Below are 432,949 nucleotides of genomic sequence, written 5' to 3' on the forward strand. Positions count from 1 at the left end.
CTCGGTAGGGGCGCAGACCGGCGTGTACGTGTACGCCGAAGCCAGTGTTGGCAGCAGCAAGGCCAATGCCGAGAGCAGCACCTGGCAGAACACCACGCTGACCGGCAAGAACATCTCGATGAAGGCCGAGGGCGATACCACACTGCATGGCGCCACGGCGACCGCTGATCGCATCGACGTCAAGACCGGCGGCACGCTGACGATCGAGTCGTTGCAGGACATTGCCGAGAGCATGTCCAGGAACAGCCAGGTCGGTGGCCGCGTGCAGGTGTCGTTCGGTACCGCGTGGAATGCCGACGGGTATGCCAGCGCAGGCAAGGCCAGCGGCAGCTATCAGGGTGTCGGCCAGCAGAGCGGCCTGTTTGCCGGCAACGGCGGCTACCACGTCGATGCCGGCCACGTGAATCTGGTGGGCGGTGCGATTGCCAGCACCCATGCGGGCAACAGTGAACTGACTGCGGATTCGCTGACGTTCACTGACCTGCAGAACCACATGGACTACGCAGCCAGCTCCGGCAGCATCAGTGGCGGTGCGGGCGGGCAGATGAATGGCGGGGCGCCCAAGCCGGGAACGGCCGCACCGCGAGGTGGTCCGGGCCTGCCGATGATGGAGAAGGGCAGCGACAGCAGCTCCACCCTTGCCACCTTGACCGAGGGCAACATCACCATCGGTGGCAAGCAGACGTCGGCGGCAGAGCTGGGCATCAACACCGACGCCAGTGGAGCGCATCGTGCGCTGGAGGCATTGCCGGATGCGAGCAAGCTGCTGGCAGACCAGCAGGCGATGGCGGCTGCGGCGGGGACGGTGATGGCCACCAGCCAGCAGATTGCCTGGGATATTGGCAGTGCAGATGCGAAAAAGATCACGGACAAGTATCGGGAGCCGATGAGTCCCGAAGAGAGACGGGCGTTCGACGCGCTTCGTCCCGAGGAGCAGTTCAAGCGCCTGGTCGCGTTCGATGCATCCTACCCCGATGCGCTCGCTACCCAGCAGAAGTGGGCCCCGGATGGCGTCTATGGCCGCGCGCTCGGCGCAGTGACCAGCGCGTTGGTCGGTGGTGTTGAAGGACAGGGGCTGGGTCAGCTGGGTTCCAACGCGCTGGCACCGTATGCGGCTGAACTGATCGGCAAGACCTTTGACCCGAACAAGCAGAGTGCTGTGCCTAGCGAGGCCATGCAGATGCTGTCGCACGCGCTGCTGGGCGCGCTGTTGGCAGAGGCCAATGGTGGCAAGGCGGGGAGTGGGGCGTTGGCGGCCGGTGGTGGTGAGTTGGCGGCGAAGTTCCTGGGCGACTACTACGCCAAACAGAATAACGGGCAGTTGTCGCCCGAGCAGGCGGAGCAAGTAAGGGTGCTCGGACAAGCGGTCGGCGCAATGGTGGGAGGACTTTCCGGTGCGGGAATTTCTGGCGCGACATTGGGCATGGGTATCGCGAAAAATTCCGTTGAGAACAACTACCTGAATCACGACGAGCGGATGGAGTACCTTCAGGCGACTCTGATGTGTTCCGACTCTGGCAAAGATTGCGATATCAAAGAGAACTTCGAGCGGCTCTCCGCGGAGCGCGATTACAAGTTGTTGATGGCGTGCCAAGTGCCAGGGTCTATCGCGTGCAGTGAGCAGCGATCACTTGCGAAGATTGCGTTGGAATCGCATAACTCTCCTATATATAAGGGGGAGTATGACGCGTGGATGGCGGAAAACGCCGATAAGCTCATCGCTGCGAGCAAGAATACCGGTTCTGGGGTCAACCTTGAAAAAATTGCCATTCACTCTTCTACTGAAGATCTGCAAAGGAAGGTGTACTGTTCGCTGGTTGGTGAGTGTGGTTCGAACACTGTCGATCTATTGCGTGGTGCAGGCTACGGTGCGGAAGCCGACTGGCTGTCGTCGACGAATCGAGCAGTCGCTGGCGCTGCCTTCGTAAACGGGCTCTGGACCGGGGGGAAGGACCTGGTGGCGGGCGCCGCAAGCATGAACCAGATCGGTGTTCTGCTGGGTTTGGTCTCGGATTACAAGGAGATGGACAAGCTTGGCTTGCAGGCCTTCTCCCAAAAGCGCAACAGCGCGATAAGTCAGGCCATCAATGAGTACATGGAGAAGACTGCGGGGTTGGCCTACTACTTAGCTGGTGGACGAAACTCGTGGAATTTCGAGGATGTCGACCAAGCAGCGAACGTTGGCGGAAAGCTTACTGTTGATATTGGAAGCTCTTTGTTAGGGCCTGAGGCGTTCCTTGCAAAGGGGGCTAAGACCACCGCATTGGAGGCCGCTGCTTCAGAGGCACTCGAACGGGCTCGAAAGGCGCGCTCGGTAAAATTGGAGCCGGATGGCTCGTTGCCGCCGCATCTTCTGCCAGATAATATTGATGGTCACGGTCTAATCGAATATCCCGTTCTGCAAGTTCCGGATTCATCAATGGTCGCCGCCGAGAGGCTAAAATCTGATCTGTTCGAGCTACAGAAGGTTGATGTTAGGCTTAACACGATATTGCCCGGTGGTGGAAAACCAATTGAGGTAATCGCGGAGAGTAGTATTGGTGGCCAAGTGCTGTGGGATACCAATCAGGGGTCGCGGCCAGCTCATTTAGCCGATCCGAATCGGCCGACCTTGATCTCAGATCTGGTGCCTCCAGGGCGTCCAAATTCAAATATGAAAGAGGCGCATGCCGAGATCGCGTTGATTCAACAGGCGTTCGATGCAGGTCTTACGAGAGGGCAGGATATGAGTATGGTCGTTCGAGGCAGATCTGTTTGTGATTTCTGTATGTCTGATATCGGAAAGGCTGCTGACCGCGCCGGTTTGAATAGTGTGAGAGTGCTGGATGCGAGCAATGGTAGAGTCCATGTTGGGGTAAGGGGGATCGGATGGAAATGATGGTGGACGATAGTCTTGAGGACGATCGAGCGTTCGAGGTTGAAATTCTTATTGGGCGTTCCAAGCCGCACGTTGAAATCGCAGAGAGGGTGGTCTGGAGTAGGGTTGAGGCTGGGGTTAGAGCAGTGTTCGCTCAAGGAGGGCGAGTAAGATTGCGGCTTCTCGAAGCAAGCGGTTACATTCGAAAGATGAGCATGGACGCAAATCCGGGCAATTTCAGGTTGCTTGCTTTTACTTCTTCGGATGATATGAGGATGGAAATTCTGGAGTGGTGTGGGCCTGATGATGGAACGGCCAGTGGCTACGTGAAATTTGACGATGATATGTGGGATTCTCGAAAAGTGTGCAGTGATGTCGATGTTGCACTTCGATTGTTTGGTGAGTTTTACAGCCAAGGAGATCTTCTTGATGGGCTTGTGTTCTTCAGGTCGCCTTGGGATCCATTGCAATAAATTCCGAGAGGTGCTGCAACTCTTGGTCGAAGCGAAAATAGATAATCATGCGGCAATCCCTTGCCATTATTTCAGGTCGCCTAATAAATTTTCCTGAATAAGTATATGGGGAGAGGGGTGGGGCACTCTTGTTGATCTATTATTTCCGGTGGGTATTTCTGTGGGCGAATGACTTGCCCAACGACCCGGCGATGTGGGGTGGCTGATGCGACGCATTTTGCTGATATTTCAGTTGATGGAAATGTTCTTAATTCTGAATTCTGTAGCGCGCAAATTAATTCATCAGGTGGACGTTTGACGTTGCTGGATGCGTTCTCGGTAACGCTGGTATTCCTCGAGGCGTTTTTTGGTCGATCCGGTGAGGATCTTCCGCTGTTCGAAGTTATTGGGCCTTTCACGTCGCCTTTAGATGATTGCGGTTGCCTGAATGATTCCTCTGTCTGGGTTGACTGGATCGAGTCGGTTGGAAAGGTTAGGTCGTAGGGGTTTAGGTGGCGGCTTCTCTGATGGCAGTAGGGATCAAAAGGGGGGCGGGCGATGCAAGGGGATCTTGAATTTGGTTGTGACCTCGAAGTCGAGATTCTTGTCGGCCGCGGTAGGCCTCATGCTGAGGTGACAGAGGAGCCTGTCTGGAGCAAGGTTGAGTTTCGTGGCGAGTTTGGATAAAAGATAATGAGAGTAAGGATTGACCCGCCTTCGGCAGCACTGTCGGTGAAGCAGTACAGCGCACAGATACAGCCTCCAATGGGCTGAGCGAAAAGGATGCACTGGCGATCGTGGTAGGAGACAGGTTCTCCACCTATCTCCGCCACTGGAGGCTGTACGAAGCAAGCAGCAGGGCGCCAAGGCGATGGAACTGGCCGGCATTCCTGTTCTCGTCACTCTGGTTCTTCTTCCGGCGCATGCATGCGTGGGGAGCGCTCTGGTTCATCCTTTCGCCGTTGATGATGACCGCCTTCGTGCTGATGGGGCTGCCATGGTTGTCGTTGCTCTCTTTCCTGGTGTTTCGCGTACTTGCAGGAATCCTGGCGAATCCGTTGTACCTGGCGCATTGCCGAAGCATTGTCCGCAAGGTTGATGCCGAGCATCGCGGGGCACATCGGCGGCACCTTGGGCTGCAGACGGCTGGCGGCGTCAGCTACACCGCTCTGGTGATCGCCTTGGCGGTAACGGCCTCACAGAACACCCTGATCAATCTGATCGTTGGTTCGATATCAGAGCTAACGCTCGCGCAGTCTGCTGTGCACGTGGCGGCGAACCCGCCGGATCTGCCGGACCCGCGGATAGAGGAAGCAGAGCGGGTGGCGTACCAGGAGCAAATGCGTGCGATCGCAATGACGGCGTGGCCAGCAGGTATTCCCGTCGAGGGCAATGCCTGCATTGTCGAGCTGCGGCTGGCGCCCCCGGGGCGAGTGCTGGAGGCCAATGCTTTGGAGCCGTGCACGTTGAGCGAGGCGCAGCGCGAGATGATGCTGGGCGAGATCAGGCGCACGGACTTCACGATCGAGGGAAAGATGCAGTTCTTCAATGGGCATACCCTCATCGGCTTGCGCAGGTAATGAGCATTTCGCTGTTTCTCGAGGTCGAAGCCGGTGCCGATCTGGGGGCCGTGCTGCACGCTCTGGGTTCGATCCAAGCCGGGTTCTCCAGCGATACTGGCGGTCTGCGTGGATATCTTCCAGCGTCCAACACCGGCTTCGGGTTCGGCATCGTCGACCCGCCGGAGGCACTCGCAGCGGAAGGGATTGAGGCCTCGTGGCAGGTGGGCCTGCTCGGCTCGTTTCATTTCCGCGCGAGCGGGTTTGAAAGCGCCTGGGAGGAAATCTGCCGCTTCATCAAGCGCTACGCCGCGATGTGCGGGTTCCGGTTTGTGCTCTCGTTCCAGTTCGAGAGCGTCTTTGCGGCAAGGCTCGGGCAGGATCTGGTCCTTCCGGGGCCTGCTGCACCGTAATGCTGGATACCGGAGCGGCAGGCCCCGGCCCGTTCTCATTCTGACTATCAGTGGTGATATACCTTATGGATATAACACGTCCGTGGATCGTCTGATTTCACACCTGTCTGCACAGTTCCAGAGTTTTGGATCGATATAATAATATCGCCCCATAAAGTTTCCCCTGCCTGCGCCGCCATCGATCGTACGGCCATGATCAAGGGAATTGAGATGCTCGCCTTACGCAACCTCCGTGTGGGATCCCGGCTGGGGGCCGGGTTCGGTTTGCTGCTGCTGTTCATCGTGGCCATCGTCGGCCTGGCGCTGTACGGAAACCATCTGAAGTCTGCCCAGTTCTCGAAGGTGGTGGACGTCAACATGGTGAAGATGCGGCTGTTGAACGAGATGCTGGATACCAACAACGCGGTGCTGATGCATCGCCGGCTGATGGTGATCAAGCGCGGTGAGGATTTCGACAAGGATTATCAGAAGGCGCAGGAGCTGTCGCAGACCTACGACGGTATCTGGGCCAAGTACATCAAGATTCCACGCGATGCCACCGGTGATGCCCTGGTGGCGAAGATCGACGCGGCACGCAAGGCCACCGACGCCTCCACCCAGCATCTGCACGAGCGCATGAAGGCCGGTGATTTCGACGGTGCGGCCAAGGAACTGCTCGCCGAGCACGGACTGGCTACCGCATGGAATGAGGCGATCTCGGCCCTGCTGCGGCACCAGGAGACACTGACCGCGCGCAGCCGCGAGGAATATCGTTCAACGGAATCCTGGACCGGCACGTTGTCGATCGTGTTCGGGGTGCTGAGCCTGATACTGGGCTCGCTGGCCGCGTGGGCCATCACCCGCAGCCTGACCCGCCCGCTGGAAGGTGCGGTGAAGCTGGCCGACGGCATCGCCAACGGGCGGCTGGACAACAGCATCGACGCGTCCGGCAACGATGAGGTGACGCAGCTGCTCAGGTCGATGCAGCGCATGCAGGCGCAGTTGCAGTCGGTGATGGCGGCGCAGGGCGAGCTGGCCCGCCAGCACGATGCCGGCAGCCTCAGCTATCGCATGGACGAGGCTGCCTTCCCCGGCGACTACGGGCGCATGGTGCACGAGACGAATGCGCTGGTCGGCTCGCACGTGCAGGTGCAGAACCGGCTGATCGAAGTGATGAAGCATTACGCCCAGGGCGACCTGTCGGTGGACATGGATCCGCTGCCGGGCGAGAAGGCGGCGATCACCCAGGCAATGGACGAGACCAAGACCAGCCTGTCGGCGATCAACGGCGAGATCCGCCGGCTGGCGACGGCCGCGGCGGCGGGCGACTTCAGCCTGCGCGGCGATGAAGATCGCTTCGCCTATGATTTCCGCGACATGGTGGCAGGGCTCAATCGCCTGATGCAGACCACCGACGAGAACCTGGTGCAGGTGTCGACGCTGCTGCAGGCGATCTCGCGCGGGGACCTGACCGTGCGCATGCAGGGTGACTTCCACGGCGTGTTCGCCCGCATGCGCGATGACTGCAATGCCACCGTCGATCAGCTCAAGCAGATTGTCGGCCGCATCCAGTCCAGCGCGTCCAGCATCAACCTGGCGGCAGGCGAGATTGCCTCGGGCAACACCGATCTGTCGCGGCGTACCGAACAGCAGGCGGCAAATCTGGAAGAGACCGCAGCATCGATGGAGGAACTGACCTCCACCGTGAAGCAGAACGCCGAGCATGCACGCCAGGCGAACCAGCTCGCCATCGGCGCGCACGGTGTCGCGTCGCAGGGCGGCGAGGTGGTCGGCCAGGTGGTCACCACGATGTCGGCCATCGAAGCCTCGTCGAAGAAGATCGCCGAGATCATCAGTGTCATCGACGGCATCGCCTTCCAGACCAACATCCTGGCCTTGAACGCGGCGGTGGAAGCCGCGCGTGCCGGCGAGCAGGGCAGGGGCTTTGCGGTGGTGGCCAGTGAGGTGCGCACGCTGGCACAGCGCTCGGCCGGTGCGGCCAAGGAGATCAAGAGCCTGATCGAGGATTCGGTCGGCAAGGTCGCCGATGGATCGGCGCTGGTCCGCCAGGCAGGTACCACGATGGGCGAGATCGTGGCGTCGGTGCAGCGCGTGACCGACATCATGGCTGATATCTCCGCCGCATCGCAGGAGCAGAGCTCGGGCATCGAGCAGGTGAACCAGGCGGTGGTGCAGATGGATGAGACCACGCAGCAGAATGCGGCGCTGGTGGAAGAGGCCAGTGCAGCGGCACGCTCGATGGAAGAGCAGGCCAACCTGCTGGCTGAGGCGGTTTCGGTGTTCCGCACGGGTGCGGCGACGGCAGCGGCGGTGGTACGCCCCGCATTGGCAGCGGTAGCTGCGACGGTCACCCCGGTACGCCGGCCCGCTGCGCTTTCACCCCGCATCGAACCGACACTGGCGGCCAATGCCGGTGGTTGGGAAGAGTTCTAGAACGTGGCACGCCGGTAGGGAGACGGCGCCCATCACGATGGCTGATCGTGATGGGCGCGGATTTTCTTCCTGAACGCGCGATGGCCGATGAGGTGGCGGACACGCCCATTTCACTTCCGGTTGCCAACTGCGGGTGGACACTGGCGCCATTCCGGAACTCAGGAGATGGCCATGAAGACCTCGACCCGACTGCTTGTGCTCGGCACCCTGCTGGCGGCTTCGTCCGTTGCAGGGGCGCAGACCTACGGGCCGCGCGACGAAGGGCGGAAGTTCAATGACGGCAGCCGTGTGGTCTGCAAGAACGTGGAAGTGCAGCGCAACTCGCGCGATCCGAACCGCATCGCCGGTACGGCCACCGGCGCGGTGATCGGTGGCCTGCTGGGCAACCAGGTGGGCGGCGGCAATGGCAAGAAGCTCGCTACCGTGGCCGGTGCTGTGGCCGGTGGTGCGGCCGGTCGCCAGATCCAGGGCAACAGCCAGCAGAAGAATGGCGACCGCGTGGTCGAGCGCCGCTGCGAACGCGTCTATCGCTGATCGATCGCCGACAGCCCCAGTTTTCCCCTTCCACATCGCAGTACTCGAACGCCGGCCCCGCGCCGGCGTTCTTCGTTGCAGGAAAAGGGGACGGAGGGGATTAAGTCGCAATCTCCCAAACCGGCCGGTTACGACTTAATCCCCTCCGTCCCCTTTTTTGCGAGGAGGCGCCAGGTGGCGAGGCTGCCGTAGAGCAGCAGCAGGACGGTGAGGGTGATCAGTTCGTGGCCGATGTCGGCCAGGCGGGCGTCCATCTGGTTCAGGCGCACCATCAGGTTGATGCCCGAGGTGGTCGGCAGCAGCTGTGCCAGCCAGACCAGCGGTTGCGGCGTCATCACCGCCGGCCACGACAGGTTGGCCAGGAAAAACAGCGGGATCGAGGTGGCGATGATGTACTGGAACGCGCGTTCGCGGGTACGGAAGAAGCTGCCGATGAACAGGCCGAACGCCACCGTCGCGGCGATGAACAAGATGCCGCCCAGCAGCTGGCCCAGCGGGTTGCCTCCCCGTGGATAGTCCTGCACCCAGGCGGTGAACCCGGCATACCAGAACAAACCGAACAGGCCGATCAGGCCGAAGCCCATCGCCATGCCGGCCAGGGTCGGGAGGTCGAAGCGCAGGCGCCGGCCGAGCGCAAGGCGGCGGCCGCCGAGCAGGACGCCAATGCCCATCAGCAGTGTCTGGTGCACGATCAGCTCCGCCACGCCCGGCACGATGGCGCTGCCATAGCCTTCCTGGGTGTTGTACAGCGGGCGCTGTACCAGGGTGACCGGCGGTGCCTGTGGCGCGCCCATGAAGGCGGCCTGGCCGACCACGGCGTCGCGCCCGAATGCGCCCAGTGCATCGGCCACGCTGCCCAGCACCCAGCTGGCACGGCCCAGGTAGGCGCCGTTGCCAAGCAATACCAGCTTGGCCGGATGGCCGCGCAGGATGTCGCGTTCCAGGTTGGCCGGGATCACGACGATGCCTTCGGCGTGGCCGGCTTCGAGCTGCTGGCGTGCGCTGTCGACGTCCGCCGGTTGCCCGACCACGCGCGCAACGCGCAGTGCGTCGATCTTGCGCAGCAGCTCGCGGCTGGTCGCGCTATGGTCTTCGTCCACCACCAGCACCGGCAGGTTGCCGGCCACCTGGTGCCGGTAGGCGGCTGGATAGAAGAACGAATACAGGATCACCGCACCGACCATCACCACGATCGCGTAGCGGTCGCACAGCACCGCCATCAGGGTCTGCCGCAGGCTGCGCCAGAGCATGCTCATGCGTCAGCCCCTGCGGATTGTGCGGCGGCAGGCGTGCGTGCAAAGGCGATCAGGCGCAGGCCGCCGATGCCACCGGCCACCACCGTCATCAACAGCAGCGTAGCCAGCGGCCATGCCGAAACCTGCAGTGGCGAGCCGATGAACTGCTGCTGGGTCTGCAGCTTGATGTAGGCGCTCAATGGCAGCAGCTGGTGCCAGACGCGGGTAAACAACGGCCCGTCCAGCACCGGGAAGGTAGCGCTGGAGAACGCCAGTGCGGTGCCGATGCTCAGACCGACCGCCGACAACGCGGTGCCCATGTCGCGGGTGACGCCGACGAAGAACAGCGCGTAGGCGGCCGTGGCCAGGTAGAACAGGGGTTGTGCGATCAGCAGCAGAAGCACGCTGCCGGCCACACCATCGCCGCGCAGCCAGGCCAGATAGCCGATGCCGAGCGCGCCATACAGCGAGAACAGCAGGAGGTACGGGGCGACCTTGCCGGCAATCGCCGACCACGGCGTGCGAGCCAGCCAGGCGGGCAGGGTGCCATCGCGGATCTCGCGGCCGAGGCTGCCGGCCACCGCAAGTGCCAGCACCAGCGACAGCACTGCGGGGAAGATCAGTGGCAGCAGGAACAGCTCGTAGCTGCGCGCCGGGTTGTACAGGATGTCCGACTGCACCGCGATCGGTGCCGCGCGCAGCTTGCCCGGGCCGACCTGCAGGCCGATGCGCTCGCGCAGCAGGCGTGCGTTCCAGGCCGAGACCGCGTCGCCGATGTCGCGCGACGCCGATTGGCCGGTGGTCATGTAGGTGGCGTTGTAATAGGCGAACACCGTGCCCTGGCGCCCACGCAGCGCCTGCCGGGTGACATCGCGCGGCACCAGCACGATGGCGAACACGTCCAGGCTGCGCAGCTGCGAACGTGCCTCCTCCAGGTCCGCTGGCTGGCTGGCGATGCGCACGCCTGGGCTGGCATCGAGCATGCGTAGCAGCAGGCGGCTGTCACTGCTGTGGTCGAGGTCAACCACCGCGATCGGGATGTCGCGCATCACCGAAGGGGTGAACATCCACGCCATCACCACCAGCATCAGCAGGGGCAGCAGGGTGACCAGCAGCAGGTCGGCGCGGTTGCTGCGCAGCGACTGCAGCTCGCGCCGCCACGAAGCGGCGAAGCCGTTGCGGTCCGGGCTCAGTGCTGGGGCCATGCGAACAGCACGCTCATGCCGGGGCGGAAGCCCTCGATGCGGCGTACCGGGCGCACCCGCACCTCGAAGCTGCGGACGTCATAGCCGGACGACTGGCGGGTGGTACGCCAGGTTGCGTAGTCGCCGGCCGGATTGATGAAGTAGACCTCGAACTCACCATCCAGGCCCAGCGCCGGCACGCTGCCCTGCAGTTTGCTGCCGACCTTCAGGCCCTGCATCTGCGATTCGCGCAGGTTCATCGCCACCCACATGCGGTCGATGTCGACCAGGGTGAACACCGGATAGCCGGCCGGCACCAGCTCGCCCGGATCGGCCATGCGCTTGTTGATCTCGCCCGCCACCGGCGCACGTCCTTCCACTTCTGCTCGCGCGGCGTTGACCTCGGCCACCGCGCCCTGCGCCTGCTGTACCTGGCCCTGCGCGGCGCGCTTGTCCTGCTCGCGGGCGCCGGCCAATGCCATGTCGTACTGCGCGCGGGCGGCGCGGGCCAGTTCGCGCGAACTGGTGGCCTGGGCATGCGCTTCATCGCGCTTCTGCCGGGTCATCACCCCTTCGTTGAACAGGTTCTGCACGCGCTGGTAGGTCGCTTCGGCCAGCGTCGCGCCGGCTTCGGCCCGCTTCCAGTTCGCTTCGGCGGCACGGATGTCTTCGCTGCGCGCGCCTTCATCGGCCTTGTCGGCCACCGCCTGCGCAGCGGCCAATGCGCCGTGCGCCTGCTGTTCCTTGGCGGCCACTTCGGGACTGTCGAGCAGGAACAGCACCTGCCCGGGCTGCACGCGATCGCCCTCGCGCACCTTCAGCTCGGCCACGCGCGCGGTGATCTTGGCGGCCACGTTGATCGTGTCCGCATCGGCCATGCCCTGGATCTGGTCGGCCGGGCTGCGCCAGGCCAGCCACAGGCCGAGCACCACCGCGACCAGCAGGACCACCAGCAGGATCGGTCCCAGCCGTCGCTTGCCGGGGGGCGTCGTCGCATCGTCGTGCAGCACATCACTCATGGTCGATCACCTCGTCCGCACGCCGCCGGAATTCTTCGAAACGGTCCATCTGTCCACTGATCTCCAGCAACTGTGCCAGCGCAATGTCGTATTGGTAGGCGGCCTGTGCGCGCTCGACACGGGCGCCGCCCAGGCCGAGCCGCGCATCGATCACATCCAGCGAGGTGGCCTGGCCTTCGCGGAATGCCAGCTCCTGCAGGCGCAGGTTTTCCTGTGCCTGGGCGATGCTGCTGTCGAGCAGCACGAACTGCTGGCGCGCGGTCTCAAGTTCGTTCCAGGCCTTGCGCACGCCCAGTGCGACCTGGTTCTCGGCCTCGCGCAGGCCCGCTTCGGCCTGGTCCTGCTGCGCACGCGCGGCGCTGATCTGCGCCGGCCGCGAGTTCGGCGACAGGAAGGTGTACTTCAGGCCGATGCCGAACGCCCAGTCCGGGTCGGTCAGCATCTCGTCGCGGCGACGGAAGTCGTACTGGCCGAAGGCGAAGATCTGCGGCTTCAGCTTGGCCTGCTGCACGCGCACGCCCTGTTCGGCCTGCGCCACCATCGCGCGCAAGCGCGCGATCTGCGGCTGGCGCGCCTGCGCCGTGCGCTCGAAGCTGGCCACCGGTTCCATCGGCACGCGCTGCACGAACAGCGGCGACACCGGCTGCACCTCGCCACCGCTGCGCAGCAGCGTGGCCAGCGCGGCCTTCAGCGTAGCCAGATCGTTCACCGTCTTCTGGTATTCGCGCTCGGCCTTGTCGCGGGCCACGGTGGCCTGCAGGCGCTGGGCGCGGGTGGCGAAGCCCTCGCGCTCCAGCTTTTCTGCATCGGACAGGTGGCGGTTGAGGCCGTCGCGTACGTCGCGGCGCACGTCCACCGCCTGCTCGGCCAGGCGCTGGCCGAAGTAGGCCTGGGCCAGCTGCACGGTCAATGATTGGCGCTGTGCCTCGCGCTCGGCGTTGGCCTGCTCATGGGCGGCGCTGGCCGCACGTTGCGCGGCCGGGATCACGCCGCCGGTGTACAGCGGCAGCACCGCGGTCACTACCGGGCGGGTACGCCAGTCGCGCTCGGTGAACGACAGCGGCGAATCGATTCCGAAGGCTTCAGCCACGGGCGCCAGCGAACCCAGTGGCAGGGTCAGGGTCTTCTGGAACTGCAGGCGGCGCACTTCGCCGGTGATCTCCGGCAGGCGCAGCAGGCGCGTGGCGTCCTGCAGGTCCTGCTTGTTGCGCACCGCTGCATCTGCGGCGGCTAGTGCATCGGAGACCTGCTCCAGGCGTTGGCGTGCCTGTTCCCAGTCCAATGCGGGGGCGTCGTTGCTGTTCTGCGCGGACGCAGCGGTTGGCAGGCAGGTCGCCAGCACCAGCGCCAGCGCGGCCTTCGCGCGGTGCATCCTTGTACGTCGGCCGATCACGCCCATGCCGTCCCAGTGGTAAAGAAGTGCGCAAACGGTAGTGCGCGCGGCGTGAAGCCCGAGTCTGCGGTCATCGGATTGTCCTCAACGAAGGGTGCCGCTGGCCGCAGTGCGCAGCGCCTGGGTGATGTGCTGCAGCGTGCTTGAGCGCACGGCGGCATGTTGCCAGTACAGCGGCACATCCAGCCAGCGGCGGGGTTCCAGTACCACCACGCGGCCGGCGCGCACGGCGGGCGCGACCAGGGTTTCCGGGGCCATGCCCCAACCGAGTCCGCACGCGGCAGCTTCGACGAAACCGGTGGAAGAGGGCAGGTAGTGTAGCGGCGGCTGCAGTCGCGCGCGGGTCAGGCGCCGCACGAAGCGCCATTGCAGTTCATCCTTGCGGTTGAACACCAGCATCGGTGCGCGCGCCAGGGCCGCGGCCTGCATGCCATCGTTGAAGTACTGGCGGGCGAAGCCGGGCGAAGCGATCGCGTGGTAGCGCATGGCGCCGAGCGGGTGCACGTTGCAGCCCTTCACCGGCTGGCTTTCGGCGGTCACTGCGCCGAGCACGCTGCCATCGCGCAGCAGCTGCAGGGTGTGGTCCTGGTCGTCCATGCGCAGGTCGAACAGGTAGCCATGGCGCTGGTGCAGGTCGGCGATGGCGGGCACGAACCAGGTATCAAGCGAGTCGTCGTTGACTGCCAGGGGGATGGGCGTACGCGCAGCGTCGTTGCCACGCTCGGGTAGCAGCTCGGCCAGCGCCTCGGCTTCCAGCGCCTGCATCGGGCGTACCCGGCGCAGCAGCGCTTCACCGGCGGCGGTCGGTCGGCAGGGGGCCTGGCGCACCACCAGGACCTGCCCGAGCCTGTCCTCCAGGGCCTTGATCCGTTGCGACAGTGCCGACGGGCTGATCGACAGGCGGCGTGCCGCAGCCTCGAAGCTGCCTTCCTCCAGTACGGCAGCGAACGCGGCCAGTTGCGGGTGTACCAGGTCCATGTCGGCGCCCCTTCAGTTTTTCTGCACAGGATAAAGAAAAACCAGATTGTCTTAACCGACCGTTGGCCGCACCCTGTGCATCCCTTCGCTGCCTGGCTTGTCCTGATGTGGATCGCCGCTGCCGCCGCCGGCCTGTTCGCAGGTGCCGGCCTGATCATCGCCATCGGTGCGCAGAACGCCTTCGTGCTGCGCCAGGGCCTGCAGCAGCGCCATGTGGGGAAGGTGGTGCTGGCCTGCGCCGGCGCGGACATCGTGCTGATCCTGGCGGGCGTGGGCGGCATGGGCGCGCTGGTGCTGCAGTGGCCGCTGCTGCTGCAGGGGCTGCGCTTCGGTGGCGCGGCCTTCCTGCTCTGGTATGGCCTGCAGGCGGGGCTGCGCGCATGGCGGGGTGGCAGTGCGCTGGCCGCCGCCGAGGCGCAGGGCGGCAGCGGACGGCAGGTGCTGCTGACCTGCCTGGCCTTCACCCTGCTCAACCCGCACGTCTATCTGGATACGGTGGTGTTGCTGGGCAGCCTGTCCACGCGCTACCCCGGTGACCTGCGCTGGGCGTTCGCCGCCGGTGCGTGCGCCGCCAGCGTGGCCTGGTTCTGCACGCTGGGCTATGGCGCGCGCCTGGTGCAGCCGGTGTTCCGCAGGCCGGACGCCTGGCGGGTGCTGGATGGGGGCGTCGCGATCTTCATGTTCTGCCTGGCAACGCTGCTTCTGTTGCGTCCGCTCTAGGCCGCATCCACCGCGCACAATGGCGTTTCGCCGGGGCGCAGGGTCAATACGCGCACGCCGTTGCGGGTAACCGCCACCGTGTGCTCGAACTGGGCAGACAGCTTGCCGTCGCGGGTGTAGACCGGCCATTGGTCCGGCTGCTGGCGGATGGCCGGCCTGCCCTGGTTGAGCATCGGCTCGATGGTGAACACCATGCCCTCCTCCAGCACCAGGCCGGTGTTGGGATGGCCGTAGTGCAGGATCTGCGGTTCCTCGTGCATTTCCTGGCCGATGCCATGGCCGCAGTATTCCTTCACCACGCTGTAGCCGTGGCTGCGCGCGTAGCGGGCGATGGCGTGGCCGATGTCGCCCAGGCGCGCGCCGGGGCGCACCGCGGCGATGCCTTCCCACATCGCCTGGCAGGCGGCCTGCACCAGCCTGCGCGCGGCGTAGTCGACCTCGCCCACCAGGTAGGTGGTGCTGGAGTCGGCGATGTAGCCGTTCTTCTCCAGGGTGATGTCGAGGTTGACGATCTGGCCGTTGCGCAGCACGTCGGTGGTGCTGGGTACGCCGTGGCAGATCACGTTGTCGATCGAGGCGTTGAGCACGTACGGGAAGCCGTACTGGCCCTTGCTGGCCGGCCGCGCCTGCAGCTCGTCAACGATCATGCGTTCGACGAAATCGTTGATCTCCATCGTGCTGCGGCCCTGCAGCGGCAGCCGGTCGAGCGCGGCGAACACCTGCGCCAGCAGGCGGCCCGATTCGGCCATCAGCGCGATCTCGTCGGGGCGCTTGATGATCGCCATCTGCTCAGACCTGTCCCGGTGCCAGCAGCGGCGGCTGCACGCCGGCTGCGCGCAGTTCGCTGGCGACGATGTCCTGGAAGCTCAGCGTGGGGTTCATCTCGCATAGCATGCCGACCCGGATCCAGAAGTTGGCCTGGGCGTTGATCGAACGGCTGGAGACAGTGCAGGCACGGCGCAACTGGTCGTGCAGGGTGTCATCGATGTTGACGATGCCCATCGGCGGTCCTGGAGTGGGAATATACGAAGCGTATATGTTTCGTATATCCGCCTCAAGCCCGCGTTGTTCAGTCCAGGTGGGTGGCAAAGCGCAGGCGGTTGCCGTCGGGGTCGCGCAGCAGCATCTCGCGGCTGCCCCAATCGGTGTCATGCGGTGGCTGCTCGATCGGCACGTTGGCGGCGCTGAAGGCGCGGTATAGGCTGTCGACGTCGTCGACGATGAAGTACACCGCGCCGCCGACCTCGCAGTCACCGCTGTGCTCGGTGAGGAAGATCGTCTGGCCATCGCGGGTGAGCTGGGCGAACAACGGCAAACCGGCTTCGAAGCGGTGTTCCCAGTCGACCACGAAACCCAGCCCCTGCACGTAGAACGGCAGGGTGGTATCGGCATGGCGCATGCGCAGTTGCGGGATGACGGTCTGGGGCATGGCGAGGGCTCCGGGGTGGGAACCCAGTGTAGTGCCGGCCGCTGGCCGGCATTCCCGTGAGCCCGGGAACAATGAGGTTGCCGGCCAGCGGCCGGCACTACCGAAGCCATGCCGGCCAGCGCCGGCACGACCGACGCGGTCAGCAGGCCGTCGGTAGGGCGGCTATCGCCGTCAGCAGTTCGCGGTTCACCTGCTGGTGCCGGGCCTGCCAGGCCGGCAGGTCCTCGGCGCTGACGTCGGGCTGGCCATCCAGCGACGACAGCCAGCGCTTGAAGCGGCTCTGGTAGTTGGCCAGCGAAACTTCGCCGGTGATGTCACTGCCGACCAGGCCACCGGCGCGCAGTGCTTCGATCACCACCAGTGCGTGTTCCAGCTGGAAGCGGCCCTGGTCCCAGTTGCTGCGCGCAACGTCCTCGGCGAATACATCCTTGTCGATCGACAGGTAGGTGGGCTGTGGGGATGCGGCCTGCTCGGCGGCGAACGCGGCGACCAGTGCCTCCGGGTGCTCGAAGCGTCGGAACGCACGGCCCATGCCGAGGCGGTGGCCCCAGCCGACGTCCACGTCCATGCACCAGTACGTCAGGCGTCCACCCATCAGCGGTCGCCAGTGGTTCTCCCAGGCATGACCGAGGCCGATATCGCTGGAAGTGATGCCGAGCACATGGATGTGCGAGATCTGCGGCAGCTTGCTGGCGGCGTTCACCCACGAGCCGCAGTGCATGCCGAGCGGGAACCGCATGTTGTCCGGATGGTTGTCCAGCACCACCATCTGGAACGGGGCCTGCCCGCGCATGCGGCGCAGCAGTGGCAGGCTGAGGTGGTGGAAGTCGCCACTGCCGAGCATGACGGTTCCGAGCTGGGCCGGCAGTGGTGCCAGCACGTCAGCGGCGAAACGGTCCAGGGTGGCATTGCTGCAGGCAAAGCGCAGCGGGTCATGCCACTGCGGCAGGGCCAGGGTCTGCGCCTGTGGCAGCGGCAGCACGCCACCGTCCAGGTCCAGGATCAGCGGGGAACGCAACGGCATCGTTCAACCGCCTCCATCAGGTTCGCCCTGCAGGTGCGGGGCCAGCTTGCGCAGGGCGGCGCGCAGCAGCGGGGAGCGTGCGTGGATCGCGTGCCGGGTGGAGGTGAAGCGCGCACCCAGTTCGGCCTTGATGCGCGAGTCGGTCCAGCCGGCCACGTAGTGGCTCAGGCCGTGCTGCAGCGCGTACTCGAGGTTGTGCATCCAGCTGACCGCGTACAGGTTGTGCTCGCGCGACTGCGGATAGGCCAGGCCGATGTACTTGTCCACCAGCTTGCCGGCATGCACGTAGCACAGGTTCCAGCCGATCAACCGGCCCTGGTGGCGGTACAGGAACATCCGTCCCTGGCCCTGGCTGTCGGCCAGCAGGTACTGGAAATAGGGCAGGTCGAGCTGGTCGAAATGCACCGCGCTCTGCGCGTATACGCCCAGGTACAGCGCGTACAGTTCGGCCTGCAGTTGCGGGTCGGCCAGGGCCGGGTTGCCGGTGGCGATGCAGTCGATCTGCAGGTCATCGCGCGAACGCAACTTGCGACGGATGTTCTTGCGGCGCGAGGATGACAGGCGGCCGAGATAGGCGTCGAGCGAATCGAAATCGATCGCCACCCAGGCCAGCGGCATGCCTTCCAGTTCGACGAAGCCGCGTGCCAGCAGCGCCTGCAGGAAGGCGCCGCTGTGTGCGTTGGCCGCGTCGTCCAGCAGCGGTGAATCGACTGCCAGGTCCTTCACCACCAGCAGCCGGGTATCGCCGATCGCGTGACGCGTCACGTCCTCGGCCAGCGCCTCCGGGGCAACGTGTGCCGGCAGCGGGGTGTACTCGGTGCTGGTGGCACCGACGAAGCGCGTCTTCCAGGTGATCCACGGCCGCCACAGGCGCGACAGCGGCAGGCCGAGCAGCCTGCCGCGCAGTTCGTCATCCATCGTGGTGGTCAGGTCCAGCGGCGCACGGAAGGTCGGCAGGCCGCTGGGAAGGCGGCCTGCCTCGAATCCGAGCGGGGGGTGGGCCAGGAAGCCCTCCAGCAGCGCGGTCGGTTCCAGCGCGGTGCTGGATGCGCGTGACGTCATCTCCATCGGCACGGGAACCGGCAGCGCATCGACCTCAGCCCTTGGCCTTGGTCAGCGCCTGGTCGAGCAGGGTGATCGCCAGGTCGATTTCTTCGTAGCTGATGTCCAGCGACGGCGCGAAGGTGATCACGTTCTTGTACCAGCCACCCACGTCGAGCACGAGGCCCATGCGCTTGCCGTCGTGCAGCAGGTCACCGGCCAGGCCGATGTCGACCATGCGGTCCAGCAGCTCCTTGTTCGGGGTGTAGCCGTCGGCCTGGCAGATTTCCGCACGCAGCGCCAGGCCCAGGCCGTCGACGTCGCCGATTTCCGGGTGGCGCTTCTGCAGGCCGCGCAGGCCGTCGAGGAAGTACGCGCCCTTTTCCGGCACGGTGCGCTCGTAATCCATTTCCTTGCCCAGCTTCAGCACTTCCAGGCCCAAGCGGGTGCCCAGTGGGTTGGAATTGAAGGTGGAGTGGGTGGAGCCCGGCGGGAACACGGTCGGGTTGATCAGCTCTTCGCGCGCCCACAGGCCCGACAGCGGGTTCAGGCCGTTGGTCAGCGCCTTGCCGAACACCAGCACGTCCGGGGTCACGCCGAAGTGCTCGATCGACCACAGCTTGCCGGTGCGCCAGAAGCCCATCTGGATTTCATCGACGACCATCAGGATGCCGTACTTGTCCAGCACGCGCTTGAGGCCGGTGAAGAAGTTGCGCGGCGGGATGACGTAGCCACCGGTGCCCTGGATCGGCTCGACGTAGAACGCGGCGTACTCGGCCTGGCCGACCTTGGGATCCCACACGCCGTTGTACTCGCTTTCGAACAGGCGCTCGAACTGCCACACGCAGTGGTCGGAGTACTCGTCCGGAGTCATGCCCTTCGGGCGACGGAAGGGGTACGGGAACGGGATGAACATCGCGCGCTCGCCGAAGTGGCCGTAGCGGCGGCGGTAGCGGTAGCTGGAGGTGATCGACGACGCACCCAGGGTGCGGCCGTGGTAGCCGCCTTCGAAGGCGAACATCAGGCTCTTGCCGCCGCGCGCGTTGCGCACGATCTTCAGCGAGTCTTCAATGGCCTGCGCACCGCCAACGTTGAAGTGCACGCGGCCGTCGAGGCCGAACTTCTCGTGCATGTCCACGGCAATGGTCTTGGCCAGCTGCACGCGGGTCGGGTGCAGGTACTGGCTGGCGACCTGCGGCAGGGTGTCGATCTGGTCCTTCAGTGCATCGTTCAGGCGCTTGTTGCTGTAGCCGAAGTTGCACGCCGAGTACCACATCTGCAGGTCGAGGTAGGGCACGCCCGCGCCGTCGAACATGTAGCTGCCTTCGCCGCGCTGGAAGATCTTCGGCGGATCGACGTAGTGGACGGTGTCGCCGAAGGAGCTGTAGCGGGCTTCGTCGGCCAGCAGCTGCGCATCGGAGGCAGCGGCATCGGCGTTCTTGTCAAAAATATTCATGCAGTTCGGTTCCGTGAAGGACGTTCGAAAGGGGTAACAGGGGAGCGCGCCTGGAAGGGAGTGCTCAGGCGGTGGCAAGCAGCAGGGGCAGTGCGGCGGGCTGCGGGCTGGCGTCGAGGCGACGTGGCTGCAGCAGGCTGCCATCGAGCAAGCGCGGCAGCAGTGCGATTGCATCGTGGAAGGTGTCGATGGCGGCATGCTCGATGCCGGCATTCGTGCAATGGGTAATCAGGCGGCGCTTGGCGAACACGAAGTCGGCGTCTTCGGACACGCAGAAATCCGAGCTGCCGTCGCCGATCATCAGCACGCGCGGTGCTTCGTTGGCGCGCGCCTGCGCGGCGCAGGCGCATTTGCAGGTGCCACTGCGGCAGCCTTCGGCCTGGTAGGGCGATTCCAGTTCCCAGTGGTCATCGCACCAGCGCAGGTGGTTGGCCACCACCGGCAGCTGCGCCAGGCCGTGGTTGGCGAGGATGCGATGGATCGCATAGTCCAGGCCGTCGCTGACGATGCGCAGTGGCAGGCCCAGCTGCTCGGTGCGAGCGACGAAGGCGACGAAACCTGGATCGATCTGCACCTGGTCCAGATGGGCATCAAGCGTGGCCGGATCCAGTTCCAGCAGCCGCACCTGGCCCTGCATGCATTCACGCGAGCCGATCTCTCCCGCCTTCCACTGGTCTTCCAGTTCCTGCCAGCCCGGCTGGCCGTACTTTTCCAGCAGCGAGTCGATGACATCTTCGAGGCTGATGGTGCCGTCGAAGTCACACAGGATGCTCCAGTGCATGGGCAGGTCCGTCGATGAGAAAGGCGTCCGGCACATTGCCGGGGCAGGCTCAATGTAGGCAGGCCGCCTTTCTCGTTCCTTTCCTGTTGAAAGGCGCTTTTGACGGGCTGGGAAAGCGTTCAGGAAAGTACATGGATGAATGCGCGGAGCGCAGGCCACGCATGCACGTGCGGGTCAGGCGCGGGCCAGGACCTGCAGTATTTCGCCCGTTTCCTCACGGGTCTGCCAGGCGCTGTTGCCAAGGGTGAGCATGCGTGCGGCGAAGTCACGTGCATTGGGCACGTCCTCCTGCGGCACGATGCCACGCAGGTAGGCGTAGTCGGGCAGGGCATGGATGAACATGCGGCTGGCACCGAGGCCGCGCGGCCACAGGTCGTCCAGCGCGGCATCGCGCGCGCGCTGGCTGGGCAGCAGCAGCATCAGCATCGGCCAGGTGCCGCCGGTGCCGGCCAGGCCATCGACCACCTCCACCGCTGGCAGTTGTGCCAGCTGCACGCGCAACTGCAGTGCGCGCAGGCGCCCGGCCTGCAGGAACGCCGGCAATCGCCGCGCGGCATGGGCACCGATGTTCTGTCGCCATCGACTGACCCGGTGCTGCGGTATGTCCAGCGGGAAAATGTCACCGACCGCGTCTTCCAGATCGCCACGCTGCAGTGCGCTGCGCAGCGGATTGCCGTACACCAGCGACAGCAGCGAGGGGCGATAGCAGGCGGCAAGGCCAAGCAGCTGCACACTGCGAAGCAGTTCCCAGCGCAGGTTGAAGCGCACCTGTTCGGCGGCATGCTCGGCCAGTTCGGCGCGCAGTTCGTCATCGCGGCTGACCAGCAGGCCGCCTTCGTGCAGGCTCAGCCCCTTGCCGGCGGCCAGGCTGAAGAATCCGATGTCGCCACGCAGGCCGACACTGCTGTTGCCCACCCGTGCGCCCAGCGCCTGTGCGGCATCTTCGATGACCCAGGCGCCGGCGCTGTGGGCGATGTCGCAGGCCCGTTCGACATCGGCGATGCGACCGCCGAGGTGGGTTGGCAGGATGGCCAACGTACGCGCATCGGCCAACCGTTCGAGCTGGCCGGGATCGAAGTCGAAGTGGCCGCGCCGGGTATCGCACAGCTGCACGCGCAGGCCGAGGCTGTGCACCGCGATCGGCACCAGCGGGCAGGTGTAGGCCGGCATGATCACCGTGTCGCGCCTGGGCGCGCGCTTGCGCAAGGTGCGCAGGGCGATCAGCAGTGCGTGCGTGCCGGAACAGGTCAGCTGCAGCGGCGGCGTGCCCAGCTGGTTGGCCAGGATCCCGCGCAGGTCACCACCACCGGGAAGGAAGTCGCTGGCCTGCATCGGCAGGCCGGCGGTCGGTGGCAGTTCGCGCGCGAACAGGCTCATCGCAGCCCGCTCACGAGGTGCTTTCGGCGGGGCTGTGCGGGTCGTCCGCTTCCGCGCGACCGAGGCAGACGATGCCGGCCACGATCAGGACCGCACCTACCAGGTGGTGCAGGGTCAGTGGCTCGTTCAACAGCCACGCCGACAGCAGCAGCACGCTGATCACTTCCAGGTGCGAGGCAGCGAATGCGGGGCCGATCGGCGCATGCCGCAGCAGGCTCATCCAGGTGAAGAACGCACCCACGTAGCCCAGGATGGCGCCGTACACCCATGGTTGCGACAGCACGCGCAGCAGCCAGGCGGTGTTGGCCTCGACCGGCAGGGCCGCCTCACCGGCGTACTTGAAGCACAGCTGGGCCAGGGTGTCGAAGGCCATCAGCAGCGGAAAACCGATCACATACAGGCGCCTCATGAGCCGGCCCCCACCACCGCCACGCCGGCTGTGACCAGCAGCATCCCGGTCACCCGCAATGGCGTGAGCTTCTCGCGGAACAGGATGCGGCCGGCGATCATCAGCGCCACGATGTTGATCGAGCCCAGCAGCACACCCTTGGACAGCGGAACCAGTGACAGGAAGGCGATCCAGGCGACGAACTCAAGCACGTAACAGGCGATGCCGATCCACAGCCAGGGGCGGCTGAGCATGTGCTTCCAGCGCTGCAGTCCCTCGCCCTCCTGCGGGTCGCTGGCGGCGGCCTTGAAGGCGAGCTGGCCACCGGTATCGAGCACGACATTGGCCAGCCACAGCAGCGTGGCAAGTGCCCCCATCTCAGGCCACCGCCTTGAGCGCGCCGCTGTGTTCACCGATCCCGGTGAAGAAGCGCGCGCTGCGGCGGATCACCTCGCGGCGTTCGCGGTCGATCGTGATCATGTGGTAGCTGTCCTCCAGTACCACCAGTTCCTTCGGGCCACTGACCCGCGACATCACCAGTTCGGCATTGCCCATGCTGGCCACGTCGTCTTCGCGGGCGTGCATCACCAGGCACGGGGCGGTGACCTGGTGCAGGTGGCGGCGGGTCCAGTTGCTCAGCGCCCGCATCTCGGCCAGCGCGTGCCAGGGATTGCCCGGAAGGCCGGCCGCCGCGCTGTCGCCGGACAGCATGGCGGCGCTGACCTGCGCACGCAGGCGCTCGTCGCGCAGGCCGTACGGCGGTTCTTCCATGAACATGCGGTCGCGGCCGATGTTGAAGCGCTTGAACCACGGCAGCAGGAACGAGAGGCGGGCGACAGCGGGTATGTTCCAGCCGTCGTAGCGGAACGTGGCGCCATACACGCCGACGCCGGACACCCAGTCCGGTCGTCGAGCAGCAAGTGCCAGCGACAGCACCGCGCCCATCGACAGGCCACCGACGAACAGCTGGTCGACCTTGCCGCGCAGGCTTGCCGCCGCATCTTCCACGCCCTGGTACCACTGTTCCCAGGTGGTCGCCAGCAGGTCATCCACGGTGCCACAATGGCCGGGCAGCTGCACGCCGTGTACGGTGAAGCCGGCGTTGTTCAGCCCTTTGCCCAGCATGCGCATTTCCGCCGGGGTACCGGTCAGGCCGTGAACCAGCAGCACGCCCTGCGGGCCACCGGGGAGGAAGAAGTCGTGCGAGTCGGTCACCTGGCGGCTCCGGGACGGCAGTGGGGAGGGTCAGGATCGCAACCGCGATTTTCGCCAGCCTTTCAGCGCCCCGGTCCGGGTCAGGGGGCCTTCAGCAGCGGCAGTGTGATGGCGACCTTGAGTCCGCCGCCGGGGCGGTTGAGGAAGGTCAGGCGCCCGCCGAAGTGCTCCACCGCCTCGTGGGCGATGGCCAGGCCCAGGCCGGTGCCGCTGGCGGTGGTGCCGGGGGCGCGGAAGAAGCGCTCACCCAGCCGCGGCATCACGTCCTCGGGTACGCCGGGCCCGTTGTCCTCCACGTACAGTTCGACGTCATTGTCATCCAGCGCGTGCACGCCGACGGTAACGGTCGCATCGCGGCCGGCATAGCGCAGCGCATTGTCGATCAGGTTGTCCAGTGCTTCCTGCAGCTGGGCACCGTTGCCGAGCACGCGCAGCGGCTGGGGGCTGCCGCGGTAACCCAGATCGATGCCGTCGCGGATCGCTTCAGGCACGCGTGTACCGACCCACTGCGGCACCCGTTCGCACAGGTCCAGTGCCTCCACCGTCTCCGGCACGGTCTGGGCCCGGCTCAGCGCCAGCAGCTGGGTGCTGACCCGCGCGGTGCGCTGGTTGAGCCGGCGGATGTGCTGCAGTGCCTCGCGCACCGTGTCCGGGTCGCCATGCGCCAGTGCCTGGTCCACGTGCAGGGCCATGCCGGCCAACGGCGAGCGCAGCTGGTGCGCGGCGTCGGCGATGAAACGGTTCTGCAGGGTGATCATTTCCGCCTGGCGCGCGAACAGATCGTCGATGGTGCTGATCAGCGGCTGGATCTCTTCGGGCACGTCGGCATCGGAGATCGGTGCCAGTTCGCCGCGGCGCTGCGCCAGGCGGGTCCTCAGCGGGGTCAGGATGCGCAGGCCATGGGTCACGCCGAACCAGACCAGCGCGGCGGTGCCCAGCGCCAGCATGGTCATCAGCGGGATGATGATCATCAGGATTTCGCGCGCGCGCTGGCGTCGTTCGGCCATGCTTTCGGCCACCGTCACCGCCAGCTGGTCCTGCGGATCGTTCATCGCCCGCGTGCAGACGGTGGCCATGCGCACCGGCTGGCCGTTGAGAATGCCATCGTACAGGGTGGGGTCCACGCCGGTGCATTCCTGCGAAGGCGCGTAGGCACTGAAATCCGCATTGCCGCTGAGTGTCCCCTGGCGGCTGCTGTCCACGTTGAAATAGCGATGGCCGTCGGGCTCGTACTCGATCAGGAAGCGCGCCTGCGGAGACAGGTCGCTGGTCACCGGCATGGTGCTCAGCATCTGTGCGAACGAGTGCGTGTCGTCGATCAGGTTGCGGTCGTGGATGCGGTTGGAATAGTCCAGCGCAACGTAATAGGCCAGGATCGTATTGAAGGTGAGCAGGCCAAGCATCGGCAACGCCAGGAAGGCGAGCAGGCGCCGTCGCAGGCTGGGGGGGCCGCTGATCACGGGGCGCTGCCGTCCTGCGCGTCTTCCAGCATGTAGCCCAGCCCGCGCACGGTGCGGATGCCCATGCCGCCCGGCTGCAGCTTGCGGCGCAGGCGGTGCAGGGCGATGTCCAGGCCGTTGTCGGTCAGGTCCTGGCCCCAGTCGCACAGCGCTTCCACCAGCTGCGCGCGTGACACGATGCGCTCTGCACGCACCGCCAGCGCCGACAGCAGGCCGAACTCGCGTGCGGTCAGTTCAAGTGATTGGTCGTCGATCCATACGCGGTGCCCGGCCAGGTCCAGGCGCAAGCGGCCGATGCGCAGGTCCGGATTGCCGTTGCTGGTGACCCGCCGCAGCTGTGCACGCACGCGGGCTTCGAATTCGTCCAGTGCGAACGGCTTGACCAGGTAGTCGTCGGCACCGAGGTCGAGCACGCGCACCCGCTCGGCCAGGCCGTCACGCGCGGTCACCACCAGCACCGCCAGGCCATCGCCACGCTGGCGCAGTCGTTGCAGCACGTCGCGGCCATCCAGTTGCGGCAGCCCCAGGTCCAGCACCAGCAGCGCGTACTGGGTCGAGCCCAGTGCTGCATCGGCGTGCGCACCGTTGTCGACGTGGTCGACCACGTGCCCCTGCCGGCGCAGCGAGGCGCACAGGCCGGAGGCGATGTCCGGGTCGTCTTCAGCAATCAGAACGCGCATGCGCGGGGGCTCCTGTAACGGTCAGGCCCACCGGCTGGGCGGGGTGGGCCTCTCGGCTGCCGAAGGGTAGCCGCAAACCGGGTGAAGGTGGAGCGCGCCGGCACCTCCCGGCGCCGTCACGCTGTCCCTCCATTCAGTCCTGCAGCCCCGGCTCACCCCGCGCCAGCGGCAACCGGGAGCCATCCAGCAGGCCACGGCTGAGCTTGCCCTCCTCGATGAACAGCAGTTCGCCGTTCTCGCCGTTCTTGATGCTGCTGTCGATGGCGATCACGCGGTCGCCGTGGAAGCTGCTGACGTGTGGCATCGAGGTATGGCCGACCACGATGCGCTTGAGCTGCAGGCGGTCGAGCACGGCCTGCACACCCGCGGTGTCGAGGCGGCCATCGAAATAGCCGCGGTACCAGATCGGGCTGGTCTTGCCGTCATACAGCGGTGCGGTGGCCGGGTCGGCCTTCACTTCGGCCCTGGGCAGGCCCAGCGAGGCCTGATAGGCCGCGTTGGTGCGTGCCGGGTCCAGCGCCAGCTGCACCGCCTCGGGCGAGATGCCGCCGTGCAGGAACAGGGTATCGCCGATCTTCAGCAGCACCGGTCGGGTGCGCAGCCACTGCCCGATCACCGAGTCGGCGCCATACAGCTGCGGGTAGCTGCGGCCCAGCAGCTGGGCGCTGCGCAGGTACTTCGGGCTGACGTAGCGCAGGTCGTCATACAGCACCATGGTTTCGTGGTTGCCGAGCACGAAGTGCACGGCGCCACCGGCGGCGGCCGCCTGCTGCTGCAGGCCGTAGAGCAGCCAGAACGCCTCGGTCACCTGCGGGCCGCGGTCGAACACGTCGCCGGCGATGACCAGCGTGTCCTTGCCCAGCGCCCAGCGATCCTGCGCGTCGATCACGTGATGGGCACGCAGCAGGCGCACCAGCAGCCCATACTGGCCGTGGATGTCGGACAGCGCGACGATGCGCGGTGTGGCCGGCAGCACCGAGACCGAGGCTGCATTCGGCGCAGCCACATGCACGGTGTGTTCGTAGCCGCAGCGCGGTGCGATATCGGTGCCTGAGGCCTGCGCGGCAAGCGTGTGCGACTCGACCTTGTCGTCGCAGATCCATCTGGCCTGCAGCTGGTTGCCCTGGCGGAACACATAGGGGCCATCGGCCGGCACGTGGGCGGCGGGCGCGGCCACCTCGCGCGCCTGCGTGGTTCCGGCGCTGCAGGCCAGCAACGGCAGCAGCAGGGCGGTCATCAGGGAAGGGCGATAGCGCGACATCGTCGGTGTCCGGCGGCGGAAACATCCGATGCTAACCGGCGCGACCGGGTCGCGGTGTGCGCGAATGGGCAGGTCAGGCGCTGTGCCCGTCGTCCCGGAGCTTGCGCACACGGGTGGCGGCGGCCTGCAGCGGCTGACCGTCGCGACCGCGCGGCTGCATGTACGGCAGCGGGCGCCGCGTGCTGGACTCGATCAGCTGCGAATGGGCCTCGCCCGCGTCGAAGCGATGGCGCTCACCCCATTGGCGCAGCGCGACCAGCACCGGAAACAGCGCCTGGCCCGCGCCGGTGAGCACGTATTCCTGATAGGCCGAGCCGTCGGAGGCCGGTTGCAGTTGCAGGATGCCGGCCTCGACCAGCCGGCGCAGGCGATCACTGAGGATGTTGCGGGCGGCGCCAAGGCTGCGCTGGAAGTCGCCGAAGCGGCGGACGCCGTCGAAGGCATCGCGGATCACCAGCAGTGCCCAGCGATCACCGAGCAGGTCGGCGCTGCGGGCAACGGGGCAGGGGCTGTCTGCGTGCATGGCGATCTCCGTCCTATGTGGTTGCAGTTTAAAACCAAAGTAGCTAGCCTGCATCTAGTTTCAAATTGCAACTACAAGATGAGTGCCGCATCTCTTCCCCGCCCGCTGCTGGTCCTGCTTGCGGTTGCCGCCGGCGCCAGCGTTGCCAATGTCTACTACGCGCAACCGCTGCTGGATCAGCTTGCACGCGCCTTTGTACTGGACCGGGCCGTGGCCGGCGCGGTGCTGGCTGCCACCCAGGCCGGCAGCGTGCTGGCGTTGCTTGGCCTGCTGCCGCTGGCGGACCGCGGTGACCGGCGACGCCTGCTGCGGCTGCAGCTGATCGCACTGGTGCTGGCCCTGTTGTGGCTGGCGGCGTCGCGCACGGCGAGCTGGCTGTTGTCTGGCATGCTGCTGGCCGGATTGCTGGGCACGGCGCTGACCCAGGGCCTGATCGCCTACACCGCCACGCTGGCACCGCCTGAGCAGCGCGGTCGCATGGTTGGCGTGGTGCAGGGCGGAGTGTTCATCGGCCTGCTGCTGGCGCGCGTGGTGTCGGGTACGGTGGCGGCGGCCTTTGGCTGGCAGATGGTCTACCTGCTGTCCGCGGTGGTGATGGCGGCATTGGCGGCGCTGCTGTGGCAGCGCTTGCCCGCAGTACCGGTGCCGTCGGTCCCGCCGCAGTGGCGCGACCTGCTGGGCTCGATGCTGGGCATGCTGCGCCGGGATCGAACGCTGCGCGAGCGTGGTCCGCTGGCATTGCTGCTGTTTGCCGGACTCAACGTGTTCTGGGCGGCGGCTCCCTTGCCGCTGTCGGCCCCGCCGCTGCAGTGGTCCACTGCGGCCATCGGTGCGCTCGGCCTGGCCGGGGTGGCAGGTGCATTGATGGCGTCGCGGGTCGGGCACTGGATGGACCGCGGTTTTGCCGATCGGGTCAGTCTTGGCGCGCTGCTGTTGATGCTGGTCGCGTGGTGGCCGCTGCTGGGCCTGCCGCAGTCGCTGTCGTTGCTGCTGCTGGGCGTGATCGTGCTCGACCTCGGCGGCCAGGCACTACATGTTTCGAACCAGGCATTGTTGCTGCGTGCACCGGCGGAACAGCATGGGCGCCTGGTGGCGTTGTACATGCTGTTCTATGCGGTGGGTAGTGGTGCCGGTGCGGCTGCCGGGCCCTGGATGCAGGCCCGGCACGGCTGGCCTGCCGTGTGCCTGCTGGGTGCAGGCATCGCGTTGCTGGCGCTGCTGTGGTGGGCGGGGTGGGGAGTGGTGGCGTTCAATGCATCGGCTGGCGCGCGGACCGGTAAAGTCGACTGTCGGTAGAGTCGACTGTCAGTCGACTGCTCTTCGCCCCGCGTGCGAAAAATTCCGCGCTGCGCGCGATAGTCGACCAGCGGTCGACTCTACCTGTCCTGTCGTCATCGCTGCAACGCACGCCGGCCCGGGGCTTCCTGCAGGTCCCCGCTGGCCACCACCACGCGGTTGCGGCCGCTGCGCTTGGCCTCGTACATCGCCGCGTCGGCACGTGCCATCAACCGTTCGTAGTCCGGGTGGCCATCATGGCCGGCCACGCCGATGCTGGCAGTCAGCGACAGAACCTGGCCGTTGGCCAGTGCCACTGGCGACTGCGCGATCTGCCGGCGCAGGCTCTCGGCGATCACCGAGGCCTGTGACTCACTGGCGGCAACCAGCACCACCACGAACTCCTCGCCGCCGTAGCGGAACAGGTAGTCGCTGCCGCGGGTCAGCTGGCCGAGCAGGCCGGCGACGTGCTGCAACGCGCGGTCGCCGGCATCGTGGCCGTGGCCGTCGTTGATCGCCTTGAAGTGATCCAGGTCGAGCAGCAGCAGCGAGAACGGCGTGCGATTGCGCGTGGCCAGCTCGATCTCCCTGCGCAGCACGGTAGGCAGGAAGCGGCGGTTGAGCAGGTTGGTCAGGGCATCGCTGCCGGCATCCAGTTCACCGATGCGCTCGAACAACAGCGTCATCAGGGTACGGATGGCGGCCAGGTCCTCGCGAATGGCCGGCAGCACCGCCAGTCGTTGCGCCGGGGTGTCATGGTTTGCCCGCTGCAGGTTGCCGTCGATGCGGGCCATCAGCTGGCCGACCTGCTGGGTTTCGCTGCTCTCGCCGAAGCTGGGGATGCCCTTGTGGGTGAACCACAGGCCGAATTCCGAGGTCGCCAGGCTGGCGCTTTCGCCGGCCTGCACGTGGCCGGCGAGTGCGTAGAGCAGGGCGTTCTCCCAGTCCAGCAGCAGTGCACGCTGGCGCTCGCGTTCGGTACCGACATTCTGCACCAGCGAGAACAGCCGGTAGGCAGCATCGGCACGGGTGGAGCGCTCACGTGCATGGGTGTAGGCCAAGGTCATGCCTTCCATGGCGATGTCCATGATCGCGCTGAGGCAGTCGATGGCGGCGAACGCGGTGGCGCTGTCGGGCGCGTCGTCGCGCAGGCGCACGAACAGTTCGTGCTTGAGCACGCGCGCGCCGCGGGTGACCAGATCGACCGGAATGCCGACCCGGGCATGCACATCGCCGATCACCCGCTGCGAGGCTACGGTGCCGGCAATACCGTCGGCATCGGTGGTCAGCAGCTGCACCAGCCAGCGCTGCATGGCCGGCTGCAGGCGCTGCTTGACCTGGTCATGGGACAGGAAGCGGCGTGCACGCGCGTCCTGCAGCAGTACTTCGTAGAAGCGTTGGGCCAGCGCCGGCGGGGCATCGGCGGCGGCATCGCGCAGCAGCGCGGTGGCGGCCGGCCCGGCCTGCTGCAGGCAGTGCTGCCAGGCCTCGGCCAGCGGCTGGCTGGCATCGTCCAGTTGAGGTGGTTCCACGTCGATCTCTGACTGCGCACGCCAAACCACGGGTATCGGCCGTGGTGGCGTGCGGTTGATGGCGGGTAAGCCGGCCAGTTTAAGCGCGATGCAGGGTTGCACGGTGCGCAAAGCACATCGGCGCCACTGCGGCAATGAGTGAACGCATTTGAGAATCACTCGCATTGATGGGAGAATGCGCGCACGGATCGGGCCGCAGGCGACTGCAGCGACGCTCCGCCTCCCCCTCGTCGTTGCCTCAAGCCCTTTGCCAGAGGCCCCGTTGCCCTGCCAGAAGGTCCAGATCATGTCTCCTGCCGTTGTCCTTTCGCCGCGCCCGCTGGCGCTTGCCGTTGCCGCCCTGCTGGCGGGCAGCGCCCTGACCGCCCAGGCTGAAACCGACGCCACCGATATCGACACGGTGCATGTCACCGCCTCGCAGATTGCCCGCCAGGCGTTGGGTACCTCGACCATCACCGCCGAGGACATCGCCCGGCGCCCGCCGGCCAACGACATCGCCGAACTGCTGCGGACCATGCCGGGCGTCAACCTCACCGGCAACAGCGCCTCGGGCCAGTACGGCAACAACCGCCAGATCGACCTGCGCGGCATGGGCCCGGAAAACACCCTGATCCTGGTCGACGGCAAGCGCATCGGTGCGCGTGATGCCGTGCGCATGGGCCGCAGCGGTGAGCGCAATACCCGCGGTGACACCAACTGGGTGCCAGCGGAAATGATCGAGCGCATCGAAGTGCTGCGCGGCCCGGCGGCGGCGCGCTATGGCTCCGGTGCGTCCGGCGGCGTGGTCAACATCATCACCAAGCGCCCGACCGGCGACCTTGCCGGTGCGGTCGACCTGTACGGGCTGGTGCCTGAACACAGCGCCGAAGGTGGCAGCGAGCGCGTCGGCCTGCAGCTGAGTGGGCCGATGACCGACACGCTGTCGTTCCGCCTGTACGGCAACCTCAACAAGACCGACGCCGATTCACTCGATCTCAACCGTCAGTACGCCACCCAGCCGAACGCAGTGCCACCGGCTGGCCGCGAGGGCGTCAAGAACCGCGACGTCAACGCGCTGCTGCGCTGGGACGTGACCGCCAACCAGGTGGTCGAGTTCGAGGCGGGTACCAGCCGCCAGGGCAACATCTACGCCGGCGACCGTGCGGTCAGCACCACCGGCACTTCAACCGGCGTTGATCTGGCGGCGCTGGCCGACGGCAAGGCGGAGACCAACCGCATGTACCGCAACACCGGCGCGATCAGCCATCGTGGTCGCTGGGGCGATGTCACCTCGCGGGTGACGGCCGCGGTGGAAGCGGTGAACAACTCGCGCATCAACGAAGGCCTGGCCGGTGGCCCGGAAGGCAGCTTCAACGGCACCGACTGGTCGACCTCGCGCCTGCGCAACTACCAGCTGGACGGTGAAGTCAGCTTCCCGACCACGCTGGGTGGTGCCGAGAACATCTGGACGCTGGGCTTTGAATACCTGGACAGCCGCCTGACCGACCCGTACTCGATGAGCCAGTCCAGCAGCAGCGGCGGTGGCATCCCGGGGCTGTCGGCTGATCGTGCGCGCGGCAAGGCCGATGCGCAGACCACGGCGGTGTTCGTGGAAGACAACATCTACCTGGGCGAGCGCTGGATCGTTACCCCGGGCCTGCGCTTCGACCACCACAGCCAGTTCGGCAACAACACCAGCCCCAGCCTCAACGCGCAGTTCCGTATCAGCAGCGACTGGGTGGTGAAGGGCGGCATTGCCCGCGCGTTCAAGGCGCCGAACCTGTACCAGTCGAATCCGGACTATCTCTACTACACCCGCGGCAACGGCTGCCCCAATGCGCTGCCGAGCCTGGGCGCCGGTTGCTACATGCGCGGCAACGCGGACCTGAAGGCGGAAACCAGCCTGAACAAGGAACTGGGCATCGAGTGGGCACCGCAGAGCGGCTGGCAGGCGTCGTTGACCTACTTCCACAACGACTACAAGGACAAGATCCAGGCCGGCTACACCCAGATCGGGCTGACCGCCGACACCAAGGGCCGCATCTTCCGCTGGGAGAACGCGCCGAAGGCGATCGTGCAGGGGCTGGAAGGCAACCTGGTCATTCCGCTGCTGGGCGAGCAGGGCGACCGCCTGAAGTGGAGCAACAACTTCACCTACATGGTGGAAAACGAGAACAAGACCACGCACCAGCCGCTGTCGGTGATCCCGAAGTACACGATCAACACCATGCTGGACTGGCAGGCCACCGACAGGCTGTCCATGCTGCTGACCGGCACCTTCTACGGCAAGCAGGAACCGGCCACGACCAACATCAACAACGACCCCCGCTGCACCGGCAGCTGCGATGCATCGATCGCGCTGCAGGATCGTGGCGCGTACAACATCTGGGGCGTGAGCGCGCGCTACAAGGTGACCGAGACGGTCAGCTTCGGCTTCGGCGTGAACAACCTGGCCGACAAGCGCCTGTTCCGCGAGGCCAACAGCAGCGATGCCGGCGCGGCGACCTACAACGAACCGGGCCGCGCCTACTGGGCCAGCCTGCGCTTCGGCTTCTGACGGCAGGCCGGCAAGGGCTCGTGTGACCTGCAATGTTATAAACATCGTAATAGTCTCCTCCGCCGGCACCGCGTAGCCTGCACCGCATCGCAAAGGAGCTGTTGCCATGGGCCACGACCACGATCACCTGCCGTCCCAGATCCGCCACGAGAAGCCCTTGTGGTGGGCACTCGGCCTGACCACCACCTTCCTCGTCGTCGAAGTGGTGGGCGCGTTCTGGACCAACAGCCTGGCGCTGTTGTCCGACGCCGCGCACATGGCCACCGACGCGCTGGCGCTGATGATCGCGCTGGTTGCGGTACGGCTGAGCCGGCGCCCGCCGGATGCGCGCCGCACCTACGGCTATGCACGGCTGGAAGCGTTGGGCGCGATGATCAACGGTGCCATGCTGTTCGTGGTCGCCGCCTACATCCTGTGGGAGGCGATCGGCCGCTTCCGCCAGCCGCAGGAGATCGCCTCCTCCGGCATGCTGGTGATCGCGGCTGCGGGCCTGGTCATCAACCTGATCTCGATGCGCCTGCTGCAGGCGGGCAGTGGTGAGAGCCTCAACGTGAAGGGCGCCTACCTGGAAGTATGGGCCGACATGCTCGGCTCGGTGGCAGTGATTGCGGGCGCATTGTTGATCAAGTGGACCGGATGGAAACCGATCGACCCGATCCTGGCCGTGCTGATCGGCCTGTGGGTGCTGCCGCGTACCTACGTGCTGATGCGTGAGGCGATCAACGTACTGCTGGAAGGCGTGCCCAAGGGCATGGACGTGGCCAGGGTGCGCGACAGCCTGTCCGGCCACGCCGCAGTCCTGGATGTGCATGACCTGCACGTGTGGGCGCTGGCTTCGAGCACCCCGGCGCTGACCGCGCACATCGTGATGCGCGACGGCACCGACGCCGATGCGTTGCGCCGCGAGCTGGGCGGTCGCCTGCACGATGACTTCGGTATCGAGCACGTGACGCTGCAGATCGAGGCGGACCACTGCGGCGAAGCCTGTGGCGAACCGGCGCCGGCCAACGGCGGCGGACACAAGGGCCATGAGGGCCACGACCACGGCGAGGACGCGCAGGGCCATCGTGGCCACGTGCATCGTTGATCGACGATTGACGCGCGCGCCGGGAGATGGCCGGCGCAGCTATTCGTCCCGCCGCGAGGCCAGCCGATCCGCCAGCCGGGTTGGCTCCGGCAACCGGTAGCCGCGCAGGGTGCGCAGCACCCAGCCCAGCGCGGTATCGGCACTGATCCGATGGCCACCGGCCACGAACAGCGGCTTGCAGCGCACCTTGCTGCGCAGCACCCAGCCCAGTTGCTCGTCGCCATCCAGCAGCGGTGTATGCGCACCAGCTTCGGCGTCCGGTTCGACGAACCTTCCCACCAGTTTCGATTTCGCCACGCCGATGCTCGGCAGGTCGGTGACCACGCCCAGATGCGCGGCCACGCCCAGCCGGCGCGGATGGCTGATGCCGTGGCCATCGACGAACACCAGGTCCGGCACGCGTGGCAGCAGCGCCAGCGCGGCCAGCAGCGCCGGCAGCTCGCGGAAGCTGAGCAGGCCGGGGATATAGGGCATCGCCGTGGGCATGCGCGCGATCTCCTGCGCCACGGGCTGCAGCGTCTTTGCGTCCAGCAATACCGCCGCAGCGCGGGTGATGGCACCGCTGTCCTCGAAGCCGACATCCAGCCCGGCCAGCCAGCGCACCTTGCGTGGCAGGCGGTCCTGGCGCTCCACGCGGCCTGCCAGCTGGAGCTGCTGCGCGCGTGCCGCGGCGACGCTGCCTTCCCAGCGCCCGGGGTCGATCACCGTATTCATTGGCTGCAGCATCGCATGGGTGGCGCCACGGCACGGTGAGCGGCCGCCGGGGCTACAATGGCGGCCTGCCTTTCCTCGCGTTGGAGACCCTGCAGTGACCCGTAGACTCGTACTGTTGCGCCATGGCCAGAGCCAGTGGAACCTGGACAACCGCTTCACCGGCTGGGTCGATGTCGACCTGACCGAGCAGGGGCGCCGGGAAGCGGCCGCCGCCGGCCGCCTGATGCGCGAGGAAGGCCTGCAGTTCGACGTCGCCCATACCTCCGTGCTGAAGCGCGCCATCCACACCCTGCAGGGGGCGCTGGCCGAGCTGGAGCAGGACTGGCTGCCGGTGAACAAGTCCTGGCGCCTCAACGAGCGCCACTATGGCGGCCTGCAGGGCCTGGACAAGGCCGAGACCGCTGCCAAGCACGGCGAAGAGCAGGTCAAGGTGTGGCGTCGTTCGTACGACATCCCGCCGCCGCCGATGGACCTGGAAGATCCGGGCCACCCGATCCATGACCGCCGTTACGCCGGCCTGGACCGCAACGCGCTGCCGGGCACCGAATCGCTGGCCACCACCCTGGACCGCGTGCTGCCGTACTGGCACGACGCCATCGCGCCGCAGCTGAAGGACGGCAAGACCGTGCTGGTCACCGCCCACGGCAACTCGCTGCGTGCGTTGTACAAGTACCTCAACAACGTCTCGCGCGAGGAAATCCTCGAGCTGAACATCCCGACCGGCATCCCGCTGCTGTTCGAACTGAACGATGACCTGACCGTGCAGTCGTTCCGCTACCTGGGCGACCCGGAAGCGGCGCGCAAGGCCGCCGAAGCCGTAGCCAACCAGGGCAAGGCGAAATAAGAAACAGAAGGCCGGCGCAAGCCGGCCTTTCTCTTTGTAGAGCCGAGCCCACGCTCGGCTGGCGCTGTCGCAACCCGGTAGAGCCACTTCATGGTGGCTGCATGTGCAAGCTAGAAGGACCCGGCAGGCGCACCTTCGGCGACCGCAACGCAGCAATGTCGATGACGTGGTCCTGGCATATCAGCTGGTAATGCGTGAATGGGCCCGGGTAACGGGTATCAGCGAAGGTGGCACGGCCCAGATATTCAAGGAATTTCGAACGGCTGTAGCGGCGGAACAGGTTGCCGCTCCAGGCTTCGGCGTCGTCCCAGCTCTGGTGGGACTCGTTGTGCACGGCGTAGCTGATGTAGTGGTCCCAGATCAGTTCAAACCGCTGCGAGTGGGGCACCACCTCTATCGCACGCACATCATCGATTGAACGTCCATGACCGAGCTCCACGCGGGAGGGCTTTCCGACCCCCCGGCCCTCCTCGACGACCAGGCGCAGACGATTCGCTTCCGGCTCGCCAATCTCAGTAAGAAACAGAAACTCACAGGTGTCGAGGGCCAGCAGCAGCGCAGTTTCGTCCATGGTCATGAGGTCCAGTGATCGCAGAGGCCAGAGCATACCGGCGCGCGGCGGGAGCTGTGCCGTGGGCTCTGTGACCTTTGGCCGGTCCCCAACCTCGCGCCCCCGGCTACCCTGTGAAATTACCCGCAGGAGAGCCTCATGAACGTCCGCAACCTGGTCCCGCTGGGCCTGACCATCGCCATCGCTGCCTCGCTGGCCGCCTGTGGCAAGAACGAAACCGCGCCGGCGGCCAGTGCCGACGCCAAGCCGGCCTTCGACCTGTCGCAAATCAAGACGCCGCTGATCTCGCTCAACAGCGCCGACCTGGATCCGGCCATTTCGGCCTGTACCGACCTCAATGGCTTCGTCAACAGCAAGTGGCTGAAGGCCAACCCGGTGCCGGGAGACCAGACCACCTGGGGCAGCTTCGAGATCCTGCGCGAGCGCTCGCTGGAAGTGCAGCACGCGCTGGTGCAGCAGGCCGCCGCCAGCCAGGCCAAGGCCGGTTCGGTGGAAGCCAAGATCGGTGACATCTGGAAGACCGGCAACGACGAGGCCAAGATCGAAGCCGCCGGCCTGGCGCCGCTGCAGCCGCAGCTGGACAAGATCACCGCGCTGAACGACACCGCCGCCATCACCCAGTACCTGCGCGACAGCCAGGCCGAGGGCAAGGGCGTGCTGTTCTCGCTGTTCGCCAATGCCGACTACAAGGATTCGGCCAACGTCATCGCCTACGTTGGCCAGGGCGGCCTCGGCCTGCCGGAGAAGGGCTACTACTTCGATGATGCGCAGGCCAAGATCCGCGACGCCTACGTGGCCTACATCGCGCAGGTGCTGACCCTGTCCGGCGTGGACGCGGCGCAGGCCGCCGAGCAGGCCAAGGCCGTGATGGCCTTCGAAACCCGCCTGGCCAAGGCCTCGATGTCACGCATCGAAATGCGTGACCCGGCCAAGCGCTACAACCCGCTCAGTGCCGCCGACGCGGACAAACTGACCCCGAACTTCAGCTGGACCGCGCTGTTCGACACCCTGAAGGTACCGGCCGCGCAGAAGTTCTCGCTGGCGCAGCCGGGCTTCTTCGGTGAAATGGACAAGATGCTGGCCGATGTGCCCGCCAGCACCTGGCAGGCCTACCTGCGCTTCCACACCATCGACGATGCCGCGCCATACCTGAGCAGCCAGTTCGAGAAGGCCAACTTCGATTTCTACGGCACGACCCTGCGTGGCCAGAAGGAAATGCAGCCGCGCTGGAAGCGCGTGCTGGAGTCGGTCAACGGCGGCATGGGTGAAGCCCTGGGCCAGCTGTACGTCGACGCCGTGTTCCCGGCCGAGTCGAAGGTCGCCATGCAGCACCTGGTGGAAAACCTGTCGCAGGCGCTGAAGGCGCGCCTGGAGCAGCTGCCGTGGATGGGCGAAGAAACCAGGAAGAAGGCGCTGGAAAAGTGGGCCAGCTTCACCCCGAAGATCGGTTACCCGGACAAGTGGCGTGACTGGGCGGGCCTGCAGACCAACGGCGACAGCTACCTGGGCAACATGCAGGCGGCGCGCGCGTTCAACTACCGCTACATGCTGGACAAGATCGGCAAGCCGGTGGACAAGACCGAGTGGGGCATGACCCCGCAGACCGTCAATGCGTACTACAACGCCACCAAGAACGAGATCGTATTCCCGGCGGCGATCCTGCAGGCGCCGTTCTTCGACGCCAAGGCCGATCCGGCGCTGAACTACGGCGGCATCGGTGCGGTCATCGGCCATGAGATGATGCACGGCTACGACGACTCGGGCAGCCAGTTCGCCGCCAACGGCAACTTCGACAACTGGTGGACGGACGCCGACCGCAAGGCCTTCACCGAGCGTACCGACCAGCTGGTCGCCCAGTTCGACGGCTACGAGTCGGTGCCGGGCGTGTTCGTGAAGGGCAAGCTGACCCTGGGCGAGAACATCGGCGACCTGGGCGGCCTGACCGTGGCCTACGACGCGCTGCAGATGGCGCTGAAGGAAGACCCGAAGGCGAACGTCGAGGTTGACGGCCACAGCCAGGACCAGCGCTTCTTCATGAACTGGGCCACCGTGTGGCGCCGCAACTTCACCGATGGCGAGCTGCGCGTGCGCCTGAACACCGACCCGCACGCGCCGGCCAATTTCCGTGCCAACGGTGCGCCGTCGAACATGCCCTCGTTCGCTGCTGCATTCCAGTGCAAGGCGGGTGATGCGATGGTGCGCGCCGACGACAAGCGCGTGGTGATCTGGTAATCGATCACCCGTGATGCGTGGAGCGAAAGGCCCGGCGAACGCCGGGCCTTTTGTCTTCCAGGCCGGCAGCGCAGCGCCGGCTGGTAGAGTCGACTGTTAGTCGACTGTTAGTCGACTATCGCGCGCAGCGCGGGATTTTCGCGATCTGGACGAAGAGCAGTCGACTAACAGTCGACTCTACCGGCGGGTCGTTTCACCGTCGGGAAGATCTCAGGCCAGCGCCGGTTCCCGCTCCAGCATGCGATGGAAGCGTTGCAGCACGTACGGATCCACCAGTCCGCCGGCCTGCTCGTCGATGATCCGCAATGCGGCCTCATGCTCCATCGCATTGCGATACGGGCGCACGCTGGTCATCGCATCGTAGGCATCGGCGATGGTGACGATGCGCGCACCCAGCGGGATGGATTCGCCGCGCAGCCCATCGGGGTAGCCGCTGCCATCGAAGGCCTCGTGATGTGCGCGGATCAGCCGCGCCACCGGCAAGGCGTCGCTGCGGCCGGTGGCCAGGAAGATGTGTTCGCCGCGTACCGGATGCTCGCGCATGATCGCGCGCTCCTCATCGGTATGCCGGCGGGGTGCCAGCAGCACATCATCGGGTATGCCGATCTTGCCGATGTCATGGAAGCGCGCGGCCAGGCCGATCTGCGCACGGGCCTCGTCATCAAGATCGCAGTGCGTGGCCAGACACTGCGCGAGCAGGCCAACGCGGTCGCAGTGGTGGCGGGTGTAGGCGTCGCGCATCTGCAGCGACATCGCGAGGGCATCGATCAGGCAGGCCTGCGCGTGCAGCAGGTCGGGGGCGGGTACGGCGTCAGGGAACATGGTCATCCGCCCGCACCGGGTGGGGGCCGGTGCGGGGTGTTCGGGGGGTGATCAACCCGGGGCGAGGGTGGTCAGAAGGGCGCGGGCCGCGTTGAAGCGGTCTTCCGGCAACGGCAGCGGGTGCTTGATGCGCAGCTTGTCGGGCCCTTCCATGGCATAGAGGTTCGGTTGTTTCTGGATCAGCTGGATCACCGCCATCGGATCGATGTTCGGCTTGGACTCGAACACGATGCGGCCGCCGTTCTCGCCCAGGTCGAGCTTGCGGATGCCCAGCGTATTGGCTTTCAGCTTCAGCTCGGCGATGGCGAACAGGTGCTTGGCTGCATCCGGCAGCAGGCCGAAGCGGTCGATCATCTCCACCTGCAGTTCGCGCAGTGCATCGCTGTCGCGCGCGCTTGAAATGCGCTTGTACAGGGTCAGGCGGGTGTGCACGTCCGGCAGGTAGTCTTCCGGGATCAGTGCCGGCACATGCAGCTCGACCTCGGCGCCGCGCACTTCCTCACCGGCATCCAGGTCGGGCAGCTTGCCCTGCTTGATGCTGCGTACCGCGCGTTCCAGCAGCTCGGTATACAGGCTGAAGCCGACCTCGGCCATCTGCCCGCTCTGGTCCTCGCCAAGCAGTTCACCGGCGCCGCGGATTTCCAGATCGTGCGTGGCCAGGGTGAAGCCGGCGCCCAGCTCGTCCATCGAGGCGATCGCTTCCAGGCGCTTCTCGGCGTCGGGGGTGATCGCGCGACGGTCGGGGGTGATCAGGTAGGCGTAGGCACGGTGGTGCGAACGGCCGACGCGGCCACGCAGCTGGTGCAGCTGGGCCAGGCCGAAACGGTCGGCACGGTTGATGATGATGGTGTTGGCGTTGGGGATGTCGATGCCCGATTCGATGATCGTGGTCGACAGCAGCACGTTGAAACGCTGCTTCTGGAAATCCAGCATCACCTTTTCCAGTTCGCGCTCGGGCATCTGCCCGTGGGCGATGCCGATGCGTGCCTCCGGCACCAGCTCGGACAGCTCGCGCTGCATGCGGCCGATGCTCTCCACATCGTTGTGCAGGAAGTACAGCTGGCCACCGCGCGCGAGCTCGCGCTGGAAGGCTTCGCGCAGCAGCGCGTTGTCCCACTGGGTGATGAAGGTCTGCACCGCCAGCCGGTTCGGCGGCGGCGTGGCGATGATCGACAGGTCGCGCAGGCCGGCCATGGCCATGTTGAGCGTGCGCGGGATCGGCGTGGCGGTCAGCGTCAGCAGGTGTACGTTGGCGCGCAGCGCCTTCAGCGCCTCCTTCTGGCGCACGCCGAATCGCTGCTCCTCGTCGACGATGACCATGCCCAGGTCCTTGAACTTCACGTCAGGCTGCAGCAGGCGATGGGTGCCGACGATGACGTCGATGGTGCCAGCGGCCACCTTCTCCAGTTCGGCCTTGATTTCCTTGCTGGTCTTGAAGCGCGACAGCACTTCGACCTTCAGCGGGTAATCGGCGAAACGGTCGCGGAAGTTGCGGTAATGCTGCTCGGCCAGCAGCGTGGTCGGCACCAGCACCGCCACCTGCTTGCCGGCACTGGCCGCAGCAAATGCAGCGCGCACCGCCACCTCGGTCTTGCCGAAGCCGACGTCGCCGCAGACCACGCGGTCCATCGGCTGGCTGCTGGCCAGGTCGCGCAGGGTGGCATCGATCGCAGCCAGCTGGTCGGGGGTTTCCTCGAACGGGAAACCGGCGGCGAACGGCTCGTACATCGCGCGGTCGACCTGCAGTGCCAGGCCGGCACGCGCCTGGCGGCGGGCCTGGATTTCCAGCAGTTCGGCGGCGACATCGCGCACCTTCTCGGCGGCCTTGCGCTTGGCCTTGCTCCACTGCTCGCCACCGAGCGAATGCAGCGGTGCGGTTTCCGCCGAAGCACCGGAGTAGCGGCTGATCAGGTGCAGCTGGGCGACCGGTACATACAGGCGGTCGCCCTTGGCATATTCGATGTCGAGGAACTCGCCGGGCATGCCGCCGACGTCCATCGCGATCAGGCCACGGTAGCGGCCGACGCCATGGTCCTCGTGCACGATCGGCGCACCCTCGGTCAGCTCGCCGAGGTCGCGGATGATCGCCTCCGGCTCGCGGCCGGCACGGCGCGTGCGGCGGGTGCTGCCGGCGCGCTCGGGGAACAGCTGGCGCTCGGTCAGCACCGCGATGCGCGGGTCGTCCAGCGCGAAGCCATCTTCCAGCGGCGCCACCGCGATCGCGAAGCGCGCATCGCTAGCGAGGAAGCTGGGCAGGTCGGCCACCACCGGCGGCTTCAGCTCGGCGGCCTGCAGCACTTCCAGCAGTGCCTCGCGGCGGCCGGGCGAATCGGCGGCGATCAGTACCCGGCCCGGATAATGGCCGAGGAAGGATTTCAGCGCATCCCCGGCGGGGGCTTCGCGTGCGGCCACCGGCAGCGGGGGCAGCGGCTGGTCGCCCAGCGCGTGCGCGTCGGCGATGCGTGCGTGGTCGGCGGCCCATACCTCGATGCGCGGGGCATCGTTCAGGCGCTCGCGCAGCAGCTCCGGCGACAGGTACAGCGCCGACGGCGGCAGCAGCGGCCGTTCCACATCGTGGCGGCGCTGCTCATAACGCTCGCCGGTCTGCGCCCAGAACGCCTCGGCGGCTTCGCCGGCACCGGCACAGACCACCGGCAGGCTGCCGCTGGGCAGGTAGTCGAACAGGGTTGCGGTGCGCTCGAAGAACAGCGGCAGGTAGTACTCGACGCCGGCCGGGGCCAGCCCGGATTTCAGGTCCTGGTACAGCGCGCTGCGCCGGGTATCGACATCGAAGCGCTCGCGCAGCGTGGACAGCACGCGGGCGATGCTGGCCTCGTCCGTGGGCACTTCGCGGCCCGGCAGCATGTGCACGGCCTCGACCTTGTCCAGCGAACGCTGGCTTTCCGGATCGAAGGCACGGATCGAATCGATGTCCTCGTCCAGCAGTTCCACCCGCAGCGGCTCGTCGGCGCCCATCGGGAACACGTCGAGCAGGCCACCGCGCACGGCGAAGTCACCCGGGTCCATCACCTGCGGCACGTTGCGGTAGCCGGCGCTTTCCAGGCGGCGCTTCTCGGCTTCCAGATCCAGGCGCTGGCCGACCTTCAGGTCGAAGCTGCCACCAATGACGTAGCTGCGCGGGGCCAGCTGCTGCAGCAGGGTCTGCACCGGCACGATCACCAGGCCACGCTTCAGCGTGGGCAGGCGGTGCAGGGCAGCCAGGCGCTGCGAGATGATGTCCGGATGCGGGCTGAAGCGGTCGTAGGGCAGGGTTTCCCAGTCCGGGAAGGCGACCACCGGCAGGGCCGGGTCACCGCCGAGCAGGGTCTGCAGATCGGCTTCAAGCTGGTTTGCGCCGTGGTTGTCACGGGCGATCACCAGCAGCGGAGCGTCGTGCACGCGCGATGCCTGGGCCAGGTACCAGGCCAGTGCGGTGGGCGAGGCGGGGGCGCGCCACCAGGCGCGGAGCTGGCCGGCGCGCGGCAGCGGCGGGGCGGGGTATGAGGTACGCGACATGGACCCCGGATTTTAGCAGAAGCCCGATCCGGTCCCGGTGCATCGTGCCGGCCCGTTGCCGGCAGCCTCATCTGCCGTTGGGGCAGCGGAATGCCGGCCAGCGGCCGGCACTACCGGGAGACGTGGCCGGGCAGGGCCCGGCGCATCCGTCAGTTGTCCAGCTCCAGCACCATCCGGACCAGGCCTTCGGCTCCGGTCGGGTGCGGCACCGGCTTGAAGCCCAGCGACGCGGCCAGCTGCTTCATCGGTTCGTTCTCGGCGGCAACGTCGCCGTACAGGCGGTCCAGGTACTTGCCACGGCCCCACTTCACCAGCTTGCGCATCAGCTGCCGTCCCAGGCCTTGGCCGATCAGGAAGCGGCTGATCAGGATCGCGTACTCGGCTTCACGGGTGCCGGGGATGATCGAGGCCCGGGCGACCGCGCCGACCACCGCTTCGCCCGCGGGCAGCGATTCGGCTGCGACCAGGGTGATCTCGGTCTTGGGGTTGGGGTGGGTCAGACGCTGGGTGGTTTCCGGCGACAGCTCGGTCACCGCCTGCAGGAAACGATCACGGATTTCTTCCGGCCCGAACAGGCTGAATGCCGCTTGCAGCGGTGCGCCATCTTCCGGGCGGATGGGGCGGATCAGCAGCTCGTGGCCGCTGGGAGCCTTGAAGATCTCATGCCAGGGCGGCATGCGGTTGCGAGTGGCCATACCGGGTGATTCCTTGGTGGTCCATCGATTGTGGCATCACCGGGGCTGCGTTCCGTGAACGAAAGGCTCACGGCGGTACAGCCTCGTGAAGGCCGTTATCCGGGGGCTTTGAGCCAGTCCAGGCGGGTGCTGGCCCCGGGTTCGCCCAGGTGCTGGCGCAGCGCCGGCAGGGCCGGACCGACCACGCGGTCGAACTGCCACGGCGGGTTGAGCAGCAGCATGCCGCTGCCGTTGAGGCGCAGCGGCGAGTCGTCCGGGCGCACGAGGAACTCGATCGTCATCGCCGATTTCACCGGCAGGGCGGTGGCCTTGCGCAGGAAGTGCAGGATGGTGCGGCGCTGCTTGATCGGGAACCAGACCGCACAGGTGGCCTGCGGCCAGCGTGCCAGGGTTTCGGCCAGGGCGGCCAGCACCGCCTGGTACTCGGCATCCTGGGCTTCGTAGGGCGGGTCGATCAGCACCAGGCCGCGGCCGATCTTGCTGCCGTTGAACTTCGGCGGCAGCAGCGAACGCAGCAGGGCATAGCCATCGCCCGCCCGAACGTCGACGCGGCTGTCATGGGCGAACAGGGCCTTCAGCGTGGCCGTTTCGGCTTCCTGCAGCTCACAGACCGCCATGCGGTCCTGGGGGCGCATGGCCTGCGCGCTCAGCAGCGGCGAGCCCGGATAATTGGTCAGTGCGCCCACCGGATTGTCGGCCTGCACCGCCTTGAGGTAGCGCTCGACTACCTCCGGCAGCCTGGGCTGGGCCATCAGCCGCATGATCCCGGATTCGGCCTCCAGGGTCTTGCGGCTCTCTTCGCTGGCCAGCAGGTAACGGCCAGCACCGCCGTGGGTGTCGAGCACGAAGAACGGGCTGTCCTTGCGCTTGAAGCTGTCGATCAGGGCCAGCTGCACGATGTGTTTGAGCACGTCGGCGTGGTTGCCGGCATGGAAGGCGTGGCGATAGTTCATGGGCCGCAGTGTACGGGGCGGCGGCCGCAGCGGCTATGCTGCGCGCCATGACAGCTCCTGTTGCCCATGTCCTGGTGGTCGAGGACGAAGCCGCCATCGCCGAAACCGTGCTCTATGCGCTGCGCAGCGAGGGCTATGCCGCCAGCCACTGCCTGCTCGGTGGCGAGGCGCTGCAACGGCTGCAGGCAGGGGATATCGACGTGGTGGTGCTGGACGTGGGCCTGCCCGACCTGGGCGGCTTCGAGGTGTGCCGCCGGCTGCGCGCGCAGCCCGGGCCGGCGGCGCAGCTGCCGGTGATCTTCCTGACCGCCCGCAACGATGAAGTGGACCGCGTGCTCGGCCTGGAACTGGGCGCCGACGATTACATGACCAAGCCGTTCTCGCCGCGTGAGCTGGTGGCGCGGGTGCGTGCGCGCCTGCGTCGCGCCGCACCGGTCGCGGCAGCCCCCGGCGCCGATACGGGCTGGCAGGAACATGGTGCCTTCGCCATCGACCGTGAAGGCCGGCGCATCCGCTTCCGCGGCCACGCGCTGGACCTGACCCGCTACGAGTACGCGTTGCTGGAAGCGTTGCTGCAGCGGCCGGGTGCCATCCTCAGTCGTGCCCAGTTGATGGATCGCGGCTGGGACAGCAGCGCCGATAGTGCCGACCGTACCGTCGACACCCATGTAAAGACGTTGCGCGCCAAGCTGCGCGCAGCCGGTGCCAGCGACGACCCGATCCGCACCCACCGTGGCCTCGGCTACGCGCTGGAGGTCTAGCCGATGCGCCTGGTCCTGAAGCTGTTCCTCGGCTTCTTCCTGATCACCGGCATCGCCGCGTTCTTCGTGATGCGCGTGTTCGTCAACGAAGTGAAGCCGGGTGTGCGCCAGGCGATGGAATCGACCCTGGTCGATGCCGCCAACGTGCTGGCCGAGATGGCGGCGGCCGATGTCAAGGACGGCACCATCCGCAGCGGCAGCTTCACCCGCAACCTCGCCAAGGCGCGGCAGCGTGACCTGAAAGCGATGGTCTGGCGCTTTCCCAAGCGCTCACTGGACTACCGGGTGACCATCACCGATGCCAAGGGCATCGTCATCTACGACTCGCTGGGCCGCGACCTGGGGCGTGACAATTCGCGCTGGAACGATGTCTACCGCACCCTGCGTGGCGAGTACGGCGCCCGCTCCAGCCCGGAAGTGCCAGGCGAAGAAGGCGATACGGTGATGCATGTGGCGGCGCCGGTATACGACCCGGCCGATGGCCGCACCCTGATCGGCGTGCTCAGCCTGGCCCAGCCCAATCGCAGCATCGATCCGTTCATTGCGGCCAGCCAGCGCGCCATCATCGAGCGCGGCGCCTGGCTGATCGGATTGTCGGCGCTGGTCGGCGTGCTGGTGACGATGTGGCTCACCACGGGCCTTGGCCAGCTCAGCCGCTATGCACGGGCGGTCAGCGCCGGCGAACCGGTGCCACCGCCGCGGCGGCGCCGCGACGAGATCGGCGACCTGGGCCAGGCACTGGAAACAATGCGCCGCAAGCTGGAGGGCAAGGCCTACGTCGAGCAGTACGTGCAGTCGCTGACGCATGAAATGAAAAGCCCGTTGGCGGCGATCCGCGGTGCCGCCGAGCTGTTGCAGGAGCCGCTGCCGGAGGCCGACCGCGTGCATTTCGCACGCAGCATCGTCGATCAGCAGGAGCGGCTGACCGAGACGATCGACAAGCTGCTGGCGCTGGCCGAAGTGGAACAGCACGGCTGGCTGCAGACCCGCGATCCGATCGCGCTGCCAACCTTGCTGGCCGACGCAGCGGCGGCCGCGCAGGTGCGCGCGCAGGCGGCCGGCGTGCAGGTGCGCATCGGCAGCGTGCCCGACATGCGCGTGCAGGGTGATGCCTATCTGCTGCGGCAGGCGTTGCACAACCTGATCGACAACGCCATTGCCTTCTCACCGCCCGGCGCGGACATCGCGCTGCAGGCCGAGGTGGACGGGCCGGGCGTGCGCCTGCAGGTAGCGGATCGCGGCGCGGGCATTCCCTACTACGCGCGCGAACGGGTGTTCGAACGCTTCTATTCGCTGGCCCGCCCCGGCAGCGGCCGGCGCAGTTCCGGCCTGGGCCTGCCGTTCGTGCAGGAAGTGGCTCGCCTGCATGACGGACGCGCCAGCCTCGACGCCCGCGATGGCGGTGGCACGGTGGCCAGCCTGTGGCTGCCGTTGGGTGCAGCGGGCCAGCGCCCGCGCCGCTGACTTCACACTCGCTTCAAATTCGCCACAAACCCTGCTCACCGCAGCGGTCCATCCTGCAGCCCTCTCCAACGAGGATGGACCATGAAATCCCTGAAGATGCTGCTGCGGTTCGCCATTGTCGGCGGGCTGATCCTGTTGTTGCTGGTGCCGCTGATGATGATCCGCGGGGTGATCACCGAGCGCAGCCAGTACCGCGACGAGGCCTTTGCGCGGGTGGCCGACAGCCGTGCGGGCACGCAGCAGCTGGTGGGCCCGGTGCGGGTGGTGCCGTGGGTGGAACGCAAGCAGGTTGAACTGGTTGACCCGCTGGGCGTCAAGAAGACCGAGGTGCAGGTCACCGAGGGGCACTGGCTGCAGATGCCGGCGTCGCTGGAGGTGGGCGGTGAGATGCTGCCGAGCCAGCGCGAAGTCGGCCTGTTCAAGGTGCCGGTGTACAGCTGGAACGGCCAGATGAAGGCGAGCTTCGCCGCTGACGACTATCCCGTGAAGGCAGGGCGCACGTATGGCCAGCCGTATGTGGCGGTGGGCGTTTCCGATGTGCGCGGCCTGGTCGGTACACCGAACCTGCGCGTGGATGGCAAGCAGCTGCGCCTGCTGCCGGGCGTCGGCGTGGCCAGCGAAGTCGGCCGTGGCCTGCATGCGCCGGTGGCCGGTTTCGCTACGGATCAGGGCGGCACGCTGGCGGCCAGCACCGTTGAACTGGAGCTGCGCCTGGATGGAAGCCGCATGCTGTCGGTGGTGCCGGTGGGCGATGACACCCACATCGCGCTGCGTTCGAGCTGGCCGCATCCGTCGTTCAGCGGTGCGTTCCTGCCCAACGAGCGGCGCGTTGATGCACAGGGATTCGACGCGCGCTGGGCGGTGTCCTCGCTGGCCTCCGACGCACAGCGGCAGCTGCGCAATGAAGGTTCGGTCGACTCGCAGGCGGTGACGGTGTCGCTGGTCGATCCGGTCGATACCTACACCCAGGCCGACCGTGCGTCCAAGTACGGGGTGCTGTTCGTGCTGCTGACCTTCGTCGGCTTCATCCTGTTCGAGCTGATCAAGTCGCTGCGCATCCACCCGCTGCAGTACCTCATGGTCGGCCTGGCGCTGGCGATCTTCTTCCTGCTGCTGATCAGCCTGTCCGAGCACATCGCGTTCTGGAAGGCCTACCTGGTTTCGGCGGTGGCCTGTATCGGCCTGCAGGCGGTCTATCTGGCCAACGTGCTGGGCCATTGGAGGCGCGGCCTCGGCTTCGCGGCCCTGCTGACCGTGCTGTACGGCGCGCTGTATGGCCTGCTGGTGTCGGAGAACAACGCACTGCTGATGGGGTCGCTGCTGCTGTTCGTGATCCTGGCGCTGGCGATGTGGGTGACCCGCCGGGTCGACTGGTACGCGCTCGGCGCGGACCTGAAGTAAGGAGCACGCCATGGGCTGGCGCCAGGGATTGCGGCAACGGGCACGGCAGGGCATTCCGGCCCTGCTGGAAGTGGATGCGCTGCTGCAGGCACATGGCGTGCTGGCGGCCCTGCCGGGGGCGCGGATCGCCCCCGGTCTGGTCCGCTTCCAGCTGGCGGCGGTGACCTGCGAAGGATTGCAGGGGCAGGGATTGCGTTGGCTGCAGGGTGCGCGGCAGGGACGCGGCGCGGTGGCCGGGCGGGTGCCGCGCTATCGGCCATGGAAGGCCGGCGCGGAGGCATTGGCCGAGATCGGCATCGGCGGCCTTCCGGATGACTGGCCGGCACACGCGGCGGTGTACGGCTGCAGCAGCGTCGACCGGCGGCACTGGTTGCTGTTGCTGCCGGAGCGGGCGCAGTTGTGGTTGGGATGGAGCGGGTGATTCGGCTTTGCGGGTACGAACCAAGACTCTGCTGTGGGTGCGAACCAACCACTCTGCGGTGGGTGCGAACCTCGGTTCGCACGCTTCCGCGCCGCCCATGACCGATGGGACGGTATCGCCGCGCCCCGGCTGGCTAGACTCGATGGGTTGATGATCGAGCCGAAGGGCAGGGGTGCGATGTGTTGAAGTGGGGCGTGCTGGCCGTAGCGCTGGCGATGGGTGGCAATGCAGCGGCGCAGCAGCGCGAAACGGTGGACCTGGACATGGTCAGCCGCATCCGCCAGGAGGCGTTCCACCGTTCGCAGGTGATGGACACCTTCAGCTATCTCACCGAGCGCATCGGCCCGCGCCTGAGCAATTCGCCGGCGATGGGCCGCGCCAATGCGTGGACCCGCGGCAAGTTCAACGAATGGAAGCTGGACAACGTCCACGACGAAGCCTTCGATGACTTCGGCCGCGGCTGGGAATTCACCTCGGCGAGCGTGGAAATGCTGGGTGACCGCGTGCAGCCGCTGCATGCGCTGCCCAAAGCCTGGACCCCCGGTACGAAGGGCCCGGTCGAAGGCGAGCTGGTGCAGGTCGACATCAAGAAGCCCGAAGACATCGAGAAGTACCGCGGCAAGCTGCGCGGCAAGATCCTCCTGCTGGGCGAGGCACGCGAATACAAGCGGGGCACCGAGCCCGATTCGCACCGCCACGACGCGACCTCGCTCGAGGGCCTGCAGGAGTTCACCCTGCCCAAGGACAAGGACGCTACCGCCGAGCGCGCCAAGCGGGTCAAGGAGTACCAGGAACGCCAGCAGCTGGCGGCCAAGGTCAATGCGTTTTTCGTCGAAGAGGGCGCGCTGGCCTCGATCAGCATCAGCAGCTGGGACAACGGCATCATCCGCGTTGCCGGCGGCGGTTCGCGCAAGGCCGGTGAGCCGGTGGGCATTCCGGAACTGGCGATGATCAGCGAACACTTCAATCCGCTGGTGCGCGCGCTTCAGGCCAAGCAGACGGTGCGCCTGCGCGTGGATGTAGCGGCGCGCTTCACCGACGAGGCCGACCAGCCCGGCTACAACACGCTGGCCGAGATCCGCGGCAGCAGCAAGCCCGATGAAGTGGTGATGATCGGTGCGCACCTGGATTCGTGGCACAGCGGCACCGGTGCGGCCGACAACGCGGCCGGCGTGGCGGTGATGATGGAGGCGATGCGCATCCTCAAGGCCACCGGCGCCAAGCCCAAGCGCACCATCCGCGTGGCGCTGTGGAGCGGCGAGGAGCAGGGCCTGATCGGCTCGCAGGCCTACGTCGCCAAGCATTTCGGTCGCTTCCCCGAACCCACCGACGCGGCGCAGAAGGCGCTGCCGGCGTCGCTGCGCGAGCCGACCGGTGCACTGCAGAAGACCCGCGATTACAGCAAGTTCCAGGTTTACTTCAACATGGACAACGGCTCGGGCCGCTTCCGTGGCATCTACGCGCAGGAAAACCTGGCGGCGATGCCGATCTTCGAAGCCTGGCTGGCGCCGTTCCATGACGTGGGCGCCACCACCGTGGCCACCCGCAACACCGGCAGTACCGACCACATCAGCTTCGATCGCATCGGCCTGCCGGGCTTCCAGTTCATCCAGGACCGGCTGGACTACTTCACCAACGTCCACCACAGCCACCTGGACACCTGGGATCACGCCGAACCGGAAGACCTGAAGCAGGCCGCGGCCATCGTCGCTTCGTTCGCCTACAACGCCGCAATGCGCGAGCCGTCCTTCCCGCGAAAGGCAGAACCGTAAAAGGGGACGGAGGGGATTAAGTCGTATCTCCCCTCCGCTTCCCGGTTGCAGCACCCCAGGGCTGGGCAATCGCGACTTAATCCCCTCCGTCCCCTTTTTCCGTCGGGGGCGGTGGGCTGGTAAAATCGGGGGATTCCCGTTCCTCGAGCCGTCCATGACCTGCCGCACCCGCTTCGCCCCCAGTCCCACTGGCTACCTGCACATCGGTGGTGCCCGCACCGCGCTGTACTGCTGGCTGGAGGCCCGTCACCGCGGCGGTGAGTTCGTGCTGCGCATCGAGGACACCGACCGCGAACGCAGCACCCAGGGCGCAATCGACGCCATCCTGGAGGCGATGGAGTGGCTGGGCCTGGACTACGACGAAGGCCCGATCTACCAGACCGACCGCGTCGCCCGTTACCAGGAAGTGGCCGAGCAGCTGATCGCCGAGGGCAAGGCGTACTACGCCTACGAGACCCGCGAGGAGCTGGATGCCATGCGCGAGGCCGCCATGGCCAGGCAGGAAAAGCCGCGCTACAACGGCGCTGCGCGCGATCTGGGCCTGCCCTACCGGGACGACCCGAACCGCGTCATCCGCTTCAAGAACCCGCTGGAAGGCACGGTGGTGTTCGATGACCTGATCAAGGGCCGCATCGAGATCGCCAACAGCGAGCTGGATGACATGGTCATCTTCCGCCCGGACGGCTACCCCACCTATAACTTCGCGGTGGTGGTGGACGACTGGGACATGGGCATCACCGAGGTCATCCGCGGCGACGACCACATCAACAACACCCCGCGCCAGATCAACCTGTATGAAGGCATCGGCGCGCCGGTGCCCAGGTTCGGCCACATGCCGATGATCCTGGACGAGCAGGGCGCCAAGCTGTCCAAGCGCACCGGTGCGGCTGACGTGATGCAGTACAAGGACGCCGGCTACCTGCCCGATGCGCTGCTGAGCTACCTGGCCCGCCTGGGCTGGTCGCATGGTGACCAGGAGCTGTTCAGCCGCCAGGAACTGATCGACCTGTTCGACGTGAAGGATTGCAATTCCAAGGCCTCGCGCCTGGACATGGCCAAGCTGGGCTGGGTCAACCAGCACTTCCTGAAGACCGAGGACGTGGCCGCGATCGTGCCGCACCTGGTCTACCAGCTGCAGAAGCTGGGGCTGGACGTGGCCGCCGGCCCGGCTCCGGAGGATGTGGTGATCGCCCTGCGTGAACGCGTGCAGACCCTGAAGGAAATGGCCGAGAAGGCCGTGGTCTGGTACCAGCCGCTGACCCAGTACGATGAAGCGGCGGTGGCCAAGCACTTCAAGGCCGGTGCCGAGGTGGCGCTGGGCAAGGCCCGCGAGCTGCTGGCCGCGCTGCCGGAATGGACCGCCGAGTCGGTGGGGGTGGCCCTGCATGACGCGGCCGCAGCGCTGGAGATCGGCATGGGCAAGGTCGCCCAGCCGCTGCGCGTGGCCATCACCGGCACCCAGGTCAGCCCTGACATTTCCCATACCGTGTACCTGGCCGGTCGCGAACAGGCCTTGAAACGCATTGATGTGGCCATCACCAAGGTAGCAACGGCCTGAGGCATCCTTGCCAGGCCCGAACCGGAGAACACGCATGCCCGCCAAGACCGCCACTGCCTGTACCGCCCCGCACCACCACGTCCACGACGCATCGGATTTCGTGGCGGTGGTCGAGCGTGTCTCGCGCGAACGCGGGCTGCGCCTGACCCCGATCCGCGCCAACGTGCTGAAGCTGATCGCCGAGGCCGGCAAGCCGGTCAAGGCCTACGAGCTGCTGGAATGGGTGCGCAACGGCAAGGGCGTGGGCGCTGATGCCCCGCCCACCGTGTACCGCGCGCTGGACTTCCTGATGGCCAATGGCTTCGTGCACAAGCTGGAGTCGGTGAATGCCTTCGTCGCCTGCCACCATCCCAGCAGCGCCGCCCATTCGGTGCCGTTCCTGATCTGCAACAGCTGCCACAGCGCAGTGGAGCTGGAAGACCGCGAGATCGTCAGCCAGCTGGAGAAGCGGGCCAAGGAACTGGGCTTCCAGCCGCAGGCACAGACGCTGGAAGTGCACGGTCTCTGCGCGCGCTGCGCGGGCTGAGCAATGGGTCCTGGGGTCAGATCCCTTTTGCCTTGGCAAAAGGGATCTGACCCCCGTTTCATGACAAACGCTAGTCCTTCGGTTTGCCTGCGGTATCCACCCGCACGATCACCGACATGCCAGGCCGCAGCTGCGCGGCCAGCTTCTGGCCTTCATCGATCGATATCCGCACCGGCAGCCGCTGCACCACCTTGGTGAAGTTGCCGCTGGCATTGTCCGGGCGCAACACGCTGAACTCCGATCCGGTGGCGGGCGCGATCTCCTGCACGCGGCCGCGCAGCACCTGGCCCTGGAACGCGTCCACCGAGAACGTGGCCGGCTGGCCGATCGCCATTCCCCAGGTCTGGCCTTCCTTGTAGTTGGCCACCACCCACAGTGTGTCAGGTACCAGGAACAGCAGCTGCGAACCGGCGGCGACATACTGGCCCACGCGCACGCTGGCTTCACTGATCTGGCCGTCGCGCGGTGCGTGGATCACCGTATTGGCCAGGTCGATGCGGGCCAGTTCCAGCTGCGCCTGTGCGCTTTCCACCTGGGCCTCCAGGCTCTTGCGCGCGACCTGGGTCGACACCAGTGTTTCCTCGGCGATTCGGATCTGCGCCTGCGACTGCTGCACGCTGGCCTGCGCCGAGACTTGGCTGGTGCGGAACTTGTCGCGGTCATTGATCGACACCAACTGCTGCGCGGCCAGTTCCTCGTAGCGCTTCAGCTCGTTGCGCGCGCGCTGCAGTTCGGCCTGGCCAGCCGAGAGCGTGGCGCGCGCCGAGGCGATCTGCGCACGGTTCTGCGCCTGCGACTGGTCGGAGTTGGCCAGCGCCGCGCGCGCACTGTCCAGCGTCGCTTGCGCCTGGGCGACGCGTTGGGCATAGATGCGGTCATCGATGTGCAGCAGCGGCTCGCCCTGCCTTACGTGCTGGAAATCCTTCACCAGCACTTCAGTCACATAGCCGTTGACCTGTGGCGCCATCACGGTGATCTGGCCGCGCACATAGGCGTTGTCGGTCACCATCACGCTACTGGTGAACGGCCACAGGTGCCAGGCGCGCAGGATCAGTGCAATGCCCAGCAGGGCCACCACCACCATCACCACCACGCTGCGCGCGCTGGGCTTGAGATACTTCGGCGCGACTGCCGGTTCAACGGGCGTGGGCGCAGGTGCCGCGTCGGTCGGCGGTGGTGGGGTCACGTTGTCGGCGTCGTCGGATCGGGGCGGGACGGGGGGCATGGTCGAGAACTCAGCGGGGCGCGGCTGGCGTGGCCGCGGTGGAAAGGGCGGGGTGGCGCTTGCGCCATTGCTTGAGCACGGCGGTGCGCAGCGACAGCAGCAGCAACCAGCACAGGAAGCCGATCGCCAGCCAACCGCTCAGGGTGAACACATCATTGAAGCCTCGCACATTGGCTTCGCGGCGCGTGGTCTGCGCCAGCTGCGCGCTGCCCTGCGCGCTGCGCAGCACCGGGTCGGTGATCTGTGCGCTGTACAGCTGCTGCTGGAGGCGCAGGCGTTGCGCCACCACAGGATCGGCTGGATCGAGCTGGCTGGTCAGCGCGCTGGAGTACAGTTGCTCGCGATGCAGCTGGAAGGTCCCCAGCACCGCCGAACCTGCCAGACCGCCCAGCGTCTGCGTGATCGACAGCGTCACCAGGAAGGTGATCATGTGGTCCACACCCTGTTTCAACGCAGCGGAAATGCCGAGCATGATCAGCGGGCCCATGAACATGCCGGCGCCGACCGAGGCCAGGAACTGGCTGGCGTAGAAATCGTGCGGCCGATCCATGCTGGTGCGGTGCTGGTCGAAGAAGGCGGCAGCGCCCAGCAGCAGGATCGCCATCAGCAGCTGCGGGATCAGCCGTTTGGGCCCGAAAGTCAGTGCAGTGCCGGCGATACCGGTGATCACGCCGGCAAGAATCACCACGAACAGCGGCCGCAACTGATCAGGGCCCATGCCGAGCGTGCGCATCAGGTTGACCACGCCGTAGGACTGCTCGGTGGTCAGGAAGCGGATCAGGAACGCGCCGACGATGAAATGCAGTACGGGCAGGCTGGCCAGCCAGCGTGTCTGCAGCAGCGGATTGCGCCGGTAGTGTTCGATGATGAAGGCGGTGGTGGACAGCACGATCGAGGCGATCAGCGCCCAGCCCAGCCACGGCGTGTTGAGCCACCAACGGGTGTAGCCCTGCGCCAGTACGATCACCAGCAGCGCAACCGCCGGCGCCAGCAACGCGAAGGTAAGGAAATCCAGCGGCTCGAAGGCCTTCACCTGGATGCCGGGCGGCAGCTTCAACACCACTACGGCGGCGAATGCGCACAACGCAAGGCCGGCCTCGAACGAATACAGCTGGTGCCACTGGCCGGTATCCACCAAGCCTGGTGAAACGATCCAGGCGATCGGCACCGCCAGCTGCGAAAGGCCGACGCCGACCACCAGCAGGTTGCCGGTAAAGCGGCGGGGCAGGGCCTGCAGCATGTACAGCGTGCCCAAGGTCGAACAGGCCGCGCCGGCGAAGCCGCTGGCGGCACGGGTCAGCATCGTGGTCTCGAAGCTGCCGACGAACAGGTGCAGCACCGCCAGCGCCGCGTACAGGCCCAGCCCGATTTCGGCGAACAGGCGGATGCCGTACTGCTGGCGGAATTTGAAGGCCAGCAGGTTGGCGGTGACATTGACCATTGCATAGGCCGCCACCAGCCAGCTGCCCTGGGTCGGGGTCAGCGCCAGCTGGCCCTGCAGGAACGGCAGGTTGGCAGTGACCAGCGCATTGCCCAGCCCGCCGGTGATCGCCACCAGCAGCGATACCAGCGCATAAGCCACACGCCGGTACGGTGGGTGCCACGGCATCGATGCCGATCCGGGCATGGTCGGCTTCTCGTGCTCCTCCCAATCCGGAACCGGCTTCAGATACGGCTGGACCATCAGCGCGCCTCGCTGGTTGCTCCCTGCAGACCCCCGCGCAGCAGCTGCAGGGCGCGCCCGGCGAGGTGGGCGCGCTCGTCGCGGGTCTTGCCGCGCAGGGCTGCGCCCAGCATGCCCGAGATCAGTGAAATATCCGTTTTCTCCAGATCGGCACGGCACAGCCCGGCGGCCTTGGCGCGGGCGATCGGCTCCTCCAGCAGGTCGCGCACGGTCTCGCGCGCCGCGCGCATGGCCGGCACGTCCGAATCGACCGCGCGCCAGTAATCGGCCAGCGCAGGCGAATCGATGATGCGCTGGGCCATGCCCTCGAACACCTCGAACAGGGCGTCGTCGCGGTCGCCGAGCTGTTCGACCTGGCGCCGGATGCGGTCGACCGTACGCTGCAGCAGCGCCTGGATCAGCGCGGTGCGGTCGGGGAAGTTGCGGTACAGGGTGGCGCGGCCCACCTGGGCGCGTTCGACCACCAGGTCCAGTGGGGCAGTGACACCGTGTTGGCCGAACACATGATCGGCGGCGTCGAGGATGAGGGCACGGCGGGCGGCAGCATCGGCACGTTGGGCAGTCATGGAATTATTTTCGGACAAAAGTGTCCGATTGGCGAGACATTGGGTGACGGGATTGTCCGCTTGTTGTGGTACGCACATCTTTGTGACGGGTGTGTGAGCGCGTGGGTTGAAATGAAAACGGGGGCCCGAAGGCCCCCGCTGCGTACGCGTGGAAGGAGTGGCAAGGAGATCCACGCCATGCGTGGTCTCAGGCCGGGGTCAGAGCCCATTCCTGCGGAATGGGATCCGCCCCCCGGCGTGGTGCAGTAGACCCACGCCATGCGTGGATGGAGGAGAGTCAGAAGAACGCGCGGATACCGAATGCGACGCCACGGCCCGGCAGCGGCGAGTAGTCGCGCAGCAGCGAGGTATGCGGGCGCACTTCGCGGTTGGTCAGGTTGCTGCCATCCAGGAACACCTCGTAGCTGTTGCTGGCGTTGCGGTCCCAACGATAGGCCAGGTGCGCATCGACCAGGGTGTAGCCATCGCTCGGCTCCTCGTTCTGCGCCACGTCCTTCTGGCGGCTGTAACGCACCGCACCGACCGAGGCGCGCCAGCCGTCCTTCGACCAGCGCAGGTCGGCGCCGACGCGGGCCGGAGCAATGCGCGGCAGGTAGCCGGTGTTGGCCAGCTCCACCGTGTAGTTGTGATTGTGGTCGCCGTGCGGCACGGCGATGTCGAGGTTGCGGCTGCCGCTGCCATCCAGCTTGGCCTTCACATAGTCACCGAACAGGCGCAGATCCCAGTCACCGGCGCCACCCTCGAACAGGTGCACCAGGGCCTCGGCCTCGGCACCGCGGAATACCGCGTCCTGCTGGGTCCACGCACGAACTGGCAGGCCTTCGGTAACGCCGGTGTCGGCCAGGTAGATGAAGTCCTTGAACCTGGTCTGGTAGACCGAGGCGGAGAAGTCCAGGCGCTCGCTGTGGGTGTGGATGCCCAGCTCCACGCGCTGGCCGCGCTCGGTCTTCAGGTTGCCGTCGCCGATCTCCAGCGAACGGGTAGCAATGTGCGCGCCGGCGGCGTACAGCTCTTCGTTGGTCGGTGCACGCTCGGAGCTGTCCACGCCGATGCGCAGGTCAACGGCATCGTTGAGCTTCCAGATACCGGCGGCAGACAGGTTGGTGGCACCGAACGTGCGGCGACGGTAGTCACCGGTCGGGTCCAGCTTGACCTGGTCGTGGCGGCCACCCAGTTCCAGCTTGAACGGGCCGAACTGCTTTTCCTGCAGTACAAACAGGCCGATGTTCTTCGTACCGGTATCCGGTACGAACGCTTCTTCACCCTTGGCGCCGAAATCACTGTTGCCGAACTGCAGGCCGAAGGCGCCGTCCCAGCCACCGATCTGCTGCTGCACCGCTTCCAGGCGCGCTTCGATGCCGCGGTTGGTGAAGCGGGTGGAGGGCGTGCCAGCCTCCAGCTCCACGTGCTCGTAGTCGGTGTAGGCCACGCGTGCGTTGATGTTCTTCAGGAACGAGACCGGGTTGTAGATGCCGGCCTTGGTCTCGAAGCGGTTCTGCACCATGTCGATGCGCACGTCATGCTCGTCGCCGCCTTCCTCTTCATCGCCGTGGTCGTGGCCGTGGTCATGGCCGTGATCGTCGCCGTCGGCGTGCACGTGTGCGCCGTTGGGAATGCCGTAGTTGGTGCGGTAGGTGCTGGCCGACACGCCGAAGTAGCCGCCTTCGCCCAGCCAGGTGGCGCCGACGCCGCCGGCGCGGGTGCGGATGGAGCTGTTGTCGAGGCGGCCGCGACGCGGCTCTTCGCCTTCCTCGCCCGCGTGGTCGTGGTCGTCGTGGTGGTCTTCCAGGCTGTCGATCACCGCATAGCCGGGAATGCGGTAGTCGTCGCCATTGCGCACCAGGCCGTCCACATGAAGCACGACATTGCCGCTGACGCCATCGAGGCGGAACATGCCGCTGCGCTCGTTGTTCACCGAATTGCCACGCAGCTCGGCGCGGCCGCTGAGCGGGCGCTCGGGCAGCTCGCGCGCGATGCGGCCGTCGACCACATTGACTGCACCACCGATGGCACCGCTGCCGAACAGCAGCGTGGCCGGCCCCTTCAGCACTTCGATCTGGTCAGCCAGGAACGGCTCGATGCTGGTGGCATGGTCCGCACTGACGGTGGATGCATCCATGTTGCCCATGCCGTTGGACAGCACCGCAACGCGTGGGCCTTCCTGGCCGCGGATGATCGGGCGCCCGACGCCGGGCCCGAAGAAGGTGCTCTGCACGCCGGGCAGCTTGGCCACGGTATCGCCGAGGGTGCCGGCCTTCTGTTCGTCCAGGCGCTCACCGGCCAGCACCTCCACCGGGCGCGCAAGGGATTCGGCATCGCCCTGCAGCGGCGACGCGGTGACTTGCACCGAGGACAGCTCGGTCAGGTGGCGGTCACGATGGGCGGTGTCCTGACCGGCTGCAAAGGCGACGGACGGCAGCAGGGCGGCGAGGGCCAGGGCCAGGGAATGCGGCTTGAGCCGTGCGGTGTGGGCGGGCATGGATGGGTCCTTTGTTACACTGTATCAATCGCGGGGCGCACGAATCCCGTCGATGGGACAGGGGGAGGGAAAGCGTGCGGGTCGGGAAGGGATGTTATATTATTCCATAACGATTCGCCGACCCTGCTGGAAGTCATGTCCTTGTCCTCACGCCTGCGCCACCTGCTCGACCGTTTCGGTGCCACCGGTTCGATGCTGTGCGCGGTGCATTGCGCAGTCATCCCGGTGCTGCTGGCGGCAGCGCCCTCGCTGGGCCTGTCGTTCTGGCTGAGCGACGGCGTTGAACAGGCGCTGGTGCTGTTCGTGACCCTGCTTGGGCTGTTCAGCCTGGTCTGGGGTTACCGCCGCCATGGCGCGCTGCGTGCGCTGGGCTTCCTGATCCCCGGCCTGGTCGCGCTGTGGGCCGGCGTGCTGTACGAGCCGCTGCATCACAACGCCGTGCCGCATGCGGTGGTGATGACCATCGGTGGCCTGCTGGTGGGCGTTGCCCATCTAGTCAACCTGCGCCTGAACCACGGCCACGTACACGACGCCAGCTGCGCGCACTAGGCGCTCCATGATAGGATTTTCGATCGTGCGCGGGGGCGCCCAGCAAGGCGGCCCCGCCGAACCCGTGTCAGTACGGGGTAACCAGATTTCACACTTGAGGAGTTGAAGACATGGGTAAGGGTGACCGCAAGACCGCCAAGGGCAAGCGCTACAACGCCAGCTACGGCAACGCCCGTTCGCATACCGCGAGCAAGGTCGCCGTAGGCGCCGCCGCCCCGGTTGCCAAGAAGACCGTGGCCAAGGCTCCGGCGAAGAAGGCCGTGGCGAAGAAGGCCGTCGCCAAGGCCTGATCCGGCCGCGCGACTGGTCCAAGGAAGAACGCGGCGCCTGGCGCCGCGTTTTTTTATGCATGATTTTGCAGAGCCGAGCCCATGCCCGGCTGGCGCAATGCAGCCGAGCGTGGGCTCGGCTCTACAACCGGATCAGCGCAGGGTCTTCTTCAGCGTTTCCGGGTTGCCGTCGTTCGGCGCGGCTGGTACCTGCAGAAGGTGTGCCAGCAGTGGATAGACATCGACATTGTCGAAGCCATCGATCACCAGGCCCTGGCGGAACGACGGGCCACTGGCCACGAACACCGCGCGCATGGACGGCAGCGCGTTGTCGTAGCCGTGCGAGCCGCGGTCCTGCTGTTCGCGCTTGGCGATCTTTTCCTGATGCAGGGCATCCCAGCCTTCATCCATCATGCAGACAATGGCGGGAATGCGCGGATGGGTGCCGTAGTGCAGGCGCGCCGGCAGTTTTTCTTTCTTCCAGCATTCGTAGTGCGCGTGGCGGCCGAGCAGAGCGCGTTCGGCGGCGGCTTCATGGCCGACCACCGGTGCGAAGCCGACCGACTGGCCCTGGCTGACATTGCGCGCAATCGCCGGGTCGACCATCGATTCGGTGGCGATCACCTGGCCAGCGGGGACACTGGCCATGCCATGGTCGGAGACCACGATCACATTGGTGGTTGCGGCCAGCCCACGTTGCTGGAGTCCGTCGAGCACCTGGCCGACGATCTGGTCGGCGCGCACGATGGCGTCGGCGTACTGCTTCGACTCGGGGCCGTAGCTGTGACCTGCCTTGTCCACGTGTTCCATGTACAGCGTGGTCAGGCGGGGGGCATCGGCGTCGGTCTGTGACAGCCAATCGAGCACGATGCCGGCGCGCTGTTCCAGCGGCTCCTTGCCGTCGTAGATGCGCCACTGGCTGGGGCGTACGCCACGGATCTCCGATTCACTGCCTGGCCATGACGTGGTGGCCGAACGCACGCCAGCATTCTCGGCGCCGACCCAGATCGGTTCGCCGCCCCACCAGCCACTGGTGGTAACCGCTTCGCGATTGCTCAGCTCGAACCGGCCCAGTGCTTCATCGTCCATGCTGTTGTTGACGATGCCGTGGTGGTCCGGGCGCAGGCCGGTAACGAGGGTGTAGTGATTCGGGAAGGTCAGCGACGGATAGGACGGGGTCATCCAGCGTGCGCGCACGCCGCCATCGATCAGGCGTTGCAGGTTCGGGGTCAGGCTGCGGTCCAGCGCATCGGCGCGCAGGCCGTCGATGGAGATCAGCAGCAGCTTCGGCGGTGCCGCCGCAGCGATGGAAGTGGGAACGGAGGCGGAAGGAGCGGGCGCGGTGGTGCAGGCAGCCAGGGGCAGCAGCAGCGCCAGCGCACAGGTCAGGCGTACGGAAGTCATCCGCGCATGATAAGCCGCCGCAATGACGCGCCCAAGACACGGCGCGCCCCCTTCAACAAGAAGGGGGCTTTTCTCCAGACAGATTCCAGATGCCTCCATCCACGCATGGCGTGGATCTACCGTGTCGACCAAGGTCGACACCTACCCACCGCCGCGGGAATCTGTCGAAGGTGGGGCGGTGTGGGTGGGCAGGACCGTTGGCGCCATGGATGGCGCCATCGAGCCCCCATGGATGGGTTTACGGCGTGTCCTGCCCACCCATACCGCCCCACCCAACGCGTAGAAAATCGGAGCTGTATTGGCTCTTGACCTTGCCGTTGCCTCTGCGGGTGCCGGGCGCAGCCCGGCCGGCCCTCTCAGGCGAACAGCGGGGCCTGGCGCTGTTCCAGCCGCAGCAGCGCGGCCTTGGTTTCCAGGCCGCCACCGAAGCCGGTCAGTGCACCGTTGCTGCCGATCACGCGGTGGCAGGGCAGGATGATCGGCAATGGATTGCGGCCATTGGCCGCGCCCACCGCGCGGGTCGCGCTGGGTTGGCCCAGGTGCTGCGCCAACTGCAGATAGCTCCAGGTCTGGCCGAACGGAATCAACGCCAGCGCCTGCCACACGCGCAGCTGGAACGGCGTGCCGCGTGGTGCCAGCTGCAGGTCGAACCGGCTGCGTTCACCGTGCAGGAACTGCAGCAGCTGTTCGCGTGCCTCCGGCAGTGCGTCCGGTGCGTAATGCCAGCCGTCGCGCCCGCGTGCGGGGTGACGGTTCTCCGGAAACAGCACGTGCGCAAGACCACGCTCGTCACCGGCGATGGTCAACACGCCGATCGGGCTGTCGAAACGATCGAACAACAGGGTCATGTCGGTTCTCCAACGAACGTGCCGGACAGGTGCCACAGGTGCAGCACCGCGTAGGCGCGCCACGGCCGCCACGGTTGCGAGCGCGCTTCGGTTGCGCGTTCGCTCAGGCGCTGGCCCTGCGCGTGGCCGAGCACCTGCTGCAGCACAAGGTCACCGGCGGGGAAGGCATCGGGCTGGCCAAGTCCGCGCAGGGCAATGTACTGCGCGGTCCACGGGCCGATGCCGGGCAGTGCAACACAGCGCGCAACGAATTCTTCCAGCGCCTGGCCGGGACCGAAGTCGAGCTGGCCACTGGCACAGGCGGCGGCCAGGGCGCGCACGGTGGCGGCGCGGCTGCGCGGCAGGCCGATTGACTCCAATGGTGCCTCGGCCAGTACCTCGGGCGCTGGAAACTGGCGATCGAAGTCGGATGGCATGCCCGGCAGGTGCGCGCCATAGGCGTCGACCAGGCGCCGCGCGAAGGTGGTGGCCGCGGCCACGCTGACCTGCTGCCCGAGCACCGCGCGTACGCCCACCTCGAAACCATCCCAGCCGCCGGGTACGCGCAGTCCGGGGCGTTCGGCGATGCCACGCGCGAGCAGCGGTTCTTCGCCCAGCGCGGCATGCACCTGCTGCAGGTCGGCATCCAGATCGAACACGCGACGCACGCGGCGCACGATGTCAGGGATCAAGCGCGGATCCACCGCGCCCAATTGCAGGCGAAGTTCCGGGCGCTTCGAATCGGCGGTGACGCGCAGCAGGGTGGGGCGCTCCGGCGTGCCCAATACGCGCTGGTAGCTGTCGTCACCGATCAGTTCGATGCCGGGCAGGCTGCGTTTGCGCAGGAAGGCCAGCATGCGTGGGAAGTCCAGTGGTGGACGGTAGCCCAGGCGCAGCACCAGGCCGCCATCATCTGCAGCCAACGGTTGATGCTGGCGACGCAGGGTGGTCGGCGCCATCCCACAGCCCTGCAGGAACGCGGTATTGAAGCTGCGCAGGCTGTTGTAGCCGGCAGCCAGCGCGACGTCGGTCACCGCCAGCGTGGTTTCGGTCAGCAACTGTTTGGCCAGCAACAGGCGATGGGTTGCGTGGATCTGCCCGGGCGTTGCGCCGAGATGTTCGACGAACAGGCGCTGCAGTTGGCGCGCGCTGAGGCCGAGCTTCGTTGCAAGATCGGCCACCGGCTGCTCCTGCAGGAAGCCGCCGTGGATCAGCGCCAGTGCGCGCTGCACGGTCTGTCCGGCCAGGGCCTGCTGGGCCTGCGGTGCCAATTCCGGGCGGCAGCGCAGGCAGGGGCGGTACCCGGCGGCCGCGGCGGCCGCGGCGGTGGGGAAGTAGGTGATGTTGCGCGGCTTCGGCGGCGGTGCCGGGCACACCGGGCGGCAATAGATGCCGGTGCTGCGCACGGCGGTGAAGAACACGCCGTCGAAGCGTGCGTCGCGGGCCAGGCGGGCGCGGTCGCAGGCGGCGGTGTCGAGGGCGAGAGGGGAGTCCATGGCGCCAGTCTAGGCCCGCGCGGGCGGCGATACTCGCCACATTCGGACATGGATGCTGAAGGGGGTCAGGCTGGGCTGCGCCCGGCACCCGCGGTAGTGCCGGCCGCTGGCCGGCAACGGCAACGGCAACGGCAACGGCAGAAGCTGGTTTTCTGTGGGGAGGCGGGGTGGGCCCGGTTGCGGGAGACGCCGTAAACCCGTCCTTGGGGGCTTGGCCGCGGCATCCATGCCGCGGACACTCCCGCAACCGGACCCACCCCGGCTTCGACAGGTTCCTGCGATCTGTCGGAAGGGCATCCCGCTCTGGTAGGTGTCGACCTTGGTCGACACGCTTTCCCAAGGGTCAGAAGGGGTTCATCACCACGCACTGAATGCGCGGCCTGGACGGGTAGACTGTGGCTCTTGCTCACGTGAAGACCGGTTGCCCGATGTCCGCCAAACTCCGCTGGTTGCCCCTGTTGTGCCTGGCCCTGGCGGGCTGCAGCCAGCTGGAGAATCCGGGCAATGTGACTGCCGCCGACAAGGCCGCGCGGGCGCCGTCCAGCGATGGCGAGAACATGGTGTCGATCAATGCGGCTGACGCACCGCCGCCGCCGGCACCGCCGCGCAGCCAGGCGGACCGGCCGTGGCCGCAGGCGCAGCTGGAGAATGGACGCGCCTGGATCAGTTGCAGCACCGAGTACGCCGGCGACGCTGGCGACGGTGTCGAGCTGGAAGGCCTGCAGCGCGAGCAGATCACCCAGGCCTTGGCCCCGTGCGCCGAGCGTGGCCTGATGCGCGTGCGCTACGCCGGCAAGATCAATCCGGGCTTCGCCGAGATGATGTGGCGTCTGGCGGTGGTGGCCGACCAGCAGAAGATCCACAAGCGCATCCTTGACCTGGATTCCAGCGGCGGGCAGGTGGAGTCGGCGATCGTGGCCGGTGACAGCATCGGTGAATCGGGCTGGACCATCTGGGTGCGCGAAGGCTCGATCTGCCACAGCGCCTGCGTGTTCGTGCTGGCCGCCGGCGACAACCGCCTGCTGTCGGGCAAGGTCGGCATCCACCGCATGATGCGCATCAGCTCCAAGGCCACCTCGCGCGCCGAGCTCAACCGCGAGCTGCACGAGGTCTACGACAACGTGAAGGACTACCTGCAGCGCAACGGCGTGGCGGTCGGTGTGGCGGATCTGATGATGACCGTGCCCAACCGCAGCCTGCGCCTGCTGACCCCGGACGAACTGCGCCAGTACGGCCTGGATGGCACCAATGCGGTGCAGGACGATCTGGAACGGATCAAGCAGATGCGTGCCTGCGGCGACGATTTCGTGCAGCGCAAGGACGCCTTCCTGGTCGCCTTCGACCAGCAGTGCAAGCGCGAAGGCGCCGACATGGAGTCGATCAACAGTTGTGGCCAGGCGTTGAAGCAGCGCTTCGGCTTCCCGGACGCGGTCTGTCCCGACGAAAGCCCGCTGTCGGAGATCGATGTGGCGACGCTGCCACCAGCGCCGCCGGAGCCCCCGCCGGTGGCCGAACAGGCGCCAGTGAACGCCGCCGCGCCCGCCGCGCAGGCTGATGCGGCAGCGGTGGCGGGCGACGCCCCGGCACGCTGACAGCATAGTCACCGCGCTGGCGTAGACTGCGGTTCTCTCCAGAAAACCGGCGGTGTCCATGAAGCGCGTGCTCCTGCTGCTGTCCCTGCTGCCCCTGACTGCGTTGGCGCAGGCACCTGCGCCGGCCACGCCTGCACCGGCTCCGGCACGCCCGGCCCCGGCATCGCCGGCGGCCGCGAAGCCCGCCACTGCCGGTGCCCCGGCGTTGACCGCTGCGCAGCAGGCCCAGGTGCAGAAGCAGGACGCGGAAATGGGCGCGGCTGCGTTGAAGGCGGCGCAGCTGGTCGATGCCAACCGCGCCGGCGAATTGTGGGATGGCGCTTCGGCCGTCGCGCGCCGTGCGGTGCCGAAAGCCACCTTCGTCAGCCAGTTGGCCGCCGAGCGCACGCGCCTGGGTGCGCTGGCCGGGCGTGGCCAGCCGACCATCACCCGGGTCAAGTACAGCCCCGGCGCCGCAGTGCCGGAAGGGTTGTACATCAACGTCAGCTTCCCGACCCGTTTCGCCAACAGCGCACAGCCGGTGCGCGAGCTGGTCTCGTTCCGCTTCGACGAAGACCAGGTCTGGCGCCTGGCCGGTTACAGCCTGCGCGCGTCGGCACCCTGAGGAGATGAACGATGGCAACTGAGCTGACAATGCTGGCCTGGTCGGTGCTGCTGGGCTTCGTCTACATCTTCGCCACCTCCACCGTGGTCACCCGCGAGCGCGGGATGAAGTGGAATGCCTCGGCACGCGATGGCGATGCAAAGCCGCTCAGCGCGCTGGCCGGTCGCCTGCAGCGTGCGCAGGCCAACTTCCTGGAAACGTTCCCGTTCTTCGCCGCCGTCGCGATCGCAGTGGTCGTGGCCGGGCGCAGCAACGACACCACAGCGCTGGCTGCGCAGGCCTACTTCTGGGCGCGTGTGGTCTACCTGCCGCTGTATGCCGCAGGCGTGCCCTACGTGCGCAGCCTGGTCTGGCTCGTATCGCTGCTGTCGATCCTGGCGCTGGTGTTCGCACTGCTGTAGCCGGGCCTGATCCAGATCAAGGCCAGTCATGCGCGCGGCGCTATGCTGGCCCGGACTGAATCAACGGCAGGAGGCGCGCATGCGCAGGATGGACGTGGTGGTGGTCGGCGCCGGACCGGCGGGCCTGTGCTTCGCGCGTGCGCTGGCCGGCAGTGGCCTGCAGGTCGGGCTGGTCGAAGTGCAGCCGCGCCAGGCTTTGGCCGAAGCCGCCTTCGATGGCCGCGAGATCGCGCTGACCCATGCCTCGCGGCAGAGCATGGAGCAACTGGGGCTGTGGCAGCGCCTGCCGCAGGCCGAAGTCGCCGAGCTGCGCGATGCCAGGGTGATGAACGGCGGCTCGCCGTTCGCGTTGACCTTCGCCAGCAGTCAGGCTGATGGCCAGCCGCTGGGCTGGCTGGTGCCCAACCACCTGATCCGCCGTGCTGCATGGGATGCCGTGCAGGGCCAGGATGGGCTGGAGCTGTTCGACGGGCGCAAGGTGCTGGGCGTGCAGGCCGATGCGCAGGGCCACGTGGTCAGACTCGATGACGGCAGTCAACTGCACGCGCGCCTGCTGGTCGCGGCTGACAGCCGCTTCTCCGCCACGCGCCGCATGCTTGGCATCGGTGCGCAGATGCGCGACTTCGGCAAGTCGATGCTGGTATGCCGCATGCAGGTCGAGCGCGACCATCACCATACGGCCTGGGAGTGGTTCGGCTACGGCCGCACCATGGCGCTGCTGCCGCTCAACGAGGGCCAGGCATCGGCGGTGATCACGCTGCCGCCGCGGCAGATCGAAGAACTGCTGGCGATGGACGAGGTGGCTTTCGGCGAGGCCATCAGTGCCTGCTTCGAGCATCGCCTGGGCCGCATGCAGCCGGTGGCCACAGCGCAGGCGTATCCGCTGGTGGGGGTGTACGCGCACCGTTTCGTCGGCGAGCGTTCCGCGCTGATCGGCGATGCCGCGGTGGGCATGCACCCGGTCACCGCGCACGGCTTCAATCTGGGACTGGCCGGCGCACAGCGGCTGGCACAGGGCATCGTCGCGCAGCAGCGGCGCGGTGCCGACATTGCCGCCGCCGGCATGCTGGCCAGCTACCAGCGCGGTCATCGACTGGCGTCGCGGCCGCTGTACGAGGCCACCAATACGATCGCCAGCCTGTACACCGACGATCGCCGCCCGGCACGCCTGCTGCGGGCCGCGGGCCTGCGCGTGGCGCAGGGCGTGGCACCGTTCAGGCAGCTGATTGCCTCGCACCTGACCCAGCGCGTGGCCTGAACACTCTCGGATCAGCCAGCGGCCAGCACGCGGATCTGGCTGTCGGCGAACTCGACCACCTGGCCTGCGCGGATCTTGCAGGCCTTGCGCAGTTCGACCTCACCATCGACCCGCACCTGGCCCTCGCTGATGACCATCTTGGCCTCGCCGCCGCTGGTGACCAGGTCGGCCAGCTTCAACAGCTGCTTGAGTTCGACGTAGTCGCCGTCGAGGTCGAATTCGAGAATCTGCATGGAGCGAGGGGTCCTGGAAAGAGGGCGCAGGCCAGCGGCCGGGCCGGAAAGAAGGGCGCGTATTGTGCGCCAGCACGGGGCATGACGGCACGCGCATGGAAAGCTGTACGCCTCGTTCAGGATCAATGCGGTATCATTCCGCTCTGAGCGAGTGAAATCTCCTCCGACCGAGCAGCGCCAGGGCACGCGATAAGAAGGGCGCCCAAAGCGCGGACCATCACCCTTTTTATCGCACTGCCAGGAAGACGGCAGTGCCTTCGGAGTTCCCCATGTCCCAAGATTCCCAAGCGCCGCTGCAGTTCGCGCAGCTCGGCCTGTCCGAGCCCGTGATGCAGGCGGTCACCGCCATCGGCTACGAAACCCCGTCGCCGATCCAGGCCGCTACCATCCCGGCGATGCTGGAAGGCCGCGACGTGCTGGGCCAGGCCCAGACCGGTACCGGCAAGACCGCTGCGTTCGCACTGCCGGTACTGTCCAACATCGACCTGCAGCAGATCAAGCCCCAGGCCCTGATCCTGGCGCCGACCCGCGAACTGGCCATCCAGGTTGCCGAGGCGTTCCAGTCCTATTCGTCGAAGATCCCGGGCTTCCGCGTGCTGCCGGTGTACGGCGGCCAGCCCTACGGCCAGCAGCTGTCGGCGCTGCGCCGTGGCGTGCATATCGTGGTCGGTACCCCCGGCCGCGTGATCGATCACCTGGACCGCAGCACCCTGGACCTGTCCGAGCTGAAGACCCTGGTGCTGGACGAAGCCGATGAAATGCTGCGCATGGGCTTCATCGACGATGTCGAAGCGGTGCTGAAGAAGCTGCCGGAGCAGCGCCAGGTGGCCCTGTTCTCGGCCACCATGCCGCCGCAGATCCGCCGCATCGCGCAGACCTACCTGCAGGACCCGGTGGAAGTGACCATCGCGGCCAAGACCACCACCTCGGCCAACATCCGCCAGCGCTACTGGTGGGTGAGCGGCATGCACAAGCTGGACGCGCTGACCCGCATCCTGGAAGTCGAGCCGTTCGACGCGATGATCATCTTCGCGCGCACCAAGGCCGGCACCGAAGAACTGGCCAGCAAGCTGCAGGCGCGTGGCCTGGCCGCTGCCGCCATCAACGGTGACATGCAGCAGGCCCAGCGCGAGCGCACCATCGCCATGCTGAAGGAAGGCAAGCTGGACATCCTGGTCGCCACCGACGTGGCCGCCCGCGGCCTGGACGTGGAGCGCATCAGCCACGTGCTGAACTACGACATCCCGTACGACACCGAAAGCTACGTGCACCGCATCGGCCGTACCGGCCGTGCCGGCCGCAGCGGCGAGGCGATCCTGTTCGCCACCCCGCGCGAGAAGGGCATGTTGCGCCAGATCGAGCGCGCCACCCGCCAGCCGATCGAAGAGATGCAGCTGCCGAGCGTGGAAGCGGTCAACGACACCCGCATCAACAAGTTCACCTCGCGCATCAGCGAAACCCTCGGCGCCGGCGGCCTGGACTTCTACCGCCAGCTGCTGGAGCGCTTCGAGAACGAGCAGAACGTGCCGGCCATCGAGATCGCCGCCGCGCTGGCCAGGATGCTGCAGGGCGATACCCCGTTCCTGCTGCAGCCGCCGGTGCGTGCCCCGCGTGAAGAGCGCGCGCCGCGCGAGCGCTTCGACCGTGGCGACCGCCCGGAGCGTGGCGATCGCTTCGACCGCAACGAGCGGGGGCCGCGCTTCGAGCGTGGCCCGCGTCGCGACGACGCCGAAGGTGGTTTCGAGCCGCGTCCGCGCCGCGAGGTTCCGCCGCGTGGTGCGCCGGAGCAGGGCATGGAGACCTACCGCATTTCGGTGGGCCACCAGCACGGCGTGAAGCCGGCCAACATCGTCGGCGCCATCGCCAACGAAGCCGGCCTGGAAAGCCGCTTCATCGGCCGCATCGACATCCACGACGACTTCTCGCTGCTGGACCTGCCGGCACAGATGCCGCCGGACGTGCTGTCGCACCTGCAGAAGGTGTGGGTGTCCGGCCAGCAGTTGCAGATGCGTCCGCTGGCGGCCGGTGAAGAGATCAATCCGGCCCCGCGTCCGTTCAAGCCGCGCTTCGACAAGCGTGGTCCGGGCGGCCCGGGTGGCCCGCGTCGTGGCGGCCCGGGTGGTCCGGGTGGCCATGGGGGCGACCGCGGCGGTGACCGCGACAGCCGCCCGCCGCGTCGTGATGGCTTCAAGCCGCGCGGCCCGCGCAGCTTCTAAGCCGCACCCGCAGCCGTCAAGAACAACGCCAGCCCCCGGGCTGGCGCACAGGAAAAGGGGACGGAGGGGATTAAGTCGTATTTGGCAGGCCATGCGCTTATGCCGAAAACGACTTAATCCCCTCCGTCCCCTTTTTCGCATGGTCAACACATTGCCGGTCATAGGCTGGCCCGGTTCCAAAGGAGGTTGTCACCGCAGCACATTCGGGGGGATCCGGGATGGGTAGGAGTGGCACGGACCAACAGAGCCGGCGGGTGCCGATGACCCGGGGGCTGGGACTGCGTTTTGCGTTGTTGACCGGCATGGCGATCGGACTGGTCGCACTGTCGGCGTTGATCCAGGAACTGCAGGCGGCCTCCACCGCCTGGATCGCCGGCCAGGGATACTGGTCGCGCGGTCAGCAGGATGCGACCGCCGCGCTCAGTCGCTACCTGGCGCGCGGTGATGCCCAGGACCTGGACGATGCACGCCAGGCCCTGCAGGTGCCGTTGGGCGATCTGCAGGCGCGGTTGGCGCTGGAACAGGCGGAGCCTGACGAAGAGAAGGCCCGGCAGGGCTTCCTGCAGGGGGGCAACGCGCACGCCGACATTCCGCGCCTGGTGTTTTCGTTCCGCTACGCGCGGGATATCGGTGCCTTCCGCGAAGCGACCGCGTTATGGCGGCAGACCGACGGGGACCTGATGGCGCTGCAGCGCCTGGTCGATGAGTTGCAGCGGCGGCACGAGGGTGGCCCCGTACTGGCAGCCACGCGTGACCACTACCTGCAGCAGCTGCGCGACCTGGACCAGCGGATGAAGGTGCAGAGCCAGGCGTTCTCGCAGGCGCTGCTGCGGATGGCGACGCTGGTGAGGCTGGCCACGTTGATGGTCGCGGGCCTGTCGGTGCTGGCGATCAGCCTGATGGCGGTGGCCCTGGCGCGCCGCGTCGGCAAGGACCTGACCGAACACGAGAGCCGCTTCCGCGCAGCGTTCTACCAGGCCAACGTCGGCATGCTCAAGCTCGATACCGAAGGCAAGGTGATCGAGGCCAACCAGGCGATGGCCGACATCCTCGACCATCGTCGTGACATGCTGCTGCAGCTGTCGCTGGCTGACCTGCTGATGGACGGCGAGCTGGTCATTGATGGGGTGGGGCGCATCGATTGGGACCGCCAGCTGCGGCCGAGCGAACTGCGCTTCCGCCGTCGTGATGGCAGCCTGGTCTGGGGCCGCTGGAGCGGCACCGGTGTGCGCAGCGCCGGCGGTGGCCTGTCGGTGTTCGCGATCATCGAAGACGTCAGCCAGAACCATGCACTGGCGCGCGAGATCGAACACCACGCCAGCCATGACCCGCTGACCGGCCTGATCAACCGGCGCGAGATCGAACGCCTGCTCGAACGCGCGCTGATGCAGGTGCGCAGCGAAGGTGGTACGCACGCGCTGTGCTACATCAACCTGGACCATTTCAAGCTGGTCAATGACAGCTTCGGCCATGCCGCCGGCGACCAGATGCTGCGCAGCTTCGCCGATTACCTGGTGGCGGCGGTGCGCGATGGTGACTGGGTGGGCCGGCTGGGTGCGGACGAGTTCGCGGTGTTCCTCGCCCATGCCGGGCAGGACGAGGCCAAGCGCGTGCTGCAGCGGGTGATCCGCAATCTGGGGCAGGCGACGTTCCCGGTGAGCGAGGGCAGCCCGCAGTTGAGCTGCAGCATCGGCGTGGTCGAGGTCAGCGCCGATGCACCGGATGTGAACTGGTTGATGAGCGCCGCCGACAGTGCCTGCTATGCGGCCAAGCAGGCCGGGCGCAACCGCGTGCACTGCTTCAACGAGAACCGCATGGCGTTGGAGGAACGGCGCCGGGAAGCCGAGCGGCTGCAGGGCGTCAGCCTGGCCATGGCCGAGAACCGCATGGTGCTGTATGCGCAGCGCATCGCCCGCGTCGGCGATCCCACCTACCTGCACTACGAGGTGCTGGTACGCATGCGCGGCAGCGATGGCAGCCTGCACCTGCCGGGCCAGTTCATGCCGGCGGTGGAGCGCTATGGCATGGCCGTGGCGCTGGACCGGCACGTGCTCGGCCTGCTGTTCCGGCACCTGCAGGTGTGCCCGGCGCATGTGCGGCAGCTGGGACTGTGCAACGTCAACGTGTCGGCGCAGTCGATCGCCGAACCCGGCTTCCTCGCCTTCGTCTGCGACCTGCTGGAGCGCAATCGCGCGCTGGCCTCCAAGCTGTGCTTCGAGATCACCGAGACCGCAGCGATCAGCAACCTCAGCCAGGCGCGCGCGTTCATCGATGCGGTGAAGGCGCGCGGCTGCCGGATGGCGCTGGACGATTTCGGCTCCGGGCTGTCCTCGTTCGGCTACCTGCGCCAGCTGCCGGCCGACATCCTGAAGATCGACGGGGCCTTCGTGCGCGACATGGATACCGATCCGGTCAGCCACGCCACCGTGCGCGCGATCAGTGAACTGGGGCGCGAGCTGCAGATGGAGGTGGTGGCCGAATGGGTAGAGACCGCCGAAGTCGCCGCCGCGCTGACCCGGCTTGGGGTGCAGGGCCTGCAGGGCTATGCGGTCGAGCGACCGCAGCCACTGGAACGGATGACCCTGGCCGACCTGCGGCCGGTGCGCCTGGTGGCGGTGCAGGGCCCGCCTGCCGCAGGTTGAACGCCGTCGGCGACTTTGGTCTACACATGCGTTGCAGCCGCGGCTGCGATAATGCCTGCCAGGGGCGACGCGCAGTGGGCGCGGGCGTATGCAGGAACAGGACGTGGCGTGGGCGGCAGGCAGTGGCAGTACGGAACAGGGGCGGTGCTGGTCGTGCTGCTGGTGTGGTTGGCGACGCCGTGGCCACTGTGGGCCGCTGCCGTCGAAGCCGGCCGCGATTACCTGCTGGTCGGCGCAGCCACCGATGAACCCACTCCACATCGCGCATGCACGCCGGACATGCTGGCCGGTCACCGGCAGCAGGTGCAGGTGCCTGCGCCGCCGGGCGGCTGGTCGGGGCAACCGCAGGCCCTGGACGTGTTCAATGTGTTCGCTGGCGAAGTCCGCGTGCAGTATGGCGATCGCGAGATCTGCGGCAACATGCACGATGCCCGTACCCGAGACTCACGCTTCCGCGCAGGCATCGGGCTGGTGGCGGTGCCGCCAGCGGGCAGTCACGATCCATTCCTGGTGTCGTGGCAGACGCCGTTGAAGGCGCGTTGGGTACCCACCCTTCGGCTGGGCGCGCCCAGTCCCGTGCAGCAGAACGATACCGCCCGCCTGCTGGTGCGCGCGGCCTGCATCGCCGTGGCGATCGCACTGGCGTTGTCGGCACTGATGGCCTTCCTCACCACCCGCGACCGCAGTTTCCTGGCCTACATCGCCGGTACCACCGTGCTGGTGCTTTGGCAGGCCATCCTCGGTGGCCTCAGCGGCTATCCGGAACCCTGGTTGCCGGTGGGCGAGCGCGGTGCCTGGTGGCTGCTGGTGTTGACTGCGGCCACGCAGGCCTTGGTGCTGCCGGCGCTGTGGCGGCTGAATGGCGGTGATCGCCTGTTGCCGCGTTCGCGTCCGTTCCAGCTGGTGGCGCTTTGGGGATTGCTGGTGTTGGCTGCACTGGTGCCCTGGCTGCCATGGGACAGCCTGGCCTGGGTGGCGCAGGGCCTGCAGGTGTCCTATCTGCTGGGCTGTGGCCTGGCGTTGATGGCCGGGGTGTGGGCACGGCTGCGCGGTGACCGCTGGGCGCAGGCGGGGCTGGCGGCGCTGGCGCCGATGCTGGTGTTGATCCTGGCCGACGCCTGCCGCGCGGCGTGGTTGCTGGAATACCGCGTGGAGGCCCTGCAGCTGGCGGTGACCTGGCTGCTGATGATGGCCGCCTACGCACTGAACCAGCGGCTGGGCCGCCTGCGCCAGCAGCGCGATGAACTGCGCCAGCTGGCCGAGACCGATGGCCTGACCGGCCTGCCCAACCGCCGTGCCGGCCTGCAGCAGTTGGCCCGCCACCTGGAGCGGGTTGACCGCGAGCGTGGCCCGCTGGTGATCGGCTTCCTCGATATCGACCTGTTCAAGGACATCAATGACCGCCATGGCCACGCCGTGGGTGACCTGGTGCTGGTGGCGGTGGCGCGTGCATTGCGTGCCGCGGTACGCAGCCAGGACCAGGTAGTGCGGATGGGCGGCGAAGAGTTCCTGCTGCTGATGCCGGGCATGCCCCGCGAGGCGGCGTCGGCGCGCCTGGATCGCCTGCGCCAACGCATCACGGAGGCGGCCCGGGCGCTGCAGGTGCCCGGCCTGGAGGTCACCGCCAGCATCGGCCTGGCGCAGTGGCGGCCGGGCGAGGACGATCTCGCCGCGCTGCTGCGCCGGGCCGACCATGCCATGTACGTGGCCAAGCGTGCCGGCCGCAACCGGGTGTTCGACGGCGAAGAACTCGATCCACCCGGCCTGGCATGAAGCGCGGCGGGCGGCGATGCCGGATAATAGGGCGATGACCACCCGACTCAACAAACACATCGCCGACACCGGCTTCTGCTCCCGCCGCGAAGCCGATCGCCTGATCGCCGCCCGCCGGGTCACCGTCAACGGCCATCCGGCCGGCACCGGCGCGGTGGTGGGCGAGGAAGACCAGGTGCTGGTGGACGGCCAGCCGCTGCGCGCGCGCGTGGCCCGCAAGCCCGGCGCCCGCCGCCACGTCTACATCGCGCTGAACAAGCCGGTCGGCGTCACCTGCACGACCGAGACGTCGGTCAAGGGCAACATCGTCGACTTCGTCGGGCATGAACAGCGCATCTTCCCGATCGGCCGCCTCGACAAGGAGTCCGAAGGCCTGATCCTGATGACCAGCAACGGCGACATCGTCAATCAGATCCTGCGGGCCGAGAACGGCCACCAGAAGGAATACCTGGTGGCGGTGAACAAGCCGGTCACCGATGAGTTCCTGCGCGGCATGGCGCGTGGTGTTCGCATCCACGACCAGATGACGCTGCCATGCAAGACTTCGCGCATCGCCAAGTTCGGTTTCCGCATCACCCTGCAGCAGGGCCTGAACCGGCAGATCCGCCTGATGGCCGCCGAGTTCGGCTATCGCGTGACCCAGCTGCGCCGCGTGCGCATCGACAACATCAAGATGGGTGCGCTGAAGCCGGGCCAGTGGCGCAACCTGACCGAGCAGGAGCTGCAGGGCCTGCTGCCGAAGCAGCTGGACTGGTAGTGCCGGCCGCTGGCCGGCTGCAATGGGCGCGCGATGTATCCGGGATGCCGGCCAACGGTCGGCACCACCGCCATGCGGATTGCTCACCGGCATCCGCTAGACTTCGCGGTGACCTGCCGGAACGTGACGTTGCATGATCAAGCCCGACAAGCCCGCCAACGAAGCCCTTCGGCTCGAGGCGCTGTATCGCTACCGCATCCTCGATTCGGAGCGTGAAAAATCCTTCGACGACCTGGTGGTGATCGCCAAGGCGGTCTGCGGCACCTCGATGGCGGCGGTGACCCTGATCGATGTCGAACGGCAATGGTTCAAGTCGATCCAGGGCATCGATGCGGCGGAAAACCTGCGCAGCGAATCGATGTGTGGCCACGCCATCCTGCAGCCGCAGCAGATCATGGTGGTCGAGGATGCGCTGCAGGATGTGCGCTTCCACGACAATCCGGTGGTGGTCGGCGATCCGCACATCCGCTTCTATGCCGGCGCGCCGCTGATCAGCTCCGACGGCTTGCCGCTGGGTACGCTGTGCGTGTTCGACGCACAGCCGCAGCACTTGGCCAGCGACAAGGCCGAGGCGCTGGCCGCACTGTCGCGGCAGGTGATGCTGGTGATGGAATTGCGCCGTTTCGCGCTCGACATCCAGAACCACATGCTGGAACGCGATGATTACGAGCGCCTGCTGTCGGAGTACCACGACGTGCTGCTGGCGCAGAACGCCGACCTGGCCGAGCAGAGCCGCACCGATGCGCTGACCGGCCTGCCGAACCGCCGCGCGATGGCAGCGGCGCTGGACGAGGCGGTGGCGGTAACCGGGGATCAGCCCGCTGAGGCCTGCGTCGCGCTGCTGGACATCGATCACTTCAAGCACATCAACGACTTCCAGGGCCACGCTACCGGCGACCGCGTGCTGGCCGAACTGGGCGCACTGCTGCGTTCGCACTTCGCCGGCCGTGGCATGGCGGCGCGCTACGGCGGCGAGGAGTTCGTGGCAGTGATGCCCGCAACCGACCTGCGCACCGCCGAACTTCAGTGCGAGTTCCTGCGCCTGGCCGTGGCCGACCTGCCACTGGGCTTCCCGGTCACGATCAGTATCGGCATCGCCCAACACCAGCCCGGTGAAAGCGTGGACGACACGCTGGCACGTGCCGACAAGGCGCTGTACCGGGCCAAGGGCAATGGCCGCAACCGGGTGGAAGTGGCGGGCTGAAGTACCCCGCCCGGTAGATCCATGTCATGCGTGGATGCTCTTCCCGATTCACATCGCGTCGCAGCGCCTGCGATCAAGAGCGGGCAGCATGACGCTTTGTCTTCCCGGACGCCGACCATGCTGCAGACCCTGGCCATCGCCCACTATCGCTCGCTGCACGGGTTGGTATTGCCGCTGCAGCGGTTGAATGTGGTGACCGGCGACAATGGCAGTGGCAAGTCCAGCCTGTACCGCGCGCTGCGCCTGCTTGCGGAGACCGCACAGGGCGGAGTCGCGGCGGTGCTGGCCCGCGAAGGTGGGCTTGGTTCGGCGCTGTGGGCAGGTCCCGAATCCATCGATCGCAGGGTTGCGGCCGGCGAGATTCCGCTGCAGGGCGGGCTCCGGCAGGCGTCGGTGGGGCTGACGCTGGGTTTCACTACCGAAGAATTGGGCTATGCCATCGACCTGGGCTATCCGCCGCCCAGCCGTTCGGCGTTTGCGCTGGATCCGCAGATCAAGGCGGAGGCGATCTGGGCCGGGCCGTTCCTGCGCAGCGCCAACCTGCTGGTCGATCGTCGCGGGGCGATGGTGCGGCAGCGTCATGCGCGCGGTTGGGATCTGGTGGATGACCGGTTGTCGCTGTTCGACAGCCTGTTCACCCAGGTCGGCGATCCGCAGCGCATGCCCGAAACGATCACCCTGCGTGAGTACATCCGTTGCTGGCGCTTCTACGACCATTTTCGCAGCGATGGCGATGCCCCGGCGCGGCAACCGGCGATGGCCACGCGCACGCCGGTGCTGCATCACGATGGCCGGGACCTGGCGGCGGCCTGGGTGACCATCCTCGAGGTCGGTGACCCGGTTGCGTTGGCACGCAGCGTCGACGACGCGTTCCCGGGCGCCACGGTCGGTTTCGAGGAGCTGGATGGACGCCTGGCGCTGCGCTTCCACCAACCCGGGTTGCTGCGGCCATTGTCGATGGCCGAGCTTTCCGACGGCACGCTGCGCTTCCTGCTGCTGGCCGCAGCGCTGCACACGCCACGCCCACCGCCGCTGATGGTGCTCAACGAACCGGAGACCAGCCTGCACCCGGACCTGCTGCCGGCGCTGGCGCGGCTCATCATCGCAGCCAGTGCGCGCAGCCAGGTATGGGTGGTGTCGCACGCCAGCCGGCTGATCGCGGCGTTGGAACAGGCGCCAGGGTGCCATTCGCTGCATCTGTACAAGGAACAGGGCCGCACGCTGTTGAGCGGGCAGGGCCTGCTGGATGCGCCGGCCTGGCATTGGCCGCAGCGGTGATGCGGCCATCCACGCCATGCATGGATGCACTCAATCGGCGATGTTGCGTGCTTCGGCGGTACCGAGGATTTCCGGATGCTGTACCGGCTTGCGGCGGTTCAGCAGCGGATGCAGGAACACCGCGCCGACGATGATCGCCACGCCCAGGTAGAACCACGGGGTGACTTCGTGTTGCTCGCGCAGCAGCACCACGGCCAGTACCACCGCATAGACCGGCTCCAGGTTGGTCACCAGCTGCACCGTGTAGGCGCTCAGGTGGCGCAGCGCGACCAGGGCCAGGGCGAACGGCAGCAGCGTGCAGAACCCGGCCAGCACCAGCAGCAGGATGCCGTCGTGCAGATTCGGGACCACCCACAGCGGGCTGGCCAGCGCCGGCAGCAGATAGGGCATCAGCGGCGCCAGCAGGGTCAGGGTGAGGGTGCCGGCACCCAGCTCCAGCGCGGTGACCGTGAGCGGATCGGCATGGCTGACCATGCGCTTGTTGAGCGAACCGAACACCGCCACCAGCAGCGCCGAGATCGCGCCGATCAACACACCCAGGCGCATGCCATCGGGCACGCCACCGACCACCAGCGCAACACCCGGCAGCACCGCCAGGCCGAACGCCAGCTCACGCAGCTGGAACGGCCGCTTGGCCACCCACGGCTCGATGATCGAGGTGAACACCGGCGCCAGTGCGATGCAGGTGGCAGCCACCGAGGCATTGGCCAGCTTCACCGCGCCGTAGAACGTCAGCCAGTGCAGGGCGACCAGCGCGCCGATGCCGGCGTAGCCTGCCACCAGCCGCAGGGGCAGGGTGCGCAACCCGCGCCAGACCCGCGGCAGCAGCGCCAGCATCGCCGTCACCAGCAGCATGCGCCACCACACCAGCGGCAGTGCGGGCAGGGTGATCAGCTTGCCGAGGATGGCGGTGACGCCCCACAGCAGGACACAGAAATGGATCTGCCACAGCGCTTTGCGGGTGTCGGGTGTGCTCATCGGCCTATTGTGAGGCAATCGTACGGTCGCCGGCGACGCCTGTGGCATGCTCGCAGAAACTCCTCAGGAGAACCCTGCAATGGCTGCCAACCGCTCCGCCCTGCGTGCATGGGCAGCACTGACTGCACTGGTGGCCGCCACCGCGTTGCTGCTGCAATACCTGTTGCTGCTACGCGGCCCCGGGGCGGCTGCCGGGGTCGGCATGGCGACACTGCGCTTCGTTGGTTACTTCACGATTCTCAGCAACCTGGCGGTGTGCCTGGGATGCGTCAGGCTGATCCGTGCGGGTGTGCTGGACACGACTGTCGCCGCGGTGATCGCGTTGTGCATCGGGGTGACCGCGTGCATCTACATGCTGGCGTTGCAGGGGCTGTGGCAGCCCACCGGGCTGCAATGGTGGGTCGATGCCGGCCTGCACTACGCTGTGCCGGCGCTGTACCTGCTGGGGTGGTGGTGGCTGCTGCCGCATGGGGCGCTGCGCTGGCGCGCGCTGGGCGGCGTGCTGCTGGTACCGCTGGTCTACCTTGGCTGGGCGATGCTGGTCGCTGCAATGACCGGACAGGCGCCGTATCCATTCCTCGAACTGCAACGCCTGGGGCTGGCGGCCTTCCTGCTCAACGTGCTGCGCGTTGCGGGCGTGTTCGTGGTGGGGTGGACCCTGCTGTGGGGGCTGGACCGCTGGCGCCGTCGATGAGGCGCTGCAGGGCCATCGCTGCGGCCGGGTTGCGGGCCTTGCCGGCACCGATGCACAGCAGGTAGACCTCGCGCGGGGTTTCCGGGGCGGACCCGGCCAGGCAGGGCAGGTCGTCCACCGGCTCGCCGCGTGACCAGCGTCGCGCGCGTTCAGCCCAGCGCTGCTGCACGGGTGCAGGCAGGCCCTCGTTCAAGCGGGCCTGGCTGCGCTTGATCCGCGCGTAGACGAAGCCCGCACTGACATCGCCATGCAATGGCCCCTCGTCGCTGTCCTCGATCACCAGCGCCACGCCGTGGCGGCGCGCGGCGGCGACCAGTGCCGGTCCATGTGCTTCGGCGTTGCGCACTTCCAGAGCGTGCTGCAACGGCAGGCCCTCGAGCTGCTTCGGCAGCTGCGCCATCAGCGCTTCCAATGCATCGGCGTCGGCCGGATGGTGCGGATCGAACTGCCACAGCAGCGGGCCGAGCCGGTCACCGAGCGCAAGTGCCGCCTGCAGGAATGGCGTGGCTGCTTCCACGGTGCTGGCCAGGTCGCGGCGCTGCACCAGGTAGCGTGGCGCCTTCATCGAGAAACGGAAGCCTTCCGGCGTCTGCGCGGCCCACTGCGCGCACTGGGCCGCAGTCGGCGTGCGGTAGAAGGTGCCGTTGATCTCGATGCAGCGCAGGGCGCGGCTGGCATGGGCCAGTTCCTCGCGCTGCGGCAGTCCCACCGGATAGAACATGCCGCCGCGCCACTCGGGAAACACCCAGCCGCCAATACCGCAGCGGATCGCCATCTGGCCGGCGGCGGCAGCGTTCACTGGCTGTGGTCCTCGCGCCAGGGGTCGTAGCTGCCGAACCACCACAGGTAGCCTTCAGGATCGGCACAGGCATAGCCGCGGCCGCCGTAGTCCTGGTCGGCAATGTCGATGACGATGCGTGCCCCAGCCGCCTTGGCCCGCGCATAGTGCGCATCGACATCGGTGACGATCACGCAGGCGCTCTGGGTCTGGCGGCCGCCGACTTCTCCGGGCAGGACCGCGTGTTCACTCCACGCGCTCTGGTTGTTGGCCGAGCCGAGCATGATCATGCCGTTGCCGAAGGTGAGCTGGGCATGGAAAACCGTATCGCCATCGGCATACACGGCCTGGGCATGGAAGCCGAAGGCCCGCTGCAGCCAGTCGATGGCGGCCAGCGCGTCGCGGTAGCGCAGGCACGGAATGATGGTGGAGCCGTTGCTTGGTTGGCCATTCGCGCCCATGACACCCCTCCTATGGCACGGGGCAGGGTGCATCGGCGACCGTTACCATCCTGCGAAACCCCGGTGACGGCCTGCACATGGCCGCTACCCCTGTTCGGAGATGGTGCTGGATGAAAACCTGGATCGGAGGAGCCGTGCTGCTGGCGTGCACGACCATGGCCAATGCGGCGACCCCGCAGCAGCTGCAGGACCTGGATGCGACCGTCGAGCGCGTGCGCACGCAGTTCGACGTGCCCGGCATCGCCGTGGCCGTAGTCAAGGATGGCCAGGTGGTGCTCGAACGTGGCTGGGGCGTGCGCGAGCAGGGCAAGCCGGAACCGGTGCAGGCCGACACCCTGTTTGCCATCGCTTCCAATACCAAGGCGTTCACCGCCACCTCGCTGAACCTGCTGGCCGAGGACGGCAAGCTGAAGATGGATGACAAGGTGATCGATCACCTGCCGTCGTTCCGCATGTCCGATCCGTTCGTGACCGGGCAGATGACGATCCGCGACCTGCTGTCGCATCGCAGCGGGCTGAGCCTGGGCGCCGGTGACCTGCTGTTCTGGCCGGCCACCTCCTACAGCAACGCCGAAGTGGTGGAGCGACTGGGCAGGGTGCCGCTGAAGGGCGGCTTCCGCGAGAGCTATGCCTACGACAACATCCTGTACGCGGTCGCCCAACAGGTGATCGAGCGCGTGTCCGGCATGAGCTACCAGCAGTTCCTGCAGACGCGCATCTTCGACAAGGTGGGGATGGCCGGCACGCGCTACAACGCTGACCACCTGAAGCCAGGTGACAAGGCGGCGGTCGGCCACGCCAAGTACGATTTCAAGGACCTGCGCACCGTTGCACCGCTGACCTGGTCGAACAATGCCGGCGCCGGTGGCATCTATTCCAGCGCGCACGACATGGCGCGCTGGATGCAGGTGCAGCTGGCCGGAGGCAAGCTCGCCGATGGCACGGTGCTGTTCAGTGAAAAGAGCCAGCAGCAGATGTGGCGGATGATCACCCCGCAGTCGATCCCGGCGCCGAGCGTGCCGGAGCTGGCACCGGCGCGGGCCAACTTCGCCGGCTATGGCGAAGGCTGGAGCCTGAGCGACTATCGCGGGCAGAAGCTGGTCTGGCACACCGGTGGCTGGCCGGGCATGGTCTCGCGGTTGACCCTGGTGCCCGGCGAGAAGCTGGGCGTGGTGGTGCTGACCAACCAGGAAGTGGGCGCGGCGTTCAATGCGATCACCCTGAGCGTGCTTGACGCTTACCTGAGCGGAGAAAAGCACGATTGGGTGGACGCCTATGCCAAGGCCGTGGCCAAGGGCCAGGACAAGGCCGACGAGGCCTGGGCCAAGCACCAGAGCGCACGCGACAAGGGCAGCAGGCGATCGCTGGCGCTGGCCGGCTACGCCGGCAGCTTCCGTGACCGCTGGTATGGCGACATGCAGATCAGCGTCGAAGGCAAGGGCCTGCGCCTGCGCTTTGCGAAGACCGCGCAGCTGAGCGGGCGCCTGGAGCACTGGCAGCACGACACCTTCATCGTGCGTTGGGACGACCGTTCGCTCAACGCCGATGCGTTCGTGAACTTCAGCCTGGACCCGGATGGCAAGGTGCGCGAGGTGCGCATGCAGCCGATTTCCGACCTGACCGATTTCAGTTTCGATTTCCAGGACCTGCTGTTCACCCCGGCAACGTAACCCGATGCGGCCCACATGATCGGTAGCGCCGGGCCATGCCCGGCGAGCGCGCAGCGCGGTTGCAGGGGGAATCGCCGGGCATGGCCCGGCGCTACCAGAACCGGGGCATCGTCGGCCGGCGTACACATCCGGCGTGGGATACTCCGCCGGCTATTGATGGCGAGGGAATGCGATGTTCCGTTGGTTTGAATCCCTGATCCCGGTTTTCCCGCCCGTGGATGGGCGCATGCCACCGCGCAAGGTGCTGCCGTTCTACCTGCACTACCTGCGCCCGATCTGGCCGGTGCTGCTGGCGACCCTGATTGCCGGCCTGCTGCTGGCGCTGGTGGAAGTGGCCATGTTCGACTACCTGGGCCGCATCGTCGACATGGTCGCCGAGCAGCCCGGTGCCGATTTCTTCAAGCGCCATGCCAATGAACTGGGCTGGATGCTGTTCATCACGGTCATCGCGCGGCCGATCCTGGTGGGCCTGCACAACCTGCTGGTCAACCAGGCGATCGTGCCCGGCCTGAGCAACCGCTCGCGCTGGCTGATGCACAACTACGTGGTGCGGCAGAGCCTGAGCTTCTTCCAGAACGACTTCGCCGGCAGCGTCGCCAACCGGGTGATGCAGACCGGTACCTCGCTGCGCGAGTCGGCGGTACAGATGGTCGATTCGCTCTGGTACATCGTGGTCTATACCGGCACGGCGCTGTACCTGTTCGCGCAGGCGGACTGGCGGTTGATGGTGCCGCTGGTCCTGTGGCTGCTGGCCTACGCGGTGATCATGGTCTACTTCGTGCCGCGCGCGAAGGAACGGGCCTGGATTGCGTCCGAAGCGCGCTCCAAGGCGATGGGCCGCATCGTCGATGGCTACACCAACATTCCCACGTTGAAGCTGTTCGCCCATGGCGGACGCGAGCAGGCCTACGTGGCCGAATCGATCCAGGAACTGGCGGTCAAGCACCGCGCGCAGACCCGGGTGACCACAGGCATGGACCTGACCATCGCCATCGTCAACGGTTTCCTGATTGCCGGTACCTGCGGGCTCGCGCTGTGGCTGTGGAATGGCGGCCACATCACCGTCGGTGCGATCACGTTGGCGACCGGCCTGGTGATCCGCATCCACAACATGTCCGGCTGGATCATGTGGACCATCAACGGCATCTTCGAGGACATCGGCACGGTGCAGGATGGCATCACCACCATCGCCCAGCCGCTGACCGTGCAGGACCGCGAGGATGCGGTGCCGTTGCAGGTGACCCGTGGCGGTGTGCACTTCCAGGACATCCACTTCCATTACGGCAAGAAGGGCGGTGTGATCGCTGGCCTCGACCTGGTGGTGAAGCCGGGCGAGAAGATCGGCCTGGTCGGTCCTTCCGGTGCCGGCAAGTCGACCCTGGTGAACGTGCTGCTGCGCCTGTACGACCTGGAAAGCGGCCGCATCCTGATCGACGGCCAGGACATTGCGTACGTCACCCAGGAAAGCCTGCGCCAGCAGATCGGCGTGGTCACCCAGGACACCTCGCTGCTGCATCGCTCGATCCGCGACAACCTGCTGTATGGCCGCCCCGATGCGACCGAGGAGCAGCTGCGTGCTGCCGTGGCCAAGGCGCGTGCCGAAGCCTTCATCGATTCGCTGGTGGACGGGCAGGGCCGTCGTGGCTACGACGCGCACGTGGGCGAGCGCGGGGTGAAGCTGTCCGGTGGCCAGCGCCAGCGCATCGCCATTGCCCGCGTGCTGCTGAAGGACGCGCCGATCCTGGTGCTGGACGAAGCGACCTCGGCGCTGGACTCGGAAGTGGAAGCGGCGATCCAGGACAGCCTGGATGAGCTGATGGGCGGCAAGACGGTGATCGCGATCGCGCACCGGCTCTCGACCATCGCGCGCATGGACCGGCTGGTGGTGATGGACCAGGGCCGCATCGTCGAGACCGGCAGCCATGCCGAACTGATTGCGGCCGGTGGCCTGTACGCGCGCCTGTGGGCGCGGCAGACCGGTGGTTTCGTGGCGGCCGATCAATGAGTACTTCCGGGGTCGGAGCCCTTTCCTTCGGAAAAGGCTCCGACCCCGGCGTGCTTCTGGAGACCTGCATGATCCGCGCCCTATGCTCCCTGTTTCTGCTGATCGCGCTGGCCGTGAGCACTGCGACCGCGATGGCCGCACCCGTTGCCGACGAGCAACTGCAGCAGGTCATCCTGCTCAGCCGCCACAACCTGCGCGCGCCGGTGGTCGCGTCGGGCGCCCTGGCCCATGCCACGCCAGAGCACTGGACACCCTGGGACGTAAGCCCCGGCGAGCTGACCACCAAGGGCGGCGTGCTGGAGGTCTACATGGGCCGCTACATCGGCCAGTGGCTGCGCCAGGCGCAGCTGCTGCCGGGGTCGGGTTGCCCGCAGCGGGCCGACTTTCACGCCCATGCCAACAGCCTGCAGCGCACCCAGGCGACCGCGCAGTTCTTCGTTGCCGGCGCGTTCCCGGGTTGTCATGTGGAGGTCGAGCAGCGCAGGGCGCTGGGCACGATGGATCCGTTGTTCAATCCGGTGATCCACCGTGACGATGCGGACTTCCGCGCCCGCGCGCTGGCGGCAATGCAGAACGCGCTGGCGGCAGCGGATCTGGCCCCGGCACTTTCCGTGGTGGAGGAAATCACCCGTTACCCGCAGTCGGCGGCCTGTGCGGGGCGCAGCGACTGTCATCTGGTGCCGGCCGATACCTCTTTCAGTGCGGAGCCGGGCAAGGAGCCTCGCGCCTCCGGTTCACTGGCACTGGCCAGCGGGCTGGTTGATGCCCTGTTGATGGAGCATTACCAGGGCAGTGGCATGCGCCGCGACGGTTGGGGGAGATTGAACACCCGGGCCCAATGGCAGGCGCTGGCGCAGATCCGCAACCTCTACCAGGACATCCTGTTCGGCACCGCCGAGGTGGCGCAGGATGTCGCCGGACCGCTACTGACCCACGTCAATGCGTTGTTCGCTGATCCGGCGTCACCGAAGGTGACCCTGCTGGTCGGCCATGACTCCAACATCGGTTCCGTGCTGGCGGCGCTGGGCATCACCGACTACACGTTGCCGGGCCAGTACGAGAAGACGCCGATCGGTGGCCTGCTGCAGTTCGAGCGCTGGCGTGACCGCCAGACGGGTGGCGAGCGGTTTCGCCTGGCCTACGTCTACCCGACCACCGCACAGCTGCGTGGCGCACAGCCGCTGACCGAGGCGCAGCCGCCGGGCCATGTCGCGTTGCGGGTGCCGGGCTGCGCGGCGCAGGGCTGCACCATCGCGGAATTCCAGCGTCTGCTGCAACCGGCAGCCCGCTGAGGCGCGTCACCAGCGCAGGGGCGTGCGCACGATGCCGTGCGTGGCCATCAGGGTAAGGTCACCGCCCAACCGCGGCGAATGGAACGGTCCGCGTGCATGCGCGGCATCGAACAGGCCGCCATCGGGTGAGCGCAACCGGTAGAACTCGACCCATCCGCTGGCCTGCAGGGGCAGTTGTGCAACACCGGTCTGCTGGTTGAACCACGCTGGGTCCTTGCTGCCTTCGATGACGCGACGCGCCAGGCGGTCGATGGCGTGATCGCGTCTGGCGTACCAGTCCTGACCGCGCAGCCGCGCCAGCTCCGCCATCATCACCAGCGGCGTCAGCGCGTAGTCGTGGTAGTGCAGGGCACGTTGCCCGCGCGCCATTTCCAGCGGCAGGCTGCCATCGTCCTGGATGTCATCGATGCCCTTCTGGAAGGCTGCATGACCAGCCTGCCACAGGGTCTGGTCATCGGTGACCAGGCCGGTGGCCAGCACGCCCAGGCCGCCCCAGTAGTAGTGATTGTTACGGCGCCGTTTCGGGTTGTCCCAGTAGGCCAGGTTGGCCCTTGCCAGCTGCTGCAGCCACGGATCGATGCGCGCGCGCTGCTGCGGGTCGGCCTGGTCATGCACTTTCAGGTAGGCCATGGCCACCGCATCGAGCATCCACTGCCGCATGTAGAACGACTGATCGTTGTTGACCCGGATCATCTGCCCGAGCATGGCGCCCTCGTCGGCCCACGCACCCAGCCAGTTCAACGTGCACTGCGCCGCTGCCGGGTCACCGCTGCGCAGATAGTCGTCGCTCATGCGCGCCACGTCGGCGGCATAGCGGTCCAGCGGCGCGGTGGCATCCTTGTTCTGCTGGTGCAGTGCCGGGTCGATCACCGAGCCGGCCTTGTCGGTGTAGTAGCCCAGGGCACGGATGTCGGGCTGGCCAGCGGGTGGCGCAGGGCACGCAGCAAAGGCACAGGCGCTGGCCAGCAGTGCGGGCAGCAGTGCAAGGCGGAGCAGAGGGAGAGACATGGATGCCGGTGGAAGGGGGAACCCGGCGAACGATGCGCCTGGCTCCGTTGCCGGCATGTGATGCGGCGATGGCGTGGCGATCCTGTGCAAACGGAACGGCCCGGGTTTGCCCGGGCCGCTCTCGTTCAACTCACACCTGCGCGATCACTCGATCGGCTGGTCCAGCATCAGCTGGCGGGCGAAACGCACCGGCGGTGCGCCGTAGGACAGCACCTGGTCGTGGTACGCCTTCAGGTTGAACTTGTCGCCCAGCTTTTCCTGCACTGCCTTGCGGGTGTCGAAGTGTTCCTGCGCACCGACGAAGTAGGTCGGCAGCTGTGCCGACGTCAGCTGTGCGCGCACCCACTTGCCCGCTGCCTCGCTCTCCTGCTGGAACGCATCGTGGGTCATCAGGTGCATCGCCTTTTCGCGATCCCAGTTGTCCACGTGCACGCCCTGGTCGAGGATCGCGTTGGAGATGGTGCGCAGGTAGAACTTCAGCTGCACCAGGTGGAACAGCGGATCGTTGTTGAGGTAACCCTGCTCCTGCATCATGCGCTCGGTGTAGACCGCCCAGCCTTCGGCGAACAGGCCCGAACGCAGCACCGCACGCAGGGTCGAGGGGAACTTGGCCGAGTGCCAGCCTTCCAGGTAATGGCCCGGAGTACCTTCATGGATGCTGAGCAGGTGGATCATGCGCGAGTTGTACTCACGCAGGAACGAGTCGACCTGCTTCTCGTTCCAGTCGTTCGGAATCGGCGACACGGCGTAGAAGGTCTTCAGGTTCTTGTCCAGCGGGCCCGGCGAATCGCAGTAGGCCACGGCCACGCCACGCTGGAATTCCGGCATCAGGATGATGTCCACCGGCGCATCGGGCAGCGTCATCAGATCGTGCTCGCGCACGAACGCGGTGGACTGCTCCAGCGCGGCCTTGGCATCGTCAACCACCTTGTCGCGTGCCGGCTTGTCGGCGTAGGCCAGTTCCAGCGCGGCCTCGATCGCCTTCTGCTGCTGCTCGTCGGTCGGCTGGGCCGGCATCTCAGGTGCACCCGGCTTGTCCTTCAGCACGGTCTGCGCGATGCCGTACATGTCCTCGCGCACGCGCTTGAGTTCGGCGCGCGCACGCTCACCGATCTCCTGGCGCGACAGCGAGGAGCTCAGCGCGAATTTCAGCTTCTGGTCGTATTTCTCCGCACCGATGCGGAAGTCGCCCTTGGCGTTTGGTACCAGGGTCTTGTCCAGCCAGGTCTGCTGCTCGTCCACGGCCTTCTTCAGGCCGTCGATGGCCGCTTGCAGACGCTGCTGGTCGGCCTGCGGCAGTTCGCCGATGTGCGGGGTGATGAAGGTATCGACGATGCTGAGGATGCCCTTGTTCTGCTTGGCAACGGTCTCGGCGTGGATCTTCGGCACGCGGGCCGGGTCCAGGTTCTCGCGGGCCTGGGCGAAGATCGCCGGCAGCTTCTCCATGCGCGCGGTGGCCGCCTTCAGGCGCTCCGGCAGCGGTGCGAACTCGCGCGCCATCAGGCCGTAGATCGCGCTGCCGGCGATGCCGTTGTACAGCTGCGGGTCCCACTTGCCGGACTGCAGCACTTCGGCGTTCCAGATTTCCGACTGCAGCTGGTTGCGCAGGATCGCTGCGTCCACCTGGTTCTCACGGCCCAGCTTGGCCACCTCGATCTTGTCCAGCTCGCCCAGCAGCGCCTTGTAGGCGGCCACGGTCTTCTGCTGGCCGGCGGCACTCAGGTCGTCCAGCTCGCTGTCGTAGCGGTGGTCACCGATCTGGGTGGCGCTGACTGGCGACAGCTGCATCCAGGTGTCCAGCGCGCGCTTGGACAGATCGGCGAAGGCGGCGTCGACCGCCGCGTCACCGGCCTGCTGGCTGGCGGCCGGGGTGGAAGCATTGGTCGGGGCGTCGGCCGGCTGGCAACCGGCCAGCGCGGCGACCAGGGCGAGGGCAAGAAGATGCGGGCGCATCGGCATTCCTGTACGGGGTCAAACCCTGAGCATAGGGCCCCGTCGCTGCTTTGTCCCCGTGCCATAGGATTACCATGGGCGGATTCAAGGACCCTCCAAAGGAGCGCAGGACATGGAATACCAAGGAAGCTGTCATTGCGGCAGGATCGCATTCACCGTACAGGCCGAGGCGCCGATCAGCGACGTCATCGACTGCAACTGTTCGATGTGCCGGCGTCGCGGCAGCCTGCTGTGGTTCGCCCCGCGTGCGGCGTTCCAGCTGGCCACCGATCCGGCTGACGTGGCCACCTACCACTTCAACAAGGCCCACATCGACCACCACCACTGCCGCCAGTGTGGTATCGCTCCCTACAGCGAAGCGGTCGACCCTCGCACCGGCACACCGATGGTGGCGGTGAACGTGCGCTGCGTGCCGCAGGTGGATCTGGCTGGCCTTTCGGTGACCTCCTACGACGGAGCGGCACTGTGAGGCCGGTGCGAGCGTGGACGCGCAGGGCGGCACTGCCGGTACTGCTGCTGGCGCTGGGCGCCTGCGCCAAGCAGGGCGACATGGTGGGGGATGCGGGCGCCACGGCCGCGGAGGCGGCCATCGCTTCGCCGGAAGGCGCCTTCCTGGCCTACGAACATGACGTGCAGGTGCAGCTGGAAGCGGCGCAGATCGCACCGCGCATCCAGCAGATCGCTCAGGCCTGCCAGAGCGCGAAGTTCGGTGACTGTGCAGTGTTGCAGGTCGAGCAGCACGGCGGCGAGCAGCCCAGCGGTGAAGTGAAGGTGCGCATCGCCCCGAAGGGCACCGAGCCGCTGATCACGATGGCTGGTGAAGGCGGCAAGCTGCAGTCCCGCAATACGCGCGCCGAGGATCTCGCGCAGGCGGTGGCCGACACGGCATTGACCAAGGCGCGGCTTGAAAAGGAGCACGCCCGCCTGCTGTCCTACCAGGACCGCAAGGACCTGAAGGTCGAAGACCTGATGGCGATCACCACGCGCCTGTCGGAGATCGAGGCGGGTGTCGAGCAGGCCAACAAGGACGCCGCGCAGCAGCGTCGGCGCATCGATACCCAGCTGGTGGCGATCCACTTCGACACCACCTCTGGCCAGCGCAGCCGCAGCGAGATCGGCGAGGCGCTGAGCGAGTCGGGCAGCATCCTCAGCACCAGCATTGCGTTCCTGATCCGCGCTGCTGCCGCGCTGCTGCCGGTGGCGGTGCTGGCCTTGATCGGGGCCTGGGGTGTGCGGGCATGGTGGCGTCGCCGCCGTCGCAAGCTACCGCCCAACCCCTGAGGTGAAGGCCGATGCCGGCCGTCAGCCGGCATCAGCCCTCGTCGGTCTCGTACTCGACGAACACATCGAGCTCCAGCGCCAGTTCCTGCACCGCATCGCGCACCTTCTGCGCGGTGCTTTCATTGCCGACTTCCACTTCCAGTTCGTGGATGCCCGGACCGATGTCATCGGACAGCCCGGCCGAACTGGAATCGTCGTCGTCCATGTGCGGCATCAGGTCGTCGGTTTCTTCAACATGTTCGATGCCGTCCAGGCCGAGCAGCAGGTCGCTGATGGCGCGGGCGTCGTCTTCGGTTCCGGTGATGCGCAGTCGCAGCATGGCCATGGCATAGGTACGTTGTGGGTTCGCCAGCAGCCTAGCCAGCGTGAGGCAAAGAACGGGTGAGGGCGCAGTCAGGCGTGCGTTGCCGGCCGCCCGAGCAGGCTGTCCGGCAATGCCGGGATCGGCGTGCGCTCGTCCTGCGCCTGTTCCAGCAACCAGTCGATGAACAGGCGCGCGGCCGGGCTCGGCGGTTGCCCTTCTGCGTGCACCACGTGATAGGCATAGCGCGCCTTCAATGCCGGGCCGGGCAGGCGTACCACCTCGTAGCGCTGCAGGTAGGGCTGGGCGATGTGGGTGCGCGCCAGCACCGCGCCCATGCCATACACCGCTGCACGCATCGCGTCGGTGCTGTCGGCGAAGGTGTGCATCGGCGGCATCGGCGACGGCGGGCGCGCGCCGGCGTGGCGGAACCAGTCGCGCCAGCCCTGCGGCGACAGGTCGGTCAGCAGCGGCAGCTCGGCGATACGCGCCGGATCGACCAGCGTTTCGACCCCGGCCAGTGCCGGTGAGGCCACCGGGAACAGATAGTCATCCATCAGGTGCTGCGCACGCAGGCCCGGCCATTGGCCCAGCCCGTAGCGGATGCCGACTTCCGGTCCGTTGTCGTCGTAGCGATCCAGCCCGCTGCCGGTGTGCAGCTCGATGCGGATGTGTGGATAGGCCTGGGTGAAGCGTGGCAGTCGCGGCAGCAGCCAGCAGTACGAGAGCGAGCGCAGCGTGGTGATCCGCAGCGGCACGCTGTCGGCATCCGGTTGCAGGTGATGGGCCACCGCCGCGACATCGGTGAAGGCGGCGCTGGCGGCGTCGGCCAGCTGCCGGCCCTCGGCGGTCAGGCGCACGCCGCGGGCGTGGCGCAGGAACAGGCGAACTTCAAGTACTTCTTCCAGGCGGCGCACGTGGTGACTGACCGCGCTGGCGGTCAGGTGCAGCTCCTGCGCGGCCTGGGCGAAATTCTGGTGGCGTGCGGCGACCGCGAACACGGCCAGTGCGGGGAGCAGGGAAGGACGGAGCAGCATGTCGAGCCTCAAGCCATATTTGTGGCTGACAGCGATACTACGCGCTTGTGCGGCGGGCGTCTGCGCCTGATCCTGTCTGCCTTGGCGAGGAATAGACGATGGACGGAGGCAGGACATGAATGCGATCCCACAGGCGGCCGAGCGCGACTGGCGCACGCCGCTGGAATTGACCCTGCTGGGCGCCATCTGGGGCTGCTCGTTCCTGTTCATGCGGGTGGCGGTGCCGTCGTTCGGCCCATTCGCGCTGGTCGAGGTACGGCTGGTGCTGGGGGCGCTGGTGCTGCTGCCGTTCCTGTGGCGCGCCCGCGCGCAGTTCCCGCCGCGCCGCTGGCTGTGGTTGGCACCGATCGGCCTGATCAACTCAGCGCTGCCGTTCGTGCTGTTTGCCTACGCCGCCGAGCAGGCGCCGGCCGCGATCGGTGCGATCTGCAATGCGATGACGGTGCTGTTCGCCGCGCTGATCGCGTTCCTGTTCTTCGGCGAGAAGATCGGCATGCGTCGTGCCGGGGCGCTGCTGGTCGGCTTCGCCGGCGTGGTGGTGCTGGCCACGGCCAAGGTCTCCGGCCTGAGCATCGGCACCGCAGTGCTGGCCGGTGCGGCGGCATCGCTGCTGTACGGCCTGGGCGTGAACCTGGTGAAGCGGCACATGACCGGGTTGCCGTCGGCCGCCGCCGCGGCGGCAACGCTGTCGTGCGCCTCGCTGTGGATGCTGCCGATGGCGGTCAGCCACTGGCCGCAGGCGGCGATTCCGTTGAAGGCCTGGGGCGCGGCGATCGCATTGGGCGTGGCCTGTACCGGGCTGGCGTTCCTGATGTTCTATCGCCTGATCGGTCGTATCGGCCCGTCGCGGGCGTCGACGGTGACCTACCTGATTCCGTTGTTCGGTGCGGCGTTTGCGTGGTTGTTCCTGGATGAGCCGGTGACGCTGCAGATGCTGATTGCCGGTGCGTTGATTCTGGGTAGCGTGGCGGTGAGTCAGAAGGGCTGAGACGTTTTTGCACGTGGCACGTGCTGAAGGAGCTTCACTGTTCATGGGCGTTACTTTTCTTTGTACGCAAAGAAAAGTAACCAAAAGAAACGTTCCGCCGGCCGCGAGCCGGTGCTGCGCACCGGTACCCTGCGCTCCTCGGCCCGTCGAGGGACGGCGCGGGAACTCGCTGCGCTCAAACACCCGCGCCTCTTCGCCCTCGCCGGACCTGCGGTGCTCGGCTCGCTCAAGGCGGACTGGAAGGTCAAGATCAACAGCAAGAGCATCCACGCATGGCGTGGATCTACTGGGTGCAGCTGTGGCCTTTGAACTGGGTCCGCCTTGAGCGAGCCGAGCATCGCAGGGGAATCAGGGGCGAAGAGGTGCCGATGTCTGAGCGCAGCGAGTTCGGCACCGTCCCCTGATTCACCGAGAAGCGGAGGGTACCGGTGCGCAGCACCGGCTCGCGGCCGGCGGAACGTTTCTTTTGGTTACTTTTCTTTGCGTACAAAGAAAAGTAACGCCCATGAACAGTGAAGCACCTTCAGCACGCGCCACGTGCAGGAAGCCAGGCTCCTACCGCACCGGCACCGGAATATTGCAAAGGTCGATATGCCCCGCCGGGCGCTTGTAGAAATCATCCACGCGGTTGCGCCGCGCCTCCACCGTATCGGCGAAGGTCTTCGAGTCGGTACGCAGTACCTGGATCGGTGTGCGCTCGGCCGCCGGCACGTCGCTGGCACGGCGGATCGACACGATCGGCGTGCGCAGCTTCGGGTCGGTGTAGAAGCCCATCGGCGCCGGTCCGCGCGGGGTCGCGCTGAGCAGTTCCATGCCCTTCAGCACGCGGCCGACCAGGGTGATGTTGCGGTCCAGCTGACGCGGTGACTGGCCGGTCACCACGTAGAGTTCGGCTCCGATGCTGCTGTCCTCTTCGTTGCTGCGGCCGGCGCCCAGCATGCCGTAGCAATGTGCCAGCCAGGCCTTGCCGGCCTGCGGGTCCTGGCCGACCGGGAAGCCGTCGACGAAACCGGTCTGCGCGGCCCAGCCATCGCGGTCCGGCAGCACGCTGACCTTCAGGCCAGCGCTGGCGCGCTCGAATTCAGCCGGCAGCTTGCGCGCGGCGCTGCCGAACGGCCTGGCCTTGGCTGCGTCATCGGCGTCGGCATCGCCGAACTGCACCACGAAGTTGTCCTGCGAGCGGTAGATGCTGGTGCCGTCCCAGAAGTGCTCGTGGGCGAAGGTCTGGATGTTGGCGACATGGCGCGGGGCGAACTGCGGCGCCAGCTCGATGATCACGCGCCCGGCCGGCAGGTCCATGTACAGCAGGTTGGCCGGGTCCGGCGTGCGCCAGTCGCTGGCCGGCGAGGCGTCCAAGATCTGCTGCGGGCTGCGGTAAGGCGTGGCCGCGCTGGCCATGGCGGGCAGCAGGCAGGCGAGGGCGAGGGCGGTCAGGGCAAGGCGACGGCGGTGCGGCATGGGAACCCCGGAACATGAACGAGGCTTCGATTCTGCGCGAGCAATTCGGTCACGCCAACCGGCAGAGTGACTAACGACACATTCGCTATACCGAACTTCGCACTACTGTGGACTTCAACGTAGTGGAGGACCGGCCATGTCCGAGGACGATGTCCACCTGAAGAAGTTCCAGAAGGAGCTCAGTGCCGGAACGGTGTCGCTGGCCCTGCTGGCGGTGCTGGCCCGGGCCGGGGAGCCGCTGTACGGCTACCTCATTGCCAAGGAGCTGGAGCGGGTGGGCGAGGGCGTGCTGAGCGGCAAGCAGAGCGCGCTGTACCCGGTGCTGCGCAACCTGGAGGGCGCCGGGCTGCTGGAAAGCCATGTGGAGCCATCCAGCAGTGGTCCGCCCCGGCGCTACTACCGCATCAATGAACGTGGCCGCGAGGTGCTGGCGCATTGGCGCCAAGCCTGGCAGGCCACCCGTGATTCCGTCGATTCCGTGTTGGAGGGGGTACCGCAATGAACGACCCGAGCCTGGCAGGCCGCGCCCTGCCGACCACCATTCCGCAGTACCTGGCGCAGCTGCGCGCTGCGCTGGAAGGTGCCGATCCGGCGATGGTGCAGGACGCGTTGTACGACGCCGAGGAATACCTGCGCTCGGAGCTGGCGGCGCAGCCCGGCCGCAGCGAAGCCGAGGTGATCGCCGACGTGGCCGGCAGCTATGGCGCCCCGGACGAAGTGGCCGAGATCTACCGCGAGACCGAAGTGACGGTGAACCGCGCGCTGCGCACGCCGCGTGCGGATACCGCGCCGGTGCTGCGTGCAGCGGCCGAAGCCAGTGGCGTCGAGCCGGCCTCACCGCCGCAGGCGCCGGTGCAGCGTTCGCTGCTGGCGCGCTTCTTCGGCGTGGTGACCGATCCGCACACCTACGGTGCGCTGTTCTACATGCTGCTGTCGCTGGCCACCGGCATCTTCTTCTTCACCTGGGTGGTGACCGGCCTGTCATTGTCGCTGGGCCTGCTGATCCTGATCATCGGCATTCCGCTGACCGTGCTGTTCTTCGGCTCGGTGCGCGGGCTGGCGCTGCTGGAAGGACGGCTGGTGGAAGCGCTGCTGGGCGAGCGCATGCCGCGCCGCCCGCGTTACACCGACCGCAGCCGCACCTGGCTGCAGCGCATCGGCGACATGTTCACCGATGGCCGCACCTGGCTGACCCTGCTGTACTTCGTGCTGATGCTGCCGCTGGGCGTGGTCTACTTCACCATCGCGGTGACGTTGCTGTCGCTGTCACTGGGGTTCATCTGGGCACCGGTGGCCGCACTGTTCAGCGGTGACATTCCGGGCGTGTACGTCGACGGCGTGAACGTGTTACCGATGGCCGCCTCGCCGCTGGTGGGCATCGTGATCGCAGCTGTGGGCGTGCTGCTGCTGCTGTTGACGATGCACCTGGCACGGGGCATCGGCAAGCTGCACGGGCTGATTGCCAAGAACCTGCTGGTGCGGTTGTAACAGGCCAGGGGTCGGATCCCTGTTCGCAGAACAGGGCTCTGACCCCGGGTCCCATCATGCTGGGTCAGAGCCCTCTCCGTTGGAAAGGGATCCGACCCCACGGCGGGGAGTTACCCCGCCTTTCGCCGCAACGGAGTAACGTTGCTCTTCTTCTTCGTGGCCTTCGCCGCCGGTGCCTCGGCATGGGCAGCGAAGAAGTCGCGCACCTTCGGATACACCACCTCGCGCCAGCGACGGCCGCTGAAGATGCCGTAGTGGCCGGCGCCTTCGACGATGAAATGCTCGCGGCGGTCAGTAGCAATGCCGGTGCACAGCGCCTGCGCTGCTTCGGTCTGGCCAAGGCCGGCGATATCGTCCAGTTCGCCCTCGATGCTCAGCAGCGCGGTATCGCGGATCGCCGACGGGTCGACCTTCTCGCCGTTGACCACCCACTCGCCACGCGGCAGCAGGAAGTCCTGGAACACCACGCGGATGGTATCCAGGTAGTACTTGGCCGGCATGTCCAGCACCGCGTTGTACTCGTCGTAGAAGCGACGGTGCGCGTCGGCGTCTTCCAGGTCGCCCTTGACAAGGTCGGTGTAGAAATCCCAGTGCGAACTGAAGTGGCGGCTGGGGTTCATCGACAGGAAGCCGGCGTGCTGCAGGAAGCCCGGATACACGCGGCGGCCGGCGCCGGGATAGCTGGCCGGCACGGTGTGGATGACGTTGTTCTCGAACCACGAAAGCGGGTTCTGCGTGGCCAGGTTGTTCACCGCGGTCGGGCTGCAGCGCGCATCGATCGGGCCGCCCATCATCACCAGGGTGCGCGGTGTCGGCTCGCCACGGCTGGCCATCAGTGAAACCGCGGCCAGCACCGGTACCGTCGGCTGGCACACGCTGACCACGTGCAGGCGTTCTACGCCCAGATGGCGGATGAACTCCTGGATGTAGGCGATGTAGTCGTCCAGGCCGAACTCGCCTTCGTTGGCCGGCACCATGCGCGCGTCCACCCAGTCGGTGACGTACACACGGTGGTCGCGCAGCAGCGTGCGCACCGTATCGCGCAGCAGCGTGGCGTGGTGCCCGGACAGCGGTGCCACCACCAGCACGAACGGCTGGTTGAGCATGGTGTGCAGCTGGTCGGCCTCATTGCTGTGGCGCTTGAAGCGCAGCAGCTTGCAGAACGGCTTGCTCACTTCCTCGTGCACGACGATCGGCACGCGCTCGCCGTCGACCTCGATTTCGTTGATGCCCCACTCGGGCTTCTCGTAATCCTTGCCGATGCGATGGAACAGCTCATTGACCGCCGCCAGGCGATCGGCGCCGGGCATCTGCGACCACCAGTGGCCCGGGTTGGCGAAGAATTTGGCGTTGGCCTGGGCCTGGTGCACCCAGGGGGCGAGCAGGTTGCGGGTCAGTTCGTGCAGTTGATAGAGCATGACGACCGAATATGTATGGTCATATGTTGCCGCGCAGCATATCCCATCCGGGTGTCCCGCAGGTTAAGTTGGCTGAAAATAATGAATCCGGATTCACATCCGTTCCAGCGCGGCGGCATCGCCTGCCAGGGCGGGGCCGAGCCAGCAGTGCGACCCTACCGGCTGCAGGCCGTGCCGGGCCAGCGTCCGCCGATACCAGCGTGCTGGGCGGGCCTGGAAGCCGTCGTGGTCGCCTTCGAACGCGTCCTCGGCGGCGAAGGTCTCCAGGAAGGCCACACCGCCGGTCAGCTCGGTCACGCCGGCCAGGCCGGCGCGCAGCTCGCGGTCGGGCACGTAGTGCATCACGTCCGAACACACCAGCAGGTCGACCGGCGCGCAGGGCCGCAGCCAGGCGAAATCGCCGAAGCTGGCCAAGTGCAGGTTGCGGGTGCGGCCATAGCGGCGCACAGCGTACTCGCTGCTGTCGAAGCCCAGGTATTCGACCTTCGGACGCAGCTTCAGCAGCGGTGCGCGCCAGGCGCCTTCGCCGCAGCCGATGTCCAGCACACTGCGGATCGGTCGTTCCAGGTAGTACTCGGCACTGGCCACGGCCAACGCGACCTTGCGCGCCAGGCGGGCGCTGCCGCCGATGTCGGCGCGGCGGTACCAGCGTTGGAAGTAGGCGGCGTCGTAGGTCTTGTCCATGGGGCGGTGCGCGATCGGGGAAAACGGCGCCTATCGTACGGTGTTGCGCCCCCGGGTGTGGTGGACCCGCAGTAGAGCCACGCCATGCATGGCTGTCCTGATGCGGCGATTGGACGCGGCAGCCACCCATGAGGTGGCTCTACTGCGACAATAGGCGCCCATCTACGCCAGCCGCCGGAGCGAGCGCATGCAGAGCTACTACTGGGTCAAGACCTTCCACATCGTGTTCGTGGTGGCGTGGATGGCCACGGTGTTCTACCTGCCGCGCATCCTGGTCAACCTGGCCGAGACCGCAGGCCAGCCGGCGGTGACCGAGCGCCTGCAGCTGATGGGCCTGCGCCTGTACCGTTTCGGCCACTCGATGTTCGGCCTGGCCTTTGTGCTGGGCCTGGTGCTGTGGCTGGGCTACAAGGTCATCCCGGATTTCCCGACCATGGTCGCGCCCGGTGGCGCTGGCTGGCTGCACGCCAAGCTGGGCCTGGTGGTGGTGCTGCTGGTGTATTTCAGCTGGATCGGCCGTCTGTTGAAGGGCGTGGCCAAGGGCAGGGCGCTGCCCTCGTCGCGCGCGCTGCGCTGGATCAACGAGATTCCGCTGCTGGCGTTCATTCCGATCGTGTGGCTGGTGCTGGCCAAGCCGTTCTGAACGGGGCGCGCAGCGCATCGCACAGATGCATCCACGCATGGCGTGGATCTACTGGGTGCAGCTGTGGCTTTTGATGTTCAGGTCCGCCATGAGCGAGCCGAGCATCGCAGGTGAAACAGGGGCGAAGAGGCGCCGATGTCTGAGCGCAGCGAGTTCGACGCCGTCCCCTGATTCACCGAGAAGCGCAGGGAACCGGTGCATAGCACCGGCTCGCGTTCGGCGGCGTGTTCTTTGGTTACTTTCTTGCACGAGCAAGAAAGTAACAAGCCGATGAATCAGGCCGCTTCGTACGTGCCGTAGCTGCGCAGGCGGGTGTAGCGCTGCTCCAGCAGCTGTTCGGTGGACAGCTTGTCCAGCGCGTCCAGTTCGTTCAGCAGCACGGCCTTCAGGCGCTTGGCCATCTGGGTCGGATTGCGGTGGGCGCCGCCGGTGGGCTCGCGCACGACCTTGTCGACCAGGCCCAGGCTCTTCAGGCGCGGCGCGGTCAGGCCCAGCTGCTCGGCGGCTTCCTTGGCCTTGCCGGCGTCCTTCCACAGGATCGAGGCGCAGCCTTCCGGGGTGATGGTCGAGTACACCGCGTATTCCAGCATCACGGTGCGGTCGCCCACGCCCAGCGCCAGCGCGCCGCCGGAGCCGCCTTCACCGATCACGGTGCAGATGATCGGCACCTTCAGCTCGGCCATCTCGATCAGGTTGCGCGCGATCGCTTCGGACTGGCCGCGCGATTCGGCGTCGATACCCGGCCAGGCACCGGCGGTGTCGATCAGGGTCAGCACCGGCAGGCCGAAGCGCTCGGCCATCTTCATCAGGCGCAGCGCCTTGCGGTAGCCCTCCGGCTTGGGCATGCCGAAGTTGCGCTTGATCTTTTCCTTGGTGTCGCGACCCTTCTGGTGGCCGATCACCATTACCGCGCGGCCATTGATGCGGGCCAGGCCGCCCATGATCGCCTTGTCGTCGGCGAAGGCGCGGTCACCGGCCAGCTCCTGGAACTCATCGAACATGACGCGGATGTAGTCGGCGGTGTACGGACGCGACGGGTGCCGGGCCAGCTGCAGCACCTGCCACGAGGTCAGGTTGCGGAAGATCTGCGCGGTGCGCATGCGCAGCTTGTCCTGCAGCGCGTGCACTTCCGCCTCGACATTGACCGCCGGCCCGGCACTGGCGTTGCGCAGTTCCTGGATCTTGGCTTCCAGGTCGGCGATGGGTTGCTCGAAGTCGAGGTAGTTCGGATTCATCGGAAGCCGTCGTGTAAAGAAGGGGGCAATTCTAGCCGAATGCGTGCAAACCACCCGTACGCCTTCGTCTGGAAGGCGACGGTAGCGCAGCCGGGCAGGCGGCGCCAGTCAGCTCAGGGCACCACCAGGGCACTGCGGCCCATCAACTGGCTGCGCTGGGAAACGAAGTCGTTGTAGGCCTCGTTGGCCTCCCGGCCCAGGCCGCTGCCCAGGGTGGCAGTGGCCGAGGTGAAGGTCATCTGCGCAGCGAAGTCCTGCTTGCGCAGGGCCTTCTGTTCATCGGCGGTGGTGGCCTTCAGCCATCGCGCGTAGACCTCGCGAAGCGGCGCGGCATGCGCCTCGAAGGCCGGTGCCAGCGCCGGCAGGCTGGCCGGTGCCGGTTCAAGGCTGTATGCCGGGGCCACGTAGCCGGCCGGCTGTTCGCGCTTGAACGCGCCCGGCTCGCCCATGCCTTCCTCGACGTAGGCGATGAAATCCGGTGCCGTGAACACCTTGGCGACGATCTGGCCACCACTGGAATCGACGTGGGCGACCACCTTTTCCTTCGGGAACGGTTCGCGCACGCCGTAGGTCCAGGTCTTGTCGATGAACAGGTCGTGGTGCTTCTCGAAGGGGCCCTCGAAGTCGACGCCGCCCAGCTCGATGCCGGCCTTGCCGGTGCCGAAATTCTTCAGCTTGCTCTCGTCGGTGACGTAGACCTCGCGTGCGATCACGTATTCGCTCAGGGTCGGGTTGATCAGGCCGCCACGACCGTCGACGTAGACGATGAAGCGCACGTCGCCGAGCGTGTCGGTATGCAGGCGATGCTCGCCAACGGCCAGCGAGACCGGGCGCGAGCCGTGCGCGGCCACCGGCAGGTCCTGGCCGTCGATGCTCAGCGCCAGCGGCGTGTCGGTCGGGTTGTCGATCTGGAACTCGATCTTCGACGGCGAGCAGGCGGCCAGCGCCAGTGCGGCAACGAACGGGAACAGCAGGGTCTTCATTGGCGATCGTCCTTGATGTCTGGAACGGGAAAACTGGAACACGAAGCAGCCAGCCTCAGCTGGCCCACGGCGGGCTGTAGCGCACCTTCAGCGTACGTACGGCGGGGTCGGCGCGCAGCGCCTCCATCAGCTTGGAATCGATGCGCACTGCGCTCTGCCCGGAGACATCCAGCATGCCGGCGACACCGCCGTGCGGGCCCTTCAGCAGCAGGTCCAGGCGCAGCGGCGTGCGCCCCGGGCGATGGCGGTCGAGCAGGGCATTGATGCGCTCCCAGACCGGGCGCTGCTGGCGCAGGTCCAGGCGCAACGACAGCCGCGTGGCGTAGTTGGCGCAGACTTCGTCGAAGTCCCAGCACTGGCGGATGCGCAGTGCGTAGCCGCCGTTGAATTCGTCCTCGCGCAGGCCGCCCTTGACCACCAGGATGCGGTCCTTGGTCATCAGGTGGCCGAACTCGGCCATCGCATCGGAGAACGCGCTGCACTCCACGCGGCCGCGACCGTCCTCCAGCTGGATGAAGATCTGGCTCTCACCCTTGCGGCGCACGCCGACCACCTGGCCGGCCAGCACGGTCTGCACTTCCGGGCGCCAGCGCTTCTCGCCGCCGCCGCCGCCGCTGTTGGCGCTCCAGATCTTCTCCACCGAACCCAGGTCGTTGCCGACCAGGTCGCGCACATCGTCGCGCCAGGGATCGAACGGGTGGCCGCTGAGGTAGAAGCCCAGCGTGTCGCGCTCGCCGTTGAGGCGCTGCAGCAGCGGCCATTCTTCGGCTTCGGGCAGGTCCAGCTGGATCGACACGGTGCTCGGATCAGGCCCGCCAAACAGCGAATTCTGCCCGGACGCACGCTCGCGTGCCATCTGGTCGGTGGCCTTGATCACTTCCGGCAGCTGCAGCATCAGCGAGGCACGGTTGCGGCCGAGCTCATCGAGCGCGCCACAGTTGATCATCGCTTCCAGCGTGCGCCGGTTGAGCTTGGCCGAGCCGACGCGGGTGCAGAAGTCCAGCAGATCCTTGAACGGTCCGCCCTTCAGTCGTTCCTCGACCACCGCTTCGCAGGCGCCCTGGCCGACGCCCTTGATCGCGCCCAGGCCGTACTGGATCGTGTCCGGTGTGACCGCTTCGAACATGAAGGCCGACTGGTTCACCTTCGGCGGCAGCACGGTCAGGCCGAGGTTGCGCACCTCGTCGAGGAAGCCGACCACCTTGTCGGTGTTGTCCAGGTCCGAAGACAGCGTGGCCGCCATGAACTCGGCCGGGTAATGGCGCTTCAGCCAGGCGGTCTGGTAGCTGACCAGTGCGTATGCAGCGGCGTGCGACTTGTTGAAGCCATAGCCGGCGAACTTCTCCATCAGGTCGAAGATTTCGTCGGCCTTGGGGCCGTCGACGCCGCCCTTGGCTGCGCCTTCGCGGAAGATCTCGCGGTGCTTGGCCATTTCCGCCGGCACCTTCTTGCCCATCGCGCGTCGCAGCAGGTCAGCGCCGCCCAGCGAGTAGCCGCCGACGATCTGCGCCATCTGCATCACCTGCTCCTGGTACACCATGATGCCGTAGGTGTCCTTCAGGATCGCTTCGGTGCGCGGATCGGGATAGATGATTTCTTCCTGGCCGTGCTTGCGCGCGTTGAAGGAGGGAATCAGGTCCATCGGGCCGGGGCGATACAGCGACACCAGCGCGATCAGGTCTTCGAAGCGGTCGGGGCGCGCGTCCTTCAGCAGGCGGCGCATGCCCGAGGATTCGAACTGGAACACCGCGCCGGTGTTGCCGTTGGCGAAGATGTCCTTGTAGGTGGGCGCATCGTCGAGCGGGATCGCGGCAATGTCGACCGGCGGAATGCCCGCGCGTTCGTGGCGCTTGTTGATCGCCTTCACCGCCCAGTCGATGATGGTCAGCGTGCGCAGGCCGAGGAAGTCGAACTTCACCAGGCCCACTTCTTCCACGTCGTTCTTGTCGAACTGGGTGACCGGGTTCTTGCCGAGCCCATTTTCGTCGTGTTCTGCGTACAGCGGGCAGAACTCGCTCAGCGGCTCGGGCCCGATCACCACGCCACCGGCGTGCTTGCCGGCGTTGCGGGTCAGGTCTTCCAGCTGCAGCGCCAGGTCGATCAGGTCGCGGACATCGTCCTCGGTCTCGTAGCGCTGGATCAGTTCCGGCGAGGCCATTTCCGAGCTCGGGCCTTCCTTGCCCTTGCCCAGCGCATCCTTCAGGTGGATGCCCAGGATGTTGGGGATCAGCTTGGAAACACCATCCACCAGGCCGTACGGGAACCCGAGCACGCGGCCGGAGTCGCGCACCACCGCCTTGGCGGCCATGGTGCCGTAGGTGATGATCTGGCTGACGCGCTCGCGCCCGTATTTGCGCGCGACGTAGTCGATCACTTCGTCGCGGCGATCCATGCAGAAGTCGATGTCGAAGTCGGGCATCGACACGCGTTCGGGATTGAGGAATCGCTCGAACAGCAGGTTGTACGGCAGCGGGTCCAAGTCGGTGATCTTCAGCGCCCACGCCACCAGCGAACCGGCACCCGAACCACGGCCGGGACCGATCGGAATGCCCTGGTTCTTGCCCCACTGGATGAAGTCGGCCACGATCAGGAAGTAGCCAGGGAAGCCCATCTTGATGATGGTGTTGAGCTCGAACTCCAGGCGCTCGAAGTACTCCTCACGGGTCTTGCCCGGCGCCAGCGGATTCTTCTCCAAGCGCTCTTCCAGGCCGTCCCGCGACATCTTCTGGATCCAGGTGTCCAAGGTCTCGTCGTCGGGCACCGGGTAGTTGGGCAGGAAGTAGGTGCCCAGCCGCATCTCGATGTTGCAGCGCTCGGCCAGCGCCAGCGTGTTGTCGATCGCATCGGGGATGTCGGCGAACAGCGCGCACATCTCCTCGGCCGACTTCAGGTACTGCTGGTCGCTGTACTCGCGCGGACGCTTGGGATCGTCCAGCACGCGGCCGGTGGAAATGCACACGCGCGCTTCGTGCGCGCTGAAATCCGACGGCGACAGGAAGCGCACGTCATTGCTGGCGACCACCGGCAGGCCGCGCTGGCCAGCGGCCATCAGCGCGAACTGGTTGAAGGTTTCCTCGCCCTCGCGGCCGGTACGGGTCAGCTCCAGGTGCAGGCCATCGCCGAACACGCGCTGCCAGTCGGCCAGCTGCTGCTCGGCCAGTTCATGCTTGCCGTCCAGTGCCAGGCGCCCGGCCAGGCTCTGCCGTCCGGCCAGCGCGAACAGGTTGGCGTTGCCGGCCTTCAGCCAGTCCGGGTGGATGGCCACACCGCCTTCCGGGCGATGGCCTTCCATCCAGGCGCGGGTCAGCAACCGCGACAGGCTCAGGTAGCCCTCGCGGTCGCGGCACAGCAGGGTCATCCGCCACGGGTCCTGGCCTTCCTCGGCGATCAGCACGTCGGCACCGGCGATCGGCTTGATGCCCACGCCTTCGGCGGCCTTGTAGAACTTGACCAGGGCGAACAGGTTGTTGAGATCGGTCACCGCCAGCGCGGGCAGGCCGAGCTCCACCGAGCGCGACAGCAGGTTGGCCTGCTTGGCCTTCTTCGGGTCCGCCTGGTCCGGCTTGGCCGGCACGCGGATGGTCGAGTCCGCCAGCGAGAACTCGGTGTGGACGTGGAGATGTACGAAGCGGGAGTTGGACATGCCGGACCAGGTTGGAGCGCGCGGGCCCCGGGTGCTGACGGAGGTTCGTCGCCGGGGTCGGGAAGCGCTGGAATGCCCGGTCAGGGTAGCGAGGGCAGGGGGTTGCCACAAGGCTTGACAGGGGCACGGCGTGGCGCCGGATTCAGGCGTGCGGGAGGCCGCCTTCTGTAGCGCCGAGCCCATGCTCGGCTGTCCACAGCTGCCGAGCATGGGCTCGGCGCTACAACGCCAGCAGGCTCAGGCGATGGCCGCGACAGCTGGCGCTTCCAGGCACTCGCGCACCGGGGCGAAGCTGCGCCGGTGCTCCACGCAGGGGCCGTGCTCGCGCAGGGCGGCCAGGTGGGCCGGAGTGCCATAGCCCTTGTGCTGCTCGAACCCATACTGGGGGTGGCGGGCGTGCACGTCCTGCATGTAGCGATCGCGCGAGACCTTGGCCAGGATCGAGGCGGCCATGATCGCGCGGTCGATGCCATCGCCGCCGACCAGCGCCTGCGCCGGCAGTACCAGGCCCTTGGGCACCACGTTGCCGTCGATGCGGGCGAAGCCGGCCACGTGGGCGACCGCTGCAACGACGTCACGCATGCCCTGCAGGGTGGCCTGGTAGATGTTCAGGCGGTCGATGGTGTCCACGTCCACCAGCACCACATGCCAGGCCAGGGCGCGCTCGACGATGCGGTCATGCAGCTGCGCGCGGCGGGCAGCGGTCAACTGCTTGGAATCATCCAGGCCGTTGATCCGTGGCCGTGACGGATCGAATACCACCGCCGCCACCGCCACCGGCCCGGCCAGCGGGCCACGCCCGGCCTCGTCGACACCGGCGACCAGGCGCTCCGGCTCGACCACTGCCGTACCGTCGAACAGGGCCAGGCTTGCTGCTGCGGCGTGGCGGCGGCTCATGCCTGCGCCTGGTCGCGCATCAGCAGCTCGCCGACGGCATCGGCGGCACGCGCCGAGGCGTTGCGTCGCAGTCGCTCGTGCAGTCGCACATAAGTGTCCTGCAGGTCGATCACCCGCTGCGGGTGGTCGAACCACTGCTGGATGGCCGCGGCCAGCCTGTCCGGCGTGCAGTCGTGCTGCATCAGCTCCGGTGCCAGGTCCTGGCCGGCCAGGATGTTGGGCAGGGCGAAGCGGTCGACCTTGATCAGGCCAAGCGCCTTGACCAGTCGATAGGTCAGTTCGTTGACGCGGTAACCGACCACCATCGGCCGCTTCACCAGCATGGCTTCCAGGGTCGCGGTGCCGGAGGCCAGCACCACCACGTCGGCGGCGATCATCGCGTTGCGCGCCTGGCCGTCAAGCACGTGCGAGTAGGCCACCGGCAGCGCCGAGCGCGACAGCTGTTCTTCGATCAGCTGCCTGCAGGCCGGGTTGGCGGCAGGCACCACCACATGCAGGCCCGGAATGCGTTCGGAGACCTGCCAGGCGGCTTCGAAGAACGGCTCTCCCAGGCGCGAGATCTCGCCGAGGCGGCTGCCCGGCAACACCGCCAGCACCTTGGCCGAGGCCGGCAGGCCGAGCGCGGCGCGTGCTTCCTCGCGGTTGCCTTGCAGCGGAATGTCATCGGCCATCGGGTGGCCGACGAAGCGCGCGTCGATGCCGTGCCGGGCATAGATCGGCGGCTCCATCGGGAACAGGCACAGCACCAGGTCGGCGCTGCTGCCGATTTTCTCGGCGCGCTTTTCGCGCCAGGCCCAGACCGACGGGCTGACGTAATGCACGGTGCGCACGCCACGCTGCTTCAGCCAGCGCTCGATGCCCAGGTTGAAGTCGGGGGCGTCGATGCCGATGAACACGTCCGGCTGCCAGTCCAGCGCACGCTGGCGGAACGCCGAGCGCAGCTTGAGCAGGCGCGGCAGGTGGCGCAGCACTTCGGTCAGGCCCATCACCGCCAGCTCGCTGGCATCGTGCCAGGTCTGGCAGCCGGCGCTGCGCATTGCATCGCCGCCGATACCGGCGAACTCGGCATTCGGGAAGCGTGCCTTCAGTTCACGCACCAGGCCCGCACCGAGCAGGTCGCCGGAGGCTTCGCCGGCAACCAGCGCGATCCGCAACGGGCGCTCGCTGAGCACCCGCTGCGCGGGAACGCTGCCGGCCATCGAGGCCAGCGGGATCACCGCGGCGCCGGCCGGCGCCTGGCCGGTCGAGCTGCTCATCGCAGCAGGGGCCTCTCGGCGTGCTCGATGAAGTCCAGCATCGCCTTCACGTCGTCGCTGTCACGCGCCTGTTCGGTCAGCTGCACCTTGGCCTCTGCCAGCGGCAGGCCCGCGACGTACAGCGTGCGGTACGCACGCTTGATGGCCGAAATGCGGTCAGCGTCAAAGCCGCGCCGCTTCAGGCCTTCGCTGTTGATGCCACGCGGGCGTCCCAGCGAATCGGTGCCTACCATGGTGAACGGCGGTACGTCACCATTGGTCAGCGCGCCCATGCCGAGGAAGGCATGCGCGCCGATGCGGCAGAACTGGTGGGCACCGGCGAAGCCGCTGATGATCACGTAGTCGCCCACGGTCACATGGCCGGCCAGGGTGGTGTTGTTGGAGAACACGCAGAAGTTGCCGACATGGCAGTCGTGTGCCACGTGCGTGTAGGCCAGCATCCAGTTGTCGTTGCCGATGGTGGTGATGCCGCCGCCGCCGCCGGTGCCACGGTTGAGCGTGACGAACTCGCGGAACACGTTGCGATCGCCGATCACCAGTTCGGTGCGCTCGCCGCCGAACTTCTTGTCCTGCGGCTCGCCACCGATCGCGGCATGGCCGACGAAGCGGTTGTCGCGGCCGATCCGGGTCGGGCCGTGGATGCTGCAATGGGGGCCCACCACCGTGCCGGCACCGATTTCAACGTCGGGGCCGATCAGGGTGAAGGCGCCCACCTGGACATCGTCAGCCAGGCGTGCGGCCGGGTCGATGACGGCGGTGGGGTGGATCCGCGGTTCGTTGTCAGTCATTGCTGCCTCCAGTGGATCAGCCCTTGGCGCCGGCACACATGACCTCGGCCGACGCGACGACTTCGCCGTTGACCTTGGCTTCGCCGTAGTACCAGCCCATGTTGCGGATCAGGCGCTTCATCTGCACGTCCAGCATCAGCACGTCACCGGGCACGACCTGCTTGTTGAAGCGGGCGTTTTCCACCTTGACCATGTAGAACAGCTTGGACTGCGCATCGCGGCCGAGCGTGAGCTGGGTCATGACGCCGCCAGCCTGCGCCAGCGCTTCGATGATCAGCACCCCGGGCATGATCGGGCGGCCCGGGAAGTGGCCCTGGAAGAACGGCTCGTTGATGCTGACGTTCTTCTGCGCCAGGATCCGCTTGGCCTCGACGTCGAGTTCAAGCACCCGGTCCACCAGCAGGAACGGGTAGCGGTGCGGAAGCAGTTCCTGGATCTGGCAGACGTCGATCGGAAGCTGCAGCGAATCGTTCATTCTTTCTCCTTGCCAGCAGCCAGAACGCGGCGAGCCAATGCGTCCAGCTGCTTGAAGCGCGCGGCGTTCTTGCGCCACGTGCGGTTGTCAGTCAATGGGGTGCCGGACGAATACTCGCCCGGCTCATGGATGGAGTTGCGGACCACCGACTTGCCGGTGATCACGACCTTGTCGCAGATCTCGAGGTGGCCGACCACGCCAACGTGGCCGCCGAGCAGGCAGTAACGGCCGATCTTGGCGCTGCCGGCGATGCCGGTGCAGCCGGCAATGGCCGAGTGGGCGCCGATCTGCACGTTGTGGGCAATCTGCACCAGGTTGTCCAGGCGAACATCCTCGGCGAGGACGGTGTCTTCCAGCGCGCCACGATCAACACAGGTATTGGCGCCGATCTCGCAATCATCGCCGATGCGGACACCGCCGAGCTGCGGCACCTTGATCCACTTGCCAGCGTCCATGGCCAGGCCGAAGCCATCGGCGCCGAGTACGGCACCGGGATGCACGCGCACGCGCTTGCCCAGCGTGACCCGGGTGACCAGGGTCACGCGGGCGATCAGCTCACAGCCGGTATCCAGGCTGCAGTCCTCGCCGATCACGCTGCCGGTGCCGATGATGCAGTTCTCACCGACGACGCTGCGCGCACCGACCGAGACGAACGGGCCGATATGGGCGCTGGCGGCGACCTGGGCGCTGGGATCGATCACTGCGCTGGGATGGATGCCCGGCGGGCGGGTCGGCGCGATGTCGAACAGCGCGGCAATCTTGGCGAATGCGGTGTACGGGTCCTTGGCGACGAGCGCGGCGCCGGGGGCGGCCTCGACGTCATCGGCACGCAGGACCACCAGCGAAGCCCGGCTGTCGGCCAGCTGGACGCGATAGCGGGGGTTGGCAAGGAAGGTCAGCTGGCCAGGACCGGCATGGGCGAGGGTAGCCACGCCATGGATGGCGGTAGCGGGATCGCCATGGACCTGCAGGCCGAACTGCTCGGCGAGTTGCTGGGCGGTGTAGGTGGGAGTATTCACGGCGGGAGTTTAACGTGTGGCGCCATTTCGGTCATGCGGGGTCAAAAGAGGCGCCTGCCTGATGTCCCGGGGTGATGGCGCAGGGGGCTGCCCAGGACACGCCGTAAACCCATCCCTGGGGGCTCGATGGCGCCATCCATGGCGCCAACGGTCCTGGTCAGCCCCCTGCGCCATCACCAGATGATTTCACGCGAGCGCGGGAAGTAACGGCGGCGAGCAAGTAAAACGAAAACGCCGGGCAATGCCCGGCGCGTCGCACCCCGTCTGGTGGAGAGCCCCCCTTTGTTAAGGGGGGGCGCGCCCCTGGGAATCGCAGGAGCGATTCCCAACGTTGCTATGCAACGGCCCGAAAGGCGCATGCCATGGATGGCATGCGTAGCGGCGCGGGGGATAGGTGGAATGCGGGGGCAGTTCTGGCGAACCGCCTCGCGGTTCGTCAGAACTGCCCACCGAACGTGAATTGCAGGCGTTCGATCTTGTCATCGTCTTCCTTCTTCAGCGGGAAGGCGTAGCTGATCGAGATCGGGCCGACCGGGGCGCGCCACAGCAGGGCCACACCGGTGGATACGCGCAGCTCGTTGGCCTTGAAGTTGTCCACGCCGGTATACACGTTGCCGAAGTCGACGAAGGCCGACACGCGCGCCGACGGGCTGTCGAACAGGCGCGGGAAGTAGGCTTCCACCGAACCGACGGTCTTCAGCGAGCCACCCAGCGGCTGGCCTTCCGGATAACCAGTAGTGACTTCGCGCGGGCCGAGGGTGTTGTCCTCGAAGCCGCGTACCGAGTTGGTACCACCGGCGTAGAAGTTCTCGAAGAACGGCAGGCCGCTGGCGGTGACGGTGCGGGTGGTGCCATCCGGATTGGTCAGCGTACGGGTGTAGTCCTTGCCGTAGGCATCGCCGTAGCCGATTTCGGCGCGGGTGTTGATCACCAGCGACGGCATGATCGGCCAGTACTTGCTGATCTGGTAGTTCAGCTTGTAGTACTCGATGGTCGAACCCGGCAGCGTGGTTTCCAGGCCCACGCGCTGGTAGGTGCCGCGGGTCGGCATGAAGTAGTCGTTGCGCGAGTCGCGCGCCCAGCCCAGCTCGGTGCGCCAGGCATGGAAGGTGCGCTTACCGACGGCGTTGATGTAGTCGATGATCGACTGCGGGGTGGAGCCCTGGTAGGTGGTGATCTGGTTGCTGTCGATGCCGAACATCAGCGAGACGGTGTCGGTCTCGGTCAGCGGCACGCCGAACACCACCTGCGCGGCACCGTTGGTGCTGTTGTACTGCGCGGTGTTGAAGTCGGAGTAATCCAGTTCGCGCCAGGACAGGTTGTAGCCCAGCGACACGCCGTCATCGGTGAAGTACGGGTTGGTGTAGCTGAAACCGTAGCGCTGCAGGTAGCTGCTGCGCGAGGCTTCGACCGACACGCGGTTGCCGCCACCGAGGAAGTTGTTCTGCGACAGCTGCACCGAGGTGGTCATGCCGTAGGACTGCGAGTAACCCAGGCCGAACACGAAGCTGCCCGAGGTGGTTTCCTTGACGTTGTAGACGACGTCGACCTGGTCGTTGCTGCCGCTGACGGCCGGGGTCTCCACTTCCACCGATTCGAAGTAGCCCAGGCGCTGCAGGCGGATCTTGGAGCGGTCGATTGCGGCCTGCGAGTACCAGCTGTTCTCGAACTGGCGCATTTCGCGACGCATCACTTCATCGGACGTGCGGGTGTTGCCGCGGAACAGGATGCGGCGCACCGACACGCGCGGGCCGGGCACGACCTGCATGTTGATGGCCACGGTCTGCTCGGCGCGGTTGGTGGTCGGAATCGGGTTCACCTTGGCGAACGCGTAGCCGATGTTGGACAGCGAATTGGTGATGGTGTCCGAGCTGAATTCCAGCAGGGCACGCGAGAACGTGTCGCCGGACTTCTGGATCACCATGCGCTCGACGTCCTCCTGCGGGAGGATGGTGTCGCCGCTGACCTTGATCTCGGAGATCTTGTACTGCGCACCCTCGGTCACGCCCGCGGTCAGGAACATGTCGCGCTTGTCGGGGCTGATCGAGACCTGGGTGGAATCGATGCTGAAATCGACGTAGCCGCGATCCAGGTACCAGGAGTTGAGCTTTTCCAGGTCGCCGGACAGCTTTTCCTTGGAGTACTGGTCGTCACGGCGGTACCACGACGCCCAGTTGTGCTCCTTGGACTCCCAGGTCTCCAGGATGTCCTTGCTCTCGAACTTCTCGGTGCCCACCAGGTTGACGTGGCGGATCTTGGCGGCCTTGCCTTCCTTGATGGCGATGGCGATGTCCACGCGGTTGCGGTCCAGCGGGCTCACCGTCGGGGTGATGTCGACGTTGTACTTGCCACGGTCGTTGTACTGGCGGCGCAGTTCCTGGGTCACGCGGTCCAGGCTCAGGCGATCGAAGGTGCCGCCCTCGGTCAGGCCGATGTCGGACAGGCCCTTGAGCAGCTGGTCGGACTTGATGTCCTTGTTGCCGGTCACGGTCAGCTTGTTGATCGCCGGGCGTTCCTTGACGGTCACCACCAGGATCGTGCCCTGGCGGTCCAGCTGCACGTCTTCGAAGAAGCCGGTCTTGTACAGGGCGCGGATCGTCTCGCCGACCTTGTTGTCGGTGATCGTCTCGCCGCGTTCCACCGGCAGGTAGGTGAACACCGTGCCCGAGCTGATGCGCTGCAGGCCATCGACGCGGATGTCGCTGACAGTGAAGGGCTCGGCTGCCTGGGCCAGGGCGGGAGCGCCGGTGACGGCGGCGAGGGCGAGGGCCAGCAGGCGGCGATTGGGGAGTCGCGTCATGTCACGTCCGGTAGGAAGGTCGATTTCATTGGTGCGGGATGCCGACGCTGTAGACGGCAACAACGTGGAAAAGTTCATCGCGGGACCAGGCCGAGGATGTCGTTGTAGAACGCCAACCCCATCAGCCCGGCCAGCAACGCCAGGCCGATGTATTGGCCGGCGGCGATGGCACGCTCGCTCAGCGGGCTGCCCTTGACCAACTCGATAAGGTAATACAGCAGGTGGCCGCCGTCCAAGATCGGGATCGGCAGCAGGTTGATGATGCACAGGCTGAGCGACAGCAGGGCAAGGAACTGCAGGAACCAGTCGAGGCCGCGCTTGGCCGAGACATTGGCCACGCGGGCGATGGTGACCGGCCCGGAAACGTTCTGCAGCGAGGCCTTGCCGGTCACGATGCGACCCATCATGCCCAGCGAGTCGGCGGCCAGGCGGCCGGTCTCGCGCACCGCCACGGTCACCGCATCCAGCGGGCCATAGCGCAGCAGGGTGTCATAGGCGGGGCTGTAGCTGGTGGGGAAGCCGACGCCGATCTGCCAGACCGGATTGCCCTTGCCGTCCTTGCCCTGGCGCGGGGTGACTTCCAGCGCCAGGCGCTCGCCGCCACGCAGGACCTCGATCATTCCCGGCCCGCCGGCACGGCCCAGGGCCTGGATCTCGCCGATCACCTGGTCGACGCTGTCGATGCGCTGGCCATCGATGGCCACGATCAGGTCGCCTGGCTGCAGTTGCCCTGCCACCACGGAGTCCGCAGTCAGCGATTCCACTTGCGCCGGCTGCAGCCACGACTGCCAGTGCAGGCCAGCCAGGATCGGCACCCGCCGCTCATCGAAACCCGCCGGCAGCTGCGACAGCGGCAGGGTGCGCGTGCGTACCTGGTCGGCCGTATCCAGCACTTCCAGCTTCACGTCGCGGCGGTCCATCGCGGCTGCGGTCAGCGCCATGCTGGCCTCGCCGAGGGTGACCACCTGGCGGTCGTCCACGCGCAGCACGCGGTCGCCGCTGGCCAGGCCGGCACTGGCGGCGATGCCGCTGACACGGCCGATGGTGGGCGAGTAATCCTGCTTGCCGATCACGAACATCGCCCACAGCAGCAGGATGCACAGCAGCAGATTGGCGATCGGGCCGGCGGCAACGATCGCGATGCGCTGCCAGACGGTCTTGTGGTTGAAGGCCTGGCCGCGCTCGTGCGGGTGGACTTCGACCTCGCGTTCGTCGAGGAACTTCACGTAACCGCCCAGCGGGATGGCGGCGATGGCGAACTCGGTGCCGTGCCTGTCGCGGCGCGACCACAGCGGCCGGCCGAAGCCGACCGAGAAACGCAGGATCTTGACCCCGCACAGGCGCCCGACCCAGTAATGCCCGAACTCGTGGAAGGTGACCAGCAGCCCGAGGCTGACGATCATCCACCAGACCGATCCGATGAAGTCAGTCATGCAGGCTCACAGTGGTGGGCAGGGGCGGCGGCGTCATGCTGGGCGAGGCGGTCGTTCAGGCGGCGTCGATGGCGTTCAGGGTGAGCTGGCGTGCCCGCTGGTCGGCGGACAACAGGATCTCCAGTGTATCGGCTGGCTGGGTCGGCAGTGTTGAAAGAGCGTTAGCAACCAGCTCCGGGATCGTCAGGAAACCGATCCGGCCCTGAAGAAACGCTGAAACTGCCTCTTCATTGGCGGCGTTCAGTACCGCCGGTGCGGTGCCGCCGGCCTGCATCGCCTGCCAGGCCAGCGCCAGGCAGGGGAAGGCGTCAGTATCCGGGGCCTCGAAATCCAGGCGGCCCTGGGCCAGCAGGTCCAGCCCGGCCACGCCCGATTCGATGCGCTGCGGCCAGCCCAGGCCGACGGCGAGAGTGGTGCGCATGTCCGGCAGGCCCATCTGGGCCAGGGTCGAGCCATCGACGAACTCGACCAGCGAATGGACCAGGCTCTGCGGGTGCACCAGCACCTCGATGCGCTCGCCGGGCACGCCGAACAGGTGGTGGGCCTCGATGACTTCCAGGCCCTTGTTCATCAATGTCGCCGAATCGACCGAGATCTTCGGTCCCATCGACCACTTGGGGTGGGCAACGGCCTGGGCCGGGGTGACCTGGGCCAGTTCGGCGCGGCTGCGGCCACGGAACGGGCCGCCGGAGGCGGTCAGCAGGATCCGGCGCACGCCGGCGCCGTCGACACTGGCATCGCGCGAGCGCAGGCACTGGAAGATCGCGCTGTGCTCGCTGTCGATCGGGATGATCTCGGCACCGGCACGTTCGGCCGTCCGGGTCAGCAGTTCGCCGGCCAGCACCAGCGATTCCTTGTTGGCCAGCAGGATGCGCTTGCCGGCGGCCGCGGCAGCCAGGGTCGAGGACAGGCCGGCCGCGCCGACGATGGCCGCGACCACGGTATCGCAGGCATCGCTGGCGGCCAGCTGGTCCAGCGCGGCCTGGCCAGCATGGGCCTCGGTGGCAAGGCCGGCCTCGCGCAGGCCGTCACGCAGTTCGGCGAACAGCGATGCGTCGGCGATCACCGCGTGCGCGGGTCTGTGCTGGCGGCACAGCGCCAGCAGCGCCTGCACCTGGCGGCCGGCAGCGAGCACCGTGGCCTGGTAGCGGTGCGGGTGGCGAGCGATCACGTCCAGCGTGGAGGCGCCGATCGAGCCGGTAGCGCCGAACACGGCGACCCGGCGCAGGTCTGCAGCAGCATTCATGGTCAGAACCCGAAGATTTCCTTGCCCAGCGCGAACACCGGCACGGCGGCGAGGACGCCGTCGACCCGGTCGAGCACGCCACCGTGGCCCGGGATCAGGTGGCCCGAGTCCTTGGCGCCGGCATGGCGCTTGATCAGGCTCTCGAACAGGTCGCCCAGGACCGAGGCGAACACCGCTACCACTGCGGTGATCAACAGGCCGGGCAGGTGTGCGGCATCGATGCCAGCCAGCCAGCCCAGGCCGAGGGCCACGGCGACACCGGCCAGCAGGCCGCCGAACAGGCCTTCCCAGGTCTTGTTCGGGCTGATCCGCGGCGCCAGCTTGTGCTTGCCGAAATGGCGGCCAGCGAAATAGGCGCCCGAGTCGGCCGCCCACACCAGCGCCAGCGCAGCCAGCAGCCACAGGTGGCCCTGCTGGCCCGGCGGATCGCCGCCGGCATGGATCAGCACCAGCGCGGCCCAGGCCGGGACGATGGCCAGGGTACCGGCCAGCATCTTCAGGATCCGCGAGGGTGCCGACGGCTGTGCACCGAAGTTGAAGAAGCGCAACCAGAGCAGCGCGGCCAGCCACCAGGCAACGCCGGCCAGCGTGGTTATCTGGAACAGGACCAGGGTGCTGCCATCGGCCCAGACCAGCAGCACCATCAGCAGCAGGTTCAGCACCAGCAGCACGGTGCGCGCCAGGGTGTCTTCGATACCGGCCAGCTTCAGCCATTCCCACAGGCCGATCAGCAGCACGGCGGCGGCGGCGGCGGCCAGCCATTGCGTGGGCAGCAGCAGGATCGCCGCAATGGCTAGCGGCGCCATGATCAGCGCGGCAAGGACTCGGGTCTTGGTCATGGGCTGGAAGTCTCGGTGGCCAGTGCGGCAATCTGGGCGCTGGTCAGGCCGAAACGACGCTCGCGACCGGCATAGGCGTCGAGCGCCTGCTGCAGCTGCCCGGCGTCGAAGTCCGGCCACAGGGCCTCGGTGAACCACAGTTCGGTATAGGCGAGCTGCCACAGCAGGAAGTTGCTGATGCGGGTGTCGCCGCCGGTGCGGATGAACAGGTCCGGCGGCGGCAGGTCGGCCAGGGCCACCTGGCTGCCCAGCAGCGCTTCGTCGATCTGCTCGGGCAGCAGGCGACCGGCCGCCACTTCGACGGCCAGGGCGCGCGCGGCGCGGGCGATGTCCTGGCGGCCACCGTAGCTGGCAGCGATCGACAGGGTCAGGGTGGTGTTGTCGGCGGTGCGCTGCTCGGCCAGCTGCATGCGGCTGACCAGCCCGGCGCCGAAGCGCTCGCGTTCGCCGATGAAGCGCACGCGCACGCCACGCCGGTGCAGCTCGTCCACTTCGCGGTCGAGTGCACCGAGGAACAGCTTCATCAGCGCGTCCACTTCCTCCTGCGGCCGGCCCCAGTTCTCGCTGGAGAAGGCGAACAGGGTCAGCGCCGGAATGCCCAGTTCAAGGCAGCGCTCGATGGTGCGGTTGACCGCGCGCGCGCCGGCACGGTGGCCGATCACGCGGGGGCGACGGCGCTGCTGTGCCCAACGCCCGTTGCCATCCATGATGATGGCAATGTGGCGGGGCAGGGAGGCAGGCAACGGAGACGGGACTGAAGGCATCGACTTCAGACCGACAGCAGTTCTTTTTCCTTGTCGGCAACGACCTTGTCGACGTCCTTGATGTTGGCGTCGGTCAGCTTCTGGATGTCGTCTTCGCCGCGCTTCTTCTCGTCTTCGCTGATCGCTTTGTCCTTGACCAGCTTGGCGATTTCCTTGTTCGCGTCCTGACGGATGTTGCGGATCGCGATCTTGGCGCCTTCCCCTTCCTTCTGCACCTGCTTGACCAGCTCCTTGCGGCGCTCTTCGGTCGGCGGCGGCATGTTGATGCGGATCGCGGTGCCCAGCGTGTTCGGAGTGAACTCGGCATTGTAGAGACCCTTTTCGATCTCCTTGATCATGCCTTTGTCGAACGGGGTGACCAGCAGCGAGTGGGCGTCGGCGTTGGAGATCGACGCGACCTGGTTCAGCGGGGTGCTGGCGTTGCCATAGGCGCTGACCGTCACGCGGTCCAGCAGGGCCGGGGTGGCACGGCCGGTCCGGATGGAGGTGAGGGTGTGCTTCAGAGCGTCAATGCTCTTGGCCATGCGCGTCTGCGCGTTGTTCTTGATGTCGTTGAGCATCGCCCGGTCCTGGATGTATCTGGAATCGGGCGATTATAGGCGAATACGGGACGCTGCCGGGCCTGAATCGGCCCGGTCGTCGCTTTGCGCTCAGGCTCAGGCCGGGTCGCGGCCCTGGACCAGGGTGCCGATGTTCGCGCCGTTGAGGATCTTCAGCAGTTCGCCCGGCTGGCCCATGTCGAACACGCGCATCGGCAGGTCGCTGTCGCGGGCCAGAGCGAAGGCCGCTGTGTCCATCACTTCCAGGCCGCGGCGGATCACTTCGTCGTAGCTCAGGCTGTCGAAGCGGACCGCATCGCTGTGCTTGTTCGGGTCCTTGTCGTACACGCCATCGACCTTGGTGGCCTTCAGCAGCAGGTCGGCGCCGATCTCGATCGCGCGCAGTGCGGCGCCGGAGTCGGTGGTGAAGAACGGGCTGCCGACGCCGGCAGCGAAGATCACCAGGCGGCCCTTTTCCAGGTGGCGGATGGCGCGGCGGCGGATGTAGTCCTCGCACACGTCGTTGATCTTGATCGCGCTCATCACCCGGGCCTTGGCACCCAGCTTCTCGAGGGCGTCCTGCATGGCCAGGGCGTTGATGACGGTGGCCAGCATGCCCATCTGGTCGCCGGTTACGCGGTCCATGCCGCCGGCGGCCAGGCCGGCGCCGCGGAAGATGTTGCCACCTCCGATCACCAGCGCCACTTCGGCACCGGCCTGCTGGGCTTCGATGACCTCACGGGCGAGGCGATTGATGATCTTGGGGTCGATGCCGTAGTCCTCGTCTCCCATCAGCGCCTCCCCGGACAGTTTCAGAAGGATGCGGCGATAGGCGAGCTTGGACATGTGGACCTCGGGTGCGTGGAAATCGCGGGCGATTCTACGCGCATGCGGCGTTGTGCCAAAGTGTTTTGTGCACTGCGGCGCAGAATCCGATGGTTCGCCCCGGTCGGCCGGGGCGTCCCGTTCAGCCCAGTTCGGCGCTGGCCGTGGCTGACAGCTCGTCATGGCCCAGCGCCCCCGGCGAGCGGGCGATCACCCGGTTGCGGCCCAGGTTCTTGGAGCGGTACAGCACGTCGTCGGCCGCGCGCAGCAGGTCCTGGACGTCGGCGAAGCGCTCGTAGCCGCCCTGGGTGGCCACGCCGGCGGAGAAGGTGACGAACAGCGGCCCGCCCTCCAGCTCGGCCATCGGCGTGGCGACGATGTTGGCCAGCACCCGGCGGATCACGTCCAGGGCCACGCTTTCGCTGGTGTTGGGCAGCAGCGCGACGAACTCCTCGCCGCCGAAGCGGGCCACGGTGTCGCTGTTGCGCAGCTGGCCCTGCAGCTTGCCGGCGAACGCGCGCAGCACCTCGTCACCGGTCAGGTGGCCGTGGGCGTCGTTGATCTTCTTGAAGTCGTCCAGGTCGATGAAGGCCACCGACAGTGGCCAGCCCTGGCGGCCGGCACGCAGGAATTCCTGCTCCAGCACCGCTTCCAGCTGGCGGCGGTTGAGCACGCCGGTCAACGCATCACGATGGGCCTGGTCGGCCAGGCGCTTGGCGCGCGCCTCGAATTCGTCGGCACGGCGGCGTGCCTGGTCGGCATCCTGCAGTTCGCGCAGGTTGCGCAGCGTGGCCAGTTCCTGCGCATGATCGATCAGCTCGCGCACCCGCGCCGGAGAATTGAGGCCGGCATCGAACAGGCTGGCGATGTCGGGCAGGGCCTCGCTGATGCGGGCCAGCACCTGGTCGAAGCGCGCGCTGTCCAGCTCCAGGCGGTCGTGCACCTGCTGCAGGGCGCGCTCGCGCGCGGCATCGGCGTCGCTATCCAGCCAGATGTCGGCCACTGCGCCGGACAGTTGCACGCAGGCCTGGAATGGCGATTCGGCGGCGTCCTCGTCCTCGCTGTGGCTGATGCTCTCCACCAGGTAGCGGGGCAGGCCCCATTGCTCGGCCACCCAGGCGCCGACGTCGGCGTGGCTGCAGCCCAGCGCCTCGCGCTCGCGGGAAACCAGGTCGATGTTGTCGCGTGCTTCGCGCAGCAGCGGCAGGTAGCGCTCCGACTCGGCCTGGGCCAGGCACAGCACGCCCAGGTCCTGCAGCAGTCCGGCCAGCATCAGCTCCTCCAGCCGGCGCAGGCCGCGCGCCTGGCCCAGCTGGCTGGCCGCCAGGGCACTGAGGATGCTGCGCTTCCACGCGCGCTGGCGCAGGTCATGATCGGCGCCACCGCCGGTCAGGCCCTGGGTGACGGTGAAGCCGAGGGCGAGGCTGATCGTGGCGTTCAGGCCCAGCATGGTCAGCGCCTGGCCGAGGTTCTCGATGCGGCGGCGGCTGGCATACAGCGGCGAATTGGCGATGCGCAGCATGCGAGCGCTCAGCGCCATGTCGATGGCGATGATGTCGGCGGCGGTGGCGATGTCCGCTTCCGGGTCCTGAGCCAGTTCGATGATGCGCAGGGCAATACCGGGTGGCGAAGGCAGGTTGCGGCAGAGCGCCAGGGCAGCTGTCAGCTCGGGAGGCATGTCGGGTCGTTCAATTCCATTGGGGCAAGAATACCTAGGAATGCATCACAGTCCGCGATTTTCGTTCCTGCTAAATGACTGAGGATTCCCTGCGACTGAGTATCGGCTTGATTCGAGCGCAACGCAAAGGTGCCGGGACGGGTGTGCGCACCGTCGGATCTGGCCATCCACGGGTGGAGCGGACATAAAAAAAAGCCGCGGTTTCCCGCGGCTCCTTCTGGTCGTTTCACAGCCGAAGGGCTGGAATCAGACCTGCATCGCCTTGGCAACTTCGGCGGCGTAGTCTTCCACCACCTTTTCGATGCCTTCGCCGACGATCAGCAGCTTGAAGCCTGCCACGTCCGCGCCAGCGGCCTTGACCACCTGCTCGACGGTGGTGTCGCCCAGCACGTAGGTCTGGCCGTACAGGGTCACGTCGCTGACGATCTTGTTGATCTTGCCGCTGATGATCTTTTCCAGGATGTCGGCCGGCTTGGCCTTGTCCTTCTCGGTCATCTTGGCCAGCTCGATTTCCTTTTCCTTTTCGACGAACTCGGCCGGAACGTCCGCAGCCTTGTTGTGCGGCGGCTTCAGCGCGGCCACGTGCATCGCCAGGCCACGGGCCAGCTCGACGTCGCCGCCGATCAGGTCGACCAGCACGCCAACCTTGCCGTTGGTGTGGACGTAGGCACCGATGTTGCCGGTGGTGTCGACCTTGACCATGCGGCGGATCTGGATGTTCTCACCCAGGGTCTGCACGGCGGTGGCGCGGGCTTCTTCAACGGTGCGGCCGTCGGCCAGCGTGGCGGCCTTCACGGCTTCGACGTCGGTGGCGCCCGATGCCAGGGCGGCGGCGGCGACGGCGTTGACGAAGGACTTGAAGTTGTCATCGTTGGCGACGAAGTCGGTTTCCGAGTTGACTTCGACCAGCACGGCCTTGCCGCCGTCCTGGGCCAGGCCCAGACGGCCTTCGGCGGCCACGCGGTCAGCCTTCTTGTCGGCCTTGGCAGCGCCGGACTTACGCATGGCTTCAGCAGCGGCGTTGATGTCGCCGTTGGCTTCGGTAAGCGCCTTCTTGCATTCCATCATGCCGGCGCCGGTGCGCTCGCGCAGTTCCTTGACCAGGGAAGCAGTGATTTCCACGGGATTACCTCACGAAAGAAAGGGGTTGGGCCGGCATGGTGGCCGGCCCGTGTGACACGGTCCTGTCACGCGCCGGGGGCTGCGTGCAGGGAGGGTGGACGCCGGGCGTCCACCCGGGGCCTGGATCAGGCCTGGGCGTCGTCGCCCTTCTTGGCAGCCTTCTTGGCCGGAGCGCGGCGGGCCGGCTTCTCTTCGCCTTCAGCAGCGGCTTCAGCGAACTCTTCCTCGCGCACCGAAGCGGCGTGCGGGGCAGCGGCCTTGCCTTCCAGCACGGCGTCGGCAGCGGCGCGGGCGTACAGCTGCACAGCGCGGATGGCGTCGTCGTTGCCCGGGATGGCGTAGTCCACCAGTTCCGGGTTGTAGTTGGTGTCGACCACGGCGATGACCGGAATGCCCAGCTTCTTGGCTTCCTTGATCGCGATGTCTTCGTGGCCGATGTCGATCACGAAGATGGCGTCCGGCAGACGGTTCATGTCCTTGATGCCGCCCAGCGAGGCTTCCAGCTTGTCGCGCTCGCGACGCAGGCCCAGCACTTCGTGCTTGACCAGCTTCTCGAAGGTGCCGTCGGTTTCACCGGCTTCCAGTTCCTTCAGGCGGGCAACCGACTGCTTGACGGTACGGAAGTTGGTCAGGGTGCCGCCCAGCCAACGCTGGTTCATGAACGGCATGCCGCAACGCTCGGCTTCTTCCTTGATGGTTTCGCGGGCGCTGCGCTTGGTGCCCAGGAACAGGACGGTGCCGCGCTTCTGGGCAACCGACGAGATGAAGTTCATCGCATCGTTGAACAGCGGGACGGTCTTTTCCAGGTTGATGATGTGGATCTTGCCGCGGGCGCCGAAGATGTACGGAGCCATCTTCGGGTTCCAGTAGCGGGTCTGGTGGCCGAAGTGGACGCCGGCTTCCAGCATCTGACGCATGGTGACCTGGGGCATTGCAATACTCCTGATATGGAACCAGCGATTCCGCCCGCGGGATAGGTATGCGGGACGCGTGGAAGCGCGATCGGTTCCGGGGTTGGGCTTCCCTGTTGCCTCCGTGGCCGAACTCCTCGCGGAGCACCCCGGCACGGATGGGGGCAGCAGGTGTGGATTCACCGGTGACGTCCGGTGTGGACGGGCTCCCGCGCACGCAGGCGGCAGGAATCCGGTCGATTATAGCCCGCTGGGGGCGTCCGCTGCAATTGCAGGGTCAGATGCGGCCAGATCGACCTCGCGGCCGTCCTGCAGACGGGCCCGGAAGTGGCCGCCCACATAGCCATCGGGGCGGGCAGGCAGGGGCCAGCGGCGTTCATGGCCTGCGAGGATATAGCCGGCCAGCCCGGCCACCAGCAGCGACGATTGGCCGTCGGCCGCTATGAATCGCAGATCGTGCAGGCGGCCATGCAGCGTACTGGAATTGCTGAGTCGCAGCATGGTCTGAGGCCCAAATGCCTCGATGCGGGCCTGCAGCCGGGCATGCAGCGCTGGCGCCGCTGGGCCGCGGAACAACGGCAGCGAGTAGCGGGGCAATCCCGGCAAGGCCGGCGCCAGTACGATCCGATAGGCCTGTTCACCCACCGATGCTGGCGGACTGCCTGGCAGCAGCCAGACGCGCTGGGTGCTGCCAGGGGCCAGGTCCAGCCGCGCAGGGCTGACCCGGATCCGGTCGCTGGGCTGCAGTCGTTCGGCGTCCAGTTGCTGCTCCCAGGCCAGCACCTGCACCTGCCCCTGCCAGCGGCCGGGCCCCGGATTGCGCAGCCACAGTTCCGCGCGGCCGCCTTCGGCGGGTAGCTGCAGGGTGGTCGGCAACAGCTCCAGCGCCGCCGAGGGCTGCGCCAGCAGCAGTCCAAGCAGGATCAGCAGCGCGCGCATCAGTAGATGAGGGTCACGGAAGGCATTGCACTGTCGTCTGTCGCCGGTGGTGCGAGGTCGCGGACCTGGGGCGGCACCTTGGGGGCGTCACTGCGCTGGTGGGGCGCCGCGCAACGGGGAGCGCCGCCATCGTCGCTGCAGGATTCGACCACGGTCAGCCGGATCTGCAGCGTGCTGCTGCGCGGTTCGGCGCGCGCCGGCGTGCTGGCGACCAGCATCGCCCCGATCAGAAATGCGCGAACCACCTGCCACCCACCGTGCTGAAAGACTCGCTGCGCGGTATCGGCCGGATGCGCCGCAACTGTAGCGCCGAGCCCGCGCTCGACACGGCCTTCGTCCGGTGGGTGCCGACCGTTGGTCGGCACGCAGGTCAGTAGGTGATCGTCACCGTCACCAGGTCGTTGTAGGTGCCGGCCGGGGGCTGGCCGGTGACCGGCGGTACCCGGCCGTAGATGGTCAGCTGCTGTGCGCTTCCGGTGCCGGTGCTGCTGGCCGTGTCGACCGTCAGGGTGTTGCCCCAGCGCTGGCTTCGTGCCGGATCCCGGTACAGCTCGTAGGGCAGGTAGTAGGTGCTGTTGCCGATGGTGGTGGCCATGCGCCGGGTGGTGGTGGCGGCGGGATTGTTCTGGCCGTTGTTCAGGCCGACCTGGAAGGCGGTGTTCTTCAGGCAGGTCAGGGTGAGGGTGGCGGTCTGGTCGATGTTGGCCGGGATGCCGCCGGTGACGTTGCCGAAATTCATGTTGGTGGTGACGTAGCTGCCGCATTGCGGCAGCACGTTGGCGGTAGCGGTGAAACTGAAGGCCGCGCTCGCGCTGTTGGTACCGGTGGCGCCGCCGTTGCATGTGGCGGGGACGGTGGCGCTACCGGCCAGCACCTCGTTCCAGGCCCAGGTCAGCACCACGCTGGCACCGCTGAAAGTGCTGCTGTACGCGCCGGAGGCCAGGACCTGGTTGGCCGGAATCTGACCGAACAGCTGCACAGTCTGCGCACCACTACCGCCGGTCAGCAGCGGTACGTTGTAGCTCATGGTCAGCTCCTGCGCTGGCGGCGTGCCGCGCGGGACCAGGCCAGTGACCTGGCCGAAGCTGGCGTTGTTGTACAGCTGGAAATTCATCGTGTCGCTGGTAGAGGTGGCCATCGTGCGGAACGTGGAACTGCTGCCGCCGCCACTGCCTGCGCCGATGCCCACGCAGACGCGCACGCCGGTGGTGGCCAGCAGGCTCAGCGCGGCGGTGGTGCAGGTCACCGTGATGTTGAGGTTGGCCGTGCTCGGGCCGGGTGCATTGCTGTTGATGTTGCCGAACGGCAGGGTCGGATCGGCGACCGCCGTGCAGACCGCGGTGGCGCCGGCCGGCGCCGCTGCCAGCAGGCCGGCCCACAGCAGCAGGAAGAGCAGCAGCACCCTCATGGCGCCACCTCCGGAATGCACTGCTGCGGTGCCGGCTTCGGGCGGGCACCGGACGCCACCACCTTGGGCAGGTCCGGTACCTTCACCCGGCACGGGCCATGGCTGGTGGTGACGTACAGCACGCTGCCGGCGGCGACATCTTCCAGGTAGAGCAGGCCGTCGTAGCCGACCGTGGCCTGGCGACCGTCAGGCAGCTGCACCTCGCTGCCCACCTCCAGAGGCTGGCCGTCCATCGCCAGCAGGGTCAGGCTCAGTGACGACCGCGAACGCAGCTGGAAGGTCACGCGGGTGCCGGCGCGCTGGCGCGGCGTGACCCAGTCCTCGATGCGGTCGGCACGCATGTCTTCGGGCAGGTCCAGGGTGTCGATCGAGACCCGGTTGCGCTGCCAGGACAGCAACGGACTGACCAGCAGCAGGCCGCGATCGTCGGTGACACCGATCAGGCGGTTCTCCAGCCGCACCGGGACGCCGCCGACGCCATTGGTGCTGATCACCGCGAACGCATCGGATACCTCGCGCGTGGCGAAGGCGTGCCCGCCCATCCATACCAGGCTGCCGCTGGCACTGGCGTAGGCATAGTTGAGCCCGCCCTGGCGCGAGGCGCCGAATGAATAGCGGCCGACATCGTTGAGGATGCCAACTTCGGCCAGGCCGCCGTTGCCGTCCTCGCCGTGGCGCAGCTGTGCGCGCCAGCCGACGCCGCCGGCACTGCCATCGCCGGGCACCGGCTGGGTCACGTCCGCCACCCAGCTCTGGCTGTCGCCGTTGCGCTGGCTGGAGAGGCTGGCCTGGCGATTGTTGCCCAGGCTGGCAGTCATCGACAGGTAGATGCTGCGGTCATCGCTGCGGGCCAGGTTCTGGTTCACCGACAGGTAGGCCGACCAGCGTTGGCTCCAGGTGCGCGACCAGAACAGGCTGGCATAGCGGTTGTCGTCGCCTTCGGGGTAGCGCAGGCGCAGATAGCTGGCGCTGAGCGTGCCCAGCCGCAGCAGGTCCAGGCCGACCGTGGCCTGCTCGCTGATGCGTGGTGGCAGGTTGCCCTGCAGCGCGCCCAGGTCGCGGTAGTCGCCGTGGCTGCGCACGCTGCGCAGATTGACGTTGAAGCGACGGTTGTTCCAGCTGTAGCCCAGCGCCCATTGCCCACCCTGCAGGCCGTGGTAGTTACTGTGCGCATAGGCGGCATTGAACACGCCGGCGGCGCCGAGCAGCCACCAGCCGCCAATGCCGCCCTGGGCCAGGCCGCCGCCGCCTTCGGCATGCGCCTCGCCAGTGAACGCGTCGGTGACGCCGCCGCGCCAGCTGGCGCTGGCCACCGTGCGATCGTCATAGGCGAAGGAGCGCTCGCCGAAATCCCGGCGCAGGTGGCCGACGCCGACCGACCAGTCCGACAGGCCCTTGGCCAACAGCTGCTGGGTGCCGTAGAAGCTGAAGTCCAGCGTCTGCATGCGTCCGAATGCGTCGGTCACCACCACCTGCGCGTTGCCGGTGCCGCTGATGCCGGGCTGTGCTGCGAGCTGGAAGGGGCCGACCGGCACCTGCCCGCTGTACTGGCGCAGGCCATCGACATACAGCTCGACCGTGGAGGGCACCACGGCCTGGCCGAGGAAGCTCGGCGTGGGCGTCAGCACGCGGTAGGGCTGCAGGCCATAGTTGCGGCCGATCTGCAGGCCACCCAGGCGCACGGGGCGGGTCCAGTCGACGAACCCACTGTAGAAATCGCCGACCTCCAGGGTCGTTGCGCTATCGGGGAAATCCAGGCTCCAGCGTGTGTCCAGGCGCACGCTGGAGCCGCGCCAATGGCGATCGCCGGGTTGCTGGTAGCGGCGGCTGATGGCGGTGTTCTCGAAAGTGCCATTGCCGATACCGAACACGCGCAGCTCCGAGCTCAGGCTGAGGGTGCCGAGCGTGTCCACCCGGCTGCCGTAGACGTCGTAGTTGAGCAGCACGCCGGGCGAGGCGCTGCCGGTGGGGGCGCGCGTCTGCGGGCGGCTGAGCACGGTGGTGGGCAGTGTCAGCTGGTCCAGCGGCACGTCCAGCGCCAAGGTCTGCATGTGGGCGTCGTAGCGCACCACCGCACCGCTGATCTGGTCCAGGTAGACCGGTGCATCGCCGCCGGCGTTGAAGCCGAGCTGGCGCAGCACTTCGGGGCTGGCCTGCAGCCGGCCACGGTTCTCGGTGAACGGCAGCAGGCCGCGCGGCGTGCTGTTGAGCGACACATCCAGGTACAGCGTCTGGCTGGCGGTCAGTGGGGTGGGGGCGGGCAGGATCGCATCGGCCGACACGCCGGACACATCAGCAGCCGTGGCCACGCCGGACACATCGGCGGCCTCGGTCGCCGCGGGAGCCAGGGCAGCCAACAGCGCGCCCATCAACGCCTCAGCGAGCCGGTGGGGGCGACAGCGGCGTCTGTTCCGACTCGCCATTGAGCTTGGCCGTGATCTGGTCGTTGTCGCGGTCGATCGCCGTGCGTTCGATCGGCCAGCGCATCACCTGGCCGGGCAGTACGTAGCCCAGCAGCCCGGGATGGACGATGCGCGGGCGCGTGGCGCTGCCCAGCGCGAGATCGGCGATCTGAGCGTAACTGTTGCCCGAATTGGCTACTTCGACGCCGTTGCGGCCGTCCGCCAGCTTTACCAGCCGGGCCTGCAGCTGCGGCGCCAGCGTGCCGGCCGAGGGCTGCACGAATACTGGGATCGAATAGCGCAGGACGAACTGCATGCCACCCGCGCGGGTGGCCAGGTCGGGCACCTCGTCAACGATCAGGCGGTAATGTTGCTGTGCCGCTGGCGGTTCCTTGTCCGCACGCATGACCCGCACCAGCTGCTGCTGTCCGGCGGCCAGTTCCTGCATCGGTGGAGTGGCCATCAACGCCTCGGTGGGCAGCAGCTGTTCCTGGCCGTCCTGCTGCACCCAGCGGAACACGCGTACCTGCAGCTTCACCGGTGAGGTGCCGCTGTTGGTCAGCCACAATTCGCCGGCACGCTGGCGGGCTTCCAGCTGCAGGCTGGTCGGGGCCACCTGCAGGCTGGTAGCGCCGGCGGCCGCGATGGCGAGCAGGTACAGGGCGAGCAGCGCCACGCCGGTGGCGCGCCACGGGCGGGATCCGGCCATGCGGGCGTGCTCCATCAATAGGTGATCGTGGCGGTAACCGTATCCAGGTAGCTACCGGCGGCCGGGTTGTTGGTGCTCAGGTTCAGGATCTGGCCGTAGACGATGTAAGGCACGGCCAGGCCGGTGCCGATGCCGGCCTGGGTGTTGGTGCCGGTTGTGGCGCCCCAGACCAGGGTATGTGCGGCATCCTGGTAGAGCTGGTAGCCGACGTAGTTGTTGGCGGTCACCGCCGCATTGGTGTTCTTCATCCGCCGGGTGGTGACGTCATTGGCGGTGCTGGCATTGGCGCCCGCATTCAGCGAGATCGTGTACGGGGTCAGTGCCGAGCACTGGGCGGTCACCGTGCCCTGGCCCAGGGTGGGCGTGGTGGTGGTTGATGCCGCGGTGCCGAAGTCCACGTTGGTCGCGGCCGCCGCCGTGATGGTGCAGGCCTTGGTGACCACCAGGGTGACATTGAAGGTGGTGGTGTCGGCGGCCATCGCCGGGCTGGACAGCAGGAACCCGGCCACGGCCCATGCCAGCGGGGATCGAACTGGGGATCGCATGAACAACCTCCCTGACCCGAAGGTCCGTTGAACAAGGCGAAGACGGCACGTTCGGTGCCGCTTTGACGACGGTGGATCCAGCTTAGGAGGCGTAAGTGTCTGTAATCCGTGATAATTGGGCAGGCGAAAGAGCGGAGGCCATCACGCTTTCACTTTCCTTGCCGGAACCGTGCATGACCCGGATCGGCAGTTGGGTGGGGTTCGTTCAGATTGCGGCCGGATCGGCGATAATGGGTGCCATGAGCGTGAATCTGAAAACCCTGCAGGAAATCGAGATGATGCGCATCGCCGGCCGCCTGGCCAGCGAAGTGCTCGACATCGTCACCCCCCACGTCAAGCCCGGTGTCACCACCGAGGAACTGGACCGCATCTGCCACGACCACATCGTGAACGTGCAGGGCGCGATTCCGGCCAACGTCGGCTACCGCGGCTTCCCGAAGACCGTGTGCACCTCGGTCAACAATGTCATCTGCCACGGCATCCCCAGCGAAGGGAAGGTGCTCAAGGATGGCGACATCATCAATATCGACGTCACCGTCATCAAGGACGGCTGGCACGGCGACACCAGCCGCATGTACTTCGTCGGCACCCCGTCGGTGATGGCCCGCCGCCTGGTGGAAACCACGTACGAAGCCATGTGGCGCGGCATCCGCGCGGTGCGCCCGGGGGCCACCCTGGGCGACATCGGCCATGCCATCCAGAGCTATGCCGAAGGCGAGCGTTTCAGCGTGGTGCGCGAGTACTGCGGCCACGGCATCGGCAAGGTCTACCACGACGAGCCGCAGGTGGTGCATTACGGCCGCCCGGGCCAGGGCCTGGTGCTGCAGCCCGGCATGACCTTCACCATCGAACCGATGATCAACGAGGGCACCCGCTACAACAAGGTGCTGCCGGATGGCTGGACCGTGGTGACCAAGGACCGCAAGCTGTCGGCGCAGTGGGAGCACATGGTCGCGGTCACTGAGACCGGCGTCGACGTGCTGACGCTGTCGCCGGGCGAGTCGCAGGTCTCCTGACGATGCTGCCGGCGAGTTCGCTGCTGGACACGCCGGCCGCGTCGCTCAACGACCCGGACTGGGCTGCTGCCGCGCGCCAGGCGCTGCAGCATGCCGACGCGCGCCTGTATCGCCGCTTCGACCAGGGCGACAACATCGAGCGCCTGCTGGCGCTGCGGGCGCGCGCGGCCGACCATCTGATCCGCCTGGCCTGGCAGCGTTGCCTGCCGGCCGACAGCGGCCTGTCGCTGTTCGCGGTCGGTGGCTATGGCCGGGGGGAACTGTTTCCGCGTTCGGACATCGACCTGCTGGTGTTCGGCGACCCGCCCGCACAACTGGCGCATGAAGCGGCATTGGCACGCCTGTTCGCGCTGCTGTGGGACTGCGGATTGGCGGTCAGCCATGCGGTGCGTTCTGCATTGCAGTGCCGCGAGGCGGCGGCTGACCAGACCGTGCTGACCGCGCTGATCGAGGCGCGTCCGATCCTGGCTGATGATGCAGCGCGCCGTGCGCTGCGCGAGGCCATCGACGACCGCGAGCTGTGGCCGGCGCGTGCCTTCTTCCTGGCCAAGCTGGAAGAGCTGCGCAACCGCCACCAGCGCTTCGGCGACACTGCCGACAACCTGGAGCCGGATCTCAAGGATGGTCCCGGCGGCCTGCGCGATCTCAACACGCTGGGCTGGATGGCGCTGCGCGCCTTCGGCGTACGCGACCTGGAAGCGCTGGTCGGCCTGGGCCACCTGGGTGCCGACGAAGCGGCCGCGCTGAAGCGCGAGCGTGCGGTGCTGGCGCGGCTGCGCTTCGGCCTGCACCTGGTCGCGCGCCGCCCGGAAGAGCGCCTGCGTTTCGATTACCAGAAGACCCTGGCCGCGCGCCTGGGCTTCGAAGACGATGCCGAGAATCTCGGTGTCGAGAAAATGATGCAGGGCTTCTACCGCGCCGCGCTGGTGGTGCGCCGGATCAGCGACCGCCTGCTGCAGCGCTTCGAGGAACAGTTCGATGGCGAGGCCCAGCCGGAACCGCTGACCGTGGGCTTCTCCCTGCGCCGCGGCTACCTGGCCGCCAACGAGGCCGACTGGCCGCGCGGTGACATCGGCCAGGTGTTCGCCCTGTTTTCCAGCTGGGCCAACAATCCGCAGGTGCGAGGCCTGCATTCGCTGACCGCGCGCGCGCTGGCCGAAGCGCTGCCGTTGTTGCCGGCCTACGACCAGGCCGATGCCGATGCACGCGAGCAGTTCCTGTCCCTGCTGCGCGGCCAGCGCCCGGTCGACACGCTTTCGCGCATGGCGCGGCTGGGCGTGCTTGGCCAGTGGATCCCCGCGTTTGCCCAGGTCAGCGGGCGCATGCAGTTCGACCTGTTCCATGTCTATACGGTCGACCAGCACACGCTGATGGTCCTGCGCAACATCGGCCAGTTCGCCAGCAGCCGTGCCGACGAGCGCTTCTCGATCGCGCACGAAGTGTGGCCACGCCTGCGCAAGCCGGAACTGCTGCTGCTGGCCGGCCTGTTCCATGACATCGCCAAGGGCCGCGGCGGCGACCACTCGGAACTGGGTGCGGTGGACGCGCGTGCGTTCTGCCAGGCGCATGCGCTCAGTGGCACCGATACCGAGCTGGTGGCATGGCTGGTCGAACAGCATCTGCGCATGTCGGTGACCGCGCAGAAGCAGGACATCGCCGATCCGGTGGTGATCCATCGCTTCGCCACCCTGGTCGGCAGCCGCGACCGCCTGGACTACCTGTACCTGCTGACCTGTGCCGACATCGCCGGCACCAGCCCGAAGCTGTGGAATGCCTGGAAGGACCGCCTGCTGGCCGACCTGTACTTCGCCACCCGGCGCGCGCTGCGCGAGGGGCTGGAGCATCCGGTACCGGCCGCCGAACGCGTGGCCGAGGCACGTGACAGCGTGCGCGCACTGGTGCGCGAGCAGGGTTACGACGATGCCACCATCGATCGCCAGTTCGCGGTGATGCCGGATGAGGGCTTCATTCGTCTGCGCCCCGAGCAGCTGGCCTGGCAGGCAGCCGCGCTGGTACCGGTGAAGCAGGGCCAGGCGCTGGTGAAGGTGCGCCGGATCAGCGTGGATGACCCGGCGCTGGAAGTATTCGTGCACTCGCCCGACCGCGACGGCCTGTTCGCCGCGATCGTGATGACCCTGGACCGCAAGGGCTATGGCATTCACCGCGCACGCGTGCTGGACGGTCCGGCCGATACCATCTTCGATACCTTCGAAGTGAACCCGGCCGACACGTTTGCCGATGGCAGCAGTGCCAACCTGGAGGCGGCGCTGCGCGAGGCACTCAGTGGTGACCTGGCGCGCCTGCGGCCGTCGCGCCGTGTGGTACCGCGGCAACTGCGGCACTTCCGCTTCGCTCCGCGCATCGAGTTCCGCGATGAACCGGGCGCAACCCGTTTTGCCCTGGTCGCTCCCGACCGTCCCGGCCTGCTGGCCGATGTGGCGTTCGTGCTGCGCAACCAGGGCCTGCGCGTGCATGATGCGCGCATTGCCACGTTCGGCGAGCGCGCCGAAGACACCTTCGTGATCAGTGACGAACACGACCTCCCCCTGACTGAACCTGCCCGGCAGCAGCTGCATGACGCAATGCTGGCCTGCCTGGACCCTGATCGAAACGCCGGAGACCCCGCCTGATGGCCACCAAGCCCGCCAAGAAGACCGCCGCGACCCCCAAGAGCGCAGCGGCCCGGAAACCTGCTGCAGCCGCACCGGCCGCAAAGAAGGCCACTGCGCCGAAGAAGGCCGCTGCGGTGAAGGCCCCGGCGAAGAAAATGGCTGCGGTCAAGCGTGCTGTGAAGAAGCCGGCCCCGGCCAAGAGCGCCGAAGCCGTCCGCGCCGAAACCATCGCCCGCAAGTCGCTGCGCAAGCCGTCGGCACCCGGCGTGGAAGAACTCAAGTTCGGCATCGAAAGCGCCTTCGAGCGCCGCGCCACGTTGACCCTGCATGAGCTGGAAGGCTCGACCAGGCCGCTGGTCAACCGCGTGATCGACGGTCTCGAGAGCGGTGAATTCCGCGTCGCCGAGCCGGACGGCCAGGGCGGCTGGAAGGTCAACGAGTGGCTGAAGAAGGCCGTGCTGCTGTATTTCCGCGTCAACGACATGGCGGTGGTCGATGCACGACCGGCACCGTTCTGGGACAAGGTCGAATCGCGCTTCGCCGGCTATGACGAAGCGAAGTTCCGCCGTGGCGGCGTGCGCGTTGTGCCCGGTGCGATCGCCCGCCGCGGCACGTACTTCGGCAAGGACGTAGTGCTGATGCCGAGCTTCACCAACATCGGCGCCTACGTCGGCGAAGGCACCATGGTCGATACCTGGGCCACCGTCGGTTCCTGCGCGCAGATCGGCCAGCACTGCCACCTGTCCGGCGGCGCCGGCATCGGCGGCGTACTGGAGCCGCTGCAGGCCAGCCCGACCATCATCGAGGACCACTGCTTCATCGGTGCGCGTTCGGAAGTGGTGGAGGGCGTGGTGGTGGGCCACCACAGTGTGATCGGCATGGGCGTGTTCCTCAGCCAGAGCACCCGCATCTACAACCGCGCCACCGGCGAGATCAGCTACGGCTACATCCCGCCGTACAGCGTGGTGGTGTCCGGCTCGCTGCCGAGCAAGGACGGCACCCACTCGCTGTACTGCGCGGTGATCGTCAAGCAGGTTGATGCCAAGACCCGCAGCAAGACCAGCGTCAACGACCTGCTGCGCGGCCTGGCCGACTGAAGGTGAGTGCGCCGGAGGACCTGGCGCAGTCCGCGATCTACCGGCATCCGTCCGACAACGCGTTCGGACGGATGCTGCCGCGCCTGCTGCACGCTCCGCGCTGGACCCGGTTGCGCCGGGCACTGTCGCGGCGCTGGCCGATGCCGGTACTGGTCAGCGACGTGCGCGACGTGGTCTACGCGAGCTGGTGGGTCGATGTGCGCCATGCCCCGCCAGCGCCACCTGGCCATCACTACGTGGTCCATGCAGGACGCGCGCCTTACACCGTTCTCAGCTATCGCCATGGCCACTTCGGGCCGGCGCTGGCGGGACCGCTGCGCTGCCTGATGCCGTCGCCAGGGCAGAGCAACTGGCGCTGGTACCTGCGCCGTGACGATGATCCGGGCGGGACCCCGGTCGTGCTGTTCGATCGCAACGTGATGGATCAGCTGGCCTTCGTCGCCGGCGCGCGCGCTTTCAGCGATGCCATGCAGCCCCACCTGTCCACGCGCTTCGAGCATGTGGTGCGCGTCGATGGCGATGGGCACACCCTGGTCGAAGGCGGGCAGGGGAGTGCGCCTGCGCTGCACCTGCAGTGGCGGGCCGCTGCGGGCTGGGAGGACGGGGCGTGGCGGGGGGCCTTCGGGGGCCATCAGGCCCTGCTGCGCTTCCTGACCTGCCAGGATGAGGCCATTGCGCGCACCTGTGACCGTCGCTGGGCCAGCACCCGCATCGCACTGCAGGTGGATGTCGACAGCCTGCAGCCGCTGCAGCTGGAAGGCGAACTGCAGTGCCCGCGCCTGCAGGCGATGGACGTGGCGCTGCACGAGGGGCTGGCCTTCCGGCTGCCAAGGGTACCGTTCCGGGTCGTGTCCGAGCGCCTGTTGTGAGATTCTGGGCCTCTGTTTTCCAGCATCACAGATGGCCATGAGTACCACTGTCTACGGTTTGAAGAACTGCGATACCTGCAAGAAGGCGAGCAAGTGGCTGGACCGCTTCGGCGTGCCGTACACCTTCGTCGACTACCGCGACAACAAGCCGAGCCCGGAAACACTGCTGGCGTGGGCTGAGCAGCTGGGTGGCCTGGCCGCGATGGTCAACAGGTCCTCAACCACCTGGCGGCAGCTGCCGGACAACCGCAAGGCCGCAGATTCCGAGGCGGAATGGAAGCTGCTGCTGCGCGAGTACCCGCAGCTGATCAAGCGCCCGCTGGTGGTCACCGCCGACGGCACGGTCAGCCAGGGTTTCAGTGACAATGGCTTCAAGGCCCGCTTCGGCGTGGGTGACGCATGAGCGCTGTCCTCGACCTGACCTGCGAACTGATCGCACGGCCCTCGGTGACGCCGGACGATGCCGGCTGCCAGGCACTGCTGGCGGCACGCCTGAAGCAGGCCGGGTTCCAGTGCGATCACCTGCGGCTGGGCGAGGTCGACAACCTGTGGGCGACCCATGGCCAGGGCGCGCCGGTGCTGGTGCTGCTGGGCCACACCGACGTGGTGCCGGCGGGCCCGCGCGAGGCCTGGGCCAGCGACCCGTTCACGCCGCAGATCCGTGACGGCGTGCTGTACGGCCGTGGCACCGCCGACATGAAGGGCAGCGTGGCGGCGTTCGTGGTGGCCGCCGAGCAGTTCGTGGCCGCGCATCCCGATCATCCCGGCACGCTGGCGGTGCTGCTGACCAGCGACGAGGAGGGCGATGCCATCGATGGCGTGCGCCACGTCGCACGGCTGTTCGCCGAGCGCGGCCAACGCATCGACTGGTGCATCACCGGCGAGCCGTCGTCGACCGCGACGCTCGGTGACCTGCTGCGCGTGGGCCGTCGTGGCAGCCTGTCGGCCAAGCTGCGGGTGCAGGGCGTACAGGGCCATGTGGCGTACCCGGAGAAGGCACGCAACCCGATCCACCAGGCGGCGCCCGCCCTGGCCGAGCTGAGCGCACGGCGCTGGGATGACGGCTACGAGAGTTTCCCGCCGACCAGCCTGCAGGTCTCCAACATCCATGCCGGTACGGGCGCCAACAATGTGATTCCCGGCGAGCTCGAGGTGGATTTCAACATCCGCTACAACCCGCACTGGGATGCGCCGAAACTGGAAGCGGAGATCACCGCGCTGCTGGATCGGCATGCCCTGCAGTACACGCTGAAGTGGCATCGCAGCGGCGAACCGTTCTACACCCCGGAAGGCACGCTGCGCGCCACTGCGCGTGCGGTGCTGGCCGAGCACATCGGCCGTGCACCGGAGGAAAGCACTGGCGGTGGCACCTCCGATGCCCGCTTCATCGCGCCATTGGGCGCGCAGTGCATCGAAGTGGGGCCGGTCAACGCCAGCATCCACCAGGTGGACGAGAACGTGCGCGTGGACGAACTGGAAGCACTGCCCGGGCTGTACCAGCGGCTGGTGGAGCGGCTGCTGGTGTGAGGAGGGTGGGTGCCGATCGTTGGTCGGCACGCCCCCCCCCCGCCGGAGCTACATCTCTGTAGAGCCGAGCCATGCTCGGCTGATGTCCACCGGCAGAAGCAGCCGAGCATGGCTCGGCTCTACTATTCTGAAAAAAGGAAGAACGGCGGCTTGTTCGCTTTTTCCCAGTAGCTCGGCGCGGCCATGTAGAAGTGCTGCGCTTCGGCCCTGGCGAACCAGCGCGCGGCTGCGTCGGTGTCCTTCTCCACGCCGGGCGCACCGCGGCCCAGCAGCAGTCCGGCGAAGTACTGGCCGAACACATTGCCTTTCTCGCCAGCGCGCTGGTACAGCTGCAGCGCACGCGCAGGATCGCGTGGCAGGCCTACGCCCTTTTCCAGCAGCGCGCCCAGATCGACCTGTGCGTCGGAATCGCCACGCTCGGCGCGACGCTGGATCTGCGCAACCCGCGGATGCACGGTGTCACCCTGTGCGGCGACCGCATCCGGCAGTCGTGACGATGAACTCGGATAGCGCTCGTAGATCATTCCGCGCAGGTCCCAGCGCAGTGCCTGCTGCGCGTCGCCTTGCTGGCGATAGGCCTTGGCGAGTTCGTGGAACGCATAGGGATTGCCGTGGTACGCGGCCGCCAGATAGGCTCGTTCACCGCGTCGCCAGGACGCGCGCAGCACCGGTGCCGGGTTGATGTGGGGGCTGTCGGCATGGCGCAGCGTGCCGGAGATCCAGATCCTGCCCAGTGCTTCTTCCGCCCTGGTGTTGTGGAAGGTCCACGGCGTGACCGCTGCGGCGCGCTCGTAGTAGGCGATGGCGCGCGGATCGTTGAAGCGCTCGAAGGTCTGCGCGGTATCAAAGGCACCCTCGAAGCTGCCATCGGCGCCGCGTTGTTCCAGGCCCTGCAGCTGAGCCGGCGGCAGGGGCGACGGACGGGGCGGGGTCTGGCAGGCGGCCAGGCCCAGGCAGAGCAGGGTGGCCAGCGCGGCTCTGCGTCCAGTGCGGTGTTGCATTTCCATTACACGTTTCGCGGCGGGCCATTATGCGCGCCGGGGAGTGGTTGCCAACGCAACGGTTGCGCCGTGCCGGAAACCGGAGTAGGGTCGATGCCATGTCGATCCGCCTGGCCACCGCCGTCAATAACAACAACCGCAATAATCTGCGCGCGAATAATCGTGCGCGGCCGATGCGGGACTGCGCCCTGGGTAGATAGACAGCAACACACGCCCGGACACCAGAAAACCCGCATCGGTCGATGCGGGTTTTTTTTGTGCCCGGGCGCAGCCCCACTCGGGCCTGGATGGCCGGTCGAACACCCTCCCACCCGTGAAATTCCCCCAACAGGAGCTCCCCCATGTGTTCGATCTTCGGAATCTTCGGCCTGCAGGCCGGTGACGATCTTCCGGCCCTGCGCCGCCATGCGCTGGAACTGTCGCAGCGCCAGCGCCACCGCGGCCCGGACTGGAGCGGCGTGTATCTTGACGAAGGCGCGCTGCTGGTCCACGAGCGGTTGGCCATCGTCGACCCGGCCGGCGGCTCGCAACCACTGCTGTCGGCCGACGGCCAGCTGGCGCTGGCGGTCAACGGCGAGATCTACAACCACCAGCAACTGAAGGCCGCACTGACCACCGCCTATGACTTCCAGACCGGTTCGGACTGTGAAGTGATCAATGCGCTGTACCGCCAGGGCGCTTCGCCAGCGCAGTGGCTGGAGCAGCTCAATGGCATCTTCGCATTCGCGCTGTGGGACCGTGGTGCCGGTCGTGTGCTGGTGGCGCGCGACCCGGTCGGCGTGGTGCCGCTGTACTGGGGCCACGATGCCCAGGGACGTCTGCGAGTGGCCTCGGAAATGAAGGCACTGGTCGATACCTGTGCCGACGTCGCTCAGTTCCCGCCGGGTCACTATTTCGACAGTGCCAGCGGTGAGCTGGTGCGCTACTACCAGCAGCCGTGGCGCGACTACGCTGACGTGCAGGGTCGCCAGGCCGATCTGGCCGAGCTGCGCCAGGCCTTCGAGCATGCGGTGGAACGCCAGCTGATGAGCGATGTGCCGTACGGCGTGCTGCTGTCTGGTGGCCTGGACTCGTCGCTGGTGGCGGCGGTGGCCGCGCGCTATGCACGTCGTCGCATCGAGGATGGGGGGCAGACCGAAGCCTGGTGGCCGCGCCTGCACTCGTTCGCGATCGGCTTGAAGGGCTCGCCCGATCTGGCCGCCGCTGCAATCGCCGCCGAAGCGCTGGGCACCGTGCATCACGGCTTCGAGTACACGTTCGAGGAAGGCCTTGATGCACTGCCGGAGGTGATCCGCCATATCGAAACCTACGACGTCACCACCATCCGCGCATCGACGCCGATGTTCCTGCTGGCACGGCGGATCAAGGCCATGGGGGTGAAGATGGTGCTTTCCGGCGAGGGCAGCGACGAGATCTTCGGTGGTTACCTGTACTTCCACAAGGCGCCGGATGCGCGTGAGTTCCACGACGAGCTGGTGCGCAAGCTCGACGCGCTGCACAACTACGACTGCCTGCGCGCCAACAAGTCGATGATGGCCTGGGGTGTGGAGCCGCGGGTGCCGTTCCTGGATCGCGAATTCCTCGATGTGGCGATGCGCTTCGACGCCGCGCACAAGATGGTCGGTGCAGGCTTTGGTAGCCGCCGCATCGAGAAGGCGGTGCTGCGCGAGGCGTTCGAAGGCTACCTGCCGGACAGCATCCTGTGGCGGCAGAAGGAGCAGTTCAGCGATGGCGTTGGCTATGGCTGGATCGACGGACTGAAGGCGCATGCCGAAGCTCAGGTGAGCGACCGTGTGCTGGCAGCGGCCGACAAGCGCTTCCCGCACAACCCGCCGCAGACCAAGGAGGCCTACTACTACCGTCACCTGTTCGAGCAGTTCTTCCCGAGCCGGGCGGCCGCCGAGACCGTGCCGGGTGGCAAGTCCATCGCCTGCTCGTCGCCTGCGGCGATCGCGTGGGATGCCAGCTTCGCCGCAGCTGCAGATCCGTCGGGGCGCGCGATCGCTGGCGTGCACGAGCAGGCACTGGCGTAAGCCCCGAAAAAGGGACGGAGGGGGGGGCGGGGCGCTTGTGCCACTAACGACTTAATCCCCTCCGTCCCCTTTTTGTATGATCGCCCCCCTGCACATTGGGGAATGTTCATGGACGTACACAGCGGGGGCCAGGTGCCACCGACGAAGTGGGGATGGCGCTACCTGGCCTGGGCCGGGGTCCCGCTGCTGGTCGGCGTGCTGCTGGCCCGTTATGCCGGGCCGGCGGCGCCCGAAGCTGTTGCCCGTGCCACGGCCACGGCTGAAGCCACCTGGGTGCAGCATCTGGCGTCGCCGCTGGGCCTGTTCCTGCTGCAGCTGCTGGTGCTGCTGCTGGTGGCCAAGGGCGCAGGCGCGCTGCTCAAGCACTTTGGACAACCGGCGGTGATCGGCGAGATGGCCGCCGGCCTGATGATGGGCCCATTGATGCTCGGCAGCCTGTTGCCGCCGCTGCATGGAGCCTTGTTCCCGCCCAGCTCGCTGGGCCCGCTGGGCATGCTCAGCCAGTTGGGTGTGCTGATGTTCCTGCTGGTGGCCGGTGCCGAGCTGGACCTGGCGGCGCTGCGTGGACGCCGGCGTTTCGCCTTTACGGTCAGCCATGCCGGCATCGCGGTGCCGTTCGTGCTTGGCGTCGCCCTGGCGATCTGGCTGTACCCGCAGCACGGCCCACAGGGGGTGAGCTTCACGGCATTCGCACTGTTCGTCGGCATTTCGATGAGCATCACCGCCTTCCCCGTGTTGCTGCGCATCCTTGCCGATCGCGGCATCACGCAGACCCCGTTGGGTCAGACCGCCATCGCCTGCGCTGCATTGGGTGATGCCACCGCGTGGTGCCTGCTGGCGCTGATCGTGGCCGCCGCCCAGGCCAGCGGATGGCTGCCAGCCAGCCTCAACCTGCTGTGCGTGGTCGCGTTCGTGGCGCTGATGCTGGGGCTGGTGAGGCCGTGGTTCGCCCGCCAGCAGATCGCGCCGGGCCGTGAGGGGCGGTGGCTGTTGGGCATCCTGCTGCTGTCGCTGGCCAGTGCCCTGGTCACCGAGATGCTCGGCATCCATGCGCTGTTCGGTGCGTTCGCGGCGGGCGTGGCGGTGTCGTCCAATGTGCAGTTGCGCGAGCTGCTGATGGCGCGCGTCGAACCGTTCGCGGTGACGCTGCTGCTGCCGCTGTTCTTCGCCATGACCGGCCTGCGCATGCGCGCCGATACACTGCAGGCCAGCGATGGCCTGTTGTGCGTGGTGGTGATCGCGGTAGCCACGACGGGCAAGCTGCTGGGCACCTTCAGTGCCGCACGCAGTGCCGGCATGCCCGCCCGTGAGTCGTGGCGGCTGGGTGCACTGATGAACACCCGTGGCCTGATGGAGCTGATCGTGCTCAACCTGGGCTACGAACTTGGCCTGCTCGGTGACCGGCTGTTCGCGGTGCTGGTGATCATGGCGCTGGTGACAACGGCGATGACCGGGCCACTGTTGAACCTGATCGAGCGGCGCAGGGGCTGAGCGTTGAACGGTAGTGCCGGCCGCTGGCCGGCAACCTCATGATGCTGGATGCACCTGCATGGATGCCGGCCAGCGGCCGGCACTACCGCGCCGGCACCAGCGTCATGGTGTGCTGCGCCTTGCCGGGCAGGAACGGCGTCGGCCGGCCATGCACCCAGTCTTCGTGGCCGGCACCCCAGTAGGGCGACAGTGGATGCCCACTCTGGCCGCCGGGCATGTGCACGATGCCGTCGGCCTCGTGGCCCGGTGAAACCACCATGCGCTCGGAAGCGCCGAAGTTCGGCGTCTGCACGCGCGGCATGTCGCGGTCGCCGGGCAGGCGGTCGGCCGGCATGCACAGCCAGCGTTTGGCGATGTCCGGCAGCGCCCGTGCGATGGGATGGCAGATCGCTGCGGTGTTGCGTTCGCCCCAGCTGCGTTTGGCCAGCGGTCCCTGCCTGGTCAACTCGTTTTCGGTACGGCGTGCAGCGTCGATCAGCAGTGCATCCCAGCTGTCGAAGGCCGGTGGCAGCAGATTGGCCGGCCGCTGCTGCAGCATCGGCCAGGCCACGCCTTCCAGCTGCGCCAGGCGCGGCTCCAGATAGTCATCGCCCAGCTGCGCATTGGCCGGTGCCAGCAGTGCATCGGACAGTGTCTTCATCACCTGCGTACGGAACTCACGCACCACCCGGTAGCTGACCGAGCTGGCCGAGGCACGGCCGCCCCATTGATGGCTGGCCTCCTTCAAGCGCTTCAGTGCAGGGTCGTCACTGCGTTCGATGACGTCGTGCAGCAGCGCCCACCAGCGCTGCAGGAACACCGCGCGATCGTCGAGCTGGATCGCCAGCAGGTCGTGTTCATCGAAGCGCTCCTGGATCGCCAGCAGGTCGCGGATCTGCCGCGCACGGGCACCCAGGTCATAACCTCCATTGCCGACGGTAGCCAGCGCCTCGCCGTCGAGGACGCGGCCGTTGGCGGTCCACAGGCGATGGTTGGGGGGATCGATCAATGCCGGCGAGGCATCGCTGCGGATCGGCCAGGGGGCGCACTCCTGGTTGTGGGCGGCGTTGAAGCCGGCCGGCGCGCAGCCCGGACCGCGATCCGGGCGGGCGCCGATCAGGCGCCAGGCGATGCGTCCGCTGCGGTCGCCGACCACCAGGTTCTGTGCGGGAATGCCGGCGTGGTCGGCGAACTGCAGGGCTGCGTCCAGATCACCGGCGCGGGCCAGGTCACCGAAGTCCAGGCGCACCGCACCGGGCAGCTGGGCGACCCAGCGCAGCGCGTCGCCGCTGCCATCGGCATGCGTGTGCAGGATCGGTCCCCAGGCGGTTTCGCGTACCGGGAACCGCACATCGGCCTGGCCGGCCACCGCAATCCGTTCTTCATGCACCGTCACTGCGGCATTGGCCGGTTCGGTGCGGTAGTCCGCCGTGTCGATGTAGCTGTTGGTGAAGCCCCAGGCGACGTGCCCGTTGCTGCCGACGATCACGGCCGGAAGGCCCGGCAGCGAGAAGCCGGTGACGTCGACCTGGCCGCCAGCGGCCTGCGGGTCGGGGTAGCGCAGGCGCACGCGGAACCACAGGCTGGGTGCGCGCAGGCCCAGGTGCATGTCGTCGGCAACAATGGCGCGGCCGTCGGCGGTGAGCGCACCGCCCACCGCGAAGTTGTTGCTGCCGACGGCATCGGCTTCTTCCTGCCCGGTGCCCGGTTTTCCCTTCAGCGTGCGCAGGTCCAGCTGGCTGGCACCGGGCAGCGTGGCGTTGCCGGTCGGTTCGCCGAACAGCGGTGCATCCCATTCAGTGCCGTCGTGGGCGATCAGTGCGTACAGCGCCGACGGCACCACCGCGCGGATGCGGCTGAGCGCAAGCTCGGTCTGGTTGCCGGGATCCTGCAGGTCGGCGTACATGGCCAGCCCGGCCAGCACGCTGTCGCTGGCCTGCCAAGGCTGCGGTGACTGCCGCAGCAGCAGGTACGCCCACGGCCGCACGGAGAGGTCGGCAAGGCCTTCGTTGACGCCGTCCACGTAGGCGCGCACGGCATCGCCGTTGTCGCCCAATGCAGCGTCCATGTGTGCCTCGGTGCGTGCGCGCAAACGGTGCACGCGCATGCGCTTGTCGGCGTCGATGGCCTTCGGTCCGAACAGTGCGGACAGTTCGCCGGCGGCGCTGCGGCGCATCAGGTCCATCTCGAAGTAGCGTTCCTGCGCGTGTACGCGGCCGAGTGCGCGCATCGCGTCGGCCTGGCTGCCGGCCGTGATGGTGACCACGCCCAGCGCATCGCGTTCGAGGGTGACCGGCTTCGCCAGTCCCGGCAACGCATGCTCGCCGTCCAGATCGGCCAGGCTGCCGCGCAGCAGCAGCCACAGCACCAGGGCGGTGACCAGGACGATGGCGATCAATACGCCCAGCACCCAACGCCATGTACGTCGCATCGCACGTCCTTTCCGAACTCGTGGGCCGATTGTAGCCGCAGGCGCAACTGCGACTGATTCCGATTAGATCACCGTATTCTGAAATGCGGCACCCTATGCCACATCGATTCACAGGAGCCCCCCCATGAAAGGCAACCCGGACGTCATCGCCTGCCTGAAGGAACTGCTGCGTGGCGAGCTCGCTGCCCGCGACCAGTACTTCATCCATTCCCGCCGCTACGAGGATCAGGGCCTGTTCGCACTTTACGAACGCCTGAACCACGAGATGGAAGAGGAAACCCAGCACGCCGATGCGCTGCTGCGCCGGATCCTGTTCCTGGGCGGCGACCCGGACATGCGCCCGCACGCCACCGAGCCGGGCAAAACCGTCGAAGAGATGCTGCAGAAGGATCTCGACACTGAATACGCCGTTCGGAACAATCTCGCCGCCGGCATGAAGCTGTGCGAGGAGAAGGGCGACTACGTGAGCCGCGACATCCTGCTGGCGCAGCTGAAGGACACCGAAGAAGACCACGCCTGGTGGCTGGAACAGCAGCTGGGCCTGATCAAGCGCATCGGCCTGGAGCTGTACCAGCTGAGCAAGATCGACGGCAGCGGCGCCCCGGCGCACTGAGCCGACGTCGCTCTCTGTAGAGCCGAGCCAATGCTCGGCTGCCTTCCGGTAGAGCCGACCGCTGGTCGGCTGCTCTGCAGAAAGCAGCCGACCAGCGGTCGGCTCTACCAGAAGCGGGAAGCAGCCGACCTGCGGTCGGCTCCGCCAGAAGAAGCACAGCGTTCTGTCGCACGCCAGCACCGGAGCACCGCGAGCCCGCCTTCGCCCGCCAGCTGCTCCACCGCCCGCCAGCCGACAACGAAAAAGCCGGGGAATCCCCGGCTTTTTCGTGTCCGGGGTCAGATCCGTTTTCGACGAAAACGGCTCTGATCCCATTGGGATGGAAATCGCCAACCGAGGTTGGCGTGGACCGGGGTAATGCGTGTCAACCAAGGTTGACACCCACCTCAACCAAGGTTGACACCTGCCAGGAGCGGTGCCTCACTCCACCGACAACCCTTCCACCTTCTGCCAGCCGCGCGGCAGCAGGTGGCCGCGTGTGGCGCGGGCGCCGAGGTAGGCGTCGAGCTCGTTGAACTTCAGCCCCATCGTGCGCTGGCCGGCGCGGACCTGCAGGGTCTGCCCCGGGCTGATCGCCACGATGGCGACCACGCGTTCGGTGGCGAGCTTGGCCTTCGGGATCTCGATGATCTTGTTGCCCTTGCCCTTGTCCAGTTCCGGCAGGTCGTTGGCGGCGATCGCCAGCAGGTTGCCGGAGCTGGTCACTGCCACGATGCGGTCGGTGGCGACGTTGGCCACTGCCGACGGGGTCAGCACCGACGAACCTGCAGACAGGTTCAGCATCGCCTTGCCGGCCTTGTTGCGGCCGATCAGGTTCTCGAAGCGGGTGACGAAGCCATAACCGTGGCTGGAGGCCAGCACGAAGCGGGTGTCCGGCTCGGCGCTGGCCAGGGTCACGAAGCTGGTGCCCGGTGCCGGCGAGAAGCGGCCGGTCAGCGGTTCACCATTGCCACGCGCGGAGGGCAAGGTGTGCACCGGCGTCGAGTAGGCGCGGCCCTCGCTGTCGAGGAACGCGACCTGCTGGGTGCTGCGTGCGCGCACCGCGCCCTGCAGTCCGTCGCCTTCACGGTAGGACAGGGCAGATGCATCGACGTCGTGGCCCTTGGCGGCACGGATCCAGCCCTTCTCCGACAGCACCACGGTCATCGGTTCGCTCGGCACCAGCTCGGTCTCGTCGATGGCCTGCGCCGCCTGGCGCTGCACCAGCGGCGAACGGCGTGCGTCGCCGAACTTCCTGGCGTCGGCGGTCAGTTCATCGCGGATCAGCTTCTTCAGCTTGGCTTTGCTGTCGAGGATGCCGAGGATCTTCTCGCGCTCCTTGGCCAGCTCTTCCTGCTCGCCGCGGATCTTCATCTCTTCCAGGCGGGCCAGCTGCTTCAGCTTGGTTTCCAGGATGTACTCGGCCTGTTCCTCGGACAGTCCGAAGCGCGCGATCAGCGCCGCCTTCGGTTCGTCCTCGGTACGGATGATGTGGATCACCTCGTCCAGGTTGAGGAAGGCGACCAGCAGGCCTTCCAGCAGGTGCAGCCGGCGCTCGACCTTCTGCAGGCGGTGCTGCAGGCGGCGGGTGACGGTGTTGCTGCGGAAGGTCAGCCATTCGCTGAGCAGCGTCTTCAGGTTCTTCACCTGCGGACGGCCGTCCAGCCCGATCACGTTGAGGTTGACGCGGTAGCTGCGCTCCAGGTCCGTAGTGGCGAACAGGTGGCCCATCAGCTGGTCGGCGTCGACCCTGTTCGAACGCGGCACCAGCACCACGCGCACCGGGTTGGCGTGGTCGGATTCATCGCGGATGTCTTCCAGCCACGGCAGCTTCTTGGCGCGCATCTGTGCGGCGATCTGCTCGATCACCTTCGACGGCGACACCTGGAACGGCAGCGCCGTGATCACGATGTTGCTGGCTTCCTTGGTGAAGGTCGCGCGTGCACGCACGCTGCCGTTGCCAGTCTCGTAGATGTTGCGCAGGTCATTGGCCGCAGTGATGATCTCGGCGCTGGACGGGTAGTCCGGGCCCTGCACGTGTTCGCACAGGTCGCGCACGGTGGCGTCGGGGTTGTCCAGCAGGTGCAGCAGCGCGCTGACGATCTCGTTGAGATTGTGCGGCGGCACGTCGGTGGCCATGCCCACGGCGATGCCGGTGGTGCCGTTGAGCAGCAGGTGCGGCAGCCGCGCCGGCATCCAGGTCGGCTCCTGCAGGGTACCGTCGAAGTTCGGTGCCCAGTCGGTGGTGCCCTGGCCCAGTTCGCCCAGCAGCACTTCGGCGATCGGGGTCAGCTTGGATTCGGTGTAACGCATCGCCGCGAACGACTTCGGGTCGTCGCTGGAGCCGAAGTTGCCCTGACCCTCGATCAGCGGGTAGCGGTACGAGAACGGCTGCGCCATCAGCACCAGCGCCTCGTAGCACGCGCTGTCGCCGTGCGGGTGGTATTTACCGATGACGTCGCCGACGGTGCGCGCGGACTTCTTCGGCTTGGACGCGGCATTCAGGCCCAGCTCGCTCATCGAATAGATGATGCGGCGCTGCACCGGCTTCAGGCCGTCGCCGATGAACGGCAGGGCACGGTCCAGGACCACGTACATCGAGTAGTCGAGGTAGGCGCGTTCGGCGTACTCGCGCAGCGGCAGTTGTTCGAATCCGTGGAACACGGGGCGGGCAAGTTCGGTCATGCGGCGTTGTTACCTATGTCGGGAGGCGGCGACGGCGGTCGCCGCTCGCAATCCTGTGATTATCCGGATGCGGCGGGGGATGCCAAGCCGCGCGCAGGGTCCAGCCCGGTTTCCAGGCCGTGGCCGGCCCGCGCCAGGTAGCGCCCCGGTGGCAGCCCGAAGTGGCGGCGGAACACGGTGACGAAGGCGCTGGCGCTGCTGAAGCCCAGTGCGTGGGCGATGTCGGCGACGCTGCGGCCATCGGTCAACTGGCGCAGGGCTTCGGAGAGCCGGGCCTGCTGCCGCCACTGGGCGAAGCTGAGCGTGGTCTCGTCGCGGAAGTGGCGGGTCAGGCTGCGCGGTGACAGGCCGGCCCAGTGCGCCCATTCGGCCAGGCTGCGTTCGTCGGACGGGTCGGCCAGCAGCTGCGAGGCGATCTTCAGCAGGCGCCGGTCATGCGGCATCGGCAGGTGCATGCGCTGGCGTGGCGCTGTGCGGATCTCGTCCACCAGCACTTCGATGATGTGCTGGCGTTCGGAGGTGGTGTCGTAGCCCGGTGGCCAGTCACAGATGCGGTCGGCGAGCGCCTGCGCCAGCTTGGACAGGCCCAGCACGCAGGGATCGGAGGGCAGGGTGGCGCAGACCGGAGCCGCCAGCGCCATGCCCCAGCCACGCAGAGGGCCGTCGAGGGTGACCGTGTGCGGCTCCAGCGGTGGCATCCAGCCGGCCGAGCCCGGCGCCAGCGACCAGGTGCCGTGCGAGGTACGGGTGGTCAGCAGGCCGCGCTCGACGCAGATCAGCTGCGCGCGCTGGTGATGATGCCAATCCACTTCACGGACCAGCCCTTGCGGGCTGTCGAAACGGAAACCGACCACCGGGGGACCGTCGTTGCGCTCGAACCAGTCCAGTGCCTCGTCCCTGAGCAGGCGTTTGGGAGCGGGGATTTCTGCCTTGTTCATCATGTCTGCTGGCTGAAATGTGTCATCCATTGGCTAGATTGTACTACCGGGCCACCTGGCCAGGTCATTAAGGTAGGCGCCTTCACTGATCCAGCCCACTGCTGCAACACAGCATTCGATGCCAGATCAAATATTTCCATTGAGAAATATTTTTTTTGGAAGAGAATGCTCCCCCATGATCTGTCCTGCAACCACTCCCCCCAGCTTCGGCCTGCTGCTGCGCCAGGTGCGCGACGGCCTGGTCCGCCAGCTCGACGCGTCCATGGCTGAAGAAGATCTGGGCATCGGCTTCACCCACTACATCGGGTTGAAGGTGCTTTCGAACATGGCGCCGTGCACCGCCAACGAACTGGCCCAGGCCATCGATCAGGTGCCCAGCGCGGTGACCCGGCTGCTGGACAAGCTCGAAGCGCTGGGCTGCGTCCGCCGCGAACCGCATGCGCAGGACCGGCGGGCACTGCAGATCGTGCTGACCGACGAAGGCCGCGCGCTGTGGGCGCGCTTGAAGCTGCGTGGCGACGCGGTGATGGATTACGCCCTGCGTGATCTTTCCGCCGACGAGCGCACGCTGCTTCTGTCTCTCCTTACCCGAATCCGCGATTCACTGACGACCCCATGAACCCGATCCCGCATTCCACTCTCCGCCGGTCCGGGCGCGCGCTGCTGGTGTCAGCGCTGGCCCTGGCCCTGGCCGCCTGCGCCAGCAGTCGTGGCCTCAACCCGCAGGGCCACGTGCTTGACGTGGACAGCCTGCACAGCGAACGCACCTTGGCCGACACCGACCTGAGCGCCACCGGCTTCCCGGCGCAGGACTGGTGGAAGGCACTGGGTGATGCGCAGCTGGACGCGCTGGTCGCCGAGGGCCTGGCCGGCCACCCGAGCCTTGACGCCGCCGATGCCCGCCTGCGCCAAGCCCAGGCCCAGGTCGGCACCGCACGTGCCGACGAACTGCCGAGCCTGTCGGTGTCCGGTGGCTACACCGGCCTGCGCCTGCCCGAATCGATGGTCGGCAGCGAGATGGGTGGCCGTTACGGCGGCAGCAGCCAGGTCGCCTTCGACTTCAGTTATGGCGTGGACCTGTGGGGCGGCAAGCGCGCCGCCTGGGAAGCCGCCGTGGACGGCGCCCACGCCGCCACCGTTGAAGCGCAGGCCGCGCGCCTGAACCTGTCCACTGGCATCACCCAGGCCTATGCCGACCTGGCCTACGCGTGGCAGCTCAACGACGTAGCCGAGGAAGAGCTGAGCCGTTCGCAGAAGTCACTTGAACTGACCCGCCAGCGCCGCCGCGCCGGCATCGACAGTGATCTGCAGGTGCGCCAGGCCGAGGCCCGCGTGCCGGCCGCGCAGCAGCAGGTGCAGGCCGCCCAGCAGCGCATCGACGCGGCCCGCACCGCACTGGCCGCGCTGGTCGGCAAGGGCCCGGACCGTGGCCTGTCGATCCAGCGCCCGCAGCCGCTGAATCCGGTGGCACTGCAGCTGCCGGGCGTGCTGCCCAGCGAACTGCTTGGCCGCCGCCCCGACATCGTGGCCGCACGCTGGCGCGTTGAAGCGGCCGACAAGCAGATCAAGGTTGCCAAGACCAAGTTCTACCCGAGCTTCAACCTGACCGCGCTGGCCGGCGTGGTCGCCCCGGATGTGGGCGACCTGCTGAAGAGCAGTTCCACCTTCGCCTATATCGGCCCTGCGCTGAGCCTGCCGATCTTCGAGGGCGGCAAGCTGCGCGCCAACCTGGCCAATACCGATGCGCAGTACGACCTGGCGGTGGCCAACTACAACCAGACCGTGCTCGATGCGCTGCGTGATGTGGCCGACCAGGTCAACGCGGTGCGCTCGCTGGCACAGCAGGCGCAGTCGCAGCAGCAGGCGGTGGACACCGCACGCGCTGCCTTCGACCTGGCCCAGCAGCGCTACCGCGCCGGCATCGGCAGCTACCTGGACGTGCTGACCGCGCAGTCCACTCTGCTGCAGTCGCAGCAGCAGCTGGCCGGCCTGCAGTCGCAGCAGGTGCAGTCCTCGGTGCGCCTGAGCAAGGCGCTGGGCGGTGGTTTCCAGCCCACTGACGCCGACCGCGCACCGATCGCCTCCCATTCCGATTCCTCGCATTCCTGAAGATCTCCGACATGAGCCAGACCCAAGACACCGCGGCCCCGGCCGCCCCCAACCGCCGCGGCAACCTGCTGCGCGGCCTGTTCGTGATCGTCGTGCTGCTGCTTGCCGCTTTGGCGCTGTGGTACTTCATGTTCGGCCGTTGGTTCGAAGAGACCGACGATGCCTACGTGCAGGGCAACCAGGTGCAGATCACCCCGCTGGTGGCCGGCACCGTGGTCGCCATCAATGCCGATGACGGCATGCGCGTGGAGCGCGGCCAGCTGCTGGTGCAGCTGGACCCGTCCGACACCGCAGTGGCGCTGCAGCAGGCCGAAGCCAACCTGGCCAAGACCGTGCGCCAGACCCGCGGCCTGTACCGCAGCGTGGAAGGCGCGCAGGCGGACCTGAACGCCCGCCAGGTGACCCTGAAGCGCGTGCGCGAAGACTACGCCCGCCGCAAGGACCTGGCCGCCACCGGCGCCATCTCCAACGAAGAACTGGCCCACGCCCGCGACGAGCTGGCCGCGGCCGAAGCCGCCGTGGCCGGTTCACGCGAGACCGTCGAGCGCAACCGCGCGCTGGTCGACGACACCGTGATCGCCACCCAGCCGGATGTGCAGGCCGCCGCTGCGCAGCTGCGCCAGGCCTTCCTCAACAATGCCCGCGCCGGCATCGTTGCGCCGGTCTCCGGCTACGTCGCCCGTCGTTCGGTGCAGGTCGGCCAGCGCGTGCAGCCGGGCAATGCCCTGATGGCCGTGGTGCCGACCGAGCAGATGTGGGTCGAGGCCAACTTCAAGGAAACCCAGCTGCGCCACATGCGCCTGGGCCAGGAAGTGGAGCTGAAGTCGGACCTGTACGCCGGCGACGTGAAGTACAAGGGGCGTATCCAGAGCCTGGGCCTGGGCACCGGCTCGGCGTTCTCGCTGCTGCCGGCGCAGAACGCCAGCGGCAACTGGATCAAGATCGTGCAGCGCGTACCGGTGCGCATCGCCATCGATGCCAAGCAGCTGGCCGAGCACCCGCTGCGCATCGGCCTGTCGATGAAGGCCGAAGTGAGCCTGCGCGACCAGAAGGGCGAAGTGCTGCCGAGCACCCCGGCCAAGGGCACGGTGTTCGACACCGACGTGTATGCCAAGCAGCTGCATGATGCCGACGAGGTGATCCACACGATCATCCAGGGCAACCTGCCGCAGCAACAGGCGAAGGTGGGCTGAGGTCGCCATGTCCGCACAAGCTCCAGCCGCGCCCGGCGCTCCGGGCGCACCGGCGGCGCCGGCTGCAGCCTCCGGGTTCCTGCCGCCCAGCGTCGCCCTGTGCACCGTCGGCCTGGCGATGGCGTCGTTCATGCAGGTGCTCGACACCACCATCGCCAACGTCTCGCTGCCGACCATCGCCGGCAACCTCGGTGCCAGTTCGCAGCAGGCGACCTGGGTCATCACCTCGTTCGCGGTCAGCACGGCCATCGCGCTGCCGCTGACCGGCTGGCTCAGCCGCCGTTTCGGCGAACGCAAACTGTTCGTCTGGGCCACGCTGGCCTTCGTCATCACCTCGCTGTTGTGCGGCCTTGCGCAGAGCATGGGCATGCTGGTGGTGTCGCGTGCGCTGCAGGGTTTCGTGGCCGGTCCGATGTACCCGATCACACAGTCGCTGCTGGTCTCGATCTACCCGCGCGAGAAACGCGGACAGGCATTGGCGCTGCTGGCGATGATCACGGTGGTGGCGCCGATCTGCGGCCCGATCCTCGGTGGCTGGATCACCGACAACTACAGCTGGGAATGGATCTTCCTGATCAACGTGCCACTGGGCATCTTCGCCGCGCTGGTGGTGGGCAACCAGCTGAAGGGACGCCCGGAGCAGATCGAGAAGCCGAAGATGGACTACGTCGGCCTGATCACGCTGGTGATCGGTGTCGGCGCGCTGCAGCTGGTGCTCGACCTGGGCAACGACGAGGACTGGTTCTCGTCGATGAAGATCGTGGTGCTGGCCTGCGTGGCGGTGGTGACGCTGACGGTGTTCCTGATCTGGGAACTGACCGACAAGGATCCGATCGTCGACCTGAAGCTGTTCCGGCACCGCAACTTCCGTGCCGGCACGCTGGCGATGGTGGTGGCCTATGCGGCGTTCTTCAGCGTGGCGTTGCTGATTCCGCAGTGGCTGCAGCGTGACATGGGCTATACCGCGATCTGGGCGGGCCTGGCGACCGCACCGATCGGCATCCTGCCGGTGATCATGACGCCGTTCGTGGGCAAGTATGCGTCGCGCTTCGACATGCGCATGCTGGCCACCGTGGCGTTCATCGTGCTGTCGATGACCAGCTTCCTGCGCTCGAACTTCAACCTGCAGGTGGACTACATGCACGTGGCTGGCGTGCAGCTGATCATGGGCATTGGCGTGGCGCTGTTCTTCATGCCGGTGCTGCAGATCCTGCTGTCGGACCTGGATGGGCGCGAGATCGCGGCGGGCTCCGGCCTGGCGACGTTCCTGCGCACGCTGGGCGGCAGCTTCGCGGCCTCGCTGACGACGTGGCTGTGGGCGCGGCGTACCCAGGTGCACCATGCCGATCTGACCGAGCACATCTCGGCCTATCAGCCGGGCATGCAGGAGCAGGTCACTGCAATGGGGCAGGGCGACCTGCAACATGGCGCGGCGGTACTGAACAACATGATCAACCACCAGGCATCGCAGATGGGTTTCAACGACATCTTCTTCCTGCTGGGCTGGATCTTCCTGGCGATCATCACCTTCCTGTGGCTGGCCAAGCCGCCGTTCGGCGCAGGCGCAGGTGCGGCGTCCGCGGGCGGTGGGCATTGATCGACCATTGGCGTTGAAACGCACAAAACCCCGCCGCAAGGCGGGGTTTCTGTCTGGTGGATCCACGTCATCGCGTGCCACCCAGCCTCCGGAAACGAAAAAACCCGCTTTCGCGGGTTTGATCATCTTGAGTCGTGGTGCCCAGGAGAGGACTCGAACCTCCACGGTTTTACCCGCTAGTACCTGAAACTAGTGCGTCTACCAATTCCGCCACCTGGGCGACTCAGGAGATGAATTGTGCGGCACGGCAGAGAGTGTGTCAACAACATTTCACACTATTTTCTGCGCTTGCACGCCCAGGTGGTGCAGCAGGCTGCGCATCGCCGGTGACAGCTGCGCCCACTCGGCGAAACAGGCGCACAGGCGGCGCTGTGCCCACGCATCTGCAAGCGGCACCGCAACGGTATGCGTGCTGCGCCGATGCTGGCGCGCAATGGTACGCGGCACGATACCGACACCGATGCCGTGGCCGACCATGATGCAGACGCCCTCGAAGGTCTTCATGCGGATGCGCACGTCCAGTCGGCGACCGATGTCGCGCGCCTGGTCTTCGATGTAGGTCTGCAGTGCATTGCCATCGGCCAGGGCAACGAAGGTCTCGCCGGCAATATCGGCGAAGGTCACGCTGCGCAGTGATGCAAAGCGGTGATCGGCAGGCAGCAGCATCACCAGTGGATCTTCGGCCACCACATGCTGCTGCAGGCCGGTGGCGTCGACTGCATCACTGATGATGCCGGCCTCGGCCTGGCCAGCGCTGATTGCACGCACGACTTCGGGGCTGGTGCGTTCCAGCAGTTCGACGTGCAGGCGGGGTCGTTCGGCCAACCACGGTGCGAGCCGCGAGGGCAGGTAGTTGGTCAGTGCTGCGGTGTTGGCATACAGATGCAGGGTGCCGCGCGCCCCCTGCGCGAATGCCTGCAGTTCGCCGCGCAGCTGTGCCTGCTGTTGCAGGATCAGGCGTGCATGGTGGGCGAGGGCGGCGCCGGCTTCAGTCAGGCTGACGCCACGTGGATGCCGGTTCAACAGCTGGGTGCCGGCATCGGCTTCGATCGTGCGCAGGCGCTCGCTGGCCGAACCCAGGGCCAGGTTCGCCTGCGTTGCGCCGGCAGTGATGCTCCCGGCCTCGGCGATTGCCAGGAACAGGCGCAGGTCGGCGATGTCCATCCGCATGTGGGTGCCCTCATCGCAGGGCCACCGCCTTCGGATCAGCCGAAGGCAGGGCCGGAAAGACCGCATTGTGCGCCGTTGCTCCGCCCGATCCAATGAAGGCATGGATGAATCGATGTACTTCTACGTGCTGCTGGTGCTGGTGTTCGTATTGGCCGGCGTGGTCAAGGGGGTGACCGGCATGGGGTTGCCGACGGTGGCGATGGGGGTGCTGGGCAGTACGCTGTCGCCGGTGGCGGCAGCGTCGATGCTGTTCATTCCGACCTTCGTCACCAATGTGTGGCAGCTGTTGTCCGGGCCAGCGCTGGGCCCCATCGTGCGGCGCCTGTGGCCGATGATGCTGGCCGTGGTGGTGGTGACGCTGGGTTCGGCAGCGCTGCTGGTACGGGTCGATCGCAGCGGGTCGCGCGTTGCGCTGGGCGTGGCCCTGATGGTCTATGCCGCCTATGCGTTGCTTGCGCCGGTGTTCCGCGTGCCGCAGCGGCGCGAGCGCTGGCTGGGGCCGCTGGTGGGCGCGCTGTCCGGCGTAGTGACCGGCGCCACCGGCGTGTTCGTGATGCCGGCGGTGCCGTACCTGCAATCACTGGGGTTGCAGCGCGAAGAACTGGTGCAGGCGCTCGGGCTGGCGTTCACCGTATCGACGATTGCACTGACCACGGGCCTGGTGCTGCACGGTGCGTTCGGCATCCAGCAGCTGGGCTTGAGTGCACTGGCGGTGGTGCCGGCGCTGCTGGGCATGTGGCTGGGGCAGGTGATCCGGCAGCGGATCAGCGCACGGGTGTTTCGGGCGTGCTTCCTTGGCTTCCTGCTGTTGCTCGGCCTGGAGCTGGTGCTGCGGCCATTGTTCTGATGCCAAATTGCGGGCATGAAAAAACCCGCTTTCGCGGGTCTTTCTCATTCTCGACGTGGTGCCCAGGAGAGGACTCGAACCTCCACGGTTTTACCCGCTAGTACCTGAAACTAGTGCGTCTACCAATTCCGCCACCTGGGCGTCGAGGAGCGAGATTATGGGGTGTCGTTATGGGGGTGTCAATACTTTTTGCTTGCCCGGAGTCGGATCCTGTTTCGCATGCGAAACGGGCTCTGACCCCATGGGACCCGCACAGGCAAAAAAAATCCCCGCCGAAGCGAGGAGTTTTTTCGTTGGTGCCCAGGAGAGGACTCGAACCTCCACGGTTTTACCCGCTAGTACCTGAAACTAGTGCGTCTACCAATTCCGCCACCTGGGCGTTCCAGAGGCGCAATTGTGAAGATGAATCCGGGAGCTGTCAACGACTTCCTGAAATTATTTGATCCAACGCCTCCAGGGCGGGCGCTGACCCGTTCTGCACGCCATCAACGGCTACCATGTAGGGCGATGACTACCAAAAAACCAAGCAAGGGCGGGAGCAAGTCCCGCAGCCAAGCCCCGAAGAAGGGCCCGAAGGCGGGCGCAGCCCGCACCCCCAAGCCGGGCAAGCCGCTGCCAGGCTGGTTCCCCGAATTGAATGAAGGCGGTACGCCGCCGCGCGGCCGCAAGGTCCGCACCGCTGATGCGGCAGCGCCCGGCCCGGCCCCGGGCCGCAAGCTGCCGCCGACCGGCAAGGTGATCGACGATCCCTACGCCGCCCGCGAAGCCGAGAAATACGAACAGCCCATCGCCAGCCGCGAGGCCATCCTGGCCCTGCTGGAGCGTTGCGAAGGGCCGCAGACCGCCGAGGAACTTGGTGCACGCCTGGGCCTGACCGCACCGGATCGGGCCGAGGCGCTGTCGCGCCGGCTCGGTGCCATGGTCCGTGATGGCCAGCTGGTGCAGAACCGCCGCGGCGGTTTCGCCCCGATCCAGACGTTGAACCTGGTCACCGGCGTGGTGATCGCCAACCCGGAAGGGTTCGGTTTCCTGCGTCCGGTCGAGGGCGGCGACGACCTGTTCCTGCCGCCGTATGAAATGCGCAAGGTGATGCACGGCGACAAGGTGCTCGCCCGCGTGACCGGCATCGATCACCGGGGCCGTCGCGAGGGCAGCATTGCGCGCGTGCTCGAACGCGGCATGACCCGCCTGATCGGCCGCTTCAGCATCGAGATGGGCATCAACTACGTGGTGCCCGATGACAAGCGCGTGCAGCGCAACGTGCAGGTGCCGCCGGACCAGACCGGTGGCGCGCGCGACGGCCAGCTGGTGGTCTGCGAACTGACCCAGGCCCCGGACAGCCGCCGCCCGCCGATCGGCCGCATCATCGCCGTGCTGGGCGACAAGCTGACCGCGTCGCTGGTGGTGGAGACCGCCATCCACGGTCACGAGCTGCCGTTCGAGTTCCCGCAGGAGGTGCTGGACGAAGCCGCATCGGTGCCGCTGGTGGTTGAGCCGGCGATGATCGGCGACCGTGTCGACCTGCGCAGCACGCCGCTGGTCACCATCGACGGTGAGGATGCCAAGGACTTCGACGACGCGGTGTACTGCGAGCCAAATGCCGATGGCTTCCGCCTGGTGGTGGCCATTGCCGATGTCTCCAACTACGTGCGCCCCGGTACGCCGCTGGATGAGGAAGCGCAGAAGCGCGCCACCTCGGTGTACTTCCCGGGCTTCGTGGTGCCGATGCTGCCGGAGACGCTGTCCAACGGCATCTGCTCGCTGATGCCGAAAGTCGACCGCATGTGCTTCGTCTGCGACATGCAGATCGACCGCGATGGCCTGGTCACGCATTCGCGCTTCTACGAGGCGGTGATGAATTCGCACGCGCGCCTGACCTATACCCAGGTGTGGAAGGCGGTCGGCGAGGACGATGCCGATACCAAGGCCTGGATGGGCGACCTGTTGCCGCAGGTGCAGCGCCTGCACCAGCTGTACAAGGTGCTGTCCAAGGCACGTGCCAAGCGCGGCGCCATCGAGTTCGAAAGCAGCGAGGTGCGCTTCGTGCTGGACAACCGTGGTGAAGTCACCCAGGCCGGCATGCTGGTGCGCAACGACGCGCACAAGCTGATCGAGGAATGCATGATCGCGGCCAACGTCGAGGCGGCCAGGTACCTGCTGTCGCGCCACGTGCCGGCGCCGTACCGCATCCACGAGAAGCCGCCGGAAACCAAGTACGCCGACCTGCTGGAATTCCTCAAGGAGTTCAAGCTGAGCCTGCCGCCGTGGTCGAAGGTGCGCCCGGGTGACTACACCAAACTGCTGAAGAAGATCCGCGACCGCCCTGATGCGACGCTGCTGGAGTCGGTGCTGCTGCGCAGCCAGAGCCTGGCGATCTACAGCCCGGAGAACCACGGCCACTTCGGCCTGGCGCTGGAGGCCTACGCGCACTTCACCTCGCCGATCCGTCGCTATCCCGACCTGCTGGTACACCGCGCGATCAAGCACGCGCTGTCCGGCAAGCCGCTGGACAAGTTCACCTACAATGCCCGCGAGATGGCCGCGCTGGCACTGCAGTGTTCCGAGCGTGAGCGCCGTGCCGACGAGGCCGAGCGCGAGGTCGACGAGCGTTACCGTGCGGCGTGGATGGAAAAGCACGTGGGCGGCCAGTTCGACGGCGTGATCAGCGGCGTGACCAGCTTCGGCCTGTTCGTGGAACTGGACGAGTCGAAGGTGCAGGGCCTGGTCCACGTGACCCAGCTGCCGCAGGACTATTACAAGTTCGACGCGACCCGCAAGACGCTGACCGGCGAGCGCCGCGGCGGCAGCTACCGGCTGGGCGACCGCGTGCGCATCCTGGTGCTGAAGGCCAGCATGGAAGAGCGCAAGATCGACTTCCGGCTGGTCGAACACAAGGGCGAGGACGAGGGTGACGGGCTGCCGCCGCTGCCTGAGCGGGGCAAGCCGGCCAAGCGCACCAAGAAGCAATATTGAAAAGCGTGCCGACCAACGGTCGGCACCCACCTCACCCGGTAGGTGCCAACCGTTGGTTGGCACGCACCGCTCGTCAGGTAGGTGTCGACCTTGGTCGACACGATCTTCCGGAGGAAAGCAGCAATGCAAGGCCAACCCGAATACAGCGGCGGCTGCCAGTGCGGCGCGATCCGCTTCCACGTGCGTGGTGCGCTGACCGACAGCTCGATCTGCCATTGCCGGATGTGCCAGAAGGCCTTTGGTGCCTTCTACGCGCCCTTGGTGTCGGTGCGCGGCGTGCAGTTCAGCTGGACCCGCGGCCAGCCCCGCTATTTCCAGTCGTCCAACGTGGTGCGGCGTGGCTTCTGCGCCGACTGCGGCACGCCATTGACCTACGAAGCGCCCGATGGCGTGGCGGTGGCTGCTGGCGCGTTCGACGAAGCCGAACGCCTGCCTCCGACGATCCAGTACGGGGTCGAGCGCAAGCTGCCCTTCGTCGACGGCCTGGCCAGCCTGCCCGTACGGCGTACCGAGGAGGACATCGCGGCCCTGGACTTCCTGGCCACGATCGTGTCCCACCAGCACCCCGACCACGACACGCCGCACTGGCCACCGCGCAGCCGGTGACGCACCTGTAGCGCCGTCTCCACGCTGTCGCCGCAGGCTGAACCCAGGACAGCCGAGCGCAGGTTCGGCCGTACAGGGAGGCGGGGCGCGGCAGCGCCCGGACCGCCGATGCTCTACCATAGCCCCCCCCTTTCCGGTCCCCGCCCGCATGAGCAAGAACAGCCAGTGGATCGTCGGCGTCAACGCCGTCGCCTCCTCCATCGAGAACGACGCCGAGAACGTCCGCGAAGTGCTGGTCGAGGCCGGTGCGAAGAACCCGCGCCTGACCGAGATCGAGGAAAACGCCCGCCGCAAGGGCATCGACGTGCGCAAGGTGAACAGCCAGGCGCTGGACGGTGTGGGGGGCTCGGTGCGCCACCAGGGCGTGGCCGCGCGCTATGCCGCCGCCCGCACCTACAGCGAGAACGAGCTGGAAGGCCTGGTCACTGCGGCCGAGGGCAAGGCGCTGCTGCTGGTGCTGGATGAGGTGCAGGACCCGCACAACCTGGGTGCCTGCCTGCGCTCGGCGGCTGCGGCCGGTGCGACTGCAGTGATCATCCCCAAGGACAAGTCGGCCACGGTCAACGCCACCGTGCGCAAGACCTCGGCCGGCGCCGCCGACCTCATCCCGGTGGTGGCGGTGACCAACCTGTCGCGTTGCCTGAAGGACCTGCAGAAGCAGGGCGTGTGGATCTACGGCCTGGCCGGTGAAGCCACCGCCTCGCTGTACCAGCTGGACCTGAAGGGCAACATCGCGCTGGTGCTGGGCGGCGAAGCCGACGGCCTGCGCCGCCTGACCCGCGAGAACTGCGATGGCCTGGTCAAGATCCCGATGCCGGGCGAGATCGAGAGCCTGAATGTCTCCGTCGCCGCCGGCGTCAGCCTGTTCGAAGCCGTGCGCCAGCGCGGTTGATCGGGCGACAGCCCATGTAGAGCCGAGCCCACGCTCGGCTGCCGCGCGCGGCCCACCGCGCCGCATGGGCATTCAGACGAAAAGCAGCCGAGCATGGGCTCGGCTCTACAGAAGGCCTCAGCCCGCGCTGCCACCCAGTGCCTTGAACAGGGTCACGTCGTTGTTCAGCTGGCCCTGGCGCACGCGCGCCAGCGACAACTCTGCATCGCGCCGGGTCTGCTGGGCTTCCAGCCAGGTGCGCAGATCGGTAGCACCCACGCGATAACGCACTTCCTGCGCGCGCTCCACTTCCACCGCTTCCTCGTACGAAGCCTGCGAGGCAGCGACCTGGCGCGCCAGCTGCTCGCGCGCGGACAGTGCGTTGTCCACTTCCGAGAGCGCGGTGTACAGCGTCTTGCGGAAATTGGTCGCGGCGATCTGATAGCTGGTGCCGGCGATATCGGTATCCAGCTGCGCGCGCTGCAGGTTGAGGAATGGCAGCGAAAGGCCGGCACCCAGCGTGGCCACCGGATTGCGCAGTACATCGCCCAGCGAGGTCGCACTGGAACCGAGGCTGCCGGTCAGGCTCAGCGCCGGGTAGTACTGGGTGGCGGTGACCTTGATGGTCTTCAGGCTGTTGCGCAGGCGGAGTTCTGCCGCACGCAGGTCGGGGCGGCGGCCGAGCAGGTCGGCCGGCAGCCCCTCGACAATGCGCGGGCTGCGTGCGCCCAGCAGGTCCTGAGGTTCGTCCTGCTGGGGCCAGGGCGTGCCGTCCAGCAGCACGGTCAGTGCGTTGCGCACCTCCACCCGCTGCTGTTCCAGCGCGCTCTGCGAGGCGCGCTGCGATTGCAGGTTCTGCAGCGCCTGGCGCACTTCCAGACGCGATACCGCACCGGCGTCGAAGCGGGCCTGCACCAGTTCGCGGGTGCGCTCCAGCCGCTCCAGGTTGGCCTGGCCGGTGGCGATCGACTGGTTCAGGTAGGCCAGGTTCCAGTACTGGGTGATGGTGTCGCTGATCACCAGCAGGGCGGTATTCTGCCGGTCTTCCTCGCTGGCTTCGGCTTCCCAGCGGGCGATGTCGCGCTGGGTCCGCAGGCGTCCCCACAGATCGACCTCCCAGCCCAGCGAAACGCCGGTGGAGTAGCTGCGGCGCCAGTCGTCGGCCTGGTCGGTGGCGCGGCTGGCATTGCCGCTGACGCCCGATGACGAAGGCTGCGGCCACAGCGCGTTGCTGGCCAGGCCGGCCTGCAGGCGCGAACGCTGCACGGCCAGGCCGGCGGCGGCCAGGTCGCTGTTGGCGGCCAGCGCCTGCGCCACCAGGCGGTCCAGGCGTTCATCGCCGAAGCCGGTCCACCAGGTGTCCTGGCGGATGTCGTGGCCCGGTGTGTCCAGGCTGCTGCGCGGGTCGTCGGCCGGTGCGTTGAGGGTGGCATCGCCACGCCCATACTGGGCCGCCACATCGGGATCGGCCACCGGATAGCGGCCGACAGAAGCGCAGCCAGACAGGGCGAGCAGAACGGCACCCGCCAGCAGCCGGCGCGAAGGGGCGGGGAAGGGCAGTCGGTTCATCATCTTCATTCGCGTGCCAGGGCCTCTACCGGGTCAAGCTGCGCGGCATTGCGCGCGGGCAGGAAGCCGAATGCCACGCCGATCAGGGTCGAGCAGGCGAAGGCGGCAATGATCGAGGCGGTGGAGAACAGCACCTGGAAGTCGCTGGCGAAGCGGCCGATCATCGAGCCCAGCAGCAGGGCCAGGCCGATGCCGAGCACGCCACCGAGCAGGCAAACCAGCACCGCTTCGATCAGGAACTGCTGGCGGATATCACTTTGTCGTGCACCAACGGCCATGCGCACCCCGATCTCTCGGGTGCGCTCGGTCACCGACACCAGCATGATGTTCATCACGCCGATGCCGCCGACCAGCAGCGCGATGGCGGCGATGGCACCGATCAGCAGGGTCATCGTGCGCGTGGTCTGCTCGATGGTGTCGCGGATCTCCGCGCTGTTGCTGAGGAAGAAATCCTCGGTGCCGTGGCGCATCGTCAGCAGGCGGGTGATCGCTTCCTGAGCGGCATCCATCGGTGTGTTGTCGTCCACGCGCACGGTGATGCTGGAGACATGGCTCTGGCCGAGCATGCGCGACATCACCGTGGTGTAGGGCACCCAGACGCTGAGGCTGGTGCTGCCACCGAAGCCGAAACTCTGGCGCTTGGCCACGCCGACCACGCGCGCCGGCACGTTGCCGAGCAGGATCACCTGGCCGACCGGGTCGACATCGGGGAAGAACTGGGTCTGGGTGTTTTCGTCGATCACCGCTACCTGGCCGAGGCCCCTCACGGCATCGGCATCGAAGAAGCTGCCGCTGAGCAGGGTTACCCCCTTGACCCGGAAGAACTGCTCGCCGACGCCGCTGACCTGGGCGGTCGACGACTGGTTGCGATAACGCGCGGTCACCGAGGTCGATACGCTGGGGGTGGCGCTGTCCACATAGCTCTGCTTTGCCAGTGCATCGGCATCGCTGGCCTTGAGCGTCTGCACCCGGGCCGAGCGCATGTCGCCGAAACCACGGCCGGGATAGACGTCGATGGTGTTGGTGCCGAGCGCGCTGATGTTCTGCAGGATCTGCTGCTGCGAGCCATTGCCCAGCGCCACCACCGAGACCACCGAGGCGATGCCGATGATGATGCCGAGCATGGTCAGGAAGGTGCGCAGGCGATGGGCGTTCATCGCCAGCAGCGCCATCCGGAACGCTTCGGTGAAGCGGTCGCGGGCCGCCCGCCAGCTATTGCCGTGGGCGACGCCGGTACTGGCTTCGCGCTGGGCGCGGTAACTCGGCGCATCCGGATTGGCGCGGTCGGCAATGATCTCGCCATCGCGGATCTCGATGATGCGCTGTGCGTGCTGGGCCACGCTCATGTCGTGGGTGACGATGATGATGGTGTGGCCTTCGGCATGCAGTTCGCCGAGGATCGCCATCACTTCCTCACCGGATTTCGTATCGAGCGCGCCTGTTGGTTCGTCGGCCAGGATCACCTCGCCGCCGTTCATCAGGGCGCGTGCGATCGACACGCGCTGCTGCTGGCCACCGGAAAGCTGGCCTGGCTTGTGATGCATGCGGTCGCCCAGGCCCAGCCGCTGCAGCAGTTGCTCGGCACGCGCGTTGCGCACCGGGCCGGGACTGCCGGCATACACCGCCGGCACTTCCACATTGCCGCGCGCGTCGAGGTCGCCGAGCAGGTGGTAGCGCTGGAAGATGAAACCAAAATGCTCGCGGCGCAGTTCGGCCAGTTCGTCCGGCTCCATCTTTCCGGTTTCGCGGCCGGCCACCTGGTAGCTGCCGCGGGTGGGACGGTCGAGGCAGCCGAGGATGTTCATCAGCGTCGACTTGCCCGAGCCGGACTGGCCGACGATGGCGACCATCTCGCCGGCGTGGATGTCGAGATGGACGTCGCGCAGCACGGCGATCACATCGTCGCCGGCCGGGAATTCACGTCGCAGGTCGCGCAGCCGCAGCAGCGGCGCCGTCGTGCTCATCGGCGCCCCATGCCCGGGCCGCCGACCCGCATCTGCATGCCGCCGCGGTTGCCGCCGCCGGCGCTGGCACCGGCCGCACCGGCTTCGCCGACCACCACGCGCTCGCCTTCCTTCAAGCCGGACAGGATCTCGGCCGAGGCGCCGTTGTTGATGCCGACGGTGACCTTGCGCGGCTGCGGCTGGCCCTTCTCGTCCAGCACCCGCACCATCCGCTCATCGCCACGGCGCTTCGGTCCCAGTGCCACCGCCGGCACCATCAGCACGCCCTTGGCCTGCTTGAGCAGTACCGAGACCTGCGCGGTCATGTCGATGCGCAGCGTGCCGTCCGGGTTTTCCACATCAAACAGCGCGTTGTAGTAGACCGCGCTGCTGGAGCTGGAGCTGGAGGAGCTGCTGGAGCTGGACGAATTCTCGTTGGCGATCGAGGCCGGCGCCGGATTGATCTGGCGCAGCGTGGCGTGATACTTGCGGTCCGGGTCGCCCAGGGTGGTGAAGTACACCGGCATGCCGGGCTTGATCTTGACCACGTCGGCCTCGGAGATCTCGGCATTGACGGTGACCACGTCCAGCCGCGCCAGCATGACGATGGTCGGTGCGGTCTGGTTGGCGTTCACGGTACGGCCTTCCTCGGCCACCACCGCGACCACGGTGCCGTCCATCGGCGCGGTGATGCGGGTGTAGGCCAGGTTGGCGCGGGCGGTGCCCAGCTCGGTTTCGCGGCCCTTGATCTGCGCCTCGTAGGACTGCAGCTGGGCACGGGCGGTCTTCAGCTGCGCTTCGGCGGCATCGTATTCCTGGCGCGAGGTGGCCTCGGCGGCCAGCATCTGCTGCTGGCGCGCGAACTCCAGTTCGGCCTGGCGCAGGGTGGCCTGCTGCACGGCGCGCTGGGCGGTGACCTGGTCCAGCGAGGCCTGCGCGTTGAGCACCTGGTTCTGCTGGGTGGTGGCATCGATCTCGGCGATCAGGTCGCCTTCCTTCACGGTGTCGCCCAGCTGTACCTTCAGCGATTTGATCTGGCCCGAGGCCTGCGCGCCGACGCTGACCAGCTTGTAGGCGTCGATCACGCCGGTGGCATCCACCGTTTGTTCGATGTCACCGCGGCTGACCGGCGAGGTTGCCACCGCCGGGGCGGCGGGCTTGCGCAGCAGCCACCAGGCGGTCGCGGCGACGATCAGGGCGAGCAGGGCGATCAGCATCAGGCGACTCCGGCGGGTCGCTGGCAGCAGGCGGAACGTCACGTCGTGGCTTCACTCTCGAGGCCGCGAGGGCGGCGTTGGTGGGCATTGTGAAGACCGGGCGATGGACGGCTCAATCCTCGGGGTATGTCCGTATGTAACACTGTCGGTGAACAGGCGTAACCACAGGTATCCCGCCCGTGGGTGGATACACTGGTACGCATTGCCCCGGATGCGGTTCAGCTGCCGACACGGGATGATCGCGACATGGAGACTGAAAACCCGATGCATCGACTGCTGATCGTCGACGACGACAACGACATCCGCACGCTGCTGGCCGAGCAGCTCGGCCGCGCCGGCTACCAGGTGAGCACTGCGGCCGATGGCACCGCCATGCGCCAACTGCTGGACCGCGAGCACGTGGACCTGATCGTGCTGGACCTCAACCTGCCGCGCGAGGATGGTCTGACCCTGTGCCGTGACCTGCGTGCACGTTCGAACACGCCGGTGATCATGCTGACCGCGCGGGCCGAGCCGATCGACCGCGTGCTGGGCCTGGAAATGGGCGCCGACGACTACCTGGCCAAGCCGTTCGAGCCGCGCGAGCTGCTGGCGCGCATCCGCAACGTGCTGCGCCGGACCGAGGCGCTGCCGGCCAACCTGGAACCACTGGCGGTACGCCGCGCGCGTTTCTCGCGCTGGGTATTCGACCTCGAGCATCGCCACCTGGTCGATCCGGATGGCCGCGTGGTGGTGCTGTCCGGCGCCGAGTTCCGCCTGCTGCGGGTGTTCATCGCCCACGCCAACAAGGTGCTGTCGCGCGAGCAGCTGGTCGCGCTCAGCAGCGGCCGCAACTACGAGGCTCAGGACCGCGCGATCGACCTGCAGGTCAGCCGCCTGCGCAACAAGCTGGGCGACGATGGTGGCCCGGATGGACTGATCAAGACCGTTCGCAACGAAGGCTACGTGCTGGCCTCGTCGGTCAACCTGGAATAGACCGCGATGAAGCGCCTGCGCCATTTCCTGTCCTCGATGGTCGGGCGGTTGTTCGTGATCCTGCTGCTGGGCATGGCGGTGGCTGCGATCGGCGCGACCATGCTGGCCACCTCCAAGCGCCAGCAGGAGTTCGAGCGGCAGAACCTGAACCGCATCGCCGACCGCCTGCAGGGCTACGTCAACCTGCTGGACGGCAATCCGGAGCTGCGCGAGCGCCTGCTGGCGATCGGCGGGCCGAGCGTGCGCGCGCTGCAGCCGGGCGCACGCCTGGGGCGTGCCGACACGGCGCTGATGGAAGTGCTGGAAGACCGCCCCGGGCCGGTGTCGCGCGCGCACGTGCACTTCGCTTCGTTCCGCTCCTGCATTCCCAAACTGCAGGAGCTGCTGCCGCCGCCGCCGCCGGGCCACCGGCGGCCGCCGCGCGAACGCGACCCCGCGTTCATCCCGCCCAAATGCCGCGCGGTGGACGTGACCCTCAACGACGGCACGCTGCTGAAGCTGGCGCTGGACTCGCCGGCAGTGGCGCACAACGGCATCCTCGCCGTGGACCCATGGTTCCTGACCCTGCTGGTGCTGGCGATTGCCGTGCTGGCCTATATCGTCGCGCGCATGGCCAGCGCGCCGCTGCAGGAACTGGCCGCAGCCGCAGAAGACCTTGGCGATGACCTGCAGCGCGACCCGTTGCCACTGCGCGGGCCGCGCGAAGTGCAGCGTGCCGCCGAAGCCTTCAACGCCATGCAGCACCGCCTGCAGCGGCACCTGGCCGAACGCACGCAGATGCTGGCGGCGATCACCCACGACCTGCAGACGCCGCTGACACGGCTGCGCCTGCGCCTGGAGAATGTCAGCGACGAGGCCCTGCGTGAGCGCCTGATCGGCGACCTGGCGGCGATGCAGGCGCTGGTGCGCGAGGGCCTGGAACTGGCGCGCAGCGCCGAGAGTGCCGAGCAGCGCGCCGCACTGGACCTGGATTCGCTGCTGGAGAGCATTGTCGAGGACGCCGCCGAAGGCGGCGGTGATGTGGTCTTCGAAGGGGGCAGTGGTTCGGTGCTGATGTTGCGTCCGTTGGCCATGCACCGGCTGTTCTCCAACCTGGTGGACAACGCGGTGATGTACGCGCAGCGGGCCCGGGTGCGGGTTGAGCGCAGCGGCGGTGCGATTACCGTGGTGGTGGCCGATGACGGCCCGGGCCTGGCCGAAGAGCAGCTGGAGGCGGTGTTCGATCCGTTCGTGCGGGTGGAGACCTCGCGTTCGCGCGAAACCGGCGGGGCCGGCCTGGGCCTGACCATCGCGCGCGCCCTGGCCGAGAAGGACGGTGCCCGGCTGTGGCTGCGCAACCGGGCCGAAGGTGGCCTGGAGGCGGTGGTGCAGTGGCCGGCCAGTGCCCAGGTGGTGGCGCCCGGCCGCGCCGGCTGAGTCGGCGCGCTGCGGACGGTGACGCCGGGGCCGGAGTTTGGCCTATCATCTGCGCATCTCCCCAGTCTCCCCCCGATGAGCCAGCCCGTTCCTGCCGGCATGCCATTGCACGCTGCCCGGCTGTTCCCGCACGCTGCCGCGTCCTGCAGCCGCACCTGGCCGCCGCCGCTGCGGTGATGGGCGGGCAGGGGGACAAGAGGCGCTGGGTGGAGCGCCGCGCATCAGGATTCAGGCGGGCACTGCGGCAGGGCCTGTTGTGGCTGCTGCTGGCCCTTGCGCTGCCGTTGGCTGCGCAGGAAGGCGCGCCCCCGCTGCGCGACTACGCCATCGATGTATGGACCTCGCGCAACGGCCTGCCGCACAACTCGCTGCGCGACATCGCGCAGACGCCGGAAGGCCATCTCTGGTTCGCCACCTGGGAAGGGCTGGTGCGCTACAACGGCCTGGATTTCACCGTGTTCGACCGCAGCACGCGCCCGGGCCTGCGCGACAACGGCATCGGCGCCCTGTTCGTCGACCGCCAGGGCGGACTGTGGATCAGTGATTCGCGCGGCAACGTCAGCCACCGTGGCAGTGATGGCCAATGGCGGGTGTGGGAGCACCAGGCCGATACGCCGCAGGTGCTGATCCAGTCCATGCAGATGGACAGCCAGGGGCGGCTGTGGCTGCTGTACGAAGGCAAGGGCATCGGCTACCTGACGCCGGACAGCGGCATTGTCTACCAGGCGCCGGCGGCGGACCTGCCGATGGCGATGAGCTTCACCAGGCTGGTGGTCGATGCGCAGGACCGGGTCTGGGTCGGTACGCTGGACGGGCTGGTGCTGCGCGACAACGATGGCGTGCTCAAGCGCGCCCCCGCCGCATGGGGGCTGGGTGCCGGCAGTGGCCTGTCGTGGCCCTACCGCGCGCCGGATGGCGCGTTGTGGATCGTCGCCGGTGAGCGCCTGTACCGGGTGCAGGACGACCAGCTGGTGCTGGTGCACCGCCTGCCGGGCCAGCTGCACATGACCTCGATGCTGCAGGACCGGCACGGTGACCTGTGGCTGGGCACCGAGAACCAGGGCCTGCTGCGCATCTCCGCACATGGCCTGGAGCGACTGCCGGCCGGTCTGAACCTGCCGGGCGGACGCGTGGTCAGCCTGCGCGAGGATGCCGAAGGCAGCATCTGGGTGGGCGCCAACGGCGGGCTCTATCGCCTGCGCGAAACACTGTTCAGCAGCTACACCGAGCGCGATGGGCTCAGTGGCGATTACGTGCGCACGGTATTCGAGGATCGCGATCGCCAGCTGTGGGTCGGCAGCGCCAGCGGGCTTGACATGCGGACCGCAGACGGCCGTTTCCGGGCGATGCCGCTGCACAACCGCGGCGGCAAGGCACCTTCGGTGCTGAGCCTGGCACAGGGGCCGGACGGTGACCTGTGGGTCGGAACCTTCGGCGATGGGGTCTACCGGCTGGGCCGTGACGGCCACCTGCGCCACAACTACGCGGCAGCCGACGGCATGCCGGGTGGCAACATCCGTGCGATCAGCGTTGATTCCCAGGGCGTGGTCTGGGCCGGCACGCAGAAGGGCGTGGTGCGCATCGACGGCGACCATGTGCAGGTCTCGAACGTGCCGGGCATGCCCGGCGGCCTGATCACCGCGCTTGAGCATGACCATCAGGGCAACCTGTGGATCGGCACCATCGAAGGTATCCGCGTGCTGCGCGGCGACCACGTGCAGTCGATCGACCTGGCGCCGCTGGGCGGTGGCCGCAGCGTGTTCGGCTTCCACCAGCTGGGCGACGCGATGTGGATCAGCAGTGATCGTGGCCTGTACCGTTGGCGCAACGGTGCGCTGGCGCGGGTCGGCCTGGAGCAGGGCATGCCGGTGGATGCGGTGTTCCAGCTGGTGCCGGATCGCCTTGGCAATGTGTGGATCAGCAGCAATCGCGGCGTGTTGCGCACCGACATGGCCACCCTCAACGCCGTGGCCGATGGCCGCACGCCGCGGGTGGGGGTGGAGCGCTACAACGAGATCGACGGCATGGCCAATGCACAGGCCAACGGCAGCTCCAGCCCATCGGCGATCCTGCGCCAGGACGGCACGTTCTGGGTGGTCACTGCCGGCGGCCTGAGCACGGTCGACCCGCAGCGCCTGCAGCGTTTCCGCGAGCGGCCATCGCCGCCGGCCGCGATCGAGAGCGTGCAGGTGGATGGGGCGCCGGTGCATTGGGAAGGGCGAGATCGCAACCACATTCCCGGGGGGCGCCGGTTGGCGGTGAGCTATGTCGGCCTGAGCTACCTGATGTCCGACCGGATCCGCTACCGCACGCGGCTGGACGGGCTGGATGCCGGCTGGGTCGAGCGCGGCCCGCAGCGCAGCGTTGAGTTCGTCGGCCTGCCGCCGGGCGACTACACCCTGCATGTGGCGGCCGCCCATCCCGGCGGCAGCTGGGGCCAACAGGAGGCGGTGTGGAGCTTCACCGTGGAACCGTTCTGGTGGCAGCGCCGCAGCGTGCAGGTGCTGTCGGGGATGCTGCTGCTGACTGGACTGGTGGCGCTGTACCGGCTGCTGCTGCAGCAGCTGAAGGCCAGCAACCTGCGCCTGGCACGGCGGGTGGACGAAGCGACCTTCGACCTGCAGGCCAAGACGGTGCACCTGCAGGCGCTGAACCAGGAAAAGACCGAACTGGCCGAGCGCCTGGCGCGCCAGGCCGAAGCCTTCGAGCGCCAGGCCCGCGAGGATGTGCTGACCGGCCTGGCTAATCGCCGCGCCTTCGACGAAACGCTGGCGCGTGACTTCGCCCGGTCCCAGCGCAGTGGTCATCCGCTGTGCCTGGTGGTGCTCGACATCGATCACTTCAAGGAGGTCAACGACCGCCACAGCCACAGCATCGGCGATGCCGTGCTGGTGCAGGTGGCGTCACTGATCGCAGCGGCCTGCCGCGACTCCGACCTGCCGGCGCGCACCGGCGGCGAAGAGTTCGCGCTGCTGCTCAACGACACCCGCCTGGAGGAAGCCGCACAGCTGTGCGCGCGCCTGCGTGGCCTGTTCCATGACCATCCCGATTGGGCCGGCGTGGCGGGCCTGCGTGTGACCTTCAGTGCGGGCCTGGTAGAGCTGGATGCCGACGACCGCACCCCGGCGCTGCTGTGCCAGCGCGCCGACCGCGCGCTGTACCGCGCCAAGAGCGACGGCCGCGATCGCACGAGTATTGGTTGATCGCATCCACGCATGGCGTGGATCCACTGGTGTTGCCCTACCAACCGGCGGTGCCGACCAACGGTCGGCATCCAGCAGAGAAGTGATCCACCACAGAAGTGAGCGGCAGCCCCCAACGAGCGCAGCGACCCGCTGTTGCTCCCGCTTTTTCTGATCTTTCCGTGGCGCTCGCTGGAAACTGTCCGTGGCCGGGCGGGTGGGCTGCGCAGGGGCGTGAGCCGCATGGGCCTGAGGCATGCCTCGGGCGGGTTGGGCCGGATGCCCAACCCCGGTCTTGCCGTGTGCGCAGGACAGCGCACACGAGCAAGCGGCGACCGAGCTTACAGGGACGTACTTGCAGCGTCCCCTGCGCAGTCCACCCGCCCGGCCCTACCAGGAATCGCTGTCAGCCCGCCACGAGGGGCTCCGCCGTTGGCTGCGTTAGCGCGGCCAGGCGTTGGCGATGGTGCAGAACAGCCGCGCGGTCTGCTCGGTGTCATACACCGCGCTGTGTGCCTCGTTGGCATCCCAACCCAGCCCGGCGGCGGTGGCCGCACGCGCCAGCACGGTCTGGCCATAGGCGATACCGGCCAGGGTGACCGTGTCGAACACGCTGAACGGGTGGAATGGGTTGCGCTTGTGGCCGGTGCGGGCCACGGCCGCGTTGACGAAGCCGAGGTCGAAATGGGCGTTGTGGCCCACCAGGATCGCGCGCTGGCAGCCGTACTTCTTCATCGCCGCACGCACCGGAGTGAAGATGTGGTCCAACGCCGCTTTTTCTTCCTTGGCCAGCCGGAACGGGTGGTCGAGGATGATGCCGGTCACTTCCAGCGACTTCGGGTCGATCTCCAGGCCCTCGGCCGGGACCACGTGGGCACTGGCGGTCTGGCCGGGGTAGAGCAGGCCGTTCTCGTCCATCTCGATCGGCACCGCAGCGATTTCCAGCAGCGCATTGCGCTGGCTGTCGAAGCCGCCGGTTTCCACATCCACCACCACCGGCAGGAAGCCGCGGAAGCGTTGTGACATCGCGCGCTGCGCCTGGGGTACTGCGGAATCGGGAGCGGCGGCAGGTGCGGAGGGGGAGTCAGTCATGCGTGAATTCTAGCAGAGCGACCCTGAGCGCCCGGCCAGCTTTCTGTGCATGGGCTCCCTGCGTGGGCGTGTGTCGACCAAGGTCGACACCTACCGGGCACCGCACGCTCTGGATTCCGGTAGGTGCCAACCTTGGTTGGCACACGGCGCGCCAACCCCGGTCGGCATCTAGCGCACCGCAGGCCGTGCCGTCGTGACCGATGGCTGCCACCGGGCCAACCAGGCGTCCACGCTCAGCTTGCCGGCGCCAGTGAAGATCAGCGGCAGCAGCATGGCCATGAACAGCACCGGCAGCTTGAAGTTGCCGTAGCCCTGGTCGCTGATGGCATACCCCATCGCGAGGTCACCCAGCGAATTCCATTGCATCGGCCAATGCACCGCATAGGTCGCCACCACGGTCAGCACCAGCAGGCTGGCGGCGGCGAAACGGGTACCGAAACCAAACAGCAGGCAGGCCGCGCCGACCAGTTCGAACCAGGTGGCCAACTGCCAGTTCAGCGCAGCAGGCAGTTGGTTGAACGGGAACGGGAAGGCGTCCTGCAGGTCGGCGAACCAGTTCTGGCCGTGCAGCTTCTCACGGCCGGATTCGAAGTATTCCCAGGCCAGCAGCACGCGCAGGCCCAGCGGCGCCAACCAGGGGGCGAGACGGTCCAGCCGGCCGCGCGCGGCGGCCAGGAGCGGCAGGTTCATCGTTGGATCTCCAGTGGAAGAGGCGTCAGGGCGGGGGGGCGAGCGGGCCGATCACGCCGGCCTGCAGGAACTGCAGCAGCAGTGCGGCACCGGGCTCGGCCAGTACGTCCTCGGCCAGCCCGTGCGAGGTGGCCAGCTGCTGCAGGTACGTCTGTCCTTCCAGGCCGGGCCGTTCGCCGATGCTCGCCAGCAGGTGTACCGCCAGCGGGCTGAGCGCGGCGAATCGCACTTCACCGTCGGCTTCGCGGCGGACCAGCAGGCCGGTGGGTTCTGGAAGGGGCTGGGTCGGCGCATCCTCTGCACCGAGACGGTGCACCGGCCATTGGTACAGCAGCGGCCACGCCAGCGGCGAACGCCGCAGCGGCACCCGAAGTGGATCAGTATCGCCAGGCGCAGGAAGCGGTTCGGCCTGCAGCTGGTACAGCGCGGTTTCCACCCACTCGTAGTGGGCCAGTTCGGCCAGCGCCGGGTGCGGCAGCTGCGGCTGCGCCTGCAGCCACTGCACGAACTCGGCGGCCAGTTCGGTGAACAGCGGTGTCTGGCAGCGATGGGTGGCGAAGTAGTGGCGCACCAGGGCGCTCCAGGCCGGTTCGCCAAGCAGGCGCACGCAGACCGGGAAACCGTTGCTCAACAGGCCGAGCAGGTTGTTGAACAGCAGGTGCCGATATACCGCGACCCGGCGTGGCTCCAGTCCGGCCGGTGCGGGTACCGCCTGCGGGTTGCGCAGGTGCGCGGTGAACGCGTGCTGCTGCGCGCGCAGGGTGTCGGCGGAATCAGCCATGTGCCGCCCCGGCATGTGTGGCCTGCAGGCGGCGGATGGTCTGCAGTTCGCCCTGCAGTTCTGCATACGGCGGGAAATTGAAATCGCGTTCGAGCAGGGTGGGACGCGGGCCGATGCGTGCATAGGTACGCGCCAGCAGCGCCCAGACCGGATCGATCACCGCGCTGCCGTGGGTATCGATCTTCAGGTCGGGTGCCTCGTCCAGGTGCCCGGCCACGTGCAGGCAGACGATGCGCCGTGCAGGCAGGCCGGCGATGAAGGCATCGGCATCGTAGCCGTGGTTGCAGGCGTTGACGTAGACATTGTTGACGTCCAGCAGCAGGTCGCAGTCGGCTTCGGCAAGCACCGCATTGGTGAAGGCCAGTTCGTCCATCGCTGGCGCGGGTGCCAGGTAGTAGGACACGTTCTCCACCGCGATACGGCGGCCGAGCAGGTCCTGCACCTTGCGGATGCGCGCGGCGGTATGGCGCACGGCTTCGTCGGTAAAGGGAATCGGCAGCAGGTCGTACAGGTGGCCGTCGTCGCTGCAGTAGCTCAGGTGCTCGCTGTACAGCGGCACGCGGTGCTTGTCGAGGAACCGGCCGACCTGTTCCAGCAGCTGGGTATCCAGCGGTGCACTGCCGCCCAGCGACAGCGACAGGCCGTGGCAGCTCAGCGGATGGCGCTGCGCCAGTTCGGCCAGGGCATCACCGGCCGGGCCGCCGACATGGATCCAGTTCTCCGGTGCGCATTCGAGGAAGTCGAAGTCGCCTTCCGGGGCGTCACGCAGGTCCTGCAGCAGCGCCCGGCGCAGGCCCAACCCGGCGGCCGCCGCACGAAGCGGCGACCGCGGGTGGACGAGGCTGGCGCGGGCGTCAGTGCTTGCCACCGCACTTGCCTTCGCCGCACTTGCCTTCAGCCGACTTCGTGTCGCCGGCCTTGGCCTTGGCGCCCGCTGCGCCGGCAGCCTTGCCCTTGTCGGCGCCGCACTTGCCTTCGCCGCTCTTGCCGTCGGCGCCGCACTTGCCTTCGGCGTGCTTGGTCGCGTCAGCGGCCATCTTGTTATCGGCGGCTTTGGCATCGGTGCTGGCCTTGGCCGCCTGGCCGGCCACCAGGTAGCCCTGGGCGAGGTCGCTCATGCTCAGGGCCGAGGCACTGGCGGTCATGCCCAGGCCGGCGGCCAGGGCGGTAGCGGTCAGCAGGGACAGGGTCTTGTTGGAACTGCTCATCGGTCTTACTCCTGGGTGGTGGGCAGGTGCCCGGGGTGAATCGATGGTGCAGCGATCCTACTCAACGAATCCTCGCCAAGAACTCAAATTTTCGTGAGATTTGTTACAGAAGCATCCGGAAGGTCTGCGCCGGGCAAGCACGGCGCCCACAACGCGGGTGGAACACCGCAAAAAAAGAAAGGCCGCTGTCACAGGACAGCGGCCACCTTGGAGTCGACTCCGGTGTTGCAGTGCAGCGTCAGGGCTGGCCGGTGCTGGAGGTCTCGTCGCGCTTTTCACGCGGTGGCAGCGGCTGCTCGCCGTGCACCAGGAACCACACGTTCTCGGCGATGTTGGTGGCGTGATCGCCCACGCGCTCCAGGTTCTTGGCCATGAACAGCAGGTGGGTGCACGGGGTGATGTTGCGCGGGTCTTCCATCATGTACGTCAGCAGCTCGCGGAACAGCGCGGTGTACTGCGCGTCCAGGCGGGCGTCGTCCTGGCGCAGTTCCAGCGCGGCATCGGCGTCGTTGTCGCGGTAGGCAGCGATGGCACGACGCACCTGCTGCGCGGCCAGGCGGCCCAGCGCACGCAGGCCCTGGATCTGCGGCAGCGGCGGCACCTTGCCCAGCGCGATCGAGCGCTTGGCGACGTTGGCCGCATAGTCGCCGATGCGTTCGATGTCGGCCGGGATGCGCAGGCCCGCCAGGATCTCGCGCAGGTCGCGCGCCATCGGCCCACGCAGTGCCAGGCGCATCACGTCGTGGCTGATCTGCTGCTCAAGCGCGTCGATCGCTTCGTCGTTGGCGATGATGCGATGGGCGGCGTTCTCGTCGCGCTTCTCGATCACGTCCATCGCCGCTTCGAGCTGGGCGACGGCCATCTCGCCCATGCGCACGATTTCGGCCACCAGGCGCTGCTGCTCCTCGTCGTAGCTCTTGACGATGTGGTCGTTGGGAAGATTCATGGTCTGCAATCCGGGTAGAGCCAGGCCATGCCTGGCTGGAACATGTGGCGAAGGATCAGCGTCGATCAGCCGAAGCGACCGGTGATGTAGTCCTCGGTCTGCCGCTGCGACGGCTGCGAGAAGATCACTTCGGTGCGGTCGTGCTCGATCAGGTCGCCCAGGTACATGAAGGCGGTGTAGTCGGACACGCGCGCAGCCTGCTGCATGTTGTGGGTGACGATCACGATCGTGTACTCGTGCTTGAGTTCTTCCACCAGCTGCTCGATGCGGCTGGTCGAGATCGGGTCCAGCGCCGAGGTCGGCTCGTCCAGCAGCAGCACCGACGGGCGCAGGGCCACGGCACGGGCGATGCACAGGCGCTGCTGCTGGCCACCGGACAGGCCCAGTGCGCTCTGCCCCAGCTTGTCCTTCACTTCGTCCCACAGTGCGCCCTGGCGCAGTGCCTGCTCGACGCGGTCGGCCATGTCGGCCTTGCTCAGCTTCTCGTGGTGGCGGATGCCGTAGGCCACGTTCTCGAAGATGGTCATCGGGAACGGCACCGGCTTCTGGAACACCATGCCGACCTTGCTGCGCAGGCGGTTCATCGGGTACTTCGGCGACAGGATGTTCTCGCCGTCCAGCAGCACTTCACCGCGCGCCTCCAGCTTCGGGTACAGCGCATAGATGCGGTTGAAGATGCGCAGCAGCGTGGACTTGCCGCAACCGGAGGGACCGATCAGCGCGGTCACGCGCTTTTCCGGGATTTCCAGGTTGATGCCCTTCAGGGCGTGGAACTTGTCGTAGTAGAAGTCCAGTCCACGCGCAGCCAGCTTCACCGGCGACGGCGTGTGCAGGCTCTCGTGCGAGGACGGCACGGCGATGCGCTGCATCGGCACGGCGTTGGAAAGGTCGTTCATGGCGTTATCCACGGAAAGGTCAGTCATGGGAGATACGGTTGCGCAGCAGGATGCCGCGGGCGGCAAGGCTGACCAGCAGCACGAAGACAGTCAGCACCAGGGCACCGGCCCAGGCCAGTACCTGCCAGGATTCATACGGGCTGCCGGCGAACTGGTTCATCACCACCGGCACCGAAGCCATCGGCTGGAAGATGTTGTTGTTCCAGTACTGGTTGCCGAAGGCGGTGAACAGCAGCGGTGCGGTCTCGCCGGAGATGCGGGCCAGCGCCAGCAGGATGCCGGTGATGATGCCGGCCGAGGCACTGCGGTACAGCACCTGCACGATCACCTTCCACTGCGGGATGCCCAGCGACAGGGCCGCTTCGCGCATCTGCGAGGGCACCAGGCGCAGCATTTCGTCGGTGGTGCGCACCACCACCGGCAGCACGATGAAGGCCAGCGACAGCGCACCGGCGAACGCCGAGAAGTTGCCGCCGGTCTGCATCACGTACAGCGTGTACACGAACAGGCCCAGCACGATGGACGGCGCCGACAGCAGGATGTCATTGACGAAGCGGACCACGGTGCCGACCTTGCGGGCGTTGCCATACTCGGCCAGCCAGGTACCGGCCAGCACGCCCAGCGGGGTGCCGATGCCGATGGCCAGTGCACACATCACGGCACTGCCGAAGAAGGCGTTGGCGAGGCCGCCGTCCTGCATCGGCGGCGGCGTCATCTTGGTGAACAGATCCCAGTTGATGCCGGCCAGGCCCTTGGAGGCCAGGGTGAACAGGATCCAGCCCAGGAAGAACAGGCCGAACAGGGCGGTGGCGCAGGACGCGGTGATCGCAACGACGTTGCCGATGCGGCGGCGCAGGTACAGCGAATCAGCGGTGGTGGACATCAGTTGCCCTCCTTGCGGGACAGGCGCATCAGCATCAGGCGGGCGATGGCCAGCACCACGAAGGTGACGATGAAGAGGACGAAGCCGAGCAGCAGCAGGGCCGAACGATAGGTTTCAGTGGCTTCGCCGAAATCATTGGCGATCAGCGCGGCGATGGTGGTGCCCGGTTCCAGCAGCGACGGCGACAGGCGCACGCTGTTGCCGATCACGAAGGCCACCGCCATCGTTTCGCCCAGCGCGCGGCCCAGGCCGAGGAAGATGCCGCCGATGACCGCCGAACGGGTGTAGGGCAGGACGATGTCCCAGCTCACTTCCCACTTGGTGGAGCCCAGCGCGTAGGCCGATTCCTTCAGGCGGGTGGGCACGGTCAGGAACACCTCGCGCATCACCGAGGAAATGAACGGAATGACCATGATGGCCAGCACGAAACCGGCGGTGAGCATGCCGATGCCCAGCGGCGGGCCCTGGAACATCGGGCCGATGACCGGCCATTCGCCCAGGGTCTCGTTGAGGAACGGGGTGACGTACTCGGTCATCACCGGCACCAGCACGAACAGGCCCCACATGCCGTAGATGATCGAGGGGATGCCGGCCAGCAGTTCGATGGCGGTACCGACCGGGCCACGCAGCCAGCGCGGCGCGACTTCGGTGAGGAAGAAGGCGATGCCGAAGCTGACCGGCACGGCGATGACCATCGCGATGACAGCGGTGACCAGGGTGCCGTAGATCGGAGCCAGGGCGCCGAACTTGTTTTCGACCGGATTCCAGTCAGCGGAGAAGAAGAAGCTCAGTCCCTGCATCTGCAGGGCATGGCGACCGCCCCACAGCATCGACAGCGCGGCGCAGGCCAGGGCGATCAGTACGAAGATGACGGTGCCGACCAGCACCCATCGGAACAGTTTGTCGTTGCGGGCATCACGCGCATCACGCGTGGACGGGGCGGCTACAGGCTGGGCGATGGCATTCATGGGGACGGCTGGGCCAGGAAGGGGCGGGGCGGCACGGCGTGGAAGAGGCGGTGCCCGCGCGGGGCGGGCACCGTCGTGTCCATCACTTCAGGTCGGTCGCCCAGTAGGCCTCGATCTGCTTGACCAGTTCGGCCGGCAGCGGCACGTAGTGCAGCTCGTTGGCCTGGGCCTGGCCGTTCTCGAAGGCCCACTTGAAGAAGGCCAGGGTGTCCTGGTTGCGCTTGGCGTCCTTCGGCTTCTTCTGCATCAGCATGAAGTTGGTGGCGGTGATCGGCCACGCCTGCTCGCCCGGGGCGTTGGTGATGACCAGGTTGAAGTCCTTGGCGCTGGCCCAGTCGGCGCTGGCGGCCGCAGCGGCGAAGGTTTCCGCGCTCGGCTCGACCCAGTTGCCGGCGGCGTTCTGCATGGCGGTATACGGCATGCCGTTCTGCAGGGCATAAGCCAGTTCGACGTAGCCGATCGAGCCCTTGATCTGCTTCACGTAGGACGCAACGCCTTCATTGCCCTTGCCACCGACGCCGTCCGGCCACTGCACCGAGGTGCCTTCGCCGACCTTGCTCTTCCACTCCGGGCTGACCTTGGACAGGTAGTTGGAGAAGTTGAAGGTGGTGCCCGAACCGTCCGAACGGTGGACCAGGGTGATCTTGCCGTCCGGCAGCTTCACGCCCGGGTTGGCGGCGACGATCGCCGGGTCGTTCCAGGTCTTGACCTTGCCCAGGAAGATGTCGGCCAGCAGGGCGCCGCTCAGGCGCAGCTTGCCGGCTTCCAGGCCTTCGATGTTGACCACCGGCACCACGCCGCCGATGGCCGACGGGAACTGCGCCAGGCCGGCCTGGGCCAGCTCCTCGCTGCTCAGCGGCTTGTCGGACGAACCGAAGTCGACGGTCCCGGCCTTGATCTGGGCGATGCCGCCGCCGGAGCCGATCGACTGGTAGTTGATCTTGGCGCCGGTGCTGGCGTTGTAGTCAGCCGACCACTTGGAGACCAGCGGGAAGATGAAGGACGCGCCCGCGCCGGACACTTCGGCGGTCACCTTGGCACCGGCAGCGGCGGGGGCAGCGGCAGCGCCGGCAGCCGGCTGCTGCGCGGCCTGCTTGTCGCCACCGCAGGCCGACAGGCCCAGGGCGATGGCCAGGGAAAGGGCGGCAAGGCCGGCCGAGTGCAGTTTCATGGTCACTCCATAGCGGGGAAGAGCCGACGTGGTCGGCGGATGCGGCTATGAAATGATGTTTTTGTTACAGCCGTATTACGACCATGACAGAGGTGTCCTGGATCACGTTCTGACAAGGGTTTCACAGGGCTGGCGCCGATCCGGCCGGGGCCCGGAAACCCCGGATCTGCGCACCGATATGACGGCGGGTTGGTCCTTGCAGCGTCAATGCGCGACAGCTCCTTGCCCACGGTAGGTGCGGACCGTTGGTCCGCACGCTCCAGAGCGCAGCCGAGCGTCGGCTCGGCTCTACAGAGGCAGGTGCATCCCCGAAAACAAGAAGAGCGCGAGATCTCGAGGAACTCGCGCCCGGGTGGGAGCGGCGGGGGAGAGAGGACCCGCCGCCCCCGTTCCTGCGGGGGAACGCGCTTACTTCAGGTTCTGCGACCAGTAGGTCTCGATCTGGCGCACCAGGCTGTCCGGCAGCGGCACGTAGTCCAGCTGGCGGGCCTGGGCGTCGCCGTTCTTGTAGACCCAGCGGAAGAACTCCTGGGTCGCCTTGCCATTGGCAGCATTCTTCGGCGTCTTCTGCACCAGGATGAAGTTGGTGGCGGTGATCGGCCAGGACTCGGCGCCCGGCGCATTGGTCATCACCAGGTAGAAGTCGCGGGCGTTGGCCCAGTCAGCGCTGGCAGCGGCGGCAGCGAACGAGGTGTCGCTCGGCTGCACGAACTTGCCGGCGGCATTCTTCATCGCGGTGTAGGAGAGCTTGTTCTGCAGCGCGTAGGACAGTTCGACATAGCCGATGCCGCCCTTGATCTGCTTCACGTAGGCGGCAACACCTTCGTTGCCCTTGCCGCCGATGCCGGCCGGCCACTGCACCGAGGTGCCTTCACCGACCGAGCTCTTCCACTCCGGGCTGACCTTGGACAGGTAGTTGACGAAGTTGAAGGTGGTACCCGAGCCGTCCGAACGATGCACGACGGTGACCTTGGCGTTCGGCAGGGTTACGCCCGGGTTCAGTGCGGCGATGGCCGGGTCGTTCCAGGTCTTGATCTTGCCCAGGAAGATGTTGGCCAGCACGGCGCCGTCCAGCTTCAGGGCGCCCGGGGCGATGCCGGCCACGTTGACCACCGGCACCACGCCACCGATCACCGACGGGAACTGCGCCAGGCCTGCAGCAGCCAGGTCTTCCGGCTTCAGCGGCGCATCGGAAGAGCCGAAATCAACGGTCTTGGCCTTGATCTGGGCAATGCCGCCGCCGGAACCGATGGACTGGTAGTTGACCTTGTTGCCGGTTGCGGCGCTGTAGTCGGCCGACCACTTGGACATGACCGGGTAGATGAACGATGCGCCCGCGCCGGTGATGTCGGCGGCGTTGGCGGCGAACACGGACGATGCAGCCAGGATGGCGACAGCGGCGCGCGATTTGAAGGCGTGGATCACGGGGAGACTCCTGGGGTGGTGGTCGAAGGGCGGTTGCCCGACGTTTCGGTGCACATTCCATAACGGTTGCGTGACACGTCCGCGTCTGTCATATGACGCGGGCGTGACACGCGTCATGAGGGATGTCGCGTCCGCTGTACCGGCAGGACGGCACGGGTATCGCTGCAACGACGAAGGCACGGCCGGGGCCGTGCCTTCGCTGTTCAACGCAGGTGGCTGGGCTTACCAGAAGAACTGCGCGCGGGCTTCCAGGATGTTGGGATCGTCGTTGACGAAACCGCGCGCCGTGGAGCTGTACTTCTTGCTGTCGACCATCACGTAGTTGAGCATCAGCTTGAAGTTGGAACGCAGGTACCAGTTGGCGCCCACGGTCCAGATGTCCATCTTGCCGCCCAGCACGCCATCGACGATCGGCGGGCGACCGGCGACCGGATTGGCGGCGAGGTTGCCGTCATTGAGGTCCATGTGGTCGTAGCGCACGCCCAGCTGCCACTGGCCGCCGGCCGGGTTGTTCGGCAGGCCGGTGCCCGGAGTGCCGCCCTTGTAGCTCCAGGTCTCGCCGGTGACGTTCCACACGCCGCTGATGTAGTAGCCGTCGCTGGTGTAGTTGTCGTGGTCGTAGCGCTTGGCCTTGCTGGTGTAGTACTCGGCCTGGGCCTTGAAGGGTCCCTGGAAGTACATCGCTTCGGCACCGATGGTGCTGACGCGGTCGGTGTCGGTCAGGTTGCCGCTGTCAACCAGGCGGGCAGTGGCGAGGTCGGCATTCGGACGCGCACGCACGCGCAGGGTGTCGGCGTCGGCGTCGTAGTTGACGTAGCTCAGACCGAAGTGCAGGACCTGGCCCTTTTCATTGATCGGGGCCCAGGTGCCACGCGCGCCGTAGCCGCTGCCGTGGGCCAGGTTGCGGGTCAGCTCGCGGCCGAAGGCGCTGGCGGTCACCGACCAGTTGTCCTGGCCGTAGCTGTACGCGCCGCCCAGGCGGCGGGCGATGGCATAGGTATTGGTGACCGCTGCCTTGGAAATGAAATCGTTGTTCTTGGTGCTGGACAGTTCTTCCAGGCTGTTGGGCTGCTTGAACTGGCCCAGCTGCAGGAAGTGGTTGGCGTTGCCCAGCAGCTTGTACTTCACGTTGGTGTCGAGGAACTTGTCGGCCTTGGCGTCATAGCCGACCACCCACTCCACGTTGCCCGGGCCCTTGCCCTTCAGCACCAGCTCGGCGCGACGCAGTTCGAATTCGCTGTTCTTGCCGTTGCCGGCGTCGCCACCGTTGAGGTCGACCACATCGTTGTGGAACCAGTTGCCGTCGGCCTGGACCAGGCCTTCGAAGGTGATTTCCGAACCGCCGATCACGTCGATGGCGACTTCGGCGTGTGCAGCCGGCACATACAGCGCAGCAGCCACGGCCACCGTCAGGAGTTGGTGATGCAGTTTCATGGAGAGGAGCCTTGCAGGCAGGTGGGAAGATGCGCGCAGGCTAGAAGGTAAAGATTGCGTAAATGTGACAGTTCACGCGCGGCAGACATCCGCCGCAGGCCCCGTCACGGCAGGGCCTGCCATTGAAACCGCTTGCGTATGACGCCCGGATTGCGACCCGGTTGCAGTAGAGGCACGCCCTGCGTGGATGCTGCCGTCACTCGGCCGTGGTCTTTTCCTTGAACCGGCACAGGTCGGCGATCACGCAGCCCGGGCAATCCGGCTTGCGCGCCTTGCACACATAACGTCCGTGCAGGATCAGCCAGTGATGCGCGTCGAGCAGGAACTCGGCCGGGATCACCTTCACCAGCTTGTCTTCCACTTCGCGCACGTTCCTGCCCGGCGCCAGTCCTGTGCGGTTGGCGACGCGGAAGATATGCGTGTCCACCGCCATCACCGGCTCGCCGAACGCGGTGTTGAGCACCACGTTGGCGGTCTTGCGCCCGACACCCGGCAGCGCTTCCAGCGCTTCGCGATCACGCGGCACTTCACCGCCATGCTTCTCCAGCAGGATCGCGCAGGTGGCGATCACGTTCTTTGCCTTGGCGTTGAACAGCCCGATGGTGGCGATGTACTGCTTCAAGCCATCCTCGCCGAGCGCAAGGATCTTCGCCGGCGTGTTGGCGACCGGGAACAGGCGGCGCGTGGCCTTGTTGACGCCGACGTCGGTGGCCTGCGCCGACAACGCCACCGCCACCAGCAGCTCGAACGGCGAGCTGTACTCCAGTTCGGTCTTCGGGTGCGGGTTGAGTTCGCGCAGGCGGGTGAACATCTCCACCACGTCGGCGCGTGGCATCGTGCCGCCACGCCGCGCCGGGGCGCGTGCGGTCTTTTTCGTGGTGGCCATTACTGTTCCTTGCCACTGGCGCGGGCCTTGGCCCGGGCCAGAATCGCGGCTGCCGCAGCGGGCAGGGCGGGCTTCACGTCCGGGGCTGGTGCCGGAGTGCGACGTGCATCGCGCTCGGCCTCGCGGCGGGCCAGGCGCACCGCACGGGCACGGTAGCGTTCGCGTGCAGCCCAGGCCGCGCGCAGTTGCTGCTGGGCCTGGCACAGGCGTTGCGGAAGGTCGGGGTGGTCAGGCAGCAACCGGTCGTCGCCGGCACGGACGATGTAGTCCATCAGCCCGGCCTGCAGGGCACCATCGAGATCGTCTGCCTGGACCCGGGCGAACAACTGCGCGGGGTTGGGTCGGGATGCCATGGCGTCAGCGGTTCTGGAAGGCCGGCGCGCGGCGTTGCAGGAAGGCGCTGGTGCCTTCGCGCATGTCCTCGGTGGCGAACAGCAGGCCGAACTGCGCACTTTCGTATTCCAGCCCGGCCTCCAGGCTGCATTCGCCGCCCACGTGCACCGCGTCGAGCAGGCCACGCAGGGCCAGCGGGGCCGAGCGTGCCAGCTGGCGGGCGACGTCCTGCACCCGGTTGTCCAGCGCGTCGGCCGGCACGACTTCGTTGACGATGCCCAGTTCCAGCGCACGCGCGGCGTTGATCGGCGCCCCCAGCAGGCACAGCTCCAGGGTGGCGGCGCGGCCGCACAGGCGCAGCAGGCGCTGGCTGCCGCCGAAGCCGGGGATCAGGCCGAGGTTGATTTCCGGTTGGCCGACCTTGGCGGTATCTGCGGCGATGCGCAGGTGGCAGGCCATCGCCAGTTCCAGGCCGCCGCCCAGTGCGAAACCATTCACGCGTGCGATGACCGGTTTGGGCATGCGTTCGATCTGGCGCATCAGGGCCTGGCCCAGCAGCGAGAAATCACGTCCCTGAACGGCGCTGAGAGTGTTCATTTCCGCGATGTCGGCACCGGCCACGAACGCCTTGGGGCCCGCCCCGGTCAATATCACGACGCGCACCTCCGGATCGGCGGCGGCGTCGCTGAAGGCATCGGCCAGGGCCTGCAGGGTCGCGGCGTTGAGGGCATTGAGCTTGTCCGGGCGCTGGACGGTCACGGTGCGGATGGCGCCGTCGTCAGCGACAGCGATCAGGGCATCGGCCACGGGGAAACTCCTGGAACGTTAAAAAAAAGTGATATTGAACTCTGGAAACGCAGACGGGTCATAGCCTGCATCGTGAGTAGCGGTTACACGTTGCGCCCGTTATCCTAACCCGTCGCCTCAGGGCGGCGCAGAACGTCCCTGAGTTACCACCCCTGGAGAACTGTTTGATGAAGTTGCGTTCTATCGCGGTCGCCGTCGCGGCCCTGGCCCTGACGGGCAATGCCTTCGCCCAGGACGTCTCGTCCGAAAAGGGCAAGCTGAGCTACTACTTCGGTTACGACTACGGCAACAACCTGGCGGAGCTGACCGGTCGTGGTGAGCAGCTGGACATCAACTCGGTGGTGAAGGGCCTGCAGGATGCCTACGCCAAGAAGCAGCCGGCGATCACCGCCGAGCAGCTGAAGCCGGCCGTTGAAGCGTTCCAGAAGCGCGAGCAGGGCCGTGCCCAGGCCGCCAAGGCCGAGTACGAAAAGGCGGCTGCCGAAAACAAGACCAAGAGCGACCAGTTCATCGCGGCGAACAAGGCCAAGGCCGGTGTGCAGTCCCTGCCGAGCGGCGTCCAGTACCGCGTGATCGAGGCCGGCAAGGGTGCCAAGCCGACCCAGGCCAGCACTGTGCAGCTGGAAGTGGCCGGTCCGTTCCCGTACGGTCAGCGCCCGACCGAAGCCCGCCCGGCCCAGCAGATCCCGTCGATCAAGGTCAGCGAAGTCGAAATGAAGGCCATGCGCGAGACCCTGCTGCAGATGCCGGCAGGCTCGAAGTGGGAAGTCACCCTGCCGCCGGACCAGGCCTACGGTGCCGATCCGCGCACCCCGTTCCCGCCGAACGTGGCTGTGCAGTTCGAGATCAAGCTGGTCAGCGTCAAGTAAATCGAAGCAGCAAACGAAACGCGCCGGTGATTCCACCGGCGCGTTTTTGTTTGCGCAGTCCCTTGACGGTAGAGTCGACTGTCAGTCGACTGTTTTTGGGTCACATCGGGGAAACGCCCGCGCTGCGCGCGCGAGTCGACTGACAGTCGACGCTACCGTCCGGCTGGGCCACCCGCGCAAATTCAGCCCGATCGCGCTACTGTTGGCGGGTGCAAACAATGGAAGAAACGGCGCGTGTTGTCGCAAGTCCCTGCATCGGAGTGTGCACGCTGGATCCGCACCGGCAATGCGCCGGCTGCGGGCGGCATATCGATGAGATCGCGCGGTGGTCGTCGATGAGCAACGAGGAACGCAGCCGCATCCTGCATCGCGTGCAGCCCCTGCGGCAACAACTGCAGCAGTCCCTGCGCGGTTCGCTGGCCGACCACGAACGACTGATGCGCGCGCTGCACCCCTTGGCCCAACCACCTGCGGGCGACGGCTGGAACCGCAGCGAGCTGGTCGACCTGCTGCCGCCCGGGCCTCCAGTGGAGGCTGCGGTGCTGGCCGGCATCGTGCCGCGCGCCAACGGCGCACAGGTGATCCTCACCCGTCGCACCGAAACACTGCGCACCCATGGTGGCCAGGTCGGATTCCCCGGTGGCCGCACCGAACCCGATGACCGCGACGCGCTGGCGGCCGCGCTGCGCGAGAGCCAGGAAGAAATCGCATTGGCGCCCGGCCAGGTGCAGGCGCTGGGGTATCTCGATCCCTTCGTCACCATCACCGGCTACCGCGTCACGCCGGTGGTGGCGGTGGTCGATCCGGAGTTCGTGCCAGTGCCGCAGCCGAGTGAAGTGGCCGAGGTATTCGAGGTGCCACTGGATTATCTGATGGCGCCTGACAGCCTGCGCCAGGTCGAAATCAACCATCGCGGCCGGGTACGCCACGTGCTTGAGTATGGCTGGCCGGGCCAGCGCATCTGGGGGGCGACCGCCGCCATTCTCTACAACCTGCGTCGCCGCCTGGAGCAAGTGCAATGAAGCTGATCGATCCGCCGTGGACCACCCTGGTCGATGTCGCCACCCTGGCTGCCGCGTTGGGCGAAGGCATCCGCGTGGTCGACGCACGCGCCACTGCCAGCACTGCGGTGCGGGTGGTCGATGCGCGCTCCTCGCTGGCCGACCCGCAGGCGGGAAGCAGCCAGTATCTGGCAGGTCATATCCCGGGTGCGGTGTATGCCGATCTGAATCGTGACCTGTCTGATCTGTCGCGCGTCGGCCATGGTCGCCATCCACTGCCGGACAGCGATGCCTTGGCTGCGAAGCTGGGGCAGTGGGGCATCGGCCCCGACACCCAGGTGGTGGTCTACGATGGCAGCGACGGCAGCATGGCCGCCTCGCGCCTGTGGTGGCTGCTGCGCCTGATCGGTCACAGCAGGGTGGCCGTACTCGACGGCGGCCTCGCCGCCTGGCAGGCCGCCGGTCACACGTTGGAAAGCGGCCAGGCTGAAGTGACAGCGCTGCCTGCCTACCCGGGCCGCTTCGACACCACCCAGATCGCCAACGCCGATGAAATCACCGCGCGGCTGAAGCATGCGCCGGGCTGGCTGGTCGACGCGCGGGCGGGTGAGCGTTTCCGTGGTGAAGTGGAGCCGCTGGACCCGGTGGCCGGGCATGTGCCGGGCGCGGTCAACCGCCCGTTCGCATTGAACGTACTCGACGGCCGCCTGCGCGACGCACAGGAGCTGCGCGCCGAACTGCAGGGCGTGATCGGCAACCGCGATCCGCAGCAGGTGGTGCTGATGTGCGGTTCCGGCGTGACCGCCTGCCATCTGCTGCTGGCGATGGAAAGCGCGGGCCTGAGCGGCGCGCGCATCTACGCCGATTCCTGGAGCGGCTGGGTGAGCGACAGCAGCCGCCCGGTGGCGACCGGCGCCTGAGCCGGGCGGGGTCGGATCCGTTTTCCAACGGAGAACGGCTCTGACCCCATCAACCGAAAATCGGGGTCAGAGCCCGTTGCGTAGCAACGGGAGCCGACCCCGTGTCGATTCGAAGGATCGCGGAGAACTGTCGAAGGCGGGGTGGGTCCGGTTGCGGGGGTGTCCGCGGCATGGATGCCGCGGACAAGCCGCCATGGGTGAGGGCGCTTTGCTTGCGAAGCACTGCTTCGCAAGCGCCCGAACGCACAGCCGCCAGCGGCTGGGCCGGCCTGGGGCTTTACGGCGTCCCCCGCAATCGGATCCACCCCGCCATCCCCCGGAATGCCAGCTCTTGACGTTGACGTTGCCTCTGCGGGTGCAGGGCGCAGCCCTGCCGCTTACCCAACCGGCTGCAGTGGCACCTTGGCCAGGATCCGCGCCCACGGGAACAGCGGCCCCGGATCGCGCTTGCGCGCCACCGTCAGCGCCGCATCGTCGCTGGCCGGCACCTGCTCCAGGTCCAGCTGGTCATGCCCGGCAATCCGCCGCAGCGACGGATAGTGCGCCACCAGCGCTTGCAGCAGGCCTTCCAGCGCCTGCAGCTGTGCCTCGGTGTAGGGCTCGTCCATCGCCTGGTGGCGGCTGTCGAACCAGTCCGGATAGCGCCCGCGGTTGACCAGCTCGATGCCCAGCGTATGCGCGTTCATGCCGCGCACGTGATGGGCCACGCGTTCCGGCGCCACGTACTGCACCACGCTGCCATCGCGGTCGATGTAGAAGTGCCCGCTGTTGCCGGCGCCGCTGTCGTACAGCACGCGCTCGCCGTACTCGCGGGCCATCGCCAGATCGGGCAGCTCGGTGCAGTGGATCACCACCATTTCCAGCGAGGCGGGATCCCGCAGCGGCAGTCGGTCGTGATAGGGCAGGGGCTGCAGCTGCAGGCCGGGCAGGAGCGGGTTGGGCATCCGGCGATGCTAGCATTGCGGCATGAACCTGCCTTCCCTTTCCTCGTCGGCCCGCGCCTACGGAGCACGCGCATGAGCCGCGGCCACTGCATCCTCTCCCATGGCTTCGAGAGCGGCCCGGAGGCGACCAAGGTCACCGCGCTGGCCGAGGTGGCGCAACGCCTGGGCTGGACCCACGAGCGCCCCGACTACACCGACCTGGACGCGATGAGCGAGGTCAGCCGGGTGGGCGACGTGCCGACCCGCCTGCGCCGTCTGGTTGAACGCGCCGCCATCGCTGCCCGTCAGGGGCCGGTGGTGCTGGCCGGCTCCAGCCTGGGCGCCTACATCTCCGCCATCGCCTCGCTGCAGGTGCCGGTAGCCGGCCTGTTCCTGATGGTGCCGCCGACCACCATGGGCCCGATGCCGGCGCTGGACGCCGCTGCGGTGCCGACCACGGTGGTGCAGGCCTGGCATGACGATGTGGTACCGGCTGCCGGCGTGATTGCCTGGGCGCAGGCGCGTTCGGCGCAGTTGCTGCTGGTTGACGATGGCCACCGCCTGGAGCGCCACGTGGAGGCCTCCGCGCAGGCCTTCGAGCGCCTGCTGCGGCAACTGTGAAGCCAGGGCGCACGGCGCGCCCGCCCGCATTGACTACAATGGCAGCCCCGCCGCCCCCGGCGCGGGCCTGCCGGCCGTGTCTACGGCCCTCCTTTCCGACCGGCCCGGCCCCTGTGCCGCGCCCGACCACCTGCGAACCGATCCCGTGAAATTCTTCGTCTCCTGCGCCAAGGGCCTGGAATACCTGCTTGCCGATGAACTGTCGGCCCTGGGCCTTGGCAAGGCCACCGCCACCATTGCCGGCGTCAACGCCGACGGCGAACTGGCGCAGGCGCTGCGGATCGTGATGTGGTCGCGCCTGGCCAGCCGGGTGCTGTGGCCGATCGACGAGTTCGACTGCCCGGACGAGCAGGCCCTGTATGACGGCGTGCGTGCACTGCCGTGGCACGAGCACATCTCGCCGGAGATGACCCTGGCGGTGGATGCGCACGTGTCCGGCGACAAGATCACCCATGCACGCTTTGCCGCGCAGCGGATCAAGGATGCGATCGTCGACCGCATGCGCGACGAAGGCCTGGAGCGGCCCTCGGTCAATACCGATCTGCCCGACGTGCGCGTCAACCTCTCGCTGCGCAAGGGCCGCGCCTCGCTGTCGATCGACCTCGGCGGCGGCCCGCTGCATCGCCGTGGCTGGCGCGGTGCCGCCCACGAGGCGCCGCTGAAGGAAAACCTGGCCGCCGCGCTGCTGCTGCGCGCGCAATGGCCGCGCCTGCATGCCGCCGGCGGTGGCCTGCTGGACCCGATGTGTGGCAGCGGCACGCTGCTGATCGAAGGCGCGCTGATGGCCGCCGACGTTGCCCCAGGCCTGATGCGGCATGGCAGCCTGCCGCCGAGCCGTTGGCTGGGCTTCGACAAGGCGGCCTGGAAGTCCATCCAGAGCGAAGCACGTGAGCGCGAAGCGGCCGGTCTGGCCGCGCTGAAGTCGGTCATCCACGGCAGCGACATCGACCCGACTGCGATCCAGGCGGCCCGCGAGAATGCCGAGGTCGCCGGCGTCGCCCACGCGATCCGTTTCACCCGCGCCGATGTCGCCGACCTGGCCGCGCCGGAACAGGAGATCGGTGCGGTGGTCTGCAACCCACCGTACGACGAGCGCCTGGCCGCCGATCCGGCGTTGTACCGTGCACTGGGCAATGCCTTGCAGAAGGCGGTGCCGCAGTGGCGCGCCAGCCTGCTGTGTGGCAATGACGAACTGGCCTTTGCCACCGGCCTGCGTGCCAGCAAGAAGTACCAGATGTTCAACGGTGCGCTGGAATGCGCGCTGATCGTCTGCGATCCGATCGCTGTGCCGGGCCGTGATCCGGCACAGCCCCGCGAGCTGAGCGAAGGCGCGCAGATGGTGGCCAACCGCCTGCGCAAGAACCTGAAGAAGTTCAAGAGCTGGCGTGCCCGCGAGGACATCACCTGCTTCCGCGCCTACGACGCCGACCTGCCGGAGTACGCGGCGGCCATCGACGTCTACGAGGAAGAGGGGGGCAGGCGGCGTACCTTCCTGCATGTGCAGGAATACGCGGCACCGGCGGCGATTCCCGAGAACGACGTGCGCCGCCGCCGCAATGAGCTGCTGGCTGCCGCGCGCGAAGTGTTCGGCGTGCCACCGGAACAGGTGTCGATGAAATCGCGCGAGCGCGGCAAGGGCGGCAGCAAGTACGGCCGCTTCGAGCAGCGCGACGAGTTCATCGTGGTGCGAGAGAACAACGCGCTGCTGCAGGTGAACCTGTTCGATTACCTGGATACCGGCCTGTTCCTCGACCATCGCCCGCTGCGCCGGATGATGGCCGAGCAGGTGCGTGGCAAGCGTTTCCTCAACCTGTTCTGCTACACCGGCGTGGCCAGCGTGCAGGCCGCCGTGGCCGGTGCCGCCAGCACCACCAGCGTCGACCTGTCGGCCACCTATCTGCAGTGGTGCTACGACAACCTGGCGCTGAACGGGCAGGGGGGCAACCAGCATCTGCTGGTCCAGGCCGATGCAATGGCCTGGCTGGAAGGCGACCGCGGCCAGTACGACGTGATCTTCTGTGACCCGCCGACCTTCTCCAATTCCGCCCGCGCCGATGATTTCGACGTGCAGCGCGAACAGCTGAAGCTGCTGCGGGCGGCGGTGGCGCGGCTGGCACCGGGTGGCGTGCTGTACTTCTCCAACAACTTCCGCCGCTTCAAGCTGGAAGAGAACGCCATCGCCGAATTCGCCCAGTGCCGCGAGATCACCGCACGCACGATTGGTCCGGATTTCGAGCGCAACGCGCGCATCCACCGCGCGTGGGAACTGAAGCGGTTGGGGTAAGCCCGGTAGTGCCGGCCGCTGGCCGGCAACTGCGTCAGAACCGTGGAAGGTCCGCGGGATGCCGGCCAGCGGCCGGCACTACCCCATCTGGCCCGTAGATCCACGCCATGCGTGGATCGGCCTAAAGCACCAACAATCGCCCCGGCGCATGGGCCAGGGGCCAATGACCCTGTTCGTACAGCGCAAGCACAGGCTCCCAGTGTGCCGGCAGGCCGAGATGCGTTTCCAGCAGGCGTTGCCGGAAGGCGAACATCGCCCCATCGCGCGCCACCAGGTGCAGGTCATGCGCACCGCAGCGCAGTGCCGGCAGATCCAGTGCCGAAAGCGCGCGCATCAACGTGCGGTTGAGTTCGCGTCGGGCGTCGGCCAGTTCGGCGGGATGGGTCAGGGCGCCGTGAAACGGATCCGAATCGCCCAGTGTTGTGGGCATCCATTCGAAACCATCGGTATCGACGGTCCGCAGTGCTTCGGCCAGCGATCGAACGGCGACGACGCCGGCCGTTGTGGGCAGTGTTTCACCCAACCGGGAAAAGAAGCCGATTCCAGACATCCGCCGCAGCACGCTATCCATACCGGCATTGTAGTTCGACGCCATGCGTGGACGCCGCCGTCCACGTCCTGCGGCTACAGCAATTCCAGCACCAACCCCAGCACCGGCAGCGCGATCGCCAGAGGCGCAATCCACGTTGGACGATACGGATACAACCCGAACGACAGCGCCACGCCGGCCAGGGTCATCGCGCCCAGCCACAGCACCGGGCCCATCGCCCAGCCGTGGTCGGCCACGCACAGTGCGAACGCCGCCGCCAGCAGCGCCCAGCCCAGCACCCGCCACTGCACCCGCCGTGCGGGTGCGGCCGCGGCCTTGCCATGCAAGTCGTGCTGGTGCTTTTCCATCGACAGCGACAGCGCGGTGAACGCAGAGAACGACAGCGCCAGTGCCAGCAGCATCATGCGCTGACCTCCGCTTTGGCCGCTTCTGCAGTGTTCACCGATGCCTTCGGCGCAGCCGCAGCGGCCGCACGCTTCTTCTTCTCGGCCGCACTCAGCGGTGGCGTCCAGCGCTGCATGCGCCAGCCGCACAGCGCCAGCATTGCGCCGAATGCGATCATCGAAAGATCGACGCCGGCCAGTACCCAGTCGCCGTTGCGCAGCGTGACCCCGAGGTGGGCATGGGTGGTCACTGCATTGACCACCGGCACCAGTGCGAACGCGGCCGCACCCAGGTACAGCTGCCACGCCCACATCATCCGCTTCGGCCAGATGAAGGCGGCCAGCAGCGCGGCGCCCCAGGCGCAGAAGAACACGTTGGCCTCGGCACTGGAGCGCTCGGCGATCTGCAGCGGCAGCAGGCGGTTGCCCCAGAAGTACGCCGCGAAGGCGATCGGCAGGCCGGCCACGGTGCCGATGTTCAGCGCATCGACCAGGCGCAGGCCGAATCCGGTACGCCCGTTCTTGGCATGCTTGGGACGCTCCTTCACCGCCCACAGCACCACGCCGCTGGCGACCATCAGGCAGCCGACCAGGCCGGACAGGAAGAACAGTGCGCGCAGGCCCCAGTCGGCGAAGCGCGCCAGGTGCAGGCCATACAGCACGCCACGGGTGGCGGTGGCACCGCCGGACGGTGGCGTCTCTTCCAGCAGCGCACCGCTGACCATGTCGTAGCGCAGCGCCGGGGTGTCGGTGGACAAACGCCTGCCGTCACGTTGGCGGATGTCGATCACCGCATTGGCAGCGCCCGGGTTGGACACGGTGAAGCCGGCCACTTCCACGCCGTGCCAGTGCGCACGCGCGCTGTCCAGCAACTGTGCGATCGGCAGCGGCGTGGCGCGGCCCTGCGCCGGCGCGGTCACCTCTGGCATGCCGCCGAAGGCTTCGCTGAAGAACTTGTCCTCGTCCTGCGGGTAGGCGACTTTCACCCCCCACGGCAGGTACATGATCATCAGAGTGACGATGCCGGTGTAGGTGATCATCGCGTGGTACGGCAGGGCCATCACCGCGCTGACGTTATGGAAATCCAGCCAGGACCGCAGGCCCTTGTCCTTGCGGAAGGTGAAGAAGTCCTTGAAGATTTTCTTGTGGGTGATGACGCCGGTGATGATCGCCACCAGCATGAACATCGCGCAGAACCCGACCAGGTAGCGCGCCCAGTACACCGGGATGTAGTGCAGGTCGAAGTGCAGGCGGTAGAAGAAGTCGCCGCCACGGGTCTCGCGCGCCTTCAGTGCCTGGCCGGTGTTCGGGTCGAGCGTGGCGTCGCCGAAGCCACCGCGACGGCCACGACTGGGGTCGGCCAGTTCCGGTGGCAGCCGCCAGAACAGCTGCATGGCCGGGTTGCGCGGCTGCGGCAGGGTGACGAACCAGTTCTCGGCGTGACTCGCATTGGCCTGCAGGTAGGCCACCGCGCGCTGCGCGGCCACGTCGATGCTGACGTTGCTGGATGGCAGCTCCGGGCGCATCCAGCGACTGATTTCCTCGCGATAGTAGCTGGCCGTGCCGGCCATGAAGATCAGCAGCAGCAACCAGCCGACCAGCAGGCCGGTCCAGGTATGCAGCCAGGCCATCGACTGGCGGAATCCGTTCTTCATGCCCAGGCACCCAACAGGCGTGCGACCGCCGCCATCAGCAGGGCGGGGGCGAGGATGCCGACCCAGGCCCGCAGTGCGCTGCGGGTGGCAAAGGCCCACAGCGCCGCGCAGGCAGCCACCACAATGGCCAGCAGCATGCCGGTCAGCACGGTCTGGCCGCGCGCGCCGGGCAACGCCACCGCGCAGAACACGCTGGTCATCGAGGCCAGCGCATAGCCGCCGAAAATCGCGGCCAAAGCGCGTGACAGCACGCCCCAGCGCGGGTTGGAGAACAAGGTGCGGGGGCTGGCGGGTGTGGGCGAGCGGTCCACGGCGTTCCTGAAGGTAGGAGAAGGGATGGAACGCGTCCGCGGCCCCCTTGCGCCCTGCGCATGTCGCCCAGCGTGTCCCATCGACGAAGCACTGCCCGCGCAGACGGGCAGCCCAGAAGTCGGGGCAGTACACGGGCGATGGGCACGTTTTTCGTGCCCGTTTGGCTAAGCGTACAACCGATCAGTAAATGATATGTATTCGCATTTCATGAATCAAGCGTGCTGATCGTGGGCGTTGGCCGGGGCTAGAACCTGAACACCACGGTTGCCGCATGCAGCAGCAGGCCGATCAACCCGCCCACCAGGGTGCCGTTGAAGCGGATGAACTGCAGGTCGCGACCCACACTCAGTTCCAGTTGCTCGACCAGGTGCCGCTCGTCCCAGCCCTTCACGGTCTGCGCGATATGCGTGGTCACGCCCTCGCGCAGGCGGCCGGTCAGGCGCTGCGCACCTTCCAGCAGGTGCTGGTTGAGGGCCTCGCGCAGGGCCGGGTCGGCCTGCAGGCTGCTGCCCAGCGACGCCAGGCTGCGCCGCAGGTGTCCGACCAGCGCCGAGTCTTCGCGTTGCAGGTCGGCGCGCAGGCTGGCATGGATACGCGCCCACAGCCCCTGCACGTAGTCCTGCAGGGCGGGGTGGTCGATCATGTCCTGCTTGAGCTGTTCGATGCGCTCAGCCAGCGCCGGGTCTTCGCGCAGGCGCTGCACGTAGTTCTGCAGCCAGGTCTCGTAGTCCTGGCGCAGCGGATGCTGCGGCTCGGCCAGCACCTGTTGCAGCTCTTCCAGTACCGCCCGCGCCAGGCGTTCGGCCAGGCTGTCGCCGATCTCGTCGATTGGCTTGACCCAGTTCACCGTGCTCGACAGCGTCGGCCATTCGCGCTGGATGTAGCGCACGATCAGCTGCGAGGCGCGCTCCTTCACCTCCGGCTGCTCCAGCCAGCGCCCCAGCCGCTGCAGGCCCTCGTCCAGCACGCGCTGGTGGCGTCCATCGGCGGTCAGCAGGGCCAGCAGTTCACCGGCGGTGGCAGCAGCGTTCCACTGCCGCAGCTGCTGCACCACGAAGGCATGCAGTTGCCGCCGCACCGCGGTTTCGTCGAAGAAATCCAGTGCCTGCAGCGCCCAGCCGCGGGCCATGTCGGCCAGCATCCGCGAGCGTGCCGGGTCGGCCAGCCAGCTACCGAGACGACTGGCCGGATCGAACACCTGCAGCTTGGCCAGCAGCACACCCGGTTCCAGGAACTGGTCGCGCACGAACAGCGCCAGGCTGTCGCCGATGCGTTCCTTGCTGCGCGGGATGATCGCGGTGTGCGGAATCGGCAGGCCCATTGGCCGCCGGAACAGCGCAACGACTGCGAACCAGTCGGCCAGCGCGCCGACCGCAGCAGCCTCGCAGAAAGCCGAAACCCAGGCCCAGATGCCGCGTTCGCCGTGCCAATGGCTGACCGCGAATCCGGCCAGCATCAACAGCAGCAGGCCCAGTGCGAGGGCTTTCAGGCGCCGCAGCTGGGCGCGGCGCGGATCGTGGGCAGGCGTCATCGCACGAGTCTAACCGCAGCCCGGTGATGCCTGCCTGTAGAGCCGAGCCCATGCTTGGCTGCCTTGCGCGCGGCACACCGCAGCCGAGCAAGGGCTCGGCTCTACATGAGAGGTTCGCGCGTTTTTAAAGCGCTTCCAGTTGCTTGCGCAGCGCGGCCAGCTGCGCGCGCAGGGTGTCGTTCTCGCGGGTCAACGCGACCACGCGGCGGCGCAGGACCGGGGCATCCTCGCCCAGCTGTTCCAGTGCCAACAGTACCTCGGCGTCGCGGCTGGCGATCTCGTCCTCGCTGGGCTCCTCGAAGTCCATCTCGGCCGCGTCCGGCTTCGGCGCGCGCGGCTTGCGCTTGGATTCGCGCACGCGCTTGGCCGCCTGCTTCAGCTCATCCTTGCCGCCGGCGGCGGCGGCGCGTTGCTCCTCTTCGGGCAGATCGGCCACGGCTGCGGCGGCGCTGATCGAGATCACGCCGGCCTTCACTGCCTCCACCACTTCGGGTGCAGCCTGGGCATGGATGCGCTCGATCATGCCGACCTGGCTGGTACTCAGCTTGGCTTCGCGGGCCAGTTCGGCGCGGCTGAGCTTCGGTGCCGGCTCCCACGGCGGGCTGTCCTCGCCCGCCTCATCGGCAATCTCGGCGGTACCGTCGCTCTCGCGCTGCAGCTGCGCCTGCTCGGCCTGCTTGCGGGCGGCCAGGATGTCGCGCTTGCGCAGCGCCAGCACGCCGCGCTGGAAATCGGACACGCTGCGACGGCCCAGATGCTGCTCGATCATCCACAGGTGAACGTCTTCCATGCTCTGGAAGCGCGTGTTCTGCACGGTGTTGAAGGGCAGGCCATGCTTCTGGCAGATGCCGAAACGGTTGTGACCATCGACCAGCACATTACCCCACAGCACCAGCGCATCGCGGCAGCCTTCGGCCAGGATGCTGCGCTCCAGCGCGTCATGTTCGTCCGCGGTCAGCGGGTCGATGTAGGCCTTGAGTTCTTCTTTGACGACGATATCCATGGGCACGGCAACGAGCAGGAGCGGAACCGCCCATTGTACCCGCTCGCCACCGCCGGCCCGGGCTCAGGCGGTGACCCGGATCATCTCGCCCAGGGTGCCGGTGATCTGGTCGATCTGCGCCTTGTCCACGATCAGCGGCGGCGACAGCGCGATGATGTCACCGGTGCAGCGCACCAGCAGCCGGCCATCGTGGAAGCAGCGCCGGAACACCTCGTAGCCGCGGCTGCCAGGGGCATCGCGGCGCGGTGCCAGCTCGACCGCGCCGACCAGCCCGAAGTTGCGGATGTCGATCACGTTGGGCAGGCCCTGCAGCGCGTGCAGCCGTTCCTGCCAGTACTCGCCCAGTTCGATGGCGCGCTCGAACAGGCGCTCCTCGGCGTAGACGTCCAGTGTTGCCAGCGCTGCGGCGCAGGCCAGCGGGTGACCCGAGTAGGTATAGCCGTGGAACAGCTCGATGGCCTGCGGCGGGGCCTGCATCAGCGTGGCATGCACGGCGTCGCTGGCCAGCACGCCGCCCAGCGGCACCGCGCCGTTGCTGACCGCCTTGGCGAAGGTCAGCAGGTCCGGTGTGACCCCGAAGCGCTGCGCGGCGAAGGGCATGCCGACCCGGCCGAAACCGGTGATGACCTCATCGAACACCAGCAGGATGCCGTGGTGGTCGCACAATTCGCGCAGGCGCTGCAGGTATCCGGGCGCGGGCAGGATCACCCCGGCGGAGCCGGCGATGGGCTCGACGAAGACGGCGGCAATCGTCGAGGCGTCATGCAGCCCGATCAGCCGTTCCAGGTCGTCGGCCAGCTCCGCGCCCTGGCGCGGCAGGCCCTTGCTGAACGCGTTGCGCTGCAGGTCCAGGGTGTGGCGCAGATAGTCCACGCCCCCCAGTTGCAGGCCGAACGCCCTGCGGTTGTTGGGCAGACCGCCCAGCGCCATGCCACCGAAACCGACGCCGTGATAGGCCTTCTCGCGGCTGATGAAGCGCGTGCGCTGGCCCTCGCCACGCTGGCGATGGTAAGCCAGCACGATCTTCATCGCGGTATCCACCGCCTCCGAGCCGGAGCTGGTGAAGAACACATGGTTGAGCGGGGCCGGAGCCAGTGCGGCCAGCCGCTGTGCCAGCGCGAATGCCGGCGGCGAGCCCACCTGGAAAGCGGGTGAGTAGTCGAGCGTGCGTGCCTGCCCGGCGATGGCCTCGACGATGCGCGGTCGCGCGTGGCCGGCGTTGCAGCACCACAGGCCGGCGGTGCCGTCGAGGATCTGTCGGCCATCGATGTCTTCGTAGTGCATGCCTTCGGCGCGGACCAGCATGCGTGGTGCCGCCTTGTACTGGCGGTTGGCGGTGAATGGCATCCAGTAAGCGTCCAGTGACTCGGGGCGCTGTGTGGTCAGGTCGTGCAGGTCGCTTCCGGGACGCTTCATGCCAGCTCCGTCGGGTCCGATGCGACGAATGTAGCGCAGCCACGTCACGGCGGAGTCGCGGTGACCCCGGTATAACCAAGGCTCGTTGAATGCTGGAGTTTCCCATGGCCGATGTTCCCGACCGCAGCCATTGGCAGGCACTGGCCCTCCAGTTGTCGATGCCAGGCCAGGCCTTCATCGATGGCCGCTATGTCGATGCAGCCAGCGGCGCCCGTTTCGACTGCGTCAGCCCGATCGACGGTCGCGTACTGGGGGCGGTCGCCGACTGCGACGCACAGGACGTGGAGCGCGCGGTACTGGCCGCGCGGCGCAGCTTCGAGGCCGGCCACTGGTCGCAGGCCAGCCCGGCCCAGCGAAAGCGCGTACTGTTGGCGCTGGCGGCATTGGTCGAAACGCATGCCGACGAGCTGGCCCTGCTGGAAACCCTGGACATGGGCAAGCCGGTGCGTGATGCGCGCCGCATCGACCTGCCAGGCGCGGTGCGCTGCCTGCGCTGGACCGCCGAGGCCGTGGACAAGCTGTACGGCGAGATCGCGCCGACCGGCCCGCACGAACTGGGACTGGTCACGCGCGAGGCCGCCGGGGTCGTGGCCGCGATCGTTCCGTGGAACTTTCCGCTGCTGATGGCCTGCTGGAAGATCGCGCCTGCATTGGCCATGGGCAACTCGGTGGTGCTCAAGCCGTCCGAGCGCTCGCCCTTGAGTGCGTTGCGGCTGGCGGCGCTGGCCGCCGAAGCGGGCCTGCCAGAGGGCGTGCTGAACGTGCTGCCGGGGCACGGTGCGCGCGTCGGTGAGCCGTTGGCCCTGCACATGGATGTGGACGTGCTCGCCTTCACCGGCTCCACGGCCACGGGCGCGAAGCTGCTGCAGTGTTCAGGGCGATCCAACCTCAAGCGGGTCTGGCTGGAGTGTGGCGGCAAGAGCCCGCATGTGGTGTTTGCCGACGCCCCTGATCTGGACGCCGCCGCGAAGGCGGTGGCACAGGGTATCTTCTTCAACCAGGGCGAGGTCTGTACCGCAGGTTCGCGGCTCCTGGTACAGCGTTCGATCCGCGAGGATTTCGTGCATCAGGTGGTTGCCTATGGCCAGCACATGCACCCCCGCCATCCATTGGACCCCGATGCGCCGATGGGCGCGCTGGTGGATGCCGCGCACCTGGACAAGGTGATGGACGATATCGCGCGCGCCGAAGGCGAGGGTGCCCGGTTGCTGCTGGGTGGGCGGCGCGCCGAAGTGGAAGCCGGCGGCAGCTACGTCCAGCCCACCGTGTTCGACCAGGTGCGCCCGGACCAGGCACTGGCGCGCGAGGAAGTGTTCGGGCCGGTGCTGGCTGTGCTTGGTTTCGAAGACGAGGCCGAAGCGGTGCGCGTGGCCAATGACAGCCGCTACGGCCTGGCCGCCGGCCTGTGGACACGGGACCTGGGGCGAGCCCACCGCGTCGCGCGCCAGCTGCGTGCCGGCAGCATCTGGGTGAACGGCTGGGATGGCGGCGACATGACCGCTCCGTTCGGGGGCTACAAGCAGTCCGGCAACGGGCGCGACAAATCGCTGCATGCGTTCGACAAGTACAGCGAGATCAAGGCCACCTGGATGCAGCTGTAACGACGCGATTGCTGGACGGCTGTTCGCTCTCTGTAGAGTCGAGCGATGCTCGACTGCCGTTCGTTCTTCTGTAGAGCCGAGCCATGCTCGGCTGCATCTCGCGAAGAACCGTCGAGCATGGCTCGACGTTACAGGAGGCGCCTGCCCCCTCGTCGGCATCGGTGTCGGCTGAAACCATCGTGCCGTACCGCCGCCAGCCCGTGGCAGAATCGGTCGATCTGCCATTTCCCGTGTTGCCGATGTCCTCGATCACCGCTGCCGCGCCGCCCGTGAATTCCCCCCGTCGTGTTCTGCTGGCCAGCCTGATCGGTACCACGATCGAGTTCTTCGACTTCTACATCTACGCCACGGCCGCGGTGCTGGTGTTCCCGCACCTGTTCTTCCCGGACAGCAGCGAACAGGCAGCCCTGCTGCAGTCGCTGGCAACCTTCGCGGTGGCCTTCATCGCACGCCCGGTTGGCTCGGCAGTGTTCGGCCATTTCGGCGATCGCATCGGCCGCAAGGCCACCCTGGTGGCTGCGCTGCTGACCATGGGGCTGTCCACGGTGCTGATCGGCCTGCTGCCGACGCACGCACAGATCGGTCTGTGGGCGCCGGCGCTTCTGGCGCTGTGCCGTTTCGGCCAGGGCCTGGGTCTGGGCGGCGAGTGGGGCGGGGCAGTGCTGCTGGCCACCGAGAACGCACCGCCGGGCAAGCGTGCCTGGTACGGCATGTTCCCGCAGCTGGGTGCACCGCTCGGCTTCCTGCTGTCGGCCGGCATCTTCCTGGTGCTCGGCCGCTGCCTGAGCCAGGCCGACTTCCTGCAGTGGGGCTGGCGCATTCCGTTCGTGGCCAGCGCGCTGCTGGTCGGCCTCGGCCTGTGGGTGCGGCTGAACATCCACGAGACCCCCGACTTCAAGCAGGCGCTGGAGCGCAAGGCGCCGGTGCGGCTGCCGATGTGGACGGTGCTGCGCGACCACCCGGTGCCGATGCTGCTGGGTACCCTGGGCGCGTTCGCCACCTTCGTGCTGTTCTACCTGATGACCGTGTTCAGCCTCGGCCATGGCACGGCGGTGCTGGGTTACAGCCGCGAGCAGTTCCTGCTGATGCAGATGGCCGGCATGCTGTTCTTCGCGCTGGGCATCCCGCTGTCGGCGCGCTATGGCGACCGCTGGGGGACGCGCCGCACGATGATCGTGGCCAGCGTGCTGATCATCGGTTTCGGCGTGCTGTTCGCGCCGCTGTTCCAGCCGCACAGCCCGTGGATGGTCACCGCCTTCCTGTGCCTGGGCCTGTTCCTGATGGGCCTGACCTATGGTCCCTGCGGTACCTTCCTGGCCGAGATCTACCCGGTGGAGGTGCGCTATACCGGCGCATCGCTGTCATTCAACCTGGCCGGCATTCTGGGTGCGGCACCGGCGCCGTACCTGGCCACCTGGCTGGCCGAACGCTTCGGTCTGGTCGCGGTTGGCTACTACCTGTGCCTGACTGCGGCAGCGACGCTGTGCGCGCTGGTGGCACTGCACCGGCGCGCGCTGCGGTTCAGCCAAAGAGGCGCTTGAGCGTGCGTCCCAGCCAGCCACCGCCCTGGTGCTCGCGGGTGAACTGGTTCAGGTGTGCCTTGACCTGTTCGGCGTAGGCCTGGTCATCGCCGCGGATGTGGTTGAACAACCAGCGCGAGAGCATCGTGCGCAGTTCATCGCTGATGTCCTCGCCGGCCTGGAAGCGCAGCCGGTACTCGGCCACACGCTTGATGAAGATCTCATGCACGCGCTTGTGCGCGGCACAGAACGGGTAGCCCGCTTCCTCCATCAGCTCTTCCTCGAACGCGAAGTGCGACATGGTGTAGTCGACCACCTCGTCGATCACTTCACCCACTGCCGCGCGCTGCAGGCTGGACTGGGCCACGTGCAGGTGGTTGAGCATCTCGATGATGCGACGGTGTTGTTGGTCGATCACATCGATGCCGATGTTCAGATCGTCCTGCCAGACCAGTAGTGCCATCCCCGGCTCCCCTTCATGCGTATGTCGGGGCCGACTGTAGAGCTGTCGTGCGGGAACGGCGTTGATCTGGATCAAAGCGAGCCGGTCAGGTCAGCGCAGGCTCGCGTGGACGCAGCGGGCTGGCCACCGTGGTGCAGCTGACCCGGTTGCGGCCACCGGCCTTGGCCAGGTACAGCTGGCGGTCGGCCTCGGAGATCAGCCGGTGCAGCGCATCGCGCTGCGGGCGCAGGCAGCACAGGCCGATGCTGACCGTCATGCGCAGGGTAGCGGTGCCGATGTCCACCTCCAGTGCGGCGATGCGCTGGCGCAGCTCCTCGAAGTACAGCAGCGCCTCGTCCTGTTCCATGTCTGGCACCAGCAGGCAGAACTCCTCGCCGCCGAAGCGCGCGATCAGGTCGTGGCTGCGTGCATGCGCGGTCACCGCGCCGGCCACCGCGCGCAGCGCGTCGTCGCCCGCTTCGTGGCCATGGGTGTCGTTGATGTGCTTGAAGTGGTCGATGTCGATCATCGCCACCGCCACGCATTGGCCGTGCAGCTGCAGCTGCGGCAGCTGACGCTGGCTCTGCTCCAGGAAGAAGCGTCGGTTGGGCAGGCCGGTGAGGAAATCGCGGGTGGCCAGGTCCTGCAGGGTGCCGATCAGCTCCAGCTGGTCCACGTTCTGCGAGACGCGGCAGAAGAACTCCTCGCGCGAGAACGGCTTGCGCAGGAAATCGTTGGCGCCGTTCTTCAGGAAGCGCGGGATCAATGAGGCGTCGGTATTGCCGGAGATGCCGATCACCGCCACCTTGTCGCGCGAGCGCAGGGTGCGCAGGCGACGGGTGAATTCCACGCCCTGCATGCCGGGCATTTCCTGGTCGACCACCGCCAGGCGGATCGCCGGATGCGCCTCGATTGCAGCCAGGCCCTCGTTGCCGTCGGCGGCTTCGTGCACCTCATGCCCATACATGCGCAGCAGGGCGGCGGCATAGCCACGCGCGGACGGCGAATCGTCCACCACCAGCGCGGCGATGCGTCGGTTGCGTTCCAGCCGCTGCACCAGCCACACCAGGTAGTCGATGCTGCCCGGGGTGTTCTTCAGCACGTAGTCGATGATCTGCTGCTGTAGTACGCGCTTGCGCAGGTCCTCGTCGTAAACGCCGCTGACCACCACCGTCGGCAGGTCGCGCTTGAGGAAGAACTCGACCACCGCATCGCGGTCGCCGTCGGCCAGCACCAGTCCGGTCAGCACCAGGAACCAGCCCCCGCCTTCGCTGAGCAGCCGGTCGGCCTCGGCCAGGGTGGAGGCGATCACCACCGGCAGTTCCAGGCGCTGCTCGATGGCTTCGCGCAGCATGCCGGTGAACGCACGGGAGTTTTCGACCAGCAGGATCCGCTGCGGCAGCGGATCGGCCAGGTCGCCATCGACGGCGGCCTGCGGCAGCACGGGCATGATGCGGTGGCTCACGAGGGAGGGGCTCGGCACGGATAGCGGCGGTTTCGGGTGTAACTTTAGCGGCGCCTTTGGTTGCGGACAGATCTGCCCTGCACGGTCCTGGCGGGGGTACCGGGCATCGCTGGGAGACACGGTCAGGTCTGGAAGCAATTCCCTTCATGGCGCTTGCAGTGCAGCGTGGTTATGCTGGGTTGCGCCATCCTTACTGGTGTCTTGGGCACGACTGCGCCGAACGAAGGATCCCTTCAAGCGAGGTCGAGAGCCATCCAGTCGCCGGGTGGCGAAACGGAATTGCCTGGAGTTGTCTTTCCAACCATCCATGGGGGTGAGCGTGAGATTTTCTGAATTGCGAGTGTTGCTACCTGCCGCTGTCCTGCTTTCCATGTCCGCTTTCAGCGCTTCGGCGTGTTGCCCGAGTGGCGACAACGGAATCCATATGGCTCAGAGCGGTCTGGGGGAGGCTCTGCCGCCAGCCACGAATCTGAGTTCGAACCCGAACTGGCTTGTTTATGGATTTGAACGTGATGGGATCAGCTACTACCAGGTGAACGATCTCTCGGGACAGGTCGTCCTTATCGTGGGAAATGTCGATGCGACGTTCTGGACGCTTCCAGCGGGCAATAGCGCTGCAAAGGTATCTTTGCCTTCGCATCGACTGCGCCTGCCCGAAAAGAGTGTCCGACGCGTGGTGTTCCAGAGCGCCCAGTTCTCGTTGGTTGTCTATGGAGAAGGCGCGAGCGCTGTATGGGTCGTCGAACCCGTGGATGCTGCAGGCTGAGGACACTCTTCGTGGGCGCCACGACGGGGCACATCGACGAAGCAGGAGCCGGGGAGCCGGCTCCTGCGATGATCTGATCGTCCCGGCCTTGTGTTCTGGTGGCTGGCGACAGTCAGGCGATGTCCACTCGGCTTGTCCAGGCAGCCTGCATGCTGCTTTGCGCGTTGCTGGTCGCTGTTTCCAGAAGCAGCACACGCACGCGGTTCCGTTCGCAGTGCACTTTTCCCCCATAGGCTTGTGCACGCGAACTCAGGCGTTCAATAGCCAACCGTGTGGTGTCGACGAGCAGCTCGCGATCACGGTCCAGTAGAGCAATTCTGAGCAGAATTCCTTGTTGCCCCTTCAGTCGCCCACAACGCGCATGTATCTGGATCTGTCCTTGTTCCTGTTTGAGCAGCAATGAAACGGCCTCGGTGAGCGTGCGGTAGGCCGCCAGTTGCAAGGCAATGCTCAATCTGCAGGGATCCCCGGTCAGGATGGGAGAGGTGACCCTGTGGGTCTGATCCCAGCTTTCGCGAATGCCGCTGACCTGCAGGGCCAGATAGAGCCCGACGTGCTCGACTTCGGTCGGATACACCATGCTGGTCAATTCGCGGAACTGGCGGGAATGCGCGGTGGACGTAAGAAGCAGATCCAGCGCCGGCGAGTGATGGCCGTGTGTCTTCAACAAGTCGACTGTCCTGTTCAAGGAAACTTCAATGCCATCCGCAATTCTCCTGAGATCCAGGGCGCGCTCCCGCAGATCCATTTCGCTCGCCATATGAGCCGACCTTGATAGCCGAGCGATCTGGTGTCCGTCTGCGTCTCTACGTCCCCGCTGATGATAGTGCCGGGTGATCCGGGAACCGAGGGCCAGCAACCCCGTTCCTGCAATGGCAATCAGCTGCTGCGTTGTGAACGTTCGCTCATCGTATGAGCCAAGGAGACCGGATGTGGGAGTGACCACCGCAATGAGAATGTTCAACAGGGGAACACCAATGGCCGCTCCCTGCCAGCCATGAATGCATGTCAACACGATCACGGGCAGTGCCATGGTCAACTGCAGGCTTGTTTTGCTCGCATCCGACAAGCCGGGGGCCATTGCGGTAACCAGGCCGAGCCCCAGCATCACTGCAAGAGCAGCGAGTGTGGGAGGGGAGCGCCAGAGCCTCCATTCGTACATTGCGTGGCGTCTGCTCCAGAGAACTGCGAGCGGTGCGACGGTCAGAATGGCAATGTAGTCACCGAGGGCGAAGCGCACAGCCCTTGTCGCAATCGGCACGCTTGAAGGGTTCTCTGAAAGCAGGTGAGACAGCCCAAGCTTCAAGGCGGTGGCAATCATGGCGGCTGAAACTGCGACTGAAAGCAGCCATCCATCTGCCTTTGCAGTCATGAATTTTCGATGCGCGTACACAACCAGCGCGACGGCTGGCAGCAGGAACGCCGAACCCAGGATTACCCACGCAAGTCCATACTCATCTATCAGCGGGTAGCGCAGTTGTGCGAAGAACGCGTATTCGCCAATAAGCAGGTAGGGCCAGAGGCGAGGTGGACACACAAGCAAAGCCGCTACACGAATGCCGGCGGGCAGGTAAAACTGGTCCAAAGAGACCCGCCAGGCGGCCCAACAGGTGATCGCGTACATCGCGGCAATCGCCAGCCCCAAGGGCCGTACGCGGAACGTCAGCTCAATTCCCCTTTTCCACCAGTTCAACCCAAGCCTCCATTGCTCGTGACATGGCGGCGGCCCCATTGCTTGCTTGAACTCGCCATTGAGTGACAGTATCGATAGAAGCACGGGGGCGCAATCACACGGTGGCGCGCAGTCCTGGCGGGGAAAGCGAGGGGCGCCCAACAAAGATCACTTTCGAGTAGTGATCTGCATCTCGTTTCCTTGGGGAGTCAGGTCGCGGTCCGTGGGGCGCCTGGATCGATGGAGCGCGTACTTCCCCCCAGGGCTTGGTTGGCCTCCGCCTGGCGGGAATCTCCCTGTGCTTCCGTCAACACGATCCTGAGCCTGTTGCCCGTGATGTCCATGTGGCCACCATGCACCAGGATTCGGCCCAGCAAATGCTCGTTTGCTTGTTCCGAGGTCCGTGTTCCCAATGATTCGTTTCGGCCCACGAGGGCAATGCAGATGAATACGCCGGGCTTCTGGATGAACTTTCCGCAGCGGATACTGACGGAAATCTGTCCGGATTCGCATTTCAGAAGCAGTGATACCGCGTCAACCACGAGTCGATAGGCCGCAAGCTGCAGGCCGACGCCGAGCGAGCAGGGATCACCCATCAACCTAGGTCGCCCGATCCGATGTGTGGCGTCCCAAGCTTCGCGTACTCCACCTGCCTGCAGTGCCACATACAGGCCCAGTCGTTCCAGGGCGGCGGGATAGATCATGCTGGCCTGGGCCCTGAACAGGCGCGAATGCACCTCCGAGGTATGCCGCAGGCTGTCGGCCACGGCGTGATGACCCTGGGCGTGCAGCCAGTTCACCATCTCGTTCAGAGACAGATCCATGCCATCGCCCAGCTGGCGCAGATGCGCCGCCCGTTCACGCAGGTCCATCTCGCTGGCCAGGTGTGAATTCCGCGCAAGCTGCAGGGCCGCCCGGCCATCTTCCTCGCGCAACCGGTGCTGGCTCTGGAAGTGGGTGATGCGCGCGCCCAGCAGCAGCAGTGCGACGCTGGCGATGGCCATGGCCTGCTGGGTGGCGAAGGTCGCCTGATCGAATGACGCCGGGTGGTCCGAAGGGGTGCTCAGGCCCAGGATCATGTTCACGGCGGCAACACCAATGGCTGCTCCACGCCACCCCAGCAGGCAGGTCAGGGCGATCGCGGGAATGGGCAGGATCAGCAGCAACTGCAGCGAGCCTCCTGCCACGATCAAAGTGGGAACGGGTGTCGCCTGCAGGCCGATGACCAGCATGGCTCCGACTGCTCCGACCGTGGTCGCAACAGACCGGGCCGTCCATTGTTCCTCGGCGCGGCGGATCCACAGCAGTGCCAGCGGTGCCAGGATCAGGATGCCGGTGAAGTCGCCCAATGCATAGCGCAGCAGGTTGGTGACAAATGGTGCGTTATGCAACGGTTCCCACAGCAGGTAGGAAATTCCCAGGTTGAGCAGGCTGATGACCAATGCGGCGCATATCGCAATGGAAATCACGCCCACGATCGTGGTGCGCACCAGCAGTTTCCGGTGCAGGCGCACGATCAGCATCACGGCAGGCATCAGGAACACTGAGGCGAGGATCACCCAGGTCAGGTTGTACTTGCTGATCAGGGGGATGCGCAGATGCGCGAAGTAGGCGTATTCACCGATCAGCAGGTAGGGCCAAAGACGGGGCGGGCACAGCAACAGGGCGGCCACCCGGACGCCAGCAGGCAGGAAGAACTGGTCCAGTGACAGTTTGCGTGCGCCCCAGCAGGCGAGGGCATAGAGCAGCGCCAGCGCCAGCCCCTCGGGGCTGACCCGTATCCTCACCTGCAAGCCGTCCTTCCACCACTGCATTCACGTGCTCCCCAGCTCCTGCGCCGATTATGTGGCTGGGAGGGGCCCGCTACCACAACGCATCCCGCAGCTTGTACCACGACATCGCCGCCACCAGCAGCGGCGTGCGCAGCAGCCGGCCGCCAGGGAAAGGCGCATGCCGCAGCCGCTGGAACACGTCCAGGCGCTCGCTCTGGCCGGCAATCGCGGCGGCGATGACTTCGCCGGCCAGCCCGGCGGCGGCCACCCCATGGCCGGAGAACCCCTGCGCGAAGTACAGGTTGCCGTCCAGCCGGCCCCAATGCGGGGCGCGGTTGCGGGTGATGTCCACGTAACCGCCCCAGACCTGCTCCAGCGGCACGTCGGCCAGTTGTGGAAACACCTGGTGCATGCGCCGCTGCATCACCCCGTGCAGGCCGGGTGGGGGCAACGCCGAGTAACTGGCGCGACCGCCGAACAGCAGCCGGTGATCGTGGCTGAGGCGGAAATAGTCCAGTGCCCACGCGGTGTCGGCCACGGCCATGTTGTTGCCGATCAGGGCGCGGGCGCGCTCGGCACCGAGCGGCGCGCTGGCGCCGATATAGGTGCCGACCGGCATGATCCGGCGTTCCAGCTCGGGCAGCAGGCCCTGCAGCCAGGCATTGCCGGCAACCACCAGGTGCGCAGCGCGCACGCTGCCCCGCGCGGTATGCAGGGTGGGCTGCGGTCCGCGCTGCACGCGGGTCACTGCGGAGTTCTCGTGGATCACCACGCCGGCCGCGCGCGCCGCATCGGCCAGGCCACGCGCATAGGCCAGCGGGTGCAAGTGCGCGCTGTGCGGATCGAACATCGCGGCGCGGTAGCGCGGGCTGTCCAGCTGCGCGCGCAGGGCATCACGGTCCCACCACTGCATCGGGTAGTCGTAGTGGCGCTGAAGGTGCTCGCAGTTGGCGTGCAGGTCGCGCTCGTGGCGTTCGCGGATGGCGACGCTGGCGTGGCCCTCCACCCAATGGCAGTCGATACCATGGCGATCGATGCGCCTGCGCATCGCCTGTACCGCTTCGCGCGACCAGTCGAACAGGTGGCGCGCATCGTCACGGCCGAGCTGACGCTCCAGTTCGTCCACCTCGCAGCCATAGCCGGCCAGCGCCTGGCCACCATTGCGGCCGGACGCGCCCCAGCCGACCCGCTGTGCGTCCAGCACCACCACGCGCTGGCCACGCGCGGCCAGTTCCAGTGCGGCGGTCAGGCCGGTATAGCCGGCGCCCAGCACCGCAACGTCGGCCTGCACCTGCCCCTGCAACGAGGGCAGTGCGGGCGGTTCGGGCAGGCTGGAGGCATACCAGCTGGGCGGAAACGCGGCGCTCACTGCAGGCCTCGCGGGTGCAGTGCGGGAGGGCGGAGCAGGGCAGGTCGATCAGCGTTCACCCCGGTAGTTTCGCCGATGCGCGGCAGCTGCGGTGTGACGGCAGCGACTTGCCGCCGTTGCCAGGCGACGGGTAACGTGTCGGCACGCCAAGGAGTGTCCCCATGCGCCGCCTGCCCTGGGTGGGCCTGCCCACCGACAGCACCGTGCTCGGCCACCACCGTTTCGCGTTGGCCGGCGAGAAGTACGTGCGCGCGCTGGCCGAGGCGGCCGAGGTGACCCCGGTGGTGTTGCCGAGCCTGCAGCCACCGTTGCCGGCCAGCGACTGGCTGCTTGGGCTCGATGGCCTGCTGTTGACCGGCGCGGTCAGCAATATCGAACCGCAGCACTACGAGGGTGGCCGCAGTTGGCCAGGCAATCCGCATGATCCGGCCCGGGATGCCAATGCCTTTGCGTTGCTGCACGAAGCGCTGGCGCTGGACCTGCCGGTGCTGGCGATCTGTCGCGGTTTCCAGGAATTGAACGTCGCGCTGGGTGGCAGCCTGCATCCGCAGGTGCATGCGGTGCCCGGCCTGGCCGACCATCGCGAAGACCCGCAGGCGCTGGTGGAAGTGCAGTATGGGCCGGCCCATGCGGTGACCCTGGCCACCGATGGCTGGCTGGCGCAGTGGCACGGCAGTGGCCGCGCGCAGGTCAATTCGGTGCACGGACAGGGCATCGCCCGCCTCGCGCAGGGCCTGCAGGTCGAGGCCATGGCCGATGACGGACTGGTCGAGGCAGCGCGCAGCCTGCACCATGGATTTGTGCTCGGCGTACAGTGGCATCCGGAGTGGCGTGTCACGCAGACGCCGTTCTATCACGCTATTTTCCGTGCGTTCGGCCAAGCTTGCCGGCAGCACCAACAGAACCGACTGGATTCCCGATGAGTTCCCGAACGCGCCCGCGCAAGACGGCCACGCCCCCCGCACCGCAGGAAAGCAGCCTGCTGCGCTGGCTGAAGGAGCGGCGCATCACCGAGGTGGAATGCCTGGTGCCGGACATCACCGGCAACGCGCGCGGCAAGATCATTCCTGCCGACAAGTTCTCGCACGACTACGGTACGCGCCTGCCGGAAGGCATCTTCGCCACCACCGTCACCGGCGAGTTCCCTGACGATTACTACGACCTGACCTCGCCGTCGGACTCGGACATGATGCTGCGGCCCGATCCGGACACGGTGCGCATGGTGCCGTGGGCGGCCGACGCCACCGCGCAGGTCATCCACGATTGCTACACCAAGAACGGCGAACCGCACGAGCTTGCGCCGCGCAACGTGCTGCGCCGCGTACTGGCGGCTTATGCGGAACTGGGCCTGCGCCCGGTGGTGGCGCCGGAGCTGGAGTTCTTCCTGGTGCAGAAGAACACCGACCCGGACTTCCCGCTGCTGCCACCGGCCGGTCGCTCGGGGCGCCCGGAGACCGCGCGGCAGTCGTACTCGATCGACGCGGTCAACGAGTTCGACCCGATCCTCGACCTGATGTACGACTACGCCGATGCGATGAAGCTGGACGTGGACACGCTGATCCACGAATCCGGCGCAGCACAGCTGGAGGTGAACTTCACCCATGCCGATGCGATGGACCTGGCCGACCAGGTGTTCCTGTTCAAGCGCACCATGCGCGAGGCGGCGATGCGCCACGGGGTGTACGCCACGTTCCTGGCCAAGCCCATGGAGAACGAGCCCGGTAGTGCCATGCACATCCACCAGAGCCTGGTGCGGGTGAGCGATGGCAGCAATGTGTTCGCTGGCGAGACCGATGCTGAGGGTGAGTTCAGCCCGGTGTTCGGCCACTACCTGGGCGGTCTGCAGAAGTACGCGCCGCAGGCGATGGCGTTCTTCGCGCCGAACGTGAATTCCTACCGGCGCCTGGTGTTCGGCGAGGTCTCGCCGAGCAACGTGCACTGGGGTTTCGACAACCGTACCTGCGGCCTGCGCGTGCCGCTGGATACACCGGAAAACATGCGCGTGGAGAGCCGGTTCGCTGGTTCCGACGCCAATCCGTACCTGGCAATGGCGGCCACCCTGGCCTGCGGCCTGCTCGGCATCCGCGAGCGGCTGGCGCCGGACGCGCCGGTGACCGGCAGCGCGAAGGAACTGGGCTACAACCTGCCGCGCTCGCTGGGCGAGGCGCTGGACGGGCTGGAGCAGTGCAGCGAGCTCCAGGCCCTGCTGGGCGAGCGTTTCTGCCGCGCCTACATCTCGGTCAAGCGCAAGGAATACGAGACCTTTTTCCGCGTCATCAGCTCGTGGGAGCGCGAGTTCCTGCTGCTGAACGTCTGAGCATCTGGAATAGAAAAATCCGCCGCCGGGGGGTAGGCTGGCACCCGTCGCCGGCCCCGCCGGCCCCCCTTCCCGCATTCTGGAGCACCCGATGAAGCTGCGTATCCTCACGCTCGGCCTGGCCTCCGCCATGCTTGCCGCCTGTGGCGGTGGCAACGGCGGCGCGCAGGACAGCCAGGTCCTGAACGTCTACAACTACAGCGATTACATCGCCGAGGACACCATTCCGACCTTCGAGAAGGAGAGCGGCATCAAGGTGACCTACGATGTGTTCGACAGCGATGAGATGGTCGAGACCAAGCTGCTGGCCGGCAACAGCGGCTACGACGTGGTGGTGCCGACCCTGAACTTCTTCGGCCGCCAGATCCAGGCCGGCGTGTTCCTGCCGCTGGACAAGAGCAAGATCCCGAACCTGGCCAACCTCGATCCGGCGGTTATGAAGCGCATCGCCACCCAGGATCCGGGCAACCAGTACGGCGTGCCGTACATGATCGGCACCACCGGCATCGGCTACAACGTGGACATGCTGAAGCAGCGCTTCGGCGGCAGCACCGATATCGCCAACAGCTGGGACCTGGTGTTCAAGCCGGAGAACATCAGCAAGATGAAGGACTGCGGCGTGACCATCCTGGACACGCCGGCCGACATGATCCCGATCGCGCTGCATTACCTGGGCCTGGATCCGCACAGCGGCGACCCGGCCGAACTGCAGAAGGCGGCCGACCTGCTGAAGTCGATCCGCCCGTACGTGCAGAATTTCCACTCCTCGCAGTACGTCGGTTCGCTGGCCAATGGCGGCACCTGCCTGGTGGTCGGCTGGTCGGGTGACATCATCCAGGCCCGCGACCGCGCCGAGGAAGCCAGCAATGGCGTGCACGTGGCTTATTCGATCCCGAAGGAAGGTGCGCCGCAGTGGTTCGACATGCTGGCGATCCCGAAGGACGCCAAGCACCCGGAAGCGGCTTACAGGTTCATCAACTATCTGCTGGAACCGAAGGTCGCCGCGGCCAACACCAACTTCATCCACTACGCCAACCCGATCCCGGCCGCGACACCGCTGGTGGACGAGGCGATCCGCACCGACCCGACGATCTATCCGCCGGCTGACGTGGCCGAGAAGATGTTCACCTACTCGATCAACACGCCGGAGACCGACAAGCTCTACACCCGGCTGTGGACCGAGGTGAAGACCGGCCGTTAAGCGGGTCTGGCGCCGCCGGGCGTTGCCCGGCGGCCGCCTTGCTTCACCGTGCCGGAATCGGTACCGCCGCCCTCGCCAAGGTGCCTCAGGATGGCCGGCAGCAGGTCGCGTGCATCGCGGCCGCCGTTGCACAGGAACGACGAACTCATCCGCTGCAGGTTGTGCATGCCGATGAAGAACAAGCCCGGTTGCGGGGAAACGCCAAACTCGCCCAGCGGATAGCCGTGGGCATCCAGCGCGCCCCGTACATCGAGCCAGGGCCACTCGGCGACGAAACCGGTGGCCAGCACCACCGAGCGGATGTCTGCGGACGGCAGATCCAGCTCGCACGGGGACGGTTCCGGCTCCCAGTGCAAGTAGACCTCTTCGGGAATGTAGCGGGCATCGTCGGTGCGCGGTTCGGGCCGCGTGGCGTAGTACGCGCTGGCCAGCGAATCGAGATAGGCATACTCGGCCCGCGTCGCTTCGATCGCGGCGCGAAGTTGCGGGCGGACATCGGCGAAGCGGGCGGTGTTCCCATTGAATTCCTGCAACCGGCCCAGCAACCTGATGCCTGCACGGTGCATCGCCAGCAGGCTGATCGAACTGCCCAGGCCGGCGCCTCCCTTGCCGGAAATCAGGGGGAACTCCGCGGTGCGGGCCTTGCGCAGCGCGTCCGGCTCGCCTGCCAGTACGGCCGCCGATTGGCTTACGTGTTGATGGATGCGCCCGGCCATGTCCCACCAGGTCATCGAGTCCTTGCCGCGCAGCCGACGGGTGTGCGAATGACGATCGGCCAATGACCAGTACACGCTGCGACCACCGTCGCGCAGGTCCTGGGCGATCTGCGCGCCGGACTGGCCGCCGCCGATGACCAGCACCGCGCCCTCGGGTAGCTGGCCGGGACCGCGGTAGTCGCTGGAGTGCAGCACGGTGAGGCCTGGTGCGGGCGCGAACGGGGCCCGGGGCAACCGCGCCCGGCGGTATTCACCGGTGGCAACCACCACCGCCTGGGCATGGATCAGCCCCCGGCTGCTGTCGATGGCATAACCACCGGACCCGGGCCCGACCCGATGGACCACGCACCCTTCGCTGATCGGCAACGAGCGCTCGTCGGCATAGTCGCGGAGCCTGCGGATCACTTCCGGGGCCCCCATGAACCCTTCCGGGTCATCCCCGGCATAGGCATGGCCATGCAGGGCCATGCAGGGCCATGGTCGCGTTGGCGGTGTTGGTCTGGAACGAATCCCAGCGTCGCCGCCAGCTGGCACCCACGGTTTCGGCCTCCAGCACGCGATGCTCGACGCCGGCCTCCTGCAGGAGCGCGCTGAGCGACAACCCGGCCTGGCCGGCGCCGATGATGACCAGCGGCAGCCGTGCAGGCAGGCAGCCTGGCAGGCGGGGCGGGAAAGGGGAGGGGCTGTCCGGGGAAATCACCAGGGTCGGTCCATGCAAGGCCTAGATCCGGGGCATTGCGCGGGGAATGTCCCGGGCTTTCAATGGATCCCGCTCTGAAAAATGTTGCAGATCGGGCCGCCGCCCGTGGTATCTGGCCGGGACGGCCGTCCGGGCGTCGAGGAGAGCCCGGGCCTTCCGGCGCACAGGCCACCATGGCGGGGGAAACCGACACACCTCGGGAGGCCTGGGCGCGCCAGCGGCCGCTTCCACCCACTGCCGTCATATCCCCTTCGGCCCCCGGCCGTTAGAATGGCCGCCGCTGTCCACCGCCCGCTCCCGGAGCCCCCATGCCCGTTGAAGCCCAGCCGGTAGCCGCCGTCGTCGACACGACCGGTGCGCCCGGCTATCTCTCCATTCGTGATCTGCGCAAGGAATTCGACGGATTCGTCGCCGTCGACGACGTCAACCTGGACGTGCGCAAGGGCGAGATCTTTGCCCTGCTCGGTGGCTCCGGCAGTGGTAAATCGACCCTGCTGCGCTGCCTGGGCGGCTTCGAGACGCCCACCAAGGGCAGCATCACCGTCGATGGCCAGCGCCTGGACGCGCTGCCGCCGTACCAGCGGCCGGTCAACATGATGTTCCAGTCCTATGCCCTGTTCCCGCACATGACGGTCGAGCAGAACATCGCCTTCGGCCTGAAGCAGGATGGCCTGGGCAAGGACGCGATCAGCAAGCGCGTCGGCGAGATGCTCGACCTGGTGCAGATGGGCCACCTGGGCAAGCGCAAGCCGCACCAGCTGTCCGGTGGCCAGCAGCAGCGCGTGGCGCTGGCGCGGTCGCTGGCCAAGGGGCCGAAGCTGCTGCTGCTGGACGAACCGATGGGCGCGCTGGACAAGAAGCTGCGCTCGCAGATGCAGCTGGAACTGGTCAGCATCATCGAATCGTCGGGCGTGACCTGCGTGATGGTCACCCACGACCAGGAAGAAGCGATGACCATGGCCACCCGCATCGCGGTGATGGATGCCGGCTGGATCCAGCAGGTCGGCAAGCCGGACGAGGTCTACGAGCAGCCGGCCAACCGCTTCGTCGCCGAGTTCATTGGTTCGGTCAACCTGTTTGACGGGGTGATCGACGAGGACCTGCCCGAGTACGTGACCGTGCGCTCGCCGCTGTTCCCGGCGCCGATCTACATTGCCCATGGCATCACCTGCTATGAAGGGCAGCCGGTCGCGTTCGCGCTGCGCCCGGAGAAGGTGATGATCGGCAAGGACGAGCCGGAAGGGCACACCAACAAGGCGCAGGGCGTGATCGAGGACATCGCCTACTTCGGCAGCCACTCGGTCTATCACGTGCGCCTGCCCAGCGGCGCCAAGGTGCTGGCCAACTTCGCCAACTCGCAGCGCTGGGCCAGTGATGGCTTCACCTGGGGCGACGAGGTGTGGGTGCACTGGCGCGACAACGACGGCGTGGTGCTCACCTCATGAGCGTCGCCGGCCTGAAGCGCTGGCTGCCGGGGCTGCGTGCCACGGTGATCGGCATTCCGTACCTGTGGCTGCTGCTGTTCTTCGCAGTGCCGTTCCTGATCGTGCTGATGATCAGTTTCTCGCTCAGCCGGGTCGGCTCGCCGCCGTATACCTGGCTGCTGCAGTACGTGGACGGCGGGTTCTCGCTGAAGCTGAACCTGGAGAATTACCTGGCGCTGTTCCGCGATTCGATCTATGCGCAGGCCTTCCTGAGCTCGATCAGGATCGCGGCCATCTCCACCTTCCTGACCCTGCTGATCGGCTACCCGATGGCCTATGCCATCGCCCGCCTGTCGCCGGCCGCACGCAACGTGGCGATGATGCTGGTGGTGCTGCCGTCGTGGACCTCGTTCCTGATCCGCGTGTATGCGTGGAAGGCGATCCTGGACCGCAACGGCCTGCTTGACCAGTTCCTGCAGTTCACCGGCCTGCAGGCGCTGATGACGTCGATGGGCCTGCCGAAACTGCAGTTGATCGATACGCCGACCGCGGCCTACATCGGCATCGTCTACTGCTACCTGCCGTTCATGGTGCTGCCGCTGTACGCCAACCTGGTCAAGCATGACCACCGCCTGCTGGAAGCGGCCTACGACCTGGGTGCCAAGCCATGGCAGGCCTTCCTCCGCATCACCCTGCCGCTGTCGAAGGCCGGCATCATCGCCGGCTGCATGCTGGTGATGATCCCGGCAGTGGGTGAATTCGTGATTCCGGAAATGCTGGGGGGCTCGGAGACGCTGATGGTCGGCCGCCAGCTGTGGAACGAGTTCTTCAACAACCGCAACTGGCCGGGCGCGTCGGCGATGGCGGTGGCGATGATCCTGTTGCTGCTGGTGCCGATCCTGCTGTTCAACCGTTCCCAGCAGCGCCTGCTGGAAGGGAAGCAGGCATGAGCCCGCGTACCGCCAAGGGCCTGGGGCTGGGCGTGCTGCTGCTGGGCTTCGCCTTCCTGTACCTGCCGATCCTGCTGTTGATGTTCTATTCGTTCAACAGCTCGCGGCTGGCGATGGTCTGGGCCGGGTTCTCCACCCGCGCCTACAGCGACCTGTTCGCCGACCGCGCGCTGATGGATGCGATGTGGACCAGCCTGGTGGTGGCGTTCTGGACCGCCTGTACCGCCACCGTGCTGGGCACGCTGGCGGCGATGGTGATGACCCGCTTCAAGCGCTTCCGTGGCAAGCCGCTGTTCGGTGCGCTGGTCACCGCGCCGCTGGTGATGCCGGATGTGATCCTGGGCTTCTCGCTGATGGCACTGCTGGCCTCGATGGGCGCGATTCCGGGCTTCCCGGCGCGCGGCCTGGCCACCATCTGGATCGCGCACGTCACCTTCACCCTGTGCTTCGTCACCGTGGTGGTGTCTTCGCGCCTGCAGGAAATGGACCTGTCGCTGGAAGAAGCCGCGATGGACCTCGGGGCCAGCCGGCTGACCGTGTTCACCCGCATCACCCTGCCGATCATCGCGCCGGCGCTGGTGGCGGGCTGGCTGCTGGCGTTCACCCTGTCGCTGGATGACGTGGTGGTGGCCAGCTTCGTCGCCACGCCGGGCTCGACCACGCTGCCGATGAAGGTGTTCGCGTCGGTGCGCATGGGCATCAGCCCGAAGATCAATGCACTGGCCACGCTGCTGGTGTCGGCGGTATCGATCGCCGCGGTGATCGGCTGGTACATCAATGCCCGCGCCGAGAAGCGGCGCCAGCGCGACCTGCAGCTGGCGCGGCAGGACAACGGCTGAGTACACGATCCGTCCACTGTGCCGGCAACACCCGGCTCACGGCCGGCGGCGCACAATGGGGGTCTTCCAGATGGAGATCCCCCATGACCGTCGAGATCGTCGACCCGGCCACCGGCCAGGTGACCTACCGCCATGAACTGATGGGCGCTGCCGACATCGAGCAGCGCCTGCAGGCCGCCGCCGATGCGTTCCCTGGCTGGGCCGAGCGTTCGCTGCAGGAACGCAGCGTGATCCTGCGCCAGATCGCGGCGCAGCTGCGCACGCGCCGCGACGACCTGCAGCAGGCGATGACCCACGAGATGGGCAAGCTCAAGGCCGAAGCGCTGGCCGAGGTCGACAAGTGCGCTGCCGCCTGCGAGTACTACGCCGACCACGCGGCCGACTACCTCAAGCCGCAGTTGATCGACACCGAAGCCCAGCGCAGCTACGTGCGCTACGAGCCGATCGGCTGTGTATTCGCGGTGATGCCGTGGAATTTCCCGATCTGGCAGGTGTTCCGCTTCCTCGCACCGGCGTTCATGGCCGGCAACGTGGCCCTGCTCAAGCACGCCAGCAACGTGCCGCAGTGTGCCGACCTGATCCTGGCGGTGTGCCGTGATGGCGGCCTGCCGGACGGCGTGTTCGACGTGCTGCACATCGACAACGACCAGGCCGCCGACGTGCTGCGCGACGCACGGGTGAAGGCGGTGACGCTGACCGGCAGCGAGCGGGCAGGGCGCTCGATCGCCTCCAACGCCGGCAGCCAGTTGAAGAAGTCGGTGATGGAGCTGGGTGGCAGCGATGCCTTCGTGGTGCTCGACGATGCCGACCTCGACAAGACGGTTGCGGCAGCGGTGAAGTCGCGCTTCGACAACAGCGGGCAGACCTGCATCGCGGCCAAGCGGTTCATCGTGGTCGAGGCGGTAGCCGATGAATTCACCCGTCGCTTCGTTGAAGCTGCGGCCGAGCGCCAGTACGGCGACCCCGATGAGCGGGGCACCACGCTGGCGCCGATGGCCCGTGCCGATCTGCGCGATGAACTGCACAAGCAGGTACAGGCCAGCGTGGCCAAGGGTGCGCGGGTGCTGATAGGCGGCGAGCCGATTGCCGGCACCCATGCCGGCTATCCGGCCACGGTGCTCGACCAGGTCGGCCCGGGCATGCCGGCCTACGACGAGGAACTGTTCGGTCCGGTGGCTGCGGTGATCCGGGTCGCTGATGAGAGCGAGGCACTGCGCGTGGCCAACGACACGCGCTTCGGCCTGGGCGGCAGCGTGTGGACGCGCGATCCGGTGCGCGGCGAAGCCTTCGCGCAACGCATGGAATGCGGTGCGGCCTTCGTCAATGCCATCGTCAAAAGCGATGCGCGGCTGCCGTTCGGCGGCAGCAAGCAGTCTGGCTTTGGCCGGGAACTGGCCGACCACGGCATCCATGAGTTCATGAACATCAAGACCGTTTACGTGGCTTGATGGATCATGCAATGCGCCACGACCAACGGTCGTGGCCTACCAGTCTGGTGGGTATCGACCGTTGGTCGATATGTCCCCGGTTTCGTGGGTATCGACCGCGGGTCGATACGCGCTACAGCCAGCCCGAACGCTTGAACAACCGGTACAGGCCCACGCAGACGCCGCCCACACCAACGATCATCAGTGGGTAGGCCCACGGTTGGCTCAGCTCCGGCATGTGGCTGAAGTTCATCCCGTACCAGCTGGTGATCAGCGTCGGTGCCGCCAGCAGCGCGGCCCACGCACCGAGGCGCTTGACCGTCTCGCCCTGCGCCAGCGTCACCAGCGACAGGTTCACGCTGAGCGCGGTGCCCAGCATCTCGCGCAGGGTGTCGATCACATCGCTGATGCGTACCGCGTGGTCGTGCACGTCACGGATGTACAGCTTCACTTCGTCCGGAACCAGCTCGCCCTGGTAACGGCGCAGCTGGGCCAGCACATCCTGCAGCGGCGCCACCGCCATCCGCATCTTGTTCAGTTCGCGCTTGAGCTCGTACAGGCGCACCACGGTGCTGCGCTTGTAGTTCTCGGCGAAGATGTCCTTTTCCAGCAGGTCCAGGGTGTCGCGGAAGCGGTGCACGATCGGCAGGTAATTGTCGACCACGAAGTCGGTCACCGCGTACAGGCAGTACGACGGGCCCATCTTCAGCAGCTGCGGCTCACGCTCGACCCGAGCACGTACCGGCGCGTAGGACAGCGAGGCGCCGTGGCGCACCGTCACCAGGAAGCGCGGGCCGAGGAAGGCATGGGTTTCGCCATACTGGATGCGCTCGTCGACCATCTGCGCGGTGGTGACCACCACGAACATCGAATTGCCGTAGGTCTCGACCTTGGGCCGCTGGTGCGCGTTGCGCGCATCCTCGATGGCCAGGTCGTGCAGGCAGAATTCTTCCTGCAGTTTCAGCAGCACATCGTCGTTGGGATCGTACAGGCCGACCCACACGAAGCCATTGCCACTGGCGATGACATCGCTGATGGCGTCCAGGCTGATGTCGTGGCGTATGCCCTCGTCATCATAGTGGACGCAGTTGATGACGCAGGCGGGGTTGGCTGAAGCAGGGGCGGAAGCGGAGGCGGGCAATGACATGCCCGCCATCGTGCGTCAGCGCCGTGTTTCGGACAAGTGAGGACGGCGCCCCAACACCCAGGCCAGTGCCGCGTGCACGGGCAACAGCAGTACGATCCACTGCACGTTGTACTGGGCCTGCAGGCTCAGCCAGTGCAGCACCAGCGCGGCCACGGCCTGTACCGCCAGCAGCCACAGCACGATCCTGAACATGCGCCCCGGCACGCGCCGGCGTAGCAGGCTGATTGCTCCGGGCAGCAGCAGCACGGCCAGCGGCGAAAGCAGCAGCAGGTTGCGGTTGGCCCAGGCGGCGTAGTGGGTGCTGAAGCCCCACAGGAACACCAGCAGGCTGCCGGCGACGGCGCACAACAGCCAGAACGGCAGGGCCAGCCCGGCCAGCAGGCGCGGCCGGTTGCGCAGCGCCAGCACGCCGCCGGCCACGACCAGGCCAAGCAGCAGCCACGGCCACCAACGGCGCGCGAACTCCTTCGGCTCCGGAGCAATGCGGTGCGGCAGCAGTTCCTGTTCGGACTGCACCAGCGGCCGGCCATCACTGTTGCGTGCCTGGCGCAGCGCATCGGCCAGGCGCATCGGCACGAACGCTTCCTGCCAGCGCGACAGCGGCTGGTCGGCGAACGGCCCCAGGCCGACATCGAAGCCCAGCCACATCCACGGGGCGGGCGAGGCCAGGCGCACCGACTCGCTGCGGTAGGTGTTGCCGCGCGAACGCCCCGACAACTGCGACTGCAGGCCACCGCCCAGTGCCTTGTCCACCGTGTCGCGTACCATCGTGGCGCAGTTGGCGGTGTAGTAGTCGTAGTGGTAGCGCGCGTTTTCCGGCTTGGCCCGCTCGGCCAGGTCAGCGGCCAGGGAATGCGCCTGTTCGGGGCGCAGGTCCAGCCACTGCACGCTGGCACCGCGGCCGGTCTCGTCGTAGTACGACAGGTCCTGCTGCAGCGGCAGCGCCACCAGGTAATACATCATGTCGCCGCGCACGAAGCGGCTGATGAAGTCGTCCTCGGACGGATCGAAGTAGCCGAAGTTGTATGAGGTCGCTTCGCCACTGGCCGGATCGACCACGACGATGGCGTCATGGCCGAAGCGTTCGAAGAAAACCGTGCCCGGCTGCATGGTCACCACGCCGATGCGCGGGGCCGGGGCCTCCGCGTTGGCGGTGGCCGGTGCGGGCACGGCTGCCGCCGGCTGCGCGAAGGCCGCCAGCGGCAGGGCCATGGCCAGCACCCACAGTGCCAGCCACACCATGAGGATCAGGCCGCGGCGTTTCAAGCGTCGTCCTGCGCGTCCGGCGGCAGCACGGTCACGTGGAAGGCCTGAACCCGGCGCGCATCGGCGCGGGCCACGCGGAACATGAAGCGGTCCAGTGCCAGCTCATCGCCGACTTCCGGAAGGTGGCCCACGGCCTCGGTGACCAGGCCACCGATGGTGTCGTAGTCCTCGTCGGAGAACGTCGCGCCGAAGCGCTCGTTGAAGTCGCCGATCGGGGTCAGCGCGTCGACCACGTACTGGCCGTCGGACTGGATGGCGATCTGCGCGGACGGATCCTCGGCCTCGTCGTGCTCGTCGTCGATCTCGCCGACGATCTGCTCCAGCACGTCCTCGATGGTGACCAGACCGGCAACACCGCCGTACTCGTCGACCACGATGGCCATGTGGTTGCGCGACAGGCGGAACTCCTTCAGAAGCACGTTCAGCTTCTTCGCCTCCGGGATCAGCACCGCCGGGCGCAGCAGCTCGCGCACGTTGGCCGGGCCGTTGTCGGCGACCACGCCGCGCAGCAGGTCCTTGGCCAGCAGGATGCCAAGGATGTCGTCCTTGTTCTCGCCGTGCACCGGGAAGCGCGAATGGCCCGATTCGACCACCTGCTTCATCAGTTCCAGGAAGGGCGCTTCGACCGGCAGCGAGACCATCTGCGAGCGCGAGATCATCACGTCGCCCACGGTCAGCTCGGCCACCGAAATGGCGCCTTCCATCATCTTCAGGGTATCGGCGGCGATCAGACCCTCTTCCTGCGCGGTGTGCAGGACAGCGACCAGCTCGTCGCGGGTGTGGGGTTCGCCGGAGAAGGCCGAGGTCAGGCGTTCAAGCCAACCGCGCTTCTTTTCACTGTGCTCCGCAGGGGAGCTACTACTGTCGTCTTCTGACATCTCTGGAAAAAAGGCACCCGGCAGGCCGGGCGTTGGCCCAAGTCTAGCAGGATGTGGCGGCCTGTCAGTGACCGTCGCTGCCCGGTCCGGTGATCGGCGGCGGGGCCAGTTCAGGCCGGGCAGGGGCTTCTTCTTCAGGCAGGTCCAGGCTGTAGGTACAGCCGGCCAGGGTCTTGCCCGGATGGGAGGCCACGGTGGAGACGCTGAGGATGATCGACTCGATCTGGGCCTCGCCGCTCTTCGGGTCGGTCACGTCGCGGCTGACCAGCTCGCGGCCGGCCATGAACTTGCCGTCCTGGTCGTAGCCGGTCTCCAGCGCAAGGCGTTTGGCCAACGGCCGCGGGTCAGCCTGGTCGAGGATCGCCATGATGCTGGAGCCGGCCACGGCGACCCGTTCGGTGCGGTCGCCGAACACGCTGATCGGCTGGGCCAGTCGGTACTCGCTCATGAACTGGTTGCCCTGGGGCAGCGGCTGCAGGCCGTGGGCGACGGCCTTCAGCGGATCAGCCAGCAGCGGCGCCAGTGCAGCGTGATCGGCTACGCCCTGGCGGCATTCGATCAGCGCCGGCAGGTCCAAGGCAGCGGCCGGGGCGGACGCGACGAGCAGCAGGGGCAGGACAATACGCAGCACGGGCACTGGATCCGCAACGGAAGGCAGGCCGGTGATCGTACCGGTCCCGGTCGGCTATCGCGAGCGTCTCTACGCAGTCAGGGAGATTGCAGGTGCGATGCCGCTGGGTACCAGCGCAGCCTGACCGGGTAGCCCAGCAGCGCCTGCAGGTGGTCGCGCACGGTCGCCGCCGTTGCGCGCGCGCCAGCGGTATCCCGGAGTTCCAGCTCCAGTTCACCGGTCATGACGTCCAGGCCATAGCCGGTCAGGCCGGGCAGCTGCGGGATGAACCAGCCCTGCTGCGCCTGAAGACGGCGCTGCATCTCCGCTTCGGTCATTGAAGCGCCGATGATGTAGCGCACGCGTTGCGGGCCGTCCGCCCCTGGATGGGTCTCATCCGCCTCAGAGGCTGGGCCAGTCAATCGCACGACGACGTTCCACCCCGTCGCATTGTCCACCCACATACCGGCCAGGCGTGCCGCGTGGCGCGCCCTCAAGCGTTCCATCAACGCGTGCTGCTGCGCATTGGCGACCGCCTGGCGCGCCGTCTGCTGGCTGACGTCAAAGAAGGCCTGCATCTCGGCGACTTTGGCGGCAATGTCGGCGGCGCTGTCGCTGGCCGGGAACGGCGACGGTCGTTCCCGGTCGGGGTCGATGCCCGGGGCAGTGGTTACCTGCAGAAGAGCGGCAATGAGTGCGGGCAACAGCGCGATGGGGGTGTCCTCTGTGATGAACCCGGTATGCGTGGCCGTCAGCGCTCGCCCGCGTACGGGTCGTCAATGCCCAGCTCGGCCAGGATGTCGCGCTCGAGCTGCTCCATCGCCTCGGCTTCCTTGTCGTCTTCGTGGTCCCAGCCGAGCAGGTGCAGCACGCCGTGCACGGTCAGGTGCGCGTAATGGGCGTTGAGCGCCTTGCCCTGTTCGTCGGCTTCGCGGGACACCACCGGTGCGCAGATCACCAGGTCGCCGAGCAATGGAAACTTGACGCCCTTGGGCAGGCCTTCGGGCACGTCGGCCGGAAAGCTGAGCACGTTGGTGGCGTAGTCCTTGCCACGGTAATGGCGGTTCAGCGACTGCCCCTCCTTGGCATCGACCACGCGGATGGCCAGGTCGGCCTCACGGATGCGGCCCTTCAACGCAGCGGCCACCCACTTGCGGAAGCTCACTGCCGCCGGCAGCCCGGTACGCGGCAGGGCATAACTGACGGCGACGTCCAGTCGCACGGGACCACGGGTCATGGCGTTGCTCCAGGCTGGATCTGATGCAGGTCGCGGCGGTCGTAGGCGCTGACGATGCGCGCCACCAGCGGATGCCGGACCACGTCGCGGGATTCGAAGAAGGTGAAGCTGACGCCCTCGACCTCGCGCAGCACATCGATCGCGTCGCGCAGGCCGGACTTCACGTGCTTGGGCAGGTCGGTCTGGGTCAGGTCACCGGTGACCACCGCCGTGGAGCCGTAGCCCAGGCGGGTCAGGAACATCTTCATCTGTTCGATGGTGGTGTTCTGCGCCTCGTCCAGGATCACGAACGCATCGTTGAGCGTGCGGCCGCGCATGTAGGCCAGCGGCGCGATCTCGATGACGTTCTTCTCCAGCAGCTTGACCACCTTCTCCACGCCCATCATCTCGTACAGGGCGTCGTACAGCGGTCGCAGGTACGGGTCGACCTTCTGGCTCAGGTCGCCGGGCAGGAAGCCCAGCTTCTCGCCGGCTTCCACCGCCGGGCGCACCAGGATCAGGCGCTGCACCCGTGACTCGTTCAGTGCTTCGACCGCGCTGGCCACGGCCAGGAAGGTCTTGCCGGTTCCGGCCGGGCCGATGCCGAAGTTGATGTCATGCGTGGCGATCTGGTGCAGGTAGCGGCCCTGGTTGGCGCCGCGGCCACGTACCGTGCCACGCTTGACCTTGATTGCCACGTCCTGCGCTTCGTAGGAGCGTTCGGCGATCTGCTCGACGTTGGCCTGCGCCAGGCGCAGGTGGATGGCGTGGTTGTCGAAGGTGGTTTCGCCGGCTTCGGCGTACAGCGCTTCAACCAGCTTCTGCGCCTCGACGATGGCTTCGTTGGGCCCGCTGATGCGGAACACGAAGCCACGATTGGCGATCTCCACGCCGAGCTTCAGCTCGATCTGGCGCAGGTGCCCGTCGAAGGGGCCGCACAGGTTGGCCAGTCGCTCGTTGTCTTCCGGCGACAGGGTGAAGTCTCGATGATCGATGCTTTTCATTGCTTGGGGTGGGGCGGGGTCGCCGTCCACCACGATGGACTCGGGGTGACAAGGTTACGCGCGTACCGGGCATGCGGCCAGCGGCGGGCCGATACGCGGTTTTCCACACCCGGTGTGGACGGGGGGCGCGAAAAGCTGTGGATAGGCCTTCGCAGTGCTTGTGCCACAAGGCGTATGAGGTGGTGGTGAAAAAACCGTCACGGTCGGCCGCTCCTGTGACGGCAGCGCATCTTCCGCTGCCAGGCAGCCAGTACGGCCGCCCCCGTCCGGTTCTCCACACCGGCTGTGGAATGATGCTGAATCAAGCTGTGGATAGGTGGCGAGGAACCTTGCAGCAAAAGGCTCGCCCGTACGTGGCTAAAAAACCGTCAGGGCTGATCGGAATCATTGAGGGTGCACGGGGCAGGTGGCACCGTGTCGCCGTCGCAGGAGGGGATGGCATGGGCATCGGCAACGGGATGCGTGGACTCGGGCTGGCGGGCATCGGCCTGCTGGCGGGCTGTGGGCAGTCAACGCCAACGGCGCTGGGCACACTGGAGTGGGACCGGATCACGGTGCCGGCGCCGGCGGCCGAGGTGATCGCCACGGTGGAGGTGCGCGAGGGCCAGCGGGTCAAGGCCGGGGCCGTGCTGATGCAGCTCGACCCCGCCCGCGGCGACGCGCAGTTCGCGGCGGCGCAGGCCGACACGGCGCGCGCGCAGGCCCAGCTGGAAGAGCTGAAGCTCGGCCCGCGGCAGGAACAGATCGCACAGGCCCAGGCACAACTGGCCGCGTTGCGCGCGCAGTCTGCTGAAGCCACTGCCTACTATCGTCGGGTGCAACCATTGGCACGCCAGCGCCTGATCGCCGCCGCCGAGCTGGACCGTGCACGGGCAGCCGCCGGCAATGCCGCGGCCAGCGTGCGTGCCGCCGAGCAGGCCTGGCTGGAACGGGTGCACGGCAGTCGCGCGCAGGACATCGCTCAGGGCCAGGCGGCCGCCGACGCCGCACAGGCGCAGCAGGTGGTGCAGGGCGTCAACCTGCAGAAGCTGCAGCTGCGCGCACCGCGCGATGGCGTGATCGATGCCTTGCCCTACCGGCAGGGTGACCAGGCACCGATCGGGGCGCCGCTGGCGGTGATGCTGGTCGGCGAGCGCCCCTATGCGCGCGTCTACCTGCCGCAGCCGCTGCGCCTGCAGGTCAAGGTCGGTCAGCCGGCACAGATACAGCTGGAGGGAGGGGGCACCACCGTACTGAAGGGCCATGTGCGCGCGATCCGCAGCGAGCCTTCTTTCACCCCGTACTACGCACTGACCGGCGATGACGTCGAGCGCCTGAGCTACCTCGCCGAGATCGAAGTGGATGCAGCCAGCGACATGCAGAAGCTTCCGGCCGGACTGCCGGTGCAGGTGCGCTTCTGAACACCGGTGCGGACATCGCGGTGCATGCGCAGGGCCTGACTCGCCGCTTCGGTGAACTGCTGGCCGTGGACAAGGTCGACCTGACCGTCCCGCGCGGGCAGGTGTACGGCTTCCTGGGCCCGAACGGGTCAGGCAAGTCGACCACCATCCGCATGCTGTGCGGCCTGCTGGAACCCAGTGCGGGGCAGATCGAGGTGCTGGGCCTGGCGGTTCCCGAGCAGGCCGAAGCACTGCGCCGGCGCATCGGCTACATGACCCAGCGCTTCTCGCTGTACGAAGACCTGTCGGTACGCGAGAACCTGGAATTCCTCGCCGCCATCCAGGACCTGCCGCGCAACCAGGCCCGGCAACGGGTCGATGCGCTGCTGCAGCAGTACCGGTTGCAGGACCGGCAGCCGCAGCTGGCCGGCACGCTCAGTGGTGGACAGAAGCAGCGCCTGGCCCTGGCCGGCGCCGTGGTGCATTCGCCCGAACTGCTGTTCCTGGATGAGCCGACCAGCGCGGTCGACCCGGAATCGCGCCGCGACTTCTGGGAGGCCCTGTTCGAACTGGCCGACGCGGGAACCACGGTGCTGGTGTCGACCCATTACATGGACGAAGCCGAGCGCTGCCATCGCCTGGCGATCCTTGATCGCGGCGCACTGGTGGCCGACGGCACGCCGGCCGAGCTCTGTTCACGGCTGCAAGGACGCACGCTGCAGGTCACGTCATCGCAGCCACGCCAGGCCAGCCGCGTGCTGGCCGAGCTGCCCGGCGTGCTGAGCGTGGCGCAGATCGGCACCCATCTGCGCGTGCTGTGCAATGAGGGCGCAGCGGATGTCGCAGTGCTGCGGCGCGCGCTGGCCAGCGCCGACCCGCAAGCGCATATCGGAATCGTGGCGCCGAACCTGGAGGACGTGTTCGTGGCCGCCACCCGTGGCCGTGGCAGGGAGCCAGCGGCATGAACCTGCGCAGGCTGTGGGCGATCATGCTCAAGGAGCTGCGGCAGCTGCGCCGCGACCGCATCACGCTGGCGATGATCGTCGGCATTCCGGTGATGCAGCTGCTGCTGTTCGGGTATGCGATCAACCTCAACCTGCGCCACCTCGATGCGGGTATCGCCGACCAGGCCAACAGCGCCGCCTCACGCGCGCTGGTGCAGGACATGGTCGCCACCGGCGTGATCACGCCACGCAGCGAGGCCTACACGCCGGACCAGCTGATGCAGGCGCTGCGCCGCGGCGAGATCAGCGTCGGCATCGTGGTGCCGGCCGACTTCGAGCGTCGCCGCTTCGATGGACGCGAAGCGGTACAGGTGCTGGTCGATGGCAGCGACACCGTGGTGCAGAGTGCAGCGATCCAGCTGGCGCAGGTGCCACTGGATACGCGCCCGACCAGCAATACGCGGCCGCTGCGCGAAGGCAGCATTGCCGGTGGCCAGGTCAGCGTGACCAGTTTCTACAACCCGCAACGGCGCTCGGCGGTGAACATCGTGCCCGGCCTGATCGGGGTGATCCTGACCATGACCCTGGTGATGTTCACGGCGGTGGCGGTGGTGCGCGAGCGCGAGCGCGGCAACATGGAACTGCTGATCGCCACGCCGGTATCGCGCAGCGAACTGATGGTCGGCAAGGTGCTGCCCTATGCAGCGATCGGTCTGCTGCAGACCACGTTGGTGCTGGTGCTGGGCACCTGGCTGTTCCAGGTGCCGATTCGCGGCAGCCTGCTCGACATCTACCTGGCCGCGGTGCTGCTGGTGCTGGCCAACCTGGCGCTGGGCCTGCTGATCTCCACGCGCGCGCGTTCGCAGTTCCAGGCGATGCAGATGACCCTGTTCCTGTTCCTGCCGTCGATCCTGCTGTCGGGCTTCATGTTCCCGTTCGCCGGCATGCCGCGGCCGGTGCAGTGGCTGGCCGAGGTGCTGCCGCTGACCCACTTCCTGCGCCTGGTGCGCGGCATCATGCTGCGCGGCGCCTCGCTGTGGGAGCTGTGGCACGACGCACTGGCGCTGCTGGCCTTCATCGTGGTGATGATGGCCCTGGCGATCCTGCGTTTCCGCAAGCGGTTGGATTAGTGAATGCCGACCAACGGTCGGCATCTACCCCGGTGGGTGCCGACCGTGGGTCGGCACGCCTTATTCCGCAACCACCCGCGCGCGCAGCGAATTGGTCAGCGCTTCGGTGATCACCACATCCACGAACTGCCCGATCAGGCGCGCAGGCGCCGGGAAATTCACCGACCGCATGTTCTCGGTCTTGCCGGTCAGCTCGTTCGGGTTCTTGCGCGACGGCCCTTCCACCAGCACGGTCTGCACGGTACCGACCATCTTCTCCGAGATGCTGGCGGCGTGCGCATTGATGCGCTCCTGCAGGCGCGACAGGCGCGCATGCTTCTCGGCATCGCTGATCGTGTCCTCCAGATCGGCCGCCGGCGTACCCGGTCGACGCGAATAGATGAAGGAGAAACTGTGGTCGAAGCCGATGTCCTCGATCAGCTTCATGGTCTTCTCGAAGTCGGCATCGGTCTCGCCGGGGAAGCCGACGATGAAGTCCGAGCTGATTGAAATGTCCGGGCGCACCGCGCGCAGCTTGCGGATCTTCGACTTGAATTCCAGCGCGGTGTAGCCGCGCTTCATCGCCGACAGCACGCGGTCGCTGCCGGCCTGCACCGGCAGGTGCAGGAAGTTGGCCAGCTGCGGAACGTCGCGGAACGCATCGATCAGCGAATCGCTGAACTCGAGCGGGTGCGAGGTGGTGAAGCGGATGCGGCCGACCCCATCGATCTCGGCGATGGTGCGGATCAGCAGGCCAAGGTCGGCAAACTCACCGTCTCCATACGGGCCGCGATAGGCGTTGACGTTCTGGCCGAGCAGGTTGATCTCGCGCACGCCCTGCGCGGCCAGCTGCGCCACTTCCACCACCACGTCCTCGAACGGGCGGCTGACTTCGGTGCCGCGGGTGTAAGGCACCACGCAGAACGAGCAGTACTTGGAACAGCCTTCCATGATCGACACGAACGCCGAGGCACCTTCGGCGCGTGGCTCGGGCAGGCGGTCGAACTTCTCGATCTCGGGGAAGCTGATGTCCACCTGCGGGCGCTTCTGCTCGCGGCGTGCGCGGATCAGTTCCGGCAGGCGATGCAGGGTCTGCGGACCGAACACAAGGTCCACGAACGGGGCGCGCTTGATGATCGCTTCGCCTTCCTGCGAGGCAACGCAGCCGCCCACGCCGATGATGACCTCGCGGCCCTTGTTCTTCAGGCCCTTCCACACGCCGAGTTGGCTGAACACCTTCTCCTGCGCCTTCTCGCGGATGGAGCAGGTGTTGACCAGGATGACGTCGGCGTCGTCCGGGCTGTCGGTCAGTTCCAGGCCATCGCTGGCGGCAAGCACGTCGGCCATCTTGGCCGAGTCGTACTCGTTCATCTGGCAACCGTGGGTCTTGATGTACAGCTTGCCCTTGACCTGGTCAGGCTTGCGCGGACCAGCGGGCAGGGCAACGAGCGGGGTACCGCCCGGCGTGGCGGGCGGAAAGACGTCTGGCGTCCCGGTCATGGCGCTTAATCCATTCGGGTGGCGGGAAAGCGGGCAATTCTACCCGCATCCCGCGCCAGCCGCCGCGCCCTTGTAGAGCCGAGCCCACGCTCGGCTGCTCTTCCCGCTTCCCATGGGGCAGCCTGGCATGGCCTGGCTCTATTGAAGCCAGCCGAGCGTGGGCTCGGCTCTACAAGGGGGCGCTGCTTACGCCGCCGCCAGCTCCGCATCGATCTGCCGCGAACGGTCGAAGGCGGTCATCGCGCTCATCCGTGCGATGTAATCAGCCGTGGCCGGCGCAGGCTGCACCAGGCCGAAGGCCGTGGTCCAGGCCAGCGCATTGCCCCACAGCACGTCGGCGGCACTCATCGTCTCGCCGAGCAGGTACGGGCCCTGCGCCAGCTGGGCCTCGACCACCTGCAGCACGGTCTCGGCGTCGTTGTACGGCGACATCAGGCGCGGCGGCGGCTCGCGGTGCATCGCCTTGTCGATCATCGCCGGCTCGAAACAGGCACCGTAGAAGGCCATCCAGCGCAGGTAGGGGCCGCGCAGGGCGTCGCCGATCGGCGGGGCCAGCCCGGCCTCCGGATACAGGTCGGCCAGGTACAGATAAATGGCGACCTGCTCGGTCACCAGTGCGCCGTTGTGGACGATGGCTGGCACCTTGCCCATCGGGTTGATGGCCAGATAGGCCGGGGCCAGGTTGGCACCGGCCTTCAGGTCCAGCACCTGCATGCGGTAGTCGGCACCCAGCGCTTCGAGCAGGGCCACGGCGCCGCTCGAACGGGATCTGGCGGCGTGGTACAGGGTGATCTGGCGTGAGTTCATGGCATTGCTCCTTGCGGTGGGTGGGTGAACTGGAAGCCATCCTGAGGCACTATTGCGGACGACTTCTGTCCTCGATTCTTCATGCGCCATACCGCCCATCGACTGCTGCGCCTGATCGCCCTGCTGCAGGCCCGCCGCCAGTGGTCCGGGGCTGAGCTCGCCGAGCGCATGGGCGTGGACCGGCGCAGCATCCGCCGTGATATCGAACGCCTGCGCGAACTGGGCTATCCGGTGCGGGCCTCATCGGGGGTCGGCGGCGGCTATCAGCTCGGGGCAGGGGCACCGGTGCTGCCGATGCTGCTGGACGAGGACGAGGCGACGACCCTGGCGATCGCCCTGCGTGCCGCGTCAGCGACCGTCGCTGGCATCGACGACACCGCGCGGGGCCTGTTGTCCAAGCTCGATCCGCTGGTCCCCACCCGTCGCCGGCGGCAGGCCGGCGAGGTGCATGCGGCGACGGCCACCCTGTCCGACCTTCCCTCCACCGACGCACGCCTGCTGGGACGGCTGGCCCAGCACTGCCGGCAGGCGTCACGGCTGGCCTTCGAGTACCGCAGTGCGCAGGAGGAGGTGACCCAGCGCGAGGTCGAGGCGCAGCACCTGGTCAACTATGGGCGGCGCTGGTACCTGCTGGCCTGGGACCTGGGCCGCCAAGACTGGCGCACCCTGCGCGTGGACCGGATGGGCGCGGTGCGCGAATGCTCCGGGCCGGGCATGCATCGGCGCCCGCCCGCGCCCCCGGACGTGATGGTGCGGCAGGCGGTCAGCCAGGCGCCCTTCGCGCTGCAGGCCATCGTCCGCCTGGCCGGCAGCCGCACCGAGCTGGAAGGGCGCATCCCGCCGTGGTGTGGTGTGCTGGAGGCTGATGGTGCCGACCATTGCCTGTTGCGCATGGGCGCCGAGAGCCGCGGCATGATGCTGGCGCAGATCCTCAGCCTGGACCGGGTGCCGGTGGCGTTGTGGACCACACCGCCGGGCCTGCGCGATGAGCTGGCACAGCGTTTGGCCGGATTGGGCCAGGCGCTGGCTGTGCCGCCGGTCACAGGCTGAGCCACATCGCTTGGCAAGCCCCGGCGAAGCTGGGACACTCGCGGCATGAAGGGGATACTGGGGACAACGGCGATCATCATCGCTGCGCTGACCGCTGCGCCGGCCAGCGCTGGCACCCTGTACAAGTGCCAGGGCGCCGACGGGGTCACCAGCTACGTTAGCATGCGAGTGGCCGGCGCGCGCTGCAGCAGCATCAGCTACAGCCGTGATACCCGCCCGGCACCGCGCCCCGTGGTGGCCGCACCGAAGCCTGCGCCGACCTCGGTGGCCAGCATCGAACGCAATCCGGTCGCCGTGGCGGCCAGCGCCGCTGCGCCCGCTGCGGTCGCGCCGACGCCTGCTGCACCCGCGCCTGCCGCGGTACCGACGGCCTCGCGGGCCGGGCGGATGGTCAGCGGCCAGGTCTATTCCTTCATGAAGGATGGGGTGCGCCACTACACCAGTGCGCGGCCGACCCAGGTCGCCAACCTCGGCCCGGTGCGTACCATCCGCTACAGTTTCATGGAGCGCTGTTATGCCTGTGGCGTCAACCCACGCGTGGACTTCGGTTCGGTGCGCTTGAACACCACCGCGTTCCAGACCGAGATCACCTCGGCCGCACGCGAGTTCGGCGTCGAAGAAGCCGTGGTGCGCGCCATCATCCACGCCGAGTCGGCCTACAACCCGACTGCGCTCAGCCGCGCCGGCGCGCAGGGCCTGATGCAGCTGATGCCGCCGACCGCGGCCCGCTTCGGGGTCAGCGATTCCTACGATGCCGCGCAGAACATCCGTGGTGGCGTGCAGTATCTTGCGTGGTTGCTGAAGCGCTTCAATGGCGACCTGACCCTGGCTGCGGCCGGCTACAACGCCGGCGAAGGCGCGGTCGACCGCCACGGTGGCGTGCCGCCCTACAGCGAGACCCAGTACTACGTGCGCCGGGTCGGACAGCTGGCCGAGCGTTACCGCACCGCATTGACACACCAGTAGTGCCGGCCGCTGGCCGGCAACCCCGTAATCAATGTTGTTGCAATGCGTTGTGTGGCGCGCGACGGTTCCGCTACACTCGCCCATGATTCAATGCGGCTCTGGCCCCCACCGGATCCGCTGGCAGCCTTAAAGCTACCTAATCAATATCGGAGTGCCGGATGGCCAACGATGGGGTACACGATCCAGTCAACACCGGACGTCGGCGTTTTCTTTCTGCCACCACTGCTGTGGTTGGCGCCGTCGGCGTCGGATTCACCGCCGTTCCTTTCATCAAATCCTGGAACCCCAGTGCCCGTGCCAAGCTTGCCGGTGCACCGGTGGTGGCCGACATCAGCGCCCTGCAGGAAGGCCAACGCCTGATCGTGGAGTGGCGTGGCCAGCCGATCTGGATCGTCAAGCGGTCCAAGGCGATCCTGGATGCACTGCACGGGCTGGATGGCCGCCTCAAGGACCCTGAGTCCGGCGAGAAGGACCAGCAGCCGGACTACGTGCTGAAGCAGAATCCCGAGCTGCGCTCGATCAAGCCGGACATCTCCGTGCTGGTCGGCCTGTGCACGCACCTGGGCTGCTCGCCGGAAATGGTCGCCGAGATCCGGCCTGAGCCCTACGACCCGCAGTGGAAGGGGGGCTACTTCTGCCCCTGCCACAAGTCGCGCTTCGACATGTCCGGCCGCGTCTTCAAGGATGTGCCGGCACCGATCAACCTGAAGGTGCCCGCGCACCATTACCAGGACGACAACACCATCATCATCGGTGTCGATCCGCAGGGGGCAGCCTGATGGCCAATATCCTCGCCCGTACCGCCAGCGGCGTCGCCGACTGGGTCAATGCCCGCGCGCCGGGCCTGATGCCGGTCTACCGCAAGCACGTTACCGAGTATTACGCGCCGAAGAACTTCAACATCTGGTACTACTTCGGTTCGCTGGCACTGCTGGTGCTGGTCAACCAGATCGTCACCGGCATCTTCCTGACGATGCACTACAAGACCAACGCCGCCGAGGCGTTCGGCTCCATCGAATACATCATGCGTGATGTGGAGTGGGGCTGGCTGATCCGCTACATGCACTCCACCGGCGCCTCGCTGTTCTTCATCGTGGTCTACCTGCACATGTTCCGCGGCCTGCTGTACGGCAGCTACCAGAAGCCGCGCGAGCTGGTGTGGATCCTGGGCATGCTGATCTACCTGGTGCTGATGGCCGAGGCCTTCATGGGCTATGTGCTGCCGTGGGGCCAGATGTCGTTCTGGGGCGCCAAAGTGATCATCTCGCTGTTCGGCGCGATACCGGTGATCGGCAACGGCCTGACCGAATGGATCATGGGCGACTACCTGCCCAGTGACGCCACGCTCAACCGCTTCTTCGCGCTGCATGTCATCGCACTGCCGCTGGTGCTGCTGTTGCTGGTGGTGCTGCATCTGGGCGCGCTGCACGAAGTGGGGTCGAACAACCCCGATGGCGTGGAGATCAAGAAGGGGCCGAAGGGCAACCGCTGGTCGCCGAATGCTCCGGCCGACGGTATTCCGTTCCATCCGTACTACACGCTCAAGGATGGTGTCGGCGCCGGCTTCCTGCTGATCATCGCCGCCTTCATCATCTTCTTCGCACCGGGCTTTGGCGGCCTGTTCCTGGAACACGACAACTTCACCGAGGCCAACCGCCTGGTGACCCCCGAACACATCAAGCCGGTCTGGTACTACACGCCTTACTACGCGATGTTGCGCGTGGTACCGAACAAGCTCGGTGGCGTGCTGGTGATGTTCTCGGCCATCGCGATCCTGTTCCTGGTGCCGTGGCTGGACAAGGCCAGGGTGAAGTCGGTGCGCTACCGCGGCTGGATCTCGAAGGTGATGCTGGGCGTGCTGGCGGTGTGCTTCGTGTGGCTGGGCGTGATCGGCTCCGGCCCGGGCACCGACGTGCATGAAACCTACATCGGGCGGGTGCTGACCTTCCTGTACTTCGCGTTCTTCATCACCATGCCGCTATGGACAAGGTTGGACAAGACCAAGCCGGTACCGGAGAGGGTGACCACGCATGACTGAGCGCTGGATGGTCCGGCTGGCCCTGACGGCCACCCTGATGCTGGGCAGTTTCCTGGCCTCCGCCGCCGAGGGCGGCACCAAGCTGCTGCAGGCCGGCAACGACCTCGGTGACCGCGCCTCGCTGCAGCGGGGTGCGCAGCTGTACATGAACTACTGCTCCGGCTGCCACGCGCTGAAGTACCTGCGCTACTCGCGGATGGCGCAGGACCTGGGCCTGACCGAAGAAGAGGTGATGAACAACCTCAACTTCACCGGCTCGGCGATCGGCGACCCGATCCCGGTGGCGATGCCCAAGGAAAACGCGGAGAAGTGGTTCGGCAAGATGCCGCCCGATCTCAGCCTGATCGCGCGTGTGCGTGGCAGCGACTGGGTCTATACCTATCTCAAGTCGTTCTATCTGGACAGCAGCCGCCCGTTGGGCTGGAACAACGCGCTGTTCGCCAACGCCTCCATGCCCAACCCGCTGTGGGAGATGCAGGGGCTGCAGCATGCGGTGCACGGCAAGGCGGAAGCGCCCGGTATGGACCCGCCGGTGACCGGCCTGAAGATTGAAACGCCGGGATCGGTGGACGCCGGGCAGTACGACCAGGCCGTGCGGGACATCACCAACTTCCTCGAATACGCCGGCGAACCGGCCGCACTCAAGCGCCAGCAGCTGGGCGTGTGGGTGATCCTGTTCCTGGCCCTGCTGACCTTCCTGCTGTACCTGCTGAAGAAGGAATACTGGAAGGACGTTCACTGATTCTGCCACCGGCCATCGCATGGGCCTATTGGCTTTTGTGATGGTCGGTTGCACACTCGGGGAGGAGTCGACCGCTGGCACGGTGCCGGCGGCGCCGATGCGGCAGGCGGTCTCCTGTCGTGGGAGAGCCTTTGATGGCGGCGAGCGTACGCATGCGCAATACACTGACGCTGTTTTCCTCGAACGACGACGTACTGTGCCACCGTGTACGCCTGGTCCTGGCGGCCAAGGGCGTCACCTTCGACTTCGTTCCGGTCGATCCGCAGAACCCGCCTGAAGACCTGATCGACCTCAATCCGTACCACTCGGTGCCGACCCTGGTCGAACGCGAGCTGGTGCTGTACGCCGCATCGGTGGTCAGCGAGTACCTGGATGAGCGCTACCCGCATCCGCCACTGATGCCGGTCGACCCGCTGTCGCGTGCACGCATCCGCCTGGCCATGCTCCGCATCGAGCACGACTGGGTGCCGCAGGTGCAGGCCATCCAGCTGGGCAACAAGACCCAGGCCGAGGCCGGGCGCAAGCGCCTGAAGGAACTGCTGACCGCCTCGCTGCCGCTGTTCAAGGCCAGCAAGTTCTTCCTCAACCCGGAAATGAGCCTGGCCGACTGCGCGATGGCGCCGATCATCTGGCGCCTGCAGTCGCTGGATGTGCCGCTGCCGAAGGACGGCAAGGCGATCGAGGACTACGGCAACCGCATCTTCCGCCATCCGGGATTTGTCCGCAGCCTGACCGAGCAGGAAAAGAAACTGCGCGACCTGCCGGTCTGATCCGGCCCCGCGTTACCCGTCTGCACGCCGACCGGCGTGCAGACGATCCGCCCCGGCGGGGCGCCGGGCGCGTACACTTCACGCATGACCGAAGACTTCTTCCACATGACCAGCCACCGCCCGTACCTGCTGCGGGCGCTGGTGGAATGGATCAACGACAACCAGCTGACCCCGCACATCCTGGTCGACGCCGGCGTCCCCGGCGTGCAGGTCCCGCCTTCGGCGGTCAAGGATGGCCGGGTCGTGCTCAACATCGCCGAACGTGCCGTGGTGCGGCTGATGATCGACAACGAAATGGTGAGCTTCTCGGCCCGCTTCTCCGGAACCAGCTACCCGGTGCAGGTGCCGATCAGCGCCGTGCTGGCGGTCTACGCCCGCGAGACCGGGCAGGGCATGGCATTGCCGGATGACATTCCGGGCAACGAAACCGCACCGACCCGCGATGAGCTGCTGCACGAGGAAGGCACGCCGCCGGACGACACGCCGCCGGCCAGTCCGCCGCCGAAGGGCCGCCCGAACCTGCGCGTGGTCAAGTAACCCTTCCGACGCCGCCCCGATGGGCGGCGTCTTCCTTTGCAGGTTTTACCGGTGGGTGCCGGAATTGTGTGGGTGCCGACCGTTGGTCGGCACACCTTCAGTTCTTACACATCCTCGGCGTCCTCCACATCCGGCCGGATCTGGCTGATCCGCGCGGCACCGGGGCCGGTGAACGAGATCAGCTGGTCGCCACGCAGCACCATGCGGCCCACGTGGCGATCGATGCCATCGTAGGAATACTCGAACTTGAAGGTGCGCTCGAAACCGAGCCGGCCATCTTCGCCACGCGACAGTCGCAGGCCGGTGGCGTGCACCGCCTGGTCCAGCCACTGCACGTCGGCGGCGCGGCAGGCATTGCGTCCCAGCTCGACCGCGCGCTCGGCGGCCGAGCGTGCGGCGTTCCAGAAGAAGTAGATGATTCCGCCGGCAATCAACAACAGCAGCAGGGTAGGCATGGCGTCAGCCGTCAGAGGTCGATCCGGCAAAGATGGCGGCGAACGTGCGCTGGATCAAGCACGGGTATCACCGCCTCGGCGGTGGCTGGCCCGTCGTCGCCGCTGCGGGCGCGTTGGCCGGTACGGCCTGCATCGGCGCTGCGGAGGGTGACGGCATCACCAATGGCGCAGTCGCGGTCAGCTGCAGCAGCGCTGCCCAGTCCTGGCGGTTGAAGCTGCATTCGTCCTCGCGGCCCGGCGTGCAGCTGGGGTCGATGCCGGTGCTGTTGCGTTCGCGTGCCGGGGGCAGCTTGATCAGCCCGGTGCGGTCCAGCGGCAGCAACCGCATCGCCACGGTGTTCATCACGTTGCCACCGACCAGGTACAGGGTCTGGTCGCCTCCCAGGTTGGCAGCCACCACCACTTCGCAATGCGATTTCCAGTGGCCCACCGAACCGTTGCCCAGCGCCTGCACCAGCCCGCTGTAGCTGAGCGTCGTGCTGCGGTCGCGCAGGAAGCACAACAGGTCGCCCGGTGCGGGCTTTGCGGTCGCGGGATCGACCAGCCGGTACGGCACGCCCGAGGGGCCGCCCTGGTACGCGGCACGGATGTAGTCGATGTGGCGCGGCGACGTGTTGAAGCCGGGAACGCCGGCCTGCACCATCACCCAGGAAATGAAAGCGGCCGACCACGGGTTGTCGATCAGGAACGCGCGGCAGTCGCTGTCGGTGTAGCGCGTGCCCAGTGGTGCCAGACAGCTGCTGGCGCCGGCGATGCTGCCCATCGCGTTGAGCGTGCCGCTGTTGCGCCAGTAGCCGGCCACGCGCTGCCAGGCGATCAGGCCGTTGTCGGCCAGGTGATCGCTTTCGGCTTCGGTGACGCTGAGGCTGGCGGCGCGGCCATCGCGATCGATGAAGGGCCGGAACCACAACCGGTGCTCGTTGCAGGCGGTATTGCGGATGGCCACCGCCAATGGGCTCAGGCCGAAGCGGGGAGGGACATCGCAGGCTTCAGCGGCTGCGGCGGACAAGGGGGCTGCCGCGAGCAGCAGACAGGCAGGCAAGAGCATCCGGCGCATGCGCGGCTCCTGTGGGGGATGCCCGCAGCGTCGCAGAGGCTGGCGTAGCCGAGCCGTGAAGGCGCCCGGGTCGTGTAGAGCCGAGCCTACGCTCGGCTCCACAAGGTCTCCCGTAGGCCTCAAGCCGGCGGCGGGCCCAGCTTCAACGACAGATCGATGGCCTGCACATGCTTGGTCAGCCCGCCGATGGAGATGCAATCGACGCCATCCTCAGCGATCGAGCGCAGGCCGCCCAGGCCGACGCTGCCGGAGACTTCCAGCGGAATGCGTCCGGCGGTGATGCGCACCGCCTCGCGGCGCAGGTCGGGACTGAAGTCATCCAGCAGGATGCGTTCGCAACCGGCTTCGAGCGCCTGGCGCAGCTGTGCCAGGTCTTCGACCTCGACCACCAGTGGCAGCGCAGGCCACTGCCGGCGTGCGGCGGCCACCGCCGCGGCCAGCGAACCGGCGGCGCGGATGTGGTTCTCCTTCAGCATCACCGTGTCGTACAGGCCGAAGCGGTGGTTTTCGCCGCCGCCGCAGCGCACCGCGTACTTCTGCGCCAGGCGCAGGCCGGGCAGGGTCTTGCGGGTGTCGAGGATGCGGGTACCGGTACCGGCCACCGCGGCCACGTAGCGGGCAGTGGTGGTCGCGGTGCCGGACAGCGTCTGCAGGAAATTCAGCGAAGTGCGCTCGGCACTGACCAGGCTGCGGCTGCGCCCGTGCAGCAGGGCCAGCACGGTGCCGGCGGTGACGGCACCGCCTTCGGCGATGTGCCATTCAATGCGCACGTCAGGGTCGAGCGCGCGATGGGTAGCGTCGAACCAGGGGCGCCCGGCGATCACCGCATCCTGCTTGCACAGCAGGTAGGCGCTGTCGGCCTGGTCGGGGAGCAGGGCGGCGGTGACATCACCGCTGCCCAGGTCCTCGGCCAGCGCGCGCGCGACATCGGCGGCGACAACGGCCGCATCCGGCGTCGGCAGCGTGCTCATGCGGCCGGGAAGTCGGCGATCTGGGCGGTCGGAATGGCTTCCTCGGCCAGCAGCACCGGGATGCCGTCGTCGACGCGGAACACCTGCTTGCGGTCACGGGTGACCAGCGCCTCGCGCAGCGGCTGCGCCAGCGGGTTGCCATCGGCCTTGGTCACCGTGCCGGCGGAAATGGCCTTGTTGAGGGCTTCCAGGCCCTTGCCATCCAGCAGGGACAGGGGCTGGCGGGTGTCCGGGGACACCAGCAGGTCGAGCAGCTTGCGATCCATGGTTCTTCGTCTTGCGTGGAAGACGGCTAGAATACGTCTTTAAGGCAGGTGACGGCCAATGACCCCCAACCCGATCGCGCCGCTTGTCGGCATCGTCATGGGTTCCCGTTCCGACTGGGAAACCATGCAGCACGCCGCCCAGAAGCTTGAAGCCCTGGGTGTTCCGTTCGAAGTGAAGGTGGTGTCCGCGCATCGGACGCCGGATGTGTTGTTCAGTTACGCCGAGCAGGCGGGCCCGCGTGGCCTGCGCGCGATCATCGCCGGTGCCGGCGGGGCCGCGCACCTGCCGGGCATGATCGCGGCCAAGACCGCCGTGCCGGTGCTGGGCGTGCCGGTGCAGTCCAAGGCCCTCAACGGAATGGATTCCCTGCTGTCGATCGTGCAGATGCCGGCCGGCATCCCGGTCGCCACCTTCGCCATCGGCAACGCCGGCGCCTCCAACGCCGCGCTGTTCGCGGCGGCGATGCTGGCCAGCGACCAGCCGGCGATCGGCCAGGCGCTCGATGCCTTCCGTGCACGCCAGACCGAAGACGTGATGGCCCACGACGATCCGCGCCAATGAGCCTGACTGTCGGCATCCTGGGCGGCGGCCAGCTCGCCCGCATGATGGTCCTGGCCGGTGCGCCGCTGGGGCTGCGCTTCGAACTGTACGACCCGGCCGCCGACGCCTGCAGCGGCCCGCTGGCGCCGCTCACCGTGGGCGCCTTCGACGACCGCCAGGCCTTGGCGGACTTCGCCGCCAAGGTCGATGTGGTCACCTTCGATTTCGAGAACGTGCCTGCCGACAGTGCACAGTTCCTGGCCGACCGCGTGCCGGTCTATCCGCCGCCGGCCGCGCTGGCGGTGGCCCAGGACCGGTTGAGCGAGAAGACCCTGTTCCAGCAGCTGGGTATTCCGCTGCCGGCCTTCGCCGACATCCGCAGCCGCGACGGGCTGGCGGCGAAGGTGGCTGAGTTCGGCCTGCCGTGCATCCTCAAGACCCGCCGCCTCGGCTACGACGGCAAGGGTCAGTTCCGCCTGCGCAGCGAAGCCGACATCGACGCCGCATGGGATGCGCTCGGTGCCCAGGTCGAGCGCACCGGACTGATCCTGGAAGGCTTCGTGGCCTTCCAGCGCGAGGTCAGCGTGGTGGCCGTGCGTGGCCGCGATGGCAGCTTCGAAGCCTGGCCGGTCACCGGCAACTGGCATGTCGACGGCGTGCTGTCGGCCAGCGTGGCACCGGCGGTGCTGTCCGACGCCGAGCAGCAGGCAGCGATCGGCTATGCCCGCCGCGTCGCCGAGCACCTGCAGTATGTGGGCGTGTTCGCGCTGGAGCTGTTCTGCCGTGATGGTGAGCTGCTGGCCAACGAGATGGCACCGCGCGTGCACAACTCCGGCCACTGGACCATCGAAGGCAGCGAGACCTCGCAGTTCGAGAACCATCTGCGTGCGGTGCTGGGCCTGCCGCTGGGCAGCACCCGCATGCTCGGCCATGCCTGCATGCTGAACTGGCTGGGCGCGATGCCCGATCCGGCGCCGGTGCTGGGTCAGGCCAGTGGCCATTGGCACGACTACGGCAAGGAGCCGCGCGAAGGTCGCAAGGTCGGCCACGCCACGTTGCGCGACGATGATGCCGCTGCATTGGCCGATGCGCTGGACCAGGTCGGCCTGGAGCTGGACCGCCAGGCCCAGGTGGCGCCGGCGGTACACGCGCTGCGCAACCGCTGAGCCCGGGCGTGCCGGCCAATGGCCGGCACAACCTTGTATGCCTGCAACGGTGTGGCGCGCCGGTGCAGGCATCGGCGCACCATTGCCGGTGGTAGCGTGGAGCTCCTTTCACAGGAGTCACGACCATGCTCGACTGGAATGCCTACCGCAAGGAACTGAAGGGCCGCATCGGCGAGATCGGCAAGCTCTCGCCGGACACGGTCAAGGGCTACGCCACCCTGGCCAATGCCGGTGCCCAGACCAACCACCTGGATGCCAAGATCCGTGAGCTGATCGCATTGGCGGTGGCGGTGACCACCCGCTGTGACGGCTGCATCACCGTGCACGTGGACGCGGCGCTGAAGCATGGCGCCAGCCGCGAGGAAATCGCCGAAGCACTGGGCGTGGCGGTGTCGCTCAACGCCGGCGCGGCGCTGGTGTACTCGGCGCGGGTGATGGACGCGGTGGCTGCGCACGAGAACGCGTGAAGCTCCGCTCTGCATTTCGGTAGTGCCGGCCGCTGGCCGGCAACCCCGGCATCCTTGTACGTCCAGTGGGTTGCCGGCCAGCGGCCGGCACTACCCTGTGACCGAGCCGCTGCCTCAGCGCAGCTGGCTCTCGGCGAATTCCCAGTTGACCATCTGCCAGAAGGCATCCAGGTAACGCGCGCGATCATTCTGGTAATCGGTGTAGTAGGCGTGCTCCCAGACATCGCAGCACAGCAGCGGGGTGCTTTCGCCGGTCAGTGGCGTGCCGGCGTTGCGGGTGGCCTGGATGCCGAGCTGGCCACCGGGGTGCTGCACCAGCCACACCCAGCCCGAGCCGAACAGGCCCAGCGCGGTGCGGTTGAATTCCTCGCGCAGGCGCTGCGCATCACCGAACTGGCGCTTGACCAGCTCGCCCAGCCGGCCCTGCGGCTCGCCGCCGCCGCGCGGGCGCAGGCACTGCCAATAGAAGCCGTGGTTCCAGGCCTGGGCGGCCGCATCGAACAGCGTGCCCTGGGCATGGCGCACGATCTCTTCCAGTGACGCCTCCTCCCACTCGGTGCCGAGAGTGCCGGCGTTGACCGCGTCAACGTAGGCGCGGTGGTGGCGGCCGTGATGCAACTCAACGGTCTGCGCGGACAGGTGGGGCTGCAGGGAGCCGGGGAGGTAGGGCAGGGCAGGCAATTCGACGGGCATGGACAGGTTCGTGGCCAGGGGACGGCGGTAGCCTGTTCCATCCGCTTACAATGGCGGCTACCGTGGGCAGTCTAGCCGACCATCACGGTCGGTTTGTCCGGCGAAGCAAGGAGTGTGGTTGTGGCGGTAATGCAGCAAATCCAGGCCGAGGTCGATCGTTACCCGCTCGTGCTGTTCATGAAGGGCACCCCGCAATACCCGATGTGCGGCTTTTCCAGCCGCGCCGTGCAGGCATTGATGGCAGCCGGCGCCGTCACCCTGCGCACTGTCAACGTGCTCGAAGAGCCGGAGATCCGCGCCAACCTGCCGCGCTTTTCCAATCTGCCGACCTTCCCGCAGCTGTTCATCAATGGTGAGTTGATCGGCGGCTGCGACATCGTCATGGAACTGTTTGAATCCGGCGAGCTCAAGCGCATCGTCGAAGAGGCGACCCAGGGATGAGTGCCTGGCCGTCGACGTCACCGACTGACGGGGCGATCGATGGCCGCCCGTTGCAGGATCGCGTCGTACTGGTCGCCGGCGCCGGGGGAGGGCTGGGCAGTGCCGCGGCGGTCGCCGCAGCCGCAGCCGGTGCCACCGTGGTCCTGCTGGGACGCAAGCCGCGCCGTCTGGACCGGGTCTATGCCCAGGTCCAGGCGGTCGGTCCGGAACCGCTTCTGTACCCGCTGGACCTGGAAGGCGCCAGCCCCGATGACTATGCCGAACTGGCCCAGGCCCTGCAGCGCGAGCTGGGGCGACTGGATGGACTGCTGGTCTGCGCCGCGCATTTCCCCGGGCTGACTCCGTTTGAACTGGCTGACCCGGCCAGTTTCGCCCGTGCGGTCCATGTCACCCTGACCGCACCGGCCTGGCTGGCCCAGGCCTGCCTGCCGCTGCTGCGGCAACGCGAGGATGCCGCCATGGTGTTCGCGGTCGATGCCCCCGACCGGGTGGGGCAGGCCTATTGGGGGGGGTATGGCGTAGCCCAGCACGGCCTGCGTGGCCTGATCGCCAGCCTGCACGATGAACTGGGCCGCAGTCCCGTCCGGGTCAGCGGCCTGTACCCCGGCCCCCTGCGCACGGCGCTTCGGGCCCGCGCCTATTCCGTGGACCAGGACCCGGCTGCGCAAGGCCCGGAAGCCGCGGCGGCCGCCGCGGTGACCCTGCTGTCCGCCGCTGGGAGCACCTGGCGCGGGCAGATTCTCGATGCCAGTGAGACGCCCCGGGAAAGGTGAGCCCTGTGGAAAGACGGAGTGAAGAACCCGTCACGATTGCGTTGCGAACCGGTGCCGTTTGTCGCACAACCGTCACATTGATGGCGTAGCGTGTTAATCTAGTGTTAACCGTTAGGGCTGCCTTCAGCCGAGCGGTAGGGAACCCCAGATAACTCTCCGATCAGCCACCCGCAGGGCTGCTTGGATGCGCTTTTTTTCCGCCATCGCCAACTCGCATCGAGGCTACCGAAAAATGACCCACCCACTCCGGATGTCCAAGCTTACCCTTGGTCTCGTGGCTGCACTTGCTGCCGCTCCCGCCTTCGCCCAGAGCAGCACCTCCGCCGGTGTCGGCGGCCAGGTGATGTCCGCTGCAGGCCAGCCTGTCGCCGGCGCTGAAGTCACCATCACGCACACCGAGTCGGGCACTGTTTCGCGTGCCACCACCGATGCGTCGGGCCGATACAACGCGCGCGGCCTGCGCGTGGGTGGTCCGTACACCATCACCATCACCAAGTCCGGTGAAGGCACCAAGACCGAGGAAGGTGTGTACCTGAACCTGAACCAGGTCAACACCGTCAACGCCAACCTGGGCGGTGACCTGGCTGCAACCAACCTGGACGCGGTGAACGTTGTTGCCACCGCCGGCGGCCTGGACCTGTTCAGTGCCAACAAGATGGGCACCGGCACCAACGTGACCCGCGAAACGATGGATGCGCTGCCGTCGGCCAGCCGCAACATCCAGGACTACGTGCGTCTCGACCCGCGCATCTCGCAGGTCAGCAAGGCGGACGGCGCGATCTCGGCCGGCGGCCAGAACACCCGTTACAACGCCATCCGCATCGACGGCATCAGCGCCTCCGATCCGTTCGGCCTGGGTTCCAACAACCTGCCGACCGAGCGTCAGCCGGTGTCGATGGACGCCATCCAGGAAATCAACATCGACCTGGCCAACTACGACACCACCATCGCCGGTGGCACCGGCGCGGTGATCAACGCCGTGACCAAGTCGGGTACCAATGAATTCCACGGCACCGTGTACGGTTCGTACCGCGACAAGGACATGGTCCGCTCGCGCCTGGAAGGTGACAAGCAGGACTTCAACGGCTTCGAGGACGAGAAGACCTACGGCATGACCTTCGGCGGTCCGATCGTCAAGGACAAGCTGTTCTTCTTCACCAACTATGAAAAGTACGAGCGCTCGGCTGCCGGCGTCGCCCTGAGCGACACGCCGATCGGCCGTGGCACCATCACCCAGCAGCAGATCACCGACGTCCAGAACTTCCTGGGCAAGCTGGGCTACGACCCGGGCAGCCTGGCGGCGCCGAACAGCAAGACCGAGATCGAAGAGTATGCGGTCAAGCTGGACTGGAACATCAACGAGAACCACCGTGCGGCCCTGCGCTACAACAAGATGGAGCAGAACGTCGTTCGCTTCCCGCAGGTCAGCAGCAGCGCCATCTCGCTGAGCAACTTCTGGTACCAGCAGCCGACCCAGTACGAAACCTGGATGGGCGAACTGTTCAGTGACTGGTCCGAGAACTTCTCGACCGAGTTCAAGGTCTCGCACAAGGATTACTCGGCCAACCGCGTCCCGCTGGTCGACATGCCGCAGATCCGCATCAAGTCGGGCAACGATTCGCTGTACGTCGGTACCGAACAGAACACCCACGTCAACATCGTCGAGTCGAAGGAACTGAGCGCCTTTGGTGCCGGTACCTGGTACATCGGTGACCACACCGTCAAGTTCGGCTTCGATTACTCGAAGAATGACCTGATGAACTTCTACGGCCGCAACCTCAACGGCGTGTACGAATTCAACAGCGTCAACGATTTCCTGGCGGGCAAGGCTTCGCGCTACCAGCTGCGTGCTCCGCGCGCCGATGGCAGCCGCAGCGACATCCCGGCCGACTTCACCCTGAAGAACACCGGCGTGTTCGTGCAGGATACCTGGGCGATCAACTACAACCTGAACCTGATGTTCGGCGTGCGCATCGACATGCCTGACTTCAGCACCCAGCGCCTGTACAACCCGCGCATCGAGCAGCTGTACGGCTTCAACAACACCAAGCTGGTCGACAAGAACCTGGTGCAGCCGCGCGTCGGCTTCAACTACACCTTCGACAGCGATCGCCCGACCCAGCTGCGCGGTGGCGTGGGCCTGTTCGGCGGCGCCGCCCCGAACGTGTGGCTGGCAGGTGCCTACCAGAACACCGGCCTGAACTACATCGAGTACGACGAGCGCAGCATCCCGGCCGGTGCCTTCACTCCGGACGGCAACAACCCGTACATCCCGGCCGGTGGCCCGGCTTCGGCCCGTCAGAACGTCGACATCATCGCGCCGGGCACCCGCCTGCCGTCGGTGTGGAAGGCCAACCTGGCGTTCGACCATGAGCTGCCGTGGTACGGCATCGTCGCGTCGGCCGAAGTGCTGTTCACCAAGGTCAAGGACGGCATCTACTTCGACCGTCTGGACGTATCGGCGCCGACCGCCTTCGGTCAGGATGGCCGCGCGATCTACTGGAACGATGCCGGACGCAACTCGGCGAATACTCGCATCGATAAGGGTGTCGACTACGGCATCTCCACCGGTACCAAAAATGCAGTTGATCGTTTCAACCGTCCGAAGGATATCGGCGACGTTCTGGTCCTGCGCAACACCGACAAGGGCCGCGGCACCCAGGCCACCTTCTCGCTGGCCAAGCCGCTGACCGAGAACTGGGGCTGGTCGCTGGGTTACACCTACACCAAGTCCACCGAAGTCAGCCCGCTGTCCAGCTCGCAGAACACCTCGAACTGGAACAACACGCTGATCTTCAATGCCAACGAGAACGTGGCCTACAACTCGCGTTATGCGATGAAGGACCGCGTCACCGGCACCCTGGAGTGGAAGCACAACTTCTTCGGTGACAACGCCACCCGCGTCGGCCTGTTCTACGAAGGCCGTTCGGGCCGTCCGTACAGCTACATCTTCTACAACGATGCCAACGGCGACGGTGCCACCACCAACGACCTGTTCTACGTGCCGAAGGGTCCGGGCGACGTGCTGTTCACCGGCGGTGCCGCAATGGAGAAGCAGTTCTTCGACTGGCTGGCGCAGAACCCGGAACTCGATGCCTACCGTGGCAGCGTGGTCCCGGCCAACCGCCACCGCGCCTCGTGGGTCAACAGCTTCGACGTCCGCGTCAGCCAGGAATTCCCGGGCTTCATGAAGGGTCACAAGGGTGAAGTCGCCCTGGACATCATGAATGTCGGCAACCTGCTGAACAAGAAGTGGGGCCTGATCGACGACTACGGCTTCTACTCGACCCGTCGCGTTGCCAACTACGCAGGTATCGATCCGGCCACCGGCAAGTACGTGTACTCCTTCACTGGTTCGACCGACAACCCGTCGGTGCAGGAAAACAACAACGACAAGGGCAACACCGCCGTGTCGCGTTGGTCGATGCAGCTGACCCTGAAGTACAAGTTCTGATCCATCAGCGCTTGAAGCGGTAAGTGGAAACGGCCGGGGAAACCCGGCCGTTTCCCGTTCAGGCGAAAGTCCTTGCAGGGCGTGGGGCAACGGCGTAGCATCCAGAAATGTGCGCGGTGCCAACGCCGCCGATGCGGTCCCGGAATGGCGGACGCGGGTGGCACACATCCAACGGTCGGGTTTCCCGGCCGTTTTGCTTTTTAAGGGGGCGGCAGTACAGTCGGAAACCTTGAAGGAAGCGAAAAATTGGATATGACCACGAACGAAAAATCGGCCCGTGCACTGCCGGTGCAGGATGCCCGGATCTACCCGCGCGGTGGGCTGGATGTGCTGTCGCGGGCCGAGGTGGCCCGCCTGCGCGATGCCTCCGCCGGCGGCATGCATGAGCTGCTGCGCCGCTGCGCGCTGGCCGTGCTGACCAGCGGCAGCGCCTCGGACGATCCGCGCGCCGCGCGCGATCTCTACCCTGATTTCGACATCCAGGTGGCGCAGCAGGATCGTGGCGTGCGCATCGATCTGGTCAACGCGCCGGCGATGGCCTTCGTCGACGGCGAGATCATCCGCGGCGTCGCCGAACTGCTGTTCGCCGTCGTGCGCGACCTGGCCTACATGGCCATCGAAATGGGCCCGGCCTACGCGGCCGAGCTGGAGTCATCCGAGGGCATCACCAACGCGGTGTTCGGCCTGCTGCGCAACGCGCGCATCCTCAATCCGGGTGATCCGAACCTGGTGGTGTGCTGGGGCGGACACTCGATCTCGCGCGACGAATACCTGTACACCAAGCAGGTGGGCTATGAACTGGGCCTGCGCGGCCTGGACATCTGCACCGGCTGTGGCCCGGGCGCGATGAAGGGCCCGATGAAGGGTGCCACCATCGCCCACGCCAAGCAGCGCCGCACCGTGACGCGTTACATCGGCCTGACCGAGCCGGGCATCATCGCCGCCGAGTCGCCGAACCCGATCGTCAACCACCTGGTGATCATGCCGGACATCGAGAAGCGCCTTGAGGCCTTCGTCCGCATCGGGCACGGCATCATCGTGTTCGCCGGTGGCGTCGGCACCGCCGAAGAGATCCTGTACCTGCTCGGCATCCTGCTGCGCGAGGAGAACAAGGACCTGCCGTTCCCGCTGATCCTGACCGGCCCGACGGTAGCGGCACCGTACTTCGAGCAGATTGATCGCTTCATCCGCCTGACCCTGGGCGATGCGGCTGCCGAGCGCTACGAGATCATCATCGGCGACCCGGTGGCGGTTGCGAAGAAGATGGCCACTGGCATCAAGCGCGTGCGCGAGCACCGCCTGGCGCAGAAGGACTCGTTCTTCTTCAACTGGTCGATCGAGATTCCGTGGGAGTACCAGCAGCCGTTCGTACCCACCCACGAAGCGATGGCGGCGTTGGACCTGCACCACGGGCGTGCCCCGCACGCGCTGGCGGCCGACCTGCGCCGCGCGTTCTCGGGCATCGTCGCCGGCAACGTGAAGGAAGACGGCATGCGCCGCATCGAGCAGTTCGGGCCGTTCCAGATCCACGGCGACCCGGACATGATGCAGGCGCTGGATGCGCTGCTGCGCGCCTTCGTCGAACAGCGCCGGATGAAGATCTCCGGCGAGTACCAGCCCTGCTACCAGGTGCTGGCCTGAACCCGGGCCGGCGCGATGGGGATCGCGCCGGCACTGGCAGGGAAGGGCGGGTCGTCAAGCCTTTGACGCCCGTCGCCCCGGATTGACCGTTCATCCTGCCGCCGCTTGCCGGTGGCGGGGCGATGGCCCATCGTGGCCACCAACACGCTGGGGAGCGTCCAATGTCTTTGCGCCGGCAAAACGGCTTCACGCTGGTTGAACTGATGGTCACGCTGGCCGTCTTCGTGGTCCTGGCGTCGATCGCCTATCCGAGCTTCCGCGGCATGATCCGCTCGAACCGGCTGGCGACCGCCAACAACGAGCTGATCGCGCTGGCCAACCTGGCCCGCAGCGAAGGCATCCGCAACAGCAACGGTGGCGGCGTCTGTGGCAGCGCCGATGGCAAAGCCTGTGATGGCGACTGGTCCAAGGGGGTACTGGCCTGGTCGGACCTGGATGGCGACGGCCAGATGGGCAGCAATGACGTCGCGCTGCGCTTTTCACAGGGCAATCCGCAGCTGAGCGTAGTTGGCCCGCCGGGCGCGGTCATCGCCTTCGACGGGCGCGGCCGGCGCAGGGCGGTCGCCGATCAGACGCTGGTGCTGTCGCCGGATGCGTGCAAGGCCGGCGAATCGAAAAGCACCTTGACGATCAACCAATCCGGCCAGGTCCGGGTGACCAAGGGAACCTGCTCATGAGCCGCCGCAACCTGGCCCGCCCGCGTTCGTCGCAGGGGGGCTTCAGCCTGATCGAAGTGATGGTGGCGGTGCTGATCCTGGCATTCGGGCTGCTGGGCTTCGCCCTGCTGCAGACCACCAACGTCCGCTTCGTGCAGAGCGCGAACTACCGCACCCAGGCGACCAACCTGGCCAACGACCTGATCGAACTGATGCGCGCGCAGCGCACCGACACCCTGGCCGGTGGCGCCTATTCCTCGGCCTCGTTCTCGGCCGGCTCGGTGAAGCCCAGCGGCGCCTGCGCCTGGCCGACCGGCGCCGCCGTGACGCCGCAGGCGAACGTCGCGCGCTGGCAGTGCGAGGTCGCACGCACGCTGGGCGAGAAGGCCAGCGCACAGGTGACCTTCGTGCAGAGCACCGGCGAGGTCACCGTGGCCATCAGCTGGGGTGACCAGCGCTGGGATCCGAAGGACCCCGACAGCCTTACCACCTTCGGCCTGACGACCTTCCTGTGAACATGCCCATGAGTCCAATTTCGCGCACCCGAGGCCTGTCGCTGATCGAACTGATGATCGCCATGGTCATCGGCCTGGTCCTGATGCTGGGCGTCACCCAGATCTTCATCGCCTCGCGTGCGGCATCGCGCCTGTCCGAAGGTGCGGCCCGTACCCAGGAGAACGCGCGCTTCGCGCTGGACTTCCTGCAGCGTGACCTGCGCATGGCCGGCCACTTCGGCTGCGTCAACGACCAGGCTCATGTGGTCAAGAACACCGGCGATGTCGGTTATCACCTGGGCATCAGCTCGGGCAGTGGCGACCCGCAGGATTTCTCGGTTCCGGTGCAGGGGTATGAGGCGGCAGGTACGGCGCCGGGCGCCACCCTGACCCTGGGCCGCGCGTGGAGCGCGGCGCAGTCGGTGCCGAAGAGCATCGCCAACCTCAAGCCGGCGCCACTGCCGGGCAGCGACATCCTGGTGCTGCGCCTGATGAGTCCGGAAGGGGCCGTGGTGACCGGCATCTCCGTGGCCGCGGGCGCGACCACGCTGACCGTCTCCAGTGATGGCATGGCCCGGCTGAAGGCCAACGCCGCAGGTGCGCCGACGGTCTTCGGCATAGCCGACTGCACCCGTGCCGACGTGTTCCCGGCCACCATCAGCGGTTCGACGGTGAAGGTGGACAAGGTCGACCTGAGCAACTATTCGATCAACAACGCGATGACCATGCTGTATCGCGCCGATGGCATGGCGTACTACATCGCGGCCAATCCCAATGGCGAGCCGGCGCTTTACCGGGCACGCGCGAATGGCGCCGGCGGCTACGCCGATGGCGAGGAGCTGGTGGAAGGCATCGAGAACATGCAGTTCCTGTACGGACTGGATGCCACCCCGGATATCGCCCTGCCCACGCCGCCGACCGGTCGCATCGTCGACCAGCGCGTGGCCAGTGCGGTCAGCACCGGTACCGATGCCACCGCCGCAGGGCAGTGGCGCCGCGTCGGCATGGTGCAGGTCGGCCTGCTGGCGCGCAGCCCGCAGCGTGCGTCGGCCGAGGCGCCGGGCAGCGCGGCCACCTATCCGGCCATCCTCGGGGTGGGCTTTGCCCCGGCCGATCCTTACGACCAGCGCCATCGGGGCGCCTATGAAGCGTCCGTTGCGCTGCGCAACCGCTTGTTCGGGAACTGACGACCATGCGCACTCATCCTTCCTCCCGACGCCGTCCCTTCGTTGCCCAGGCACGACAGCAGGGTGCCGTTCTCTACGTCGCGCTGATCATGCTGGTGCTGCTGGCCCTGCTGGGCGTCATCGGCATGCAGGTGGCCGGCATGCAGGAGCGCATGGCGGCCGGCTACCGGGCGACCAACATGGCGTTCCAGAACGCCGAAGGCGCGGCACGCAGCGCCGAGAACGCGGTGGAGAACATCGCCAATCGCAAGGATGCCGGTGCCAATCCGGCCGTAGCGTCCGCCGACATCAGCCAGCAGTGCGATGACGGCTTCGATCCGTCGGCCTGGGTCGCGAAAACCAAGCTGGGCAGCAAGCCGGCCATCTATGTCCGTGAGATCCAGGGTTGCATCCAGGGGGAGGGTGCGCTGGACATGGGCAAGTCGGTGGAGAAGCCAACGCCGGTCTACCAGATCACGACCTATGCCGGTGATACCACCAGTGATGCGACGTCGCGTGCGGCGATCGATACCGTATTCAAGCTGTGAGGGTGGGGAACCCATGAACACTCGCAACCGCAGGATCCTGGCAGGCGTTGGCCTTGCCGTGTTGGCCGCTGGCGGCTATCTGGCGCATACCTTGTTTGCCGCACAGGCGCAGGGCGTACTGGCACAGGAGCCGATGAACGTGCAGACCCGCGCGACACCGGCGTTCATCATGGCGGTGGACGATTCGGGTTCGATGAACTTCGAGCGCATGTTCCCCGGTGGTGACGGCCGCATGCGCTGGAACAGCAACACCAACAGCTTCTTCAACAACGACGGAAGCTTCTTCAGCGTGGGCTCGGCGTGTGCCAACAACTCGGTGGACTGTTACCTCTACCTTTACCCGCACGCGGAATTCAACAAGGAATATTCACCGGGCCGGGCCATTCCGCCGTTGGACATCTACGGTTTCGCGCGTTCGCATGTCTACAACGCCAGCTACTTCAACCCGGACGTGACCTACCGGCCATGGACCAATGCCGACGGCACGCTGTGGCCGAATGCCTCGATCACCCAGACCCGCGCCGATCCCCGGTCCGGGCAGCGCGGCTACAATGCCGTGTACAACATGACCGTCAATCGCGCCGAGACGTCGGAGAAGTTCCAGTTCGTCAGCGGCATGCGGATTCCCGACCTTTCCGGCACCGGCAATGAATACTATGTCGACAGCTGGTGGGATGGCGGGTGGAAGACCGCTGCGATCAGCAACACCGGCAATACCACATACGCGATCAGCTACTTCCCGGCCACCTTCTACCTGCCGGCCGCAGCGCCTGCACCGGACGGATACAAGACCGACGACGCCAGTCGCCCGGTGATCAAGGGTGCCTGTGGTCCGGGCTGCGACATGCGCCGCTACCAGATCAAGTCGGGCAACTACTCGAGCCCGGCCGCCTACAACGCCGCGATCCAGAATTTCTCCAACTGGTTCCAGTATCACCGCAATCGCGTGCTGGCCATCGTCGGTTCGTCGACTGCCGCCCTGGTGAGCGTCGATACGATGCGCGTGGGCTACTTCACCATCAACAAGCTCAGCAACGCGACCATGTATGACATGGTCACCAATCGTGCCGATCTCTACAAGCAGATCTACACGCTCACCGGCAATGGCGGCACGCCCAACCGCCGCGCGGTTGAATATCTGGTCGACCAGTTCCGTCGTACCGATGCCGACGCCCCCGTGCAGCTGGCCTGCCAGCGCAATGGCGGCATGCTGTTCACCGACGGCTACACCAACTCCGGCAATGCACCCAACGGATCGTTCGGTGATGCGGACTCGGTGAATTCCACGCACCTGCCGTCCATTCCGTTCGCCGATGGCTACAGCAATACCATCGCCGACATCGCGGCGGCGGCCTATGCCGGCGCCCGCACACCCCTGCGCACCGGCACCAGCTTCCCGGCCGGCCAGGTGCCGGTCAGTGACAAGTGCAGTTCGCTGGACAAGAGCAGCCCGGACTGGAAGCGCCTGGACTGCCAGACCGACCTGCACATGAACTTCTACGGCGTGACCCTGGGCGCGCAGGGCAAGATCTATGGCGTCAACCAGGCAGCGACCGATGATCCCTACAAGAACCCGCCGAACTGGGCTGGCAACGGCAACCCGCTGAATGTCGACGACGGTACGGTCATCGATGAACTGTGGCACGCGGCCGTCAACAGCCGTGGCGAGTTCATCAATGCGCAGACGCCGGCCGACGTCACCGAGGCCATGCGCCGGGTACTGTCCTCGATCACCGGTGGTGCGTCGCCTTCAGGCACGATCGGTATCAGTGGTGCACGCATCGGTACCGGCTCGTTGGCGGTCACCCCGCGTTATGACATCACCAACAGCGGCACTGATTGGTCGAGCAAGCTGACCGCGTCCAGCGTCAAGGTCAACGCCAACCAGGTGGCCGAGCTCACCGAGGTGTGGGAAGCCTCCAGCCGCCTGACATCGTCCGGCCGCCGGATCGTCGCCAACAAGCTGGGTTCGCCCGTGGATTTCAACAGCGCCCGCATCAGCCTGCAGGACCTGTGCAGCAAGCCTGACGGCAAGTACGCGACGATGCTGGTGTGCTCCACCGACAAGCTGACGGCGATCAAGGCTGATCTGGCCAGCGCGATCAACTATCTCAGTGCCGACAGCTCGACCGAAGTCCGCAACGGTGGCAAGTATCGTGACCGCACCACGCCGCTGGGTGACATCGTCAATTCGGCGCCGGTGGTGAGCTCGCCGCTGGACGACTACGGTTACCGCCAGTTGGGTGGCACCTACGCAAAGAGCTATACGGACTACCTGGCCACCAAGGCCAAGTCGCAGCGGTACATGGTCTATGTCGGCGCCAATGACGGCATGCTGCACGCCTTCGACGGCGGCATGAAGGCCGATGCCAAGCAGGACGGCACCGGTGGCACGGAGAGCTTTGCCTACATCCCGGCCACCGCGCTGGGCCACATGGCCAACCTGCTGTTCCCCTACAAGTCCGACACGGCCGACCAGACCTTCCGCCATCGTTACTACGTCGATGGTCCGGTGACGGTGTCCGATACGTTCAACGGCACCGCCTGGCAGACCAGCCTGGTAGGCACCACGGGTGCGGGTGGCCGTTCGGTGTTCGCACTGGACGTCACCACGCCGGGCAGCTTCGGCACCGGCAACGTGCTGTGGGAAATCAGTGACATCAATTCGTCGCTGCGGGATGAGGTGCGCAACAACATCGGTTTCGTGCTGGGCAAGCCGGTGATCGTGCCGGTGAAGAGTGGCACCGGCGTGGCCTGGAAGGCGATCTTCGGTAATGGCTACGGCAGCGCCAACGGCAAGGCGGTGTTGTTCGTGGTCGATATGGCCAGTGGCGACATCCGGATGATCGAAGCCGTCGAGGGTACCTCGGGCGCTGGCATCTCCGGTGACAACGGATTGGGCAATGTGGTCGTTGTCGATCGTTGGACCGGTACCAACCAGGATGCGCGCGGTCGTGATGGCCTGGCCGACACCGTCTATGCCGCCGATCAGCGTGGCGCCGTGTGGAAGTTCGACCTGACCAGCAGTGCGAATACCACGTTGACCGTGCCGATGTTCACCAGCCAGGTTGCCCAGGACTCCTCCAACAGGACCTACCGTCAGCCGATCACCGGTGGCATGACCGCCGCGACCGGTCCTTCGGGCGGCGTGATGCTTTACTTCGGCACCGGCAGCTTCTCCTTCACCAGCGACAAGGATGACAAGTCGCAGCAGGCGCTGTACGCCGTGAACGATCTGTCGGGCAAGACGGTGACCTCGACGGTGACCGCTGCCAACCTGGTACCGTACACGGCCGCGGCCGCCGCTGCAGGCGTTGATGAGCGCAAGATCACCGCGGGTGCGGCGCCGGCCAACGCCCGCGGCTGGATGATCCAGCTGCCTGCCGGCAACGGTGAACGCGCAGTAGGTAACCCGATCCTGGTCAGTGGCATTGTCTTCATGCCGACCTATGTACCCAACATGGAAACGGTTGGCTGTTCGACCAGTGGTTCGAACTGGCTGTTCGGGTTGTCGTCGATCAGCGGCCTGCCAATGCTGGAGAACGTCCGTTATGGCTCGCCGACCGGCAGCCGACCCGCCTCCGGCACCGCGGCCATTGCATTGAAGACAGGAGGAACCGCGCCGGTGCGTGACGTTTCGCTGTCGGTGTTGCCACGTCCGACGGACAACAAGGCACCGCCTGGTGGCAGCTCCTGCTGGATGGCGGTGGGTGCTGCGGGCAGCCAGTCGCTGTATCTGCCTTACCCGTGCGGGCGCCAGTCCTGGCGCCAGCTCCAGTAACCCAAGTGCGAGGATCCACGCCCATGTTGCACACTCCCATGCCTCGCCGCGCGGCTGGCTTCACGCTCATTGAATTGATGATCGTGGTGATCGTCATCGGCATCCTGGCGGCGATCGCCATTCCGTCTTACCAGGAGTACGTGCGCCGATCGCATCGCGCCGTGGTGAAGGCGGACCTGGCCGAGTATGCGCAGCGTGCGGAGCGCTACCACACCAGCAACAACTCCTACACCGGCTACGCACTGCCGACCAAGGTGTCGCCGCGTGATGGAGGGACTGCGCGCTACAACCTGGATTACAAGGGAGACGGCACCAGCTTCACCATCACCGCCACCCCGCAGGGCACGCAGGCCAAGGACAGCTGTGGCAAGTTGAGCGTGGACCAGGCCAACCGCAAGACGGCCGACGGTGGCGTTGCCAGCTGCTGGTGAAACAGGTGTTGATCTTCCTGTAATCGACCAGTACAATGCGCCTCCCCGCCCGAATAGCTCAGCCGGTTAGAGCACTTGACTGTTAATCAGGGGGTCGTTGGTTCGAGTCCAACTTCGGGCGCCAGATACTGCAGAAGCCGCGAGAAATCGCGGCTTCTGCTTTTCTGCGCAGGCATTCAGCAGGGTGTATCGCGGTTCACGCGCTCACTCCGGACGCGGCCGCCATTGTTGACGATCAATGCGCCATGCAGCTGGTTGCCCGCGCAGATGCGCAGGGTCAGGTTGGCCCCCGGGCTGCGTCCATCTGCCTGGAAGAACAGCAGCGGACGCCCGCTGCTGGCCTGGGCAAGGATCGAGACGTCCGAGCGCCCGGTGTGGTGGCTCAGGATCGCCTCCGGCGAGGCAGGCTCCCCGCGCTGGTCGCCGCTGCGGTAGATGATCCAGCCGGCGCTCCAGTCGTCACTGCAGTGCCGGCCGTCGACACTGGCGCAGAGGCCGATCAGCTCCCGTCTGCGCACGGCCTCGCTGCGTGCGCCGGACAGGCTGGCATGCAGGGTCAGTTGCAGTGCATCGGCGCGTTGCCGCAGCAGCAGGGGCTGCAGCGCCGGCCAGGACGCGGCCAGCAGCACCGCCAGCACAGTGATGACCACCAGCAGTTCGGTCAGGTGCACGCCCCGCGCAGAGCGGGGGCCGAGCGGGCAGGGGGCTTGGGCAGTGCGCATGCATCCAGCCTCCGCGCCCGGCTGTGCGGCCGCCATCGGGAATCCCCGTAGCGGTCTGCCCGGAGACCCCTCAGCCGGCCGTCACCCCTCGCCCCGTATACTGACCCTTCCCGGGAACTGGCAACACCATGAGCGACAGTTTTGAACTTGTCTCGCCGTATTCGCCGGCGGGCGACCAGCCCAACGCCATCGCGAAGCTGACCAGCAACTTCGAGGCCGGCATCGCCAAGCAGACCCTGCTGGGCGTGACCGGCTCGGGCAAGACCTACACCATCGCCAACGTCATCCAGAACGTTCAGAAGCCGACGCTGATCATGGCACCGAACAAGACGCTGGCGGCGCAGCTGTATGGCGAGTTCAAGGCGTTCTTCCCGCACAACGCGGTGGAGTACTTCGTCAGCTATTACGACTACTACCAGCCCGAAGCCTACGTGCCGTCGTCGGACACCTTCATCGAGAAGGACAGTTCGATCAACGAACACATCGAGCAGATGCGGCTGGCCGCGACCAAGACCCTGCTGTCGCGCCCGGACGCGATCGTGGTGGCCACGGTGTCCGCGATCTATGGCCTGGGTGCGCCGGAAGACTACCTTTCACTGCGCCTGATCCTGTCCAAGGGCGAGCGCATCGACCAGCGCGACCTGATCAACCACCTGACCCAGCTGCAGTACACGCGCAATGAGTACGAGCTGCAGCGCGGTACCTTCCGCGTGCGCGGCGAAGTGATCGACGTGTTCCCGGCCGAGTCGGACAGCGAAGCACTGCGCCTCGAACTGTTCGATGGCGAGGTCGAGAAGATCACCCTGTTCGATCCGCTCACCGGCGAGACGCTGCGCAACATGCAGCGCTTCACGGTCTACCCGAAGACCCACTATGCGACCACGCGGGAGCGCGTGCTGGCGGCGATCGAGACGATCAAGGTAGAGCTGAAGGAGCGGCTGGAGCAGCTCTACGCGCAGAACAAGCTGGTGGAGGCGCAGCGCCTGGCGCAGCGCACGCAGTTCGACCTGGAAATGATGGCCGAGGTCGGTTACTGCAACGGCATCGAGAACTACTCGCGGCACCTGACCGGCAAGAATGCCGGCGAGCCGCCACCGACCCTGTTCGACTACCTGCCGCCGGATGCGCTGCTGGTGATCGACGAATCGCATGTGACCATTCCGCAGATCGGCGCCATGTTCAAGGGTGACCGCTCGCGCAAGGAAACCCTGGTTGAGTTCGGTTTCCGCCTGCCGTCGGCGCTGGACAACCGCCCGCTGCGCTTCGAGGAATGGGAGGAGCGCTGCCCGCGCAGCATCTACGTGTCGGCCACGCCCGGGCCCTATGAACTGCGTGAAGCCGGTGACGAGATCACCGAACTGGTGGTGCGCCCAACCGGCCTGATCGACCCGGTGGTGGAGATCCGGCCGGTCGGTACCCAGGTCGACGACCTGATGAGCGAGGCCAACGCGCGCATCAAGGCGGGCGACCGCGTGCTGGTCACCACGCTGACCAAGCGCATGGCTGAAAACCTCACCGAGTACCTCACCGAACACGGTATCCGCGTGCGCTACCTGCACTCGGACGTGGATACGGTCGAGCGCGTGGAGATCATCCGCGACCTGCGCCTGGGCAAGTTCGACGTGCTGGTCGGCATCAACCTGCTGCGTGAAGGCCTGGACATGCCCGAGGTATCGCTGGTGGCGATCCTCGATGCCGACAAGGAAGGCTTCCTGCGCTCCACCGGCTCGCTGATCCAGACCATCGGCCGCGCCGCACGCAACGTGCGCGGCAAGGCGATCCTGTACGCCGACAAGATCACCCGCTCGATGCAGGCGGCGATCGATGAGACCGACCGGCGCCGTGCCAAGCAGGTCGAGTACAACGAAGAACATGGCATCGTGCCGCGCTCGGTGGCGCGCCCGATCGTCGATGTCCTCGAAGGCGCGCGTTCGGATGCCGCCGAGAAGGAAGCCAAGAAGGGTAAGGGCAAGGGCCGGGCGAGTGTGGCCGAAGAAGCGGCCGACTATCGTTCGCTGTCTCCGGCGCAGCTGGCGACCCGTCTCAAGGCGCTGGAACAACAGATGTACCAGCACGCCAAGGACCTGGAATTCGAGGATGCCGCACGGGTGCGTGACCAGATCCGGCAGCTGAAGGAAGCCAGCCTGGGCTGAACGTGGCAGTGCAGCATCATCTTCACAAAAGTGTTGCGCTTCACGGCCCGCATCCGTAATATACGCGGCCTGCACCGACGCAATCGCGGAAATGCAGAAGCAAAACGGGCGGTTAGCTCAGCGGTAGAGCACTACCATGACATGGTAGGGGTCACAGGATCGAACCCTGTACCGCCCACCACGAAGTCCTCGGAAGAGGGCTGTCGTGAACTGCAAAGCCCGGCCCTGGCGCCGGGTTTTTACGTAACAAGGCCAGCCTTCGGGCGGCAAGAACAAGATGGGCGGTTAGCTCAGCGGTAGAGCACTACCTTGACATGGTAGGGGTCACAGGTTCGAACCCTGTACCGCCCACCACCTGCTCCCGGCGTTGCCGGTGAAGTGGTGGAAACGATGAAAGCCGGCCCCGGGGCCGGCTTTTTTCGTTCCGGGGAGCCTGGCGTTCCCGCGAAGCTGCATCCGTGCCGGTTCAGTGGAATGAAATCAGTGGGTAATGCTGATCGAACGCTGGATGCGCCACTGGCCGTCGACGCGTTCCCACAGCTGCGCCACACCTACCCGGGCCAGCGCAGGATGAGGGCTGGCGCCAGTGTCGTCTGTCGATTGCTGGCTGCCCAGCCGCAGCACGCGGTCCTGGCGCAGGTGATAGAGCTGAAGGGGCTGCGCTTCATGCATGGCCTGCCGATCCTCGGTGCGCAGGATCTGGCTGCGCAGGGCATCCTCGGTGGGCCCGCAGCCGTCGCCGAACAGGCTGGAGAACAGCAGGATCAGGGCAAGCATCGGCATGGCACGGTGCTCCAGCGGGAAAGTGCATGCAGGCTGGCATGGTCGGCCGGGCACCGCAGCCGGCCTGCGACGAAGGCGGGGATTGGGCCGCCAAAGGCAGGCAGATGGCGATGAATCCGGGCCGCGCAGGCGTAGACTCGGCGCAACTGCGCAACTGCGCAATTACTGCAAGGAACTGCCGCATGAGTGATCACGTCCCGGTGTCCAGGCCCAATCCGCTCATGGAACGCCTGTTCGGCGGCAACATGCTGGAAGGCACGTTCAAGGCAGTGATCTGGGTCGCAATCCTGAGCGCGCTGCTGGCGTGGACCACGCTGCGCTGAATGACGCTGCCGCGCCGGGCCTGCCGGGTGGCGGGACCTGCTGACCCGATCACTCCCGCTGCCGCCAGTGCGGCGGCAGTGCCTGTGCGGGTGCTGTCAGGCGCTGAAGGCCTGGCGCAGGCTGCGCAGGGTGGCCTGGCGATGTTCCCTGGCCGTTGGCTCGCCCATCTCCAGCTCCTGCAGGCGCAGTCCGACCAGAGTCATCGACAACGCATAGCCGCGTGCCGCGTCGGCAACGCGTGACAGGCCCACTGCACGGCGGGCCAGTGCATTCACATGTTCAAGGTCGGGCATCAATCCCAGATAGGCGCGTTCTGCGCTGTCCAGGTCCGGTGCACGCAGGATCGCGTGGGCTTCTGCGGTGGGGGAGACGGAGGCCATGGGGGTCCTTGTCAGGGGCAGCGACAGCATCGTTCGGCCACATTGCGGGTGATGGCTGCGCATGCTGAAGGGGCAACATTGTCAGAACATTGCGCCTGCAACCGCTGGCATGCATGGGCGCAAAACCATAGCGCCAGGCACTATGATCGGCAGCGTTTCCGGTTGACGAGTCCCTGATGCGCATCCTCCTGGTCGAAGACGATCCTGATCTGTCCCGCGCCCTGCAATCGGGCCTGGAGCGGCAGGGCGTGGTCGCCGATGTGGTCGGCAGCCTGGCCGAGGCCGCGCTCGCGTTGCGCGAACCGGTGCACCAGCTGCTGCTGCTCGATCGCCAGCTGCCCGATGGCGATGGCGCCGGATTCGTCGCCTCGGCGCGTGCGCTGCGGCCGAACCTGGCGGTGATCATGCTCACCGCCAAGGGGACGCTGTCGGACAAGGTCGAAGGCCTGGACGTCGGTGCCGATGACTATCTGGTCAAGCCGGTGGCGATCGAGGAACTGATGGCACGCATCCGCGCTGTATCGCGCAGGCCTTCGGCGATGGTGACGCCGAGCCTGCGGCTGGGGCGGCTCGAGTTCGATTTCGAATCGCTGCAGGCACAGGTGGAGGGCCAGCCCCTGGCATTGCCACGTCGGCAGGTGCTGGTGCTGCAGGCGTTGGCGATGCGGCAGGGCCGCACGGTTACCCGCAGTGCCCTGGAGGCTGCAGTGTACGGGTTCGATGATGAGATCCAATCCAATGCGCTCGATGCGCATATCTCCAAGCTGCGCAAAGCGCTGCAGCAGGCCGGGGCGGGGGTGGAGATCCATGTGATCCGCGGCGTCGGCTACCTGCTGGCGGAGGCCTGAGATGGCCCGTCCGATCCGTTCGATCACCCTTGGCCTGGCTTGGCGCCTCTTCCTGGCGCAGGCCTTCACCGTACTGTTCGCGGTGGTCGCATTGATCCTGACCTGGGGTGACAAGGACTCCTGGGGCATGGACATGTTCGTTGCCGAGGCGGTGGCCAAGGCGGTGCACAGCGAAGGCGGGCGCCTGGTGCTGGACCAGGCGCGCTGGGACAAGCTCGATGCCAACGCCGGGGGAAATCTCTGGTTCGCCGCGGTGGATGACAAGGGCATGTGGCTCGAGCGCGGCACCATCCCAGCCATCCACGCGCCGATGCTCGCGCGGCTGCCGACCGTGGGCGCCACGGAACTGGGCTCGCTGGTGCCCCCCTATCTGGACGTGGCGCGGGTGATGATCCGCAACGAGGACGGGCGCCGCATCACCGTGATGGTCGGTGGCGCGCCCAAGGGGGGGCTGCTGGATGGCGCGCTGATGGTGCTGCGCCTGATCGGCCTGTGGTTCTTCCTGCCACTGATCGTGGTCACCCTGCTTGTGATGCCGACCGTGATCCACCGTGCCATGCGCGGCGTGCGCCGTTCTGCGCAGCAGGCCAAGGAACTGGATATCGGCCAGCCCGGTGCGCGGCTGGATGCGCGGCTGGTCTCCACGGAAGTGGCGCCGCTGGTGGAAGCCTTCAACGATGCCATCGACAAGGTGCAGCAGGGCTATGCAGCGCGCGACAAGTTCCTCGCCGACGCGGCGCACGAATTGCGCGTGCCGATCGCCGTGGTGCAGGCGAGACTGTCTCAGCTGCCGCAGGGCGAGCTGAAGTCGCAGTTGCTGACCGACGTGGCGCGGCTGGGCAATGTTGCCGAGCACCTGCTCGATCTGCAGCGCCTTGACCGCAATGTCGGCGCACTGCAGCGGCTGGACCTGGCCCTGCTGGTGCGTGAGGCAGCCGCGGACCTGGCGCCGTTGGTGGTGGGCGCCGGCTATGGATTCGAAGTGGACGCGCCGGAATCTTCGGTGTGGATCCACGGCGACAGTCTGGCGCTGGGGCGGGTGATTGCCAACCTGGTGCACAACGCGATCGTGCATGGTGGTGGCCGTGGCACCATCTGCGTGCGGTTGGATGCGCGCGGCTTGCTGGAGGTCAGCGATCAGGGTGCGGGCATTCCAGTGAGCGACCGCGAGGCGATCTTCGAGCCGTTCCATCGCCTGCGCGCGGCGGGCAGCGGCAGTGGCCTGGGCCTGCACCTGGTGAAGGAGATCGTGCAGCACCACGGTGGCTCGGTCAGTGTCGGTGAGGCTGCGGGAGGCGGCGCAAGCTTCCGGGTCAATTTCCATCGCGGTAGCGTCCGGCGCTGACGCGTTTGCGGGGCAAGTCCCGATAGGCAAGCTGCCGCCGGTAGCGGCAGGCTGGACCCATGGCCGTCCAGCTTTCCCCGTCTCCCTTGCTGGGCAGTGGCGCCGCTGCGGCGCTGACACTGGGGGCGCTGGCCTGCGTGCAGCTGCCGCGGCTGCCGCCGCTGTGGGTCTGCACGGTGATGATCGTGCTTGGCATGGCGGGGTGGGGCCTGCGTTGGCGGGGGCGCCTGCCCGCGGTCGTGCTGCTGGGCGCCGGATGGACGGCGATGCATGGGCACTGGGCAATGCAGGAACAGCTGCCGCCAGGCCAGCCAGCACGGGATGTGGTGGTCAGTGGACGGGTCATCGATCTGCCGGACCATGGAGCCGCGCACACCCGCTTCCTGCTGCAGGTCAGCGAGAGCAGCGAACTGCCATCGCTGCGCGGCAAGCGCCTGCAGGTCACCTGGAACGATGCCTGGCGTGCCGCTGACGCCACCGACGCCGGGCGTGGGCGCCATCAGGTCCTGGCCGGCGCGCAGTGGCATCTGGCCTTGCGCGTGCGGGCGCCGCGTTCGCGGATCAATCCCGGTGGTTTCGACGGTGAACGCCACGCGCTGCTGCGCGGCGTGTCCGGCAACGGCACGGTGCGGGCGCCGGCCAGCGCGCGCGAGCTTCAGGCCGCGCATGGCCTGCCGGCATGGCGTGAACGCACCAGCGCCGCCATCGCCGCGCAGGTGGCCCATCCAGCCGCGCGCTTCGTGCAGGCACTTGCCTTGGGCGATACGCGTGGCCTGTCCGACGCCGATTGGGATCAGCTGCGGGCGCTGGGCCTGACCCATCTGGTGGCCATTTCCGGATTCCATGTCGGGGTAGTGGCCGGGCTGGGGGCGTTGCTGTGTCGAGGGCTGTGGTGGCTGTGCCCGCTGCTGGCCCGGCATTGGCCACGCCCCCAGGCGGCGGCCTGCGCCGCGGCCCTGTCCGCAGCGGGCTATGCGGTGCTGGCCGGCGGTGAATTGCCGACCGTGCGCACTGCACTGATGATCGGGCTGGTGGCGCTGGCGCGTAGCGGGCGGCGCCCACTGGGTCTCGTGCAGGGGCTTGCACTGGCGGCGCTGGCGCTGCTGCTGCCGGCGCCCCTGTCAGTGCTCTCCGCGGGCTTCTGGCTCAGCTTCGGCGGCGTCCTGTGGCTGGTCTGGTGCCTGCCGCAGGGACGTCCGCGTGGGGTGGTCGCAAACCTGCGCGGGTTCCTGGCCGCACAAGGGGTGGCCAGCGTCGGCCTGTTGCCGCTGGGCATCGCCTTGTTCGGTGGCACCGCCTGGCTGGGGCCGCTGGTGAACCTGCCGGTCATCCCGTGGTGGACATTGCTGGTGGTGCCCTTGTCGCTGCTCGGCACCGCCCTGCAGGTGCTGCATGACGGCGCCGGGCGCTGGGCGTGGCGCGCAGCGGCGTGGTTGTTCGAAACCAGCTGGCAGGCCCTGCAGCCACTGGCGGCGCATCCACAGGCGATGTGGTGGTTGGCCGAGGCACCGGCCTGGGCAGTGCCGGCGGCGCTGCTGGGCGTGTTCTGGTGGCTGCTGCCACGCGGTGCCGGGGGCGGGCTGGCTGGCCTCCTGCTGTGCCTGCCGCTGCTGTGGCCGTTGCGCGAGCGGCCGGCCGAGGGAGAGCTGGAGCTGCTGGTGCACGACGTCGGGCAGGGCACGGCGGTATTGCTGCGTACCGCGCGGCATGCGCTCTGGTACGACGTGGGACCGCCGATCGGGGGTGAGGGCAGCGAGCGGGTCCTGGTTCCGTCATTGCGGGCGCTGGGGCAGGCACGGCCCGACCGCGTGCTGATCAGTCACGACGATCTCGATCATGCCGGCAACCTGCCGAGCCTGCGCCTTCAGTTGCCGGAGCTGCCCCTGTTGGCGCCGCCGGGCAGCACGATCGCCGGGGCCGGGCGCTGCCAACGCGGCCTGCGCTGGCGCTGGGACGGCGTCGACTTCCAGGTACTGCACCCGGATGCCGGCAGCCAGCGGGCTGAAAACGAGGACAGCTGCGTGCTGCGCGTGGCCAGCGCGCATGGTGGGGTCCTGTTGCCCGGGGACATCGGCCGCCCGGCCGAACAGGCGCTGCTGCGGGCGTCTCCGGCGGCGCTGAAGGCGGATGTGGTGCTGGTGCCGCACCATGGCAGCGGCGGCAGCTCCAGCGCGCCCTGGGTGGCGGCGGTGTCAGCCCGGCTGGCGCTGGTTTCGGCCGGGCACCAGAACCGCTTCGGCCACCCGCGCCGGGACGTGGTCCGGCGCTGGCAGGCGCAGGGAGCCGAGGTGGTGTCCACTGCGGAGTCCGGGGCGATCCGCGTATGGCTTGGCGCACAAGGGCTGCAGCTGCGTGAACAGCGTATCCATGCATCCCGGTGGTGGGATGCCGCTGGGCGGGCGCGGTCGGCTGTTATCCTATCGCCGATCAAACAAGCGGCCGTTGGGCCAGAGGGTTGAAACGTGTGGGAACTGGTCAAGGCCGGTGGCTGGCCGATGGTGCCGCTGCTGCTGTTGGGCGTACTGGCTTTGGCGATCATCCTGGAGCGTTTCTGGTCCCTGCGGCGGACTGAAGTGCTGCCGCCCGGCCTCGGCCAGGAAGTGCGCAACTGGGCCGCACGCGGCAAGCTTGACCCGGCGCACCTGCAGACCCTGCGTGCCAACTCGCCGCTGGGGGCATTGCTGGCGGCCGCGCTGGAAGCCCGCAATCGTCCGCGCGACCAGATCCGCGAGCGCATCGAGGACACCGGCCGCCATCTGGTGCACCGCATGGAACGTTTCCTCAACGCGCTGGGCACCATTGCCTCGGCCGGCCCGCTGCTGGGCCTGCTGGGCACGGTGATCGGCATGATCCAGATGTTCCTGGGCATCCTCGACCATGGGGTGGGCGACGTGAACCAGCTGGCCGGCGGTATCGGCAAGGCGCTGGTGTGCACCGCCACGGGCATGATCGTGGCCATTCCGGCACTGATGTTCCATCGCTACTTCAAGGGCCGCATCCACGGCTACGTGGTGGAAATGGAGCAGGAAGCCAGTGCCCTGCTGGACACGCTCGACGGTCGCCCCGGGGTGATGAACCCGGCCGCGCCGGCGCGACCGGCCAACGCCGCGACGGCGAAGGCCTGATCGATGCGTATCGGCAATGACCGCTCCCAGGATGAGCCGCATATCGATCTGGTTCCGCTGATCGACGTCATCCTGGTGCTGATCATCTTCTTCGTGGTCACCACCACCTTCGATGCGCGCTCGACGCTGCAGGTGCAGCTGCCTACCGCCAGCCAGCAGCCCAACAACGAGCCGCCGCGTTCGCTCAGCGTGCTGATCAACGCCGAAGGCCGCTATTTCATCAATGACCAGGAAGTGCTGCGCAGCGACGTCGAGTCGGTCAAGCAGACCATCGCGTCCGTGGCCGGCAGTGACCGCAGCCAGCCCGTGCTGCTGCGCGCCGACGCACGCACTCCCTACCAGGCCGTGGTGACCGCGCAGGACGCGCTCGGTCAACTCGGTTTCCGTCGTATCGCCATTGCAACTGCGCCAGAGGTGCGTCCATGAGTTCCCATCACGCGCCGGTGTGGCCGATCTACAAACGTCTGCTGGGCTACACCCGCACCTACTGGGTGTTCATGGTGGGCGCGGTCATCGCCATGGTGGTCGAGGCCCTGGCCGGCTACCACTTCACCAAGCTGATGGAGCCGCTGGTCAACGAAGGTTTCGTCGACCCGCAGCCGCGCGCGGCCGTGGTGCTGCCGCTCACCATCCTCGGCCTGTTCCTGATGCGTAGCGTGGCCACCTGGGTCAGTGACTACACGCTGGCCAAGACTGGCCGCAGCGTGGTCCGCGACCTGCGTGAGCAGGTGCTGCAGAAGTACCTGCACCTGCCGTCGTCGCACTTCGATACCGAAGCGACGCCGGTGATGGTCAGCCGCCTGAACTTCGATACCGAGCAGGTCACCCAGGCCAGCGCCGACGCGCTGAAGACCGTGGTGGCCGACACCCTCACCATCATCGCGATGCTGGCGGTGATGCTGCAGATGAGCGTCAAGGTGACCTTGGCAATGCTGCTGGTGGTGCCGCTGATCGGTGGCATCGTGTCCTACGTGGGCAAGCGCTACCGCCGCATCAGCCGCGGCATCCAGGACGGCATGGGCACCATGGCGCAGACTGCCGAGCAGTCGCTGGCCGCGCAGCAGGAAGTGAAGGTGCACGGCACCCAGCAGCATGAGATCTCGCGCTACTCGCGCCTGGCCAACCGCATGCTGGCGCTGAACATGAAGGTCGAGGTCACCCGCGCCGCCGCCTCCAGCGTGGTGCAGTTCCTGGCCGCACTGGCGCTGGCGGTGATCGTCTGGGTATCGACCCGCGAGGCCCTGGCGGGCCGGCTCAATGCCGGCCAGTTCATGGGCCTGATGACCTCGATGATGGCCATCATTCCATCGCTGCGCCGCCTGACCAGCGTACAGACGTCGATTTCGCGCGGTGTCTCTGCTGCCGAGCGCCTGTTCGGCATTCTCGACATGCCAGTGGAGCGCGACCAGGGGCAGCGACACGTGCAGCGCGTGCGGGGCGAACTGGCGTTCGACCACGTCATGCTGCGTTACCGCGAGGACAGCGGCATCGCCCTGGATGACATCAGCTTCGTTGCCAGGCCAGGCACGGTGACGGCCATTGTCGGCCGTTCCGGCAGTGGCAAGACCAGCCTGATCCGGCTGGTGCCACGCTTCTACGAGCCCAGCGGCGGTGTCATCACCCTCGACGGCGTGGCACTGGACGACTACCCGCTGGCCGACCTGCGCCGGCAGGTGGCAATGGTCGGGCAGAAGGTCATGCTGTTCGATGACACCATCGCTGCCAACATCGCCTATGGCATGGAAGCGACCGACGAGCAGATCCGCGCGGCGGCCGAGGCCGCCAACGCGTGGGAGTTCATCGCACGCATGCCGCAGCAGCTGCAGACCCCGGTGGGCGAGAATGGCGCGCTGCTGTCCGGTGGCCAGCGCCAGCGCCTGGCGATTGCCCGCGCGATCCTGCGCGACGCCCCGATCCTGATCCTCGACGAAGCCACTGCGGCGCTGGACAACGAATCCGAGCGCCTGGTGCAGGACGCGCTGCAGCGCCTGATGCCCGAACGCACCACGCTGGTCATCGCGCACCGGCTGTCGACCATCGAGCATGCCGACCAGGTACTGGTCATGGATCATGGCCGCATCGTTGAACGCGGCACGCACAAGGAGCTGCTCGAACTGGGCGGCCTGTACCAGCATCTGCACAGCATGCAGTTCCGCGAAAGGCAGGACTGATGGCCGGCAAGGGCACCCAGACCCCGCCGTACTGGTATGACGGCACCCCGGTTCCGTGGGCGATGCGGCTGCTGGCGCCGCTGTACGCAGGTGTCACCGCACTGCGCCGGCGCGCCTATCGGCGTGGCTGGCGCAAGCGCCACTCGCTGCCGGTGCCGGTCATCGTGGTCGGCAACATCACCGCCGGTGGTACCGGCAAGACGCCGCTGACGATTGCCCTGGTCGAGCGCCTGCGCGCGGCCGGCTGGAAGCCGGGCGTGGCCAGCCGCGGCTATGGTCGCGAAGACGCCGACAAGCCGCTGTGGGTGCAGGCCGATACGCCAACCGCGAAGGGCGGTGACGAACCGGTGCTGATCGCCTGGAAGTCCGGCGTGCCGGTGCGCGTGGACCGTGACCGTGTCGCCGCCGGCAAGGCGCTGATCGAGGCCGGCTGCGATGTGATCGTCTGCGACGACGGTTTGCAGCACTACCGGCTGGCGCGCGACATCGAGATCGAAGTGGTCGATGCCCAGCGTCGCTATGGCAATGGCCGGATGATCCCGGCCGGGCCGTTGCGCGAGCCGGTCAGCCGCGCGAGCGAGTGCGATTTCCGCGTGGTCAACCTCGGCCAGGCCGATGAGGAGACCGCGGCACAGGCCTGTGGCTTCGGCCAGTGGCCAATGTCCCTGCACATCGACAGTGCGCAGCCGCTGGCCGGTGGCCGCGCGCGCCCGCTGGCGTACTTCAAGGGCCAGCGCGTGCACGCGGTGGCCGGCATCGCCCATCCACAGCGCTTCTTCGACATGCTGCGCGCGCGCGGGATCGGCGTGGTGCCGCATGCGTTCGCCGACCACCAGGCCTACCAGCCGCAGGACCTGTCCTTCGGCAGCCAGTTGCCGGTACTGATGACCGAAAAGGATGCGGTGAAATGCCGGGCGTTCGGCAACGACTGGCACTACGCGGTTCCGCTGCGCGCCGAGTTGCCCGCCGCGTTCTGGGTGGCGTTGACCGATCGCCTGGACAAGCTGCGACCGAACTGAGTGGCGCGGCGGCGCTTGCATTCACGCGCCGCTGGCCGCATTCCCGTTGTAACGAGCCTGCCGAGAACCGCCCGCATGACCGAATTCGTCGTCGCCATTCCGGCCCGCTTTGCCGCCTCGCGGCTGCCGGGCAAGCCGCTGCGCCCGCTGGGCGGTGAGCCGCTGGTGCTGCATGTGGCGCGCCGCGCGCTGCAGGCCGGTGCCCGCGAGGTCTGGGTGGCGACCGACGACCAACGCATTTCCGATGCGCTGTCCGGGTTGGCCGAGGTGAAGGTGGCGATGACCGCGACCACGCATGCCTCGGGCACCGATCGCCTGGCCGAGTGCGCACGCATTGCCGGCTGGGCCGATGACACGGTGGTGGTCAACCTGCAGGGCGACGAACCGTTCGCGCCGGCGACCGGCATCCGCGCGGTGGCCGATGCGCTGGTCGCTGGCACTGCGCCGATGTCGACTCTCGCCACGACCGTCGAGGACGCGCACACCCTGTTCGACCCGAACGTCGTGAAGCTGGTGCGCAACGTGCGCAACGAGGCGATGTACTTCAGCCGCGCGCCGATCGCCTGGCACCGCGACGGCTTCGCACGCAGCCGCGACACGCTGCCGGACGGCCATCACTGGCTGCGCCACATCGGCATCTATGGCTATCGCGCCGACTTCCTGCAGCAGTTCGCGGCGATGCCGCCTGGCCAGCTGGAGCAGGTCGAATCGCTGGAGCAGCTGCGCGTGCTGGAAGCGGGCTACCCGATCAGCGTGGCGATCTCGCCCGAGCCGTTCCCGCCGGGCATCGATACGCCCGAGGACCTGGAGCGCGCCGAGGGGCTGCTGCAGGCGATGGCCGCGCGATGAGGCTGCTGGTCGTCTGCCTCGGCAACATCTGCCGTTCGCCGATGGCCGAAGGCGCGCTGCGCGCACACCTGGATGCCGCGCCGCTGGCCGGGCGGGTGCAGGTCGATTCGGCCGGCACGGGCGACTGGCACGTGGGCGAGCCGCCGGACCGCCGCGCGATCGCCTGCGCGGCCGGGCACGGCGTTGACATCGGCGGCCTGCGCGCACGCCAGCTGCAGGCCGTGGATTTCGAACGTTTCGACTGGATCCTGTGTGCCGACGAGGCCAACCTGCGTGATGCCGGGCGCCTGGCGACGGCGGCCCAGCGTGAACGGCTGGCGTTGTATCTGCCCTGGTCCGGCGGGCAGGGGCGGGTAGCCATCCCTGATCCCTACACCGGCGGCAGCGATCATTTCGAACAGGTCTGGTCGCTGGTCGACGATGCTGCAAAACGTGCGGTGGCACGACTGTTGCATGACGCCGACTCCGGCATAATCAGGTCATGAACGTCCAGCCCGTCCCGGACCTGCCCGAATTCGCCACCTGGCTCAATGCCACCCCTTGCACCCTGACCGAACTGCGCGGCCGGCCGGTCGCGCTGCTGTTCGTCAATGCGGCCTCCGCCTGGAGTGCGCAACGCCTGGCCGAGTTCGGCCAATGGCTGTTGCGCCACCCGGGCAAGCTGCAGCCGCTGGTGCTGCAGGTGCCGCGTTTTGATTTCGAACGCGATGCCACGGCCGCACTGAAGCTGCTGCGCCGTCAGGGCCTGACCATGCCCGTGCTGCTCGATGCCGACTGGGATGGCTGGCGCCGCTTCGGCGTCACCGCCTGGCCGACCATGGTGCTGCTGGACGCGCAGGGCCGCGAACAGCAACGGCTGGTCGGGCAGGGCGCGCCCGGTGAACTGGAGCGCGCCTTGAACGCGCTGTGCCAGGGCGCACCTTCGGCGCCGCCGCGTGGCGGCAGCGAACTGCATCCGGAACCGCGCCAGGCCCTGCGCTTCCCGCAGGGGCTGGCGGTCAGCACCGAACGTCTGTACATCGCCGACAGCGGTCATCACCGCATTCTCGAATGCAGCCATGGCGGCCGCATCCTTCGTCAGTTCGGCCTCGGCACCGCCGATTTCATGGATGGCAATCTCGCCGAAGCGGCGTTCCACCGCCCGCAGGCGCTGGTGCTGGAGCGCGATTCGCTGTACGTCGCCGATACCGGCAACCATGCCGTGCGCCGCATCAATCTGCTGACCGGCATCGTCGACACGCTGTGCGGCAACGGGCGACCCGGCGCGCCGGTGGAGGGCCCGGTGGCGCAGGCGCGGCAGGTCTCGCTGGACCATCCGGTTGGCCTGGCCATCGCCGACAACCAGCTGCACATCGCAATGGCCGGCGACAACCGCATCTGGAGCTACCACCTGGGCCAGCGCAGCCTGCAATGGCGCGCCGGCAGTGGTTCCATCGACGAGCGTGATGGCAGTGGCCATCTGGCTGCCTTCGCGCAACCGACCGCGCTGGCCGTGGTGCAGCAGGTGCTGTACGTCGCCGATGCGTTGGGATCCTCGATCCGTGCACTGCAACTGCGTGGTGACCTGGTGCAGACACTGGTCGGGCAGGGGCCGTGGCGCTTCGGCAGTGAAGACGGCCCGCGCGCGCAGGCCAGCCTGCAGTTCCCGCAGGCGATCGCACTGGGCGCGGACGCCCCGCTGCTGTGGATCGCCGACACCGGCAACGGTCGCCTGCGCACGCTGCGCCTGGGCGGCGGTGAACTGACCACCCAGCCGCTGCCGCGCCGCCTGCACGGCCCGGCTGGCCTGGCCGTGGGCGCAGGTGCGGTGTGGATCGCCGAGACCGACGCCCATGCCGTGCTGCGATTCGACCCCGACAGCGGCGTGCTCAGCGAAGTCCCGATCAGCGAATGACCGACGTTCCCGCCCCGGCCTTCGACGGCAAGGCCTTCGCGGCCCAGCTCAGCACCGCCCCCGGCGTGTACCGCATGTACGCGGCCGACGACACCCTGCTGTACGTGGGCAAGGCGCGCGCGCTGCGCAACCGCGTCGGCAGCTATTTCAACGGCAGCCCGAAGAACGCGCGGATCATGTCGATGATCTCGCAGATCACGCGCATGGACGTGACCGTGACGCGCTCGGAAGCCGAGGCGTTGCTGCTGGAGAATCAGCTGATCAAGTCGCTGTCGCCGCGCTACAACGTCTCGCTGCGCGACGACAAGACCTACCCGCATGTGCTGCTGACCCGCGAGGACTGGCCGCGCATCGCCCTGCATCGTGGCCCGCGCGCCATTCCCGGCCGCTATTTCGGGCCGTATCCGGGCGTGACCGCAGTGCGCGAAACGCTGAACCTGATGCACAAGCTGTTCAAGCTGCGCAGTTGCGAGGACAGCGTGTTCCGCAACCGCTCGCGGCCGTGCCTGCAATACCAGATCGGCCGCTGCAGCGCGCCCTGCGTGGAGCTGGTGCCGGCCGCGGACTACGCCGAATCGGTGCGCCGTGCTGCGCTGTTCCTGGAAGGCAAGAGCGACGAGCTGACCCGCGAGCTGGGCGAGCAGATGCAGGCCGCCAGCGAGGCCCTGGAGTTCGAGCAGGCCGCGCGCCTGCGCGACCTGATCTCCTCGCTGCGCAGCATGCAGACGCGCCAGTACGTGGACGGCCGCGCCGCCGACCTGGACGTGCTGGCGGTGGCCATGCAGGGTTCGCAGGCCTGCGTGCTGCTGCTGGCCTTCCGCGATGGCCGCAACCTCGGCACCCGCCCGTTCTTCCCGCGCACCAATGGCGAGGAGAGTCCGGAGGAAGTGCTGGCCGCGTTCGTCTCGCAGTACTACATCGAATTCGAGCCGCCGCGCGAGATCCTGCTGGATCGCGAGATTCCCGATGCCGACCTGCTGGTTGCGGCGCTGTCGGCCTCGGCCGAGCGCAAGGTGCAGCTGAAGTGGAACGTGCGCGGCGAGCGCGCCGGCTATGTGGAGCTGGCCAGCCGCAACGCGCAGCTGACCCTGGCCACTGAACTCAACAGCCGCAATGCGCAGCATGCGCGCAGCGATGCACTGCGCGAGATGCTGGGCCTGGCCGAGCCGGTCAAGCGGGTCGAGTGCTTCGATATCAGCCATACGCTGGGCGAGGCCACTGTGGCCTCGTGCGTGGTGTTCGACGCCGCCGGTCCGGTACGCGCGCAGTACCGCCGCTTCAACATCAGCGGCATCGAGCCGGGCGACGACTACGCCGCGATGCGCCAGGCCATCGATCGGCGCTTCCGCCGTGCGGTGGAAGAGCAGGGCGTGCTGCCGGACGTACTGCTGATCGACGGTGGTGCCGGTCAGCTGGCGCAGGCGCAGGCCGCGCTGGCCGACCTGGGCGTGGAAGGCGTGCTGCTGGTGGGCGTGGCCAAAGGCGTGGAGCGCCGCGCCGGCCACGAAGCGCTGGTGATGCCCGATGGCCGCGAGCTGCGCCCGGGCGCGGCCAACCCGGCGCTGCAGTTCATCCAGCAGGTGCGCGACGAGGCGCATCGCTTTGCCATCACCGGCCACAGGGGGCGCCGCCAGAAGGCGCGGATGACCAGCAAGCTGGAGGATATCCCCGGCATCGGGCCGCGCCGCCGCGCCAGCCTGCTCAAGCATTTCGGCGGTCTTGTGGGCCTGAAAGCCGCTGGCGAAGCGGAAATCGCCAAGGTGGAAGGCATCAATGACGCCCTCGCGGCACGTATCTACGCTAACCTGCACGGGTTGGCCACGCCTGATGCGGCCGAGTAGAGAGAGAAGCACGCAAGCATGAAGTTGACCCTGCCCACCTGGCTGACGTTGTTGCGGATCGTGATGATCCCGGTGCTGGTGCTGGTGTTCTACCTGCCCTACACCTGGACCAACTTCGCTTCGGCGGCGATCTTCGGCCTGGCCGCGATCACCGACTGGCTCGACGGCTGGATCGCACGCCGTTACCAGCTGGAGTCGGCCTTCGGCGCGTTCCTCGACCCGGTTGCGGACAAGCTGATGGTGGCAGTAGCGCTGTTCCTGATCGTGCAGGGCCATCCGACGCCGTGGATGGCATTCTGGGCGGCGGTGATCGTCGGCCGCGAGATCGCGGTATCGGCGCTGCGAGAGTGGATGGCCGAGCTGGGCCAGCGCGCCAAGGTGCGCGTGGCGATGATCGGCAAGATCAAGACCACCGCGCAGATGGTCGCGCTGCTGTGCCTGCTGTATTCGGTGGCGCCGAACGTGCCGGTGGAAGACATCTGGATGGGCTGGCCGGTGTTCCACATCGGCGACTGGACCCTGGCGATTGCCGCGGTGCTGACCCTGTGGTCGGGCCTGCAGTACCTGCACGCCGCCTGGCCGAGCCTGCGCGAAGACGAGCGCGCCGCACGCGAGCGCTCGCGGCAGAAGAAGCTGGGCAACTGAGCCCCGGGGTCGGATCCCTTTCCGCAGGAAAGGGCTCTGACCCCACGGTTGCTGCCATCCACGCATGGCGTGGATCTACTGGAAATGCTGCATCCACGGATGATGCGGATCCAACGGTGTGCGGGGATGCTGTAGTAGATCCACGCCATGCGTGGATACGCGGTGCAAGGCGCCTCGCAGGCCCCGAAAAAACCGCTTGACGCCATTCCCAGAATAGGTAGAATTTCGCCTCCCAAGCGGGAATAGCTCAGTTGGTAGAGCGCAACCTTGCCAAGGTTGAGGTCGCGAGTTCGAGTCTCGTTTCCCGCTCCAGATTCAAGAAAAACGCTCCCGCAAGGGGGCGTTTTTCGTTTGCGTAGAGCCTGCTTCATCCCCACTTCACCGCCACTCCTTGGCCTCGCCACGCGCCAGTTGGAAGCTGCATCTGTGTTCCTCCAGAACGATGCAGCCATGCCCCAAACTCCTTCCGCCTACGACCATGATGTGGTCATCGTCGGCGCCAGTTTTGCCGGTGCCGCCTGCGCACTGGCTGCTGCCCAGTACGGCCTGCGCGTCTGCGTGCTGGAACGCAAGGCTGACCCCGGCGAGCGCCTGCACACCACCGGCATCGTGGTGAAAGAGGCGATGGAGCAGACCTGGCTGGGGCGCATGCCCGAGCACCTCGTGAAGCGCGTTGCCAACGTGCGTCTGTATGCGCCGAACCTGCGCAGCGTGTTGCTGGCCGCGCCGGGCTATTACTTCCTCACCACCGATACGCCGAACCTGATGCGCTGGCTGGCCAGCGAACTGCGCGCGAACGGTGTCGACCTGCGCCTGCAGCAGTCCTTCACCGACGCCCGTCGCTGCGGTGACAGCTGGCAGGTCGAAGGGACAGGGCGCAGCGCCTATCTGGTCGGCGCAGATGGCGCACGCTCACGCGTTGCCCAGCGCACCGGGCTTGGCCAGGTGCGTGACAACCTCTACGGCGTCGAGCGTGAGTTCGCCGGCCTGCAGGTGGCACAGGGCGACGCGTTGCATTGCTTCGTCAGCAAGCGCTTTGCACCGGGCTACATCGGCTGGGTCGCGCAGAATCCGACCGGCCTGCAGGTCGGGCTGGCCCTGCGTCATGATCCGCGACAGGCGCGGCCGCCGGATATTGATGGTTTCCTTGAGCATGTGCGCGATGTGGTCGGCATCCCGCCATTTGCGCGTCCCTCGGCCACCCGCGCTGGCCTGGTGCCCTGCGGCCGACCGGATGGGCCGATCACCGGCCAACGCGTGATCCTGACCGGCGACGCGGCGGGCATCGTCTCGCCGCTGTCCGCCGGGGGCATTCACTCCTCGTGGCGGCACGGCTGGGCGGTCGGCGAGGCGATGGCCCGCCATCTGCGTGGGCAAGGGCCGGAAGCGGAACGGGTGGCGCGGCAGGTGGCGCCGGCGTTCCATGGCAAGCGCCTGCTGCGCTGGGCGATGGATCATCTGCAGGTCGACTGGCCGCTTAACGCGCTGCTGCACACGGCGGCCACGCGGCGCATTGCCGAGCAGGTCTACTTCCACCGCCGTGGCCTGCGCACGTGACGCGCGCTTTACCAATGTAATTCCAGAATTCTGTATTTATATAACTGAATGAGCAAATAAAGCACAAAATCCGGGAGTTAAATCAATTGAATGGAGTTGGGGTTAATTCTATAATTTGGGGTGCTAAATGGCATAGATAGAGGATCATGCACGCTATGTTGGATTTAAGCTTCAGCAAGCCCAGCGAGGTCGTCAAGCGACTCTGCGGGCGCTTGCGCACAGAACGCATGGCGTTGGGCATGACACAGTCGGATCTGGCCGGGCGTGCCGGCATTGGTACCAACACCGTGTCCAACCTGGAGGCCGGGCGCAATGTTGGCTTCGAGGCGGTGGTCCGCGTGGCGATGGTCCTTGGTCGGATCAACGAGCTCGAAGGCCTGTTCCGGCCAAAGCTGGACAGCATCGAAGACATTCGGCGCTACGAAGAGGCTGCGAACCGCCTCCGGACGAAGAGGAAGCCCCGTAATGCCTGAACAGGTGAAAGTCTTCTACGAAGGGTGGGGAGAGCGATGGCACTGGGGAACGCTGATCTCCAGCCTCGCCCTGACCGGCCGCCCGCTGATCGCGTTCGAGTACAGCAACGAGGCCCGGCGAAGGGGGCTGGAACTGTCTTCGTACAAGCTGCCGCTGGCCGGCCCTCCGTTGCGGCGGGATTTGCCGGACCATCAACTGCAACTGCCCGGACCTGTGTATGACGCGTTGCCAGACGGCTGGGGCATGCTGCTGATGGACCGCATGTTCAGGCGCCGCGGAATCAACGCAGCGCGCATTGGCCCGCTCCAGCGGCTGGCCTATATCGGTGGCAACGCGATGGGGGCCATGACGTTTGAGCCCGTGGCGCCCGAAGGTGAGGCGCCGCAGGTCCATATACCGCTGGAGCAGCTTTCCGCGGAAGTGCAGGAGGTGCTCCACGGAGAGGGAGGTGAATTCCTGCAGACCTTGCTGCTGGTGGGTGGTTCGCCCCAAGGTGCAAGGCCCAAGGCCCTGGTCTATCGCGATCCGCGATCGGGCGCGTTCACCACGGCTGTCACGCCCGGCTTCGAAGCCTGGTTGATCAAGTTCCCGGCCAGAGAAGAGCATGCCGAGGTGTGCGCCATCGAAATGGTCTACGCCGAGTGCCTGCGCAGGTGTGGCATCGAGACCCCGGACACGCAGTACTTCAGCCTGCCCAACGGGCTGGCCGCGTTCGCCAGCAAGCGCTTTGATCGCCACGATGGGTTGCGTGTGCCGATGCAGAGTCTTGCTGCATTCACGGGCGCCAACTACCAGACGGCGGGGTCGTTGGACTATGTCAACTTCCTGCGCGCGACCCGGTTGTGCACCAATGACGTGCGGCAAATGGCCGTGGCCTTCGAACGTGCGGTCTTCAACGTTGCGTTCAACAACCGGGACGATCATCCGAAAAACTTTGCCTACATCATGTCGCCGGATGGGCAATGGCGCTTGGCTCCGGCCTACGACGTGACCTTCTGCGAAGGACCCAACGGATATCACCAGATGGACGTCATGGGGGAGGCACTGGAGATTTCCCGTGCTGACCTGCTTCGCCTTGCCGAAGAGGCAGAAGTGCAGCACGGGGACGCCAGTCTGGCGATTGGCCGCATTTGCGACGTGGCCAGCCAGTTCACGGAAATCGCCAACAGCATGTACTCAAACGTTATTGCTCAAGACACCTTGATCATGATCCAGGGGCGCATCAACGAGAACGTAGCTCTGTTGCGGGAAGTCCGGCGTGGCCTGCGGACCCGAGGGCCAAGTCCAAGGGCCTGAACGCCGCCCCACAATGCGGCCGAAAATTCCTGTTGACGCCGTGCAGCAATATCGACACAATAGCGCTCCTTCGACGCAGGTCGAACGAAATCTGCGGGAATAGCTCAGTTGGTAGAGCGCAACCTTGCCAAGGTTGAGGTCGCGAGTTCGAGTCTCGTTTCCCGCTCCAGATTCATGAAGAACGCTCCCGAAAGGGGGCGTTTTTCATTTGTCATGATGTTGGCGGCAGGGGCCGCTACAGTCGCGCCACGGCATCTTCATAGCGGGCGTGATATCACTCGCCCGGCGTGACGAATCCGAGGTCAGTGTCGCAATCGGAATGGCGGGACGCATCGGTCGTGGGGACGACCGCAGACGAGGGAAGCGGAGAGCGCGTCAACAAGACGCAATGGCCTGGATGTTGCACCAGCGTTCCGCGCGTCGCATGCACTGAAAGGCTGGCGAAAGGCCAACACCATCGTTGCCTGAACCGCACGCGTGTTGTGACCGTTTTCGGACCAATTCTCCATGTTCGCTCCACAATCGCACGGTAGCCTTCATGCTCCTTCTACACGTTGGCGGGCTGGTGGTCAGGCGTATCACTCCAGTGGCAGTGCCCAGGACCGGGCGCGGACTCTCCCTGCAGGCATTGCTGCGCCCGGGCGCACTGCTGACCAGCCTGGCGCTGGCAGGTTGCATGTCGGTGCCGGCTCCGGACCTGCCTGATCGCACCCCCAGCACCTGGACCCAGGTGCCGCAGGGCCAGGGCGTGGCGGTGGATGCCAGGCAGTGGTGGAAGGTGCTGGCCGACCCGGCGCTGGACGGCCTGGTCGATCAAGCCATCGCCGGCAACCTTGATCTGCAGCAGGCCACGTTGCGCCTGCAGGCAGTGCGGATCGTCGCCGGCACCTCGGATTCGCGCTTCCTGCCGGAGATCTCGGCCAGCGCCAAGCAGGTACAGGACGCCGCCGCGGTCGACACCTATTTCCATGCAGGCATCGAAGCGATCTGGGACCTGGGCCTGTTCGGCGCCGCCGAGAGTGCCCATCTCAGCGCGCAGGCCTCGGCCGGCAATGCCGAGGCGTTGCGCAATGCCGCACAAGTGGCGGTGATTGCCGACGTGGTGCGCAGCTATCTGGACCTGACCGTAGCGCAGGCCCAGCAGGATCTGCTGGTCAGACAGCAGGCCGTGGATGATCGAGGCGAACAACTGGCACGGGTTCGCCTGCGCCTGCGCCTGGATGAGCCGGGCGAGCTGGAACGCCTGCGCGCGCGCCAGGCGGCGACCCGGGCAGCGACGGCGCAGGCCCGCGAAAATGCGGACAACGCGGCCCGCGCGCTGGCGCTGCTGCTGGGGCGTGACGGGCCGGATCCCGCCTGGCGCGCGTACCGCGCGCCGCCGAAGCTCGGTGCATTCTCGCTGCAGCAGGTCCCTGCGGATCTGCTGCGCCACCGCCCGCAGATCCTGCTGGCCGAATCAGAGGTGATGCAGGCAGCGGCCAGCAAGGGTTCGGCGCGCGCAGCGATGTATCCACGGGTCAGCCTTGGCGGCTCCATCCTGTACGCGTACAACCTCACCCAGAACGCCCGCTCCAATTCCGATTCGAGCCCGTCGATCGGCCCGTACATCGATATTCCGCTATGGGACTGGGGCCAGCGTCGCGCGCGCTTCCATGCCAATGAAAAGCAGCTGGATGCCGCCTTGCTGGGATACCGCAAGGCGGTGCTGGAAGGCGTGAGCGAAGTGGAAGGCGCGCTGGGCAGCCTGGCGCGGCAGGACAGCAGCATCCAGTCGTTGCGCGCGGCCAACGACGCCGCCGGGCAGCAGGTCAAGCGCCAGGCGCGGCAGGTGCAGCTGGGTCTGTCCAGCGAGTTCGATGGACTCGACACGCAACGCGCCGCACTCGCCTCGCAGGCTGATCTGATCGCTGCGCAGGGTGCGCGCGTTCTGGCCTTTGCATCGCTGTACCGCGCCCTCGGCGGTGCCCCGCTGCCTGCCGAGGGTGAGGGCGAACCACAATGATCGCACTCGCCCGCAAGACCCTGGCCTATGAGTGGCGCCGGTTCCTGCCGGTGGTGCTGGCGATGTGTTTCGCCGGTGTGCTGTTGATCGTGCAGGCCGCACTGGTGCTGGGCATCTTCGGTACCGCTGCGATCTATGTGAAAGCGTCCTCGGCTGATATCTGGGCTGGTTTCCCCGGCACCCAGAGTGTCAATTACGGCCATGCAATCAGCGCGGATGTGGAAAGCCATCTGCGCATGGACCCGGATGTCACCCGCGTCGAGCCCTACGAGTGGGTCGATGGCGAATGGCGATCCGGCGCGCAGGGCACCGGCAATGTGTCGGTGTACCTGTCCGGTATCTCCACCCGGGACGATGCGATGATGTTCGCGCGCATCCTCCCTGCCAACCTGCGCGCGCAGCTGCGCGAGCCGGGTGCGGTGATCGTCGACAGCGCCGATCTGGATACGCTGGGCGTGGACCTTCAGAGCAACCGTGCCTGGATCAATGGCAAGGCGGTGCGCGTGGTCGCTGCACAACCGGGCCTGCGGGGCCTTGGCGGTGTCAATGTACTGGCCTCGCTGGACACCGCGCGTGCCATCGCCGGCACCGACCCACACGAGGGAAGCACCTATTTCGTGGCGGGCCTGCGCTCGCCGCAACTGGCCGACCGCGTGCGTGACCGCCTGGCCGCGTCGATGGGCCAGGCCACACCGGTCGAGTTCTGGACCGCGCCGGCGTTCGCCAGCCGTTCGCAGCAGTATTGGCTGTTCGATACCGGCGCAGGTATCGCCGTGTTGTTCATGGCCGTCATCGTCTGCTTCGTCGGTGCGGTGATCACCAACCAGTCGTTCGCCTCGGTGGTGGCCGGCTCGGTACGCGAGTACGCCACGCTCAATGCACTCGGTGCAGGCCGCTATGCGCTGGCACGGGTGGTGTTCGAGCAGGCATTGCTGATTGGTGGCGTGGGCATGCTGCTGGCGGCGGCGTTCAGCACCGTGGTGCTGCTGATCGCGCAGACCCAGCGCGTACCGGTGCAGCTGACGCCGATGGTGATCCTCGGCTGCGTGGCGCTGGTGGCGGTGATGGCCATGCTCTCCAGCATCATGGCGGTGCGCAGTGTCGTCCGCTCCGATCCATCGTTGCTGCTGCGTTGAGGACCGGCCGATGACTTCCGCACGCGCCGTCGCCCCGACCCTGCAGGCCGACGCATTGGAGAAAGGCTTCATGTCCGGTGATGTGCAGGTGCCGGTGCTGCGTGGCCTGTCGCTGGACATCTATCCCGGCGAGCTGACCCTGGTATCCGGCCCGTCCGGCTGCGGCAAGAGCACGCTGCTGTCGCTGCTGTCCGGCCTGTCCGCGCCCGATGGCGGTCGCGTGCACGCGCTGGGCCAGGACGTGGGCCACATGACCCGCAGTGAAGTGGAGCGTTTCCGCCTGCACCATGTCGGCTTCGTGTTCCAGGGCTTCAACCTGTTCCCGGCACTGACCGCGCTGGAGCAGGTGCAGCTGCCACTGGGCTACCGCGGCATGCGCAATCGCGAAAGCGAGCCGCTGGCCCGCAAGGCGCTGGAAGAAGTCGGCCTCGGCCATCGAAGCCACATGCGCCCGGCGCAGCTGTCCGGTGGCGAGAAACAGCGCGTGGCGGTTGCCCGCGCGTTTGCCAAGTCGCCGACCCTGATCTTCGCAGACGAACCCACCAGCGCGCTGGATGCCGAGAACGGCCAGCGCGTGATCGACATCCTGCATCGCTACGCACGTGCGCATGGCGCCACCGTGCTGTGCGTGAGCCACGATCCGCGCCTGATCCGGCATGCCGATCGGGTGATCGCCATGGAAGACGGCATGGTCCGTGATGACCGCCGCCAGAACGAAACCGTAGAGTCCGCCCCATGACCAAGACGTCGCATCTGCTTCCCCTCAACCTGGCCCTGTCCGCGGCACTGCTGCTCGGCGCCTGTTCCAGGGAAGCGCCCACCGCTGCATCGGCCCCCTCAGGCAGGGAGGGTACTGCCGCCGCCGGCAAGGTCGCCGTGGCGCGGGGCATCATTGACGTCGAAGGTGGCCTGATCGCACTGGCACCGCCGGTGGATGGCTCGATCACTGCAGCGCCGGTGAAGGAAGGCGCCACGGTGAAGAAGGGGCAGTTGCTGCTGTCGCTGGATGGCGCCCTGTTGCAGCAGGAAGTGGCAATGGCCACCGCCGATCTGGCCTTGGCCAATGACCGCCTGAAGGGCAGCCAGGCGCAGCTGCGCGAACTGGAACGCAACGCCACCCGCCTGTCCACGGGCGCCAGCGAAGGTGTGTCCTCGAACCAGCAGGCCGATGCGGCCAAACAGCAGCTGGCCGGTGTGCGTGCCGATGTCGAGGTGGCCGGTGCGCAGGTCGACATGGCGCAGCACAAGCTGGAGCACGCGAAGCTGAAACTGCAGCAGATGTCGTTGAGCGCGCCGGAAGCCGGCACCGTGGTCGGCCAGGTGCCGGGCGTCGGTGCCTTCGTGCAGGCGGGCAAGCCGGCGATCTCGTTGCTGCCGGCGCGCCCGCTGCAGGTGCGTGCCGAACTGAGCGCCGCCTACGCCGATGCCGTGCAGGTGGGCATGAAGGCTACCGTTGTGCCGGACAGTGATGGTGCGGAGAACATGGGCACGCTGCCGCCCGCACGCGTGGTGCGCATCAGTCCGGTGTTTGCGCAGGCACGCCTGCCTGAAGATGCAGGACGTGGCATGGCCAAGGTGGTGGAGTGCGTGTTGGAGTTCGACGGGCAAGCCAAGGCGCGCTTCGGCCAGCACGTGCGGGTGGAGTTCCGGAAGTAAGCCTCTAGCGCTGCGGCGGGGGAGTCTGTGGTGACCCGCGCCGCCAGAGCGCCCGCCACGCGCTCACCGCCGACACCACGCACAGCGCCAGCAGCAATCCCACGTCCAGCAGCAGCAACCACAGCAGGTGCATGCCTTGTACCGGCGGCTGGTGCATCGCCGACAGCATCCACGGTATCGACCACACCAGCAGCAGGGCGAAGGCGATAAGCAGGCGCAGCCACAGGCGTTTGAGTTTCCACGGGCGCACGATCAGTGCCGCCACCACCAGTTCAACCGTGCCCAGCAACGCGAACACGATGACGGTGCTGGTCGGATAGGGCAGCTGGGCGCCTTCCAGGCGATGCAGCAGCCAGTAGTCCGGAGTGAAGCCAGCATTGACAAGTGCGGCGATCAGCGCCAACCAGGTCAGCGCGACCAGCAAGCAGAACAGACGGACGTAGCGTCTCGGCATCGGGGGTGTCCGTGCTTGGGCGGAGCAGCGTAACCCAGTGCGGACGCCAGTGACCGCATGATGTGAAGACTGTTGACGGCGTGAAGGAATTTGGACACAATAGCGCTCCTTCGACGCAGGTCGAATGGAATCTGCGGGAATAGCTCAGTTGGTAGAGCGCAACCTTGCCAAGGTTGAGGTCGCGAGTTCGAGTCTCGTTTCCCGCTCCAGATTCTACAGGCCCCGGTAGGGGCCTTGTTTTTCTCCCGCCACGGCAAGGCGGGGCACGTTGGGCCACAAGGCTTTACGCGCAGTCAGAAAAGTGAAATCGCTGGTGTGTTTTCCGGATTTCCGGTAGCATGTCGGCTTACGCGGGAATAGCTCAGTTGGTAGAGCGCAACCTTGCCAAGGTTGAGGTCGCGAGTTCGAGTCTCGTTTCCCGCTCCATGTTCCGACAGGCCCCATCTTGGGGTTTTGTCTTGTCAGGGCTACGTTCCTGGCGCGCAGTACGTTGGCCTCATGGCAGAGTGGCTATGCACCGGATTGCAAATCCGTTTACAGCGGTTCGATTCCGCTTGAGGCCTCCAATTGAAAAGCCCTGACTCCGGTCAGGGCTTTTTTGTTTGGCTGCGATCGATTCCCCGCTCGCGCGATCACCGCCCGGCAGTCAGTCATGTCAGATGCGGTGGCGCTACACTCGTGTGATGAACCAGATTGATCACTTCCGCGGCGCCTTGCTCGGCCTCGCGTGCGGCGATGCCGTCGGTACCACGCTGGAGTTCAAGCCTCGTGGCAGCTTCACCCCGATCACCGACATGGTGGGTGGTGGGCCGTTCCAGCTGCAGCCGGGGCAATGGACCGACGATACCTCCATGGCGATGTGCCTGGCCGAGAGCCTGGTGCGTTGTGACAGCTTCGATGTGCACGATCAGATGAACCGCTACGCCAACTGGTACCGGCATGGGTACTGGAGTGCGACCGGTGAGTGCTTCGATATCGGTATGGCAACGCGGGCTGCCATCGACCGGTTCCTGCAGGACGGCCAACCGCTGGCGGGTAGTGACGACCCACGCAGCGCTGGCAATGGCTCGATCATGCGTTTGGCGCCGGTGGCATTGCGCTACGCCGGGACTCCCGACCTGCAGGCAATGGCCGAGCTGAGTTCGCGAACGACGCACGCTGCACAGGAGTGCCTGGAGGCGTGCCGCTTGCTGGCGGTCGCGCTGGAGCGGGCGTTGGCAGGTGGCACCCGTGACGCGGTGCTGGATCTCAGCAATGTCCCTGTCGAGAGCGCGCGGCTGCGGCAGATCGCGGCGGGCGGCTACCGCGGTGCCACGCGTGAGCAGATGCGTGGCAATGGCTATGTTGCCGACAGCCTGGAAGCTGCACTCTGGTGCTTTGATCGCCACGACACCTTTGAAGCCGTCGTGCTCGAGGCGGCCAATCTTGGCGAGGACGCCGACACCACGGCCGCCATCGCGGGGCAGCTGGCGGGCGCATTCCATGGTGCGCGCGGAATCCCCGGGCGGTGGTTGCAGCGGCTGGCCCTGCGTGCCGAAATCCAGGCGCTGGCCGATGCGCTGCACGCCTTGAACCAGGGCAGCGACCGCGCTACGTGAGTCGGGTTCCCTGCCTGTGAACTGCGCCGGCAGGATGCTCCCTGCCGCCGCCATTTCCGACGCCGCGCTGCTTCACCTGCAGCAGTCCGCCACGCCCCGGTCACCAGTCTCAGCGGGCCACGACATGGAAAGGCGCTATGGTCGAGTTCCACGTCTCAGGGAGCCGCAATGGCGAGCAAGGACATCACGCGTCGTTCCAGCCACGGAGCGAAACGGAAATGAGCAAAGTCACGGCAGATGTGCGCTGGTTGACCTTCCGCTTGAAGAACGGGCAATCCATTGGCCCGGATCGGCTGAAGGACGGATGGGTCATCGCCTCGGAAACCGCCCGCTGCGGGGTGCGCCGCGAGCATATTGAAGGGTCGGGCCTGGTGTATGCCCTGTACGCGCCGGCCAACCTGGCCTCACCACGGCGCGCGGAAATGCGCATGCGCGAATTCCTGATGAGCTCGGGCTACACCTTCACGATGGGCACGCTGGGCGGCTGAGCTGCGCGCGGGCCGCGATTGCTCAACGCTGCGCGGCCTTCAACGCCTCAATGATCTGCGCGCCGGAGAAGCCACAATGGCCTTCGCCAACGCGTGGCAGCACCTGTGGCAGCGGACGGGCGCCGGCCCGTGCGGCCGTCTGCGGATACACTGTCTGCATGCGCGGCACGATCGTCGGGTCGTTGTTGTTGAACTGGATCACCAGCGGTCGCCTCAACGCACCGCTCAATGCCAGCTCCCTGCGGACAGCGGCCTGCGCGGCAGGCACGGCATCGACACGTTGTACGCCGGCATTGAACGCCATGTCGTCACCGAAGCCGCTGTAAGCCACACCTCTGTTGCCCACCGGCATGCCGCCACTGCGCGTGGCCAGTTCGTGCAGGACCAGTGCATGCAGGCTGATCGTGCCGGCCAGTGCATCAGCGGACACCTGCAGCCGCTGTGCCAGCAACGCGGCATGCGACGGGCTGCGTTGCAGCGCATTGGAGATGCCTTGGTACAGTTCGCCCTGTGGCAGCGCAGCCGCTTCGCGTGAGACCAGTCCCGCAGCCGGCAGGCCTTCGGCCTTGGCAAAGAAGTAATCGAAAGCGACCAGCGTGGTCAGCAGATCACTCGCGATCTGTTCGCCACTGAGATTGGCGCCGCATAGCGACACACCACCGGCGTAGTGTTGCGGGAACCGCTCGAGGCTGGCGAGGGTCACGGCTCCGCCCATCGAGAATCCCAGTAGCCAGGTGTGGCGCACATGCCGGAGTTCACCCGCTGCATGCCGGCGCAGGCGTTCCATGTCGGTAATCGCATCGGCCACCGCCCAGCCCTGGCTGGCATAGGCGCTCTGCGCGACGGCGTAGCCTGCAGCCAGCAGTGGCGCGGTGCCGTCATTGGCAGCCATTGGCGTAGCACGTGGCATGCCTACCGGCTCGTAGCCATGCGCCAGCATCACCAGGTCACCGTTCCAGTCAGCCGGCACATCCAGTCGCCACGGGGCGCCCTGCAGTTCGCCGCTGAACGTGCGCGGTGATGCAGCGGGTGCGGCCATCACCTGTGTCGTGGGGAATAGCAGGGCGAGGGTGAGGTTGAGGGCACATCGTAGCCATCGACACATCACGGGCATTCCATCCGGGAATCGCGTCAGCTTAGACGCCGCCAGCAGCCTGCGCGCGCTGCACTGCCGCAGGAAGGGCGGGCTGGGGGCGCCCGCTCCCCGAGTCGATCACGTCCGCTACGGGAGGATTCCGATACGATGTGTCGCCTTGATCTCCTTCTACTTTACCCAGGGTCCCGTTATGGTCGACCGGCTCGCCATTCTGCTTGACCGCTTTGCGGTCACTGCCTCGGTGTTCCATGCCGGCGCGCTGTGCGGCATCAACTCGCTGGCGGGCGAGGATGACGCCGGGCAGCTGCACCTGGTGCGACGTGGCCCGCTTCAGGTCAGCCATGGCCAGCAGACCGTCCAGGTCGAGGTGCCGAGCCTGCTGCTGTACCCACGGCCGATGCCGCATCGGTTCAGCACCGATCCGCAGCACGGCGCCGACATGGCCTGCGCCAATCTGCATTTCGAGGGCGGGCGGCTCAACCCGATCAGCGCGGCGTTGCCCGATTTCATCTGCCTGCCGCTGGCCGATCTGTACGGCGGCAACGCAGCGCTGGAGCTGCTGTTCGAAGAAGCCTTCGAGCAGCGCTGCGGGCGTGCGGCGATGGTCAACCGGCTGTTCGAGGTGGTGATGATCCAGGTGCTGCGGCAGCTGATGGAAGGGGGGGAGATGCGTGGTGGCCTGTTTGCCGGGCTGGGGCATCCGCGGCTGCGGCTGGCGCTGGTGGCGATGCATGAAGCGCCCGCACAGTCCTGGACCCTGGAAGACCTGGCCGAGGTGGCCGGCATGTCACGCAGCGTATTTGCTGCCAGTTTCCGTGAGGCGATGGGCACCACCCCGGGCCAGTACCTGCAGGGCTGGCGGGTGGGCCTGGCGCAGCAGGCACTGCGTCAGGGGCGCCCGTTGAAGCGGATCGCTGATGACGTTGGCTATGGTAGCGAAGCCGCGCTGTCGCGCGCATTCAAGGCACATACCGGGCAGTCGCCGCGGGAGTGGCGCGGACAGGCCCGCGCCGGCGCGGGCTGAGCCTCAGCCCAGCACCAGCCGGGCCAGTTTCATGCCACCGAACAGGCCAACCAGGCCCAGTGCCACCGAACCGCCGGCGTACAACGCTGCCAGGCCATGATGGCCGCGCTGCAGCAGCAGACCGATTTCAAGCGCGTAGGTGGAGAACGTGGTGTAGCCGCCGAGGACGCCGGTGGCCAGCAGAAGGCGCAGCTGCGGCGACGCGCCATTGCGCAGGGCGAAGGCTTCGACCAGCACGCCCATCAGCAGTGCACCGCTGATGTTGATCAGGAAGGTCGACCACGGCCACGGGCTGCCGACCGCTACCCGCGTACCGATCAGGTTGCAGGCATGGCGAAGGCAGGCGCCGAGCCCGCCGCCGACGAAGACCAGCAGATAATTGTTCAATGCGTGCATCACATGCCTCGGTTGCGGGTTCGCTGATTCGATGGCGAACGCCGACGACAGGCACGGCCCGCCATCGACGAACGCCGGTTCGTCCTGGCAGGAGCCATCAGCCCTTTCAGGCGGTTATCGGGGGAGCCCCATCCCCATCCGCGACCATGCTACCAGTGGTAGTGCATTCACGTCATCGAGGTCGTCAGCACCCGGATGACCTTGCTGCGGCTGAAGCCGTCCATCAGCAGTTCGAAGGCCAGCAGGTCCAGGGCCGCGTGGCGGCGGTGGTCGATCTCCAGCCCTTTCTCCTCCACCAGGTGGCTGACCAGTTCATAGGCGTCCTGCCAGACATCCAGGTGGGCCTGGCTGGGGATATAGGTATTGCCCCGCTCACCGACGCCAAGCCCGCTCACGCCGTACAGCAGTTCACGCGCGTCCAGTTTGGCCGCATCGGCGATGCGGAACAGCTGTTCGGCCTTCACATGGGCGGGGCTGACATGGTCGTTGAGCCAGTTGCTGATGGTTGCCGTCGTCGAATCGGCGGCGCGGGCCAGATCGGCCGGGCGAGGGTGCCCGGCTTTCTTCATGGCAATGGCGAGTCGTTGGCCGAGAGTATTCATCTATGCAAGCCAGCTTAACGCGTGGATCGCAAAGTTCCCTTGTTCCAAGAATAAGTCTGGTTAACAGAAGGACCGACCGTGACCGAATTCTGGAGCAAGGGGCAGGTACGCGCCCGGCTGGGTTTCCGGACCGATGCCGAACTGGCGCGCTTTTTTGGCATAAGCCGATCTGCCGTGTCGCAATGGCCCAAGAACTTCCCGATTCCTGCGCTACGCCAATACATCCTGCATCAGCGCTATCCCAACCTGTTCCCCGCGACTGAGGATGCGCAGGGCGAGTAAGCCTCAACTGCGCCGCCTTTTGTCGCATATAGCACCCTAAGCGGCATTTGCTAAGTATGCTTAGCAACATTGGAAACTTCGATGAAACGGGGCTGGCCCATCAATGGCGCCTACCAGGGCGGAACCGGGGGAATCGGGGCAGTGTGTCGGGTCCGACCCATCCGGGCACCCCGTCTCCCCGTATGTGGTTTCGTGAACGATTAATAATTTCGATCACGAAAGTCGCGGTATGTAATTGACCTGTCGTGAAATCTATGACTAATTGGGATCAACCGGACGTGAAGCCCGGGAGTCTTTCAGTAGCTCGCAAGTGAGTCGGTAGACCGTCAACGATGCAGAACAAGTCCAACGGAGGTCGTATGGAATACGGCATGCATGGCTTGGCTGAACGGGTACGCCGCGAACTGGAAGCCAGTTATCACAAACACGGATGCGGTCCGGCGTTCTGGGATACCTACCAGCAGGTGCTGGACCGCCTGGTCCCGCAGGGGACCGAGCGTACCGAAGTCACCAATGAAATGGCGCTGATCATCGAGCAGCTGGGCATCGTGCGACGTGCGCAGCTGGTGCCGCCGCACGCCAACGGGCCGCGTTGATCCGTTGATTCAAAGCAGGCGCCAGGCGCCGCAGGCCAACAGCGCCAGCAGTATCGACAGCAGTGCCAGGGTCCGCGGTCGCCACCATTGCCGCGGTTGCCCGGCCATGGCCTGCGGACTGCAGTAGCGCACCAGCCCCGGGCCGAAACCGGCCTGGTGCTGCTGCCGCGAGCAGGCCTCCAGGCAGGCGCCGCAGGCCAGGCAATCGGCCTGAGGTCCCTGGCGGATATCCAGTTGCATCGGGCAGGCGCTGACACAGGCAGCGCAATCGGTGCAGTCGCCCAGGCGGTCGGCGCTGAAGGTGGGCATCGGTCCGGCCAGCAGCGGATGTGCAGCGCGGAACACGTAGTCCTGTGCGGTGGTCGGGTCGAGCAGGCCACGGCCGCGTCCGAGCACGCCCCCCAGCCCCGACGGACGCATGCCGCGCGGTTCGCCGCGGCGCGCGTCGTACAACATGCGGGGTGTATGCGGATCGGTCAGCAGCGGCTGCAGGCGCGCGAAAGGGCACAGCGAACGGCACACCTGCTCGCGCAGGAAGCCGGCATTGCCCCAGGTGGCGGCGGCATAGAACAGCACCCAGAACGTTTCCCAGCCGCTCCAACCGGCATGCGGCGCGGCGACCACCAGTTCTTCGATCGGGCTGAACAGACCGACGAACGTGATGCCGGTCCACAGCGACAGCAGCCCCCATGCCACCTGGGTGGCAGGGCGCACGGCGGGCGCTGGCAAGGCCCGGGCCATGGCGCGCGCAATCCAGTCGAAGGCGCGGCGCCATAGCGTCTGTGGGCAGGCGTGGCCGCACCAGATGCGGCCGGCGAGGTGGGTGAGCAGCGCGAGGCCCACCGCCAGCACCGCCAGCAACCCTATCAGCACGCCAACATCGCCGGGCCACAATGTCCAGCCAAACAGGTCAAAGCGCCGTGCGTTGATGTCCAGCAGCAGGGCCTGCCGCCCATTCCAGCGCAGCCATGGCAGGGCATAGAACATGGCCAGCAAGAGCATGCTGAGCGCGGCGCGCCAATGCCAGCGGCGTGGGATTCCGGTGCAGGCCGTACTCATCCCAGCGGCAGCTCGTCGTCGTCGTCGCTTGGCATCGGTCGCTGCAGGTACCAGGTGACCGCGCTGGACAGTGCGGTCACCGACCAGAACATGAAGAATCCTGCCGTATAGCCCAGTTCGCGGCTGATCGCCGTACCCGGAAAGCTGATCGCCTGCAGACGCAGCGGGTCGACAAAGGCGAAGAACACCACGCTGGCCAGGCCTGCAGCGATGAAGCTGGGCCAGAGGATGGCGCCCCAGTGCTGGATCAGCTGCTGGCGGCGGCTGGGAGAGGGTCTGTTCATGCTGTCCCGGGTCGGAATGAGGGCGGCGCGTATACTCCGCCGAGGCTGGCGCAGCATCCGCAGGGCATGCTTCCTGCAGGAATGCCAGACTAGGTGCAGCGGACTGCGCCGACATTGATCTGGATCAACGGCGGTGCCGGCCGGCTACGGCACACTGCCGGCAAGCTTTGGGTGCCCCGATGAACGCAATACCGCCGCCTGTCCTGCCCGTCTCCTCGCCCGGGTTGTGCACTGAGCAGGAAGTGACCCGCCTGGTCCACGACTTCTATGCACGCGTGCGCGAGGAAGAGCGGTTGGGGCCTGTGTTCGAAGCACACGTCCACGACTGGCCGGAACATCTGGCGCAGCTGGTCGATTTCTGGTCGGCAATGCTGCGCGGCACGCGCCGCTTCAAGGGCTCGCCGATGTCCAAGCACATGGCCATCGAGCTGGACAAGGACCTGTTCGACCGCTGGCTGGTGCTGTTCCGGATCACCAGCGCCGAGTGCGGCAACCCGCCCATGCAGGCGCTGGCCAACGACGTGGCCGCGCGCATCGGTGACACCTTCTGGAAGCGCTACCAGATGCTGCGCTGGCCGCAGGTCGGCCTGCCGGTGCTGGAAATCCCCACCCGCGATTGATCTGGGTCAAGGCGGTGGCGTCCGCCCGGCGCGATGCTGGCGGCATGGACACGTTCTCACCCGCCGCCGGCGGTCTTGCCTGGACCTTCGACCCCGACCTGCTGCGCCGGCATGACCGGCCGGGGCCGCGCTACACCTCGTATCCGACCGCGCCTCACTTCCACGATGGCTTCGATGCGCCGGCACTGCGCCAGGCAATCGCCGACAGCAACCAGCTGGCCCGCGCGCTGTCGCTGTACGTGCATGTACCGTTCTGCTCCAGTCCCTGCTTCTACTGCGGCTGCAACCGGGTGATCACCCGCGACCGCGGCCGTGGCCACAGCTACGTCGCGCGCGTGCTGGCCGAGGCCGACCTGCTGGCGCCGCAGTTCGAGGACGGCCGTGAGGTCATCCAGCTGCACCTGGGCGGGGGCACGCCGAATTTCCTCGAGGCCGAGGCGATGACCACGCTGGTGGAAGGGCTGCGCCGGCGCTTCGATTTCAGCGATTCACCGCAGCGCGATTTCTCGATCGAACTCGATCCGCGCTTCATCGATACCCGCGATGTCGCCATGCTGGCGCGGCTGGGCTTCAACCGCGCCAGCCTGGGCGTGCAGGATTTCGACCCACAGGTACAGGAAGCGATCAACCGCGTGCAGGGCGTGCAGCAGACGCTGGACATCCTGCAGGCCTGCCGCGACAGCGGCATGCGTTCGGTCAACGTCGACCTGATCTATGGGCTGCCGGGACAGAGCCTGGAAGGATTTGGCCGCACCCTGGAACGGGTGCTGGCATTGCGCCCGGATCGCCTGGCGGTGTACGGCTACGCACACCTGCCGCATCTGTTCCGCGCACAGAAGCAGATCGACGAACGCCGCTTGCCTTCGCCGGAAGACAAGCTGGCGCTGCTGGGCCTGGCGGTGGAGAGGCTCTCCACTGCGGGCTACCAGTACATCGGCATGGATCACTTCGCACTGCCGGAAGAAGATCTGTCACGCGCGCAGCGCGCCGGCCAGCTGCATCGCAATTTCATGGGCTATACCACCCACGCCGATACCGATCTGCTCGGCCTGGGCGTGAGTGCGATCAGCCACATCGGTGCCACCTACAGCCAGAATCCGCGCGACCTGCCGTCATGGGAGGATGCCGTGGACCAGGGGCAGTTGCCGGTGTGGCGCGGCGTGGCGCTCAGTGCCGACGACCAGCTGCGCGCAGAACTGATCCAGCAGCTGATGTGCCAGGGCGAAGTGGACGGTGCGGTGCTGGGCCAGCGCCATGGCGTGGATTTCGAGCAGTACTTCGCCGAAGACCTGCGTTCGGTGCAGCGGCTGCAGGAGGACGGTCTGGCCGAGTACCGTGACGGTGTAGTGCGCGCCAGCGAGCCTGGACGGCCGTTGCTGCGACTGCTGGCGATGTGCTTCGACCCGTACCTGCGTGCGGCCTGCGAGCAGCCGCGCTACTCGCGTGCAATCTGACGTTCGTCGTGAAAAGTGCGATGGTGCCCGGAGCCGGAATCGAACCGGCATGGGGTTGCCCCCGGCGGATTTTAAGTCCGATGCGTCTACCAGTTTCGCCATCCGGGCCTGCAGCGCGGCGCCGATTGTAGCCCAGCTGCGGGATCCCGACCCGATTGCAGTGGAGCGGCGGTGTGCTTAACTGTCGCTCCCATTCATGTCATAGTCCAAAGCATCGTTCCCAGGGGGGAGCCACCCGATGTCGCTGCACGCGATTGCCTATGCCAGCGAGGCCCGCGCCGACCTGCAGACAACCGATCTTGACCGCCTGCTGGCCGATGCCACCGCATTCAACCGAGTAGCCGGTGTCACGGGTGTGCTGATGTTCGATGGCAGCCGTTTCCTGCAGTACCTGGAAGGCCCGGAGGATGGCATCGATTCGGTGTACCAGCGCATCGCCAATGCGCGCAGCCATGGACAACTGAAGGTGCTGTGCCGCGCGCCGGTGGCGCAGCGGGCATTCCCGCGCTGGTCGATGGGGACCCGGCGCATTGAGGCAGAACTGCTGGTACAGATCGTCGACGCCTCATGGCCGGGCTTCGTGCTTGGCTGCGGTGGCTTCGAGCGCCTGCTGCAGGCCTGGACCGGCGCCGATGGTGAACTGGAGCCGGCCGCGGTCGCACTGGGCTCCTGACCCCACCTTGGCGGCCGGGCACCCGGGCCGTTAGGCTGTAGCCTTTCTGGCATGGATCTTCCCGGAGTGGCAAAGCGAATGAGTAGGTCGGCCATGCCCATGGCAGTACGCATGCGATTTCAGCCGTTGCATGGGATGCGGCGTTGAGCGCGCCGCTTGCGGCAGCAGCGTCGCCGCGCTTCGCGGTGATCGGGCTGGGCTACGTGGGCCTGCCGCTGGCGGTGGCCTTCGGCCGGCACTGGCCCACGCTGGGCTTCGACATCGATGCTGATCGCATCGCCGAGCTCCGCGACGGCCAGGACCATACGCTGGAAATGGAGGCCGATGAGCTGGCCAGTGCACAGCAGTTGCAGTACGGCAGCGATCCGGCATTGCTCGATGCCTGCAATGTCTACATCGTTACCGTGCCGACCCCGATCGACGCCTATGAGCAGCCCGATCTGGAGCCGCTGCGTTCGGCAACGCGGCTGATCGCCAGCCACCTGCGTGCGGGTGACCTGGTGATCTACGAATCCACGGTGTACCCCGGCACCACCGAAGAGGTCTGCGTGCCGTTGCTGGAGCAGCTTTCCGGGCTGCGCTTCAACGAAGACTTCTACTGTGGTTACAGCCCGGAGCGGGTCAGCCCCGGCGACCGCCAGCGGCGCCTGGCCGATATCCGCAAGATCACCTCGGGGTCGACACCGGAAGTGGCTGCGGTGATTGATGGCCTGTACCAGCGCATCATCGCCGCCGGCACCTTCCCGGCGCCGTCGATGCGTGTGGCCGAAGCGGCCAAGGTGGTGGAGAACATCCAGCGTGACGTCAACATCGCGCTGGTCAATGAGCTGGCGCTGATCTTCGACCGGCTCGGCATCGACACCCAGGATGTGCTCGACGCCGCCGGCAGCAAGTGGAACTTCCTGCCATTCCGCCCGGGCCTGGTCGGCGGCCACTGCATCGGCGTGGACCCGTACTACCTGCTGCACAAGTCCGAGAGCGTGGGCTACCACCCGGACCTGATCCACACCGCGCGGCAGGTCAACAACCGCGTCGGTGAGCATGTGGCGTCGCGTGTGCTGGCAATGCTGGCCGAACGTGGCCGCGTACCTGCGCAGTCGCGTATCCTGGTGCTGGGCGTGACCTTCAAGGAGGATTGCCCGGACCTGCGCAACAGCCGCGCGCTGGAACTGGCGCAGCGCCTGCGTGATGCCGGCGCACAGGTGGAGGTCAGCGACCCGTGGGTCGGCCCGGCGGCATTGGCCGACGCGGGCGTGCACTGGCTGGCCGAGCCGGTGGCGGGGAGTTACGACGCCGTCGTCCTGGCAGTGGCCCATGCCAGATTCAAAGCCATGGATGACGCCGCAATCCAGGCGCTGCTGGCACCGGGCGGCATCGTCTACGACGTGAAATCGGCCTGGCCGCGCAATGTGGTTGACGGTCGCCTGTAAACGCCGGTGACGGCCGGCGCGGTAGACTCGCAGGCAGTTGCAACCAAGGAACGCCATGCACCGGTATATCGTCTACCTGCTCGCCATCCTGATGTTTCCCATCTGCCTGTGGTTGGCCACGATCTGGCCGGCCTGGTACTGGGGCGTCGGCCTGACTGCCGCGATGGTGGCGCTGGGGACCTGGGATCTGCTGCAGAAGCGCAGCACGCTGCGCCGCAACTATCCGGTGATGGCGCATTTCCGCTATGGCCTGGAATCAATCGGCCCGGAAATCCGCCAGTACTTCGTGCAGAGCGACCTGGAGGACGTGCCGTTCTCGCGCCAGCAGCGTGCGCTGATCTACCAGCGCGCAAAGAACGAAATGGACACGGTGCCCTTCGGTACCCTGCGCAGTACCTATGCGGTGGATTACGAGTGGATCAACCATTCGCTGGCTCCCACCTCCATTGCCAAGCATGATTTCCGCGTGCTGATTGGGCCGAACTGCGCCAAGCCTTATTCGGCCAGCGTGTTCAACATCTCGGCGATGAGCTTCGGTTCGCTCTCGGCCAACGCGATCCGCGCATTGAACGAAGGTGCGCGGCGCGGCGGCTTCTACCACGACACCGGCGAAGGTTCGATTTCGCCCTACCACCGCGAGATGGGCGGCGATCTGGTCTGGGAAATCGGCTCGGGCTACTTCGGCTGCCGTGACGAGAAGGGTGGTTTCAGCGAAGAGCGCTTCGTCGCCAACGCTACCCATGACCAGGTCAAGATGATCGAGATCAAGCTGTCGCAGGGTGCCAAGCCGGGCCACGGCGGCGTGCTGCCGGCACCAAAGGTGACCGCCGAAATATCGGTGACCCGTGGTGTTCCGATGGGGGTGGACTGTGTATCGCCGTCGCGTCACTCGGCATTCTCGACGCCGGTCGAACTGTTGCAGTTCGTGGCCCGGCTGCGCGAGTTGTCCGGTGGCAAGCCGGTCGGTTTCAAGCTGGCCATCGGCCACCCCTGGGAATGGTTCGGCATCGCCAAGGCGATGCAGGAAACCGGGCTGCTGCCGGACTTCATCGTGGTCGATGGCGCCGAGGGAGGCACCGGCGCGGCACCGGCTGAATTCGTCGACCATGTCGGCGTGCCGATGCATGAAGCACTGCTGCTGGTGCACAACACCCTGGTCGGCCTGGACCTGCGCGAGCGCATCCGCATCGGTGCCGCTGGCAAGATCACCAGTGCGTTCGACATCGCGCGCACCGTCGCGCTGGGTGCCGACTGGTGCAATGCCGGCCGAGGCTTCATGTTCGCGCTGGGCTGCATCCAGTCGTTGAGCTGCCACACCGACAAGTGCCCGACCGGCATCGCGACCCAGGACCCCGCGCGCTGGAAGCATCTGGATGCACCGGACAAGGCCACCCGTGTGTACAGCTATCACGAGCACACGCTGCATGCCTTGAAGGAACTGTTGTGCGCGGCGGGCCTGAACGATCCGGCCGAGCTGGGGCCGGAGCACATCCTGCGTCGCGTGTCGCCGGTGGAAATCCGTTCGCTGGCGTCGCTTTACCGTTACCTGGAACCGGGCGAGCTGCTGCACACGGTGCCCGACCATGCGGTGTTCCATGCATTCTGGGCCGATGCGCGCAGCGACTCGTTCCAGCCGCCGCCGAAGATCCAGGCTCTGCGCGCCAGCAAGTCGCGGTAGCGTGATGTTGTAGAGCCGAGCCCATGCTCGGCTGTTCTTCGTTCCGACCTCGCGATGACTGATTGAAAAGCAGTCAAGTATGGCTTGACTCTACAGAAAGGCAGCCGAGCATGGGCTCGGCGCTACAAGGAGGCGCCATGCAGTTCAGGACCGGTAGCATCGACGATGTCGCCACGCTGTGGGCGCTGCGCACGCGCTGTGTGCGCGAAACCTGCAGCAGCCATTACCCTCCCGAGGTCATTGCACCGTGGTCGGCCTCGCCGCCACCGTCGCAGTACGCGCGGCTGTTGTCGCAGGGCGGATGCGTGGTGGCCGAGGACGGGCAGGGTGGCCTGCTCGGCTTCGGCGTCTTTGATGTCGATGCCAATGAAGTCGACGCGTTGTTTGTCAATCCCGATCGTGGCGGCGAGGGGATCGGCCAGGCGCTGATGCAGCGCCTGTTGGCAATGGCCGATCGTGAGCGCGAGGTGGTGCTGTCGGCGTCGCTCAATGCCGTGCCGTTCTATCAACGGCAGGGCTTTGTCAGCGTGCGTGAGGAAGCCTATGCGCATCCCAGCGGTGTGGCGTTGGCCTCGGTGAGCATGCGCAGGCCGTGGTGATGTGGCTTCGAGCATGGGCTCGACGCTACCCCGCAGGCGTCACCGCTCCGCCAACCAACCGATCACGCCCTCGGCGGCACGCCGGCCACTGGCGTAGCACGCGGTCAGCAGGTAGCCGCCGGTGGGGGCTTCCCAGTCCAGCATTTCACCGGCGCAGAACACGCCGGGAACGGCCCGCAGCATCAGGCCGTCATCCAGCGCATCCAGGCGCACGCCACCGGCGGTGCTGATCACCTCGGCCATCGGCCTTGGGCGCAGCAGGCGCAGCGGCAGGCGCTTGAGCGTGGCAGCCACAGCCGCCAGGTCGTTGCCGGCCTCCCTGCCAAGAATCTCGAACACGAGTGCGGCCTTCACCGCATCCAGACCTGCCTGGCGGCGCAGGTGCTCGCCGAAGCTTCGGCCCTTGCGGGGGCGTGACAGGTCGGCCAGCAGGCGCGCCTCGTCGCGACCGGGCACCAGGTCCAGCCACAGCATTGCGTGGCCATCGCGGTTGATGGTCTCGCGCAGGTCGGCGGCCAACGCGTAGACCAGACTGCCTTCAATGCCATATTCGCTGGCCACGCACTCGCCCTGCAGCGACCGCGGTTGTCCAGCCAGGTCGATCCAGTGCGCGATCACCGGCTTCAATGGTGCGCCGGCATTGCGCTGGGCAAAGAACGGCGTCCAGTCCACGTCGAAGCCACAGTTGGCTGACTGCAGCGGCGCGATGTCCACGCCACGCGCCTGCAGTGGCACGACCCAGGCGCCATCACTGCCCAGCTGCGGCCAGCTGCCCCCACCCATCGCCAGCACGGTGGCATTGGCGCGGACATCGACTTCGCCCGCATCGGTGGCAAAGCGCAGGGCGCCGTCGTCGCTCCAGCCGATCCAACGGTGGTTGGCGTGCAGGCGCACGCCCTGCTCCTTCAACCGGCGCACCCAGCCGCGCAGCAGCGGCGCCGCCTTGCGGTCGACAGGGAACACGCGGCCGGAGCTGCCCACATAGGTTTCCACGCCCAGGCCGTTGGCCCAGTCACGCAGTGCCTGTGCGTCGAAGCCGTCCAGCCAGCTGCCGACCACAGCGGCCTGCTCGCGGTAGCGGCTGTCGAACAACGGCCGCGGATCGGAATGGGTGAGGTTGAGGCCGCCCTTGCCGGCGATCAGGAACTTGCGGCCAGGCGACCCCTTGGCCTCGTACAGGTCGACCTCCAGCCCAGCGGCACGCAGGCGTTCGGCGGCGAACAGGCCCGCCGGGCCGCCGCCAATGACGACCACCCGATGGGGCATGGCGGCATTACGGTTTGACATCGAGCAGCTCGACGTCGAACACCAGCGACGAGCCCGCCGGAATCGGGCCGACCTTGCGGTCCCCGTAACCGTAGTCCGGCGGAATCATCAGCGTACGCTTGCCACCGACCTTCATGCCGGCCACGCCCTCATCCCAGCCGCGGATGACCTGGCCGGCGCCGAGCGCGAAGGTGAACGGCTCGCCGTGCTTGAAGGAGCTGTCAAAGGTCTTGCCGTGCTTGGTTTCGGTACGGTTGTCGTAGATCCAGCCGGTGTAGTGCACCGTGACCTTGTTGCCGGCGATGGCTTCGGCGCCGGTGCCGGGTACGGTATCGATCCGCTGGAAGGTGGTCAGCGTGCCGCCGGGCGGCGGGCCGGAGGGTTCGGTCGAGCAGCCAGCGGCGGCGAGGGACAGCAGCAGGGGAAGCAGCAGGCGGCGCATCGGGCGTCTCCAGAAGGGCGCGGGGCGAGGGCGGCAAGGGTAGCGCATCGGCGCCGGGTATCATGGGGTCATGGCAAAACTCCTGCTCAATCTGCGCAATGTCGGTGACGACGAATATGCCGATGTCTGCACGCTGCTCGACCAGCACGGCATCGCCTGGTATCGCACTGAACCCAGTCCGTGGGGCATTTCCAACGGTGGCCTGTGGCTGCGCGACGACGATGATCATCCGCGTGCGAAGGTGTTGATGGCGGAGTACCAGGCGGCGCGCGGCGTGCGCGTGCGGGCTGAACGCGAGCAGGCATTGCGCGAGGGGACGGCGGAGACATTCGGCAGCCTGTTCCGGCGCCGGCCGGCCTATGTGGTGCTGGTGCTGCTGGCGATGGCCGGTGCGGCGGCACTGGTGTTGCTGCCGTTCGTGCTGTTGCGGGGGTAAGGGGGTGCGGCCGGGTTGCACCCGGCACCCGCAGAGGCAACGGCAATGTCAAAAGCTGGTTTCCGTGGGATGGCGCGGCGGTGTGGGCAGGCGGGACACGCCGTAGACCCCGCTTCGCGGTCCGGCCCAGCCGCTGGCGGCTGGGCGTTCGGGCGCCTGCGAAGCAGTGCTTCGCAAGCAAAGCGCCTCACCCCTGGGGGCTCGATGGCGCCTTGCTCGTGTGCGCTGTCCTGCGCACACGGCAAGACCGGGGTTGGGCGTCCTGCCCAACCCGCCCGAGGCATGCCTCGGGCCCATGGCGCCAACGGTCCCGCCTGCCCACACCGCCCCGCCTCTGACAGGTTCTGGGTACCTGCCGGGGTCGGATCCCTCTGCCGCGCAGAGGGCTCTGACCCCTGAATCTGTCTGTGCGGGCGGGAGGCGCTAAAATGGCGGGATGATCGCCAATACCGCTGCCTATCATTTCGCCGTCATCGACGCCCCCCAGGCCCTGTGCGACCAGCTGCTGGCCCGTGCCGAGACGGCGGAGCTGCGCGGCACGATCCTGGTGGCGGGCGAGGGACTGAACCTGTTCCTGGCGGGGGCGCCGGAGGCGGTTGAGGGCTTCTATGCAGCATTGCATGCCGATGCGCGTTTCGCCGACATGCGGGTCAAGACCAGCCTGAGCAAGCATCAGCCGTTCGCGCGGCTGAAGGCCAAGGTGAAGGACGAGATCATCAGCTTCCGCCGCGATGACGGCCAGCCGCTGGACTATCCGCGCGCACCGTCGGTCGATCCTGCCACCGTGCAGCGCTGGCTGCGGCAGGGCCATGACGATGCCGGCAAGCCGGTGGTGATGCTCGATACGCGAAATCTGCAGGAAGTGGAGTACGGCACCTTCAAGGATGCGCTGGTGTTGCCCATCCGCAAGTTCACCGACCTGCCCGAGGCGCTGGCGCCGCATCGCGATGCGCTGCGGGACAGCACCGTGGTCAGTTTCTGCACTGGCGGCATCCGCTGCGAGAAGGCCGCGCTGTGGATGGTCAATGACGGCATGGACAATGTGCTGCAGCTCGATGGCGGCATCCTCGGCTACTTCGAGGAGGTGGGCGGCGAAGGCTACGAAGGCCGCTGCTTCGTGTTCGATGAGCGCGTGGCGCTGGATGCCGAGCTGAAGCCGATGGTCGACCAGCCGCTGCCCGAGCCGCGCCCCAGCGCGTTCTGACCGCGCTTGTGTAGAGCCGGGCCCATGCTCGGCTGCTGTTGGTCGACGAAAGGCAGCCGAGCATGGGCTCGGCTCTACACGATCCGGTGGGCGCTGAACCTGCCCTGCGGGAATCAGCATCCCGCCACCGTCACTGGCCGCTGCGCCCGGCCGCCCCCATGCAAAGGTGATCCTGTGACGGAAAAACGCCTGATGATCCCGTTGTCGATCCTTGACCTGGCCCCGGTCTGCGAGGGTAGTGACACCACTGCCGCCTTCGCCAACATGCTGGAACTGGCCCAGCACGCCGATGCGCTGGGCTACCGCCGCTACTGGCTGGCCGAACACCACAACATGCCCGGCATCGCCAGTGCCGCCACCGCCGTGCTGATCGGCCATGTTGCCGGTGGCACCCAACGCATCCGGGTCGGCGCGGGCGGCATCATGCTGCCCAATCATGCCCCGCTGCAGGTGGCCGAGCAGTTCGGAACGCTGGCCTCGCTGTATCCGGACCGCATCGACCTTGGCCTGGGCCGTGCGCCGGGCACCGATCAGCCGACCGCACGTGCACTGCGCCGCTATTTCGACAGCGCCGACCAGTTCCCGCAGGACGTGCGCGAGCTGCTGCATTATTTCGAGCCGGTGCAGCCCGGCCAGGCCGTGCAGGCCGTTCCCGGTGGTGGGCTGAGGGTGCCGACCTGGATCCTGGGATCCAGCCTGTTCGGTGCGCGCATGGCGGCCTCGATGGGCCTGCCGTATGCATTCGCCTCGCACTTCGCGCCCGACGCGATGGACGAAGCGCTGGCGGTGTACCGCCGCGAATTCCGTGCCTCGGCCACATTGAAGCAGCCGCACGCGATGCTGGCGCTGAACGTTGTCGCCAGCGACAGCGAAGCCGAGTCGCGTCGCCTGTTCACCAGCCAGCAGCAGAGTTTCGTCAACCTGCGCCGCGGCCGGCCGGGCAAGATCCCGCCGCCGATCGACGATATTGAAGCCTTCTGGGAGCCGCACGAAAAGCTGGGCGTGGAACGGGCCCTGGCCTGCACCGTGCTGGGCGATCCGCAGCAGGTGGCCGAGGGTATCGCCGCTTTCGTTGAGCGGCACAAGCCTGACGAGCTGATGCTTACTGCCAACCTGCATGACCATCGTGCGCGCCTGCGTTCCTTCGAGCTGGCGATGAATGCCTGGCATGGCCGCCACGCGGGCTGAACAACCGCGTCACGGCCCGTTGCGGCCGATCCGCGTCTGATGGGGGCTCCCCACTTCTGGAGTCCCCACCATGGCCGAGACCCGCGCCGAACACATTGCCCAGCTGGCTGAACTGATCAAGGACGTGGAGGTGGCGATGTTCACCACCACCGGCGTCGACGGGCGACTCTACAGCCGGCCGTTGGCCACCCAGCAGGTCGCCTTCGACGGTGACCTGCGGTTCGTGATCACCGCCGACAGCCCGAAGGTGGCCGAGATCGCGCTCGACCCGCGCGTCAATGTGGCCTATGCCTCGCCATCGAAGAACACCTATGTGTCTGTGGCGGGGCGGGCGCGGGTTGTCGATGATCGCGCGAAGATCGAAGAGCTGTGGTCGCCGGCGATGAAGCTGTTCTTCCCCGCCGGCAAGGAAGACCCCAACCTTCGCCTGATCCACGTGCGCGCCGATAGCGCCGAATACTGGGATGGCCCGGGCACCTTGCTGGGCAAGGCGTTGAGCTTCGTGCTGTCGGCGGTGCAGGACGATCCGGCACCGCTGGCGGACAACGGATTCGTCGACCTTCGGTGATTGCTGCATCCATGCGTGGCGTGGATCTACCGGATGCGGGGAGTGCCAGCCGCTGGCCGGCAACCCTGGAAACGTGGCAGCCGGCCCGCGGCCGGCTCTACCGGATGCCACTTCAGAACCAGCGCTGGAACAGCTCCACTGTATAGCCCACCAGCTGCCCGGAACTGAAGCCGAAGAACGCGATCGCCACCAGCGCTGCGATCCAGTTGAACAGCATCAATGCACCATCGCGCTCCAGCAGTGCCAGCGAGAACAGCAGCAGCTGGAAGCCGAACAGGAAGTTGGTGAACGGAATCGGCAACGACAGCAGGATGCCCAGCAGTACCAGCAGCAGGCCGCTGAAGGCGTGCGCGGGCAGCGGTGTCAGCAACTGCGGCAGGCGAGGCTTCAGCATCCTGTCCAGCCGCCGCAACGGGCGATCGATACGGTCCAGGAAGCGGTGCATGGTGCCGCGCTTCGGCCCGCGTCGGGCAATGAAACCGGGCAGCCAGGGCCGGTGCAGGCAACACAGCATCTGCAGGCCGATCAGGACCACCAGTGGGCCGCTGACCGCCCCCCCCATGCCCGGGATCGGGATGAACGAGGGCAGGATCGCCACGAACAGGAACACGCCGAACGCGCTCTGCTGCAGGTTGCTGAGGATCTGGCCGAGCGGCATGTGCTCGGCGGGATCGCCGGAGGCGAACATCTCCAGCAGGGTGCGGATGCCCTCGTTGCGGTAGGCCGCGCGCTGAGCGCCCTGGCCCTGGCCAGCCTCAGGCGGTGAGCTCATCGGCCTGCTCGTCGGACAACGTGCGCAGCAGCAGCTTGTCCACCCGCGCACCGTCCAGGTCGACCACCTCGAAGCGCCAGCCGGCCCAGTCGAAGTACTCGCCTGCGTGCGGGATGCGGCCGAAATAATGGATGCACATGCCGGCCAGGGTGTAGTAATCGCCGTCCTCGGCATCGGGCAGCTCGTTGCTGCCGATCAGCTCGCGCAGGTCTTCGATCGGCAGTGAGCCATCCACGAGCAGCGAACCGTCCTCGCGGGTCACCACCAGCGCATCCTCGTCGGCATTTTCTACGGCCTGCAGGCGGCCGACCACGGCGCCCATCAGGTCGCTGATGGTCACCAGGCCCTGGATCTCGCCGTACTCGTCCACCACCAGCGCCATCGACTGCTGTTCCTCGCGGAAGATCTCCAGCAGCTTCATCGCGTGGGTCGATTCGGAGACGTACAGCGGTTCGCGCAGGGTCTGGAACAGCGCGTTGTCGCCGCGCGCCATGCGCGTGGCCAGCGATTTCAGCTCCAGCACGCCGACCACGTCCATGTCGTTGTCGCGGTACACCGGGTAACGGGAGAACTCGTGCTCGGCCATGATGTCCAGATTGCGCTCCAGCCCGGCCTGGGTGTCGAGCCAGGCGATGCGGTTGCGCGGCGTCATCAGGCTGTCGGCGGTGCGGTCGCCCAGGCGCATGACCCGGTTCATCATGTCGCGCTCGTGGGCGTCGATCACGCCGGCCTCGTGGCTCTCGGCCACCAGCATCCGGATCTCCTCTTCAGTCACCTGCGCGGCCTCGTCCTTGCCCAGGCCCAGCACCTTCAGCACCAGCTGGGTGGTCTTGGACAGGAGCCAGACGAAGGGCAGGGCGAGCCTGGCCAGCCAGCTCATCGGCATCGCGACCAGGCCGGCAATGGCCTCGGAACGTGTCAGGGCCAGGCGCTTGGGCACCAGTTCGCCGAAGATCAGCGTGATGAAGGTGATCAGCGAGACCGCCAGAGCGGTGCCTACTTCGCGCGCGTACGCAAAGCCGGGCATCAGGCCCTGCAGCCAGCCGGCGATCGCGTCGCCGATCGCATCGCCACCGAGGTAGCCGGTCAGTACGCCGATCACGGTGATGCCGATCTGCACGGTGGACAGGAAACTCTCCGGCTTCTCCGAAAGCTCCAGCGCCTTGGCGGCGCGCTTGGAGGTGGCGGCCATCTGCTTCAGGCGGCTCTTGCGCGAGGTCATGACCGACATCTCGGACATGGCGAAGAAGCCGTTCAGCAGAACCAGCGCGAAGACAATCAGGATCATTTCAAACACGGGCGTCGTCCCCGGTTGGTGGCAGGGAGGGCGGGTGCTTGCGATGGCGGCAGGCGCTCAGGAACGGGGTCCGGCGCGGCGCAGGGGGATAAGGGTCGTCGTCCATAAGGTGCGCCCGAAGGCGCGCTGGCATCTTAGCAAAGGGGCGTGGCAGGGTGGCAACCGCCTGTTCAGGTTGGGGGTCCCAGAGCCAGGAAAGGGCGCGGGGATACCCGTGATGGTCATCTAGCCGTCATAATTCGCTCTGGTGCCGTCCTTCCCGCGACGGCTGACAGGTTTCTCAATGTTCTCTCTGCAGACCATTTTCGGTTCCGGCAAACAGTTCTACACCCTGCTCGATGAGGCTGCTGTCGCGGCTTCCGATGCCGCCAAGGCGCTGCATTCCATGCTGCGCGAGGCCGACCGCCAGCCCGCGCTGGACGCCTTCAAGCTGGCCCGCCTGCGCGAACGCGCGGCCTCGGACAAGATCAGCCAGGCGCTGGTCGACAGCTTCATGACCCCGATCGAGCGCGAAGACATCGAAGCGCTGGGTTCGGCCCTGTACAAGATTCCGAAGCAGATCGAGAAGTTCGCCGATCGCTATTCGCTGGCCACGACCCACCTGGAGCACATCGACTTCGCGCCGCGCGCGGCGATGCTGGAACAGGCCGCCGGCGTGGTGGTGGAGATGGTGGCCGACCTGCGCCACATGAACCTGGACCGGATGACCGCGCTGAACGAGAAGCTGCGCTCGCTGGAGAACGAGGCCGACCGCCTGATGCTCGAGCTGTACCGCGACATCTACTCCGGTCGCCTGGACAACCTGCAGATGTTCCTGCTGAAGGAATTCTTCGAGATCCTGGAAAAGGCCATCGACCGTTGCCGCGAGGCCGGCGTGGTGGCGTACCAGATCGTGTTGAAGAACAGCTGACGGACGCCGCCGCATGTTGACCCTTGTCCTGGTGGTGATCCTGGCCGCGCTCGTCTTCGAGTTCATCAACGGCTTCCACGATACTGCCAACTCCATTGCCACCGTAGTGGCGACCAAGGTGCTCTCGCCCGGCTGGGCGGTGATGCTGGCCGCCTTCATGAACCTCATCGGTGCGCTGACCGGTACGGCGGTGGCGCTGACCATCGCCTCGGGCCTGCTCAACACCAACGTGGTCGAGGTCACTCCGCAGGTGATCCTGTGCGCCCTGCTGGGCGGCATCATCTGGAACCTGATCACCTGGTGGAAGGGCCTGCCGTCCTCGTCCTCGCACGCCCTGATCGGTGGCCTCTGCGGTGCCGGTCTGGCCGCGGCCCACAACAACTGGGACGCGCTGATCTGGTCGGAGCGCCTGGGCAGCTGGGCGCAGAACAAGGGCCTGCTGTGGAAGGTGTTCGTGCCGATGATCACCTCGCCGATCGCCGGCTTCCTGCTCGGCATCGTGGTGATGGTGCTGCTGTGGGCGCTGATCGCCGGCCTGGCCAAGGTCGGTGGCGCCATCGGCCGCCTGGCCCGTCCGCGCATCGTCAATGCTTTCTTCGGCAAGGCGCAGATCGCCTCGGCGGCCTACATGGGCTTCGCCCACGGCCACAACGACGCGCAGAAGACCATGGGCATCATCGCGATGACCCTGATTGGTGCCGAAGCCACCGGCGCACTGAACGATCTGCCGTCCTGGCTGGCGTTCATGCACCCGGACGCGCACGCCGGTGACGGCATCGCCATGTGGATCGTACTGACCTGTGCAGTGGTGATGGCTGCCGGTACCGCCTCGGGTGGCTGGAAGATCATCAAGACCCTGGGCCACAAGATGGTCAAGCTGCACCCGATCCACGGCTTCGCCGCGGAGACCAGCTCGGCCACCATCCTGACCCTGGCGGCCCACTTCGGCATGCCGGTCTCGACCACGCACAGCATCTCCACCGCGATCATGGGCGTGGGCTTCGCCAAGAACCCGCGTTCGCTGAAGTTCGGCGTGATCGAGCGCATTGTCTGGGCCTGGATCCTGACCATCCCGGCCGCCGGCGGCTGTGCGTACCTGATCCTGAAGCTGTTCGAGCTGTTTGGCTGGACCTGATCGCCACGCCAAGGTGCACACGAAAAAGCCCGCCGATATCCGGTGGGCTTTTTCATGGGCAAAGAATTTTTCCGCACACAACGTGTCGACCAAGGTCGACACCTACCAGAGCAGAAACAGGGATCCGATCCCGTGCCGACCAACGGTCGGCACCCACCAGCAGCAGCGGGAAACTGTCGAAGGCGGGGTGGGTCCGGTTGCGGGGGTGTGAGCGGCATGGATGCCGCGACCAAGCCCCATGGACGGGTTTACGGCGTCCCCCGCAACCGGACCCGCTCCGCCAACCCACGGAATGCCCGCTTTTGCAGTTGCAGTGGCCGTGGCAGTCAGCGGGTGCCGGGCCGCAGGCCCGGCCGAACCCCTCAATTGCGTTGGAACAGCGCCTGCACATCCCTGCGGAACGCCGCCTGGCTGTCGGCCCGGCTGTAGAACATGTGCCCGCCCGGATAACTGCGCACCTGCACCCGGTCCGGATTGCTGCCCATCGTCGGCATCTGGTCCACGGTCAGGATCGAACCCATGAACGGACACGACAGGTCGTTCCAGCCATGCACGATCAGCACCTGCAGGTGCGGGTCGATCGCCACGGCCTGGCGCAGCTGGGTCACCGCGCCATCGCGCAGCTCGCCATTGCGGTCCCACAGCCGGTTCACGTCGTAGTTCAGCGCCTGGTACCGCGCATCCACCTTCCAGCCGACCACGCGCGTCACGAAGTCGACCATCGCCGTGGTGGTCGGCGCGATGATGCTGTCCAGCAGCGGATCGTTGGCGCGCTGCTCCGGATCGTTCGGGAATGGATCGAACGCGGTTACGTTGGAATCGTAGCGGCTGCCCAGCGTGCCCTTGTCGCGGAACACTTCACGCAGGTAGGCCTGGGTTTCCAGCCGACCACCGGCACGGCGCACGAACTGCGGGTCCAGCCCGGTCAGTTCGGTCACCCGGCGCAGCATTGCCTCGGTCGCCTGCGGATCGCTGCGGCCCTTCATCAACGCGGTGGCGTAGTCGCCACGGGTGTATTCCACTACTTCGCGCATCGCTGCATCGGTCAGCTTGCCCTGGCGCTCCAGGTGCGCGGCGGCGATCGACGGCAGGGTCTGCATCCACGCCATCGGCGAGACATCGGCGTTGTCTTCCAGGGTCGGGCTCAGGTATGGCGAGACCAGTACCAGGCCGTTCATCGCAACACCCAGCCGGGTCTGCAGGTAGTGGGTGATGCGTGGGCCGCGGTAGCCGCCGTAGCTCTCGCCGGTCAGGTACTTGCGCGACGACATGCGCTGGTTGCGCAGCAGCCAGTCGTAGATCGAGCGTGACAGGTATTCGATGTCGGCGCTGGGGTTGTACAGCGCCTTCTTGGCTTCGTCGTCGCCGATGCGCGCGCGGCTGAAGCCGGTGCCGACCGGATCGATGAACACCAGATCGGTGAAGTCCAGCCAGGTACCGGGGTTGTCGTGCAGCGTCGCCGGCGCCGACGCGCTGTCACCCTCGGAGCCGAAGGTCACCACCTTGGGCCCGATCGCGCCCATGTTGAGGTAGACCGACGATGCCCCGGGGCCGCCATTGAGCGCGAAGGTCACCGGCCGGTCCTTGCCCGGCATCGTGTAGGCGGTGAACACCACGTCGGCGATCACCTTGCCCTTGGCATCGCGTACCGGCAGGGTGCCGACGGTGGCGGTGTAGTCCAGGGTGCGGCCGGCCAGGCGCATGCTCTGGCGGGCCGAGGCGTCTGCGGGCAACGCAGGTGCCTCGGTCTTGTCGTCCTTCGGATCGGGCTTGGCGTCGGCATCAGGCGCGGCCAGCACGCTGGCTGGGGCGATGAGCAGGCCGACGCAGAGCGCGGCAGTGTGCAACAGGGACTTCATGGCACTGGGTGGGCAGCGGAAGGGGATTGCGATGCTAGGCCGGTGGCGGCCCATGTCGTATGTGTCCAAAGGCATGGCCGTGCGTTGAGCCCGCTACTGGCCAGATTGGGTCAAGCGGGCAGGGTGGCTGCCGCGTCGTCATCGGCCAGCAGGCCGTAGACGGCCGAGTCGGCCAGTTCCCCCTGGATGCGCCAGCGCTGGCGCAGCACTCCCTCGCGGCGGAAGCCCAGGCGTTCGAGCACGTGCGCGGAGGGTGCGTTGCGCGGGTCGATCTCGGCTTCCACGCGATGCAGGTGGAGGGTGCCGAACAGGTAGGCCAGTACCTGCTGCAGGGCCTCGTGCATGTAGCCCTGGCCCTGGCGATCCGGTGCCAGCAGGTAGCCGATCTCGGCGCGGGCTGCAGTGCGGTCCACTGCAAACACCACGCAGATGCCCAGCAGTGGACCTTCCAGCGATTCGCGCACGGCCAGCTTCAGCTGGGTACCGATGGCATGGGCGGCGAGATCATCGTCGATCTGTTCGCGCGCCTCGGCCTGTCGCGTCCAGGCCGGATGATTCCACCAGCGCATCACGTCGGGATTGGACTGCAGCGCGAACAGCGCGGCGGCGTCGTCACGGCGGATCGGGCTCAGGACCAGCCGTGCGCTGTGCAGCGGCAGGTCGGGGAACAGCAGCGAGTGGCTGGCCAATACGGTGGTCCGCACGGATGGACGCGCATTATGGCGCCGCCGGGTTTGCCGATGGGGGCGGAATCTCTGTAGAGCCGAGCCGATGCTCGGCTCTACAGGAGGGCTGCGGGAGTCAGACTTCCAGGGAGGCGAGATCGCCCTTCGACTCCAGCCAGCCCTTGCGGTCGGACGCGCGCTTCTTGGCCAGCAACATGTCCATCAGCGAGCGGGTCTGCTCGCCATCGTCCACGGTCAGCTGTACCAGGCGGCGCGTATCCGGGTGGATGGTCGACTCGCGCAGCTGCGGCGGGTTCATCTCGCCCAGGCCCTTGAAGCGGGTGACGTTGATGGCGCCCTTGATCTTCTCGCGCTCGATCTTGTCCAGCATCGAGCGCTTTTCTTCCTCATCGAGGGCATAGAACACCTGCTTGCCCACATCGATGCGGAACAGCGGCGGCATCGCCACGAACACATGGCCGGCATCGACCAGTGCCGGGAAGTGCTTCAGGAACAGCGCGGTCAGCAGCGTTGCGATGTGCAGGCCGTCGGAGTCCGCGTCGGCCAGGATGATCACCTTGCCGTAGCGCAGGCCGCTGATGTCGTCCTTGCCGGGGTCGCAGCCGATGGCGATGGCCAGGTTGTGTACTTCCTCCGAGGCCAGCACGCTGTTGGACGAGACTTCCCAGGTGTTCAGGATCTTGCCACGCAGCGGCATGATCGCCTGGAAATCCTTGTCGCGGGCCTGCTTGGCGCTGCCGCCTGCCGAGTCACCTTCCACCAGGAACAGCTCGGTGCGCGACAGGTCCTGGCTGATGCAGTCTGCCAACTTGCCGGGCAGGGCCGGGCCCTGGGTGATCTTCTTGCGGACGACCAGCTTCTCGGTCTTCAGGCGCGCGCTGGCACGCTCGATGGCGATCTGCGCGATCTTCTCGCCCAGTTCCACGTTCTGGTTCAGCAGCAGGCTGAACGCATCATGGGCGGCACCTTCGACGAAACCGGCGGCCTGGCGCGAGGACAGGCGCTCCTTCGTCTGGCCGCTGAACTGTGGGTCGGTCATCTTCAGCGACAGCACGAACGACACGCGATCCCACACGTCTTCCGGGGCCAGCTTGACGCCACGCGGCAGCAGGTTGCGGAAGTCGCAGAACTCGCGCAGCGCTTCGGTCAGGCCGGTGCGCAGGCCGTTGACATGGGTGCCGTGCTGCGCGGTGGGAATCAGGTTGACGTAGCTTTCCTGCACCAGCTCGCCTTCCGGCAGCCAGGCCACGGCCCAGTCAACTACCTCGGTGTCCTTCTTCAGGTTGCCGACGAACAGGTCGGCCGGCAGCGATTCGCGCTCGCCCAGCTCCAGCTTCAGGTAATCGCGCAGGCCGTCTTCGTAGTACCAGGTATCGACTTCACCGGTGGCTTCATCGGTCAGCTTCACGGTCAGGCCCGGGCACAGCACGGCCTTGGCGCGCAGCAGGTGCTTGAGCGCGCGCACCGCGAACTTCGGCGTATCGAAGTACTTCGGGTCCGGCCAGAAGCGCACGCGGGTACCGGTGTTCTTCTTGCCGACGCTGCCGACCACTTCCAGCGGCGTGGCACGGTCGCCGTTGCGGAAGGTGATGCGGTGTTCGGCGCCGTCGCGCTTGATGTGCACTTCCACCAGGGTCGACAGCGCATTGACGACGCTGACGCCGACGCCGTGCAGGCCGCCGGAGAAGGTGTAGTTGTTGTTGCTGAACTTGCCGCCCGCGTGCAGGCGCGTGAGGATCAGCTCGACACCCGGGATCTTCTCCTCCGGATGAATGTCCACTGGCATGCCGCGGCCGTCATCGCTGACCTCCACGCTGCCATCCTTGTACAGGGTGATCTCGATCGAACGGGCGTGACCGGCGAGGGCTTCGTCCACCGAGTTGTCGATCACTTCCTGCGCCAGGTGGTTCGGGCGCGCGGTGTCGGTATACATGCCGGGACGGCGCTTGACCGGGTCAAGGCCGGACAGGACTTCAATATCGGCGGCGTTATAGCGGGCGTTCATCTGTCTTCGAAAGCTTGGAGCGACGGGCAAGTGTGGGGTCTGGCACGGGAATTTGCACGCCTGCGGTTCAGTCTCGGCGGCGCAGAGGAGGTAAAATAGCCCTCGCTGGAATCTGAACGCCGGCGGCCCCGTTGGGTCTGAACGTCCAAGCCATACCGCGAGGAGGACCTCATGAAGAAGTTGCTGACCATTGCGATCCTGGCCGCTGCCGCCGTTGCAGTGCCGCTGGTGGTGGCGCAGAACGCCGGCCAGCCGGCCCCGCAGCAGGGTGACCAGGCCGACAAGGCGCAGGCCGAGGCCGATGCCAAGGCCAAGCGTCGGGCCCAGGCCAATGCCGAAATGAAGGCGCAGGGCCAGCCGGCCCCGCAGCAGGAAGAGGAAGAGGAAGCGCGCAAGAAGCGCTGATCCCGCAACCTGCCAGGCGCCCTTGCGACAAGGGTTGCGCACCGAAACGCCCCGCCCAGCGGGGCGTTTTTTGTTGGATCGGCCGCACAAGCCCCTTGGGTTGGCGGCCATCAATCTGTAAACTATGGCTTTCCGGGAGTAAGTGCGTGTCCACCCTTTGCGAATGGGCTGGAGCGGCCAAGCGTGGCTTCCAGCATGGCGGGTCGCAGGTGACGGTCGATTTGACCGGCACGGCCGCCCCGACCTCGCACGATGGTTCCCGTCCGGCGCCTGCCGCCGCACGGATCCGCACCTCCCTCGCTGCCACAGCGAACCGGAAAACCCCCTCTGAGCACCATGCCCGCCCTCCGGGTGCGCGTGGTGCTGCCGTTTTCCATTTCCAGACAGGATGCTTGCAGCCATGACTCCCTTGATTTTCGTAACCGGCGGCGTGGTGTCCTCGCTCGGCAAAGGCATTGCCGCCGCGTCGCTGGCCGCCATTCTCGAAGCCCGTGGCCTGAAGGTCACGATGATGAAGCTCGACCCGTACATCAACGTCGACCCGGGCACCATGAGTCCGTTCCAGCACGGTGAGGTCTATGTCACCGACGACGGCGCGGAGACCGACCTCGACCTGGGCCACTACGAGCGCTTCGTGCGCACCCGCCTCAGCCGCAAGAACTCGGTCACCACCGGCCGCATCTACGAGAACGTGATCCGCAAGGAGCGCCGCGGCGACTACCTGGGCGCGACCGTGCAGGTCATTCCGCACATCACCGACGAGATCCGTCGCTGCATCGACGAAGCCACCGAAGGCTATGACGTGGCACTGGTCGAGATCGGCGGCACCGTTGGCGACATCGAGTCGCTGCCGTTCCTGGAGGCGATCCGCCAGGTGCGCACCGAACGTGGCCCGGAGAAGGCGCTGTTCATGCACCTCACCCTGGTGCCGTACATCGGCGCCGCCGGCGAGCTGAAGACCAAGCCGACCCAGCACTCGGTGAAGGAACTGCGCTCGATCGGCATCCAGCCGGACGTCCTGCTGTGCCGCTCCGAGCAGGCGGTGCCGGATTCGGAGCGCCGCAAGATCGCCCAGTTCACCAACGTTTCCGAGCGTGCGGTGATCAGCGTGCCGGACGTGGACGTGCTGTACCGCATCCCGTCTGGCCTGCATGCACAGGGCCTGGACGAAATCGTGGTGAACCAGCTGAAGCTGGCCGACAAGGCCGGTCCGGTCGACCTGTCGATGTGGGAAGACGCGGTCGATGCGACCCTGCACCCGCTGGACGAAGTGACCATCGCCGTGGTCGGCAAGTACGTCGATCACCAGGATGCCTACAAGTCGGTCGGCGAAGCACTGAAGCACGGTGGCCTGCGCCAGCGCACCAAGGTCAACCTGAAGTGGCTGGAAGCACAGGACCTGGAAGGCACCGACATGGCTGCACTGGCCGATGTCGACGGCATCCTGGTGCCGGGTGGCTTCGGTGACCGTGGTTTCGAAGGCAAGGTGCTGACCTCGAAGTTCGCCCGCGAGCAGCAGGTGCCGTACTTCGGCATCTGCTACGGCATGCAGGCGGCCGTGGTCGACTACGCGCGCAACGTGGTCGGCCTGGAAGGTGCCAACAGCACCGAGAACGACCGCCAGTCGCCGAACCCGGTGATCGGCCTGATCACCGAATGGCGCACCGCCAGCGGCGATGTCGAGAAGCGTGACGACAAGAGCGACCTCGGCGGCACCATGCGCCTGGGCCTGCAGGAACAACGCCTGAAGCCGGGCACGCTGGCCCGCGAGCTGTACGGCAAGGACGTGGTCGCCGAGCGCCACCGCCACCGCTACGAGTTCAACAACCGTTACCGCACCCAGCTGGAAGATGCGGGCCTGGTGATCGCCGGCAAGTCGATGGACGACACCCTGGTGGAAGTGGTCGAGCTGCCACGCGATGCCCACCCGTGGTTCCTGGCCTGCCAGGCGCACCCGGAATTCCTGTCCACGCCGCGTGACGGACACCCGCTGTTCATTGGTTTCATCCGTGCCGCGCGCGAGCGCAAGGCCGGCGGCAAGCTGCTTTCCGAAGCGCGCGCCTGACTTGTGAATGGGGGCTTCGGCCCCCATCCTGCATGCTTCAACCCCCAGCGCACCGCCCCGTCCGGTGCTGCGGACAACAAGGAAACGCCATGAAACTGTGTGGATTCGAGGTCGGGCTGGACCAGCCCCTGTTCCTGATCGCCGGCCCCTGCGTGATCGAGTCGATGCAGCTGCAGCTCGATACCGCCGGCAAGCTGAAGGAGATCACCGACAAGCTCGGCGTCAACTTCATCTTCAAGTCCAGCTTCGACAAGGCCAACCGCACTTCGGGTACCGCATTCCGCGGCCCGGGCATGGAAGAGGGCCTGAAGGTGCTGGCCGAAGTGAAGAAGCAGATCGGCGTGCCGGTGCTGACCGACGTCCACGAATACACCCCGATGGACGAAGTGGCCTCGGTGGTGGACGTGCTGCAGACCCCGGCGTTCCTGGTCCGCCAGACCGACTTCATCCGCAAGGTGTGCTCGGCCGGCAAGCCGGTCAACATCAAGAAGGGCCAGTTCCTGGCGCCGTGGGACATGAAGCCGGTCGTGGAGAAGGCCAAGGCCACCGGCAACGAGCAGATCATGGTCTGCGAGCGCGGTGCCAGCTTCGGCTACAACAACCTGGTCAGCGACATGCGTTCGCTGGCGGTGATGCGCGAGACCGGTTGCCCGGTGGTGTTCGACGCCACCCACTCGGTGCAGTTGCCGGGCGGGCAGGGCACCAGCTCAGGCGGCCAGCGCGAGCACGTGCCGGTGCTGGCCCGTGCCGCGGTGGCGGTGGGCATCTCCGGCCTGTTCGCCGAAACCCATCCGGATCCGTCAAAGGCGCTGTCCGATGGTCCCAACGCGTGGCCGCTGGACCAGATGGAGGCCCTGCTCGAGACCCTGATGGAACTCGACGCGGTGACCAAGAAGCACGGCTTTTCGCGCTTCGCGTGAGTCGTGACCCGTGGGTGGCGCTGGAAACCCAGCGCCGCCGCCGGCACTGGAGACAGTGGCCGTGGGGCCTGATCGCGCTGGGGCTGTCCGCGGTGTTCACCGTGGGCTTGTTCTGCCTGGTGCTGATCGGCGCCGCGTCAGTGCGCCCACCGGGTGATGGCGGCAGCGCGCTCGATCTTCGGGCGTATTTCATTGCGCTTGTGGTCGGAGAGCTGCTGGCCAGCGCAGGGTGCGTCGCTTCGGCTGTGCTGGCCTGGCGATTGAACCGTGGCAAGGTACCGGCAGGGCTGGCGATCATCCTGCTTTCTCTGTGGATCGGCACCCTGTCCTACGGATGGCTTTGATGAATACGACCCCATCGGCGCGCGGCTGGCCCTGGGGCCTGATCGCGCTGGCGCTGTCCGTGTTGACCTGGATGGCCCTGGTGGTGGGCGTGCTGGCCTTCACCGCCGGCTTCCGGCCGCCCGGGGACGGAAACAATGGCGTGCAGGCCACGCAGTGGTGGATGCTGGGCGCGCTGGTCACGATGGTGCTGTGCTTTCTCGGCAGCCCGGTGGCGATGGTGTTGGCCTGGCGACGGCGGCGTGGCCCCATCCTTGCGGCGATTGCCGGTGCATTGCTGGTGATGCTGGTCTCGCTGGTCCTTATCGTGATCGGGTCGAGCTGGGGCTGATGCAGGCCACGCCATTTGGCAAGTGGCGGGCAGCCGGGGATAATCACGCGGCATTCGTTTTGTCGCCCCCTCTCCAGACAGGTAACCGGCCCGACCATGAGTACGATCCGCAGCATCCACGCCCGTGAAATCCTCGACAGCCGTGGCAATCCCACGCTGGAAGCCGAAGTCATCCTGGAGGACGGTTCGTTCGGTCGCGCCGCGGTTCCCTCAGGCGCCTCGACCGGCACCAAGGAAGCGGTCGAGCTGCGTGACGGCGACAAGACCCGTTACCTGGGCAAGGGCGTGCGCAAGGCCGTTGACAACGTCAACACCACGATTGCCGCCGCGCTGAAGGGGTTTGAAGCCACCGACCAGGCCGGCCTCGACCGTCGCCTGATCGATCTGGACGGCACCGAGAACAAGGGTCGGCTGGGCGCCAACGCACTGCTGGGTGTTTCGATGGCCGCCGCGCACGCCGCCGCCGCATCCAGCAAGCAGGCGCTGTGGCAGTACCTGGCTGCCCGGACCGGCGTGACCCCGTCGCTGCCGGTGCCGATGATGAACATCATCAACGGCGGCGCGCATGCCGACAACAACGTCGACTTCCAGGAGTTCATGGTGCTGCCGGTCGGCTTCACCTCGTTCTCCGAAGCATTGCGCGCCGGTACCGAAATCTTCCATTCGCTGAAGTCGGTGCTGAAGGGCCACGGCCTGAGCACGGCGGTGGGCGACGAAGGCGGCTTCGCGCCGGACTTCCGCAGCAACGTCGAAGCGCTGGACACCATCCTCGAAGCGATCGGCAAGGCCGGCTACACCGCCGGTGAAGACGTGCTGCTGGGCCTGGACGTGGCTTCCAGCGAATTCTTCGAGAACGGCAAGTACAATCTGGTCGGCGAGAACAAGCGCCTGACTTCCGAGCAGTTCGTCGACTTCCTCGCCGACTGGGCCGCGCAGTACCCGATCATCACGATCGAAGACGGCCTGGCCGAGAACGACTGGGCGGGTTGGAAGCTGCTGACCGACCGCATCGGCAAGGAGGTGCAGCTGGTCGGTGACGACCTGTTCGTGACCAACCCGAAGATCTTCCAGGAAGGCATCGACTCGGGCACCGCCAACGCGATCCTGATCAAGGTCAACCAGATCGGCACGCTCAGCGAAACCCTGGAAGCGATCGCCATGGCCGACCGCGCCGGCTATGCGGCCGTGGTCTCGCACCGGTCGGGCGAAACCGAAGACACCACCATCGCCGACATCGCCGTGGCCACCACCGCCACCCAGATCAAGACCGGCTCGCTGTGCCGCAGCGATCGCGTGGCCAAGTACAACCAGCTGCTGCGCATCGAGGAAGCCCTCGGCGCCGGCGCGCGTTACGCCGGTCGTGACGCGTTCGTTTCGCTGAAGCGCTGAGCCGATGCGCGACTGGCGCTGGATGCTGCTGGTGCTGGCCCTGTTGCTGGGCTGGCTGCAGTACCGCTTCTGGTTCGGTCCGGGCAATTCGGGTGAAGTGATGATGCTCGAAGCCCAGGTCGCCAACCAGGAACGGGACAATGAGGGTCTGCAGCAGCGCAACGACGCGCTGGCCGCCGAAGTGAAGGACCTCAAGGAAGGCCAGTCCGCCATCGAGGAACGCGCGCGCAGCGAGCTGGGCATGATCAAGCCCGGTGAGAAGTTCTACCGCGTGGTCGAGGATGCGCCGGTCCGTCCGGCGCAGCCCGCTGCAGGCGTCACTGTCCAGGCCGGCGATCACCCGGCGGACGTGCCATGAGCGCGGCGATCTGGGTGGTGGTTCCGGCTGCCGGCCGTGGCGCCCGCTTTGGTGCGCCGCTGCCCAAGCAGTACCTGCAGGCGGGCGGGCAGATCCTGCTCGCTCATACCCTGGACGCGCTGCTGGCGCATCCGGCCGTGGCCGGCGCAATGGTGGTGATCGGCCAGGACGACGGCGACTGGCCGGGCTGGAGCGAATGGGCCGGCAAACCGGTGCTGACCTGCATCGGCGGCGCGACCCGTGCCGCCTCGGTGCTGGCTGGGCTGCAGGCGTTGCCGGACTCGGTGCGCGCTGATGAATTCGTGCTGGTCCACGACGCCGCGCGCCCCAACCTGTCGCTGGCCGATCTTGGCCGCCTGCTTGAAGTCGGGCGTGCCGATCCGGTCGGGGCGATCCTGGCCGCACCGGTGCGCGACACCCTCAAGCGTGCGGGCGACGACGGTGGCATCGATGGCACTGAACCGCGCGAGCGGCTGTGGCGTGCACTGACACCACAGCTGTTCCGCCGCCACCAGCTCAGCCGCGCGCTGTCCGACGCCGCCGCTGCCGGTGTTGAAGTCACCGACGAGGCCATGGCCATGGAGCGCCAGGGCCAGCGCCCGCTGCTGGTGGAAGGCAGCGAGGACAACTTCAAGGTCACCACCCCGGCCGATCTGGACCGGTTCGAATTCGTACTTTCCCGCCGCGCCGGCTGACTGCCCGCGCGGCCCTGCTGCAAGGGCTGCATCCATGAGCACCGCACCGTTCCCGCCCGTCCGCATCGGCCAGGGCTACGACGTCCATGCCTTCGGTGAAGGCGATCACATCATGCTCGGCGGAGTGAACGTACCGCACAGCTGCGGCGTGCTGGCGCACAGCGACGGCGACGTGATCCTGCACGCCCTGTGCGATGCCATGCTCGGTGCGCTGGCGCTGGGCGATATCGGCCAGCATTTCCCGCCGAGCGATGATCGCTGGAAGGGCGCCGACAGCAGCGATTTCGTGCGCCATTGCGACAGCCTGCTGCGCGAGCGTGGCTGGCGCGTTGGCAACACCGACATCACCGTGATCTGCGAGCGGCCGAAGGTTGGCCCGCATGCGCTGGCCATGCGTGAGCGCATTGGTGGGTTGCTGCAGCTGCCGCTGGACGCGGTCAGCGTCAAGGCGACCACCTCGGAGAAGCTGGGCTTCACCGGCCGCGGCGAAGGCATCGCCGCGCAGGCGGTCGTGTTGCTGGTGGCGGCATGATCCCGCTGCCGTTGGCGTTTGGTGCGCCGCTGTTGACGGCGCGCATCCGCACCACGCCGGACGATTTCCAGGTGGATGAACTGCCGGCCTTCGAGGCCACCGGTGAAGGCGAGCACCTGTTGCTGCACATCCGCAAGCGCGGCGCCAACACCGTGCATGTGGCCAAGCGGCTGGCCAAGTGGGCGGGCCTGCCGGAAATGGCGGTGAGCTACGCCGGCATGAAGGATCGGCATGCGGTCACCACCCAGCGTTTCAGCGTGCACCTGCCCAAGCGCGTCGCGCCGGATCTGGCCGAGCTGGCCAGTGATGAGATCGAAGTGCTCGAAGCGACCTGGCACAACCGCAAGCTGCAGCGTGGTGCACTGGCCGGCAACCGCTTCAGGCTGGTGCTGCGCGAGGTGCAGGGCGATGCTGCGGCGATCAGCGAGCGCCTGCAGCAGATCGCCGGGCGCGGCCTGCCGAACTGGTTTGGCGAGCAGCGCTTCGGCCGCGACGGCGGCAACGTGCCTGCCGCATTGGCGATGTTCGGTGGCCGCCGCATGCGCAAGGACCAGCGTTCGCTGTTGCTGTCGGCTGCCCGCTCGGCGCTGTTCAATCGTGTGCTCGCCGCGCGCGTGGAGCTGGGCAACTGGGATCAACCGCTGGACGGTGAAGTGTGGATGCTCGATGGCAGCCGCAGCGTGTTCGGCCCCGAACCCTACACCGACGTGCTGGCCGAGCGCCTGGCCCGTTTCGACATCCATCCCAGCGCGCCGCTGTGGGGCGAAGGCGAGCTGCGCAGCGCCGACGCTGCACGTGAGCTGGAGCTGGCCGCGCTGGACGACGAGGAATCGAAGGCGCTGCGCGCTGGCCTGGAAGACGCACGGCTGAAGCAGGAGCGCCGCGCGCTGCGCCTGCGCCCGGCGTTGCTGCAGCATCAGTGGTTGGCCAGTGATGTACTGGAACTCTCGTTCGCGTTGCCGCCGGGCTGCTACGCCACCGCCGTGCTGCACGAACTCGGCCCCGTCGAAGACGCCGCGCAGGCCTGACAGAAAAAGGGGACGGAGGGAATTAAGTCGTTTGTGGCACAAACGACTTAATTCCCTCCGTCCCCTTTTTGTCAACGCCGCGCCAGCAACACCAGCACCGCGCCGGTGCCGCCTTGCCCGGTCGGCGCCGAATGAAACGCCAGCACGTCGTTGCGCAGCCGCAGCAGGCGATCAACCAGGTTCTTCAGCACCGGTGCACCGCCATCGGACTGCAGGCCCTTGCCGTGGATGATGCGCACGCAGCCATACTCGTGTGCATGCGCTTCCAGCAGGAACTGGCGCAGCAGGGTTTCCGCCTGCGCGGCGGTGGCGCCGTGCAGGTCGAGCTCATCCTGTACCGAATACTGGCCGCGCTTGAGACGCTGGAACAGGCGCGGTGGCAGGTTGTCGCGGCGGTAGCTGGCCACGTCGCCCGCTTCCAGCGGCGTACTGTCGCGCAGCAGCCGCGCAAACTCGCCCGCAGCTTCGGCCTCGTCGCGTTCGGCCATGCGTGCGCGCGGCTTGGGCCGGGGCGCAGCAGGCGCCGGTTCGGCATCCTTGCGCAGCGGCGTCACTTCACCGATGGCCGCACGGAACAGCGCGGCCGGATCTTCGTCTTCAGGGTGCGACATGCGCACAGGGTAAACCGCCGGCGCGGGTCTGCCTATGACGGTTCGATGTCGGCCGTGACCGCCGGCAGGGTAGGACCGGCGGCTCGCATGCGGCACAATAGACGATGCCCTTGCAGGGTCGACGGCTTCCGCAGGGGAGTACGACGGTCCCGCCCACACTGCACGGTGACGGAATCGAATTCTTGGAAAATCAAGCGGTTAAATCGAAGATGCGAATCCTGGTCAGTAATGACGATGGTGTCGACGCCGCAGGCATCCGGATGCTTGCTTCGGTCCTGCGCGAGGCCGGACACGAAGTCACGGTGGTCGCGCCCGACCGCGATCGCTCCGGTGCCAGCAACTCGCTGACCCTGGACCTGCCGATCCGGCTCAAGCGCATCGACCATTACACCGTCTCGGTGGCTGGCACGCCGACCGACTGCGTGCACCTGGCGCTGACCGGCCTGCTTGAATTCGAGCCGGACATCGTCGTGTCAGGCATCAACAACGCCGCCAACCTCGGCGACGACGTGATCTATTCCGGCACCGTCTCGGCGGCGATGGAAGGCCGCTTCCTCGGCCTGCCGGCGGTGGCGGTCTCGCTGGTTACCCGCAACCACGATCCGAAGCACTTCGACACCGCCGCGCGCGCCGCAGTGGAGATCGTGGCCCGGCTCAAGGCCGATCCGCTGCCGGCCGACACCATCCTCAACGTCAACGTGCCGGATCTGCCCTGGAGCGAGGTCAAGGGCTTCGAGGTCACCCGCCTCGGCAACCGCCATCGTGCCGAAGGCTGCATCGCGCAGAAGGATCCGCGCGGCAACGAGGTGTACTGGATCGGCCCGGCCGGGCGCGAGCAGGACTCCGGCCCGGGCACCGACTTCCACGCGGTGCGCACCGGCCACATCTCGATCACCCCGATCCAGGTGGACCTGACCCGCTACCAGGCGCTGGAGAAAGTGGCCAGCTGGGTGGGTGGCCTCAGCGCCGCGCTGGACCGGCCGGCATGAGTCCACGCCTGCGACTGCAGCCGGAAGCTGTCGGCATCGGCATGACCTCGCAGCGCGTGCGTGACCGTCTGGTCGATCGCCTGCGCGAAGCTGGCATCGTCGACGAGTCCACCTTGAACGCAATCCGGGTTGTGCCGCGCCATCTGTTCATCGATGAAGCACTGGCCTCGCGTGCCTATGAGGACACCGCGCTGCCGATCGGCCATGGCCAGACCATCTCGCAGCCCTGGGTGGTCGCCCGGATGACCGAGGCGGTGCTCCAGGTCGCGCCGAAGCGCGTGCTGGAAGTCGGCACCGGCTCGGGCTACCAGGCCGCCATCCTGGGCGCGCTGGGCCTGGAGGTCTACACCGTGGAGCGTATCGGTGACCTGTTGCGGCAGGCACGCAAGCGCTTCCGCGCACTGGGCATGAACATCCGCACCAAGCATGACGACGGTCGCGCCGGATGGGCCGAGCACGGTCCGTTCGATGCCATCGTGGTCACCGCCGCCGCGCCTGCACTGGTCGATGAACTGGTCGGGCAGCTGGCTGAAGGGGGGCGCCTGGTGGCGCCGGTGGGTGGCCCGGGCGGACAGTCGCTGGTGCAGCTGGACCGCAAGCCCGATGGCAGCATCGAACAACGCGTGCTGGCGCCGGTCACGTTCGTGCCGCTGCTGTCTGGCATGCTCGACTAATCCACGGAGCAGGGTTGCATGAAGATTTTCGGGCCGCTGTACGAGCGGGCGATGAAGTGGGCGGCGCACGAACGCGCGCCGACCTACCTGACGGTACTGAGTTTCTTTGAAGCGATCATCTTCCCGGTGATGCCGGAAGTGATGCTGGCACCGATGTGCGTGGCCCAGCCCAGGCGTGGCTGGTGGTTCGCCACCCTCAGCCTGGCGGGCTCGATGGTCGGCGCGCTGGTTGGTTACGCGCTGGGTCATTACGCTTTCGAGGCGATCAAGCCGGTGTTCGAGGCGATGGGCATGCTTCCGGCGATCGAGCAGGGCATCACCACCGTGCAGGCGAAGATGGCCGAATCGCCGTGGGCGGTGTTCACCTTCCTGGTGCTGGGCGGCTTCATGCCGATCCCGATGAAGGTCTTCACGTGGGCATCGGGTATCGTCGGCGTACCGATGCCGCAGTACCTGTTGAGCATGTTGATCGGTCGTGGCAAGCGCGTGTTCGTGCTGGCCGCGGTCATCCGTATCGGTGGTGCGCGTGCCGAAGCGGCGCTGCGTCGCTGGATTGAACCGCTGGGCTGGATCGCCACCGTGCTGGTGGTGGTGCTGATCGCCTGGCTTGTATGGAGGTCGAAGTTCGCATGAATCCTGATCGTCTGAGCAAGGGAGTGCGCATCGGCGCGCTGGCGTTGCTGGTTTCCACACTGGCCGCCTGCGGTACCGCCACCGTGGTCCGCCCGGGCGGCGGCAACGCTGGCGGCGTGACCACGCCGAAGACCTCGGTACCCAAGCCCGGGCAGACCGTGGTGGTGCGCAAGGGCGACACCATCTATGCGCTGGCCCGCATCCATGACATCACCCCGGCCGACCTGATTGCCTGGAATCGTCTGGACAACCCGTCGACCATCTACCCCGGCCAGGTGATCCGCCTGTATCCGCAGGGGGCCACCAGCGGCCGTGCGCCGACCACGGTGGTCACCCCGCCGCGTTCGGCTGGCAGCAGTGGCGGCAGCACCGCGCCGGCCCCGGCGCCGGTCGGGCCGGTGAAGAGCAACATCGCCTGGCGCTGGCCAGCCGATGGCGCGATCGTCGGCCGCTACGTGGCCGGTGACGCGACCAAGCAGGGCGTCGACATCGCCGGTACCAGCGGCCAGCCGGTCAAGGCAACCGCCAACGGCGTGGTGGTGTACTCCGGTGCCGGCCTGGTCGGCTACGGCGAACTGATCATCATCAAGCACAGCGACCAGTGGCTGTCCGCCTATGGTCACAACCGCAAGCGCCTGGTCAATGAAGGGCAGAGCGTGAAGGCTGGCGAGCAGATCGCCGAAATGGGCCGCACCGGTGCGAACCGCGACATGGTCCACTTCGAGATTCGCTACAACGGCAAGCCGGTCGATCCGCAGCAGTACCTGCCGGCACGTTGACGCGGTTGGAACAGGGAGTGCCGGGCCATGCCTGGCGTTCCTGACCTGTAGAGCCGTGCTCGACTCAGCGACTGCGGAGCGGTCGTTTGCGATCCTGTGTGCCGCAGGCTCACCTTCACGGCGGACCGGATACCCGGCATTCTTGAGCGGTCCCAGTCGACCCGGTACCCCATGCTGCGTCCTGCTTCCGTTCTCGCCTTGCTGATCGTCGCACCGCTGGTCACCGCGGCCAGCGATCCGCGCGACGTGGTCACCCGTCTTTACGCCGTAGTCCAGGCGCCGGCTTCAGATGAAGCAGCCATCCCGCCGTTGCTGGGCGATGCCCTGCGCTCGGCGGTCGATGCGCAGCATGCTTACGAGCGGGCCTGTACCGCGCTGGCCGCGCACGACGAGAAGCCGCACATGCTCGACCAGAGCCTGTATCTGCTGGCGCCGGACCGACCGGACACGGTCGCGGTGGGAATGCCCGAATCGAGGGGTGACGCGACCTGGATCCGCGTCGACATGGCAGTGGGCGACTATCGATGGACCGACCGGGTCCTGCTGCAGCGGCAGGACCGGGACTGGAAGGTCATGGATATCCGCTGGGGGCAGGGCGGCCACCTGATCGGACGGCTCCAGGAGTTCTCGGCATTCCGCTGCGCGCCTTCAGGCCGCTAGGGGCCGGAGGCACCGGTGACTCGAGAACTCAGCCTTCCAGAATGAAAGCAGCCGCGACCTTGCGGCCTTCGCCTGCCAGGATGTTGAAGGTGCGTGCGGCGGCTGGATTGTTCATCACTTCCAGGCCGATGCCGCGTGACAGGCAGGCGGCCATCACCACCGCCGATGGGAACACCTGGCGGTCACCGGTACCCAGCACGATCAGCGCCGGGTTCAGCGCCAGGATCGGCTCCAGGTCCGCCAGCTGCAACGCAGCGGCGCTCGCCACCGGCCAATGCGCGACCAGCTGGTCCGGGGTCAGGAAGAAGCTCCCGTCCAGCACCTGGTCATTGACCTTGGCCGAGCGGCCATTGGCGGCGCGCAGGCTGTAGGCGTAGTCGGGCGGTTCGTGGTTCAGCTGCATGACGGTAGGGCGATCAGCCGCGCGGCAGCACGATCTGGCGCTGTTCCCTGCTCGGGCGGTACAGCACGGCGACGTGGCCGATGCGCTGCACCAGAGCGCTCTCGGTGGCTTCGACGATCTCGCCGATCATCACGTCACGGGCGTCGCGATCCTCGGCAGCGACCTTCACCTTGACCAGTTCGTGGCGCTCCAGCACTTCGTTCAGCTCAGCGATGAAGGCCGGGGTCACACCCTTGCCGCCGGTCTGCAGCAGGGCCTTCAGGTCGTGGGCTTGGCCGCGCAGGAAACGGGTCTGGGAAGCGGTCAGGGCGATGGACATGCAGGAAAACACGGTTGAATGGGGCGATCAGGGTATCATGAGGACCCCATCAGCCCCTATTTTCAATGGCTACCCGCAGCAAAAGCAGCCAGCGCTGGCTCAAGGAACACTTCTCCGACCCCTTCGTGAAGAAGGCGCAGGCCGAAGGCATGCGCTCGCGCGCCGCCTACAAGCTCGAAGAGCTGCTTGAACGTGACCGGCTGCTGAAGCCGCACATGGTGGTGGTCGACCTCGGCGCGGCGCCGGGTGGCTGGTCTCAGCAGGTTAGGAGACAGATCGGCGACACCGGCCGCGTGCTGGCCCTGGACATCCTGGACATGCCGCCGCTGGCCGGCGTGGAGTTCCTTCATGGTGACTTCAGGGAAGAAGCCGTCCTATCGCAGTTTGAAGCCATGCTCGGGGATCAGCCGGTAGACCTTGTGCTGTCGGACATGGCCCCCAATAAGAGTGGTGTGGGCGCGGTCGACCAGCCGCGGATGATGCACCTGGCGGAGCTGGCCCTGGATTTTGCCGACAACCACCTGAAGACCGGTGGGGCATTCCTGATCAAGCTGTTCCAGGGCGAGGGCTTTGACGACTACGTGCGCGACATGCGCCGCCGGTACGACAAGGTCTCCATCCGCAAGCCGGAAGCCTCGCGCAAGCGCTCTCCCGAGGTGTACGCCTTGGGTCAGGGAAAACGCGCCCACATGAAGTAAGCTCGCAATGTACGCAAGTTCGACCCCCACGCAACGCCAGCACTGAGAGGAACACCGGAGCCAATGAGGATGAACGACTTGACCAAGAACCTCCTGCTATGGGTGGTCGTCGCCGTCGTGCTGATGGTGGTCTTCCAGAGCTTCTCGCCGAAGTCCTCCGGAGCCGGCGCGCAGGGGGCGTCGTACTCGCAGTTCCTGGACCAGGTGGACAGCGGCAACGTGCAGAAGGTCGCCTTTGGCGGCGACATGCGCGGCGGCACCAGCCAGCTGACCTACACCACCCGCGGCGGGCAGACATCCACCATCACCGCACCGTTCGATCGCGACCTGATCAACGTGCTGCGCACCAAGAACGTGGAGATCGTGCAGGAGGAGCCGTCCAGCGGCATCTCCCTCGGTGCGATCCTGATGAATTTCCTCCCGGTCATCCTGATCATCGGCTTCTGGTTGTTCATCATGCGCCAGATGCAGGGCGGTGGCGGCGGTGCCAAGGGCGCGATGTCCTTCGGCAAGTCGCGCGCCAAGCTGCAGGGCGAGGACCAGATCAAGGTCACCTTCGCCGACGTCGCCGGCTGCGACGAGGCCAAGGAAGAAGTGGGTGAGCTGGTCGACTTCCTGCGCGACCCGTCCAAGTTCACCAAGCTGGGTGGCAAGATTCCGCGCGGCGTGCTGATGGTGGGCCCGCCGGGTACCGGCAAGACGCTGCTGGCCAAGGCCATCGCCGGCGAAGCCAAGGTGCCGTTCTTCTCGATCTCCGGTTCGGACTTCGTGGAAATGTTCGTCGGCGTCGGCGCCAGTCGCGTGCGCGACATGTTCGAGCAGGCCAAGAAGCATGCCCCGTGCATCATCTTCATCGACGAAATCGACGCCGTCGGTCGTCACCGTGGCGCCGGCCTGGGCGGTGGCCATGACGAGCGCGAGCAGACCCTGAACCAGCTGCTGGTCGAAATGGACGGTTTCGAGGGCGGTGAAGGCGTGATCGTGATCGCCGCCACCAACCGTCCGGACGTGCTGGACCCGGCGCTGCTGCGCCCGGGTCGCTTCGACCGCCAGGTCGTGGTTGGCCTGCCGGACGTGAAGGGTCGCGAGCACATCCTGAAGGTCCACATGCGCAAGCTGCCACTCGCCGACGATGTCGAGCCGATGGTGATCGCGCGGGGTACCCCGGGCTTCTCCGGTGCTGATCTGGCCAACCTGTGCAACGAGGCGGCCCTGTTCGCCGCGCGTGGCAACGAGAAGGAAGTCCGCATGGACCACTTCGACCGTGCCCGCGACAAGATCCTGATGGGTGCCGAGCGCCGCTCGATGGCCATGAGCGAAGAAGAGAAGACCCTGACCGCCTACCACGAAGCCGGCCACGCCATTGTCGGCCGCCTGGTGCCCGAGCACGACCCGGTCTACAAGGTCACGATCATCCCGCGCGGCCGTGCGCTGGGCGTGACCATGTACCTGCCGGAGGGCGACAAGTATTCGATGAACCGCGTGGCGATCAAGTCGCAGCTGTGCTCGCTGTACGGTGGTCGTGTGGCCGAGGAGCTGATCTTCGGTGCCGACAAGGTCACCACGGGCGCTTCCAACGACATCGAACGCGCCACCAAGATGGCCCGCAACATGGTCACCAAGTGGGGCCTGTCCGACCAGCTCGGCCCGATCGCCTATGGCGAAGAGGATGACGAGGTGTTCCTGGGCCGTTCGGTCACCCAGCACAAGAGCGTGTCCAACGACACCGCGCGTCGCATCGATGAGGAGGTGCGCAAGATCCTCGACGAAGCCTACGCGCGCACTACCGAGCTGATGACGGCCAACCTGGACAAGTTGCACGCGATGTCCCAGCTGCTGCTGCAGTACGAGACGATCGACGCGCCGCAGATCGACGCCATCATGGAAGGCCGCGATCCGCCGCCGCCGGCCGGCTGGAACAAGTCGAACAAGGATGGTGGCAACGACAAGGGCGGCGACGCCCGCCCGCTGCCGCCGATCGCGGGCCCGGCCGAATCGCACTGACGGCCCGCTGCGCGTGACACCAGACGAGGCCGGGGCAACCCGGCTTCGTCGTTTCTGGGCTACCGGCCCATTCCGAAGAACCGAACTGACGCTGGAGCCCGCATGTCTGCCCCGAAGCCCGAACCGATTTCCCACACCGCCGAAATGGTCATCGCCACCGTGGTCGGCGTGGGTGTGGGCCTCGGAGCCGACAATCTGCTGTTGGGCTGCGTGGTGGGTATCGCGGTCGGCATCGTGCTGAGCATCGCCAGGACCCTGTACGTGGACCGCAAGCGTCGCCGCCGTTGAGGGTGTCGGCAGGGCTGCGCCCTGCACCCGTGGTAGTGCCGGCCGCTGGCCGGCAACCTCAAAAGCAAAAGCAAAAGCGGGCTTTCCGTGGGATGGCGGGGCGGTGTCGGAGTGCGGGGACGCTGCAAGTACGTCCCTGTAAGCTTGGCAGCCGCATCCATGCGGCTGACACCCCGCCCTCCGACACCGCCCCACCTCTGACAGATTTCTGCTGCTGTTGGTAGGTGTCGACCTTGGTCGACACGGTAGATCCACGCCATGCGTGGATGCATTTCGACTCCAATTCGAAATATTCGATTCCGACGGAGATTCATCTACGCATGGCGTGGATCTACCGGGCCCCATCCAACCGTCACCGGGAATCTGTCGGAGGTGGGGCGGTGTGGGGCTGCAGGACCGTTGGCGCCATGGATGGCGCCATCGAGCCCCCAAGGATGGGTTTACGGCGTGTCCTGCAGCCCCCCACCGTCCCGCCAGACCATCAGCAATCCAGAGCCGCATTGGCTTTGGCCGTTGCCTCTGCGGGTGCAGGGCGCCGCCCTGCCGAACTAAACTACCCGCCGTTGTTCCAGCAGGATTACCGATGTTCGATACCTCGCCCCAGCTCGATTGCGCCGGCCGCATCCTGCGCCTCGACCGTGCCCAGGTCATGGGCATCGTCAACGTCACCCCGGACTCGTTTTCCGATGGCGGCGCGCACGACACCACCGAGGCCGCAATCGCTCATGGCCTGAAGCTGGTCGAGGAGGGCGCGGACCTTCTCGATATCGGCGGCGAATCGACCCGCCCGGGCGCCACGCCGGTATCGGTCGAGGAGGAGCTGGGCCGGGTGATTCCGGTGATCGAGCAGCTGGCGGCCCGGACCCATGTGCCGATCAGCATCGACACCTTCAAGCCGGAAGTGATGCGCGCGGCCGTGGCCGCTGGCGCCGGCATGATCAACGACATCTTCGGCCTGCGTCAGGAGGGTGCGCTCGAGGCCGCTGCGGAAACCGGCGTGCCGGTGGTGCTGATGCACATGCAGGGCGAACCGGGCCACATGCAGGCCGATCCGCACTACGACGATGTGGTCGGCGAGGTGCACGGCTTCCTGGTGCAGCGCCTGTTCGCTGCCGAGATGGCAGGCATCGCGAGGAAGAACCTGCTGATCGACCTCGGTTTCGGCTTCGGCAAGACCACCGGCCACAACATGACCCTGCTGGCGCGTTCGGAGCGCTTTCTGGAACTGGGCGTGCCGATGCTGGCCGGCCTGTCGCGCAAGCGCAGTCTCGGTGAACTGACAGGTCGCGATACGCCGTCCGAGCGGGTAGCGGCCTCGGTGGCCGCGCACCTGATCGCGGTCCAGCGTGGCGCGCGCATCGTACGCGTGCATGACGTGGCGGCCACAGTTGATGCGCTGAAGATCTGGCAGGCGGTGCAAGCCGTACCGACGCCGCGCGCCGACGCTGCGCCGACGATCCGCTGGCCGGAAGAAGACTGATGGGTATCGATCGGCGGCCACTGGCGATCGCCGTGATGGGGCCGACCGCCAGTGGCAAGACCGCCACTGCGATCGCCCTGGCACGGCAGCTGGATGGCGAAATCGTCAGCGTCGACTCGGCACTGGTGTACCGCCACCTGGACATCGGTTCGGCCAAGCCCGATGCGACGGAGCGCGCGCAGGCGCCGCACCATCTGCTGGACCTGCGTGACCCCTGGCAGACCTACTCGGCGGCCGAGTTCGCCGCCGATGCCGGGCGGGTCGTGGCCGACATCGTGGCGCGTGGCAGGACGCCGATCCTGGCCGGTGGCACTGGCCTGTACTTCCGGGCGCTGCTGCAGGGCCTGTCGCCGATGCCGGAGGCCGACCCGGCAATGCGCGAAGCGCTCAGCGCCGAGGCGGCCGAGCGTGGCTGGGTGGCACTGCACGCCGAGCTGGCCAAGGTCGACGCGGCCGCCGCCGCACGCATCCATGCGACCGATCCGCAACGCATCCAGCGGGCGCTGGAGGTCTATCGCCTGACCGGTATCCCCATTACTGAATGGCAGCGCCGGCCGGGCGTAGCGCCATTGCCGGTGCGCACCCTCAAGCTGATTCTCGCTCCACGCGACCGTGCGGTTCTGCACCAGCGCATCGAGGCGCGCTTCGACGCCATGCTGGGGCAGGGGTTTCTCGACGAGGTGCGGGCATTGCGCGCGATGCCGGAAATGGCAGCCGTGGAGGCGCCGTTGGACCTGCCGGCAGTGCGTGCGGTCGGCTATCGGCAGGCCTGGGAGTACCTGGACGGGGAGGGTGATGCCGTCCGTTTCCGTGACAAGGCGATCTTCGCCACCCGGCAACTGGCCAAGCGCCAGCTGACCTGGCTGCGCGGCGAGCTTGATGCGCGCTGGTTCGACCCCCATGTTGATGGGGAGCGCCTGGCCAGCGCGGTGTCGACCTTCGTCGCACGCTGAATCCCCGCCAGCCGTGTAACATCATCGGTCGGCGGGCGGCTCGGGGGCCGCGGCAACCGTCGGCAACCCAATAAGAACAATAATCAGGAGTGTGCAATGTCCAAGGGGCAATCGCTGCAGGATCCTTTCTTGAACGCACTGCGGCGCGAACGCGTGCCGGTTTCGGTGTACCTGGTGAACGGCATCAAGCTGCAGGGCACGATCGAGTCGTTCGACCAGTTCGTGGTCCTGCTGCGCAACACGGTCAGTCAGATGGTCTACAAGCACGCCATTTCCACCGTCGTTCCGGCACGCAACGTGAAGGTCGGTCCGGGCGGTGGTTACGTGCAGTCGGGTGAAGGCGGTCAGGCAGGTGATGAAGCAGACGAGTAATACCGGAGCGGTGAATGTTTGACCGCTCGAAAAAGGGTGAACACGCCCTGTTGATCCAGCCCCATTTCGGCAAGCTGGAAGACGATGTGCTCGAAGAATTCGGTGATCTGGCCCGCTCGGCCGGGGCCAGCATCGCCGCGACGATCACTGCGCGCCTGGACCGTCCGAATCCGTCGACCCTGATCGGCAGCGGCAAGCTGGACGAGATCAAGGCTGCGGCCGACGCCAGCGGGGCCGACCTGATCCTGGTCAATCATGCATTGAGCCCGGGCCAGGAACGCAACCTGGAACGTTTCCTCGAGCGCCGGGTGATCGACCGCACCGGCCTGATCCTGGACATCTTCGCCCAGCGTGCGCACAGCCACGAAGGCAAGCTGCAGGTCGAACTGGCACAGCTGCGCCACCTGGCTACGCGGCTGGTGCGCGGCTGGACCCATCTGGAGCGCCAGCGCGGCGGTTCGATCGGCCTGCGCGGACCGGGTGAAACCCAGCTGGAAACTGACCGCCGTCTGCTGCAGAAGCGGGTGGAGCAGCTGCAGAAGCGCCTGGAAAAGGTCGAAGTGCAGCGCACCCAGATGCGCCGTGCGCGTGTGCGCAGCGAGCTGCCGCGCGTGGCCCTGGTGGGCTACACCAACGCCGGCAAGTCGACCCTGTTCAACGCCATGACCGGCGCTGAGGCCTATGCTGCCGACCAGCTGTTCGCAACGCTGGATCCGACCGTGCGCCGCATCGCGGTGCCGGGCGGCAACGTGGTGCTGGCCGACACCGTTGGCTTCGTCCGCGACCTGCCGCATGACCTGGTCGCTGCGTTCCGCTCGACCCTGTCCGAGGCGCGCGAGGCCGATTTCCTGCTGCACGTGGTCGATGCTGCCGACCCGCACCGCGAGGAGCGCATCGCCCAGGTGGACGAAGTGCTGACCGCAGTCGGTGCCGGCGATCTGCCGCAGCTGCTGGTGTTCAACAAGATCGACCGCATTGACGGCGCCGACGTGCGCCACGACGGCCAGGACGGTATCCCGGACGAATCGCGTCGCGAGCGGGTGTGGATTTCTGCGCGTGACGGTCAGGGCTTGGAGCTGCTGCAGGCGGTGCTGGGCAAGCGCCTGGGCCTGCAGCATGTCACCGGCGAACTGCGCCTGCCGCCGGATGCCGGCCGCCTGCGCGCGCGCCTGCACCAGCTGGAAGTGATCCGCAGCGAGCAGGCTGATGAGGAAGGCTGGCTGCTGCATGTCGACTTGCCGATTGCCGAAGCCGAGAAGCTGGCCGCCAGTGCCGACGGCGCACCGATCCGGGCGCTGCTGCCGGAGAAACTGCCGGAGTGGTGAGGTAGCACCTGGCAGGGCCGGCGAGTGCCGGCCGCCGGCCGGCAGCGCAACCGTCCCGGATGGGCGCGACATCTGCCTGTCATCTGCGGTACAACGTGCAGGTTCTTCACCCCACCGTCATGCCGATGTCCATCCCCACCGACGCTGAACTCAATATCCAGTCCGCCGCGCTTGGGCAGCGCCTCGAGCAGGCCTCGCTGCAGCTGGTGACCGCTGAAAGCTGCAGTGGTGGCTGGATTGCAAAGTGCATGACCGACATCGCAGGGTCGTCGGCATTCTTCGACTGCGGCATGGTGGTCTACAGCTACGAAGCCAAGCAGCGCCTGCTCGGCGTGCGCGCACAGACGCTGGAGCAGTTTGGCGCAGTCAGCCGCGAAACCGTGCTGGAAATGGTTTCCGGTGCGCTGGTCAACTCGGGGGCCGGCATCGCGGTGGCAGTGACCGGCATCGCCGGTCCCGGCGGCGGCAGCCCTGGCAAGCCGGTCGGCAGCGTCTGGATCGGCTGGAAGCGGCGCGGCGGCTACGCCCGCGCCGAGCTGTTCCAGTTCGAGGGCGACCGCGAAGCCATCCGCCGGCAAACCGTGGCGGCGGCATTGCGCGGCATCGACGCCCAGCTGTGACATGCTGCTCCGGTAATCGTCCGGAGCACGCATGATGTGGGAAACGTTGGGCACGGTCCGTGACCTGGGCCGACTGCAGGAAATTGCGGTTGTCCTGATCCGCTATGGTTTCGGTGACGTGGTGCGGCGCATCGGCCTGGCCACCACGCTGGAGCGCGCTGGGCGCCTGCTGCACTGGAACGAGGATCGCCAGGAACTGCTGCGGATGACCGCGCCGGTGCGCGTACGCAGCGCGATGCAGGATCTCGGCCCGACCTTCGTCAAGCTCGGTCAGGTGCTGGCGACGCGCGTCGACCTGCTGCCGCCGGAATGGATCGCTGAACTGTCCGAGCTGCAGAACGCGGTACCCGCGCTGCCGTATGCCGATATCCGCGAGCAGCTGGAGGCCGACCTGGGCGGCTCGCCTGCAGACGTGTTCGCCTTCCTCGATGAAATCCCGATGGCCGCCGCCTCGCTGGCGCAGGCCCATCGCGCGCGCCTGCATGACGGCCGCGAGGTGGTGCTGAAGGTACGACGCCCGGGTATCCGCGACGTGGTCGAGGCCGACCTGCGGTTGCTGGCGCGTCTGGCCGAGATCGTCGAGGCGCGGCTGCCGGACCTGCGCCGCTATCGTCCGGCCGAGGTCGTGCAGCAGTTCACCGTGTCGCTGCGACGCGAGCTGGATTTCGCCGCCGAATGCCGCAACGCCGAACGCATCGCACGCAACTTCAACGGCCGTGACGACATCCTGATCCCCAGCGTGCACTGGCAGTGGACCTGTGAAAGCCTGAATGTGCAGGACTTCGTCGACGGCATTCCCGGGCGTGACCTGGCCGGCGTCGATGCGGCGGGCCTGGACCGGCGCGAACTGGCTCGGCGCGGTGCCGGCATCGTGCTCAAGATGGTGCTGGAGGACGGCTGCTTCCACGCCGACCCGCACCCCGGCAACATCTTCTACCTGCGTGACGGCCGCATCGGCGTGATTGACTTCGGCATGGTCGGCGCGTTGTCCGAAGTGCGCCGCTTCCAGGTCGCGCAGCTGCTGCACGGGCTGGTCGAGCAGGACCCGCAGAGCGTGGCCGATGTGCTGCTGGACTGGGCCGGCGGCGTGGAAGTGGACGAGAACCGCCTGCAGCACGACATCAGCCAGTTCGTCGACCAGTATCGCGGCGTGCCGCTGAAGGACCTGCGCATCGGCCTGATGCTGGGCGATATCACCCAGCTGCTGCGCAGCTACAGCCTGACCCTGCCGGCCGATCTGGCGCTGATGATCAAGGCCTTCCTGACCCTGGAAGGCATGGGGCGCCAGCTGGACCCGGATTTCGACATGGCCAGTGCCGCGCGCCCGTTCCTGGAACGGGTGGTGCTGCAGCGCTATGCGCCCAAGGCGCTGCTCAAGCGTGGCCGACGCAGCCTGCTGGGCCTGGTCGACTTCGCCGGGGAACTGCCGCGCGACCTGCGCAAGCTGGTCCAGGCGGCACGCCGCGGCCGCCTCCAGCTGAAGGTGGAAACCACTGCGCTGCAGGGCTTTGGCGAACAGGTGAATCGGGCAGCGAACCGGCTGGTGATGGGTATCGTCACCGCCGCGCTGATCATCGGGTCCTCGATCGTGATGCACAGCGTTGGCGGGGTCTCCAGTCGCTGGCTGCTGGCACTGGGCGTGTGCGGTTTCATCGGCGCCGGCTTCTGCGGCGTGTGGATCCTGTTCTCCATATGGAGGAGCGGCAAGCACACATAGTGTGCTTGCCGCAGCGGTTCCCCATCGGAACCGTGGAATCGCTGCGCGATTCCTGTAGGGCCGACCGCTGGTCGGCTGCCCTTGCTTTTGCCTTTGCCGCCCGGCCATTGGCCCAACTGCCGAGCATGGCTCGGCACTACAGATCCCCATCACCTGTTTGTCGTACCCGGCACTTGCAGTTGTGTGCGTTAGTAGTAATACTACTAACCATGGACCTGACCGACACCCAGCAGGCGATCCTGCAGTTGATCGCCGAGCGTATCGAGAGCGAAGGCGCACCGCCGTCGCAGACTGAAATCGCACGCGCGTTCGGCTTCAAGGGCGTGCGTGCGGCCCAGTACCACCTGGAAGCTCTGGAGCAGGCCGGTGCGATCCGTCGCATCCCGGGCCAGGCTCGCGGCATCCGCCTGGTGCAGGCACCGCCGGTCGAAAAGCTGGCCGAGCCGGGCCTTCCGGACAGCGTGCTGCGCTTGCCGGTGCTGGGCCGGGTCGCTGCCGGCCTGCCGATCGGTGCCGACATCGGCTCCGACGATTTCGTGGTGCTGGACCGGGTGTTCTTCTCGCCGGCGCCGGACTACCTGCTGAAAGTGCAGGGCGACTCGATGATCGATGAGGGCATCTTCGACGGTGACCTGATCGGCGTGCACCGCACCCGCGACGCCCGTTCCGGGCAGATCGTGGTGGCCCGCATCGATGACGAGATCACCGTCAAGCTGCTGAAGATCGCCAAGGACCGCATCCGCCTGCTGCCGCGCAATCCCGATTACAAGCCGATCGAGGTGCTGCCGGACCAGGATTTTGCGATCGAAGGCCTCTATTGCGGCCTGCTTCGGCCCAATCGTTGACCCGCTCCATGGTGCATTACCCCGCGGTCTTTTGTGGCGATTCTCTGGTTCCACTGAGGTTGGTACGGATGTCCGATAATTCTTTTCAGAGCGCCGGGCAGAATCTCAGCCTGTGCGATACGTCCGACTTAAAGTGAACCCATGGCAAAGAAGACCCCCAAAGACAGCACCCCCAACGACATGACCTCTGCAAGGACCAATACGATGGACGAGAACAAGAAGCGCGCCTTGGCTGCTGCTCTGGGCCAGATCGAGAAGCAGTTCGGCAAGGGCTCGGTGATGCGCATGGGCGACCGCGTGGTCGAGCCCGTCGAAGCCATCCCGACCGGTTCGCTGATGCTCGACATCGCACTGGGCATTGGCGGTCTGCCGAAGGGCCGTGTCGTTGAGATCTACGGGCCGGAATCCTCGGGCAAGACCACCCTGACTCTGCAGGCCATCGCCGAATGCCAGAAGATGGGCGGTACCGCGGCCTTCATCGATGCCGAGCACGCGCTTGACCCGATCTACGCCGCGAAGCTGGGCGTGAACGTGGACGACCTGCTGTTGTCGCAGCCGGACACCGGTGAGCAGGCGCTGGAAATCGCCGACATGCTGGTCCGTTCGGGCTCGGTTGACATCCTGGTGGTCGACTCGGTCGCCGCGCTGACCCCGAAGGCCGAAATCGAAGGCGAAATGGGTGACCAGCTGCCGGGTCTGCAGGCCCGCCTGATGAGCCAGGCGCTGCGCAAGCTGACCGGCAACATCAAGCGTTCGAACACCCTGGTGATCTTCATCAACCAGCTGCGCATGAAGATCGGCGTGATGATGCCGGGCCAGAGCCCGGAAACCACCACCGGCGGCAACGCGCTGAAGTTCTACGCCTCGGTCCGCCTGGACATCCGCCGTATCGGTGCGATCAAGAAGGGCGATGAGATCATCGGCAACCAGACCAAGATCAAGGTCGTCAAGAACAAGCTGGCGCCTCCGTTCAAGCAGGTCATCACCGAGATCCTGTACGGCGAAGGCATCAGCCGCGAGGGCGAACTGATCGACATGGGCGTGGATGCCAAGCTGGTCGAGAAGGCCGGCGCCTGGTACAGCTACGGTGAAGAGCGCATTGGCCAGGGCAAGGACAATGCCCGCGGCTACCTGCGCGACAACCCGACCGTCGCCGCCAAGCTCGAGGCCGAACTGCGTGAGAAATTCCAGCCGGCCGAAGCGGCCCGCGAGGAAGGCGACGACGAAGGCGACGACGAGTAAGGCTTGCTGTGGGGCAGGGCGGCGCCGTCAGTGACGTCGCCCTGTCCCACAGGTTCGAATCGCCCAGGGATGGGCAGGGCGCCAAGGACGGCGCCACCCTTGGAGCATCGATGTCCGACGCCGAAGACATTCCTACCGGCCGCAAGCGCCGGCAGCGTGAGCAGACTCCCGTACAACGGGCGCTGGGCCTGCTGGTCCGCCGCGAGCACTCGCGCAAGGAACTCACCCGCAAGCTGACCGCCCGTGGCGTCGAAGACGAAGCCGCGCAGGCCGCTGTCGCCAAGCTGACCGAAGCGGGCTGGCAGGACGACACCCGTTTTGCTGAGAACCTGGTGCGGATGCGCGCCAATACGGGTTATGGCCCGATCCATGTCCGCGCCGAGCTGGGCACCCATGGCCTGGACAGTGCCGCGATTGCCGCGGCGATGGACAGTTACGATGGCGACTGGCAGGAAAATGCCCGTGATCTGGTCCGCCGGCGCTTTGGCGAGGCCGGTCCGCAGGACCTGACGCAGCGGCGCAAGGCCGCCGATCTGCTGGCCCGACGGGGTTTCGACGGCGACAGCATCCGCCGTGCGACCCGCTACGACCCGGATGACTGAGACTGGCGGCGCCGGGCCTGATACCCTTTAGGTTTTCGGCGCTCCCTCGCGACCCTGGCCAACACGGCCGGTGGTCCGGGTCCGCCGGCCCGCAGACTGCCAGCCCCCAATGAACGCATCCGCCAAATTCACGACATCCCAGATCCGCAGCGACTTCCTTGAATTCTTCAAGGCCAAAGGCCACACCATCGTGCCCTCGGCGCCGCTGGTGCCGGGCAATGATCCGACCCTGCTGTTCACCAACTCCGGCATGGTGCAGTTCAAGGACGTGTTCCTTGGTGCGGAGAAGCGTAGCTACGTGCGCGCGGCCGACGTGCAGCGCTGCCTGCGCGCGGGCGGCAAGCACAACGATCTCGACCAGGTCGGCTACACCGCACGCCACCACACCTTCTTCGAAATGCTGGGCAACTGGTCGTTCGGCGACTACTTCAAGAAGGACGCGATCGCCTGGGCCTGGGAACTGCTGACCCAGGTCTGGAAGCTGCCGGCCGAACGCCTGTTGGTCACCGTCTACCAGACCGATGACGAAGCCTACGAGCTGTGGCGCGACATGGTCGGCGTACCGGAAGAGCGCATCGTGCGCATCGGCGACAACAAGGGCGCACCGTTTGCCTCGGACAACTTCTGGCAGATGGCCGACACCGGCCCGTGCGGCCCGTGCACCGAGATCTTCTACGACCACGGTGACCATATCGCCGGTGGCCCCCCGGGTTCCCCGGATGAAGACGGCGACCGCTTCATCGAAATCTGGAACCTGGTGTTCATGCAGTTCGACCGCCAGCCCGACGGCACCCTGGTGCCACTGCCGGCGCCGTGCGTGGATACCGGCATGGGCCTGGAGCGCCTGGCGGCGATCCTGCAGCACGTGCACACCAACTATGAGATCGACCTGTTCCAGGCACTGATCCGCAAGGCCTCCGAGCTGACCGGCACCGCCGACCTGGAGAACAAGTCGCTGCGCGTGATTGCCGACCACATCCGCGCCTGCTCGTTCCTGATCGTCGACGGCGTGCTGCCGTCCAACGAAGGCCGGGGTTACGTGCTGCGCCGTATCATCCGCCGCGCCCTGCGCCACGGCTGGATGCTGGGCGTGCGCCAGCCGTTCTTCAGCAAGCTCGTGCCGACACTGGTCGAGCAGATGGGCGAGGCCTATCCGGAACTGCCGGCTGCGGTGGACACTGTCACCCGTGCGCTGCAGGCCGAGGAAGAGCGTTTCGCCGAAACCCTCGATGCCGGCATGAAGATCTTCGAAGACGTGGCCGGCAAGGCCAGCAATGGCGTGATCCCGGGCGTTGACGCCTTCCGCCTGTATGACACCTATGGCTTCCCGCTCGACCTGACCCAGGACATCGCCCGCGAGCGCGACCTGACCGTCGACATCGCCGGCTTCGATGCCGCGATGGAGCAGCAGCGCGAGACCGCGCGCGCGGCCGGCAAGTTCGGTGGCGGCGTGACCCTGCCAGCCGAGCTGGTGGCGACCCTCAGCCCGACCCAGTTCCTGGGCTATGACCGCCTGCAGGCCGACGGCCTGAGCGTGCTGGCCCTGCTCAAGGACGGTCGTCCGGTGCAGTCGGCCGATGCGGGTGACGCAGTCATCGTCATCACCAACCAGACCCCGTTCTACGCCGAGTCCGGCGGCCAGGTCGGCGACACCGGCGTGCTGACCGGCAACGGCGTGCGCCTGGTGGTGGAAGACACCCAGAAGTTCGCCGGCCAGTTCCATGGCCATGTCGGCACCCTGTCCGAAGGCGGCCTGAAGGTCGGCGACGTGCTGTCCGGCCAGGTCGATGGCGAGCGCCGTGGCGCCACCATCCTCAACCACTCGGCCACCCACCTGCTGCACGCCGCGCTGCGCGAAGTGCTGGGCACTCACGTGCAGCAGAAGGGCTCGCTGGTCGCGCCGGACCGCCTGCGCTTCGACTTCTCGCACTTCCAGCCGATCAGTGCCGACGAACTGGCGGTGATCGAGCGCAAGGTCAACCAGCAGGTGCGCGCCAACAACGCCGCCGAAGTGCACACCATGGGCATGCAGGAAGCGCTGGACTTCGGCGCGATGGCCTTGTTCGGCGAGAAGTACGGCGAGCACGTGCGCGTGCTGAAGATGGGTGACTACTCCACCGAGCTGTGTGGTGGTACCCACGTCAACCGTACCGGCGACATCGGCCTGTTCAAGATCACCTCCGAGGGTGGCGTCTCCGCGGGCGTGCGCCGCATCGAGGCCGTCACCGGCCAGGGCGCGCTGGACTACGTGGACGCCGAAGAGGCCCGCCTGGCCGAGGCCGCTGAGCTGCTCGGTGGCAGTGCTGCCGACGTGGTCGAGAAGATCCGTGCCCTCGGCCAGCGCCAGAAGCAGCTGGAGCGCGAACTGGAAGGCGTGAAGGCCAAGGTTGCTGCGGGTGCCACGGCCGACCTGTCCGGCCAGGCCGTCGAGGTTGCTGGCGTGAAGGTGCTGGCCGCCCGCCTGGAGGGCTTCGACGCCAAGGCCTTGCGTGACGCCATGGACCGCCTCAAGCAGCAGCTGGGCGACGCGGTGATCGTGCTGGCCGGCGCCCAGGACGGCAAGGCCGCCCTGGTCGCAGGCGTGAACGGCAGCGCAATGGGCAAGGTCAAGGCCGGGGAACTGTTGTCCCATATCGCCGGTCAGATCGGGGGCAAGGGCGGCGGACGCCCGGACCTCGCCCAGGGTGGTGGCGAGGACGGGCCCGCCCTTGCCACTGCGCTGGCTGCAGTCGTCGAATGGGTCAGCCCCCGCCTGTGATGAACCTGGCCGTCCCCCTCCTTGTAGGAGCGGGACGGCTGACGGTACCATTGCGAATCTTTTCCCTTTGTCGTGGTAGCGCTTCTTGACGGAGCGTCAAGCCGGTGGGGGATACCCTTCCACACGGTTCCATGGAGACTTACAAAAATGTTGATCCTGACTCGCCGCGTCGGCGAAACCCTGATGATCGGAGACTCGGTGAGCGTCACCGTGCTTGGCGTCAAGGGTAACCAGGTGCGTATCGGCATCACCGCGCCGAAGGACGTCGCTGTCCATCGCGAAGAGATCTATCAGCGCATCCAGCGTGGTGATGAAGCCGGTGGCACCGGTAGCGAAAATTCTGCCGAATAACGCTTTACCTTCGCACTCGATTAACGTTATGATTCACGCCCCGCTGAGGTGCAACGCACCAGACGCGGAGAAAACCCCGGAGTGATGCCCGAGTGGCCGAAGGGGCTCCCCTGCTAAGGGAGTATAGGGTCAAAAGCTCTATCGAGGGTTCGAATCCCTCTCACTCCGCCAGATACAAAGAAGCGCCTGCAGATCATCGATCTGCAGGCGTTTTTCTTTGCACGGATGCAGGGTCCCGGCGTGCCATCCAGCGATCATTGATCGCTGGATGGTGGCCGAATCAGGCTCTCCTCAGAGCTTTAGCGTCACACCCACCTGGAAGCCCCGCCCCGGCAGTGGCGCGATGTATTTCAGTGGCGAGTTGTGTGGACGCGCTTCCTCATTGAGCAGGTTGCTGCCGTTGACGAACACTTCCATGCCGGCGATGTAGCTGCTGCGCACCGGCAGTTCGCGGCTGACCTGCAGGTCAACCAGGTTGAACGCATCCAGCGGGATCTCCTCGCTGACGTTGCGGCCGAGGTACTCCTGCGTGTCGTAGTAGGTGCTCGACAGCTGCGCCTTCCAGCCTTCGCGCTGCCATTGCAGGTTGGCGCCGTAGCGGTTGGTCGGCATGTTCGGCAGGTACTCGCCATCGTTGTGGGCGCGCAGCGGATCGGGGTGGTCGGCCTTGTTCTTCACCAGATCGGCGAAGGCAGAGATGTTCAACGTGCCATAGCGGCCCAGGTCAAGTGCCTGCGATGCGTCGATCTCGAAACCCTTCACCGTGGTGTCGGTCTGCTTCCAGTACTTGAGCGGCAGACGGTTGGCGGTCTGCAGGCCGGAATGGCCGAGGTAGAGATAGTTCTCGTACTTCATCCGGTAAGCAGTGGCCGACAGTTCGAAGCCGCCGATGTGGAACAGGCCGGTCAGCTCCAGGTTCTTCGCGCGCTCCGGCTTGAGGTTCTGGTTGCCTTCTTCCTGGGTCATCACCGAGTAGTGTGCGTTGCTGGCATACAGCTCGTTGATCTCCGGTGCGCGCTGCGAAGATGCGTAGCGCACCTTGGCGGCGAACAGAGGACCGAGCTCGACACGGGAGCCCACGCTGTAGCTGTTGAGCCGGTAGGAACGGTCCTGCAGCTTGGTATTGGCGGCGTTGCGTGCGGTCCTGAAGCGGCTGGGCTGCAGCTCGTGGTCGACGCGCTCGTGGCGCACACCTGCATCGAAGGTGGCCCAGCCGACGTCCAGTGCCTCTTTCAGGAACACCGCGTTGCTGCGGGTGTCGACGTCGGGCAGGTAGCGCAGTGAACCGCCGCCGGTGACCTGCCGCGACTGGTGGCTGAAGCCGAGCAGGCCGCTGAGCGGCCCGAGCCGCAGGTGACTGAGCAGCAGTTCGACCTGGCTGCTTTTGAAGTCGTAGTCATTGGCCCGGGTGCTGCCCAGGTGCTCGCCCGAAGTGTTGTCCAGCCTGGAAACTCGCAGCTCCGCGCGTTCGAACCACGGCAGCGGATCGCGCAGCAGGGCTTCCAGCGCGTAGCGTTCCTGCTTGATCACCACGCCCACCGGCAGGCCATCGGCATCGTTGGAGCCGAACGACAGATTCTGCATCGAGAAGCCCGGCACGCCGTACTCGCTGTCTTTGGCATCGATGCTGACACCCACGTAGCCACGGTCGAAAAACAGCGTCGACCCGAAGGCCACCTGCGAGTTGCGTGCGTAGCTGTTGCCCAGCCGGTGATGGTAGTCGGGCGTGACATCGTTGTTGATCTGCTTCTGCACGTACGACGGTGTGCCGGGCACGTAGGCCGGGTTGACCGGATTGATGTAGGTGCGGCGCTGCCAGACCGAGGTCGGGTTGTTGGTGTAGAACGAAAAGTCACCATCGGCCCAGTCCGGGTTCTCGGTCATGAACTGGTCGATGTACGGCTGCGAGGCCTTGTTGTAGATCTGCTGGACGCGCGCCTCTTTCTGGCAGCTGTCGGCCAGCGCCGAGTTGACGCCGCCGGTAGGCGGGAACAGGCGGGTGTTGCAGACGTCGGATTTGCTGTTGCCCGGGATGTCGTAGTGCGAGATGCGCTGGCGCGAGACCTGCAGGTTGGTCGAGAGGCTGCGCTGGTTGTTGAAGTTCATGCGGAAGCCCTGAGCGTCGGCGGCATTGAAGCCCTTGCGCAGGATCAGTTCCATCGACTGCTCCTTGTCTCCCATGCGGCGCGGGACCAGGCCCGAATCGATCTCCACGCTGCCGCCGATCGCATTGCCGCCATAGCGCACGGCGTCCGAGGACTTGTTGACGGTGACGCTGCGCACGAACAGTGGATCGAACGGAATGTTGATGTCGCCGCTGATCGCGTTCATGCCGAGGATGGACTGGCCATCCTGCAGGATCTGCACGCGGTTGCCGCTGAGGCTGCGGATGACGGGGGCGCCCGCGTTCGGCCCGAAGGCGCTGCTCTGCACGCCGGAGACATGTTCGAGCACGCTTCCGAGGGTACGGTTCTGCGCCTGTGGATTATCGACGGTGACCCGGCTGTCGATGCGCGAGAGCGGGGAGGCCTGTACCTGGAGGGTGGGAAGGGTAGGCGCGTCCGCAGCGTGGGCGGTGTGGACGGCGAACAGGGTGGCGGCAGCAAGCAGGTGGCGACGCATGGCAGGACTCGTAAAATAGAAGTGAAATGTTATAACGTAACTATTTGTATCGACAAGGACGTGATGAGGCCTTGCCGCCAGACCTGAATCGCGGGAGGCGCGAACGAGGTTGCCGCGCGTTCAGCGCCCTGCCTTGTGCGGGGCCCCGATGCTGTGCACGATCCGAAGCGCTGCGCCCCACGACGCGTCACGCAGCACCTTCTTCACTGGAACGGAGCAACGTATGAAGCTGTTGTCCGCTGTGTTGTTGTGTGCGTGTTCGCTGCCGGCCGGGTCGGCGCTGGCCGTGGAAGCGTCCCCGTCGCCGCTGCTGGGGCGCTGGTCGCTGGACACCGCGACCTCGGCACTACCCGAGGCGCAGCGTCCGAAGCAGGTGGTGCTGGAGTTCAAGGACGCCGGCGGTGGCCGCTGGAGCTCACACGTGGATATCGTCCTGCACGACGGCAAGACCATGAAGTCCGACGGCACGTTGGCGCTGGATGGCACGCCGGGTGCCCTGTCCGGCACCTACGGCGCGGACAAGGCAAACCTGAAACTGCCGGCCCCGAATACGCTGGTGATGCAGTTGGTGGATCACGGGACGCCCGCCTCCACCCGCATCTACACCGTGGCGGATGACCGGGCGACGATGACCGAGACCAAGGCGTTCTACGGCCACGACGGCACGCCGATCCTGCAGACCAATCTGTTCAAGCGCATGCCGTAGCGATGCTGCGTTCACCAGGCTCGCACAACGGGCGTGGTGAACGCAGCCGCCTTACACCGCGGACGGATCGTGCTTGCCAGTGTCGATGCCGTACTTGTCGATCGCGTCCTGTATCCAGCACGCAGCACCATCACCATCGCGTTCCAGCGGATCATTGCGTTCAGGCGGCGCTCGATGGCCAGGTCACCGGGATAGGGCGGCTGGCGTTCGGGCGGGATGGTATTGACGTAGGCCGTCCATGCGCGGGTATGCAGGTCGCCGTGCTGTTGCGCGTCCAGATCGCTCAGCTGGTTGATCAGGTAGTGCGCGCGTGGCCGGCCACCGGCCTGCATCACCGCCTCCAGCGATTCACACCACTCCCGCGCTTCCAGCGGGTCGGTATCGAAGGGGATCAGGGCTTGGTTCATGACTGTCTCCAGAGGGCGCCGTTTGGACGTCTGCCTGAGCGACAACACCATCAGGGCGCACAGCACTGGAGCGGGGTCGCAACGGCAATGCCGTGACGCGAAGGGCGACCGTGGCGGCCACCGAGAAGACAAGCGTAGGCCTGGCCCCGCGGCTTCGATAGGCGGGCCCGGCTTGGGTCTCTGGCAAGCAAGGGTTGGTGCCGGGCGCCGCATCATGCGCGGATGCACTGCGTACCGCCGCTGATCAGGCCGGGTACAGTCCAGGCAGGAACATCGGGATGACCGCCACGCCGGCGCACAGCAGGCACCAGGCGACGATGGGCAGCCAGCGCGCCAGACGCTGGGCCGGTTCTGGTACGCGACCGCCGCCGATCCACAGCAGCAGCGTGAGCACGCCCAGTGCATAGGCGAGGGCGACGATCACCGGATGCACATGGATGACCCGGCTGGGCGGCCACATCTGCTGCTGGTAGGCGGTGGTGTGGGCGACCAGCAGCAGGAACAGCAGGCTGCTGAAGGTGTGGATGGCGGTGCGTGCGTTCATTGCTGGGCACTCCTTGTGCCGGCTGCCGGGACATTGCAGGGGCGGCATTCTAGCGGCTGCCTGCCGGTCGTTGAAACGCCACTGTCATCGATGGCGGTCACCCTGCTGGGCTTTCCAGCCTCGGGGTGGTTGGCCGGCCGTGAACAGCGTGAGGATCTGGGAGAAGAGCTACGAACTGCGGCGCCGGCTGCTGCGTGGCTTCTTCCTGCGTCGCGGTTCGGCCAGCGAAGATGCCGAAGACCTGGCGCAGGAGGTCTATCTGCGGCTGCTGCGCAGCACCGGCGAGGATGCCGACGCGGTCCAGAACCCGGAAGCCTACCTGTTCACCGTGGCGGCCAACCTGGCGCGCGAGCACGCCCGCGTGCGGTCGTCGCTGCCGCCGCTGGAAGACATCGATCTGCTGGCCGAAGTGCTGAAAAGCGAAGAAGACATCGAGCGCGAATTCGAGCGTGCGCAGCGCTGGAACGATATCCGCAGCACCATCGCGCGGTTGCCGGCGACCACGCGCCGGGTGATGGAGCTGCACTACCGCGACGGGCTGGACTGCCCGGGAATCAGCCAGCAGCTGCAGGTGTCGGTGCACATGGTGCGCAAGCATATCGGCAAGGGGCTGGAGGCCTGCAGGAAGGCGCTGGGCGCCAGGGAGCTCACATGAATCGGTATCCATCACGCAGGCCTGACGACGAGGTCGCACGTGAGGCGGCGCACTGGTTCCTGTGCAATCGCGAGGGGGTGCTGGACAAGGCCGGGCGTGTCGCGTTCCTGGACTGGATGAAGCGCTCGCCCGAGCATGTTCGCGCCTACATGCGCGCGCTCGCGTTGCACCGGCAGGTGGGCGAGGCGCTGCAATCGCCGTTGGCTGATGAGGCGCTGGTGCCACCGCGGCAGGTCGCCGCCAAGGTGGTGCCGCTGTTCGGTCGTGCGCACGCGCCGCCCCGCGCCGCGCTGCGTCGCGGTCGCGTGCGCTGGTGGACGGTCTCTGCCGCGGCCTGTGTTGCCCTGATCGGCGTGGGCCTGGTTTCGCAGGTGATGCCCACCGAGCAGCTTTACAGTGCCGGACAGGGTGAGCTTCGCGACCTGGTGCTGCCCGACCAGACCCAGGTGCGGCTCAACGCGGACAGCCGACTGCGGGTACGCATGGGCTGGTTCAGCCGAAAGGTGGAGCTGCTGCAGGGGGAGGCCACGTTCGACATCGCCCGCGACCGTCGTCCGTTCGAGGTGGAAGTGAACGGCCTGGAGATCCGGGATATCGGCACGGTGTTCGATGTATCGCGACGGCTGCAGAGCACACGCATCGGCGTCGTCTCCGGCGAGGTCGAGGTCTGGAGCCAGGGCGCGGGTGCCCACCGCCTGGCCCAGCTGGAGCAGGGCCGGGTGGTGCAGGTCGATGCGCGAAGCCATGCCGTCGAGTCAGTGGACATGCCGCTGTCGATGCTGCTGGACTGGCAACAGCGCAAAGTGTCCTTCCTCGATGAGCGGCTCGATGAGGTGGCAGCTGCCTTCAACCGGCACAACCAGGTGCAGGTGCGCGTGCTGGACGAAGGCGCGGCATCGGCACGGTTGTCCGGCAGCCTCGATGCGCATCGCATCGGTGCGCTGCAGGCCTTCCTCGAACGCGACCCACGCTTCGTGGTGAGGCGCGAAGGCGACACAGTGCGGGTCGGCAGTCGCTGAGGCCCGCGCGGTGGTGGGCTGTCAGAAAAAATTCATCGAATCCGCGTTCTCCACTTCGGTGGATGCGGGCTCTTACTTGGAAGAAGCCGCTGCCGAGCCACGCAGCGGCGCCTGCTGCCTTCTCTCTTCCAAGGACCCGTGATGCGCAACACGCTCTACCTGTCGATCATCCTCGCCCTGTCTCCCTGCAGCGTGCCAATGGCGGCCGCGGCCGCGGCCGCTGCCGATGGCCTTGAAGCCCGCGTGTCGGCGCCGATCGCGGCGCAACCGCTGGCCCGTGCACTTGAGCAGTTGTCGCGCAGTTCCGGCGTGCAGTTCCTGTACTCGGGTAGCGGTGAAGCGCACATGGCCGGGGCTGTGCCACGTGGCGCCACCGTCAAGCAGGCGTTGGACGCACTGCTGGCGGGTACCGGCCTGGGCTACACCGTGGTGGATGGCAATGTCATCGCCATCGATCCGGCACCCGCACGCAACGCGCCGAAGCCAGCCGCGCCGATGCCGCGCGAGGCCGGAGCGGTGGTGGCGCCGACCCTGGACACGGTGAAGGTGATTGCCGCGCACGAGGTGATCGACCAGAAGAAGTCGTCGCCGGTGATCAAGGATTCGGTGGTCTACGACGAGATGGACAGCTACGGCGACGAGACCCTGGCCGAGAGCCTGATGGCCGCTCCAGGCCTGAGTGCGGTGGAGGATGCTGGTGAGCCACGTTACGTGACGGTACGCGGCGTGCAGGCCAACCTCAACTACACCACCATCGATGGCATCGCGATTGCCAGCGTGGGTGGCAGTGGCTCCGGGGAGCGCATGAACAACCTGCAGCTGATTCCCAGCGACATCGGCACCCGTACCGACATCTACAAGAGCTTCAGCGCGGAGCAGGCACCGGATGCGATCGGCGGTGTGATCGACATCATCAGCCGCAGTGCTTTCGACCGGTCGGGCAGGTACGTGTTTGCCGACGTGGCAGGCATCTATTCCACAGCCGAGACCAACGTCGAGCGCAGCGCTGGCGGCAACCACGAGACCCTGGGCCATTTCGGCAAGAGCGCCAAGATGGTGTTCTCCGACCAGTTCGGCGCCGACCAGGAGTTCGGCATCGTTGCGGTGGCACGCTATGAGCAGCGTTCACGCAACAGCGTCAAGCGCTGGGTGGAGTCGAACTACTACTACAACGACGCTGGAAAATACCTCACCGACGGCACCACCGGTCCGGACGAGGCCAAGGGCTGGAACGGCCTGCGTGCGCCTGGCAACTTCAGCACCGGCACCTATACCAACTTCATCACCAACTTCGGTGGCTCCGCCAAGCTTGAGTGGAAGCCCTCGGATGATCCGTTCTACGCATCGCTGTTGCTGTACTCGTACCGGTTCTACGAGAACTCGACGATGAACAAGACGGATCTGTATGGAAACGCCAAGTTTCCGATCCGCAACCAGACCGAGGACAGCGGCACCACGCAGATCAACAGCATTTACATCAAGAACCGACACGACCGCTGGGACCGCAGCAACCGTGGCGCCATCGCCAGCTTCAACTGGGACATCGGCGACCGTTCGCGCCTGACCCTGCGCGGTGGCCACACCGAAGAGACCTTCCATAACAGCCAGGTCTACTGGGGAGTGCGCGCCTACCCGAGCAATCTGTTCGTTGACTACGAAAACGACAGCCACGGTTTCCCCAATGCGGTGGCGGTTTCCGATTCCAGCCTGCTGACCAGCTCCGCGTTCAAGCTCAATCCGGCGCAGGCCTATGTCTCTCCGCGCGATGCCAAGGAGAGCATCGACAACCTGCGCGCGGACTTCAGCTACAACATCGACGCCGATGCGCGTGGCTTCGGCCTGGCCACCGGTGCCGAGTACCGCCACCTGAAGATCTGGCAGGACATCGACTTCGACTACTTCAAGAGCAGCGCCACGCTCAACGACTACCTGTATCCGGGTTCGACACTGCTGGGCAGCGTGCCCGGCTTCCCGCTGATCGACAACCGCAAGTGGACCGAGGAACTGCTGCCGAAACTGGGCAGCAACAATGCGGCGTATCCGAATGCCAACTTCACCAGCGACTACAAGTACGTGGAGGACATCACCAATGCCTATGTATCCGCGCACTACGCCTGGGACCGGCTGCTGCTGATCGGCGGCCTGCGCTACGACCACACCCGCTTCGATGCCTACAGCCCGTTCAGCGATGATGGCGGCGCTACCTATACCTCTGCGTTCCGCAACACGAGCGGTGGCTACAACAACCTGCTGCCCTCGTTGAACGCAACCTTCAAGCTCACCGAGGACCAGCGCCTGCGCTTCTCCGCCAGCCGCACGCTGGGCCGGCCGACGCCGAGCAACATCGCCCAGGCCACCAGCACCAGCTGTGGCGATGACGAGGAGGGCAGGGGCTTCTGCACCATCAAGCAGGGCAATGCCGATCTGCAGCCGCGCCGTTCCACCAACATCGACCTTGCATGGGACCTGTACTTCAACGGCAACAACGGCCTGGTCTCGGTGGCGTTGTTCGACAAGGTGATCAAGGACGACATCTACACCCTGACCACCTTCGAGAACGTGGGTGATACCCGCTACCGGGTCACCCAGCCGATGAACACCGACGAGTCGAAGCTTCGTGGCGTCGAGTTCGCGGTGGCCAATCGCAATCTGCAGTGGGGCCGCCAGCGCTTCGACATGTACTTCAATGCAACCCGGCTGGAAGGCCAGACCAACTACCGCATCAGCGACGGCACCGAGCGTCGCCTGGATCGCCTGCTGTACCAGCCGGACTGGTCGCTCAATGGTTCGGTGATCTGGCGCATGCCATGGAGGAGCGCCCAACTGCGCCTGTCCGGAACCTACCGCAGCCGGATGCTGGTCGACTTCGGCGACACCGAATGGCTGGATTCGTACTACGACCCATACCTGACGTTCAACATGGCTTTCAGCCACAAGGTCGGCAAGCACGTGACGCTGAAGTACGAGGCCAAGAACCTGTTCAACACCCAGCCAACCTACAGCACCGGTCCGAACGGGCGTTTCCGAACCGAGATCGACGACTACGGCCGCTTCTTCTACTTCCACATCATCTACAACTGAGGGCACAGCCGTGGATACGATCAATCGCAGGCGATTCCTGGCGCTGGCCGGCCTGTCCGCTGCCGGTGCCTGGATGGGCACGGCACATGCGCTGGCCGCGCGGGCCGATGCCACCGCGCTGAACCCGCGCAACCTGCTGGCCAAGCCGCGCTTTGCCAGCACACCTTTCACCCTGGGCGTGGCCTCGGGGGATCCCTCGGCCGATGGCATGGTGCTGTGGACGCGCCTGGCGACCGAGCCGCTGGTGTTCGGCAGTGGCATGCCGGCCCGGCCGATGCTGGTCGATTGGCAGCTGGCCGCGGACGAAGGCATGCGCAAGGTAGTGCGCCAGGGTTCGGCGATGGCGCATCCCGAACTCGGTCACGCCGTGCACGTGGAGCTGGACGGGTTGGCGCCCGGAAGGCCCTACTGGTACCGCTTCACCGTGGGTGGCCATGCCAGTGCGGTCGGTTGCACCCGCACGCTGCCGGCAGCCACGGCAGCGGTGGATCGCGTGCGCTTTGCGGTGGCAGGTTGCCAGCACTACGAAGAAGGCCACTACACCGCGTGGCGGCGCATCGCCGAGGAACCGCTCGACTTCGTCTTCCACTACGGCGATTACATCTACGAAGGCGAAAGCCAGCCGGGCCTGCGGAAGATGAACGGCCAGCCGTTCACCAACCTGCGCAACCACGTCGGCCCGCAGATCTATACGCTGGATGATTACCGCCGCCGCTACGCCCAGTACAAGAGCGATGCCGACCTGCAGGCCGCTCATGCATCGGCTCCCTGGTTCGTCACCTTTGACGACCATGAAGTGGACAACAACTGGGCCGGCGCCGAAGACCAGGACGATACGCCCAGCGAAGTGTTCCTGCTGCGGCGCGCGCAGGCGTTCCAGGCCTACTACGAGAACATGCCGCTGCGCCGTTCGGCGTTCCCGCGCGACGGCCACATGCAGATGTACCGGCGCGCACGCTACGGCACGCTGATGGACCTGCACCTGCTCGACACCCGCCAGTACCGCAGCAAGCAGGTGAACATGACGCTGCGCGAGGAGGTGGAATCGCCGGAGCGCAGCATTGTGGGGGCGAAGCAGGAGCGCTGGCTGTTCGATGGCCTGTCCGATGCCGCGCCGCGCTGGCATACCATCGCCCACCAAGTGGCGCTGGGCAACTACATGCGCGAGAAGGACGGGGTAGTGCAGTCGTCCGATGACCAGTGGTCGGGCTACCTGGACAGCCGCCGGCGCCTGCTCGAGCACATCCAGAAGGTGGGCTTCGGCAACGTGGTGACCGCCTGTGGCGACGCGCATCGCCACTATGCCAGCGATCTGGTGCAGGACCACCGTGACTCGGGCGTGATCTCCAGCGAGTTCCTCGCCACGTCGATCACCTCCGGGGCCGATGGCCAGGGCGTGGACGCGTATGCCAGGAACCAGCTTGCACACAGCCCCTATCTGAAGGCGACCATCGACAAGCGTGGCTATGTGCTGTGTGATGTCACCCGTGATGCGTGGATCGGCGACATGAAGACGCTGGATACTGTGATGCAGCCGAATGGCGTGCTGCAGAGCTGGAAACGCTATGCGGTGGAGCACGGCCGGCCGGGGCTGCAGGAGGCCTGAATCTGCCGATCTGCCGCGTAGAGCCGAGCCCATGCTCGGCTGCTTTGTCGGGGCAATGCGACCAGGGCGAGAAGCAGCCGAGCGTGGGCTCGGCTCTACAGAGGGCTCCTCAATCGTGCTCGAACCGCAAGGGCTCGCTGCCCATTGCCGGATCACTGGTGCCGGGGCGCCCATCCTCGGCGCGGCCGGCCAGTCGCAGTGCACTGTCGCCCGCACCGATGCGCAGGTCGTACCACCCTGCGGTGGGCGCCGCGTCCCATGCCACCGTGGCCTCAGCATGCGCCGGCAGCGCCAGCGCCTGCTCAGGCATGTGCCCGGCATAGGCACCGGCCTGCACCCGCACATTCTGCGCGCTGTTGTGCAGATTGCGCAGGTGCAGCCGCAGCTGGCCGTCCGCGCGATCGATTGAAGCCTGCACGGCAGGAGCCTTGAACGCACCCTGGAAGTGGCGGTGGAAGCCGTTCGGACCAAGCAGCCAAAGGTCATAGCGGCCCTGGGCGTCCAACGGCCAGCGCTCGCGCAGCGGCGTACCTGGCAGCAGCGTGTAGCGGCGTGGTACCGCATCCAGCCGCAGCCGATCGTAGACATGCAGCACTGCCGCCGCGCCTTCGCAGGACAACGTCAGGTCCACGCCCGCAGCGTCGACCGCAGCGATCGATGCCTGCGGTCGATAGGGTAGGGCGCGCGCGGGACGTACACCGCTTTCCTGTTTCGCTGGCTTCAGCCCCTCCGGCAGCGTGGGCACGGTGCGCCCCGGCAAGGCAGCGGCGCGTGCGGCAACCGCACTCACGTCGGGCAGGCCGCGGACGAACGGGCGGGTATCGCGCTGGGCAAAGTCGAACGCATTGCTGAGGTCGCCGCAGACCGCGCGGCGCCACGGCGAGATGTCCGGTGCGGCCACGCCAAAGCGGCGCTCGATCAGCCGTATGACCGAGGTGTGGTCGTACACCTGCGAATCGACCCAGCCACCGCGACTCCACGGTGAGATCACGTACAGCGGCACGCGCGGTCCCAGACCGTACGGGCGCCCGCGCAGTTCGGCGAGATCGTACTTCTCGTCACCCGGTGCCGGGTGGCGGTGGTACTCGCCTTCGGTGCTGACCGAGGACACACCCGCCCAGCCACCGTCCACCGGCGAAGGCGGGGCAGGTGGCGGCATGTGGTCGAAGAAGCCATCGTTCTCGTCGAACATCAGCAGCAGGGCAGTGCGGCTCCATACCTGCGGATCGGCGGTCAGCGCATCCAGTACGCGCGCGGTATAGCCCGCGCCCTGGGCGGGACTGGAAGGACCAGGATGCTCGCTGCCTGCCGCGTCGGCGATGATGAAGCTGACCTGCGGCAGGCGCCCGTCAATGACGTCCTGGCGCAGCTGCGCCAGGCCGCGCGTGCTGACCCCGCGCGCGCGAAGCTGCGGGTCATGCCCCGGCGCCGCGCGGTGGGCCTGGCGGAAGGCCTCGAAGCCCGCCAGCGGGTTGTCGGTGAAGTTGTCGGCCATGTCCTGGTAGATCTGCCAGGACACGCCGGCCCTCTGCAGGCGCTCGACATAGCTGGTCCAGCGGTACGACGCCGGGTACCCGCCCTGTTCGGGAAAGTTGTCGTGCGAATTGGCGATCACCGGGCCGCCGGCACGCGCATGCCCATCGTTGTGGCCGGTCCACAGGAACACCCGGTTCGGGTTGGTGCCGGCCTGCATTGCGCAGTGGTAGGCATCGCAGATCGTGAAGGCATCGGCCAGGGCGAACTGGAACGGCAGGTCGCTGCGCTGGAAGTAGCCCATCGAGTGGTTCTGCTTGGCCTTCGGCCATTGCCCCATGCGACCTTGGTCCCAGGCGCGCTGCGCATCGGGCCAGGTATGCGGCGTGCCTTCCACGCGCATGTAGCCGAAGTGCGCGGCGGTATCCAGCGGGAACGGCGCGATCGCGCGCTCGCCGCTGGCATCGGGCTGCAGCCACAGGCTGCGGACGCGGCCACCTGCTTGCAGCGCGGCGGCCGGGGCGACGAACCGATCACCGAAGCCACGTACGCCCGGCAGCGTGCCGAAGTAGTGGTCGAACGAGCGGTTCTCCTGCATGAACACCACGATGTGCTGCAGGTCTTCCAGGCTGCGCGTCTGCGCGGCGGGGGCGATCGCGGCGGCCCGGGCGATGCTGGGCAGCAGTGGAGAGAGGCCGGCGGCAACGCCGGCCTGCAACAACCGGCGTCGGCCGATATCGGTCACAGGCTCACTCACAGGTCTACGCGGAAAGAGATGCCGACGGTGCGCGGAGCGCCGATGAAGGCGTTGTCGCGCCCGTCCACCCCTGCAAGATACCGTTTATTGGTGAGGTTGCTCACCACCAGGTTGGCGCCCATGCCCTTCAGGCGCGGCGACAGGCCCTGCAGGTCGAAGCCGATGTTGGCGTTGAGCACGGTCGCCGACGGCAGCTTGTTGACGTTGGCGGCGTCGAGATAGCGCGTGCCCAGGTAACGGCCGGACAGGCCGAAGTTCCAGTTCTCACCCTGCCAGTCCGCCGACAGGACGAGGGTCTGTTCGGGCTGGCCGATCACCTTGGCGCCATCGACGATGCCCAGCTGGGTATCGCGCGCGGCATCGCCGCTGCCGAGGTACTTGGAGCGGTTGTAGGTATAGGCGGCGTTGAGGCGCCAGCCGTTGTCCCAGCCGTAGCCGAACGCGGCTTCCAGCCCGTTGCTCTCCACGCCGCCGAAGTTCTCGTAGACGCCGTCGGTCTCGCCGAGATAGTCGATGCCGCTGACGAAACCTGCCGGCAGGTAGACGATGCGATTGTCGAACTTGATGTTGTACAGGGTCACCGAGGCGGTCAGCGGCCAGCGGCTGATGCGCATGCCCACTTCAATGTTGTCGGCGGTCTCCGGCTCGACGTTGCGGAAGCGCTGCGGGTCGGTCTCGCCGAGCACGCCGGAAGGAATCGCGGCGAAGTTCTGCGAGAAGCCGGCGAACAGCTCCATGCCTTCCACGCCCGGTGCCCAGGTCAAGCCGGTGGACAGCAGCGGGTCGGACCTGGAATCGGATTTGACGTGTTCGCTGGCACCGATCACGCGGCGGCGCGACTGGTCGACGAAGAACTGCTTCACGCCCAGGCGTGCGCTGAACGGCCCGAATCGCGCCACGTCCTCGACGTAGTACATCTGCTCGTCAACCTTGTACTTGTCCTCGAACTGTACCCAGTACGGCTGGTGGTCGAAGGCGATGTCCTGGCCGACGTTGAGCAGGCGATGCCAGTCGCGGCGCGCCGAACGGTCCAGCTTCTCCACCCACAGACCGCCACGGATCGTGTTGTCGACCGTGCCGAAGGTCTGCCGCCACTCGACGTCGGCGGTCACGCCCATGCGGTCGTTGTCGTAGTGCGTGTGGCGATACGACTGCGCGCCCAGCACGTTGCCGGCGTAGCAGTTCGGATCGTATTCGGCGGTGAAGCCCAGCCGCGGCGTGCAGTTGGCCAGGCGCTGCGCGGCGCTGCCGTCGGGATTGACGAAGAAGATCTGGCCACGGTTGCTGCCGCCGTACACGGTTTTTCCACCGATGTACTCCGACTCGGGGCGGCCCGCACCGTCATCGCTGACCTGCGCCAGATAGGGAGGCAGCCAGTCGCCACGACCTTGCATGCGGTGCCCGTAGGCGGCCACCGAGGCCTTGAAGCCGTTGCCACCGTCGAAGGCCGCGCGCAGGTAGCCGAAGGTGTTCTCGCGCAACGCACGCGAGCCGGAACGGTAGTTCTGGTCCAGGTAGGGAATGCCGGTGAGGGTACCGACCAGGTTGTCGCGATCCGGATTGGTCGCGAAGCCCTTCGGTGAGACGCTGGTGTATTCCGGCTCGTCGGCATCGTTGTAGGACAGGTAGCCGGTCAGGGTCCAGCGATCCAGTTCGGTGATGAACTTGCCGGCGATGTGGTCGTTGCTGGTCTTGCCGCTGCCATCGATCCAGTCATGCACGCGCGCCGACGAGGCACTGACCCAGGCGCGGGTGTGGCCGCCGAGCAGGCCGGTGTCGTAGCGCACGTAGTACTTGCGCGCATCGTTGTCACCGGCGCCGACCACGAAGCGCAGGCGGCTGTCCTGCAGCGGGTCGCTGGTAAGGAAGTTGAGCGTGCCGCCCAGGGCCTCGTTCGAGCGCGAGGAGATATCGGCAGTGCCCTGGCTGACTTCCACCGTTTCCAGGTCGAGGGTGTCGATGTAGCGGTTGGCCAGCGAGCCGCCGCCGTAACCCGAACCGCCGTTGGGGAGGCCGTCGATGGTAGTGCCGATCTGCTGTGTGTCGCGGTTGGTGACAAAGCCACGCATGCTGATCTGCGTGCCCCACACCGATGAGCCGGTGGCATCGGCTTCGCTGACCACCACGCCGGGCACCTCGTTGAGTGCATCGTTGACGCTGCTCATCACGGTCTGCCGGTTCAGCGTTTCCGCGCGCACCGATGTCTTGGCGTAGCTGGTGGCCTGCCCGATCACCTGCACCTGATCGAGGGTGCGGGCATCGCTGCTGCGCGCTTCGGCCGCCTCGCCCTGCGGTGCTTCGGCCAGGGCGTCCAGTGCGGGGGCGATCAGCAGGGCCAGCAGCGAGACACGGGGAAAACGCGCAATCGTTCGCATCGAAACCGGACCTTCAGAGGGAGGAAACCCCGGAGTGTCGGCAGCGCCAATGACATCGGCATGACGTGGCAGCGCAGGAACGATGGCACTGTGGGGGCGGTCACGGCCTTCGGGTATGCTCGGCGCTTCAATGGACCTGAGGTGGTGGCGATGCAGAAGCGATCGAAGATCTGGCTGGGCGGGGCAGCCCTGGTGTTGCTGGCAGGATGCAACCGGGCGCCCTCGAATGGAGAGGTGGCACCGCCCGCGCCAGCCACGGCGGATGAGACCGCAGCAGCGGCCGCCGCCCCGGCCGGTTCAACAGCCGCCGCCGATGGCGCCGCGCTCACCGACCGTGAGGGCAAGGCTGTGCCGCTGGTGCCCTTCGACCCAGCCAGCGTGCCGCTGAGCGACGCCGCGCTGGGCGAACTACCGTTCTTCAGCCTGCCGCAGGGCTATGCGCCGCAGAACGCACCACACCCGCGGGCATGGGCCCGCTTCCCGTTCCGCATGGGCGAGGGGGTGCATTGGGTGGAAGGCCCGAGCTGGTCGGCGCGCATCGTGGCCGACAGCAACAACGCTCCGGACAAGACATTCTCCGCAATGGAAGTGCAGCGCAACTTCGATGGCGTGATCACCGCTGCCGGTGGCCGCAAGGTGTTCGAAGGCGAGCTGCTGCGCGACATCTACTACGGCCCGCAGCTGGAAGGCGAGATTGGTGGGGGCTTCATCGACGCAGTGAACGGTGAACAGGACGCGCCCACCACGGTCTATGTGCTGCGCCAGGCCGACCGCACCGTGTGGGTGCAACTGGCGGTGGACAGCAATGGCGCCGGCCTGGTGGTCGTGGATGAAGTGCCGTTCAAGGCCACCGCGCAGTGGTCGGACAGCTTCCCGCATCTGTCCTTGCCCGCCGGTTATCGTGACCGCAACAAGGCCGAGCAACGTGATTTCGATGCCTTCCCGTTCTGGACCGGTGATCGGTTCGAACAGGTTGAGGGCCGCACCTTCGCGGCTGATTTCGACAAGGGTGAGCGCGAGTACTCGATGCACGAAGTGCGCCGCAACCTTGAGGCGATGATGGCCCAGGCCAACGGCACCAGGGTATTCGAGGGACGCATCCCGCATGAGGCGGCCGAGAGCGTGCCGAAGCAGGTGCAGTCGTCCTACGGCAACGCGGCCAGCTACAGCTGGGACAACCATGACACCGTGGTCTACCGCGTCGATCTGGCAGACGGCCGCCAGGTCTGGGTACACGCCCGCCTGGAATACCTCAGTGCCGGCTGGGTGGTGGCCGAACGCACGGGCTTCACCCAGACCGCGGCGCTGTTGCCGGCCGATGCGCTGAAGAAGAAGCTGGACAGCGACGGCCGCGTGGCGATCCAGGTCAACTTCGCCACGGACAAGGCGCAGATCCTGCCGGCCTCCGAACCGCAGCTGGCGCAGGTGCTCGAGCTGCTGCGGGCTGATCCGGCGTTGAAGCTGTCGATCGAAGGCCACACCGACAACAGTGGTGCCGCAGCACGTAACCGCAGCCTGTCGGAGGATCGCGCGGCCTCGGTGGTGGCCGCGCTTACCGCAAAGGGCATCGCCGCCGACCGCCTGCAGGCGGCCGGATTCGGCGCCGACAGGCCGGTGACTGACAACGGCAGCGAAGAAGGCAAGGCACGCAACCGGCGGGTCGAGCTGGTCAAGCGCTGACCCACGGGGTGCTCAGTACCGCGCGTCCTTGGGTTTCGGGTCGCGCGGCCAGTCCTTGCTCTTGTTGGCGAAGTCCGGCCGCGGCTGGTTGATGAAGTAGCTGGCGATGTCCACCGCATCCTGGTCGGGCATCACCTGCTGCCCCAGTGGGGGCTCGCGGGTCACCGCCGGCGGCATGTTGTGCTTGACGAAGCCGGCGGCCTTGTACAGGCGCGCCATGCCGGCGCCGATGTTGAAACTGTGGTCGCCCCACAGCGGCGGGAAGGCGATGTCACCGCTGGCGTCGCGCCGTCCTTCGCCGTTGTCGCCATGGCACGCGGCGCACTGCACGGCGTACAGTGCCTGGCCACGGATCGGGTCCGGGGCCAGCGTGCTGTCGATGGGCCCCTCACTGGGGGCGGACACCTTTGCACCCTCTGGCACAGGACTGCTCAACCACGCCATGTAATCGAGCATCGCGCGCATCTGCGGCGAGTCCTTCGGCAGAGGCTTGCCGTTCATCGAACGCTGCAGGCATCCGTTGATGCGCTCGGTCAGCCCGATCACCTTGCCCGGGCGCGGCATGTAACGCGGATAGGCGCCGCCGCCTGTGTTGAAGTAGTGATTGCCGAAAGGCCGCTTGCCTTCGGCCATGTGGCACGAATTGCAGTTCAGATCGTTGCCGACATTGTCCGGCAGCAGCCGTGCAGTCTCGTTGAGGAGGCGGCGGCCGAGCATCACCGATTCGGCATTGCCGAGACCGGCGATCTCCTCGGCACTCGGCGCATGGTAGTGGCCGACCACTTTGCCCTGCGCATCGAGGATATCGATCGTGCTGGCCACGGCGGCATCCAGGTCCGGGTACAGATGACGGTAGGCCAGGGTACCGGCGCCGGTCAGCACCATTAGGGTGATCGCACTGCCGATCAGCAGGCGCAGACGCGTGCGCGAACGCTTCATTGTGCGGCCTCCTGCGGAACGTAGTGCACCGGCTTGTCGCGCACCACCCGACGCATGCGCGCCACGTCGACCTCGCTCACTGCGCTGGCCTGATTGCCCCAGCTGCTGCGGATGAAGGTCAGGATCTGTGCCAGCTGCGCGTTCGGCAGCTGCTCGAAGCCTGGCATGCTGAAGGCCATGCGGTCGTGCCGGGTATGTGGTGTGCGGCCGCCGATCAGGGTCACCTGCACCAGCGAGCTGGGGTCATCGGCGAACACGATCGAGTTGCCCGCCAGCGCCGGATAGACGCGGGCCATGCCGCGGCCGTCGGCGCGGTGGCAGGCCTGGCAGTGCTCGGCATAGGCCAGCGAACCGGCCACACGATAGTCGCCGCTGCGCAGTGCGGCGGTGGTGGTGTCGGTACCGGGGGACCACTGCGAACTGCGGCCCTCACGCGCCGGCAGCTGTTTCAGGTAGCGGGCCATGGCCAGCAGGTCGGCGTCGGACAGGTACTGCGTGCTGTGCTCGACCACGTCGGCCATGCCACCGAAGGCCGCCGATCGATCAGTGCGCCCGGTGCGCAGGAAGTCCACGATCTCACCCTCGCGCCAGCTGGCCAGACCGGTCGATTCGCTGCGCAGGTTCTTCGCGTACCAGCCTTCCAGCACCGAACCGGACAGGAACTGGCGGCTGCCATCATCGGCCATCGCCTTTTCCTGGAACGCCAGCCCGCGTGGCGTGTGGCAGGCACCGCAATGCGCCAGGCCTTCCACCAGTTCGGCACCACGCTGCTGGCCGGCGTCCAGCGACGGATCCGGGCTGAAGCTGCGTGGGCGTGCGAACAGCAGTTGCCACCATGCCAGAGGCCAGCGCATGTTGGCGGGCCATGGAATCGTGCTGTCGGCGTTGTCCTGCTTCACCGGCTGCACCGAGCCCATGAAATAGGCGTACAGCGCCTTGATCTCGGCGTCGCGGGCAATCACGTACGAGGCGTACGGCATTGCCGGATACAACGGCTGGCCATCGTGACGGATGCCGCGACGTACCGCGCGTTCAAAGTCGGCGTAGTCGTAGGCGCCGATGCCGGTTTCCGGATCGGGGGTGATGTTGGTCGAGTAGATCGTCCCCATCGGCGTCTGCATGCCGAGGCCACCGGCGAACGGCTTGCCGCCCGGCGCGGTGTGGCAGGCCGCACAGTCGGCGGCGCGCGACAGGTACTGCCCCTGTGCGATCAGCGCCGGGTCGTGGATGTCGACCTGCGCGGCCTGCCGAGGTGCGAACCAGTAGGGCGTGCTGCGGGCGATGCCATAGGCGGCGGCCAGCGTGGCGGCCAGGGCAATGGCGAGCTTGAACGAGGTGCGCATGGGGGCACTGTGGGCAAGCATGCCGGCGTATTCATTGATCCGGATCAATGCCGAGGTCGATCGCGCCATTGTGACAACCTGAATCGATCCCGCATTGTCATCAAGCCGTCATCCACGCGCGATAGATGGCCTACGCCCGCGTCGTTAACCTGCCACGCTGTCGCATCCTTTCCCGATTGCCCATGAAGCGCCTGCTGCTGTTGCTGCTGGCGTGCGCCGGCCTGTGGCTGGCTGCATGCTCATCCTCGATCAACGCCTCGTCTACCTCGCTTGCCGACCGGCTGATCGCGCCAGGCGGCGTGTCGACCCTGCTCGATCGCCCGCGCATCGCCGCGGCCATTGCCGGGCTGCCCAACCGCCATGGCTTCGCAGCGGGTCGCGATGGCGTGCCGATCTTCTGGCGCGTGTTCGACCCCGGCGACTACGGCGCGCGGTACCACTACCTTCCGCAGCGTCATGAGAACGGCCAGCCTCTTGATACCGGCCTGAGTCTGGCCGTGCCACAGCCGTTCCGCGCGCAGGCGCCACGCGGCACCGTGGTGCTGCTGCATGGGTGGATGATGAATGGTGATTCGATGCTGCCATGGTCGCTGCAGCTGGCCGAGTCCGGCTACCGCGTGGTCACGCTCGATCTGCGCAACCATGGCCAGTCCGGTGCAGGTCCGTCCGGCTATGGCACCTATGAATCGGATGACGTCGTCGATGTCATCGGCGAGCTGCGCGCGCGCGGCGAAGTGACCGGCCCGCTGTACCTGTTCGGTGTGTCCTATGGTGCGGCCACGGCGGTGTTCACCGCCGACAAGCTGGGTGACCAGGTGGCCGGCGTGGTGGCGATGGAATCGTTCGCCAATGCCGGTGCGGCGATCCGCACGATGATCCCGCACCTGATGGGACTGCAGCCGGAGGGCCTGAAGGCGCAGGCGGTGGCGTCGTACGCACGCTGGCGCTATGGGGGCCAGGACATCAACCAGGTGATCGCCGCCGCCAGCCGCCGTATCGATGTCGATCTCGACCGTGTCGACGTCGCGCGTGCGCTGGCCGATACCCGCGCCTGCGTGCTGCTGCTGCACGGTCAGGGTGACCAGCACATTCCGGTCAGCCAGGGCCGGCAGCTTGCGCAGGCCAACCCGCGCGCGCACTACATCGAAATGCGTGGAGAGGACCACATCACCCTGCCGCTGCGGCTGGACCTGCTGGCCGGCGTGGTGGATGACTGGATGGCGCGCGACGAGCACCACCCGCAGAGCGCGTGCCCAGCCCCACAGCTGCCGGCCCAGGCCGAATGGCTGGCACACGGCTGAAAAAAGGGGACGGAGGGGATTAAGTCGTTTGCAGCACACTCGGGGCAGATGCGACTTAATCCCCTCCGTCCCCTTTTTCTGTCAGGTCACGCGCCGTGCCAGTGAGCGGGCGGAGGCGGCTACGCCCAGCAGCAGTAGGGCGACGCACAGGAAGGCAAAGCCGAGGCTGGTGGCATGTGCCACTGCGCCGATCGCCGCCGGACCAGCGAGGATGCCGGCGTAACCCAATGTGGTCACGGCAGTGATGGCGATGCTCTCCGGCATCACCCGCTGCTGGCCTGCCATCGAGAACAGCGCCGGCACGATGTTGGCGCAGCCCAGCCCGACCAGCACGTAGCCGGCCAGCGCCACCGGAAACGAGGGCACAAGCGTGGCCAGGGTGAAGCCTGCCGCGGCCGTGATACCGCCGAAGACCAGGGTGCGGGTGCGGCCGAGGTGCTCGACGATGCCGTCACCGAACAGGCGCATTGCCGTCATCGCCAGGGTGAACAACGCAAAGCCGGCCCCGGCCTGGTCACGCGGCACCTGCCGCACTTCGGCCAGGAACACGGCGCTCCAGTCCAGCATCGAGCCCTCGGCGAGGAACACCACGAAGGCCAGGACGCCGATGAACAGCACCACGCCATGCGGCAGTGCCAGCAAGGGGCCTTCGTGCAGGATCCGTTGCGGACGCCAATGCGGCGCCGACAGCATCGCAATCAGCAGCAGTGCCACCACCGAAACCAGCGCGGCCAGCCACAGCGGCGTGCCGAGGATCAGCAGCCCGGTCATGCAGCCAGCACCGACGAATCCACCGATGCTGTAGAAGGCGTGGAAGCCGGACATCATCGCGCGCCCGGCATCGCGCTCGACCGCCACCGCCTGCATGTTCATCGCACAATCCAGTGCACCGACGCCGGCACCGAACACAAACAGTGCCGCGCCCAGCGACACCGGCGAGGGTGCCAGCACCAGCAAGGGCAGGGCGCACAGCATCATCGCGCAGGTGATCACCATCACCCGGCGGCAACCCAATCGCCCGGTCAGTGCACCTGCCAGTGGCATCGCCAGCAACGAACCCAGCCCAAGACACAGCAGCACGGCGCCGAGGCTGGCGTCGGACAGCCCGGCCTTGGCCTTGGCGTAAGGCACCATCGGCGCCCACGCGGCGGTGGCGAATCCAGGAATGAAGAAGGCGGCACGGGTGGCGTGCTGCTGGGCACGCGGAGATGAAGGCGTCATGCGAGGGCGGGTCCGGATAAACGCTGCCATGAAAGCGTTTCCAGTCGCATCGAGCAAGAGGCATTCGGGTCACCGAAGGCCGAATACGATTGCGGGCCGTCCATCAGGCGCCGCGGGCCCGGCGATGCCTTTCCGCACCGCCGGGCCACGTCTTCAGGACAGGGCGTGTTTACAGCGGCAGATCGAACACCAGCACTTCGGCATCGTTGCCGTTTTCCAGGGTCAGCTGGGCTTCGTCGCTGACCTGCAGCGCGTCACCGGCTTCGAGGGTGATGCCGTTGACCTGCAGCTGCCCACGTGCCACCTGCACATAGGCGCCACGGCCGTTGCCGAGCGCATGGTGCAGCTTCTGGCCGCCATCGAGGATGGTGGCGAAGATGCGGGCATCCTGATGGATGCGCAGCGAACCGTCGGCACCGTCGGGGGAGGCAATCAGGCGCAGCTGGCCGCGCTTGGTCTCCGGTGCGAAGTGGGTTTCCTCGTAGGACGGAGTGATGTTCTCGGTATCCGGGAAGATCCAGATCTGCAGGAAATGCACGGTCTCGTCGGCCGAATGGTTGAACTCGCTGTGGGTGACGCCGCTGCCGGCGCTCATGCGCTGCACGTCGCCGTAGCGCAGCACCGAACCGGTGCCCATCGAGTCCTTGTGTTCCAGCGCACCGCCCAGCACGTAGGAGATGATCTCCATGTTGCTGTGGCCGTGGGTGCCGAAGCCCTGGCCGCCGATCACCTTGTCTTCGTTGATCACCCGCAGCGGGCCGAAGCTGACGTAACGGGGGTCGTAGTAGTTGGCGAAGGAGAAGGTATGGCGCGAGGACAGCCAGCCATGCTCGGCCAGGCCACGGGTAGCGCTTTTGCGGATCTGCAGCATGATGGAATCTCCTTGTTCGATGGTTTCGATGGGGCGGGGTGGTCGGTGACCGCTGTGTTTTCCCGTTGGAGAGAAGTATCCGCTTGCGTCCGGGGTTTGAAAAACGGATAGTTTTGAAAGCCATCATCGAAAAATTCGAATGCTCAAGCTCAGCCTCGATGCCCTGCAGATCCTGGATGCCATCGACCGCCGTGGCTCCTTTGCCGGCGCCGGCAAGGCCCTGCACAAGGTGCCCTCGACGATTTCCTATACCGTGGCCAAGCTGGAGGAGGATCTGGGTGTGCAGCTGTTCGACCGGGTCGGCCCACGTGCAGAGCTGACCGAGGCCGGGCGCGCGCTGCTGGACGAAGGCCGGCATCTGCTGCGCGCGGCCCGCGAGCTGGAGCTGCGGGTGCGCCGGGTGGCGTCGGGTTGGGAGACCGAACTGACCCTGGCGGTGGATTCGGTGTTCCCGACCTGGCTGCTTGGGCCGGATATCGCCGCATTCCGTGAGGCCGAGGCACCGACCCGGTTGCGGTTGATCGGCGAGGCCCTGTCCGGCACCTGGGAGGCCCTGCTCGACCGCCGTGCGGACCTGTTGGTCGGCGCGCCGGGCGAAGGGCCCAGTGGTGGCGGCTATGTGGTCGAGCCGCTGGGCACGGTGGAGTTCGTGTTCGCGGTGGCACCTGATCATCCGTTGGCCGCGGTGCCCGGCGTACTCGGTCGCGAACAGCTGGCCGAGCACTGTGCGATCGCCGTTTCCGATTCGGCGCGCAGGCTGCTGCCGCGCACGGTGGGCCTGTTGATGGGGCAGGAGATGCTGACGGTGCCGGACATGGCCAGCAAATTGAAGCTGCAGAGCGAAGGCGTGGGCTTCGGCTTCCTGCCCGAGCCATGCGCGCGTGCTGCGGTGGCGCGTGGCCAGCTGATGATCCGCGAGGTGGAGGAACACAAGCCGGAAGAGACCTTCTGGCTGGCCTGGCGCACCGGCGAGGATGGCGCGGCACTGCGCTGGTGGCGCGAGCGCCTGCGCAGGCCGGAGCTGCTGTCGCAGTGGTGGCAGGCAATGGCAAGGGGGTAGGCGTACGGCAGGGCTGCGCCCTGCACCCGCTACGATCCAGAGCAACAGCAACAGCAACAGCAGAAGCTGGTTTGCTGAGGGATGGCGGGGTGGGTCCGGTTGCGGGGGGCGCTGCAAGTACGTCCATGTAAGCTCGGTCGCCGCATCCATGCGGCTCACGCCCCCGCAACCGGACCCACCCCGCCTTCGACAGATTTCCGCGATCTGTCGGAACGGCATGGACCGCTGTTGGTAGGTGTCGATCTTGGTCGACACAGTAGATCCACGCCATGCGTGGATGCTTTTCGAGCTCGATTCGAAATATTCGATTCCGATGAAGATTCATCCACGCATGACGTCGATCCATCAGATCGCGAGAATCTGTCAGGGGTGGGGCGGTGTCGGAGTGCGGGGTGTCAGCCGCATGGATGCGGCTGCCAAGCCTACATGGACGTACTTGCGGCGTCCCCGCACTCCGACACCGCCCCGCCAACCCACAGAATGCCAGCTTTTGCTGTTGCCGTTGCCTTGGCTTGAAGCTTCTGCAGGTGCAGGGCGCAGCCCTGCCGAAAAACACGCATAAAAAAACAGCAGGCCGAGGCCTGCTGTTTCGGTGTAATGGTGCGCCCGGAGAGATTCGAACTCCCGACCGCCTGGTTCGTAGCCAGGTACTCTATCCAACTGAGCTACGGGCGCCAATTACATAAACTTGTTGTGTCGACTGTGTATGGTGCGCCCGGAGAGATTCGAACTCCCGACCGCCTGGTTCGTAGCCAGGTACTCTATCCAACTGAGCTACGGGCGCGCGGTACACAATCAACTTACTGCCTAATTTTACTGCATTTTCAGCGGCGGATGCTGAAAACCTGTCGAGTGGTGCGCCCGGAGAGATTCGAACTCCCGACCGCCTGGTTCGTAGCCAGGTACTCTATCCAACTGAGCTACGGGCGCCCTGCGACAGGAGCGGAATTATGCGGATGTCGGCGCACACCGTCAACAGTTTTGTGAAAATTTTCATCCAACTGAATGAAAAAGCTGTCCGCCACGGCATCCGGTGCCTTCAGCCAGGCGAAGTGATCGGCGCGCGTGCCCAGTTCCTGCGCGGACAGCACGCGCAGCTTCGCGTCCACATTCGGCAGCTTTGCCAGCAACGCCTGCATCGACCCGGTCGGGGCCAACCAGTCGTGTTCCATCAGCACGGCCTGGGCGCTGCCGTGCACGCGCGCCATCTGTGCGTCGAGGTCTTCACCCATGCCGGCGGCGGCGTAGTGGTTGTTCAGGCCGACGCGCGCCCAGTCGGCGATCAGTCCGCGTGCTTCGGTGCCACCGAAGCCGAGACGACGGCCATGCAGCACGCCCTGGCGCTGCGCGATCCACGGCAGGAAACGGTAAACCAGTGGCAGCAGCCAGCCGCGCGGTGGCGGGAATCCACGCCAGAACGGTGAGCCGCTGGCCGCCAACCACAAGTGGTGGAAATGCAGAGGGTTGCGGCCGGCATGCACGCAGGCCAGCTGCCCGCCCAGGCTGTGGCCACCGATGATCCAGGGCAGGGGGCCTGCTTCCTCGTCGGCGGCCGCCATGACCGCTTGGCTGGCCGGCAGATCCTGCTCGAGTACCTCCCGATAGCCCCAGTCGTGCGCGCGCGACGGGCGTAGTGAGCTGCTGCCGTTGCCGCGCCACTCATGCAGGTAGACCGCAACGCCCTTCGCTGCCAGCGCCTGTGCCAGCGGCAGGTAGTGGCGCGCGGCCACACCCAGCGCTGGCAGCCACAACAAGCGGGCGATGGCCTGTGCGGGCATGCAGGCCATCACTTCGTAGCGATGCCCGTCGTTGCACTGCACTGGAAGGAGGGCCGGCGTCAGGTTCATGCGTGCGGTGCAGCGCCGAAGTGGTCGAGCACCAGCACCTCGCTGCGGCCGGGGGCATAGCCCTGCTGCAGGCCGCGCGCAACGTAGTCGATGCCGGCTTCGCAGGCGTTGGCCAGGCTCAGGCCGTTGCACAGCTGCGCGGCGATGGCCGAGGCCAGCGTGCAGCCAGTGCCGTGCGCATCCAGCGGCAGGCGGGCGTGGATGAATTCTTCGCTGCTCACGCCGTCGAAGTAGCGGTCGATCACGCGGTTGCCTTCCTGCAGGTGGCCACCTTTCAGCAGCACCGCACCGGCGCCCAGGTCGAGCAGGGCGGAGGCTACCTGTTCGGCGTCATCGCCGTTCCCGATCTTCCATCCGGCCAGCAGCTCCGCTTCCGGCGTGTTCGGGGTGATCAGCGTGGCCAGCGGGATCAGCCGCTCACGCATTGCCTGCAGAGCGTTGTCTTCCAGCAGGCGCGCGCCGCTGGTGGCGACCATCACGGGGTCCAGCACTACGTGTGGCGGGCGATGGCGCTCCAACGCATCGGCGACGGCATTGATCACCTCGGTGTTGGCCAGCATGCCCAGCTTCACCGCATGGATGTCGAAGTCATCGAAGCAGGCATCCAGTTGTGCACGCAGGAAATCGATCGGCGGCACGTGCACGGCGATGACGCCACGGGTGTTCTGTGCGGTCAGTGCGGCGATCGCGGAGAGTCCGTGCACGCGATGTGCTGCAAAGGCCTTCAGGTCGGCCTGGATGCCTGCGCCACCGCCGGAGTCGGAGCCGGCGATGGTGAGGGCAGATACGGGAGTGGTCGGGCTCATCCAGCGATTGTGCCGTGGTCCGGCAGGGGAAGGTAGATCCACGCCATGCGTGGATGCCTTTGATCCGTCAGGCGGGGTCAGATCCCTTTTCCGCAGGAAAAGGGATCTGACCCCCAGAGTGCGGCCCTCAATGCCGCCAGCGCGCCCACTGCTGGTACACCACATAACCCAGGCCGGTCAGGCCGGTGAGCAGGGCGGGAGCAAGCAGGGCGTCGTACTGCCAGCGCGCGAACAGCCAGGCGCCGATCACGCCGCCGGCAAGGAAGCCACTGATGATCAGGCCGCTGAGGGTCAGTCGTCGCACCTGCAACGGCAGCCCGCGCAGCAGGTGGCCCAGGCCGATGCCGAGATCGGTGAACATCCCGCTGAGATGGGTGGTGCGCACCACCGCGCCGCTGAAGGTGGTAGCCATTGCATTCTGCAGGCCGCAGGCCATGGCGGCGGCCAGTGCACCCCAGATCTGGTGCTCTTCAAACAGCGGAATGGCCACCAGCAAAAGAGCCGATTCCAGCGCCAGTGCCACGCCGTAGCGCCGGCCCAGCTGCAGCGTGCTGTCCTGGATCAGCAGGCCGCTGAGCATCGCGCCCAGCGAGAACGCGATCAGCAGGCCCCACAGGTGGCCGACCGCGCGCCAGTCACCCTGGGCCAGTGCCATGCCGAGCTGGCTGGTACTGCCGGTCATGTGGCTGACCGCCTGGTGCTCGAAACCGAGGAAGCCGACCACGTTGACCATGCCGGCCACGCACGAGAGTGCGACCGCGCCGATCCAGACCCAGGTGGGCAGGCGTATTCCCATCGGCGAGGCCCCTCAGGGCCCGCCGAAGCCGCCGTTGAACTGCAGCTCGCTGAAGGTGTTGCTGGCCGGGTCGAACACGGCGCCCCAGAACTGTGCGCCGCCATCGCAGACGCGGATCGCTTCACGGGCCGGATTGACGCCGCTGTCGTCGGGCAGGTGGAAGGCGTTGATGTAGATCAGCCGCTTGCCGGCGCTTTCGATGCCGACGTACTGGCGGTCGAAGTCCAGCACCTTCGGGACCTGCGCTTCCAGCGACGACAGCTTCGCCTCCAGCTGGTCGACCTGCTGCCGGCTGGGCGCCCAGTAACCCGACACCCGCCCGGCCTCGCGGCCGGGGCTGGGGCGCGAGCAGGTGTCGAGCACCTGCGCGGCGATGATCGGGCGGGTGACCACCCAGGACTGGCCGGTGCGCTCGGCGGTGGGCACGCTGGCCGGGCCGCGCGTGGTCGTACAGGCACCGAGCACGGCGGCGAGGGTGATCGCAGCCGTGGGCAGCAACAGGCGCGTGCAGCGGTTCACAACACCTCCGAAGCGTAATCGGCCAGGCGCGAACGCTCGCCACGGCGCAGGGTGATGTGCGCACTATGCGGCCAGTTCTTGAAGCGGTCCACCGCGTAGGTCAGGCCCGAAGTGGTCTCGGTCAGGTACGGGGTGTCGATCTGCTCGACGTTGCCCAGGCAGACGATCTTGGTGCCGGGGCCAGCGCGGGTGATCAGCGTCTTCATCTGCTTGGGGGTGAGGTTCTGCGCCTCGTCCAGGATCAGGTAGCGTGACAGGAAGGTGCGGCCGCGCATGAAGTTCATCGAGCGGATCTTGATGCGGCTGGCCAGCAGGTCGTTGGTGGCCTGGCGGCCCCAGGTGCCGCCTTCCTGGTTGTGCGTGAGCACTTCCAGGTTGTCGGTCAATGCGCCCATCCACGGCGTCATCTTCTCTTCCTCGGTACCGGGCAGGAAGCCGATGTCCTCGCCCACGCTGACCGTGGCGCGGGTCATGATGATCTCGCGGTAGCGCTGCTGGTCCATCGTCTGCGCCAGGCCGGCGGCCAGTGCCAGCAGGGTCTTGCCGGTGCCGGCGGTGCCCAGCAGCGTGACAAAGTCGATCTCCGGGTCCATCAGTGCGTTGAGGGCGAAGTTCTGCTCGCGGTTGCGTGCGCTGATGCCCCACACGGCGTGGCTGCCGTGGCGGAAATCATCGACCAGCGACAGCACCACCTTGCCATCGCCGACGACGCGGCTGACGCGCAGCTCGACTTCATCCTCGCCTGGCAGGTAGACGTACTGGTTCGGATACCACTCCTCGCCGTCCTGTGCCTGGATTTCGTAATGCGAGCGGCCCTTGTCGCTCCAGCTGCGCAGGTCGTCGCCGTGGCGTTTCCAGAAGTCTTCCGGCAGCTCGGTAGCGCCGGTGTAGAGCAGGCTGAAATCGTCCAGCGCGCGGTCGTTCTCGTAGTCCTCGGACACGATACCGGCGATGGCGGCCTTGATCCGCAGGTTGATGTCCTTGGAGACGAACACCACCGGCAGGTCGGGGGTTTCTTCCTTCAGGGCCAGGATCGCGCCGAGGATGGCGTTGTCCGGGATCACCTTGCCGAAGCTCTTGCCAGCATCGAAATGACTGGTCTGGAAGCGCAGCTTGCCGGCGCTCTGCTTGCCGCGCAGCTGCAGGCCATTGGGCCGCTGCAGCGGAATGCCGTCGGCCAGGTTGTCCAGCCCGGAGGCCTGCACCAGCTCGTTGAGGAAGCGGCTCACCTGGCGGGCGTTGCGGCTCGCCTCGGAGGTGCCCTTCTTGCCGTTGTCCAGCTCTTCGATCACCTGCATGGGCAGGTAGACGTCGTGCTCCTCGAATTTGAACAGCGCGGTGGGATCGTGCATCAGCACGTTGGTATCCAGCACGTAGATGCGCTTGCCTCGGGTCATCGTCGATTCCTGGTTACGGACAGGGAAAAACCACCACGGCCTGCTGCAGGGCAGGGTGATGGCAGACACAGTAGGCAGTGGGACTCACTTGGACTGGGAGGCCTTCAGTTCGGCGAGAACGGCATCGGCATGGCCGGCGACCTTGACCTTGCGCCAGGACTGCACGATGCGGCTGTCGGGGGAAATCAGGAAAGTGCTGCGTTCGATGCCGCGTACCTGCTTGCCGTACATGTTCTTCATCCTGATCACGTCGAAGGCGGTGCACAGCGCTTCGTCGCCGTCGCTGACCAGCGGGAAATTGAAGCCCTGCCTGGCACAGAAGTTGTCGTGCGACTTCACCGAGTCGCGCGAGACGCCCAGCACGACGGCGCCGGCTTTCCTGAACTCCGGCAGCAGCGCGTTGAAGTCGATGCCTTCGGTGGTGCAACCCGGGGTGCTGTCCTTGGGATAGAAATACAGCACCAGCCATTGGCCTGCGTAGTCGCCGAGGGTGGCCTGGTCGCCGCCGGACAGTGCCAGTGGCAGGGAGAGGGTGGTGCTGTCCAGGGTGTCGCCGTTGTTCATGAGGTCCTTCTGTCGAGCCTGGGTTCTTTCTACGACAATTGCATGAAACGCCACGCGCCCGTGAGAGGCGCGCGAAGAATCCGCACTTCCGATCAGAATTTCATCGGGTCCATGATCGCGTCCAGGTTCAGGTGGTCGCAGAACTCGAGGAAATCGTCGCGCAGCGCGGCGATGTGCATGTTGGCCGGCACGCCGATGGTGACCTGTGCGCTGAACATCTCCGCACCGGTCTGCATGGCGCGGTAGCGCGTGCTCTGCAGGTTCTCGATGGTGATGCCCTGGCGGTCGAAGAAATCGGCCAGCTGGAACAGGATGCCCGGCTTGTCGGCGGCGATCACTTCGACAATGTACGGCAGCAGGTTGGACTGCGCCTGCTTGGCGGCGGTGCGGTACCAGACCAGCTTCAGGCCTTCCTCGCGCTCCAGCCGGGTCAGCATCGCCTCGAGCTTGGCCACCGAGTCCCAGGAGCCGGTGGCCAGGGCGGTAACCGAGACATCGCGGCCGACCGTGGCCAGGCGTGCATCCACCAGATTGCAGCCGCTGTCGGCGATGCGGCGGGTGACGGACAGCAGGGGGGACTCCGGATGCGTCGTATAGGCGTTGATCAGGAGGTGGTTTTCGCTCGGCGCGGGGCGCGGGGTGGTGTCGGTCAAGGCGATTCCGGGTAATGCATGCGTTAGTCTGAATGCCCGCCAGAGGCGGGGATCCACCGGTGTCCAGCATACTTGCCCGTGCTTTCGCGCCGCAAGTAACATTCAAGTCGCCCCCGGCCTTTCGTGGCGGGCGTTTTCCCTTCCCAGCCAAGAGCAGCACGTCCTTGTCCCTTTCCGGCCTCATCACCGCGCTGGCGACCCCGTTCCGGGCCGACGGCGCCCTCGATCCCGACGGTTGGCAGCGCCTGCTGCACCTGCAACTGGAAGGTGGCGTCCATGGCGTTGTCGTAGCCGGCTCTACCGGCGAAGCGGCAACGCTCACCGACGCCGAGTACGACCTGCTGCTGGCCAGCGCGGTCGAGCGCATCGGCGGCCGCATTCCGGTCCTGGCCGGTACCGGCCTTTCGGGCACTGCCAAGACCATCGAACAGACCCGTCGTGCCGCCGCCCTCGGCGCCAGCCACGCGCTGGTGGTCACGCCGCCGTACGTGCGCCCCACCCAGGCCGGTCTGATCGCGCACTACCGTGCGGTGGCCGACCAGGGCGGGCTGCCGGTCGTGCTGTACAACGTGCCCGGCCGTACCGGTTGCGACATGCAGCCTGAGACCGTGGCCGAGCTGGCCAGCCACCCCAACATCGTCGGCATCAAGGAGGCGGTGGGTGACACCGGCCGGGTGCAGGCGCTGCTCGCCCTGCGCAGCCCACAGTTCGCCGTGCTCAGCGGTGACGACGGTACGGCCGCGCGTTCGATCCAGGCCGGTATCGACGGCCTCATCTCAGTGGGTTCCAACGTGCTTCCCGGTGCCTACCGCCGGATGTGCGAGCTGGCCGCCGCACACGACCACGAAGCCACCGCGTCGTGGGATGCGCGCCTGCATCCCTTCCATGATTTCTGCGGCGTCGAACCGAACCCGATCCCGGTCAAGGCGCTGCTGCGCCGCATCGGCATCGGTCACGACCTGCGCCTGCCACTGCTGCCGTTGTCGGCAGCGCATCATCCGGCTGCCGACCATCTTGCCGGCGACATCGCCGCCCTCGAAGCCCTTTCCAGCCACTGACCTTCCGTCTTGGTCTGACCCAGGAGATTCACATGCGTCAATCCGTTTCCACCGTCCGCGTGCTGTCCTATGCCCTGCTTGCCGTGGCGGTCGCTGCCGGCACCACCGGCTGCTTCAAGCGCGGCGCCAAGGGCGACTACGCCCTGGCCCCGGAAATGCGTCCGCTGGAAGTGCCGCCGGACCTGAACCTGCCCAATGCCACCACCGACAACAAGGTGCCGACGTTGGCCTCGGCCACCAAGCCGGCGGCGCCGGTTGCTGCGGCTCCAGCAGCCGGCAGCACCGGTTTCACCATTGCCGGTGGCAAGGATGAAGCCTTCGCCAAGGTCGGTACCGCACTGGAAGGCGTGGAGGGCGTGACCATTGCCAGCCGCGCGCAGTTGCTGGGTTCGTACGACGTGGCCTACGAGGGCAGCAACTTCCTGGTCCGCGTAGTGGCCGTCGATGCCGGCGCCTACATCTCCGCGGTTGACCCGCGTGGCCTGCCGGCCACCGCCGAAGCGCCGGTGAAGCTGATCGCCGCGCTGAAGGCGAAGCTCGCCCAGTAAGGGCTGGTCGGATGGCTGCGGGCCTTGGTCCGCACCCGCTCTGGTAGCGGCCGACCTTGGTCGGCGCTTTTGTGCCAACCAAGGTTGGCACCTACCAGGTTGCGCGGTTGGCACCTGCCGGAGCGCACGGTTGGGGTCTGCCGAAGAACAGAAAAGGGCGCCCATGGGCGCCCTTTTCGTTACCGCCGTGGGCGCTTCTCAGCGCTCCAGCAGCTTCAGCTTGTCCGGCTTGCCATCCCATTCGCCGGCGTCGGCGGGCGGGTCCTTGCGCACGGTCAGCACCGGCCATTCCTTCGCCAGCTCGGCGTTGAGGGCAACGAAGCCTTCCTGTCCGGCAGGAACATCGTCCTCCGGGAAGATCGCATTGACCGGGCACTCCGGCTCGCAAAGGGTGCAGTCGATGCACTCATCCGGGTCGATCACCAGGAAGTTCGGGCCTTCGTGGAAGCAATCCACGGGGCACACTTCCACGCAATCGGTGTGTTTGCACTTGATGCAGTTTTCGGTGACGACAAAGGGCATGGGCTTGGGGGTGGATCGATTCCTGAACCTGCCAATTCTAGAACAGGTTGGCCCCCGGTGTCGGCGCGGGGCGGAGAACGGGCGTCTGGCAGGCGCGACCGTGGGAGTCATTGGCGGCACGGCGGGGGCTGTGCGACGCTGCGGGGCACTCGGTCGCCCACCGTGGCCGGACTCCCTTCCCAGCAGGATCGTCCATGTCCCAAACCCAGCCCAGCACCGCGCCCCATGGCGGTGAGAACACTGCATTCATCGTCCTGATCAGCTGCGTGGCCACCCTTGGTGGATTCCTGTTCGGTTTCGACAGTGGTGTCATCAATGGCACGGTCGATGGCCTCCGCCAGGCCTTCAACTCCAGTGAGGCGGCGCTCGGTTTCGAAGTCGCCTCGATGCTGCTGGGCTGCGCGATCGGCGCCTTCCTGGCCGGGTGGCTGGGTGATCGCCTGGGGCGCCGCGGTGTCCTGATCGTGTCAGCGCTGATGTTCCTTGTCTCGGCGCTCGGTGCCGGCGCGGCCCACGCGTCCTGGCTGTTCATCGCCGCCCGCGTGCTGGGCGGTTTCGCGGTGGGCGCGGCCAGCGTGATGTCACCGGCCTACATCGCCGAAGTCGCCTCGGCGCGTTACCGCGGCCGGCTGGCCACGGTGCAGCAGATGGCGATCATCTGCGGCTTGTTTGCGGCCTTCCTCAGCAATTACCTGCTGGCGCGTGCCGCCGGCGCCTCGACCGAGCCCCTGTGGCTGGGCCATGAGGCCTGGCGCTGGATGTTCTGGATGCAGGTGCTGCCCTCGGGGCTGTTCCTCCTGTTGTTGCTGGTGATCCCGGAAAGCCCCCGTTTCCTGGTCTTGAAGGGGCGCCAGGGGCAGGCGAGGGCGGTGCTGGCGCGGCTGTACGGCGAGGCCGCGGCCACGGCCAAGCAGGCCGAGATCGAGGCGAGCCTGGCCCAGGACCAGCACAAGCCGCGCTTCGGCGACCTGCGCAACAAGGCCACCGGCAAGCTGCGCCCGATCCTCTGGGTGGGTATCGGCCTGGCCATGTTCCAGCAGCTGGTCGGCATCAACGTGGTGTTCTACTACGGCGCGGTGCTGTGGCAGGCGGTGGGTTTCTCGGAAAGCGACGCGCTGCTGATCAACGTGTTGTCCGGCGCGCTGAGCATCGGTGCCTGCCTGCTGACGGTACTGCTGATCGACCGCATCGGGCGCAGGCCGCTGCTGTGGATCGGTTCGGTCGGCATGTCGGTGGCGCTGGTGCTGATGGTGGTGGCGTTTGCCAGCGGCAGCCTCGTCGATGGGCGCCTGCAGCTGTCCGATGGCATGGGGCGGCTGGCGCTGGTGGCAGCCAACGTCTACGTGGTGTTCTTCAACATGTCCTGGGGCCCGGTGATGTGGGTGATGCTGGGCGAGATGTTCCCCAACCAGATCCGCGGCCCGGCGCTGGCGGTGGCGGGTGCGGCGCAATGGACCTCGAACTTCGCGATCACCGTGACGTTCCCGATGCTGCTGGCCGGCATCGGCCTGGCCGGCGCCTATGGCATCTACGCCGTCGCGGCGATCCTCTCGATCTTCTTCGTGGTCCGCTACGTGCGCGAGACCAAGGGCAAGGAGCTGGAGCAGATGGAAGGCTGACGGCGACTGGCTTCGGTTGCATTCCGTTGGCGCCTGCCTGTCCAGAGTGTGAGGGGGCAGGCCGCCCTCTCCAGGACACGCAAAAGCCCATCCATGGTGCTCGATGGCGCCATCCATGGCGCCAACGGTCCTGGAGAGGGCGGCCCGCCCCCTCCTGACAGTTTCATGGTGCGTGCGGATGCGGCGAAGTGCTGGTCGGTTGTTGCCGCAGCTCGCGGGAAACCGTCCAGAGTCGGTGGGGTCACCCAGGGCAGGACCGTTGGCGCCAAGGATGGCGCCATCGAGCCCCCATGGATGGGTTCACGGCGTGTCCTGCCCTGGGTGACCCCACCGGCTCAAGCCGATTGCAGGCAGGCGCCAAAGCGACCAAGCCGATCGATGCCATTGCAAACCCCGGAAAACAGAAAAGCCCGCACAAGGCGGGCTTTTTCGGTTCCTGCTGCGGCGACTGGCGCTCCCTAGGGGACTCGAACCCCTGTTTTAGCCTTGAGAGGGCCACGTCCTAACCACTAGACGAAGGGAGCGTAACTGTGTCGCTGCCGAGGCAGGAGCGCTAGTATATGCACCTCGATGCCATTGGGCAATCCCGAAACTTCAACCGGAAGCGCCAACATCATTTCCCCTGCTACATCACCGTTCAGCCTGCGCGTCATCCCGCGCGACCAGCACACGATCTCCCGCAAGGACATCAGCCCGAACGCCCTGCGCGTGCTTTATCGCCTGCGCGATGCCGGCTTCGGCGCCTACCTTGTCGGCGGCGCGGTGCGCGACCTGCTGGTCAATGGCCAACCCAAGGATTTCGACGTGGCCACCGATGCCACGCCCGAACAGGTCAAGCAGCTGTTCCGCAACTGCCGCCTGATCGGTCGTCGGTTCCGCCTCGCCCACGTTGTGTTCGGCCGCGAAATCATCGAAGTCGCCACCTTCCGTGCCAACAGCGATGACGGCAGCGGCGACCGCGAGATGGAAAACGGCATGCTCGTGCGCGACAACGTGTACGGCACCATCGAAGACGACGCGGTCCGCCGAGACTTCACCTGCAACGCCCTGTACTACGCCATCGAGGACTTCTCGGTGCGCGACTACACCGGCGGCTTCGAAGACGTCCAGGCGCGCCTGATGAAACTGATCGGCGATCCCGAGCAGCGTTATCGGGAAGACCCGGTGCGCATGCTGCGTGCGGTGCGCCTGGCGGCCAAGCTCGGCTTCCAGATCGAAGAGGGTACCGCCGCGCCCATCCCGCACCTGGCCGGCCTGCTCAACGAAGCCGCGCCGGCGCGCCTGTTCGAGGAAGTGCTCAAGCTGTTCCTGTCCGGGCACGGCGTGGCCAGCTTCGAAGGCCTTGAGCGTTACGGCCTGCTCGACGTGCTGTTCCCGGAGAGCGCCAGGGCGCTGAAATCCAACCGCACCGGCGCGCTGCGCCGCATGCTGGTCGAGGGCCTGGCCAACACCGATGCTCGCGTGGCCAACGACGAGCCGGTCTCGCCGGCGTTCCTGTTCGCATTGCTGCTGTGGCCGGCGTTCTGCCGCGCACAGGCGACCCTGCTCAAGCAGGGAGTGGCACCGGAAGAGGCGCAGCGCCGCGCCGCCGACCGGGTCACCGTGCAGCAGCTCAGCACCATCGCGCTGCCGCGCCGCTTCTCGCTGCCGATGCAGGAGATCTGGCTGCTGCAGTCGCGCTTCAGCTCGCGCCAGCGCAAGCGCGTATTCCGTACCCTGACCCACCCGCGCTTCCGCGCCGCGTTCGATTTCCTCAGCCTGCGCCAGGTCGCTTCGTCCGAGCATGCAGTGGATGTCGAGTTCTGGCGCGAAGCACAGGCGCAGTCCGGTCGCGAGCTGGAGTCGTCGCTGGATGCGATGCACAGTGAAGACGGCGATGACGAGAGCGGGGCACCGCGCAAGCGCCGCCGTCGCCGTCGACGTCCCGGTGCTGCTGCGGCGGGCGAGTAAGCGATGACCCTCGCCTGGATCGGCCTCGGCGCCAACCTTGGCGACGCGGCCGCGACCGTGGGCGCGGCGATTGCCGCGCTGGACGGCCTGCCGGGAACGCGCCTGCGACAGGCCTCGCGGCTCTATGCAACCCCGGCCTGGGGCAATGAAGACCAGCCGCCGTTCGTCAATGCCGTGGCTGCGGTCGAAACCACCTTGGCGGCCGATGAGTTGCTGCAGGCCATGCTGGCGCTGGAGCGGGGATTTGGCCGCGTGCGCGATCCGGCGGTGCACTGGGGGCCGCGCGCGCTGGACCTCGACCTTCTTCTTTACGGCACGCAGGTGATCGACCTGCCCGGCCTGCAGGTACCTCATCCCTACCTGCACGAGCGTGCCTTCGTGTTGGTGCCACTGGCCGAAATCGCGCCTGATCTGGCCATTCCCGGTCATGGCAGCGTGCGGGATGCAGTGGTGCGGGTGGATGCCTGCGGGATTGCGCCGATAGGGTGATAATGACCGGGTTATCTCCCCCGGTTATCAGCACATGAGCACCCACGCAGACAGCAAGCCCTGGACCGTTCCCGCCCTGGCCGAGGCCAAGCGCAATGGCCAGAAGCTGGTCATGTTGACCGCCTACGACGCCGGCTTCGCCCGCACCTTCGATGCCAACGGCGTCGATCTGATCCTGATCGGCGATTCGCTGGGCATGGTCGTGCAGGGTCATGATTCGACCCTGCCGGTGACCGTGGCCGACATGGTCTACCACACCCGCGCCGTGGCCCGCGTGCTGCAGCGTGCGCTGCTGGTGGCCGACCTGCCGTTCGGTGCCGATGCCACCCCGGAACGCGCGCTGGATGCCTCGCTGCAGCTGCTGCAGGCCGGTGCCGAGATGGTCAAGATCGAAGGTGCCGGCTTCAAGGTCGACATCATCCGCTACCTGGTCGAGCGCGAGATTCCGGTCTGCGCGCACCTGGGCCTGACCCCGCAATCGGTGCTGCGCCTGGGCGGCTTCAAGATCCAGGGCCGCGGCGATGCTGCGCGCCAGCTGGTGGAGGATGCCAGGGCCGTGGCCGCCGCAGGCGCCAGCATCATGGTGCTTGAATGCGTGCCGACCCCCGTCGCCGCCGAAGTGACCGCTGCGGTGGATGTGCCGACCATCGGTATCGGTGCTGGCCCGCAGTGCGATGGCCAGGTGCTGGTGCTGCACGATTTCCTCGGCCTGGACAGTGGCCATCGCCGTCCCAAGTTCGTCAAGGATTTCCTTGCCGAAGGCGGCTCGGTGGCCGGTGCCACCCGCGCGTTTGCCGACGCCGTGCGCGACGGCAGCTTCCCCGACGAACAGCACGCCTACGCCCAATGATCCAGACCTTCAACGAGCTCGGCGCGCTGCGCGGGCAGATCGCCCAGTGGAAGCGCGAGGGCCTGCGCGTGGCGCTGGTGCCGACCATGGGCAACCTGCATGGGGGCCACCATTCGCTGGTGGCCCTGGCCCGCCAGTATGCCGACAAGGTGGTGGCGAGCATCTTCGTCAACCCGACCCAGTTCGGGCCGAACGAGGACTTCAGCCGCTACCCGCGCACGCCCGAGGCCGACGTTGCCGGGCTGGAGCAGGCTGGCTGCGATGCGGTGTGGCTGCCCAGCGTCGAGGCGATGTACCCGCTGGGCGTGGACAAGACCACGCGCGTGCACGCGCCGGGCGTGAGTGAAGTGCTGGAAGGTGCCAGCCGCCCGGGGCACTTCGATGGCGTCTGCACGGTGGTGGCGCGCCTGTTCCTGCAGGTGCAGCCGGAGGTGGCCGTGTTCGGTCGCAAGGACTACCAGCAGCTTGCCGTGATCAGGCAGATGGTGGCCGAGCTGTCGTTCCCGATCCAGATTGTTGGTGCGGAGATCGTGCGCGACGAGGATGGCCTGGCCAAGAGCTCGCGCAACCAGTACCTGAGCGCCGAACAGCGTCCGGTCGCGACCACCATCCACCGGACCCTGCTGGGCATGCGCGAAGGCTACGTGGCCGGGCAGGCACGTGATCGCATCGAGGCCGAGGCCACTGCCGCATTGCAGGCGGCCGGTTTCCAGGTTGACTACGCGGTGCTGCGCACTCCGGAGCTGGCCGAGCCGACCTTCGACGGCGGCGGCCGGGTGGCGCTGATCGCCGCACGGCTGGGTACCACCCGGCTGATCGACAACCTGGAGTTCTGAGTTCCGGCGGCGCCGCGCGATGCATGGGGTCAGATCCCTTTCCCAGGGGAAAAGGGATCCGCCCCTGGTTTCACCGCCTACCTGAACAGGTTGCCGGCCGTAATGCCCGGCGCTGTGCGGGTGCTAGAATCCGCTCTTTCCTTTGCCGTTGCAGCGCCCCCATGCACCTGTCCCTGCTCAAGACCAAGATCCACCGCGCCACCGTCACCCATTCCGAGCTGAACTACGAAGGCTCGATCGCCATCGATGACAACCTGCTGGCTGCCACTGGCATCCGCGAGTTCGAACAGGTGCACATCTGGGACGTGACCAACGGTGCGCGCTTCTCGACCTATGCCATCCGCGCCGAAGCCGGCAGCGGCGTTGTCTCGCTCAACGGTGGCGCCGCGCGCCACGTGCAGGTCGGTGACATCATCATCATCGCCGCGTTCGCCAGCATGACCGAGCAGGAAGCTGACAGCTTCAAGCCGAAGCTGGTGTACGTTGATGGCAACAACCAGATCACCCACACCAACGACACGATCCCGACCCAGGCCGCATGACAACGAACAACGGATTCGACTCGCTGCACTCCCACGCCCAGCGCCTGAAGGGCGCAAGCATTCCCGGTCTGCTCGCCGCCGAACCCGGCCGCGTGCAGGACCTGGCGCTGCGGGTCGGTCCGTTGTACGTCAACTTCGCCCGTCAGAAATACGATGCCGCGGCGCTGCAGGCGTTGCTGGCGCTGGCTGCCGACCGTGATGTCGGTGGCGCCATCACCCGCCTGTTCCGCGGCGAGCAGGTCAATCTGACCGAAGGCCGCGCAGCGCTGCATACCGCGCTGCGTGGCGACGTGGTCGATGCGCCGGTGGCGGCCGAGGCCTATGCCACCGCGCATGGCATCCGCCAGCGCATGGGCGCGCTGGTGCGCGCGCTGGAAGACAGCGGCGTGACCGATGTGGTCAGTGTCGGCATCGGGGGTTCCGACCTTGGCCCGCGCCTGGTCGCCGATGCGCTGCGCCCGGTCAGCGGTGCGCGCCTGCGCGTGCATTTCGTGTCGAACGTGGACGGCGCCGCCATGCAGCGCACGCTGGCCACGCTGGATCCGGCGAAGACCGCCGGCATCCTGATCTCCAAGACCTTCGGTACCCAGGAAACCCTGCTCAACGGCCAGATCCTGCACGACTGGCTGGGTGGCAGCGAGCGCCTGTATGCGGTCAGCGCCAATCCGGAGCGCGCCGCCAAGGCCTTCGCGATCGCCGCCGATCGCGTGCTGCCGATGTGGGACTGGGTCGGTGGCCGTTATTCGCTGTGGTCGGCGGTCGGTTTCCCGATTGCGCTGGCAATCGGCTTCGAACGTTTTGAACAGTTGCTGGAAGGCGCGGCGCAGATGGATGCGCATGCGCTGGATGCACCGCTGGAGCGCAACCTGCCGGTGCTGCACGGCCTCACCGACATCTGGAACCGCAACCTGCTGGGCCATGCCACGCACGCGGTGATGACCTACGACCAGCGCCTGGCGCTGCTGCCGGCTTACCTTCAGCAGCTGGTGATGGAAAGCCTGGGCAAGCGCGTGCAGCGCGACGGCCAGCCGGTCACCGTCGACACCGTGCCGGTGTGGTGGGGTGGGGCGGGCACCGATGTGCAGCACAGCTTCTTCCAGGCGTTGCACCAGGGCACCAGCGTCGTTCCGGCCGACTTCATCGGCTGTGTGCACAACGATGATCCCTATACGATCAATCACCAGGCCTTGCTGGCCAACCTGCTGGCGCAGACCGAAGCACTGGCCAATGGCCAGGGCAGCGAAGATCCGCACCGCGACTACCCGGGGGGCCGGCCGAGCACGCTGATCCTGCTCGACGCGCTGACCCCGCAGGCGCTGGGTGCACTGATCGCCATGTACGAGCACGCTGTGTACGTGCAGTCGGTGATCTGGAACATCAACGCCTTCGACCAGTTCGGTGTCGAACTGGGCAAGCAGCTGGCCAGTGGCCTGCTGCCGGCGCTGCAGGGCGAGGATGTGGCGGTTGCCGACCCGATGACCCGCGAGATCCTGGCGCAGCTGAAGGGCTGATGCCCGGGTAGTGCCGGCCGCTGGCCGGCATTCCGGTGACGTGCCCAGCGTTCATGAGGTTGCCGGCCAGCGGCCGGCACTACCGGCGCATGGCGTGGCGTCTCACCGGCTCGGATCGCGTTCCGGGCTGGGCCGCTTGGCCAGCTTGCGCTGCAGTGAGCGCCGGTGCATGCCGAGCAGGCGTGCCGCCGCTGACACGTTGCCGCCGGTCTCGTGCATCGCCTGCTGGATGTGTTCCCACTGCAGGCGGCTGATCGGCGTCATCGCATCGGGCACTTCCATTTCGCCATCGTCGGCCGGGCCGTCGTCCTCCTCACCGAGGGCGCGCAGGATCATCGGCACCGTGGCCGGCTTCGGCAGGTAATCATCCGCGCCCAGCTTGATCGCCTCCACTGCGGTGGCGATGCTGGCATAGCCGGTCACCAGCAGGATGCGCATGTCCGCGCGCAGTGCGCGCAGCGGCTGGATCAGCGCCAGGCCGGAATCGCTGCCCAGCTTCAGGTCGATCAGCGCGAACGCCGGCGGATGCTGGCGGGCCAGTGCCAGGGCACTGGCGGCATCCTGTGCGGTCTGTGTTTCCAGGCCCTTGCGGGCCAGGCTGCGCTGCAGGGTACGCAGGTACAGCTCGTCGTCGTCGACCAGCAGACCAAGGGTTGAGGCGCTCATGGGGTTTCCTCGCGTGGGGCCAGCGGCAGGCGGAAGCCGACGCGGCTGCCGGCCCCCTGGGCCGGGCGCATCCACATCTCGCCGTCGAGGCGTTCGATGGTGGCATGGGACAGGGCCAGGCCGACGCCCATGCCCTCGCTCTTGCTGCTGCCGAACAGCTTGCCCGGCAGCACGGCGGCACGGGCGTCGAAACCATGGCCGTAGTCGCGTACTTCGCCGATCAGGTCGTCGCCCTCGATGCGCAGGTCCAGGTCCACGCGCGGCCGGCCGGCCTTCTCGCCGGCATCGGCGGCATTGTTGAGCAGGACCATCAACAGATGGCCTACGCCCGGGTCGAGCGGCAGCCGCAGCGGCGCATCGTCATTGCGGTGCAGGTCGATGGTCGGCCGCACCAGGCGCCATTGTTCAAGTACCTGCTGGGCGCTGGAATGGCTGCGGCCCGGCGCGTCGGCCGAGGCTGGTGCGGCCAGCGCCAGCACACGTTCCCGGCACTGCACCAGCAGCTCGCGCAGGGTTTCCATGTCTTCGCGCACTTCCGGCTCTTCGCTGCGCTCGGCGACATCGTCGGCGAGCAGGGTCATGGTCGCCAGCGGTGTGTTCAGCTCATGCGCGACCGAGGCGGCATGGGTGGCCAGGGCGACGATGCCCTCGTTGCGGGCGAAGCGCTCACGCAGCGCCGACAGTTCCAGTTCGCGCTCCCGCAGGGCCAGTGCCAGGCGGGTGGAGAAGGCCAGCACCACTGTGGCGGAAATCAGGAAGTTTGCGACCACGCCCCAGCGATTGAGGTCCTGAGAGCGGAAGTAGCCGTCCGGCAGCGCCTGCCCGAAAATGCCGCTGGCGGCGTAGCCGAGCAGGCAGGCCAGCGCGACCGCCAATGCCCAGCGCAGGGGCAGGGCGAAGGCGGCCAGCGCGATCAGGATCAGGAACAGTGAACTGAACGGGTTGGCCATGCCGCCGCTCCAGCCCACCATCCAGGTCAGGATGATCACGTCCACCAGGATATGGCCGAATGCGGTCAGCGGCGCAGTGTCGGCCGCTTCCGGGCGCAGCTGGGTATAGACGTTGAACAGGGCCAGCACCGCCACGCCGGCCCACAACGGCAGCTGCGGCAACGGCAGGCCCAGCACCCAGGTCGCGACCAGGATGGTGGCGGCCTGGCCGCCTACGGCAAGCCAGCGCAGGCTGCACAGGGTACGGAGAAACGGGGCGTCGGGACCGGTCATTCACGCTCATCGTATGCGTTCATGCGTGTACATGCCTGCGACAATCGGTCGCAGCCGTGCCGCAGGCTGAATGCGAGTCACCCCGAATGCGGGAGTGGGCGGTAGAATGCGCCCATGCACGACGCCGTCACCCGCCCGACTCCCCCCTCCGATGCCACCGCCTGGCCCCGTCGCCAGACCCATGCCGTCCAGATCGGCGGGGTCACCGTAGGCGGCGGCAAGCCGGTGGTGGTGCAGTCGATGACCAACACCGATACGTCCGACGTGGCCTCCAGCGTGAAGCAGGTGGCCGAGTTGTGGCGTGCCGGCTCGGAGATGGTGCGGTTGACCGTCAATACCGTGGAAGCCGCTGCGGCCATTCCGCGCATCGTCGACAAGCTGGCGATGATGGGTATCGATGTACCGCTGATCGGTGACTTCCACTACAACGGCCATCAGCTGCTTACCGCCGAACCGGCATGTGCGGAAGCGTTGGCCAAGTACCGCATCAACCCGGGCAATGTCGGCTTCGGCAAGAAGAAGGACCTGCAGTTCGCCCAGTTGATCGAGTTCGCGATCCGCTACAACAAGCCGGTGCGCATCGGTGCCAACTGGGGCTCGCTGGACCAGGCCCTGGCGGCCAGGCTGATGGACGAGAACAACCTGCGCGAGCAGCCCTGGGACGCCGGCCGCGTGCTGCGTGAGGCGCTGATCCGTTCGGCGCTGGATTCGGCCGAGCAGGCCGTGGAACTGGGCCTGCCGCGCGATCGGATCGTGCTGTCGGCCAAGGTCAGTGGCGTGCAGGAACTGATCGCGGTGTACCGCGACCTGGCGCAGCGCTCGGACTTCGCCCTGCACCTGGGCCTGACCGAAGCCGGTATCGGCAGCAAGGGCATCGTCGCCTCGTCGGCAGCGCTGAGCGTGCTGCTGCAGGAAGGCATCGGTGACACCATCCGCATCTCGCTGACCCCGGAACCGGGCCAGTCGCGCACGCAGGAAGTGATCGTCGCCCAGGAACTGCTGCAGACCACCGGCCAGCGCGCCTTCACGCCGCTGGTCACGGCCTGCCCGGGCTGCGGCCGCACCACCTCCGAGTTCTTCCAGGAACTGGCCAAAGTGGTGCAGAACCACGTGCGCGAGAAGATGCCGCTGTGGAAGATCCACCACCCGGGTGCGGAGAACATGACCCTGGCGGTGATGGGCTGCATCGTCAACGGGCCGGGTGAGTCGCGCCATGCCAACATCGGCATCTCCCTGCCGGGCACGGGCGAGACGCCGGCAGCACCGGTATTCGTCGATGGCGAGAAGAAGGTGACCCTGCGTGGCGACAACATCGCCCAGGAGTTCGTCGCCCTGATCGACGATTACGTCGAACACAAATATGTCCGAAGCGCCGGATAAGCCTGCGATCCTCGCCGCTCCGGAGTCGGCCTCCGGTTTCCGCCACTGGATGGCGCGCAACGCCTGGCGCCTGGTCCTGCTGTTCGGTGGCGTACTGCTGCCGTTGGCGGGCTTCGTCGCCCTGGCTGACGAAGTGCACGAATTTGAATCGTTCCATTTCGATGCGCCGCTGCTGTGGCAGATGCATGGCCTGCATTCGCCATGGCTGGACCGCTTCTTCGTGCTCATCTCGAAACTGGGCTACGAGTGGTTCCTGATCCCTGCTGACGTGCTGATCATCGGTGCGCTGCTTGGCTACCGGCGCTGGCGCGAGGCGACCTTCGTCGCGGTCAGTTTCGTGGGATCGGCGTTGCTGAACATGGGCAGCAAGCACTTCTTCCAGCGCCAGCGCCCCAGCCTGTGGGAGTCGATTGCGCCGGAATCGACGTTCAGCTTCCCCAGCGGGCACGCCATGGGCTCGATGACCCTTGCCGCGACCCTGGTGCTGCTGGCCTGGAATACCCGTTGGCGCTGGCCGGTACTGCTGCTGGCGCCCCCGTTCAGCCTGCTGGTGAGCGTCTCACGGGTCTATCTGGGCGTGCATTATCCCTCGGACATCCTGGCCGGATGGTGTGCCGCGCTGGTTTGGGTGGTAGGGTGCTATCTGGTCATGTTCAGTCGCCGGCATCCTTGGCGACGTCGGGATTCGCCGCCAGCGACGGCCAGCGAAGCATCATCACAGGGGGGTGACGTGGATGACCCTTCCGAGGCGTCTACGTAATAGATCAGTTGTTTCGTTGCAGCAGGTTCTGCAAGACAGGGGGCAAGCACAACGCGCGTTACTGTGATGCGCAAGGCAGAACGCCTGGATCGCGTCCCGAACGCGCTTGCAGGGGTATCGGCGCCCTGCCTAGCTTGACCTGCAATGGCCGCATTCGAAGAGGTACGTGAATGACGATTCGAGTCTACCTGGTGGATGACCATGCGCTGGTCCGCACCGGGATGAAGATGATCCTGTCGGGGGAGACCGACATCGAGGTGGTGGGCGAAGCCGAGACGGGTGAAGACGCACTGCGCGACGTCCGCCAACTGTTGCCGGACGTGGTGCTGTGCGACCTGCACCTGCCCGGTGTGAGTGGCATGGAAGTGACCGAGCGCATCGTCCGCAGCCACCGCAACACCCGCGTGGTGATCGTATCGGTGCTGGAAGACGGGCCGCTGCCGAAGCGCTTGCTGGAGGCGGGGGCCGCGGGCTACATCGGCAAGGGCTGCGATGCACAGGAGCTGCTGCGCGCGGTGCGTGATGTGGCCATGGGCCGTCGCTACCTGGGCACCAGCATCGCGCAGAACCTGGCACTGTCGACGGTGGAGGGCAATGGATCGCCGTTCGACAGCCTGTCGCCGCGCGAACTGGAAGTAGCCTTGCTGCTGACCCAGGGCCTGCGCCAGGAAGACATCGCGCGGCGCCTGAGCCTGAGTGCGAAGACGGTGAACACGCACAAGGCGCGGTTGTTCGAGAAGATGGGGATCCACGACAACATCGCGCTGGCGCGCATGGCCAGCCAGTACGGGCTGGTGGATCCGGCGCGGCCGTTGTAAGGGTTTCGGCCAACGGCTGAGCCCCTCGCGGTGGTGGTGCGGTTGGATTTCTGGGGTTGGCCCTGCGGAGGGACCGCGCAGGGGACGCCGTGAATCCATCCCTGAAGGCTCGGGCGCGCCATCCATGGCGCTTACGCCCCTGCGCAATCCCTCCGCAGGGCCACCGCGGAATGAAGATTGAAGAGCAGGAGCAGGTCGCGCGCTGTGCGCGCTCGCAGCCTGGGGTCGGATCCCTTTCCCGGCGGGAAAGGGCTCTGACCCCGATCTTCATGTCAGTGGCCGCGCACGCGCTTGATGATCTTCGCGGCGTCGGCGGCGCTGGCGCGCACCTTGTCCCATTCGCCGTCGGCAATCCAGTTGCCCGGCACCATCCACGAACCACCGATGCAGACCACGTTCTTCTGCTCGAGGTACTCGGCGGCGGTGTCCTCGGTGATGCCGCCGGTCGGGCACAGCTTGAGGTCGGCAACCGGGCCGGCCATTCCCTTGATCATCGCCAGCCCGCCCACGGCTGTGGCCGGGAACAGCTTGCACACGCGGAAACCGCGGGCGTAGAGCGACAGCAGCTCGGTCGGCGTCGCCGCACCCGGCACCACCGGCAGCGGCGCAGCGGCAAGTGCATCAGCCAGCGCCGGCGGCGTCCCCGGGGTCACCAGGAAGTCAGCACCCGCATCGATCGACTGCTGCATCTGCTCCACGGTCAGCACCGTACCGGCACCCACCACCACGTCCGGCAGCTTGCGCTTGAGCATTGCCAGCGCTTCCATCGCCACCGGCGTGCGCAGCGTCAGCTCGATCGCCGGCAGACCACCTTCCAGCAGCGCCGCACTGACCGCTCGCGCCTGGTCCAGCGTATGAATCGTCACCACCGGCAGGATGCCCGCCGCATGCAACAGCTCCGCCGCCTTCACCTGATGTTGTTCGATACCCATAGCTCTGCTTCTGCCTTTGCTTTCGAATTTGATTTTCAATGATCACTTCGCGGCATTGATGCGCCGGAGAGTGGGATGCGGCGGAGGGCAGGCCGTCGCCAGGACCGTTCGCGCCATGGATGGCGCGACCGAGCCTACAGGGACGTATTTACGGCGTGTCCTGGCGACGGCCTGCCCTCCGCCGCCACCCGCAAACTGACCGCCGCGGCAAACCCACAACGCTCTTCAACCTTCAGGCGTCCTTCGCCTCATGCGGCGCCGCCGCCGCTGCGGCATCGTGCCCCAGCTCATACTCCGCGTCGTACTCCCACGGCCCGCCATCGGCCGCCGCCGGCCCGCACGAAATCGAAATCGCGCCCTGGTCGGCCGGGCCCACCACGCGACGGTTGATCGCGAACAGGTTGCGGCCCAGGTCATGCGCGGCCGGCGCGGTGTTCGGCGCCAGCGAACGTGCTGCCCATTCCGCCGCGTCCACCAGCACTTCCAGCGTGCCGGCCTCGCCGTCGAGGCGGATCATGTCGCCCTCGCGGACCTTGGCCAGCGGGCCACCACGCGCCGCTTCCGGCGTCACATGGATGGCCGCCGGGATCTTGCCCGACGCACCGGACAGGCGGCCGTCGGTGACCAGCGCCACGCGCCGGCCCTGGTTCTGCAGCAGGCCCAGCAGCGGTGCCAGCGAATGCAGTTCGGGCATGCCGTTGGCACGCGGGCCCTGGTAGCGCACCACCGCCACGAAGTCCTGCGGCAGCAGGCCACCGGCGTGCAGCTTGTTCAATACCTGCGGTGCATCGACCACCACCGCAGGTGCTTCGATCGTCCGGTACTGCGGTTTCACCGCCGACAGCTTGATCAGCGACTTGCCGAGGTTGCCACGCAGCAGGCGCAGGCCACCCTGGTGCTCGAACGGATTGTCGACGCCACGAACCACTTCGTCATCGGCGCTGTGTTCCAGGCCCGGCAGGTAGACCAGCCGGCCGTCACGCAGTTGCGGCTCGCGCGCATAGTCGGACATGCCGCCACGCGCGACGCTGACCAGATCGCCGTGCATCAGGCCCGCCTTGATCAGCTCGCCGAACACGAAGGCCGGGCCGCCAGCGGCCGCGAAACGGTTCACGTCGGCCTCGCCGTTCGGGTAGACACGGGCCAGCAGCGGAATCAGCTGCGACAGTTCGTCGAAGTCGTCCCAGGTCAGCACGATGCCGGCCGCACGCGCCACCGCGATCCAGTGGATGGTGTGGTTGGTCGAACCGCCAGTGGCCATCAGCGCGATGACCGCGTTGATGATCGCGCGCTCGTCGATGATCCGGCCCAGCGGGCGGAAGTCGTCGCCCAGTGCGGTGATGTCCAGCGCGCGTTCGGTTGCCTCGCGGGTCAGGGCGTCGCGCAGCGGCGTGCCCGGATTGACGAACGATGCGCCCGGCAACTGCACGCCCATGGCTTCCAGCAGCACCTGGTTGGAGTTGGCCGTGCCGTAGAAGGTGCAGGTGCCCGCACCGTGGTACGACGCGGACTCGGCTTCCAGCAGCTCTTCGCGGGTGGCCTCACCGGCGGCGTAGCGCTCGCGCACTTCGGCCTTCTGCTTGTTCGGGATGCCCGGGGTCATCGGGCCGGCCGGTACGAACACCGCCGGCAGATGGCCGAAGGCCAGCGCACCGATCAGCAGGCCCGGCACGATCTTGTCGCACACGCCGAGGTAGACGGTGGTATCGAACATGTCATGGCTGAGGCCGATGGCCGTGGCCTGGGCAATGACATCGCGCGAGAACAGCGACAGCTCCATGCCACCACGGCCCTGGGTGACACCGTCGCACATCGCAGGGACGCCGCCGGCGACCTGTGCGGTGGCGCCCAGCTCGCGGGCGATGTCGCGGATCTGTTCGGGATAGGTCTCGAACGGCTGGTGGGCCGACAGCATGTCGTTGTAGGCGGTGATGATGCCCAGGTTCGGCGTCACGCCGCCGCGCAGGCGGCTCTTGTCGGTGCCGCCGCAGGCGGCGAACCCGTGGGCGAGGTTGCCGCAACTCAGGCGGCTGCGGAACGGGCCCTCACGCAGGGAGGCATCGATCGCGGCCAGATAGGCGGCGCGCGAGGCGGCGCTGCGGCGGATGACGCGCTCAGTGATGGCTTGCAGTTGAGGATGGAGGCTCATTGGCTACCGGCGTTCATGGTGGCGAGAGGCAAGCGGCGGCACGGCGCCGCCGCCGACATCAATCAGCCCAGTGGACGCGCAGGCGCGCGCCTTCCAGGTTGATCGCATTGAGGATCGGGTACTGCTGGGCGTCGTTGCTGTCCAGCGCCTGGCGCAGTACCTGCAGCTTCTGCTTGCCACGCAGCAGCAGCAGGCGCTGGCGGCACTGGCGCAGGCCGTGCGGGGTCAGCGTGATGCGCAGCGGCCACTGGTTCGCGCCTGGGCAGCCGGTGGCATCCAGCGCGGCATAGGGCAGGGTGCTTTCCAGTGCGCGTGCGAGGTCCTTCGAGCCAGGGAACAGCGAGGCGGTGTGCCCGTCGTTGCCCATGCCCAGCGCTACCAGGCTCGGCGGCTGGCTGTGCTGCGCCTGCAGGTTGGCGGTGTACACGCATTCGGGCAGTGGCTTGCCGATCCGTACCAGCGGATCGAAGTGGGCGCCCTCGGTGCGCTTGAGCAGGTGCTCGCGCACCAGCCAGGCGTTGCTGTCGCGATCCTGCGGCGACAGCCAGCGCTCGTCGGCCAGGCTCACTTCAACCCGGTCCCAGTGCACGTCCAGCTCGGCCAGTGCCTGGTAGACCGGGGCCGGCGTGGTGCCGCCGGACAACAGGATGCGGGCGCGGCCCACGTCATTGATGTCGTGGTTGAGGGTGCGTGCCATCTCAGCGGCCACCGCTTCGATCCAGCCGTCGGCGTCGCCGTGCTGGATGAACTCGATGCGGTCGTCGTGGAAGCTGGGGTTCATGCGGCAACTCCTGGTGCGTCACGTTCGGCGTCGGTGGCATAGGCGGCGGCGCCCAGCAGTCCGGCGTGGGGATGCATCACCGCCAACGAGGGCACGCGCGCCATGATCGAGGAGAAGCGGCCCTTGTGTTCGAAGCGCTGGCGGAAACCGGAGTGCTGCAGCGAATCGAGCATCTTCGGGGTCAGGCCTCCGGTCAGGAACACGCCATCCCAGGCGCCCTGGGTGAGCACCAGGTCACCGGCGATGGCGCCGAACACGGCGCAGAACACGTCCACGGTGCGCATTGCCTGCGGATCACCGTGAAGGGCACGGGCGGTCACGTCCACCGGCTGCAGCTGGCCCGGGTCGATACCGGCCATCTCGCACACGGCGCGGTGGATGTTGACCAGGCCGGGGCCACAGATCAGGCGCTCGTTGGAGACGCGGCCGAACTGTTCGGACAGGATCTCGAGGATGCGGATCTCTTCCGGAGTTCCCGGCGGGAAACTGACATGGCCGCCTTCGGTTTCCAGCGGATAGCAGCGGCCGTGGCGCATGATCAGGCCGCCCACGCCGAGGCCGGTACCCGGCCCGATCACTGCGTAGTTGCGCGGCTGGCCCGGCTTGCCCGGAACCCAGGCGGCACCGCCGACCTGGACCACGTCCTCGGGCTGCAGCAGTGAGATCGCCATCGCCTGTGCGGCAAAGTCGTTGATCAGGTGCAGTTCGTCGAAACCGAGCATCGCTGCGGTGCGGTTGCGCGAGATCACCCACGGATGGTTGGTGATGCGCGCTTCATCGCCATCAACGCGACCGGCCACTGCGAACACGCCGCGGCTTGCGCTGGCGCCGATCTGTTCCAGATGGTGGCGCGCGGCATCACCCAGCGAGGGGAACTCCGCCACCGCGTATTCGCGGATGCTGTCCTTCCGCAGCGGCGCGTCCTGCGAGGTGTCGGCCAGGGCGAATCGGGCGTTGGTGCCGCCGATGTCGGCCACCAGCACCGGCTGCGAGCTGGCGCTCATGCCGACGCTCCGCTGTCCGGTGCGTCCACGCCCTGCGGCAGGAACTCGCCGGCATTGCTCGGGCCCCATTGGCCGGCGGGGTAGGGCTCCAGCGGCAGCTTGGCGTCCTTCCACGCGTCGGCGACGCTGTCGATCCAGGCCCACGCTGCACGCACTTCGTCGTCGCGCACGAACAGCGTGTGATTGCCATTGAAGGCATCCAGGAACAGGCGCTCGTAAGCGATGCGGCGATGCAGGCCGGTTGGCACTGACAGTTCCAGTTCCAGCGGATGCAGTTCCAGCGCGCCCCATTCCGGGCCGGCCAGGCTGCTCATCAGGCCCAGTTCGATGTTTTCCTGCGGCTGCAGCTGGAACACCAGGCGGTTCGGTGCGGCCTGCGCGCGCTGCGGGCGCTCGAACAGCCAATGGGTGACCGGCTTCAGCGTGACCACCACGCGGGTGGTGCGCTCGGGCAGGCGCTTGCCGGTGACCAGATGGAACGGCACGCCGCTCCAGCGCCAGTTGTCGATATGCGCGGTGACACCGGCGAAGGTTTCCACGTCGCTGCCTTCCGGCGGCTGGTAAGCCTGCGCCGGCTGGCCGTTGATGGTGCCGGCGGTGTAGCGGCCGCGGATGCTGTCACGCGCGGCGTGCTTCGCGTCGAGCGGGCGAAGGGCGCGCAGCACCTTGACCTTCTCGTCGCGGATGCGGTCGGCTTCCAGCGACGCCGGCGGCTCCATCGCCACCATGCACAGCAGCTGCAGGATGTGGCTCTGCACCATGTCGCGCAGCGCGCCGGAGCGGGCGTAGTAGGCGTCACGGCCGTCCACGCCTTCGCTCTCGGCCACCAGGATGTGCACCGATTCGATGTAGTTGCGGTTCCACACCGCTTCCAGCAGCGTATTGCCGAAGCGCAGCGCGATCAGGTTCTGCACTGCCGCCTTGCCCAGGTAGTGGTCGAGGCGGAACACGCGGTCCTCGTCGATCCACTGGCCGATGGTGCTGATGATTTCCTCGGCGCTCTCGCTGTCGCTGCCGATCGGCTTCTCCAGCATCAGGCGTGCCGGCGCGGCGAGGGCGCCGCCCTTGGCCAGGCCTTCGCAGGTGGAAATGTACAGGCCCGGCGGAATGGCGAGGTAGCTGACGCACTTGCGGTGCACCAGGTCGGAGACCGCAGCGGCAACCGAGTCGACGTCGCGCAGGTCCACCGAACGGTAGTCGATGCGGCGCAGCAGGGCAGCGATGTCGTCCTGCGTGGCCATCGGCATGGCCTGCTGCAGGCGCGGCCGCAGGATGTCATGGAAGGCTTCGGTGTCATGCCCGGACAGGGCCAGTGCGCGGATGCGGAAGTCCTCCGGCAGCAGGCCGTCGCCAAGCAGGCGAAGCAGCGAAGGGAACAGGTAGCGCTGGGCCAGATCACCTGTGGCACCGAACAGGAAGAGGGTGTCGTGCATCGCTCGAGTTTCAGATCCGGGTGACATCGTTGTCAATCGCTTCATGGCTGGGTTCGGGGGACATCCGCGCAACTGCCTGTCCGAGGTTCGTCAGGGGCGATCTCCGGGGTTGCGGAAGACCGTTCCATTCGAAACCACTACCTCGGCGGAACCTTCGTTCAACCGCCGACGCAGATCGGTGCGCACCGATCATCGGATAGTGCCACGTGAAAACGTTTACATGGCAGAATGGGCAACTGTATTCGATTGCAGTGCTCGCCGTCATGCGGCAGGCGCGCAATCATCACTGCCATCGGGAGGGCCGAGGCAGTCCCAAAAGACAGCCCGGCTTCGGGCGGACCGGATAGGTGATATGGCAAAAGTGCAGTTGCAGGGTGTGCGCAAGGTCTATGACAACGGCCAGGTCGCGGTGAAGGACGCCACCTTCGAGGTCGCCGATGGCGAGCTGATGGTGCTGGTCGGTCCGTCCGGCTGTGGCAAGTCGACCCTGTTGCGGATGGTGGCGGGCCTGGAAGAGATCAGCGGTGGCACGCTGACCATTGGTGATCGCGTGGTCAACGACGTGGCGCCGAAGGATCGCGACATCGCCATGGTGTTCCAGAGCTACGCGTTGTATCCGCACATGACCGTGGCCGAGAACCTGGCCTTCGGCCTGAAGCTGCGCGGGCATGACAAGGCAACCATCGACAAGCGCATCGCCGAAGCCGCGCAGACGCTGGGCCTGACCGAGATGATGGACAAGCTGCCCAAGGCGATGTCCGGTGGCCAGCGTCAGCGCGTGGCACTGGGCCGGGCGCTGGTGCGCGAGCCGGCGGTGTTCCTGCTCGACGAGCCGCTGTCCAACCTCGACGCCAAGCTGCGCCACAGCGTGCGCACCGAGATCGCGCAGCTGCACCGCAAGCTGGGCACCACCATGATCTACGTGACGCACGACCAGGTTGAAGCGATGACCCTGGGCCAGCGCATCGTGGTGCTGAAGGACGGCATCATCCAGCAGATCGATACGCCGATGGCGCTCTACGACCGCCCGGCCAACCTGTTCGTGGCCGGTTTCCTCGGCAGCCCGGCGATGAACGTGCTGCGCGGCACGCTGCAGGGCGATGCCGGCGGCGTGAGCGTGGTCGACGGCGAATGGCGTGCCCCCCTGGGCCAGGCGACGATCGATCCGGCATGGCTGCAGAAGCCGATCGCGGTGGGCGTGCGCCCGGAGCACCTGCAGCCGGCGGCTGCCGATGATGCGCATGCATTCACCGCGCGCATCGAAGGCATCGAACCGGTCGGCAACGAGATCTTCGTCAACATGAGCAGTGGCCAGCACGCGCTGACCATGCGCGTGGCACCACAGTCGCTGCCAGCAGTGGGCGAGCAGATCCGCGTGGCGATTCACCCGCAGGGCCTGCATTTCTTCAACCCGGAAACCGGCGAGCGGCTCTGATTCTGTAGAGCCGAGCCCATGCTCGGCTACTTCGTTGCAGTGCGGACCAACGGTCCGCACCCACCGGGTCGGTCAGTAGATCCACGCCATGCGTGGATGAGGGCGCGTCAGATTCAGCGGGCCAGGCCATCCAGCAGCGGTACGCGCTGCGCAATGGCATCACCCACCTGCAGCTCGGCGTCGCCAGCCTCCAGCGGCAGCACCGCCAGCGCCAGGTCACCGGCTACGCTGGCGATCGTGCCCAGCGTCGCGCCGTCCTGCAGCACGCCATCGCCGGCCTGTGCCGGTGCCGCAGTATGCAGCAGCTGCACCGCGCGCTTGGCCTTGCCGAGGAAGTGGGTGCGGGCGACGATTTCCTGGCCCGGGTAGCAGCCTTTCTTCACGCTGTAGCCATTCAGGCGGTCCAGGCCCAGCTGCTGCGGGGTCCACACTTCGCGCTGGCTTTCGTCCAAGCGCGGCAATCCGTAGCGCAGGTCGGCCTGGCGCCAGGCGAGGGCGAAGGCGGCCTCATCGGTTTCGCTGCCGGATGCAACGGCAGCCGCCGCCCCGATGCGCAGGGTGCGCGGCAGGGCGTCGCTGCCCAGGTCCAGCTCCCAGCCGTCACCTGCAGCGAGCGCGATCGCGGCGCCGCTGGCAGCCTCGGGCGCAGTGAACGCACCGGCCACGGCCAGATCGCTGCGCACCTGTACCTGCACCTTGCGACGGAACACGAAGCGCTGCAGTTGCGACGCAATCGCATCGGCATCGCCGTCGGCCAGCACCAGCATCACGTGATCGTCGGCCAGCCGGAGCAGCTGGAACACTGCCAGGGTGCGGCCCTTGGCAGTCAGCCAGGCGCTCCACTGCCAGTGCAGCAGGGGCAGGGCGGTGACATCGCTGCTGAACTGGGCGTGGGCGAAGGCGGCCGCATCCGGGCCCTGCAGGCTCAGCAGCTGGTGGCCGGGCAGGCGCGGATATCCGACGAAAGCAGGGGGCAGGTTGTCAGGCACGTGAACGAGGTCTAAAATTTGTGCGTTGCGAGACCGAACATGATAGGCCAAACAACCCCCACTCCCGACGACGAATCTGAAGCCCCGCTGGTCCCCGCGGCACCCGTGCCCGTGGAACAGGAAAAAGCAGAGGAATTCGGCGGCCGCGGCGGACTTGATCCGGTGCGGTATGGCGATTGGGAGAAAAACGGACGCTGCATCGATTTCTGATCAGCATTGAGCCAACGCGGCCGCGTGCCGCCCAGCCGAGACAACGAGCCCAGCGAATGGCGACCAGACAACGCCCACTTTCCCCGCACCTTCAGGTGTATCGCTGGCAGATTCAGATGGCCACCTCGATCCTGCATCGAGCCACTGGCATCTTTCTGTCTGTTGGTGCCCTCATCATCGCTGCCGGCCTGCTGGCCCTGATGATGGGGCCCGAGTCCTGGAACTGCTTCACCGGCCATGCCGGGGCCTGGTATGGCCGCGTGTTCCTGTTCGCGTGGACATGGTCGTTCGCCTATCACCTGTGCAATGGCATCCGCCATGTAGTGCAGGACTTCGCCATCGGCTTCAGCATCCCTGCCTTCATCCGCAGCAGCTGGCTGTCGGTCATCGGCAGCCTGGTGATCACCCTGCTGGTGTGGGCCTATGTGATGTTCGGAGGTGCCGCGTGAGCAAGTTCCGTACCCCGCTGAAGAACGTGCGCGGCCTGGGCTCGGCCAAGACCGGCACCGAGCATTTCGTGCACCAGCGCCTGACCGCCGCCGCGCTGGTGGTGCTGGGCATCTGGTTCCTGGTCTTCGTACTGGGCCTGCTGGGCTCGGATTACGCGACCGCCGCCGCCGCCGTGGCCAAGCCGTGGAATGCAGTGCCGCTGATCGGCCTGCTGATCGCCATGTTCTGGCACGCGCAGCTCGGCATGCAGGTCGTGCTGGAAGACTACATCCACGAATCGCTGCTGGCCCTGGTGCTGCAGACCGCGGTGAAGTTCGTCGCCGTGCTCGGCATGATCGTCAGTGTGTTTGCGGTGGGCCGCATCGCCCTCGGCGTTGCCTGAGCCCAGGCACCTACACAGGAATCCAGATTAGATGTCCGCTTACAAGATCACCGAACACAAGTACGACATGGTCGTGGTCGGCGCCGGCGGTGCCGGCCTGCGCGCCACGTTCGGCCTGGCCGCCAAGGGCCTGCAGACCGTGTGCCTGACCAAGGTCTTCCCGACCCGTTCGCACACCGTCGCCGCCCAGGGCGGTATTTCAGCCGCACTCGGCAACATGGGCGAGGACGACTGGCGCTACCACTTCTTCGACACCATCAAGGGTTCGGACTGGCTGGGTGACCAGGACGCCATCGAGTACATGTGCCGTGAGGCCATCCCGGCCATCATCGAACTCGAACACTACGGCGTGCCGTTCTCGCGCACCGCCGAAGGCAAGATCTACCAGCGTCCGTTCGGTGGCATGACCACCAAGTACGGCGAAGGCCCGGCGGCGCAGCGTACCTGCGCGGCGGCCGACCGTACCGGCCACGCGATGCTGCACACCCTGTACCAGCAGTCGCTGAAGCACGATGCGCGCTTCATGATCGAGTACTTCGCGCTCGACCTGATCTTCGACGACGAAGGCGCCTGCCGCGGCGTGCTGGCCCTGGACATGTCCGATGGCACGCTGCACCTGTTCCGCGCCCAGGGCGTGGTGCTGGCCACCGGCGGCTACGGCCGTGCCTACTTCAGCGCTACCTCGGCGCACACCTGCACCGGCGACGGTGGCGGCCTGGCCATGCGTGCCGGCATCGCCATGCAGGACATGGAGTTCGTGCAGTTCCACCCGACCGGCATCTACGGCGCCGGCTGCCTGATCACCGAGGGTGTCCGCGGTGAAGGCGGCATCCTGCGCAACAGCAGCGGCGAGCGCTTCATGGAGCGCTATGCACCGCACTACAAGGACCTGGCCTCGCGCGACGTGGTCAGCCGTTCGATGACCATCGAGATCCGCGAAGGCCGCGGCGTCGGCGAGCACAAGGATCACATCCTGCTCGACCTGACCCACCTCGGCCCGGGCGTGATCGACGAGAAGCTGCCGGGCATCGCCGAGAGCGCCCGCATCTTCGCCGGCGTCGACGTGCACAAGCAGCCGATCCCGGTCATTCCGACCGTGCACTACAACATGGGCGGCATCCCGACCAACTACCACGGTGAAGTGGTGCAGAAGGTCGGCGACAACGACAACGCCGTGGTGCCGGGGCTGTACGCCATCGGCGAAGCGGCCTGCGTGTCCGTGCACGGCGCCAACCGCCTGGGCTCGAACTCGCTGCTCGACCTGGTGGTGTTCGGCCGTGCGGTGGCCAACCGCTGCGCCGAGACCATCAAGCCGGGCGCCGCGCACAAGCCGCTGCCGGCCGATGCCTGCGACAAGGCGCTGGGCCTGCTGGACAAGCTGCGCCACGCCAACGGCGATACCCCGACCTCGGTCATCCGCGACCGCATGCAGCGCACCATGCAGGCCGACGCGGCCGTCTTCCGCACCAGCCAGACGCTGAAGGAAGGCTGCGAGAAGATGGACAAGATCTTCGACTCGTTCCAGGACGTGAAGGTCTCCGACCGTTCGCTGGTCTGGAACTCGGACCTGATCGAGACCTACGAGCTGAACAACCTGCTGCTCAACGCGGTGGCGACGATCAACTCGGCTGAACAGCGCAAGGAAAGCCGTGGTGCGCATGCGCACGAGGACTATCCGGACCGCGACGACGTCAACTGGCAGAAGCACACCCTGGTCAGCGTCGACGAGAAGGGCAAGTGCAGCTTCGACTACCGTCCGGTGCACATGTACACGTTGACCGACGACGTGTCCGTGGTGCCGCCGAAGCCGCGCGTGTACTGATCCGACCCCGCCTACCATGCAATCCGCGCCCACGGGCGCGGGCCGCCTGAGCCAACGAGAGCAGCCATGGCCGAGTTTTCACTCCCCAAGAATTCCAAGATCACGAAGGGCAAGCACTTCCCCGTCAAGAACGGCGGCAAGAATGTGCGCACCTTCAAGATCTACCGCTGGAGTCCGGACGACGACAGCAACCCGCGCACCGATACCTATGAAGTCGATCTGGACGCCTGTGGCCCGATGGTCCTGGACGCCCTGATCAAGATCAAGAACGAGATCGACCCGACCCTGACCTTCCGCCGCTCCTGCCGCGAAGGCATCTGTGGTTCGTGCGCGATGAACATCGACGGCACCAACACCCTGGCCTGCACCCGAGCCATCTCGGACTGCGGCAAGAAGGAAGTGCCGATCTACCCGCTGCCGCACATGAACGTGGTCAAGGATCTGGTTCCGGACCTGACCCACTTCTACGCGCAGTACGCCTCGATCAAGCCGTGGATCCGCACCCAGACCCCGGCACCGCCGGACCGTGAGCGCCTGCAGTCGCCGGAAGACCGCAAGAAGCTCGACGGCCTGTATGAGTGCATCCTGTGCGCCTGCTGCTCGACCAGCTGCCCGAGCTACTGGTGGAACGGCGAGCGTTACCTGGGCCCGGCGATCCTGCTGCAGGCCTATCGCTGGATCATCGACTCGCGCGATGAGGACACCGGCGCGCGCCTGGACGATCTGGAAGATCCGTTCAAGCTGTACCGCTGCCACACCATCATGAACTGTGCCCGGACCTGCCCAAAGGGCCTGAACCCGGCGCTGGCGATCGCCGAGATCAAGAAGCTGATGATGGAGCGCCGCGCCTGATACACGGCGCAGGGTAGATGCATGACCCCAGTAGAGCCACGCCATGCGTGGCTTTGCTGTATCTGGAGAAGCACGATGGAAGACGATGTCCTGCTGAAGAAGCTGCGCTGGCGCTGCCGCCGCGGCATGCGAGAACTGGACCAGCTGTTTGGCCGCTACCTGGACCACGAATGGCGCACTGCGCCGACCGAAGAGCGCGAGGTTTTCCTGTTCCTGCTCGACTGCGAGGACGATAAGTTGTGGCGCTGGTTCATGGGCTATGAGGCCTGCCCGCATGCGCACGCGATCCCCCTCATGCAGAAGATCCTCGCCCTCAAGCCTTGAGTGGCGCCCCTCGCGGCTGCAGGCCGCCGCCCAGGTCGTGGTGCTGCTGGCCGCCCCCTGGTTGCTGCGTGCCTCCGATCTGCCTGCGCGGCTGCTGATGCCCGCGCTGCTGCTGGCCTGGGGCGTCGGGTTGGCCGAACTGGCCTGGCGCCAGCGCCGGCCGCGCGTGCAGGTGCTTCTGCCTCCGCTTCCCGGGCCACTGCAGGTGGCCGGGCGGGACATCGATACGCCAAGGCTGGTGGTGCGTGGCCCATGGCTGTTGTTGCTGTGGCGTGAGGATCGGCGCCGCCGGCGCCTGCTGTTCTGGCCGGATGTGCTCGATTCCGGGCAGCGACGTGAACTGCGACTGGCCGTGGCCGCACGCAGCGTTTCCCGTCAGCCCCGGTCGATGGCACCATAAGCTGAATTGACCGGCGTGCCTGCATGTTCAAACCCATTCCCGTGGCCATTGGCCTGCGCTACCTGCGCGCCAAGCGCCGCAACGGCTTCATCTCCTTCATCTCGATGGCATCGATCCTGGGCATCGCGCTCGGCGTTACAGTGCTGATCACCACTCTGGCGGTGATGAGCGGTTTCCAGAAGGAGATCCGCAGTCGCCTGCTGCAGATGACCGCACACACCACCATCAGCCGCGACGGTGAACCGATGCCGGACTGGATGCGCGTGGTCGATGTCGCCCGCAAGGATCCGCGCGTGGCGGGTGCCGCGCCGTACATCGAGATCCAGTCGATGATCAGCGGCCCGCGCGTGCAGGGTGCGATCATCCAGGGCATCGATCCGGCCCTGGAGCCGAAAGTCTCGGTGATCGACAGGAAGGTCACCAAGGGCAGCTATGACAGCCTCAAGCCGGGCAGCTTCAACCTGCTGCTGGGCAAGGAGCTGGCGATCTGGCTGGGCGTGGACGTTGGCGACCAGGTGCTGGTGACTTTTGCCGAAGTGCAGGGTACGCCTGCCGGTGCAGTGCCACGGATGAAGCGCTTCACCGTCAGCGGCATCTTCGAGGCCGGGTACAACGAGGTCGATCGCGGCGTCGGCTTCGCCAACATGCAGGACCTTGAGCGCGTGCTGCGTAGCGACGGCGCCACCGGCGTGCGGCTGAAGCTGCACGACATGGACCGTTCGCTGGAAGTGGGCGTGGACCTGGCGCAGAGCCTCGGTGGCGCCTATCGCGTGAGTGACTGGACGCAGCAGAACGCCAATCTCTACCACTCGCTGCGCATGGAGAAGGTGGTGATGGGCATCCTGCTGTCGCTGATCATCGCCATGGGGGCCTTCAACCTGGTGTCCTCGCAGGTGATGCTGGTGACCGACAAGCAGGCCGACATTGCCATCCTGCGCACCCTGGGCCTGACCCCGGGCGGGGTGATGCAGGTGTTCATGGTGCAGGGCTCGTTGATCGGCATCTTCGGCACGCTGGCCGGCCTGATCGGTGGCATCACCCTGACCCTCAACCTGGAACGCATCCTCGGCGCCATCGAGAGCGTGTTCAACGTCAAGCTGCTGCCGGAGGATGTGTACTACATCACCGGCCTGCCGACCGACATGCAGACCGGCGACGTGGTGGCGATCACCGTGGTCGCGCTGCTGATGAGCTTCCTGGCCACTCTGTATCCCGCCTGGCGGGCAGCACGCACCCAGCCGGCGGAGGCCCTGCGTTATGAATAAGGTCGTCAACCGCGGCGATGAAGTGATCCGCGCCGAAGCGCTGGGCAAGACCTATGCCGAAGGGCGCATGCAGACGCCGGTGTTCGATGGGCTGGACCTGACCGTGACTGCTGGCGAGACGGTGGCGATCATCGGTGCCTCCGGTGCCGGCAAGAGCACGCTGCTGCACCTGCTGGGCGGCCTGGACATTCCGACTGCCGGCGAAGTGTATGTGACCGGCCAGCGCATGTCGGCGCTGTCGGATACCGCGCGCGGTCTGCTGCGCAACCAGGCGCTGGGCTTCGTCTACCAGTTTCATCACCTGCTGCCGGAATTCACCGCGCTGGAAAACGTGATGATGCCGGTGCTGCTGGCCGGCACCGCCGTGGCCGAGGCGAGCAGCCGGGCGACCACGCTGCTGGAAGCGGTCGGCCTCGGCCATCGCCTGGACCACAAGCCGGGCGAGCTGTCCGGCGGCGAACGCCAACGTGCCGCAGTGGCGCGTGCGCTGGTCAACCATCCGGCCTGCGTGCTCGGCGACGAGCCGACCGGCAACCTGGATGACCGCACCGCCGGCACCGTGTTCGAGCTGATGCTGGAACTCAACCGCGCGCGCCATACCAGCCTGGTGCTGGTGACCCACGACCGCAGCCTGGCGCGGCGCCTGGACCGGGTGCTGGAGCTGCGCGAAGGCCGCCTGCACGCGCTGGCCCACGCCGACGTCTGAGCGCTGGGACCGCTTTGGTAGAGGCCGGCCTTGGTCGGCTGCTCCTGCAGGGCAAGCGCCAACCAAGGTTGGCGTCTACCGTGGTCCGGCCAGTAGCCGCCGACCGGCGGCTGAATGGGGCGCGAGCCGTCGCGCCGGCGTTGCCAGCCCAGGCGCATGATGGCGACAGTTCCCCGAGGAGATCGCCATGAAGACCCCGATCCTGATGGCCGGACTCTGCCTGGCACTGGCCGCCTGTGCGACGACCGGCCGGCTCAGCAGTACCGAGAAACTGGATCTGTACCGTGCCCACGCCGGCGCGCCGCAGAACGACATGCAGTTCTTTGGCAGCCTCAATGGCTGGACCGAGCTGGGCGACAGTGCGCTGGCGGTGTGGACCCGTCCCAGCGAAGCCTATCTGCTGGAGCTGAATGGTCCCTGCCAGGACCTGCCGTATGCGACCGCCATCGGTCTGACCAGCAGCATGGGCCGTGTGTCGTCGCGCTTTGACAAAGTGCTGGTGCGCGACCCCACCGGCGGCCCGCGCCTGCCGTGCTTCATCAACAGCATCCGCAAGCTGGATGTGAAGGCGCTGCGCGCGTCCGAGCAGGAGCTGCGCCAGGCGCAGGTGCAGGAGCGCGAGGAATCCGGGAAATAAACGGGTAGCGCCGGGCCATGCCCGGCGGATGCCTGGACGCCGGGCATGGCCCGGCGCTACCGGCAGGTCAGGCTTCCGGAACGAAGCCAGCCGGCTTCTCTGCGTCCTTCTCGAACAGGAACTTGACCAGTTCGCCTTCAAGGAACGCACGATGTTCCGGCGTGCGCGGCGACAGCCGGTTCTCGTTGATCAGCATGGTCTGGTGCGCCAGCCACGCGGCCCAGGCCTGCTTGCCGATGTTGTTGAAGATGCGCTGGCCCAGCTCACCGGGGTAGGGCACGAAGTCCAGGCCCTCGGCATCGCGTTGTTCGTACTGGCAGAAGACGGTTCGGGGCATGGCACTCACTCGTGGTTGCGGGATTTCTTGGGAGTTCGTTTCGGCGTCTTGATCGTGGCGCCGTCGAGCAGTTTGCGGATCGGTGCCGGCAGGCCCAATGCGGGTAGCTCGTCGTTGGCGACCCAGCGCAGCGTGGGTTCTTCCACACGCAGGCCGCGCACCTTCCGTGACAATACCTGCAGGTGCAGCCTGTAGTGGCTGAAGGTGTGCTGCAGCACCGGCAGTTCCTCTGCATCTTCCAGCGAGCCGTCGACATGTGCGTCGAACCAGTCCTGCAGGTCGCTGCCGGCCTCGGCCTGCGGCAGCGTCCACAGCTGCGCCCAGATGCCGGTGTCCGGCCGCTTCTGCAGCAGCACGCGTTGCTGGGCGTCGCGCAGCAGCAGGGCGACCGCTTCGCGTTCGGGCAGGGTCTTGCTGGGCTTGGGCGTGGGCAGTTCAGCGGTGCGGCCTTCGCGCCGCGCCACGCACGCGTCCTGCAGCGGGCAGATCACGCAGGCCGGCTTGGCCCGGCTGCATACCGTCGCGCCCAGATCCATCTGCGCCTGGGTGTAATCGGCCATGCGCCCGGCCGGCACCTGCGCGACGTGCGCCTGGGCAATCGCCCACAGTTGTTTCTCGATGGCCGGCAGGCCGGGAAAGCCGTCGATGCCGTGGTAGCGGCTGAGCACGCGCTTGACGTTGCCGTCGAGAATCGCGAACCGATCGTTCCATGCCTGGCTGAGGATCGCACCGGCGGTGCTGCGGCCGATGCCGGGCAGGGCATGCAATGCATCGAAATCGCGTGGCAGGTCGCCCTCGTGCAGTTCCACGCAGCGCTTTGCGGCGGCATGCAGGTTGCGTGCGCGGGCGTAGTAGCCGAGCCCGGCCCACTGCGCCATCACCGCGTCATTGCTGGCGGCGGCGAGCTCGGGCAGGGTTGGGAAGTGCTGCAGGAACCGCTGGAAGTACGGGATGACCGTGGCCACCTGGGTCTGCTGCAGCATGATCTCCGACAACCAGACCCGATAGGGGCTGCGCGGGTGCTGCCAGGGCAGGTCATGGCGACCGTGGTCGTCGAACCAGTGCAGCAGGCGGGCGACGAAGTCGTCTTTCTTGGCAGTGTCGGCGCTGGCGTGCGGCTGGCGGGGCATCAGTGTTCCGGAAGGAGGCAGCCACCCATGGGGTGGCTCTACCAGATCGCAGTAGAGCCACGCCATGCGTGGCTGCACGGTGTATCAGGCGCCCAATGCTTCGGGCAGCAGGGCGTCGACGAAGGCTTCCGGGTCGAATACACGCAGGTCTTCCGGGCGCTCGCCAATGCCGGCGAAGCGGATCGGAATGCCGAACTCGCGGGCCAGTGCGAACACCACGCCGCCCTTGGCGGTGCCGTCCAGCTTGGTCACCACCAGGCCGGTCACTTTCACTGCGGCATTGAACTGGCGCAGCTGCGACAGCGCGTTCTGGCCGGTGGTGCCGTCGATCACCATCAGCACTTCGTGCGGGGCGGTGGGGTCGATCTTGCCGAGCACGCGGCGGATCTTGCCCAGCTCGTTCATCAGCCCGGACTGGGTGTGCAGGCGGCCGGCGGTATCGGCGATCAGCACCGAGGTGCCGCGGGCCTTGCCGGCCTGCAGCGCGTCGAATGCCACCGAAGCGGCATCGGCGTTCTGCCCCTGCGCAACCACGGCCACGCCGTTGCGCTCGCCCCAGGCCTGCAGCTGGGCCACGGCGGCGGCGCGGAAGGTATCGCCGGCAGCCAGCATCAGGCTGTGGCCGTCATCCTTGAAGCGCTTGGCCAGCTTGCCGATGGTGGTGGTCTTGCCGACGCCGTTGACGCCGACGGTGAGCACTACGAAGGGCTTGGCATTGCGGTCGATCACCAGCGGCTTGGCCACCGGCTGCAGGATCGCGATCAGCTCGGCGCGCAGCGCGGCCAGCAGCGCATTGGCGTCGGCGAACTCGCGCGACTTCATGCGCTTGCGCAGGCCCTCGACCAGATCGGTGGTGGCGCCCACGCCGACGTCGGCGGTGATCAGGGCGGTTTCCAGCTCGTCCAGCAGATCGTCGTCGAGCTTGGGGTTGCGCGAGAACAGGCCGCCGAAGCTGCGCGCGATGACGCTGTTGCGCAGGCGCTCGCGCCAGCCGGGCTTGCCGGCGGGCGCCGGAGGGGCATCCACCAGCGCAGGCAGGTCGGTGGCCGGGGCGGTGGGTTCCTCGACCGGAATGACCGGAGCCAGAGGAGCCAGCACAGCAGCCGCAGCGAGCGCTTCAGCCTGGACGTCCTCGGGCGCGGTGGCCGGCTGCGCAGCTGGCACTTGGGCGACCGGGGCCGATTCCGGTGCAGGCGCGGGTGCATTGGCTTCGACCACCGCGGCGGTGGGTGCGTCTTCGGCCGGGGCGGCCGACGGGAACGCCGCCGCCAGCTCTTCAGCCGAGTAGTGCTGGGTCTTGGACGCCTCCGTGGTGGGGGCATCCTGGGGCTTCTTGCGGCGGAAAAAACTGAGCATTGGCAAAAGGCGCTGAAATCAGAGGGATATGCTACCACTCGGGCCTGTCGGGCCGATGTGGACTCAAGGTCGCGGCCGGCCGGCCGTTAACCGGTCCGGAGGGTTGCGCGGAGCGGCCCGGAGACCGCCATGGACAACGTGATGGGAATCGCCCTCAGCGGGATGCGCGCGGCCCAGCAGGGCGTGCAGGTGGCCGCGCACAACGTGGCCAATCTGGCGACCCCCGATGCCCAGCGCCTGCAGTTGCAGCGTGGCGCCGCTGAGCAGGGTGGGGTGCAGGCCTCGGTGATTCCCGCCGGTGCCGATGCCACCGCGCCGCTGGGAGATCTGCTGGCGGCGAAAGCCGAGGTGGTGGCCTTCGCTGCCAATGCCACGGTGATCCGCCGCCAGGACCAGGTGCTGGGCGCGCTGCTGGATCGCGACGCCTGAGCAGCCCGCCTCGGTAGCTGCCAACCGCCGCCCCTGGCAGGTGCCAACCTTGGTTGGCACGCTTTTGGGGCGCCAACCAAGGTTGGCCTCTACCAAGGCACCGCTGGGCCATGCCCGGCGACCACCGCCTCGATCAGGCCGACAGCTCCAGCAGCAGCTTGTTCAGGCGCGCCACATAGGCACCCGGATCCTTCAGGCTGTCACCGGCGGCCAGCGCGGCCTGGTCGAACAGCACCCGGCCGAGGTCGTCGAAGCGTGCGCCATCGGCTTCGGCGTCGAGCTTGGCGATCAGCGGATGGCCCGGGTTGATCTCCAGCACCGGCTTGCTGTCCGGCACCTTCTGCCCGCTGGCTTCCAGGATCTGGCGCATCTGCAGGCCCAGGTCCTGCTCGCCGATGGCCAGCACCGCCGGCGAATCGGTCAGGCGGTGCGACACGCGCACCTCGGCCACTTCGTCACCCAGGACCGTCTTGAGCCGCTCGACCAGGCCCTGCTTGTCCTTTGCTGCCGCTTCCTGTGCCTGCTTGTCCGCATCGGTTTCCAGCGCGCCCAGGTCGAGATCGCCACGGGCGATGTCGACGAAGCCCTTGCCGTCGAAATCGGTCAGGTAGCCCATCAGCCACTCGTCGATGCGGTCGGTCAGCAGCAGCACTTCCACGCCCTTCTTGCGGAACACTTCCAGGTGCGGACTGTTGCGCACCTGGCTGTAGCTCTCGCCGGTGAGGTAGTAGATCTTGTCCTGGCCTTCGGTCATGCGGCCGATGTAATCGGCCAGCGACACGCTCTGCGCATCGCCGTCGCCGCGGGTGGAGGCGAAGCGCAGCAGGCCGGCCACCTTCTCGCGGTTGTTGTAGTCCTCGGCCGGGCCTTCCTTCAGCACCTGGCCGAATTCCTTCCAGAACGTGGCGTACTGCTCGGGCTTGTCGGTGGCCAGCTTCTCCAGCATGTCCAGCGAGCGCTTGGTCAGCGCCGATTTCATCGAATCGATGACCGGGCCGGACTGCAGGATCTCGCGCGAGACGTTCAGCGACAGGTCGTTGGAATCGACCACGCCCTTGATGAAGCGCAGGTACAGCGGCAGGAACTGCTCGGCCTGGTCCATCACGAACACGCGCTGCACGTACAGTTTCAGGCCCTTGGGCGCATCGCGGTGGTACAGGTCGAACGGCGCGCGGCCGGGCACGTACAGCAGCGAGGTGTACTCCAGCTTGCCCTCGACCTTGTTGTGGCTCCACGCCAGCGGGTCGCTATGGTCGTGCGCTACGTGCTTGTAGAACTCGGTGTACTCGGCGTCGCTGATCTCGGTGCGCGGGCGGGTCCACAGCGCGCTGGCGCGGTTGACGGTCTCCCACTCGACGGCGGCGCCTTCTTCGCCACCTTCCTTCGGCATCTGGATCGGCAGACCGATGTGGTCCGAGTACTTCTTGAGGATGCTGCGCAGGCGCCAGCCCTCGGCGAAGTCGTGCTCGCCGTCCTTCAGGTGCAGCACGATGCGGGTACCGCGCTCTGCCTTGTCGACCGTGGCCACTTCGAAATCGCCTTCGCCACGCGAGGTCCAGCGCACGCCTTCGGCCGCAGCCAGGCCGGCGCGGCGCGAGGTCACTTCCACTTCGTCGGCGACGATGAAAGCGCTGTAGAAGCCGACGCCGAACTGGCCGATCAGCTGCGAATCCTTCTTCTGGTCGCCGGACAGCTGCCGCAGGAAGTCGCCGGTGCCGGACTTGGCGATGGTGCCGAGGTGGGCGATGGCTTCGGCGCGGCTCATGCCAATGCCGTTGTCTTCGATGGTGATGGTGTGGGCGGCGGCGTCGAAGCTGACGCGCACGCGCAGCTCGCTGTCGCCTTCCAGCAGCGCCGGCTGGGTCAGGGCCTCGAAGCGTAGCTTGTCGGCGGCGTCGGCAGCGTTGGAGACCAGCTCGCGCAGGAAGATTTCCTTGTTGGAGTACAGCGAGTGGATCATCAGCTGCAGCAGTTGCTTGACTTCGGTCTGGAAGCCAAGGGTTTCGGTCTGGGTGGTCTCGGTCATCGATAGGGCTCCATGTGCAATGCCGCGCCAGCGCGTGCGGCCTCGCCAAGGGGTAGGGGTGATTGTCCCGAAATCAAGGGGTTGGTCGGCCGGGCTTGCAGCCCTGCACCTGCAGAGGCCGATGCAACAGCAACATCAACAGCAACAGCGGGCTATCCGTGGGATGGCGGGGCGGTGTGGGTTGGCAGGACACGCCGTGAACCCATCCATGGGGGCTCGATGGCGCCATCCATGGCGCCAACGGTCCTGCCAACCCACACCGCCCCGCCTCTGACAGGTTCACGCGGCTGTTGGTAGGTGTCGACCTTGGTCGACACATCTGTCAGATATCGATACATCCAATGGGGTCAGATCCGTTTTCCTGCGGAAAACGGATCTGACCCCGCCTGTATGTCGAGCATCGGATCGCGTCTGGGGTAGAGCCCCCTGAGTCAGGGGGCGGCCGCGAAGCGGCGGGGGTATGGAAGCTGGTAAGTGGGGCCCGCGTTTCGCGCAGCGAAGCGTGGGAGCGACAGCGCGCATGCGTTGGCGCGTCCCCGGGCGCCGCCCGGCCGAACTACAATCCCGCTCATGCTGAAATTCTCGAATACCTCCCGCCGGGGGCGCCGGTGAGCGGCCGTGGGGGCAACGACGGCCAGGTCCGCATCATCGGCGGTCGCTGGCGCAATACCCGCTTGCCGGTGCCGACCCTGCCGGGGCTTCGGCCCAGCAGCGATCGTGTGCGCGAGACCCTGTTCAACTGGCTGATGCCCAAGCTGGGCGGGGCCCGCGTCCTGGACCTGTTCGCAGGCAGCGGCGCATTGGGGCTGGAAGCCGTCTCGCGCGGTGCCGCCCACGCCACCCTGGTCGAGCGCGATGCGCAGCTGGGACGCAACCTGACCGCCGCCGTGGCCAAGCTGCAGGCCAGCGACCAGATCAGCGTCGTGCAGGCCGATGCCGTGCGCTGGCTGCAGGGTGCGCAGGCGCAGCAGGCCGATCTGGTGTTCATCGACCCGCCATTCGCCGATGGCCTGTGGCAGGACGTGCTGGCCCAGCTGCCGCGGCACCTGGCAGCCGATGCCTGGCTGTACCTGGAATCGCCGGCCGGCCACGTGCCGGTGCTGCCGCAGGGCTGGCTGCTGCACCGCGAGGGCGGCACCCGTGAGGTGCGCTTTGCCCTGTACCGCCGTGCCACTGCTACACTTTGACCTCATCTGAACATCTGCTACCGCCCATGACCGTGGCCAACCGCCGCATTGCCGTCTATCCCGGCACGTTCGACCCGATCACCAACGGTCACATCGACCTTGTGAGCCGGGCCGCGCCGCTGTTCGAAAAGGTCGTGGTCGGCGTGGCGCAGAGCCCGTCGAAGGGCCCGGCGCTGCCGCTGGAACAGCGCGTGCAGCTGGCGCGTGGCGCCCTGGCCCACCATGGCAATGTCGAAGTCATCGGCTTCGATACCCTGCTGGCCCATTTCGTACGTTCGGTCCAGGGCGGGGTGCTGCTGCGCGGCCTGCGCGCGGTGTCCGACTTCGAGTACGAGTTCCAGATGGCCAGCATGAACCGCCACCTGATCCCCGAGGTCGAGACCCTGTTCCTGACCCCGGCCGAGCAGCACAGCTTCATTTCGTCCTCGCTGGTCCGCGAGATCGCGCGCCTGGGCGGCGACGTGTCCGGTTTCGTGCCGGCCGCGGTGCTCGAAGCCCTGCGCAAGGTCCGCGAAGCGAAGGCGGCACAGTCGTAAGCCCGCCGTACCTGCACCCCATTACGTACAACACCACGCACCATTCCGGGAGGAAATCCATGAACACCACCATGCGCGCGATGCTGATCGCTTCGTTGGCCCTGGCCTTCACCGCCTGCAAGAAGGAAGAGGCCGCTCCGGTCGACGAGGCCAAGCAGGCCCTGGTCGCTCCGTCCAAGGACGACGATGCCGGCTGGAAGAAGTACCTGCAGGAAGTGGCGATCCAGAACATGGGCAACATCACCAACAGCCCGTTCCTGTATTACCTCTCCCCGGAATCGGACCCGGACTTCCAGGCCAAGTACGAGCGCCAGACCGAGAGCGCGACCCAGGCCGTGGCCCGTGGCGTGCAGCCGGGCAACATGCTGGCCTTTGGTTCGTCGGCCTCGGGCAAGATGGCTGACATGATCCAGGCCGTGTTCAAGGACGTGTCGCCGGATTCGATGAAGGGCGTGCGCGTCGTCTTCATCGGCCAGTCGGCCGACAACGCCCGCGTGCAGGCTGCGATCCAGCCGACCGGTGCCGAGTACATTTTCGTCGAAGCCAAGTAATACCGAGCCATGGCGGCCATGCTCCGGCATGGCCCGGGCGGCGTCCTGCAAGGGCGCCGCTGATGACCTGACCGGCCCGCGCGCCCGCGCTGGCCGGTCCTTTGTCCCAAGGCGCGGGCGAGGAGTATCGCCATGTCGCTGAAAATCAACGAGCTCTGCGTCAACTGCGACGTCTGCGAGCCGGCCTGCCCGAACCAGGCCATTGCGATGGGTGAAACCATCTACGTGATCGACCCTGCGCGCTGCACCGAATGCGTGGGTCATTTCGACGAGCCACAGTGCGTAGTCGTCTGCCCGGTCGAGTGCATCGACCCGGATCCGGAGATCGTGGAAACGGAAGACCAGCTGCTGGCCAAGCTGCGCCAACTGCAGCACGATCACCCCGAACTCTATGCGGAGCCCCCATCCGAATGAAGACGCTGATCGTCCGCCCCCTGTTGCTGCTCGGCCTGCTGCTGAGTCCGATCGCCTGGGCCGACAGCCCGGCCCGTGCCGAGCGCCCCGACGGCGCAGCCATTGCCAGCGGCCACGCGCTGGCCACCCAGGCCGGCATCGACATTCTGGCGCAGGGCGGCAACGCCTTCGATGCTGCGGTGGCGGTGTCGTCCACGCTGGCGGTGGTCGAGCCGATCAGTTCCGGGCTGGGCGGTGGTGGCTTCTTCCTGCTGCACGACGCGGCCACCGGCAAGGACGTGATGCTGGACGCGCGCGAGACCGCACCGGCCGCCGCGACCCCGCAGGCCTTCCTCGACAAGCAGGGGAACCTGGACCGTGACCGCTCGGTCAACGGTGCGTGGTCGGCCGGTATTCCGGGCCTGCCTGCGGCGCTGGTCGAACTGTCGGCCAGGCACGGCAAGCTGCCGCTGTCTGCATCGCTGCAACCGGCCATCCGGATCGCACGCGAAGGCTTCCCGGTGTACGACCGCATGGCCAAGGGCTATGCGTCGCGCCGTGAAGTGATGGAGCGCTATCCCGGCACGCGTGAAGTCTATCTGCGCAACGGCAAGCCGATCGCCAGCGGTGACCTGTTCAAGCAGCCGGAGCTGGCGCAGACGCTGGAGCGCCTGGCCGCTGGAGGTTTCGACGGCTTCTACAAGGGCCAGACCGGAAAGCTGTTGCTGGCAGGCGTCAAGCAGGCCGGCGGCAGGTGGACCGCCGAAGAGCTGGCCGGCTATCGCGTGAAGCAGCGCGAGCCGATCGTGTTCAACTACAACGGCTGGAAGATCACCACCGCGCCGCCGCCGTCGTCCGGTGGCATCGCGCTGGCCAGCATGCTGCAGATCCTGGAAGGCTGGGACATCAGGAAGATGGATCCGGCGCACCGTACCCACCTCGTGGTGGAGTCGATGCGCCGCGCCTACCGCGACCGTACGTTCTTCCTCGGCGATCCGGACTTCGTGCAGATCCCGCAGAAGGTGCTGACCAGCAAGGACTACGCACAGGGCCTGCGCGCCACCATCCATCCGGAGAAGGCCACGCCCAGCGACCTGCTGTCGGGCAATCCGACGCCGCTGGAAGACGACGAGACCACGCACTTCTCGATCATCGACCGCGACGGCAACCGCGTCGGCGCCACCCAGACCGTCAACCTGCTGTACGGCTCGGGGCTCATTCCCAAGGGCACCGGCGTGCTGCTGAACAACGAGATGGACGATTTCGCGCTGAAGCCGGGTACGCCCAATGCCTTCGGCGTGATGGGCTACGAGGCCAATGCGCCGAAGCCGGGCAAGCGCATGCTCAGCTCGATGACGCCGACCTTCATGGAAAACAGCGACAAGGTGATCGTGCTGGGCACGCCGGGTGGCAGCCGCATCATCACCATGGTGCTGCTGGGCATCCTCGGCTACGACGCCGGCCTGGACGCGCAGCAGGTTGCCGCGCTGCCGCGCTACCACCACCAGTGGCTGCCGGATCTGATCGAAGCCGAGGACGATGCGTTCGACGCGGCGACGGTGAAGCAGCTGCAGGCGATGGGCCACAGGATCGACCTGCCGGGCAATGTCGCCGCCGGCGGTCGCGGTTCCAGCCACGTGTGGGGCAACCTGCAGACCGTGGAATGGGACCGCAAGGCGAACAAGCTGTTCGGCGGCAGCGACCCGCGCAATCCGGTGGGCAGTGCCCAGGTCGTGCCGGCCCACTGATGTGGCGGTGCCGGCCACTGGCCGGCGATCTGGCAGATCACCAGGACCCCGCCAACCGGCGGGGTTTCCTGTTTCCTTTCTAGCGATTATTTAACAGTCCGGCGCCGATAATCGACGCATGAAACTCTGGTCTATTCGTGGAAACTCGCAGCGCCTGGACGGCGGCGCGATGTTCGGCAACGCGCCGCGTGCGTTGTGGGAAAAATGGGCGGCTCCGGACGAGCTCAATCGCATCGAGCTGGCCTGCCGTGCGCTGCTTGCCAGTCCGCTGGAAGGCAAGACAGTACTGTTTGAAACCGGTATCGGTGCGTTCTTCGACCCGCGCATGCGCGAGCGTTATGGCGTGCAGGAAAGCCAGCACGTGCTGATCGATTCACTGCGCGAAGCGGGTTTCGAGCACGAGGACATCGACGTGGTGGTGCTCAGCCACCTGCACTTCGATCATGCCGGTGGCCTGCTTGCTGCATGGAGCGAAGGGCGTGAGCCCGAACTGCTGTTCCCCAACGCAACCTATGTGGTTGGTGCGCAGCATTGGCAGCGCGCCGTGCGGCCACACCCGCGCGATCGGGCCAGTTTCATTCCTGAGCTGCCCGGCCTGCTGCAGGCCAGTGGCCGCCTGGAAGTAGTGGAGGGGGAGTACTCGAAGGCGCTCGGCCGCAGCGTGCGCTTCAGCTACAGCGATGGGCATACGCCGGGGCTGATGCTGGCCGAGATCGTTGGCCACGCGCATGCCGGTGAAGATGCGCACGGTGGCGTGGTGTTCTGTGCCGACCTCATCCCAGGTCGTTCATGGGTGCACGTGCCGATCACCATGGGCTATGACCGCAATGCCGAATTGCTGATCGACGAGAAACGGCAGTTCCTTGAAGACAAGCTGGCGCGCAACGTGCGGCTGTTCTTCACCCATGACCCGCAGGTGGCGCTGGCGCAGCTGGGCCGTGATGACAAGGGACGTTTCGTGACCCTGCACGAACAGGGCGAGCTGAAGGCGCGCGCCCTGGGTTAATGGCAGAGCCGAGCGTGGGCTCGGCTCTACATCACTCGTCGTTACGACGCCTTCAGGCAGCTGCTCATGAAGGTCTTGCGCGCATCGCCGGCCAGCTTCTTCGCGCCTGCGTCAGCGTTGCATTTGCGCATGCGTTCCTGCTGCGTATTGACCGGCTTGGTTTCGGCGGCATGACCGCTGAGGCAGGAGCTCTGCGCGGTCTTGTAGGCATCCCCCTTCAAGCCCTTGTTCTTGGCCGAGCATTCGGCCATGCGCTGCTGCTGCGGGGTGGTGGCATTGGCAGTCAGGGGCAGGCCGACCAGCAGGACGGCGGCCAGCAGGAAAGAGGCTTTCATCGGGAGCTCCAAGCGGTGGCGGGTGCGCGGAGCATTCGCTTCCGACCGGTAAGGCCACGTGAAGAATCACGCGTCGGCCACATCCGCGTCCACGGGCGTTCACGTGACGCGGCGAAGCGGGCCGGCGAACGGTTGTCGGGTCAGAGCCCTCTCCTGCGGAGAGGGATCCGACCACGGTTCGCCGGATCAGCCGACGCGGGTGCCGAAGATGCGGTCACCCGCGTCGCCCAGTCCGGGCAGGATGTAGCCCTTGTCGTTGAGCTGGGCATCGATGGCCGCAGTGTAGATTTCCACGTCCGGATGCACGGCCTTCACTGCTTCGATGCCTTCGGGCGCGGCCACCAGGAAGATGCCCTTGATGCGACGGGCGCCGGCGCGCTTGAGCATGTCGATGGTGGCGATCAGCGTGCCGCCGGTGGCCAGCATCGGGTCGAGGATCAGTGCGTCGCGCTCTTCCAGGCGGCCGGTCAGGCGCTCGAAGTAGGGTACCGGCTGCAGGGTTTCTTCATCGCGCTGCAGGCCGACCACGCTGACACGGGCGGCCGGAATCAGCGACAGCACGCCGCTGAGCATGCCCAGGCCGGCACGCAGGATCGGCACCACGGTGATCTTGGCGCCGGCAATGCGCTGCACCGTCACCGGGCCGGCCCAGCCGGCCAGGGTGTGCGGCTCGGTATCCAGGTCGGCGGTGGCCTCGTAGGCCAGCAGCGTACCCAGCTCGTTGGCCAGTTCGCGGAAATCCTTGGTGCTGAGCGCAGCGTTGCGCATCAGGCCGATCTTGTGCTGCACCAGCGGGTGGCGCACTTCGACGATCTTCATGGTCGGGAAGGGGAATAGGGAGAGAGGCCGCCATTTTGCCGGATTGGCGGGGCGAAGCCCAAACCGGGCCCGGGGCCGCTGTACATGAAATGTGCAGAGGCATGTCACGGCCATGCAACCTTGCGGACATACCGTGCAGACCCATTCTTAACAGGAATGGGGATTCCCAGTGCATATCAAGACTCCGTTGGCCGTTGCCATCACCCTGACCCTGGCGATGGGGGCTGCCGCCCCGCTGCAGGCCGCCGGGCAGCAGGCGGTAGCCGCCACCGGCGCCGTGGCGGCCGACGCGGTCGACCTGGACCGTATCGAGGTGCGCGCCCAGCTCGAATCGCAGATCCGCGCGGTCGACCTCAAGCGCGGCAGCGACGCCATCGAAGACGCGGTGTCCTCCGATGCCCTGGGCCAGTACCCGGACAAGAACGTGGCCGAGTCGCTGCAGCGCCTGCCGGGCATCAGCGTGACCCGTGACCAGGGCGAGGGCCGTTTCGTGGTCATCCGTGGCCTGGACGCCAATCTCAACAGCGTCAGCGTGGATGGCATCGCCGTGGGCACGCCGGAGGACTCCAGCCGTGCCGCGCCGCTGGACGTGATCCCGTCCGATTCCACCGAACGCCTGCGCGTGGTGAAGTCGCCGACCCCGGACATGTCCGGTGATGCCATCGGCGGTGCCGTGCTGGTGGAATCGGCCTCGGCCTTCGACCGCGACGGTCGCAGCCTGCGTGGCAAGATCGAGGGCAGCCACCAGCAGCTGTCCGGGGAGACCAGCCCGAAGGCGGCCTTCAACTACAGCGAAGTGTTCAACGACACCTTCGGCGTGGCGCTGGGCGTGAACTACCAGAAGCGCCGGTTCGAGTCGGACAACACCGAAGTGGAGTACGACGGCGAGGACGATGCCGCCCCCGGTGACGTGACCGCGATCAACCTGCAGCACCGCAAGTACGAGATCGAGCGCAAGCGCATCGGCGCCAACCTCAACCTCGACTGGCGGCCGGACGAAGACAGCAGGTACTACCTGCGCACGCTGTACAGCCAGTTCGACGATGCGGAGACCCGCCAGCGCGTGATCTTCAACTTCGACGACGCGAAGATGGTCAAGACCGGCACCGACCAGTACCGCCTGGATGGCATGCCGAAGGACTCGATCGACAAGCGCATGCGCTACCGCACCAAGAAGGAAAACACCTTCGCGGCCAGCCTGGGCGGCGAGAACACGTTGACCAACGCCGTGGTTGATTACCGGATCGGCTACACCCGTACCGAAGAGCGCGTCAACGACGAGATGGAGGCGCGTTTCAAGCTCAACGGCAAGGCGTTCAACGGCAGCCTGGACCAGAGCAGCCGGCTGCCCAGCTACAGCTTCGACAACCCGCAGTGGCTGGACAACAGCAACTACGCGTTCGACCGCTTCGTGCTATCGCCCAAGCAGGTGAACGACAAGGAGCACAGCGCGCAGGTCAACGTGCGCTTCGACGGCGACAGCAGCAGCATCAAGTTCGGTCTGCTGGGCCGCTGGCGCGACCGCGACGTGAATGTGGATGAGCGCGAACTGCGCGTCGGCCCGAAGGTGGCGCTGGCGGGCTGGACCACCTCCTCGCCCGAACATCGCCACGGCAACTTCGGCGACGGCATGGATTCGGCGGCGATGCGTGCCTTCTGGGCGGCCAATGGCAGCCAGTACAGCGCCCGCCCGCAGGACGTCGGCGGCAATGCGATGACGTCGCTGGAAGAGGATTACGTGGCCAGCGAAGACATCTTCGCCAGCTACGCCATGGGTACCTGGGACGTGGGCGCGCTGCGCCTCATCGGCGGCGTGCGCGTGGAGAACACCCGCTTCAAGGCGACCGGCAACCAGGTGGACGTGGCCGCCAACGGCCGCAGCTTCACCGTCACCCCGCGCGTGGCCAACAGCAGCTACACCAACGTGCTGCCGGGCCTGCACCTGCGCTATGACGCGGCTGATGACTGGGTGCTGCGCGCCTCGGCCAACAAGACCGTATCGCGCCCGTCCTTCGGCGACGTCTCGCCGCGCGTGGGTTACAGCCGTGGTGACGAGGAAGTGCGCCTGGGTAACCCGGAACTGGATCCGTACGAGTCGAAGAACATCGACCTGTCGGTGGAGAAGTACATCGGCAGCAGCGGCATCGTTTCGCTGGGCCTGTTCCACAAGTCGATCGATGGCTACATCGTCGAAACCGTGCGCACCAATGATCCGGCCTACGGTGGATTCGATGTGACGCAGCCGATCAATGGTCGCAAGGCCACCGTGCGTGGTGCGGAGTTCAACTGGCAGCAGCAGCTGGCCTTCCTGCCGGACGGCCTGGATGGCCTGCTGGTCGGCGCCAGTGGCACCTGGCTGGATACGAAGTTCGATGCCGGCATCAAGGACCGTGCGGGCGAGGACTTCACGCTGCCGCGCGCTTCCAAGCATGTCTACAGCGCACACATCGGCTATGAAAAGTATGGTGTAAGCACGCGCCTGGCGGCCGTGTACCGCAGCGAGTACCTGGACAGCATCGGCAAGGGGCGCGCATTCGACATCTACGTGGCACCCAACACCCAGCTCGATTTCTCGCTTGACTACAAGTTCACCCCGCGCGTGAGCGTGTACTTCGAAGCGCAGAACCTGCTGGACAAGCCGTTGGAGCTGTACCAGGGCACCCGTTCGCGCACCCTGCAGCTGGAAGAGTACGGCCGCACCTATGCGCTGGGCCTGAAGGTGGCGCTGTGATGGGGCGTGGCGTCACTGTCCTGGCCGCCGCGCTGGCGGCTACGCTGGTCGCCGGCTGCACGCCGGCCACCGGCAACGATCCGGTTGCGGGAGCGGCCTCGCTGGCCGCCAGTGGCGAGCGCGAGGTGGCCACCATCGCCGAAGCGTTCCTGTCACCGATGACCCCGGCCGACAACATCGACTCGCCGGCGGCCTGGCGCGCGCCGGACGGCGTACTGTGGCTGATCGCCACTGCCAAGGCCACCGACAAGCTGGTGGTCTACGACGGCAGCACCGGCCAGCACCTGCGTGACGTCGGCAGCAGCGGCACCGCACCGGGGCAGTTCGACCGCCCAAACGGCATCGCGGTGACCGACGACCTGCTGTGGATCGTGGAGCGCGACAATCACCGCGTGCAGGTACTGCGCCTGCCGGACTTCGCGCCGCTGGCGACGTTCGCGGCGGACGACCTGCGCAAGCCTTACGGGCTGTGGGTCGACCGCCGTGCCGATGGCTACAGCGTCTACGTCACCGACTCCTGGGACAACGGCGAGGATGCACAGGGGCGCGACATCCTGCCGCCGCTGGCCGAGCTGGACAAGCGCGTGCGCCAGTATCACGTGACCCGCAATGGTGAGAAGGTCGACGCGAAGCTGGTGGCCAGCATCGGCGATACCACCGAGACTGGTGCGCTGCGCGTGGTCGAGTCGATCTGGGGCGATCCCGAGAACGACCGCCTGCTGATCGCCGAAGAGGACGAGAGCTACGCCAGCGAGTTCAAGGTCTACACCCTCGCGGGCCGCTTCACCGGCACCACCTTCGGCCGCGACGTGTTCAAGGCACAGGCCGAAGGCGTGGCCCTGCGCACCTGCGGCAAGGATGGCTGGTGGATCACCACCGAACAGGGCAAGCAGCGCAGCGTGTTCCATCTGTTCGACCGGCACACGCTGAAGCCGGTCGGCGCGTTCCAGGGCAATACCGTGGCCAACACCGATGGCATCTGGATGATGCAGCAAGCCAGCACGCGCTTCCCGCACGGTGCGCTGTATGCCGTGCATGACGACCAGGGCGTGGTGGCGTTCGACTGGGAGAGCATCGCCAAGCAACTGGCGTTGCCGCTGGAGTGTGGCGCATGAGCCGGCAGCGCGTGATGCGCACGCTGGCCCTGGGCCTGCTGCTGGCGCTGCCGTCGCTGTCGTTCGCGGCGGCTGAACCGAACACCCAGGTGCCGGCAGATAGCCGCCACTACGCAGCGACGACGGTGCCGGACCGCATCGTCGCCTCGCCGGCGGTCGATCCCAGCCATGGGTTCGCAGTGGCCTGGCGCACCGATGGCAGCGTGCAGGCGCCGCTGCTGGAGATCGCAATGGCCGCAGATTCGCCGGCCATCGAAGGCATCCGCCAGGTTCGTGCGACGACCCGCGCGCTGCAGACCGAGAACGGCCTGTCGCACCACCATCGTGCAGATATCGATGGCCTGCAGCCGGATACCCAGTACGTCTACCGTGTGCAGGGAAATGGCAGTTGGAGTGCATGGAACCAGCTGCGCACGCTGGCTGCCGCCGACCAGCCGCTGACCCTGCTTTACTTCGGCGATACCCAGAACAAGAACGTCAGCCATGTCAGTCGCGTGGTGCGTGCCGCGCAGAAGGCCGCACCGCAGGCACGCATGAGCCTGTTTGCCGGCGACCTGGTCAGCGGCGGCGACAACATGGATGACAGCGAGTGGGGCGAATGGTTTGCCGCCGTCGGCTGGTTGGCGCAGGAAACGATGGTGGCGCCGGCCATAGGCAATCACGAGTACTTCGAGGAATTCGAGGACACCCCGCAGGAGCGCCGCGTGCTGGGCCGCCACTGGCCGGTCACGTTCGCGTTGCCGGGCAATGGTGCCGGCGCTGCGCAGCAGAGCAGCTACTGGTTCGATGCGCAGGGCGTGCGCGTGGCCGTGGTAGACGGCACATCGGCACTCGACCTCGGCACCGCTACGGCACAGGCACAATGGCTGGACAAGGTGCTGACCGGCAATCCGCAGCCGTGGACCATCGTGTTGCTGCACCAGCCGTTCTACTCGCCGCGCGAAGGGCGCGAGAACGCCGCGTTGCGTGACGCGCTGTTGCCGGTGGTACGCCGCCACAACGTCGATCTGGTGCTGCAGGGCCACGACCACACCTATGGCCGCCGTGGCGAAGGGCAGGCCGCAACGCCGCAGTACGTGGTGACTGTAGCCGGACCGAAACAGTACCGCGTGTCCGATGAAGCGCGCAGGACGATGAACCCAGTGGCCGAAGACACCCAGTTGTTCCAGGTGTTGAACATCGACCCGCAGCGCCTGCGTTATGAAGCGCGCACCGTGACCGGCCGTCTCTACGATGCCTTCGAACTGCGCCGCGATGCCAAGGGGGGGAAACAGCGCATGGAGCTGACCGAAGGCCGCATCACGCAGCGTAACTGCCCGCGTGCGCAGACTGCCAAGGGCCGCGCCGATCGCTGCTGGGAATGAGGAGATCCAGATGAAAACCGTACGCCGTCTTGTCCCCATGGCTGCCATCGGCGGGGCCCTGCTCCTGCTCGCGACAGCGGTGACCGCTGCCGATACCGTGCTGCATCCCTTCCTGGTGGCCCAACCAAGGGAAGCCCCGCAGGAAGTGAATCTGGCGGTGGAGATTCCGGCCGGCAGCTTCACCAAGTACGAGATCAAGGAAGACGGCCTGGTGCATGTGGACCGCTTCCAGTCGATGCCGGTCGCCTATCCGGCCAACTACGGTTCGATGCCGCGCACGTTGGCTGGCGACAACGATCCGCTGGACGCGCTGGTGCTGACCCGTGAACGCCTGCATCCGGGCGTGATCGTACGCTTCCGGCCGATCGGCTACCTGAAGATGATCGACGGCGGCGAGCACGACGAGAAGATCATCGGCGTGCCGACCGACAAGGTTGACCCGACCTACGCCAACATCCGCGACCTGGCCGATCTGCCGGAGATCGAAAGACAGCGCATCGAAGCGTTCTTCCGGGTCTACAAGGACCTGCCGGCCGGGCGCAACGCGGTGCAGCTCAACGGTTGGGGCAACGCCGCCGAGGCGCGGGCGCTGATCAGCGAAGCGATGAAGCGCTTCGAAAGGTAGATCCGCGCCATGCGTGGATTCAGTCCAGCAACGTCTCGATGAACGATTCGGCCTGCAGGCGGTCGCCCAGTACCCGGGCCACCGCCTGTACGGCTGCGTCCTGGTGTTCAGGGCGGATGCCGCCATCGTCATCGTCGTTGTAAAGGTCATCGCCGGCATCGAGGTACACCGTGCCTGCTGCAGCCAGAGCTGCCATCAGGGTCGGCACGTCGGCAGCCATTTCGTCGGCATCCAGCAGGCCGGCACCGTGATGGCTGAACAGCACACGGCCGTCGTCCAGATCGAGGATGAACGGATCAGCGCTGCGATCGGCAATCACCAGCCAGTTCGAGGGCCAGTCGTTGATCCGTTCGCCGCTGATGCCATGCCATCGATAGCCGGCCTGATGGCTCCACAGGCGTTGCAGCGGCGGTATCCAGACATCAAGGCCGGGAACGGTGATGCCGGCGGTGCCTACCCGGGCATTGATCACTTCGCCCAGCGGCCCGACCTGCGCGTAGAAGCGTGCCAGTACCGGGGGCAGCGGGAACGGGCCCTGCCAGTCGCTCTCGTGCTGGGCATGCAGCAGCCCGAAGCGGGCGAATGAGGCGTGAAGATCATCCATGTCAGAGTCCATCGGGTAGCGGCCGTGCAGCCTAGCAGACGGCGTCTGCGCGCATCGCCTTCACCACCGCTGGCTATCATGTGCGCCTTCCACAACGAAGGCATTACCTGTGTCGGTAGCGTTGGTATGGTTCCGCCGTGATCTGCGGCTGCAGGACAATCCGGCCCTGCAGGCCGCGCTGGATGCCGGTCACCATGTGGTGCCGGTCTGCATCCACGCGCCGCATGAAGAGGGGGAGTGGACGCCGGGTGCCGCCTCCGATGCGTGGCGCCACCGTTCACTGGGTGCCTTGGATGCCGACCTGCGCACGCGCGGCTCGTCGCTGGTGTTGCGCAGTGGTGACAGCCTGCCGGCCCTGCAGTTGCTGATCGAGCAGACCGGCGCCGAGGCGGTGTACTGGAACCGCAAGTACGAGCCGGCCACCCAGCCTCGCGACGCTACCATCAAGCGCACGCTGCGCGAGCAGGGCGTCGACGCGCAGAGCTGCAATGGCAGCCTGTTGTTCGAGCCCTGGGACATCGCCACCCAGCAGGGACAGCCGTACAAGGTGTTCACACCGTACTGGCGCAATGTGCTCAGTCATTGGCGCCTGCCGGCACTGCAGGCCGCACCGGAGGCACTGACGCCGCACGCGGTCGACAGCCTCGCACTTGATGATCTCCAGCTTGCACCGACGCTGGATTGGGATACCGGCTTCTGGGAGTACTGGCAGCCGGGTGAAGCCGGTGCGCTGGAGGCGCTGTCGGTGTTCGAGGACGGCGCCTTGCGCGGTTACCGCGAGCAGCGAGACCTGCCCGACCGCGTGGGCACCTCGCGGATGTCGCCGCACCTGCATTTCGGTGAGATCGCACCGTGGCGCATCGCGCATGCGCTGGAAAGACTGCGCAGTGCCGGCACCGATGCCGACATCGACGGCTATCTGCGGCAACTGGGCTGGCGTGATTTCGCCTACCACCTGTTGCATCACTTTCCGAAGACGCCCACGGACAACCTCAATCCGCGTTTCGACCGCTTCCCCTGGGCGGCACCGACTGCAGCGCAACTGCACGACTGGCAGCGCGGCAACACCGGCGTGCCGATCGTTGATGCCGGACTGCGCGAGCTGTGGCGCACCGGCTACATGCATAACCGGGTGCGGATGATCGTGGCCAGCTACCTGTGCAAGCACCTTCGCGCGCACTGGCTGCATGGCGCGCGCTGGTTCTGGGACACCCTCGTCGATGCCGACCTGGCCAACAACACGATGGGCTGGCAATGGGTGGCCGGGACCGGCGCCGATGCAGCGCCGTACTTCCGGGTGTTCAACCCGGTCACCCAGGCCGAGAAGTTCGATCCGCAGGCCCGCTACATCAGCCGCTGGGTGCCTGAGCTGGCGGCACTGCCGGTGAAGGCGCGGTTCGCGCCGTGGCAGCATCCCCTGCTCCTGGCAGCACACGCGCCTGACTATCCACGCACGCCGATGGTGGACCTGGCTGAGGGCCGCGACGCTGCGCTGGCGGCATACCGCCAGTCGGGGGCGGGGTAAAGGGTGACCCGAGCGATCCGGTCAGTTAGCTGAACGCGCCCCTGTCGGCGCACCGGATCATCATCCCGACATCGCATTCGGCTGTTTATCCTCTCTGCGCCCGCAAGCCGCCGGCCGACCGGAAACCAAGGAGAACCTCATGATCCGCAACACCACCCGCAACGTCGCACTGGCCCTGATGAGTGCGGCCGTCCTGTCGGCCTGCGCCACCGGCGGCTCCTATGTGCAGAGTGACCAGTACGGCAACCCGACCGAACAGCAGAACCGGACCGGCCGCAACGCGCTGATCGGTACGGCCATCGGCGTGGCGGCCGGCCTGCTGACCGGCGACAGTGCTACCGAGCGGCGCCAGCACGCGCTGATCGGTGCCGGTATCGGCGCACTCAGCGGTGCCGCCGTCGGCCAGTACCAGGATCGCCAGGAACGTGCACTGCGCGAGCGCACCGCCAACACCGGCATCGATGTGCAGCGCCAGGGCGACAACATCATGCTGAACCTGCCGGACGGCATCACCTTCGACTTCGGCAAGGCGACCCTGAAGCCGCAGTTCTATGGCTCGCTCAACGGCGTGGCCGGTACGCTGCGTGAGTACAACCAGACCATGATCGAGGTGGTTGGCCACACCGACAGCATCGGCAGCGACGCGGTCAACAATCGCCTGTCGAAGGAACGCGCCGACTCCGTCGCGCAGTACCTGATCGGCCAGGGCGTGCAGAGCGTGCGTATCGAAACGCTGGGCGCCGGCAAGGCGTACCCGATTGCCGACAACAGCACCGATGCCGGCCGCGCCAAGAACCGCCGCGTCGAGATTCGCGTGATTCCGCTCAAGCAGTAACGCGCAGCGTTACTGCTTGAGCCGGTCCGGCCATCGGCCGGAACGAAAATGCCGCCCTTGCAGGCGGCATTTTTGTGGGTGCCGAGCGTTGCTCGGCACACCGATTGCGTATGTAGAGCCGGTCATGCCGCCGAAGCCGCCACCTTCTCCAGTATCCGCTTGCCACTGCTTTCCAGCGCGGCATCTTCCTGTGCCTTCTGCTGCTGTGCCAGCTTCGCGCCGGGGCACTGCGCCAGCATGTAGTTGGCATCGAAGTTGAGCTTCTCGACCAGGAAGTCGACAAACGCACGCACCTTCGGCGAGACCAGGCGGCCGCCGGCGAACACGGCATTGAAGTCCACTTCCGGGCCGGTCCAGCCGGCCAGCACGCGGCGCACCATGCCCGATTCGACGAACGGCTTGGCCATCACATCACCGGTCAGCAGCAGGCCTTCGCCACAGACCAATGCACCATTCAACGCCGACATGTCGTTGGCGGTCATCAGCGGGGTGACCGGGAAATCGCGCAGCTCGCCGCCGTTCTCGCCCAGCTGCCAGGTGAAGCGCGGCGAATTGCCGGTGTGGTACGGCTTGCGCATTGCCAGGATGCGATGGAACTGCAGCTCTTCCGGATGCAGCGGTTCGCCATAGCGCTCAATGTAGGCCGGACTGGCGAACACCTGCGTGCGCAGGCTGCCCAGCTTGCGCGCGACCAGATTGGAATCGGGCAGGGCACCCACGCGCAGCGCCAGGTCCGCTTCACCGGCGATCAGGTCCAGCTTCTCGTTACCCATGTGCATGTCCAGGCGGATCTCTGGATACTGCGCATGGAACTGGCCCAGCAGCGGCGCAATCCAGGTGATGCCGATCGAGTAGGGCACAGTGAAGCGCAGCCAGCCGCGCGGGCCGGACTGCAGCTGGCTCACCGCGCTTTCGGCCTCTTCAAGCTCGCGTGCGATGCGCTGGCAATGCTCGTGGTAGATCGAGCCGGCTTCGGTCAGGCCGAGGCGGCGGGTGGTCCGGTGCAGCAGCCGCGCGCCCAGGCGCGTTTCCAGCTCCTGCACTTTGCGGCTGACCGTGGTCTTGGGCAGGCCGAGCGATTTGGCAGCGGCAATGAAGCTGCCTTGCTCGACCACTTTGACGAAGATCAGCGTCTCGTTGAGATCGTGGGACATGGTCGGGGATCCTGGACGTCGGGGATGGGACAATCGTGACAGAACGATTGGACCGGGAGCGGGATGATTATTCCCCTTAATCAGGACTAATCAAGTAAAGGTTTGAGGTCTATCGTGGCGCCATTCGTTAATTGGAGCCCGTCCGCCATGAGCCTGCGCAACATTCTTGCCCGACTCCGGAACGCCGGCCAGAACACCCTGGACCTGGCGATGACCGTCGAAGCCCGTCCGAGTTCCTTGGTACACAAGGATTTTCGTGAGTTTACCGCGCCCATGCGTCAGCAGCGTGGCGGTGCCCTCCGCCTGGTCCCGCACAAGGGCGACCGCCTGCGTCGAATTGGGACTATCCCGGATTTGGGAGGAAATGTCCCGTGAATGGGATACTGACGCCCGAAGTCCTGGTCCTTGGCGGTACCGGTGCCGTCGGCCAGGGCGTGGTCGGCGCGTTGCTGGAAGCCGGCAGCCCGGTGCTGGTGGTTGGCCGCGATCCGGGCCGGCTGGCCGCGCTGCATGAGCAGTTCGCGGATGAGCCCGGACTGGAGACGCTGCTGGGCTCGCTCAGCGACGACGGCTCGGCACGCGCGTTGGCCGAGCGCATCGCGCAGCGCCCGCGTCCGCTGGCGGCGGTGATCGCGGCAATGGGTGGCCCCTACCGTCGCGGCCGGGTGATCGACCGCAACGGCGATGAGCTGCTGGGCGCGATGCAGGCCGACCTGATGCCGCACGTGCACGCCGTGCGCCACCTCCTGCCGCTGTTGCAGGACAACGTGCATGCGCGCCGCTACGTGATGATCGGCAGCCCGGCCAACGCCAAGCCCTGGGCGGGCTACGGCGAGACCTCGATCACCACCGCCGCACTGCGCATGTACGCGCAGGTGGTGCACCAGGAAGCGCAGGCGCTGGGCGTGCGCGCGCAGATGCTGGAAGTCTGCAGCCCGGTGTGTACCCCGGCCAACGCGGCCAATGCCTGCATCGAGTGGCCCAGCTCGCTGCTGGTCGGTCGTCGTGTGGTCTCCCTGCTTGATGGGTGCCGCGACAACCGCGCCATCGTCCGCTGCGACAGCAGCGATGCCGAATTGCCGCGTGGCCTGCTGCACCTGGAAGTTCCTCCGCTTTGGCGCGACACCGCAGGCATCGCTTGACCTCGACCATGGTTGAGGTCGCAGTATTCGCCGCCGATTTTTGCAACACGTTCCCATATAGCTGTACCACCCCTCCGTACGGATGCATGCCATGACTTCCCCCAATACCACCCCACATCGTTTCGGACATCGCATTGCGATGGCCGGCGTGTCGATCCTCGCCGCGGCCGTGCTTGCAGCCTGCAGCGGCGGCCATGCCGAAGAAGCCGGTGCACCGCCGCCGCCGCAGGTCAGCGCCGCGCCGGTACTGGTCAAGCAGGTCAGCCAGTGGGACGAGTTCAGTGGCCGCGTCGAAGCGGTGCAGAGCGTTGAACTGCGTCCGCGCGTGTCCGGTTACATCGACAAGGTCAACTACGTCGAAGGCCAGGAAGTGAAGAAGGGCGAAGTGCTCTTCACCATCGACGCGCGCAGTTACCAGGCCGAGTACGATCGGGCGGCCGCCGAACTGGCCCGCGCCCGTACCCAGGCCACGCTGGCCCGCAGCGAGTCCGAGCGTGCCAAGCGGCTGTCCGAGCAGCAGGCGATCTCCACCGAGACCGCCGAGCAGCGCCGTGCGGCTGCCGACCAGTCCGGCGCCGCCGTGCAGGCCGCGCAGGCAGCATTGGATGCAGCCCGCCTCAATCTTGAGTTCACCAAGGTACGGGCACCGATCGACGGCCGTGCCGGCCGCGCGATGGTCACCGCCGGCAACCTGGTCACCGCCGGCGACAGCGCCAGCGTGCTGACCACGCTGGTCTCGCTGGACACGGTGTTCGTCTACTTCGATGCTGACGAAAGCACCTTCCTGCGCTACGCCCAGATGGCACGCAAGGGCGAGCGCCCGAGCGAGCGTGACAGCGCGCTGCCGGTGAAGGTCGGCCTGTCCGGTGAAGAAGGCTACCCGCACACGGGCAAGGTCGACTTCCTCGACAACCAGGTGGCCCGCAGTACCGGGACCATCCGCGTCCGTGCGCTGCTGGACAACGCCGATCGCCAGTTCACGCCGGGCCTGTTCGCCCGCGTGCAGCTGCTTGGCAGCGGCCAGTTCCAGGCGCTGCTGATCGACGACAAGGCCGTGCTGACCGACCAGGACCGCAAGTACGTCTACGTGGTCGACAAGGATGGCAAGGCCCAGCGCCGCGACATCCAGCTTGGCCGCACCGCTGAAGGCCTGCGTATCGTCGAGCACGGCCTGGCGGCAGGAGACAAGGTGATCATCGACGGCGTGCAGAAGGTCTTCATGCCGGGCATGCCGGTGCAGGCCAAGGCCGTGGCAATGCAGCCGCAGGCCGTGCCGGCACCCGGCCGCGATGCCACCGCCGCACTGAACCACTGATCCGCCGTCTCCTGATCCGCGTCCCCGCTTAGCTGCCGGCGCCAGCGGCAGCCTTCCCTGCCTTCGTCGTATCGGCGAGGGGCAGGGTGGCTGTTGCCCGCCGAATGCCTTTCCCAGGAATTCCTCCATGGACTTTTCCCGTTTCTTCATCGACAGGCCGATCTTCGCGGCGGTGCTGTCGATCGTGATCTTCGCCGCAGGCCTGATCACGATTCCAATCCTGCCGATCAGCGAGTACCCCGAAGTGGTGCCGCCGTCGGTGGTCGTGCGCACGGTCTATCCGGGCGCCAACCCCAAGGTCATTGCCGAGACCGTCGCCACGCCGCTTGAAGAGGCGATCAACGGCGTCGAAGGCATGATGTACCTGAAGTCGGTGGCCGGCTCGGACGGCGTGCTGCAGATGACCGTCACCTTCCGCCCGGGCACCGACCCGGATGCGGCGGCGGTGAAGGTGCAGAACCGCGTGGCGCAGGCGCAGGCGCGCCTGCCCGAGGACGTGCGCCGGCAGGGCGTGACCACGCAGAAGCAGTCGCCGACCTTCCTGATGGTGGTGCACCTGACCTCGCCGCAAGGCAAGTACGACACCCTGTACCTGCGCAACTACGCGCGCCTGCACGTCAAGGATGCGCTGGCGCGTATTCCGGGCGTGGGTGACGCGCAGATCTTCGGTGGCGGCGACTACGCCATGCGTGCCTGGCTGGATCCGGACAAGGTGGCCTCGCGCGGCCTGACCGCCAGCGACGTGGTGCGTGCCATGCGCGAGCAGAACGTGCAGGTTTCGGCCGGCCAGCTCGGCGCCGAACCGCTGCCGGATAGCAAGTTCCTGACCCTGATCAATGCCCAGGGCCGGCTGAAGACCGAAAAGGAATTCGGCGACATCGTGCTCAAGAGCGGCACCGATGGCGAGATCGTGCGCCTGTCCGACGTGGCCCGCCTGGAACTGGGTGCGGGCGACTACACCCTGCGCTCGCAGCTGGACGGCAAGAACGCGGTGGGTATCGGTATCTTCCAGTCGCCGGGTGCCAACGCGCTGGAAATCCGCGATCAGGTCATCTCGACGATGGACGAGATGCAGAAGACCATGCCGGCCGATGTGAAGTACGAAGCGGTGTATGACACCACCATCTTCGTGCGCGACTCGATCAAGGCCGTGGTCTCCACGCTGCTGGAAGCGATCGCCCTGGTGGTGCTGGTCGTGATCCTGTTCCTGCAGACCTGGCGTGCGTCGATCATTCCGTTGATCGCGGTGCCGGTGTCGGTGGTGGGTACGTTCGCCGCGCTGTACCTGCTGGGCTTCTCGATCAATACGCTGAGCCTGTTCGGCCTGGTGCTGGCGATCGGCATCGTGGTCGACGACGCGATCGTGGTGGTGGAGAACGTCGAGCGCAACATCGAGGAAGGCCTGTCGCCCACTGCGGCGGCACACCAGGCCATGCGCGAGGTGTCCGGCCCGATCGTGGCGATCGCGCTGGTGCTGTGTGCCGTGTTCGTGCCGATGGCCTTCCTGTCCGGTGTCACCGGCCAGTTCTACAAGCAGTTCGCGGTCACCATCGCCATTTCCACGGTGATCTCGGCGATCAACTCGCTGACCCTGTCGCCGGCCCTGGCCGCGCGCCTGCTGAAGGCTCATGGCGCTCCGAAGGACGGCCCGAGCCGCCTGATCGACCGCCTGTTCGGCTGGGTGTTCCGTCCGTTCAACCGCTTCTTCAAGTCCAGCTCGGAGAAATACGAGCGTGGCGTGGCCCGCATCCTCGGCCGCCGCGGTGCGGTGTTCGTGGTCTACGCGATCCTGCTGGTCGGTACCGGCGTGATCTTCAAGCTGGTGCCGCCGGGCTTCATTCCGACCCAGGACAAGCTGTATCTGATCGCCGGTGTGAAGCTGCCGGAAGGTTCGTCGATCGCCCGCACCGATGAAATGCTGCGCAAGGTCGCCAAGATCGCCCAGGAAACCGATGGCGTCGCTCACACCATCTCGTTCCCCGGTCTGAACGCGCTGCAGTTCACCAATACGCCGAACACCGGTGTGGCGTTCATCCCGCTCAAGCCGTTCGCCGAGCGCCATGGCCGCACCGCGGCGCAGATCAATGCCGAGATCAACCAGAAGATTGCCGGCCTGCAGGAAGGCTTCGCGTTCGCGATGATGCCGCCGCCGATCCTCGGCCTGGGCAATGGCAACGGCTACCAGATGTTCATCGAGGACCGTGGCAACCTGGGTTACGGCGCGCTGCAGAATGCGGTGCAGGCCATGCAGGGCACCGTCGCGCAGACCCCGGGCATGGCCTTCCCGATTTCCAGCTACCAGGCCAACGTGCCGCAGCTCGATGCCGAGGTGGACCGCGTCAAGGCCAAGGCACAGGGCGTGCAGCTCACCGAGCTGTTCGACACCTTGCAGACCTACCTGGGTTCGGCCTACGTCAACGACTTCAACCAGTTCGGCCGCACCTGGCAGGTGATCGCCCAGGCAGATGGTCCGTACCGCGAGACGGTCGAGGACATCGGCAAGCTGCGTACCCGCAACGACCGCGGCGAGATGGTGCCGATCGGTTCGATGGTCACCATCAAGCAGACCTTCGGCCCGGACCCGGTGCTGCGCTTCAATGGCTATCCGGCAGCGGACCTGGCCGGTGAAGCCGACCCGCGCCTGTTGTCCTCGGCCGAGGCGATGACCAAGCTGACCGAGATCGCCGCCAAGGTACTGCCGGTGGGCATGACCACCGAATGGACCGACCTGAGCTACCAGCAGGCAACCCAGGGCAAGGCCGCCTTCATCGTGTTCCCGGTGGCGATCATGCTGGCCTTCCTGGTGCTGGCCGCGCTGTACGAGAGCTGGTCGCTGCCGCTGGCGGTGATCCTGATCGTGCCGATGACCCTGCTGTCCGCGCTGTTCGGCGTGTGGCTGACCGGTGGTGACAACAACGTGTTCGTGCAGGTCGGCCTGGTGGTGCTGATGGGCCTGGCGTGCAAGAACGCGATCCTGATCGTCGAATTCGCCAGAGAGCTGGAGATGGGCGGCAAGGGTATCGTTGAAGCCGCGCTGGAAGCCTGCCGCCTGCGCCTGCGCCCGATCGTGATGACCTCCATCGCCTTCATCGCCGGCACGGTGCCGCTGGTGCTGTCTCACGGTGCAGGCGCCGAAGTGCGCTCGGTGACCGGCATCACCGTGTTTGCTGGCATGCTGGGTGTGACGCTGTTCGGCCTGTTCCTCACCCCCGTGTTCTACGTGGCCCTGCGCAAGTTCGTCACCCGCAACGGTGGTGGCCAGCTGGTGCAGCACGGCGAACCAACCATCCATCACTGACAGGGAATGTTGCCGACACTGGCCGCCCGGTCGGTGTCGGCTTTCCCCCTCATCAAGGCATGACTCCATGAATTCCCATCAGAACAAGATCGCACTGGTTACCGGCGCCACCCGCGGCATCGGCGCCGAAACCGTACGCCAGCTGGCCAGCAACGGCGTGCATACGCTGCTGGCCGGGCGCAAGCGTGAGGCCGCCGTGGAGCAGGCGCTGAAGCTGCAGGCCGAGGGCCTGCCGGTGGAAGCACTGCAGCTGGACGTCACCGACAGCGCCAGCATTGCCGAGGCCGTGCAGCAGGTGCGCGAGCGCCACGGCCGCCTCGACATCCTGGTCAACAATGCGGGCGTGTTGCTGGAAAATCCGGCGCAGCGGCCGTCTGAGCAGTCGTTGGACACCTGGCGCCGCACCTTCGAGACCAACGTCTACGCACTGGTCGCGGTGACCCAGGCGTTCCTGCCGCTGCTGCAGCAGGCCAAGGCTGGCCGCATCGTCAATGTCTCGAGCATCCTCGGTTCGCAGACCCTGCATGCCGATCCGGCGTCGGGCATCTACGACATGAAGGTTCCGGCCTACAACGCCTCCAAGGCCGCTGTGAACAGCTGGACCCTGGCACTGGCGCACGAACTGCGCAGCACGCCGATCAAGGTCAACACCGTGCATCCGGGCTACGTGAAGACCGACATGAACGGTGGCCACGGCGAAATCGAAATCGCCGAAGGCGCGCGCTCCAGCGTGCAGATGGCGCTGATCGGCCATGAAGGCCCGAACGGCAGCTTCACCTACCTGGGCGAGGTGCTGCCATGGTGATCCGCACGTTGGCGATGGCCGTCTCCAGCCTGGTGCTGGCGGGCTGTGTCAGCGTCGGCCCGAATTACAAGGCCCCGGTGCAGGAACCGGTGGTCCTGCAGGGTGCACAGCAGCCGGTGTTCAGTACCGCTTCGCCGGTCGCCAGCTGGTGGGCGCAGTTCGATGATCCGGTGCTGGAACAGCTGGTGCACGGCGCACTGTCGGACAACCTGGACCTTCGTGTGGCCGTGGCCCGCGTCAGCCAGGCCCGCGCGGTGTTCGTGGAAAGCCGCCTCGACCAGGCTCCGCACGTCACCGCTGGCGGCAGCTACGACCGCCGCAAGCAACCCGATCCGCAGCTGGGTGGGCAGCGGGTGTTCAGTGAAAGCTACCAGCTCGGCTTCGACGCCGGCTGGGAGCTGGATCTGTTCGGCCGCAAGCGCCGTGCTGCTGAAGCCGCACGCGCCGACCTCGGTGCCGAGCAGGCCAACCTGGCCGATGCGCAGGTCCTGATCGCCGCTGAAGTGGCACGCAACTACTTCGAGCTGCGTGGTACGCAGAAGCGCATCGCGGTGGCCCAGCACACGCTGGAAAACCTGCGCGATACGCAGAAGCTGACCGAGGCGCGCTGGCAGCTGGGCGCAGGCAGCGAGCTGGATGTGCAGAGCAGCCGTGCCCGCCTGAAGGCGATCGAGGCGGACATCCCGTTGCTGGAAGTGGCCGAGGCGCAGTCGCGCAACCGGCTGGCCGTGCTGCTCGGCCAGCGCCCGGAAGTGCTGACTGACATGCTCGCGCCGCACGACGTACCGGCCTTCGCCAAGGCACTGCCGCTGGGCGATACCCGCGAACTGCTGCGCCAGCGTGCCGACGTGCGCGTGGCCGAGCGGCGCCTGGCGGCTGCGACCGCACGCGTGGGCGTGGCCACGGCGGACCTGTTCCCGCGGTTGTCGCTGTCCGGCTTCGTCGGATTCCTTGGTGGCGATGCCAGCGGCCTGGTCAATGGCAACAACAAGGCCTGGTCGCTGACCCCATCGCTGAGCTGGGCGGCATTCGACTTCGGCACCGTGCGTGCACGCCTGCGTGCCAGCAAGGCTGAAGCCGAAGGCGTGGCCGCGCAGTATGAGCAGGCGGTACTGCTGGCCCTGGAAGACACCGAGAACGCACTGACCCGCTATTCCAAGCAGCAGGCACGGTTGGCGATCGTGGTCGAGCAGGCGCAGGCGGCACGGCGTGCCGAATCGCTGGCGCAGATCCGCTATCGCGAGGGCTCGGAGGACTTCCTGACACTGCTGGATGCGCAGCGCACGCAGCTGGCAGCCGATGATGCATTGGCGGCGGCCGAGTCCGAGGTCAATGTCAGCGTGGTGGGCGTGTACAAGGCGCTCGGAGGCTGGGGGCAATCACCGCAGCAACCGAGCGTGGCGCAGGTGCAGTGACTGCGGGGGGACGGAGGCCGTGGCGTCCGTCCCCTTGCTCTTTCAGGGCCACTGATTGGCCGGCACCTCGCGCTCGCGCATGCGCACGATGCAGAAGCGATGGCCGGTCGGTGCTTCCATTACCCACCAGCGCTTGACGAAGCCTATCCGTCGCGCGCCGAGCTTCTCCAGGCGGTCGGCCTCGGCATCGATGTCGTCGCTCTCGATGTCCAGATGCACCCGTGACGGGTGGTCGACCCGCTGGACTTCAACGTCCAGGCCCGCCGGTGCGCCCAGCAGGTCGGCATACTCGGCGCCCCCTTCGGCACGCGCCGCCTGTGCCTGCAGACCGAGCGCGGCGGCCCAGAAACGGGCGCCTTCGTCGGCGGGAAGGTCCTGGCAGTCGATGATGAATCCTGCCAGCCGGCTCTGGTGTGCCATGTGCTGCTCCGCAGTTCGAGGGGTACGCGGCAGGGTAGCGCGGTGCATTCCGCGTACGTCTTCACCTTCGTGACGTTTCTGACTCTGCCGGATTGCGGGCTCGCCGTGTAACTAGTGGGTCAGGCACTCGGGAGGACAGGCAATGGCGGACGGAAGGCGGGATACCCAACGGATGTTGTTCGGCGATCCGGGCCCACCGGGTGCGGGGCTGTCGGTGGCGGTCGTGGTGCTGCTGGTGCTGGCGACGATGGCCGCCGCGGTCGGTTTCCTGCGCCTGCAGGATTCGATGCTGGGGCTGGGCCTGATCGGCGTCGCCGTGTTCCTGGCGATAGGGGCCCGCATCTGCCAGGCGCGCGATCAGCATCAGGCCCTGTATCGCCTGCTGTCGCGGCAGCCGCCGCTGTAGCTGCGGCTGCCGTGCGGGGTCAGTGCTTCGGCCAGTCCAGTTCGACCACCAGCGGGAAATGATCCGATGGCAGCACGCCATCGATGCGGCGGTCATCGGTCAGGAAGCTGCGCGCGTGGAAACCGCGCACCAGCACCCAGTCCAGCTGCGCGGTGGCCTTGCCAGTGAAATCGTGGAAGGTCAGTCGCGGGCCCTGCGGTGTCTTCACCTGGGTACGGGTGTCGTGCAGTACGCGGGTGAATGCCTTGTAGGTGTCGCCGCCGGGTTCGCTGTTGAAGTCACCGGTCAGCACCACCGGCAGGTCGGCCGCCAGGCCGGCCACGCGCCTGCCGATCAGCTCGGCACCCTTCACCCGGCGTGGTTCGTCCTCGTCGCGGTAGGGCAGGTGGGTATCCATGAAATAGAAGCGGCGGCCGTCATCGATGCGGCGGAACAGCGCCCAGGTGACCATGCGTGGATACAGGTTGCCCCAGGTGATGCTGCCGGGCACATCGGGCGTATCAGACAGCCAGAAGTTGCCTGATTCCTCGATCGCCAGCACCTTGCTGTCGTAGAACACGCCCATGTGCTCGTCGCCGCTGCCGCCGCGGCGGCCCTGGCCGAACCAGCGGTATCCGGGCAGGTGCTGAGCAAGGTAATCGGCCTGCTCCTGCACCAGCTCCTGGGTACCGATCACCGCTGGGTGCGCGTCGAGGATGACCTTCACCATCGCATCGCGACGGTCGGGCCAGCGCTTGCCGGGTTCGGTATCGGCCGGGGTGCGCACATTGAACGACATCACCTTCAACGGCGCAGGGGCTGCGGCCCAGGCGCTGGTCAGAGGCAGGGCAAGCGCCAGCAGCGCAGACAGCGCGGGGCGACGGAAACGCGACAACATCGTGGAATCCCTCCATTCCATGAAAACGGTTTCACAGAGCATGCCACGAATGCGAGGGCAGCGTTATGCAGGGATGGGTGGCTCGCGGATGCCGGGCGGGCGATGAACGCCCCGCCCGGTGGACCGCGCACCGGCGATCACGGGTCGTAGCTCATCCCGTCGCCTGCCTTCTGCAATCGCGCAGATGCCCAGCGCGTATGCAGCACGCTGATCAGGCAGCAGGAAGTGTCTCCATCCTGATCAGTCTTCAATCTCGCCACGGCGGCCTGCCGCGCGCACTGCCTGAGCGGTGGTGGCCACGCCAAGTCGTTGCCGTGCTCGCCGCAGGTGGTTCTCAACGGTGCGCGCAGACAGCCCCAGCGTGGCCGCTATCTCTGCCTGGCGCCGTCCAGCGGCGACCCAGCGCAGCACCTCGCGTTCGCGTGCGCTCAGCGCGCCCGCGCGGATGTCGGCCGGCGCTTCGGCCAGACGCCGCGCCGCACGGAAGGCGGAGGTGCCGACCATGTCCAGCAGCACACGCGCGCTGGCGGATGCATCAATCGAGGTGCCGGCAAAACTGACCGCACCCTCCAGACCGGTCGGGCCGAACACCGGAACCTGCAGCCCATGCAGGCCATCGCCGCGCGGCTGCTTCACCACCTGGTAGCGTTCGCCGCGCACGCCCTGGCGCTTGCTCCAGAAGAACGGCGCAGTGCTGTCCAGCACATGACGGTTGACCGGGCAGGCATGCAGGTAGCGGGCGAGTGCGGTATCGCTGCCGTCACCGAACCAGTCACCTTCGATCCAGTACACGCGCTGTGCGCCGCGCTCCAGCCCGGTTCCGGTGGCAAACACCAACAGGCGGTCGTAGCCCAAGGGTGAGGCGGCGGCGCGCAGCACGCCGCCCACCGCCGGCAATGACCGCGCCTGTTCCAGTTCCAGCAGCGCGGGCACCAGCGCAGGCATTGGCTCAGCGCCCCGCCAGCGCATCGAGCAGCGTACGCGCGGCCAGCTTGCCCAACGCGTTGCCGGCCAGCGGACTGTCGCCGGTCAGCAGCAGGCGATCCTGCAGCACGCTGCCATCGATGCCCTCATTGACGATCTGCACCCCCTGCAGGGCCAGCCGTTCACCGAAGAACCAACGCAGCTGCCCGGGCATGTAGCCGATCCCCGGTGTCTGCCGGTCCATTGCGTCGGGGAAGGCACAGATGCGGTAGCCACGGAACAGCGAGGCACCGTCGGCTTCGTCGACGCCCGCCGCCAGCAGCGCCGCCGGGCCATGGCAGAGGGTGATGATGTGGCGCTGCTCGGCCATGGCCCATTGCAGCGCGGCCTTCACCGCCGCGCTCTCCGGCAGGCCGATCAACGCGCCGTGCCCACCGGGAATGAAGACGGCGGCGTAGTCCGAATCGGCGCCCAGGCCGGCCACCACCTGGTCCAGCTGCAACGGCTGGCGGAAGCGTTCCTGGTAGCGTTCGTACAGGGCGCCGATCTCGCTGTCCTCGTGTGGGAAGGCCCACCATTCGAACTTGACGGCGTTGCCGGACAGCGTCGCCACGTCGATGTCGAAGCCGGCCTTGTCCAGGTGGTACATCGGCAGCAGGGTTTCCACCGGATGGTTACCGGTGGAGAACAGGTGGCCATTGGCGGTCGGCAGATAGCGCTCGTCGGCGGCGATCATCAGCACCTTCCAGCGGCCATCGCGGCGCGCATCCGGATAGTCGGCGCCGGACAGGTCGCTCTTGGGCGAGGTGAACTGCGACAGCGAATACGGCGACGGGAAGAAGGCATCGCGCTCGGCCGGATCGGGGCTGGGCTGTCGGCTGGGCTCTTGCGTGTTCATGCAGACCTCCGTTGGGGGAAAGTGAGCCCAGCATAGGAGGCTGCGTGCGCAGGCGCGATGAGGGATTCCCCTCAATCGGCCGCAACCCGGATGCTGCAGCGCGCCACCCGGCCGGTTGGACAGTGGGATTATGTCGTGTTATCTAGCCAGTGCCGGGATAATCCCGGCATAACCACACAGCAAGCAAAGGAATGAAAATGAAAAGATTCGCCCGAGCATTGCGCGTCACTCTGAATATTCATCCGAACGAAAAGAGCAGCGTGTGGAATACCTGGCCGCTGTGGGTCGAATTCTGATCCTGCCAGCCAAACCCGCGATTGAGCGGTAGCAAGACGAAGGGACTCGTCTTTCGAGTCCCTTCCTGCCGGAGACGCACTGCATGCAAGGGATGTCGAATGAAGGCAGCGCCATTGCTGCCGAGCGCCTGGCTGCGCGCGTGGAGCGCGAAGGGCCTGTGCTGAAGCTGGAAACCGGCGGTGTTGGGGTGTTCTGCCCGGAACTGGCTGGCAAGGTCGACAAGGAAAATTCCGAGCACCTGTTCGTGGTCGAGTCGCTGGCCGACCTGTTCCGCCGTCACGAGCGCGTGCGCTGGACCGAAGTGCGCAGCCTGATCGCCACCCGTAGTGCTGAGCTCACCGGAGCACAGACCCTGGAGGCGCTGCAGTCGCGCATGAGGCAAGCTCTGGATGGGGTGTGCGGGCATGCGCTGGATGCCACGCCGGCGGTGTGGAAAGTGATGGCCCATCCCTTGATCCCGCTGGTGATCGACGGGCTCGATGCCCGCGGCACCGCAGCCATCGAACGCGCCCTGCATCTGCGCTACACCACCCAGGTCGAGCAGGTCATCCATCGGCGCCACCTGCTGCGCAACTTCCTCATCGGCCGTGCCGAATCACGGGCGATTGCCGCCGAACTCAAGCACCGTGTCCGCAGCGGACGTTCGGCGCTGGATTACGCGCAGTCATTGCTGAGCCTGCGAGAGCGCATCGGCCTGGACAAGGTCACCTACATGGTCACCGTGCAGCTGATCGCCATTTCCGGCGTACCCGGCATGATGGCCGCCTGCCTGCTGCTGGCGATGCAGATGCATCCGCATTGGCGCCAGCGCATCGAGGAGGAATTCGCGCCGCTCTCGGAGGCGGAGATCCACGCGCTGCCGATGGCCAGGATTCCCTGCACGATGCGCTTCCTGAAGGAAGTGATGCGGCTGTACTCCACGCCCTTCAACAACCGTCGGGTGGCTGCCTGCGATCTGCAGGTGGAAGGGCAGGCCATCGCCGAAGGTACGGTCTTCGAGCTGAGCTCGTTCATCCAGCACCGCTCGGCGAAGTACTGGGATGACCCGCTGCAGTTCGATCCCGATCGCTGGTTGCCCGAACGGCGCAAGCGTACCGCCGGCATCTATGTGCCTTATGGCTTCCCCACGCGTTCCTGCGTGGGATCGGCGGTCGGCAATGCACAGCTGGTATTGCTGTGCGCGCTGCTGGCACGCGAGTTCCGCTTCACCCCCAGCGCCGACTATCGGCCCGAGGTGCGCATGGAGGGCTTTGCGATTCCGGCGGCGCTGCATGGCACGTTCTCGCGGCGTACGGCCGGTGCCTGATCTGTCGGGACGGCGGCTTACTTTCCCGTTCGCCCGTGTGCCTGCATGTCCTCATGCAGGATCCGCCGCAGCTCGACGATGGCCGGCGTAGCTTCCTGCACGCTGTGTCCGGACACGATCACCTTCTCCGAATCCGCGTGCGGCAGGTGCGAACTCCAGTAGGGCACCAGCCCGTCATCGGTCTTCTCAAGTGGGCCATCGGCCTTGGCGCGGGCGATGATCGAGTGGTAGTGCACCTTCGGTGACATCGGCAGGTCAGCCACGGCGCGGACGAACGGGTCGTCCTTGTCCAGGTTCTGGATGCTGTTCATCTGGTAGCCGTGCTTGCCGTCATTGCGGTCGATCTGGCCGTCGTTGGCGATGGTGGCGACGTCTTCCAGCACGGTCAGTGGCAACCGCACCAGCCGGCCGATCCACCGGCCGAGGCGGGTGCCCGCCACGTCGGTACCGCGATGCGGCGTGGCGATGAACACCACGCGGGACACTTCCGGTTCTGGCAGGAAGGTCAGCACCGGTGCGCCTTTGGTGCGCAGCAGTTCGCGCTGGGCGGGCGTCATCTGCGCGGTGGCCAGCAGGGTGTCGACCAGGTGGTCGCCGGAGGAGGAGATCATCAACCGTGCGATCACCCCGCCCATGCTGTGCCCCACCAGCACCATGTCATGCGAGGCCTGCGCCTTGCCGCTGGGGTCGAAGTGCTTGAACACTTCAGCCAGCGTGTGGCGCATCGCATCGTGGCTCATCGCGATGGGCATGTTGGTCGGGTAATAGAACTGCCAGACCTGGAACTCCCGGCGGATCTCGTCGTCGCGCAGCAGTTCGTTGGCCACGTTGACCCAGGCTTCCGGACTGCTGGCCAGGCCATGGATCATCAGCAGCACGCGGCGGTTCGGGTCGTAGGGCTGCATCATGTACAGATGCGGCGTGTCGATGCCGCCCTTGCCACCGAACAGCGTGCGCAACGACTGTCGGCTGAAGTTGGAGCGGGCCAGCCACAGCGCATAGCCGGCAGTGAAGTTGGCCGCCAGTGGCACCTGCTGGCCGTGCAGGGTCACTTCCGAAACCTGGTAGGGATCGTGGATCTCCAGCTCCGGCTCGTCATCGTGCAGCACCTCCCACAGGTTTTTCCCCGAGAAGCGCAGCAGCACCGTCATCGATGGCGAGGGCATCTCGCTCCAGCTCTGCGTGGCCGAAGTGCTGGCCTGCGTTGCCTGCGCCGCTGCCCGAGGCGTGGTGGCCGTGCTGCCGGCCGGGTCGTCCATCACCGCCACCAGCTCGGCACCGAAGCCATCGCGGCGATGCACGCTGCGCAGCGTACCGGTGAACGACAGCGAGGCGGCGGGTACCAGCTCGCTGGGGGTACGCTGGTCCAGGGCCGATGCTTGGTCTGAAGGGGCCAGCACGAAGGTCCAGCGGCCCAGCTGGAAATGGCTGGCCTGGCCGTGCACGCGCCCGGTGGCATACGCGTTGTACAGCTGCACCGAGGCTTCCTGCACCGCCAGGTTGTAGTAGTCGCGCACCTGGGTCTGGCGGTCTTCGAAACCACGCTGGTTGGCGGTGCGCTCGGTGAAGAACAGATAGGCATAGGCCTGGCGCGCGACCTGCATCCACGCATCGAGGCGTGGCTGGAAGTCGGCATCCAGCTCGGTGACTGCGGTTTTGGCGCGGCCGGATGCCGAGTACTCGCGCTTTGGCGCCGGCAGGGTCATCGCATACTGCAGCCACAACTCGGCCAGGCTGGAGCGCTTGTCTTCCTCGCGCACCACGATGCTGCTTTCCATGGCCTCGATGCAGGGCAGGCCGGGCTTGGCACAGACGCCCTCATCGAGCCCGGCCACGCGCAGGGTCTCAATGGTCGCCGCGCTGAGTTTGCCGGAGGTCAGGATGTCACCGCGCTTGAGCGCGATGTACTGGCCGGGCGTGACCGAGGCAACCTGCACCGACGGCCCGAACTGGCGCAGCGTCGCGCAGCCGCCCAGGGTGAGCAGCACGGTGAAGATGAGGGTCGTGCGGCCGATGAAGCCCAAGCCCGTGGTAGCCATGCGATCCTCCTGCGCGGTGGCGCCACTCTAGCGGCCGGCCTGTCAAAGCGGAATCTACCGGCTGGGTCGGGCTTGACGGCGAGTGCGGTTGGTAGATTCGGGCAGTTCCGTGCGCCGGCTGCAGGTTCCTAGCCCATCAGTGGCTGATCTGGCACTTCACCGCCGCCGAATAGCCCTCGTAGTCGTCGCCTGCGATCACGTGCAGGGTGTGGTGCTTGTCGATGCGCTTCACGTACGAAGGTTCCTCGGTATTGGCATGCTCGTTGACCTCGGTCACCGACCAAGCCCTGGCCAGGCGCTTGGGATCGACGCCGTTCAAGTACACGAACAGGCTCTTCTCGCCCTCGGCCACGTTTACATCGGCACTGTTGACCGTGCCGCCAAACAGCGCGACCGGCTTGTCCTCCGGCTCGAAGGTGCCGCCCGGCTTCTTGGCCAGGCCGGCCGCCTGCAGGGCATCGATGGCGTCGGCCGCACTGAAATCCGAGCCCGCCTTGCAGGCCAGCAGCGCTTCCAGCGTGGCGGTGCCGGGCGGCGCGATGGCCGGGGCTGCGGCGTGCGTGGCTGGGGCGGCGGCGAGCGCGGTGAGGAACAGGGCGAGCGTGGTTGTGGCGATTTTCATTGCAGATCCTTCTGGCGGTAGCAGGACGGGGAATGCAGCGATGGAGCGGGAGCTTCATCCTGATTATGCGCCACGCTTCCTGCACGAGGAGCAGGCACAAAAATGCCGGAATCCCATCGACGGGAGATCCGGCCTCTTGCGGCCTCGACAGGCCATACAGATGGTGGAGGTGGGCCATGCCGCAATGCGAACGTAAGCTATTGATGGGCCTCGCGGTTGATGCTGGTGGCCGGGATCGATACTCCCAGCAGTACCCCTGTCTATGCAGTCTTGGCGGGTTCAATTGCCTCCTGCTCTGCCACTGGGGCGGCCTGCCAAGCATCCACCCGGACCTCTAATCAGTCTGCCGCGTTGCTGTCTGGCGGCTCAGGTGTTGGGAGGCTGCTGGCGCTGATCCGGTCATGAATGGTGGTCTTGCCCAGCCCTGTGTGGCGCTTCTTTTACGAACGCATTAATTGCATGGAGGGTTCCGGTATGCTTGTTCAGACACAGGAGGCGACATGCGCAAGGCACAAGCGTTCATCATGTTTCTAGCAGCGGGGTTGGTAGGATGTTCTACCGTTCCGGTCCCCGAGGGCTCCGCCAAAGGTGTCCCGGCGGAGCGCATCTATCAGGCGAACTATCTTACGGCTGCGCCTGATCGTTCTGCACAGATATATCTCTCTAGGGACAAGGGCTTCAGTGGATCGGGATGCTCCCACGACATTTCACTGAACAACGAGAAGATCTTGTCGATACGCCAGTCTGAAGCGGCGACACTGTATGTGGCACCTGGCTCGTACTTCTTGAAACTTGAGACAGGTGGCGGCCTTTGCCCGAACATTTCGACTTCGCAGAACCTGAATTTGTCGGCAGGAGATCGGCAGGTGTACAGGGTCCTGCTTCCCTCGGACGGCAACCTCCGACTCACACGCGAAAAGTAGTTCACGAGCAGTCGCTTATGCGACGCGTTCCAGATACTGAATCAAGTGGACACGGCCACCGATGATTGAATCATCGGTGGCCGAAACCGGTGAAGAGCACTGGGGCGTAGCTCCGCGCCTAAAGGCCGTCGGGCTGTGACTGCAGCACCTTGATCTGCTGCCTCTGTCCCGTCATGATCAAATACAGGCCGCGCCAACGACGAACTTGGCACAGCCTGTACTCTCCAACGCCATCTCCCCTAGCCTGAACTTTGGCGACATCGAATCGCCGACACCGGTAACCAGCTTCAGTCGTCCAGTTGGCGGCAGGAAATCGACAACCGAACAGATGTAGGTCGGCTCGAAGTTCATCGCGCGGATGTCTATCTTGCTGCAGCTTCCGGCCGGCCAAGTCGCGGCATGGCCGCTTGACCGTATGGGGCGACAGCTTGAGGCAGGCCAATGGCGCGACTGCCGCCATTCGCGAGGTGGTTGGGTGTGTGGGTAGCATCGAGACGTTCAACCCAATGCCCAATAGCGAAGACGTGGACGCGATTGGTACTACGGTTGACGTCAGATTGCCTTTTGTTCGCTAGCGCTCGTTCTTGGCAACGTGCCTTTTGTAGGTGGCTGCGGAGAACTCGCTGTATATGGCCGCTCCAAGTAGCGCGGCCACCAGTGCAGTTTTTCGCGCAGACCCAATCGCTGGAGCGAGCACAACTGCCATTCCAAGTAGCGAAAAGGTAAGCACCAGGGGTGCAGCTATCAGGCGGCTCTTCAAGTCACTGCCAAAGACATCAAACGCCCACCTAAGTGTCGCGCGGGGGCGCTTGATCAAGTCGCAGAACTTCTGAAGAAACCATGCCCCGAAAAATCCGATCGCGTATCCGACGATGACGTCTGCGAACAACGTTCGTGTTTCGAGCAGGCCAGCGCCTTCTAGGATAATTGCAATGACATAGCAAGTAGCCGCGAGAGCCGCGCCGGCACGACCGACGTAATCGATCCACTTTTCACTCATGTATTGGTTCCCTCAACGGCATTGGATCGCCTATCTCTCACGACTTATCGACTAGTCAGGAGATTTCTAAAATGGGAGAGGTAATCAAATCCAAGCACTCCCAGTTGTTCGTCGCCGTCGCTGCGGCCGAGGTCATCAAGGTGACCCGCTTGTGCCCGGTTGACTTTCCCGATGGCCAGGCGTCGGAGATCGATATCTGCGACTACGACGACTGGGGCCAATTCGTTGCCGGCTGCAAGCAGACCGGCGGCACCGGCATCGAGATCATCTACGGCAGCGTCGGCCACGAGAAGTTGGAAAAGCCGCACGGGACGGGTGACGTCGTGAACTGGATTGTGACCGCCACCGAGGGCGTGACGAAACCTTCGGCGGCGGCCGGCAAGATCACCCCACCGGATAAAGGCAGATCGACAGCAGCATTTCCTTGCAAGCGATGCGGCACTTCCAGCGCCAGCTGCGCGCATCTGTCGGGGGGGGGGGGGGGGGAGGGCACAGGTACGGGCCGCCGCCATGGATGCTCTTCTGCGGCTTGTCCGAAGGCTTTGCGCGCCTGTGATGGCTGCGTCGGTCAGAGGCATTGGGGGTGTCGCTTTAGCGGGTGCGGTCGGATGATCTGGCCCCCCGTCAGCGGACGCCAAGAAGCGATACTTTGATCGCACTTGGAGGTCCCTTATGTCCCGTATCACCCGTCGTAGCTACACCGATGAGTTCAAGCACCAAGCCGTGGAGTTGGCCGAGTCGCTCGGGC

Annotated in this window: 399 protein-coding genes, 17 tRNA genes, 1 pseudogene and 1 riboswitch; of the genes and pseudogenes, 228 read left to right on the forward strand and 189 right to left on the reverse strand. The window is 66.7% G+C overall.

The genetic code is table 11. The features are described from left to right. Positions 1 to 28 precede the first annotated feature (28 nt). The 6 genes from AC5P74_RS06770 to AC5P74_RS06795 all read left to right on the forward strand — a co-directional run bounded on the left by AC5P74_RS06770 (position 29) and on the right by AC5P74_RS06795 (position 8,248). Positions 29 to 2,878: a cytidine deaminase-like fold-containing protein gene (locus AC5P74_RS06770; RefSeq protein WP_495222479.1), complete on the forward strand. Its 2,850-nt coding sequence runs from the start codon at positions 29 to 31 to the stop codon at positions 2,876 to 2,878. A 2-nt stretch (positions 2,879 to 2,880) separates the two neighbouring features. Beyond that, positions 2,881 to 3,330, forward strand: a complete 450-nt coding sequence (locus tag AC5P74_RS06775; RefSeq protein WP_346607492.1) for a DUF6911 family protein — start codon at positions 2,881 to 2,883, stop codon at positions 3,328 to 3,330. Positions 3,331 to 4,106: 776 nt separating this feature from the next. Next, the gene (locus AC5P74_RS06780) at positions 4,107 to 4,889 is read left to right on the forward strand and encodes a DUF2628 domain-containing protein (protein WP_346607493.1); all 783 of its coding nucleotides are present in this window, start codon (positions 4,107 to 4,109) and stop codon (positions 4,887 to 4,889) included. Then, positions 4,889 to 5,281 carry a hypothetical protein gene (locus AC5P74_RS06785; protein WP_346607494.1) on the forward strand — a complete coding sequence of 131 codons (393 nt, stop codon included), beginning with the start codon at positions 4,889 to 4,891 and terminating at the stop codon, positions 5,279 to 5,281. Before AC5P74_RS06780 ends, AC5P74_RS06785 begins: the two co-directional genes overlap by 1 nt. A gap of 210 nt (positions 5,282 to 5,491) precedes the next feature. Beyond that, positions 5,492 to 7,714, forward strand: a complete 2,223-nt coding sequence (locus tag AC5P74_RS06790) for a methyl-accepting chemotaxis protein (protein WP_070489261.1) — start codon at positions 5,492 to 5,494, stop codon at positions 7,712 to 7,714. 165 nt (positions 7,715 to 7,879) lie between these two features. Then, positions 7,880 to 8,248, forward strand: coding sequence for a glycine zipper 2TM domain-containing protein (locus tag AC5P74_RS06795; RefSeq protein WP_005415760.1), 369 nt, complete (start codon positions 7,880 to 7,882; stop codon positions 8,246 to 8,248). A gap of 128 nt (positions 8,249 to 8,376) precedes the next feature. Here the strand turns inward: AC5P74_RS06795 and AC5P74_RS06800 are convergent, their stop codons facing one another. The 5 genes from AC5P74_RS06800 to AC5P74_RS06820 form a co-directional block, all read right to left on the reverse strand. Then, positions 8,377 to 9,504: an ABC transporter permease gene (locus tag AC5P74_RS06800; protein WP_053498152.1), complete on the reverse strand. Its 1,128-nt coding sequence runs from the start codon at positions 9,502 to 9,504 to the stop codon at positions 8,377 to 8,379. Next, positions 9,501 to 10,688 carry an ABC transporter permease gene (locus AC5P74_RS06805; RefSeq protein ID WP_329841619.1) on the reverse strand — a complete coding sequence of 396 codons (1,188 nt, stop codon included), beginning with the start codon at positions 10,686 to 10,688 and terminating at the stop codon, positions 9,501 to 9,503. Before AC5P74_RS06805 ends, AC5P74_RS06800 begins: the two co-directional genes overlap by 4 nt. Beyond that, positions 10,673 to 11,686 carry an HlyD family secretion protein gene (locus AC5P74_RS06810; protein ID WP_005415763.1) on the reverse strand — a complete coding sequence of 338 codons (1,014 nt, stop codon included), beginning with the start codon at positions 11,684 to 11,686 and terminating at the stop codon, positions 10,673 to 10,675. Before AC5P74_RS06810 ends, AC5P74_RS06805 begins: the two co-directional genes overlap by 16 nt. Then, a complete protein-coding gene (locus AC5P74_RS06815; RefSeq protein WP_053498158.1) occupies positions 11,679 to 13,085 on the reverse strand; it encodes a TolC family protein in 1,407 nt (468 codons plus the stop codon). Before AC5P74_RS06815 ends, AC5P74_RS06810 begins: the two co-directional genes overlap by 8 nt. Positions 13,086 to 13,163: 78 nt before the next feature. After that, positions 13,164 to 14,057 (reverse strand): LysR family transcriptional regulator ArgP, encoded by an 894-nt coding sequence (locus AC5P74_RS06820; protein ID WP_053498160.1) that lies wholly within the window; start codon positions 14,055 to 14,057, stop codon positions 13,164 to 13,166. 105 nt (positions 14,058 to 14,162) lie between these two features. Here AC5P74_RS06820 and AC5P74_RS06825 point away from each other — a divergent pair, with 105 nt between their 5' ends. Next, positions 14,163 to 14,777, forward strand: a complete 615-nt coding sequence (locus AC5P74_RS06825; RefSeq protein WP_053498162.1) for a LysE/ArgO family amino acid transporter — start codon at positions 14,163 to 14,165, stop codon at positions 14,775 to 14,777. Here AC5P74_RS06825 and map (AC5P74_RS06830) read toward each other — a convergent pair. From map (AC5P74_RS06830) to AC5P74_RS06900, 15 genes are all read right to left on the reverse strand, one after another. Next, complete coding sequence (gene map / locus AC5P74_RS06830; protein WP_206620245.1) at positions 14,774 to 15,556, reverse strand: type I methionyl aminopeptidase; 783 nt, start codon at positions 15,554 to 15,556, stop codon at positions 14,774 to 14,776. The genes AC5P74_RS06825 and map (AC5P74_RS06830) overlap by 4 nt on opposite strands. A gap of 10 nt (positions 15,557 to 15,566) precedes the next feature. Then, a complete protein-coding gene (locus AC5P74_RS06835) occupies positions 15,567 to 15,779 on the reverse strand; it encodes a ParD-like family protein (RefSeq protein ID WP_005415768.1) in 213 nt (70 codons plus the stop codon). A gap of 67 nt (positions 15,780 to 15,846) precedes the next feature. Further along, a complete protein-coding gene (locus AC5P74_RS06840) occupies positions 15,847 to 16,206 on the reverse strand; it encodes a bleomycin resistance protein (protein WP_053498166.1) in 360 nt (119 codons plus the stop codon). Positions 16,207 to 16,345: 139 nt separating this feature from the next. Continuing rightward, positions 16,346 to 17,230: a hypothetical protein gene (locus AC5P74_RS06845; protein WP_346607773.1), complete on the reverse strand. Its 885-nt coding sequence runs from the start codon at positions 17,228 to 17,230 to the stop codon at positions 16,346 to 16,348. Positions 17,231 to 17,233: 3 nt separating this feature from the next. Beyond that, positions 17,234 to 18,298: a GNAT family N-acetyltransferase gene (locus tag AC5P74_RS06850; protein WP_346607774.1), complete on the reverse strand. Its 1,065-nt coding sequence runs from the start codon at positions 18,296 to 18,298 to the stop codon at positions 17,234 to 17,236. A gap of 28 nt (positions 18,299 to 18,326) precedes the next feature. Continuing rightward, positions 18,327 to 19,727, reverse strand: coding sequence for an aspartate aminotransferase family protein (locus AC5P74_RS06855; protein WP_005408663.1), 1,401 nt, complete (start codon positions 19,725 to 19,727; stop codon positions 18,327 to 18,329). Between the two features lie 64 nt (positions 19,728 to 19,791). Then, a complete protein-coding gene (locus AC5P74_RS06860) occupies positions 19,792 to 20,508 on the reverse strand; it encodes an MtnX-like HAD-IB family phosphatase (RefSeq protein WP_346607775.1) in 717 nt (238 codons plus the stop codon). A gap of 174 nt (positions 20,509 to 20,682) precedes the next feature. Next, positions 20,683 to 21,885 carry a DegT/DnrJ/EryC1/StrS family aminotransferase gene (locus AC5P74_RS06865; protein WP_346607776.1) on the reverse strand — a complete coding sequence of 401 codons (1,203 nt, stop codon included), beginning with the start codon at positions 21,883 to 21,885 and terminating at the stop codon, positions 20,683 to 20,685. Positions 21,886 to 21,895: 10 nt separating this feature from the next. Next, a complete protein-coding gene (locus AC5P74_RS06870; protein ID WP_069139135.1) occupies positions 21,896 to 22,294 on the reverse strand; it encodes a DMT family transporter in 399 nt (132 codons plus the stop codon). Continuing rightward, positions 22,291 to 22,650, reverse strand: a complete 360-nt coding sequence (locus tag AC5P74_RS06875; protein WP_021202495.1) for an EamA family transporter — start codon at positions 22,648 to 22,650, stop codon at positions 22,291 to 22,293. Before AC5P74_RS06875 ends, AC5P74_RS06870 begins: the two co-directional genes overlap by 4 nt. A gap of 1 nt (position 22,651) precedes the next feature. Continuing rightward, positions 22,652 to 23,488 carry an alpha/beta hydrolase gene (locus AC5P74_RS06880; protein WP_053498176.1) on the reverse strand — a complete coding sequence of 279 codons (837 nt, stop codon included), beginning with the start codon at positions 23,486 to 23,488 and terminating at the stop codon, positions 22,652 to 22,654. A gap of 80 nt (positions 23,489 to 23,568) precedes the next feature. After that, positions 23,569 to 24,948, reverse strand: a complete 1,380-nt coding sequence (locus tag AC5P74_RS06885) for a sensor histidine kinase (RefSeq protein WP_065186713.1) — start codon at positions 24,946 to 24,948, stop codon at positions 23,569 to 23,571. Next, on the reverse strand, positions 24,945 to 25,628 hold the full coding sequence (locus AC5P74_RS06890) for a response regulator (protein WP_005415779.1): 684 nt from the start codon (positions 25,626 to 25,628) through the stop codon (positions 24,945 to 24,947). Before AC5P74_RS06890 ends, AC5P74_RS06885 begins: the two co-directional genes overlap by 4 nt. Before the next feature lie 133 nt (positions 25,629 to 25,761). After that, positions 25,762 to 26,889, reverse strand: a complete 1,128-nt coding sequence (locus AC5P74_RS06895; protein WP_346607777.1) for a metallophosphoesterase — start codon at positions 26,887 to 26,889, stop codon at positions 25,762 to 25,764. 73 nt (positions 26,890 to 26,962) lie between these two features. Continuing rightward, positions 26,963 to 27,412, reverse strand: a complete 450-nt coding sequence (locus tag AC5P74_RS06900) for a winged helix-turn-helix transcriptional regulator (protein WP_346607778.1) — start codon at positions 27,410 to 27,412, stop codon at positions 26,963 to 26,965. Between the two features lie 78 nt (positions 27,413 to 27,490). Here AC5P74_RS06900 and AC5P74_RS06905 point away from each other — a divergent pair, with 78 nt between their 5' ends. Next, positions 27,491 to 28,708 (forward strand): MFS transporter, encoded by a 1,218-nt coding sequence (locus tag AC5P74_RS06905; RefSeq protein ID WP_346607779.1) that lies wholly within the window; start codon positions 27,491 to 27,493, stop codon positions 28,706 to 28,708. 95 nt (positions 28,709 to 28,803) lie between these two features. Here AC5P74_RS06905 and AC5P74_RS06910 read toward each other — a convergent pair whose 3' ends face one another. Then, positions 28,804 to 30,219, reverse strand: a complete 1,416-nt coding sequence (locus AC5P74_RS06910; RefSeq protein ID WP_262232821.1) for a GGDEF domain-containing protein — start codon at positions 30,217 to 30,219, stop codon at positions 28,804 to 28,806. A gap of 286 nt (positions 30,220 to 30,505) precedes the next feature. On the opposite strand from AC5P74_RS06910, the gene AC5P74_RS06915 reads away from it, so the two are divergent. Next, entirely contained in the window at positions 30,506 to 32,755 is a 2,250-nt protein-coding gene (locus tag AC5P74_RS06915; protein ID WP_171958173.1) for a TonB-dependent siderophore receptor, read from the forward strand. A gap of 106 nt (positions 32,756 to 32,861) precedes the next feature. Further along, positions 32,862 to 33,842 carry a cation diffusion facilitator family transporter gene (locus AC5P74_RS06920; protein WP_070489247.1) on the forward strand — a complete coding sequence of 327 codons (981 nt, stop codon included), beginning with the start codon at positions 32,862 to 32,864 and terminating at the stop codon, positions 33,840 to 33,842. A gap of 39 nt (positions 33,843 to 33,881) precedes the next feature. On the opposite strand, the gene nfi is transcribed toward AC5P74_RS06920, so the two are convergent. Beyond that, positions 33,882 to 34,556, reverse strand: coding sequence for a deoxyribonuclease V (gene nfi, locus AC5P74_RS06925; protein WP_346607780.1), 675 nt, complete (start codon positions 34,554 to 34,556; stop codon positions 33,882 to 33,884). Between the two features lie 94 nt (positions 34,557 to 34,650). On the opposite strand from nfi, the gene gpmA reads away from it, so the two are divergent. Beyond that, the gene (gene gpmA / locus AC5P74_RS06930; RefSeq protein ID WP_005415787.1) at positions 34,651 to 35,400 is read left to right on the forward strand and encodes a 2,3-diphosphoglycerate-dependent phosphoglycerate mutase; all 750 of its coding nucleotides are present in this window, start codon (positions 34,651 to 34,653) and stop codon (positions 35,398 to 35,400) included. A gap of 88 nt (positions 35,401 to 35,488) precedes the next feature. On the opposite strand, the gene AC5P74_RS06935 is transcribed toward gpmA, so the two are convergent. Beyond that, positions 35,489 to 35,971 carry a hypothetical protein gene (locus AC5P74_RS06935; RefSeq protein ID WP_329841635.1) on the reverse strand — a complete coding sequence of 161 codons (483 nt, stop codon included), beginning with the start codon at positions 35,969 to 35,971 and terminating at the stop codon, positions 35,489 to 35,491. A gap of 138 nt (positions 35,972 to 36,109) precedes the next feature. Here AC5P74_RS06935 and AC5P74_RS06940 point away from each other — a divergent pair, with 138 nt between their 5' ends. Next, a complete protein-coding gene (locus AC5P74_RS06940; RefSeq protein WP_053499310.1) occupies positions 36,110 to 38,203 on the forward strand; it encodes a M13 family metallopeptidase in 2,094 nt (697 codons plus the stop codon). Between the two features lie 210 nt (positions 38,204 to 38,413). Here AC5P74_RS06940 and AC5P74_RS06945 read toward each other — a convergent pair whose 3' ends face one another. From AC5P74_RS06945 to AC5P74_RS06960, 4 genes are all read right to left on the reverse strand, one after another. Then, a complete protein-coding gene (locus AC5P74_RS06945; RefSeq protein WP_005415790.1) occupies positions 38,414 to 39,031 on the reverse strand; it encodes an HD-GYP domain-containing protein in 618 nt (205 codons plus the stop codon). 45 nt (positions 39,032 to 39,076) lie between these two features. Next, complete coding sequence (gene mfd / locus AC5P74_RS06950) at positions 39,077 to 42,541, reverse strand: transcription-repair coupling factor (protein WP_070489240.1); 3,465 nt, start codon at positions 42,539 to 42,541, stop codon at positions 39,077 to 39,079. Positions 42,542 to 42,690: 149 nt separating this feature from the next. Then, complete coding sequence (locus AC5P74_RS06955) at positions 42,691 to 43,236, reverse strand: GNAT family N-acetyltransferase (RefSeq protein WP_004150340.1); 546 nt, start codon at positions 43,234 to 43,236, stop codon at positions 42,691 to 42,693. A gap of 95 nt (positions 43,237 to 43,331) precedes the next feature. Continuing rightward, positions 43,332 to 44,189: a 23S rRNA (adenine(2030)-N(6))-methyltransferase RlmJ gene (locus AC5P74_RS06960; RefSeq protein WP_206621073.1), complete on the reverse strand. Its 858-nt coding sequence runs from the start codon at positions 44,187 to 44,189 to the stop codon at positions 43,332 to 43,334. Between the two features lie 35 nt (positions 44,190 to 44,224). On the opposite strand from AC5P74_RS06960, the gene creB reads away from it, so the two are divergent. The 7 genes from creB to AC5P74_RS06995 all read left to right on the forward strand — a co-directional run bounded on the left by creB (position 44,225) and on the right by AC5P74_RS06995 (position 52,092). Beyond that, complete coding sequence (gene creB / locus AC5P74_RS06965; protein ID WP_080375099.1) at positions 44,225 to 44,950, forward strand: two-component system response regulator CreB; 726 nt, start codon at positions 44,225 to 44,227, stop codon at positions 44,948 to 44,950. A 3-nt stretch (positions 44,951 to 44,953) separates the two neighbouring features. Continuing rightward, positions 44,954 to 46,414, forward strand: coding sequence for a two-component system sensor histidine kinase CreC (gene creC, locus AC5P74_RS06970; RefSeq protein WP_495204862.1), 1,461 nt, complete (start codon positions 44,954 to 44,956; stop codon positions 46,412 to 46,414). Positions 46,415 to 46,495: 81 nt separating this feature from the next. Next, a complete protein-coding gene (creD, locus tag AC5P74_RS06975; protein WP_053499318.1) occupies positions 46,496 to 47,815 on the forward strand; it encodes a cell envelope integrity protein CreD in 1,320 nt (439 codons plus the stop codon). 10 nt (positions 47,816 to 47,825) lie between these two features. Continuing rightward, positions 47,826 to 48,236 carry a hypothetical protein gene (locus AC5P74_RS06980; protein ID WP_005415796.1) on the forward strand — a complete coding sequence of 137 codons (411 nt, stop codon included), beginning with the start codon at positions 47,826 to 47,828 and terminating at the stop codon, positions 48,234 to 48,236. 179 nt (positions 48,237 to 48,415) lie between these two features. Next, the gene (locus AC5P74_RS06985) at positions 48,416 to 50,008 is read left to right on the forward strand and encodes a M20/M25/M40 family metallo-hydrolase (protein ID WP_065197074.1); all 1,593 of its coding nucleotides are present in this window, start codon (positions 48,416 to 48,418) and stop codon (positions 50,006 to 50,008) included. 154 nt (positions 50,009 to 50,162) lie between these two features. Further along, the gene (gene gltX / locus AC5P74_RS06990; protein ID WP_346607781.1) at positions 50,163 to 51,566 is read left to right on the forward strand and encodes a glutamate--tRNA ligase; all 1,404 of its coding nucleotides are present in this window, start codon (positions 50,163 to 50,165) and stop codon (positions 51,564 to 51,566) included. A 34-nt stretch (positions 51,567 to 51,600) separates the two neighbouring features. Continuing rightward, complete coding sequence (locus AC5P74_RS06995; protein WP_005415799.1) at positions 51,601 to 52,092, forward strand: Fur family transcriptional regulator; 492 nt, start codon at positions 51,601 to 51,603, stop codon at positions 52,090 to 52,092. 70 nt (positions 52,093 to 52,162) lie between these two features. On the opposite strand, the gene AC5P74_RS07000 is transcribed toward AC5P74_RS06995, so the two are convergent. The 4 genes from AC5P74_RS07000 to AC5P74_RS07015 all read right to left on the reverse strand — a co-directional run bounded on the left by AC5P74_RS07000 (position 52,163) and on the right by AC5P74_RS07015 (position 58,046). Further along, positions 52,163 to 53,317, reverse strand: a complete 1,155-nt coding sequence (locus tag AC5P74_RS07000) for an HlyD family secretion protein (protein ID WP_495204863.1) — start codon at positions 53,315 to 53,317, stop codon at positions 52,163 to 52,165. Between the two features lie 10 nt (positions 53,318 to 53,327). Next, positions 53,328 to 55,001 carry an MFS transporter gene (locus AC5P74_RS07005; RefSeq protein WP_005415801.1) on the reverse strand — a complete coding sequence of 558 codons (1,674 nt, stop codon included), beginning with the start codon at positions 54,999 to 55,001 and terminating at the stop codon, positions 53,328 to 53,330. Continuing rightward, positions 55,001 to 55,567 (reverse strand): TetR/AcrR family transcriptional regulator, encoded by a 567-nt coding sequence (locus tag AC5P74_RS07010; protein ID WP_005415802.1) that lies wholly within the window; start codon positions 55,565 to 55,567, stop codon positions 55,001 to 55,003. Before AC5P74_RS07010 ends, AC5P74_RS07005 begins: the two co-directional genes overlap by 1 nt. Positions 55,568 to 55,844: 277 nt before the next feature. Then, entirely contained in the window at positions 55,845 to 58,046 is a 2,202-nt protein-coding gene (locus AC5P74_RS07015; RefSeq protein WP_206620735.1) for a TonB-dependent receptor, read from the reverse strand. Between the two features lie 135 nt (positions 58,047 to 58,181). On the opposite strand from AC5P74_RS07015, the gene AC5P74_RS07020 reads away from it, so the two are divergent. Together AC5P74_RS07020 and AC5P74_RS07025 are read left to right on the forward strand one after the other, a co-directional pair. Continuing rightward, entirely contained in the window at positions 58,182 to 58,595 is a 414-nt protein-coding gene (locus AC5P74_RS07020; RefSeq protein ID WP_005415804.1) for a MerC domain-containing protein, read from the forward strand. Between the two features lie 110 nt (positions 58,596 to 58,705). After that, complete coding sequence (locus AC5P74_RS07025; protein ID WP_004150462.1) at positions 58,706 to 58,885, forward strand: 30S ribosomal protein THX; 180 nt, start codon at positions 58,706 to 58,708, stop codon at positions 58,883 to 58,885. Positions 58,886 to 59,017: 132 nt separating this feature from the next. Here AC5P74_RS07025 and AC5P74_RS07030 read toward each other — a convergent pair whose 3' ends face one another. The 3 genes from AC5P74_RS07030 to AC5P74_RS07040 form a co-directional block, all read right to left on the reverse strand. Then, positions 59,018 to 60,268 carry an alkaline phosphatase family protein gene (locus AC5P74_RS07030; RefSeq protein WP_206620734.1) on the reverse strand — a complete coding sequence of 417 codons (1,251 nt, stop codon included), beginning with the start codon at positions 60,266 to 60,268 and terminating at the stop codon, positions 59,018 to 59,020. A gap of 356 nt (positions 60,269 to 60,624) precedes the next feature. Beyond that, positions 60,625 to 61,116, reverse strand: a complete 492-nt coding sequence (locus tag AC5P74_RS07035; protein ID WP_005415806.1) for a methylated-DNA--[protein]-cysteine S-methyltransferase — start codon at positions 61,114 to 61,116, stop codon at positions 60,625 to 60,627. Beyond that, on the reverse strand, positions 61,113 to 62,591 hold the full coding sequence (locus AC5P74_RS07040; protein ID WP_346608219.1) for a DNA-3-methyladenine glycosylase 2 family protein: 1,479 nt from the start codon (positions 62,589 to 62,591) through the stop codon (positions 61,113 to 61,115). Before AC5P74_RS07040 ends, AC5P74_RS07035 begins: the two co-directional genes overlap by 4 nt. Before the next feature lie 428 nt (positions 62,592 to 63,019). On the opposite strand from AC5P74_RS07040, the gene AC5P74_RS07045 reads away from it, so the two are divergent. The 4 genes from AC5P74_RS07045 to ubiM all read left to right on the forward strand — a co-directional run bounded on the left by AC5P74_RS07045 (position 63,020) and on the right by ubiM (position 66,446). Continuing rightward, on the forward strand, positions 63,020 to 64,183 hold the full coding sequence (locus AC5P74_RS07045) for a COG3904 family protein (RefSeq protein ID WP_346607880.1): 1,164 nt from the start codon (positions 63,020 to 63,022) through the stop codon (positions 64,181 to 64,183). Positions 64,184 to 64,241: 58 nt separating this feature from the next. Further along, positions 64,242 to 64,787, forward strand: coding sequence for a DUF4019 domain-containing protein (locus AC5P74_RS07050; RefSeq protein WP_005415810.1), 546 nt, complete (start codon positions 64,242 to 64,244; stop codon positions 64,785 to 64,787). Positions 64,788 to 64,798: 11 nt separating this feature from the next. After that, complete coding sequence (locus AC5P74_RS07055) at positions 64,799 to 65,188, forward strand: MAPEG family protein (protein ID WP_053497038.1); 390 nt, start codon at positions 64,799 to 64,801, stop codon at positions 65,186 to 65,188. 79 nt (positions 65,189 to 65,267) lie between these two features. Further along, on the forward strand, positions 65,268 to 66,446 hold the full coding sequence (gene ubiM / locus AC5P74_RS07060; RefSeq protein WP_346607882.1) for a 5-demethoxyubiquinol-8 5-hydroxylase UbiM: 1,179 nt from the start codon (positions 65,268 to 65,270) through the stop codon (positions 66,444 to 66,446). Positions 66,447 to 66,457: 11 nt separating this feature from the next. Here ubiM and AC5P74_RS07065 read toward each other — a convergent pair whose 3' ends face one another. Continuing rightward, positions 66,458 to 66,679 carry an RNA-binding S4 domain-containing protein gene (locus AC5P74_RS07065; protein WP_014036469.1) on the reverse strand — a complete coding sequence of 74 codons (222 nt, stop codon included), beginning with the start codon at positions 66,677 to 66,679 and terminating at the stop codon, positions 66,458 to 66,460. Between the two features lie 269 nt (positions 66,680 to 66,948). On the opposite strand from AC5P74_RS07065, the gene AC5P74_RS07070 reads away from it, so the two are divergent. The 6 genes from AC5P74_RS07070 to AC5P74_RS07095 all read left to right on the forward strand — a co-directional run bounded on the left by AC5P74_RS07070 (position 66,949) and on the right by AC5P74_RS07095 (position 76,549). Beyond that, positions 66,949 to 68,895, forward strand: coding sequence for a DEAD/DEAH box helicase (locus AC5P74_RS07070; RefSeq protein WP_053497041.1), 1,947 nt, complete (start codon positions 66,949 to 66,951; stop codon positions 68,893 to 68,895). Between the two features lie 218 nt (positions 68,896 to 69,113). Beyond that, the gene (locus AC5P74_RS07075) at positions 69,114 to 71,537 is read left to right on the forward strand and encodes a putative bifunctional diguanylate cyclase/phosphodiesterase (RefSeq protein WP_346607883.1); all 2,424 of its coding nucleotides are present in this window, start codon (positions 69,114 to 69,116) and stop codon (positions 71,535 to 71,537) included. Between the two features lie 108 nt (positions 71,538 to 71,645). Continuing rightward, entirely contained in the window at positions 71,646 to 73,310 is a 1,665-nt protein-coding gene (locus tag AC5P74_RS07080; RefSeq protein WP_329841642.1) for a sensor domain-containing diguanylate cyclase, read from the forward strand. 34 nt (positions 73,311 to 73,344) lie between these two features. Continuing rightward, complete coding sequence (locus AC5P74_RS07085; protein ID WP_053497046.1) at positions 73,345 to 74,067, forward strand: pseudouridine synthase; 723 nt, start codon at positions 73,345 to 73,347, stop codon at positions 74,065 to 74,067. A gap of 133 nt (positions 74,068 to 74,200) precedes the next feature. After that, a complete protein-coding gene (locus AC5P74_RS07090; RefSeq protein ID WP_053497048.1) occupies positions 74,201 to 75,271 on the forward strand; it encodes a sensor domain-containing diguanylate cyclase in 1,071 nt (356 codons plus the stop codon). Between the two features lie 117 nt (positions 75,272 to 75,388). Further along, entirely contained in the window at positions 75,389 to 76,549 is a 1,161-nt protein-coding gene (locus AC5P74_RS07095; protein ID WP_346607884.1) for an AAA family ATPase, read from the forward strand. 30 nt (positions 76,550 to 76,579) lie between these two features. Here the strand turns inward: AC5P74_RS07095 and AC5P74_RS07100 are convergent, their stop codons facing one another. Then, on the reverse strand, positions 76,580 to 77,527 hold the full coding sequence (locus tag AC5P74_RS07100) for a DMT family transporter (protein ID WP_012479593.1): 948 nt from the start codon (positions 77,525 to 77,527) through the stop codon (positions 76,580 to 76,582). A 79-nt stretch (positions 77,528 to 77,606) separates the two neighbouring features. On the opposite strand from AC5P74_RS07100, the gene AC5P74_RS07105 reads away from it, so the two are divergent. Beyond that, positions 77,607 to 78,221, forward strand: a complete 615-nt coding sequence (locus tag AC5P74_RS07105; RefSeq protein ID WP_070488875.1) for a Pr6Pr family membrane protein — start codon at positions 77,607 to 77,609, stop codon at positions 78,219 to 78,221. Here the strand turns inward: AC5P74_RS07105 and AC5P74_RS07110 are convergent. After that, complete coding sequence (locus AC5P74_RS07110) at positions 78,142 to 78,996, reverse strand: DUF72 domain-containing protein (protein WP_346607888.1); 855 nt, start codon at positions 78,994 to 78,996, stop codon at positions 78,142 to 78,144. The two genes, AC5P74_RS07105 and AC5P74_RS07110, sit on opposite strands and share 80 nt — an antisense overlap. A gap of 20 nt (positions 78,997 to 79,016) precedes the next feature. Then, positions 79,017 to 79,460 carry a VOC family protein gene (locus AC5P74_RS07115; protein WP_070488872.1) on the reverse strand — a complete coding sequence of 148 codons (444 nt, stop codon included), beginning with the start codon at positions 79,458 to 79,460 and terminating at the stop codon, positions 79,017 to 79,019. 110 nt (positions 79,461 to 79,570) lie between these two features. On the opposite strand from AC5P74_RS07115, the gene AC5P74_RS07120 reads away from it, so the two are divergent. From AC5P74_RS07120 to agp, 3 genes are all read left to right on the forward strand, one after another. Next, complete coding sequence (locus AC5P74_RS07120; RefSeq protein ID WP_346607885.1) at positions 79,571 to 81,130, forward strand: serine hydrolase; 1,560 nt, start codon at positions 79,571 to 79,573, stop codon at positions 81,128 to 81,130. A gap of 172 nt (positions 81,131 to 81,302) precedes the next feature. After that, the gene (gene smrA / locus AC5P74_RS07125) at positions 81,303 to 83,135 is read left to right on the forward strand and encodes a multidrug efflux ABC transporter SmrA (protein WP_346607886.1); all 1,833 of its coding nucleotides are present in this window, start codon (positions 81,303 to 81,305) and stop codon (positions 83,133 to 83,135) included. A 68-nt stretch (positions 83,136 to 83,203) separates the two neighbouring features. Beyond that, positions 83,204 to 84,427 carry a bifunctional glucose-1-phosphatase/inositol phosphatase gene (gene agp / locus AC5P74_RS07130; RefSeq protein WP_346607887.1) on the forward strand — a complete coding sequence of 408 codons (1,224 nt, stop codon included), beginning with the start codon at positions 83,204 to 83,206 and terminating at the stop codon, positions 84,425 to 84,427. 6 nt (positions 84,428 to 84,433) lie between these two features. Here the strand turns inward: agp and AC5P74_RS07135 are convergent, their stop codons facing one another. Then, positions 84,434 to 85,435 carry a polysaccharide lyase gene (locus tag AC5P74_RS07135; RefSeq protein WP_329841649.1) on the reverse strand — a complete coding sequence of 334 codons (1,002 nt, stop codon included), beginning with the start codon at positions 85,433 to 85,435 and terminating at the stop codon, positions 84,434 to 84,436. A 144-nt stretch (positions 85,436 to 85,579) separates the two neighbouring features. Next, a complete protein-coding gene (locus tag AC5P74_RS07140; protein WP_329841650.1) occupies positions 85,580 to 87,388 on the reverse strand; it encodes a DUF885 domain-containing protein in 1,809 nt (602 codons plus the stop codon). Positions 87,389 to 87,500: 112 nt separating this feature from the next. Between AC5P74_RS07140 and AC5P74_RS07145 the strand changes: the two genes are divergently transcribed. Both AC5P74_RS07145 and AC5P74_RS07150 read left to right on the forward strand, forming a co-directional pair. Beyond that, the gene (locus tag AC5P74_RS07145; protein WP_053497067.1) at positions 87,501 to 87,857 is read left to right on the forward strand and encodes a GFA family protein; all 357 of its coding nucleotides are present in this window, start codon (positions 87,501 to 87,503) and stop codon (positions 87,855 to 87,857) included. After that, the gene (locus AC5P74_RS07150; protein WP_329841652.1) at positions 87,854 to 88,669 is read left to right on the forward strand and encodes a DUF4349 domain-containing protein; all 816 of its coding nucleotides are present in this window, start codon (positions 87,854 to 87,856) and stop codon (positions 88,667 to 88,669) included. The genes AC5P74_RS07145 and AC5P74_RS07150 overlap by 4 nt, the downstream gene beginning before the upstream one ends. A 31-nt stretch (positions 88,670 to 88,700) precedes the next feature. Here AC5P74_RS07150 and AC5P74_RS07155 read toward each other — a convergent pair whose 3' ends face one another. Both AC5P74_RS07155 and AC5P74_RS07160 read right to left on the reverse strand, forming a co-directional pair. Then, entirely contained in the window at positions 88,701 to 88,994 is a 294-nt protein-coding gene (locus AC5P74_RS07155) for a hypothetical protein (protein ID WP_005415831.1), read from the reverse strand. Positions 88,995 to 89,062: 68 nt separating this feature from the next. Next, entirely contained in the window at positions 89,063 to 90,007 is a 945-nt protein-coding gene (locus AC5P74_RS07160; RefSeq protein ID WP_005415832.1) for a LysR substrate-binding domain-containing protein, read from the reverse strand. Positions 90,008 to 90,122: 115 nt separating this feature from the next. Here AC5P74_RS07160 and AC5P74_RS07165 point away from each other — a divergent pair, with 115 nt between their 5' ends. Then, positions 90,123 to 90,995, forward strand: coding sequence for a DMT family transporter (locus AC5P74_RS07165; protein ID WP_065177444.1), 873 nt, complete (start codon positions 90,123 to 90,125; stop codon positions 90,993 to 90,995). A 555-nt stretch (positions 90,996 to 91,550) separates the two neighbouring features. Here the strand turns inward: AC5P74_RS07165 and AC5P74_RS07170 are convergent. Further along, a complete protein-coding gene (locus AC5P74_RS07170; RefSeq protein ID WP_346608020.1) occupies positions 91,551 to 92,453 on the reverse strand; it encodes a peptidylprolyl isomerase in 903 nt (300 codons plus the stop codon). A gap of 136 nt (positions 92,454 to 92,589) precedes the next feature. On the opposite strand from AC5P74_RS07170, the gene AC5P74_RS07175 reads away from it, so the two are divergent. Both AC5P74_RS07175 and AC5P74_RS07180 read left to right on the forward strand, forming a co-directional pair. Beyond that, on the forward strand, positions 92,590 to 92,955 hold the full coding sequence (locus tag AC5P74_RS07175; RefSeq protein ID WP_329841655.1) for a PadR family transcriptional regulator: 366 nt from the start codon (positions 92,590 to 92,592) through the stop codon (positions 92,953 to 92,955). Then, positions 92,952 to 93,941, forward strand: a complete 990-nt coding sequence (locus AC5P74_RS07180; protein ID WP_251102973.1) for a sensor domain-containing protein — start codon at positions 92,952 to 92,954, stop codon at positions 93,939 to 93,941. The genes AC5P74_RS07175 and AC5P74_RS07180 overlap by 4 nt, the downstream gene beginning before the upstream one ends. A 110-nt stretch (positions 93,942 to 94,051) precedes the next feature. On the opposite strand, the gene AC5P74_RS07185 is transcribed toward AC5P74_RS07180, so the two are convergent. Both AC5P74_RS07185 and AC5P74_RS07190 read right to left on the reverse strand, forming a co-directional pair. After that, positions 94,052 to 95,359 carry a polyhydroxyalkanoate depolymerase gene (locus AC5P74_RS07185; protein WP_053497077.1) on the reverse strand — a complete coding sequence of 436 codons (1,308 nt, stop codon included), beginning with the start codon at positions 95,357 to 95,359 and terminating at the stop codon, positions 94,052 to 94,054. 93 nt (positions 95,360 to 95,452) lie between these two features. Further along, positions 95,453 to 96,043: a class I SAM-dependent DNA methyltransferase gene (locus tag AC5P74_RS07190; RefSeq protein ID WP_053497080.1), complete on the reverse strand. Its 591-nt coding sequence runs from the start codon at positions 96,041 to 96,043 to the stop codon at positions 95,453 to 95,455. A 187-nt stretch (positions 96,044 to 96,230) separates the two neighbouring features. On the opposite strand from AC5P74_RS07190, the gene AC5P74_RS07195 reads away from it, so the two are divergent. Continuing rightward, positions 96,231 to 96,686, forward strand: coding sequence for a CopD family protein (locus tag AC5P74_RS07195; protein WP_053497082.1), 456 nt, complete (start codon positions 96,231 to 96,233; stop codon positions 96,684 to 96,686). Positions 96,687 to 96,961: 275 nt separating this feature from the next. On the opposite strand, the gene AC5P74_RS07200 is transcribed toward AC5P74_RS07195, so the two are convergent. The 24 genes from AC5P74_RS07200 to AC5P74_RS07315 form a co-directional block, all read right to left on the reverse strand. Beyond that, on the reverse strand, positions 96,962 to 97,921 hold the full coding sequence (locus AC5P74_RS07200) for an acetyl-CoA carboxylase carboxyltransferase subunit alpha (protein WP_019659134.1): 960 nt from the start codon (positions 97,919 to 97,921) through the stop codon (positions 96,962 to 96,964). Between the two features lie 113 nt (positions 97,922 to 98,034). After that, positions 98,035 to 98,904 (reverse strand): YajG family lipoprotein, encoded by an 870-nt coding sequence (locus tag AC5P74_RS07205; protein WP_329846441.1) that lies wholly within the window; start codon positions 98,902 to 98,904, stop codon positions 98,035 to 98,037. 55 nt (positions 98,905 to 98,959) lie between these two features. Next, entirely contained in the window at positions 98,960 to 102,547 is a 3,588-nt protein-coding gene (gene dnaE / locus AC5P74_RS07210; protein ID WP_070489906.1) for a DNA polymerase III subunit alpha, read from the reverse strand. Between the two features lie 237 nt (positions 102,548 to 102,784). After that, positions 102,785 to 103,444, reverse strand: a complete 660-nt coding sequence (gene rnhB / locus AC5P74_RS07215; protein ID WP_346608214.1) for a ribonuclease HII — start codon at positions 103,442 to 103,444, stop codon at positions 102,785 to 102,787. Continuing rightward, positions 103,441 to 104,643 (reverse strand): lipid-A-disaccharide synthase, encoded by a 1,203-nt coding sequence (gene lpxB, locus AC5P74_RS07220; RefSeq protein ID WP_231109109.1) that lies wholly within the window; start codon positions 104,641 to 104,643, stop codon positions 103,441 to 103,443. Before lpxB ends, rnhB begins: the two co-directional genes overlap by 4 nt. A gap of 53 nt (positions 104,644 to 104,696) precedes the next feature. Further along, positions 104,697 to 105,488 (reverse strand): acyl-ACP--UDP-N-acetylglucosamine O-acyltransferase, encoded by a 792-nt coding sequence (gene lpxA / locus AC5P74_RS07225; protein WP_053497089.1) that lies wholly within the window; start codon positions 105,486 to 105,488, stop codon positions 104,697 to 104,699. A gap of 16 nt (positions 105,489 to 105,504) precedes the next feature. Then, positions 105,505 to 105,963, reverse strand: coding sequence for a 3-hydroxyacyl-ACP dehydratase FabZ (gene fabZ, locus AC5P74_RS07230; RefSeq protein ID WP_005415845.1), 459 nt, complete (start codon positions 105,961 to 105,963; stop codon positions 105,505 to 105,507). Beyond that, positions 105,960 to 106,982, reverse strand: a complete 1,023-nt coding sequence (lpxD, locus tag AC5P74_RS07235) for a UDP-3-O-(3-hydroxymyristoyl)glucosamine N-acyltransferase (RefSeq protein WP_053497091.1) — start codon at positions 106,980 to 106,982, stop codon at positions 105,960 to 105,962. Before lpxD ends, fabZ begins: the two co-directional genes overlap by 4 nt. A gap of 436 nt (positions 106,983 to 107,418) precedes the next feature. After that, positions 107,419 to 109,782: an outer membrane protein assembly factor BamA gene (bamA, locus tag AC5P74_RS07240; protein WP_053497093.1), complete on the reverse strand. Its 2,364-nt coding sequence runs from the start codon at positions 109,780 to 109,782 to the stop codon at positions 107,419 to 107,421. A gap of 74 nt (positions 109,783 to 109,856) precedes the next feature. Further along, the gene (gene rseP / locus AC5P74_RS07245; protein ID WP_061480177.1) at positions 109,857 to 111,215 is read right to left on the reverse strand and encodes an RIP metalloprotease RseP; all 1,359 of its coding nucleotides are present in this window, start codon (positions 111,213 to 111,215) and stop codon (positions 109,857 to 109,859) included. A gap of 55 nt (positions 111,216 to 111,270) precedes the next feature. After that, positions 111,271 to 112,461 (reverse strand): 1-deoxy-D-xylulose-5-phosphate reductoisomerase, encoded by a 1,191-nt coding sequence (locus AC5P74_RS07250; RefSeq protein ID WP_138952850.1) that lies wholly within the window; start codon positions 112,459 to 112,461, stop codon positions 111,271 to 111,273. Between the two features lie 2 nt (positions 112,462 to 112,463). Next, on the reverse strand, positions 112,464 to 113,300 hold the full coding sequence (locus AC5P74_RS07255) for a phosphatidate cytidylyltransferase (protein WP_005415851.1): 837 nt from the start codon (positions 113,298 to 113,300) through the stop codon (positions 112,464 to 112,466). After that, positions 113,297 to 114,064 carry a polyprenyl diphosphate synthase gene (gene uppS / locus AC5P74_RS07260; protein ID WP_053497097.1) on the reverse strand — a complete coding sequence of 256 codons (768 nt, stop codon included), beginning with the start codon at positions 114,062 to 114,064 and terminating at the stop codon, positions 113,297 to 113,299. Before uppS ends, AC5P74_RS07255 begins: the two co-directional genes overlap by 4 nt. A 5-nt stretch (positions 114,065 to 114,069) precedes the next feature. Then, positions 114,070 to 114,624 carry a ribosome recycling factor gene (frr, locus tag AC5P74_RS07265; protein WP_005415853.1) on the reverse strand — a complete coding sequence of 185 codons (555 nt, stop codon included), beginning with the start codon at positions 114,622 to 114,624 and terminating at the stop codon, positions 114,070 to 114,072. A gap of 96 nt (positions 114,625 to 114,720) precedes the next feature. Beyond that, on the reverse strand, positions 114,721 to 115,449 hold the full coding sequence (gene pyrH / locus AC5P74_RS07270; protein ID WP_005415854.1) for a UMP kinase: 729 nt from the start codon (positions 115,447 to 115,449) through the stop codon (positions 114,721 to 114,723). Between the two features lie 121 nt (positions 115,450 to 115,570). After that, the gene (locus AC5P74_RS07275; RefSeq protein ID WP_095378339.1) at positions 115,571 to 117,106 is read right to left on the reverse strand and encodes a sensor domain-containing diguanylate cyclase; all 1,536 of its coding nucleotides are present in this window, start codon (positions 117,104 to 117,106) and stop codon (positions 115,571 to 115,573) included. A gap of 246 nt (positions 117,107 to 117,352) precedes the next feature. Further along, positions 117,353 to 118,228, reverse strand: coding sequence for a translation elongation factor Ts (gene tsf, locus AC5P74_RS07280; RefSeq protein ID WP_005415856.1), 876 nt, complete (start codon positions 118,226 to 118,228; stop codon positions 117,353 to 117,355). A gap of 125 nt (positions 118,229 to 118,353) precedes the next feature. Next, complete coding sequence (rpsB, locus tag AC5P74_RS07285; RefSeq protein ID WP_005408748.1) at positions 118,354 to 119,160, reverse strand: 30S ribosomal protein S2; 807 nt, start codon at positions 119,158 to 119,160, stop codon at positions 118,354 to 118,356. 219 nt (positions 119,161 to 119,379) lie between these two features. Beyond that, entirely contained in the window at positions 119,380 to 120,078 is a 699-nt protein-coding gene (locus tag AC5P74_RS07290) for a fimbrial biogenesis chaperone (RefSeq protein ID WP_329841665.1), read from the reverse strand. Continuing rightward, the gene (locus AC5P74_RS07295) at positions 120,078 to 120,296 is read right to left on the reverse strand and encodes a hypothetical protein (protein WP_070489666.1); all 219 of its coding nucleotides are present in this window, start codon (positions 120,294 to 120,296) and stop codon (positions 120,078 to 120,080) included. Before AC5P74_RS07295 ends, AC5P74_RS07290 begins: the two co-directional genes overlap by 1 nt. Positions 120,297 to 120,448: 152 nt before the next feature. After that, positions 120,449 to 121,486, reverse strand: coding sequence for a Csu type fimbrial protein (locus AC5P74_RS07300; RefSeq protein WP_138952847.1), 1,038 nt, complete (start codon positions 121,484 to 121,486; stop codon positions 120,449 to 120,451). Further along, on the reverse strand, positions 121,483 to 123,855 hold the full coding sequence (locus AC5P74_RS07305) for a fimbria/pilus outer membrane usher protein (protein ID WP_346607921.1): 2,373 nt from the start codon (positions 123,853 to 123,855) through the stop codon (positions 121,483 to 121,485). Before AC5P74_RS07305 ends, AC5P74_RS07300 begins: the two co-directional genes overlap by 4 nt. 7 nt (positions 123,856 to 123,862) lie before the next feature. Continuing rightward, positions 123,863 to 124,612 (reverse strand): fimbrial biogenesis chaperone, encoded by a 750-nt coding sequence (locus AC5P74_RS07310; protein WP_206620716.1) that lies wholly within the window; start codon positions 124,610 to 124,612, stop codon positions 123,863 to 123,865. Further along, the gene (locus AC5P74_RS07315) at positions 124,612 to 125,142 is read right to left on the reverse strand and encodes a Csu type fimbrial protein (RefSeq protein WP_032954051.1); all 531 of its coding nucleotides are present in this window, start codon (positions 125,140 to 125,142) and stop codon (positions 124,612 to 124,614) included. The genes AC5P74_RS07310 and AC5P74_RS07315 overlap by 1 nt, the downstream gene beginning before the upstream one ends. Before the next feature lie 239 nt (positions 125,143 to 125,381). On the opposite strand from AC5P74_RS07315, the gene map (AC5P74_RS07320) reads away from it, so the two are divergent. The 6 genes from map (AC5P74_RS07320) (at position 125,382) to dapE (ending at position 132,263) form a co-directional block, all read left to right on the forward strand. Continuing rightward, complete coding sequence (gene map / locus AC5P74_RS07320; RefSeq protein ID WP_495204864.1) at positions 125,382 to 126,158, forward strand: type I methionyl aminopeptidase; 777 nt, start codon at positions 125,382 to 125,384, stop codon at positions 126,156 to 126,158. Between the two features lie 20 nt (positions 126,159 to 126,178). Continuing rightward, the gene (locus AC5P74_RS07325) at positions 126,179 to 128,788 is read left to right on the forward strand and encodes a [protein-PII] uridylyltransferase (RefSeq protein WP_487416920.1); all 2,610 of its coding nucleotides are present in this window, start codon (positions 126,179 to 126,181) and stop codon (positions 128,786 to 128,788) included. 137 nt (positions 128,789 to 128,925) lie between these two features. Next, on the forward strand, positions 128,926 to 129,867 hold the full coding sequence (dapD, locus tag AC5P74_RS07330; RefSeq protein WP_375366190.1) for a 2,3,4,5-tetrahydropyridine-2,6-dicarboxylate N-succinyltransferase: 942 nt from the start codon (positions 128,926 to 128,928) through the stop codon (positions 129,865 to 129,867). 2 nt (positions 129,868 to 129,869) lie between these two features. Continuing rightward, on the forward strand, positions 129,870 to 130,736 hold the full coding sequence (locus tag AC5P74_RS07335; RefSeq protein ID WP_346607923.1) for a hypothetical protein: 867 nt from the start codon (positions 129,870 to 129,872) through the stop codon (positions 130,734 to 130,736). Between the two features lie 31 nt (positions 130,737 to 130,767). Beyond that, a complete protein-coding gene (locus AC5P74_RS07340) occupies positions 130,768 to 131,139 on the forward strand; it encodes an arsenate reductase (protein WP_170944942.1) in 372 nt (123 codons plus the stop codon). After that, positions 131,136 to 132,263: a succinyl-diaminopimelate desuccinylase gene (gene dapE / locus AC5P74_RS07345; RefSeq protein ID WP_005415868.1), complete on the forward strand. Its 1,128-nt coding sequence runs from the start codon at positions 131,136 to 131,138 to the stop codon at positions 132,261 to 132,263. Before AC5P74_RS07340 ends, dapE begins: the two co-directional genes overlap by 4 nt. A gap of 122 nt (positions 132,264 to 132,385) precedes the next feature. Here dapE and AC5P74_RS07350 read toward each other — a convergent pair whose 3' ends face one another. Then, positions 132,386 to 133,264: a tetratricopeptide repeat protein gene (locus tag AC5P74_RS07350; RefSeq protein ID WP_346607924.1), complete on the reverse strand. Its 879-nt coding sequence runs from the start codon at positions 133,262 to 133,264 to the stop codon at positions 132,386 to 132,388. 341 nt (positions 133,265 to 133,605) lie between these two features. Between AC5P74_RS07350 and asnB the strand changes: the two genes are divergently transcribed. Both asnB and AC5P74_RS07360 read left to right on the forward strand, forming a co-directional pair. Beyond that, complete coding sequence (gene asnB, locus AC5P74_RS07355; RefSeq protein ID WP_005415869.1) at positions 133,606 to 135,297, forward strand: asparagine synthase B; 1,692 nt, start codon at positions 133,606 to 133,608, stop codon at positions 135,295 to 135,297. 102 nt (positions 135,298 to 135,399) lie between these two features. After that, positions 135,400 to 136,788, forward strand: coding sequence for a cation:proton antiporter domain-containing protein (locus AC5P74_RS07360; RefSeq protein ID WP_346607925.1), 1,389 nt, complete (start codon positions 135,400 to 135,402; stop codon positions 136,786 to 136,788). 82 nt (positions 136,789 to 136,870) lie between these two features. Here the strand turns inward: AC5P74_RS07360 and AC5P74_RS07365 are convergent, their stop codons facing one another. Next, positions 136,871 to 139,198 (reverse strand): penicillin acylase family protein, encoded by a 2,328-nt coding sequence (locus AC5P74_RS07365; RefSeq protein WP_495204865.1) that lies wholly within the window; start codon positions 139,196 to 139,198, stop codon positions 136,871 to 136,873. A 124-nt stretch (positions 139,199 to 139,322) separates the two neighbouring features. On the opposite strand from AC5P74_RS07365, the gene bfr reads away from it, so the two are divergent. After that, positions 139,323 to 139,811, forward strand: a complete 489-nt coding sequence (gene bfr / locus AC5P74_RS07370) for a bacterioferritin (RefSeq protein WP_005415872.1) — start codon at positions 139,323 to 139,325, stop codon at positions 139,809 to 139,811. 420 nt (positions 139,812 to 140,231) lie between these two features. On the opposite strand, the gene parC is transcribed toward bfr, so the two are convergent. Further along, a complete protein-coding gene (parC, locus tag AC5P74_RS07375) occupies positions 140,232 to 142,475 on the reverse strand; it encodes a DNA topoisomerase IV subunit A (RefSeq protein ID WP_005415873.1) in 2,244 nt (747 codons plus the stop codon). 59 nt (positions 142,476 to 142,534) lie between these two features. Beyond that, positions 142,535 to 143,416, reverse strand: coding sequence for a helix-turn-helix domain-containing protein (locus tag AC5P74_RS07380; protein WP_171958382.1), 882 nt, complete (start codon positions 143,414 to 143,416; stop codon positions 142,535 to 142,537). 172 nt (positions 143,417 to 143,588) lie between these two features. Between AC5P74_RS07380 and emrR the strand changes: the two genes are divergently transcribed. From emrR to emrB, 4 genes are read left to right on the forward strand one after another with little or no spacing between them, the layout of a single operon-like run. Further along, positions 143,589 to 144,032 carry a multidrug efflux system transcriptional regulator EmrR gene (gene emrR, locus AC5P74_RS07385; protein ID WP_005415875.1) on the forward strand — a complete coding sequence of 148 codons (444 nt, stop codon included), beginning with the start codon at positions 143,589 to 143,591 and terminating at the stop codon, positions 144,030 to 144,032. Then, positions 144,029 to 145,522: a multidrug efflux transporter outer membrane subunit EmrC gene (gene emrC / locus AC5P74_RS07390; RefSeq protein WP_053501022.1), complete on the forward strand. Its 1,494-nt coding sequence runs from the start codon at positions 144,029 to 144,031 to the stop codon at positions 145,520 to 145,522. The genes emrR and emrC overlap by 4 nt, the downstream gene beginning before the upstream one ends. Positions 145,523 to 145,533: 11 nt before the next feature. After that, positions 145,534 to 146,715 (forward strand): multidrug efflux MFS transporter periplasmic adaptor subunit EmrA, encoded by a 1,182-nt coding sequence (emrA, locus tag AC5P74_RS07395; RefSeq protein ID WP_021204129.1) that lies wholly within the window; start codon positions 145,534 to 145,536, stop codon positions 146,713 to 146,715. Positions 146,716 to 146,722: 7 nt separating this feature from the next. Continuing rightward, positions 146,723 to 148,312, forward strand: coding sequence for a multidrug efflux MFS transporter permease subunit EmrB (emrB, locus tag AC5P74_RS07400; RefSeq protein ID WP_065186080.1), 1,590 nt, complete (start codon positions 146,723 to 146,725; stop codon positions 148,310 to 148,312). 135 nt (positions 148,313 to 148,447) lie between these two features. On the opposite strand, the gene AC5P74_RS07405 is transcribed toward emrB, so the two are convergent. Both AC5P74_RS07405 and AC5P74_RS07410 read right to left on the reverse strand, forming a co-directional pair. Continuing rightward, a tRNA-Leu gene (locus tag AC5P74_RS07405) sits at positions 148,448 to 148,532 on the reverse strand. Positions 148,533 to 148,582: 50 nt separating this feature from the next. After that, positions 148,583 to 149,482, reverse strand: a complete 900-nt coding sequence (locus tag AC5P74_RS07410; RefSeq protein ID WP_053501279.1) for a LysR family transcriptional regulator — start codon at positions 149,480 to 149,482, stop codon at positions 148,583 to 148,585. 100 nt (positions 149,483 to 149,582) lie between these two features. Here AC5P74_RS07410 and AC5P74_RS07415 point away from each other — a divergent pair, with 100 nt between their 5' ends. Beyond that, positions 149,583 to 150,329: a sulfite exporter TauE/SafE family protein gene (locus tag AC5P74_RS07415; RefSeq protein WP_053501281.1), complete on the forward strand. Its 747-nt coding sequence runs from the start codon at positions 149,583 to 149,585 to the stop codon at positions 150,327 to 150,329. A gap of 56 nt (positions 150,330 to 150,385) precedes the next feature. Here AC5P74_RS07415 and AC5P74_RS07420 read toward each other — a convergent pair. After that, a tRNA-Leu gene (locus AC5P74_RS07420) sits at positions 150,386 to 150,470 on the reverse strand. 153 nt (positions 150,471 to 150,623) lie between these two features. Beyond that, positions 150,624 to 150,708 (reverse strand) — tRNA-Leu (locus tag AC5P74_RS07425). A gap of 128 nt (positions 150,709 to 150,836) precedes the next feature. Here AC5P74_RS07425 and rnr point away from each other — a divergent pair. From rnr to rlmB, 3 genes are all read left to right on the forward strand, one after another. Continuing rightward, the gene (gene rnr / locus AC5P74_RS07430; RefSeq protein WP_053499921.1) at positions 150,837 to 153,302 is read left to right on the forward strand and encodes a ribonuclease R; all 2,466 of its coding nucleotides are present in this window, start codon (positions 150,837 to 150,839) and stop codon (positions 153,300 to 153,302) included. Positions 153,303 to 153,425: 123 nt separating this feature from the next. Then, entirely contained in the window at positions 153,426 to 153,908 is a 483-nt protein-coding gene (locus AC5P74_RS07435) for a GFA family protein (RefSeq protein ID WP_005415882.1), read from the forward strand. 148 nt (positions 153,909 to 154,056) lie between these two features. After that, positions 154,057 to 154,800: a 23S rRNA (guanosine(2251)-2'-O)-methyltransferase RlmB gene (gene rlmB, locus AC5P74_RS07440; RefSeq protein ID WP_005408775.1), complete on the forward strand. Its 744-nt coding sequence runs from the start codon at positions 154,057 to 154,059 to the stop codon at positions 154,798 to 154,800. Between the two features lie 117 nt (positions 154,801 to 154,917). Here the strand turns inward: rlmB and AC5P74_RS07445 are convergent, their stop codons facing one another. The 3 genes from AC5P74_RS07445 to AC5P74_RS07455 are packed head-to-tail and all read right to left on the reverse strand — an operon-like array spanning position 154,918 to position 159,550. Continuing rightward, positions 154,918 to 156,357, reverse strand: coding sequence for a TolC family protein (locus AC5P74_RS07445; protein ID WP_329841676.1), 1,440 nt, complete (start codon positions 156,355 to 156,357; stop codon positions 154,918 to 154,920). Next, on the reverse strand, positions 156,354 to 158,312 hold the full coding sequence (locus AC5P74_RS07450; protein WP_053499927.1) for a MacB family efflux pump subunit: 1,959 nt from the start codon (positions 158,310 to 158,312) through the stop codon (positions 156,354 to 156,356). The genes AC5P74_RS07445 and AC5P74_RS07450 overlap by 4 nt, the downstream gene beginning before the upstream one ends. Continuing rightward, positions 158,309 to 159,550, reverse strand: coding sequence for an efflux RND transporter periplasmic adaptor subunit (locus AC5P74_RS07455; protein ID WP_032954055.1), 1,242 nt, complete (start codon positions 159,548 to 159,550; stop codon positions 158,309 to 158,311). The genes AC5P74_RS07450 and AC5P74_RS07455 overlap by 4 nt, the downstream gene beginning before the upstream one ends. A gap of 204 nt (positions 159,551 to 159,754) precedes the next feature. Here AC5P74_RS07455 and AC5P74_RS07460 point away from each other — a divergent pair, with 204 nt between their 5' ends. The 3 genes from AC5P74_RS07460 to AC5P74_RS07470 all read left to right on the forward strand — a co-directional run bounded on the left by AC5P74_RS07460 (position 159,755) and on the right by AC5P74_RS07470 (position 165,102). Beyond that, complete coding sequence (locus AC5P74_RS07460; RefSeq protein WP_005415886.1) at positions 159,755 to 160,483, forward strand: response regulator; 729 nt, start codon at positions 159,755 to 159,757, stop codon at positions 160,481 to 160,483. A gap of 6 nt (positions 160,484 to 160,489) precedes the next feature. After that, positions 160,490 to 161,899: an ATP-binding protein gene (locus AC5P74_RS07465; protein WP_053499929.1), complete on the forward strand. Its 1,410-nt coding sequence runs from the start codon at positions 160,490 to 160,492 to the stop codon at positions 161,897 to 161,899. 176 nt (positions 161,900 to 162,075) lie between these two features. Beyond that, positions 162,076 to 165,102 carry a two-component regulator propeller domain-containing protein gene (locus tag AC5P74_RS07470; protein WP_346607982.1) on the forward strand — a complete coding sequence of 1,009 codons (3,027 nt, stop codon included), beginning with the start codon at positions 162,076 to 162,078 and terminating at the stop codon, positions 165,100 to 165,102. Positions 165,103 to 165,522: 420 nt separating this feature from the next. Here AC5P74_RS07470 and rnt read toward each other — a convergent pair whose 3' ends face one another. From rnt to AC5P74_RS07545, 15 genes are all read right to left on the reverse strand, one after another. After that, positions 165,523 to 166,107 carry a ribonuclease T gene (rnt, locus tag AC5P74_RS07475; protein ID WP_005408782.1) on the reverse strand — a complete coding sequence of 195 codons (585 nt, stop codon included), beginning with the start codon at positions 166,105 to 166,107 and terminating at the stop codon, positions 165,523 to 165,525. A gap of 234 nt (positions 166,108 to 166,341) precedes the next feature. Further along, positions 166,342 to 166,863: an HvfX family Cu-binding RiPP maturation protein gene (locus tag AC5P74_RS07480; protein WP_206619704.1), complete on the reverse strand. Its 522-nt coding sequence runs from the start codon at positions 166,861 to 166,863 to the stop codon at positions 166,342 to 166,344. A gap of 25 nt (positions 166,864 to 166,888) precedes the next feature. Next, positions 166,889 to 167,644 carry an HvfC family RiPP maturation protein gene (locus tag AC5P74_RS07485; RefSeq protein WP_012479632.1) on the reverse strand — a complete coding sequence of 252 codons (756 nt, stop codon included), beginning with the start codon at positions 167,642 to 167,644 and terminating at the stop codon, positions 166,889 to 166,891. After that, entirely contained in the window at positions 167,637 to 168,512 is an 876-nt protein-coding gene (locus AC5P74_RS07490) for an HvfB family MNIO-type RiPP peptide maturase (protein ID WP_346607984.1), read from the reverse strand. Before AC5P74_RS07490 ends, AC5P74_RS07485 begins: the two co-directional genes overlap by 8 nt. Beyond that, on the reverse strand, positions 168,499 to 168,852 hold the full coding sequence (locus tag AC5P74_RS07495) for a hypothetical protein (protein WP_005415892.1): 354 nt from the start codon (positions 168,850 to 168,852) through the stop codon (positions 168,499 to 168,501). Before AC5P74_RS07495 ends, AC5P74_RS07490 begins: the two co-directional genes overlap by 14 nt. Before the next feature lie 238 nt (positions 168,853 to 169,090). Continuing rightward, positions 169,091 to 169,798, reverse strand: coding sequence for a phosphate signaling complex protein PhoU (phoU, locus tag AC5P74_RS07500; protein WP_171958387.1), 708 nt, complete (start codon positions 169,796 to 169,798; stop codon positions 169,091 to 169,093). A 65-nt stretch (positions 169,799 to 169,863) separates the two neighbouring features. Further along, positions 169,864 to 170,694, reverse strand: coding sequence for a phosphate ABC transporter ATP-binding protein PstB (pstB, locus tag AC5P74_RS07505; protein WP_005408788.1), 831 nt, complete (start codon positions 170,692 to 170,694; stop codon positions 169,864 to 169,866). Positions 170,695 to 170,713: 19 nt separating this feature from the next. Continuing rightward, positions 170,714 to 171,577, reverse strand: coding sequence for a phosphate ABC transporter permease PstA (pstA, locus tag AC5P74_RS07510; RefSeq protein ID WP_053499935.1), 864 nt, complete (start codon positions 171,575 to 171,577; stop codon positions 170,714 to 170,716). Continuing rightward, positions 171,577 to 172,545: a phosphate ABC transporter permease subunit PstC gene (gene pstC, locus AC5P74_RS07515; protein WP_012479635.1), complete on the reverse strand. Its 969-nt coding sequence runs from the start codon at positions 172,543 to 172,545 to the stop codon at positions 171,577 to 171,579. The genes pstA and pstC overlap by 1 nt, the downstream gene beginning before the upstream one ends. A gap of 82 nt (positions 172,546 to 172,627) precedes the next feature. Then, positions 172,628 to 173,716, reverse strand: a complete 1,089-nt coding sequence (gene pstS, locus AC5P74_RS07520) for a phosphate ABC transporter substrate-binding protein PstS (protein WP_346607985.1) — start codon at positions 173,714 to 173,716, stop codon at positions 172,628 to 172,630. A gap of 408 nt (positions 173,717 to 174,124) precedes the next feature. Continuing rightward, entirely contained in the window at positions 174,125 to 175,141 is a 1,017-nt protein-coding gene (pstS, locus tag AC5P74_RS07525; protein WP_005415897.1) for a phosphate ABC transporter substrate-binding protein PstS, read from the reverse strand. Between the two features lie 222 nt (positions 175,142 to 175,363). After that, positions 175,364 to 176,575 carry an OprO/OprP family phosphate-selective porin gene (locus AC5P74_RS07530; RefSeq protein WP_049411264.1) on the reverse strand — a complete coding sequence of 404 codons (1,212 nt, stop codon included), beginning with the start codon at positions 176,573 to 176,575 and terminating at the stop codon, positions 175,364 to 175,366. A 196-nt stretch (positions 176,576 to 176,771) separates the two neighbouring features. After that, complete coding sequence (nth, locus tag AC5P74_RS07535) at positions 176,772 to 177,461, reverse strand: endonuclease III (protein WP_053501078.1); 690 nt, start codon at positions 177,459 to 177,461, stop codon at positions 176,772 to 176,774. After that, the gene (locus AC5P74_RS07540; protein ID WP_005415900.1) at positions 177,461 to 177,814 is read right to left on the reverse strand and encodes a hypothetical protein; all 354 of its coding nucleotides are present in this window, start codon (positions 177,812 to 177,814) and stop codon (positions 177,461 to 177,463) included. The genes nth and AC5P74_RS07540 overlap by 1 nt, the downstream gene beginning before the upstream one ends. A 4-nt stretch (positions 177,815 to 177,818) precedes the next feature. Then, positions 177,819 to 178,601 (reverse strand): enoyl-CoA hydratase-related protein, encoded by a 783-nt coding sequence (locus tag AC5P74_RS07545; RefSeq protein ID WP_053501080.1) that lies wholly within the window; start codon positions 178,599 to 178,601, stop codon positions 177,819 to 177,821. Positions 178,602 to 178,768: 167 nt separating this feature from the next. Between AC5P74_RS07545 and AC5P74_RS07550 the strand changes: the two genes are divergently transcribed. The 3 genes from AC5P74_RS07550 (at position 178,769) to AC5P74_RS07560 (ending at position 181,391) form a co-directional block, all read left to right on the forward strand. Next, entirely contained in the window at positions 178,769 to 179,470 is a 702-nt protein-coding gene (locus AC5P74_RS07550; RefSeq protein WP_005408797.1) for an FKBP-type peptidyl-prolyl cis-trans isomerase, read from the forward strand. A gap of 218 nt (positions 179,471 to 179,688) precedes the next feature. After that, a complete protein-coding gene (locus tag AC5P74_RS07555) occupies positions 179,689 to 180,492 on the forward strand; it encodes a CoA pyrophosphatase (protein WP_032954058.1) in 804 nt (267 codons plus the stop codon). Then, the gene (locus AC5P74_RS07560; protein WP_346607986.1) at positions 180,489 to 181,391 is read left to right on the forward strand and encodes a sulfurtransferase; all 903 of its coding nucleotides are present in this window, start codon (positions 180,489 to 180,491) and stop codon (positions 181,389 to 181,391) included. The genes AC5P74_RS07555 and AC5P74_RS07560 overlap by 4 nt, the downstream gene beginning before the upstream one ends. 377 nt (positions 181,392 to 181,768) lie before the next feature. On the opposite strand, the gene AC5P74_RS07565 is transcribed toward AC5P74_RS07560, so the two are convergent. Then, complete coding sequence (locus AC5P74_RS07565; RefSeq protein ID WP_053498686.1) at positions 181,769 to 182,335, reverse strand: N-acetylmuramoyl-L-alanine amidase; 567 nt, start codon at positions 182,333 to 182,335, stop codon at positions 181,769 to 181,771. A 72-nt stretch (positions 182,336 to 182,407) separates the two neighbouring features. On the opposite strand from AC5P74_RS07565, the gene AC5P74_RS07570 reads away from it, so the two are divergent. Beyond that, positions 182,408 to 182,935: an alpha/beta hydrolase gene (locus tag AC5P74_RS07570; protein WP_024958728.1), complete on the forward strand. Its 528-nt coding sequence runs from the start codon at positions 182,408 to 182,410 to the stop codon at positions 182,933 to 182,935. A gap of 145 nt (positions 182,936 to 183,080) precedes the next feature. Next, on the forward strand, positions 183,081 to 185,219 hold the full coding sequence (gene rlmKL, locus AC5P74_RS07575) for a bifunctional 23S rRNA (guanine(2069)-N(7))-methyltransferase RlmK/23S rRNA (guanine(2445)-N(2))-methyltransferase RlmL (RefSeq protein ID WP_346607615.1): 2,139 nt from the start codon (positions 183,081 to 183,083) through the stop codon (positions 185,217 to 185,219). A 121-nt stretch (positions 185,220 to 185,340) separates the two neighbouring features. On the opposite strand, the gene AC5P74_RS07580 is transcribed toward rlmKL, so the two are convergent. The 7 genes from AC5P74_RS07580 to aptA all read right to left on the reverse strand — a co-directional run bounded on the left by AC5P74_RS07580 (position 185,341) and on the right by aptA (position 192,069). After that, positions 185,341 to 185,814, reverse strand: coding sequence for a hypothetical protein (locus AC5P74_RS07580; protein WP_346607614.1), 474 nt, complete (start codon positions 185,812 to 185,814; stop codon positions 185,341 to 185,343). 29 nt (positions 185,815 to 185,843) lie between these two features. After that, positions 185,844 to 186,173: a DUF3325 domain-containing protein gene (locus AC5P74_RS07585; RefSeq protein ID WP_188239138.1), complete on the reverse strand. Its 330-nt coding sequence runs from the start codon at positions 186,171 to 186,173 to the stop codon at positions 185,844 to 185,846. Beyond that, complete coding sequence (locus tag AC5P74_RS07590; protein WP_346607613.1) at positions 186,170 to 187,807, reverse strand: PepSY-associated TM helix domain-containing protein; 1,638 nt, start codon at positions 187,805 to 187,807, stop codon at positions 186,170 to 186,172. The genes AC5P74_RS07585 and AC5P74_RS07590 overlap by 4 nt, the downstream gene beginning before the upstream one ends. Then, positions 187,804 to 188,118: a DUF3649 domain-containing protein gene (locus tag AC5P74_RS07595; protein WP_053498676.1), complete on the reverse strand. Its 315-nt coding sequence runs from the start codon at positions 188,116 to 188,118 to the stop codon at positions 187,804 to 187,806. The genes AC5P74_RS07590 and AC5P74_RS07595 overlap by 4 nt, the downstream gene beginning before the upstream one ends. A 245-nt stretch (positions 188,119 to 188,363) precedes the next feature. Beyond that, complete coding sequence (locus AC5P74_RS07600) at positions 188,364 to 189,650, reverse strand: DUF445 domain-containing protein (RefSeq protein ID WP_065177404.1); 1,287 nt, start codon at positions 189,648 to 189,650, stop codon at positions 188,364 to 188,366. A 124-nt stretch (positions 189,651 to 189,774) separates the two neighbouring features. Beyond that, positions 189,775 to 190,653: a plasmid replication/partition related protein gene (locus AC5P74_RS07605; RefSeq protein ID WP_495204866.1), complete on the reverse strand. Its 879-nt coding sequence runs from the start codon at positions 190,651 to 190,653 to the stop codon at positions 189,775 to 189,777. A gap of 63 nt (positions 190,654 to 190,716) precedes the next feature. Continuing rightward, positions 190,717 to 192,069, reverse strand: a complete 1,353-nt coding sequence (gene aptA / locus AC5P74_RS07610; protein WP_171958398.1) for an omega-aminotransferase AptA — start codon at positions 192,067 to 192,069, stop codon at positions 190,717 to 190,719. 104 nt (positions 192,070 to 192,173) lie between these two features. On the opposite strand from aptA, the gene AC5P74_RS07615 reads away from it, so the two are divergent. After that, positions 192,174 to 193,670, forward strand: coding sequence for an aldehyde dehydrogenase (locus AC5P74_RS07615; RefSeq protein WP_053498668.1), 1,497 nt, complete (start codon positions 192,174 to 192,176; stop codon positions 193,668 to 193,670). Between the two features lie 239 nt (positions 193,671 to 193,909). Next, positions 193,910 to 195,211: an MFS transporter gene (locus AC5P74_RS07620; protein ID WP_495204867.1), complete on the forward strand. Its 1,302-nt coding sequence runs from the start codon at positions 193,910 to 193,912 to the stop codon at positions 195,209 to 195,211. On the opposite strand, the gene AC5P74_RS07625 is transcribed toward AC5P74_RS07620, so the two are convergent. Together AC5P74_RS07625 and AC5P74_RS07630 are read right to left on the reverse strand one after the other, a co-directional pair. After that, complete coding sequence (locus tag AC5P74_RS07625) at positions 195,192 to 195,653, reverse strand: bacteriohemerythrin (RefSeq protein WP_495204868.1); 462 nt, start codon at positions 195,651 to 195,653, stop codon at positions 195,192 to 195,194. The two genes, AC5P74_RS07620 and AC5P74_RS07625, sit on opposite strands and share 20 nt — an antisense overlap. Before the next feature lie 85 nt (positions 195,654 to 195,738). Further along, positions 195,739 to 197,082, reverse strand: coding sequence for a diguanylate cyclase (locus AC5P74_RS07630; RefSeq protein ID WP_049416322.1), 1,344 nt, complete (start codon positions 197,080 to 197,082; stop codon positions 195,739 to 195,741). Positions 197,083 to 197,467: 385 nt separating this feature from the next. On the opposite strand from AC5P74_RS07630, the gene AC5P74_RS07635 reads away from it, so the two are divergent. Beyond that, the gene (locus AC5P74_RS07635) at positions 197,468 to 197,863 is read left to right on the forward strand and encodes a hypothetical protein (protein ID WP_242015116.1); all 396 of its coding nucleotides are present in this window, start codon (positions 197,468 to 197,470) and stop codon (positions 197,861 to 197,863) included. Between the two features lie 112 nt (positions 197,864 to 197,975). On the opposite strand, the gene AC5P74_RS07640 is transcribed toward AC5P74_RS07635, so the two are convergent. The 3 genes from AC5P74_RS07640 to AC5P74_RS07650 form a co-directional block, all read right to left on the reverse strand. Beyond that, positions 197,976 to 199,556, reverse strand: a complete 1,581-nt coding sequence (locus tag AC5P74_RS07640; RefSeq protein ID WP_242015113.1) for an MASE1 domain-containing protein — start codon at positions 199,554 to 199,556, stop codon at positions 197,976 to 197,978. Positions 199,557 to 199,744: 188 nt separating this feature from the next. After that, entirely contained in the window at positions 199,745 to 201,349 is a 1,605-nt protein-coding gene (locus AC5P74_RS07645) for an MASE1 domain-containing protein (RefSeq protein ID WP_495204869.1), read from the reverse strand. A 49-nt stretch (positions 201,350 to 201,398) separates the two neighbouring features. Next, positions 201,399 to 202,637 carry an NAD(P)/FAD-dependent oxidoreductase gene (locus tag AC5P74_RS07650; RefSeq protein WP_194442127.1) on the reverse strand — a complete coding sequence of 413 codons (1,239 nt, stop codon included), beginning with the start codon at positions 202,635 to 202,637 and terminating at the stop codon, positions 201,399 to 201,401. Between the two features lie 200 nt (positions 202,638 to 202,837). On the opposite strand from AC5P74_RS07650, the gene AC5P74_RS07655 reads away from it, so the two are divergent. The 3 genes from AC5P74_RS07655 (at position 202,838) to AC5P74_RS07665 (ending at position 206,194) form a co-directional block, all read left to right on the forward strand. Then, entirely contained in the window at positions 202,838 to 203,599 is a 762-nt protein-coding gene (locus AC5P74_RS07655; RefSeq protein WP_346607610.1) for a gamma-glutamyl-gamma-aminobutyrate hydrolase family protein, read from the forward strand. Further along, positions 203,596 to 204,993, forward strand: a complete 1,398-nt coding sequence (locus AC5P74_RS07660) for a glutamine synthetase family protein (protein ID WP_088025507.1) — start codon at positions 203,596 to 203,598, stop codon at positions 204,991 to 204,993. The genes AC5P74_RS07655 and AC5P74_RS07660 overlap by 4 nt, the downstream gene beginning before the upstream one ends. A 91-nt stretch (positions 204,994 to 205,084) precedes the next feature. After that, a complete protein-coding gene (locus tag AC5P74_RS07665) occupies positions 205,085 to 206,194 on the forward strand; it encodes a polyamine ABC transporter substrate-binding protein (RefSeq protein ID WP_005415924.1) in 1,110 nt (369 codons plus the stop codon). Here AC5P74_RS07665 and AC5P74_RS07670 read toward each other — a convergent pair. After that, positions 206,191 to 207,330 carry an NAD(P)-binding domain-containing protein gene (locus AC5P74_RS07670; RefSeq protein ID WP_495222480.1) on the reverse strand — a complete coding sequence of 380 codons (1,140 nt, stop codon included), beginning with the start codon at positions 207,328 to 207,330 and terminating at the stop codon, positions 206,191 to 206,193. The genes AC5P74_RS07665 and AC5P74_RS07670 overlap by 4 nt on opposite strands. 13 nt (positions 207,331 to 207,343) lie before the next feature. Beyond that, entirely contained in the window at positions 207,344 to 207,628 is a 285-nt protein-coding gene (locus AC5P74_RS07675; protein ID WP_495222481.1) for an FAD-dependent monooxygenase, read from the reverse strand. Between the two features lie 290 nt (positions 207,629 to 207,918). Between AC5P74_RS07675 and AC5P74_RS07680 the strand changes: the two genes are divergently transcribed. From AC5P74_RS07680 to AC5P74_RS07695, 4 genes are all read left to right on the forward strand, one after another. After that, the gene (locus AC5P74_RS07680; protein ID WP_005415926.1) at positions 207,919 to 209,055 is read left to right on the forward strand and encodes an ABC transporter ATP-binding protein; all 1,137 of its coding nucleotides are present in this window, start codon (positions 207,919 to 207,921) and stop codon (positions 209,053 to 209,055) included. Then, positions 209,052 to 209,984, forward strand: a complete 933-nt coding sequence (locus AC5P74_RS07685) for an ABC transporter permease subunit (protein WP_005415927.1) — start codon at positions 209,052 to 209,054, stop codon at positions 209,982 to 209,984. Before AC5P74_RS07680 ends, AC5P74_RS07685 begins: the two co-directional genes overlap by 4 nt. Then, positions 209,981 to 210,823, forward strand: coding sequence for an ABC transporter permease subunit (locus tag AC5P74_RS07690; protein WP_005415928.1), 843 nt, complete (start codon positions 209,981 to 209,983; stop codon positions 210,821 to 210,823). The genes AC5P74_RS07685 and AC5P74_RS07690 overlap by 4 nt, the downstream gene beginning before the upstream one ends. 83 nt (positions 210,824 to 210,906) lie before the next feature. Next, positions 210,907 to 212,271 (forward strand): NAD-dependent succinate-semialdehyde dehydrogenase, encoded by a 1,365-nt coding sequence (locus AC5P74_RS07695; RefSeq protein ID WP_053498653.1) that lies wholly within the window; start codon positions 210,907 to 210,909, stop codon positions 212,269 to 212,271. Between the two features lie 112 nt (positions 212,272 to 212,383). Here AC5P74_RS07695 and AC5P74_RS07700 read toward each other — a convergent pair whose 3' ends face one another. From AC5P74_RS07700 to AC5P74_RS07730, 7 genes are all read right to left on the reverse strand, one after another. Next, positions 212,384 to 213,406 carry a magnesium and cobalt transport protein CorA gene (locus AC5P74_RS07700; protein ID WP_065186100.1) on the reverse strand — a complete coding sequence of 341 codons (1,023 nt, stop codon included), beginning with the start codon at positions 213,404 to 213,406 and terminating at the stop codon, positions 212,384 to 212,386. 6 nt (positions 213,407 to 213,412) lie between these two features. Then, complete coding sequence (locus tag AC5P74_RS07705) at positions 213,413 to 214,663, reverse strand: lipoprotein N-acyltransferase Lnb domain-containing protein (RefSeq protein WP_495204870.1); 1,251 nt, start codon at positions 214,661 to 214,663, stop codon at positions 213,413 to 213,415. After that, positions 214,660 to 215,541 (reverse strand): CorC family transporter, encoded by an 882-nt coding sequence (locus AC5P74_RS07710; RefSeq protein ID WP_005408827.1) that lies wholly within the window; start codon positions 215,539 to 215,541, stop codon positions 214,660 to 214,662. Before AC5P74_RS07710 ends, AC5P74_RS07705 begins: the two co-directional genes overlap by 4 nt. Positions 215,542 to 215,605: 64 nt before the next feature. Beyond that, positions 215,606 to 216,172, reverse strand: a complete 567-nt coding sequence (locus AC5P74_RS07715) for a hypothetical protein (RefSeq protein ID WP_005415933.1) — start codon at positions 216,170 to 216,172, stop codon at positions 215,606 to 215,608. Positions 216,173 to 216,249: 77 nt separating this feature from the next. After that, the gene (locus AC5P74_RS07720) at positions 216,250 to 216,855 is read right to left on the reverse strand and encodes a hypothetical protein (RefSeq protein ID WP_495204871.1); all 606 of its coding nucleotides are present in this window, start codon (positions 216,853 to 216,855) and stop codon (positions 216,250 to 216,252) included. Positions 216,856 to 216,902: 47 nt separating this feature from the next. Further along, on the reverse strand, positions 216,903 to 217,388 hold the full coding sequence (ybeY, locus tag AC5P74_RS07725) for an rRNA maturation RNase YbeY (protein ID WP_495204872.1): 486 nt from the start codon (positions 217,386 to 217,388) through the stop codon (positions 216,903 to 216,905). After that, positions 217,385 to 218,371 carry a PhoH family protein gene (locus AC5P74_RS07730; RefSeq protein WP_005415936.1) on the reverse strand — a complete coding sequence of 329 codons (987 nt, stop codon included), beginning with the start codon at positions 218,369 to 218,371 and terminating at the stop codon, positions 217,385 to 217,387. The genes ybeY and AC5P74_RS07730 overlap by 4 nt, the downstream gene beginning before the upstream one ends. 440 nt (positions 218,372 to 218,811) lie before the next feature. Here AC5P74_RS07730 and AC5P74_RS07735 point away from each other — a divergent pair, with 440 nt between their 5' ends. The 3 genes from AC5P74_RS07735 to AC5P74_RS07745 are packed head-to-tail and all read left to right on the forward strand — an operon-like array spanning position 218,812 to position 221,824. After that, complete coding sequence (locus tag AC5P74_RS07735) at positions 218,812 to 219,771, forward strand: HlyD family secretion protein (protein WP_053498639.1); 960 nt, start codon at positions 218,812 to 218,814, stop codon at positions 219,769 to 219,771. A gap of 20 nt (positions 219,772 to 219,791) precedes the next feature. Continuing rightward, on the forward strand, positions 219,792 to 220,715 hold the full coding sequence (locus AC5P74_RS07740; protein WP_188248385.1) for an ABC transporter ATP-binding protein: 924 nt from the start codon (positions 219,792 to 219,794) through the stop codon (positions 220,713 to 220,715). Beyond that, positions 220,712 to 221,824: a DUF2705 family protein gene (locus AC5P74_RS07745; protein ID WP_372485956.1), complete on the forward strand. Its 1,113-nt coding sequence runs from the start codon at positions 220,712 to 220,714 to the stop codon at positions 221,822 to 221,824. The genes AC5P74_RS07740 and AC5P74_RS07745 overlap by 4 nt, the downstream gene beginning before the upstream one ends. A 60-nt stretch (positions 221,825 to 221,884) precedes the next feature. Here AC5P74_RS07745 and miaB read toward each other — a convergent pair whose 3' ends face one another. Further along, on the reverse strand, positions 221,885 to 223,303 hold the full coding sequence (gene miaB / locus AC5P74_RS07750) for a tRNA (N6-isopentenyl adenosine(37)-C2)-methylthiotransferase MiaB (protein WP_049435924.1): 1,419 nt from the start codon (positions 223,301 to 223,303) through the stop codon (positions 221,885 to 221,887). A gap of 186 nt (positions 223,304 to 223,489) precedes the next feature. Continuing rightward, positions 223,490 to 224,110: a glutathione S-transferase family protein gene (locus AC5P74_RS07755; RefSeq protein WP_005415942.1), complete on the reverse strand. Its 621-nt coding sequence runs from the start codon at positions 224,108 to 224,110 to the stop codon at positions 223,490 to 223,492. 81 nt (positions 224,111 to 224,191) lie between these two features. Between AC5P74_RS07755 and AC5P74_RS07760 the strand changes: the two genes are divergently transcribed. The 7 genes from AC5P74_RS07760 (at position 224,192) to AC5P74_RS07790 (ending at position 230,213) form a co-directional block, all read left to right on the forward strand. Then, positions 224,192 to 225,160 carry a helix-turn-helix transcriptional regulator gene (locus AC5P74_RS07760; RefSeq protein WP_495204873.1) on the forward strand — a complete coding sequence of 323 codons (969 nt, stop codon included), beginning with the start codon at positions 224,192 to 224,194 and terminating at the stop codon, positions 225,158 to 225,160. A gap of 45 nt (positions 225,161 to 225,205) precedes the next feature. Beyond that, positions 225,206 to 226,126 (forward strand): lytic transglycosylase domain-containing protein, encoded by a 921-nt coding sequence (locus AC5P74_RS07765; RefSeq protein WP_495204874.1) that lies wholly within the window; start codon positions 225,206 to 225,208, stop codon positions 226,124 to 226,126. Positions 226,127 to 226,284: 158 nt separating this feature from the next. Beyond that, positions 226,285 to 226,905, forward strand: a complete 621-nt coding sequence (gene petA, locus AC5P74_RS07770; RefSeq protein ID WP_004151998.1) for a ubiquinol-cytochrome c reductase iron-sulfur subunit — start codon at positions 226,285 to 226,287, stop codon at positions 226,903 to 226,905. Continuing rightward, positions 226,905 to 228,164 carry a cytochrome b gene (locus tag AC5P74_RS07775; protein ID WP_005415946.1) on the forward strand — a complete coding sequence of 420 codons (1,260 nt, stop codon included), beginning with the start codon at positions 226,905 to 226,907 and terminating at the stop codon, positions 228,162 to 228,164. The genes petA and AC5P74_RS07775 overlap by 1 nt, the downstream gene beginning before the upstream one ends. Then, positions 228,157 to 228,906 carry a cytochrome c1 gene (locus AC5P74_RS07780; RefSeq protein ID WP_049414892.1) on the forward strand — a complete coding sequence of 250 codons (750 nt, stop codon included), beginning with the start codon at positions 228,157 to 228,159 and terminating at the stop codon, positions 228,904 to 228,906. Before AC5P74_RS07775 ends, AC5P74_RS07780 begins: the two co-directional genes overlap by 8 nt. Before the next feature lie 134 nt (positions 228,907 to 229,040). Further along, positions 229,041 to 229,676 carry a glutathione S-transferase N-terminal domain-containing protein gene (locus AC5P74_RS07785; protein WP_005415948.1) on the forward strand — a complete coding sequence of 212 codons (636 nt, stop codon included), beginning with the start codon at positions 229,041 to 229,043 and terminating at the stop codon, positions 229,674 to 229,676. A gap of 84 nt (positions 229,677 to 229,760) precedes the next feature. Then, positions 229,761 to 230,213, forward strand: a complete 453-nt coding sequence (locus AC5P74_RS07790; RefSeq protein ID WP_005415949.1) for a ClpXP protease specificity-enhancing factor — start codon at positions 229,761 to 229,763, stop codon at positions 230,211 to 230,213. Positions 230,214 to 230,317: 104 nt separating this feature from the next. Here AC5P74_RS07790 and AC5P74_RS07795 read toward each other — a convergent pair whose 3' ends face one another. From AC5P74_RS07795 to AC5P74_RS07810, 4 genes are all read right to left on the reverse strand, one after another. Continuing rightward, positions 230,318 to 230,668 carry a DUF3301 domain-containing protein gene (locus AC5P74_RS07795; protein WP_005415950.1) on the reverse strand — a complete coding sequence of 117 codons (351 nt, stop codon included), beginning with the start codon at positions 230,666 to 230,668 and terminating at the stop codon, positions 230,318 to 230,320. Between the two features lie 67 nt (positions 230,669 to 230,735). Continuing rightward, positions 230,736 to 231,725: a DUF2272 domain-containing protein gene (locus tag AC5P74_RS07800; RefSeq protein WP_346607605.1), complete on the reverse strand. Its 990-nt coding sequence runs from the start codon at positions 231,723 to 231,725 to the stop codon at positions 230,736 to 230,738. A 119-nt stretch (positions 231,726 to 231,844) separates the two neighbouring features. Next, entirely contained in the window at positions 231,845 to 232,696 is an 852-nt protein-coding gene (nadC, locus tag AC5P74_RS07805; protein WP_329841708.1) for a carboxylating nicotinate-nucleotide diphosphorylase, read from the reverse strand. Next, the gene (locus AC5P74_RS07810; RefSeq protein WP_005415953.1) at positions 232,693 to 232,962 is read right to left on the reverse strand and encodes a Trm112 family protein; all 270 of its coding nucleotides are present in this window, start codon (positions 232,960 to 232,962) and stop codon (positions 232,693 to 232,695) included. The genes nadC and AC5P74_RS07810 overlap by 4 nt, the downstream gene beginning before the upstream one ends. Before the next feature lie 58 nt (positions 232,963 to 233,020). Here AC5P74_RS07810 and purE point away from each other — a divergent pair, with 58 nt between their 5' ends. The 3 genes from purE to AC5P74_RS07825 all read left to right on the forward strand — a co-directional run bounded on the left by purE (position 233,021) and on the right by AC5P74_RS07825 (position 235,136). Further along, entirely contained in the window at positions 233,021 to 233,524 is a 504-nt protein-coding gene (gene purE / locus AC5P74_RS07815) for a 5-(carboxyamino)imidazole ribonucleotide mutase (protein WP_005412808.1), read from the forward strand. Continuing rightward, a complete protein-coding gene (locus AC5P74_RS07820; protein ID WP_253136301.1) occupies positions 233,521 to 234,669 on the forward strand; it encodes a 5-(carboxyamino)imidazole ribonucleotide synthase in 1,149 nt (382 codons plus the stop codon). The genes purE and AC5P74_RS07820 overlap by 4 nt, the downstream gene beginning before the upstream one ends. A gap of 125 nt (positions 234,670 to 234,794) precedes the next feature. After that, positions 234,795 to 235,136, forward strand: a complete 342-nt coding sequence (locus tag AC5P74_RS07825; RefSeq protein WP_346607604.1) for a carboxymuconolactone decarboxylase family protein — start codon at positions 234,795 to 234,797, stop codon at positions 235,134 to 235,136. A gap of 114 nt (positions 235,137 to 235,250) precedes the next feature. Here AC5P74_RS07825 and AC5P74_RS07830 read toward each other — a convergent pair whose 3' ends face one another. Continuing rightward, on the reverse strand, positions 235,251 to 235,829 hold the full coding sequence (locus AC5P74_RS07830) for a superoxide dismutase (protein ID WP_032954072.1): 579 nt from the start codon (positions 235,827 to 235,829) through the stop codon (positions 235,251 to 235,253). A gap of 120 nt (positions 235,830 to 235,949) precedes the next feature. Here AC5P74_RS07830 and grxD point away from each other — a divergent pair, with 120 nt between their 5' ends. From grxD to AC5P74_RS07885, 11 genes are all read left to right on the forward strand, one after another. Beyond that, positions 235,950 to 236,270: a Grx4 family monothiol glutaredoxin gene (gene grxD / locus AC5P74_RS07835; protein WP_005415957.1), complete on the forward strand. Its 321-nt coding sequence runs from the start codon at positions 235,950 to 235,952 to the stop codon at positions 236,268 to 236,270. Beyond that, positions 236,267 to 237,043, forward strand: coding sequence for an SDR family NAD(P)-dependent oxidoreductase (locus AC5P74_RS07840; RefSeq protein WP_053500310.1), 777 nt, complete (start codon positions 236,267 to 236,269; stop codon positions 237,041 to 237,043). Before grxD ends, AC5P74_RS07840 begins: the two co-directional genes overlap by 4 nt. 232 nt (positions 237,044 to 237,275) lie before the next feature. Then, positions 237,276 to 240,497 carry a TonB-dependent receptor gene (locus tag AC5P74_RS07845; RefSeq protein WP_083297620.1) on the forward strand — a complete coding sequence of 1,074 codons (3,222 nt, stop codon included), beginning with the start codon at positions 237,276 to 237,278 and terminating at the stop codon, positions 240,495 to 240,497. A gap of 252 nt (positions 240,498 to 240,749) precedes the next feature. Beyond that, complete coding sequence (gene ppnN, locus AC5P74_RS07850) at positions 240,750 to 242,138, forward strand: nucleotide 5'-monophosphate nucleosidase PpnN (RefSeq protein WP_019659018.1); 1,389 nt, start codon at positions 240,750 to 240,752, stop codon at positions 242,136 to 242,138. Positions 242,139 to 242,299: 161 nt separating this feature from the next. Further along, positions 242,300 to 242,815: a pilus assembly FimT family protein gene (locus AC5P74_RS07855; RefSeq protein ID WP_005415961.1), complete on the forward strand. Its 516-nt coding sequence runs from the start codon at positions 242,300 to 242,302 to the stop codon at positions 242,813 to 242,815. Continuing rightward, positions 242,812 to 243,309 carry a type IV pilus modification protein PilV gene (gene pilV, locus AC5P74_RS07860; protein WP_005415962.1) on the forward strand — a complete coding sequence of 166 codons (498 nt, stop codon included), beginning with the start codon at positions 242,812 to 242,814 and terminating at the stop codon, positions 243,307 to 243,309. Before AC5P74_RS07855 ends, pilV begins: the two co-directional genes overlap by 4 nt. Positions 243,310 to 243,317: 8 nt before the next feature. Continuing rightward, positions 243,318 to 244,475 (forward strand): PilW family protein, encoded by a 1,158-nt coding sequence (locus AC5P74_RS07865; protein WP_329841714.1) that lies wholly within the window; start codon positions 243,318 to 243,320, stop codon positions 244,473 to 244,475. Between the two features lie 5 nt (positions 244,476 to 244,480). Beyond that, positions 244,481 to 245,002 (forward strand): pilus assembly PilX family protein, encoded by a 522-nt coding sequence (locus AC5P74_RS07870; RefSeq protein ID WP_032954069.1) that lies wholly within the window; start codon positions 244,481 to 244,483, stop codon positions 245,000 to 245,002. Between the two features lie 13 nt (positions 245,003 to 245,015). Next, on the forward strand, positions 245,016 to 248,783 hold the full coding sequence (locus AC5P74_RS07875; RefSeq protein WP_346607603.1) for a pilus assembly protein: 3,768 nt from the start codon (positions 245,016 to 245,018) through the stop codon (positions 248,781 to 248,783). 23 nt (positions 248,784 to 248,806) lie between these two features. Further along, the gene (locus AC5P74_RS07880) at positions 248,807 to 249,214 is read left to right on the forward strand and encodes a type IV pilin protein (RefSeq protein ID WP_005415966.1); all 408 of its coding nucleotides are present in this window, start codon (positions 248,807 to 248,809) and stop codon (positions 249,212 to 249,214) included. A 47-nt stretch (positions 249,215 to 249,261) separates the two neighbouring features. Then, a tRNA-Asn gene (locus AC5P74_RS07885) sits at positions 249,262 to 249,338 on the forward strand. Positions 249,339 to 249,390: 52 nt separating this feature from the next. On the opposite strand, the gene AC5P74_RS07890 is transcribed toward AC5P74_RS07885, so the two are convergent. Continuing rightward, positions 249,391 to 249,936, reverse strand: a complete 546-nt coding sequence (locus tag AC5P74_RS07890) for a GspH/FimT family pseudopilin (protein ID WP_005415967.1) — start codon at positions 249,934 to 249,936, stop codon at positions 249,391 to 249,393. Positions 249,937 to 250,064: 128 nt separating this feature from the next. On the opposite strand from AC5P74_RS07890, the gene uvrB reads away from it, so the two are divergent. From uvrB to AC5P74_RS07905, 3 genes are all read left to right on the forward strand, one after another. Next, positions 250,065 to 252,089 carry an excinuclease ABC subunit UvrB gene (gene uvrB, locus AC5P74_RS07895; RefSeq protein ID WP_005415968.1) on the forward strand — a complete coding sequence of 675 codons (2,025 nt, stop codon included), beginning with the start codon at positions 250,065 to 250,067 and terminating at the stop codon, positions 252,087 to 252,089. Between the two features lie 106 nt (positions 252,090 to 252,195). After that, positions 252,196 to 252,270: transfer RNA gene (locus tag AC5P74_RS07900), tRNA-Val, on the forward strand. Between the two features lie 98 nt (positions 252,271 to 252,368). Further along, positions 252,369 to 252,443, forward strand: a tRNA-Val gene (locus tag AC5P74_RS07905). A 126-nt stretch (positions 252,444 to 252,569) separates the two neighbouring features. On the opposite strand, the gene AC5P74_RS07910 is transcribed toward AC5P74_RS07905, so the two are convergent. Beyond that, entirely contained in the window at positions 252,570 to 252,872 is a 303-nt protein-coding gene (locus AC5P74_RS07910) for a hypothetical protein (RefSeq protein WP_053500528.1), read from the reverse strand. A gap of 182 nt (positions 252,873 to 253,054) precedes the next feature. Here AC5P74_RS07910 and AC5P74_RS07915 point away from each other — a divergent pair, with 182 nt between their 5' ends. Next, positions 253,055 to 253,195, forward strand: coding sequence for a hypothetical protein (locus AC5P74_RS07915; RefSeq protein WP_171955946.1), 141 nt, complete (start codon positions 253,055 to 253,057; stop codon positions 253,193 to 253,195). Between the two features lie 96 nt (positions 253,196 to 253,291). Here AC5P74_RS07915 and AC5P74_RS07920 read toward each other — a convergent pair whose 3' ends face one another. After that, on the reverse strand, positions 253,292 to 253,576 hold the full coding sequence (locus tag AC5P74_RS07920; RefSeq protein ID WP_053500526.1) for a hypothetical protein: 285 nt from the start codon (positions 253,574 to 253,576) through the stop codon (positions 253,292 to 253,294). 176 nt (positions 253,577 to 253,752) lie between these two features. Between AC5P74_RS07920 and AC5P74_RS07925 the strand changes: the two genes are divergently transcribed. From AC5P74_RS07925 to AC5P74_RS08025, 21 genes are all read left to right on the forward strand, one after another. After that, the gene (locus tag AC5P74_RS07925; RefSeq protein WP_049415866.1) at positions 253,753 to 254,424 is read left to right on the forward strand and encodes a response regulator transcription factor; all 672 of its coding nucleotides are present in this window, start codon (positions 253,753 to 253,755) and stop codon (positions 254,422 to 254,424) included. A 1-nt stretch (position 254,425) separates the two neighbouring features. Next, positions 254,426 to 255,769, forward strand: coding sequence for a sensor histidine kinase (locus AC5P74_RS07930; protein ID WP_005415974.1), 1,344 nt, complete (start codon positions 254,426 to 254,428; stop codon positions 255,767 to 255,769). A 59-nt stretch (positions 255,770 to 255,828) separates the two neighbouring features. Beyond that, positions 255,829 to 258,228, forward strand: coding sequence for a DNA internalization-related competence protein ComEC/Rec2 (locus AC5P74_RS07935; protein ID WP_053500522.1), 2,400 nt, complete (start codon positions 255,829 to 255,831; stop codon positions 258,226 to 258,228). A gap of 3 nt (positions 258,229 to 258,231) precedes the next feature. After that, positions 258,232 to 258,894, forward strand: coding sequence for a MotA/TolQ/ExbB proton channel family protein (locus AC5P74_RS07940; RefSeq protein ID WP_005415976.1), 663 nt, complete (start codon positions 258,232 to 258,234; stop codon positions 258,892 to 258,894). Positions 258,895 to 258,897: 3 nt separating this feature from the next. Further along, a complete protein-coding gene (locus AC5P74_RS07945; RefSeq protein WP_005415977.1) occupies positions 258,898 to 259,320 on the forward strand; it encodes an ExbD/TolR family protein in 423 nt (140 codons plus the stop codon). Further along, the gene (gene msbA / locus AC5P74_RS07950) at positions 259,317 to 261,065 is read left to right on the forward strand and encodes a lipid A export permease/ATP-binding protein MsbA (protein ID WP_053500520.1); all 1,749 of its coding nucleotides are present in this window, start codon (positions 259,317 to 259,319) and stop codon (positions 261,063 to 261,065) included. Before AC5P74_RS07945 ends, msbA begins: the two co-directional genes overlap by 4 nt. After that, positions 261,065 to 262,084, forward strand: a complete 1,020-nt coding sequence (gene lpxK, locus AC5P74_RS07955; RefSeq protein WP_053500518.1) for a tetraacyldisaccharide 4'-kinase — start codon at positions 261,065 to 261,067, stop codon at positions 262,082 to 262,084. Before msbA ends, lpxK begins: the two co-directional genes overlap by 1 nt. 75 nt (positions 262,085 to 262,159) lie before the next feature. Further along, positions 262,160 to 262,933 (forward strand): 3-deoxy-manno-octulosonate cytidylyltransferase, encoded by a 774-nt coding sequence (gene kdsB, locus AC5P74_RS07960; protein WP_329841722.1) that lies wholly within the window; start codon positions 262,160 to 262,162, stop codon positions 262,931 to 262,933. After that, complete coding sequence (locus AC5P74_RS07965; protein ID WP_206619726.1) at positions 262,930 to 263,418, forward strand: low molecular weight protein-tyrosine-phosphatase; 489 nt, start codon at positions 262,930 to 262,932, stop codon at positions 263,416 to 263,418. The genes kdsB and AC5P74_RS07965 overlap by 4 nt, the downstream gene beginning before the upstream one ends. Beyond that, entirely contained in the window at positions 263,415 to 264,827 is a 1,413-nt protein-coding gene (locus AC5P74_RS07970) for a hypothetical protein (protein ID WP_346607602.1), read from the forward strand. Before AC5P74_RS07965 ends, AC5P74_RS07970 begins: the two co-directional genes overlap by 4 nt. Then, a complete protein-coding gene (uvrC, locus tag AC5P74_RS07975; RefSeq protein WP_053500510.1) occupies positions 264,824 to 266,668 on the forward strand; it encodes an excinuclease ABC subunit UvrC in 1,845 nt (614 codons plus the stop codon). Before AC5P74_RS07970 ends, uvrC begins: the two co-directional genes overlap by 4 nt. 18 nt (positions 266,669 to 266,686) lie before the next feature. Beyond that, positions 266,687 to 267,313, forward strand: a complete 627-nt coding sequence (gene pgsA, locus AC5P74_RS07980; protein ID WP_021203601.1) for a CDP-diacylglycerol--glycerol-3-phosphate 3-phosphatidyltransferase — start codon at positions 266,687 to 266,689, stop codon at positions 267,311 to 267,313. A 236-nt stretch (positions 267,314 to 267,549) separates the two neighbouring features. Next, positions 267,550 to 267,625: transfer RNA gene (locus AC5P74_RS07985), tRNA-Gly, on the forward strand. 138 nt (positions 267,626 to 267,763) lie between these two features. Next, positions 267,764 to 268,870 carry an NAD(P)/FAD-dependent oxidoreductase gene (locus AC5P74_RS07990; RefSeq protein ID WP_329841728.1) on the forward strand — a complete coding sequence of 369 codons (1,107 nt, stop codon included), beginning with the start codon at positions 267,764 to 267,766 and terminating at the stop codon, positions 268,868 to 268,870. A 146-nt stretch (positions 268,871 to 269,016) separates the two neighbouring features. Continuing rightward, complete coding sequence (locus AC5P74_RS07995; RefSeq protein WP_346607601.1) at positions 269,017 to 269,343, forward strand: helix-turn-helix domain-containing protein; 327 nt, start codon at positions 269,017 to 269,019, stop codon at positions 269,341 to 269,343. After that, positions 269,336 to 270,640, forward strand: a complete 1,305-nt coding sequence (locus tag AC5P74_RS08000; RefSeq protein ID WP_329841731.1) for a type II toxin-antitoxin system HipA family toxin — start codon at positions 269,336 to 269,338, stop codon at positions 270,638 to 270,640. Before AC5P74_RS07995 ends, AC5P74_RS08000 begins: the two co-directional genes overlap by 8 nt. Before the next feature lie 93 nt (positions 270,641 to 270,733). Beyond that, positions 270,734 to 270,809, forward strand: a tRNA-Gly gene (locus AC5P74_RS08005). 369 nt (positions 270,810 to 271,178) lie between these two features. Then, positions 271,179 to 272,642 carry a TolC family protein gene (locus AC5P74_RS08010; RefSeq protein WP_206619729.1) on the forward strand — a complete coding sequence of 488 codons (1,464 nt, stop codon included), beginning with the start codon at positions 271,179 to 271,181 and terminating at the stop codon, positions 272,640 to 272,642. Beyond that, complete coding sequence (locus AC5P74_RS08015; RefSeq protein ID WP_346607600.1) at positions 272,639 to 273,778, forward strand: ABC transporter permease; 1,140 nt, start codon at positions 272,639 to 272,641, stop codon at positions 273,776 to 273,778. The genes AC5P74_RS08010 and AC5P74_RS08015 overlap by 4 nt, the downstream gene beginning before the upstream one ends. Positions 273,779 to 273,788: 10 nt before the next feature. Then, a complete protein-coding gene (locus AC5P74_RS08020) occupies positions 273,789 to 274,517 on the forward strand; it encodes an ABC transporter ATP-binding protein (protein ID WP_053501194.1) in 729 nt (242 codons plus the stop codon). Next, the gene (locus AC5P74_RS08025) at positions 274,514 to 275,434 is read left to right on the forward strand and encodes an HlyD family secretion protein (RefSeq protein WP_346607599.1); all 921 of its coding nucleotides are present in this window, start codon (positions 274,514 to 274,516) and stop codon (positions 275,432 to 275,434) included. Before AC5P74_RS08020 ends, AC5P74_RS08025 begins: the two co-directional genes overlap by 4 nt. Before the next feature lie 4 nt (positions 275,435 to 275,438). Here the strand turns inward: AC5P74_RS08025 and AC5P74_RS08030 are convergent, their stop codons facing one another. After that, a complete protein-coding gene (locus tag AC5P74_RS08030) occupies positions 275,439 to 275,888 on the reverse strand; it encodes a hypothetical protein (protein ID WP_206619730.1) in 450 nt (149 codons plus the stop codon). A 133-nt stretch (positions 275,889 to 276,021) separates the two neighbouring features. Between AC5P74_RS08030 and AC5P74_RS08035 the strand changes: the two genes are divergently transcribed. The 5 genes from AC5P74_RS08035 to AC5P74_RS08055 all read left to right on the forward strand — a co-directional run bounded on the left by AC5P74_RS08035 (position 276,022) and on the right by AC5P74_RS08055 (position 277,974). Continuing rightward, a tRNA-Gly gene (locus tag AC5P74_RS08035) sits at positions 276,022 to 276,097 on the forward strand. A gap of 141 nt (positions 276,098 to 276,238) precedes the next feature. Beyond that, positions 276,239 to 276,314: transfer RNA gene (locus tag AC5P74_RS08040), tRNA-Gly, on the forward strand. A gap of 66 nt (positions 276,315 to 276,380) precedes the next feature. After that, positions 276,381 to 276,454: transfer RNA gene (locus tag AC5P74_RS08045), tRNA-Cys, on the forward strand. 117 nt (positions 276,455 to 276,571) lie between these two features. Beyond that, positions 276,572 to 277,486 carry an ADP-ribosylglycohydrolase family protein gene (locus tag AC5P74_RS08050; RefSeq protein WP_206619809.1) on the forward strand — a complete coding sequence of 305 codons (915 nt, stop codon included), beginning with the start codon at positions 276,572 to 276,574 and terminating at the stop codon, positions 277,484 to 277,486. A 218-nt stretch (positions 277,487 to 277,704) separates the two neighbouring features. After that, positions 277,705 to 277,974 carry a hypothetical protein gene (locus tag AC5P74_RS08055; RefSeq protein ID WP_005415995.1) on the forward strand — a complete coding sequence of 90 codons (270 nt, stop codon included), beginning with the start codon at positions 277,705 to 277,707 and terminating at the stop codon, positions 277,972 to 277,974. Between the two features lie 22 nt (positions 277,975 to 277,996). On the opposite strand, the gene AC5P74_RS08060 is transcribed toward AC5P74_RS08055, so the two are convergent. Next, positions 277,997 to 279,079, reverse strand: a complete 1,083-nt coding sequence (locus tag AC5P74_RS08060; protein WP_346607598.1) for an alpha/beta hydrolase family protein — start codon at positions 279,077 to 279,079, stop codon at positions 277,997 to 277,999. Between the two features lie 181 nt (positions 279,080 to 279,260). On the opposite strand from AC5P74_RS08060, the gene AC5P74_RS08065 reads away from it, so the two are divergent. After that, a complete protein-coding gene (locus tag AC5P74_RS08065; RefSeq protein ID WP_053500376.1) occupies positions 279,261 to 280,094 on the forward strand; it encodes an AraC family transcriptional regulator in 834 nt (277 codons plus the stop codon). A 3-nt stretch (positions 280,095 to 280,097) separates the two neighbouring features. On the opposite strand, the gene crcB is transcribed toward AC5P74_RS08065, so the two are convergent. Further along, a complete protein-coding gene (crcB, locus tag AC5P74_RS08070; RefSeq protein WP_346607597.1) occupies positions 280,098 to 280,490 on the reverse strand; it encodes a fluoride efflux transporter CrcB in 393 nt (130 codons plus the stop codon). A gap of 81 nt (positions 280,491 to 280,571) precedes the next feature. Then, a riboswitch (Fluoride riboswitch) is annotated at positions 280,572 to 280,635 on the reverse strand. A gap of 22 nt (positions 280,636 to 280,657) precedes the next feature. Further along, a complete protein-coding gene (locus tag AC5P74_RS08075) occupies positions 280,658 to 281,059 on the reverse strand; it encodes a helix-turn-helix domain-containing protein (protein WP_005415999.1) in 402 nt (133 codons plus the stop codon). 111 nt (positions 281,060 to 281,170) lie between these two features. On the opposite strand from AC5P74_RS08075, the gene AC5P74_RS08080 reads away from it, so the two are divergent. Both AC5P74_RS08080 and AC5P74_RS08085 read left to right on the forward strand, forming a co-directional pair. Continuing rightward, entirely contained in the window at positions 281,171 to 281,374 is a 204-nt protein-coding gene (locus AC5P74_RS08080; RefSeq protein WP_346607596.1) for a helix-turn-helix domain-containing protein, read from the forward strand. A 359-nt stretch (positions 281,375 to 281,733) separates the two neighbouring features. Continuing rightward, positions 281,734 to 281,970, forward strand: a complete 237-nt coding sequence (locus AC5P74_RS08085) for a hypothetical protein (protein WP_005416001.1) — start codon at positions 281,734 to 281,736, stop codon at positions 281,968 to 281,970. Between the two features lie 9 nt (positions 281,971 to 281,979). Here the strand turns inward: AC5P74_RS08085 and AC5P74_RS08090 are convergent, their stop codons facing one another. Both AC5P74_RS08090 and AC5P74_RS08095 read right to left on the reverse strand, forming a co-directional pair. Continuing rightward, a complete protein-coding gene (locus AC5P74_RS08090; RefSeq protein WP_346607595.1) occupies positions 281,980 to 283,029 on the reverse strand; it encodes a 4Fe-4S dicluster domain-containing protein in 1,050 nt (349 codons plus the stop codon). Beyond that, positions 283,026 to 283,313 carry a hypothetical protein gene (locus AC5P74_RS08095; RefSeq protein WP_014036651.1) on the reverse strand — a complete coding sequence of 96 codons (288 nt, stop codon included), beginning with the start codon at positions 283,311 to 283,313 and terminating at the stop codon, positions 283,026 to 283,028. Before AC5P74_RS08095 ends, AC5P74_RS08090 begins: the two co-directional genes overlap by 4 nt. 179 nt (positions 283,314 to 283,492) lie before the next feature. Here AC5P74_RS08095 and AC5P74_RS08100 point away from each other — a divergent pair, with 179 nt between their 5' ends. Continuing rightward, positions 283,493 to 283,933 (forward strand): group III truncated hemoglobin, encoded by a 441-nt coding sequence (locus tag AC5P74_RS08100; RefSeq protein WP_053500369.1) that lies wholly within the window; start codon positions 283,493 to 283,495, stop codon positions 283,931 to 283,933. Between the two features lie 44 nt (positions 283,934 to 283,977). After that, on the forward strand, positions 283,978 to 285,387 hold the full coding sequence (gene hemN / locus AC5P74_RS08105) for an oxygen-independent coproporphyrinogen III oxidase (protein ID WP_053500383.1): 1,410 nt from the start codon (positions 283,978 to 283,980) through the stop codon (positions 285,385 to 285,387). Between the two features lie 21 nt (positions 285,388 to 285,408). Here the strand turns inward: hemN and AC5P74_RS08110 are convergent. After that, positions 285,409 to 285,495, reverse strand: a tRNA-Leu gene (locus tag AC5P74_RS08110). A 130-nt stretch (positions 285,496 to 285,625) separates the two neighbouring features. Here AC5P74_RS08110 and AC5P74_RS08115 point away from each other — a divergent pair. The 4 genes from AC5P74_RS08115 (at position 285,626) to AC5P74_RS08130 (ending at position 289,767) form a co-directional block, all read left to right on the forward strand. Next, positions 285,626 to 286,060, forward strand: coding sequence for a BLUF domain-containing protein (locus AC5P74_RS08115; RefSeq protein WP_005416006.1), 435 nt, complete (start codon positions 285,626 to 285,628; stop codon positions 286,058 to 286,060). A gap of 143 nt (positions 286,061 to 286,203) precedes the next feature. Further along, entirely contained in the window at positions 286,204 to 287,490 is a 1,287-nt protein-coding gene (locus AC5P74_RS08120) for a nucleotide sugar dehydrogenase (protein WP_053500381.1), read from the forward strand. A gap of 55 nt (positions 287,491 to 287,545) precedes the next feature. Further along, a complete protein-coding gene (locus AC5P74_RS08125) occupies positions 287,546 to 289,168 on the forward strand; it encodes an FMN-binding glutamate synthase family protein (RefSeq protein WP_053500367.1) in 1,623 nt (540 codons plus the stop codon). Between the two features lie 137 nt (positions 289,169 to 289,305). Then, complete coding sequence (locus tag AC5P74_RS08130; protein ID WP_053500365.1) at positions 289,306 to 289,767, forward strand: GNAT family N-acetyltransferase; 462 nt, start codon at positions 289,306 to 289,308, stop codon at positions 289,765 to 289,767. A 39-nt stretch (positions 289,768 to 289,806) separates the two neighbouring features. On the opposite strand, the gene AC5P74_RS08135 is transcribed toward AC5P74_RS08130, so the two are convergent. Together AC5P74_RS08135 and AC5P74_RS08140 are read right to left on the reverse strand one after the other, a co-directional pair. Next, a complete protein-coding gene (locus AC5P74_RS08135) occupies positions 289,807 to 291,054 on the reverse strand; it encodes a TIGR03862 family flavoprotein (RefSeq protein ID WP_053500363.1) in 1,248 nt (415 codons plus the stop codon). Further along, the gene (locus AC5P74_RS08140; protein WP_206619770.1) at positions 291,041 to 291,475 is read right to left on the reverse strand and encodes an FKBP-type peptidyl-prolyl cis-trans isomerase; all 435 of its coding nucleotides are present in this window, start codon (positions 291,473 to 291,475) and stop codon (positions 291,041 to 291,043) included. The genes AC5P74_RS08135 and AC5P74_RS08140 overlap by 14 nt, the downstream gene beginning before the upstream one ends. A gap of 70 nt (positions 291,476 to 291,545) precedes the next feature. Between AC5P74_RS08140 and AC5P74_RS08145 the strand changes: the two genes are divergently transcribed. The 4 genes from AC5P74_RS08145 (at position 291,546) to AC5P74_RS08160 (ending at position 294,871) form a co-directional block, all read left to right on the forward strand. Continuing rightward, complete coding sequence (locus tag AC5P74_RS08145; RefSeq protein ID WP_053500359.1) at positions 291,546 to 291,911, forward strand: DUF6164 family protein; 366 nt, start codon at positions 291,546 to 291,548, stop codon at positions 291,909 to 291,911. Positions 291,912 to 292,347: 436 nt separating this feature from the next. After that, positions 292,348 to 293,115 carry a sulfurtransferase gene (locus AC5P74_RS08150; protein ID WP_053501115.1) on the forward strand — a complete coding sequence of 256 codons (768 nt, stop codon included), beginning with the start codon at positions 292,348 to 292,350 and terminating at the stop codon, positions 293,113 to 293,115. Positions 293,116 to 293,307: 192 nt separating this feature from the next. Next, the gene (locus tag AC5P74_RS08155; protein WP_329841763.1) at positions 293,308 to 294,303 is read left to right on the forward strand and encodes an LLM class flavin-dependent oxidoreductase; all 996 of its coding nucleotides are present in this window, start codon (positions 293,308 to 293,310) and stop codon (positions 294,301 to 294,303) included. Between the two features lie 70 nt (positions 294,304 to 294,373). Further along, a complete protein-coding gene (locus tag AC5P74_RS08160) occupies positions 294,374 to 294,871 on the forward strand; it encodes a pyridoxamine 5'-phosphate oxidase family protein (protein WP_495204875.1) in 498 nt (165 codons plus the stop codon). Between the two features lie 112 nt (positions 294,872 to 294,983). Here AC5P74_RS08160 and AC5P74_RS08165 read toward each other — a convergent pair whose 3' ends face one another. Continuing rightward, positions 294,984 to 295,643 carry an exopolysaccharide biosynthesis protein gene (locus AC5P74_RS08165; RefSeq protein ID WP_069137917.1) on the reverse strand — a complete coding sequence of 220 codons (660 nt, stop codon included), beginning with the start codon at positions 295,641 to 295,643 and terminating at the stop codon, positions 294,984 to 294,986. Continuing rightward, positions 295,627 to 296,931: a hemolysin family protein gene (locus AC5P74_RS08170; protein ID WP_049410714.1), complete on the reverse strand. Its 1,305-nt coding sequence runs from the start codon at positions 296,929 to 296,931 to the stop codon at positions 295,627 to 295,629. The genes AC5P74_RS08165 and AC5P74_RS08170 overlap by 17 nt, the downstream gene beginning before the upstream one ends. A 292-nt stretch (positions 296,932 to 297,223) precedes the next feature. On the opposite strand from AC5P74_RS08170, the gene AC5P74_RS08175 reads away from it, so the two are divergent. Further along, positions 297,224 to 297,850 (forward strand): DUF47 domain-containing protein, encoded by a 627-nt coding sequence (locus AC5P74_RS08175; RefSeq protein WP_004152833.1) that lies wholly within the window; start codon positions 297,224 to 297,226, stop codon positions 297,848 to 297,850. A gap of 13 nt (positions 297,851 to 297,863) precedes the next feature. Next, positions 297,864 to 298,985, forward strand: coding sequence for an inorganic phosphate transporter (locus tag AC5P74_RS08180; RefSeq protein ID WP_019658889.1), 1,122 nt, complete (start codon positions 297,864 to 297,866; stop codon positions 298,983 to 298,985). A 362-nt stretch (positions 298,986 to 299,347) separates the two neighbouring features. Here the strand turns inward: AC5P74_RS08180 and AC5P74_RS08185 are convergent, their stop codons facing one another. From AC5P74_RS08185 to parE, 3 genes are all read right to left on the reverse strand, one after another. Then, positions 299,348 to 300,844, reverse strand: coding sequence for a S10 family peptidase (locus AC5P74_RS08185; RefSeq protein ID WP_329841766.1), 1,497 nt, complete (start codon positions 300,842 to 300,844; stop codon positions 299,348 to 299,350). A 110-nt stretch (positions 300,845 to 300,954) separates the two neighbouring features. After that, positions 300,955 to 301,533, reverse strand: coding sequence for a GNAT family N-acetyltransferase (locus AC5P74_RS08190; RefSeq protein ID WP_005416020.1), 579 nt, complete (start codon positions 301,531 to 301,533; stop codon positions 300,955 to 300,957). Between the two features lie 112 nt (positions 301,534 to 301,645). Continuing rightward, positions 301,646 to 303,535 carry a DNA topoisomerase IV subunit B gene (parE, locus tag AC5P74_RS08195; protein WP_005416021.1) on the reverse strand — a complete coding sequence of 630 codons (1,890 nt, stop codon included), beginning with the start codon at positions 303,533 to 303,535 and terminating at the stop codon, positions 301,646 to 301,648. A gap of 171 nt (positions 303,536 to 303,706) precedes the next feature. Between parE and AC5P74_RS08200 the strand changes: the two genes are divergently transcribed. The 10 genes from AC5P74_RS08200 to truD all read left to right on the forward strand — a co-directional run bounded on the left by AC5P74_RS08200 (position 303,707) and on the right by truD (position 311,600). Continuing rightward, positions 303,707 to 303,940: a hypothetical protein gene (locus AC5P74_RS08200; protein WP_005416022.1), complete on the forward strand. Its 234-nt coding sequence runs from the start codon at positions 303,707 to 303,709 to the stop codon at positions 303,938 to 303,940. Between the two features lie 400 nt (positions 303,941 to 304,340). Then, the gene (gene pyrG, locus AC5P74_RS08205; protein ID WP_005416023.1) at positions 304,341 to 306,005 is read left to right on the forward strand and encodes a CTP synthase; all 1,665 of its coding nucleotides are present in this window, start codon (positions 304,341 to 304,343) and stop codon (positions 306,003 to 306,005) included. A gap of 89 nt (positions 306,006 to 306,094) precedes the next feature. After that, positions 306,095 to 306,925: a 3-deoxy-8-phosphooctulonate synthase gene (kdsA, locus tag AC5P74_RS08210; RefSeq protein ID WP_010485995.1), complete on the forward strand. Its 831-nt coding sequence runs from the start codon at positions 306,095 to 306,097 to the stop codon at positions 306,923 to 306,925. Further along, on the forward strand, positions 306,922 to 307,269 hold the full coding sequence (locus tag AC5P74_RS08215) for a hypothetical protein (protein ID WP_329841769.1): 348 nt from the start codon (positions 306,922 to 306,924) through the stop codon (positions 307,267 to 307,269). Before kdsA ends, AC5P74_RS08215 begins: the two co-directional genes overlap by 4 nt. Continuing rightward, positions 307,269 to 307,598 (forward strand): hypothetical protein, encoded by a 330-nt coding sequence (locus AC5P74_RS08220; protein ID WP_053500063.1) that lies wholly within the window; start codon positions 307,269 to 307,271, stop codon positions 307,596 to 307,598. Before AC5P74_RS08215 ends, AC5P74_RS08220 begins: the two co-directional genes overlap by 1 nt. 96 nt (positions 307,599 to 307,694) lie before the next feature. Next, complete coding sequence (eno, locus tag AC5P74_RS08225; protein WP_495204876.1) at positions 307,695 to 308,987, forward strand: phosphopyruvate hydratase; 1,293 nt, start codon at positions 307,695 to 307,697, stop codon at positions 308,985 to 308,987. A gap of 4 nt (positions 308,988 to 308,991) precedes the next feature. Then, positions 308,992 to 309,345 (forward strand): cell division protein FtsB, encoded by a 354-nt coding sequence (gene ftsB, locus AC5P74_RS08230; RefSeq protein ID WP_005416028.1) that lies wholly within the window; start codon positions 308,992 to 308,994, stop codon positions 309,343 to 309,345. Continuing rightward, positions 309,342 to 310,040, forward strand: a complete 699-nt coding sequence (gene ispD, locus AC5P74_RS08235) for a 2-C-methyl-D-erythritol 4-phosphate cytidylyltransferase (RefSeq protein WP_005416029.1) — start codon at positions 309,342 to 309,344, stop codon at positions 310,038 to 310,040. Before ftsB ends, ispD begins: the two co-directional genes overlap by 4 nt. A 34-nt stretch (positions 310,041 to 310,074) precedes the next feature. Beyond that, a complete protein-coding gene (ispF, locus tag AC5P74_RS08240; protein ID WP_005409005.1) occupies positions 310,075 to 310,572 on the forward strand; it encodes a 2-C-methyl-D-erythritol 2,4-cyclodiphosphate synthase in 498 nt (165 codons plus the stop codon). Then, a complete protein-coding gene (gene truD / locus AC5P74_RS08245) occupies positions 310,569 to 311,600 on the forward strand; it encodes a tRNA pseudouridine(13) synthase TruD (RefSeq protein WP_329841773.1) in 1,032 nt (343 codons plus the stop codon). Before ispF ends, truD begins: the two co-directional genes overlap by 4 nt. A 71-nt stretch (positions 311,601 to 311,671) precedes the next feature. Here truD and AC5P74_RS08250 read toward each other — a convergent pair whose 3' ends face one another. Then, positions 311,672 to 312,211, reverse strand: a complete 540-nt coding sequence (locus tag AC5P74_RS08250; RefSeq protein WP_005409007.1) for a Smr/MutS family protein — start codon at positions 312,209 to 312,211, stop codon at positions 311,672 to 311,674. Between the two features lie 209 nt (positions 312,212 to 312,420). Between AC5P74_RS08250 and surE the strand changes: the two genes are divergently transcribed. From surE to AC5P74_RS08275, 5 genes are all read left to right on the forward strand, one after another. After that, a complete protein-coding gene (gene surE / locus AC5P74_RS08255) occupies positions 312,421 to 313,200 on the forward strand; it encodes a 5'/3'-nucleotidase SurE (protein WP_005416031.1) in 780 nt (259 codons plus the stop codon). Beyond that, entirely contained in the window at positions 313,197 to 313,874 is a 678-nt protein-coding gene (locus AC5P74_RS08260; RefSeq protein WP_005416032.1) for a protein-L-isoaspartate(D-aspartate) O-methyltransferase, read from the forward strand. The genes surE and AC5P74_RS08260 overlap by 4 nt, the downstream gene beginning before the upstream one ends. A gap of 18 nt (positions 313,875 to 313,892) precedes the next feature. Then, entirely contained in the window at positions 313,893 to 314,507 is a 615-nt protein-coding gene (locus AC5P74_RS08265; RefSeq protein WP_329841775.1) for a YqaA family protein, read from the forward strand. Further along, positions 314,504 to 315,286 (forward strand): peptidoglycan DD-metalloendopeptidase family protein, encoded by a 783-nt coding sequence (locus AC5P74_RS08270; RefSeq protein ID WP_005416034.1) that lies wholly within the window; start codon positions 314,504 to 314,506, stop codon positions 315,284 to 315,286. The genes AC5P74_RS08265 and AC5P74_RS08270 overlap by 4 nt, the downstream gene beginning before the upstream one ends. Before the next feature lie 171 nt (positions 315,287 to 315,457). Then, the gene (locus tag AC5P74_RS08275; protein ID WP_069137913.1) at positions 315,458 to 315,946 is read left to right on the forward strand and encodes a hypothetical protein; all 489 of its coding nucleotides are present in this window, start codon (positions 315,458 to 315,460) and stop codon (positions 315,944 to 315,946) included. Positions 315,947 to 315,974: 28 nt separating this feature from the next. Here AC5P74_RS08275 and AC5P74_RS08280 read toward each other — a convergent pair whose 3' ends face one another. Together AC5P74_RS08280 and yhbY are read right to left on the reverse strand one after the other, a co-directional pair. Next, positions 315,975 to 316,349 (reverse strand): Mth938-like domain-containing protein, encoded by a 375-nt coding sequence (locus AC5P74_RS08280; protein WP_329841776.1) that lies wholly within the window; start codon positions 316,347 to 316,349, stop codon positions 315,975 to 315,977. 13 nt (positions 316,350 to 316,362) lie between these two features. Further along, positions 316,363 to 316,668 carry a ribosome assembly RNA-binding protein YhbY gene (gene yhbY, locus AC5P74_RS08285; RefSeq protein WP_005416037.1) on the reverse strand — a complete coding sequence of 102 codons (306 nt, stop codon included), beginning with the start codon at positions 316,666 to 316,668 and terminating at the stop codon, positions 316,363 to 316,365. A gap of 65 nt (positions 316,669 to 316,733) precedes the next feature. Between yhbY and rlmE the strand changes: the two genes are divergently transcribed. From rlmE to AC5P74_RS08360, 15 genes are all read left to right on the forward strand, one after another. Further along, the gene (rlmE, locus tag AC5P74_RS08290; RefSeq protein WP_005409014.1) at positions 316,734 to 317,366 is read left to right on the forward strand and encodes a 23S rRNA (uridine(2552)-2'-O)-methyltransferase RlmE; all 633 of its coding nucleotides are present in this window, start codon (positions 316,734 to 316,736) and stop codon (positions 317,364 to 317,366) included. Between the two features lie 69 nt (positions 317,367 to 317,435). Then, the gene (gene ftsH / locus AC5P74_RS08295; RefSeq protein WP_346607901.1) at positions 317,436 to 319,370 is read left to right on the forward strand and encodes an ATP-dependent zinc metalloprotease FtsH; all 1,935 of its coding nucleotides are present in this window, start codon (positions 317,436 to 317,438) and stop codon (positions 319,368 to 319,370) included. A 102-nt stretch (positions 319,371 to 319,472) separates the two neighbouring features. Next, positions 319,473 to 319,658 (forward strand): hypothetical protein, encoded by a 186-nt coding sequence (locus AC5P74_RS08300; RefSeq protein WP_005416039.1) that lies wholly within the window; start codon positions 319,473 to 319,475, stop codon positions 319,656 to 319,658. 583 nt (positions 319,659 to 320,241) lie between these two features. Further along, positions 320,242 to 321,138 carry a dihydropteroate synthase gene (gene folP, locus AC5P74_RS08305; RefSeq protein ID WP_495204877.1) on the forward strand — a complete coding sequence of 299 codons (897 nt, stop codon included), beginning with the start codon at positions 320,242 to 320,244 and terminating at the stop codon, positions 321,136 to 321,138. After that, entirely contained in the window at positions 321,138 to 322,091 is a 954-nt protein-coding gene (gene miaA, locus AC5P74_RS08310; RefSeq protein ID WP_346607903.1) for a tRNA (adenosine(37)-N6)-dimethylallyltransferase MiaA, read from the forward strand. The genes folP and miaA overlap by 1 nt, the downstream gene beginning before the upstream one ends. A 96-nt stretch (positions 322,092 to 322,187) precedes the next feature. Next, entirely contained in the window at positions 322,188 to 322,463 is a 276-nt protein-coding gene (hfq, locus tag AC5P74_RS08315) for an RNA chaperone Hfq (protein ID WP_004152891.1), read from the forward strand. Between the two features lie 14 nt (positions 322,464 to 322,477). Further along, positions 322,478 to 323,788 carry a ribosome rescue GTPase HflX gene (hflX, locus tag AC5P74_RS08320; RefSeq protein WP_282254798.1) on the forward strand — a complete coding sequence of 437 codons (1,311 nt, stop codon included), beginning with the start codon at positions 322,478 to 322,480 and terminating at the stop codon, positions 323,786 to 323,788. A 125-nt stretch (positions 323,789 to 323,913) separates the two neighbouring features. Beyond that, the gene (locus AC5P74_RS08325) at positions 323,914 to 324,408 is read left to right on the forward strand and encodes a CinA family protein (protein WP_005416043.1); all 495 of its coding nucleotides are present in this window, start codon (positions 323,914 to 323,916) and stop codon (positions 324,406 to 324,408) included. Between the two features lie 34 nt (positions 324,409 to 324,442). Further along, positions 324,443 to 326,125, forward strand: coding sequence for a 2-polyprenylphenol 6-hydroxylase (gene ubiB, locus AC5P74_RS08330; protein ID WP_329841780.1), 1,683 nt, complete (start codon positions 324,443 to 324,445; stop codon positions 326,123 to 326,125). Positions 326,126 to 326,334: 209 nt separating this feature from the next. Then, positions 326,335 to 326,970 carry a transcriptional repressor LexA gene (lexA, locus tag AC5P74_RS08335; protein WP_005416045.1) on the forward strand — a complete coding sequence of 212 codons (636 nt, stop codon included), beginning with the start codon at positions 326,335 to 326,337 and terminating at the stop codon, positions 326,968 to 326,970. Positions 326,971 to 327,174: 204 nt separating this feature from the next. Then, entirely contained in the window at positions 327,175 to 328,212 is a 1,038-nt protein-coding gene (gene recA, locus AC5P74_RS08340; protein WP_005416046.1) for a recombinase RecA, read from the forward strand. A gap of 110 nt (positions 328,213 to 328,322) precedes the next feature. After that, positions 328,323 to 328,814, forward strand: coding sequence for a recombination regulator RecX (gene recX, locus AC5P74_RS08345; protein ID WP_053499104.1), 492 nt, complete (start codon positions 328,323 to 328,325; stop codon positions 328,812 to 328,814). A gap of 109 nt (positions 328,815 to 328,923) precedes the next feature. Next, positions 328,924 to 331,572 carry an alanine--tRNA ligase gene (gene alaS / locus AC5P74_RS08350; protein ID WP_329841782.1) on the forward strand — a complete coding sequence of 883 codons (2,649 nt, stop codon included), beginning with the start codon at positions 328,924 to 328,926 and terminating at the stop codon, positions 331,570 to 331,572. Between the two features lie 147 nt (positions 331,573 to 331,719). Continuing rightward, positions 331,720 to 331,923: a carbon storage regulator CsrA gene (csrA, locus tag AC5P74_RS08355; RefSeq protein ID WP_004152909.1), complete on the forward strand. Its 204-nt coding sequence runs from the start codon at positions 331,720 to 331,722 to the stop codon at positions 331,921 to 331,923. A gap of 78 nt (positions 331,924 to 332,001) precedes the next feature. Beyond that, positions 332,002 to 332,094: transfer RNA gene (locus tag AC5P74_RS08360), tRNA-Ser, on the forward strand. A 120-nt stretch (positions 332,095 to 332,214) separates the two neighbouring features. On the opposite strand, the gene AC5P74_RS08365 is transcribed toward AC5P74_RS08360, so the two are convergent. Beyond that, positions 332,215 to 334,545, reverse strand: a complete 2,331-nt coding sequence (locus AC5P74_RS08365) for a TonB-dependent receptor domain-containing protein (protein WP_329841783.1) — start codon at positions 334,543 to 334,545, stop codon at positions 332,215 to 332,217. A gap of 223 nt (positions 334,546 to 334,768) precedes the next feature. On the opposite strand from AC5P74_RS08365, the gene AC5P74_RS08370 reads away from it, so the two are divergent. Next, complete coding sequence (locus AC5P74_RS08370) at positions 334,769 to 335,251, forward strand: hypothetical protein (RefSeq protein ID WP_005416092.1); 483 nt, start codon at positions 334,769 to 334,771, stop codon at positions 335,249 to 335,251. A gap of 113 nt (positions 335,252 to 335,364) precedes the next feature. Here AC5P74_RS08370 and aceE read toward each other — a convergent pair. Together aceE and AC5P74_RS08380 are read right to left on the reverse strand one after the other, a co-directional pair. Beyond that, positions 335,365 to 335,658 (reverse strand): annotated as a pseudogene (aceE, locus tag AC5P74_RS08375) (pyruvate dehydrogenase (acetyl-transferring), homodimeric type); the annotation flags it as partial. Positions 335,659 to 335,902: 244 nt separating this feature from the next. Further along, positions 335,903 to 336,202 (reverse strand): hypothetical protein, encoded by a 300-nt coding sequence (locus AC5P74_RS08380; RefSeq protein WP_053499112.1) that lies wholly within the window; start codon positions 336,200 to 336,202, stop codon positions 335,903 to 335,905. Positions 336,203 to 336,341: 139 nt separating this feature from the next. Between AC5P74_RS08380 and AC5P74_RS08385 the strand changes: the two genes are divergently transcribed. The 4 genes from AC5P74_RS08385 (at position 336,342) to AC5P74_RS08400 (ending at position 342,563) form a co-directional block, all read left to right on the forward strand. After that, positions 336,342 to 336,857, forward strand: coding sequence for an RNA polymerase sigma factor (locus AC5P74_RS08385; RefSeq protein ID WP_329841784.1), 516 nt, complete (start codon positions 336,342 to 336,344; stop codon positions 336,855 to 336,857). After that, positions 336,854 to 337,876 (forward strand): FecR family protein, encoded by a 1,023-nt coding sequence (locus tag AC5P74_RS08390; RefSeq protein WP_329841785.1) that lies wholly within the window; start codon positions 336,854 to 336,856, stop codon positions 337,874 to 337,876. Before AC5P74_RS08385 ends, AC5P74_RS08390 begins: the two co-directional genes overlap by 4 nt. A gap of 141 nt (positions 337,877 to 338,017) precedes the next feature. Continuing rightward, positions 338,018 to 340,957: a TonB-dependent receptor gene (locus tag AC5P74_RS08395; RefSeq protein WP_329841787.1), complete on the forward strand. Its 2,940-nt coding sequence runs from the start codon at positions 338,018 to 338,020 to the stop codon at positions 340,955 to 340,957. A 10-nt stretch (positions 340,958 to 340,967) separates the two neighbouring features. Further along, positions 340,968 to 342,563: an alkaline phosphatase D family protein gene (locus AC5P74_RS08400; protein WP_329841789.1), complete on the forward strand. Its 1,596-nt coding sequence runs from the start codon at positions 340,968 to 340,970 to the stop codon at positions 342,561 to 342,563. A 109-nt stretch (positions 342,564 to 342,672) separates the two neighbouring features. On the opposite strand, the gene AC5P74_RS08405 is transcribed toward AC5P74_RS08400, so the two are convergent. Further along, complete coding sequence (locus AC5P74_RS08405) at positions 342,673 to 344,781, reverse strand: phosphocholine-specific phospholipase C (RefSeq protein WP_329841790.1); 2,109 nt, start codon at positions 344,779 to 344,781, stop codon at positions 342,673 to 342,675. Positions 344,782 to 344,789: 8 nt separating this feature from the next. Beyond that, positions 344,790 to 347,168, reverse strand: coding sequence for a TonB-dependent receptor domain-containing protein (locus tag AC5P74_RS08410; protein ID WP_188248749.1), 2,379 nt, complete (start codon positions 347,166 to 347,168; stop codon positions 344,790 to 344,792). 150 nt (positions 347,169 to 347,318) lie between these two features. Here AC5P74_RS08410 and AC5P74_RS08415 point away from each other — a divergent pair, with 150 nt between their 5' ends. Continuing rightward, complete coding sequence (locus AC5P74_RS08415; RefSeq protein ID WP_253137456.1) at positions 347,319 to 348,848, forward strand: OmpA family protein; 1,530 nt, start codon at positions 347,319 to 347,321, stop codon at positions 348,846 to 348,848. A gap of 12 nt (positions 348,849 to 348,860) precedes the next feature. Here the strand turns inward: AC5P74_RS08415 and AC5P74_RS08420 are convergent, their stop codons facing one another. Together AC5P74_RS08420 and AC5P74_RS08425 are read right to left on the reverse strand one after the other, a co-directional pair. After that, entirely contained in the window at positions 348,861 to 349,787 is a 927-nt protein-coding gene (locus tag AC5P74_RS08420) for a c-type cytochrome (RefSeq protein ID WP_171958205.1), read from the reverse strand. Beyond that, positions 349,784 to 351,130 carry a c-type cytochrome gene (locus tag AC5P74_RS08425; RefSeq protein WP_134955202.1) on the reverse strand — a complete coding sequence of 449 codons (1,347 nt, stop codon included), beginning with the start codon at positions 351,128 to 351,130 and terminating at the stop codon, positions 349,784 to 349,786. The genes AC5P74_RS08420 and AC5P74_RS08425 overlap by 4 nt, the downstream gene beginning before the upstream one ends. A 182-nt stretch (positions 351,131 to 351,312) precedes the next feature. Here AC5P74_RS08425 and AC5P74_RS08430 point away from each other — a divergent pair, with 182 nt between their 5' ends. Beyond that, entirely contained in the window at positions 351,313 to 352,431 is a 1,119-nt protein-coding gene (locus AC5P74_RS08430; RefSeq protein ID WP_329841793.1) for an alpha/beta fold hydrolase, read from the forward strand. A gap of 81 nt (positions 352,432 to 352,512) precedes the next feature. Here AC5P74_RS08430 and AC5P74_RS08435 read toward each other — a convergent pair whose 3' ends face one another. Both AC5P74_RS08435 and AC5P74_RS08440 read right to left on the reverse strand, forming a co-directional pair. Then, positions 352,513 to 353,652: an MFS transporter gene (locus tag AC5P74_RS08435; RefSeq protein WP_253137469.1), complete on the reverse strand. Its 1,140-nt coding sequence runs from the start codon at positions 353,650 to 353,652 to the stop codon at positions 352,513 to 352,515. Positions 353,653 to 353,821: 169 nt separating this feature from the next. Then, positions 353,822 to 354,523 carry a pirin family protein gene (locus AC5P74_RS08440; protein ID WP_005409043.1) on the reverse strand — a complete coding sequence of 234 codons (702 nt, stop codon included), beginning with the start codon at positions 354,521 to 354,523 and terminating at the stop codon, positions 353,822 to 353,824. A gap of 139 nt (positions 354,524 to 354,662) precedes the next feature. Here AC5P74_RS08440 and AC5P74_RS08445 point away from each other — a divergent pair, with 139 nt between their 5' ends. Continuing rightward, positions 354,663 to 355,583 carry a LysR family transcriptional regulator gene (locus AC5P74_RS08445; protein WP_346607980.1) on the forward strand — a complete coding sequence of 307 codons (921 nt, stop codon included), beginning with the start codon at positions 354,663 to 354,665 and terminating at the stop codon, positions 355,581 to 355,583. A gap of 598 nt (positions 355,584 to 356,181) precedes the next feature. On the opposite strand, the gene AC5P74_RS08450 is transcribed toward AC5P74_RS08445, so the two are convergent. The 10 genes from AC5P74_RS08450 to AC5P74_RS08495 all read right to left on the reverse strand — a co-directional run bounded on the left by AC5P74_RS08450 (position 356,182) and on the right by AC5P74_RS08495 (position 362,165). After that, positions 356,182 to 356,258: transfer RNA gene (locus AC5P74_RS08450), tRNA-Arg, on the reverse strand. A gap of 32 nt (positions 356,259 to 356,290) precedes the next feature. Further along, positions 356,291 to 356,367, reverse strand: a tRNA-Arg gene (locus tag AC5P74_RS08455). Positions 356,368 to 356,436: 69 nt separating this feature from the next. Further along, a tRNA-Arg gene (locus AC5P74_RS08460) sits at positions 356,437 to 356,513 on the reverse strand. Then, positions 356,504 to 357,430, reverse strand: coding sequence for an alpha/beta hydrolase family protein (locus AC5P74_RS08465; protein WP_053500057.1), 927 nt, complete (start codon positions 357,428 to 357,430; stop codon positions 356,504 to 356,506). Before AC5P74_RS08465 ends, AC5P74_RS08460 begins: the two co-directional genes overlap by 10 nt. Further along, positions 357,427 to 358,236, reverse strand: coding sequence for a bifunctional hydroxymethylpyrimidine kinase/phosphomethylpyrimidine kinase (thiD, locus tag AC5P74_RS08470; RefSeq protein WP_053500055.1), 810 nt, complete (start codon positions 358,234 to 358,236; stop codon positions 357,427 to 357,429). Before thiD ends, AC5P74_RS08465 begins: the two co-directional genes overlap by 4 nt. 127 nt (positions 358,237 to 358,363) lie before the next feature. Continuing rightward, complete coding sequence (locus tag AC5P74_RS08475; protein WP_053500054.1) at positions 358,364 to 359,032, reverse strand: YoaK family protein; 669 nt, start codon at positions 359,030 to 359,032, stop codon at positions 358,364 to 358,366. 12 nt (positions 359,033 to 359,044) lie between these two features. Next, positions 359,045 to 359,551, reverse strand: a complete 507-nt coding sequence (locus AC5P74_RS08480; protein WP_005416111.1) for a hypothetical protein — start codon at positions 359,549 to 359,551, stop codon at positions 359,045 to 359,047. After that, positions 359,548 to 360,948: a PhoH family protein gene (locus AC5P74_RS08485; RefSeq protein WP_005416112.1), complete on the reverse strand. Its 1,401-nt coding sequence runs from the start codon at positions 360,946 to 360,948 to the stop codon at positions 359,548 to 359,550. The genes AC5P74_RS08480 and AC5P74_RS08485 overlap by 4 nt, the downstream gene beginning before the upstream one ends. 84 nt (positions 360,949 to 361,032) lie before the next feature. Then, on the reverse strand, positions 361,033 to 361,512 hold the full coding sequence (locus AC5P74_RS08490) for a peroxiredoxin (protein ID WP_206619786.1): 480 nt from the start codon (positions 361,510 to 361,512) through the stop codon (positions 361,033 to 361,035). A gap of 92 nt (positions 361,513 to 361,604) precedes the next feature. Continuing rightward, the gene (locus AC5P74_RS08495; RefSeq protein ID WP_005409051.1) at positions 361,605 to 362,165 is read right to left on the reverse strand and encodes a glycine cleavage system transcriptional repressor; all 561 of its coding nucleotides are present in this window, start codon (positions 362,163 to 362,165) and stop codon (positions 361,605 to 361,607) included. A 164-nt stretch (positions 362,166 to 362,329) separates the two neighbouring features. On the opposite strand from AC5P74_RS08495, the gene dapA reads away from it, so the two are divergent. After that, complete coding sequence (gene dapA, locus AC5P74_RS08500) at positions 362,330 to 363,223, forward strand: 4-hydroxy-tetrahydrodipicolinate synthase (protein WP_005416114.1); 894 nt, start codon at positions 362,330 to 362,332, stop codon at positions 363,221 to 363,223. 32 nt (positions 363,224 to 363,255) lie between these two features. Then, positions 363,256 to 363,771 (forward strand): hypothetical protein, encoded by a 516-nt coding sequence (locus AC5P74_RS08505; protein ID WP_005416115.1) that lies wholly within the window; start codon positions 363,256 to 363,258, stop codon positions 363,769 to 363,771. 198 nt (positions 363,772 to 363,969) lie between these two features. Here AC5P74_RS08505 and fdxA read toward each other — a convergent pair whose 3' ends face one another. Next, the gene (fdxA, locus tag AC5P74_RS08510) at positions 363,970 to 364,293 is read right to left on the reverse strand and encodes a ferredoxin FdxA (RefSeq protein WP_005409054.1); all 324 of its coding nucleotides are present in this window, start codon (positions 364,291 to 364,293) and stop codon (positions 363,970 to 363,972) included. Positions 364,294 to 364,487: 194 nt separating this feature from the next. Here fdxA and AC5P74_RS08515 point away from each other — a divergent pair, with 194 nt between their 5' ends. Continuing rightward, a complete protein-coding gene (locus tag AC5P74_RS08515; RefSeq protein ID WP_171958209.1) occupies positions 364,488 to 365,912 on the forward strand; it encodes a sugar porter family MFS transporter in 1,425 nt (474 codons plus the stop codon). A gap of 449 nt (positions 365,913 to 366,361) precedes the next feature. Here AC5P74_RS08515 and AC5P74_RS08520 read toward each other — a convergent pair. Further along, a tRNA-Glu gene (locus tag AC5P74_RS08520) sits at positions 366,362 to 366,436 on the reverse strand. A gap of 52 nt (positions 366,437 to 366,488) precedes the next feature. Here AC5P74_RS08520 and pcnB point away from each other — a divergent pair. The 6 genes from pcnB to pgi all read left to right on the forward strand — a co-directional run bounded on the left by pcnB (position 366,489) and on the right by pgi (position 372,090). Beyond that, complete coding sequence (gene pcnB, locus AC5P74_RS08525; protein ID WP_095377484.1) at positions 366,489 to 367,862, forward strand: polynucleotide adenylyltransferase PcnB; 1,374 nt, start codon at positions 366,489 to 366,491, stop codon at positions 367,860 to 367,862. Positions 367,863 to 367,865: 3 nt separating this feature from the next. Beyond that, entirely contained in the window at positions 367,866 to 368,351 is a 486-nt protein-coding gene (folK, locus tag AC5P74_RS08530; RefSeq protein ID WP_005416118.1) for a 2-amino-4-hydroxy-6-hydroxymethyldihydropteridine diphosphokinase, read from the forward strand. A 34-nt stretch (positions 368,352 to 368,385) separates the two neighbouring features. Next, on the forward strand, positions 368,386 to 369,201 hold the full coding sequence (gene panB, locus AC5P74_RS08535; protein WP_014646749.1) for a 3-methyl-2-oxobutanoate hydroxymethyltransferase: 816 nt from the start codon (positions 368,386 to 368,388) through the stop codon (positions 369,199 to 369,201). Next, the gene (gene panC, locus AC5P74_RS08540; protein WP_171958211.1) at positions 369,198 to 370,037 is read left to right on the forward strand and encodes a pantoate--beta-alanine ligase; all 840 of its coding nucleotides are present in this window, start codon (positions 369,198 to 369,200) and stop codon (positions 370,035 to 370,037) included. Before panB ends, panC begins: the two co-directional genes overlap by 4 nt. A 161-nt stretch (positions 370,038 to 370,198) precedes the next feature. Then, positions 370,199 to 370,579, forward strand: a complete 381-nt coding sequence (gene panD / locus AC5P74_RS08545; RefSeq protein WP_006432456.1) for an aspartate 1-decarboxylase — start codon at positions 370,199 to 370,201, stop codon at positions 370,577 to 370,579. After that, a complete protein-coding gene (pgi, locus tag AC5P74_RS08550) occupies positions 370,576 to 372,090 on the forward strand; it encodes a glucose-6-phosphate isomerase (RefSeq protein WP_053500046.1) in 1,515 nt (504 codons plus the stop codon). The genes panD and pgi overlap by 4 nt, the downstream gene beginning before the upstream one ends. A gap of 102 nt (positions 372,091 to 372,192) precedes the next feature. Here the strand turns inward: pgi and AC5P74_RS08555 are convergent, their stop codons facing one another. Both AC5P74_RS08555 and AC5P74_RS08560 read right to left on the reverse strand, forming a co-directional pair. Continuing rightward, entirely contained in the window at positions 372,193 to 372,756 is a 564-nt protein-coding gene (locus AC5P74_RS08555; protein ID WP_005409063.1) for a response regulator transcription factor, read from the reverse strand. Continuing rightward, positions 372,753 to 373,979 carry an ATP-binding protein gene (locus AC5P74_RS08560; protein WP_005416121.1) on the reverse strand — a complete coding sequence of 409 codons (1,227 nt, stop codon included), beginning with the start codon at positions 373,977 to 373,979 and terminating at the stop codon, positions 372,753 to 372,755. Before AC5P74_RS08560 ends, AC5P74_RS08555 begins: the two co-directional genes overlap by 4 nt. A gap of 114 nt (positions 373,980 to 374,093) precedes the next feature. On the opposite strand from AC5P74_RS08560, the gene ispG reads away from it, so the two are divergent. The 3 genes from ispG to AC5P74_RS08575 all read left to right on the forward strand — a co-directional run bounded on the left by ispG (position 374,094) and on the right by AC5P74_RS08575 (position 376,937). Further along, positions 374,094 to 375,359 carry a flavodoxin-dependent (E)-4-hydroxy-3-methylbut-2-enyl-diphosphate synthase gene (gene ispG / locus AC5P74_RS08565; RefSeq protein ID WP_049423521.1) on the forward strand — a complete coding sequence of 422 codons (1,266 nt, stop codon included), beginning with the start codon at positions 374,094 to 374,096 and terminating at the stop codon, positions 375,357 to 375,359. After that, a complete protein-coding gene (locus AC5P74_RS08570; protein ID WP_188218095.1) occupies positions 375,340 to 376,119 on the forward strand; it encodes a phosphatase PAP2 family protein in 780 nt (259 codons plus the stop codon). The genes ispG and AC5P74_RS08570 overlap by 20 nt, the downstream gene beginning before the upstream one ends. 170 nt (positions 376,120 to 376,289) lie before the next feature. Then, positions 376,290 to 376,937, forward strand: a complete 648-nt coding sequence (locus tag AC5P74_RS08575) for a response regulator (RefSeq protein ID WP_005416124.1) — start codon at positions 376,290 to 376,292, stop codon at positions 376,935 to 376,937. A 272-nt stretch (positions 376,938 to 377,209) separates the two neighbouring features. On the opposite strand, the gene eda is transcribed toward AC5P74_RS08575, so the two are convergent. The 5 genes from eda to zwf form a co-directional block, all read right to left on the reverse strand. Further along, a complete protein-coding gene (eda, locus tag AC5P74_RS08580) occupies positions 377,210 to 377,869 on the reverse strand; it encodes a bifunctional 4-hydroxy-2-oxoglutarate aldolase/2-dehydro-3-deoxy-phosphogluconate aldolase (RefSeq protein ID WP_495204879.1) in 660 nt (219 codons plus the stop codon). 232 nt (positions 377,870 to 378,101) lie between these two features. After that, complete coding sequence (gene edd / locus AC5P74_RS08585) at positions 378,102 to 380,018, reverse strand: phosphogluconate dehydratase (RefSeq protein WP_346607940.1); 1,917 nt, start codon at positions 380,016 to 380,018, stop codon at positions 378,102 to 378,104. A 58-nt stretch (positions 380,019 to 380,076) separates the two neighbouring features. After that, positions 380,077 to 380,799: a 6-phosphogluconolactonase gene (gene pgl / locus AC5P74_RS08590; protein WP_065185208.1), complete on the reverse strand. Its 723-nt coding sequence runs from the start codon at positions 380,797 to 380,799 to the stop codon at positions 380,077 to 380,079. Next, complete coding sequence (glk, locus tag AC5P74_RS08595; RefSeq protein ID WP_005416128.1) at positions 380,796 to 381,803, reverse strand: glucokinase; 1,008 nt, start codon at positions 381,801 to 381,803, stop codon at positions 380,796 to 380,798. The genes pgl and glk overlap by 4 nt, the downstream gene beginning before the upstream one ends. After that, the gene (gene zwf / locus AC5P74_RS08600) at positions 381,800 to 383,236 is read right to left on the reverse strand and encodes a glucose-6-phosphate dehydrogenase (protein WP_005416129.1); all 1,437 of its coding nucleotides are present in this window, start codon (positions 383,234 to 383,236) and stop codon (positions 381,800 to 381,802) included. The genes glk and zwf overlap by 4 nt, the downstream gene beginning before the upstream one ends. A 352-nt stretch (positions 383,237 to 383,588) precedes the next feature. On the opposite strand from zwf, the gene AC5P74_RS08605 reads away from it, so the two are divergent. Then, positions 383,589 to 384,671, forward strand: a complete 1,083-nt coding sequence (locus AC5P74_RS08605) for an ABC transporter ATP-binding protein (protein WP_053500554.1) — start codon at positions 383,589 to 383,591, stop codon at positions 384,669 to 384,671. Positions 384,672 to 384,784: 113 nt separating this feature from the next. On the opposite strand, the gene ygfZ is transcribed toward AC5P74_RS08605, so the two are convergent. Continuing rightward, on the reverse strand, positions 384,785 to 385,660 hold the full coding sequence (gene ygfZ / locus AC5P74_RS08610) for a CAF17-like 4Fe-4S cluster assembly/insertion protein YgfZ (RefSeq protein WP_346607941.1): 876 nt from the start codon (positions 385,658 to 385,660) through the stop codon (positions 384,785 to 384,787). 39 nt (positions 385,661 to 385,699) lie between these two features. Here ygfZ and AC5P74_RS08615 point away from each other — a divergent pair, with 39 nt between their 5' ends. From AC5P74_RS08615 to AC5P74_RS08660, 10 genes are all read left to right on the forward strand, one after another. Next, positions 385,700 to 385,870, forward strand: a complete 171-nt coding sequence (locus AC5P74_RS08615) for a DUF1674 domain-containing protein (RefSeq protein WP_005409075.1) — start codon at positions 385,700 to 385,702, stop codon at positions 385,868 to 385,870. Between the two features lie 56 nt (positions 385,871 to 385,926). Beyond that, positions 385,927 to 386,319, forward strand: coding sequence for a succinate dehydrogenase, cytochrome b556 subunit (sdhC, locus tag AC5P74_RS08620; RefSeq protein ID WP_005416132.1), 393 nt, complete (start codon positions 385,927 to 385,929; stop codon positions 386,317 to 386,319). Beyond that, on the forward strand, positions 386,316 to 386,702 hold the full coding sequence (sdhD, locus tag AC5P74_RS08625) for a succinate dehydrogenase, hydrophobic membrane anchor protein (RefSeq protein ID WP_005409077.1): 387 nt from the start codon (positions 386,316 to 386,318) through the stop codon (positions 386,700 to 386,702). The genes sdhC and sdhD overlap by 4 nt, the downstream gene beginning before the upstream one ends. Before the next feature lie 31 nt (positions 386,703 to 386,733). Continuing rightward, a complete protein-coding gene (gene sdhA / locus AC5P74_RS08630; RefSeq protein WP_014036803.1) occupies positions 386,734 to 388,524 on the forward strand; it encodes a succinate dehydrogenase flavoprotein subunit in 1,791 nt (596 codons plus the stop codon). A gap of 66 nt (positions 388,525 to 388,590) precedes the next feature. Further along, positions 388,591 to 389,376 (forward strand): succinate dehydrogenase iron-sulfur subunit, encoded by a 786-nt coding sequence (locus AC5P74_RS08635; RefSeq protein WP_005409079.1) that lies wholly within the window; start codon positions 388,591 to 388,593, stop codon positions 389,374 to 389,376. Positions 389,377 to 389,451: 75 nt separating this feature from the next. Beyond that, the gene (locus AC5P74_RS08640) at positions 389,452 to 389,700 is read left to right on the forward strand and encodes an FAD assembly factor SdhE (protein ID WP_005416134.1); all 249 of its coding nucleotides are present in this window, start codon (positions 389,452 to 389,454) and stop codon (positions 389,698 to 389,700) included. Then, positions 389,651 to 390,100 (forward strand): hypothetical protein, encoded by a 450-nt coding sequence (locus tag AC5P74_RS08645; RefSeq protein ID WP_053500550.1) that lies wholly within the window; start codon positions 389,651 to 389,653, stop codon positions 390,098 to 390,100. Before AC5P74_RS08640 ends, AC5P74_RS08645 begins: the two co-directional genes overlap by 50 nt. A 23-nt stretch (positions 390,101 to 390,123) precedes the next feature. Further along, complete coding sequence (locus AC5P74_RS08650) at positions 390,124 to 391,365, forward strand: lipoprotein-releasing ABC transporter permease subunit (RefSeq protein ID WP_053500548.1); 1,242 nt, start codon at positions 390,124 to 390,126, stop codon at positions 391,363 to 391,365. Further along, positions 391,358 to 392,071 carry a lipoprotein-releasing ABC transporter ATP-binding protein LolD gene (lolD, locus tag AC5P74_RS08655; RefSeq protein WP_032954095.1) on the forward strand — a complete coding sequence of 238 codons (714 nt, stop codon included), beginning with the start codon at positions 391,358 to 391,360 and terminating at the stop codon, positions 392,069 to 392,071. The genes AC5P74_RS08650 and lolD overlap by 8 nt, the downstream gene beginning before the upstream one ends. A gap of 187 nt (positions 392,072 to 392,258) precedes the next feature. Next, positions 392,259 to 392,708: a DUF6491 family protein gene (locus AC5P74_RS08660; protein ID WP_053500546.1), complete on the forward strand. Its 450-nt coding sequence runs from the start codon at positions 392,259 to 392,261 to the stop codon at positions 392,706 to 392,708. A gap of 67 nt (positions 392,709 to 392,775) precedes the next feature. Here AC5P74_RS08660 and AC5P74_RS08665 read toward each other — a convergent pair whose 3' ends face one another. The 3 genes from AC5P74_RS08665 to ftsY all read right to left on the reverse strand — a co-directional run bounded on the left by AC5P74_RS08665 (position 392,776) and on the right by ftsY (position 395,531). Next, positions 392,776 to 393,045: an oxidative damage protection protein gene (locus AC5P74_RS08665; protein WP_019661206.1), complete on the reverse strand. Its 270-nt coding sequence runs from the start codon at positions 393,043 to 393,045 to the stop codon at positions 392,776 to 392,778. 5 nt (positions 393,046 to 393,050) lie between these two features. Then, the gene (mutY, locus tag AC5P74_RS08670; RefSeq protein WP_346607942.1) at positions 393,051 to 394,175 is read right to left on the reverse strand and encodes an A/G-specific adenine glycosylase; all 1,125 of its coding nucleotides are present in this window, start codon (positions 394,173 to 394,175) and stop codon (positions 393,051 to 393,053) included. A gap of 84 nt (positions 394,176 to 394,259) precedes the next feature. Next, positions 394,260 to 395,531: a signal recognition particle-docking protein FtsY gene (gene ftsY / locus AC5P74_RS08675; protein ID WP_346607943.1), complete on the reverse strand. Its 1,272-nt coding sequence runs from the start codon at positions 395,529 to 395,531 to the stop codon at positions 394,260 to 394,262. A gap of 129 nt (positions 395,532 to 395,660) precedes the next feature. Here ftsY and AC5P74_RS08680 point away from each other — a divergent pair, with 129 nt between their 5' ends. Then, positions 395,661 to 395,960, forward strand: coding sequence for a hypothetical protein (locus AC5P74_RS08680; protein ID WP_053501181.1), 300 nt, complete (start codon positions 395,661 to 395,663; stop codon positions 395,958 to 395,960). 133 nt (positions 395,961 to 396,093) lie between these two features. On the opposite strand, the gene htpG is transcribed toward AC5P74_RS08680, so the two are convergent. Further along, positions 396,094 to 397,986, reverse strand: coding sequence for a molecular chaperone HtpG (gene htpG / locus AC5P74_RS08685; protein WP_346607944.1), 1,893 nt, complete (start codon positions 397,984 to 397,986; stop codon positions 396,094 to 396,096). Between the two features lie 578 nt (positions 397,987 to 398,564). Here htpG and rsmD point away from each other — a divergent pair. The 6 genes from rsmD (at position 398,565) to AC5P74_RS08715 (ending at position 403,407) form a co-directional block, all read left to right on the forward strand. Then, on the forward strand, positions 398,565 to 399,173 hold the full coding sequence (gene rsmD / locus AC5P74_RS08690) for a 16S rRNA (guanine(966)-N(2))-methyltransferase RsmD (protein WP_321573217.1): 609 nt from the start codon (positions 398,565 to 398,567) through the stop codon (positions 399,171 to 399,173). Positions 399,174 to 399,199: 26 nt separating this feature from the next. Then, positions 399,200 to 399,709 (forward strand): pantetheine-phosphate adenylyltransferase, encoded by a 510-nt coding sequence (gene coaD / locus AC5P74_RS08695; RefSeq protein WP_005416145.1) that lies wholly within the window; start codon positions 399,200 to 399,202, stop codon positions 399,707 to 399,709. 59 nt (positions 399,710 to 399,768) lie between these two features. Further along, positions 399,769 to 400,260, forward strand: a complete 492-nt coding sequence (locus tag AC5P74_RS08700; protein ID WP_004153167.1) for a hypothetical protein — start codon at positions 399,769 to 399,771, stop codon at positions 400,258 to 400,260. 132 nt (positions 400,261 to 400,392) lie between these two features. Further along, entirely contained in the window at positions 400,393 to 400,674 is a 282-nt protein-coding gene (locus tag AC5P74_RS08705; protein WP_004153175.1) for a YfhL family 4Fe-4S dicluster ferredoxin, read from the forward strand. Beyond that, complete coding sequence (gene ggt / locus AC5P74_RS08710; protein ID WP_053499171.1) at positions 400,671 to 402,401, forward strand: gamma-glutamyltransferase; 1,731 nt, start codon at positions 400,671 to 400,673, stop codon at positions 402,399 to 402,401. The genes AC5P74_RS08705 and ggt overlap by 4 nt, the downstream gene beginning before the upstream one ends. A gap of 118 nt (positions 402,402 to 402,519) precedes the next feature. Beyond that, entirely contained in the window at positions 402,520 to 403,407 is an 888-nt protein-coding gene (locus tag AC5P74_RS08715) for an MBL fold metallo-hydrolase (RefSeq protein WP_005416147.1), read from the forward strand. A gap of 41 nt (positions 403,408 to 403,448) precedes the next feature. Here AC5P74_RS08715 and AC5P74_RS08720 read toward each other — a convergent pair whose 3' ends face one another. Next, positions 403,449 to 403,742 (reverse strand): PsiF family protein, encoded by a 294-nt coding sequence (locus AC5P74_RS08720; RefSeq protein WP_065179494.1) that lies wholly within the window; start codon positions 403,740 to 403,742, stop codon positions 403,449 to 403,451. A gap of 186 nt (positions 403,743 to 403,928) precedes the next feature. Continuing rightward, a complete protein-coding gene (gene upp, locus AC5P74_RS08725) occupies positions 403,929 to 404,561 on the reverse strand; it encodes a uracil phosphoribosyltransferase (RefSeq protein ID WP_005416149.1) in 633 nt (210 codons plus the stop codon). A 217-nt stretch (positions 404,562 to 404,778) separates the two neighbouring features. Here upp and AC5P74_RS08730 point away from each other — a divergent pair, with 217 nt between their 5' ends. From AC5P74_RS08730 to AC5P74_RS08745, 4 genes are read left to right on the forward strand one after another with little or no spacing between them, the layout of a single operon-like run. Beyond that, entirely contained in the window at positions 404,779 to 407,292 is a 2,514-nt protein-coding gene (locus tag AC5P74_RS08730; RefSeq protein WP_428986922.1) for a TonB-dependent receptor, read from the forward strand. Next, positions 407,292 to 408,407, forward strand: a complete 1,116-nt coding sequence (locus tag AC5P74_RS08735; RefSeq protein WP_346607877.1) for a phytase — start codon at positions 407,292 to 407,294, stop codon at positions 408,405 to 408,407. The genes AC5P74_RS08730 and AC5P74_RS08735 overlap by 1 nt, the downstream gene beginning before the upstream one ends. A 14-nt stretch (positions 408,408 to 408,421) precedes the next feature. Further along, complete coding sequence (locus AC5P74_RS08740; protein WP_346607879.1) at positions 408,422 to 409,771, forward strand: purple acid phosphatase family protein; 1,350 nt, start codon at positions 408,422 to 408,424, stop codon at positions 409,769 to 409,771. Positions 409,772 to 409,781: 10 nt separating this feature from the next. Continuing rightward, complete coding sequence (locus tag AC5P74_RS08745; RefSeq protein WP_329843394.1) at positions 409,782 to 410,396, forward strand: inorganic diphosphatase; 615 nt, start codon at positions 409,782 to 409,784, stop codon at positions 410,394 to 410,396. Between the two features lie 19 nt (positions 410,397 to 410,415). Here AC5P74_RS08745 and AC5P74_RS08750 read toward each other — a convergent pair whose 3' ends face one another. Next, a complete protein-coding gene (locus AC5P74_RS08750; RefSeq protein WP_053499158.1) occupies positions 410,416 to 411,000 on the reverse strand; it encodes an SMI1/KNR4 family protein in 585 nt (194 codons plus the stop codon). Positions 411,001 to 411,109: 109 nt separating this feature from the next. Between AC5P74_RS08750 and AC5P74_RS08755 the strand changes: the two genes are divergently transcribed. Further along, positions 411,110 to 412,525, forward strand: coding sequence for a cryptochrome/photolyase family protein (locus AC5P74_RS08755; RefSeq protein WP_346607876.1), 1,416 nt, complete (start codon positions 411,110 to 411,112; stop codon positions 412,523 to 412,525). Positions 412,526 to 412,664: 139 nt separating this feature from the next. Next, positions 412,665 to 413,360, forward strand: coding sequence for a YiaD family glycine zipper/OmpA-like lipoprotein (locus AC5P74_RS08760; protein WP_005416156.1), 696 nt, complete (start codon positions 412,665 to 412,667; stop codon positions 413,358 to 413,360). A gap of 122 nt (positions 413,361 to 413,482) precedes the next feature. Here AC5P74_RS08760 and AC5P74_RS08765 read toward each other — a convergent pair whose 3' ends face one another. Continuing rightward, complete coding sequence (locus AC5P74_RS08765; RefSeq protein ID WP_005416157.1) at positions 413,483 to 414,514, reverse strand: LysR family transcriptional regulator; 1,032 nt, start codon at positions 414,512 to 414,514, stop codon at positions 413,483 to 413,485. A 147-nt stretch (positions 414,515 to 414,661) separates the two neighbouring features. Between AC5P74_RS08765 and AC5P74_RS08770 the strand changes: the two genes are divergently transcribed. The 6 genes from AC5P74_RS08770 to AC5P74_RS08795 all read left to right on the forward strand — a co-directional run bounded on the left by AC5P74_RS08770 (position 414,662) and on the right by AC5P74_RS08795 (position 422,489). Then, a complete protein-coding gene (locus AC5P74_RS08770) occupies positions 414,662 to 414,889 on the forward strand; it encodes a hypothetical protein (RefSeq protein WP_206619797.1) in 228 nt (75 codons plus the stop codon). Continuing rightward, the gene (locus tag AC5P74_RS08775) at positions 414,886 to 415,656 is read left to right on the forward strand and encodes an SDR family NAD(P)-dependent oxidoreductase (RefSeq protein ID WP_053499154.1); all 771 of its coding nucleotides are present in this window, start codon (positions 414,886 to 414,888) and stop codon (positions 415,654 to 415,656) included. The genes AC5P74_RS08770 and AC5P74_RS08775 overlap by 4 nt, the downstream gene beginning before the upstream one ends. Before the next feature lie 91 nt (positions 415,657 to 415,747). Then, the gene (locus AC5P74_RS08780) at positions 415,748 to 416,971 is read left to right on the forward strand and encodes an efflux RND transporter periplasmic adaptor subunit (RefSeq protein ID WP_069137872.1); all 1,224 of its coding nucleotides are present in this window, start codon (positions 415,748 to 415,750) and stop codon (positions 416,969 to 416,971) included. A gap of 127 nt (positions 416,972 to 417,098) precedes the next feature. Next, positions 417,099 to 420,269, forward strand: a complete 3,171-nt coding sequence (locus tag AC5P74_RS08785; protein WP_053499150.1) for an efflux RND transporter permease subunit — start codon at positions 417,099 to 417,101, stop codon at positions 420,267 to 420,269. A gap of 67 nt (positions 420,270 to 420,336) precedes the next feature. After that, positions 420,337 to 421,074, forward strand: coding sequence for an SDR family oxidoreductase (locus tag AC5P74_RS08790; protein ID WP_253136627.1), 738 nt, complete (start codon positions 420,337 to 420,339; stop codon positions 421,072 to 421,074). Then, entirely contained in the window at positions 421,068 to 422,489 is a 1,422-nt protein-coding gene (locus tag AC5P74_RS08795; protein WP_053499146.1) for an efflux transporter outer membrane subunit, read from the forward strand. The genes AC5P74_RS08790 and AC5P74_RS08795 overlap by 7 nt, the downstream gene beginning before the upstream one ends. A 42-nt stretch (positions 422,490 to 422,531) precedes the next feature. Here AC5P74_RS08795 and AC5P74_RS08800 read toward each other — a convergent pair whose 3' ends face one another. Next, on the reverse strand, positions 422,532 to 422,909 hold the full coding sequence (locus AC5P74_RS08800) for a VOC family protein (protein WP_005416164.1): 378 nt from the start codon (positions 422,907 to 422,909) through the stop codon (positions 422,532 to 422,534). Positions 422,910 to 423,051: 142 nt separating this feature from the next. Here AC5P74_RS08800 and AC5P74_RS08805 point away from each other — a divergent pair, with 142 nt between their 5' ends. Then, positions 423,052 to 423,315, forward strand: coding sequence for a hypothetical protein (locus AC5P74_RS08805; RefSeq protein WP_049414598.1), 264 nt, complete (start codon positions 423,052 to 423,054; stop codon positions 423,313 to 423,315). 19 nt (positions 423,316 to 423,334) lie between these two features. Here AC5P74_RS08805 and AC5P74_RS08810 read toward each other — a convergent pair whose 3' ends face one another. The 3 genes from AC5P74_RS08810 to hchA all read right to left on the reverse strand — a co-directional run bounded on the left by AC5P74_RS08810 (position 423,335) and on the right by hchA (position 426,014). Next, on the reverse strand, positions 423,335 to 424,192 hold the full coding sequence (locus tag AC5P74_RS08810) for an endonuclease/exonuclease/phosphatase family protein (RefSeq protein ID WP_346607874.1): 858 nt from the start codon (positions 424,190 to 424,192) through the stop codon (positions 423,335 to 423,337). Positions 424,193 to 424,432: 240 nt separating this feature from the next. After that, entirely contained in the window at positions 424,433 to 425,137 is a 705-nt protein-coding gene (locus AC5P74_RS08815) for a PA1136 family autoinducer-binding transcriptional regulator (RefSeq protein ID WP_072168312.1), read from the reverse strand. Between the two features lie 4 nt (positions 425,138 to 425,141). After that, positions 425,142 to 426,014 (reverse strand): glyoxalase III HchA, encoded by an 873-nt coding sequence (hchA, locus tag AC5P74_RS08820; RefSeq protein WP_346607873.1) that lies wholly within the window; start codon positions 426,012 to 426,014, stop codon positions 425,142 to 425,144. 379 nt (positions 426,015 to 426,393) lie between these two features. Between hchA and AC5P74_RS08825 the strand changes: the two genes are divergently transcribed. After that, entirely contained in the window at positions 426,394 to 427,617 is a 1,224-nt protein-coding gene (locus AC5P74_RS08825) for a cytochrome P450 (RefSeq protein WP_346607872.1), read from the forward strand. Positions 427,618 to 427,634: 17 nt separating this feature from the next. Here AC5P74_RS08825 and AC5P74_RS08830 read toward each other — a convergent pair whose 3' ends face one another. The 4 genes from AC5P74_RS08830 to AC5P74_RS08845 all read right to left on the reverse strand — a co-directional run bounded on the left by AC5P74_RS08830 (position 427,635) and on the right by AC5P74_RS08845 (position 432,201). Beyond that, positions 427,635 to 429,656 carry an esterase/lipase family protein gene (locus AC5P74_RS08830; protein ID WP_329843385.1) on the reverse strand — a complete coding sequence of 674 codons (2,022 nt, stop codon included), beginning with the start codon at positions 429,654 to 429,656 and terminating at the stop codon, positions 427,635 to 427,637. 136 nt (positions 429,657 to 429,792) lie between these two features. Next, complete coding sequence (locus AC5P74_RS08835) at positions 429,793 to 430,278, reverse strand: hypothetical protein (protein WP_070489932.1); 486 nt, start codon at positions 430,276 to 430,278, stop codon at positions 429,793 to 429,795. Between the two features lie 1,100 nt (positions 430,279 to 431,378). Next, positions 431,379 to 431,552 (reverse strand): hypothetical protein, encoded by a 174-nt coding sequence (locus tag AC5P74_RS08840; protein WP_206619803.1) that lies wholly within the window; start codon positions 431,550 to 431,552, stop codon positions 431,379 to 431,381. A gap of 220 nt (positions 431,553 to 431,772) precedes the next feature. Then, the gene (locus AC5P74_RS08845; RefSeq protein ID WP_346607871.1) at positions 431,773 to 432,201 is read right to left on the reverse strand and encodes a hypothetical protein; all 429 of its coding nucleotides are present in this window, start codon (positions 432,199 to 432,201) and stop codon (positions 431,773 to 431,775) included. Positions 432,202 to 432,272: 71 nt separating this feature from the next. On the opposite strand from AC5P74_RS08845, the gene AC5P74_RS08850 reads away from it, so the two are divergent. Continuing rightward, on the forward strand, positions 432,273 to 432,854 hold the full coding sequence (locus AC5P74_RS08850) for a phage tail tube protein (protein ID WP_495222482.1): 582 nt from the start codon (positions 432,273 to 432,275) through the stop codon (positions 432,852 to 432,854). The last annotated feature ends 95 nt before the right edge of the window (positions 432,855 to 432,949 follow it).

This window comes from Stenotrophomonas sp. YJH_SMC_94-11 (genome assembly GCF_059370435.1).

What these genes read in the sequence shown, in the direction of transcription:
- AC5P74_RS08760 (WP_005416156.1), top strand. Translation starts at nt 412,665, where the DNA reads ATGATCCGCAACACCACCCGCAACGTCGCACTGGCCCTGATGAGTGCG.
- AC5P74_RS08325 (WP_005416043.1), top strand. Translation starts at nt 323,914, where the DNA reads ATGTCCATCCCCACCGACGCTGAACTCAATATCCAGTCCGCCGCGCTT.
- pgsA (WP_021203601.1), top strand. Translation starts at nt 266,687, where the DNA reads ATGAAGTTGACCCTGCCCACCTGGCTGACGTTGTTGCGGATCGTGATG.
- AC5P74_RS08605 (WP_053500554.1), top strand. Translation starts at nt 383,589, where the DNA reads ATGGCAAAAGTGCAGTTGCAGGGTGTGCGCAAGGTCTATGACAACGGC.
- smrA (WP_346607886.1), top strand. Translation starts at nt 81,303, where the DNA reads ATGTTCCGTTGGTTTGAATCCCTGATCCCGGTTTTCCCGCCCGTGGAT.
- AC5P74_RS08130 (WP_053500365.1), top strand. Translation starts at nt 289,306, where the DNA reads ATGCAGTTCAGGACCGGTAGCATCGACGATGTCGCCACGCTGTGGGCG.
- AC5P74_RS07710 (WP_005408827.1), bottom strand. Translation starts at nt 215,541, where the DNA reads ATGTCAGAAGACGACAGTAGTAGCTCCCCTGCGGAGCACAGTGAAAAG.
- AC5P74_RS07315 (WP_032954051.1), bottom strand. Translation starts at nt 125,142, where the DNA reads ATGCGATCCCCAGTTCGATCCCCGCTGGCATGGGCCGTGGCCGGGTTC.
- AC5P74_RS08155 (WP_329841763.1), top strand. Translation starts at nt 293,308, where the DNA reads ATGATCCCGTTGTCGATCCTTGACCTGGCCCCGGTCTGCGAGGGTAGT.
- AC5P74_RS07735 (WP_053498639.1), top strand. Translation starts at nt 218,812, where the DNA reads ATGGGCATCGGCAACGGGATGCGTGGACTCGGGCTGGCGGGCATCGGC.
- AC5P74_RS07090 (WP_053497048.1), top strand. Translation starts at nt 74,201, where the DNA reads ATGATCAAGCCCGACAAGCCCGCCAACGAAGCCCTTCGGCTCGAGGCG.
- AC5P74_RS07465 (WP_053499929.1), top strand. Translation starts at nt 160,490, where the DNA reads ATGAAGCGCCTGCGCCATTTCCTGTCCTCGATGGTCGGGCGGTTGTTC.
- mutY (WP_346607942.1), bottom strand. Translation starts at nt 394,175, where the DNA reads ATGCCCCGCCAGCCGCACGCCAGCGCCGACACTGCCAAGAAAGACGAC.
- AC5P74_RS08015 (WP_346607600.1), top strand. Translation starts at nt 272,639, where the DNA reads ATGATCGCACTCGCCCGCAAGACCCTGGCCTATGAGTGGCGCCGGTTC.
- AC5P74_RS07530 (WP_049411264.1), bottom strand. Translation starts at nt 176,575, where the DNA reads ATGAAACTGCATCACCAACTCCTGACGGTGGCCGTGGCTGCTGCGCTG.
- AC5P74_RS08180 (WP_019658889.1), top strand. Translation starts at nt 297,864, where the DNA reads ATGTTGACCCTTGTCCTGGTGGTGATCCTGGCCGCGCTCGTCTTCGAG.
- AC5P74_RS07300 (WP_138952847.1), bottom strand. Translation starts at nt 121,486, where the DNA reads ATGAGGGTGCTGCTGCTCTTCCTGCTGCTGTGGGCCGGCCTGCTGGCA.
- rseP (WP_061480177.1), bottom strand. Translation starts at nt 111,215, where the DNA reads ATGACTGACTTCATCGGATCGGTCTGGTGGATGATCGTCAGCCTCGGG.
- AC5P74_RS07095 (WP_346607884.1), top strand. Translation starts at nt 75,389, where the DNA reads ATGCTGCAGACCCTGGCCATCGCCCACTATCGCTCGCTGCACGGGTTG.
- AC5P74_RS08465 (WP_053500057.1), bottom strand. Translation starts at nt 357,430, where the DNA reads ATGAACCTGACGCCGGCCCTCCTTCCAGTGCAGTGCAACGACGGGCAT.
- AC5P74_RS08780 (WP_069137872.1), top strand. Translation starts at nt 415,748, where the DNA reads ATGACTTCCCCCAATACCACCCCACATCGTTTCGGACATCGCATTGCG.
- hfq (WP_004152891.1), top strand. Translation starts at nt 322,188, where the DNA reads ATGTCCAAGGGGCAATCGCTGCAGGATCCTTTCTTGAACGCACTGCGG.
- uppS (WP_053497097.1), bottom strand. Translation starts at nt 114,064, where the DNA reads ATGCCTTCAGTCCCGTCTCCGTTGCCTGCCTCCCTGCCCCGCCACATT.
- gltX (WP_346607781.1), top strand. Translation starts at nt 50,163, where the DNA reads ATGACCTGCCGCACCCGCTTCGCCCCCAGTCCCACTGGCTACCTGCAC.
- AC5P74_RS07055 (WP_053497038.1), top strand. Translation starts at nt 64,799, where the DNA reads ATGGCAACTGAGCTGACAATGCTGGCCTGGTCGGTGCTGCTGGGCTTC.
- nth (WP_053501078.1), bottom strand. Translation starts at nt 177,461, where the DNA reads ATGGCCACCACGAAAAAGACCGCACGCGCCCCGGCGCGGCGTGGCGGC.
- AC5P74_RS07050 (WP_005415810.1), top strand. Translation starts at nt 64,242, where the DNA reads ATGAAGCGCGTGCTCCTGCTGCTGTCCCTGCTGCCCCTGACTGCGTTG.
- AC5P74_RS08575 (WP_005416124.1), top strand. Translation starts at nt 376,290, where the DNA reads ATGACGATTCGAGTCTACCTGGTGGATGACCATGCGCTGGTCCGCACC.
- rnt (WP_005408782.1), bottom strand. Translation starts at nt 166,107, where the DNA reads ATGTCACAACGCTTCCGCGGCTTCCTGCCGGTGGTGGTGGATGTGGAA.
- AC5P74_RS07110 (WP_346607888.1), bottom strand. Translation starts at nt 78,996, where the DNA reads ATGGCGATCCGCTGCGGTATTGGCGGCTGGGTGTTTCCCGAGTGGCGC.
- AC5P74_RS08300 (WP_005416039.1), top strand. Translation starts at nt 319,473, where the DNA reads ATGTCTGCCCCGAAGCCCGAACCGATTTCCCACACCGCCGAAATGGTC.
- AC5P74_RS06905 (WP_346607779.1), top strand. Translation starts at nt 27,491, where the DNA reads ATGAGTGCCGCATCTCTTCCCCGCCCGCTGCTGGTCCTGCTTGCGGTT.
- AC5P74_RS08030 (WP_206619730.1), bottom strand. Translation starts at nt 275,888, where the DNA reads ATGCCGAGACGCTACGTCCGTCTGTTCTGCTTGCTGGTCGCGCTGACC.
- ppnN (WP_019659018.1), top strand. Translation starts at nt 240,750, where the DNA reads ATGACCACGAACGAAAAATCGGCCCGTGCACTGCCGGTGCAGGATGCC.
- petA (WP_004151998.1), top strand. Translation starts at nt 226,285, where the DNA reads ATGGCCAACGATGGGGTACACGATCCAGTCAACACCGGACGTCGGCGT.
- AC5P74_RS08140 (WP_206619770.1), bottom strand. Translation starts at nt 291,475, where the DNA reads ATGCGCCGCCTGCTGCTTCCCCTGCTGCTGTCCCTCGCCGCCGCTGGC.
- AC5P74_RS07920 (WP_053500526.1), bottom strand. Translation starts at nt 253,576, where the DNA reads ATGGCCTCCGTCTCCCCCACCGCAGAAGCCCACGCGATCCTGCGTGCA.
- bamA (WP_053497093.1), bottom strand. Translation starts at nt 109,782, where the DNA reads ATGACGCGACTCCCCAATCGCCGCCTGCTGGCCCTCGCCCTCGCCGCC.
- upp (WP_005416149.1), bottom strand. Translation starts at nt 404,561, where the DNA reads ATGAAGATCGTCGAAGTGCGCCACCCGCTGGTGCAGCACAAGATCGGC.
- AC5P74_RS07145 (WP_053497067.1), top strand. Translation starts at nt 87,501, where the DNA reads ATGGAATACCAAGGAAGCTGTCATTGCGGCAGGATCGCATTCACCGTA.
- ftsY (WP_346607943.1), bottom strand. Translation starts at nt 395,531, where the DNA reads ATGCTCAGTTTTTTCCGCCGCAAGAAGCCCCAGGATGCCCCCACCACG.
- fabZ (WP_005415845.1), bottom strand. Translation starts at nt 105,963, where the DNA reads ATGAACGATTCGCTGCAGCTTCCGATCGACGTCTGCCAGATCCAGGAA.
- AC5P74_RS07670 (WP_495222480.1), bottom strand. Translation starts at nt 207,330, where the DNA reads ATGGGGGCCCCGGAAGTGATCCGCAGGCTCCGCGACTATGCCGACGAG.
- AC5P74_RS07200 (WP_019659134.1), bottom strand. Translation starts at nt 97,921, where the DNA reads ATGAATCCGAACTACCTCGACTTCGAGCAACCCATCGCCGACCTGGAA.
- frr (WP_005415853.1), bottom strand. Translation starts at nt 114,624, where the DNA reads ATGCTCAACGACATCAAGAACAACGCGCAGACGCGCATGGCCAAGAGC.
- pstC (WP_012479635.1), bottom strand. Translation starts at nt 172,545, where the DNA reads ATGAATGCCATCGCCCAGCCTGTAGCCGCCCCGTCCACGCGTGATGCG.
- AC5P74_RS07015 (WP_206620735.1), bottom strand. Translation starts at nt 58,046, where the DNA reads ATGCCCGCCCACACCGCACGGCTCAAGCCGCATTCCCTGGCCCTGGCC.
- parC (WP_005415873.1), bottom strand. Translation starts at nt 142,475, where the DNA reads ATGACCGAACTTGCCCGCCCCGTGTTCCACGGATTCGAACAACTGCCG.
- AC5P74_RS08095 (WP_014036651.1), bottom strand. Translation starts at nt 283,313, where the DNA reads ATGAACAGACCCTCTCCCAGCCGCCGCCAGCAGCTGATCCAGCACTGG.
- AC5P74_RS07690 (WP_005415928.1), top strand. Translation starts at nt 209,981, where the DNA reads ATGAGCCCGCGTACCGCCAAGGGCCTGGGGCTGGGCGTGCTGCTGCTG.
- AC5P74_RS07100 (WP_012479593.1), bottom strand. Translation starts at nt 77,527, where the DNA reads ATGAGCACACCCGACACCCGCAAAGCGCTGTGGCAGATCCATTTCTGT.
- AC5P74_RS07140 (WP_329841650.1), bottom strand. Translation starts at nt 87,388, where the DNA reads ATGCGCCCGCATCTTCTTGCCCTCGCCCTGGTCGCCGCGCTGGCCGGT.
- AC5P74_RS07745 (WP_372485956.1), top strand. Translation starts at nt 220,712, where the DNA reads ATGAACCTGCGCAGGCTGTGGGCGATCATGCTCAAGGAGCTGCGGCAG.
- AC5P74_RS08740 (WP_346607879.1), top strand. Translation starts at nt 408,422, where the DNA reads ATGCGCACGCTGGCCCTGGGCCTGCTGCTGGCGCTGCCGTCGCTGTCG.
- AC5P74_RS07970 (WP_346607602.1), top strand. Translation starts at nt 263,415, where the DNA reads ATGAACGTCCAGCCCGTCCCGGACCTGCCCGAATTCGCCACCTGGCTC.
- AC5P74_RS07785 (WP_005415948.1), top strand. Translation starts at nt 229,041, where the DNA reads ATGGCGGCGAGCGTACGCATGCGCAATACACTGACGCTGTTTTCCTCG.
- AC5P74_RS07945 (WP_005415977.1), top strand. Translation starts at nt 258,898, where the DNA reads ATGCGTATCGGCAATGACCGCTCCCAGGATGAGCCGCATATCGATCTG.
- AC5P74_RS08050 (WP_206619809.1), top strand. Translation starts at nt 276,572, where the DNA reads ATGAACCAGATTGATCACTTCCGCGGCGCCTTGCTCGGCCTCGCGTGC.
- AC5P74_RS07155 (WP_005415831.1), bottom strand. Translation starts at nt 88,994, where the DNA reads ATGGCCATGCTGCGACTGCGCATCACCGGAACCGAAGACGACGCCCGC.
- AC5P74_RS06980 (WP_005415796.1), top strand. Translation starts at nt 47,826, where the DNA reads ATGGGCTGGCGCCAGGGATTGCGGCAACGGGCACGGCAGGGCATTCCG.
- AC5P74_RS07365 (WP_495204865.1), bottom strand. Translation starts at nt 139,198, where the DNA reads ATGCGACGTACATGGCGTTGGGTGCTGGGCGTATTGATCGCCATCGTC.
- AC5P74_RS06850 (WP_346607774.1), bottom strand. Translation starts at nt 18,298, where the DNA reads ATGGAGATGACGTCACGCGCATCCAGCACCGCGCTGGAACCGACCGCG.
- AC5P74_RS07190 (WP_053497080.1), bottom strand. Translation starts at nt 96,043, where the DNA reads ATGGACAAGACCTACGACGCCGCCTACTTCCAACGCTGGTACCGCCGC.
- AC5P74_RS07565 (WP_053498686.1), bottom strand. Translation starts at nt 182,335, where the DNA reads ATGCCCAACCCGCTCCTGCCCGGCCTGCAGCTGCAGCCCCTGCCCTAT.
- AC5P74_RS06895 (WP_346607777.1), bottom strand. Translation starts at nt 26,889, where the DNA reads ATGTCGCGCTATCGCCCTTCCCTGATGACCGCCCTGCTGCTGCCGTTG.
- AC5P74_RS07580 (WP_346607614.1), bottom strand. Translation starts at nt 185,814, where the DNA reads ATGGCGTCGAACTACAATGCCGGTATGGATAGCGTGCTGCGGCGGATG.
- AC5P74_RS08795 (WP_053499146.1), top strand. Translation starts at nt 421,068, where the DNA reads ATGGTGATCCGCACGTTGGCGATGGCCGTCTCCAGCCTGGTGCTGGCG.
- AC5P74_RS06865 (WP_346607776.1), bottom strand. Translation starts at nt 21,885, where the DNA reads ATGAGCCTGTTCGCGCGCGAACTGCCACCGACCGCCGGCCTGCCGATG.
- sdhC (WP_005416132.1), top strand. Translation starts at nt 385,927, where the DNA reads ATGGCGACCAGACAACGCCCACTTTCCCCGCACCTTCAGGTGTATCGC.
- lolD (WP_032954095.1), top strand. Translation starts at nt 391,358, where the DNA reads ATGAATAAGGTCGTCAACCGCGGCGATGAAGTGATCCGCGCCGAAGCG.
- AC5P74_RS08370 (WP_005416092.1), top strand. Translation starts at nt 334,769, where the DNA reads ATGAAGCTGTTGTCCGCTGTGTTGTTGTGTGCGTGTTCGCTGCCGGCC.
- folK (WP_005416118.1), top strand. Translation starts at nt 367,866, where the DNA reads ATGACCCTCGCCTGGATCGGCCTCGGCGCCAACCTTGGCGACGCGGCC.
- AC5P74_RS08830 (WP_329843385.1), bottom strand. Translation starts at nt 429,656, where the DNA reads ATGGCTACCACGGGCTTGGGCTTCATCGGCCGCACGACCCTCATCTTC.
- AC5P74_RS08815 (WP_072168312.1), bottom strand. Translation starts at nt 425,137, where the DNA reads ATGCCTGCGCTGGTGCCCGCGCTGCTGGAACTGGAACAGGCGCGGTCA.
- AC5P74_RS07635 (WP_242015116.1), top strand. Translation starts at nt 197,468, where the DNA reads ATGTCCGCTTTCAGCGCTTCGGCGTGTTGCCCGAGTGGCGACAACGGA.
- AC5P74_RS07795 (WP_005415950.1), bottom strand. Translation starts at nt 230,668, where the DNA reads ATGCCTACCCTGCTGCTGTTGTTGATTGCCGGCGGAATCATCTACTTC.
- ggt (WP_053499171.1), top strand. Translation starts at nt 400,671, where the DNA reads ATGAAGACGCTGATCGTCCGCCCCCTGTTGCTGCTCGGCCTGCTGCTG.
- kdsA (WP_010485995.1), top strand. Translation starts at nt 306,095, where the DNA reads ATGAAACTGTGTGGATTCGAGGTCGGGCTGGACCAGCCCCTGTTCCTG.
- AC5P74_RS07585 (WP_188239138.1), bottom strand. Translation starts at nt 186,173, where the DNA reads ATGATGCTGCTGGCACTGGCGCTGTCGTTCTCTGCGTTCACCGCGCTG.
- truD (WP_329841773.1), top strand. Translation starts at nt 310,569, where the DNA reads ATGATCCCGCTGCCGTTGGCGTTTGGTGCGCCGCTGTTGACGGCGCGC.
- uvrC (WP_053500510.1), top strand. Translation starts at nt 264,824, where the DNA reads ATGACCGACGTTCCCGCCCCGGCCTTCGACGGCAAGGCCTTCGCGGCC.
- AC5P74_RS07755 (WP_005415942.1), bottom strand. Translation starts at nt 224,110, where the DNA reads ATGAACTCACGCCAGATCACCCTGTACCACGCCGCCAGATCCCGTTCG.
- AC5P74_RS08515 (WP_171958209.1), top strand. Translation starts at nt 364,488, where the DNA reads ATGTCCCAAACCCAGCCCAGCACCGCGCCCCATGGCGGTGAGAACACT.
- msbA (WP_053500520.1), top strand. Translation starts at nt 259,317, where the DNA reads ATGAGTTCCCATCACGCGCCGGTGTGGCCGATCTACAAACGTCTGCTG.
- eno (WP_495204876.1), top strand. Translation starts at nt 307,695, where the DNA reads ATGAGTACGATCCGCAGCATCCACGCCCGTGAAATCCTCGACAGCCGT.
- AC5P74_RS08705 (WP_004153175.1), top strand. Translation starts at nt 400,393, where the DNA reads ATGTCGCTGAAAATCAACGAGCTCTGCGTCAACTGCGACGTCTGCGAG.
- AC5P74_RS07460 (WP_005415886.1), top strand. Translation starts at nt 159,755, where the DNA reads ATGGAGACTGAAAACCCGATGCATCGACTGCTGATCGTCGACGACGAC.
- AC5P74_RS08150 (WP_053501115.1), top strand. Translation starts at nt 292,348, where the DNA reads ATGATCGCCAATACCGCTGCCTATCATTTCGCCGTCATCGACGCCCCC.
- glk (WP_005416128.1), bottom strand. Translation starts at nt 381,803, where the DNA reads ATGAGCGCCAGCTCGCAGCCGGTGCTGGTGGCCGACATCGGCGGCACC.
- AC5P74_RS07600 (WP_065177404.1), bottom strand. Translation starts at nt 189,650, where the DNA reads ATGACGCCTGCCCACGATCCGCGCCGCGCCCAGCTGCGGCGCCTGAAA.
- AC5P74_RS06855 (WP_005408663.1), bottom strand. Translation starts at nt 19,727, where the DNA reads ATGAATATTTTTGACAAGAACGCCGATGCCGCTGCCTCCGATGCGCAG.
- AC5P74_RS08570 (WP_188218095.1), top strand. Translation starts at nt 375,340, where the DNA reads ATGTCCGAAGCGCCGGATAAGCCTGCGATCCTCGCCGCTCCGGAGTCG.
- thiD (WP_053500055.1), bottom strand. Translation starts at nt 358,236, where the DNA reads ATGAGCCCGACCACTCCCGTATCTGCCCTCACCATCGCCGGCTCCGAC.
- AC5P74_RS08100 (WP_053500369.1), top strand. Translation starts at nt 283,493, where the DNA reads ATGAACGCAATACCGCCGCCTGTCCTGCCCGTCTCCTCGCCCGGGTTG.
- AC5P74_RS08065 (WP_053500376.1), top strand. Translation starts at nt 279,261, where the DNA reads ATGGTCGACCGGCTCGCCATTCTGCTTGACCGCTTTGCGGTCACTGCC.
- AC5P74_RS08805 (WP_049414598.1), top strand. Translation starts at nt 423,052, where the DNA reads ATGGCGGACGGAAGGCGGGATACCCAACGGATGTTGTTCGGCGATCCG.
- miaB (WP_049435924.1), bottom strand. Translation starts at nt 223,303, where the DNA reads ATGACCGGGACGCCAGACGTCTTTCCGCCCGCCACGCCGGGCGGTACC.
- AC5P74_RS06840 (WP_053498166.1), bottom strand. Translation starts at nt 16,206, where the DNA reads ATGCCCCAGACCGTCATCCCGCAACTGCGCATGCGCCATGCCGATACC.
- alaS (WP_329841782.1), top strand. Translation starts at nt 328,924, where the DNA reads ATGAACGCATCCGCCAAATTCACGACATCCCAGATCCGCAGCGACTTC.
- AC5P74_RS08115 (WP_005416006.1), top strand. Translation starts at nt 285,626, where the DNA reads ATGTCGCTGCACGCGATTGCCTATGCCAGCGAGGCCCGCGCCGACCTG.
- AC5P74_RS08265 (WP_329841775.1), top strand. Translation starts at nt 313,893, where the DNA reads ATGAAGATTTTCGGGCCGCTGTACGAGCGGGCGATGAAGTGGGCGGCG.
- AC5P74_RS08660 (WP_053500546.1), top strand. Translation starts at nt 392,259, where the DNA reads ATGAAGACCCCGATCCTGATGGCCGGACTCTGCCTGGCACTGGCCGCC.
- AC5P74_RS07925 (WP_049415866.1), top strand. Translation starts at nt 253,753, where the DNA reads ATGCGCATCCTCCTGGTCGAAGACGATCCTGATCTGTCCCGCGCCCTG.
- AC5P74_RS07415 (WP_053501281.1), top strand. Translation starts at nt 149,583, where the DNA reads ATGGATGAATCGATGTACTTCTACGTGCTGCTGGTGCTGGTGTTCGTA.
- AC5P74_RS08435 (WP_253137469.1), bottom strand. Translation starts at nt 353,652, where the DNA reads ATGACGCCTTCATCTCCGCGTGCCCAGCAGCACGCCACCCGTGCCGCC.
- AC5P74_RS07075 (WP_346607883.1), top strand. Translation starts at nt 69,114, where the DNA reads ATGGGTAGGAGTGGCACGGACCAACAGAGCCGGCGGGTGCCGATGACC.
- AC5P74_RS08835 (WP_070489932.1), bottom strand. Translation starts at nt 430,278, where the DNA reads ATGAAAATCGCCACAACCACGCTCGCCCTGTTCCTCACCGCGCTCGCC.
- AC5P74_RS07165 (WP_065177444.1), top strand. Translation starts at nt 90,123, where the DNA reads ATGAATGCGATCCCACAGGCGGCCGAGCGCGACTGGCGCACGCCGCTG.
- AC5P74_RS07605 (WP_495204866.1), bottom strand. Translation starts at nt 190,653, where the DNA reads ATGGATATCGTCGTCAAAGAAGAACTCAAGGCCTACATCGACCCGCTG.
- AC5P74_RS08125 (WP_053500367.1), top strand. Translation starts at nt 287,546, where the DNA reads ATGCACCGGTATATCGTCTACCTGCTCGCCATCCTGATGTTTCCCATC.
- nadC (WP_329841708.1), bottom strand. Translation starts at nt 232,696, where the DNA reads ATGAGCACGCTGCCGACGCCGGATGCGGCCGTTGTCGCCGCCGATGTC.
- AC5P74_RS06795 (WP_005415760.1), top strand. Translation starts at nt 7,880, where the DNA reads ATGGCCATGAAGACCTCGACCCGACTGCTTGTGCTCGGCACCCTGCTG.
- AC5P74_RS06940 (WP_053499310.1), top strand. Translation starts at nt 36,110, where the DNA reads ATGAACGTCCGCAACCTGGTCCCGCTGGGCCTGACCATCGCCATCGCT.
- AC5P74_RS08060 (WP_346607598.1), bottom strand. Translation starts at nt 279,079, where the DNA reads ATGTGTCGATGGCTACGATGTGCCCTCAACCTCACCCTCGCCCTGCTA.
- pgi (WP_053500046.1), top strand. Translation starts at nt 370,576, where the DNA reads ATGACAACGAACAACGGATTCGACTCGCTGCACTCCCACGCCCAGCGC.
- AC5P74_RS08165 (WP_069137917.1), bottom strand. Translation starts at nt 295,643, where the DNA reads ATGAGCTCACCGCCTGAGGCTGGCCAGGGCCAGGGCGCTCAGCGCGCG.
- AC5P74_RS07135 (WP_329841649.1), bottom strand. Translation starts at nt 85,435, where the DNA reads ATGTCTCTCCCTCTGCTCCGCCTTGCACTGCTGCCCGCACTGCTGGCC.
- AC5P74_RS07695 (WP_053498653.1), top strand. Translation starts at nt 210,907, where the DNA reads ATGACCGTCGAGATCGTCGACCCGGCCACCGGCCAGGTGACCTACCGC.
- AC5P74_RS08770 (WP_206619797.1), top strand. Translation starts at nt 414,662, where the DNA reads ATGAGCCTGCGCAACATTCTTGCCCGACTCCGGAACGCCGGCCAGAAC.
- panB (WP_014646749.1), top strand. Translation starts at nt 368,386, where the DNA reads ATGAGCACCCACGCAGACAGCAAGCCCTGGACCGTTCCCGCCCTGGCC.
- AC5P74_RS07570 (WP_024958728.1), top strand. Translation starts at nt 182,408, where the DNA reads ATGAGCCGCGGCCACTGCATCCTCTCCCATGGCTTCGAGAGCGGCCCG.
- AC5P74_RS08025 (WP_346607599.1), top strand. Translation starts at nt 274,514, where the DNA reads ATGACCAAGACGTCGCATCTGCTTCCCCTCAACCTGGCCCTGTCCGCG.
- AC5P74_RS07035 (WP_005415806.1), bottom strand. Translation starts at nt 61,116, where the DNA reads ATGACCCTGTTGTTCGATCGTTTCGACAGCCCGATCGGCGTGTTGACC.
- rnhB (WP_346608214.1), bottom strand. Translation starts at nt 103,444, where the DNA reads ATGAGCCGCCGCCACGCCGCAGCAGCAAGCCTGGCCCTGTTCGACGGT.
- AC5P74_RS06785 (WP_346607494.1), top strand. Translation starts at nt 4,889, where the DNA reads ATGAGCATTTCGCTGTTTCTCGAGGTCGAAGCCGGTGCCGATCTGGGG.
- creC (WP_495204862.1), top strand. Translation starts at nt 44,954, where the DNA reads ATGCGCCTGGTCCTGAAGCTGTTCCTCGGCTTCTTCCTGATCACCGGC.
- AC5P74_RS07295 (WP_070489666.1), bottom strand. Translation starts at nt 120,296, where the DNA reads ATGCTGGTCGCCAGCACGCCGGCGCGCGCCGAACCGCGCAGCAGCACG.
- recX (WP_053499104.1), top strand. Translation starts at nt 328,323, where the DNA reads ATGTCCGACGCCGAAGACATTCCTACCGGCCGCAAGCGCCGGCAGCGT.
- panC (WP_171958211.1), top strand. Translation starts at nt 369,198, where the DNA reads ATGATCCAGACCTTCAACGAGCTCGGCGCGCTGCGCGGGCAGATCGCC.
- zwf (WP_005416129.1), bottom strand. Translation starts at nt 383,236, where the DNA reads ATGCACGACACCCTCTTCCTGTTCGGTGCCACAGGTGATCTGGCCCAG.
- AC5P74_RS06815 (WP_053498158.1), bottom strand. Translation starts at nt 13,085, where the DNA reads ATGGGCGTGATCGGCCGACGTACAAGGATGCACCGCGCGAAGGCCGCG.
- AC5P74_RS07665 (WP_005415924.1), top strand. Translation starts at nt 205,085, where the DNA reads ATGAAGCTGCGTATCCTCACGCTCGGCCTGGCCTCCGCCATGCTTGCC.
- AC5P74_RS08640 (WP_005416134.1), top strand. Translation starts at nt 389,452, where the DNA reads ATGGAAGACGATGTCCTGCTGAAGAAGCTGCGCTGGCGCTGCCGCCGC.
- AC5P74_RS07045 (WP_346607880.1), top strand. Translation starts at nt 63,020, where the DNA reads ATGTCCGCCAAACTCCGCTGGTTGCCCCTGTTGTGCCTGGCCCTGGCG.
- AC5P74_RS08425 (WP_134955202.1), bottom strand. Translation starts at nt 351,130, where the DNA reads ATGCGCACCTCGTTCAAGCTCGCCATTGCCCTGGCCGCCACGCTGGCC.
- AC5P74_RS07195 (WP_053497082.1), top strand. Translation starts at nt 96,231, where the DNA reads ATGCAGAGCTACTACTGGGTCAAGACCTTCCACATCGTGTTCGTGGTG.
- AC5P74_RS07645 (WP_495204869.1), bottom strand. Translation starts at nt 201,349, where the DNA reads ATGCAGTGGTGGAAGGACGGCTTGCAGGTGAGGATACGGGTCAGCCCC.
- parE (WP_005416021.1), bottom strand. Translation starts at nt 303,535, where the DNA reads ATGAACGCCCGCTATAACGCCGCCGATATTGAAGTCCTGTCCGGCCTT.
- AC5P74_RS07205 (WP_329846441.1), bottom strand. Translation starts at nt 98,904, where the DNA reads ATGAAGACCCTGCTGTTCCCGTTCGTTGCCGCACTGGCGCTGGCCGCC.
- emrB (WP_065186080.1), top strand. Translation starts at nt 146,723, where the DNA reads ATGTCCGCACAAGCTCCAGCCGCGCCCGGCGCTCCGGGCGCACCGGCG.
- phoU (WP_171958387.1), bottom strand. Translation starts at nt 169,798, where the DNA reads ATGAATCTTCCCAACGACCACATCGTCAAGAGCTACGACGAGGAGCAG.
- AC5P74_RS08365 (WP_329841783.1), bottom strand. Translation starts at nt 334,545, where the DNA reads ATGCGTCGCCACCTGCTTGCTGCCGCCACCCTGTTCGCCGTCCACACC.
- AC5P74_RS07040 (WP_346608219.1), bottom strand. Translation starts at nt 62,591, where the DNA reads ATGGACTCCCCTCTCGCCCTCGACACCGCCGCCTGCGACCGCGCCCGC.
- AC5P74_RS07180 (WP_251102973.1), top strand. Translation starts at nt 92,952, where the DNA reads ATGAACGACCCGAGCCTGGCAGGCCGCGCCCTGCCGACCACCATTCCG.
- ubiM (WP_346607882.1), top strand. Translation starts at nt 65,268, where the DNA reads ATGCGCAGGATGGACGTGGTGGTGGTCGGCGCCGGACCGGCGGGCCTG.
- AC5P74_RS06805 (WP_329841619.1), bottom strand. Translation starts at nt 10,688, where the DNA reads ATGGCCCCAGCACTGAGCCCGGACCGCAACGGCTTCGCCGCTTCGTGG.
- AC5P74_RS07765 (WP_495204874.1), top strand. Translation starts at nt 225,206, where the DNA reads ATGAAGGGGATACTGGGGACAACGGCGATCATCATCGCTGCGCTGACC.
- AC5P74_RS07445 (WP_329841676.1), bottom strand. Translation starts at nt 156,357, where the DNA reads ATGAAGATGATGAACCGACTGCCCTTCCCCGCCCCTTCGCGCCGGCTG.
- AC5P74_RS07910 (WP_053500528.1), bottom strand. Translation starts at nt 252,872, where the DNA reads ATGCCGATGCTTGCCCTGATCCTGCTGTTCTCCAGCCTGTTCGGCGAC.
- AC5P74_RS06935 (WP_329841635.1), bottom strand. Translation starts at nt 35,971, where the DNA reads ATGGACGAAACTGCGCTGCTGCTGGCCCTCGACACCTGTGAGTTTCTG.
- AC5P74_RS08800 (WP_005416164.1), bottom strand. Translation starts at nt 422,909, where the DNA reads ATGGCACACCAGAGCCGGCTGGCAGGATTCATCATCGACTGCCAGGAC.
- AC5P74_RS07170 (WP_346608020.1), bottom strand. Translation starts at nt 92,453, where the DNA reads ATGCCGCACCGCCGTCGCCTTGCCCTGACCGCCCTCGCCCTCGCCTGC.
- AC5P74_RS07255 (WP_005415851.1), bottom strand. Translation starts at nt 113,300, where the DNA reads ATGACCAAGACCCGAGTCCTTGCCGCGCTGATCATGGCGCCGCTAGCC.
- AC5P74_RS07550 (WP_005408797.1), top strand. Translation starts at nt 178,769, where the DNA reads ATGAAGTTGCGTTCTATCGCGGTCGCCGTCGCGGCCCTGGCCCTGACG.
- AC5P74_RS06960 (WP_206621073.1), bottom strand. Translation starts at nt 44,189, where the DNA reads ATGAACTATCGCCACGCCTTCCATGCCGGCAACCACGCCGACGTGCTC.
- AC5P74_RS08840 (WP_206619803.1), bottom strand. Translation starts at nt 431,552, where the DNA reads ATGAACTTCGAGCCGACCTACATCTGTTCGGTTGTCGATTTCCTGCCG.
- AC5P74_RS08380 (WP_053499112.1), bottom strand. Translation starts at nt 336,202, where the DNA reads ATGAACGCACGCACCGCCATCCACACCTTCAGCAGCCTGCTGTTCCTG.
- AC5P74_RS07020 (WP_005415804.1), top strand. Translation starts at nt 58,182, where the DNA reads ATGTCCTTGTCCTCACGCCTGCGCCACCTGCTCGACCGTTTCGGTGCC.
- AC5P74_RS07555 (WP_032954058.1), top strand. Translation starts at nt 179,689, where the DNA reads ATGGAAGAAACGGCGCGTGTTGTCGCAAGTCCCTGCATCGGAGTGTGC.
- AC5P74_RS07250 (WP_138952850.1), bottom strand. Translation starts at nt 112,461, where the DNA reads ATGAATGCTGCTGCAGACCTGCGCCGGGTCGCCGTGTTCGGCGCTACC.
- kdsB (WP_329841722.1), top strand. Translation starts at nt 262,160, where the DNA reads ATGACCGAATTCGTCGTCGCCATTCCGGCCCGCTTTGCCGCCTCGCGG.
- AC5P74_RS08160 (WP_495204875.1), top strand. Translation starts at nt 294,374, where the DNA reads ATGGCCGAGACCCGCGCCGAACACATTGCCCAGCTGGCTGAACTGATC.
- AC5P74_RS07915 (WP_171955946.1), top strand. Translation starts at nt 253,055, where the DNA reads ATGAGTGATCACGTCCCGGTGTCCAGGCCCAATCCGCTCATGGAACGC.
- AC5P74_RS06995 (WP_005415799.1), top strand. Translation starts at nt 51,601, where the DNA reads ATGCCCGCCAAGACCGCCACTGCCTGTACCGCCCCGCACCACCACGTC.
- AC5P74_RS08505 (WP_005416115.1), top strand. Translation starts at nt 363,256, where the DNA reads ATGCGTCAATCCGTTTCCACCGTCCGCGTGCTGTCCTATGCCCTGCTT.
- AC5P74_RS08390 (WP_329841785.1), top strand. Translation starts at nt 336,854, where the DNA reads ATGAATCGGTATCCATCACGCAGGCCTGACGACGAGGTCGCACGTGAG.
- AC5P74_RS08645 (WP_053500550.1), top strand. Translation starts at nt 389,651, where the DNA reads ATGCGCACGCGATCCCCCTCATGCAGAAGATCCTCGCCCTCAAGCCTT.
- AC5P74_RS08075 (WP_005415999.1), bottom strand. Translation starts at nt 281,059, where the DNA reads ATGAAGAAAGCCGGGCACCCTCGCCCGGCCGATCTGGCCCGCGCCGCC.
- AC5P74_RS08720 (WP_065179494.1), bottom strand. Translation starts at nt 403,742, where the DNA reads ATGAAAGCCTCTTTCCTGCTGGCCGCCGTCCTGCTGGTCGGCCTGCCC.
- AC5P74_RS08260 (WP_005416032.1), top strand. Translation starts at nt 313,197, where the DNA reads ATGAGTCCACGCCTGCGACTGCAGCCGGAAGCTGTCGGCATCGGCATG.
- AC5P74_RS08490 (WP_206619786.1), bottom strand. Translation starts at nt 361,512, where the DNA reads ATGAACAACGGCGACACCCTGGACAGCACCACCCTCTCCCTGCCACTG.
- creB (WP_080375099.1), top strand. Translation starts at nt 44,225, where the DNA reads ATGCTGCGCGCCATGACAGCTCCTGTTGCCCATGTCCTGGTGGTCGAG.
- AC5P74_RS07290 (WP_329841665.1), bottom strand. Translation starts at nt 120,078, where the DNA reads ATGCGCGCGCTGCTGATCCTGCTTGGACTGCTGCTGGCGCAGCCCTCG.
- AC5P74_RS07340 (WP_170944942.1), top strand. Translation starts at nt 130,768, where the DNA reads ATGGCCATGAGTACCACTGTCTACGGTTTGAAGAACTGCGATACCTGC.
- AC5P74_RS08135 (WP_053500363.1), bottom strand. Translation starts at nt 291,054, where the DNA reads ATGTCAAACCGTAATGCCGCCATGCCCCATCGGGTGGTCGTCATTGGC.
- pyrH (WP_005415854.1), bottom strand. Translation starts at nt 115,449, where the DNA reads ATGTCCAAGCTCGCCTATCGCCGCATCCTTCTGAAACTGTCCGGGGAG.
- AC5P74_RS07160 (WP_005415832.1), bottom strand. Translation starts at nt 90,007, where the DNA reads ATGCTGCTCCGTCCTTCCCTGCTCCCCGCACTGGCCGTGTTCGCGGTC.
- AC5P74_RS07890 (WP_005415967.1), bottom strand. Translation starts at nt 249,936, where the DNA reads ATGCGCACTGCCCAAGCCCCCTGCCCGCTCGGCCCCCGCTCTGCGCGG.
- AC5P74_RS08745 (WP_329843394.1), top strand. Translation starts at nt 409,782, where the DNA reads ATGAAAACCGTACGCCGTCTTGTCCCCATGGCTGCCATCGGCGGGGCC.
- AC5P74_RS07930 (WP_005415974.1), top strand. Translation starts at nt 254,426, where the DNA reads ATGGCCCGTCCGATCCGTTCGATCACCCTTGGCCTGGCTTGGCGCCTC.
- AC5P74_RS06870 (WP_069139135.1), bottom strand. Translation starts at nt 22,294, where the DNA reads ATGAGGCGCCTGTATGTGATCGGTTTTCCGCTGCTGATGGCCTTCGAC.
- AC5P74_RS08810 (WP_346607874.1), bottom strand. Translation starts at nt 424,192, where the DNA reads ATGTTGTCGCGTTTCCGTCGCCCCGCGCTGTCTGCGCTGCTGGCGCTT.
- AC5P74_RS07120 (WP_346607885.1), top strand. Translation starts at nt 79,571, where the DNA reads ATGAAAACCTGGATCGGAGGAGCCGTGCTGCTGGCGTGCACGACCATG.
- emrA (WP_021204129.1), top strand. Translation starts at nt 145,534, where the DNA reads ATGAGCCAGACCCAAGACACCGCGGCCCCGGCCGCCCCCAACCGCCGC.
- edd (WP_346607940.1), bottom strand. Translation starts at nt 380,018, where the DNA reads ATGAGCCTCCATCCTCAACTGCAAGCCATCACTGAGCGCGTCATCCGC.
- AC5P74_RS08085 (WP_005416001.1), top strand. Translation starts at nt 281,734, where the DNA reads ATGGAATACGGCATGCATGGCTTGGCTGAACGGGTACGCCGCGAACTG.
- AC5P74_RS06920 (WP_070489247.1), top strand. Translation starts at nt 32,862, where the DNA reads ATGGGCCACGACCACGATCACCTGCCGTCCCAGATCCGCCACGAGAAG.
- yhbY (WP_005416037.1), bottom strand. Translation starts at nt 316,668, where the DNA reads ATGTCCATCGCCCTGACCGCTTCCCAGACCCGTTTCCTGCGCGGCCAA.
- AC5P74_RS07855 (WP_005415961.1), top strand. Translation starts at nt 242,300, where the DNA reads ATGTCTTTGCGCCGGCAAAACGGCTTCACGCTGGTTGAACTGATGGTC.
- AC5P74_RS08020 (WP_053501194.1), top strand. Translation starts at nt 273,789, where the DNA reads ATGACTTCCGCACGCGCCGTCGCCCCGACCCTGCAGGCCGACGCATTG.
- AC5P74_RS07310 (WP_206620716.1), bottom strand. Translation starts at nt 124,612, where the DNA reads ATGGAGCACGCCCGCATGGCCGGATCCCGCCCGTGGCGCGCCACCGGC.
- lpxB (WP_231109109.1), bottom strand. Translation starts at nt 104,643, where the DNA reads ATGGCCGGCAGCGTTCCCGCGCAGCGGGTGCTCAGCGAGCGCCCGTTG.
- AC5P74_RS08415 (WP_253137456.1), top strand. Translation starts at nt 347,319, where the DNA reads ATGCAGAAGCGATCGAAGATCTGGCTGGGCGGGGCAGCCCTGGTGTTG.
- AC5P74_RS07880 (WP_005415966.1), top strand. Translation starts at nt 248,807, where the DNA reads ATGTTGCACACTCCCATGCCTCGCCGCGCGGCTGGCTTCACGCTCATT.
- coaD (WP_005416145.1), top strand. Translation starts at nt 399,200, where the DNA reads ATGACCGTGGCCAACCGCCGCATTGCCGTCTATCCCGGCACGTTCGAC.
- AC5P74_RS07070 (WP_053497041.1), top strand. Translation starts at nt 66,949, where the DNA reads ATGTCCCAAGATTCCCAAGCGCCGCTGCAGTTCGCGCAGCTCGGCCTG.
- AC5P74_RS08175 (WP_004152833.1), top strand. Translation starts at nt 297,224, where the DNA reads ATGTTCTCTCTGCAGACCATTTTCGGTTCCGGCAAACAGTTCTACACC.
- pstB (WP_005408788.1), bottom strand. Translation starts at nt 170,694, where the DNA reads ATGAACGACCTTTCCAACGCCGTGCCGATGCAGCGCATCGCCGTGCCG.
- AC5P74_RS07700 (WP_065186100.1), bottom strand. Translation starts at nt 213,406, where the DNA reads ATGGCGGGCATGTCATTGCCCGCCTCCGCTTCCGCCCCTGCTTCAGCC.
- recA (WP_005416046.1), top strand. Translation starts at nt 327,175, where the DNA reads ATGGACGAGAACAAGAAGCGCGCCTTGGCTGCTGCTCTGGGCCAGATC.
- AC5P74_RS07175 (WP_329841655.1), top strand. Translation starts at nt 92,590, where the DNA reads ATGTCCGAGGACGATGTCCACCTGAAGAAGTTCCAGAAGGAGCTCAGT.
- htpG (WP_346607944.1), bottom strand. Translation starts at nt 397,986, where the DNA reads ATGACCGAGACCACCCAGACCGAAACCCTTGGCTTCCAGACCGAAGTC.
- AC5P74_RS08280 (WP_329841776.1), bottom strand. Translation starts at nt 316,349, where the DNA reads ATGCAGCTGAACCACGAACCGCCCGACTACGCCTACAGCCTGCGCGCC.
- AC5P74_RS08090 (WP_346607595.1), bottom strand. Translation starts at nt 283,029, where the DNA reads ATGAGTACGGCCTGCACCGGAATCCCACGCCGCTGGCATTGGCGCGCC.
- ubiB (WP_329841780.1), top strand. Translation starts at nt 324,443, where the DNA reads ATGTGGGAAACGTTGGGCACGGTCCGTGACCTGGGCCGACTGCAGGAA.
- pstA (WP_053499935.1), bottom strand. Translation starts at nt 171,577, where the DNA reads ATGTCCACCACCGCTGATTCGCTGTACCTGCGCCGCCGCATCGGCAAC.
- AC5P74_RS07780 (WP_049414892.1), top strand. Translation starts at nt 228,157, where the DNA reads ATGACTGAGCGCTGGATGGTCCGGCTGGCCCTGACGGCCACCCTGATG.
- ispD (WP_005416029.1), top strand. Translation starts at nt 309,342, where the DNA reads ATGAGCGCGGCGATCTGGGTGGTGGTTCCGGCTGCCGGCCGTGGCGCC.
- rlmE (WP_005409014.1), top strand. Translation starts at nt 316,734, where the DNA reads ATGGCTACCCGCAGCAAAAGCAGCCAGCGCTGGCTCAAGGAACACTTC.
- AC5P74_RS08665 (WP_019661206.1), bottom strand. Translation starts at nt 393,045, where the DNA reads ATGCCCCGAACCGTCTTCTGCCAGTACGAACAACGCGATGCCGAGGGC.
- AC5P74_RS07965 (WP_206619726.1), top strand. Translation starts at nt 262,930, where the DNA reads ATGAGGCTGCTGGTCGTCTGCCTCGGCAACATCTGCCGTTCGCCGATG.
- AC5P74_RS07105 (WP_070488875.1), top strand. Translation starts at nt 77,607, where the DNA reads ATGGCTGCCAACCGCTCCGCCCTGCGTGCATGGGCAGCACTGACTGCA.
- AC5P74_RS08440 (WP_005409043.1), bottom strand. Translation starts at nt 354,523, where the DNA reads ATGCTGCAGATCCGCAAAAGCGCTACCCGTGGCCTGGCCGAGCATGGC.
- pilV (WP_005415962.1), top strand. Translation starts at nt 242,812, where the DNA reads ATGAGCCGCCGCAACCTGGCCCGCCCGCGTTCGTCGCAGGGGGGCTTC.
- AC5P74_RS08055 (WP_005415995.1), top strand. Translation starts at nt 277,705, where the DNA reads ATGAGCAAAGTCACGGCAGATGTGCGCTGGTTGACCTTCCGCTTGAAG.
- AC5P74_RS08765 (WP_005416157.1), bottom strand. Translation starts at nt 414,514, where the DNA reads ATGTCCCACGATCTCAACGAGACGCTGATCTTCGTCAAAGTGGTCGAG.
- AC5P74_RS08615 (WP_005409075.1), top strand. Translation starts at nt 385,700, where the DNA reads ATGATAGGCCAAACAACCCCCACTCCCGACGACGAATCTGAAGCCCCG.
- AC5P74_RS07380 (WP_171958382.1), bottom strand. Translation starts at nt 143,416, where the DNA reads ATGATGAACAAGGCAGAAATCCCCGCTCCCAAACGCCTGCTCAGGGAC.
- dapE (WP_005415868.1), top strand. Translation starts at nt 131,136, where the DNA reads ATGAGCGCTGTCCTCGACCTGACCTGCGAACTGATCGCACGGCCCTCG.
- AC5P74_RS07680 (WP_005415926.1), top strand. Translation starts at nt 207,919, where the DNA reads ATGCCCGTTGAAGCCCAGCCGGTAGCCGCCGTCGTCGACACGACCGGT.
- asnB (WP_005415869.1), top strand. Translation starts at nt 133,606, where the DNA reads ATGTGTTCGATCTTCGGAATCTTCGGCCTGCAGGCCGGTGACGATCTT.
- AC5P74_RS06845 (WP_346607773.1), bottom strand. Translation starts at nt 17,230, where the DNA reads ATGCCGTTGCGTTCCCCGCTGATCCTGGACCTGGACGGTGGCGTGCTG.
- AC5P74_RS07025 (WP_004150462.1), top strand. Translation starts at nt 58,706, where the DNA reads ATGGGTAAGGGTGACCGCAAGACCGCCAAGGGCAAGCGCTACAACGCC.
- AC5P74_RS07540 (WP_005415900.1), bottom strand. Translation starts at nt 177,814, where the DNA reads ATGGCATCCCGACCCAACCCCGCGCAGTTGTTCGCCCGGGTCCAGGCA.
- AC5P74_RS07030 (WP_206620734.1), bottom strand. Translation starts at nt 60,268, where the DNA reads ATGACTTCCGTACGCCTGACCTGTGCGCTGGCGCTGCTGCTGCCCCTG.
- sdhA (WP_014036803.1), top strand. Translation starts at nt 386,734, where the DNA reads ATGTCCGCTTACAAGATCACCGAACACAAGTACGACATGGTCGTGGTC.
- AC5P74_RS07275 (WP_095378339.1), bottom strand. Translation starts at nt 117,106, where the DNA reads ATGCCTCCCGAGCTGACAGCTGCCCTGGCGCTCTGCCGCAACCTGCCT.
- AC5P74_RS08750 (WP_053499158.1), bottom strand. Translation starts at nt 411,000, where the DNA reads ATGGATGATCTTCACGCCTCATTCGCCCGCTTCGGGCTGCTGCATGCC.
- AC5P74_RS07005 (WP_005415801.1), bottom strand. Translation starts at nt 55,001, where the DNA reads ATGGTCCAGCCGTATCTGAAGCCGGTTCCGGATTGGGAGGAGCACGAG.
- AC5P74_RS07065 (WP_014036469.1), bottom strand. Translation starts at nt 66,679, where the DNA reads ATGCAGATTCTCGAATTCGACCTCGACGGCGACTACGTCGAACTCAAG.
- lpxA (WP_053497089.1), bottom strand. Translation starts at nt 105,488, where the DNA reads ATGACTGACAACGAACCGCGGATCCACCCCACCGCCGTCATCGACCCG.
- AC5P74_RS07830 (WP_032954072.1), bottom strand. Translation starts at nt 235,829, where the DNA reads ATGCCCGTCGAATTGCCTGCCCTGCCCTACCTCCCCGGCTCCCTGCAG.
- AC5P74_RS07615 (WP_053498668.1), top strand. Translation starts at nt 192,174, where the DNA reads ATGGCCGATGTTCCCGACCGCAGCCATTGGCAGGCACTGGCCCTCCAG.
- AC5P74_RS08185 (WP_329841766.1), bottom strand. Translation starts at nt 300,844, where the DNA reads ATGAAGTCCCTGTTGCACACTGCCGCGCTCTGCGTCGGCCTGCTCATC.
- AC5P74_RS07990 (WP_329841728.1), top strand. Translation starts at nt 267,764, where the DNA reads ATGCCCCAAACTCCTTCCGCCTACGACCATGATGTGGTCATCGTCGGC.
- AC5P74_RS07495 (WP_005415892.1), bottom strand. Translation starts at nt 168,852, where the DNA reads ATGAGCAGTTCCAACAAGACCCTGTCCCTGCTGACCGCTACCGCCCTG.
- AC5P74_RS08790 (WP_253136627.1), top strand. Translation starts at nt 420,337, where the DNA reads ATGAATTCCCATCAGAACAAGATCGCACTGGTTACCGGCGCCACCCGC.
- ispF (WP_005409005.1), top strand. Translation starts at nt 310,075, where the DNA reads ATGAGCACCGCACCGTTCCCGCCCGTCCGCATCGGCCAGGGCTACGAC.
- pstS (WP_346607985.1), bottom strand. Translation starts at nt 173,716, where the DNA reads ATGAAACTGCACTCGGCCGGCCTTGCCGCCCTTTCCCTGGCCATCGCC.
- agp (WP_346607887.1), top strand. Translation starts at nt 83,204, where the DNA reads ATGATCCGCGCCCTATGCTCCCTGTTTCTGCTGATCGCGCTGGCCGTG.
- AC5P74_RS07185 (WP_053497077.1), bottom strand. Translation starts at nt 95,359, where the DNA reads ATGCTCTATCAACTGCACGAACTGACCCGCAACCTGCTCGCCCCCTGG.
- AC5P74_RS08200 (WP_005416022.1), top strand. Translation starts at nt 303,707, where the DNA reads ATGAAGAAGTTGCTGACCATTGCGATCCTGGCCGCTGCCGCCGTTGCA.
- AC5P74_RS08410 (WP_188248749.1), bottom strand. Translation starts at nt 347,168, where the DNA reads ATGCGAACGATTGCGCGTTTTCCCCGTGTCTCGCTGCTGGCCCTGCTG.
- AC5P74_RS07305 (WP_346607921.1), bottom strand. Translation starts at nt 123,855, where the DNA reads ATGGGCGCGCTGTTGGCTGCCCTGGCTCCCGCGGCGACCGAGGCCGCC.
- surE (WP_005416031.1), top strand. Translation starts at nt 312,421, where the DNA reads ATGCGAATCCTGGTCAGTAATGACGATGGTGTCGACGCCGCAGGCATC.
- eda (WP_495204879.1), bottom strand. Translation starts at nt 377,869, where the DNA reads ATGGGTATCGAACAACATCAGGTGAAGGCGGCGGAGCTGTTGCATGCG.
- AC5P74_RS08445 (WP_346607980.1), top strand. Translation starts at nt 354,663, where the DNA reads ATGCTCAAGCTCAGCCTCGATGCCCTGCAGATCCTGGATGCCATCGAC.
- AC5P74_RS07010 (WP_005415802.1), bottom strand. Translation starts at nt 55,567, where the DNA reads ATGACTGCCCAACGTGCCGATGCTGCCGCCCGCCGTGCCCTCATCCTC.
- AC5P74_RS07760 (WP_495204873.1), top strand. Translation starts at nt 224,192, where the DNA reads ATGCGCCATACCGCCCATCGACTGCTGCGCCTGATCGCCCTGCTGCAG.
- hflX (WP_282254798.1), top strand. Translation starts at nt 322,478, where the DNA reads ATGTTTGACCGCTCGAAAAAGGGTGAACACGCCCTGTTGATCCAGCCC.
- AC5P74_RS07660 (WP_088025507.1), top strand. Translation starts at nt 203,596, where the DNA reads ATGAGTTCCCGAACGCGCCCGCGCAAGACGGCCACGCCCCCCGCACCG.
- rlmB (WP_005408775.1), top strand. Translation starts at nt 154,057, where the DNA reads ATGAGCAAGAACAGCCAGTGGATCGTCGGCGTCAACGCCGTCGCCTCC.
- ispG (WP_049423521.1), top strand. Translation starts at nt 374,094, where the DNA reads ATGCACGACGCCGTCACCCGCCCGACTCCCCCCTCCGATGCCACCGCC.
- AC5P74_RS08270 (WP_005416034.1), top strand. Translation starts at nt 314,504, where the DNA reads ATGAATCCTGATCGTCTGAGCAAGGGAGTGCGCATCGGCGCGCTGGCG.
- AC5P74_RS06835 (WP_005415768.1), bottom strand. Translation starts at nt 15,779, where the DNA reads ATGGGCATCGTCAACATCGATGACACCCTGCACGACCAGTTGCGCCGT.
- bfr (WP_005415872.1), top strand. Translation starts at nt 139,323, where the DNA reads ATGAAAGGCAACCCGGACGTCATCGCCTGCCTGAAGGAACTGCTGCGT.
- emrC (WP_053501022.1), top strand. Translation starts at nt 144,029, where the DNA reads ATGAACCCGATCCCGCATTCCACTCTCCGCCGGTCCGGGCGCGCGCTG.
- AC5P74_RS08420 (WP_171958205.1), bottom strand. Translation starts at nt 349,787, where the DNA reads ATGAAGCGTTCGCGCACGCGTCTGCGCCTGCTGATCGGCAGTGCGATC.
- AC5P74_RS07485 (WP_012479632.1), bottom strand. Translation starts at nt 167,644, where the DNA reads ATGGCTGATTCCGCCGACACCCTGCGCGCGCAGCAGCACGCGTTCACC.
- AC5P74_RS06945 (WP_005415790.1), bottom strand. Translation starts at nt 39,031, where the DNA reads ATGACCATGTTCCCTGACGCCGTACCCGCCCCCGACCTGCTGCACGCG.
- AC5P74_RS07410 (WP_053501279.1), bottom strand. Translation starts at nt 149,482, where the DNA reads ATGCGGATGGACATCGCCGACCTGCGCCTGTTCCTGGCAATCGCCGAG.
- creD (WP_053499318.1), top strand. Translation starts at nt 46,496, where the DNA reads ATGAAATCCCTGAAGATGCTGCTGCGGTTCGCCATTGTCGGCGGGCTG.
- AC5P74_RS06800 (WP_053498152.1), bottom strand. Translation starts at nt 9,504, where the DNA reads ATGAGCATGCTCTGGCGCAGCCTGCGGCAGACCCTGATGGCGGTGCTG.
- folP (WP_495204877.1), top strand. Translation starts at nt 320,242, where the DNA reads ATGTTCGATACCTCGCCCCAGCTCGATTGCGCCGGCCGCATCCTGCGC.
- AC5P74_RS07865 (WP_329841714.1), top strand. Translation starts at nt 243,318, where the DNA reads ATGAGTCCAATTTCGCGCACCCGAGGCCTGTCGCTGATCGAACTGATG.
- AC5P74_RS08825 (WP_346607872.1), top strand. Translation starts at nt 426,394, where the DNA reads ATGCAAGGGATGTCGAATGAAGGCAGCGCCATTGCTGCCGAGCGCCTG.
- AC5P74_RS08430 (WP_329841793.1), top strand. Translation starts at nt 351,313, where the DNA reads ATGAAGCGCCTGCTGCTGTTGCTGCTGGCGTGCGCCGGCCTGTGGCTG.
- AC5P74_RS06900 (WP_346607778.1), bottom strand. Translation starts at nt 27,412, where the DNA reads ATGCACGCAGACAGCCCCTGCCCCGTTGCCCGCAGCGCCGACCTGCTC.
- AC5P74_RS06875 (WP_021202495.1), bottom strand. Translation starts at nt 22,650, where the DNA reads ATGGGGGCACTTGCCACGCTGCTGTGGCTGGCCAATGTCGTGCTCGAT.
- AC5P74_RS08730 (WP_428986922.1), top strand. Translation starts at nt 404,779, where the DNA reads ATGGGGGCTGCCGCCCCGCTGCAGGCCGCCGGGCAGCAGGCGGTAGCC.
- AC5P74_RS08010 (WP_206619729.1), top strand. Translation starts at nt 271,179, where the DNA reads ATGCTCCTTCTACACGTTGGCGGGCTGGTGGTCAGGCGTATCACTCCA.
- dapD (WP_375366190.1), top strand. Translation starts at nt 128,926, where the DNA reads ATGGCTGCGGTCAAGCGTGCTGTGAAGAAGCCGGCCCCGGCCAAGAGC.
- AC5P74_RS07655 (WP_346607610.1), top strand. Translation starts at nt 202,838, where the DNA reads ATGCGCCGCCTGCCCTGGGTGGGCCTGCCCACCGACAGCACCGTGCTC.
- AC5P74_RS06955 (WP_004150340.1), bottom strand. Translation starts at nt 43,236, where the DNA reads ATGGCCACTCGCAACCGCATGCCGCCCTGGCATGAGATCTTCAAGGCT.
- AC5P74_RS08220 (WP_053500063.1), top strand. Translation starts at nt 307,269, where the DNA reads ATGAATACGACCCCATCGGCGCGCGGCTGGCCCTGGGGCCTGATCGCG.
- AC5P74_RS07000 (WP_495204863.1), bottom strand. Translation starts at nt 53,317, where the DNA reads ATGCCCCCCGTCCCGCCCCGATCCGACGACGCCGACAACGTGACCCCA.
- AC5P74_RS07870 (WP_032954069.1), top strand. Translation starts at nt 244,481, where the DNA reads ATGCGCACTCATCCTTCCTCCCGACGCCGTCCCTTCGTTGCCCAGGCA.
- pgl (WP_065185208.1), bottom strand. Translation starts at nt 380,799, where the DNA reads ATGAACCCCAGCTTCCACGACGACCGCATCGAGTTCATCCAGCACGGC.
- AC5P74_RS08485 (WP_005416112.1), bottom strand. Translation starts at nt 360,948, where the DNA reads ATGACCCGAGGCAAGCGCATCTACGTGCTGGATACCAACGTGCTGATG.
- AC5P74_RS07810 (WP_005415953.1), bottom strand. Translation starts at nt 232,962, where the DNA reads ATGGATCGCAAGCTGCTCGACCTGCTGGTGTCCCCGGACACCCGCCAG.
- dnaE (WP_070489906.1), bottom strand. Translation starts at nt 102,547, where the DNA reads ATGTCCAACTCCCGCTTCGTACATCTCCACGTCCACACCGAGTTCTCG.
- ftsB (WP_005416028.1), top strand. Translation starts at nt 308,992, where the DNA reads ATGCGCGACTGGCGCTGGATGCTGCTGGTGCTGGCCCTGTTGCTGGGC.
- AC5P74_RS08650 (WP_053500548.1), top strand. Translation starts at nt 390,124, where the DNA reads ATGTTCAAACCCATTCCCGTGGCCATTGGCCTGCGCTACCTGCGCGCC.
- AC5P74_RS07480 (WP_206619704.1), bottom strand. Translation starts at nt 166,863, where the DNA reads ATGAACCTGCCGCTCCTGGCCGCCGCGCGCGGCCGGCTGGACCGTCTC.
- AC5P74_RS08735 (WP_346607877.1), top strand. Translation starts at nt 407,292, where the DNA reads ATGGGGCGTGGCGTCACTGTCCTGGCCGCCGCGCTGGCGGCTACGCTG.
- lpxK (WP_053500518.1), top strand. Translation starts at nt 261,065, where the DNA reads ATGGCCGGCAAGGGCACCCAGACCCCGCCGTACTGGTATGACGGCACC.
- AC5P74_RS08250 (WP_005409007.1), bottom strand. Translation starts at nt 312,211, where the DNA reads ATGTCGCACCCTGAAGACGAAGATCCGGCCGCGCTGTTCCGTGCGGCC.
- AC5P74_RS08850 (WP_495222482.1), top strand. Translation starts at nt 432,273, where the DNA reads ATGGGAGAGGTAATCAAATCCAAGCACTCCCAGTTGTTCGTCGCCGTC.
- AC5P74_RS07845 (WP_083297620.1), top strand. Translation starts at nt 237,276, where the DNA reads ATGACCCACCCACTCCGGATGTCCAAGCTTACCCTTGGTCTCGTGGCT.
- AC5P74_RS06825 (WP_053498162.1), top strand. Translation starts at nt 14,163, where the DNA reads ATGTGGATCGCCGCTGCCGCCGCCGGCCTGTTCGCAGGTGCCGGCCTG.
- AC5P74_RS07590 (WP_346607613.1), bottom strand. Translation starts at nt 187,807, where the DNA reads ATGAAGAACGGATTCCGCCAGTCGATGGCCTGGCTGCATACCTGGACC.
- AC5P74_RS08170 (WP_049410714.1), bottom strand. Translation starts at nt 296,931, where the DNA reads ATGATCCTGATTGTCTTCGCGCTGGTTCTGCTGAACGGCTTCTTCGCC.
- ybeY (WP_495204872.1), bottom strand. Translation starts at nt 217,388, where the DNA reads ATGACCCGTGGTCCCGTGCGACTGGACGTCGCCGTCAGTTATGCCCTG.
- AC5P74_RS07730 (WP_005415936.1), bottom strand. Translation starts at nt 218,371, where the DNA reads ATGAAAAGCATCGATCATCGAGACTTCACCCTGTCGCCGGAAGACAAC.
- AC5P74_RS06820 (WP_053498160.1), bottom strand. Translation starts at nt 14,057, where the DNA reads ATGGACCTGGTACACCCGCAACTGGCCGCGTTCGCTGCCGTACTGGAG.
- pyrG (WP_005416023.1), top strand. Translation starts at nt 304,341, where the DNA reads ATGACTCCCTTGATTTTCGTAACCGGCGGCGTGGTGTCCTCGCTCGGC.
- AC5P74_RS08560 (WP_005416121.1), bottom strand. Translation starts at nt 373,979, where the DNA reads ATGACCGGTCCCGACGCCCCGTTTCTCCGTACCCTGTGCAGCCTGCGC.
- AC5P74_RS07790 (WP_005415949.1), top strand. Translation starts at nt 229,761, where the DNA reads ATGACCGAAGACTTCTTCCACATGACCAGCCACCGCCCGTACCTGCTG.
- mfd (WP_070489240.1), bottom strand. Translation starts at nt 42,541, where the DNA reads ATGTCGCGTACCTCATACCCCGCCCCGCCGCTGCCGCGCGCCGGCCAG.
- AC5P74_RS07820 (WP_253136301.1), top strand. Translation starts at nt 233,521, where the DNA reads ATGAGCCTGACTGTCGGCATCCTGGGCGGCGGCCAGCTCGCCCGCATG.
- AC5P74_RS07360 (WP_346607925.1), top strand. Translation starts at nt 135,400, where the DNA reads ATGTTCATGGACGTACACAGCGGGGGCCAGGTGCCACCGACGAAGTGG.
- crcB (WP_346607597.1), bottom strand. Translation starts at nt 280,490, where the DNA reads ATGCACGCATTGAACAATTATCTGCTGGTCTTCGTCGGCGGCGGGCTC.
- AC5P74_RS06810 (WP_005415763.1), bottom strand. Translation starts at nt 11,686, where the DNA reads ATGAGTGATGTGCTGCACGACGATGCGACGACGCCCCCCGGCAAGCGA.
- AC5P74_RS07630 (WP_049416322.1), bottom strand. Translation starts at nt 197,082, where the DNA reads ATGCCCGTGCTGCCGCAGGCCGCCGTCGATGGCGACCTGGCCGATCCG.
- AC5P74_RS07470 (WP_346607982.1), top strand. Translation starts at nt 162,076, where the DNA reads ATGGGCGGGCAGGGGGACAAGAGGCGCTGGGTGGAGCGCCGCGCATCA.
- AC5P74_RS06860 (WP_346607775.1), bottom strand. Translation starts at nt 20,508, where the DNA reads ATGCACTGGAGCATCCTGTGTGACTTCGACGGCACCATCAGCCTCGAA.
- AC5P74_RS07350 (WP_346607924.1), bottom strand. Translation starts at nt 133,264, where the DNA reads ATGCAACACCGCACTGGACGCAGAGCCGCGCTGGCCACCCTGCTCTGC.
- AC5P74_RS08785 (WP_053499150.1), top strand. Translation starts at nt 417,099, where the DNA reads ATGGACTTTTCCCGTTTCTTCATCGACAGGCCGATCTTCGCGGCGGTG.
- purE (WP_005412808.1), top strand. Translation starts at nt 233,021, where the DNA reads ATGACCCCCAACCCGATCGCGCCGCTTGTCGGCATCGTCATGGGTTCC.
- AC5P74_RS06890 (WP_005415779.1), bottom strand. Translation starts at nt 25,628, where the DNA reads ATGCGCGTTCTGATTGCTGAAGACGACCCGGACATCGCCTCCGGCCTG.
- AC5P74_RS07935 (WP_053500522.1), top strand. Translation starts at nt 255,829, where the DNA reads ATGGCCGTCCAGCTTTCCCCGTCTCCCTTGCTGGGCAGTGGCGCCGCT.
- miaA (WP_346607903.1), top strand. Translation starts at nt 321,138, where the DNA reads ATGGGTATCGATCGGCGGCCACTGGCGATCGCCGTGATGGGGCCGACC.
- AC5P74_RS08680 (WP_053501181.1), top strand. Translation starts at nt 395,661, where the DNA reads ATGGACAACGTGATGGGAATCGCCCTCAGCGGGATGCGCGCGGCCCAG.
- AC5P74_RS06790 (WP_070489261.1), top strand. Translation starts at nt 5,492, where the DNA reads ATGCTCGCCTTACGCAACCTCCGTGTGGGATCCCGGCTGGGGGCCGGG.
- AC5P74_RS07085 (WP_053497046.1), top strand. Translation starts at nt 73,345, where the DNA reads ATGACCACCCGACTCAACAAACACATCGCCGACACCGGCTTCTGCTCC.
- AC5P74_RS08000 (WP_329841731.1), top strand. Translation starts at nt 269,336, where the DNA reads ATGCCTGAACAGGTGAAAGTCTTCTACGAAGGGTGGGGAGAGCGATGG.
- panD (WP_006432456.1), top strand. Translation starts at nt 370,199, where the DNA reads ATGCACCTGTCCCTGCTCAAGACCAAGATCCACCGCGCCACCGTCACC.
- AC5P74_RS08475 (WP_053500054.1), bottom strand. Translation starts at nt 359,032, where the DNA reads ATGGGAATACGCCTGCCCACCTGGGTCTGGATCGGCGCGGTCGCACTC.
- AC5P74_RS08555 (WP_005409063.1), bottom strand. Translation starts at nt 372,756, where the DNA reads ATGAGCGCCTCAACCCTTGGTCTGCTGGTCGACGACGACGAGCTGTAC.
- AC5P74_RS07625 (WP_495204868.1), bottom strand. Translation starts at nt 195,653, where the DNA reads ATGGCACTACTGGTCTGGCAGGACGATCTGAACATCGGCATCGATGTG.
- lexA (WP_005416045.1), top strand. Translation starts at nt 326,335, where the DNA reads ATGGACCTGACCGACACCCAGCAGGCGATCCTGCAGTTGATCGCCGAG.
- AC5P74_RS07115 (WP_070488872.1), bottom strand. Translation starts at nt 79,460, where the DNA reads ATGGGCGCGAATGGCCAACCAAGCAACGGCTCCACCATCATTCCGTGC.
- AC5P74_RS07840 (WP_053500310.1), top strand. Translation starts at nt 236,267, where the DNA reads ATGAGTGCCTGGCCGTCGACGTCACCGACTGACGGGGCGATCGATGGC.
- rpsB (WP_005408748.1), bottom strand. Translation starts at nt 119,160, where the DNA reads ATGCCCCAGGTCACCATGCGTCAGATGCTGGAAGCCGGCGTCCACTTC.
- rnr (WP_053499921.1), top strand. Translation starts at nt 150,837, where the DNA reads ATGACTACCAAAAAACCAAGCAAGGGCGGGAGCAAGTCCCGCAGCCAA.
- AC5P74_RS07800 (WP_346607605.1), bottom strand. Translation starts at nt 231,725, where the DNA reads ATGCGCCGGATGCTCTTGCCTGCCTGTCTGCTGCTCGCGGCAGCCCCC.
- AC5P74_RS07435 (WP_005415882.1), top strand. Translation starts at nt 153,426, where the DNA reads ATGCAAGGCCAACCCGAATACAGCGGCGGCTGCCAGTGCGGCGCGATC.
- AC5P74_RS07560 (WP_346607986.1), top strand. Translation starts at nt 180,489, where the DNA reads ATGAAGCTGATCGATCCGCCGTGGACCACCCTGGTCGATGTCGCCACC.
- AC5P74_RS08145 (WP_053500359.1), top strand. Translation starts at nt 291,546, where the DNA reads ATGGCAAAACTCCTGCTCAATCTGCGCAATGTCGGTGACGACGAATAT.
- AC5P74_RS07685 (WP_005415927.1), top strand. Translation starts at nt 209,052, where the DNA reads ATGAGCGTCGCCGGCCTGAAGCGCTGGCTGCCGGGGCTGCGTGCCACG.
- AC5P74_RS08275 (WP_069137913.1), top strand. Translation starts at nt 315,458, where the DNA reads ATGCTGCGTCCTGCTTCCGTTCTCGCCTTGCTGATCGTCGCACCGCTG.
- hchA (WP_346607873.1), bottom strand. Translation starts at nt 426,014, where the DNA reads ATGAACACGCAAGAGCCCAGCCGACAGCCCAGCCCCGATCCGGCCGAG.
- AC5P74_RS07995 (WP_346607601.1), top strand. Translation starts at nt 269,017, where the DNA reads ATGCACGCTATGTTGGATTTAAGCTTCAGCAAGCCCAGCGAGGTCGTC.
- map (WP_495204864.1), top strand. Translation starts at nt 125,382, where the DNA reads ATGAGCGTGAATCTGAAAACCCTGCAGGAAATCGAGATGATGCGCATC.
- AC5P74_RS07875 (WP_346607603.1), top strand. Translation starts at nt 245,016, where the DNA reads ATGAACACTCGCAACCGCAGGATCCTGGCAGGCGTTGGCCTTGCCGTG.
- AC5P74_RS07620 (WP_495204867.1), top strand. Translation starts at nt 193,910, where the DNA reads ATGTCCTCGATCACCGCTGCCGCGCCGCCCGTGAATTCCCCCCGTCGT.
- csrA (WP_004152909.1), top strand. Translation starts at nt 331,720, where the DNA reads ATGTTGATCCTGACTCGCCGCGTCGGCGAAACCCTGATGATCGGAGAC.
- emrR (WP_005415875.1), top strand. Translation starts at nt 143,589, where the DNA reads ATGATCTGTCCTGCAACCACTCCCCCCAGCTTCGGCCTGCTGCTGCGC.
- AC5P74_RS07775 (WP_005415946.1), top strand. Translation starts at nt 226,905, where the DNA reads ATGGCCAATATCCTCGCCCGTACCGCCAGCGGCGTCGCCGACTGGGTC.
- AC5P74_RS08635 (WP_005409079.1), top strand. Translation starts at nt 388,591, where the DNA reads ATGGCCGAGTTTTCACTCCCCAAGAATTCCAAGATCACGAAGGGCAAG.
- hemN (WP_053500383.1), top strand. Translation starts at nt 283,978, where the DNA reads ATGGACACGTTCTCACCCGCCGCCGGCGGTCTTGCCTGGACCTTCGAC.
- uvrB (WP_005415968.1), top strand. Translation starts at nt 250,065, where the DNA reads ATGAGCGACAGTTTTGAACTTGTCTCGCCGTATTCGCCGGCGGGCGAC.
- AC5P74_RS08845 (WP_346607871.1), bottom strand. Translation starts at nt 432,201, where the DNA reads ATGAGTGAAAAGTGGATCGATTACGTCGGTCGTGCCGGCGCGGCTCTC.
- AC5P74_RS07825 (WP_346607604.1), top strand. Translation starts at nt 234,795, where the DNA reads ATGCTCGACTGGAATGCCTACCGCAAGGAACTGAAGGGCCGCATCGGC.
- fdxA (WP_005409054.1), bottom strand. Translation starts at nt 364,293, where the DNA reads ATGCCCTTTGTCGTCACCGAAAACTGCATCAAGTGCAAACACACCGAT.
- AC5P74_RS08700 (WP_004153167.1), top strand. Translation starts at nt 399,769, where the DNA reads ATGAACACCACCATGCGCGCGATGCTGATCGCTTCGTTGGCCCTGGCC.
- AC5P74_RS06915 (WP_171958173.1), top strand. Translation starts at nt 30,506, where the DNA reads ATGTCTCCTGCCGTTGTCCTTTCGCCGCGCCCGCTGGCGCTTGCCGTT.
- AC5P74_RS07450 (WP_053499927.1), bottom strand. Translation starts at nt 158,312, where the DNA reads ATGAGCACGACGGCGCCGCTGCTGCGGCTGCGCGACCTGCGACGTGAA.
- ftsH (WP_346607901.1), top strand. Translation starts at nt 317,436, where the DNA reads ATGAACGACTTGACCAAGAACCTCCTGCTATGGGTGGTCGTCGCCGTC.
- nfi (WP_346607780.1), bottom strand. Translation starts at nt 34,556, where the DNA reads ATGAATACGGTGATCGACCCCGGGCGCTGGGAAGGCAGCGTCGCCGCG.
- aptA (WP_171958398.1), bottom strand. Translation starts at nt 192,069, where the DNA reads ATGAAGCGTCCCGGAAGCGACCTGCACGACCTGACCACACAGCGCCCC.
- AC5P74_RS08395 (WP_329841787.1), top strand. Translation starts at nt 338,018, where the DNA reads ATGCGCAACACGCTCTACCTGTCGATCATCCTCGCCCTGTCTCCCTGC.
- AC5P74_RS08715 (WP_005416147.1), top strand. Translation starts at nt 402,520, where the DNA reads ATGAAACTCTGGTCTATTCGTGGAAACTCGCAGCGCCTGGACGGCGGC.